Below are 446828 nucleotides of genomic sequence, written 5' to 3'. Positions count from 1 at the left end.
GCCGAGTCGCCGGTCGCGGGGCACTGTGGCCCGGCGCAGGTTCCAGGCCCCGAAGACGGCGACGGTGAGGGCACCGAAGGCCGCGGACACCCAGCCGTCGTGGAACAGACCCTGGGCGACGTAGGCGACCATCCCGCCGAAAATCAGCGCGTACATGATCCGGACGAGCACCTTATTGACCATCTTCGGCCTCCGGCTGGCCGGTGCGGCGCCACCACCACTGGTGGATGAGATGGCCCCCGGTGGAGCTCATCCCCACGCTGATCACCATCTGCCAGTCGCCGATGACGAGCCCCATGGCGCCGAAGACGACGCCGGCGATGACGACGTTCACCGCGATCTCCCGGACGGTGAGCTGCTTCGGCGGGTCCGAGTAGGCGCCCATGAGCACCAGCCGCTGCTTCACACGCAGCTTCATCGGTTCGCCTTCGCCAGACGGACCGCGTCACGGACGTTCTTGACAATGCCCACGATCAGCACGCCGAGGACGGCCCCCAAGAGGGTCCACAGCCACCACGGCATGACAACGACGCCCTCGGATCCGGTTCCGCTCCAGACACTGCCGCCGACCCCTCCCGCGCTCATGCCTGCGCCGCTGACGACGGGCATCGCACCGAGCTTCTTCAGACGCTTGATCATCGGCGCCTCAACTCGTCGCGCATGAGCCGGCCGAGGTGCGTCAGCAGGGCTTGGCGTCGGGCGCGGCGCTTGCGGCGCTTCACGTACAGGTCCCAGGACAGGCAGCTGATGGGGAAGAGAGCGACGGCCAGCCAGAACCCGCGGGCCCAGCCGGTGTGGCCCATGACGCTGCCGACGGCGCTCATGCCCAGCCCGGCCACGCCGACGAGCTGCCACTTGTCCGATCGCGGCATCACGTGCGCCTCCGCCGGAAGAGGTGGACGGCGACGTCGGCCATGGGGCGTACGCCGTGATCGCGACGACCAGCCCGACGTCGACTTGCCAGGGTGCCGTCGAGATGGCCTCCCGCCGGATACATCACGTGCTGTCGCTCCCGCTCGATAAGCCCCCGGTTGTCGATGTGTCCGGGGGACGCTAGGCGGCGGGTCGAGCGCGATGGAAATTGATCACGGGGGTTCGTTGCGGGTCTCACACGTGTCGGGCTGACGTGCCCCGTGATGGCGCGGAGATCGGCACCAACTGGCACGGCCGGCCTTGGCCGCGAGCCGCCGAGGCGGGACAGCCACTTCGGGCGGTCTGCGATGACGCGACGCGGGGAGGCGCTCCTCGTCCTGGTTCGACGAGGGCAACGCACCGCCAATGCGGTTCGGGTTTGCCCCTTCCCGGTCCGTGGCCACCGGACGCCCCTCAGCGCGTTTTCGCAGGTCAGAAGAGGTGGGGCAATCGGATTTCACATGGCGGCGGCGGTCATGTAATGTTCTTCTTGTCGCCGGGACGGGCCGAAGGGCCGGGAACGGAGACAACAAAAAAAGAAAGACAAGCACTCGTAGCTTAACGGATAGAGCATCTGACTACGGATCAGAAGGTTGCAGGTTCGAATCCTGCCGAGTGCACACAGGTAAGAGGCCCCGGAGCAATCCGGGGCCTCTTGCGTTTTCGGGGTGTACAGCAGAGAAGTACAGCAACGACCGTGATCCTCAGCGGTCGAGGGGATCAGCTGGCGACCCCACGGCGGCGGACAATTGCCCGACCGCAGCGCGCACGTCCTCCTCGCTGGCTTCGGCGTACACCTCCAACGTCATGGCGATCTGCGAGTGCCGCAAAATCCGCTGAGCGACCTTGGGGTGCACCTTCAAGGCGACCAGGAGCGCGCTGCACGTGTGCCGGGTGTTCCGGAGCGGGATCACGCGGATACCGGCACGGCGCGCACGGAGCTGGAACATCCGGGTCAGGTTGCCCGGCTCGATCGGGGTGCCGTACTTCGTGGTGAAGACAAGCCCGCGGCCGTCCTGCCAGAGGTGGCCTGCCGCCTTGCGGTCCCCGGACTGCTGAGCACGCCGCATGCGCAGCGCGGCGAGACACACGTCAGGCAGCGGCAGGAAGTCGTCCGAGTCCTCGGTCTTGGTCTCGCGGTGCAGGATCTCGCGGCCGGCCCGCTGGATCTGGTGATCCACGTACAGCTCCCCACGCTGGAAGTCGACGGACTTCCAGGTGAGCCCCAGAACCTCACCGCGCCGCAGACCGAGACAGAGGACGAGCATCCACGCGGCGAAGAGGTGATCGTCGCGAGCGGCGGAGTCGGCGAGGAACTGGCTCGCTTCGACCACGGACCACGGCTTGATCTTCCGACGACGAGGCTTGGGGACGCGGACCAGGGAGGCGACGTTCTTGCCGATCTCCTCCTCGGTCACGGCGTGGGTGAGCGCGGCGCGCAGGGCATCGCGAGCCGCCTGGATCACGCGACGGGAGGGGTACGCCTCACAGCACTCGCCGAGGGCACAGCACCGCTGTCGAGATCGGGGCCGCTTGGCGTCTTTCCTCTGTGCGCAGCACTGGCAGATCGCACCCAGCTTGTTGATCCATTCGCGCACGTCGCGGACCGTGAGCTTGTCGATCCGCTTCGAGCCGAGGTGCGGATTGATGTACAGGCGCACGGATCCCTCGTACGAGACGTACGACAGCGGAGCGAGGTTGGGCTTCACGATCTCGCCCAGCCAGTAGGCGAGGAAGGTGGACAGAGTCCGGTGTCGAGTCGAGACCGGGCCCTTCTTGGCCTCCATGTGGAGCTTGAGCCACTTGTCGTGGACCTCATCGCGGGTCTTGCCGTACGCGTACTTGCGCTTGCGTTTGCCCTCCGGGGTGTCGACCCAGACGTACGCGGCGAAGCCGTTCTTGTACGGGTAGATCGAGCCTTCGCCGTTGCCTCGCTTGCCGCTCATGCGATGCCCTCCTCAGCTTCGCGGGCACGGCGCTCCACGTACTCGTCCACGTAGCGCGGGAGGATGCGGCGGTTGCGGCCGTCCTTGATGGAGCGGATCTCCCCGGTGAGCACGAGCATCTTCGTCTTGGACAGGCCGTAGCCGAGCATGTCGGCGACCTCTGCCGTGGTGTGCCATTTCCGTTGGATCACTGCTGCGGCTCCTTCCGAGGCGCGTTGGTCTTGCAGGGCTTCGCGTGCGGTTTCGCGGTTGATGCGGATGTCTTCGGCGATGCTCGCGGCGAGGGCGGATTCGCCGGGGGTGTGGCCGTGGCCGGCGTACTGCCAGTCGGCGAGGACGAGGGTGGTCTCGGGGTCGGGGAGGCCGAGGGCTTCGCGTTGCTGTTCGGCGCGGTAGTCGGCGCGGACCTGTCGACGGGCGCCGAAGGTCGAGGAGTAGGCGCGGGACTTGGTCAGGAAGTGGCCTCGGAAGCCGAGCATGTGGGCCCACGCCCAGAGCCGTCGTTCGGGGTGGAGCGGGTCGAGGTCGTGGCAGGCGCGGATCAGGCGTCGGGTGTGGTCGGGTACGTCGGTGCGGTCGAGTTCGGCGAGTTCGCCGATGCGTCGGTCGAGGGCGCCCGTGATCTCGGCGGCTTTGGTGGCGTACTTGGCGACGTAGGAGGCCACGGCCCCTTCGGTGATCTCGTCTCCGTCGTTGAAGGCGGTGATGGGGCGGACGTCGAGTTGGTCGCCCCAGCGCAGGGACCGGGCCGGCTGGTCACCTGCGGCGGGAACCTGCGCGGTCACGTACGGATGGGCCACGGCCGTGCGGATGGCGTCGGCGAGCAGGTCGTGGGTCGCCCAGGGCGGCGGGGTGGTGTCGGGCCCGTCGGGTCCGTCGATGCGGATCACGGCGTGGAAGTGGATCGCTCCGCGCTTTTGGAACTCGGCGACTTTGTTGAACGACAGCCGGGCCGTCTCGCGGAACGCGCTCTGTGTGAGGCCCGCGGCTCCTGCGAGTTCGCGGCGGAGCCGGTTGGTGAAGCGGTGCCACAGTTCGCCCGCGTGGTTGTTGAAGAGCACGGCGCCCGCATAGTCGTACGTTTCCGGGTCGAGGGGCGTGCCGAGGGCGGGGTCGCCTTCGGGGTGGTGTCTTCCGCAGCGGCAGCGGCCGGAGTCGGGCCGGTTGTGGACGGGGCCGAACGAGGGCGCCGTCAGCGTCACGAAGACGCGGGGGTGTTCGCGCACCGTGGCCGGGATGCTCATGCGGTCGTCGCCGGTCAGGCCCGCGCGCACCAGGTGGTAGGCGTCGCCCGCGTAGAGGTAGGCGCAGGGAGCGCAGCGGGAGGCGCGGCGGTTGCCGCAGGCGATACGCAGTCGGCCGCCGGGCTGCTCGCCGGAGCTGGAATGGTGCAGCACCGCGCCGGTGACCTTGTCTCGGACGACCGTCCAGCCAGTCAGGTGGATCGGATTGGAACAGCCACCTGTGCGGCGGATCTGCTCGCGCCACTCGTCGAAGTCGGGGGCGGAAGCGACGCGCAGGATGTCGGCGAGGACGATCGGGTCCAGCGTCTCGGTCTCAGGCACGGGCCATCACCAGCTCCCGGACCGCGTCGACGAGTTGAGGGGTCGGGGCCCACAGGCCGCGAGCGCCGGGCCACAACAGGGGCTGCCGCAGTGTGCGCACGTCGGTGAACTTCCAGTGCCACTGGTCGGAGGCGGACCACAGGGTGCAGTAGCCGTCGCCGGGGTGGCAGTCGACGAGCCGGCCCACGGCCAGGACCGCGCCCCGCGGTTGCGGGCGGGTGAGGAAGGGCCGGGCGAGGGGGAGGTTCCAGGCGTCGCGGTCGAGGGTGCGTCCGGCATGGATCAGGACCCAGCCCCGGTAGCCGGTCGACCAGTGCCGGTTCTCGATCCGCTTCGGGCCGTAGGCGATGCAGGACGCCCAGGGCTGCCACAGTGTCAGTGCCCGGATCTCCGTCGAGGTGGTCGTCACAGCACCTCCAGCAGGCGGGAGGCGATCCACTGGGCGACGTTCGCGGGCACGGCGTTGCCCGCCTGTTTGGTCTGCTCCCCGCCGTGACCGAGCACCTGATATTCGTCGGTGAAGCGTTGGGCGCGCAGGTGCTCGCGCGGGGAGAGCATCCGGAAGTAGCAGTCCTCAATGGTGATCTCGTCCGGGGCGTGGTCGGCGCTGAGGACCACTCCGGCGGATTCGCGGGTGGCGATCGTGTGCAGCGGCACGCCGGTGGTGGTGGGTCCGCCCTTGCGGTACGGGATCACGAGGCCGTGGTGGTTGCCTCCGGCGGTGATCGAGGCGAGCGGGTCGGCGATGGCGCGGGTGGTGGAGCCGCCGCCGCGGTGCTCGGTGATGAACGGGGCGGGCAGCAGGAGGGCTTCGCTGTCGCGGGTGGTGCGGGTCCGCATGGGCACGGTGGCGGGGGTGGCGTCGGTGTTCCAGCTCCCGCCGGCCGGGACCAGCAGCGGAGGGGGCACGGCCAGGCCGTCACCGATGCGGACCGTGCGGGTGGGCAGCGGAGCGGCGAGCGCGGGGAAGGCACGGCCGTCGCCGGTGTCGGAGTGGTTGACCGTGATCACGGCAGGGACGCGGTATTTGGCCAGTCCCAGCTTGATCTTGCGGAGCGTGGATGCGGCGAGGGGTCCACGGCCGTGGGCGGCGCGGTCGGCGATGCGGATGCCGGGGTCCGTCCAGTTGATCGCGGACGCGGCCGGGCGGACGTACGGCTCGACGAGCTGGTGACGGCAGGCGGTGTTCGGGCAGCGGTAGTCGTACTGCTGGCGGTACTTGCCGATCTTTCGGCCGTTGCGCCACGACTGCACTGCGCTGACGTCCTGCTCGCACACGGTGCACCAGGCAGCGGGCCGTACGTCGAGGTCCGGGACCCGCATGTTGGTGCGGGTGAAGACGATGAAGATCCGGTCCCGCCACTGCGGAGCATGCTCGTTGCCGTCGCTGTCACCGACGTGTGCGGCGGAGACCGAGACGACCTGATGGCGGAAGCCGAGGATTTCCATGCCGTGCAGCCACCAGGCGAACAGCGGCCAGGCGGTGGCGAAGCGGGGCACGTTCTCGCAGACCACGGCGTCGAAGTTGTGCACCTCAGCGGCGCGCAGGATGTCGTAGGCGGTCGCCCTGGTGCGCTCCCAGGCGGCATCGGCCATCGGGCCTTCGTCGAGGAGGTCGAGTTGTCCGGGGATCGCGCCGGGCTTGGAGCGGCTGATGCCGTCGGCGGGGCTTCCCTCGGTGCAGATCGGGGAGCCGACCAGGACGCGGGCTTTGGGCAGGCGGCGCATGTCGTAGTGGTCGAGGTCGACGCAGAGGTGTTCTGCCTCGGGGAAGTTCGCGGCGTGGGTCTCGACCGCGCGGTCCCAGTGGTTGGCGCCGAGGACGACGTCGAAGCCGGCCCGGCGGAAACCGTCGGAGTCGCCGCCTGCTCCGCAGAACAGGTGGATGGAGGTGGGGCGGGAGGTCGCAGCACGGCGCATCATCGGGCCGCCCCCGTCAGTGCGACCGGGCGTACGGTGTCCCGTGTCGGGCGGGTGCCGGTGCCGTGGCAGGCCGTGCAGTCGAGGGTGAGCGTGTGCAGGTGGCCGTGTGCGTCGCGGCCGAGGCCGGAGGAAACGGCGACGGAGGCGAAGCCGTCGCAGTTCGCGCACACCCGCGCGGAGGCGTTGGGCTGGTCATGCATGATGGTTCTTCCTTCCGGATCTCTTGGTTCGGGCAGGAGGCACGGCTCCGGAGCGGACGAAGACTTGGCGGTTTGAGGCCGCTCCGGGGCCGGTCAGCGGCGCTTGGCTTCGCTGGTGAGGATCGAGCGGGCCACCAGCGCGACGATGGCGAGGGATCCGGCGGTGATGGCGACCGCGAGGAGCATGGAGACCAGCACGGCGCCCACGACGAGGACCGCGGCGGTGCCGCCGCCGACGAGCAGGAGCAGCGCGCCAGGGGTGAGCTGCATCGCGGGCCGAGCGGGCGCGGACGCGGGGACGACCGGGGCCGGGGTGTGGGACTGGCAGCCGCAGACCGCCTGATGCGAGTCGTGCGGCGGGGCGACGGTTCCCAGGGTGGTGATGGTCGGGACGATCTCGCCCGTGGGCTGCTCGTTGACCGGGACGCGGGGCTTGAACATGGGTGGAACTCCTTTCAGATCAAGGTCACTTGTGGGTGGTGCCGTTGACGACGGAGGTTCCGGTCCTGGTGCCGGACTCGATCGCGGGGGCGAGGAAGGTGTCGGCCAGGAGGAAGCCGCCCAGCAGGAGGACGACGATCACCCAGGTCGGGGGCCGGTACAGGCGGATCCCGAAGTAGCCGAGTACGGCGACGACCAGGACCAGGGGCAGTTCGACATCCATGACGGAGGCGTCCTTTCACAGGAGTTGGGCGGCCAGGGATTCGGCCATCGGTCCGGGCACCCCGAGCCGGGCACGCAGGGTGTCGGCATCAATCGCGTCGCCGGTCGCGGCCCGGTGGGCGTCGGCGATCTTCCGGGCGCGTTCGACCAGCGCCGGAGGCACAGGCACCGCAGGAGCCGGAGCCGGAGCCGGAGCAGGAGCGGGAGCGGGCAGAGCGGGCGCCGCAGTCTCCGGGGCCGTGAGCGCGGGAGCAGGTTCCGGCTCGTGGGGCGATTGGTGTTCGGCGTCCGGCACAGGCGACGGGGTCTCAGGGGCGTTGTCGGGTGTGGGGTCGGGGTTGTGGGCGAGCAGGGTGCCGCCGAGGAAGGCGAGCGCGGGCCAGCCGGCGACGAGGAAGCGCAGCCATGCGGGGGTGTGGTCGAGGTCGAGGAATCCGGCGGTGGCGACGTTCGCGCCGAGCGAGGCGGTCAGCGCGACCAGGAACCAGCACCAGGCCAGACGACGGGTGCGTCCGGTGCGGAGCCGTCGCCAGGCGGCCACGAGCAGGAGGTCTACGGAGATGGGGTAGGCCCAGGCTTTCCAGCCGGTCTGTCCGGCGGCTTCGGCGATGTCGTGCAGGTGGGCGAAGGACAGCGCACCAGCGATCACGGCCTGTACGAGGACGGCATCCGGTCGGATCGAGCGGGTCATGTCTTCACCTCCTTCACAGGGGTTGGGGCCAGGACGGGGCGGGGATCAAGTCCGGCCGCCCCATCCCGGCGGGTGTTCAGTCGGCGAGTGGTGCGTCGCCGGAACCGAGGCAGGTCAGGCACAGGCCCGTTTGCCGGTCCTCGGTGCTCTGGCGTTTGCGGCCGACGCGGACGGAGACGGAGACCTCTCCGGAGCCCTTGCAGACCGAGCACTTCACCGGCTCAACAGGCGCAGCCGTGGGCTTCTTGCGGCGCGCAGCGGCCATGGCTCACCCCTCCGATCCGGGACGCTCGATGTCGCCGAAGCCGGGCGGGACGCCGTCAGCGGGCAGCGAGAGGGCCAGACCACCACCGACGACGTCGGCGAAGTCCCGGTCTGCTCCGGGGTGTTCGGCGTAGAGGACGAGGTCACCGATCATCAGGACCGTGCGGTTGAAGTCGTCGCAGCTCGCACACATCACGCTCAACCCGCCTTCGACAGGTCGACGGGAGCCGCAGCGCCCGCAGGAGCTTCCTGCGCGGTGGCCCACTCCTCGACCGCGGTGGCGTACTCGGCCACAGCCCGTACGAGGTCGTCGGCGAACGCGCGCTGCACGGCCGGGGGCTTGGAGTCGAAGAGCGAGACGCACAGCACCTGGCCGGTGTCGTCGAGGGCGAGGATCGGCGCGTGGTCGGTGCCGTAGGTGTGGCACCGGATGGTGGTCTCGGCGGTGGGGTGGAACGAGGCGGACAGGGTCATGACCGGGCCTTCCTTCCGGATTTCGGGCATGGCAGGGGTAGGGAACCGGCGCGAGGCGGTCACGCCGACCGAAGAGCAGAGGGGTTACGGGGCCGGTGCCGGAGCCGGCGCGGGCACCGTGGCGGGCGCGGGACGGAAGGCGTCCAGGGCCGGAAGAGCCGGGGTCAGGTGCGCGAACTCACGGCACACCGCGACCACTTCACCGATCGAGGTCTTCGGGGTACGGATCCGGGTCCAGGTGCCCGAGGAGTCCCCCGCCACGGCCATACCGGCACGCTCCGAGGCGATCGCGGTAGCGGCCTGCACGGCGAGGTCGTTGATGTCGCCGAGCCCCATTTCGGCGGTCTGCTTGTCGTTGCAGCGATGCGTGACCCGGTTGGTCAACTGCGCCCGCAACGCAGTGGCGCCCTTGCCCAGCTCCGAGCCGAAACGCTGTCCCGCGATCTCCAGGTGGATACCGACCGCGCGGGAGAGCTGCGCGAGGCGAACCAGTTGCGTGACCATGCGTTCGCGGCGGGCGGTGTCGACCTTGGAGGCGACGAGGAACAGTTCGGCGATCTCGTCGACCAGGACCACGATCGGCACCGGGCGCAGCTTGGCGGGCAGGCCCCAGATGTCGGAAGTGATGTCCTCCAGCGGGGTGTCCGGGGCAATGCCCTGATGCAGGCAGAGCAGGTCGAAGCGCTCTTCCATCTCGGTCACGAGCGCATCGAGCAGGCCGTCGGCCTCGTCCGGGGTGGTGGCCAGTGCGGTCAGCCGGGGCGCGAACGGGCCCTGCTCCACCCCGCGCTTGCAGTCGATACCGACCAGGGCGACATCCAACGGGGCCAGCGACTTGATCAGGCAACGCTGGAACATCGACTTACCGGACTTGGTGGCGCCCAGGACCAGACCGTGCGGCGAGTCCTGATAGTTGCGCACGTAGGGGCGGCCGTCCTCGCGCAGGGCGACCACGGCCGACAGCGGACCGGGAACCAGCCGGCGCGGCATCCGCACACGGGCCAGGACATCGAAGGAGGTCATGCTCAACTCGACGACACCCGGCTTGAGTTCGGCCACGTGCACGGAGTGCACACCCCAGGCGTGCCGCAGCCGCTCAGCAGACTTGACCACATGCTCGGGTGCCAGTCCGGCGGGAAGCTTGAGGCGCAGGCGCATGCCGGTCGCGGTGGGGTGGATCCGGCGCACCTTCGGCAGTCGCGGACGGGCCACGCGCTCGGAGCCGGATGCCTTCCTGGCGAACACCTTCCACCAGGGCGGGGCCACCGTCAGCTCACACGCTTCCAGCGTCTCCCGGTAGCAGGAGAACACCCGGAACAGCGCGGCCGGAAAGCCGAACAGGACCCAGTACACGGCCGGAGCCGTAGCCCGCAGGATCAGCGCGAGCACCACTAACGCGACGAGGAACCACAGCAGTTCACTCATCACCGGTCAGCCCTTGCCGTTCGAGCCGGCCGTCGTCAGGTTCTTCGACGTCACGGCCACCGCGCGGTAGCTGATGCCGTGCCCGAAGTCGTTCTCCCACGGACGGGCCACCAGACCGGGAAACTCCACCGGCATCCCCGGCACCAGGTCCGGCTGGATGCCGTCCTCGGCGACCACGACCGTCAGCGCGTCCGGACGACCGTCCACGATCACCGCCACGTTCACGTTGTGCAGGGTCTTGCCCGACGTGCGGTCGGTCGCGATCTCGCCGGTCTCCCGGTTCTTCACCTTCGGCTCCGGGGCCTGGATCAGCATGACCGTCATCTCGCGTGTGTCCACAGGGATCTGACGCATGATGGAACTCCCTTGAGAGAGGGGTGGGGAGCGGTGCGTTGCTTGGCGGTAGGGCACCGCTCCCGACTTTTAGGTCCCCATGGAGGGGACCTTTTCTGCCTCCCACCATGGGGGCGAATGAGTCCGCTTGTCAAGGACTAAGACGTCCCCCGATAATGGGGGGCATGGACCTGCATGAAGTGATCCGTAAGCGGCGCGGCGAGCTGGGTATGTCGCAAGCCGACTTGGCCACAGCGGCAGGCGTGGACCGGCGCCAGATTCGGCGGTACGAGGCCGGCGAGCAGCAGCCAGTGCTGTCCGTCGCCGTGACCATCGCGCACGCCCTTGGGATCACCGTCAACGAGTTGGCCGGCCAGCCTGCGCACCGAATCGACCTATCAGGCGCATGGTGGATGTCCTGGCAGACCTCAAGGGACGGCGAGGAAGCCATCGCGGTGCAGGAAGTCAACTTCGCTCAACAAGAGGAGCTGATTCACCTCGACACGGTGGCCCGCGGCCTCAGCGCCGAGCGGGGTGGATACCACTGGCGCGGTGAACTCCGACTGTGGGACCAAGAAGTCCTCATGGGGTGGTATGTGGCCAACGACGGCCCCGTGCGGTCGAAGGGGACCTTGTACTTCGTGCTTCACCCGCACGGCGGCAGCATGTCCGGTCGATGGGTTGGTCTCGGCTATGACGGCAAGGTCATGACCGGCTGGGGAACAGCGGCTCGGACCAAGGACGAAGCTCTGGAGCTGAATACGAGGCTTCGGGAGGATCAGGGAGAGTCCGCATGACAGACGTCTGCGCAGTGCTGATCACCGCACCAGATGCTGAGTGGCTCGCGTCCTTCGTGCGCGGTCTAGTAGACGATCGGCTGTGCGCTGCTGGCCACATCTCACCGGGCAGGTCCTTCTACAGGTGGGAAGGCGAAGTGCACGACGCGAGCGAAGCTCTCGCCACCTTGCGCACCGTGCCAGAGCGAGTCTCCGAGATCATGGATCGGACGCGCCGCGAGCATCCGTACAAGGTGCCCAGCATCATCACGATGCCGATCAACGATGCGTCACCTGCCTACCGCGCATGGATCATCGAGCAGTCGAATCCTCTTCCGTCGTAACCGCCGACAAAGCCCCACGCGGACAAACTTTCCCTACATCATCAAGGCTCGCTCCGCTCGCGGCACGGGTTCGCCCCGTGCCCACGATCATTGCCGGTCCAAGCCGCTCTTGCGGATCACACAGCGCCGACCCGCCGGTTGACGCCACCATGATCCGGCCTTGCAGGGGGAGAACCTCAACACCCGTAAGACCACAAGGCGCACGTACAAGAACACCCCTCACAAACACCACCAGGCCCGAGCCATCCCGAAGGATCGAGGGCCCCACCACGGGGCGGCGCCGGGCGGGCGCCGCCCCGCCGCCTAAATGTCTCCGCCGCCGGCAGCGGGGCGGCGCCCGCCCGGCACACCCCAAGGGCCATATCCAGCAACGAGCCAAGGAGGACCGGGGAGACTTCCGCACCACAGGTCAACGACGCTTTGGGGTACCGATCAGGCCGGATCATGGTGGCGTCAACCGGCGGACCAACGCCACATGATCCTCAACCGCTCATGGCCCGCAGATCGCACCGGTTCGCCACGGCCGCGGGCAAAAGCGATGCCTCCGGCGGGGGATCGGCCGGCACCGGGGGCCAGGGAAACGCTGCCGAGTGCGAGCCCGCGGGTGGTTGCGTGAAGGGCTCCCATCCCGTCCACCGTCGACCCAGGCAAAGCCGAGCAGACGTGGCCCATGGCGTCCAGGTCGTTCGTACAGTAGCGCGCTCCACCTGGACGCCATGAACCACGCCCGCTCCACTGCGTGTGGGTCGACGGCGGACGGGATGGGAGCAGGGGCAGCTTGCGGCTCGCCGGGAGGTGCAAATTGAGAGCCCCCGACCGATGTTGCTGGTCGGGGGCTCTCAATGACTGTGGCGGTGAGAGATTCGGTCCCACGGTTGCCTACACCTCTGCGACTCCTCGGCTCTGCGGCCGAATGGAGCTAAAACCGTCCGCGGATCTGCTTGCCGGTGTCACTCTCCGGCTGGTTCAGAGCGTCGTAGACCTTGTGGCCGGAGTCGCGGGCACCACCAGCCCAGGAAACGGCCCCCCGGTCGGTCACCTTGGCCGCGATGCCACCCCAGTACTTTGCCTCACGCTCCCACTTGACGTCCTCCAGCAGGCGCTCCAAGGGGACGCCCGCAGGCAGAGGGTCGGCACTCCAGGACATACTGCGATTCATGGTCGCGCCAAGGCCAGCCACAACGGCGGGGGCCGTGGCGGCAGTCTTGGCATGGAAAAGCGGCGCATTCTCCTGAAGGAATGTGCCCACAGCCTCCATGACCTCGCGCTGGACGACCACCCTGTCCGGACGCTCGCCGCTCTCATCGGCAGGGATGTCCTCGTGCTCGATGCCGGTTGACGCTGCATGGATGCCAGCCTTGCCGAGCATGGCCGTGGCGACGAAAGTTCGAAGGACCGACATCGTCATCCATTCAACCGCCTTGTCCGACACCTGGCGCTTGCCAGTGAGGATCAGGCTCGACAACGGAACCGAGGTATCACCGGTCGACACCTTCAGCGAGTCCATCAGCTTGCGCGTCACGGTGGTGCCGAAGTCGCGACCATCCATGGACATAGCCAAGGATTTGTCGACCGGCACACCCTTCAGGTTGCGGTCGTGGAAGATCTGACGTGCCGCCATGACGCTGATGCCGTGGAAGATTTCGAATGACAGCGGGACGGCGCCGAAATCGAAGTCTTCCCCCAAGTCGTACGCAGCCGGATTTGCCTTGATCCTGTGCCAGGCGGTGACCTGAGTCTCGCTGTCGAGAGCGAAGAGGCCATCCTTGATCGGCAGGGCCGACGAACCGTCTTCAGCGATGACGAGCGGGCGCGGGGACCACAGGGTGATCTGCGGAAGCGACCAAGCGTCGTCGTAGTCTCCTCGCAGGCCAGCCGCGATGTAGTCGGCATACTCGCCGACATTCTTCGCCTTCTTGGTGCCAGCAGTACCGAGGAGGCGCTGAATCTCTGCGCGCGTTCGTGCGTACTCGCCGATCGGCCTCCCAGCCTTCTGTGCTCTCTTGGTGGCGTCCTCGACCTCTTGCGGGTCATTAACGATGGCCAGCAGGTTCTCGCAGTCGATGACGCCGTTGGCCATAACCCCCTTGCGGATCTCTCGGAGGTCGGCGGGCAGGCCAGTAGTTACCGGCTTCAAAGATGCAGGCATGAGCAACTCCCCCCCTCACGGGCGCCATGTTGACGCTCCGTCATGTCCTGTGACCGTACCGGATACCGCGCCGTAGGTGCAACTGAGGTTGCCAGAATCACCAACAATCTGTTCCGCAGATCAGAATTTTTAACTGCGGTGTGCTCTGCGAGACCCCACATCCAACCGCGGCGGTTGATTTTCACGTTGACGGCTGTCCGCGGACACGGTCGGAAGGTCTCGGAGGCCTGGATCCGCTTCTGTCGTGACGGTCGCGTCCGGCGGCTATCCAGCGGTACGGCAACGAAGTGCCGCAACCGCAGCAGCTACCAGCGAACGACCACGTCGACCTGAAGCATTGATGCGGCCCGCATGACCGAGAACACCCGATCTGTACAGAGCGGCAGACCAGAAGGCCGGCCAGCGGACTGGACAGCTTGGCCGCAGGCTGAGCCGTCTCAGTTTCCGTCTCATTCGTCAGCGTCCGCCCCCGTTCACGAGGTACCGCAGACCGCCGTACACACAGCCACTGTCCCGGCATGAACGCAGGTGAACGGCCTTGGATCACCGGTCAACCTGGACGGTCAGGCTTGGAAAGCGTGTGGGGCGACGGCGGACGGGGCGGAGCTGGAGTTGAGCGGGTGAAGATTCAGTCTCGGGCGCATCAGTGGCTCTACGCTTGATCTCTCACAGTCGTAGAGGTCGGGGGATCAAGTGAGCGGTGAAGTCGTGCAGTTGATGGGGCAGGCTGGGCAGTATCTGGCCCCGGCGGTGAGTGCCTATGGGGCAGCGGTCCTGACTCGAGCGGAGAGCGCTGCGGTGGACGCGACCGCGAACGTGGGGCGGCGGATCCTGCAGACGGTATGGCGCCGACGTGACGAGCAGGGGCGTGCGGAGCTGGAGGCCGCCGTGCGGGATGTGGACGAGGCCCCTGACGATGAGGACTCGGCGGCAGCACTGCGCCAGCAGGTCAAGCGCGCGCTACGCGATGACGCGGAACTGCTTGCCGAACTGACCAAGCTGCTTTCGGCCGGGGGCGAGTCGGTGACGGTGACGGCTTCCGGTGAGCGCGCCATCGCCGCCAAGTCCATCACCAACGCCGCGACGGGAGACAACACGACATTTGGCGGTGACAGGCCGACCGATGTCTGAAGAAGCCGGCGCACACGCCTCAGGGCCGAGATCCATCGCCGCGCAGGACATCGGCGTAGCGATCACCGGCGACCACGCGCGCGTGGTGATGGTGCCCGCCAAAGCCGTGCAGTGGGCGAAGGAGGTGAACGCGCCGCCGGGGGCCGGTAACCTTCCCGAATCCGCATCCGGTGTGTTCATGGGCCGGGAGGCCGAGATCGCCACCGTGCGTCGGCTGCTGGCGGGCAGCGGGGAGGCCGCAGTCACCCAGGAGTCCGGGATACGGGCGATCCACGGGCTGGGAGGAATCGGCAAGAGCACACTGGCCCTGCACTACGCACACCGCTACCGCCAGGACTACACGCTGGTGTGGTGGATCACCGCCACCGACACCGAGCAGATCGTGAACGCCCTGGCCGACCTCGCCCTCTATCTGTGTCCGCAACTGGCATCGACCGCAGGACCGCCGGAACGGGCCGCGTGGGCGCACTTGTGGCTGCAATGGCATCCCGGATGGCTGCTCGTGTTCGACAACGTGGAAGACCCCGCCGACCTGCGACACTACCTCGGATCACTGCCGGACGGGCATCACCTGGCCACCAGCCGCATCGGAACCGGCTGGCATGCCATCGCTCCCACCATGGCACTGGGCCTGCTCGACGCCGACGCGGCCGAGTCCTTGCTGTCCACCCTCGCCTTCGGCCCCCACTACACCGCCAGCACGGATCAGCGGCAGCACGCACGGGCCCTCGCCGCCGAACTCGGACATCTGCCACTTGCGTTGGAACAGGCGGGGGCCTACCTCTACGAGACCGGCACCTCATTGACCGACTACCGGAGGTTGCTGGGGCGCGTCATCGACCGGGCGCCAGGAGGCATCGACCCAGAGCGCACCATCGCACAGATCTGGGAACACACGCTGACCGCCGTCGAACGCCGCAACCCACAAGCGGTCACGCTCCTGAACGCCATGGCCTGGCTGGCACCCGACGACATCCCCCGCTCACTGATCGCCCCAATGTGCCCCGATCCACTCGACCTCGCCGCAGCACTCGGTGCCCTGCACGCCTACAACATGATCGCTTTCAGCACCGATCGCCAGAGCATCAGCGTCCACCGCCTCGTGCAAACCGTCCTGCGCCACCAAAGTGCCCCCGATAAAGGCACTACGACCGGCCGTCAGAACGCCGAGCAGCTCATCCAGCAGGGCGCAACTGAGACGGACACCAGCTCCTCGCAGTGGGAACACCTGCTTCCGCACATCACAGCGCTCCTCGAGTCCACGCCCGACCACGGCACGGCCTCGACCGAAACCGCAGACGTCTACCTTGCCGCGGCTCAATATCTGGAGCGCCAGGGGCGAGACGCCCACACCATCCCGCTGCACACAGCCGTCCTCGCGCAGCGCAAGCAGGTGTTGGGCGACACCCACCCGCACACCCTGGCCAGCCGCAACAACCTCGCGCTTGCCTATCGATCGGCGGGCGACCTGGGACAGGCGATCCCGCTGCACACAGCCGTCCTCGCGCAGCGCAAGCAGGTGTTGGGCGACACCCACCCGCACACCCTGGCCAGCCGCAACAACCTCGCCAGCACCTACGAGTCGGCGGGCGACCTGGGACAGGCGATCCCGCTGTACAAAACCACCCTCGCGCTGTGCGAGCAGGTGCTGGGCGACACCCACCCCGACACCCTGGCCACCCGCAACAACCTCGCCCACGCCTACGAGTCCGCGGGCGACCCAAAGCGGGCGATCCCGTTGTTGGAAACCACCCTCACGCAACGCGAGCAGGTGCTGGGCGACACCCATCCCGACACCCTGGCCACCCGCAACAACCTCGCTGGCGCCTACGAGTCCGCGGGCGACCCAAAGCGGGCGATCCCGTTGTTGGAAACCACCCTCGCGCTGTGCGAGCAGGTGCTGGGCGACACCCATCCCGACACCCTGACCATCCGCAACAACCTCGCTGGCGCCTACGAGTCCGCGGGCGACCCAAAGCGGGCGATCCCGTTGTTGGAAACCACCCTCGCGCTGTGCGAGCAGGTGCTGGGCGACACCCATCCCGACACCCTGACCATCCGCAACAACCTCGCTGGCGCCTACGAGTCCGCGGGCGACCCAAAGCGGGCGATCCCGTTGTTGGAAACCACCCTCGCGCTGTGCGAGCAGGTGCTGGGCGACACCCATCCCGACACCCTGACCATCCGCAACAACCTCGCCCACGCCTACGAGTCGGCCGGCGACCCAAAGCGGGCGATCCCGCTGTACAAAACCAACCTCGCACAATGCAAACAGGTGCTGGGTGACACCCACCCCCACACACTGGCCACCCGCAACAACCTCGCGCTTGCCCGGCTGGCCGCCAGATCCGTACAGCAGCGAAGTACAGCAACCCCAGCAACCGACCACGTCCAACGCTACCCGCCTGGGGACGCAGAGTGACCGGTATGGCCGCATGTGACTGATCTGCATAGAGCTACGGATCAGAAGGTTGCAGGTTCGAATCCTGCCGAGTGCACATAGGCAAGAGGCCCGGACGAGAGTCCGGGCCTCTTGCGTTTTCGGGGTGTACAGCATCCTTCGGTTCCCCTGCGGGATGGGGGCTCCGCGTGGCGACGTACGCGCGACTGTGTGAGGTGCGCGCACGCATCCTGGGTGGCGGATGGGCTGTCGGGCGGATCGAGACGCTGCCCGCCCAGTGGACGATGACGGCGCGCGATCCCGATGGACGGCCTGTGGACATTCGCGCTCATCGCCCACGTACCGCGTCGTCCGCATCAAGCACTGCCTGACGACGGTGAGGCGGTGTTGTCAGTGCCGTGCGTCATCCTGGCTCGTATGACGTGGTGGTGCACCGGGATGCGGTGGCGTGGGGGTGGGCCGGTCTTCGGGTGGGTGGGGGACGGTGGGGGCGAGCGGGAGAGTGGGGTGCGGTTCGGGGAGGGGGTAGCTTTTCGGGTTGGCGGGGAGCGGCGGTGTCTCGGGGTGTGGCGGGGAGGGCGGTGGACCGTCTGTCCGGGGCGGGATGCCGTGCCGGTGCGGGGGACGCGGGCGCAGTGTGCGGAGTGTGCCGCGATCGACCGGGCGCGGTCCGTCGCCGCGGACACGATCGCCGATGACCCGCGGCCGTACCACGTGTATTTGGCGTGGTTCGGGGACGGGCTCGTGAAGGTGGGGATCACGGGTGTGGGGAGAGGGAGCGCGCGGCTGCTTGAGCAGGGGGCCGTTGCCTTTACGTGGCTGGGGCAGGGGCCCCTGATGGCGGCCCGGCGGGCCGAGGAGCTGCTGCGGGTGGCGCTCGGGGTGCCGGACCGGATTCCGTACGAGAGGAAGCGGGCCGTGCGGGGCGGGTTGCCGGAGGCCGGTGCGCGGGGTGCCGAGTTGGAGCGGGCGCATGCCGTGGCCGTGGGGCTCGACGGGTGGCCGGAGTCGTTGGAGCGGGTGCCGTGTCGGGTCGTGGATCACGGGGAGGTTTTCGGGCTCGCCGCGATTGATCGTGTGGACGCTGTCGTGAGCGGGCTCGGGGCGGGGGCCGTTGTGGCGGGGGAGGTCGTCGCGGCCGCCGGGCCCGATCTGCATCTCCTCGAAGAGGGCGGGCGGCGGCTCGTCGTCGATACGCGGGTGCTTGCCGGGTGGCCGTTGGAGAGGGTGCCGGAGGGGGCGAGCGGGGTCGGTGAGGTGGGGCTTGTGGTGCGGGAGGTGCCGGGGGTGCAGGGTGGGCTCTTCTGACCGGGCTGGCCGGTCGGTCGCCCCGTCCCCTTTTCCCGCGTCGGGGAACGAGGGATCGTATGGACATGAGTGATCACGCCGATGCGGCTGACGGGCCGGCGGACGGGACGTTGCCGTCGCCGTCGCCGTTGCCCGCTTTTGAACTGCCTTACTACGTCGTGGTGTTCAGCTCCGTGCGGACCTCGGGGGACCGTGGCTACGGGGAGGCCGCGGATCGGATGGATGAGCTGGTCAAGGAGATACCGGGGTACCTGGGGCACGAGTCCGCGCGCAATCCCGGTGGGCTCGGGATCACCGTCTCGTACTTCCGCGACTCCGCCGCCATCGAGCGGTGGCGGTCCGTCGGCGAGCACCGCGCCGTGCAGAAGCAGGGCCGCGCCGAGTGGTACGAGCGGTACACCGTGCACGTCGCCAAGGTCGAGCGGAGTCAGGAGTTCGAGCGTGACTGAGCCCACCCCTGTGCCCGACTCCGTGTCCACCTCCGTGCCCGGCCCCGACCCCGTGCCCGGGTCCGTGCCCACCACCCCCGTGCCCGACCCCGAGCCCGAGGCCCAGCAGGTCGCCGCGTTTCTTGAGCGGTACGGGCTGCCCGGCCTCGTCGATGTGCACACCCACTTCATGCCCGAGCGCGTGCTGCGCAAGGTGTGGGCGTACTTCGACTCCGCCGGGCCGCTCGTCGGGACCGAGTGGCCGATCACGTACCGCGAGGAGGAGGGCGAACGGCTCGCCAGGCTGCGGGAGTTCCGGGTCGAGGCCTTCACCTCGATGCTGTATCCGCACAAGGCGGGGATGGCGCGCTGGCTGAACGAGTGGGCCGCCGACTTCGCCGCCCGTACGCCCGACTGTCTGCACACCGCCACCTTCTTCCCCGAGCCGGGCGTCGAGGCGTATGTGCGCCAGGCCCTGGACGCGGGCGCGCGGGTGTTCAAGGCGCACGTGCAGGTGGGGGCCTACGAGCCGAACGATCCGCTGCTCGATCCCGTGTGGGGCCTGCTCGCCGAGGCCGGCGTGCCGATCGTGACGCACTGCGGGTCCGGGCCCGCGCCCGGAAAGCACACCGGGCCCGAGCCGATCGCGCGGCTGCTCGCCCGGCACCCGCGGCTGCCGCTGGTGGTCGCGCACATGGGGATGCCCGAGTACACCGATTTCCTCGCGCTCGCCGAGCGGTACGCGGAGGTGCGGCTGGACACGACCATGGCGTTCACCGACTTCGTCGAGCGCCATACCCCCTTCCCCAAGGGGGAGTTGGGGCGGCTCGCCGATCTCGGGGGCCGGGTGCTGCTCGGCAGCGACTTCCCGAACATCCCGTATCCGTACATCCATCAGCTGGAGGCCGTCGAGCGGCTCGGGCTCGGCGACGACTGGGTGCGGGCCGTGTGCAGGAACAACGCCGCCGAGTTGTTCGCACTCGGCTGAGCCCCCCCACCCGGCAGATCCGGCAGATCCGGCAGACCCAGGAGGCCCGCGCGGCGCCCCGCACACTCACCCGTTTCTCAGAGTTTTCACAGGTTCGGGAAAGGGTGCTCTCAGAGGCGCGTCGCAAGCTTGCGCCATGACCGCGACCTCGCCCCAGGGGCGTACCGAACTGCTGAGGCCGGACGGAAGCCCCGTCCGGGTGCTTGTCGTGGACGACGAGCAGTCCATCACCGAGCTGTTGTCCATGGCCCTGCGCTACGAGGGCTGGCAGCTCCGCACCGCGAGCGACGGGGCGGGAGCCGTGCAGACCGCACGTGAGTTCCGGCCCGACGCCGTCGTGCTCGACATGATGCTGCCGGACATGGACGGGCTCAGCGTCCTCGGCCGGATGCGCCGCGAGCTGCCCGAGATCCCCGTGCTCTTCCTGACGGCCAAGGACGCCGTCGAGGACCGGATCGCCGGGCTGACGGCGGGCGGAGACGACTACGTCACCAAGCCCTTCAGCCTCGAAGAGGTCGTCGCGCGGCTCCGCGGGCTGATCCGCAGGACCGGCGCCGCCGACCGGCGCAGCGAGTCCGTGCTCGTCGTCGGCGATCTGATGCTGGATGAAGACAGCCATGAGGTGTCGCGGGGCGGGGACAACATCCACCTCACCGCCACCGAGTTCGAGCTGCTCCGCTTCCTCATGCGCAACCCCCGGCGCGTGCTCAGCAAGGCGCAGATCCTCGACCGCGTGTGGTCGTACGACTTCGGCGGGCAGGCCAACGTCGTCGAGCTCTACATCTCGTACCTGCGCAGGAAGATCGACGCCGGGCGCGAGCCGATGATCCACACCCGGCGCGGCGCCGGCTACCTGATCAAGCCGGCGATGGCCGCCACCACGACGTCGTGAAGCGCAGGGGCCGGCCCAGACGCTCCGTACCCGGCTCGTCGTCACGGCCGTCGCGCTGATGGCCGTCGTGGCATCGGTGATCGGTGTCGTGTCCGCCGTGTCGTTGCACTCGTACCTGTACGACGAGCTCGACAAGCAGGTGCACGGCATAGCGATGCGGGCGAGCGGGCCGAAGGGCGACTTTCCCGGGGCCGGTCCCATGGGGCAGAAGGACTTCGGTGACCTGGCATTCGTGACCCTGGGCTCTCCCGAGGGCACCCTCGGAGCCGAGGTCGGCGACGGGCAGGCCACCGAAGGCAAGGTCAGCGTCGAGGCGACGAATCCCGAGGGCGGCAGGCAGCTCGGGACCGACGACCTGTCCCAGTCCGTACTCGACGCTCTGGAGGACGTCCCCCAGAGCAATGACAAGACCACGCACACCGTCGACCTGCCGGGCCTCGGCAGCTACCGGGTCCAGTACGTCTCCGGGGACAACGGCGACTTCTACGTGGGCCGCCCCACCGCCCAGGTCGACTCCACCGTCAACAAGCTCATCGTCACCGAGCTGCTCGTCGCCGCCGCGGCCCTCGTGGCGGCAGGCGCCGCCGGGGCGATCATGGTCGGCGTCAATCTGAGGCCGCTGCGCCGCGTCGCCGCGACCGCGACCCGGGTCTCCGAACTCCCGCTGCACAGCGGTGAGGTGACCCTCTACGAACGCGTCCCGGAGTCCGAGGCCGACCCGAGGACCGAGGTTGGCCAGGTCGGCGCCGCGCTCAACCGGATGCTCGACCATGTGCACGGCGCCCTCGAATCCCGCCAGCAGAGCGAGACGCGGGTGCGCCAGTTCGTCGCCGACGCCAGCCATGAACTGCGTACGCCCCTGGCCTCCATCCGCGGCTACGCCGAGCTGACCAGGCGCGGCCGCGAGGAGACCGGGCCAGACACCCGGCACGCGCTCGGCCGCATCGAGTCCGAGGCGGACCGGATGACCGGGCTCGTCGAGGACCTGCTGCTGCTCGCCCGCCTCGACGCCGGAAGACCGCTGTCGTACGAGCCGACGGACCTCTCGCCCCTCGTCGTCGACGCGCTCAGTGACGCCCGCGCCGCCGACCAGAGCCACACCTGGCGCCTCGATCTCCCCGACGAACCGGCCACCGTGCTCGCCGACTCCGCGCGCCTGCACCAGGTCCTCGTCAACCTGCTGGCCAACGCGCGCACGCACACGCCGCCCGGCACCACCGTCACCGCCCGCGTGCACCGGCACGGCCCCTGGGTCTGCCTCGACGTACAGGACGACGGGCCCGGCATCCCCGCCGAGCTGCTGCCGCGCGTCTTCGAACGGTTCGCGCGCGGAGACTCGTCGCGGTCCAGGAAGGCGGGGTCGACGGGCCTCGGCCTGGCCATCGTGCAGGCCGTCGCGGCGGCGCACGGTGGCGCCGTGACCGTCGACAGCGGGCCCGGCAGGACCGTGTTCACGGTGCACCTGCCGGCGCATTCACCGGCCGGCACCGCGCCCGTCACTATTCCGCCGTCGTACTCACAGCCGGAGCAAAGCTTCACCACACAGCCCTAACAGGGCAGTTGGCGAATGTCGCTGGCATGCGAACCGACTCTTCTCCGGGCATCGACCCCATCCCTTCCGCGAGCACCGTCTCCGCGAGGTTCGGGGCGCTGCCGGCGCGGGAGCACCTCCCTGCCGGCCGCGGCGATGTGCCGGTCCTGGACGTTGTCATCCCCGTCTACAACGAGGAGAAGGACCTCGGTGAGTGCGTGCGCAATCTGCACCACCACCTGGTCCGCACCTTCCCCTACCCCTTCCGCATCACCGTCGCGGACAACGCCTCCACCGACAGCACGCCGCAGGTGGCGCACGGCCTGACACAGGAATTCCGCGAGGTCCGGAACTTCCGGCTCGAACAGAAGGGCCGCGGGCGCGCCCTGCGGACCGTGTGGTCGGCATCGGACGCGCCGGTCCTCGCGTACATGGACGTGGATCTGTCCACCGACCTGAACGCGCTGCTCCCGCTGGTCGCGCCCCTCATCTCGGGGCACTCGGACCTGGCGATCGGCTCCCGGCTCGCGCGCAGCTCGCGCGTGGTGCGCGGCACCAAGCGGGAGTTCATCTCGCGCTCGTACAACCTCATCCTGCGCGGCTCCCTGCAGGCCCGCTTCTCCGACGCCCAGTGCGGGTTCAAGGCGATCCGGCGCGATGTCGCGCAGGTGCTGATGCCGCTGGTGGAGGACGCCGGCTGGTTCTTCGACACCGAGATGCTGGTGCTCGCCGAGCGGGCCGGGCTGCGGATCCACGAAGTGCCCGTCGACTGGGTCGACGACCCGAACTCGACCGTGCACATCGTCAAGACCGCGACCGACGACCTCAAGGGCGTCTGGCGCGTCGGCAAGGCACTCGCCACCGGCTCGCTCGCCCTCGACCGCCTCGCCCGCCCCTTCGGGGACGATCCGCGCGACCGTCAACTCACCGATGTACCCAAGGGACTTGCCCGCCAGCTGCTCGGCTTCTGCGTCGTCGGCGGGCTGTCGACGCTGCTGTACCTGTTGCTGTACTCCGGCTTCCGTACGTTCTCGGGGGCGCAGTTCGCCAACGCGCTCGCCCTGTTCGTCTCGGCGCTCGCCAACACGGCCGCCAACCGGCGCCTCACCTTCGGGGTGCGCGGCCGGGACAAGGCCGTACGCCACCAGGCCCAGGGCATCGTCGTCTTCGGCATCGGCTGGGCCCTGACCAGCGGCTCGCTCGCCGCCCTCAGCGCGGCCTCCGGCAACCCGGCGCACTCCACCGAGCTGATCGTGCTGATCGCGGCCAACCTCGCGGCGACGATCCTGCGCTTCCTGCTCTTCAGGGCGTGGGTGTTCAACGACCGCACCGACCAGGCCTCGTCGGCCCCGACGCCCGTGAAGAATCCGCAGGTTCCGCAGGCTCCGCAGGCCTGGGACGACGCGAACGTGCGGATGCACGCCGTCGGCGCGCATCACCACCACGACGACTCCGACTCCAGGATCCAGCGATGACCACAGACCTCCGAACGACCGACGACGTCGCCCAGGCGGCGCCCGCCGAGCCCCCGCCGCCAGGCACCGGGCACGGCCGCCCCAAGGCGAAGTTCCTGACGCGCGTGTGGCGCGGCCGCCCCGAGGACCCGCGCTGGGTGCGCCCGGCCTTCCTCGGCCTGCTCCTCGTCATCGCCGCCGCCTACCTCTGGAACCTCTCGGCCTCCGGCTACGCCAACTCCTTCTACTCGGCGGCCGCCCAGGCGGGCAGCGAGAGCTGGAAGGCGTTCTTCTTCGGCTCGTCCGACGCGGCGAACGCCATCACCGTCGACAAGCCGCCGGCCGCGCTGTGGCCGATGGGCCTGTCGGTCCGCGTGTTCGGCCTGAGCTCGTGGGCGATCCTCGTCCCCGAGGTGCTGATGGGCGTGGCCACGGCCGGCGTCCTGTACGCGGCGGTACGCCGCCGCTTCAGCGCCACCGCGGGCCTGATCACCATGGTGGTCTTCGCGACGACCCCGGTCGCCGCGCTGATGTTCCGCTTCAACAACCCGGACGCGATCCTCGCGCTCCTCATGACCGTCACGGTCTACTGCGTGCTGCGCGCCATGGAGAAGGGCCGCACCAAGTGGCTCGTCTGGGCGGGCGTCGCCGTCGGCCTCGCCTTCCTGGCCAAGACGTTGCAGGCGTTCCTGATCCTGCCGCCGCTGGCGGTTCTCTACGCGGTGTTCGCCCCGGTCCGGGTGCGCAAGCGGTTCGGTCAACTGGCCCTGTCCGCCGCCGCGATGATCGTGGCGGGCGGCTGGTGGGTGGCCCTCGTCGAGCTGTGGCCCGCGTCCTCGCGGCCCTACATCGGAGGCTCCCAGAACAACTCGTTCCTTGAACTGACCTTCGGCTACAACGGCCTCGGCCGCATCAGCGGCGACGAGACCGGCTCCGTCGGCGGCGGTGGCGGCGCGGGCGGCGGCACCGGGCAGTGGGGTGCGACCGGCCTCGACCGGATGTTCAACTCCGAGATCGGCAGCCAGATCTCCTGGCTGATCCCGGCCGCGCTGATCCTCTTCGTCGCGGGCGTGGTCCTGACGTGGAAGGCCAGGCGCACGGACACCGCGCGCGCCGCGTTCCTCGCGTGGGGCGGCTCGCTGCTGATGACCGGCCTGGTCTTCAGCTTCATGGCCGGCATCTTCCACCAGTACTACACGGTGGCGCTGGCCCCCTACATCGCGGCGCTGATCGGCATGGGCGCGACCGTGCTGTGGGAGGAGCGCTCGCGGATCACGGTGTCGGCGACGCTGGGCGTCTCGGTCGCGGCCACCGCCGTGTGGGGCTATGTGCTCCTCGGGCGGACCCCGGACTACCTGCCGTGGCTGCGGTGGGCGGTGCTCGTCGGCGGACTCGCGGCGGGCCTCGGCCTCGCCTTCGCCGGCCGTCTCAACCGTCAACTGGCGCTCGGCGTCGCCGGGTTGGGTTTGGTGGCGTCGCTGGCCGCACCGACCGCGTACACCATCAGCACGCTGAACACCGGGCACACCGGGTCGATCGTCACGGCGGGCCCCTCCGGGGCCAGCGCGATGGGCGGTGGGATGCCCGGCGGTGGCGGCAAGGGCTTCCCCGGCGGCGGCAAGCGCGGCGGAATGCCGGGCCAGCCCCCGACCGGCGGCAAGGCCAACACCAACGGCAACGCGCGCGGCGGCTTCCCCGGCGGCGGCATGCCTGGCCAGAACCAGGGCACCGGCAAGAACCAGAGCACCGGAAACAGCAAGAGCCCCGGCGCCAAGCAGAAGCAGGGCGGCATGCCCGGTGGTGGCGGAGGCGGCCGAGGCGGCGGCATGGGCGGCCTCCTCAACGGCGCCCAGGTCAGCAGCAAGGCCAAGAAGCTGCTCCAGAAGGACGCCGAGGACTACACCTGGGCCGCGGCCGCGATCGGCTCGCAGAACCAGGCGAGCTACCAACTGGCCACCGGGGACCCGGTGATGGCGGTCGGCGGCTTCAACGGCACGGACCCCTCCCCGACGCTCGCCCAGTTCAAGCAGTACGTCGAGGACGGCAAGATCCACTACTTCATCAGCAGCGGCTCCGGCGGCGGCATGGGCGGATCGAGCTCCGGCTCGTCCTCCAAGATCACGTCGTGGGTGAAGGCCAACTTCAAGAAGGTGACGGTCGGCAGTGCCACGTTCTACGACCTGACCCAGGCCAAGTAGAAAGCCGCTTGTACGGCGTACAACACACCCTCTACGGTGTACGGGAAGTACCAGTCCCGTACACCGTAGAGGAGTGTCCATGGCCCCCACGGCCGAACCGGCCACCCAGGCACCCCGGGCCGGCGCGGGTCACCCCCAGCGCTGGCTCATCCTCGGCGTCATCTGCCTCGCCCAGCTGACCGTGCTGCTCGACAACACCGTCCTGAACGTCGCGATCCCCTCCCTCACCAGGGAGCTGAAGGCCTCGACGTCCGACATCCAGTGGATGATCAGCGCGTACTCGCTCGTCCAGTCCGGGCTGCTGCTCACCGCCGGCAGCGCCTCCGATCGGTACGGCCGCAAGAAGATGCTCGCGGCGGGCCTCGCGATCTTCGGCATCGGCTCGTTGACCGCCGCGTTCGCGGGATCCACCGGGCAGCTGATCGCGGCCCGCGCCGGCATGGGGGTCGGCGGGGCGCTCATGATGACCTCGACGCTCGCGGTCGTCGTGCAGATCTTCAGCGAGGCCGAGCGCGTCAGGGCGATCGCCCTGTGGTCCACGGTCAGCACGCTCGGCTTCGCCGTCGGCCCCCTGGTCGGAGGGGTGCTGCTCGACCACTTCTGGTGGGGCTCGATCTTCCTCGTCAACATCCCCGTCGCGCTCATCGGCTTCGTCGCCGTGATCGCCCTGGTCCCCGAGTCGAAGAACGCGTTCGGCGACCGCCCCGACCTGCTCGGCGCGCTGCTCTCCACCGTCGGCATGACCGGCGTCGTCTACGCGATCATCTCGGGCCCCGACGACGGCTGGACGTCCGCGGCCACCCTCACCTCGGCCGCGATCGGCATCCTCGTGCTGGCCGCCTTCGTGGCCTGGGAGCTGCGGATCCCGTATCCGATGCTCGACATGCACTTCTTCCGCGACCGGAGGTTCACGGGCGCGGTGACCGGCGCGATCCTCGTCGCCTTCGGCATGGGCGGCTCGCTGTTCCTGCTCACCCAGCACCTCCAATTCCTGCTCGGATACGGCCCGTTGGAGGCGGGGCTGCGGACCGCGCCGATGGCGCTCACCGTCGTCGCGCTCAACCTCACCGGCGTCGGCGCCCGGCTGCTGCCCCGGATGGGCACACCGCTCACCATCGCGGCCGGCATGACATGCATGGCGGCGGGGCTCGCGGCCATCTCGCTGCTCGGCGGGGACGGATACGGCGGCATGCTGCTCGGCCTGATCGTCATGGGCGCGGGCATGGCGCTCGCGATGCCCGCCATGGCCAACGCCATCATGAGCGCGATCCCGCCGGAGAAGGCGGGCGTGGGCGCCGGGGTCAACGGCACGCTCGCGGAGTTCGGCAACGGTCTGGGCGTCGCCGTCCTCGGCGCGGTCCTGAACGCCCGTTTCGCGGCGCTCGTATCGGTCTCCGCGACCTCGTTCCCGGCGGCGCTGGCGGCGGCGGACTCGGCCGGGGAGAAGTCTCGTATCAGCGAAGCGTTCTCCTCCGGTCTCGAGACCAGCCAACTGGTGGGCGCGGTCGCCGTGCTCGCGGGCGGCCTGCTCGCGGCGGTGTTGCTGCGCAGGGCCGAACGGGCCGGACCGGCGGCGGCGACTTCCGCTTAGCATCGGTGCGGGCGGGGAGCGGTTCTGTGCGCAGGCCCGCCCCGCCCGCGTACGAGGAACCCCTGGGAAGGAACGCCATGGCGAAGGCAGCGCGGATGAGCGTCTGGCTCGAGGACACGGATGGCGCCGCGGAGCCCAGGATCAGAGCGTCGCGCGGCCGGCGGTCCGAGCAGCCCAGCGGTCTCGACCGGGAGCGGATCACCCGGGCGACGGTGCGGCTCCTGGACGAGGAGGGGCTCGCCAAGTTCTCGATGCGGCGCCTCGCGGGCGAGCTGGGCGTCACCGCGATGTCCGTGTACTGGTACGTCGACACCAAGGACGACCTCCTCGAACTCGCCCTCGACGAGGCCTTCGGCGAGCTGGAGATCCCGGACACGGACGCGGAGCGCCTCCCGGACTGGCAGACCCAGCTGCGCGAACTGGCCGCCACCTACCGGACGTTGCTCGTGCGCCACCCGTGGATCTCGCCGCTCGTCGGCAACTTCCTGAACGTCGGCCCGAAGTCGCTGCTGTTCTCGCGGGCGGTGCAGCGGGTCATCGCCCGCACCGGGCTCACGCTCGCCCAGCAGCGCGGCGCCGTCTCCTCCGTCTTCCAGTTCGTCTACGGCTACGGCACCATCGAGGGCCACTTCCGCCAGCGCTGCGCCGAGGTGGGCCTCACGCAGGACGAGTACTTCCACAAGGCGATGGCCGCGTTCTCCGTACCGGAGGAGATGGCGGACGACTTCTCGCACGCCGAGCGGATGATGGAGGCGGTGGAGGAGGGCGGCGACGTGAACGCGATGCGCGACGCGGATTTCCGGGTGGCGCTGGACCTCCAGGTGGCCGGCATCGAGGCGCTGGTGGCCCACCGCGCTTGACGCCACGGGGCTCCGCCCCGGACCCTGCGCCTCAATCGCCGGCGGGGCTTGATTTTTCAAGCCCGTCCGGCGATTGAGGACCGGGGTCCGGGGCAGAGCCCCGAGACCGTAACGCCGGTGCCGCCTAAGCCAACCTCGCCGGGAAGCCCCCGGTGGCAACCGGCCCCCACTTCTCCGGAGTGACCCGGATGATCGACTTCCCCTGCTTGACCATCGCCTCGCGATACTCGTCCCAGTCCGGGTGCTCCCCCGAGATGCACCGGAAGTACTCGACGAGCGCCTCGACGGAGTCCGGCGAGTCGATGACCTCCGCCGACCCGTCGATCTGCACCCACGGTCCGTTCCACTCGTCGCTGAGCACGACGAGGCTGACGCGCGGATCCCGCTTCGCGTTGCGCGTCTTGGCCCGCTCCGGGTATGTGGAAACAACAATCCGCCCGTCGCCGTCGACCCCGCAGGTCAGAGGTGAGGCCTGCGGGGTCCCGTCGGCGCGGGCGGTGATGAGGAGGGCGCGGTGCCGGGGGCGGACGAAGTCGAGCAACTCGTCCAGTGACACACGGGTGTTGGTCGCGATGTTCGGAGCCATGCTTCGCAGCCTAACCCCGGCCACCGACACCCGCAGGCGTCACATCTGCGGCAGCGCGTCGCCCTGTACGGCCTGGATGTCGAGCTCGACCTTCAGCGTCGCGCCGATCGCGGCGATGCCGGCCTGCACGACCTGGTTGTAGTTCATCGCGAAGTCCTCGCGCTTCAGCTCGGCCGTCGCCTTGAACGCGGCGCGCGTGCCGCCCCACGGGTCGGCGCCCGTGCCCAGGTAGCTCAGGTCGAGGTCGACCTCGCGCGCCACGCCGTGCAGGCTCAGCTGGCCGTGCACGGTCCAGCGGTCGGTGCCCGCGGGGTCGATGCCGGTCGACCGGTAGGTGATCTCCGGGTACGTCTCGACGTCCAGGAAGTCCGCGGACTTCAGGTGGCCGTCCCGCATGCCGTTGCCGGTGTCGATGGACGCCGACTTGATGACGGCCTCGACCCGCGACTTCTCCACGTCCTGCGCTATGTCGATGCGCGCCGTGAAGTCGGTGAACCGTCCGTGCACGGACGTGATCCCGAGGTGCTGCGCCGTCGCGGCGACCGACGAATGCGCCGGGTCGACCATCCAGGGCCCGGGCGGCGGCAGCTCGGCCCCGCCCTGTCGGTGCAGCACGATGCTGCCCACGTCGGCCCGTCCGCTCGCCGTCACCATCGCGGTGGAGGCGGCGGGGGCGTAGCCGACAGCGGTCACGATCACCGTGTAGGGACCGGGCGCGAGCGCGGCCGGGTCGTGCACGGCGCCCTCGTCATCGGCCTCGGCCCGCAGCACCTGCGATCCGGTCATGTCGGTCACCGTGACGACGGCGTGCGGCAGGGCCCACCCGTCCCGCGTGCGGATCCGCGCGCTCAGTCCCATGCTTTTGCTCTCCTAGCTCAAGTTCTCAGTCACGTACGGAATCCGGAGTGCTCCGGAAGGTCGTCCGTACGTGGACGGGCCCCGGTCGACGTGCGTCTCGGCCGTCCCCTGCCGATGGCGACGCCGCCGGTCCCGGGGCCCATTCTCACAACCGGGCCTGTGCGATTCACGTCCGCTCAAAGCGCGAACCGCTCATTCAGGTGGCCCGGGGCTCAATTACTCGCCGGGGTGCGCGAGTTCGATGTCGTGGCCGTCGACGCCGCTGCCGTTCACGCTGAGGCCGGTGGCCACCGGCGGGTAGCCGGTCGCGATCACGGTGTACTCGCCGCCGTCCAGGTCGGTGAAGGCGTACGCGCCGTCGTCGCCGGTGGTGGCGGTGGCGACCACGTTGCCCGCGGCGTCCACCAGCGTGACACGCGCGTCGTTCAGCGCGCGGCCCGCGGCCCGGATGGTGCCCTGGACCTGGGAGCCGGAGTGCAGGTCGATCTCGATGCGGGTGACACCGGAGCCGGTGACCTCGACCGGGAGCGCGGTCGGGCGGTGACCCGGCGCGTTCACGGCCACGGTGACCGGGCCAGGGACCAGCTCGGCGAAGGTGAACTCGCCGCCCGGCCCTGACTGACCGGTGGCGAGCACATCGCCGCGGACGTCGGTGACGATGACCATCGCCCCGGCGACCGGCGCCTTGGTCTCGCTGGCCCGCACCACACCGGTGAGGCCGCTGGTCCCGCTGAGCAGGATGTCGTACGTGACCGACTCCTCGCCCACCAGGACGGTGGAGGCCTGCGGCTGGTAGCCGTCGGCCGAGGCGATCAGGACGTAAGAGCCGGCACCGGGGGCGTCGACGCTGTACGAGCCGTCGCCCTGGGCCACGGCACGGCCCAGCTGACGGCCGCCGAGGGAGATCAGGGTGACCGCGGCGCGCGGCACCGGGGCGGACTCGGCGCCGCGGACGAAGCCGCGGACCGGGGTGCCGCCGACGGCCCCGTCACCGGCGGTGGCGGCGACGGCCGCGAGCCGCTGGGTCTGGGTGTCGGCCGCGGGCCGACCCGCACCGACGAGGCTCGGCACCTGCTCCGGCGCGGGCGCGGGGGCAGCGGCCTGGGCAGGCGCGGCGGCGGGCGTCGAATCGCCCTGCGCGGCCTGTTCGAGGGCTCCGGTGGTACGCAGGGGAACCTCCTTGATGAAGATCGTGAAGATGAATGCCAGGAACGCGACCGGCGCGGCGTACAGGAAGATGTCGGCGATGCCGCTCCCGTACGCGGCCTCCAGCCACTCGCGGATCGGACCGGGCAGCACGGACATGTCCGGCAGCGAACCGCCGCCCATGGCCTTGCCGGCCGCCTGCCGCGCCTCCGGGCTGAGGGAGCCGATGGTGTCGGTGGCGTGGGTGCTGATGCGGCTGGTCATCACGGAGCCGAGCGCCGAGACGCCGATCGTGCCGCCGAGGGACCGGAAGAAGGTCACCATCGAGGACGCGGAACCGAGGTCTTGGGGGGCGACCTGGTTCTGCGTGCTCAGCACGAGGTTCTGCATCATCATGCCGACGCCGAGACCGAGCAGCGCCATCCAGATCGCGACGCGCCAGTACGGGGTGTCGTACTCGATGGTGCCGAGCAGCCCCAGACCCGCGGTCAGGAACAGACCGCCGGCGACGAGCCAGGCCTTCCACTTGCCGGTCCGGGTGATGATCTGGCCGGAGACGGTGGAGGAGACGAACAGGCCACCGATCATCGGGATCGTCATGACACCCGACATCGTGGGCGTCTTGCCGCGCGCCAGCTGGAAGTACTGCGAGAAGTAGACGGTGCCCGCGAACATCGCGACACCGACGAACAGCGAGGCGAGCGACGCCAGGGTGATCGTGCGGTTCTTGAAGAGCCGCAGCGGGATGATCGGCTCGCTGGCCTTGGTCTCCACGAGCGTGAAGATCAGCGCCAGCACGATCGCGCCGCCGACCATCGTGTACGTCTGCCACGACAGCCAGTCGTACTTGTCGTCGGCGAAGGTCACCCAGAGGAGCAGCAGGCAGACCGCGGCGGTGATGAAGAAGGCGCCGGCCCAGTCGACCTTCACCTTCCGCTTGATCACCGGCAGGTGCAGCGTCTTCTGGAGCACGATCAGGGCGATCAGTGCGAAGGGCACACCGACGAAGAGGCAGTAGCGCCAGCCGAGCCAGTCGGTGTCGGTGATGACACCGCCGAGCAGCGGACCGCCGACGGTGGCGACGGCGAACGTGGCGCCGAGGTAGCCGGAGTAACGACCGCGCTCACGCGGGGCGATCATGGCGGCCATGATGATCTGCGCCAGGGCGGACAGACCGCCGGCGCCCATGCCCTGGATGGCACGGGCGGTGATCAGCATGCCCGGGTTCTGCGAGAGGCCGGCGACGACCGAACCCACCACGTAGACGACCAGGGCTATCTGGACCAGGGCCTTCTTGCTGAACAGGTCCGCCATCTTGCCCCAGAGGGGCGTGGTGGCGGTCATGGCGAGCAGGGAAGCCGTGACGACCCAGGTGTAAGCGGACTGGCCACCGCCCAGATCGCCGATGATCTTCGGCAGGGCGTTGGTGACGATCGTCGACGAGACGATGGCGGCGAACATGCCGAGCAGCAGCCCGGACAGCGCCTCCATGACCTGCCGGTGTGACATCGGGGCACCCGCTTCGGGGGCGGCCCCTGAATGCTTGGGATGGCTGCCCCGCACACCGGATGGTGTGGTTGTTGCCATGGGATTCCTTTTCTTACGTCTTACGCGGGTGTACGGGTGGTGGTCCGAGCCGTCGACTGGGCGATCGGCTCGGTGGCGGCCTGCGGAACCGTCGCTCGGGACCCCGTGGTACGGCAGTCGCCGAAGCTGTCGCGCAGTCGCGTCATGAGGGCGATCAACTGATCGACCTCGTCGTCGGACCAGTCGCTCAGCCGGTCGGCGAGCAGTTGGATGCTCAGTTCGTTGAGCACCTCCAGCTGCTTCGAGCCTTTGTCGGTGAGGCTGAGGATGCGCGAACGTTTGTCAGCGGGGTCGGGATGGCGCTCGATCCAGCCGCGGTTGGCGACGTGTGCCACGTGCCGGCTGGCCACGGAGACGTCCACGGCGAGCAGCTCGGCCATGCGGCTCATCCGCATGTCGCCGTAGTGCTTGAGCAGCGCCAGGACCGCGGCCGAACTCGGTTGGCAGTCGTGCGGAAGAATCCGCGCCATGTCCCTCTTGACGGATCCGAAGGCGCCCATCTGTCGCGCCAGCTCGTCGTAGTGACGTTGTGTGGCCACGGCACCTCCTGACCAAAAGATCTTTATTTGTTGCTTAGGGCAACCATAGAAGCAGTTGGTTGCCACAGGCAAACGAAACCGGGTGATCGAGAATAAAATCGCGGCAAAGATCGAGTGCAAATCAGTAAAGTCGCAGCTCAGGCGGCGTACATGCGGACTGTGGCGTACGTCGCTGCAATTCGCTAGGGTCCTGGCCCATGGCTAACAACCCCCAAGGCCCCGGCCCCCAGGGCACCAACGACCCCGCGGGCAACACCCAGATGTTCCGCGCCTTCGTCGACGAACAGCCTCCCGCGCGTCAGCAGGCGGCCGCCGCGAAGTCCGGTCCAAGCGTCGGCCTGATCATCGGCATCGTGCTCGCGATCATCGTGGTGGCGGGCGTGGCCTGGCTGGCGCTCAAGTAGACGGTTCCTGGAGGCAGTTCACTTCCAGTCGACGTCGACGTCCTTGGTCTCGAGCCGCATCCCGAGCGGCACCCGCCACTCGTCGACGCACACGGTCCACGTCTTCCGCTTCTTCTCCCCGGCCCCGATGGGGACGGGAGCTTCTTTTTGACGTCGATGGTCGACCAGTCGATGCCGAGGGCGCCGATCACGTGCGTCTCGAAGGTCACGGTGCCCGAACGCACCGGGCTGCCACCGGAGTTGTGCAGGGTCAGCGTCACGTCCTGACACCAGCGCTTGTCGGCGTCCTTGAGCACGGGGTCGCCGACCGTCTTGAGCGCGGCGGGGCCCGCGGGGGCCGAGGGCGACGACGAGGGGGTGTCGCCACGGTCGGCGGCGGCGCTCCCGGAACCCGCGGCGCTTCCTGAGTCACTGGAGCCGCCGGAGGGGTTGTCGGTGGCGGACGGTGTGCCGTCGGAGCCGGCGCCGGGGGATTCGCCGGGGACGTCGGCGGCCGGAGGGGCGCCGCCCGCGTCCGCACCGCTCTCCGTGCCCTTGTCCCCGCCGGCCTTGCCCGTCGCGCCCTTCCCGGAGGAGTCCGAGCCGCCAGGGGCGTCCGCCGCCGGAGAGTCCAGCGGTACGAGCTCCACCTTGCCGGTGGGCGCGACCCGGTCGCCCGGTGTGGTGGGCGCCGCTCCCGCCGCGCCCACGGCCACGTACGCGTCGCGCCCGCCGCCACCGTCGAGGGCGACGACGGCGCCCGCGCTCACGCACACCGCGGCGACCGAAGCGGCCCCGACGGCGACCTTCCTGTGACCGATCAACCAAGTCCGCAGCATCGCGCCAGTGTGTCTGACGCACCGTCAAATCGGAACCCCGCAGACCGGGCCGCGCGGATCGGCCGGCGGGATCGCTCTGCGGGGTCGGTCTGCGGGTCGGTCGGCCGTGTCAGTCGGCGATGAGGCCTTCCCGCAGCTGTGACAGCGTCCGCGTGAGCAGCCGGGACACGTGCATCTGCGAGATGCCGACCTCCTCGCCGATCTGCGACTGCGTCATGTTCGCGAAGAACCGGAGCATGATGATCTGGCGCTCGCGCGGCGGCAGCTTGGCGAGCAGGGGCTTGAGCGACTCGCGGTACTCGACGCCCTCGAGCGCCGTGTCCTCGTACCCGAGCCGGTCCGCGAGGGAGCCCTCGCCGCCGTCGTCCTCGGGTGCGGGCGAGTCGAGGGAGGACGCGGTGTACGCGTTGCCCACCGCGAGGCCGTCGACGACGTCCTCCTCGGAGACGCCGAGCACCACGGCGAGCTCCGGGACGGTCGGCGAGCGGTCCAGCTTCTGCGCGAGCTCGTCGCTGGCCTTGGTCAGGGCGAGCCGCAGCTCCTGGAGGCGGCGCGGCACGCGCACCGACCACGAGGTGTCCCGGAAGAACCGCTTGATCTCACCGACGACCGTCGGCATCGCGAACGTCGGGAACTCCACGCCCCGTTCGCAGTCGAAACGGTCGATCGCCTTGATCAGACCGATCGTGCCGACCTGGACGATGTCCTCCATCGGCTCGTTGCGACTGCGGAAGCGGGCCGCCGCGTAGCGCACCAGCGGCAGGTTCAGCTCGATCAGGGTGTCGCGGACGTACGCCCGCTCCGGGCTGTTCTCGTCGAGCGTGGCAAGGCGCAGGAACAGGGAACGGGACAGCGTGCGGGTGTCGATGGACCCGCTCGTCGGAGGTGTCACGGACACCTCGGGGCTCTCGGCGGCCTGGGCCGGAACCGAAGCGGGAACAGGAGCGTCGATCAGCGCGGCAGGCGTCTGCTCGCTCAGGTCATCGGTCGCGGCGGGCGCGCCGGGCGTGAGCGTGAGCACCTTCGAGCTGCCCTGGTCTGCGGACATGCCACCCCCTTGAGGTCGCGGACGGTCGCGGCGGACGCTCCCGTCAGGTAAGAGCGCAGCCTCCACCTGAATACCGGACGCGGGGCTGCGCCAAACGCCGTTCCAGCAGAATGTCACATGTCGGCAACACGCTGTAGTGACATGTCGACATGTATGGGATGGATCGGTGCAGGAAGCAGGGGGTGTGGCGGGAGATGGCGCCGATTCCCGCGGGAAATGCCCCGCGGGCCTTGTCTACCCGATCGAGCTAGGCATCGATCCTGTTTGCGGACCGAAGTCGAGCGAAGCTGCGGGCGAGGAGTCTTGACACGTGCATCTGCGAGACACCCAGCTCCGCGCTGATCTGAGATTGCGTCAGATTGCTGTAGTAGCGGAGCAAAAGGATGCGCTGCTCCCGCTCGGGCAGCTGTACGAGGAGGTGCCGCACGAGATCGCGGTGTTCGACGCCGTCCAGCTCCGGGTCCTCGTAGCCGAGCCGGTCGAGCAGTCCCGGCATCCCGTCGCCCTCCTGCGCCGCCTCCAGGGACGTCGCGTGGTACGAGCGGCCCGCCTCGATGCAGGCGAGCACCTCGTCCTCGCCGATCCGCAGCCGCTCGGCGATCTCGGCGGTGGTCGGGGAGCGCCCGAAGGCCGTCGTCAGGTCCTCGGTCGCGCCGTTGACCTGCACCCACAGCTCGTGCAGGCGGCGCGGTACGTGCACGGTGCGGACGTTGTCGCGGAAGTACCGCTTGATCTCGCCGACGACCGTGGGCATCGCGAAGGTCGGGAACTGGACGCCGCGGTCCGGGTCGAAGCGGTCGATGGCGTTGATGAGGCCGATGGTGCCGACCTGGACGACGTCCTCCATCGGCTCGTTGCGGCTGCGGAAGCGGGCGGCCGCGTAGCGCACCAGTGGCAGGTTCGCCTCGATCAGGGCGCCGCGCACCCGGGAGTGCTCGGGGCTGCCCGGCGGGAGGTCCTTGATCTGTGCGAAGAGGACCTGGGTCAGTGCGCGGGCGTCGGCGCCCCGGCTCTTCGCGGGGGCGGGCGGTGCTTCGGGCGGTGCTTCTTGAGGCGCAGTACTGGCCGGCACGGTCAACTCCACCTCTGTTTCCGTCAACTCATCGGTCAAAAGCGGTCATAGCATCACAAGACATGTGCACTGTGTGCAAGCACCGCATAACTCCGTGTTGAAGCCTGAGTTGGGGTACGAGAGGGGGTCCAGGACGCGCGAAAGCCCCTCACCGTTCCGGTGAGAGGCTTCTCGAAGGTGTGACGGTCCGGAGCGGGGGCTCAGAACTCGTAGTCAGCGATCACCCACGTGGCGAACTCGCGCCACAGCGCGACGCCCTCCTGGTGCGCGGGGTGCTCGATGTACCGCTTCAGGGCGTCGGTGTCCTCGACGGCCGAGTTGATCGCGAAGTCGTAGGCGATCGGCCGGTCGGTGATGTTCCAGTCGCACTCCCAGAACTTCAGCTCGGGGATCTTCCCGCCCAGCGTGCGGAAGGCCTCGACGCCCTCGGCCACGCGCGGTTCGTCACGGCTCACGCCGTCGTTGAGCTTGAAAAGGACCAGATGGCGGATCACGGGGTGCTCCCTGGGGTGCTGACGGGTGGCTTGCCGCTACTTCCCGCCGTTGACGACCCAGGTCATGAAGTCGCCTATGGACTGGGCGGCGGACGATACGCCTTCGAACCCTATCTGGACGTAATCGGCGGCTTTGGAGGGGTCGGTGATGATCACGTAGAGCACGAAGACCACCCCGACGAAGAGCGCGACTTTCTTCGACTGCACCACGTTGCCTCCCCGTACCCGTGTCTGATCCCCGCCCGGCCCCTGTCGGCCGGCGGCGAGTCTAACGCGGACGATCACCGACGCGACCTTTAAGGACCAACGGCCTCCGGTTGTGGGTCCTTTGCCGACTTCCCGCACCCCCGCAAAGGGGCAGTATTGGTGATGAGCCCGGAGGGTCTGGCAGGAATCCGAAGGGCAGGGACGCGACCCCGACTGCGGGGTCCGCGCCGCATCTTCCCCCTGAAGCGGCGCGGACTACGGGAGTCCGTCCTCGTCGGGGGGAGTGGTTTGTCCCCCCGATGCCACTCCCCCCGCCCCAAACAGAACGTGAAGCCCCCGACACCTCTGAAGAGGTACGGGGGCTTTTCCGTGTTCCTGCCTTCACCGGCGCGGAATCGTTCTGGCACATCCTCGGATGCATCTGGTTCGCGGCCGCCTACTTCGCGAAGATCCCGTCGAAGAAGGCCCTCAGCGAGTACGGGCTCTGCGAGATGACCAGCGCCGAGAAGTTCTGGTACGTGGTGCAGAACATCTGTTTCGGCTCCGGCTATCTGGCCAAGGTTCCGGTGAAGAAGGCGTTGTCCGAGGTCCGGTTCGGTGGCGGACAGCCGGCGCAGGCTCAGCAGTCCTGGCCGTCCGCGGCGGGGCCGCAGGGCGGCTGAGCGCGGCCGGGCAAAAGCGAAGGGCCCGGTTCGATGAACCGGGCCCTTCGTCTACCTGCGGTAGCGGTGGGATTTGAACCCACGGTGAGTTTCCCCACACTCGCTTTCGAGGCGAGCTCCTTCGGCCGCTCGGACACGCTACCGAGAGGAACTCTAGCCCAAGGTGGGCCGTGGTCCGAAATCCGTATCCCTGAAGAAGCGAGTGAGCTGCGTCGCACACTCCTCGGACAGCACCCCGGAGATCACTTCGGGCCTGTGGTTGAGCCGCCGGTCGCGGATCACGTCCCACAGCGAACCGGCCGCCCCCGCCTTCTCGTCCCGGGCCCCGTAGACGACCCGGTCGACGCGGGACTGCACGAGCGCGCCCGCGCACATGGTGCACGGCTCCAGGGTGACGACGAGCGTGCAGCCGGTCAGCCGCCACTCTCCGACCTCGCGCGCGGCCCCGCGCAGCGCCAGCACCTCGGCGTGCGCGGTCGGATCCCCGGTCAGCTCCCGCTCGTTGTGCGCCCGCGCGAGCACGGTGGTCCCGTCCGGCGCCAGCACGACGGCGCCGACGGGCACGTCACCGCCCGCCGCGGCGAGCCCGGCCTCGGCCAGGGCCTGCCGCATCGGCGGCTTCCAGGGGTCTCGTACGGGATCGGGGGCGGAAGCGGCGGCGTCGGAGGGGGTCACGGCGAGGAATCTATCCCCGTGGCGGTCAGCGCACCGTTTCGAGGACCTCCGATGCCCCCAGGGCGTCGGCGATCTCGCTCAGCGCGTCCGACCCGTCGAGGGTCAGCAGATCCTTCTCCGGGACGCCCAGGTCGGCCAGGACGTCGCTGTCACCGAGCGGGCCGGGCGGCACCACCTCGGCTTCGGGGGCCTCGTCGTCGGACACCACCTCGACGTCCGGTTCGCCGTCCTCCGTCCCGTCCAGGTCCAGGGCGTCCAGATCGTCGACGGCGTCCGAACCGTCCGGAGCCTTGCCGAGCAGCTCGTCGGTGAGCAGGATCTCGCCGTAGCTGCTGCGGGCGGCCGCGGCCGCGTCGGAGACGTAGATGCGAGGGTCCTCCTCGCCGTCGATACGGACGACGCCGAACCAGGCGTCCTCTTGTTCGATGAAGACGAGGATCGTGTCGTCCTCGGCGCCGGCCTCGGCCGCCGCCTCGCGGGCCAGGTCGGACAGGTCCGACAGGGTCTCCACGTCGTCGAGCTCTGTGTCGCTCGCTTCCCACCCGTCTTCGGTGCGCGCGAGCAGTGCGGCGAAGTACACCGTGACTCTCCCACTGGTCTCGAGGGGTGCCGGTCGGGAATCCCCCCGGCGGAGTTGTGGAGGCGGGGAGTGTAGTTCAAGCCCCGCCCACTCGGAATCGTGGCAGAAAGTCCGGCTCCAAGAGAGGTCTTCCGCGCGCTGTGTTCGTGGCGCGTCCTCTGCGGAGGTCCCGTGAGGCGGGGCTCCTGGCCGGATCGGCGGGGCCCGTCACCAGCGAAACGTGCGCATACGCATCTGCTGTCGCATCCGCGCGGCCCGGGCGCGGCGCGGCTGGACCCTGGCACGCAGCTCCCGCGCCTCGGTCAGTTCCCGCAGGAACAGGGCCCGCCTGCGCCTGCGCTCGGCGTCCGTCTCCTGCGCCGACCCCGGATCCGGCCCCGTCCTCGGCTCGGGCCCGGCCCCCGCCCCGCCCGTCTCCCGCTCGGACCGCTCCCGACGCTTCTCGTCCGCCATCGGCCACACCACCCCAGTCCGCCCAGTCGGCGCCAGTCGGCGAGTCCCTTCCACCTTCCCTCCGTACCGGCCGTTGATGCCACCGCACGGGGGAGCCGCGGCCCTGTGGCCCGGTTACTGTTGAGGACATGCGGATCCACGTCGTCGACCACCCTTTGGTGGCGCACAAGCTCACCACGCTGCGCGACCAGCGCACCGACTCCCCGACCTTCCGGCGCCTGGCCGACGAGCTGGTCACCCTGCTCGCCTACGAGGCCACCCGGGACGTGCGCACCGAGCAGGTCGACATCGACACCCCCGTCTCGCGGACGACCGGCGTCAAGCTGTCGTACCCGCGCCCCCTGGTGGTGCCGATCCTGCGCGCGGGCCTCGGCATGCTCGACGGCATGGTGCGGCTCCTGCCGACCGCAGAGGTGGGCTTCCTCGGCATGGTCCGCAACGAGGAGACGCTGCAGCCCGCGACGTACGCGACGCGGATGCCGGACGACCTCTCCGGGCGCCAGGTGTACGTCCTGGACCCGATGCTCGCCACGGGCGGCACGCTCGTCGCGGCGATCGAGGAACTGATCAAGCGCGGCGCCGACGACGTCACGGCCGTGGTGCTGCTCGCCGCCCCCGAGGGCGTCGAGATCATGGAGCGCGAGCTGGCCGGCACGCCGGTCACCGTCGTGACGGCCTCGGTCGACGAGCGGCTCAACGAGCACGGTTACATCGTCCCGGGCCTCGGCGACGCCGGGGACCGGATGTACGGGGTCGCCGAGTAGCCGACGCCGTACGGGAGACGCCGTACGGGAACGGAAAAAGCCGCGGACGGTCGTCCGCGGCTTTTCGGTTTTCGGAGGTCAGCAGCCCGGGGCGGACGCGGACGCCGACGGCTTCGGGTGGCTGAGCGCCGACAGCGCCTTGTCGGCGGCCGGCTTCTTCGTGAGCTTCTTGAAGCCGGAGCCGATGATCAGGTCGACCTCGGTCGGCTTCGCGCGCTTGTCCGCCTTCAGCTCCGCGCCGGTCAGCTGCGTACCGAGGACCGGGAGGGCGGCGTCCGTGGCCGCCGAGGCGCCGAGCAGTATGCCGGGGCCCTTGACCTTCTTGTCGTACGCCTTCGTCGCGTTGCCCACGTCACCGATCTTGAAGCCGCGCTTCTTCAGCTCGTCCGCGGTGTCCTTGGCCAGGCCGCCGCGGGCCGTGGCGTTCAGGACGTTCACCGTGATCTGGGAGGGGTTCGGCAGCTTCTGGGCCGCCTTGCCCGAGGAGGGCGACGCGCTCGGCCGCTTCTCGCAGGCGCCGGACTTCGCCCCCGCCGCGCTGGCCTTGTCGCCCCCCGTGAAGACGTCGACCAGCTGGAACGAGCCCCAGCCGATCAGCCCGATCGCGGCGACGGACGCGACGACCGCGAGCACGATCCTGCTGCGCGGACGCCCGCGCCGCATGCGGGGGTATTTGTCCCCGGTGATGCGGTACTTGCCGCCCATGCCGGGTGGAGTGAGCATGCTCATGAGCGCAGCGTAATCCTGTGCGGCGATGATGCCTATTAAATGATCACGGTCAGTCGCTCAGTCCAACCCAAAAGGGCCAATACGGCCCTGAGGCGCCGTCAGCCCGAAGTGCGGTCGGCCCGGACCGTCAGCCGAGTTCGAGCACGCGTGCGTGCAGCACCTGGCGCTGCTGGAGCGCGGCGCGCACGGCGCGGTGCAGGCCGTCCTCCAGGTAGAGATCGCCCTGCCACTTCACGACGTGCGCGAAGAGGTCGCCGTAGAACGTCGAGTCCTCGGCGAGCAGGGTCTCCAGATCGAGCTGGCCCTTGGTCGTCACCAGCTGATCGAGGCGGACCGGGCGCGGCGCGACGTCCGCCCACTGCCGGGTGCTTTCCCGGCCGTGGTCGGGGTACGGCCGGCCGTTTCCGATGCGCTTGAAGATCACACGGAAAGCCTACCGGGCGAGGCTCTCCGGGCGCAGCCATGGGGACGCGGTACGCAGCCCGGAAATACCGTGCTGAACCGGCTCCAACCGGGTCCAGTCGAGCCATGCACAGGGGCCTGAAATGAGTGGCGTCGTAGGTGAGTTGGTGAAAGGCGGGCGTGTTCGTGGCCCTTCCGGGGTAGTCGCCCGCGCTTCGTTGACGGGTGGTTCGACGGGTGGTTCGACGGGTGGTTCCCCGCGTCCCGTGCGGGGGCGCGGGGAACCGGTTTCAGCGGTCGTTCTTCTTGCCGGGTGTCCGCCGCTCGCGCGTGGCGGGCGGGGGCGTCTTCTCCGTGGCGGCGCGTTGGCCGCGTGCGGCCTCCGCGCGCATCAGGGCGCGCAGGAGCGCGTAGGGGTCCTTGGGCATGAGGGTGCTGCCGTCCTTTTCGAGGTCGTACGTGCGTGAGTGCTGACGGGGCGGGGCCCGTCAGCAGCGCAGGACGACGGTGCGCAGGGCGCGGTGGGACGGCGGCGCGGGGTGCGCCGTGGTGTCGGGGCGCGTGGCGGCCAGGGGGCGCGGTGAGGCGCACGAGGGCGGCGTCGTGAGGAGCCGGACGGGGTGTCCCGTCGGCAGCCGGAGGGCCTCATCGGAGGCGTCCCTGGTCCCCTCGCCCGGCTCGCAGGAGGAGGAAGAGGAAGGAGACGAGGAAGCGGCGGGCGGCGACGCAGAGGCCACGGCGGGTGCGGCGGCTAGCGGCGCGAGCAGCAGGGCGAGCAGCACCACGAGCGTGCGGAACAGGCCCTGGGCACGGTGGCCCGGGCCTGCGGCGGACGCGGCGGCGCTCATGCCCCGTCATCTGCCCACCACCGGCCACGAAGCGATCCACGGAGCCGCAGATCCGCCCTCATGGGTTACCGGGACCCGCATCCGGCTGACGTCGGTCAAGCCCCACTGCCCACTGCCCCGCTACTCGGCGGCCTTACTTGGCGGCTTTCGCGGCCTTCTCCGCCTTCGCGGCAGCCTTCATCTCCTGCTTGTGGGCGCGCACCTTGGTGAGGGACTCGGGCCCGGTGATGTCGGCGACCGAGCGGAACGCCTTCGGCTCGCCGTACGCGCCCGCCGCCTCGCGCCAGCCCTCGGGCCGCACTCCGAGCTGCTTGCCGAGGAGGGCCAGGAAGATCTGGGCCTTCTGCTTGCCGAAGCCGGGCAGCTCGTTCAGGCGCCGCAGCACCTCCTTGCCGGTGTCGACGCCCTCCCACACGGCGGCGGCGTCCCCGTCATAGTGCTCGACGAGGTACTGGCACAGCTGCTGCACGCGCTTGGCCATGGAGCCGGGATAGCGGTGCACGGCCGGCTTCTCGGAGAGCAGCGCGGCGAAGGCCTCGGGGTCCTGGGCGGCGATCTCGTACGCGTCGAGGTCGTCGACGTTCAGGCGGTCGGCGATGGTGCGGGGGCCCGCGAACGCCCACTCCATGGGTACCTGCTGGTCGAGCAGCATCCCGACGAGCGCGGCGAGCGGGCTGCGGCCGAGGAGTTCGTCGGCGGCGGGCTCCTGGGCGAGGTGGAGGGTGACGTCCATACGGCTCATACGTCGATGATCGCGCCGGGCCGCCCGCGTCGCCACGCCGGGGGTGCCGCCCCGGCGTGGCCCCGCGCGGCCACGATCGGGGGCCGTCGCGTCGCATAGGGGCGCCGTCCGAGGTAACCCTGACGTCATGACTTCCACGACGCCCGCCCCGTACGATCTCGCGGCCCTCGCCGACGACCATCTGACCGCGGCCCGCAAGGCAGAGCACGGCCGCAGCGCCGAACTCCTGATCAAGGAAGATCCGTTGCTGCGCCAGAGCGTCATCGCCCTGACCGAGGGCAGCAACCTGGAGGAGCACAACGCCCCGCCCGCGGCCACCCTCCAGGTGCTGCGCGGCCGCGTCCGCCTCACCGCGGTCTCCGGCGACGTCACCCTCGCGCAGGGGCAGCTGCACCCGATCCCGCAGGAACGGCACGGGCTTCTCGCGCTGACGGACGCGGCGGTGCTGTTGACGGCGGTCACCGCCTGACCTGATCGTGTTCCCGTCGCCACGGGAGCCCTGTTGACGGGGCTCCGCGGTTCGGGTTCTGCGCAAAGGAGTGCGGGCATGCCGTCGTACGAGGAAGTCTTCCGAGCGAGCACCGACGACCCCGAGGCCTTCTGGCTCGCCGCGGCCGCCGCGATCGACTGGGACACGCCCCCGACCAGGGCCCTCGACTCCTCGCGGGCCCCCTTCCACCGCTGGTTCCCCGACGGCGAGCTGAACGTCTGCCACAACGCGCTCGACCGCCACGTCGCTGCGGGCCGCGGCGCGCAGCCCGCCCTCGTGTACGACTCCCCGGTGACCGGCACCAACCGCACGTACACGTACGAGGAGTTGACCGACCAGGTCGCCGGCTTCGCGGGAGTACTGGCCGGTCTCGGCGTGACCCGAGGCGACCGGGTCGTCCTCTATATGCCGATGGTTCCGGAGGCCGTCGTCGCGATGCTCGCCTGCGCGCGGATCGGGGCGGTGCACTCGGTCGTCTTCGGCGGTTTCGCCGCGAACGAGCTGGCGGTGCGGATCGACGACGCGGCACCGAAGGTCGTCGTATCGGCGTCCTGCGGCATCGAGGGGGCGCGCGTCGTCCCGTACAAGCCGCTTCTCGACCGGGCGGTGGACCTGGCGACGCACAAGCCGGACGCCTGCGTGATCGTCCAACGCCCGGAGGGGCCGGCCGAGTTGGCGCCCGGACGGGACGTGGACTGGACGGAGGCGATGCGCGACGCACACCCCGCGCCCTGCGTCCCCATGGCGGCGACGGACCCCCTGTACATCCTCTACACGTCCGGAACGACCGGAAAACCCAAGGGAGTCGTCCGCGACTGCGGCGGCTACGCGGTGGCGCTGCGCTGGTCCATGGAGGCCGTGTACGACGTGGGCCCCGGCGAGACCATGTTCACCGCGTCCGACGTGGGCTGGGTCGTCGGCCACTCGTACATCGTCTACGCCCCGCTCCTCGCCGGTGCCACGACCGTCCTCTACGAGGGGAAGCCGGTCGGCACCCCGGACGCGGGCCAGTTCTGGCGGGTGGCGGCGGAGTACGGGGTGAAGACGCTGTTCACGGCGCCGACCGCGTTCCGGGCGATCAAGAAGGTCGACCCGGAAGGCGAGTTCACGCGCGCGTACGACCTCAGCGGCCTGAAGTACCTGTTCCTCGCCGGGGAGCGGCTCGACCCGGAGACGTACCACTGGGCGAGCGAACTGCTCGGCATCCCGGTGATCGACCACTGGTGGCAGACCGAGACGGGCTGGCCGATCGTCGCGAACCCGGTGGGCATCGAGGCGGCGCCGATCAAGGCGGGCTCCCCGACGTTCCCGCTGCCGGGATGGGACGTGCGCGTCGTAAACGGGGACGGCAAGCCGATGCCGCCCGGCGAGGACGGCGCGATCGTGGTCCGCCTCCCCATGCCGCCCGGCTCCCTCCCCACCCTCTGGAACGACGACGAGCGCTTCGTCTCCTCGTACCTCTCGGCGTTCGACGGCTACTACCTGACCGGCGACGGCGGGCACGTGGACGAGGACGGCTACGTGTTCGTGATGGGGCGGACGGACGACGTCATCAACGTCGCCGGGCACCGCCTGTCCACGGGCGGGATGGAGGAGGTGCTCGCCTCCCACCCGGACGTGGCCGAGTGCGCCGTGATCGGCGTCGCGGACTCCCTCAAGGGCCAGGTGCCGCGCGGACTGGTGGTGCTGAAGGCGGGCGTCACTTCGGACCCGTCGGTGGTCGAGGCGGAACTCGTCCAGCTCGTACGCGACCGGATCGGCGCCGTCGCGTCCCTGAAGGAGGTCGCCGTGGTGGCGGCCCTGCCCAAGACCCGCTCCGGGAAGATCCTGCGCAGGACGATGCGCGGAATCGCCGACGGCCTGGACGAACCAGTGCCGTCGACGGTGGATGACGCAGCGGTCCTGGACGCGCTCCGGCCGATCCTCACGCGCGGGTCAGCGGGTGCCGCCGAGCAGTGAACGGACCGCGACGCGGTCGAGGCTCGTCAGGGCGCGCACCAGCTGCGGCGTCAGGAAGACGAGCACGAACCCGATCGCGGAGACCGCGGCGATCTGGGCGGGCGACTCCACGTAGTACGCGTGGTGCACGCCGGCGTCGGTCGTGAAGTCGTAGATCCGGTAGCCGGGCCAGCCCACGTAGCGGTGGAAGACCCAGGAGTAGGTCGGGAAGAGCGCGACCACCCAGCCGGTGACCAGGAAGGTCACGGACAGGACGAACGACAGCACGCGCCACGGGAACATCACCGTGTGGAAGAGCAGCGCCTTCCACCCCGCGGCATCGGCGAGCCGCCCGCGCAGCCCGGCGCGCGGAGCGGAGGGCGCCGCCACGTCCAGGCCGAGCAGTGCACGCGCCCTGCCCCGCTCGGCCGCGCCGAGCCCGCGCGCCCCGGCCAGTGCCCCCGCGAGGACCGGCAGCCCGATCCACACGACGAGCGTGCTCACCCCCAGGCTGAACATCGTCACGGCGAAGACGAACCCGGCGATCGCGACCGGGAGCGACGTGATCGCGTACCCGATCTCCCGATAGGTGGCACCGGCGAACGGAGCGCGCCAGAAGCCGGGACGCGCCTCCGAGCGGGCCGGGACCCGGGGCATGGTCGAAGTGGTGCTCGCGTACGGCAGCGTGGTCGAGGTCATGCCACAAGCGTCGCGATTCGACGGCGCCGGGGACATGGGGCTGCGGGGTGTCTTGGGGGTGGGGTTTTCCCCAGGAGAGCGGGAGGGGACGTCCGCGCCGGGAAACGACGAAGGCCCGAACCGATCACTCGGTCCGGGCCTTCCGCCGGCGGAGGATACGAGATTCGAACTCGTGAGGGGTTGCCCCCAACACGCTTTCCAAGCGTGCGCCCTAGGCCACTAGGCGAATCCTCCGCCGCAAACAATACAAGACGCTGAAGGGTGCTCGCGACCACGTTGATGATCAAGGTCGTCGACGGATCGGTCGACCGATCAGGGGGTGGACCTCCGGGTTCTTTCCACGGTGGGGGATCGGGTACTGTTGGCGTCAGCCCCTCACGTGGCGCTATCTGACTGAACTCCCCCAGGGCCGGAAGGCAGCAAGGGTAAGTCGGCTCTGGCGGGTGCGTGGGGGGCGTTTACGTTTCCGGGGGCGGGCGATACCCGTGGGCGGGTCCGGTTGTCAGTGGGCGCCTATAACCTCGTATGCGTGTCGTCTCTCGCGCTCTACCGCCGTTACCGCCCGGAGTCGTTCGCCGAGGTCATCGGGCAGGAACATGTAACCGACCCGCTGCAGCAGGCGCTGCGGAACAACCGGGTCAATCACGCGTACCTGTTCTCGGGCCCGCGCGGCTGCGGCAAGACGACCAGCGCGCGCATCCTGGCCCGCTGTCTCAACTGCGAGCAGGGCCCCACCCCGAATCCGTGCGGGGAGTGCCAGTCGTGCCAGGACCTCGCGCGCAACGGGCCGGGGTCGATCGACGTCATCGAGATCGACGCCGCTTCGCACGGTGGTGTGGACGACGCCCGTGATCTGCGCGAGAAGGCCTTCTTCGGCCCGGCGAGCAGCCGCTACAAGATCTACATCATCGATGAGGCCCACATGGTCACATCGGCGGGGTTCAACGCGCTGCTGAAGGTCGTCGAGGAGCCGCCGGAGCACCTCAAGTTCATCTTCGCGACCACCGAGCCCGAGAAGGTCATCGGGACGATCCGGTCCAGGACGCACCACTACCCGTTCCGGCTCGTGCCGCCGGGGACGCTGCGCGACTACCTGGGCGAGGTGTGCGGCAAGGAGGCCATGGCCGTCGAGGAGGGCGTGCTGCCGCTCGTCGTCCGGGCCGGCGCGGGATCCGTGCGTGACTCCATGTCCGTCATGGACCAGCTGCTCGCAGGTGCGGGCGACGACGGTGTGACGTATGCCATGGCGACCGGCCTGCTCGGATACACGGACGGTTCGCTGCTCGACTCCGTGGTCGAGGCGTTCGCCACCGGTGACGGTGCCGCCGCCTTCGAGGTCGTGGACCGGGTCATCGAGGGGGGCAACGACCCGCGGCGCTTCGTGGCCGACCTCCTTGAGCGGCTGCGGGACCTGGTGATCCTGGCCGCCGTTCCGGACGCCGCGGAGAAGGGGCTCATCGACGCCCCGGCCGATGTCGTGGAGCGGATGCAGGCGCAGGCGGGCACATTCGGCGCCGCCGAGCTCAGCCGGGCCGCCGATCTCGTCAACGAGGGCCTGACCGAGTTGCGCGGCGCCAACGCTCCGCGGCTCCAGCTCGAGCTGATCTGCGCGCGCGTGCTGCTGCCCGCCGCGTACAACGACGAACGTTCGGTCATGGCCCGCCTCGACCGCATCGAGCGCGGCGGAGTCTTCACGCCGGGCGGGCAGGGCCCCGCGCCTTCCATGGCGTACGTGCCCGGGCCCGATGCCCATGGCGCTGCCCCGGCACAGGCGCCCGTGCCGCCCGTCGAGCCGGGGGGCGGGCCCGCGGCGGCCCGGGCCGCGGTCCGAGGCGGCGGGCCGGGCGGCGGACCCGGTGGCGGACCCGGCGCGGCTCAGGCTCAGGCTCCGGCGGCGCCGATGGCTCCGCAGGCGCAGGCCCCTGCTGCCCCGACCCCGGCCCCCGCTCCGACCCCCACCCCGGCTCCCGCCGCGCCCGTGGAGGCCCAGCCCGCCCCGGCCGCCCCCGGTTCCTGGCCCACCGCCGCCCCGGCAGGTGGTGGCGGTGCCGGTGCCGGTCGCAGGCCCGGCGGGTGGCCCACGGCCGCGGCCGCTGGTTCCGGCCAGCCGTCCGCCTCGGCCACCCCGCCCGCCCCGCAGCCGACGGCCCCGGCCCCCGGCCCTGCCCCGCAGCAGTCGGCGCCGCCCGCCGCGGCGGCCCCGGCCGGCGGCCCCGATCCCCGTACGCTCTGGCCGAACATCCTGGAGGCGGTCAAGAACAAGCGCCGCTTCACCTGGATCTTGCTCAGTCAGAACGCGCAGGTCACCGGCTTCGACGGCGCCACACTCCAGCTCGGTTTCGTGAACGTCGGCGCCCGTGACAACTTCGTGAGCAGCGGCAGCGAGGACGTACTGAAGGCGGCACTGTCCGAGCAGTTCGGGGCGAACTGGAAGATCGACGCCGTCGTCGACACGTCAGGTGGAGGCGGCGCACCCCCGCCGCCCGGTCCCGGCGGTGGATACGGCGGAAACGGCGGAGGCGGCTATGGCGGAGGCGGGTACGCGCCCGCCCCGGCACCGGAGCCCGCCCCGGCCCCCGCGCCACCGGCCCGGTCCCAGCCGTCCGCCGACCGGCCCGCTCAGCCCAGCGCGGAGCCCGCCCCGGCCCCCGCTCCCCAGGAGCCGCCCCGCCGTTCGGTGTCGGTGGAGGATGACATTCCGGAGGACGACGACCCGGACCTGGACGAGAAGTCGCTCTCGGGCCACGACCTGATCGTCCGCGAACTGGGAGCGACAGTGGTCGAGGAGTTCACGAACGAGTAGCGCGGAGCCCGCGCTGCTCGCAGGAGCCTGGAGGGCCAGTGGACTGGAGGAACCCACAAGCCCCGGCCGCCCCCGCCTTGGGTAGCCCGTACAAGACCACCCCGGCCGTACGGATAGGCTGACCGGCGTGAAGGTCCTCGTCATCGGCAGCGGCGCCCGCGAACACGCCCTGTGCCGCTCAATGTCCCTCGACCCCGACGTCACCGCCCTGCACTGTGCTCCCGGCAACGCAGGCATCGCCGAGGTCGCCGAGCTGCACGCGGTCGACGCCCTCGACGGCGCGGCGGTCACCGCCCTCGCCCAGGAGCTGGAGGCCGACCTCGTCGTCGTCGGCCCCGAGGCGCCCCTGGTCGCCGGTGTCGCCGACGCGGTCCGCGCCGCCGGCATCCCCGTCTTCGGCCCGTCCGGCGAGGCCGCCCAGCTGGAGGGCTCCAAGGCGTTCGCCAAGGACGTCATGGCCGGAGCCGACGTGCCCACCGCCCGCTCCTACGTGTGCACCAACGCGGCCGAGATCGACGAGGCGCTCGACGCGTTCGGCGCTCCGTACGTCGTGAAGGACGACGGACTCGCCGCCGGCAAGGGCGTCGTCGTGACCGACGACATCGAGGAGGCCCGCGCCCACGCGAAGGCCTGTGAGCGCGTCGTCATCGAGGAGTTCCTCGACGGCCCCGAGGTCTCCCTCTTCGCGATCACCGACGGCACCACCGTCGTCCCGCTGCAGCCCGCCCAGGACTTCAAGCGCGCGCTCGACGGCGACGAGGGCCCCAACACCGGCGGGATGGGCGCCTATTCGCCGCTCCCGTGGGCCGACCCGAAGCTGGTCAGGGAAGTCCTCGACACGGTGCTGCAGCCGACGGTCGACGAGATGGCGCGGCGCGGCACCCCCTTCTCGGGCCTGCTCTACGCCGGTCTCGCGATCACCAGCCGCGGCGTCCGCGTCATCGAGTTCAACGCCCGCTTCGGCGACCCCGAGACCCAGGTCGTCCTGGCCCGCCTCAAGACGCCGCTCGCCGGTGTCCTGCTGGCGTCGGCCAACGGCACGCTCGCCGACCTCGAGCCGCTGCGCTGGAGCGAGGACGCGGCCGTCACCGTCGTCATCGCCTCGCACAACTACCCCGGCACCCCGCGCACCGGCGACCCGATCACCGGGCTCGACGAGGTGGACGCGCAGGACGGGCCGAACGCGTACGTGCTGCACGCCGGCACCAAGCGCGACGCCGGGAGCGACGCGGTCGTCAGCGCGGGCGGCCGCGTGCTGTCCGTCACCGCGGTCGGCGGCGACCTGACGCAGGCCCGCGAGCGCGCGTACGCCGCCGTGGACCGCATCGGCCTCGACGGCTCGCAGCACCGCACGGACATCGCCGCGAAGGCGGCTTCCGGCAGCTGATGCCGACCGGTTCCGGGCGGGCCACACCCTCGCCTGCCCGGCGCCCGATGTCACCCACCTCTGCCCAAAGCCATTCCATCGAGTGACCGCTGGCCCAACCGGCTGACGAGGCCGGAACCCCCAACTAGGGTGCGGCGCACGGAGTTACGGCACCCGTGCGAGCCGCGCAGAACCAGACGGACCACCGGCATTGCGATGTCAGTGGCGGGTGCCATTGTGGGGGAGTGAGCAACGCCACCAGAGCTCTGCCGCGGGCCTCGGCCCCTGGCCGGGCACCAGGCAAGGGCAGCAGGGGGTGACATCGGTCGTGTCCGGTACGGGTGTGGAGATGGGTGCGCAGAGTGCGCGCTCCCGAGCCCTCGCCGTGCTGCGCATCCGCAGCAGGGCGACGGCTGTCGCGCTGCTTCCCGCAGCCGTTTCCGTGGTGCTGCTCGCGGGCGGCACCACCGGTCATCTGACGGGCGGGGGCTGGGACGTCGCGCGCGTCGTCGTGAGCGCGATCGCCCTCGTCGTCCTGCTCGCGGCCGCCGCCGTCGCCGTCGTCGTGGCGCGCGCCCGCCCGGCGGTCAGCCCGACGGTCCCGATCGTCGAGAGCACCGCCCCCGACCTGTACCGGCTGGTGCGCGATCTGGCGGACCGGCTCGACGTTCCGGCGCCCTCGGCGATAGCGCTCACGCCGGACTGCGACAGCTGGCTCGAGGACCGTACGCATCCGGCCCACGGCCCGCCCGGTGACCCCAAGGCCCCCGCCGCGCCCGTCCTCGTGATCGGATCCCCCTTCCTGTGGTGGATGCGGGTGGGTGAGCTGCGCGCGGTCCTGGCCCCGGTCGTCGCGGGTACGGGCCCTTCGGCGCACCCCGACATAGCGGCTGCCCGGCGCTTCATCCGTGGCCTGGACGCGGCGGTGGCGGTTTCCGCCGCCGGTGGCCGTGGGCCGGTGGCGCGTGTCGTGCTCGGCGGTGTCGGCCGGGTCGCCCGGCTGATGCTGACCGCGTGCCGGGTGCACGCGGCCGAGATGGAGCGCGGCGTCGCCGCGGCCGCGGCCGAGCGCGCCCAGGCGGTGGACTACGGGCTGCGGATCGTCGCCCAGGAGCAGGTCGGGCTCGCCTACGCGGGCTGGGACCGGTTGCTCACGCGGGTCGCGCTACCGGCCTGGCGGATGGGCCGCTGGCCCGCCCGGCTCGATGCGGGTGTGGTCGCGGCGCTGACCGAGCTGTCCCGGCGTGATCGCCTCGCGGCGCAGGACGGGAGCTTTGCCTCGCGGCTCGGTGAGCGTCCCGCGTGCGACCTGCTCGAAGAGCCCGGGACCGTCGACGAGGCGGCGTCGTTGCTCGCCGCGCGCCTCTTCCATGGTGGTCCGGCCGAGCGGGGGCCCGACTGGGCGCCGGTGGACTGGCAGGAGTATCCGGACGAGGTGGTGGACCGGAAGTGGCGGATGGATGCGGCTCGGTTGCATCGGGTGCTGGACACGTTGGGCGTACGGGTTCCCTCCGGGGGTGCGGAGGGGCCGACGTTGGCCCGCGTCCTGGATCACCTCTCGGCGGCGCCGTCCTCGGACCGGTCCCCCGACCCCACGCCTCGGGGCTCCGCGTCCGTCGCGGACCGGTCGCCCGACCCCACGCCTCGGGGCTCCGCCCCGGGCCCCGCTGCTCAATCGCCGCAGGGGCTTGATTTTCCCGCACCCGCCGCCGACGGGCTTGAAGCGTCTGCATCCGCCGACGGACTTGATTCTCCTGCGCCCACCGCGGGTGCGCTTGATGTCTCGGCACCCACCGCCGACGGCCTTGAAGCGCCCGCGTCCCCTGCCGACGGGCTTGAAGCGCCTGCATCCGCCGCCGGTGGGCTCGGTCGTTCGGCGACCGCCGCCGATGCGCTCGAAGCGCCCGCACTCACCGCCGACACGCCTGAAGCGCCCACATCCCCCGCCCATGCGCCGGAGGCGTCCGCCCCCTCCCCCGGCTTGTCCGACGGGTCGGGTGAAGGGGTTCTTGATGTGCTTTCTGCTGGGCTCGTTGCTGAGGTGGCCCGGGAGGAGAGTGTGGGGGGTGCGCCGGCGGTGGGGCAGGGGAGTCCGGACGGGGCGTTGTGGGACGAAGGGGCGTTGCCGTTGTTTCCGCTGCAACCGCCGCGCAGTGGGCGGGAGTTGCTGGCCGACCACGTCACCGCGATGGTCTGCTGCGCCGCCGTGGACACGGCGGGCGCGGCGCCTGGCCTGGACTGGCTGGACGGCCCCTCGCTCCTGGTCGACGGGGAGCGGACGGCCGACCTGGCGCCGCGCGTGCTGAGCCTCGTGGAGGACGGCGACGTGGAGCCGCTCAAGGACTGGCTGACCCGCCGGGGCATCCGCGCGGAGAAGCCGGTGCGCCTCGTGTGAGGCACTACCCCAACTCCCGGAAATCCGGAGGGAACTGTTCCACTCTCGTCAATTCACGACGAACGGTGACGGAGTGCGTGCGTAATGTGATGTGCTGGGACCGGTCGCGGACATGAGGCCGCGCGTGAGGGCTCGGGGGAGTGAGGGAGGGGAGCGGGCATGGGGCCGGACAGGGAGGGGCACCCGAAGGACCTGGCGAGCAGCGACATGCCCCCGCCCCGGCCGCGTACGACCCGCTGGGAATCAGGCGCGCTGGCGCACGCGGTGACGGACCCGTTCGGACAGGGACCGCTCCCCTGGCTGCGCGGAAGTGAGCATTACTTCGACGACACCGGACAAGTCGTTCCTTGGTACGCCGACCACGTGCCGCGTCCCGGCTCGCACGACATCCCGGCCCCCCGCACCAGCGGCCCCCGCACCGCCGACGACGTGCACCGCCAGATCAAGGGCTTCACCTCGACCGGCGCCGCGGCCCCCGGCGAGGCGATCGACTTCCACATCACGGTGGACCCGCCCCAGCAGTTCACCGTGGACGTCTACCGCATCGGCCACTACGGGGGCGACGGCGCCCGCAAGATCATCACGAGCCCGCGCCTGTCCGGCATCGTCCAGCCGCCCCCGCTGGCCGCGGACCGCACCGTCTCCTGCCACCACTGGTGGCTGTCGTGGCGGCTCCAGATCCCGTCGTACTGGAATGTCGGCGCGTACGTCGCCGTCCTCACGACGCTCGACGGCTATCGCTCGCACGTCCCCTTCACGGTCCGCGACGCCGAGCCCGCCGACCTGCTGCTCCTGCTCCCGGACATCACCTGGCAGGCGTACAACCTCTACCCGGAGGACGGGCGGACGGGCGCCAGCCTGTACCACGCGTGGGACGACGACGGCCGGCTGCTCGGCGAGAGCGAGGCCGCGATCACGGTCTCCTTCGACCGCCCGTACGCGGGCGCCGGCCTCCCCCTGCACGTGGGGCACGCCTATGACTTCATCCGCTGGGCCGAGCGGTACGGATACGACCTGGCGTACGCCGACGCCCGCGATCTGCACGCGGGCCGCATCGACCCGACCCGCTACCGGGGCCTCGTCTTCCCGGGGCACGACGAGTACTGGTCGGCGAACATGCGCCGCACGACCGAGCTGGCCCGGGAGACCGGCACGTCACTCGTCTTCCTCTCCGCCAACACCATGTACTGGCAAGTGGAGTTGGGCCCTTCCCCGTCCGGCGTCCCGGACCGGCTGCTGACCTGCCGCAAGCGCAGAGGCCCCGGAAAGCCCACGCTGTGGCGGGAGATCGACAAGCCGGAGCAGCAGCTCCTGGGCATCCAGTACGCGGGCCGCGTCCCCGACCCGCACCCCCTGATCGTGCGGAACGCGGACCACTGGCTGTGGGATGCGACCGGCGCGCACGAGGGCGACGAGATAGCGGACCTGGTCGCAGGCGAGGCCGACCGCTACTTCCCGCGCACGTCGCTGCCCGAGCACCAGGACCGGATCCTGCTCGCGCACTCCCCGTACCGCGACAGCGACAAGGCCCGCCGCCACCAGGAGACATCCCTGTACCGGTCCCCGTCCGGAGCGCTGGTCTTCGCGTCCGGGACGTTCGCCTGGTCCCCGGCCCTGGACCGCCCCGGCCACGTCGACCCGCGGATCCAGCGGGCGACCGCGAATCTCCTCGACCGCATCTGCAAACGGGACTGACGAGACCGAGCCCACAGCACGCCGGCTCGCCCCGTGGCCAAAACCCGCCCCCACGTACGGGAGAATCGGGGTACTCGTACAGACCCACGGGGAGGAACCATGTCCGGATTCGTCGAAAAGCCCGAGCCAGTACAGGTGCCGGGCCTGGTGCATCTCCACACCGGCAAGGTGCGCGACCTGTACCGGAACGAGGCGGGCGACCTCGTCATGGTCGCCACCGACCGCATCTCGGCCTACGACTGGGTGCTGCCCACGCCGATCCCCGACAAGGGAAAGGTCCTCACGCAGCTGTCCCTGTGGTGGTTCGACCAGCTCCAGGACCTGATCCCGAACCACGTCATCTCGCAGGAGCTGCCCGAGGGCGCCCCCGCCGACTGGGCGGGCCGCACCCTCGTCTGCAAGAGCCTCGACATGGTCCCGGTCGAGGCCGTGGCCCGCGGCTATCTCACCGGATCGGGCCTGGTCGAGTACAACGACTCGCGCACGGTCTGCGGCCTCGCCCTCCCCGAGGGCCTGGAGGACGGCTCCGAGCTGCCCGCCCCGATCTTCACACCCGCCACGAAGGCCGAGGTCGGCGAGCACGACGAGAACGTCAGCTACGAGGAGGTGGCCCGCCAAGTCGGCGCGGAGACCGCCGCCGCGCTGCGCCAGGCCACCCTCTCCGTCTACAGCCGGGCCCGGGACATCGCGCGTGAGCGCGGCATCATCCTGGCGGACACGAAGTTCGAGTTCGGCTTCGACAAGGACGGGACGCTGATCCTCGCCGACGAGGTGCTGACCCCGGACTCCTCCCGCTTCTGGCCGGCCGACCAGTGGCAGCCGGGGCGCGCCCAGCCGAGTTACGACAAGCAGTTCGTGCGGGACTGGCTGACCTCGCCGGCCTCCGGCTGGGACCGCAAGAGCGAGCAGCCGCCGCCCGCGCTCCCGGACGAGGTCGTCACCGCGACCCGCGCCAAGTACATCGAGGCGTACGAGCTGCTGACGGGCACGCCCTGGAACGCGTAACAAGACGCGGCAACGAGAAAGGCCCCCGGTCCTCGGACCGGGGGCCTTTCTTCATGGAGCGAACGACCGGGTTCGAACCGGCGACCTCAACCTTGGCAAGGTTGCGCTCTACCAACTGAGCTACGTTCGCAAGCTCCGCTTGCGCGGTGCCGCTGCGCCGTGGCGCGACGCCAACTATACCCAACCTCGCTCGCGTGCGAGACGCACCGCCGCGTGACGGTTCTCCACGCCGAGCTTCGAGACGGCCGACGAGAGATAGTTCCGGACCGTCCCCTGGGACAGCGCGGCCCGCTCCGCGATCTCCGACACGGGCGCGCCGTCGGCCGCGAGTTCCAGCACCTCGGCCTCGCGCGCGGTCAGCGGCGTGTCCCCGGCGGAGATCGCGTCGGCCGCCAACTCCGGGTCCACATAGCGGTTTCCGGCGTGCACGGTGCGGATGATCTCGGCGAGCCGCTGCGCGCTCACCGTCTTCGGTACGAAGCCGCGCACGCCCGCGGTGAGGGCCCGCTTCAGATGCCCCGGGCGCCCGTGACTGGTCACGATCATGGTGCGGCAGCCGGGCAGTTCGTCCCGGATCGATGTGGCCACACTCACACCGTCGGCGCCCGGCATCTGCAGATCGAGCACGGCGACGTCCGGCCGGTGCGCCCGCGCCATGGCGAGCGCCTCGGGCCCGCTGGCGGCCTCGGCGACCACGACGAGATCGTCCTCGAGCGCGAGCAGCGCGGCGAGCGCGCCTCGGATGAGGTGCTCGTCGTCGGCGAGCAGTACGCGCAGGCTCATCGGACGCCCTCCGCGGACGTCTCACGTACGCCGTCCGGTCTTCCCGCGTCCGCCACCGGCACCCTCGCCACCACCCGGAACACCCGCTCCCGCACCATCCCCGCCTCCAACTCCCCGTTCACCGCGGCCAACCGCTCCCGCAGCCCCGCGAGCCCGGACCCCTGCCCGCTCCCGGCGCCGGCCCCCGCTCCCGCGCCCGCTCCGTCGTTCTCCACCGTCAGCACGACCTCCTCCGCCCCGGTCACCAGCTCCACCCGGCAGGACTTCGCGTCGCCGTGCCGCAGCACGTTCGTCGTGGCCTCCCGCACCACCCAGCCGAGCGCCGACTGCACCTCGCCCGGAAGCCCGGCCGCGGAACCCGTGACCGTGCAGGCGATCCCGGCAGCGCTCAACACGCCCTGCGCACCTGCCAGTTCGACGCCGAGGTCGATCTCGCGGTACCCCCGCACCACCTCGCGGACCTCCTTCTGCGACTCCTGGGCGATGCGCTGCACCTCGGTCATCTGCGCCACGGCGTCCTCGGTCCGCCCGCGCCGCGCCAGCTGCACCGCGAGCTCGCTCTTCAGCGCGACGACGGACAGGTTGCGCCCCATCACATCGTGCAGATCGCGCCCGAACCGCAGCCGCTCCTCGGCGACGGCGAGCCGGGCCTCGACCTCGCGGGCCCGCTCGGACTCCCACATGACGGAGAGCGACCACGCGGAGCACCGGAACGTCAGCAGGGCGAGAACGGCGGTCAGGGCCAGCATCAGGGCCACGACCACGAGGCCGCCGGCCGAGGTGCCGATGGCCGCGGCGACGGCGACACCGGCCACGACGGCGACCGCGGCCCGCCGTGCGAAGGTCCGCACCGGCACCGTCAGCGCGTAGGCGCAGGCGAACGGCATCGGTGCGAACACCAGCGGCATGGAGATCAGGTCGGCCCGCACGCTGTCGGTGACGGTCAGCGCGACGATGAGCCCGAGTGCGATGACGGCCAGCGCGGCGCTCGCGCCCGTGAGGGCCCGGGGCACGGGGCGGCGGCCCAGATACTGGTCGAGACCGGCCAGCGCGTGCCGGTCGCCGATCACGCACTGCACCAGGTTCACGGCGAGCAGGGACCCGGCCAGGGCGTGCGGGACGGTGCCGTGCAGCACGCTGCCCGCGAGCCCGGTGACCGACCAGGCAGCGAAGAACAGCCAGTTGACCGCGCGCAGCGTGACCCTGGTCTGCCACTCGACCCGCTCGACCTTGCTCCGGTCCCGCCAACGAACCCGCACGTCAGCCCCTCTCAGCGCCGCGGTTCCCAGCGGAACCGCTTCTGCACAGCAAACACCGCGACCAGAATCCAGGCCACCGCGATGGCGATCGCCTTCAGGGACTCCCCGCCGGAGAGGGTGCCGCTCCAGCCGCCCCGTACCAGCGTGAGCGCCGACGTCAGCGGCAGCAGCTCGCACACGGCCGCCATCTTGTCCGGCAGGACCTCAAGGGGAACGACGGCCCCGGAGCCGATCATCGACACGAGCAGCATGGGCATCGCGGCGACCTGGGCGCTTTCCACGCTGCGGCTGAAGACCGTGGTGAGGGCGGCGAGCGCGACGCACAGCGGGATGCCCAACAGCACGCCGAGCACGACCAGTTGAGGCGCTTCGGGCGCCCCCGCGTCCAGCGCGAAGGCGCACACGACGGCCACCGCCGTGCACTGGACGAGTCCGATCACGACGGACGGCACCGCGGCCCCGCTGAGGATCTCCAGATCGCGCAGCTCCCCGGTGCGCAGCCGCTTGAGGACGAGCTCCTCGCGCCGCGACGCGTACACGCTCACCAGTGAGCTGTACACGGCGAACAGCAGTGAGAACGCGATCGCGGAGGAGATCATGACGGTTCCGAGGTCGAGCCCGACCCCCTTCAGATCGCTCTTGTCGACCGACCGGGAGACGCTGAAGGGCAGCACGAGCGGCACGAACACCGCCGTGAACAGCACGCCCTTGCTCCGCCCGATGAGCGTGAACTCGGCCCGCGCGAGCGCCTTGAGCCGCCCCGCCGAGGTGGTCATGGTCGTCGTCACGGCACTCATACCGCCATCTCCTTCTCCCGGTCCGGTGCCCCCGCGGAGCCCTTGGCGTCCTGCGCGATCCGCAGGAACGCCTCCTCCAGCGAGGCGCCGCGCACGTCGAGCCTCCGCAGCTCGATGCCCGCGTCCCTGGCCCACACGAGCACCCCGGTCGCGGCCCGCTGAAGGTCGTCGGTGCGCAGCCGGATCAGCCGGCCCTCGACGTCGTGCGTGTCGACGCCGAGCGAACCCAGGGGCGGCAGGTCGCCCACGAAGTACCCCTCGGGCAGCTCGAAGGAGATGTGCGAGGGCTGCGCGGCGACGACCTCGTCGACGCGGCCCTCGGCGGCGATCCGGCCCTCGTGCAGGATCGCGAGCCGGTCGGCGAGCTCCTCGGCCTCTTCGAGGTAGTGCGTGGTCAGCAGCACTGTGGTGCCCTCGGCGCGCAGCCGGCGCACCAACTCCCAGGTGTCGCGGCGCCCTTCGGCGTCGAGCCCGGTGGTCGGCTCGTCGAGGAAGAGCACCTCGGGCCGGCCGAGCAGCGCGAGCGCGAGGTCGAGCCGCCGCTTCTCGCCGCCGGACAGCTGCTTGACGCGCACCTTCCCGCGCTTGCCGAGTCCCACCGCGTCCAGGGCCTCACCGATGGGCCGGGCCCCGCTCGTGCACCCCGCCCACATCCGTACGGTCTCGGTGACGGTCAGCTCGCTGGGGAAGCCGCCGTCCTGCAGCATCACCCCGATCCGCGGCCGCACCCGGTCCCGTTCGCTGTACGGGTCGTGCCCGAGCACCCGCACTCGGCCACCGGCGGGGGCCGCGAGTCCTTCGATGAGTTCGACCGTGGAGGTCTTTCCGGCGCCGTTCGTGCCGAGGAGGGCGAAGAGCTCGCCGCGGCCCACGGAGAAGCTGACTCCGCGCACCGCCTCGAAGGACCCCTTGGTGCTGTCCCCGTACACGCGGCGCAGATCGGTGACGTCGATCACGCGCTCGTTGCTGGTCATGCGTCCAGCCTTCCGCCCGGGGCGGAAGGTCGGCAGTGCGCGCTGTCATCGGCTCGCATGACAAATGTCAGAGCGCCGTCGTGATCGATTCATGAACGACGAAAGCCCCGGTCCGTGAGGACCGGGGCTTTCGTTCTCTGAGCGAACGACCGGGTTCGAACCGGCGACCTCAACCTTGGCAAGGTTGCGCTCTACCAACTGAGCTACGTTCGCACTGCTTGCATCAGCCTACCGTATCCACCGAAGTGCTCGGTACGCGATGCAGAGCGGGTGACAGGAATTGCACACTGCGCCTTCCCCCTGGAAGGGGGATGTTCTGCTACTGAACTACACCCGCATGTACTCCGTGAGGTCCGGCCCTGCGGCCTCGCCCCTCGGCGTGCTCCAGACTTTAGCCGAGGGGCGGGGGTGCAACGCAAGTCGGTTGCCGCGACGGGATCCTGACGGCGGGCGCCGCGGGGCCGTGCGCGCTCAGTTGGCCTCGGCGAAGGCCTCGTAGACCCGCTTCGGGATGCGGCCGCGCGGCGGCACGTCGAAGTGGTTCGAGCGGGCCCAGGCGCGGACGGCGGCCGGGTCCGGGCTCAGATCGGTGCGCTTGTACGCCTTGCCGGTCTTCCCCGACCGCTTGCGGCCCGCCTCCAGGTAGGGGGCCAGCGCCTCGCGGAGCTGATGGGCGTTCGCCTTATTGAGGTCGATCTCGTACGACGAGCCGTCGAGACCGAATGTGATCGTCTCCGCCGCTTCCCCGCCGTCGATGTCGTCAAAGAGAGTGACCACGACACGCTGCGCCACGAATATCGGTCCCTTCGTCCAGCACCCCGCTTTGACGTGCGGTGATGCAGACTGTCCAGCTGTTGTCAGGCAATGCCCGGGCAATGCGGTGCCCCGAGTTCAGGCCGAGTGCCTGTATCTGCCAATTCCTTTTTACCCTGTCCGGCATTGCAGTGGGAAGACCAGTTAAAAGTCTCGGTGTGTCTCCACGGGCGGATATCCGGAGTCTTTCCCTTAACTTTCCGTGGGGATCTCATGTCGTTGCCATAACGTGATCCGCATCTCGTAGCTTCCTACTGTCTACGCGAGTAGAAAATTTGGGCAGGTACGCTGAACGGACCAGCTCAACCACACACCGGGAGTGCCAGTGGCACGCGTCGTAGTCGACGTCATGCTCAAGCCGGAGATCCTCGACCCCCAGGGCCAGGCGGTGCAGCGCGCGCTGCCGCGCCTCGGTTTCGACGGCATCTCCGACGTACGTCAGGGAAAGCGTTTCGAGCTCGAAGTGGACGGGCCGGTGGATGACGCCGCTCTTGCCCGTATCCATGAGCTGGCGGAAACCTTCCTCGCCAACACCGTGATCGAAAACTTCACCGTCAAGGTGGAAGAGCCCGCGGTGGGAGCCGAAAAGTGACCGCTCGTATTGGCGTCGTCACCTTTCCCGGTTCCCTCGATGATCGCGACACCCAGCGGGCGATCCGGCTTGCCGGTGCCGAGCCGGTCGCGCTCTGGCACAAGGACAAGGACCTGAAGCAGGTCGACGCGGTCGTCCTGCCCGGTGGTTTCTCCTACGGCGATTACCTGCGTGCGGGCGCCATTTCGCGTTTCTCGCCCGTCATGGAGACGCTGATCGAGCAGGCGAAGGCGGGCCTCCCGGTCCTCGGGATCTGCAACGGATTCCAGGTCCTCACCGAGGCCCACCTGCTCCCCGGCGCCATGCTCGGCAACGACCACCTGCACTTCATCTGCCGCGATCAGAAGCTGCGGGTGGAGAACGCGGACACCGCCTGGACCGTCGACTACGACGCCGGGCAGGAGATCCACATCCCGCTGAAGAACATGGACGGCCGCTACGTGGCCGACGAGCGCACGCTCGACATGCTGGAGGCGGAGGGCCGGGTCGCCTTCCGATACATGGACTTCAACCCCAACGGCAGCCTCCGTGACATCGCGGGCATCACGAACGCGGCGGGCAACGTCGTCGGTCTGATGCCCCACCCGGAGCACGCCGTCGAGCCCCTCATCGGGAGCGGCCGCACCGACGGCCTCCCGTTCTTCACCTCGATCCTCAAGAAGCTGGTCGCCGCCTCATGAGCCTCGACACCACAGAGAACGCCGCGAAGACTCCCGACGTCGAGCTGCCCTGGGCCGAACTCGGCCTGAAGAAGGACGAGTACGAGCGGGTCGTGGAGATCCTCGGCCGCCGTCCCACCGGCGCCGAGCTCGCCATGTACTCGGTCATGTGGTCCGAGCACTGCTCGTACAAGTCCTCCAAGGTCCACCTGCGCCAGTTCGGCGAGAAGGCGCCGCAGTCCGACGCGCTGCTCGTCGGCATCGGTGAGAACGCCGGCGTCGTCGACGTGGGCCACGGCTACGCCGTCACCTTCAAGGTCGAGTCGCACAACCACCCGTCGTACGTCGAGCCCTACCAGGGCGCGGCCACGGGCGTCGGCGGCATCGTCCGCGACATCATCGCGATGGGCGCCCGCCCGGTCGCCGTGGTCGACCCGCTGCGCATGGGCGCCGCCGACCACCCCGACACGAAGCGCGTGCTGCCCGGCGTCGTCGCCGGCATCGGTGGCTACGGCAACTGCCTGGGCCTGCCGAACATCGGCGGCGAGCTCGTCTTCGACGCCTGCTACCAGGGCAACCCGCTGGTCAACGCCGGTGCCATCGGCGTCATGCGGCACGAGGACATCCACCTCGCGAAGGCGTCCGGCGCGGGCAACAAGGTCATCATGTACGGCGCCCGCACGGGCGGCGACGGCATCGGCGGCGCCTCCATCCTCGCCTCCGAGACCTTCGACGACGCGAAGCCCTCGAAGCGTCCCGCCGTGCAGGTCGGCGACCCCTTCCAGGAGAAACTCCTCATCGAGTGCACCCTGGAGGCCTTCGCCGAGAAGCTCGTCGTCGGCATCCAGGACCTCGGCGCGGCCGGCATCTCCTGCGCCACCAGCGAGCTGGCGTCCAACGGCTCGGGCGGTATGCGCGTCGAGCTGGACGACGTACCGCTGCGCGACTCCACGCTCTCGCCCGAGGAGATCCTCATGAGCGAGTCGCAGGAACGCATGTGCGCCGTGGTCGAGCCGGAGAAGGTCGACCGCTTCCTCGAGATCTGCGAGAAGTGGGACGTCATCGCCACCGTCATCGGTGAGGTGACGGACGGCGACCGCCTGGAGATCTTCTGGCACGGCGAGAAGATCGTCGACGTCGACCCGCGCACGGTCGCGCACGACGGCCCGGTCTACGAGCGCCCGCTCGCCCGCCCCGACTGGCAGGACGCGCTCCAGGCCGACGATGCGGGCAAGCTGCCGCGGCCTGCTTCGAGTGACGAGCTGAAGGACCAGGTCCTCAAGCTCGTCTCCTCGCCGAACCAGGCGTCGAAGAAGTGGGTCACCCAGCAGTACGACCACTTCGTGCAGGGCAACACCGTGCTCGCGCAGCCCGAGGACTCGGGCATGATCCGCATCGACGAGGAGACCGGTCTCGGCGTCGCCATTGCGACCGACGGCAACGGCCGCTTCGCGAAGCTCGACCCGTACACGGGCGCGCAGCTCGCGCTTGCGGAGGCGTACCGGAACGTCGCGACGACCGGCGCCAAGCCCCTCGCGGTCTCCGACTGCCTGAACTTCGGTTCGCCCGAGGACCCGGCCGTCATGTGGCAGTTCGCGGAGGCCATCCGTGGCCTGGCCGACGGCTGCCAGCAGCTCGGCACCCCGGTGACCGGCGGCAACGTCTCGCTCTACAACCAGACGGGCGAGGCGGCGATCCACCCGACGCCGGTCGTGGCCGTGCTCGGTGTCATCGACGACGTCACCCGCCGCACCCCCGTCGGCTTCCAGGAAGAGGGCCAGCTCCTCTACCTGCTCGGCGACACCAAGGAGGAGTTCGGCGGTTCGGCCTGGTCGCAGGTCGTCCACGACCACCTCGGCGGTCTGCCGCCGCAGGTCGACCTGGAGCGCGAGCGTCTCCTCGGCGAGATCCTCATCTCGGCGTCCCGCGACGGCATGATCGACGCCGCGCACGACCTGTCCGACGGCGGCCTGATCCAGGCCGTGGCCGAGTCGGCGCTGCTCGGCGGCAAGGGCGCACGCCTGATCGTCCCGGAGGGCCTGGACGCGTTCACGTTCCTCTTCTCCGAGTCGGCCGGCCGCGCGATCGTCTCGATCCCGCGCAGCGAGGAACTCCGCTTCAACGACATGTGCGGCGCGCGGGGTCTGCCCGTCACCCGCATCGGTGTCGTGGACGGTGACTCCGTCGACGTCCAGGGCGAGTTCGTGCTCACCCTCGACGAGCTGCGCGAGGCGCACGAGGGGACGATCCCGGAGCTGCTCGCGTAGCTCCACTCCGTCCCACCACCGGCGTCGCACCACCTGTCGTACGGTTCCGTAGGCCCCGCCCGTCGCTTCGGGCGGGGCCTACGGTGCACAGGGGAGCAGGGGGAGGGTGCCGTGAAGGTCCCGGAGTGGGCGCGCAAGTCCGTGAACGTGGTGTTCTGCCTGACCGCGGTCGCCGGTATCGGCTGGGGCGGGCAGCAGATCTGGCAGGTGCTGAGCGCGCGGCACCAGATCGACGCGGCGTGCGCCGGGCTCGTCCCGGCGGGGCGGGTGCTCGCGCTGTCCCCGGCCGGCGGTTCGATCACGCACCGGGTCGCGGACGAGGGCACGGTGCAGGTCGCCGGCCTGGCCTCGGGCGAGGACTGCGAGATCTTCAGCACCGAGGCCGGTGAGGCGCGCGGTTCGGGCAGCGGCGAGCGCTGGTTCTTCACCGGCGCGATGGGATCCGTGTCCCAGGAGACGTACCGTCCCGAGGACCCCTGGGACGATCTGCTCGACCCCGGCGGCCCGTACACCAGCCACACCTACCCCGAGCAGCCACTCGGCGGCGGCATCGCGGGGACCGTGGGTGACACCGGGGTGACCGTGCAACTGCCGTGCGCGAAGGGCGAGTTGAGCGGACGGCCGGTGGGGACGCTGTGGGTGCGGGCCGGGTTGACCGAGTCCGACACTCCGTTCAGTGACGACGGGCAGCTCACCGCTCACGACCGGGACGTCCTCGCCGACACCGCCGTGATCACCGCCAACCGCCTTGCCGAGCACGCCGGTTGTGCGGACCGCCTGCCGGACGCCCCGGACGGCATCCCCGCGCTCACCGAGGGCCCGACCCCCGCGGCCAGGGCCTCGGGAACCTGTGACTGGTACCGGAGTTCGGGCCTGGCGGAGCGGCCCCTGTCGGCCGACCAGGTCCTGCAGAGCCGCGCGGACGACCGGGTGTGGGACGAGCGGTGCGCGCTGGTCCTCTCCCCGAAGCGGGCGAACGCCGTGTGGGACGCCAAGGGCGAGGGCCTGGACAACGTCTACTCCCCGGACCGCCCCGGCAGGTACTTCGCGTCCTTCCACACCTACTCCGGCGCCGCCGCCCGCGAGGTCCGGCTGGGCCGGAACAGCGCCTCGGCCGACCCGGTCGACGCCGAACCCGGCAAGGCGGGCCGCGCCCCCGGGGAGCCGCTCTGGTGGGCCTCCTCCGTCTGCGCGGGCAAACCCCGCATCCACACCCTGACCCTGTCCTCCGGCTACGCGAAGGTGGCCACGGCCGACCACGAGCGGATCTTCCGACGCTACGTCGACGCCCAGAGCCGCCGCCACGACTGCACGGACATCGCCTTCCCGCCGCATACAGACTTCCGCCGGTCATAGGGCCCCAGGGCCCCAGGGCTCTAGGCTCGACCCCATGCCACCGGCCAAGAAGAAGCGCCCCCGTGCCTACGACCCCGACAAGACCCGCACCGCCGTCCTGGCCCAGTTCGACAACGTGCGCAAGGCCGTCGAGGCCCTCACGCCCGAGCAGCTCGCGGCCCCGACGCGGCTCGGGGACTGGACCGTGCGGGAGCTCGCCGCACACATCACGATGGCGACGAGCGCCGTCGCCCGCGGACTCGCCGCGGCCGGCTCGGGCAAGGCCGAACTGACGCCGCAGGACTGGCCGATGACGTCGGCCCCGTACGCGCAGGACGTCGCCGAGTACGTGACGGGGCTCGCGGCGGACAACGACCTCGCGACGCTCTACGCCGACGCCGGGCAGAGCCTCGAACGGGCCCTCGCGGACCACCCCGGCGACGCGCTCGTCGCCAATCGCACCGGCCAGATGACGCTCGCGGACTACATGGTCACCCGCACCGTCGAGCTGACCGTCCACACCGACGACCTGAACGACGCCGTGCCGGGCCTCGACGTCCCGTACGACCGCCAGGCCCTGGCCGCCTGCACCCGGGTCCTCGCCGACGCCCTCGCCACCAAGGCCCCCGGCGCCTCCACCGAGGTCCGGATCCCGCCGTACGCCGTCGTGCAGTGCGTCGAGGGTCCGCGGCACACCCGCGGCACCCCGCCGAACGTCGTGGAGACCGACCCGCTCACCTGGATCCGCCTGGCCACGGGGCGTACGACCTGGTCGGCGGCGGTCGAGGACGCACTGGTGAGCGCGAGTGGGGAGCGGGCCGACCTGGCGGGACTGCTGCCGATCATGGCGTGATGCGCACGGGACGCGCGGCGGTCCGGAACCGGAATGCGGCCCGCCCCGTCCCATTGCCATGCTCACGCTACGTACATCCCGTACACGTGCCCTGATCAGCACCGCCGCCCTGCCGCTCGCCGCGCTGGCCACCGTGACCGCGTGCGGCGAGGAGAAGGCCGGCTCGACGACCGTCGGCGGGGCCCCGGTCGCCGGCGTCCACTGGAGCGTGCAGAGCGTGACGGTGGGCGGGAGGATGACGAAGGCCCCGGGCAGCGCGTACCTCGAGTTCGTCTCCGACGAGCGGGTGCGCGGCAATTACGGCTGCAATCACTTCGACGCCGCGGCCCGGGTCACCGGGGACAGCGTCGACCTCGGCAAGGCGAAGCGGACCATGATGCTCTGCGAGGACAAGGACGTACGCGCCTTCGAGGACACCCTGGCCGGCGCCCTCGCCGACAAGAACACGGTCAAGGCCGAAGGCGACAAGAACGACCGGCTGACCCTCACACGAGCGAACGGCGACACCGTCACCCTCGCCAAACAGCGTGACGCCGAGCTGGTCGACACCAAGTGGAACGTCACCAGCCTGAGCGCAGGCGACACCACCCGGTCCCTGCCGAAGGCCGCGCAGGGCAGGGCCCGCCTCGTCTTCGACAAGGACGGCCACGTCAGCGCCCGCCTCGGCTGCAACCAGGGCCGCGCCAAGGCCACAGTCAACGAAGGACACGTCACCTTCGGGCCGCTGACCAGCACTCGTATGGGCTGCATCGGAGCGGCGGGCGAGGTCGAGCAGGCGATGCTCGACGTCCTGAAGAACAAGGCGTCCTACGACATCCAGGGCGACGCCCTCACGCTGAGGAAGCCGGACGGCTCCGGCATCGGGCTCACCGCCGCGTCCGACTGATGAGTTGAGTCACATCCGCCCCGGTCAACCCGCGTAGCCCCGGTCCCCAATTCGGACCACTGAGGGATCACGACTACACTCGCAGGCGTGCCACGTGGTGACGGTCGACTCAATCACGACCTGCTCCCCGGCGAGAAGGGCCCCCAGGACGCTTGTGGCGTCTTCGGGGTCTGGGCTCCGGGTGAAGAGGTCGCAAAGCTCACTTACTTCGGGCTCTACGCCCTCCAACATCGGGGTCAGGAATCCGCGGGAATCGCGGTCAGCAATGGCTCCCAGATCCTCGTCTTCAAGGACATGGGGCTCGTTTCCCAGGTCTTCGACGAGACGTCCCTAGGTTCCCTGCAAGGTCATATCGCGGTCGGTCACGCCCGCTACTCGACCACGGGGGCCTCCGTATGGGAGAACGCCCAGCCGACGTTCCGCGCCACCGCGCACGGTTCGATCGCCCTCGGGCACAACGGCAACCTGGTCAACACGGCGCAGCTCGCCGAACTGGTCGCCGAACTCCCCAAGGAGAACGGCCGCGCGACCCAGGTCGCGGCCACCAACGACACGGACCTCGTGACGGCCCTGCTCGCGGGGCAGGTCGACGAGGACGGCAAGCCGCTGACCGTGGAGGAGGCGGCCCTCAAGGTGCTGCCCCAGGTCCAGGGCGCCTTCTCGCTCGTCTTCATGGACGAGAACACGCTGTACGCGGGGCGTGACCCGCAGGGCATCCGCCCGCTGGTCCTCGGCCGCCTGGAGCGCGGCTGGGTCGTCGCCTCGGAGACCGCCGCGCTCGACATCTGCGGCGCCAGCTTCGTCCGCGAGATCGAACCGGGCGAGTTCGTCGCCATCGACGAGAACGGCCTGCGAACGTCCCGCTTCGCCGAAGCAAAGCCCAAGGGCTGCGTCTTCGAGTACGTGTACCTGGCCCGCCCGGACACGGACATCGCAGGGCGGAACGTGTACCTCTCCCGTGTGGAGATGGGCCGCAAGCTCGCCAAGGAAGCCCCGGTCGACGCCGACCTCGTCATAGCCACCCCGGAATCCGGGACCCCGGCCGCGGTCGGCTACGCGGAGGCCTCCGGCATCCCGTTCGGCAACGGCCTGGTGAAGAACGCCTACGTCGGCCGCACCTTCATCCAGCCCTCCCAGACGATCCGCCAGCTCGGCATCCGTCTGAAGCTGAATCCGCTCAAGGAAGTCATCAAGGGCAAGCGTCTGGTCGTCGTCGATGACTCGATCGTGCGCGGCAACACGCAGCGCGCCCTGGTCCGCATGCTCCGCGAGGCCGGCGCGGCCGAGATCCACGTGCGGATCTCCTCGCCGCCCATCAAGTGGCCCTGCTTCTTCGGCATCGACTTCGCGACCCGCGCGGAGCTGATCGCCAACGGCATGACGGTCGAGGAGATCGGCACCTCGCTGGGTGTGGACTCGCTCTCGTACATCTCCATCGACGGGATGATCGAGGCGACCACCATCGCCAAGCCGAACCTGTGCCGTGCCTGCTTCGATGGCGAGTACCCGATGGACCTCCCCGACCCGGAGCTCCTCGGCAAGCAGCTCCTGGAGACGGAACTGGCCGCAGGCCCTGCGTCCACGGCTGCGTCCGACGCGATCCGTCGCCCGTAGACCCCGATTTCGCCAACCCGAAAGATCCCAGGCAATGTCTGAGACCCAGCCCTCCGGTGCCTCCTACGCGTCCGCAGGTGTCGACATCGAAGCCGGTGACCGCGCCGTAGAGCTGATGAAGGAGTGGGTGAAGAAGACGCAGCGCCCCGAGGTCCTCGGCGGCCTCGGCGGCTTCGCCGGCCTCTTCGACGCCTCGGCCCTGAAGAAGTACGAGCGCCCGCTGCTCGCCTCGGCCACCGACGGCGTCGGCACGAAGGTCGACATCGCCCGCCAGCTGGGCGTCTACGACACGATCGGCCACGACCTCGTCGCGATGGTCATGGACGACATCGTGGTGTGCGGCGCCGAGCCGCTCTTCATGACCGACTACATCTGCGTCGGCAAGGTCCACCCCGAGCGGGTCGCCGGCATCGTGAAGGGCATCGCCGAGGGCTGCGTCCTCGCGGGCTGCTCCCTCGTCGGCGGCGAGACCGCGGAGCACCCCGGTCTGCTCGGCCCGGACGACTTCGACGTGGCCGGCGCCGGCACGGGTGTCGTGGAGCACGACAACCTGCTGGGCCCGGATCGCATCCGTAAGGGTGACGCGGTGATCGCCATGGCGTCCTCCGGTCTTCACTCGAACGGGTACTCGCTGGTCCGCCACGTCCTCCTGGAGCGCGCGGGGATGGACCTGGGCGAGCACGTCGAGGAACTCGGCCGCACGCTCGGCGAGGAGCTCCTGGAGCCGACGAAGATCTACTCCCTGGACTGCCTCTCGCTCATCAGCACCACCGAGGTCCACGCCTTCAGCCACATCACGGGCGGCGGCCTCGCGGCCAACCTGGCCCGCGTGATCCCGGACGGCCTGCACGCCACGGTGGACCGCTCCACGTGGACCCCGGACCCGATCTTCGACCTGGTCGGTAAGAAGGGTCAGGTCGAGCGCCTGGAGCTGGAGAAGACGCTGAACATGGGCGTCGGCATGATGGCGATCGTGCCGCAGGAGTCGGTGGAGGTCGCCCTGGCGACCCTGGCCGACCGCGGTGTGGACTCCTGGGTGGCCGGCGAGATCGTCGAGCGCGGCGAGCACACCTCGGGCGCCGAGCTCACGGGTGACTACGCGAAGTAGTCCCCCGTGGGGGTGTGGGGGCGCCGCCCCCGCCCTGCCCCCCCTTGTACGGACAGCACAAAACCCGGTCCGGCGTGGTGACCACCCCGGACCGGGTGAAGTGCAGCGACGATGACGCCGCTGACGTGTTACGAGGTCAAGCGCCGCGGCGCTGTGACGAAGGACCGGACTGGCCGTCCTCGTCCTCGTCCTCGTCGTACGTATCCGCGTAGCGGGCGTACGGGTCGTCTTCCTCGTCGTCATCCTCGAAAGGCTCGCCGTTCGGCGGCTGATTCGATACTGGATCCGACGTGGATGCGCCTAGCTCGTTGGCCAGACGCGACAGGTCAGTCCCGCCGCTGTTGTACTTCAGCTGGCGGGCGACCTTCGTCTGCTTGGCCTTGGCCCGGCCGCGCCCCATGGCTCGACCCCCTCGGTGATGGGGCTTCATGGCCCCAGAGTCTTGACACGCGTACATGATCTGGAACGGACTCCCCGCAGGGAGACCGGTCCGTAGGGCTTCCACGGTACCTGAGCCCACGCCCATACGGTACGTCGCCCGCAGGACGCGCCTGGGCGCAGGACCAGCCAGGAGCCCTTTCCTCGCTGGTCAACCGCGATTTTAACCTCTTCCCGAGGAGCGACCCGCCGAGGGGCGTGACACTCGTTACGCGCCGGCCCCCATCAGGCCCGCCCGCGCGCCTCCGCCATCCGCTGTTCGGCGATCCGGTCGGCCGCGGCGGCCGGCGGAATGCCATCGACCTTCGCACGAGCAAAGATCGCAAGCGTCGTGTCGAAGATCTTGGCGGCCTTGGCCCTGCACCGGTCGAAGTCGAAGCCGTGCAGCTCGTCGGCGACCTGGATGACGCCGCCCGCGTTCACCACGTAGTCCGGCGCGTAGAGGATCCCGCGGTCCGCGAGGTCCTTCTCGACGCCCGGGTGCGCGAGCTGGTTGTTGGCCGCGCCGCACACCACCTTCGCGGTCAGCACCGGCACGGTGTCGTCGTTCAGCGCGCCGCCGAGGGCGCAGGGCGCGTAGATGTCGAGCCCCTCCACGCGGATCAGCGCCTCGGTGTCGGCGGCGATCGCGACCTCGGGGTGCCGCTCGGTGATCTGCCGCACGGACTCCTCGCGGACGTCGGTCACCACGACCTCGGCGCCGTCCGACAGCAGATGCTCGACCAGGTGGTGCCCGACCTTCCCGACGCCCGCGACGCCGACCCTGCGGCCGCGCAGCGTGGGGTCACCCCACAGGTGCTGGGCGCTGGCCCGCATGCCCTGGAAGACACCGAAGGCGGTGAGTACGGAGGAGTCGCCCGCGCCGCCGTTCTCGGGGGAGCGGCCGGTGGTCCAGCGGCACTCGCGGGCCACGACGTCCATGTCGGCGACGTACGTGCCGACGTCGCACGCGGTGACGTAGCGGCCACCGAGCGAGGCGACGAACCGGCCGTAGGCGAGCAGCAGCTGCTCGCTCTTCACCGTGTGCGGGTCGCCGATGATGACGGCCTTGCCGCCGCCGTGGTCGAGCCCGGCCATGGCGTTCTTGTACGACATGCCGCGCGCGAGGTTCAGCGCGTCGGCCACCGCCTCCTCCTCGGAGGCGTAGGGATAGAAGCGCGTGCCGCCGAGGGCCGGGCCCAGGGCGGTGTTGTGGAGGGCGATGACGGCCTTGAGGCCGCTGGCGCGGTCCTGGCAGAGGACGACCTGCTCGTGGCCGCCCTGTTCCGAGTGGAAGAGCGTGTGCAGAACGCCGGAGGCGTCGGAGGTGCCAGAGGTGGTGACAGCGTCGCCGGACACATCGGTCACTGTGGTGACTCCCAAGTACATAGCGGCGGTTGGGCGGAATCCCGTGCGGGTGGCGGGCCTTCCGTCGGTGCTTGTGGGCAAGAGATTAGAGCGTGCGGGGGCCCGCCACGGCCGCACTGCTCAGGATCACCCCCGGGCGCCCGCGAAGGCCGGAAGTACGGCCGAATCCCGTCGCGTCGCCACGTGGGACGATTTGCAGTGTTTTCCAGCCGGTGGGCGGGGGAGGGAGCAGCCGTGCCCAAGGTGTCGTCGGTGACCGTCCCGTACGCGTCGTATCTGCGCGTGTACGAACCACTCGCAGCCTTCCCGCAGCCCGAACGCGGCCATTGGGAGCGCTACGCGAAACGCGAGAGCCTCCCCTCCTACCAGGACGAACTGCGCCGGTCGCTGGCCGATCTGCTGCCCACGCCGCCGGTGCCCGTGCCGGTGCACGAGAGCGACGACGCGTTCGTGATCGTGATCGACGGGGTCGTGTGCGTCTGCCCGTGGCGCACCCGGCTGCGTGGCTGGCAGGCCCTGGACGAGTTGCCGGGTGAGCTGCCGGCCCCGGTCCTGGACGCGGCGATCCCTCCGGTGGTGCGCCGGCAGTCGGCCGCCGATTACGACCGCTGGCTGGAGCGCAACCCCGACGCCCGGCCGTGGATCCGCACGTCCACATGGCAGGTGCCGATCAACTGGTTCGTGCTCGTGTCGGACGACGAGCGCGAGTACGAGCAGAAGAGCGACGAGGACGGGGCGGCGGGCGGCGTCGGCGTACCGCGGCTTCGCTATCGCACTCCGATGGTGCAGGCGCGGCGCCGGGTCGCGCGGAGCCTGAAGGCGCTGAAGGACTCGATCGAGGAAGGCCCCCTGATCGACGGCCTGGTAGATGTGGGGCGCTGGCTGGAGGAGTTCCACCCCCGTTCGTACGTCGAGCTCGACTACGGCGGGCTCGTGCACGCCCTGCCGCAGGACTTCCTCGAGGAGGACCACTCGGCGGCGGATGTCGCCGAGGGAATCGCGGCGCTGCGCGTCGGTGACGAGGACGGTGCGGGAGAGGCGTACGCGAGGCTTGTGGAACGCTGGCGGTCGGCGCGGGACCGGCAGTTCGCGAACTGAATCCCCAAGTGACGCCGCTCACACCGGCCTTCGGGACCTACGTCCTGAACCGGGCTTTTGTGTCAAGCGTGACGGAGGGCACTTACGGGGACCTTGCGCCCATCACCCCTCCTCGTGCCAAAATAGGACAAGGAGTCCGGGGAGGGCTCCTTCCGTCCAACTAAGTCCAACCATGGACGGATTACTCAGCATTGCACTGCCGCTGGGGGGTCTGATGGCTCCTGGTCCGTCTGTGACTGATCGTCACTGTGGCGTGACTGTCCGCTATGGCACGGTCCATCGGCTTCCGTCGCTGATGAACACCTGGGAGGGCAATTCCATCGGTTTGGCCGACGTGGCTGGACGGATGGTGTAGTTGTAGTGCCGAGGACAAGCCGTTCGTCCTATAACCGACTCGACTCGCGTCCGCCATTTCGGGCAACGCGGGTCAAGGTGCAGAATTTAGAGGAATGAACCGAGAAGGTTCGGTTCTCCGAGGAGGCCGCTCATGACCGCTCGCACCCCTGATGCCGAGCCGCTGCTGACCCCGGCTGAGGTCGCCACGATGTTCCGCGTCGACCCCAAGACGGTCACGCGCTGGGCGAAGGCTGGCAAGCTCACGTCGATTCGTACGCTCGGCGGACACCGCCGCTACCGCGAGGCCGAGGTCCGCGCACTGCTTGCGGGGATCCCGCAGCAGCGCAGCGAGGCCTGAGGCACCGCACAACGCAGCACAACGGGCGTTTCGGGTCCCCCAACCCGTCACTCACCCACCCATAGCTCCACTCGACGCGGGTCCTGCCCCAACAGGACTCCTTCTTATGAAGACCGCCGAGGCGTCATCTCAACTGCCTCACGCGAGCGTCGTTCGATCGCGCTGGACTCCGCCGGGTCCAGCGCGATCTTTTTTGTGCGCGCGGGCCGGCCTGCGATGGGGGTTCATGTGCGCCTCTGTGGCCACCTGTCGGGGGTGGTGCAATTGCACATATTAAATTGAGCCGTTGTAGGGAGGGGGTAAGAAACGGTGTTTCCAAAACAAGTTCGGTGACACCCGTCACACGCCCCGTCGCTTGTTGCAGGTGACGCCCTTGCGCTAATGGAGGCTCCGGCGTCGGAGGGTACTCCTGGCGCGCTGCCGACTCTCCCTAGGCTGCCACCAGTTGAGGCCGCGCAGGGTCGGCTTTGGTCACCCCTTCGAGGGTCTTTGGTCCCCAACGGGCCCGCAGGCGCTCTCAGGGCGCTACAGGGGCCTTCGTGGCGTCCGATCGGGCCGCTGTGGCGATCGAGGTGGCGGGGTCGGGTGGGGCTCACGCCTTTGCGGTCCCACGGGCGAAACGAAAGAAGACCCGCACCGTACGGTGCGGGTCTTCTTCACTTGCGGTCCTGACGGGATTTGAACCCGCGGCCTCCACCTTGACAGGGTGGCGAGCACTCCAAACTGCTCCACAGGACCAGGTTTCGCGGCGCTTGTCGCTCGTTGCGCTGCGAGACAGGACTCTACAGCAGCGCAGGCCGTGCGGTCGAACTCACCGTGTGCGGTCGGCCGGTCACGGAACCTGGGCGTCGATCGCCTTCACGATCCGCTTGTCCGAGACGGGGTACGCCGTGCCCAGCGCGTGGGCGAAATAGCTGACCCGCAGCTCCTCGATCATCCAGCGGATGTCGAGCACCTCCTGCGGCACGGGCCGCCCCTGCGGCATCTGCTCGAGCAGCCACAGGTACTCGTCCCGCATCTCGTGGACCTTCTCCATGCGGGTGGTGTCCCGCTGGACGTTGGTCGGCATCTGCTGGAGCCGGCGGTCGGCCGCGACGAGATAGCGCATCAGGTCGGACAGCCGCCGCAGCCCGGTGGCCGTGACGAAGCCCGGCTTCACCAGCTCGTTCAACTGGGTGCGCACGTCCTGGAGGTTGGGCAGCAGCACCGCGCTCTTCGTGGACTTCAGCCGGCGCTCGCAGGCCTGCCAGGCCGCGAGGACCTGCTGCACCTGGCCGACCGCCTTCACCGTGGTGTCGACGATCTCCGCGCGCACCTTGTCGTAGAGCTTGCGGTACGACTCCTCGTCCCAGGCGGGACCGCCGAAGTCGCCGATGAGCTTGTCCGCCGCCGCCATCGCGCAGTCGTCGAAGAGCGCCTGGACGGAGCCGTGCGGGTTCGCGGACAGGGCGAGCTTCTGCGGGTTGGTCAGCTTGTCCGAGGCGAACTTGCCGGGGTTCACAGGGATGTTGCGCAGGATCAGCCGGCGCGTGCCCTTCCACATCGCCTGCGCCTGCTCGGCCTCGCTGTCGAAGAGGCGTACGGACACGGTGTCGCCGTCGTCGACCAGAGCCGGGTACGCCTTCACCGGCTGGCCGGCCCGGCGGGTCTCGAAGACCTTGGACAGCGTGCCGACGCTCCAGTCGGTGAGGCCCTTGCGCTCCACGGACGGGCCGCCGGAGCGCTCCGCGGTGGCCTTGGCCGCCTGCGAGATCGCCTGCCGGGCCTTCGGCTTCAGCTGGAGCCTCAGCGCCTCCAGGTCCTTGGCCTCGGCGAGCTTGCGGCGCCGCTCGTCGACGATCCGGAACGTGATCTTCAGGTGGTCCGGTACGCGGGACAGGTCGAAGTCGTCCGGCGAGACCGGGACGCCGACCATCTGCTGGAGCTCGCGCGCGAGCGTGACCGGAAGCGGCTCCTGGAGCGGCACCGCGCGGTCCAGGAACGCCTTCGCGTAGTTCGGCGCGGGCACGTAGTTGCGGCGGATCGGCTTGGGCAGGGACCGGATCAGCTCGACGACCACGTCCTCGCGCAGCCCGGGGATCTGCCAGTCGAAGCCGTCGTCGGTGACCTGGTTGAGCACCTGGAGCGGGATGTGCACGGTCACACCGTCCGCGTCCGCCCCCGGCTCGAACTGGTACGTCACCCGGAACTTGAGCCCGCCCTGACGCCACGAGTCCGGGTAGTCGTCCTTGGTGACCGCCTCGGCCGACTCCCGGATGAGCATGGAGCGCTCGAAGTCCAGAAGCTCCGGCTCCTCCTTCTGCTTGTGCTTCCACCAGGAGTCGAAGTGGGCGCCGGACACGACGTGTTCGGGGACCCGCTGGTCGTAGAAGTCGAAGAGCGTCTCGTCGTCGACGACGATGTCGCGGCGGCGGGCCCGGTGCTCCAACTCCTCGACCTCGGTGAGGAGTCTGCGGTTGGCGGCGAAGAACTTGTGGTGCGTGCGCCAGTCGCCCTCGACCAGCGCGTTGCGGATGAACAGCTCGCGGCTGACCTCGGCGTCGATCCGGCCGTAGTTCACCTTGCGCTGGGCGACGAGCGGGACGCCGTACAGCGTGACCTTCTCGTACGCCATGACGGCCGCCTGGTCCTTCTCCCAGTGCGGCTCGCTGTACGTGCGCTTGAGGAGGTGCTCGGCGAGCGGCTCGACCCACTCGGGCTCGATCTTCGCGTTCACGCGCGCCCACAGGCGCGAGGTCTCCACCAGCTCCGCCGACATCACGAAGCGCGGAGGCTTCTTGAAGAGGGCCGAGCCGGGGAAGATCGCGAACTTGGCGTTGCGGGCGCCGATGTACTCGTTCCGCCCGCGGTCGCGGCCGGCCTGCTTGGGGTCCTTCTGCGCGGACTCCTTGGACTCCTTCACATCTTTCATGCCGATGTGCGAGAGCAAACCAGCAAGGAGGGAGACGTGGACGGAGTCGCCTGCCGCAGGAGTGTCGGGGTCGCCCAGATGGATGCCCATCTGCTTCGCGACCGTCCGCAGCTGCGTGTAGATGTCCTGCCACTCGCGGATGCGCAGGAAGTTCAGGTACTCGCGCTTGCACATGCGGCGGAAGGCGGAGGAGCCGAGCTCCCGCTGCTGTTCCCGTACGTAGCGCCAGAGGTTGAGGAAGGCGAGGAAGTCGCTCGTCTCGTCCTTGAAGCGGGCGTGCTGCTGGTCGGCCTGCGCCTGCTTGTCGGAGGGGCGCTCGCGCGGGTCCTGGATGGAGAGCGCCGCGGCGATCACCATGACCTCGCGCACGCAGCCGTTCTTGTCGGCCTCAAGGACCATGCGGGCCAGGCGCGGGTCGACGGGGAGCTGGGCGAGCTTGCGGCCCTGCTCCGTGAGCCGCTTGCGTACGTCCTTCTGCGCGGGGTCCAACGCGCCCAGTTCCTGGAGGAGTTGGACGCCGTCACGGATGTTGCGGTGGTCCGGCGGATCGATGAAGGGGAACTTCTCGATGTCGCCGAGGCCCGCGGAGGTCATCTGGAGGATGACGGAGGCCAGGTTCGTACGGAGGATCTCCGCGTCCGTGAACTCCGGGCGGGCCAGGAAGTCGTCCTCGGAGTAGAGGCGGATGCAGATGCCGTCGGACGTACGGCCGCAGCGGCCCTTGCGCTGGTTGGCGCTGGCCTGGCTGACCGGCTCGATGGGCAGCCGCTGCACCTTCGTACGGTGCGAGTAGCGGGAGATGCGGGCCGTGCCCGGGTCGATCACGTACTTGATGCCGGGGACCGTCAGGGAGGTCTCCGCGACGTTCGTGGCGAGGACGATGCGGCGGACCGTTCCCGCGCCGGGTCGCTGGAAGACGCGGTGCTGCTCGGCGTGCGAGAGCCGCGCGTACAGCGGCAGCACCTCGGTCGCGCGGTATTTCTTCTTCTCCAGCGCGTCCGCGGTGTCGCGGATCTCGCGCTCCCCGGAGAGGAAGACCAGTACGTCGCCCGGACCTTCCTTCTGCAACTCCTCCACGGCGTCCGTGATCGCGGTGATCTGGTCGCGGTCGGAGTCGTCCGAGTCCTCTTCAAGCAGGGGCCGGTAGCGGACCTCGACCGGATACGTACGGCCGCTGACCTCGACGATCGGGGCGTCGCCGAAGTGCCGCGAGAAGCGCTCCGGGTCGATGGTCGCGGAGGTGATGACGACCTTGAGGTCCGGGCGCTTCGGCAGCAGCTGCGCCAGGTACCCGAGCAGGAAGTCGATGTTCAGGGACCGCTCGTGCGCCTCGTCGATGATGATCGTGTCGTACGCGCGCAGCTCACGGTCCGTCTGGATCTCGGCCAGCAGGATGCCGTCCGTCATGAGCTTGACGAACGTGCCGTCCTGGTCGACCTGGTCCGTGAACCGGACCTTCCAGCCGACGGCCTCGCCCAGCGGCGTGCGCAGCTCGTCGGCGACGCGCTCGGCGACCGTGCGGGCCGCGATGCGGCGCGGCTGGGTGTGGCCGATCATGCCGCGTACGCCACGGCCGAGTTCGAGACAGATCTTCGGGATCTGGGTGGTCTTTCCCGATCCGGTCTCACCGGCGACGATCACGACCTGATGGTCGCGGATCGCCTCGGCGATCTCGTCCTTCTTCTGGCTGACCGGGAGCTGCTCGGGATACGTGACGTCGAGGGCGGCGCGGCGCTCGCGACGGACGTCCGTGCGGACGGCGGCCTTCTCGGCCTCCGCGCCGATCTCCGCGACGACGGCGGCGCGGGCCTCCGGCTTACGGATCTTGCGGGCGCCTTCGAGCCTGCGCCCGAGGCGGTGCGCATCGCGCAGGGACAGCTCGGAGATCCGCCGCGCTACGGCGGCGAACTGATCGGCGGCGGGGGCAGGCTGCGTAGACATACGTCCTCAAGGATCTCACCTCGGGGAAATGTGTGGCGACCGGTTTTGTGGCCGGTGCGCCGGGGCGGCCGGGGCCCGTGTCCGGATGTAGAGCGCTGGCGCGTGGCTTAACGTGCGGATATGTCGCACATGCCCGATGAGCCGGAACCGGAGAAGGAGCACCCGCCGCACGGCGCGCACGGGCGCCCGCTGAGCGGGACCGAACGCTGGAAGGGATTCAAGAACTCCCCGTTCTTCCCGGCCTGCGTCCTCGTCCTGATCCTGTCGGCGGCGGCCGCCCTGTTCGCCGGCTCGTACACGTACTCCATGGCGAACCCGACGCCGCACAACATCCCGACCGGGGTCACCGGCGCGTACGACCAGGCCCAGGGGCAGCGGTTCCTCGGCGCGATGGAGAAGGCGCTCGACGCGCAACTCGACCTGAAGCCCTACGACTCCCGGACGGCGGCCCGCGACGCCCTCGACGCCCAGAAGATCTACGCGGTCCTCGACGTACGGGGCGGCGGTTCGCGCGTTCACCTCGACGTCTCCGGCGCCTCCGGGGTCACCGTCGCCCAGGTCTTCACCGAAGCGGCGCCGCCCGTCAGCAAGGCGACCGGCATCCCGGTGACGGTCAAGGACGTGAACCCGTTGCAGGGCGGGGACCCGCGCGGGCTCACGATCTTCTACATCACACTCGCCGCGGTGATCATCGGCTTCGTCGGCGCGATCCAGCTCAGCGTGCACGCGCGCGGGCTCAACCCGGCCGAGCGGATCGCCTTCACGATCGCCTACGCACTGCTCGGCGGTTTCGCGGTGGCGGCGGTCGCGGACTGGGGGCTCGGCGCGGTGGACCTGCCCTTCGTCGAGTCCTGGCTGATCCTCGCGCTGACGATGTTCACCTGCGGCATGGTCTTCACGATGTTCAACACGTTCTTCCACCGCTGGGCGATGATCCCGACCTGGGGCCTGCTGGTCCTGCTCGGCAATCCGGCGTCCGGCGGCGCGGTCGCGCCCCCGCTGCTCCCCACGGTCATCGGCCGCCTCGGCCAGTGGCTGCCACCGGGCGCCTCGTACAACGCCCAGCACACGGCGGTCTACTTCCAGGGCAACCAGCACGCCTTCCCGATCCTGGTGCTGGCCGGCTGGTCCCTGGTCTCCTGCGCCCTCTTCTGGTTCTGGCGCCATCGCCACCCGGGCGGCCGGGGGACGGGACCGCTGCACGCGGCGGCAGTGTGAAACCGCTGGTGAAACGCAATAGGCCCCGTCCGAAGACGGGGCCTAGTTCCTGTGGCTGGGGCCGGGATCGAACCGGCGACCTATCGCTTTTCAGGCGATCGCTCGTACCAACTGAGCTACCCAGCCACGAAGTTCACGAGGAACTTCAGCGGTCCTGACGGGATTTGAACCCGCGGCCTCCACCTTGACAGGGTGGCGAGCACTCCAAACTGCTCCACAGGACCTTGCTGTTGTGCGAGACAAGCGACAGCAAGTCTCTCACACGGTTGTGCGTGCCCCCAACGGGATTCGAACCCGTGCTACCGCCTTGAAAGGGCGGCGTCCTAGGCCGCTAGACGATGAGGGCTATCGGCCCGCCTGCGCGCTTTGCAGCGCGTCGGGGACGTGAGAAGCATATGGGATGCGGGGAGCTATCGCCAAAACGGTTTACGGGGAGCTCTCCCCAGGGCTCGGCGACGGGGTCGCGCCGGGCTGGTTCTCCTGCGGCAGATGGCGGCTGACCTCCGCCTTCGTCAGGCCCAGACCACCCAGCCTGATCTCGTCCCAGGCCTGCAGGCGCTTCGTCGTGCGGTCCAGATAGAGGACCGAGGCCTCGACCGGGTCGGGGTGACCGTTCTTGTTGTCGACCGCGCGCAGGCCGCTGCCGCCCGTCGAACCCTCGACGCGCAGCCGGGTGCCGAGCGGGAGCACCTCCATCTCCTGGTGGTGGATGTGGCCCGCGAGGACGAGCGGCACCTCGCCGTCCACCTCACGGGCCGCGGCCGGCTCATGGGCGAGCGCGATGTCGACCGGGGTGCCCGCCGCCCGCTGGTCGCGCAGCGCCGAGGCGAGCCGGATGCCCGCCAGGCGCTCGGCGGGGTCGCCCTGCGCCTTCACCGCGCGGTCCGGGGTGTACTGCGGGTCGCCCATGCCGGCGAAGCGCAGGCCCGCGACCGTGGTGGCCCGCCCGTCGTCGAGGACGCGGACGTTCTTGAAGCGCTTCTTGTCGGAGAGGTACTTCTGCGTCGCGTTCTTCGAGTCGTGGTTGCCGCGGATCCAGACGTAGGGCACGCCCAGCTTCCCGATCGGGTCGAGGAACGCGTTCTCGGCCTGCGAGCCGTGGTCCATCGTGTCGCCGGTGTCGACGATCGCGGAGATCTTGTACTGGTCCACGAGCGAGGCGATGATCTTCCACGACGCCGGGTTGAGGTGGATGTCCGAGACGTGCAGTACACGGATCGTCGAGGGGTCCGGCTGGTACGTGGGGAGCGTGGACGTCGCGTCGTACAGCTTGGTGACGTTCGTGACCAGGAGCGCCAACTCCTTCTGGTACGCGTCGAATTCGGTCACGATCGAGCGGGCGCTGCCGACCACGGAGGGCGCCGAGGAGAGCAGTCCGGAGAACTTCGGCTCCAGGACGGACTCCGGGTTCCACGTCGCGTACGCCGTACCGCCCGAGGCGGCGAGCAGGGTGAGCGCCAGGCCGCCGGCGGCCAGGGCGCGGCGCGGGCGGCGGTAGACCACGAGGCCGAGCGTCGTGGCGCCCGCGACCACCGCCACGCAGGAGCGCAGGGCCAGGTCGACCGTGCCGTGCTCGACGTCGCGCGCGACCTCGTCCTGAAGGCCCGCGAACAGCTCGGGGTGGTCGACGAGGGCCTGTGCGCGGACCGGGTCGATGCGGTCCACGTCGACGTCGAGACGGATCGGCGCCGTGTGGGAGCGCAGCTCCAGGGCGCCGAGCGGCGACACGTTGATCTTCGTACCGCCCGAGACCGAGGGGCGCAGCGTCATCTTCGTGTCCATCGGCCCCACGGGCGTGCGCACGCTGCCGACGATCAGCAGGCCGAGCCAGGCGCCGAGCAGCACGACGGCGACCAGGCCGAGCGCGCGTACGTAGGGGTGCGGCGGGTGGACCAGCTCGAGGACCGGGCGGGGGTGCCGGTCGCGGTAGTGGCGCAGCAGCGCCGAGGGTGCTGCGCGAAGGCGTCGCGTGCGGCGGCGGACTCCACGTATGGCGGCGGCGGGCGAGCGGGCCATTGCTCCCGTATGCCCAAGTGCACGGGTGGGTATGCGGGTTGTACCGGACAATGGCCGTGTGCTGGAGATGACGCGCGAGACGTTCGAGGAACTGGTCGCCGAGGATGTGCGGGTCGAGGGAGGACGTGGTCACGGAGACCGAGGTGCATGACAGCCCGCCGCACACTTCTTTGGGGGCTGTTCAGCTCACCGGGTGACGGGGCGCATGGGCCTGTTAACGGCGGCCCGGAGCCTTTGCCCCGATCAGCCCCAGCCCAGCTCGTGAAGGCGCTCGTCGCCGATGCCGAAGTGGTGGGCGATTTCATGGACTACGGTCACGGCGACTTCGTGGACGACGTCCTCCTGGGACGCGCAGTAGCGCAGGGTCGGGCCCATGTAGATGCTGATGCGGTCGGGGAGGACTCCGGCGTACCACTCGCCCCGGTCCGTGAGCGGAGTGCCTTCGTACAGGCCCAGGAGTTCGGGGTCGTCGGTGGGCGGTTCGTCCTCCACGAACACGGCCACGTTGTCCATGACCCGGGTCAGTTCCGGAGGGATCGTGTCCAGGGCCTCGGCCACCAGCTCTTCGAAGGTCTCGCGCGTCATCTCCAGCACACGGCCATTGTCCGGGATGAGCGGGCGGGTGGGGAGGTTGATCCTGCGTACGGGGATGCCGGCGTGAGCCGAGAAGCCCCCGCCGAGGAACGAGGGAGCGTCTGGCGGGGGCTGCGCGGGCGGCTTGGGCTGTCCGAGGTTTTCCGCCGGGCTGCTGAGGCCGTCGTCGGGCTGTTGGGCGACAGCCGGCGGGAGGGCTTCGAGGAGCTTGCCGGCGTCGCTGATACGGCTGGCACCCAGCTCCACGTATGCGCGTCCGGTCCCGGTGAGGCAACGGCCCGCAATACGCTTGCGATACGGCGTGACGGGACGTTTCGGTGCTCAGGCCGACTTTGATGTCTCTTCGGAAAGGCCTGTTCCTCGCATCGGGGGAACAGGCCCACAGATCGGCGCGAGCGGCTTCTCCGTGTCGTCGTCGGCGAGGGCGTGACTCGCCCCCGCCCCTTGCGGATCGTCCTCGCCCACCCACCAGAACCGGTCCATGGACGGCTTCACGCCCGACGTACGCGCTTTGGAGAGCCAAGCCCGGTTCAGGTTCTCGGTAAGACGTGTCCGATGGAACTTCTTGAACGCACGAGACTCCTCACCACTTGGGCATCGACGACGCGCGGCTGCACGCGCTCGGATACGGGTGAGGTCCCCGCGCTGATTGTGGGGGCTTTGTGCGGTGCTCGCGCGGCGCGTGTCCTCGTACGGGGGACAGGAGTTGGGAACGGTACCCCCCCATGGTGACCCCGTTCTCGTGCACCGGAGGTGCCCGCCCGTGCGCCAGCTGTCCGTATCGCAACGCGCCCTGTCGCTCAGCGCGCTCCGTCTGGGCCGGTTGGCCGCGACCACGGTGGCCGTCGCCGCGGCCGCCGGCTGCATGAGCGTGGGTGCCGACGGAGGCCACGCGCCCACCCACTCCCCGCCGCAGCGGGGCTCGGGCGCCGCGCCCGACGGCGGCGCCGAGGTGCCGGACGGCGGGGCGGACGTGGGCACGCGGGTCGGGAGGGCCTCGGCGATGCCGCCGGGCCGGTCGGCCGCACCCGAAGTCCCGGCCACGCCGTCGTCGGCCTCTCCCACCCCGCCGAAGGCGTCCGCCCCGGCCTCGGCGCCCACCTCGCCGTCCCGCAGCGCGTCGCGGCGCCCCTCGCAGCGGCCGGAGCCGCCCAGCGCGACGAGCACGCCCTCGCCCACGAAGTCGTCCCCCGCGCCCTCGTCGTCACCGCCGACCGCCGAGCCCTCGTCGTCGGCGCACGGGGAGACCGCGCAAGAGCGGGCCAGTGAACCGCGGCCGCAGGCGGGGGACCCGGCCTAGGTGTGAGCGGGGTCTCAAGGATCCGGTTTGCCTTGGGGGGTGGGGGGTGCGTATGGTGGTAGATCGTTTGATCCCATTTGCCCGGCGCCGTTAAGAGAGCGCCGCGTGGCGCGTACTCTCCCTTGCCGTGGCTGGACCGCATTGAGGCGGTCGATTTGCTGAATTGCGAATACACGGAGTTGCGGGCGCGTGCCGAGACTCCGGAAGGTTTCGCATTTCGCATGTCCATTTCCACTGAGAACATCGCCGACCAGGCCGTCGAGAACGACGTCGAGAACACCATCGACACCATCGACACCGACGCGGTCGACATCATCGAGAACGACGAGCCCACCCTCACCTTCGCCGACCTCGGTCTCCCCGAGCCCGTCGTCCGCAAGCTCGCGCAGAACGGTGTGACCACCCCGTTCCCGATCCAGGCCGCGACCATCCCGGACGCCCTGGCCGGCAAGGACATCCTCGGCCGTGGCCGCACCGGCTCCGGCAAGACCCTCTCGTTCGGTCTGCCGGTCCTGGCCCGCCTGGAAGGCGCCCGCAGCGAGAAGCACAAGCCGCGCGCCGTCATCCTCACCCCGACCCGTGAGCTCGCGATGCAGGTCGCGGACGCGCTCCAGCCCTACGGCGACCAGGTCGGCCTGAAGATGAAGGTCGTCTGCGGCGGTACGTCGATGGGCAACCAGATCTACGCCCTGGAGCGCGGCGTCGACATCCTCGTCGCCACCCCGGGCCGCCTGCGCGACATCATCAACCGCGGCGCCTGCTCGCTGGAGAACATCGAGGTCGCCGTCCTCGACGAGGCCGACCAGATGTCCGACCTGGGCTTCATGCCCGAGGTCACCGAGCTGCTCGACCAGGTTCCGGCCGGCGGCCAGCGCATGCTCTTCTCCGCCACCATGGAGAACGAGATCAAGACGCTCGTCAAGCGCTACCTGACGGACCCGGTCTCGCACGAGGTCGACAGCGCCCAGGGCAACGTCACGACGATGTCGCACCACATCCTCGTCGTGAAGCCCAAGGACAAGGCCCCGGTCACCGCGGCCATCGCCTCCCGCAAGGGCCGCACGATCATCTTCGTCCGCACCCAGCTGGGCGCCGACCGCATCGCCGAGCAGCTCCGCGACGCCGGCGTGAAGTCCGACGCGCTGCACGGCGGCATGACCCAGGGCGCCCGTACGCGCGTTCTCGAGGACTTCAAGAAGGGCTACGTCAACGCGCTCGTCGCCACCGACGTCGCCGCCCGAGGCATCCACGTCGACGACATCGACCTGGTCCTGAACGTGGACCCGGCCGGCGACCACAAGGACTACCTGCACCGCGCGGGCCGCACCGCGCGTGCCGGCCGCACCGGCACCGTCGTCTCCCTGTCGCTGCCGCACCAGCGCCGCCAGATCTTCCGCCTCATGGAGGACGCGGGCGTCGACGCCGGGCGCCACATCATCCAGGGCGGCGCCGCCTTCGACCCGGAGGTCGCCGAGATCACCGGTGCCCGGTCCATGACCGAGGTCGAGGCCGAGTCCGCGGGCAACGCCGCGCAGCAGGCCGAGCGTGAGGTCACCGACCTGACCAAGCAGCTGGAGCGCGCGACCCGTCGCGCCACCGAGCTGCGCGAGCAGGCCGACCGCCTGACCGCCCGCGCCGCCCGTGACCGCGGCGAGGACGAGGAGGGCGTGGCCGCGGCCGTCGCCGCCGCGCAGGAGGCCGCCGCCGAGCAGGCCGCCCAGGCCGCCGCCGCTGCCGCCGAGGAGGCGCAGCGCGCCGAGCGTTCGTTCTCGGACCAGCCGCGTCAGCGCCGCGACGAGCGGGGCAACTTCGAGCGCCGTGACAACCGCCGGGACAACGACCGTGGCGGCCGTTCTTTCGAGCGTCGTGACGACCGCGGTGGTGACCGTGGTGGTTTCCGTCGCGATGACCGTCGTGACGGTGACAAGGGTGGCTTCCGCCGGGACAACGACCGTGGTGGCCGTTCCTTCGAGCGTCGCGACAACGACCGTGGCGGCCGTTCTTTCGAGCGCCGTGACGACCGCGGTGGTGACCGTGGTGGTTTCCGCCGCGATGACCGTCGTGACGGTGACAAGGGTGGCTTCCGCCGGGACAACGACCGTGGTGGCCGTTCCTTCGAGCGTCGCGACAACGACCGTGGCGGCCGTTCTTTCGAGCGCCGTGACGACCGGGGCGGCGACCGTGGCGGCTTCAACCGCGACGACCGTGGCGGCCGTTCCTTCGAGCGCCGTGACGACCGCGGTGGCGACCGTGGCGGCTTCCGCCGCGACGACCGTCCCTCGGGCCACCGGGGCAGCGACCGTCCGTTCAACCGTGACCGCCAGGGCGGCGACCGTCCCTCCGGCGGCCACCGCCCCTACGGCCGCCGTGACGACCACCGTGGTGCCGGTTCCGGCACCGGCTCGTCCTTCGGCCGCCGTGACGACAAGCCGCGCTGGAAGCGCAACGGCTGACCGTCTCTGACGTGACAGGGCCGCGGCCCCACTCCCTCACGGGGGTGGGGCCGCGGCCTTTTTGGGCCTTGATCGGCCGCATGCGGCGCCCCCGGCGAGGGAATCGCTGGGGGCATGACAAGTGATGCCAGCAGAGCCACCGACGGGCCGGAGCCGGCCGTGGCCGCGGGCTCCGACGAGGAGCGCCTCGCCCAGCTCGGCTACACGCAGGTCCTCGCCCGCCGTATGTCGGGCTTCTCCAACTACGCCGTCTCCTTCACGATCATCTCGGTCCTCTCGGGCTGTCTGACCCTGTACCTGTTCGGCATGAACACGGGCGGGCCCGTGCTCATCACCTGGGGCTGGGTCGCCGTCGGCCTGATGACCCTCTTCGTGGGCCTGGCGATGGCCGAGATCTGCTCGGCGTACCCGACGTCGGCGGGGCTGTACTTCTGGGCGTATCAGCTGGCGCCGGAGAGGTCGGCGGCGGCGTGGGCGTGGATTACCGGTTGGTTTAATGTCCTGGGGCAAATCGCCGTGACCGCCGGGATCGACTTCGGTGCGGCGTCCTTCCTCGGCGCCTACCTGAACCTCCAGTTCGACTTCGAGGTGACACCCGGCCGCACGATCCTGCTCTTCGCCGGAATCCTGGTCCTCCACGGACTCCTCAACACCTTCGGCGTGCGCATCGTCGCCTTCCTCAACAGCGTCAGCGTGTGGTGGCACGTGCTGGGCGTCGCCCTCATCGTCGGCGCGCTCGCCTTCGCGCCGGACAGCCATCAGTCGGCGTCCTTCGTCTTCGGCGAGTTCGTGAACAACACCGGCTGGGGCAGCGGCGTGTACGTCGTCCTCATCGGCCTGCTCATGGCGCAGTACACCTTCACGGGGTACGACGCGTCGGCGCACATGACGGAGGAGACGCACGACGCGTCGACGGCGGGCCCGAAGGGCATCGTCCGCTCGATCTGGACGTCATGGATCGCCGGCTTCGTCCTGCTGCTCGGCTTCACCTTCGCGATCCAGTCGTACGACGGTGCGCTGAACTCGCCGACGGGCGCGCCCCCGGCCCAGATCCTCCTGGACGCCCTCGGCGCGACGGCCGGCAAGCTCCTCCTCCTGGTCGTGATCGGCGCCCAGCTGTTCTGCGGGATGGCGTCCGTGACCGCCAACTCCCGCATGATCTACGCCTTCTCGCGCGACGGCGCCCTGCCGTTCTCCCGCGTGTGGCACACGGTGAGCCCGCGCACCCGCACCCCCGTCGCGGCGGTCTGGCTCGCGGCGGCGGGCGCCCTGGTCCTCGGCCTGCCCTACCTGATCAACGTCACCGCGTACGCGGCCGTGACCTCGATCGCCGTCATCGGCCTCTACATCGCGTACGTCATCCCGACGCTGCTGCGGCTGCGCAAGGGCGACGCGTTCGAGCGGGGCCCGTGGCACCTGGGCCGCTGGTCGACGCCGATCGGTGTGGTGGCGGTGGCCTGGGTCGTCGTCATCACGATCCTCTTCATGCTGCCGCAGGTCTCCCCGGTCACCTGGGAGACCTTCAACTACGCCCCGATCGCGGTCCTCGTGGTCCTCGGCTTCGCGGGCACCTGGTGGGCGGTCTCGGCCCGCCACTGGTTCCTCAACCCGAACCACCCCCGCACCGCCGCCCGTCGCGCCGACCGCTCGTGACATGTGCCCAGCCCTTCTGAGTCCTTTCCACGTCCGGGCTTGCCCGGCAGCGTGACCTGGGCGGGGTTCATGCGTTCTTCAACGTGTTCCATACGGCCAGGTTGAAGAGGGGGAAGGTCATGGGGATCGCGGTGGGTACGTATGTCCGGGTGTCCGACGACGGGCGGGACGCCGAGGGTGAACACACCCGAGCAGGCGTGAGACGGCAGGATCACCGGTGCCGTGCATTTGCGGAGAGGCTCGGGTGGACCGTGGTCAGGACGTACGAGGACAACGACATCACCGCCGCCCATCCGGATGTCCGGCGTCCTGCCTTCGAGGAACTGCTGCTGGATCTCCAGTCAGGATTCGTTCAGGGTGTGGTGTTTCTGCACGCCGACCGGCTGGTCCGCATGGAGGCGGACGCGGCCCGCCTCACCGGACTGTTCCGGTCGGATCCGAGGCTGGTCGGCAGGGACTGCGAGGGCGGCACCGACCTGAGCACGGAGGCGGGCAGAGCCCTGCTCACCGTTCAGGCCGTGCTGGGTGGCATGGAGGTGAATGCTGTCCGCCGCAGACTGAACGGTGTGCACCGCGAGCTCGCGCTCCAAGGGCGCGCCCACAACGGTAAGCGCCCCTTCGGTTGGCAGCGGGACAACAGGTCGCTCGAGGCTTTCGAGTCAGGTCTGCTACGCCGAGCGATCCTCGATATCCCTGAGGGCAAGACGATCGCGGCGGTTCGCAAGGAGTGGACCGAGGCCGGGGTGAAGCCAACGGCCGAAGGCAGGGGACCGCTACGCGACGGAGTTGTCCGCAATAGGCTGCTCAACCCGCGGGTGTGCGGTTACCGCGTTTACATTTCAACCGCCGACCGTAAGGCCGCCTCGGTCCTCTGGCTGCCCGACCACGTGCTGACGGTGGACGGTGAACCGGTGGTCGGCGAGTGGGACCCCATCGTCACCCCGGAGGAGTGGCGTACAGCTGTCGATGTTCTGGCGGAACGCCGGGACAGAGCGAAGGCGGCCCGCACGACGCCTGGTGGTCACTCGCGCCAACACGCCACCTACTTGCTCTCGGGCATCGCACGATGCGGTACGTGCGGCAGCCGGATGTACGGCAAGGTCGACTACGCCGCGTTGCGGCACGGTCAGGAGATCTTCCGGTACCAGTGCGTCGTACGCGAAGGTGGGTGCGGCGGTCTGAAGCGTGTGGGGCCGCCCCTCGACGAGTTGGTACAGCAGGCTTACTTCGACGTGGCGAGGCGACGTGGCGAGGAACCCCACGAGGAAGCTGACGTCGATCGCTCGGCGGCCGTGGGGGTGCTTGCCTATCAGCAGCGCAAAAGATCGGCTGAAGCCATGCGCATTCGGGCCGAGACCGGTGAGGTGCTGGCCGAATGGGACACGTACACCGTGGACATGCGACGTGAGCGGCTGACCCGCGCGATCCGCGCCGTGTTGGTCCACAAGGTGGGGCGGGGCAAGAGGTTTGACCCTGCTGCCGTCGAGATCATCTGGCGATGAGCCCGACTTTCCGGGAGGTCCGTTCCGCAGACACCCATACTCGATCGGCTGGGCGGACGGGGGAGGCTATGCTCAGTGGTGCGTCGGCTCAGGTCGGCGCGTGGACCCTTAGCTCAATTGGCAGAGCAGTGGACTTTTAATCCATTGGTTGTGGGTTCGAGTCCCACAGGGTCTACGAATGTGGGGGAGGGGTTACCCCTTCTGACCTGCTACGCAGCGTCCGGGTCGGCTTCGGTCGGCTCGGGCGCTTCTTCGTTTGCGAGCCATTGCGTGAGCGATGCGTGAGCGGATGGGGCGGCAGGACGCCGGACGGACGGCTCCGGAGCGGCAGGCTTCGGCACGCGGGCGCGGGGGATCAGGCCTGCCGCCTTCTCCGCGATCTCTCGGTCGAGTTCCGGCAGCAGGCTCGTGTACGTGTCCGAGGTCAGCGCGATGGTGGAGTGCCGCAGGGTCGCCTTCACCGTGTGGATGTCGCCGCCACCGCCGTGCGTGAGCGTCGCGGCCACGTGTCGCAGGTCCCGGAGGGTGATGGGTGGCAGGTCGGTGGTGGCGAGGATGCGGCGGAAGGTCGCGGAGAGCGTCTCGGGGTGCAGCCAGGAGCCGTCCTCCCGGGTGAAGACCTTGCCGGTGTTCCGCCAGGCTGAGCCCCACTGCTTGCGTTCCTTGTCCTGGCGGACCTTGTGCTCGCGCAGCACGAGGACGTTCACGCCGGCGAGCGCGATGGTGTCTGCGCTGCCGCCCGTCTTGGGATCCGATTCGTACGTGTCCCAGCCGTCGACCACGATCTCCTTCGCGGGCGTGATCTGCGCGCCGTCGAGGTCCACCTCGTGCCAGTCCTGGCCGACTGTTTCGCCGCGACGGAGGCCGCGGGTACCCATGAGGTGGAAGGCCGGGTAGAGCCGGTCGTTCTCGGCCGCATCGAGGAGACACCTCGCCTCAAGCTCGCACGGTTCGCACGGGAAGCGCTGGTCCTGCGGACACTTCGTCCGCGCGGATGCTGCACCCGTACATTCCTGGCTGATGAAGAGGTGCGAGGGCACAACCTGTTCCGCAACAGCTGAGTCAGTACCCGTGGGCATGATCCACCAAGTGGATCATGCCCACGGGCGGATTTGAAGGCAAACAGTCCCCGTCGCGCTGCAGGAGGCAACTCGCGGACTCGGCATCGAAGGGGGGCGGTTCCGGTCCCGCTCGGTCTCTCTGGCGCTGGTCAGCGATCCGTTTTGCGTGAGAGGGCGTAGCCCCACGGATCAACCTCTGCGACGACCCATCACGAAACCCCGGGCACTTCGCGGTGACAGGCATTGGCATGAGCCCGCGCAGGCAGTCGTGGTGATCAAGCCCACGGACGCCCGCTTTGGGCCCGTGCTAGCCTGCGATCACATTATGGACGTCGGGTTCCATTATGTGGACACATGTTGAGGTTGGGCCTGGTCACCGTGCACATACTGCTGACTGAAGATGATTCGGATGTTGCAGAAGAGCTGTCCACAGCTCTGCGGCGGCACGGCCACGAGGTGACGCTGGCGGAGGATGGTCACTCCGCGCTTGCGTCTCACGGTGACGCCGAGCTCGTCCTTCTCGATCTGACCCTGCCGGACCTGGACGGTCTTGAGGTATGTCGGCGTATCCGGCACACCTCAACGGTTCCGATCATCGTGGTGAGTGCACGGGTTGACGAGATGGATCGCGTACTCGCCCTGAAGTCGGGGGCCGATGATTTCGTCGGAAAGCCCTATGGGTTCTGGGAGTTGTCCGCACGTATCGAGGCACTCATGCGACGTGTGGACCTGTCGCTACCGCCGTCCGCCTCCTCGGAGGAGTCCGAACCGGACGTGCTGCGGGTCGGTAACCTCACGATCGATCCGCGGCAGCGCCGCGTTCTCGCGGGGAGCCAGGAAGTGCCGCTGACGCGTACAGAGTTCGATCTATTGATGGCATTTGCGGCTGACGTCGGTGCGGTGTTCGAGCGGCAGCGCTTGCTGCGTGAGGTGTGGGGCGCCGATTGGCTGGGTTCTTCCAGGACTCTGGATGTTCACATCAATGCCCTGCGACGCAAGCTTGGTGAGATGCCCTGCATCGAGACTGTGCGAGGTGTCGGATTCCGGATGACGGTCAGGTGAGCGCCTGTGCGTTGGAGATACCTGATCGCCAACCTGAGTCTCGTCACGCTCATCGTCACGCTGCTCGGCTTGCCTCTCGCCTATTTCATCGATCAGAGCGCCTGGTCCGACCTGGAGAATGCCGGGCAGCTCGACCGTGCCTACCTGATCGCACCGATCCTCAGGCTCCCGGCCGGTGCCCTTTCCGCTCGTCTGCCGGAGGTGGTCCACGCCTTCACTGCTGAGCACGCGGCGACCGCGGTGGTCATCGACGACGCGGGACGTCCGGTTGCCATGGGTGGTCCGCGGTCCGCAGATCTGTACCGGTCGAACGCATCGGCCGTACGCCGCGCCTTCCACGGTGAGAACGTGATCGAACGCGGGGATCTGCTGCCCGATGCCGCCCGTCCTCTGGTCGTTGCCCAGCAGTGGAAACTGGCGGACGGACGCCATTACGCCTTCCTGATCGGAGCCCCCACCCGACAATTGCGGAGCACCGTCGAGCGGCGCTGGACCGTCCTCGGGGGAGCCGGGTTGGCAGCGATCGCATGCACCACCGTGATGGTGTGGCTTCTGTCGGTGTGGGTGCTGCGTCCGGTCGAGCACACCGAGGCAGCGGTGCGTGCCCTGGCTCGGGGGCACGACGTGGAGCGCATCTCCGTTCACTCCGGTCCACCGGAATTGCGCACGCTGAACGCGCATGTGAACCACCTCGCGGGCACAGTCCAAGCCCTCGTCGAGCGGCAGCGTTTCTTCCTCGCTGATGCCTCCCACCAGCTCCGTAACCCTCTGGTGGCGCTCAGCCTGCGCGTCGAGAACCTGGAGCCCCACGTCGCCGATGCCGGGCACGCGAGCTATCAGAAGGTGCTGCGTGACATCGCCCGGCTTCGGGAGACACTGTCCGAAATCCTCGACATCTCGCAGGTGGTCAACGAGGAACAGCGGATCACCGAGGTCGATCTCACCGCGATCGTGGCGGACCGTGTCTCTAGCTGGTCCGTGGTGGCCTGGGAGCGACGCATCCGAATTCATCGCGTGCAGGCCGGCGGTCTGAGTGCGCTGGCTCGTCCCGGAGCTCTGGAGCAAGGGCTCGACGTACTCCTCGACAACGCAATCAAGTTCAGCCCGGCCCACAGCACGATCACCGTCGCGGTCGAATCAGGCGACACCTTCGTCGATGTCCATGTCCAGGATCAGGGGCCGGGGATGACGGACTCCGATCGCGAGCGGGCACAAGGCCGGAACTGGCGGCTGCCGCAGTCGAAGTGCGCCGGCAGTGGACTTGGCCTGTCGATCGCCACGATGCTGGTGAGTTCGTCGGGTGGGCATCTCGACCTTCTCCCGGCCGAGGGTGGACGCGGCCTGGACGCCCGTATCCGGTTGGCGCTCCCTGTGTCACGCGACCACTGAACACGATCTTGCCGAAAGGCTTGCACAACGCTGTCGCGGACCTCGCACTTTCTTGACTGCGCCCTGTCGACGCGCCGATACGTTCTGTAAGACGTTGCGGGCGCCCCGCGAGGGAACTGCCCCAGAGGGCGGTCGCAACTGTCTGACGTATTCCGTCGCCTCGCGATCCGTGTGCGCCCGTGCGTCTTCAGCTCACTGTGATCGACGAAGAAAGCTATGTCATGAGCTCAACAAGTGCGCCCACCACAGGTGTGCCAGGGGCGTCGCAAGGTGGCCAGCCGGTCGGCCTCGACCGCGCCACGACTCTCCTTCTGTCCGTCGCCACCGGCCTGTCCGTGGCGGCCCTCTACTACGCCCAACCGCTCCTGCAGGACATCCGAGACGCTTTCAACCTCGGCACCTCTGGGGCTGGGCTCGTCGTTACGGTCACCCAGGTCGGCTACGCGGCAAGCCTGCTGCTCCTGGTCCCCTTGGGGGACCTGCTGGAGCGACGCCGCCTGGTCACGACCATGTGTCTGGTGAGTGCCGCCGCGCTCGCCCTGACCGGTGCGGCGCCGAACGCATCGGTGCTGTACGTGGCCAGCGCGATCGTGGGTCTCTTCTCGACGACCGCCCAGATGCTCGTCGCCTTCGCGGCCGGCCTCGCGACCCCTGAGACGCGAGGCAAGACCGTCGGCACCGTGATGAGCGGCCTCCTGCTGGGCATCCTGCTCGCGCGCACCTTCGCTGGCTACCTCGCCGAACTCGGCGGCTGGCGCACCGTCTTCTGGACCGCCGCCGTCCTCATGCTCCTCCTGGCTGCGGCCCTGCGGTCCCGGCTGCCGCTGACACCCCCGGCCTCCGAGCTCGGATACGGTGCGCTGCTGCGTTCGGTGTTCACCATCTTCAAGGAGGAGCGGGTCCTGCGCGTGCGTGCTGCGTACGGCTCGCTCACCTTTGCCGGCTTCAGCGTGCTGTGGACGCCCATCGGCTTGATGCTGGCCGCGCCTCCGTACCACTACTCGACCGCCACCATCGGGCTGTTCGGACTGGCAGGAGTGGCCGGTGCGGCCGCCGCCTCCGTGGCGGGACGAGCCGCCGACCGAGGTCGCGCACGCCTGGTGACCGGCCTGTGTGCGGTGCTGCTGACCCTCATGTGGATCCCGATGGGCTTCGGCCGACACTCGGTGATCGCCCTGATCATCGGCATCATCGGCTTCGACCTGGCCTGCCAGGCGATGCACATCACCAACCAGAGCCAGATCTACACGCTGCGCCCCGAAGCGCGCTCCCGGCTCACCGCCGCCTACATGACCTGCTACTTCGGTGGCGGCGTGATCGGCTCCGCGCTCGCCTCATTCGTCTACTCCGCCGCGGGCTGGGCCGGTGTGTCCTGGCTCGGCGCCGCCATCGGCGCTCTCGCCTGCCTGCTCTGGCTGGTCGACCCCGCCAAGAAGCAGCACTGACCCGCCTTCAACACCCGCTCCACGAAAGGCAGTCATGCCCACCATCGGCACGACGCGGGCACCCGATCGAGCCCGCACCTCCTCCGGCGAGACCCGCTGGACCACCTACTGGAACGTCCGCCGCGACGCCTTCGCCGCTGAATGCGAGGCAGCGCGCGCGGACCTGCTGGCCGACCTGGCCGACCCGGACACCGCACAGGCGCGGGTGCTCGAAGACATCGTTACCCTCGGCGCCGACTCGGTGCACTGGCGCGAGAGCGGCTACGACGCTGTCGCGGACACCGCACCGGGTACGGCCCGCGCCGAGGCTTTCCGCCGCCTGCTCCCGATCATGCGGTACGACGACTTCGCGCCGCTCGTCGAGCGGGAGACCCTCGCCAAAGGCGGCGTCCTGAGCTGCAGCCCGGTGCTGCGCTGGCTCAAGACCAGCGGCACCACCGGCAACTCGAAGCGGGTTCCCTACACCCGGCACTGGCTGACTTCCTACCGCATACCTGCCATGCAGGCCATGTGGGGCACGTACCTCGCCCTGCACCCCGAGATCCTCGACGGTCCCTACGCCACCCTGGACACCCAGACCGTTCGGGAGGGGGCCGCCGACTTCATCGAGGGCGTCGCGTACCAGGCGGTGAGCAACCGCCACCCGCGCCTCGGCGGCCTGGACTGGAATCCGCCGTGGTACGAGGCCCCGTGGATGGGCCCGGACACCCCGACCAGCCACGAGGGCCGGATGTACCACCGCGTCCGGCACCTGCTCGGACGGCCGCTTCAGGTGATCACCGCGATCAACCCGAGCACCCTGATCTCGCTGCGGGACCTGATCTCCGAGTTCGGCGACCGGCTCGTCGACGACGTACGCGCCGGCACCCTCGACGGCTTGCCATGGGGCGAGCCCGACATCGAAGGCGCCGATCGGTTGCAACTGATTCTGAAGGAGCCGCACTTCGCCCTCACCGACATCTGGCCGACGCTGCGGCTCTACAGTTGCTGGCTGTCCGCGTCGGCCGGGCTCTACCAGCGCAAACTGGACAAGATCCTTCCCGGCGTCGCGCGGCTGCCGTTCATGAGCTGCGGCACGGAGGGCGTCACCACGCTCCCGGTGGACGGGTCGGCCGACGCCCAGCCGCTCGCCGTCAGCCAGGCGTTCTTCGAGTTCGTACCCGCCGACGTACCGCTGGCCGAGCGGATCGCGGCCAGCGAGCCCGTACGCACCCTGCTCTTCGACGAAGTGGAGCCGGGCGCCGACTACCACCTGATCATGTCGCAGGGCAACGGCCTGTACCGGTTGTGGACCGGCGACCTCTACCGCGTCCACCGCGTCGTGGACGGCGTCCCGTGGGTCAGCTTCGTACGCCGCGACGGTTCGTTCCACTCCTTCACCGGCGAAAAGCTGACCGAAGGCCAGGTCACCGACGCGCTGCGCCGCGGCTTCGCCGACCTCGGCCTGGACATGGGCCTGTACCTCTGCGGCCCGCAGTGGGCCGAGCCTCCGCACTACGTCGCCGTCGTGGAGACCCGCGACGAGGACACTCACCGCGCCGCCGAGATCTCGGCCCGCGTGGACGACGTGCTGCGTGAGATCAATATCGAGTACGGGTCCAAGCGGGACAGCCGCCGACTTGACCCGATCCAGATCCATCTCGTGCCACGCGACGCGGTCGGCGCATACGTCGAGAGCCGGCGGCAGCAGGGCAACGCGGCTCAGTACAAGTACAAGCCGTTCCACACAGACGCCGAGTTCATCACGGCGTTCACCGGCTCTGAAGGGGACGTCCGTGTTTGACCTCAAGCGTGCGCCGCGCGACGTGCGCCGCGAGATCCGCCACGTCGACCGAGACGGCACCCGCCTCGCCCTCCACGTCTGGCGCCCCGAGCACCCCAAGGCCGCCGTCTTCTACTTCCACGGGCTGCAGAGCCATGCCGGATGGCTGTGGGAGACCGGCCCTCGGTTCGCTGAGAACGACGTTGCGTTCTACGTTCTGGACCGGCGCGGCAGCGGCCTGAGCGAGGGAGCCCGCGAAGAACTCGCCGACGCCGAAACGCTGTTGGCGGACTACACTTCCGGGGTCGCCGAGGTCCGTCGTGCGGAGGGGGACGACATCCCGCTCGGCCTGTTCGGGCACTGCCTGGGCGGCTCCTTCCTCGCCGCCCTGATGCATCACCCCGAGTTCACCGTCCCGTACGACGCGGCCGTCTTCTGCTCTGCCTGGCTCGGCAAGCTGCACGCCACCCTGAGCGAGGAGCAGCGCCGCGCGCTCGCCGCCGACGCAAGTGACGAGCTCTGGGACGCGGGTCTGGCCTCGTCCGAATTCACCGCCGATGTCCGCCTCCAGCGGTTCATCGACGAGGATCCGCTCGCCGTTCGCCGCCTCACGCGGCGTTCGCGGGCAGTCCTGCTCGATCTGGAGCGGCGCTACCTGGATCCCGCGAGGCCCCCGCTGCCGCAGGCGGCGAGCGCCTTCCTCTCGGGCCATGACGACCCCATCGTCGACCTCGACGACGCCCAGAAGGCGTTCATTCAGCTCACCTATGGCAAGGGCGAGCTGACGATGCTGCCCACGGACCGGCACTACCTGCTGTTCACCGAGGCACGGGACCGGCTGATCGACTGGACGTCTGCGTTCGTTCTGCTCAGCGGGGTCGACCATGTCGGCTGACCAGCGCGTGGCCGCCGTCAGGCAGCGCACCACGTCGGTCGAGGCGTTCTCCGCCCAGGTGCCCATGCAGCGTCCCTTCGCGCACGCCTCGCACCGCCGCGACATGGCCGACTCCGTGCTGGTGCGCTGCGAGATCGACGGCTTCACGGGATGGGGCGAGGGCGCGCCCCGCCCCTACGTCACCGGCGAAACCAGCGCCGGGGTACTCTCCGCCCTCAGCAGCGAGAACCCTGCACTCGTCCTGGAGGAGCTCGCTCAGGCCGCCACCTTCGAGGACGGGGTGACACGGCTCGCACGGCTCGACTTTCCCCGCCTGCTCGGTGGCGCCGTACGGGCACCAGCGGCAGCCGCTGCCCTGGAGACGGCGGCCCTGGATGCCTGGTGCCGACTGCACGACCGCCCGCTGCGGGACGCGCTGGTCGCAGCCGCCCCGCCTGGCACCCTGCTGGCCCGCCCTCTTGTGCGGCCCGCCGCCTTGGTGGTGGATCTCAGCCGTGATCCTGCCGGGCTTCTGGCGGACCTCGGTGAGGACGCCGTAGGCCGCCTGCAGCACGTCAAACTGAAAGCCTCGGCCGACCCGTACGAGACAGCCAAGGCTGCCGAGCTCCTGAGTGAGGCGCTGCCATCTGAAGCGACCTTGTCCGTGGATGCCAACTGCGGTTGGGATGCGGACGATGCACTGGTCGCGGCCGAACTGCTCGCTCCGGTCGTCGCCTGGATCGAAGAGCCGACAGTCGCCCGCTCCTGGGCAGTGCTGCGGCGCATCCGCGCGCGCACCGGCGCCCGCATCATGCTCGACGAATCGGCCGTGGACGTAGCCGACCTGGAGACGGCGTCAACGCTGCAGGCGGCCGATGCGGTGAACATCCGGATCTCCAAGTGCGGCGGCATCCTCCCCGCCCTGCAACTGGCACGACGTGCCGACGAACTGGGCATTGGTCTCCAACTGGGCGTTCAAGTCGCCGAGGTGGGCCCGCTGTGGGCCGCCGGGCGACTGCTCGCCGCCCACCTCCGCGACCCGCTCGCCATCGAGGCGGGGCGGCAGGACGAGTGGTTTCCCACCCCACTCACCGATCCGCCGTACCGGATCGACCGCAGCCACCACCTCGCTCCACCGCTGGACGGGCCCGGCCTCGGCCTCGTGCCCTCCCCGGAACTCCTCTCCTGTTGCCGCTCGGCAGCGACCACTGTCCAGTCCTGAACTACGCACCCCAGAAAGAGAAGTGATCACCGTGACCGACACGACCACCACCCGCCGCACCGCCCTGATCATCGGTGCCGCAGGGGGCATCTGTGCCGCCTTGTCCCGCAAGCTGGCCGAGCGCCGCGAACGCCTCGTCCTGTTCGACCGCGACGACGTGCGCGTCAAGGAACTGGCCGAGGAGCTGGCCGAGTTCACGGATGTTCGTGTCATCGTCGGCGACATCATGGACGTGCCGGACACCGAGCGACAGCTCGCCGAGCTCACCGGCGAGTGGGCGCCGACCATCCTGGTCAATGGCACCGGCGGCGACACCCGCGTCCTGCCGGTCACTGAGCTCGACGAGGACTTCCTGCGCGCCTCGGTGGCCGAGAACCTGGTTCCGGTGCTCACCGCCGTTCGCCTCTGCGTGCCGGCGATGAAGGAGGCCGGGTACGGCCGCATCGTCAACTTCACCTCGGCCGGGGGCCGGACCTACAGCCACTTCAACAACGCCGCGTACGTCGCAGCCAAGGCCGGCGTCATCGGCTTCACCAAGCAGACGGCATACGAACTCGCCCCGCACGGCATCACCGTGAACACCGTCGCCCACGGCCCGATCGCCACCGACCGTGTGGCCGGTGCCTGGGAGCGCCGTCCCGAGGAGCAGAAGGAAGCCGTCTTGTCGAAGATCCCGATGCGCCGCATGGGCACGGTCGCCGAAGCTGTGGGCAGCGTCCTGCACCTGACGTCCGAGGACTCCGGCTACAGCACGGGAGCGGTGATCGACATCAACGGCGGCATCTGGATCTGAGCCACGACCACCACCCCACAACCCCCACATCTACCAGGAGTCATCAGCCATGCAGGTTTTCGCAGTCGAGTGGTCGTACGCAGTGGACCGGGACGGCCGTCAGGCGGTCAACGGGCAGCACAAGGCCCATCTCAAGGAGCTCGCCGAACAGGGCGTACTCCTCGCCGGCGGCCCGCTGCCGCAGGACAACTCGGGTCTGCTGATCTACCGGGTCGAGGACCGGGCCGCGCTCGCCGCGCTCTTCCGCGACGACCCGTACATCACGGCCGGGTACGTCAAGCACAGCAGCATCCGTGAGTGGCAGATCAACTTCGGCCCGCTGGCCCAGTCGTGAAGCCGGGCAAGGTGGTCGTCATCGGCCGCAACTACGCGGACCGCACGGGCGACTCGGCCCCCGATCCCGCTGGACCCATCATCTTCCTCAAGCCCGCCACCTCGGTGATCGGTTCGGGCGGAACAGTGGAGGTGCCCGCCGACCTCGGCGAGGTCCGCTTCGAGGGGGAGCTCGCCGTCGTCATCGGCGAGCGGTGCAAGAACGTACCCACCACCCGGTATCGGGACGTCGTGCGCGGCTACACATGCGCGGACGACATCACCGCCTGGGACCTGGGCCAGGGCACCAGGCAGTGGTCGCGGGCCAAGAGCTACGACACGTTCTGCCCGTTGGGCCCGACCGTGGTCGAGGACCTCGACCCGGACGACCTGGCGATCGTGACGACCGTGAACGGGGCGGTTCGGCAGAAGGGCAGCACTTCACAGATGGTGCGCCCGGTGCCCGAGCTGATCGCCGCGGCCAGCCGCCTGATGACGCTGGAGCCCGGGGACGTGATCCTCACTGGGACACCGGATGGTTCGGGCCCGGTGCGGGACGGCGACGAGGTGCGGATCACGGTTGAGGGAATCGGCACACTGGCACACGCTGTCCGCATGGTCTGACTACCACTGTCTGTGGGCCGTTGAGACAGAGCCTCGTATTCGAGGTGACTGCGTTGGTTCAGTCACCGGAAGGCTCCTGTCATGCGTGAGCGATGCGTAAGCGGACGTAGCCCCACAGCCTGTCATGCGGCAAAACCAGTCATCTGGCGCCAGCTCTCTGACCTGAAGTTTCCGGACAACGCATCAGTCCTCGCGACCGTCAAACACAAGATCGCCGACACTTTTAATCCATTGGTTGTGGGTTCGAGTCCCACAGGGTCTACGAGTGCGGGGGAGGGGTCACCCCTCCGGCCCGGGCGCTGTTTTGCTTCCCGCGGGTGTGGGGTTGCCGGGGTGTCAGGAGGCCAGCTGGTTGAGCTTGCGGAGCTGTTGGTCGAAGACCCGGGCGGGGGCGAAGCGGTGCAGCATTCCCGCGCGGCGGGCCATGGGGCTCGCGGTGTAGCGCAGCTTGGGCTTCGCGGCGGTCGCTGCCGTGACGACGACCTTGGCCACGAGGGCGGGGGCGTCGCCGTTGCCGACGGCTTCCGCCATGACGCGGCCGACGGTGGTGCGTTGCTTGTCGTAGACCGGCAGGGGAGCGTCGGGCTTGGTGCTGTTGGCCTCGAACCCGGTCCTGCTGTAGGCGGGTTGGACGAGCAGCGCCCGGATGCCCTGGCCGCGTATCTCGTGGTCGAGGGACTCGGTGTAGCCCTCGATCGCGTGCTTGGAGGCGGCGTAGGCGGCCATGTACGGCTGGGGCAGGAATCCGAGTACGGACGAGATGTTGATGATTCGTCCTCGCCCTGCGGCGCGCATGTGCGGCAGGGCCGCGTTCACCATGCGCATGACCCCGAAAACGTTGGTCTCGAAGACGTCCTGGGCCTGTGCGACGGAGGTTTCCTCGGCCGCGGCGATCGAGCCGATGCCGGCGTTGTTGACCAGGACGTCGATCCGCCCGGACCGCTCGATCGTCTGCTGGACCGCTGCGGCGGCCGAGGCGTCACTGGCCACGTCGAGGTCGAGGAACGTCACGCCGTCGAGCGGCGGGACGCGCGAGGCGTCGCGGCTCGTGCCGACCACGTCGAAACCCGCCGCGACCAGCGCGGCCGCGGTTTCCCTCCCGATGCCGGACGATGCGCCCGTCACGAGTGCCACCGGCTGGTTCGTCGCCATCATGGGTTCCTGACTCAAGGGGAAACTGATCGGTCTCCAACCACCGTAAACCGATCGGTTTCCGCGTGCAAGGTTTCGCGTCAGTCCATCGTCGGCGCATCGTCAGTTCATCGTCAGCGCATGTCGGCCGCGTCGAGGAGGGTGGTCACCGTGGGTGTGACGAGTCCGGTCAGGTCGTCGGCCCGGATTCCCGCGCGGGCGCTGGCGCCGTCGAAGACCAGGCTGAGCTGGCGGGCGAGGAGGTCGGGGTCGCTCGCGCCACCCTGTTCGGCCTCGGCGCGGAAGAACGCCGTCAGGTTCCCCTTGACCTGGTGGGCCACCTCGCTCGCGGGGTGGCCCTGATCCTTGAGCTCGATCTGCGCGGCCAGGTACGGGCAGCCGCGGTACTCGGGCTCGCTCGCCTGCGATTCCACCTGCCCGAAGACGTACAGGATCCGCTCGCGGGGCGAACGGCCGTCGTCGGCCGCCGGCAGGAATCCGGCCACGAAGGCGGTGGCGCGCTCCTCCAGGCTCGCCGCCAGGAGTTCGTCCTTGCTGTCGAACAGCTGGTACATGGAGCGCTTCGACACCCCCGCCGCCCTGCACAGCGCCTCGATGCCGATGCCGACGCCCTCTCGGTAGGTGAGCGTGGCCGCGGCCTCCAGGAGTCGCTCTCGCGTGCTTGGCTTCACTTCGGTGGTCATACTGCGAGGTTAGTCCGATTCGGCCGCTGCGAAAACCAATCGGTTTACTGCTGCCGGCGCGCCTAGACTTGGCCGGCGCGGTCGAGCGTGGGTGTGTGGGACGGGAGCGAGCCGGTGGTGGCAGGGGTGGTCGGTGCGGGGCGGCGTGATGAGCCGTCGGCCGGCGTGCTCGCGCAGGCGGCCGAGGCGTTCGCTCTGCTGGCCTCGCCGACGCGGCTGCACATGGTGTGGGCGCTCGCGCAGGGCGAGAGCGATGTGAGCGGGCTCGCCGGGCGGGTGGGCGGCGCGCTGCCCGCGGTCAGCCAGCACCTGACGAAGCTGAAGCTCGCCGGTCTGGTCCGCTCACGCCGCGAGGGGCGTCGGCAGGTGTACTACGTCGACGATCCGGACGTCGTGACGGTGGTCCAGCTCATGATCGGCCAACTGACCGAACGCGCCGACCAGTCCGGGGCGCCCGTGCTCCGGCTGCGTGGTGCCGGGGCCTGAAGACGGCGGCCTCGCCTCCCGCGCCCTGCGGACCGCGCGGGCGTGGGAGGCGAGACCGGTTCTCCGCTCACCCGTAGGACAGGTTCGAGCAGATGCTCTCGTCGGCCGAGCGGGCGTTGGCGGCCACGCTGGACGGCACCGACGTCGGGGCCGGGGCCGCGGACGCGGTCGCGCCGGGGGAGTAGTCGGCACCGAGGACGACGCCGAGGCCCGGCTGGGTGCTCGCGGTGAGCTCGGCGCCCGGGAAGAGACCCGCGAGGGCCTTGGCATCGGACTTCTGGCCGGGCCCGTATGCGATCGATGTGACGCTCTGGTCCTGGGTCGCGGCGTTGGCCGTGCCGGTGACCGTGAATCCGTGTCCCTCAAGGCTCTTGGCCGCTTCGGCGCCGAGGCCCGGCGTGGTGGTGCCGTTGTAGACCGAGACGGAGGCGCCATGGCCCGACACCGTACGCGCGGCGGTCGCCGAGGGAGAGGCGGCGGACTTGCCCGCGTGCTTTCCGCCGGCGTTCTTGCCGTCGAGGGTGCGGTCGTCCTTGAGGGACGCCCACAGCGCGTCCGCGTCCGGGTGGACGACGGCGACGCGGCTGCCCTCGTACTTCCAGGGGATGGTGACGAACTTGACGTTGTGCAGGTCGATGTTCTTCAGCGACATGGAGAAGTTCAGCAGCTTGTCCGCCGAGCCGAGGCCGGGGTCCACGGTCATCGACTTCGTGGCGGCGTCCGCGAGCGGCAGCAGCTTCGTGGGCGTGAAGCCGTCGGACTTGATCTTCTTGATGAGGCTGGTGACGAAGGCCTGTTGGCGTTTGATGCGGCCGATGTCGGAGCCGTCACCGATCCCGTGCCTCAGGCGTACGTAGTCGAGCGCCTTCTGCCCGGAGACGGTCTGCTCGCCCTTCTTGAACAGGAGGTTGCCCTCCGTGGCCCGGCCGGGACTGAGGTCCTTCTGGTGGATGTCGTTCGGCAGACAGACCTTCACGCCGCCCACGACGTCGGTCAGTTTCGCGAAGCCTTTGAAGTCGACGACGACGGTGTGGTCGACGCGCAGCCCGGTCAGCTTCTCCACCGTGTTCTGGGTGCAGGCGGGGTTGCCCTTCGCGGTTTCCCCCATCGAGTAGGCCGAGTTGAACATCACGTCGCTCTGCGGCTTGCTCCAACTGCCGTCGGGGAGCTTGCACGCGGGGACGGTGACCAGGGTGTCGCGGGGGATGGAGACGCCGACGGCGTGCCGGTGGTCGGCGTAGACGTGCAGCAGGAACGCGGTGTCGGAGCGACCGATGTCGCCCTTGTCGCCACCGCCCAGGGCGCTGTTGCCGCCGGTGCGCGCGTCGGTGCCGACGACGAGGACGTTCTCGCCCTTGGACGCGGCGGCGTCCGGGCGGTTCTTGGAGACGCCGTCCGCGCCGAAGGTGTCGATGTTCCCGTTCAGCTTCAGGAACAGCCAGCCCGCGCCCGCGGTGACCAGGACGAGGAAGGACAGCCCTATGACGAGTGCCGGCCGCAGGCGACCGCGCCCCCGACGCCTGCGCCGCGCGGCGCGGCGGCCCCTCCCGGGTCGCGTGGGTTCGGCCCTCCGGCGACGGCGCCCGGGCGGCGCGGGGGAGGTCTGAGTCATCGCTGTGCCCTCACCTGTGCTGTGGCTGCTACGAGAGGGGACGTACGACGCCACCCTTTGGTTGTACGGTTGCGCAATGTAGCAAGCGCTGCTGAGGGTGCGGTACGTCCGCCATGCTCGCGGCCCGACCACGACAAGGGGTGGACGTCATGTTCCGCAACGCACTGGAGCCCTGGCATCTGCTGATCCTGGGCCTTGTGATCATCCTGCTCTTCGGCTCGAAGAAGCTTCCGGACACCGCCCGCTCGCTGGGCAAGTCGCTGCGCATCCTCAAGAGCGAGACCAAGGCCATGAAGGGGGACGGGGCGCGCGCCGACAGCGGCGACGCCGCGTCCGAGGTCGTCAGCCGCCCGGCCGGGGACTAGTCCGGGGCCGGGCGGTCGGTGACCAGGACCACATGGCCAGGGCCTCATGGTCACGTGGCGTCGAGGTCGAAGGCGACCGGCGCGCGGTCACGGCCCGTCGACGGCTTGGCCAGGCTGACGGCGGGCTCGACGGCGGGTTCCATGGCGGGCTCGACGGCGGGAGCGGCGCCACTGCCCCCGGTCGCGGTCGCCGTGGCGGCGTCCCGCACCGTGTCGACGGCTTCGGCCAGTTCCTGCCGGGGATCGAGTGCGTCCCGGATGTCGCCGAGTTCACGGCCGATTTCGGTGTCCGCGTTCAGGAGGTGTTTGCGGACGAACGTCTTCGGGTGCAGGTCCCGGACGTCGAAGTCCTGGAACTCGGGGCCGAGTTCGGAGCGGACCTCGTCTTGGGCGCTCTCGGAGAACTCGCGGATCTTGCGCACCGTACGGGCCGCGTTCTGGAGGAACTCCGGCAGTCTGTCCGGCCCGAACACCAGCACTCCGATGACGGCGATCGTGACCAGTTCCATCGGGCCCACGTCCGAGAACATCCGGCGCTCCTTGTCCGGCGACGGCGACGGCGACGGTGCGACGCTCCGCCACACAACGCTTTAGATATTGCGCAAGCAATGGAACCATTGTCGCGCCGCGGGCGTTGTTCCGGGTGACCGCACGCCGTGCAAGGCGGCTCGAACGATGGAGGTAGTAGTGGGAGTTTCCCTGGCCAAGGGCGGCAACGTGTCTCTCAGCAAGGAGGCGCCGGGCCTGACGGCGGTGCTTGTGGGCCTGGGCTGGGACGTGCGTACGACGACGGGTGCGGATTACGACCTCGACGCGTCCGCCCTGTTGTGCGACGGCTCGGGGAAGGTCGTCTCTGACCGGCACTTCGTCTTCTACAACAACCTCACCAGCCCGGACGGCTCCGTCGAGCACACCGGGGACAATCTCACCGGTGAGGGCGAGGGCGACGACGAGAGCATCAAGGTGAATCTCGCCGCGGTGCCCGCCGAGGTCGACAAGGTCGTCTTTCCCGTGTCGATCCACGACGCCGAGACGCGCGGCCAGAGCTTCGGCCAGGTCCGCAACGCGTTCATCCGCGTCGTGAACCAGGCGGGCGGTGCCGAGATCGCCCGCTACGACCTGTCCGAGGACGCGTCGACCGAGACCGCGATGGTCTTCGGCGAGCTGTACCGGCACGGGGCGGAGTGGAAGTTCCGCGCCGTCGGCCAGGGCTACGCCTCGGGCCTGGCCGGTATCGCGCAGGACTTCGGCGTGAACGTCTGACCTGGTTCCTGGTTCCGCCCGACCCGGCCCGCCGCCCATGCCGCGCGGCTCCGGGTCGGGTGAGGTCTGCCTCGATCTGTGAGATGTCCGTCTCCGTGGGCCGCGCGATCGGTGCGGGTTCACGGATGCACGGTGCACCTACTAACGTGCGGGGAATGTTCGGCAGCCACTTCGAGTCCGTAAACCCGGTAAGACGAGAAAGTCGACGTATGGGTTCCAGCACGACGAGGCGGCGGGAGGGCGTGGAATGAAGGAATCGGCGAACGCGTCGACGATGCCGCTGCCGCCGGCCCGGCCCATGGAGCAGCCTCCGGTCACCGCTCCGGCGCGGCCCGTTCAGGCGAAGCCCGGCAAGGCGCGCGACGCGTTCTACGACAACGCGAAGTACCTGGCGATCGTGCTGGTCGCCATGGGGCACTCCTGGGAGCCGCTGCGCGACATCAGCCGCTCGGCCTCCGCGCTCTACATCACGGTCTACACGTTCCACATGCCGGCGTTCATCATCATCTCCGGCTACATGTCGCGTTCGTTCGACGCGAGCCCCGGCCGGCTGAAGCGGCTGATCACGGGTGTGGCCGTGCCGTACGTGGTCTTCGAGGTCGTCTACACGTTCTTCAAGCGGTACGCCGGTGACGACCCGACCTATCCGATCAGCCTGCTCGACCCCTGGTACCTGACCTGGTTCCTGATCGCGCTGTTCATCTGGCGACTGACCACGCCGATCTGGAAGGTGGTCCGCTGGCCGATTCCGCTGGCGCTCGCCGTCGCGGCCCTCGCGTCCGTCTCACCGTCCATCGGCGACGACCTGGACCTGCAGCGCGTGCTCCAGTTCCTCCCGTTCTTCGTCCTGGGCCTGTGCCTGAAGCCCGAGCACTTCCAGCTGGTGCGCCGCAAGGAGGCGCGGATCGTCGCGGTGCCGGTCTTCGCGGCCGCGCTGCTGTTCGCGTACTGGGCGGCTCCGCGGATGAACGCGGCCTGGTTCTACCACCGGGACAGCGCGCAGGAGTTGGGCGCGCCCGGCTGGACCGGCATCGTCATGACGCTGGCCATGTTCGGCTGCTCGGTGATCCTCACGGCGTGCTTCTTCGCGTGGGTGCCGGGCCGCAAGCTGTGGTTCACGGCGCTCGGCGCGGGCACGCTGTACGGCTACCTGCTGCACGGGTTCCTCGCCAAGGGCTCGCGCTTCTGGGACTGGTACGACGTGGACTGGGTGCACAAGCCGCTCGGCATGGTCGGCGTGACCCTGATCGCCATGACGGTGATCACGGTGTTGTGCACGCCACCGGTGCAGCGGATGTTCCGGTTCGTGATGGAGCCGAAGATGGAGTGGGCGTTCAAGCGGGACGCGGCCCAGGTGGCGCGCGGGCGATAGCCCAGCGGAACCGACCTGCTCATGTGCCTCACACAGCGACAGTCTGTGTGGGGCACACGCCGTGGAAGCGCTTCCTCGCGCCTCCTTCGACCGGAGATACGGCGACTGTGTCCCCCCTGCCGGGGAACCTGTAACTCGACAGCCCTGTCGGGGTATCAGGGCGTCGGACCGACGAAAGGCAGGCAGGCATGGAGATCTCCGGCATCCTCACCGCGATCGTGATCGGCATCGTCATCGGTGTCCTGGGCCGCCTGGCCCTCCCCGGCCGCCAGCACATCGGCTTCCTGTGGACGATCCTCGTCGGCATCGTCGCGGCCCTGGTCGGCACGGCCATCGCCGCGGGCTTCGACGTCGCCGACACCAAGGGCATCGACTGGATCGAACTGGCCATCCAGATCTGCCTGGCAGCCGTCGGCGTCGCCGGCGTGGAACGCCTCAAGGGCCACCGCTGACAGCCCGGTCGCCTCAAGGGCCGCCGCTGACAGTCGCGGCCTAGGCTCGGGCCATGGCACCCATAGACGCGGAGATCGCACGCGACCTGGCCCCCACCGGGGTCTTGCGCGCCTCGCTCAACCTCGGCAACCCGGTCCTCGCCCAGGGCACCCCCGACGAGCCTTCCGGCGTCACGGTCGAACTCGCCCGCGAGGTCGCCGCACGCCTGGAGCTGCCGGTGCGGTTCATCTGCTTCGACGCGGCCCGCAAGTCGTACGCCGCGATGGCCGAGGGCCACGCCGACCTGTGCTTCCTGGCCGTGGATCCGGATCGCGAGAAGGACGTCGCGTTCAGCACGCCGTACGTACACATCGAAGGGGTGTACGCGGTACCCGTGGACGCGGCGTTCGGCTCTGCCGACGACGTCGACCGCGGCGGGGTGCGCGTCGGGGTCAAGAAGGGGTCCGCGTACGACCTTCACCTGAGCCGTACCCTGCGCCACGCCACAGTGGTGCGCGGCGACGAGGGGGTCGACACCTTCCATGCCGAGGACCTGGACGTAGCGGCCGGTATCCGCCAGCCGCTGACCGCGCACGTGTCCCAGCGGGCCGAACTGCGGCTGCTGGAGCCAGCGTTCATGACGATCCGGCAGGCCATGGGCACCACGAGGGAGCGGAGCCCGAGGACCACGCGGTTCCTCGACGAACTCGTGACCGAGCTGCTGGCGTCCGGGTTCGTCTCGGACGCGCTGCGCCGCTCCGGCCAGGACCCGACACTGGCCGCCCCCACGGCAGGTCGCGGATGCGGGGCCGCTGCCGGCCCGTCGTGCGACGACAGCGACCCCGTCGGGCCCTGAGGCGCATCCCCCCGATTCGCCCAGGGCCTGCAGGTCCCGTACGGGGAGGCCGTGGCCGCGGGAGTGGCCCGGCGTGCCCCCGCAGGGGACGATCAGAAACTCGGCTGCCGCGTGGGCGCCGACGCCCGGGGATCGGGGGCACGGGCAGCCGGTCACCGGCTGCCGAAGGTGAGACGAGTGAGAACGAGGTGGAGCGACAAAACCGTGCATGCTCCACTATCCGAACCATAGATGACCGATGTGGCCCTGAACAGAGAGCTGTCGCCCCGGAGTTGGCCGGAGGAACGACAGCCTCCTGCCGGTCGGCAGCGGTCCCGTTCAGATTCCGGCGAGGGGCGTGCACGAACGGTCAGGTGTGATCGGGCTGCGTGCGAACACCGTCGGGGTCCCGACATCCTGATCCCGCGCCGCACTGCGCCACCAAGGGCCGCAGTACGCTGCGAAAGCGGACGCCCCAGGCCCCGGCCCTCTCCGTGCAGTTCCGTACCGCGCAACAGAGGCCCTGCGCACTCGTCCGGTACCACCAGAGGAGATGGGGCCTGTGCACCCGCACCCCGACCTCTCCGTTCCATCCGAGCCGTCCGAATTCTTCGCCGGGTGTCGCGTCGTCCACCCTCGCGGCGAGGTGGATCTGACCACCTCCGCCGCCTTCGGGGAGTCCCTGGTACGCGCCCGCGGCGGCACCGGCCGGCTGTTCCTGATCGTCGACATGAGCCGGCTGACGTTCATGGACACCAGCGGCCTGGACCCGCTCTGCGAGGCATGGGAGGACTGTCGCGCCCGGCACGGCTGGCTGCGTCTCGTACGCGCCCCGACGAGCGCCCGACTGGTGCTGCGGGCAGCGGAAACGCTGCCCCACCTGCCCTGGTACGCCTCCGTCAGGGACGCCTGCCAGGGGATACCCTCCCAGCCCGGGCCAACAGGCGGCGGGCCGGCATGACCGGAACGGTGTGCGGCGACGGCGCCCGGACACGCGGACCATGACGGAGCGGGCACAGGTGATCAGTGACGGCATGGCCGGGGTGCTGCGCTCGCTACGTATCCCCCGCGAAGGCGGCGACCCGGCCGAGGCCTGCGCCCTGGCCCTCGGCGTTCCCGGTGTCGCGGTGTCCCTGCTCGTCGGCGACGGCCGGATGTCCGAACTCCTTTGGTGCTTCCCGGAATTGAGCGGACGCTTCGAGGACCTCCAGTTCACCCTGGGCGAGGGCCCCGGACCCGACGCGGTGCGCACCGGAGTGCCGGTCATCGAACCGAACCTCGGCCGGACCCGCTCCGACCGGTGGCCCGCCCTGCTGCCGTCCGCCCAGGAGTTGGGGGTCCGTGGGGTGAACTGCTTCCCGCTGGGAGCGGGCGCCGTCCGCCTCGGAGTGCTCACGGTGCTGTGCGACGGCACCGTCCTCTCCGAGCAGCAGTACGCCGATGCCACCGCGCTGTCCGCCGCGTTGACCGGCGTGGTGCTGAACGGGAGCGCGCTCGGCGGCGACGGCCGGGACCCGCAGGGCGGGGAGGGCTTCACGGGCGGGCTGCACCGCGCCGCCGTGCACCAGGCGACCGGCATGATCAGCGTCCAGCTGGGCGTGCCCATGGCGCAGGCCCTGCTGCGCCTGCGCGCCCACGCCTACAGCAGCGGTCTTTCTCTCGGGGAGGTGGCGGCCGACGTGGTCGCTCGCAGACTCCGGTTCGACGACGATGGAGACGACGACATGAACGGGCCGCACCCCCCCAACGCCGGAAAGGGATGATCGGCATGACCCGCGAACAACGCCTCGCGGAGATCTTCGTGGAGGTGGCGGACTCCCTCATCGACGACTTCGACGTGATCGATCTGCTGCAACGCCTGGCGGCGCGCTGCGTGGAACTGCTGGACGTCTCGGCGGCCGGGATCATGCTGGCCGACGTGCACAGCGAGCTCCAGATCATCGCCGCGTCCGACGAGCAGTCCCGGTTGCTCGAACTCTTCGCGCTCCAGCACGACCAGGGGCCGTGCGTGGAGTGCTACCGCTCGGCCCGGGCCCGTACCAATATCGACCTCACCGGCCCCGAGGCCAACACCTCCTGGCCCCATTTCGCGCCGCGCGCCCGCGCCACCGGCTACGTCATGACGCACGCGCTGCCGCTGCGCCTTCGGCACCGGGTCGTCGGCGCGCTCAACCTCTTCCACACCGTCGCGCGCCCGCTCAGCGACGGCGACATCGCGCTCGCCCAGGCCCTCGCCGACGTCTCGACCATCGCCATCCTCCAGCAGCGCACCTTGGAGCGGGCGCACATGGAGAAGAGCCAGGTGGAGAGCGCGCTGACGAGCCGTGTCCTGATCGAGCAGGTCAAGGGTGTGCTGGCGGAACGCTGGGACTCCTCGGTGGACGACGCCTTCGCCGCTTTCCGCTCGTACGCGCGCGCCAACCATCTGCGCCTGGCCGAGTTCGCGTCGCGGATCATCGACGGCACCTTCGACACCGCGGCCATCCCGCCGCCGCTGTCGTCCGCCGAGGGCGCGGGGTCCGAGCGCTGACCGGATGGCGCCGCGGCACCCGGCGTCTCACAGGTGGCGTCTCACAGATGGAGGAGCAGGGCCATGCGCGGGGCCCACATCGGGATGCCGTAGGAGTTGCCGGGGGCGTCCCGCCACCCCCACGACCGCAGCGCGGCAAGGGACCAGACGTCGGACCGGTCGACCAGGGTGATGCCCGTGGCGTGTCCGTGGCCGACGAGCAGCCGCCGCTGCATGCGCCGGGCCAGATTCCAGTCACGGTGCGGGGACAGGTCGCGCACCCGGCGCGGAACGATGATCTCCCGGATCTCGAAGAGCCCTGTACGCAGCGGGAACCCGTACGCGCACGCCGTCATCGTGGAGTTCTCCGCGACCAGCAGGGCGAACCCGGGGCGCCGCATGTCGAGCACCAGACGCCGGACGAAGGCGCGCGTCAGCCCCTCCCGCTGCCAGGTCTCCCCACCACAGTTGGCCGCGAACAGGGCGCCCAACTCATCGAGTTTATCGGCGACCTGATGGCGCGTCAGCGGGCGGATCCGCTCGGCTTCCCACGGCGAGGGGCCCTGCTCCCGGTCGGCCGGGGGCGCGCCGGTGTCGGCTGTCCGCAGAGGCGTGCCACCGGCTTCGCGCGGGGCCGTCACGCGCGGTGGAGGTCGCCGGGCGTGCCCGCCGCACGCGCCATGATCAGTTCCGCGGCATCCTCGGTGGACTCCGGAGGGACGACGAGGAGGTCCCAGCGGCTGTGCCCGGGGGCGACGAGGACGACGGTGTGCGCGGCGGTCGCCGTCAGCCGCCTGCGCAGCCGGACGACTTGACCGGCGACGAGCATCCGGCCGGGTGCCTGCGGCCACACCGTGCCGTCGAGCACGACGCTGCCGATGTGCCCCCACGCAGCGGGCAACCCCTGGAGCAGAGCGGGGAGTTCGGCGAGCACGTCGTACGAGCGCGGCCACCATGCTCCGTCGATGGCGCGGGGCGAGCCGAGACGGGGTGCCAGACGCAGCCGCAGCAGTGGCGGAGTGGGTATCGGCGTGCTCGGTGCGGAGGTCATGTGGTGCGCTCCTGCCGGCTTGCGTGGGCGTGTGGTCGCCGCTTCTCGACGGAGTCCGTCTGATGCGGCGAGGGGCGCGGCCGGGGTCGGGGGCTGCTCCCGAGCGAATGGCGAGGGAAAGAGTGGTGTCCGCCGGAGTGATCGGGTACCGGAGGGCCCCGCCGCCTTTACCGTACTCCTGCGCGCCGGGAAACGGTCTGGCCGTACGCTGGGCTCACCGGGTGCTTCCCGTACGCCGACTCCGTTCGACGTCGCTTCCGGCGCACCACGACACCGGGCCTGTTCCGCCGCGGCCCGCAGAAGGGCGTGCGTCATGAACGCACCGACCGCACACCGCAGTTCGGCCGATCCGGCGCGGGCCGGCACGCTGCCCGCCCGGCTCGCCCTGCGTCCGCCGACCTTCCCGGCGGGGCCGGTGTGCGGCGCCTGGTGGCCCCGCACCGACGACCTGGCGTGCGAACTGGCCGCGCTCACCGACGCGTTCAGCGCCACGCGCGGCCGTGTGACCCGGATCGCGTCCCACCGCGGAAGCTGGCCGACGGAGTCGCGCACCCTTCCCGTCAGGGGCCACACGGTGACGGCGTCCTGGTACTCGTCCGGCCTCGACCCGTACACGATCCGGCTCTTCTCCTACGGTCGCGGCCGCTGGGACCTGTTCGTCGTCCCGCCGGGCAGCGAGGCCGAGGCCGCCGCCCGGCTGATGACGGCGGCGTCCGATCCCGCCCTGCGTCTCACCGGGGCCGCGCTGATGGCGGCCGAGGGAGGCCGCGCCGCACCACGGACGAGTGACGGTTCGTGACCGGCCGCGCAAGGGCTGCCGGCTGACGCGGCACCGGGCCCCCGCCACCCCCGGCTACTTCATGACGTCGGCCCTGGCCGGGGAACTCGACACCGCGAGCATCCCCGCGCTCTGTCCTACAGCGTCCTGCGTGACCTGCTGCCCTTCCACGACCTCCGCGCGCAGGAGCGACCAGGCACTCCCTCCCGACCGGCGCAACAGATCCTGCGGAGGCCGCGCGCAGGCGTCAGGCTGCTGGACGAGTGAGTCCAGTGATCCGACCGGAGGTGTTGCATGGCAGCGGGCGCACGGACGCGATGCGTTCTTGTGGGGAGCCTCGTCCCCTTCCTTGTGGTGGCCGCGACGGCGTGCGGCGGGTCCACGCGGACCGACTCCGGCGTGGGAGCGCACCCCGAACACCGGCCCTCCGGCGGCCCGTTCGCACACCCGGGCGTCCTGGTCGGCAAGGGCCAACTGGCCGCCGTCCGCGACCACGTGGCCCGTAAACGGGAGCCGTGGATCTCCGCGTACAAGGAGATGAGCGACAGCAAGTACGCCGACCTCGACTACAAGGCCAAGCCGTACGCGACCGTGGAGTGCCCCTTCGACGCCGAGGCCGGACAGGGCTGCGTCGAGGAGCGCGAGGACGCCATCGCCGCCTATACCCAGGCCCTGCTGTGGAACATCACCCGCGACAAGGCGCACGCCGCCAAGGCCGTCGAGATCATGAACGCCTGGTCGGACAAGATCACCGAGCACACCGCGGACAACGCGGGACTCCAGGCCGCCTGGGCCGGCACGTCCTGGGCGAAGGCCGCCGAGCTGATGCAGTACACGTACAAGGACTGGCCGGACGGGCAGGAGCTGAAGTTCCAGCGGATGCTGCGCGAGGTCTATCTGCCCGAAGTGCGGAGTGGTTCCGCCGACTTCAACGGCAACTGGGACCTGGTGATGGCCGACGCGGCGATGAGCATGGCCGTCCACCTCAACGACCAGAAGGCCTTCGACCAGGCCGTCGGGCACTTCCGCGCCCGCGTCCCCGCGTACTTCTACCTGTCGTCCGACGGGCCGCTGCCGGTGAAACCGAAGGGCAGCGACATCGACACCCCGAAGAAGCTGCGGACGTACTGGTTCGGGCAGAAGACCTTCAAGGACGGGCTCGCGCAGGAGACCTGCCGCAACTTCAAGCACGCCAGCTACTCCCTCGCCGCCACCTCCCACATGGCGGAGACCGCCTGGCACCAGGGCGTCGACCTGTACGGGGAGGTGAAGGACCGGCTCGCCGCGGCGCTCGAACTGCACTCCAAGTACCAGCTGGGCGCCAAGGCCCCGTCTTGGCTGTGCGGCGGGAAGGTGCAGCGGGACATGGGCCCCGACACGGAGGTCGGCCTCCAGCACCTTCAGGGGCGGCTGAAGATGGACCTCCCGCAGACGGAGAAGCTCACCCACAAGCAGCGGCCGGAGGGGACGGACGACCTGTTCGTCGCGTGGGAGACGCTCACACACGCCGCCGCGTGAGCCGTCACGCGAAGCGATTCGCGTTCACTCCCCCTGATGGCGTAGAGTTGTGAACACAACGGCGCGGGGTGGAGCAGCTCGGTAGCTCGCTGGGCTCATAACCCAGAGGTCGCAGGTTCAAATCCTGTCCCCGCTACTGAAGACCGAGGCCGGAATCTCATCGAGATTCCGGCCTCGGTTTTTTTGCGTGTTGCGCCCGTCACGTTCTCCACCCGTACGGCCCACCCCTGCTCGCCCCCGCGCCCCCGTGCGGGAACTCTTGGTGAGACGCCGGAAGCTGGCAGGGAACGGCAGGAGACGAGTGGTGGGGCAGCGAAGAGGAGGCACCGGCGGGAGAGGGGGGCGGCACGGCTCCGAGGCCGCCTGCACCCGCCTCTTCCTGCGGCTGCTGCCTCTGCTGCTGGTCCTCGGCGGCGCGGCCTACGAGTACGCCACCCCCAGCGGCTTCCCCGGCGCCCCCTTGTTCAGCGCGGCGCCGCTGGTGGCCGCCCCGTTCTTCTCGCTCGGCGCGACGATCCTGGTCGGCGCGGTGTCGATCGGTGCGATCGTCGCCGTGCACCTGCGCTTCACGGAGCACCTTGACTCCGTGTTCGTCACCGAGATAGTCACCGTGGCCACGGTCTGCCTCCTGGCCTGTCTGCTCAACAGGATCGTGTGCCGAAGTCACGAACAGCTGGCCTCCGCCCGTGAGATCGCGCAGGCCGCGCAGCTGGCGGTGCTGCCCGAGCCGGCCCGGCGGCTCGGCGGCTTCGTGATCGCGGCGCGCTACGAGGCGGCGCAGGCCGACGCGTTCATCGGCGGCGATCTCTACGCGGTCCAGGACACCCCGCACGGCATCCGGATCATCGTCGGTGACGTGCGCGGCAAGGGGATGGGCGCGGTCGCCGCGGTCGCCGTCGTCATCGGCGCGTTCCGGGAGGCCGCCGAGCAGGAGGGCTCCCTGGAGGCGGTCGCCCAGCGCCTGGAGCGGGCCCTGGCCCGCGAGGGCACCCGGCGCAGCGGCATCGACGACTTCGAGGGCTTCACCACCGCGGTGCTCGCCGAGATCCCGCACGGCGTCGAGCTCGTCCGCGTCCTCAACCGCGGCCACCCCAGCCCGCTGCTGCTGCTCGGCGACGGCACCGTACGCGCACTCGAACCGTGCCAGGCGGCGCTGCCGCTCGGGATGAGCGAACTCGGCAGCTGGCCCGACCGTGCCGTCGAGGCGGCGTTCCCGTCCGCGGCCACGCTGCTGCTCTACACCGACGGGCTCTCCGAGGCGCGCGATCCGAGCGGCCGCTTCTACGATCCGGCGGCCCGGCTCTCCGGGCGCCTCTTCCCCGGGCCCGAGGAACTCCTCGCGTCCCTCGCCGCGGAGGTGCGCGCGCACACCGGCGACGGGACGAAGGACGACATGGCGCTGCTCGCCGTGCGACGCGGCTGAGTTCCTTGATCATTGTTACCAGAGGTAGCCGAACGGCGTCGCTCCGCATAACAATTGACGCACCATCAGTTGCTGGGATGTTTGCGAGCCGCGATCAACTCGCCCGGTTCCGCCCCTTCATGACCCGATAAGTCCTGGCCAGAGTCGTGAACGATCAGTGGGAAGCGCTTGGAATTACTGTCTGCTGTCTATTAACGTTCGATAACGCAGCGCGGTCGTCCCAGCCGTCACAAGAGACGGCTCCGTGCGCACACGCTTAATCCCGCAAGGGAACCGGGGAACCATCAACTTGGGGTGAATCGGACGCTCTTCCTGTCTCGGGAGGCGCCCGTAGGAGACCTTCCTGCTCCGAACCCGTCAGCTAACCCGGTAGGCGAGAAGGAAGGAAAGGAGAGCGCCCCCGTGGCGTCGAACCGGCCTGCCCCCGACTTCTTCTACGGCCCCGATGACGACTTCGGCGTCGAGCAGGAGTCCTGGGAGGAGTGGAATCCCACCGAGGAGTCCGTCGCTCCCCTTCGCGGCAAGCATCGCGTGGCCCGCCGCCGCGGTGGTTTCGCTCGTAGCTCCACTGTTCTCGGCGTCGGCGTGGTCGCCGCCGTCGGTGCGGGCGGCATCGCCACCGCACAGGGCGGCAAGCCGCCGGTCCACATCTCCATGCCCGACCTGTCCGCGGTCAAGGACTCGCTGCCCGAGGCCAAGTCGCTGCCGGGCGTGGGCTCGCTCATATCCCACGGTTCGGACTCCGGTTCCGACTCCGACGCCACGGCCTCCCCGCTGAGCGGCGCCGGTGTCACCCAGGCCGATGCCGCCGACGGGCAGACCGGCGCCGGCGAGGCGCTGCGGGCCCGCATCATGCAGCAGGCCGAGACGCAGCAGGACGCGGCCGACGCCTCGGCGAAGCAGGCGGCGGAGGAGGCGGCCGCGAAGCAGGCGGCAGCCGAGGCCGCCGCCAAGCGGGACGAGGCCGATGCCAAGGCCGCCGCCGAGAAGAAGAAGGCCGAGGCGGAGGCCCGCCGCAAGGCCGAGGCCGAGCGCCTCGCCAAGCTGGCCGCCAGCTTCAAGCTCCCGGTCGCCTCGTACACGATCACCGGCACCTTCGGTCAGCCCGGCTCCATGTGGTCCTCCGGGTACCACACGGGCCTCGACTTCGCCGCCCCCACGGGCACGCCGATCCGCGCCATCCACTCCGGCACGGTCACGGAGGCCGGCTGGGCGGGCGCGTACGGCTACCGCACGGTGCTCACCCTCGACGACGGCACGGAGCTGTGGTTCTGCCACCAGTCCTCGCTCAACGTCAGCGCGGGCCAGAAGGTCTCCACCGGCGACGTCATCGGCCGCGTGGGCGCCACGGGCAATGTGACCGGGCCGCACCTCCACCTGGAGGTCCACCCAGACGGGCAGTCCACCGGCGTCGACCCGGCGCCATGGCTGCGCGGCAAGGGCCTCACCCCCTGAGTCGCCGAACCCCGGCGGTCCTGGCGCTCACCCCCCGACGCCAGGGCCGCCGGTTTTGCACACCCTTTGGGTATCCGGCGGGGTGATCGTGGAACACCGTATTCCGTACGGGTGTTGAGTAACGGCATGACTTCCTCCACTCGATCTCTGCGCAAGCTCGGCAGCTCCGACCTCGAGGTCTTCCCGCTGTCCCTGGGGGGCAACGTGTTCGGCTGGACCGCCGACGAAGCCACGTCCTTCGAGGTGCTCGACGCGTACGTCGCCGCGGGCGGCAACTTCATCGACACCGCCGACGTGTACTCGGCGTGGGTGGACGGCAACCAGGGCGGTGAGTCGGAGACCGTCATCGGCAAGTGGCTGGCCTCGCGCGGCCGCCGCGACGACGTCGTCATCGCCACCAAGGGCAGCCAGCACCCCGAGTTCCAGGGCCTGTCCGCGGCCAACATCAAGGCCGCGGCCGACGCCTCCCTGAAGCGCCTGGGCACCGACCACATCGACCTGTACTACACGCACTACGACAAGCCCGAGGTGCCGGTCGAGGAGATCATCGGCGCCCTCGACGAACTGGTGAAGGCGGGCAAGGTACGCCACATCGCCGCTTCCAACATCTCCGCGCGGCGCCTCCAGGACTCCCTGGACTTCTCCGACCGCGAGGGCCTCGCCCGCTACGTCGCGCTCCAGCCGCACTACAACCTCGTCGAGCGCGACGCGTACGAGGGTGAGCTGCAGGACGTCGCCGCCCGCGCGGGCATCGGGGCCGTGCCGTACTACGCGCTCGCCTCCGGCTTCCTGACCGGCAAGTACCGGCCGGGGCAGCGCGTCGACAGCGCCCGCGCCGCGAAGGCCGGCGCGTACCTGGAGACGGAGCGCGGGCAGCGGGTCCTGACCGCCCTCGACGAGATCGCGCAGGCGCACGACGCCGAGATCGCCACGGTCGCCCTCGCCTGGCTCGCCGCGCAGCCCACGGTTACGGCGCCGATCGCGTCCGCGCGGACCGTCGAACAGCTCCCGGCGCTGCTCGCGGTGGCGGACGTGGAGCTGACGCGGGCGGAGCTCGACCGGCTCACGGCGGCGTCTCAGTAGCGGTACGGGTTGTCGTAGGTGTACGCGGGGCCCTGCGGAAGCGGGCTCGCGTACACCGGGGGCAGCCACATCGGCGCCGCGATCTGGGAGCCGTACGCGAGCGCCGGGCGCGCGTAGTGGCGCCGCGCCCACAGCGCCTCAAGGAGTTCCCGCTCCCGTACGACGAAGTCCGCGCCGGCCTTACCCCTGCGGCCGCGGTGGCGCAGCAGCGCGAGGGACGTCGCGCAGTCCTCGTACTCGGCGACCGCCGTCGCGGCCGCTCGACCGCCGTAGTGCGTCGCGAAGTCGCGGGCCAGGCGCCGTGCCTTGAGCGAGGCGAGCGCGAACGGCTCGGGCGGGGCGAGCCAGCCCGCGGCGACGTAGGCGGGCAGCTCCTGGCGGACGGTGCGCAGCTCGCGCTGGCGTACGTACACCGTGAGCCAGGTGAGGATGCCGAACACCGGCACCATGAACGCGGCGTACACCGCGAAGAAGCCGTACTCGCCGAACGATGACGAGCCGTTCCAGAACGCGTGCATGCCCATCGCGGCGAGCAGCCCGGCGAGCGGGAGCAGCATCCGGCACAGCCGCCCGCGGCCCGGCGCCATGGCGGCGGCGATGCCGAAGCCGATGCCGGTCAGCACGGTGAACAGCGGGTGCGCGAACGGGGACATCACGACGCGCACGAAGAAGGTGGCGGCGGTGACCGAGGTCAGGCCGGGACCGGTGCCGGACATCTGGTCGGTGCCGAAGGCGTTGCCGAGATAGAGGATGTTCTCGGTGAACGCGAAGCCGGTGGCGGTGACCCCGGCGATGACGACGCCGTCGACGATTCCGGTGAAGTCCCGTCTGCGGAACAGGAAGACGAGCAGCACGGCCGCCGCCTTCGCGGACTCCTCGACGATCGGGGCTATGACGGTGGCGCCGAGCGTGTCGGCGCTGGACGGGTCGGCGGTCGCGGTCTCTATCCAGCGGGTCGCGAAGCTGTTGGCGACGATCGCTATCAGCGCCGCCGCGCACGCCCCCCAGGCGAAGGAGAAGATCAGATTCCGCCAGGGTCCTGGCTGTACGCGGTCCAGCCAGCGGAACGCGGATATGAGGAGGGGGACGGGCAGCACGGCCAGCCCGAGCCCGACCAGGAAACCCTCCGTGCCGGTCTGCTCGCGGACGAGGGCGAGGATCACGGCCCCGGAGAGCGCGAGCAGCGTCGCCAGCGCGGTGGCCCGCACACCCTTCCGCTCCCACCAGCGCGGATGCCGGACAGCGCCCTTCGGGTGTGCGCCGAGGGCGTCGTCCTGGTGCTGCGGATAGACCGGATACGAGGCCACGCATTGACCCTAACGAGGGACGCGGCCCGCCGCGACGGGGCGCATCAAGCCTCGTCGGGTGATTGTGGCGAGGGGTCCGGACTCAGCGACGACGGAACAGCAGATCGCGCACCACGTGACTCTTGTCGAGCCCCTTGCCCTCGAAACGGGTGAGCGGCCGGAACGCGGGCCGCGGCGCGAACCCGCCACCCTCGATCGTGTTCTCGTAGTCGGGGTGGGCCTCCAGGACCTCGAGCATCTGCTCGGCGTAGTCCTCCCAGTCGGTCGCGCAGTGCACGAGCGCGCCCGGCTTGAGCGGGCCCGCCACGAGCGACAGGAATTCGGCCTGGATCAGGCGCCGCTTGTTGTGGCGCTTCTTGGGCCAGGGGTCCGGGAAGTAGACGCGCAGCCCGTCGAGGCAGTCGGCGGGGAGCATGTCGCGCAGCAGCACGATCGCGTCGCCGTTCGCCACCCGTACGTTGTCCGTCCCCGCGCGCTCCGCCAGGTTCAGCAGATTGCCCTGGCCCGGCGTGTGCACGTCGACCGCGAGGATGCCGGTCGTCGGATCGTCCTGCGCCATCTGCGCCGTGGCCTCGCCCATGCCGAAGCCGATCTCCAGGACGACGCGCTCGACGCCGGGGAACAGCTCCGCGAGGTCGAGCGTGCGCTGCCCGTCGATGTCCAGGCCCCACTTGGGCCACAGCCGCTGCAGGGCGTCGGCCTGCGCGTCGGTGACCCGGCCGCGGCGGGGCTGAAAGCTGCGGATGCGGTGCTCGTAGTGCGACCGCGCGGGGTCGGGCCGGGGCCCGTCGGGAAACCGCGGCTCGTTGGGGCGGGCGGTGGGCGCGGGGGTTTCAGACGACTCAGACACAGTGGAACCGATTTTACGGGCGCCCGGCAGCGGTCCGCTTCCAGCGGGGGCCGGTAAACCGAGCCCCTGCGGCGATTGAGCAGCGGGGTCCGGGGCGGAGCCCCGAGGCGTCAACCACGGCGCCGGGTCACAGCAACGCAAGCACCCGCCGCGCGATCTCCCGCCCGATCGGCAGGGACGCCGTCGCCGCAGGCGAAGGCGCGTTCAACACGTGAACCGCCCGCACCCCCTCCCGTATCAGGAAGTCGTCCACAAGCGTCCCGTCCCGCAGCACCGCCTGCGCCCGCACGCCCGCCGCCACCGGCACCATGTCCTCCGCCGTGACTCCGGGCACGAGCCTGCGCACAGCCTTGGTGAACGCCGCCTTCGACAGGGACCGGTGAACCTCCCCCGCCCCGTACCGCCAGTGCCGCCGCGCCATCCGCCACGCTCCCGGCCACGCCAGCGTCCCGGCGACCTCCCCGGGCCGGACGACCCCCCACCCGTAGCCCTCGCGGGCGAGCGCCGGCACCGCGTTCGGCCCCACGTGCACGCCGCCGTCGATCCCCCGCGTCAGATGGACGCCGAGGAACGGGAACGCCGGGTCCGGCACGGGGTAGACGAGCCCGCGCACCAGGTCCTGCCGTCCGAGCTCGAAGTACTCGCCCCGGAACGGCACGATGCGCATCTCCGGGTCGTCCCCGGTCAGCCGCGCCACCTCGTCGCAGCGCAGTCCCGCGCAGTTGACGAGCACGCGCCCGCGCACCACGTCCCCGGTTCTCGTCCGCACGGCGACGCCGCGGTCCGCGCGCCGGTCGACCTGCACGACGTCCGCCCCGTACCGGATCTCGGCCCCGGACGCCTCGGCGAAGCGCTCGGCGACCGCGCGGTAGTCCACGATCCCCGTCGTCCCCACGTGGATCGCGGCGAGGCCGCGCACCTCCGGCTCGTACTCCTGGATCTGCGCGGGGCCGAGCTCGCGTACCGGAATCCCGTTCTCCCGGCCGCGCTGGACGAGGGCGTGCAGGCGCGGCAGCTCCTCGCGCTCCGTGGCGACGATCAGCTTTCCGGTGACCTCGTGCGCGATCCCGTACTCCGCGCAGAACTTGACCATCTCGGCGGCGCCGCGCACCGCGAACCGTGCCTTGAGCGAGCCCGGCCGGTAGTAGATCCCGCTGTGGATGACCCCGCTGTTCCGCCCCGTCTGGTGCCGGGCCGGGCCCTCCTCCTTCTCCAGGACGACGACCCGGGTCCCCGGCGCCGCCCGCGACACGGCATACGCGGTGGAGAGCCCGACGATCCCCCCGCCGACCACCAGCACGTCCCCGTCATACGCAGCCGCCCCCACGGGCCTCACCTCCACTCCCGACACACCCAGCATCTTGCCCGACTCCACTGACAATCAGGCCGGGACATCGGATCGGACGGGCTCCGCCTCGCCGCCGCCCGTCACCGTCACCGCCCCCGTCGTCCTACGCCGGAGCCATCAGCAACGGCCGGGCCCGCTCCCGCAGCTCCACCACCCGCGGCTCGTCCCCGTACGGCTCCAGGCGGTGCAGCAGATCCTTCACGTACTCCGTCGTCCGCGCGGACGAGATCCGCCCGGCCACCTCGAGTGCCCGGGTCCCCTGCTCGCATGCCGCGTCCAGGTTCCCCGACTCCAGCTCGGCCACCGCGGACACCACGAGACGCAGCCCGTGCGAGCGCACGAACTCCTCCGTTGGCTTCGACAGCGCCTGCTCCGTGAAGCGCCGCACCTGACGGGGCGCCTTCAGATCGCGGTAGCACTCGGCCGCGTCCGCCGCGAACCGGTCGTACGAGTAGAAGCCGAGCCACGACGGATCGGAGTCGCCGTCACGGGCCCGCTCGAGCCACCCCTCGGCGGCCCGCAGCGCGCCCCCGGCCGCGTGCCCGTCACCGGTGCGCGCGTGCGCGCGTGCCTCGATGAGCCGGAAGAAGCTCATGGTCCGGGCCGTCGCGAGACCACGATTGCGCTCGATGGCGGCCTGCGCGAGGTCGACGCCCTCGTCACCGAAGCCGCGGTAGGTGGCCTGCAACGACATGGAGGCGAGGACGTACCCGCCGAGCGGCACGTCCGCCGCCGCGCGCGCGAGCCTGAGCGCCTGGATGTAGTACCGCTGCGCCGCCTCCTGCTGCCCGGTGTCGAACGCCATCCACCCGGCCAGGCGCGTCAGTTCGGCCGCCGCCCCGAACAGCGTGCGCCCCACTTCGTCCGAGTACGAGCCGAGCAGCAGCGGCGCCGCCTCGACCCGCAGGCACTCGGGCACCATCGACGAACGCCAGTCGCCGCCGCCGTACTTGGAGTCCCAGCGCCGCGCGTCCTCCGCGGCCTCGCGCAGCTTCTGCACATCGCTGTGGCCGACCTTCTGCGGCGCCCCGTCCTCCACATGGTGTGCCTCACGGGCCACCGACGAGTCGGCCGGGGTTATCAGCCACCGGGACGCGGGCGTCGCGTACGCGCTCACCGCGAACGAGCCGGCCAGCGACTGCCAGATCCCGCCGCTGCCCGCCCGCCGCCCGGCGAGGTCGAGCCGGTACAGCTCCGTCGCCGACTTCACCGCCGCCCGTACGTCGCGCGGGAAGGCGAGACCGACCTCGGGCGCGGGATCCGCGTCGGCCAGGCCGATCTCGTGCAGCGGCACGGGGCGGCCGAGCTTCTGGCCGATCGCGGCGGCGATGAGGTGCGGGGCCGCGCCCTGCGGAACCATGCCCTTCGACACCCAGCGCGCCACCGACGTCTTGTCGTAGCGAAGCGTCAATCCGCGTTGCGAACCAAGGTCGTTGACACGGCGGGCGAGTCCCGCGTTGCTGATTCCCGCGAGGGCGAGGACGGCGCCGAGCTTTTCGTTCGGCCCGCGTTGCTCCCTGGACATGAGCCACCCCTCGACACAGACGGCTGCCGCGCCGGGCACCACGCCGACTGTTTCGGCCTGGCATAACCGCGCGGCATTCGTACACCCAGCGTAGTTCGCCGCATCCCAAGCGTTAAGGGTCGTCATTCCGGATGGCGGGATTGTTGTCCGTACTGAAGTACGGCGCAGGCCACGCCGTGTGACCGTGTGCTCCGGGCGTGGTGCCGTGCGCCCGTGCGTGCGCTCTTACCCGGACGACAGGGCGGCGGTTGCATGGGACCTGCGTGGGTCGGCCCGCTGTACTGGATCCAGTGGGCTGGGGGACACCGCCGCCTACATCCCCGCGGGCGGCGGACCGGTCCGGGAGGCGATGTCCGCCTCCCGGACTGTGCGTTGCGCGCTGTGGCCGAAGCGGGGTGTTCAGCTCCGGCCATCAACGGCCGATTTGGCCGAATCTCGCCCCTGTCATCCGCACTCGCCCGGGTCGTACCACGGTTCAACTACGGCTCAAAAGGGGCGCATTAGGGGGAGCGTACGCCATTTACCGGCCGCTCCTTCCCTGCGTCGTGTCCCCTCCTCGGGGCCGCCTTCGTGGCAGCATGGGGATCCCTTTTGTTGTCCACAGCCTGTGGAGGCGGCGATGCGCTGGTTGGTGGGGTGGAGCAGTGCCGCCTCCGGGCCCGTTGCCCTCGGTTCCGCGGGTGCCATGGGAACGGAAGGCGAAACGGTACACCCGGTGGGCTCCCAACTCCTGTGGGGAGACCCGGATCCGCTGTGGGCGGTCGGTGACTGGCGCGCCGACGAAGTGCGCATCGTGAAGGCCGACGACCGGACGCGGATCGCCGTCCTCGGCGTCTGCGGAGCCTCCGACGAGCAACTGCGGGTGGGCCTGTTCGCCGCGCGCGGCGGCGCCCTGCGCCACCTCACGGCCTGGCCCGGCAGCTACACGGCCGTCGTCCAAGTGGGCCGCCGCGTCACGGTGGTGGGCGATCTCGCGGGCGCGCGCCCGGTGTTCCACACCCCCTGGGCGGGCGGCACCGCGTACGCGACGGCGGCGCTCCCGCTCGCCGATCTCATCGAAGCCAACCTGGACGTGGGGCACTTGGCCGCGCTGCTCGCGGCGCCCGACGTCCCGGAGGCGCTCCACGACTCGACGCCGTACCAGGGCGTGCACCGCATCCCGCCGGGTCACGCGCTGATCCTGCGCGCCGGGGCCCGCGAGATCGCCGGCTACGAGCCCGTGGCGTCGCTCGCCGTGGGCGCGGGGGCCGTCGACCCGGAGAGCGCCGTGGACGACGTCAGGGACGCCCTCGTGGAGGCCGTACGGACCCGGCTCGCGGCGCCCCGGCACGTGCCCGGCACCGACCTGGACCCCGGCCCCGTGCCCGGCATGGGCCCCGCCGAGCGGCGGGCCGCTCGCGGCATGCCCGTACCCGGCATCGGCGCCGACGTCTCCGGCGGACCGGCGTCCGGCACCCTCGCCCTCCTCGCGGCGGGCCTGCCGGGCATGCCCGGCACGGTCCTCGGGCACGGCACGGGCGCGGGCGAGCGCCTCCTGGCGGTCACCTTCAACGACCGCTCGTCGCGGGCCGAACAGCACGAGTCGGAGCTCGAGAGAGCCGGGGCGCTCGCCGCGAACCCGCGCCTCCACCACGTAGTGGTGGCGGCAGGCGAAGAGGCGCTGCCGTACGCCGAGTTGGACGGCCCGCTCACCGACGAGCCGAGCCCGTCCCTCGTCACGGCCGCACGCCACCGCGCGCGTCTCGTCTCCGGCAGCGCCGACCACTTCACCGGCTACGGGGCCCGCCAGGTCCTGGACGCCCACCCGGCGCGCCTGGCCGACCTGTTGATGGACCGGCGGCGGCGCCACATGGTGCGCCCCGTCGCGGCGCTCACGAAGGCGGACGGCTCCCTCACGGTGCCGGCGCGTGTCTACGGAGCGGCCAGAAAGCTCGCCCGTACGCCCTACAAGGCGGGCCTCGAAGGACTCTCCAGCCGATTGCTCCAGCGCAGTTTCGAGGAACCGGGCGGCGCCGTCGGGGCCTCGCTCGCCGCCCTCGCGTGGGCCAGACCGGGGCCCGCCGCGCGCTGGCTGACCGGCGAGGCCCTCGCTGAAGTATCGGTTCGCCTTCACGACGGCAAGACCCGACCGGGCCCGGGACCTGGCCAGCGCCCCGGAGAGTTCCGCGCCCGCGCGGGCCTCGCCCGGCACGCCGCGGACCTGCGCATCCTCGAACAGGCCGCCGAGGTCCGCTTCCAGCGCCTGCACGCCCCCTTCCTCGACAACCAGGTCGTCCGCGCCTGCCGCGCCCTGCCCGAGGCGCTGCGCGTCCAACCGGGGGCCCGCGCCGAGATCCTGCGCCGGGTCCTCGAAGGCGCGGGCGTCAGCGATCTGCCGCCCGGCTGGGGCGCCCCCTCGCACGCCTCGTCGTCCGCGGCGACCCGCGCCGGACTCCGCCTCGCCGCGGACCAGCTGATCGGGCTCTTCGACACGCCCCTGCTCGCGCAGACGGGCCTGGTCGAGGCCCGCGTGGTCCGCAAGGCCCTGCGCGCCGCGGCCGACGGCGAACCACTGCCGCTCGACGGCCTGGCGGACCTGGTCGCCCTCGAATTGTGGCTGCGCCGCCTCCTCGCCCGCCGCGGCACCTGCTGGACCGGCACCCCCGCACGCGCGCGTGCCGTGCCGACGGGAAGCGTCGTACCGGAGCGCGCCCTGGGAGCGGGGCCGAGGTAACCGAGGCAACGGCCCGACGGCCGGGAGCGGCGCGGCCGAGCAGGGGAAAAGACTGGGACCTCGCGCCGCTCAGCGGCGACAATGCCTCAGTGCAGTACAAGATCCTGGGGACCACACAGGCATACGACGACGAGGGCACAGCCGTGCCCGTGGGCGGCCCGCGGCTGCGCGCCCTGCTCACGTCCCTGGCCCTGCACGCCCCGCACACCGCCCCCACCGACGCGCTCATCGACGACGTCTGGGCCGACGACCCGCCCGCCGACGCCCCGGCCGCCCTCCAGGCGCTGGTCGGCCGGCTCCGCCGCGCGCTCGGCAAGGAGGCGGTCACCTCGGAGACCGGCGGCTACCGCCTCGCCGCGGGCCGCGGGGACGTCGACCTGTACGTCTTCGAGCGCCTGGCCCGTGAGGGCGCCGCGGCCCTCGCCGCGGACGACCCGGAGACCGCCGCCCGCACGCTGCGGGACGCGCTCGCCCTGTGGCGCGGCCCGGCCCTCGCCGACCTCCCCGACCACCTGGCCGCCACCCGGCACGAGGCCCGCCGCCAGGACGTCACCCGCGCGCGCGTGGAGGCGGATCTGCGTCTGGGCCGCGCCCACGACCTCGTACCGGAGCTGCGGGAGCTCACCTCCGCGCACCCGTACGACGAGCCGCTGCGCGCCCTGCTGATCCGCGCGCTGCGGGACTCGGGCCGGGGAGCGGATGCGCTGGCCGCTTATGAGGAGGCGCGTCGTGTGCTGGCGGACGGCCTGGGGGCGGACCCGGGGCCGGAACTCGCCGCTTTGTACGTGGAGTTGCTGAACGCCCCGGCTCCGAGCACCCACTCGGGGTTGACGTCTCGGGGCTCTGCCCCGGACCCCGCTGCTCAATCGCCGCAGGGGCTCAAATTGTCCGCCCCTCCGACCCGGACCGGCAACCTCCGTCCCCGGCTGAATTCGTTCGTCGGACGGGAACCCGAACTCGCCGCCATCCGTTCCCACTTGCGAGGAGAACGTCTGGTCACCCTCACGGGCCCGGGCGGCTCCGGCAAGACCCGCTTGGCGGAGGAGGCCGCCGCTCCTCTCCCGGACGCCTGGCTGGTCGAGCTGGCGCCGCTCGACGATCCGCTGGCGGTGCCGGGCGCGGTCGTCAGCGCACTGGACCTGCGGGAGACGGTCCTGATGACGAACGAGTTGTCGGCCCCGCAGACCGATCCGACCAGCCTCCTCGTAGAGCACTGCGCACACCGCAGCCTGCTCCTGATCCTTGACAACTGCGAACATGTCATCGGCGCGGCCGCCCAGCTCGCCGAGACCCTCCTCACGCGCTGCCCCAGCCTCACGATCCTCGCCACCAGCCGCGAGCCCCTCGGCATCCCGGGGGAGTCCGTGCGCCCCGTCGAACCGCTGCCCCCGGACCCCGCCCACCGCCTGTTCGCCGAACGGGCCGCCGCGGTCCGCCCCGGCTTCGAACCCGGCCGGTCCGCGGAGACCGCCGAGGCCATCGCCGAGATCTGCCGCCGCCTCGACGGGCTGCCGCTGGCCATCGAGCTGGCCGCGGCCCGCCTCAGGCTGCTCACGCCCCGCCAGATCGCGGACCGGCTCGACGACCGCTTCCGCCTGCTCACCGGCGGCAGCCGCACGGTGCTGCCCCGCCAGCAGACCCTCCGCGCGGTCGTCGACTGGTCCTGGGACCTGCTCGACGAGCGGGAGCGCGACACCCTGCGCGAGCTCTCCGTCTTCGCCGGTGGCTGGGACCTGGAGGCGGCGGAGGCCGTGTGCTCCACCAGCGAGGTCGCCGACGTCATCGGCTCCCTCCTGGACAAGTCCCTGCTCGTCGCCGCGCCCCAACAGGAGCAGCGCGGCGCCGGCATGCGCTACCGGATGCTGGAGACCATCCACGAGTACGCCACGGAGCGTGCCGCGCAGGCCCCCGAGCTCCTGGCAGAGGCCGAGCGGCGGCACATCGCCCACGTGCGCGCGCTGGTCGAGACGGCAGAGCCCAAGCTGCGCTCCGCCGAGCAACTCCCGTGGATCCAGCGCCTGGAGGCGGAGCTGGACAACATCCGCGCGGCGCTGACCCGCGTCACCTCCGGGCCGGGCCCCGTCGACCTGGAGTCGGCGATCGCCCTGGCGCTGCACATGGGCTGGTTCTGGTGGCTGCGCAACTACCGCCACGAGGGCTCGAACTGGGTCGAGCGCATCATGGGAATGCTGCCGGACGGCGTGCTCCCCGAGGACCCCGAGGACCCGATGTACTGGCCGCAGATGAACCTGCGGCTGCTCTCGCTGTTCCTGCTCTCCGAGATCTACCCGCAAAGCGTCGTCGCCGACGAGGAACAGCGTGCGTACGCACTGCGCGTGCAGTCCGTCTTCGCGCCGCCCAACCCGCAGGTCGCCCGCTTCCCCGGCATCATCTGGCCGTTCACGCTGTTCCACCTCGACGGGCGCGACATGCGCGCCCGTCTGGACGCCGCCGTCGCCAACTGCCGTCGCTTCGGCGGCGATTGGGAGCTCGGCGTCACCCTGATGTTCCGCGCGCACGTGGCGGTCGACATGCCGGGCAACATGAGCGGGGTCGACGACGACCTGGCCGAACTGCGGGTCCTGAGCCGCCGGGTGGGCGACCGCTGGATGCGGGCCCAGGTGTGCAGCGCGGCGGGCGAGGCCGCCATGGGGCGCGGCCGGTTCGAGGAGGCGAAGGCCGAGTACGAGGAGGCGCTGCTGCTCGCCTACGAAGTGGGGGCGTACGCCGAGTCGCCGTACCTCATGGCGCGCCTCGCGGAGATCGCCTTCCGCGCCGGCGACCGGGACACCGCGAAGAAGACGCTCGACATGGCGACCGACGAGGCGGAGCGGTACGGGGTGGTCGACTCCGCCGCCTTCGCCCGGCTGCTGCGGGCCTACCTCGCTCTCTCGGACGGTGACGTGGCCGCCGCGCGCGAGCACTGCGACGCCTCGCGCGCCGTGGCCGAGGGCGGCACCCCGCCACCGCAGTTCGTCGCGGCCCTCGGCATGGTCGACGCGCGCGTCACGGCCGCCGAGTCGGGCCCCGCGGCCGGCGTCGCGATGGTGGCGCGCCTGCTGCGCGACGACGTCCTCGGGCGGACGGCCGAGTCGGTGACGGCGGGCCTCGTCGACGTCGGGGCCGAACTGCACATGCGCGCGGGCGACATGACGCGCGGCGTGCGCCTGTTCGCGGCCGCCGACGTGCTGCGCGCCGATCTGCCGAGGTCGCTGCCGGAGCGCGAGGAGTACGAGGCCGCGGAATCCCGCGCGCGGGCCGAGCTCGGCGACGCACGGTACGAGGCCGAGCGCGCGGTGGGCGGCGCGCTCACGCACGAGCGTCTTCTGGCGGAGCTGGAGGCCGGCGCCGGCACCGGTACGGGCACCTGACGCCGGGGGCTCAGCTACAGGTGAAGCGGGACTCCGCCCAGTCGGCGACCGCCACCGAGTCGGCCGGGCTGTTCGGTTCGGTGACGAGCCGGATCGACTTCGCCCCTGCCACGTTCACATGGACCGGCACAGCGGCCTGACGGCCCTTGATCACGGACGAACTCCAGGCCTTCGCCCCGTCGACGTAGACGGAGAACCGGACGGCGCCGAGACCGAGCGTCATGTCGTCGACACCGGCATAGGCGTCGTACGCCGTGCAGCTCCGGTTGAGGTCGATGGTGACGGAGGACCGGGAGTGCACCGACACCCCGTTCGCGTACTGCTTGCCGGCGATCGACATGCCGTAGCGCTGCCACACCCAGCTGCTCTCGCCGAGGCGGATCTCCGGCTTCGACCCGTCCCCGACGGGGTCGTACTGCAGCTTGTTCACCTGGTAGACGGCCGGGGCGGGGGGTGGCGTCGGCTTCGGGGTCGGCTTGGGCGGAGTGGGCTTGGGCGTCGGCTTCGGCGGCGTCGGCTTGGGCGTGGGCTTCGGGGTCGGCTTGGGGGTGGGCTTCGGCGGAGTGGGCTTGGGCGTCGGCTTCGGCTTGGGCGCCGGTGGCTCCGGCTTCGGCTTCGGCGGCTTCGGTTCGGGCTTCGGCTTCTTCGGCTCGATCGGCTGCGAGGCGGGCGGCGGCGCCTTCTCGTGCGCCTCCGGCTTGGGCTTCGGGTCGCCGGTGAGCGCCATAGCCAGCGCGACGGCCGTACCGGCGGCCACCACACCGGCCGCGATCCCCGCCTTCGCGGGGGCCCCGAGCCCCTCGGACGCGGCGCCACCGGCGGCGCCGCCGCTCGTGGATCCGCTGCCCGAGGCCGCGGCCGCACCGGCCCCGGCCGCGCCCGCCGCACTCGCGGCGCCACCGCCGATGAACGCCGCCGCCTTCGCGTACCCGGCGGCGCCGAACCAGCCGATGACCGCGATCGGGACGACACCGGGGATGCCGCTGGCGACTTCCTTGATCTGGCCTGCCGCCAGGCGGCACTTGGCGCACTCCTCCATGTGCTTGCGCAGGCCCCGCTCCGCCCGCGTGCGCAGGCTGCCGCGCGCGTAGGCGCCGAGCCGGTCCGCGTAGCGGGCGCACTCCTCGGACTGGGTGAGCGTGGTCGAGACGTGTGCCTGGAGGTAGGCCTCCTTCAGGCCCTCGCGGGCGCGCTTGGCGAGCACGCGCGTGCCGTTGGCGTCGAGCCCGAAGAGCGTGGCGACCTCGCTGGGCGACTCCTCCTCGACCTCCGTGTGCCACAGCACGGCCTGCCAGCGCTCGGGCAGCGAGCGGAAGGCTTGCATGGCCATCGACTGCTCGGCCTCGTGCATCGCGAGGACGTCGGCGCCGAGGTCGAGCGTGTCGTCGTCCAGGGCCTCGGTCGAGCGGGCGGCCTGCGTGGCGAACACGGCGAAGTCGTCGACGAGGTGCTCGCGCTTCGCCGACTTCGTCCAGCCCGCGGCCACGCGGCGCACCGTGGTCAGCAGATAGGCGCGCACCGCGTGCTCGGGTCCGCTGCCGGCGCGCACGGCTTGCAGGGTGCGGGCGAAGACCTCGGCCGTGAGGTCGTCGGCGGTGTGCCCGTCGCGGCAGCAGGTGCGGGCGTAGCGGCGCACGGCGGCGGAGTGGCGGCGGTACAGCTCCTCGTAGGCGCTGTCGTCGCCCGCGCGCATGCGGCCGATCAGATCGGCGTCGGAGGACGGCGCCGGCGCCTCGCCATCGACGCCCGAGGAGCCGCTCTCGCGCTGGGGCGGTACGGACGTCTGCACGTCCGGCTGCTCGGCGGGCGTGCGCCCCGGTCCGCCCTGGCTCGGTACCTGCCGCGGGGGCGGGCTCCCGGCACTCGTCCCGCCGCCCTCCGGCCGCTGTTCGTCCCGCCCGTCAACGCTCATTGCGGAATGCCCCCGACCGCCCACTCTGACCCGATCACCGGGAAAGAGTGCCACACGCACGGGCCCCCGAAGTGGTTGCTGCACGGCAACCACTCATCCGTGGAGATTTCGCGTGCGCGACCCCTAAGGATCACCCGTTCGGGGAAGCCTCAACCACCGTCCCGTAAACGTCAGTTGACCGCGGGTGACCAGCTGGTCGACCCGCGGTCACTCCCTCGGAACGGTGAGGATCCGACCGGTCAGGCGGGCCGGGACCGCAGCCCTTCGAGCAGGATGTCGAGCAGCCGGGCGGAGGCCGCTTCCTGCTGCACGGCGTCCGGAAGCGACGGCGCCGCCGTCGCGATGACCAGCAGCACGTCCGACACGGTCACGTCGGCGCGCAGCTCACCGGCCTCCCGTGCGCGGTCCACGAGCCGGCCCACGACCTCGAGGAGCGCCGCGGCCCCCGTGTCGTCCGCGGGCAGGCCGTCGCCGACGGCCGACGGCTGCTGCTCGACGAGCCGCAGCTCCGGTGTCGCGGCACGCTGCTCGGGAACGCGCAGCTCGCCGCGCACCCCCTCCTCGGAGTCCGCGACCCCGACCCGCAGTACCTGCGGGGGCAGCAGCCGGCCCGCACCCGAGGCGACCGAGGTCCGCAGGAAGCGCGAGAGCGCCGACCACGGCTTGTCCTCCTGGCCGAGCGCCGTGCGCGCCTGGTCGGTCAGCCGCGCGGTCTCCTCCTCGGCTATCCGCCGCACCAGTACGTCCTTGCTGGGGAAGCGCCGGTACACCGTGCCCACCCCGACGCGAGCGCGACGCGCCACGTCCTCCATGGGCGCCCCGTACCCCAGCTCGCCGAAGACCTCCCTGGCCGCGCGCAGCACATGCTCAAGATTGCGCTGTGCGTCCACACGCAGCGGCGTGGAGCGCGAACTGTCGCCCGCCCCCCGCCCGTTGGCCCCCGAGGTCGCGCCCGAGGGCGCGACGGCAGAGGCTGAGGTCCAATGAGAGTCCTGAATGTGCATATGTGTTCCCCCGGTAATGACGTCTCCCCCCGGAGACACTCCCCGCCATTGTCTGTCGGAGCCAGAGGAACAGACAGCGATTTCCCGGACCGCTTCCTGATCCGCCCGCGTATCCCCCCAGACACCCCGACAGGAGACGAACATAGTTGAGCCGGAGGCGATTCAGAAGAGGCAGGTTCCGCACCGGCCGCCCCTCGAAAGAGGTACGTACGGGATTTAGCCATGACGGCCCCGACGCCCGGCTGCCCGGCCCGCACCCCCACTCCGGACGCTGACCTGCGAACCTCCCGCGTACGCGGGCCGACTGCCGGGACAGAAACGGTACTTCCGGTCGTCATACAAATGGTCGGGGCTGTGGACAAACGCATGGGCCCGATGCGTCATGGGAGGGTGAGGACTGCAATCTTCCGGGGTCGGCCCCCGTACCCCCGAGGTGTACGCGCATTGTCGTAGTCGGCGGCGGTTATGTCGGGATGTACACGGCTCTGCGGCTCCAGAAGAAGCTCAAACCGGAGCTCAAGAGCGGTGCCGTGGAGATCATTCTGATCACCCCCGACCCGTACATGACCTATCAGCCTTTCCTGCCGGAAGCCGCCGCCGGATCCATCTCGCCGCGCCACGTCGTCGTCGCGCTGCGCCGTGCGCTCGACCTGTGCCAGGTGATCGTCGGCGAGGCGCAGTCCATCGACCACGCCAAGCGCACGGCCACGTACACCACGCTGGCCAGCGACGAGGAGGGCACCGGCGCGGCCACCCTCACCTACGACGAACTGGTCCTGGCGCCCGGCTCGGTGTCCCGCACGCTCCCGGTCCCCGGGCTCGCCGACTTCGGCATCGGGTTCAAGACCGTCGAGGAGGCCATCGGCCTGCGCAACCACGTCATCGAGCAGCTCGACATCGCCTCCTCCACGCGTGACCCGGCGATCCGCGACGCGGCGCTCACCTTCGTCTTCGTAGGAGGCGGGTACGCGGGCGTGGAGGCGCTCGGCGAGCTGGAGGACATGGCCCGGTACGCGGCGAAGTACTACCACAACGTCAAGGCCGAGGACCTGAAGTGGATCCTCGTGGAGGCTTCGGGTCGGATCCTGCCCGAAGTGGGCCCGGAAATGGGCCAGTACACGATCCGTGAACTGCGCGGCCGCAACATCGACGTACGCCTGGAGACCCGGCTCGAATCCTGCGAGCACCGCGTGGCGGTGCTCAGCGACGGCTCACGCTTCCCGACGCGCACGGTCGTGTGGACGGCCGGCGTCAAGCCGAGTCCGCTGCTCGCCGCCACGGACCTGCCGCTGAACGAACGCGGGCGCCTCAAGTGCACCGCCACGCTCGCCGTCGACGGCGCCCCGCACGCGTGGGGAGCAGGCGACGCCGCGGCCGTCCCGGACGTCACGGCGCCCGGCAAGGAGTGCGCGCCCAACGCCCAACACGCGGTGCGCCAGGCCCGCACCCTCGGCGACAACATCGCGGCCTCCGTGCGCGGCGAACCGCTCACCGACTACGAGCACGCGTACGTGGGTTCGGTGGCGTCCCTCGGTCTCCACAAGGGCGTCGCACACGTCTACGGCCGCAAACTGAAGGGCTACCCTGCCTGGTTCATGCACCGCGTCTACCACCTCAGCAGGGTGCCCACCGTGAACCGCAAGGCTCGCGTCCTGACCGAATGGACACTCACCGGCCTGTTCAAGCGAGAGATCGTCTCGCTGGGCTCGCTGGAACGGCCCCGCGCCGAGTTCGAACTCGCGGCCGGAGCGGTCCCTCCTACGGACCCATCTGGGGGACCCTCCCGTGACACCCCGTCAGGGCCTCCGGAAAACCCGAAGGGGTCGCCCTGAGCGTGCTGTTGACGCCCCCGACGGACCGCCGGTGACCGCAGCGCGGAACCTCCGCGCGCGGACCGGCGTCTGACGTTTGTCAGTACGGTCGGCCAGACTGGTCCACGACCCTGGGCGGGCCCCTCGCCCGCCCTCGACCCCCACGAGGCTTTTCCCCTGTGAACTTCACGCGCTGGAGCGCCCGGCTCCCCGGAACGCAGCGCCGCGCGGCGGCGCGGGCCGACCACGGCGGACCCCACCGGGCGGACGGCGCGGTCCCCGCCGCCCGCGCCGAGCACCTGTCCGAAGCGGAGCCCGGCGAGGAGGGCGGCGTCGACGAGTTGCCCGTACGCGAGGTCCTCGACCGCATCCCCGCCCTCGTCGCCCTGGTGCACGGCCCCGAGCACCGCATCGCGTACGTCAACGACGCGTACGTCGCGGCCTTCGGCGAGCGCACCGCCGGCGAGCCCGCCCACGAGGCGCTGCCCGAGCTCGACGAGCTGAGCCTGCTCCCGTTCCTCGACCAGGTGCTGCGCAGCGGGAAGTCCCGCACGGTCAAGTCCCGCAAGACGTCCGGCGGCCGCTCGTACACCGTCACCTGCACCCCGCTGGAGACCGCGGAAGGACCCGGCGTACTGATCTTCGCGGCCGACGTCACGGACCACGCGGAGGCGGCGGAGCGCCTGCGCACCAGCGAGCGCGAACAGCGCGAAACGGCGGTCACCCTCCAACGCTCGCTCCTGCCACAGGAGTTGGAGGAACCGGACGACCTGCGGATCGCGGCCACCTATCAGCCGGGCGGCACCGAGGCCGCGGTCGGCGGCGACTGGTACGACGTGATCACCCTCGGCGGCGGCCGCACGGCCCTCGTGATCGGCGACGTCATGGGCCGCGGCGTCCGGGCGGCGGCGGTCATGGGCCAGCTCCGCACGGCGGTCCGCGCCTACGCCCGCCTGGACCTGCCCCCGCACGAGGTACTCCAACTACTGGACGGCCTCGCTACAGAAATCGACCCGCAACAGATCGCCACGTGCGTCTACGCCGTCCACGACCCGAACGAGGGCCGCCTCGTCTACGCGTCCGCGGGCCATCTGCCGATCCTCGTACGCGACGAGAACGGCACGATCCACCGCGGCGACGAGCCCACGGGCCCGCCGCTCGGCACCGGCGGCTGGCTGCACGCCTCGGGCTCGGTACCGCTCGGCGCCGGGTCCACGGCGGTCATGTACACCGACGGCCTGGTGGAGCGGCGCGACGAGGACATCGACGAGGGGGTGGCCGCGCTCGAGAACGCGCTGGCGGGCGCGACCGGCACGCCCCAGGTGGTCTGCGACCGGCTGATCCGCGCGGCCGGTGTCACGGCCGATCACGACGACGACGTCGCGGTCCTTGTCCTTCAGCACCCGGCCCGCAAGGGCACCGAAGGCGAGCGCTTCCGCAACGCGGCGCTCGAACTGCTCGGCGGCGTGGAGGCGGCGCCACGCGCGCGTGCCTTCGCGTCCGGCGTCCTCACCAGCTGGCGCTTCGCCGACGAACTCCACGACCTGGGCGTCCTCGCGGCCAGCGAACTCGTCGCCAACTCGCTCCAGCACGGCACCCCGCCCATGCGCCTTCGCCTGCGCCGCACGGACCGCCGCCTGATCATCGAGGTGACCGACGGGGACGACCACCTGCCGCGCCGCCGCCGCGCTGAACCGGCGGACGAGGCGGGGCGCGGCATCGCGATCGTCGCCACCATCGCCTCGAACTGGGGCTCCCGGCGCACGCCGGGCGGCGGCAAGGCGGTCTGGTGCGAGTTCGTACTCCCACCGGGCAAGCCCCAGGGAGCACCCCCGGCGTGACGGCTCAGCCGGATCAGCCGGACGTGGCGGTCGCGGGCTCCGGCGAGCTCTGCATCACCACACGGCTGCCGGCCAGCGAGGGCTGGTCCTGCACCGGCGTGAGCCGCTTGCCGAGCCGCAGCGCCAGCACGGTGATGGCCAGCGAGAACAGCACGAACGTCACGATGTAGGGACCGTGCAGCGCGGCCCCCATCGGCCCGCCCACCGCGGGCCCGACCGCCAGCGCGAGCTGCTTCACCAGCGCGAAGGCCGAGTTGTACGACCCGACCATCCCGGCCGGAGCGAGGTCGGCGACGAGCGGCGCCACGGTCGGCGACAGCATCGCCTCACCGAGGCCGAACAGCGCGTACGTGGAGATGAACGCGGCGGTCGCCATCGCCCGGCTCCCGTGCCCGACCCCCGCGTACCCGGCGAAGAGCCAGGCCACGGTCCAGATGAGCCCCACCGCGGCGATCACCCGCGTCCGCTTCCGCCGCTCGACGAGCTTGAGCACGGCGAACTGGGCGACCACGATCATCGCCGTGTTGGCGGCGAGCGCGATCCCGAGCGTGGACGCCGAGATCCCGGCCGCCTCGACGCCGTAGGCACTCAGCCCCGACTCGAACTGCCCGTAGCAGGCGAAGAACAACACGAACCCGAGCACGCACAGCTGCACCATTGCCCGGTGCCGCAGTAGTGCCCGCATTCCCCCCTTGCCCTCACCCTTCGGCACGGCCTCACCGAGAGCGGGTGCGTGCGGCATCCGCACGCTCAGCACGATCCCGGCGAGCACCAGGAACATCACCGCTTCGATCCCGAAGAGCAGCAGGAAGCTGTCCGGCCTGGTCTCGTCCACGATCTGGCCGCCGATGAGCCCGCCGATGCCGAGCCCCAGGTTCTGCAGGAAGAACTGCGTTGCGAACGAACGGGTGCGCGTCTCAGGCGCGGAGCACCACACGATCATGGTCGCGAGCGCCGGCTGAAGCACCGCCGTCCCGGCGCCCAGGACCGCGGCGGCCACGATGGCCGCCGGTTCATAGGTGGCGAACCCGAGACCGACCGCGCCCACGGACGCCACGAGCGAGGCCGCGACGAGCACGGGCAGCGGACCTCGCCGGTCGATGGCGCGACCGGTGAAGGGGAGGACGACGAGGGCGGCCATGGCGAAGGCGGCCAGCACGATCCCCGCCGCACTGGCGCCAAGACCTCGGACCTCCGCCACGTACACGTAGAGGAACGGAACCGTGAAGCCGATGCCGAACGCGCTCAGCGCGCTGCCCACCTGAATTCGGCGCATCGCGGCGCCCATCGCCCTGGTCACTTTCACCTGCCCTTTCACTGGCCCGCCCACTGGCGGGTCTTAGTACTGAAGACTTAGAAGCTAAAGTTCGAAGCTAAAGAGTACACACGCAAGGACTTCAACGCCAATCACTGCCGTGTCATACTTCGCGCCATGGCGGACACCCCAGGCGCGCCGGCGGCCGAGCCGACGCTCGAAGAGCAGATCGCCGCGTACCAGCGCGAGTTCCAGGCCCTCGACCCCCAGGTCGAGCAGATCGTCTCGGCACTCGGCAGGCTCAACCGCCGCATGAACGTGGCGTACGGACGCCAGACCGCGGAGATCGGGATCAGCAACACCGACTGGGAGGTCCTCAAGGCCCTCGTCCTCTCGGGCGACCCGTACCGCCTGGGCCCCGGCGATCTCGCCAAGCGCCTCGGCCTGACCCCCGCCGCCATGACCCACCGCATCGACCGCATGGTCCAGGAGGGCCTGGTCACCCGCGACCGCGACGAGAACAACCGCGTACGCGTCATCGTCGAGCTGACCGCGGAGGGCCGCGAGAAGTGGCTGGAGGCGATGCGCCTCGCGTCCGTCTTCGAGGAGGACCTTCTCCAGGACCTCAACGCGGCTGAACGCAGCGCCCTCGGCGAGGTCCTCACCCGTCTTCTGCGCCGCGTGGAAGACGCCCAGCCGGACGCCGGCGGACGCCTCAACGACCTCGGCTGAAGCCGGCCGGAGGGGAGGGTTGACACGGCCTTCCCCGGTCCGTAAGGTACCTCGGGTTGCCACGGGGCCGTAACGGTTCTTCGGCAGCCATCCGCCGCTCAAGCGGCACCCAATCTCAGCACGATCTCCCCCGGGATTGTTTTCGGCGTGCCCGAATTCAATTCCGAACCCCCGATTAGCTCGGGGGCCGGGAATCCGCTAAAGTTTGGAACGTCGGAACGGCCCAACAGTCGCGAGGACAAGCCCCACTGACTGGGAATCAGGCCCGAAAGGATCTGATAGAGTCGGACTCGCCGGAAAGCCGAAAGGCCGGAAAGCGGAGCGGGACCGAGGGAAATCGGCCGGTGAAACGGTCTGATAGAGTCGGAAACGCGAAACAGCAAGAACAATAGCAAGACCGAAGGGAAGCGCCCGGAGGAAAGCCCGAGAGGGTGAGTACAAAGGAAGCCTCCGTTCCTTGAGAACTCAACAGCGTGCCAAAAATCAACGCCAGATATGTTGATACCCCGTCTCCAGCATCTGCTGGGGATGAGGTTCCTTTGTAAAAAAACACAGCGAGGACGCTGTGAACGGTCGGATTATTCCTCCGACTGTTCCGCTCTCGTGTGTGTCGCCCCGATCACGGGGAAACATTCACGGAGAGTTTGATCCTGGCTCAGGACGAACGCTGGCGGCGTGCTTAACACATGCAAGTCGAACGATGAAGCCCTTCGGGGTGGATTAGTGGCGAACGGGTGAGTAACACGTGGGCAATCTGCCCTTCACTCTGGGACAAGCCTTGGAAACGAGGTCTAATACCGGATAACACTCCTGTCCTCCTGGATGGGGGTTAAAAGCTCCGGCGGTGAAGGATGAGCCCGCGGCCTATCAGCTTGTTGGTGAGGTAATGGCTCACCAAGGCGACGACGGGTAGCCGGCCTGAGAGGGCGACCGGCCACACTGGGACTGAGACACGGCCCAGACTCCTACGGGAGGCAGCAGTGGGGAATATTGCACAATGGGCGAAAGCCTGATGCAGCGACGCCGCGTGAGGGATGACGGCCTTCGGGTTGTAAACCTCTTTCAGCAGGGAAGAAGCGAAAGTGACGGTACCTGCAGAAGAAGCGCCGGCTAACTACGTGCCAGCAGCCGCGGTAATACGTAGGGCGCAAGCGTTGTCCGGAATTATTGGGCGTAAAGAGCTCGTAGGCGGCTTGTCACGTCGATTGTGAAAGCTCGGGGCTTAACCCCGAGTCTGCAGTCGATACGGGCTAGCTAGAGTGTGGTAGGGGAGATCGGAATTCCTGGTGTAGCGGTGAAATGCGCAGATATCAGGAGGAACACCGGTGGCGAAGGCGGATCTCTGGGCCATTACTGACGCTGAGGAGCGAAAGCGTGGGGAGCGAACAGGATTAGATACCCTGGTAGTCCACGCCGTAAACGGTGGGCACTAGGTGTGGGCAACATTCCACGTTGTCCGCGCCGCAGCTAACGCATTAAGTGCCCCGCCTGGGGAGTACGGCCGCAAGGCTAAAACTCAAAGGAATTGACGGGGGCCCGCACAAGCAGCGGAGCATGTGGCTTAATTCGACGCAACGCGAAGAACCTTACCAAGGCTTGACATACACCGGAAACGTCCAGAGATGGGCGCCCCCTTGTGGTCGGTGTACAGGTGGTGCATGGCTGTCGTCAGCTCGTGTCGTGAGATGTTGGGTTAAGTCCCGCAACGAGCGCAACCCTTGTTCTGTGTTGCCAGCATGCCCTTCGGGGTGATGGGGACTCACAGGAGACCGCCGGGGTCAACTCGGAGGAAGGTGGGGACGACGTCAAGTCATCATGCCCCTTATGTCTTGGGCTGCACACGTGCTACAATGGCCGATACAATGAGCTGCGATACCGCAAGGTGGAGCGAATCTCAAAAAGTCGGTCTCAGTTCGGATTGGGGTCTGCAACTCGACCCCATGAAGTTGGAGTTGCTAGTAATCGCAGATCAGCATTGCTGCGGTGAATACGTTCCCGGGCCTTGTACACACCGCCCGTCACGTCACGAAAGTCGGTAACACCCGAAGCCGGTGGCCCAACCCCTTGTGGGAGGGAGCTGTCGAAGGTGGGACTGGCGATTGGGACGAAGTCGTAACAAGGTAGCCGTACCGGAAGGTGCGGCTGGATCACCTCCTTTCTAAGGAGCACTTCTTACCAACTCCGGTTGGTCAGAGGCCAGTTCATCAGCGAACGTCTGATGCTGGTTGCTCATGGGTGGAACGTTGATTATTCGGCACACTTGACTGTCTTCTCCTTCCAGTACTGCTCTTCGGAGCGTGGAACGTTGAGGGAAGCTGCAAGGGTGTCGGGCACGCTGTTGGGTATCTGAAGGTACGGGCTGTAGAGCCTGATCCTTCAGTGCCGGCCCCAGTGCACTCGGACCGTAAGGGTTCGGGGTGATGGGTGGTTGGTCGTTGTTTGAGAACTGCACAGTGGACGCGAGCATCTGTGGCCAAGTTTTTAAGGGCGCACGGTGGATGCCTTGGTACCAGGAACCGATGAAGGACGTGGGAGGCCACGATAGTCCCCGGGGAGTCGTCAACCAGGCTTTGATCCGGGGGTTTCCGAATGGGGAAACCCGGCAGTCGTCATGGGCTGTCACCCGCTGCTGAATATATAGGCAGTGTGGAGGGAACGCGGGGAAGTGAAACATCTCAGTACCCGCAGGAAGAGAAAACAACCGTGATTCCGGGAGTAGTGGCGAGCGAAACTGGATGAGGCCAAACCGTATACGTGTGAGACCCGGCAGGGGTTGCGTGTACGGGGTTGTGGGATCTCTCTTCTGTCGTCTGCCGGCGACAGGACGAGTAAGAAACCGTTGATGTAGGCGAAGGACATGCGAAAGGTCCGGCGTAGAGGGTAAGACCCCCGTAGTCGAAACATTAGCGGCTCGTTTGAGAGACACCCAAGTAGCACGGGGCCCGAGAAATCCTGTGTGAATCTGGCGGGACCACCCGTTAAGCCTAAATATTCCCTGGTGACCGATAGCGGATAGTACCGTGAGGGAATGGTGAAAAGTACCGCGGGAGCGGAGTGAAATAGTACCTGAAACCGTGTGCCTACAAGCCGTGGGAGCGTCGCGCATTGAGTTTACTCAATGCGTCGTGACTGCGTGCCTTTTGAAGAATGAGCCTGCGAGTTTGCGGTGTGTTGCGAGGTTAACCCGTGTGGGGAAGCCGTAGCGAAAGCGAGTCCGAACAGGGCGATTCAGTAGCGCGCTCAAGACCCGAAGCGGAGTGATCTAGCCATGGGCAGGTTGAAGCGGAGGTAAGACTTCGTGGAGGACCGAACCCACCAGGGTTGAAAACCTGGGGGATGACCTGTGGTTAGGGGTGAAAGGCCAATCAAACTCCGTGATAGCTGGTTCTCCCCGAAATGCATTTAGGTGCAGCGTCGTGTGTTTCTTGCCGGAGGTAGAGCACTGGATAGGCGATGGGCCCTACCGGGTTACTGACCTTAGCCAAACTCCGAATGCCGGTAAGTGAGAGCACGGCAGTGAGACTGTGGGGGATAAGCTCCATGGTCGAGAGGGAAACAGCCCAGAGCATCGACTAAGGCCCCTAAGCGTACGCTAAGTGGGAAAGGATGTGGAGTCGCAGAGACAACCAGGAGGTTGGCTTAGAAGCAGCCACCCTTGAAAGAGTGCGTAATAGCTCACTGGTCAAGTGATTCCGCGCCGACAATGTAGCGGGGCTCAAGCGTACCGCCGAAGTCGTGTCATTCATACAACAGCCCCAACGGGTGTGTGGATGGGTAGGGGAGCGTCGTGTGCCGGGTGAAGCAGCACCGGAAGGTAGTTGTGGACGGTTCACGAGTGAGAATGCAGGCATGAGTAGCGATACACACGTGAGAAACGTGTGCGCCGATTGACTAAGGGTTCCTGGGTCAAGCTGATCTGCCCAGGGTAAGTCGGGACCTAAGGCGAGGCCGACAGGCGTAGTCGATGGATAACCGGTTGATATTCCGGTACCCGCTGTGACGCGAAAGACATCGAATCCAGTGATGCTAAGGCCGTGAAGCCGTTCCGGACCCTTCGGGGAATGGAAAGTGGTGGAGCCGCCGGCCCAAGCTGGTAGTAGGTGAGCGATGGGGTGACGCAGGAAGGTAGTCCAGCCCGGGCGATGGTAGTCCCGGGGTAAGGGTGTAGGCCGTGCGGTAGGTAAATCCGTCGCACACAAGGCTGAGACCTGATGCCGAGCCGATTGTGGTGAAGTGGATGATCCTATGCTGTCGAGAAAAGCCTCTAGCGAGTTTCATGGCGGCCCGTACCCTAAACCGACTCAGGTGGTCAGGTAGAGAATACCGAGGCGTTCGGGTGAACTATGGTTAAGGAACTCGGCAAAATGCCCCCGTAACTTCGGGAGAAGGGGGGCCATTCCTGGTGATGACATTTACTGTCTGAGCTGGGGGTGGCCGCAGAGACCAGCGAGAAGCGACTGTTTACTAAAAACACAGGTCCGTGCGAAGCCGTAAGGCGATGTATACGGACTGACGCCTGCCCGGTGCTGGAACGTTAAGGGGACCGGTTAGTCACATTTCGGTGTGGCGAAGCTGAGAACTTAAGCGCCAGTAAACGGCGGTGGTAACTATAACCATCCTAAGGTAGCGAAATTCCTTGTCGGGTAAGTTCCGACCTGCACGAATGGCGTAACGACTTCTCGACTGTCTCAACCATAGGCCCGGTGAAATTGCACTACGAGTAAAGATGCTCGTTTCGCGCAGAAGGACGGAAAGACCCCGGGACCTTTACTATAGTTTGATATTGGTGTTCGGTTCGGCTTGTGTAGGATAGGTGGGAGACTGTGAACCCTGGACGCCAGTTCAGGGGGAGTCGTCGTTGAAATACCACTCTGGTCGTGCTGGATGTCTAACCTGGGTCCGTGATCCGGATCAGGGACAGTGTCTGATGGGTAGTTTAACTGGGGCGGTTGCCTCCCAAAGAGTAACGGAGGCGCCCAAAGGTTCCCTCAGCCTGGTTGGTAATCAGGTGTTGAGTGTAAGTGCACAAGGGAGCTTGACTGTGAGACCGACGGGTCGAGCAGGGACGAAAGTCGGGACTAGTGATCCGGCGGTGGCTTGTGGAAGCGCCGTCGCTCAACGGATAAAAGGTACCCCGGGGATAACAGGCTGATCTTCCCCAAGAGTCCATATCGACGGGATGGTTTGGCACCTCGATGTCGGCTCGTCGCATCCTGGGGCTGGAGTCGGTCCCAAGGGTTGGGCTGTTCGCCCATTAAAGCGGTACGCGAGCTGGGTTTAGAACGTCGTGAGACAGTTCGGTCCCTATCCTCTGTGCGCGTAGGAATATTGAGAAGGGCTGTCCCTAGTACGAGAGGACCGGGACGGACGAACCTCTGGTGTGCCAGTTGTCCTGCCAAGGGCATGGCTGGTTGGCTACGTTCGGAAAGGATAACCGCTGAAAGCATCTAAGCGGGAAGCCTGCTTCGAGATGAGTATTCCCACCCCCTTTGAGGGGTTAAGGCTCCCAGTAGACGACTGGGTTGATAGGCCGGATCTGGAAGCACCGTAAGGTGTGGAGGTGACCGGTACTAATAGGCCGAGGGCTTGTCCTCAGTTGCTCGCGTCCACTGTGTTGGTTCTGAAACCACGAACAACCCCGTATGTCGGGCCACGACTACGGTGCGGTTGACAGTTTCATAGTGTTTCGGTGGTCATAGCGTGAGGGAAACGCCCGGTTACATTCCGAACCCGGAAGCTAAGCCTCACAGCGCCGATGGTACTGCAGGGGGGACCCTGTGGGAGAGTAGGACGCCGCCGAACTAATTTTATAGAAAAGCCCCGTGCCAATGGCACGGGGCTTTTCTGCGTTATGCGGGCTCCACCAGTTTCGCGTCGTACGCGACGATCACCGCTTGCACCCTGTCCCGCGCTCCCGTTTTCGCCAGGATGCGGGAGACATGGGTTTTCACCGTCGATTCGGCGAGGTGCAGGCGTTCGGCGACCTCGGCGTTGCTCCAGCCCTGGGCGATGACCGTGAGGATCTCGCGCTCGCGGTCCGTCAGGGAGGCGATGCGCGGATCGGCGGCCGGGGGAGTGCCCGCGGCGGCTGGGAGATGGTGGACGTACGCGTCGAGGAGGCGGCGGGTGAGGCTGGGGGCGACGATCGCGTCGCCGGCCGCCACCGCACGGATGCCCGCGAGGAGTTCCTCCGGGAGCGCGTCCTTGATGAGGAAGCCGGAGGCGCCCGCGCGCAGGCCCGCGTACGCGTACTCGTCCATGTCGAACGTCGTGAGGATGAGGATGCGCGGGCCGTCCGACGGGCCGGTCCCCGCGGTCTGCGCGATGATGCGGCGCGTGGCCTCGATGCCGTCCATGCCGGGCATGCGGATGTCCATCAGGATCACGTCCGGGGCGAGCTCGGCCGCGAGGCGGACCGCCTCCGCGCCGGTGCCCGCCTCGCCAGCGACCCGTAGGTCGTCCTGGCTCTCCAGGAGCATGCGGAAGCCGAAGCGCTGCATGGGCTGGTCGTCGACGATGAGGACGGTCGTCACGGTGTGGGGCCTTCCGGGATCGGGATGCGGAGGCGTACCCGCCAGCCGCCGGCCGGTCGTGGTCCGGCCTCAAGTGTGCCCTGGTAGAGGGCCGTTCGCTCCCGCATGCCGGTGAGCCCGCGGCCGGTGCCGGCCAGGTCGTCGGTGGTGGCGCCGCGGCCGGTGTCCGTGACGGTCACCGTCACCGCGTCGGGCGCGTACGCGACGAGCAGTTCGGAGGTGGCCGAAGGGCCGCCGTGCTTCAGGGTGTTGGTGAGGGCCTCCTGGACCACTCGGTACACCGTGAGTTCCAGGCCTGCGGGCAGCGGCACCGGTTCGCCCTCGACCTTCCGGACGACGGGGAGCCCTGCCGAACGTACGCCGTCGATCAGGGAGTCGAGGTCGTCGAGTGCGGGGGCCGGGGTCAGCTGGGCCGTGGGCGACGGGGATTCCTCGCCCAGTACGTCAAGGAGTCGGCGGAGCTCCGTCAGGGCGTTGCGGCTGGTGGTGGCGATGGCGGTGAGGGCCTGGCCCGCGCGTTCCGGGTTGCGGGCGGCGGCGTACGAGCCGCCGTCGGCGAGGCCGGTGATGACGGAGAGGTTGTGGCCGATGATGTCGTGCATCTCGCGGGCGATGCGGGCGCGTTCGACGGCGGCCGCGAGGAGGGCCTGTTGCTCGTTCTCGACCTCGAGCCGGCGGGCGCGTTCGACGAGGGCCCCGGTGTAGTCCTGGCGGGAGCGGACGGCGATGCCCGCGAGGGTGACCAGGGCGAGGGACCACAGCTGCGGCACGATCAGCTGGTCCCAACTGCCGTGCGGGAAGCGGAAGAAGCTCACGAGCATGGGCAGTACGGTCAGGGCCGCCGCCCCGCCGAGTGTCCTCAGGGGCAGCCGTAGCGCGATGTTGAACACGACGACGAACTGGGCGAAGGCGATCTGTAGCCAGGCCCCCGTCCAACTGCTGACCAGTGCCGTGGCCACCATCACCGCGAGGGCCGGGAGCGGGTGGCGGCGGCGCCACAGCACGGGGACGGACAGGCCGAGGCTCATCAGCAGCACCAGCCATTCCGCGACCCCCGGGTCCGCGGCCGTGGTGCGCCAGCCGCCCGTGCCGTCGGTGAGGGCGGCCGCCACGAAGAGCACCGTCACCAGGACGTCCCACACCAGCGGGTGGCGCCGGTCCTGGGCGCGCACCCGCAGCGTGGTGCGATGCAGGAACTGGCTCGTACGGGGCTGCGTCGGCGTCACGTGGACATCCTGGTCATACGTCGCGGCGCTTGAGAAGCAGCCCGGCCGCGGTGAGGACGACGGCGGCCCACACGACGAGGGAGAGGAGCCCGGTGCCGGGCGCGTTGTGGTCGGCCACCGGGATGATTGAGCCGAGGGACTCCGCCGACTTGGACGGGAAGTACTTCACGGCGCTCCGCACGGCGTCGTTGCTGATCATCTGGAGGACCTCGGGAAGGATCATGACGCCGCCGACGAAGGCGCCGATCGCGGCCGGTACGGAGCGGCAGAGCGCGCCGAGGCCGAGGGCGATGAGGCTCAGCAGTGTGATGCCGGCGGCGTTGCCCGCGAGGGCGCCGAGGACGCCGGAGTCCGTCAGGGACAGGGCCTTGTCGCTGTCGGAGAGCCAGATCTGGGCGAGCAGGAACGTGACGAGGTTCGTGGTGAAGGTGACCGTGAACGCGAGGGCCGTGAAGACGCCGGCCTTGGCCCACAGGACCGGCAGCCGGCGCGGGACCGCCGCCATCGTGGCGCGGACCAGGCCCGTCGAGTACTCGCTCGCGGTGACCAGGATGCCGAGGACGGCGACGCAGATCTGGGACATCTGGCTGCCGAAGAGCGTGAAGACGATCGTGTCGATGTTCGCGTCGTCGCCGTCGTAGGTGGCCCCCATCATCAGGCCGACCGCGACGACGAGCACGACGGAGAGCCCCAGCGTCCACCAAGTGCTGCGCAGCGTACGGAGTTTGTGCCATTCGGCGTGCAGGATGCGGGTCGGGGTCAGCGCGTAGGGCGTGGGCGCGAAGGGTGTGGGCGTGGGTGTGGTCGTGGTCATGCTGCTACTCCTGCCGGGGGCCGCGTGGCCGCCTGGTACTCGACGGCGTCGTGGGTGAGGTCCATGAAGGCCTGCTCCAACGACGCGGTCTGCGGGGTCAGTTCGAAGAGCGGGAGGCCGCTCGCGGCGGCGAGCCTGCCGATGTCGGGGGCGTCGAGGCCGCGTACGTGGAGGGTGTCGGGCGCCTCGGCGGTGATCTCCGCGCCGGTCAGCAGGGTGCGCAGGCGGTCCGCCTCGGGTGTCACCACCTTCACGTAGGCCGCTCCTGATTCGCGTACGAGATCGGTGACGGTCGTGTCCGCGAGGAGGCGGCCGCGGCCGATCACGACGAGGTGCTCGGCCGTCAGCGCCATCTCGGACATGAGGTGGGAGGAGACCAGGACCGTACGGCCCTGCTGGGCCAGGGACTTGAGGAGGGTGCGGATCCACAGGACGCCCTCGGGGTCGAGGCCGTTGACCGGTTCGTCGAGGATGATCGTGGCCGGGTCGCCGAGGAGCGCCGCCGCGATGCCGAGGCGCTGGCCCATGCCGAGGGAGAAGCCCTTGACCCGCCTGTCCGCCACCTCGGTGAGGCCCGCGAGGTCGAGCACGTGCTCGACGCGGGAGCGCGGGATGCCGTGGGTGAGGGCGAGTGCCGTGAGGTGGTGGAAGGCGGTGCGGCCGGGGTGGACGGCCTTCGCCTCCAGGAGCGCGCCGACCTCGGTGAGCGGGGCCGGGTGGGTGGCGTAGGGGCGGCCGCCGATCGTGGCGCGTCCCGCGGTCGGGGTGTCGAGGCCGAGGAGCATGCGCATGGTCGTGGACTTGCCCGCGCCGTTGGGGCCGAGGAAGCCGGTGACCGTGCCGGGTTCGACCGTGAAGGTGAGGTCGTCGACGACGGTTTTGCCGGTCTTGCCGCCGTAGCGTTTGGTGAGGCCGTGGGCTCGGATCGTCATATGGGTACGGTGCCGTGGGCGGGGCCCCGCGGGCGTCGGACCGGGGCATCGAGCTGCGGAAATGCCGTAGTACCGGGGTACTACGGGCCCTTAGGGTGCGGATGCATGGACTACGTGATCAGGCCCGTGCGGGCCGACGAGTGGCGTGCGGCGAAGGAGCTGCGGCTCGCCGCGCTGCGGGATCCCGCGGCGCCGCTCGCGTTTCTGGAGACTTACGAGGAGGCGGCGGCGCAGCCGGACGAGTTCTGGCGGGGGCGGGCCGAGCGGGCCGCGCACGGGACGACGGTCCTGCAGTTCGTCGCGGAGAACGCCGAGGGCGGGCGCTGGGACGGCAGTGTGGTGGCGCTCGTGGAGGAGGCGGGCTCCCTGGACTTCTTCGGGCAGCTCGTCGAGCGGCGGCAGGCGCAGCTCGTCGCGGTGTTCGTGCGGCCGGAGGCGCGGGGGAGCGGGGTGGCGGGGGCGCTGTTCTCCGCCGCAGTGGAGTGGGCGTTCGGGCTGGAGGGGGTGACGCGGGTGCGGTTGTACGTCCATGAGGACAATCGGCGGGCCGAGGGGTTCTACCGGAAGTTCGGCTTCGTCCACACGGGAAGGGTCGTCCCGAAGCCGGGCGCCAAGTCGGGCAAAAAGCCGGGCGCCAGGGCGGGCGACCCTTCCAAGGTGGATCGTGAGATGGAGATCGGGCGGCGTTAGCCGTACGGGTGCTCCGCGCGGGCCGTGCGCAGGGCGCGGGCCCACCAGGTCAGCTGGTCGAGCATGACCTTGGCGGCGCCGGCCGCGCCCTGCTCGTCGTGGGCCGGCCCTTCCTCGGCGAAGAGGCCGCCGTGGGCTTTGTGGAAGCTGACGCCGTCGCGGATCGTCGCGCAGTGCAACTCGGCGAAGACCAGGCGGAGTTGCTCCACGGCGCGGAGGCCGCCGCCCACGCCGCCGTACGAGACGAAGCCGACGGGCTTGGCCTTCCACTCGTCGTGGTGCAGGTCGATGAAGTGCTTCAGGTGGGCCGGGAAGCTGTGGTTGTACTCGGGGGTGATCACCACGTAGGCGTCGGCGGCGGCCACGCGGGCAGCCAACTCGGCCTGGGCCGGGGTGCGTTCGTGGCCCCAGTCGGGGTGGGTGTCGGGAAGGTTCAGGTCGGTCAGGTCGATGACGTCGTAGTGGGTTTCCGGGGTGTGGCGTTCGGCCTGGGCCGTGAACCAGGTGCTGACGGTGGGGGCGAGGCGGCCTTCGCGGGTGGATCCGACGACGATCGCTACGCGGAGCGGGGGTGTGGGCGTGGTGGTGGTCATGGTGCGGTCCTCCGTGTTATCGGGTCGACTTGGTGTGCGTTGATGTTTCGTTGCGCGGCGACGGGGGCTGTGCCCACCCGTTCCGCCATGCGGAACGCTTGCCCACAGCAGGGGTGAGGAGGCGGTTCACGAACAGGGCCAGTGCTGTCAGCAATGTCGTTATCGACCACAGCGTCACCTGCCACGCCTCCGTGAATTCCCGGGCGTGGCCGCCCGTGCCTGCTGTGATGCGGGCGGCCAACTCCGCCGAGCCCACCCGGGGTTCGAGGGAGGCGAGGAGGAGGGCGCCGAAGATCGTGAGCATGATGGCGCCCGTGCCGCCGCGAACCGTGTTGAGGAAGCCGGAGGCCATGCCGACCTCGGACGGGGCGACCATCGACATGGCCTGGGCGTCGATGATGCCGATGGACAGGCCCTGGCCCGCGCCGATGGTGAGCAGCGGGCCCGCGAGACCCAGGACGCCGATGCCCGGGTGGAGCGTCGTCAGCCACGCGTTGCCCGCCGCCAGCAGGAGCAGGGACAGGACCACGATGTGGCGGGCCGGCACGCCCCGGTTGACGAGGCGGGCGCCGAGCGGGGGCAGGGCCAGGATCGGCACCGTCAACAGCAGGAGCGTGAGGCCGGCCGTGCGGGCCGTCGTGCCGTTCGCGCCCTGGAGGTAGGTCGGCAGGAAGGTGAGGACGCCGGTGGTGCCCGCGCCGAGGCCGAAGGAGCCGACGGCCCAGCCGAAGAACGCCGGGTTGCGGGCGAGGCGCAGGTCGAGGATCGGGCGGCCGGTTCCGGTGCGGACGAGGCGCCGTTCGACGCGTACGAAGGTGAGGAGGAGGGCGAGGGACAGGGCCGCCGGGACGAGGGTCGGCGCCGCAGTCCAGCCGGACTTGGAGCCCTGCGTGATCGCGTAGAGGGCCAGGGCGAGGCCGGCGATGAAGGTGGCCGCGCCCGCCTTGTCGACGCGCGGGCTCGTGTCCGCCCGGGACTCCGGCATGAGGCGGGTGCCGGCGACGATGACCGCGCCCACGGCGACGTAGGACAGGAAGGTGGCGCGCCAGCCGACCGCGTCCACGAGCCAGCCGGAGAACGTCGGGCCGAAGGCGAGGCCGAGGCCCGCCGTGGTGCCGAGCGAGGCGAAGACGCGGGTGCGGGCGGGGCCCGTGAAGGTCGCGGCGAGCAGCGAGCCGCCGCTGGCCATCACGCCCGCGGCCCCGATGCCGGACAGGACGCGGGCCGCGTCGAGGAGCAGGATGTTCTGGGCGAGGGCCGAGGCGAGGGTGCCCGCCGTGTAGAGCGTGGCGCCCGCCGTGAGGATCCGGCGGCGGCCGTGGAGATCGCCGAGCGAGCCCGCGACCAGCATGAATGAGGACGCGGCGAGGAAATAGCCGACGACAACCCATTGCAGGGCCGGGCCGGACGCGTCGAGGTCGGCGCCGATGCGCGGGAGCGCGACCGTGGTGCCGGACATGGCCATCGGCAGGGTGAGCATGCCGAGGAGGACCACGAGGAGAGTGAACGTGGAGCGGCTGCCGCCGACTTCGCGGGCCGCCGAAGCCTGGGGTTCGGTTGCCATGCCGGTAAAGTACAACCGTGGTTGTAAGAAGTGCAACCGTCGTTGTACCTAGGTCTCTGTGCCTAGTCTGGACGGGGACGGAGCAGGACGGAGTGGCATGACACAGGAGTCGGGGCGTGGCCCGCGCAAGGGCACCGCCGAGAAGCGGCAGGCGCTGTTGCGCGGCGCGCGGACGGTGTTCGGGCGCGAGGGGTACGCGCGCGCGGGCATCGACGAGATCGCCGCGGAGGCGGGGGTCTCCACGCGCACGCTCTACAACCACTTCGGGGGCAAGGAGAACCTCTTCCGTGAGGTCCTGATCGACAGTGCCCACAACGTGACGGCCGCTCATGTCGCCCTGATCGACCGGCACTTGGGCACGGTCGTGGACGTGGAGAAGGATCTGCTCGGGCTCGCCCGGGAGTGGATGGGGCGGCGCGGCGACCATGAGCCGCACATGCTGCTCGTGCGGCACATCATCTCGGAGGGGGCGCATTTGCCCGCCGACGTCATCGAGGAGTGGCAGCGGATCGGGCCGCGGGCGACCGCGGAAGCGGTGCGCGCGGCGCTGCTGAGGCTCGGCGAGCAGGGCCTGCTGCGGGTCGACAAGGGCAACTCCCTTGAGGCCGCCCGGCACTTCCTGCTGCTGATCCCCGGATCCGTGACCGTGGACACGTTCTTCGGGGTGGTGCCGATGTCCGACGCCGAGATCGACGCCCGGGTGTCCAGCGGGCTCTCGGTGTTCCTGAAGCTGTACGAGCGGTAGGCCGCCGCCCTAGCCGAGGGGGAGTTCCGCGTCCGGCCAGCGGGTGCGGCCCTGTTCCCGGGACCGGAGCAGGGCCAGCGTGATCAGGCCCTGGTCCTTCCCGGTGGCCAGCAGCTCCGGCAGCTGGGGCAGCGGAGCCACCGCCGCGACGTCGTCGAGGACGAACGTCATTGGTGGGTCGAGCCGGCCGGCAGGTGACCGTGCGGCCACGCGGCGGCCGTGCTCGACCACGCTCGAGGCGAGGGCCGTGAGCAGCGGCATCGCGCCGGGCTGCCCCTTCGGGTCCTCGATGGGTTCACCGACCACATAAAGCGTGCCCCCTTCGTTCACGAAGGAATCCAGAGTGAGCGCATCCGTTCGGTTGGGCGTGCAGGCCTCGCGGATGTGCACCGAGAACAGGGACGACAGGGCGCGGGCGGTCAACTCCTGTGCCATGTCGCGGCGCTCGGGGTGCGAGGTGAGGGCGGCTTCGAGTTCGCCCGCGGTGCCGGCGGCGGCCTTCGGGTTCGTGCGGAGGATGCGGACGGCGTCCTGGACCTGGCTGCCCTGGGCCCAGCGGTGGACGTGGCGGAACGGTTTGCCGTCGACGGATGCCGCGTGCAGGTAGCTGCGCAGCAGGGTGGTGGCGGCGTCGGCCAGCGCCGAGTCCAGTTTGGCCGTGGGCCTTATCGGGGCGAGCAGGGCGGTGGCGCGCTGTGCCGCGGTGTCCTTGTCGGTGCAGCCGGAGGCCGGGTTCCAGTGCATGCGGGCGGGGGTGTCGCAGCGGTGGGTGGGGTCGTAGAGGAGGACGGGGCCGAGTTTGGCGCGGGCGTCCTTGGTCTCCGACCAGACCTCCGGTGACGACGTGATCACGAGGGCTGGGCCCTCGGCGTCCTGGATTGCTTCTACGGCCAGGGGGTGGCGGGCGGCTGGGGGGCCGAGGTGGATGGGTCCGCGTTGGGTGGGAACGGGTGTGGTTGCGGGAGCCGGGGTTGCGGCCTCGGGGCTCTGCCCCGGACCCCGCTGCTCAATCGCCGCAGGGGCTTGAAATGCCCGGTCGATCGGCGTCTCTGATGGTGCGGGAGGCGTGGCTGGGCTCGCGGGGCTCTGCCCCGGACCCCGCTGCTCAATCGCCGCAGGGGCTTGAATTACCCGCTCGTCAGGTGCCGGAGGGGCTTGGAATGCCCGACCGTCGGGCGCCGGAGGGGCTTGGAATGCCCGACCGTCAGGTGTCGGAGGGGACTTGAGTGGCTTTCGGTGGTCCGCCCGGAGTGCGCGCCAGCGGGTTACCGTGCCTGCGACGAAGATGGTCAGGACGACCAGGATCATCAGTTGGCCGATGAACAGGCCCCAGAAGAGGCCGTAGCCGGAGAGTTCCCCGGAGGGGGTGGCGGGCCAGGCGCCGGGGATGTCGTGGGGGCGGGCGATCAGTGAGCGCATGGCGAGCGGCGTGTTCGCGAAGGTCACGGCCGTCGGCCACGCGCCCTTCGTGAAGAGGCCCGCGAGGCCCGTCGCCGTCCACGCCAGGATCGTCATGCCCAGGAGGAACGCCAGGACCCCGACCAGCAGCCCGTCGGGCACACCGCCCCGCCCGTCCCGGTCGTCCCGGTGGTGTCCCCGCTCCATCCGGCGCCCCCGCTCGTCCCGCATTCCTGTCACGCCACCGTGGACTCGGAGCCGCCCAGGCGCTGCTCCACGAACGCGGCCGCCCGCTCCTCGGCCTCCAGCTCCGCCGCGTGCAGGGCGTCGTCCACGTACTGCTCGGCGGACGACTCCGTCATGGCGCGGTCGGTGAACACCAGTGGCCGTTCGGTCTCGGTGATGAGGTGTTTGACCACCTGTACGTTGCCGTTGACGTCCCAGACGGCGATGCCGGGGGAGAGCGTAGGGATGATCTCGACCGCCCAGCGGGGCAGTCCGAGCACTCGGCCCGTGGCTCTCGCCTCGTCCGCCTTCTGGGCGTAGATCGTCCTCGTGGAGGCCATCTTCAGGATCGCCGCCGCTTCCTTCGCGGCCGCGCCGTCGACCACGTCGCTCAGGTGGTGGACGACCGCCACGAAGGACAGGCCGAGCCGCCGCCCGAACTTCAGCAGGCGCTGGAAGAGTTGGGCCACGAAGGGGCTGTTGATGATGTGCCAGGCCTCCTCGACCAGGAAGATGCGCTTCTTCCGGTCGGGACGGATCCACGTGTGCTCCAGCCACACGCCCACGATCGCCATCAGGATCGGCATCGCGATCGAGTTCCGGTCGATGTGCGAGAGGTCGAAGACGATCAGCGGCGCGTCGAGGTCGATGCCGACCGTCGTCGGGCCGTCGAACATGCCGCGCAGGTCGCCGTCGACGAGCCGGTCGATGACGAGCGCCACGTCGAGGCCCCAGGCCCGGACGTCTTCCAGGGCCACGTTCATGGCCTCCGCCGACTCCGGTTCCGGGTGGCGGAGCTGCTCGACGATGTCGGTCAGGACCGGCTGCCGCTCGACGATCGTCTCGTTCACGTACGCGTGCGCGACCTTCAGCGCGAAGCCGGACCGCTCGTCGAGGCCGTGGCCGAGCGCGACCTCGATGATGGTGCGCAGCAGCGCCAGCTGGCCCGTCGTGGTGATCGCCGGGTCCAGCGGGTTGAGCCGGATCCCCATGTCCAGGGCGGCCGTCGGGTCGAGCCGGATGGGAGTTATACCCAGCTCCTCGGCGATGAGGTTCCACTCGCCGACGCCGTCCTCGCCCTGCGCGTCGAGGACGACGACCTGGCGGTCCTTGAACCTCAACTGCCGCAGTACGTACGTCTTCTCAAGCGCCGACTTGCCGTTGCCGGACTCGCCGAGGACCAGCCAGTGGGGGGCCGGGAGCTGCTGACCGTAGAGCTGGAAAGGGTCGTAGATGTAGCCCTTGCCGGAGTACACCTCGCGGCCGATGATCACGCCGGAGTCGCCGAGGCCGGGCGCGGCCGTCGGCAGATAGACGGCCTGCGCCTGCCCCGTCGACGTACGCACCGGAAGCCGGGTCGTCTCCACCTTCCCGAACAGGAACGCGGTGAAGGCATCGGTGAGAGCGGACAGCGGATCCCGCATAGTGCAGCGCCTACCTTCCGGCCGTGTCGGCGTACATCAGGAACGCGTACGTCTGGAGCATCAGGGTCATCGGCGGATGCCGGTGGCGAACGGCAGCGTGTTCACGAAGGCCCGATGGTGCTCGCGGTCGCACCACTCCAGCTTCAGGTACGACTTGCCCGCCGAGGCGCGGATGGTGCGCTTGTCGCGGGCGAGCGCGTCGGGGTTGCGGGAGGAGACCGTGATGTAGCCGACGAGGTTGACGCCCGCAGCTCCGCTCGCCAGGTCCTCGCCGCGCTGGTCGAGGCGGCCGTGGGCGGCGATGTCGCGGGGGTCGACGGTCCGGTTCATCTTGGCGGCGCGGGACGCCTCCGCCTCGTCGTTGGTCTTCTCGGTCAGCATCCGCTCGATGGCGACCTCGGTGGGTTCGAGGTCCATCGTCACGGCGACGGTCCGGATGACGTCCGGGGTGTGCACCAGGAGCGGCGCCAGGAAGTTCACGCCCACCGGCGTCATCGGCCACTCCTTCACCCACGCCGTGGCGTGGCACCAGGGCGCGCGGGTCGCCGACTCGCGCGTCTTGGCCTGGAGGTACGTCGGCTCCATCGCGTCGAGCTCGGCCGGCCAGGCGTTGCGCTTCGACATCGCCTGGATGTGGTCGATGGGGTGGTCGGGGTCGTACATGGAGTGGATCAGGGACGCGAGGCGGCCCTGCCCGAGCGGCTGCCGCACGCGGATGTCCGCCTCCTGCAACCGCGAGCAGATGTCGGTCAGTTCGCGCGCCATGACGACGGCGAGCCCGGCGTCCCTGTCGACCTTCTTGCCGCCCTTCGGGCGGGTGGCGCGGGCCATCGCGTTGGCCTCGGCGGCCAGGTCGCGCGTGAAGTGCATGCAGGCCACGAGGTACGCGCGGTGCTGCTCGCTGCTCGTCGAGACCATGGACTGGAGCTGGTCGTACGACTTCTGCAGCCAGCCGAGCGAGCGGTCGTCGCCGCGCACGGCGACGTCCTTGGCGTGCGCGTCGGGGTCGGCGGGCAGGGTGCGGGCGAGCATCTGGAGCCGGGTCACGAACCCGTCTCCGTTCGCGACGTGCTTGAGCAGCGTGCCGAACCGGTCGACCAGCGCCTCCTGGTCCTCCGAGTCGCGCAGCCCGACGCCGGGGCCCTCGATCTCGATGGCGGCGGTGACGGTGCGCCGGTCGGCGTGCAGCAGCACCGCGATCTCGTCGGGCCCGAACGGCGCGGCCAGCCACGTCAGCCTGCCGATGCCGGGGGGCGGGCCGACCTCGACCTCACGCCCGTCGAGCCGGGTGCCGGCCTCCATGGTGTGCGAACGGTAGGCGGTGCCGCGCTTGAGGGAGCGCTTGTAACTGCGGTTGATTTCGAACCACTTGTAGAAGGTGCGGTTCTTGTAGGGGACGTAGACCGCGGCCAGCGCGAGCATCGGGAAGCCGGTGAGCAGCACGATGCGCAGCGAGAGCACGGGGACGAGCAGCCCGCACATCATGCCGAGGAACGCGCCCACGACGATCATCGCGATCTCGCCGGACTCGCGGTTCTTGCCGACGATCGCGTTCGGCCGGGCGCGGCCGATCAGATATGTACGGCGGGGCGTGACCGGAGGGGACACGTGGGACTGGGTCGTCAACGCCCTGCACCTCCTTGCCAGTTGCCGTTCTTTCCGGTGTTACCGCTGTTGCTCCCGCGGTCGTTGCTCGCGTGCGGGGACTTCGACGGGCTCGTACGGGGCGGAGGTGCGGCGGAGGGGACAGTTCCGCCGCCTCCCCCTGCCCCGCCCTGCCGCGAACTGTGCGCGGCCACACCGCCGGACGCGGGGTTGGCGGGACGGGCCTGGGACGCGCCGCCACCGCCTGCCGAACCCCCGCTGTCCTGACGGCTGCTGTGGGTCTTGATGCCCTGCGAGACGAGCGCGGCGGGCGAGGAGATGACGGCGGCGGCCTTGCCCTCGGCCCCCTGCATGAGCCGGTTCTTCCTCACGTTGGCCATCTCGTCGCCGAAGCCGGGCACGAAGCGGTAGATCATGCCGCTCGCGAAGATGGCGAGCAGCACGATGGCGAGGCCGGAGACGATCGCGGCGAGCGAGTCGGGGCCCTTGTCGCTGCTGGACAGGGCGCCGGCGAGGCCGAGCACGATCACGATGACCGGCTTCACGAGGATGACGGCGATCATGACGCCGACCCAGCGGCGGACGTGGCCCCACAGGTTCTTGTCGACGAGCCCGGCGTAGACGACGACGCCGAGCAGCGCGCCCACGTAGAGCAGGACGGCGCGCAGATACAGCTCCAGGTAGAGCACGCCCGCCGCGACGATCGACACGAGTGACACGACGATCAGCATGATCGGCCCGCCGCCGATGCCGTCGCCCTTCTTCAGGGCTTCGGAGAACGTCCCGAAGAACGCGTCCGTCTGATTGCCCGTCGCCTTGGCCAGTACGTCGCTGACTCCGTCGGCGGCGGACACGACCGTGTAGAGGATCAGGGGGGTGAAGGCGGACGCGAGCACGGTGAGCCAGAGGAAGCCCACGGCCTCCGAGATCGCGGTCATCAGCGGGACGCCGCGCACGGCGCGCTTGGCCACGGCGAGCAGCCACAGCACGAGTGTGAGGATGGTCGACGCGGCGAACACCACGGCGTACTGCTGAAGGAACTTCTGGTTGGTGAAGTCGACGTTGGCCGTCTTCTGCACGGCGTCGCTGAGCTGGTCGACGGTCCACGAGGCGGCTTCGGCGCAGCCCTTGGCGAGGCTGGAGAGTGGGTCGAGCGGATTCGAAACGTCTGGCGTCCCGCCGGTCCCGGGGGATTGTCCGGTGGCGTCGTTGCCGCGTTCGCAGTACTTCCGCGCGGCGCCTCGGATGAGGTCGCAGGGGTTGTCGGACGGGTCGGGGTCCGGGGCCGCCCAGGCGCGGGTGGCCAGGAGGACCGCTGTGGCCTGCACGCCGGTGACCACGGTGGCGAGGGAGAGGGCGCGGCGTCGCCGGTTAGCGGGCATAGCTGAACCCTCCGTACTCCTTCACGGCCTTCGCCATGTCGTCGGCTGTGGAGGCACGCTGGTCGCGGCCGACCGGGACGGGGCCGTCCTTCTGCGAGAAGTCCGCCACCTTCCAGTCACCGTCCACCCAGCGCAGCTTGTAGCTGTTGGTGTACCAGCTCTCGGACACCGGGTTCTGTGTGCCCTCGCCGGCGAGGCCGAACAGCGACGAGTACCAGATCGACACCGTCGCCGCGTCGCCCTTGTAGGCCGTCACCTTGGTGCCCACCGGAATGGTCCGGGAGACGAACGTGCTGCCCTTCGGCGCGGAACCGTCCTTGTCGAGGCCGATGCCGGTCAGGAAGCTCTCGCTGGAGTACACCTTGTCGAGGTCGCCCCGCCGGGCGTGGGCGGCCGACGGCGTATAGACCTCGTCGACGATGCCGTCTCGTTTCGCCTTGTCGAACATGTCGGCCGAACCCAGCCGCACCGCATAATTGGCGGCAGCCGATTGCGCGCCCTGTTCGTCGTGGGCGAAGCCGGAGGCCACCGGCTTCGTCCCGGAGGGAGCCGTGGGGGCCGCCGCCGGCTTCGTACCGGAGGACGCGGACCCGGACCCGCCGGAGGCGTCATCGCCGCGGTTCGCGAACGCGATCGCCGCGATGAGCAACACCACCACGCCGACCACGGTCACCAGCGACCGGGACGGTGAACGCCCCGGTCTGCGGGCGGCGGTGCCCTCCGGGAGCCGCGTCCGGGTCTGCCCGGAACCCCCGTAGAGCTCGTCGTCCTGTGGACCGTCGGGACTCATTGCGCGCACGCCCCCTCAACCTTTCGCCGAACCACCGCATATGACGGTAGCCGTGCTGGTTTCCGCGCGGGCGCGGTGTGGTGACTCGACATCAGGGAGACGCAACCTCAGCCGGGAGCTAGACGGCCATGCCGTACACGATGGTGAACAGCGTGCCTAGTGAGCCGATGATGAACACCCCGGTCAGGCCCGCGATGATCAGGCCCTTGCCCTGTTCCGCGCTGAAGGTGTCGCGCAGGGCCGTCGCCCCGATCCGTTGCTTGGCCGCGCCCCAGATCGCGATGCCGAGGCACAGCAGGATGGCGACCGCCATCACGACCTCGACCATCACGCGTGCCTCGTTGCCCAGGCTCCCGAACGGGCCCCAGTCCGGGGCGATCCCGCCGATGATGGTGGAGATGTCGCCCTTTTCGGCTGCCAGCAGCATGTGTAACTCACCGCCCCATGTGGGTAGTTCTGTCGCCTCTGCCGCAGCGCAGAGGTCAGACCCATTCTTGCCCAGATTGGCTCCGATGCCTGCACACTTGGCGCCATTCCTTGGCCGAGTTCCTACGGTCCCATGCCTGAGGGCCCGCCCTTGAGGGGCGGTTCCGGATGCGAAGGAACGTACGGTTACTCTGTGTATCATGCCTGGTCACGCCGGGCAATGAAGCCTGGTCGTGGATAGTTCGGGCGGTCTCCGGCGGCGCGGCGTGCCCGCCCGTAAACTGAGCGCTCGTGTGTCCGGCCGCGGGTCGCGCCGGACTCCCCTGTGGCGAAGGGCGGTTGACGGTGCGTAAGGCGTGGATGCTCGCGGGTTCGGCCGTCGCCGGGGGGACCGGGTTCGTGGCGCTGCTCGTCTTCGGGACGTACATGGCGGCGGGGAGTCTGAGCAGCGGGGCGGGCCAGGGGGCCGTGGGGCTCGCGAAGGGGGCCGTGCCCGCCGCGTACCAGCCACTCGTGCAGAAGTGGGGCAACCTCTGCCCCGCCATCAATCCGGCGCTGCTGGCCGCGCAGCTGTACCAGGAGAGCGGGTTCAACCCGAAGGCGGCGTCGCCGGCGAAGGCGTACGGGATCGCGCAGTTCATCAGCGGGACCTGGGCGGCGCACGGGATAGACGGGAACGGGGACGGGCGCCGGGACATCTGGGACCCGGCCGACGCGATCCCGTCGGCCGCTTCGTACGACTGCAAGCTCGCCTCGTACGTGAAGGACGCGCCCGGCGACAAGACGAAGAACATGCTCGCCGCCTACAACGCGGGTTCGTACGCGGTCATCAAGTACGGGGGAGTGCCGCCGTACCGGGAGACGCAGAACTACGTGAAGGTCATCACGACGCTGGAGAAGTCCTTCGCGAAGCCCGTCGGACGCGTGCAGCCCTCGCAGCAGGCGGCGGCCGCCATCTACTACGCGCAGAAGAAGCTCGGCACCCCTTATCTGTGGGGTGGCAACGGCACGGCGGACCAAGATGGCCGATTTGATTGCTCGGGGCTGACCAAGGCCGCGTACGAGACGGTGGACATCGAGCTGCCGCGCGTGGCCAACGATCAGTACAACGCGGGGCCGCATCCGAAGCGGGACGAACTGCTGCCCGGGGACCTCGTGTTCTTCTCCGACGACCTGCAGAACAGCCGGGCCATTCGTCACGTGGGCATTTACGTGGGCGGCGGGTACATGATCGACGCGCCGCGGACCGGGGCCGTCATTCGCTTCGACCCCATCGACACCCCTGACTACTTCGGGGCGACCCGCGTCACGGAGGACGGCGCGAAGGCGTTGCCGACCCCCTCGCCGGAGGTCTGATACCGGCCGGGGCGGACCGTGAGTGGCTGGAACTCTCTGTTGTCCCATGGCCCTGAGCTGCGGGTTTGTGTCTCTCTTCGATAACGTCTGGGTGATCGTTCGGTGGATTGTGGAACGTAGGGAGTGGGACCATGCGTTCCTCTACCTGAATCGAAAACAACCACGGGGGTGGCTGAAGACGAAGGGGCCGCTGAACTATGGCTGGACTCGTGGCACTCGAAGCGCCCGCGACATCCGGATCCAACCCCGACGTCACGCTGCTCTACGACATCAACGGCCTGGCCGATGACGCTCCGCGCTGGTTCGACCGGACCATGGAGTTCGTCGGCGAGTACGGGATCCTGATCGCGCTCGTACTCGTCGTGCTGTGGTGCTGGTGGGGCGCGAGGAAGCGCGGCTCGCTCGACGACGCGGCGTCCTCCGTGGCCGCCGTCGTGTGGGCGCCGCTCGCCGCCGGCGTCGCCGTCCTCGTGAACGTGCCGATCCGGTCCTTCGTCGAGCGGCCGCGGCCCTTCATGGACCACCAGGGGCTCGAGGTCCTGGTCAAGGGGAAGACCGACTTCTCGTTCGTCAGCGATCACGCGACGCTGGCGATGGCCATCGGGGCCGGCCTCTTCATCGCCCACCGCAGGCTCGGGCTCGTCGCCATAGGGCTCGCCGTGCTCGAAGGGTTCTGCCGGGTCTTCATGGGCGTCCACTACCCGACGGACGTCGTCGGCGGGTTCGCGCTCGGCACGGCCGTCGCGCTGCTGCTCTCGCCGCTCGCCTCGGCGCTGCTCACGCCGCTGACGCGGGCCGTCGGGCGGGCGTCCGGGTGGGTGTCCCGGCTGGTGTGGGCGCCGAACGCGGTGGCGTCGGCCGTGGAGTTCCCCGAGTCCAGCGATTCGGCGGAGCCGGTCGAGGAGCGGGATCTGGCGGCGTAGCGCTTCCGCCGAGCCAGCCGGTTACAGGGCCTGCGGGAAGTCGAAGAAGCCCGACGGGTCGTACGTCCGCTTCACCTTCGCCAGGCGCGGCGCCGCGGGCCCGTAGTACGCCCGCTTCCAGTCCTTCAGGGTCGGGTCCGTGTAGTTCTGGTACGCGGCGCCCGAGGCGTACGGGCGCATCGACGCGTGGGCCGAGGACAGCCAGGCGCGGGCCGCCGAGCCCGACGTGTTCGGCTGCCACGACACGATGTACTGCGCGAGCATCCGCGCGCGGCGGTGGACGAACGCCGTCGCCGTCGGGTCCACGCGGTTGATCGCGCCGCCGAGCGCCGTGAGCGCCACCGAACCGGCTCCGGACGTCACGTTCTCCAGCTGCTTCAGGAGCGTGCGCGCGCCCGCGTCCGAGAGATCGCGGTCGAAGAAGTCGGAGGCGGCCGCGTACGTCTCGCGTTGCAGCGCGCCCGCCGTGTCGCGGCCCGGGGCGGCGCCGGGGAGGTGGCACTGCTCGTCCTCCGCGAAGGCCGAGCAGCCGGCGTACACCTCCATCGACTCCTCGTACGAGCGGCGCTTGAGGGAGACCGAGGTGGCCGGGCCCGGGCCGCCGGGTCCGTCGGCGAGACGGTCGACCGCGTTCTGCAACTCGCCGTACGTGCCGAGGGAGAACGCCGCGACCGAGACCGTCGGGTTGCCGCCGCGCGCGCCCGCGATGTGCAGCGAGGACCAGATCTCGTCGGCCTGGTCGGGGCCCCACTTCTGCCAGGCCTTGAGCACCGTCGCCGCCTTCGACCAGGGCCAGCTCATGTACGCGGAGACGGCCTGCGGCGCCGGGTGGGTCTTGAAGCGGAGCTCCGTCACCACGCCGAACTGGCCGTTTCCCGCGCCGCGCAGCGCCCAGAAGAGGTCCTTGTGCGACGTCGCGTTCGCGGTCAGTTCCTTGCCGTCGGCCGTGATGATCGTCGCCTGCGTCAGGCTGTCGCAGGTGAGGCCGTAGGCCCGCGAGACGACGCCGTGGCCGCCGCCGAGCGTGAGGCCCGAGACGCCGACCGTGGGGCAGGATCCCGCCGGTATCGTCACGCCCTTCGCGGCCAGCGCACGGTAGACGTCGATGAGCTTCGCGCCCGCGCCGACCACCGCCCCGGACCCCGACGCGCGGACGGTCCTCATCCGGGAGACGTCGAGTATCAGGTGACCGTTCCCGGAGGACCAACCCGCGTACGAGTGGCCGCCGTTGCGTATCGAGAGCGGGACCTTGTGCGCGCGGGCGTACGCGAGGGTCGTGCGGATGTCGTCGGGCCCCTGGACGTACGCGACGGCGCGCGGCTTCAACGCGTCGAAGCGGGTGTTGTAGAGCTGGTGGGCCGCCGCCCAGGAGGAATCGCCGGGGCGGACGAGGGAGCCGTCGAGGTCCTTGGCGAGCCCGGCGAGGTTCGCCGCGGCCCGCACCGTGCTGGACGCGCTCGCGCTGGTGGAGCGCACGGGGGCGGAGGAGGCCGCAGAAGACGGCGACGCGGAGTTCCCGCCCGAGGAACCGGAACCGGAGCCGGACGCGGAGCAGGCGCTCACCGCGCCGCCGGCCGTGAGTGCCGCGGCCGATGCCGTGATGAACGTGCGGCGTTCCATGCGGTTGTCTCCCTCGGCCACCTGTTCGCGTCCCGTTCGTCTCACGAGATACGAGACGTCATCCGGGGGCCGTGGGTTCCGTCAGGCGGCCGGGCCCGCCGAGCCGAGATGGTCCTCCGCGTCCGAACGGGCCTTGCTGCGTGCCCTTCTGGCCGGCCCCCGCCAGCCGCAGCTGCAGCGGGCCAGGCAGAAACGTCCCTGTTCCGCGACGGTGGTCGTATGCGTGTGCTGCTCTTGTGCCACACGGCCACGGTAGCGACTCCATGTAAACCCCCCGTTCGCGTGACGGCCGACCCTACTCGTCGTTAACCCCGACGACAGGGGTGGCCGCACACGCACGGAGCACGGACAGGCTTGGGGGTCGGACCAGCGATGGTGGTGCAGCAGCACGGGAGCGCGGCCGCTTCGGCGCGGGCGGCGGTGGCCGCTGCCGCGGTGGCGTCGGTGGTCGTGGGTGTCGGCGGGTGCGGTGGCGGCGCCGAGGGCGGGGAGCGGAACGCGGATCCGACGCAGACCGTGCGCGGGGCGGCCGAGCGGCTGGTCCGCGAGGGCAGTTCCCAGGCGCGTACGTCGATGGAGATGGCCAGCGGCGGGACCCGCGTCACCATCCACGGCGTCGGTGTCTACGACTACCGCAAGGGCCTCGGCGAGCTGCGGGTGCGGCTTCCGCAGGACGCGGTGGGCGACGAGGAGCACCGGCCGATCACCGAACTGCTCGCGCCGGGCGCCCTTTACATGAAGAACCGGGGCGCCGGTGTCCCCGCCGACAAGTGGGTGCGCGTCGACATCACGACGTTGACGGACGGGAATCTGGTCACCGGCGGCGCCACCGATCCGCTCGCCGCGGCCGAACTGCTGCGCGGCGCGCGGAACGTGACGGAGCAGGGCGAGACCGGCATCGCCGGCGTACGCACCAGGCACTACAAGGGGGACGTGCGGCTGAGCGCGGCGGCGAAGGCGGCTTCCCCGCTCCAGAAGAAGGCGCTGGCGGCAGCGGCGAAAGGGTTCCGCAAGGGGCGGGTTCCGTTCGACGTCTACGTCGACGACGAGGGGCTGATCCGCAAGGTCGTGCACCGGTTCACCTTCGCCAACGGGCAGCCGGAGAAGGAGGTGGCCGTGACGTCGACGACCCTGTACCGGGGGTTCGGGAAGCCGGTGAAGGTGCGGCTTCCGGCCAAGGGGGACATCTTCGCGGGGAAGGTCGCCGAGCCCCGTCCGTAGGCCTGTCGGGGGCCGGAAATGGTTCTTCCGTGCCATGCGCGGGGCGTGAGCCGGTCCCTACTCTAGGAAGTCGGCCATTGCGGCCACCGGCTGTAGGTCACGCGGCAGGAAGAGGTGATGAACGTGGCTCCCGTGGGTGGTACGGCGGTTCAGGACCACGTCGCCCTCGCCGAGATCGAGCTGTGCGGTGAGTTGATCATCGCGGCGTCCGCCGTCTCCGAGGGGCGGCTCAGCGTGGACCGGATCGACGAGGTGCTGCGGGTCGCCGAGGCGATGCCCGGCGGACCGGAGGGCGACCGGGGCTGAAACGGTGAGAAGGGGAGGGTGGGGAGGCCGGACCCGGCCTCCCCACCCTCCCCTTCTCATCCTTCTCACGGGTACTCAGGTGCGCAGCAGGCGCGCGATCGCCTTGGTGGCCTCTTCGACCTTCTCGTCGATCTCGGTCCCGCCCTTGAGCGCGGCGTCGGCGACGCAGTGCCGCAGGTGCTCCTCCAGGAGCTGGAGCGCGAAGGACTGCAACCCCTTCGTGGAGGCCGACACCTGCGTGAGTATGTCGATGCAGTAGACGTCCTCGTCCACCATCCGCTGCAGGCCGCGGATCTGACCCTCGATCCGGCGCAGCCGCTTGAGGTGCTCTTCCTTCTGATGGTGGTACCCGTGGATGCCGCGGTCGTGGTCGGTCACGATCTCGGCCTCGTCCGGCACAGCCCGCTGTTCCGCCTGCGTCGCGTCAGTCGTCATCGTGTCCGTCCTCCCGTGGTTGATATACCCCCTGTGGGTATATGGTACCGGATTTTCCGGGGGTCGTGCCGGTTCGTCCCGGCTGGGCCGGGCCCAGTGCTGATCACTGTGCCTGATGGGCGACACTGGGGAGACGCCGGTTAGCCGTGGCCGGATGATGCGCCTAGCATCAGCCTGACCGAATCCAAAGCACCCCGAGGACCCCACGTGCGCTTTCGTCTGACCCCCAGGGAGACGAGCTTCTACGACATGTTCGCCGCGTCCGCGGACAACATCGTCACGGGCTCGAAACTCCTGATGGAACTGCTCGGGGCGGATTCCTCCGCCCGGGCCGAGATCGCGGAGCGGATGCGGGCAGCCGAACACGCCGGTGACGACGCCACCCACGCGATCTTCCACCAGCTCAACTCCTCGTTCATCACGCCGTTCGACCGCGAGGACATCTACAACCTCGCGTCGTCCCTCGACGACATCATGGACTTCATGGAGGAGGCCGTCGACCTGGTCGTGCTCTACCAGGTCGAGGAGCTCCCCAAGGGTGTGGAGCAGCAGATCGAGGTGCTGTCGCGCGCGGCCGAGCTGACCGCCGAGGCCATGCCGAACCTGCGCACCATGGACAACCTCACCGAGTACTGGATCGAGGTCAACCGCCTCGAGAACCAGGCCGACCAGATCCACCGCAAGCTGCTCGCGCAGCTCTTCAATGGCAAGTACGACGCCATGGAGGTGCTGAAGCTCAAGCAGATCGTCGATGTGCTGGAAGAGGCCGCCGACGCCTTCGAGCACGTGGCCAACACGGTGGAGACCATCGCCGTGAAGGAGTCCTGAGGCCGGCTCATGGACACCTTTACCCTGATCGTGACGATCGGCGTCGCGCTTGGATTCACGTACACGAACGGTTTCCACGACTCCGCCAACGCCATCGCCACTTCCGTCTCCACGCGTGCGCTGACGCCCCGTGCGGCGCTCGCGATGGCCGCGGTGATGAACCTCGCCGGCGCCTTCCTCGGTAGTGGCGTCGCCAAGACGGTGAGTGAGGGGATCATCGCGACCCCGGTGGGTGACAAGGGGATGGGCATCCTCTTCGCCGCGCTCGCGGGCGCGATCGTCTGGAACCTCATCACCTGGTACTTCGGGCTCCCCTCGTCCTCCTCGCACGCCCTGTTCGGTGGAATGGTGGGTGCCGCCCTCGCGGGCGGGACCACCGTCTACTGGTCCGGGGTGTGGGAGAAGATCGTCATCCCGATGTTCACCTCGCCCGTGATCGGACTCGTCGTCGGCTACCTGGTGATGACCCTCATCATGTGGCTCTTCAGGCGTTCCAACCCGCACAAGGCCAAGCGCGGTTTCCGTATCGCGCAGACCGTCTCCGCCGCCGGCATGGCACTCGGGCACGGTCTCCAGGACGCGCAGAAGACCATGGGCATCGTCGTCATGGCGCTCGTCATCGGCGGCCACGAGAGCTACGACGACCCGATTCCGGTCTGGGTCAAGATCGTGTGCGCGGTGATGCTGTCGCTCGGTACGTACGCCGGTGGCTGGCGGATCATGCGCACGCTCGGGCGCAAGATCATCGAGCTGGACCCGCCGCAGGGGTTCGCGGCCGAGACCACGGGCGCGTCGATCATGTTCGGTTCGGCGTTCCTGTTCCACGCGCCGATCTCGACGACGCACGTCATCACCTCGGCGATCATGGGTGTGGGCGCCACGAAGCGGGTCAACGCGGTCCGCTGGGGTGTCGCCAAGAACATCGTCATCGGGTGGTTCATCACGATGCCGGCCGCCGCGCTCGTCGCCGCAGCGGCCTACGGGGTCGTGTATCTGGCCTTCGGCTAGACGACGCTCGGACAGTGAAAAGGCCCGCCCCTTTCGGGGCGGGCCTTTTCTGGTCCCCGTGGTGGCACCGCCATGCAGCACCACGGGGAGTCGGGGGTGTCGGCGGGTCAGCCGAAGCGGCCCGAGATGTAGTCCTCGGTGGCCTGGACGGACGGGTTGGAGAAGATGCGCTCCGTCTCGTCGATCTCGACCAGCTTGCCGGGCTGGCCGACCGCCGAGAGGTTGAAGAACGCGGTGCGGTCCGAGACGCGGGCCGCCTGCTGCATGTTGTGCGTCACGATGACGATCGTGAAGCGCTCCTTCAGCTCGCCGATCAGGTCCTCGATCGCGAGCGTGGAGATCGGGTCGAGCGCCGAGCAGGGCTCGTCCATGAGCAGGACGTCCGGCTCGACCGCGATCGCGCGGGCGATGCACAGGCGCTGCTGCTGGCCACCGGACAGGCCCGAGCCGGGCTTGTTCAGGCGGTCCTTGACCTCGTTCCAGAGGTTCGCGCCCTTGAGGGACTTCTCGACGACGTCGGCGAGCTCCGACTTCTTGTACTTGCCGTTGAGCTTGAGGCCCGCCGCCACGTTGTCGAAGATCGACATCGTGGGGAAGGGGTTGGGGCGCTGGAACACCATGCCGACCGTGCGGCGCACGGCCACCGGGTCGATGTGGGAGCCGTACAGGTCCTCGTCGTCCAGGAGCACCTTGCCCTCGACGCGGCCCCCGGGGGTGACCTCGTGCATCCGGTTGAGGGTGCGCAGGAACGTCGACTTGCCGCAGCCGGACGGGCCGATGAAGGCCGTCACCGAACGGGGCTCGACGGTCATCGAGATGTCTTCGATCGCCTTGTGGGCGCTGTAGTAGGCGGTAAGTCCGCTTACGTCGATTCGCTTGGCCATAACTACGTCACTACTTCCGCTACGTCGCTGAGTTGGTGGGGGCCGCCTCAGCGACCGGCCTTCGGGGCCTTCCAGCGGGCTACGCCGCGGGCCGCGAGGTTGAGGATCATGATGAAGGCGATGAGCACCAGGGCCGCGGCCCAGGCGCGGTCGAACGCCGCCTGGTTGCCGCCGCTCGTCGCGTACTGCTGGTAGATGTACAGCGGCAGCGAGGCCTGCGGGCCTTCGAACGGGTTGCCGTTGATCAGCGGGTTGCCGAAGACCAGCAGCAGCACCGGGGCGGTCTCGCCGGCGATGCGGGCGACGGCCAGCATGACGCCGGTCGTGATGCCGCCGATCGACGTCGGCAGGACGACCTTGAGGATCGTGCGCCACTTCGGGATGCCGAGGGCCAGGGAGGCCTCGCGCAGCTCGTTCGGGACGAGCTTGAGCATCTCCTCGGTGGAGCGGACCACGACCGGGATCATCAGGATCGCCAGGGCCATCGAGCCGGCGAAGCCGGAGAACCCGAAGCCGAGGATCAGGATCCAGAAGGACAGGATGAACAGGCCCGCCACGATGGAGGGGATGCCGGTCATGACGTCCACGAAGAACGTGACCGCCTTCGCCAGATTTCCGCGCCCGTACTCGACCAGGTAGATCGCCGTGAGCAGGCCGATCGGGACCGAGATCACGGTGGCGATGCCGACCTGCTCAAGCGTGCCGAGGATGGCGTGGTAGATACCGCCGCCCTCCTGGTACGCCGTGATGAAGCCCATCGAGTGGGACAGGAAGTACGGGTCGAGGACCTTGATGCCACGCGCGATCGTCTCGTAGACGAGTGACGCGAGGGGGATCACGGCGAGGATGAAGGCGACCCAGACGACGCTGGTCGCGAGCCGGTCCTTGGCCTGGCGGCCGCCCTCGACCTTGGCGGCGAGGCCGTACGAGACGAGGACGAACAGCAGGGCCGCGATCAGGCCCCACTGGACGCGGCTGTCGAGGCCGGCGCCGAGGCCGATGGCGCAGCCCGCGGCGATCGAGCCGATGGCGATGGCCCAGGGGGCCCAGCGGGGCAGGCGCGCGGCGCTCAGCACGCTGGGCGTACGCGGGGTGTCCGGCGTCTTGGCGGGAACGGTTGCGTTGCTCATGCGTTGGCCCCCGAGTACTCCTTGCGGCGGGCGATGATCAGGCGGGCCGCGCCGTTCACCAGGAGGGTGATGACGAACAGGACGAGGCCCGAGGCGATGAGGGCGTCGCGGCCCTGGTCGTTGGCCTCGGAGAACTTCGCGGCGATGTTCTGCGCGAAGGTGCCGCCGCCCGGGTCGAGCAGGCTGGTGTGGATCAGGAAGTCGGGGGAGAGGACCGTGGCGACGGCCATCGTCTCGCCGAGCGCGCGGCCGAGTCCCAGCATCGACGCGGAGATGACGCCGGAGCGGCCGAAGGGGATCACCGACATCCGGATGACCTCCCAGCGGGTCGCGCCGAGCGCGAGTGCCGCCTCCTGGTGCATCTGGGGCGCCTGCCGGAAGACCTCGCGGGAGACGTTGGTGATGATCGGAAGGATCATGATCGCCAGCAGGATGCCGACGGTGAGCAGGGTGCGCGGCGCGCCGCCCTGGTACTCGAGGATGCCGGTCCAGCCGAAGTAGTCGTCGAGCCAGTGGAACAGGCCGGTCATGTGCGGCACGAGGAAGAGCGCGCCCCACAGGCCGTAGACGATGGACGGCACGGCGGCCAGCAGGTCGATGACGTAGGCGATGATGCCGCTCAGCTTCTTCGGCGCGTAGTGCGTCAGGAAGAGCGCGATGCCGACGGCGACGGGCACCGCGATCACCATCGCGATGATCGAGGTGACGATCGTGCCGAAGGCGAGGACGGCGATGCCGAAGACGGGCGGGCTCGCGGTCGCGTTCCACTCGAAGGTGGTGAGGAAGTTGCCCTCGTTCTTCGAGAGGACCAGCGAGGCGCGGTAGGTCAGGAAGACCGCGATCGCGGCCATGATCACGAGCAGCAGGATGCCCGAGCCGCGCGAGAGGCCGAGGAAGACCCGGTCTCCGGGGCGGGTGGCGCCGCGGGCGGCGCGCTTCTGCTGGGCCGGTGTCGGCCGGTCGCTGGGCGCCGGTGGCGCCGGTGATTGCGTGGTTATGTCCATGGAGTTCTCCGGTCTGCGAAGTCCCGTACCGGACAGCGGTGTTCAGGGGGTACGGGGCTTCTGGCGGCGGTGCACCGGACGGTGCGGGCCACCCCCGTGAGGTGGCCCGCACGCTGGGTCAGCTGATGCTCGCGACCGTGTCGCGGACCTTCTTGTTGATCTCGGTGGGGATCGGGGCGTAGCCCAGGTCGGAGAGGGCCGCCTGGCCTTCCTCGGACGAGGTGTAGTTCAGGAAGGACTTGGTGGCGGGCAGGGTCTCCGCCTTGTTGCCCTTGTCGCAGACGATCTCGTACGTCACCAGGGTGATCGGGTACGCGCCCGCGGTCTTGGTCGCGTAGTTGAGCTCCAGGGCGAGGTCCTTGCCGGTGCCCACGACCTTGGCGTCGGCGATCGCCTTCGAGGCGTTCTCCGTGGTGGCCTTGACGGGCTGGTCGGCGCCGGTGTCGATGTCGACGGTCTTCACGCCGTCCTTGGCGTAGGACAGCTCGACGTACGTGATGGCGCCGTCGGTCTGCTTGACCTGCTGGGCGAGGCCCGAGGAGCCCTGCGCGGACTGGCCGCCCTTGGCCTGCCAGGCCTTGCCGCCCTCGTACTTCCAGTCGCTCGGGGCGGCGGCCTTCAGGTACTTGGTGAAGTTGTCCGTGGTGCCGGACTCGTCGGAGCGGTGGAAGGCCTGGATCTTGGTGGACGGCAGCTTGGCGTCCGGGTTCAGCTTCTTGATCGCCGGGTCGTTCCACTTGCTGATCTTCGAGTCGAAGATCTGGGCCAGCGTCTTGGCGTCCAGCGTCAGGTTGTCGACGCCCGAGACGTTGAACGCGACGGCGATCGGGCCGCCGACCATCGGCAGGTCGATGCCCTGGCCGCCCTTGCAGACCTTCTTCGAGGCGGTGACCTCTTCGGGCTTCAGCGCCGAGTCGGAACCGGCGAAGGCGACCTGGCCCTGGTTGAAGGCAGTGACGCCGGCGCCGGAACCGTCGGGCTTGTAGTTGAGCTGCACGCCGGAGCAGGCCTGCGAGTAGGCCTGGCGCCAGGCGTCTATGGCGTTGGCCTGGGCGGACGAGCCGATGCCGAGGAGCTGGCCCTTGGCGTCGTCGCACTTGATGTTGCCCGCCTTGGCCGAGGCGGTGGTGCCGCCCGAGCCATTGCTGGTGTCGTCGGAGCCGCACGCCGTGAGGGCCAGGGCGCCGGAGACGGCGAGAGCGCCGAGAGAGAGGGCGCGGAGCCGGTTCTTGCGCTGAAGCTTCACCTTCGGATGTTCCTTCCAGGAGCCGCCGGTCTTCTCTGTCTCTGTGGCGGCGTGCGGTCTGCGGTTGGTTTCAGTCGAGCGGTGGGCCGTTCCCGGGGACCGGGGACTCACCGCGTAAGGCTGAAATTAGGCAGATCAGGTGAAGCGGCCGATGGACGTGGGTGAACGCGGGGTGAACCTAAGCGGGCGGAGCGGTTAGGTAACGGTGTGGCTACGCTGCGTGTCCGTCAGGTGGTGTGAAGGGCGTCGAGGAGGGCGTCGACGAGGGTGCGGTCCCTGGGCTGGGTGAGGCGGGCCCGGGCCTCGGTGGGGGTGAGCCAGACGATGCGGTCGACCTCACGGTTCGGTGTGAACGTGCCGCTGGTCGCTTCCGCCGCCCAGTAACTGACCTTCTTGGGGCGGCCGTTCGCGAGGTAGCGGACCGTGGGGAGCGTGGCGCCGGGCGCGCAGTCGTGGCCGGTCTCCTCGCGCACCTCGCGCAGGGCGCCGGTGAGCACGTCCTCGCCGCGCTTGAGCTTGCCCTTCGGGTGCGACCAGTCGTCCCACTTCGGCCGGTGGACCAGGCAGATCTCAAGTCCCTGCGCGCTGTGGTGAGTTGGCGACCTGCGCCACAGGACGCAGCCTGCCGCGAGGATCGTGTGGGAGTCGTCCTGATGCACGGTCATGGGGTGCCCACCGCCTGTCGTTGCCATGCCTGTCCGAACGCGATTCTGGCGGCCGCGACCTCGTGACGCTGATCGGCGTGGAGCACACCGAGGGCGTACGCGGTCGTGGGCGCGATGCGGGGGGTGCGGGCCGCGTGGGCCGCGGCGGCGGCCGCCTCGGCGGCGTCCCTGTGGGCGTTCAGGGCGTCGGCCGCTTCGAGGAGCCGTACGTCCATGAGGGTGCCCGGGACCACTTCGCGGGCGTAGCGGTGCAGGCGCAGCAGGAGGCGCACGTGGTGCCAGGCGGCGTCGGCGTCCGCGTTGTACGGGTGGCTGGTGTGGCGGAGGGTGGTGGCGGCCTCGGTGAGGCGGGATTCGGCCTCCGTGGCGAGCTTCTTCAGCTCGGTGTCGGCGGTGGCGAGGGGGACGTCGCTGGCGAGCACGGCGACGTTGTCCGCGACCGCGTGGAAGCGGGCGGAGCCGAGGGCCTGGAGCGCGGTGCTGTGCGCCCGCGTCCTCGCGAGGGTGAGCTGGCGCTCCAGCAGGGCGGATGCCTTGGCCGCGCCGAGGGTGAGGGTCTCCCGCGGCTCGGGCTGCGGCGCCGGGGCCGGGGCCGAGGTATCGGCGCGCGGCGCCGGGGGCCGCCTTGCCCACCCTGCCGCCCGATGGGGTCTCCCCTGCTCGGAGCTTGTCGCAGAGCTTGGGGAAGGCAGATTGCCCAAGTCGGAACCGGTTCTGTCAAGCCGCTCCGGCGATTGAGGAGCGGGGTCCGGGGCGGAGCCCCGTGCGGGGGGCGTCGACAAGGCGTGCAGGGCCGAGGTCAACCGGTCGAGGCGGGCCGCATACGCGTGCTCCCGGGCCAACGTGCCCGACAACCACGCCAGTTCGGGCCGAAGCGCGTCCGACCACTCCGTGTCGAGGAGCGGGCGGAAGGTGTGCAGCGTGCCGCTGATCCGTCGCGCGGCCCGCCGCAGCTCGCGGGCCGCCTCCGCCGTGTCGCACGCCGCGCCGCTCTCGCGGTGCTGCCGCAGCGAGCGCAGGAACTCGGTGGCCCGGGAGCGGAGGTAACGCCCCAGGACATCGACATCGTTCCCGTTCAGCGGCTCGCTGGACTCAAGGTGTCGCTGTGCCACGCCGGCGCCTCCGGGCGTCTATGAGCATCTCCTGAACGTTGCGCAGGGGTTGGCCGGCCGGATCCTGCGAGTCGGTCGCGTGCCGGGTCCAGTTGCCGTCCGGGCCCAGGTGCCAGGAGGCGGTGCCGTCGGACATCCCCGTTTCGAGCAGTCGGTTGAGCGCCGCGCGGTGGGCCGGGTCCTCCACGCGGACCAGGGCCTCGATGCGGCGGTCGAGGTTGCGGTGCATCATGTCGGCGCTGCCGAACCAGACCTCCGGTTCGCCGCCGTTGCCGAAGGCGAAGACGCGGGAGTGCTCCAGGAAGCGGCCGAGGACCGAGCGGACCCGGATGTTCTCGGACAGGCCCGCGACGCCGGGGCGCACGGCGCAGATGCCGCGCACCCAGATGTCGATGGGGACGCCCGCCTGCGAGGCCCGGTAGAGCGCGTCGATGACGGCCTCGTCGACCATCGAGTTGACCTTGACGCGGACGTAGGCGGGGCGGCCCGCACGGTGGTGCTGGACCTCCTTCTCGATCCGCGTGATCAGGCCCGTACGAAGGGACTTGGGGGCGACGAGCAGACGGCGGTAGGTCTCGCGGCGCGAGTAGCCGGACAGCCGGTTGAAGAGGTCGGACAGGTCCGCCCCGACTTCCTGATTGGCCGTCAGCAGGCCCAGGTCCTCGTACAGACGGGCCGTCTTGGGGTGGTAGTTGCCCGTGCCGACGTGCGAGTACCTGACGAGCTGGTCGCCCTCCTGGCGTACGACGAGCGACAGCTTGCAGTGCGTCTTCAGGCCGACGAGGCCGTAGACGACATGGCAGCCGGCCTCCTCCAGCTTGCGGGCCCACTTGATGTTGGCCTGCTCGTCGAAGCGGGCCTTGATCTCGACCAGGACGAGCACCTGCTTGCCGGCCTCGGCGGCCTCTATCAGCGCGTCCACGATCGGTGAGTCGCCCGAGGTGCGGTACAGCGTCTGCTTGATGGCGAGCACGTCCGGGTCCGTGGCGGCCTGCTCAAGGAAGGCCTGTACGGAGGTGGAGAACGAGTCGTACGGGTGGTGGAGCAGTACGTCGTGGCTGCGCAGCGCGGCGAAGACGTCGGGGGCCGAGGCCGATTCGACCTCGGCGAGGTCGCGGTGGGTGCCCGCGACGAACTTCGGGTACTTCAGCTCGGGGCGGTCGATGCCCGCGATGGAGAAGAGGCCGGTGAGGTCCAGGGGGCCCGGCAGCGGGTAGACCTCGGCCTCGCTGATCTTCAGCTCCTTCACGAGGAGGCTGAGTATGTCCGAGTCGATGGTCTCCTCGACCTCCAGGCGCACCGACGGCCCGAAGCGGCGCCGCATCAGCTCCTTCTCCAGTGCCTGGAGCAGGTTCTCTGCGTCGTCCTCCTCCACTTCGAGGTCCTCGTTCCGCGTCAGGCGGAACATGTGGTGCTCCTCGACCTTCATGCCGGGGAACAGCTCGCCCAGGTGCCGGGGCGCGGCGATGACGTCCTCGATGGGGACGTAGCGCTGGGGCGAGGCCTCGAGGAAGCGGGAGAGCAGGGGCGGAACCTTCACCCGGGCGAAGTGGCGGTGGCCGGAGACCGGGTTCGAGACGACGACGGCGAGGTTGAGGGAGAGCCCCGAGATGTACGGGAAGGGGTGCGCGGGGTCGACGGCCAGCGGGGTGAGCACCGGGAAGATCTGCTGCATGAACAGCGTGTAGAGCCGGGCCTGCTCCTTCTCCGTCAGCTCGGTCCAGCGCACGATGTGGACGCCCTCGTCGGCCAGGGCCGGGGCGACCTCGTCCTGGTAGCAGGCGGCGTGCCGGGCCATGAGCTCGCGGGAGCGGTTCCAGATCAGCTCCAGGACCTCGCGGGGCTGAAGGCCCGAGGCGGAGCGGGTGGCGACGCCGGTCGCGATGCGGCGCTTCAGGCCCGCGACCCGGACCATGAAGAACTCGTCCAGGTTCGAGGCGAAGATCGCCAGGAAGTTCGCCCGCTCCAGGAGGGGGGTCGTCGGGTCCTCGGCCAGTTCCAGGACCCGCTCGTTGAACGCGAGCCAGCTGCGCTCGCGGTCCAGGAAGCGGCCCTGCGGAAGCTCCGCGCCCTCCTGCTGCGCGTAGTCCTCCTCGTAGTCGTCCGGGTCCGCGTCGATGTCGGCGACGATGCCGGCGAGCTTCGCGGCGGCCAGGTCGTACTCGCCGCCGGCCACGGGATGTGGCCGGTGCGCGGCGAGCGACCCCACGGACGGCTGGGGCTGCGAGGCCGAGGAGGCCGGAGCAGTGTCGGTCGTCTGGTCCTGTGCGGCGTTCGGCTGGCTCATGGCCCCATTCTTCCGCGTGGACGCCGTCCTGGGCGCGCCGACCGCGTCGGAATACGCGGGCGCGAGCGTGAGGCCGCCGCGGCGGGCGGGCTCGGAGGGTTCGGGGGCGGGGGGCTGCATTCCGTGAGCGTCGCAAGTCCGTCTGAATCGACGGTTACGGCGACATGACGTACGGGCTATGGGCGTGCGGCCCGCCGGGGTTCCCCCGGGGGCCGGGGCCCGCGCTATCTCGCCCGGCGGCGCAGGAGGTGGAACGCCGTCGCCGCGGCCACGCCGGTGAGGGCGAGGATCAGGCCCGTCTCGACGAGCTGGAGGGGCCAGAAGTGGGACGGCGGGTGGCCCTCGCGGTAGTAGCCCGTGATGTCGTGCGAGGTCAGGCAGGCGCGGTCGCCGACGCACAGGGGATCGGCGACGCGCGCGCCGGAGCCGGTCAGCGCGCCCTCGGCGGTCAGGGAGCCCGCGAAGGAGGGGTAGCCCTCGCGCAGGTCCCCGGTCACCGTGACCGTGGGCCACAGCCGGTCCCGGACGATGTCGAGCACGCTGACCACCACGGTCGTGGCGATCAGGGAGTACACCGACGCGGGCAGCGTCCGCCGGGTCAGGAGCGCCACGGCCGCGCCGATGGCCAGGCCGAGCAGCGGGAGGGCCACGGCCGTCGGGCCGAGGGCGTCGTAGGTCGTCGTCGAAACGTGCCAGCGGTTGTCCGAGAGGCCGGGGGCCGCCGAGGCGACGAGTCGACGAAGGAGAAGAAGGAGCGTCGTGCCGAGGACCAGGAAGGTCGCGGGTACGGCCAGCTTCATGGCGAGCCAGCGGGCGGGGGAGATGGACTGCGTCCACGCCAACTGGGCCGTGCCCGTGCTCAGTTCGCGCCCGATGAGCAGGCCGCCGGCGAACACCGAGACCGCCACCGGCACCAGCGTGATCAGCATGTCGGTGAGGGTGAGCACGTAGTGGTACGAGTCCGCGGTGGCGCCCTTGGCCGTGCAGGCCACCGCCGGGTCGCAGTGCGGGATGTCGAGCCCGGCCGTGCCGGGGCCCAACAGCCACAGGAGCAGCGCGCCCGTCACGACGACGAAGGCGATCCACAGCCAGGCGGCGACGCGGTGCAGCCGAAGGACCGTCCGGGGCAGGCCCAGGGAGATCGTGGCGGCGCTCATGCGGCGGCCTCCTTGGTGAGCGGTGCGACCGGCGGCTCCGGCCGGAACCGGCGCAGCACGAGGAACGCGGTGACGACGGCCAGCGCGGTGAGCCCGAGCAGGACGCCGGTCTCGGCGAGCTGGCGCGGCCAGAAGTCGGGGGAGGGGAGGTAGTGGCGGGTGAAACCGGTGATGTCGTGCCGGTCGAGGCAGTGCTGCGTCATGCAGCCGGGGTCGCTGATCTCCACCCCCTTCGACGTGATCGCCTTGCTGTGCACGGGGATCTCCGGCTGCTGGTAACTGCCCTGGAGCGGCCAGGAGTTCGAGCGGAAGGCGCCCACCAGGTACGTCACGATCCCGGCGACGGCCGCGGCCGGCAGCGCCCGGCGCAGCACCAGCGCGGCCAGCACCCCGACGGCCAGGCCGAACAGGGCGTTCGCCACCGTCGCGGGACCCACGGAGAAGTCGAAGTCGCGCGGTCCGATGCCCGCGACGAGCAGATGGTTGCGGCCGTCCCACACCAGGCGGTAGAGGATCACGACCAGCGTCGTGCCGACGGTGATGAGCAGCGCGGGCACGGTCAGCTTCGCGGCCAGCCAGCGGGCGGGGGAGACGGACTGGGTCCACGCCAACTGGGCGGTGCCCTGCTCCAGTTCGCGGCCGATCAGAGGCGCCGCCGCGAAGACGGCGATGACGCACGCGGCGATCCGGGCCAGCGTCAGCGGGTCGTAGAAGAGGGTGTTGAAGGAGTTGCCGATGAACGGCAGGAACGCGGAGAGCGCACCCTGCCACGCGTTGTCCTGTGCTCCGCCGTAGCCCAGCTTGTCGAACGCCGCCTGGGCGTCCGCCGAGCCGGGGCCCCACAGCCACAGGAGCAGGCCGAGGCTGACCGCCACGTAGCCGATCCAGACCCACATCGCGCCGCGGTGCAGTCGCAGGACCGTCCACACCAGGCCGTCGGGCCCGGGCTTCGTGCGGCGCACGGTGGAGGGGTCGGCGGGCCCGGTGGACTTGTTCATGGAGGGGGCGCTCATGCGGACACCGCCGTCCGGCGCGGGCCTGCCGTGGTGCCCGGCGTGATCAGGGGAGGGGCGTCGGGCGAGCGGAGGTGGGCCAGGAGCAGCTCCTCAAGGGAGGGCTCCTGGACCTGCCAGCCCTCGCCGACAGGGCCGTCCCTGCGGATCAGGGCGGTGACGCCGCGGCCGGAGGCGCGGGACTCGACCACCGTGTGCGTGGTGAGGTCGCCGCGGCCCGTGACCAGGCTGTGCGCGCCGATCAGATCGTCGATGCCGCCGCCGAGCCGGATCCGGCCGCCGCCGAGCAGCAGCAGGTGGTCGCAGGCGTCCGCCAGTTCGGTGACGATGTGCGAGGACATCAGGACGGTCGTGCCGTGCTCGGCCGCGTCCGCCATCAGCGTGCCCATCAGTTCGTGCCGCGCCAGTGGGTCGAGGTCGGCCATCGGCTCGTCGAGCAGCATCAGCTCGGGGCGCTTGCCGAGGGCCAGGGCGAGCGCGACGCGGGTGCGCTGGCCGCCGGAGAGCGAGCGGATCTTCGCCTTCGGGTCGAGCTCGCCCTGCTCGACGATCTTCGACGCGTACGCGGCGTCCCAGCGCTCCGGGTTGAGCGCGGCGCCCACCCGCAGGGTGTCCGCGACGGACAGCTGGGGGTACAGGGGCTTGCTCTGGGAGAGGTGCGCGACCTTCGCGCGGTGCGTGCCGGGGGCGGCGCCGAGCACGGAGATGCTGCCCGCGGTGGGACGCGACAGGCCGGCCGCGACGGTCAGCAGCGTCGACTTGCCCGCTCCGTTCGGCCCGACGAGCGCGCTGATCCGACCCGCGGGCAGCCGGAACGAGCAGTCGTCCAGGGCCGCCGCGGCGTGCCGTCCGTAGCGCTTGACGAGGCCGCTCGCCTCGATGGCCGTGCTCATGAAGTCCCCTTGGTCGTGGTGCCGAAGTGCGCCTCCAGGGCGCTGCCGAACAGGGCCGCGATGTCCTCGCGGTCGAGGCCCGCCTCCTTCGCCCTGCCCGTCCAGTCCTCGAGCTCCGCCCTCAGCGGTGAGTCGCCGGAGCCGGAGCCGAGCGTCGCGCGGACGAACGTGCCGAGCCCTCGCCGGGCCTCGACGAGTCCGGAGCGCTCCAGCTCGCGGTATGCCTTCAGCACGGTGTTCGGATTGATCGCCGTCGCCTCGACGACCTCGCGGGCCGTGGGCAGCTTGTCCCCGGGCTCGAGCAGTCCGAGCCGCAGCGCGTGCTCGGTCTGGTGGACGATCTGGAGGTAGGTGGCGACGCCGGTGTGGCGGTCGATGCGGAATTCGATGACCGGTTCCTGTGCCACGGCGTACCCCCTTTCACTAATCAAGTAGTGAAAGGGTGATGCAAGAGAGGGGGCGGCGTCAAGCGACGCCGCCCCCTCTCTTCGGGCCGTTCCGGGAGAATCCCAGAAAACCCCAGGTCAGGACTCGGTTCGGTACATCAGATCCGTCTCGAACGTCGTGAACCCGAGCCGCTCGTACACGCTCACCGCCGCCTTGTTGTCGGCGTCGACGTAGAGCATCGCGGTCGGAAGACCGGCCGCCGCCAGGTGCCGCAGGCCCGTCGCCGTCAGGGCCTTGCCGAGGCCGCCGCCCTGGCCCGAGGGCGTCACCCCGACGACGTACACCTCGCCGAGCCGCTCCTGCGCGTGCACCTTCGTCCAGTGGAAGCCGACCAGCTCGTCGCCGCGGAAGGCCAGGAAGAAGCCCGCCGGGTCGAACCAGGGCTCGGCCTTGCGGTCGTCCAGGTCGCGCTGGGTGAGGGAGCCCTGCTCGGGGTGGTGGGCGAACGCCGCCGCGTTCACCGCGAGCCACGCCTCGTCGTCCTGGCCGGGCACGAACGTACGGATCCTGACGCCCTCGGGCAGCACCGGCTCCGCGAGCTCCATGTTCTCCAACGGCCTGCGCATCTGCCGCAGTTCGCGGAACAGCGTCAGGCCGAGCACCTGGGCGAGATGGCGCGCCGCGCTGTGGCCACCGTGCGCCCACACCCGCATCCGCTTCCCGGAGGCCGCGAGCAGCGCGGCGCCGAGCGCCCGCCCGTGCCCGTGCCCGCGGTGCGCCGGGTGCACGACCAGTTCGGCGGCCGGGGCCTCGACGGGGTCGGTGTCCTCCAGCTGCGCGTACCCGACCAGCTCGTCGTCGACGGTGAGCAGCAGGTGGCGTACGCCTTCCCGCTCCCCTCCCCGCAGTTGCAGCCGGCCCTGCTCGGACACGGCCTGCTGGCCGTCCGTGCGGGCGGCCTCGGTGAGCAGGGCGAGCACCTTGGCGGACTGCTCGGGGGACAGGGTGGTCAGGGTGTCGATCCGGCGGCCCGAGGCGGTCGGATCACTGGTGGGGGCGGGGTCCGTGGTCATGGCTACGAGGGTACGGGTGGGCTGCCGCCCGGAACGGGTGCTGTTGCGCGGTACCGGGCTTACGTCGCGGGGCTCCGCCCCGGACCCCGCTGCTCAATCGCCGCAGGGGCTTGTTTTACTTACGCGCTACGCGCGTTGACCATAAGCTGCCCCCGGATTCGCAGAGACCGGCTTCGCATCGCACGGCATCCCCAGGGGGACCTCATGCACGCACAGATCAGGAGACCGGGGCGTCGTCTTCGGGCGGCGCTCGCCGCCGCGGCGACGCTCGTCACCGCAGGCGCGCTGATGGCCGCGCTGCCCGCCGGGGCGGCGCCGCACAAGGACGCGGCGGGCGGCCGCTACCAGGACGTACAGCTGCTGTCCTTCAACGACTTCCACGGGAACCTGGAGCCGCCGGCCGGTTCCTCCGGGCAGGTCACCGAGGACCAGGCCGACGGCACCACCAAGAAGATCGACGCGGGCGGGGTCGAGTACCTGGCGAGCTCGCTGCGCACGGCCCGCCAGGGACACCCGTACAGCGTCACGGCCGCCGCGGGCGACCTGGTCGGTGCCAGCCCGCTGCTGTCCGGCCTGTTCCACGACGAGCCGACCGTCGAGGCCATGAACAAGCTGGACCTGGACGTGACCTCGGTCGGCAATCACGAATTCGACGAGGGCTCGGCGGAGTTGGCCCGGTTGCAGAACGGCGGCTGCCATCCGAAGGACGGCTGTTACGAGGACGGTCGCACCTTCGAGGGCGCCGACTACCCCTACCTCGCCGCGAACGTCACCGACGAGAAGACCGGCAAGCCGGTCCTCGCTCCCTACTGGGTGTGGAAGCACAAGGGCGTGAAGGTCGGCTTCATCGGCGTCACCCTCGAAGGCACCCCGGACATCGTGTCGGCCGAGGGCGTCAAGGGCCTGAAGTTCCACGACGAGATCGAGACCGTCGACAAGTACGCGAAGATCCTCGACAAGCAGGGCGTGAAGTCGATCGTCGCGCTGATCCACGAGGGCGGCGCCCCGGCCTCGGCCTCGTACAACTACGACTGCGACACGGGCGGCGCCGGTAGCGGGATCTCGGGCCCGATCGTCGACATCGCCAAGGGCATCACGTCCAAGGTCGACGCCCTGGTCACCGGGCACACCCACAACGCGTACGCGTGCACGATCCCGGACCCGTCCGGCAAGCCGCGCATGGTCACGTCCGCGTCCTCCTACGGGAAGCTCTACACGGACACGACCCTGACGTACGACCGTGCCACCAAGGACGTCGTCCGTACGTCGGTGAAGTCGCCGACCTCCGCCAACCACGTCGTCTCGCGGACGCAGCCGAAGGCCGCCGACATGACGGCGCTGATCGGGCAGTGGAACAAGCTGGCCGCGCCGGTCGCGAACCAGCCCGTCGGCTACATCTCCGCCGATGTCCCCGGCCGGGGCGCCACGACCCCCGAGGCCCCGCTCGGCGACCTCATCGCGGACGCCCAGCTGGCGCACGCCAAGTCCCTTGATCCCAAGGCGGGTCTGGCCCTGATGAACCCGGGCGGGATCCGCTCCGACCTGGTGTTCAAGGCGAGCGGGAGCGAGGGTGACGGTGTGGTGACATACGGCGAGGGCTTCGCCGTGCAGCCGTTCAGCAACACCGTCAATCTGGCCGACCTGACCGGTGAGCAGCTCGTCACCGCGCTCAAGCAGCAGGTCAGCGGGGCGAACGCGGCCTCGCCGAAGATCCTTCAGCCCTCGGCGGGACTCACGTACACGCTCGACATGACCAAGTCGGGTGCCGACCGGGTCGTCACCGACTCGATCAGGCTGAACGGGGCCGCCATCGACCCGGCCGCCACCTACCGCGTCGCGATGAACTCCTTCCTCGCGGGCGGCGGCGACGGCTTCGCGGCGCTCGGGGCCGGCAAGAACCCGCTGGTCGGAAGCGATGACCTGAAGGCGTTCAACGACTACCTGACAGCCAACTCCTCGGCCTCGGACCCGATCGAGCCGCCGAAAGCGGACCGGATCACGATCGTCAAGTAGCTGAAACAGAGCTTGCATTGGGGTGGCCTACGGTTGAACAGTGGGTCACCCCACACTTGTGAAGGATGTTTGTGTGATCGGTGGGGGTGTGTGATGGAATCAACCGATGCGTACCCCCCACCGCATGGCCGACGACCCCACAGCCGACGACATAACCGACGACCACGCAGCGTTTGACGATTGGTTTGATGGCGGGACGGAGGATTTGGTTCCGCCCGGCCACAGGCGAGCCGGCCGGCGCAGGCGCCGAAGCCGCCTCGCCGGGCTCTCCTTCGCGCTGAAGGGCCTGATCGCGATTCTTGTCCTGTGCGGCTTCCTGGCCCTGGCCGACCGCTGGGCGGTGCTCTACGCCGAGAACAAGGCGGCGGACCAGATCAAGAAGCAGCTCAACCTGACGGCCGCGCCCGAGGTGCAGATCGAGGGCTTCCCGTTCCTCACGCAGCTCGCCGACCGCCGCATCGGCGAGCTGAAGGTGACCGTCCCCGACGTCGCCGCGGACCGCGTCACCCTCGCCAAGGTCTCCGCGACCGCGCACAACGTACGCATCAAGGGCTCGGGCCTCACCGACATCAGCGGCGCCTACGCCGACGCGATGCACGGCGAGGTGCTGCTCAGTTTCGCCGACATGAACAGGGAACTGGGCGCGTCCCAGGTCACGTTCAGCGGGCACGGGAAGAACAAGGTGCTCGCGCGCGGCACCCTGCCCGTCGCCGGGCACGACGTGAAGGTGCGGGCGGACGCGAACATCCAGCGGCTCGGCGCGTCCGGGATCTCCACCGACATCGACAACATGAGCCTGGCCGTCGGCGACCTCGCCACCTACCGCCCCGGCACCCGCGCCTCCGAGGGACTGCACCTCACGCGCGCGTCCGTGGACAAGCTCACCAAGCAGGCCGACAAGGCGCGCCAGCTGCTCGCCGTCCCCGCGGTGGTCAAGCGGCTCGGGGTCCCGGACAGCGCCGTGCGGCAGGCGCTGAACAGCGACGCGAAGCTGCGCGAGCTCACCGGGACGCCGCGCTTCGTGAAGCAGCTGATGGGCACGAACCTGATCGACATCGCGCTCGCCCACCCCGCGCTCCTGAAGAAGTTCGGCCTCGACCCGGCGCTGCTCGACGGCCTCACCCGCCTCACCAGGCCCGAACTCGCCGACCGCCTCTCCCTCGCCTTCCACCTGCCGAAGCTGCCGGGCGACGACGGATACGTGCGGCTTCAGGACGTGACCGTGGAGAAGGAAGGGATCCGGGTCGACCTGTCGGGCGGCGGCCTCTCGGTCGGCAAGTAGCCACCCGGGCCTACGGGATCTCCGGCGGTGGGGTCGGCGCGCCCGGCAGGGTCAGCGTGGCGACGGTGCCGCCGCCCTCCGCCGCCGAGAGCGCGACCTCGCCGCCGCTGGCCTCGACGGTGCGGGCCACGATCGACAGGCCGAGACCCGAACCCGGCAGGGCGCGCGCGGTCGGCGAGCGCCAGAACCGGTCGAAGACGTGCGGCAGTTCATCGTCCGGGATGCCGCGCCCGTGGTCCCGCACGGTGAGCGTCCCGCGCATCAGCCGGACCTCGACGCGGCCCTTGTACGGGCTGAACTTCACGGCGTTGTCCAGCAGGTTCACGATCGCCCGCTCGAGCGCCGCCGGCTCGGACCGTACGTACCAGGGGGCCAGCTCGGAAACGAAGGTCAGCTCGGGGCCGCGCAGCCGGGCGCGCTCGATGGCGCTGCGCACGGTGTCGTGCAGCGAGACCACCTTCAGCGGCCCTTCCGCCCCGGTCAGTCCCGTCCGCGACAGCTCCTGAAGGTCGCCGATGAGCGCGGCCAGCTCCGTCATCTGCGCCTTCAGCGAGGCCATCAGCGCCTGGCGGTCCTTCACGGGGATCGTGCGGCCCGTCTCCTCGATCCGGGTGAGCAGTTCGATGTTGGTACGCATCGAGGTCAGCGGCGTCCGCAGCTCATGGCCCGCGTCGGCGATGAGCTGCTGCTGGAGATCGCGGGAGCTCGCCAGCGAGGCGGTCATCGCGTTGAACGACGCCGCGAGGCGCGCGATCTCGTCGTCCCCCTCGACCGGGATCCGAACGGTGAGGTCCTCCGTTCTGGCCACGTGCTCGACGGTGTCCGTGAGCTGGTCGACGGGGCGCAGGCCGGTGCGCGCGATCCACAGGCCGGCGGCCGTGGAGCCGAGCACGCCGACGCCGCCGACGAGGAGCAGCAGCCAGGCGAGGGTCGTCAGCGGCTTCGTGATCTCGTCGAGGGGGGTGGCGATGGAGATCGCCGTGTCCTTGAGCGGGCTGTCGTTGAAGACGATGGGCACGGTGAGGACCCGCATGGCGCTGCCGTTCGCGGCGTCCGTGGAGTGCAGGGCCTCGCTCGACGACCCCTCGGCCACGTCGATGTCGGCCTGCTGCGCCGGGATCGCCGACTTGCCGCGCCAGGTGCAGACGTTGCCGTCCGCGGAGATGACCTGGATGGTCGGACCGGGAAGGCCGCGCTGATTCGAGGTGGAGGTGCAGGTCAGCAGGGCGCTGGCCTGACGGGACTGGTTCAGCGAGCCGACCTGCGCGTGCAGGTCGTGGTCCATCTGCGCGTACAGCTGTCCGCGCGTGATGAACCAGCACGTCACCGCCACCGCGGCCACCGCCGCCGCCACGGCCACCGCGACCAGCATCGCGATCCGCGACCTCAGGGGCAGCGACCGCAGTCTTTGGACGAGCTTGCTCACTCCGCGGCCCCGTCGGACCGCAGCACGTACCCCACGCCCCGCACGGTGTGCACGAGGCGCGGTTCGCCACCCGCCTCGGTCTTGCGCCGCAGGTACATCACGTAGACGTCGAGGGAGTTGGAGGACGGCTCGAAGTCGAAGCCCCAGACCGCCTTGAGGATCTGCTCGCGGGTCAGGACCTGGCGCGGATGGGCGAGGAACATCTCCAGGAGCGTGTACTCGGTGCGGGTCAGCTCGACCGCGCGCCCGCCGCGCGTGACCTCCCGGGTCGTCAGGTCCATGCGCAGGTCGGCGAAGGAGAGGGCGTCGGAGTCGGCGGCTTCGCCGTCGGCGGCCGCGTACGAGCTGCGGCGCAGCAGGGCGCGTACCCGGGCGAACAGTTCGTCGAGCTCGAACGGCTTGACCAGGTAGTCGTCGGCGCCCGCGTCGAGGCCGGTGACCCGGTCGCCGACCGTGTCGCGGGCGGTGAGCATGAGGATCGGGGTGGTGGAGCCGGTGGCGCGCATCCGGCGGGCGGCGGTCAGGCCGTCCATGCGGGGCATCTGGATATCGAGGACGACCAGGTCGGGACGGTACGAGGCGACCTTCTCCAGGGCGTCGGCGCCGTCGACCGCGACCTCGGTGCCGTAGCCCTCGAAGGCGAGCGAACGCTGGAGCGCCTCCAGTACCGCCGGCTCGTCGTCGACGATGAGGATGCGTTGCGGTTCGCCTTCGGCGGGACTCATGGTCAGCGTTTCCTGTCGGTGAGTACGGGTGGTTTGCCGGCGCCTATCAGCCTCGCACGCGCCCGCATGCCGGGCCCCTCCGGCGCTCGGTGGCCGGGTCAGCTGTCGGCGCCGCCGGACCGGAGGGTGTCCAGGTCGGCCTTGACCGTGTTGATCGGGATGGCGAAGCCGAGGCCAACGCTGCCGTTGCTGGATGACGAGGTGGAGGAGTCCGAAGCGGACGAGTACATCGCCGAGTTGATGCCGACGATGTTGCCGTTCATGTCGATGAGGGCGCCGCCGGAGTTGCCGGGATTGAGCGACGCGTCGGTCTGGATCGCCTTGTACGTCGTCTTGGACGAGCCGGTGTTCCCGTTGAACTCCTGGCCGCCGAACTCGAACGGCCACTCGTCGCTGCCGCCGCCCTGCTGTTGCTGCTGTCCCTCGTCGGTGGAGACGGTGACGTCGCGCTGGAGCGCGGAGACGATGCCGCTGGTCACGGTGCCGGTCAGGCCCTCGGGGGAGCCGATCGCGACGACGTCGTCGCCGACCTTGACGCCGGAGGAGTCGCCGAGCGTCGCGGCCTTGAGTCCGGAGGCGTCCTTCAGCTTGATGAGCGCGAGGTCCTTCTTCGCGTCGGTGCCGACGACGTCCGCCGTGTACGTCTTGCCGTCGCTCGTCGAGACCTTGACGGAGGAGGCGCCGGACACGACGTGGTTGTTGGTGACGATCTCGCCGTCGCTGGTGATGATCACGCCCGAGCCGGTCGAGGAACCGGAGCCGAGCGTCGCGTTGACCTCGACGATCGACGGGCTGACCGCCTCCGCGACGCCGGACACGGTGCCCTTCTTGCTGCTGGGCACCACCGTGGTGCTGGTGGAGGACGAGGCCGTGGAGGAGCCGGTGAACTCCTGGAAGGCGTACGCGGTGCCGCCGCCGACGGCCGCCGCCGCGACCGCCACCGCGGCGATGAGACCGGCCGGCCCGCGCAGCCGCTTCTTCTTCGGGGGCGTGTGCTGCGGCTGCCCGTGCGTGTGCTGCTCGTGCGTCTGCTCGGAGGAGAGCACCACGCCCGGCAGGTACGGGGGCTGCGGAGGATATGCCTGGGAGTCATCGCCGCTTCGGCGGTAGGTCTCGGTCATGGCACCAAGCCTGTGGCGCGTACATGAGAGCTGGCTGAGTGCGCCCTGAGAGTCCCGACAGAAGCCTGTTTGCCCGAAGTAAAGACCGGGCGGCGGAGCCTACGCGCAGCCGCAGGACTGCCGGACGACCAGCCGCGAGGGGAACAGCTTCAGCCGCTCGCGCCGCGACCCCGCCACCCGCAGCGAGTCGTCGAGGACGAGGTCCACGGCGGCCCGCGCCATCGCGGGACGGTCCGAGGCGACGGTGGTCAGCGGCGGATCGGTGAGCCCCGCCTCCTTCACGTCGTCGAACCCGGCCACCGCGAGCCCGTCCGGCACGTCGATGCGCAGCTCGCGCGCGGCCCGCAGCACACCGATGGCCTGGTCGTCCGTGGAGCAGAAGATCGCGGGCGGCCGGTCGGGCCCGGCCAGCAGGTCGAGCGCCACCTTGTACGCGTCGTAACGGTTGTACGGCGCCTCGAAGAGCCGGCCGTCGATGGACCGCCCCGCCTCCTTCATGGCGCGGCGCCAGCCCTCGACGTGGTCGGAGACCGGGTCGCCGACGGAGGGGGTGTCCGCGGTGCCGCCCAGGCAGGCGACGTACTCGTGGCCGTGCTCCAGGAGGTGGCGGGTGGCGAGCTGGGCGCCGCCCACGTCGTCGGTCACGACCGCGACGTCGTCGATCGCCTCGGGCCGCTCGTGCAGCAGGACGACGCGGGCGTCCCAGGCCTCGATCTCGTTCGCCGCGAGGTCGTTGAAACCGTGCGAGACGAGGATCAGGCCGGAGACCCGCATGCCCAGGAACGCGCGCACATAGTGGACCTCACGGTCCGACACGTAGTCCGAGTTGCCGACCAGGACCATCTTTCCGCGCTCCGACGCCGCCTGTTCGACGGCGTGCGTCATCTCCGCGAAGAACGGCTGGCGCGCGTCCGGCACGATCATGCCTATGAGGTCGGTGCGCCGCGAGGCCATGGCCTGGGCGACCCGGTCGGGCCGGTACCCCAGCTCCTTGATCGCGGCGAGCACCCGCTCGCGCGTGGCCGGGGCGACCGGCCGGGGTCCGTTGTTGATCACGTAGGACACGACGGCGGTCGAGGTACCCGCCAGCCGCGCCACATCGTCCCGAGTCACCTTGGCCACGCGCGGAGTCTACGCGGATGGACCACCCTCTGGGCAGGGCGTGAGCCGCACCGCTACCGGCGTACGGGGGCCGGGCGGCCCACTCCGTCCAGGGGGGACGGAACCTTGTCCGTGTTGGCAGTGTTTTCTGCTGATTCCGCGCGTCCTGCGATCTCTGCGTCGTCCGCCTTGTCCGTGGCCGCGGCCCGCTGCTCGGACTCCTGCTCCGCCCGCCTCTCGGCCCGCGCCTCGGCGTTCTTCTCCGCCTTCTTCTCCGGCTTCTCCGGAGTGACGAAGCGGTAGCCCACGTTGCGCACCGTGCCGATCAGCGACTCGTGCTCGGGCCCGAGCTTCGCGCGCAGACGTCGTACGTGCACGTCCACGGTCCGGGTGCCACCGAAGTAGTCGTAGCCCCAGACCTCCTGGAGTAGCTGCGCGCGCGTGAACACGCGGCCGGGGTGCTGCGCCAGATACTTCAGAAGCTCGAACTCCTTGAAGGTCAGATCGAGGACCCGGCCCTTGAGCTTCGCGCTGTACGTCGCCTCGTCCACCGACAGATCGCCGTTGCGGATCTCCATCGGGGAGTCGTCGGTGACGATCTGCTGCCTGCCCATGGCGAGCCGGAGACGCGCCTCGACCTCCGCGGGTCCCGCGGTGTCCAGGAGTACGTCGTCGATGCCCCAGTCGGCGGTGACGGCGGCGAGGCCGCCCTCCGTCACGACGAGCATCAGCGGACAGCCGGGCCCCGTGGAACGGAGCAGCTGACAGAGGCTGCGGACCTGGGGGAGGTCCCGGCGCCCGTCGATGAGGATGACATCGGCACCGGGGGTGTCGACGAGAGCGGGCCCCTCCGCCGGAGCCACTCGCACGTTGTGCAGGAGCAGGCCGAGAGCGGGAAGCACCTCCGTCGACGGCTGAAGGGCATTCGTAAGGAGCAGCAGAGAACTCATCGCCGCCCACCTGCCTGGGTCGTCATACGTTCGTGCACGGTTCGCTCGCCCATAACGTCTGGTTCCTCCTCGGGTCCCTACGAGGACGTTTGCGGCACTGCTTCGTACTGGCAGGGGACCCCGCGCCCGGGGGTCTGACCTGCTGTTTTGCCAGTGTTTCGGGGGCGTCGTATACAACGCTCCTGAAAGCACAAAAGGACCCGGGGGCTGCATTGCCCGAGTCCTCTTCCCAGCAGAATAGCCCACATGAGTTGGGGTCCGGCAGGTGACGAGCGTGGATCTTCTGTGTGGCCTGTCTCCGAACGGAGACGGCGCGTGATGCTCCGGACACGTGACGGAGTCGCCATCGACGCCTCCTACGAGCCCGGTCCCGGCGGCCCCGAGGCCCCGGCGATCGTGCTCGCGCACGGCTTCACCGGCGATCTGGAGCGGCCCCGGGTGCGCCGCGCGGCGGCGGTGTTCGCGCAGCGTGCGGCCGTGGTCACGTTCTCGTTCCGGGGGCACGGGCGCTCCGGCGGGCGGTCCACGGTCGGCGACAAGGAAGTGCTCGATCTCGCGGCGGCGGTCGAGTGGGCGCGTTCGCTCGGCCACGCGCGCGTGGTGACGGTCGGCTTCTCCATGGGCGGTTCCGTGGTGTTGCGGCAGGCCGCGCTGCACAGGGGGCGCACGGAAGCGCACGTTGACGGGGTCGTCGCGGTGAGCGCCCCCGCCCGGTGGTTCTACCGCGGCACGGCCCCGATGCGGCGGGTGCACTGGGCGGTGACCCGGCCCGCCGGGCGTCTGGTCAGCCGTTTCGGGCTGCGCACGCGGATCCACCCGTACGACTGGGACCCGGTCCCGCTCTCGCCGGTCGAGTCGGTCCCGCTGCTCGCGCCGACCCCGCTGCTCGTGGTGCACGGCGACCGCGATCCGTACTTTCCGGTCGACCACCCCCGGATGCTGTTCGCGGCGGCGGCCGAAGGGGACGCGGAGCTGTGGCTCGAACCGGGGATGGGCCACGCCGAGAACGCGGCGAGCGACGAGTTGATCGAGCGGATCGGGGCGTGGGTCGCGGCGACGCTTGCCGCACAATAGGACGCCGCACACAGTGCGGGACCGAGAGAAGTGCGGGACCGAGAGAGGAGTCGGGATGGCGCAGGGCACGATCCGCTTCTGGGCCGCGGCCAAGGCCGCCGCCGGCGTCGCGGAGGAGCCGTACGAGGCCGAGACCCTGGCCGCGGCGCTGGAAGCGGTGCGCACGCGGCACCCCGGCGATCTCGTCCGGGTGCTCCAGCGTTCCTCGTTCCTGGTCGACGGGGACCCGGTCGGGACCCGCGGCCATGAGACGGTACGGCTTGCCGAGGGCGGCACGGTCGAGGTGCTCCCGCCGTTCGCAGGAGGATGACACCCCGATGAGCAACAACCAGCAGTATCCGTACCAGTACGAGCCGCGGTATTCGCCGGAGCCGACGCAGCAGTGGGAGGGCAGCACGTGGGACACCCAGGTGCAGCCCGCGCCTCTGCCGCAGCAGCAGTGGACGTACGAGGCCGCGCCCGAGGCTCCCGCGCCGGCACCGCCACGGGGCTCTGCCCCGGACCCCGCCGCTCCATCGCCGCAGGGGCTCGAATCGCCCACCCGCGCTCGGAGGCGTGACGTGGCCCGGTCATCCATCATCGAGCCGGGGCTGCAGCCCGCCGCGCTCACCGCCGTGCTCGCCCTGTTGCTCGCGGGCGGCGCCGCCATCGGCTCGTACGCGCTGCTCGTCCCGCTGGTGGTGCTGCAGGCGGTCACGGCCGCGGGCTGGTTCCGGCTCAACGGGATGTGGCCCGCGCGCCAGGGCATCGCGCTCGCCTTCGCCGGCGGTGTCGTCGCGGATGTCGCGCTGCTCGTGGCGGGCCGGGACAACGGGCCCGCCGCGATCCTCGGCACGCTCGGCGTCTGGGTGCTGCTCACCCTGGTCCTCCAGCTGCGCTCGCACGCCGAACCGGACGAGCGGATGTACGGCCTGATGGCGACGGTCGCCTCCGCGGCGCTCGCGATCGTGGCGGCAGGACACCTGGCGGCCGAGCCCGACGCGGTGACGGTCGGCGGGGTGGCCGTGGCGGTCGCGATCCTGGCCCGCGCGCTGCCGCTGCCGACGGTCGTGTCCGTGATCGTGGCGTTGCTCGCGTCCGCCGGCGCGGGCATCGCGGCCGGCGGCATGACCGGCTTCGGCACGGGCGGCGCGCTCCTCGGCCTCGGCGCGGGCGCCTGCGCCGTCATCGGCCACCGCGTCGCGTCGTACGACTTCCCTTCCCGCTTCGTCCACATGACAGCAGGCATCGCCCTCCCACTGACCGCGGCAGCCCCCGCGATCTGGCTACTGGGCCGCGCCTTGGGCTAGAGCCCGGTCCGGTGGTCGTCGCGTACCCTCCCCGCCATGCGCGCACTGCGAATACTGCTCATATTTGTCGTCGTGGTCGGCGGCCTCTTCGTGGCGGCCGACCGCGTCGCGGTCCACTTCGCCGAGGGCAAGGCCGCCGACAAGATCCGCACGAGCGAAGGGCTCGGGCAGACCCCCGACGTGTCGATCAACGGCTTCCCGTTCCTGACCCAGGTCGCGGACGGCACCCTGGACGACGTCGAGCTCGGCATCCAGGACTTCGAGGCGAAGGGCGGCAAGAGCGACAGCGCCGGCATCCGCATCGCCGACCTCAAGGCCGAGCTGCACGGCGTGAAGTTCGACAGCAGCTACAGCTCCGCCACCGCCGACTCGGCCACCGGCACCGCCCGCATCGACTACGACGAGCTCCTCAAGGCCGTGAAGAAGGAGGGGCCGGCCCAGGTCGCCCCCGGCGTCACCGCGTGGATCGACGGCCTCGCGTACGCCGGAGACCACAAGGTCAAGGTCACCGTCGCGGTCAAGACCCCGCTCGGCACGGTGCGGCCCACGGTGCGCAGCACGGTCGACGTCAGCGGCGGCAAGCTCTCCGCGCACGCCGACAGCCTGCCGAACGTGGACGCGTTCAATCTGGCGGACGGCCCGCTCCGGGGCGTCATCGACTTCAAGCAGGCGCTCGACGACCTGCCGGCGGGCATCGAGCTCGACCGGGTCCAGGCCGTCGACCAGGGCATCGAGATCACGGTGAAGGGTTCGAACCTCGACCTGGTCGGGTAGGCCGGGAACGGGTCATGAGCACGGCGGTCCGTATCGCGAGACGACGGCGTCCGAAGAGCAAAAGCCGTCCGGGCCCAGGCGGGGCCCGGAGCGGCCGGACGGCGGCCCGCCCCGCGATCGTTCTCACATTGCGGACGATCGTGTCTCAGAATCCGACACGCCGGTGACACGGCCGCTCCCGCATCCTTACGATCGGGGCATGAAGCGACAGGCGGACCTCACGAAGCGGCGGGCAGTAGACCTGTGCCGCGTCGCCGCCATGCTCTGTCGCGCCGTCTGAGCGGGACGGCTCAACTCCCGCTTTCCATGGACCCCTTGAGATGACTCGGGGTCACCCGTGCACACCTCTGCACACCCATGTTTCGCATGCCGCCGCAACTGCCCCGGAGGAAGACAGCATGAGCCGCAGTGACGTCCTCGTAGACGCCGACTGGGTCGAGGCCAACCTCGACAACGACAACGTGGCCATCGTCGAGGTCGACGAGGACACGTCCGCGTACGACAAGAACCACATCAAGAACGCGATCCGGATCGACTGGACCAAGGACCTCCAGGACCCGGTCCGCCGTGACTTCATCGACCAGGCCGGCTTCGAGGAGCTGCTGTCGAAGAAGGGCATCGGCAACGACACGACCGTCGTCCTCTACGGCGGCAACAACAACTGGTTCGCCTCCTACGCGTACTGGTACTTCAAGCTCTACGGCCACCAGGACGTGAAGCTCCTCGACGGCGGCCGCAAGAAGTGGGAGCTCGACTCCCGCGACCTGGTCGACGGCTCGCAGGTCCCGAACCGCCCGGCCACGCAGTACAAGGCCAAGCCGCAGGACACCTCGATCCGCGCCTTCCGCGACGACGTCGTCAACGCGATCGGCAACCAGAACCTCGTCGACGTGCGCTCGCCCGACGAGTTCTCCGGCAAGCTGCTCGCCCCGGCCCACCTCCCGCAGGAGCAGTCGCAGCGCCCGGGCCACGTCCCGTCCGCGCGCAACATCCCGTGGTCGAAGAACGCCAACGACGACGGCACGTTCAAGTCGGACGACGAGCTCAAGGCGCTCTACGCCGACGAGCAGGTCGACCTGGCGAAGGACTCCATCGCGTACTGCCGCATCGGCGAGCGCTCCGCGCTCACCTGGTTCGTGCTGCACGAGCTGCTCGGCCAGGAGAACGTCAAGAACTACGACGGCTCGTGGACCGAGTACGGCTCCCTCGTCGGCGTGCCGATCGAGCTCGGCGCCAACAAGTAACCCCCTGTCCTTTACTTCCCTTCCTGACTTCCTAGGAGAGCAACATGTGCGGAGCGAAGGCCGGCGGCCCCGACGCCTCGACGATCAAGCCCGGTGAGACCACCATCCAGGGCCAGGTGACCCGCGACGGCGAGCCGGTGACGGGCTACGTCCGTCTCCTGGACTCGACCGGCGAGTTCACCGCCGAGGTCCCCACCTCGGCCACGGGCCAGTTCCGCTTCTACGCGGCCGAGGGCACGTGGACGCTGCGCGCCCTGGTCCCCGGCGGCCAGGCCGACCGTACGGTCGTCGCCCAGACCGGCGGCCTTGCCGAGGTCGCGATCGCCGTCTGAGCGGTCACACACGACGGCTGAAGGGCCGCACCCCGCCTGGGTTGGACGCCACTGGTACGGGTGCGGTCCTTCGGCATGTTTTCGGGCCCCGTACGGGCTTACGCTGAAGGTATGTACGCGCGGCGGAAGCACGTCTACTTCGCCATGATGGGCGTCTGCATCGGCCTGTTCGTGCTGGCCTGGGGCGTCGTGCGGCTCTGGTCGGTACCGGCGGCCGTCGCCATGTGCGTCGTCGCCATGGTCATCCCGCCCGTCGCCGCCATCGTCGCCAACCGGCGCGGCCCGGAGGACCGCTGGTGGGACGACCCCTCCGGTGACCAGAAGTCCGACGAGTGGTGGGACGAACTGGACGGCAAGAAGCGTCGCCCCTGACTCCCGCCCTGACCCCGCCCGGACACCCGCTGTGACCGACCTCGCCGAGAGCGCCCGTGCCCGGACGACTACAGTGGGGTCCGGCTCTGTTATCCGCATACGTTCCGCTCACCGAGGAGCAATCCCGTGCTTGAGGCCTTCTTCTCCACCCTTCTCGTCCTGGTCTGCGTCGGCGTCGTCGCCTTCGCGGGTCTGACCGTGAAGAAGCTGTACCAGGGCCAGCGCTGACCCCCCACTGAGAGACGTCTGAACCGCTCATGATCCAGATCCCGTCCGACCTGCACCCCGACCTCGTCCCCCTCGCGTTCCTCCTGGGCGACTGGGCCGGCGCCGGCGTCACCGACTTCCCGGGTGCCGAGAAGGCCAACTTCGGGCAGGAGGTCTCCTTCACTCACGACGGGCGGGACTTCCTGGAGTACCGCTCGCACACCTGGGTCCTGGACTCCGAGGGCAACAAGGTGAAGCCCCTCGAGTCCGAGTCCGGCTTCTGGCGGATCGGCAAGGACCGCAAGGTCGAGGTCGTCATGGTCCGCGACGACGGCGTCGTCGAGGTCTGGTACGGCGAGCTCGCCGACCAGAAGCCGCAGATCGACCTGGCCACCGACGCGGTCGCCCGCACCGCCGCCTCCGGCCCGTACAGCGGCGGCAAGCGCCTCTACGGCTACGTGAAGAGCGACCTGATGTGGGTCGGCGAGAAGCAGACCCCCGAGGTCCCGCTGCGCCCCTACATGTCGGCCCAGCTCAAGAAGGTCGTCTCGCCCGACGAGGTCGCCGAGATGGCGCGCAACCTCCCGGACATGCCGGACGACGGTATTGCGTTCTTCAAGTAGGGCGGATCGCTTTCTTCAAGTAGTTCTAGACTCGTCGGTGTGGTGAGCACCGAAGGCATCGACTGGAAGAGCGATCTGAGGCAGCGCGGCTATCGGCTGACGCCGCAGCGTCAGCTTGTCCTGGAAGCCGTGGACACCCTCGAGCACGCGACCCCCGACGACATCTTGTGCGAAGTGCGCAAGACGGCGTCGGGGGTCAACATTTCGACGGTCTACCGGACCCTTGAGCTCCTGGAGGAGCTCGGGCTCGTCTCGCACGCCCATCTCGGGCACGGCGCGCCCACGTACCACCTCGCCGACCGGCACCACCACATCCACCTGGTGTGCCGCGACTGTACGAACGTGATCGAGGCGGACGTGGACGTGGCGGCGGAGTTCACCGCCAAGCTGCGCGAGGAGTTCGGCTTCGACACCGACCTCAAGCACTTCGCGATCTTCGGGCGCTGCGAGAACTGCGCCGCGGACAAGGGGCGGACGCAGGAATAAGCGCGTCCGCCCACTCGTCGTAGTGTGTGTGAACATGCAGCGACATTCAACGAGCCCCCTGCTGGCCCTGCCCGGCGCCGTCCCCGCCGAGGGCGTGGACGAAGGCGTCGCCGCGCACTACGGAGACCTGTTCCGCGAGCAGCGCGCCCTCGCCGACGGGGCGGGCGTCGTCGACCTGTCGCACCGCGGCGTGATCACGGTCACCGGCGCGGACCGGCTGAGCTGGCTGCACCTGCTGCTCACCCAGCATGTGGAGCAGCTGGAGCCGGGCCGGGCCACCGAGGCGCTGATCCTCTCTGCCAACGGACACATCGAGCACGCCCTGTACCTCGTCGACGACGGCACGACGACGTGGGCGCACGTCGAGCCGGGCACGCAGGAGTCCCTCCTCGCGTACCTGGAGTCCATGAAGTTCTTCTACCGGGTCGAGACCGCGGACCGGACCGACGAGTTCGCCGTCGTGCACCTGCCGGCCGGGTCGATCGCTCCGGTGCCGGACGGCGTGGTCGTGCGCGAGACGCCGCACGGCCGCGATCTGTTCCTGCCGCGCGCCGACCTGGAGTCGTACGCGACCGAGAACGGCCCGGCGGTCGGTCTGCTCGCGTACGAGGCGCTGCGCGTCGAGCAGCACCGCCCGCGCTTCGGCTTCGAGACGGACCACCGCACGATCCCGCACGAGCTGGGCTGGATCGGGTCGGCCGTGCATCTGCAGAAGGGCTGCTACCGGGGGCAGGAGACCGTCGCCCGCGTGCACAACCTGGGCAAGCCGCCGCGGCGGCTCGTCTTCCTGCACCTGGACGGCAGCGAGGTGCACCTGCCGCCGCACGGCGCCGAGGTGCGGCTCGCCGCGGACGGCCCCGAGGGCCGCAAGATCGGTGTCGTGACGACCTCCGTGCGCCACCACGAGCTCGGCCCGATCGCGCTCGCGGTCATCAAGCGGAACGTGCCGGCCGACGCGGAGCTCCTCGCGGAGGCCACGGCGGCGGCGCAGGAAGTCGTCGTCGAGCCGTAGCGGCGTCCTGCGACTACATCTCCAGCAGCACCGTGAACGGGCCGTCGTTCGTCAGGGAGACCCGCATCTGCGCCCCGAACCGGCCCGTCGCCACGGTCGCGCCGAGCGCCCGCAGCTGCGCCACGACCTCGTCGACCAGCGGCTCGGCCACGGGGCCCGGCGCGGCGGCGTTCCAGGTGGGGCGGCGGCCCTTGCGGGCGTCCCCGTAGAGCGTGAACTGGCTGATGACGAGGAGCGGAGCGTCGATGTCGCTGCATGACTTCTCATCGGCCAGCATCCTTACCGACCAGAGTTTGCGGGCCAGTTGGGCCGCCTTCTCCTTGGTGTCCTCGTGCGTGACCCCGACCAGGACGCACAGGCCCTCGCCCTTGATCTCGCCCACGACCTGGTCCTCCACGACGACGCTCGCGCCGTCCACCCTCTGCACAACTGCTCGCATACGGCCATCATGCCGTGCGCCGATTTTCATGCCCCGCAAGGGGTTTGGCGCGCTCCCCAACCCCCCATCCGGGGCGGATCTGGGGCACTCGTGCCCGAACCGGCCACTGGGAGTGGCACCATGCTGACACGCGGTGCGTCGGTGGCGTGCGGCGCGGTCCGGTCGAGGGGACGGTAAGCACCATGGATACCCATGCCATGAGCCACACAACGAGTACGGGGCTGCCCGGGCAGCCCGTATCGCTGACGCACAGGGAACGGATGGCCCCGCTGACCCGCCCGCCGGCCCAGCGGACCGACAGCCCGGAGCTGCCCGCCGTGCCCGCCCCGGACCTGTCGGCCCTGCGCCTGCCGGAGCTGCGCACGCTGCGCCGCGACTCCCAGCAGAACGAGGCGGACCTGAGCTACGTACGACGTCTGCTGCAGGGCCGGATCGACATCCTGCGGGCCGAGCTGGGCCGGCGGAAGGACCCCGAGTCGCCGGTCGTGGACCGCCTCTCCGAGATCCTGCGGGACCAGCCGGCGAACCACCGCTCCTCCGCCCGGCACGTCACGGTCGGCATCCCGCACAGCGAGGAGTCCCGCCGCCTGGCCCAGGAGATGCTCGCCGAGGTCGAGCTCTCCGACCTGGTCGCCCGCACGGACGACGAGCTGCTCGCGGCGATGGGCCGCCTCGTCCGCTACGAACAGCAGGTCTCGCGCCGGCGCCACCAGCTGCAGCGCACGGCGGACGACTGCAGCGCGGAAATCGCTCGCCGCTACCGAGCCGGCGAGGCCCAGGTGGACGACCTACTGGGCCCGTCAGCAGGCCCTTCCGGTGATTGAGCCATATCAAGCCCCGCATTGGGACGAGAGCCAGCGGGGTCCGGGGTAGAGCCCCGCGGCGTAGGAAAACCCGAGCGACACATGCGTCCGCCGCCTAGCGTGACCCCATGAGTAGCCCCGCCACACCCCCGGATCACCGCGAAGCGATACACGTACGGGACGTCACCGAGGACGAACTGCCCGACTGGTGCCGCGCCCTCAACACCGGTTTCCTGCGCCCGCCGACCGCCTCACCCCAGACGGTCGCGAAGCGACGCGCACACTTCGACCTCACCCGCACCCGCGCCGCCTTCGCCCCGGCAGGGGGAGGCGGAACGCGGCAGGTCGCCACGTTCCGCTCCTTCGCGCAGGAGCTCACCGTGCCGGGCGGCGCAACCGTCCCCACGGACGCGATCACCAACGTCACCGTCAGCCCCACGCACCGCCGCCGCGGGCTGCTCAGCCGCATGATGGCCGCGGACCTCGCCGAGGCGAAGCAGCGCGGCGACGTCGCGGCGACGCTGATCGCGGCGGAGTACCCGATCTACGGGCGGTTCGGCTTCGGCCCCGCGGCCACGGCCACCGTGTGGGAGATCGACGTGCCACGGACCGGCCTCGACCCGCGTTGGTCGGGCCCGGACGACGGCGGCCGAGTGGACCTGGCGGACCCCGAGGAGGTGCGCAAGGTCGGCCCGGAGCTGCACGAGCGGCTGCGCGCCCGCGTCGCCGGCGTGGTGTCGCGGGACGAGCTGTGGTGGCAGTCCAGCACCGGCCTGTGGCCGACCCCGGAGGAACCGTGGACGGAGCCGTTCCACGCGGTGTACCGCAACGCGCGCGGCGAGGTGGAAGGCCTCGTCGTCTACCAGGCCGACGACCACTGGGGCGATGCCAAGCAGCCGCTGAACACGGCGCGGGTACGGCAGTTGATCGCCGTCACGCCGGCCGCCGAGCGCGCCCTGTGGACGTATGTCTGCTCCGTCGACTGGATCACCACGGTGCGTTCCGGGCTGCGTGCCCCGGACGACCTGCTGCCGCACCTGCTGCCCGACCCGCGCGCCGCCCGCGTCGTGACGCAGGCCGACTTCCTGTGGGTGCGGATCCTGGACGTCGTACGGGCCCTGGAAGCGCGCTCGTACGACACGAGCGGGGAGATCGCGTTCGAGGTGCTCGATCCCGCGGGACTCGCGGGCGGGCGGTTCACGTTGACGGCGGCGCCCGGCGGGGCGGTCTGTTCGCTGGGCACCGCCTCCCCGCAACTCACCGTCGATGTACGCGAGTTGGGGGCGCTGTGGCTGGGCGACGAGTCAGCGGTGCGGCTCGCCGCCCTGGGACGGCTCGTGGAGCATGAGGCGGGTGCGGCGGCCGAGTTCGGTGCCCTGTTGCGGACCTCGCGGCGGCCGTGGTGCCCCGACGTGTTCTGACGCGTCCTTACGTGCTCCGACGCTTACTGACCGACCGGGCTCCCGGCTCCCCTCCGGAAGGGAGCCCGGTCAGCCGCTCTGGGCGAGCAGCATCACGAGGACGACGGCCCCGATGCCGCTGATAACTGTGTTCTTGGCCTTGAGGCCGACGGAGAGAACGATGAAGGCGATGATGCCCATCGGCCCGTACTTCCACTGGATGAGCTGCTCGAACCCGATGGCGAGTGCGGCGACGACGATGGCGAAGAGCGGCATTGTCCAACCTCCTTCAGGACCTGCGGTCCTTGTGGTGACCAACTTCAGGTCCCCCGACCATGTCCGGGAAGTTGGTCACCAACTCAAGGGTAGTTATCTCCGCAGAAGGGCGGCTCATAACCACCTTCACCTCAACTCCCCAAAGATGGCGGGAAGTTGTAGGGTTTGGTTGTGAGTGGGGAGCATGCCGCCGTCAACGGACGGCCCAGGTCACAGCGGGAGCGACGCACATACCGCGAAGTGGCCGACGAGCTGCGCGACCGGATCACGTCCGGCCGCCTGAGTCCCGGCCAACAGATGCCTACACAGGCACAGTTGGCGGGCGAATTCGGTGTGGAGCGCTCCGCCGTACGTCAGGCGCTGCGCGTTCTGCAGTCCGAGAACCTGTTGGTGGACGCATCGAAGGGCAGCCCGGCCAGGGTCGCCCAGCACCCGAGGCCCGTGCTGTTCGGGCCCGAGGCGCCACCGCAGTCGACCATGGTGACGCTCGCTCCGCGCATCGCCGAGGCCTTCGCGCGGGGCGACGTGGAGATCGACGCCCTGTGCCTGACGGCGGTCTCGCTGACACTCGCGATGAGCGAACCGCTGCGCCTCATCCACGAGGGCCGTACGAAACCGGCCAGAGTGCGGGTGCGGGTGCTGCTGCCGAGCCGGGACATCGCCCTCGCGTTCCCCACGGCCGCGCCGCCGGTCGCGGAGCCCGGGTCGCGGGCCGTGGAGGCCTCGCGGGCGGAGGCGGCGGTGGGCGGCAGGCTGCGCCGCGACTGGCTGGCGCAGCGCAACGCGCAGGGGCAGGTGCTGCGCCACAATCTGCTGGCTCTGCGGGCCACGCACGACATGGACGTCACGGTGGAGTTCCGCGCGCTGCCGTTCACGCCGCCGGTCAAGCTCTACCTGCTCAACAGCAACGAGGCGCTGTTCGCGTACTACACGCTGGCCAGACGCGGCGAGCAGATCGACCACGAGCGGGTGGACGTCTACGACGCGCAGGGCTTGCGGCAGATGCTCTTCGCGTTCGAACACGGGGCGGGGCTGCGCGACACGACGTTCGTGGAGCAGTCCCACCTGTGGTTCAACGGCCTGTGGAACACGATCAGCCAGGACCTGACCTTCAGTACGTGACGGCGGGACGCGATGGTGGGACGCGGCGGCGGGTCCGGTCAGTGCAGCGCCGGCCCGGCCATCGTGAGCGCGAGCAGCACGCCTCCCAGTGAACTGCAGGTGGCGCTCCTGGCCTTGGCGCCGATGGCGAGCAGGAGCAGGCCCGCGAGGCCGGCCGGTCCGTAGTGCCACTGTGCGAGCTGCTCGAAGGTGATCACGACCACCGCGGAGAGGAGGCTCAGAACGGACATGGTGGTTCCTCCTGCTTCGGAGTGCGTTCGCCGATGGGTCTTACTTGGTCTCCTTCGCTGCCACCATTGGCCACCTTCTTCCAAGTTGGCGACCAACTGCACTGGAGTTGTCCCCACTTGGTCGTGGTATATAAACAGGAGGACGACAACTCGCGCCAAATCAGGGTGAGTTGTGGCGTTTGGTCGGTATCCAGGGGAGCAGAGCGTGGCGGACATGGCAGACGCGACACTGAACGGCAGGAGAAGGCTCACGGCCCAGGAGATCGCCGACCAACTCCGTGAGCGCATCAGGGCGGGCAGCCTGAAGCCGGGCGACCAACTGCCCACGCAGGCCACGCTCGCCGAGGAGTTCGGCGTCGAGCGCGGCACGGTCCGTCAGGCGCTGCAACTGCTGGAGACGGACGGCCTGCTGAGCAAGCGCAGCAAGGGCAGCCCGCCGCGCATCGCCCCGGGCTCCGCCGCGCGCGACGAGCCGCAGCCCTCGATGGTCGCGCTCGCCCCCCGCCTCGTGGAGGCCTTCCACGCCCCTCACGTGCGTATCGACGCCGTCTGCCTGACGTCCGAGACCCTGATGCTGGCCCTCGGGGAGCCGCTGCGCCACGTCCACGAGGGCCGCATACGCCCCGAGTCCCTCGACGTACGCATCCTGCTGCCCAGCCGCGACATCGACCTCGCCTTCCCGGTGCCGGTCCCGGGCGACAGCGACGGCGTCGACCACGACGAGGGGGTCGCCGTGCACAACCGCTGGCTCGCCACGCGCAACGCGCAGGGGCAGGTGCTCCGCCACAACCTGCGCTCCCTGCGCTCCTCGCACAACATCGACGTGCGGGTGACCTTCCGCGCCCTCCCCTTCACCCCGCCGGTCAAGCTCTATCTGCTCAACCAGTCCGAGGCCCTGCTCTCCTACTACATGGTCACGCGCCGCGAGGAGGAGATCGACAACGACACCAAGCTGGAGATGTTCTCGGCCACCGGCACGCAGGCCCTGCTCTTCTCCTTCGAGGAGCGGGCGGGCCACCGGGACCGGACCTTCGTGGAGGAGTCGCAGAAGTGGTTCGACGCCCTCTGGGAAACCATCACCTCCGACCTGACACTCTCCTAGTGACTTCAGAGACGACGAAGCAGACTGTTCCGGTGGCAGAAGAGACCGAATCAAGTCGGGAAACGACCGAGCCGTGCGACGCCCGCGAGTCGGGCACCCTGGCCGAGCTGATCACCGGCGCCCGTCATGTCCTCTTCGACTTCGACGGACCGATCTGCCGGCTGTTCGCGGGCCGCCCGGCGGCGGGGATCGCCCGGCAGCAGGTGGAGTGGCTGGATGCGCAGGGTCTTGGCGAGGTGCTGACGGACGACGAGCGAGCCGACACGGACCCGCACGGCGCCCTGCGCCGACTCGGCCGGGCGCGGCCGGACAGCGATCTGGTCCTCGAGATGGAGAGCCGGCTCACCGAGCAGGAACTGCGCGCCGTCGGCACGGCCTGGCCCACCGAACACGCGGATCCGCTGATCCGCACCTGGACGGCGGTCGGCGTGCGCCTCGCCATCACCACCAACAACTCGGCCGAGGCGGCCCGCCGCTACATCGCGAGCCGCGGCCTGTCCGGTTGCTTCGAGCCGCACATCTACGGCCGCACCCAGGACCTCGCCCGCCTCAAGCCGGACCCGTACTGCCTCACCCGGGCCATGTCGGCGATGGGCGCGTCGCCCGGCACGACGCTGATGATCGGCGACGCCGCGACGGACCTGGTGGCGGCACGGAAGGCGGGCGTCGCGTTCCTGGGTTACGCGCGTCATGCCCGCAAGGAGCAGGTGTTGCGTGAGGCGGGCGCCCGGCAGGTGACCGGCTCCCTGGAGCCGATCATCGACATTCTGCGGGGCCGCCGCTGACCTGCGGTTCCCTCGCCCTCTGCTGCAAGCCGGGTGGAGTTGGCAGCCAACTGCCGTAGAGTTGTACGGACTTGGTGGGGGGTGAGGGGAGATCGTCGTGGTGAACGAGAGTGTCGGGAGCGCCCCCAGACCCGCCGCCGAGGAGATCGCCGATGCCCTGCGGAAGCGGATCGTCAACGGGGACCTCATCTCCGGCCAGCGCCTGCCGACGCAGGCCGCGCTTTCCCAGGAGTTCGGCGTGGAGCGGGGCACGATCCGCAACGCGCTGCAACTGCTGCGTGCGGACGGCCTGTTGACGAACTCGGGCAGGGGCAGCCCGCCCACGGTGTCCCGCCTCGAACACCACTCCCCGCCGGGCGCACAAACAGCCAGAAGTATCCTGGGGCCCCGCCTGGTGGCGGCCTTCGAGGCGCCGCACGTCTACGTGGACGTGGTGAGCCTGACAGGGGAGACGCTGGTGACGGCCCTGGGAGAGCCGTTGCGCAAGGTGTACGAAGGGGTGCTGCGGCCGGAGTCCGTACGGGTGCGGATGGTGGTGCCGAGGCTGGGCGAGAACATCGACTACCCCGCGCCGACCGCCGGCTGGGGGGCCGACGAAAAGCTCGACGAGGCGGTCAGGCGCCGCAGCCGGATCCAATGGGACTCGCAGCGCATGGTGCTCGCAGACGCATTCAAGGGGCTGCGGGACAGCGGCGTCGACGCCACGTTCGAGTACCGCTTCGTCTCCGGCGTACCGACCCGGAAGGTGTATCTCCTGAACCGGCGAGAGGCGCTGGTCGGGCACTACGTTCCGGGGCGGTTCGAGCGGGAGATCGACGACTACGAAGCGGCGGACACGGTGGAACTCGTGGACGTGGCGGGCTTCGAGACCGAAATGCTGGCCTTCGAGCGCCCGAACGGCCCGGACCAGGCCGCCTTCGTGGACGGAGAACAGGCGATGTTCGACGGCCTATGGGAGCACGTGGCGCGGCGTCGTCAGGCTTGAGTGAGGCCCAGGAACGCCACCACGATCACGAACCACACCCAGGCCATCGGCCGCCGCTCGGCCGGCAGAAGCAGCGTGAGGGCGGTGAGGCCCACAAGGCCGAGGACCCCATACTTGGACTGGATGAACTGCTCAAGACCGTAGAGGAGTACGGGCGCCAGCAACTGCGGCAGCGGATTCATGGGTCCCCACCCTTCAACTGTCGGACCAGCCAGGCCAATTGGACTGCTGGACTTGAATTGGTCTTCCCCGGGTGGACAGATCGTTAAGCAACGTCCCTCAAAGGTAGGGAAGTTGACTGAATCTGGTGTGCCGTTGGGCTGGCAGAGGTACGTTCCCCGTGTGACGAACAGCCAGAGCGGGGCGAGCGGCGGCAGGGAGGTCTTCCGTGTGGTGGAGGAGCTCCGCTCGCGGATGGCCGGAGGCATGTACTCGCTGGGGTCACCGCTGCCGTCCCAGCGGGCACTGGCCGCGGACTTCGAGGTCTCACGGGACACGGTGCAGCGCGCCCTCGGCCAGCTGCGCGAAGAAGGCTGGATCGAATCGAAACAGGGCAGCGGGACCCGTGTCGTACGGGCACAGGAGGCACAGTCCTACACCGCGCAGGCGGCGAAGGACGGACGCGTGACGCTGCGCGGATTCTTCGACGAGGCGTTCGCCGGGCCCGAGGTGGTGCTCGACGTGTTCACCCTCACCTCGGAGTCCCTCGACATGCAGGTGAAAGGTCAGATCGAGCGGATGAGGATCGGAGAGGTGCGACCGCGGCGCATCGCCATCCGCATGCTGCTGCCCGACGAGTCACTCGACCTGCCGTATCCGCGGGCCCTCGACGATCCGGACGGTCGGCTCACTGCGCAGCTGAAGGACCGGTTGCTGGAGATCACACGCCGACACAGCTCGTCGATGCAGGTGGAACTGCGGCAGCTGGAGGCGGAGGAGCTCGTGGAGTCGGCGAGCATCGAGATCCGGCACGTGATGCTCACGCCGGCCTCGAAGCTGTACCTGGTCGGGGGCGAGCAGGCGCTGCACGGCCCGTACGAGGTCATCGAGCGCCCGATCGTGCTCGACGACGAGGTCACGGTCCGCGCTCTGGACGTGCTCGGCCTCGGAGCTCAGCTCACGCACTACGTCAAGGACGCCAATGAGGGCTCCCGGGGCTCGGTCTTCATGAAGAGCTGGCAGGCATGGTTCGACTCGGTGTGGGAGCACCTGGCGGTGCGCTGAGTCGATCGTCGGTCGAACGCCGTACCCGTGTGAGTGTTTCTTTACGTCCCTGAGACCGCTCACTGTGCCACTCCGGTCGTGAGGGCTCCGCACGAGGTCTACTGTGTGGCCCTGTTACGGCCCGTTGCATGAGTATTCAGGAGCGGCGTGTGGGCGCAGTCTGGCGCCGGGTAGTGGGGCGCGCGCAGCGCAGTGGTGAGCAGCTCAGCGGTCACCACAACCTCAACCATGTAGTGCGCTTGACCGCCGAGGAGGCCAGGGCCCTCGGCCGGCCGAAGGACTCCCAGGTCATGGTCCGGCAGCGCAGGAAGGACGCGGTGCCTGTCGTGATCAGGACCTGGCGCGACGAGCGTGAGGTCCTGGAGGCGCTGCGCGGGCACGAAAGGCCCGTACCGCAGTGCCTGGCGCAGTTCGAGCACGTGGGCATCCACAGCTATCTGGAGGGCACGCCGCTCGCCAGTATCTGCCGGAACGGCAAACCCGTGGACCCGCTGCTGATCCAGGCCTTCGCGGAACTGCTCGCGGGGATGGCGGGGGTGCCTGAGGACTCCCTTCCGCCGCGCCCCGAGCACTGGCCGAGGGACGGCGACAGCAGGGGATTCCTGCGCATGCTGATCACCCAGGCCGAAGATCAGATCCGCCTGCCCAACTGGCCTGAATTCGGTGGACTGTTCGTGGCACTTGGAGTGCCGGAGAACGCGCTGCCGCTGTATCAGCTGTGCGCGCCGAAACTGACTCCTCGCCCCTTTCAGCTCCTTCACGGGGACCTGCACCGAGGGAACGTCATCGTCACGCACGACGGCGATCCGCTGCTGCTCTTGGTGGACTGGGAGCTCGCCACATACGGGGATCCGCTCCACGACCTCGCCGTGCACCTGGTGCGCATGCAGTACCCGTCCGAGCAGCAGGCGGACGTGATCGAGCAGTGGCGCAAGGCGATGTCGTCCTCCGGCCGGCCGTTGGCGGCAGAGGGCCTCGACTCCGACCTCCAGCACTACATCGACTTCGAGCACGCACAGTCCGTGTACCCCGATGTGATTCGGGCGGTCGGCTCCCTCGGTGAGAGCTTCAGCCAGAGCGATCTGGAGCAGGCGGCGGCCGAGGTCCACCGGGCCCTGTCCGTGGCCCAGAACCCCCTGAGGCTGCGCAACGTGCTGGAACCGTCCGCGATCGAACCACTGCTCTACCGGTGGCGGGTGGCCAGAGACGGACGCCATCGCGGCAAGGTCTTCTCCAGGTTCATCCACTGGCAGCAGGACGCGCGGCTGCCCCTGCCCGCCGACTTCGGAGCGGAGGACGTCGAAGAGGCCCTGTGGGCGGAGGGCGTGGCTCCGGCATCGCACGTCTTCAAGGGCACCGCGCATTTGGGAACGTTCGTCGACGTCCGGGGATTCGGCCGGGTCATGGTGCGCCGAAAGGTCGGCACGCATCAGCCCATCGAGCCCAGGGTCCTCGACGAGCACGATGTGCTCCGGGCGATCGAGGAATCGGGCGCGGCCGTCAGCGTTCCCCGGGTGCTGGCGCTCGGGTCGAGCGATTTGAAGGACCAGTTCACGATCCAGTCGTACGCGGGTCATCCCCGCGACCGCGGCGGTCCCCAGCATCCGGAGCACGGGCTGCTGCCGGGCGAAGTGGTCGACCTGGTCGACCAGCTGTGCTGTCTCGCGCAACTCCGCGTGCCCGCTCAGGACATGGAAGGGCTCAGCTTCTATCCCTGGTTGTGCAAGCAACTCTGCCGCATGGTCGGCGACTTGGCTCCCCCGGCGAAGGACCTGGCGGGGCGGCTCGGGCTGCCGGATGAGGACGAGTTGGAGAAGCGGCTGCTGCGTCACCGCGTGGAGTGGCGGACCTACGGGCTCCTGCACGGCGACCTGAACCCCTGGAACCTGGTCCGGCGCGAGGACAGGATCGGCCTCACGCTCATCGACTGGGAGATGGCGATGATGGGTGACCCGCTGTACGACCTGGTGCGGCACATCCACCTGACGCCGACCACCAGGGAGGTCCGGGCCCGGATGTACGCCCGCTGGTCGCTGCAGATGCCGGAGGAGGAGTACATCCGAGGCTGGGAACGCGACATCGCCGTGTATGCGGGCCTCGAAGTGGTCCGATCCGCCTATGTCGACCTGGATCGCCTGGTCACCGGCTCCGGCCTGGACGCCCCGAACGTGCGACGGGCCGTGGGCTCGTACACGACGACGCTCCGCAAGGCCCTGGCCTGGCTGAAAATGCCCGCGGGATCGGCGCGCGCGGCCAACCCGTACCTTGCCCTGGCTCTGCCGCACGCATGACCATGACATGAAGAGGGCGGCGTCGGGGGAGGGCTGCGCATGTCACGTGGTGGAAGCAGCGGTACGGGCGGCGGCAGGGGCGGAATAGGGCGCGCGCTGCGCGCTTTCCAGCAGCGCGTCGAACCCACGGTCGTACGCGTCCTGTTGCTCGTCGTCTTCGTCACGGGGTTGACCGCCCAGTTCGTCACTCCACTCGGGAACGCCCTGGAGGGCAAGGCGTATCTCGTCGGCGCGCTGCTCAGCTTCGTCGCCTTCATCCTGTACGACGCGCTCAAGGAACTCACCGCCGCCGCCCGCCTCCCCGCCCGCCTGGAGGCGAACTCCCGGAACCTGGGCAACTTCGTGGCCGACGCCTTCGAGTCCCGCCGCGTGGAGATCAGCTTCTTCGGCTACACGGGGGAGACGCTCTACAACGAGCTGTACCACCGGCTCGAACGGCTGCAGGACGCGCCGGGGCCGACCCGACAGGTCACCATCCGCATGATCGTTCCGGACTTCTCCCAGCCCATGAACGTACCGTCCAAGGTCGGAGCGGACGGGGCGGCCGAGGACGCGCCGGAGTTCCGTCGTCGCATCGAGCTCAAGTGCCAGGAGTACGACCAGATACTCACCCGCCTCGCGGCCGGCCTGACCCGACGGGGGCATGTCGACGTGAACTGTGAGTACCGGGTGATCGCCGGCCCGCCGCTGCACAAGCTCTGCATCTTCAACCGCAAGCGCGTCCTGCACGGCCTCTACGACGTCTCTTCCAAGATGTCGATCGAGGGGCCCGAGTACTACGACCCCAAGGGCTACGACACCGATCTCACGGTGCTGGCCGCCGAGCGCCGGCCGGAGGACGAGCCGGCCGTCGGCCAGTGGGTCAAGCACTTCGACGACCTGTGGACCCTGGCCGCGCAGGCTCCGCGGTGGCGGCGCGCGGCGGCCGCCTGAGCCGGGGGACGTACCCTCCTCCCCATGACCGACCGCACCCCCGGCCTCCGCGAACTCAAGAAGCAGCGCACCCGGCAGACCCTCTCCGAGACCGCCGTCCGGCTCTTCATGGAGAAGGGGTACGACAACGTGTCCGTGGCCGAGGTCGCCGCCGCGGCGGAGGTGTCCAAGCCGACCTTGTTCCGGTACTTCGCCGCGAAGGAGGACCTGGTGCTGCACCAGTTCGCGGACCACGAGGACGAGGCCGCGCGGGTCGTCACGGGGCGGGGCGAGGGGGAAGCGCCGCTCGGCGCGCTGCGGCGGAACTTCATGGAGGGGCTGCGGCGGCGGGACCCGGTGACCGGGTTGTGCGATCACCCGGCGGTGCTCGCGTATCAGCGACTGCTGTACGGGACGCCGCAGTTGGTCGCGCGGCTGTACGGGTATCAGGAGCGGTCGGAGCGGGCGCTCGCCCAGGCGCTCGGGGGGCCCGAGGTGCGGGCCCGGATCGCCGCGGGGCAGATCGTGGCCGCGCAGCGGATCCTCGCCGGGGAGAACGTACGGCGGATCGTGGCCGGCGAGTCCGCCGACGAACTGGAGGCGGAGGCCGTGCGCACCGCCGAGCTGGGGTTCCAGCAGCTGGGGGAGGGCATCGGGCGCTGGTACGGGTGAGCGGCCCGACGTGCGGCCGGCGTCGGCCGCACGGTGCGGCAGCCTCCGGACCCGCAACTCCCGTGCCCCCGCTACCCCTTCTGTCGCGCCCGCCTCGCACCCGCCGGACTCGGCGCGGGAGTGCTCAAGTGGCCCTCGGCGAGCTGGGTCAGTAGACGCAGGAACGTCTCCCGGTCGCCCCGGGGGAACGACGCCAGGGCCTCCTCGTGGACCCGGTCCACGATCTCCTGGCTGCGCGCGGCCGTCCGCGCGCCCTCCTCCGTGACGGCGATGACCCGCGCCCGCCGGTCCGTGCTGGAGGGGCGCCGCTCCGCGAGCCCCGCCTTCTCCAGGGCGTCGACCGTCACGACCATCGTCGTCTTGTCCATGTCGCCGATCTCCGCGAGCTGATTCTGCGTGCGCTCTTCCTCCAGCGCGTGCACCAGCACGCAGTGCATCCGCGCCGTCAGCCCGATCTCGGCGAGCGCGGCGGCCATCTGGCTGCGCAGCACGTGACTCGTGTGGTCCAGGAGGTACGAGAGGTCGGGCCTGGTCCGGGTGGGGGCGGGCGTCATGGCGGTCATGAGGCCAGGTTAGTCGATCATTCGTTCCGAAGAATATCGTCTGCAACGAAACTATCTGCTACGGTCTTTATATCGACGCCGCCCGGCAGGGGTGGTGGACCGACCGAAGGGCAACGCCATGTCTGCCATGCCCGCACCGCCCGTCGGGGGAGCCGCCCGCTCCCGCTGGCTCGCCCTCGGCGTGATCGCCGCCGGCACTCTCATGATCATTCTCGATGGATCGATCGTCACCGTGGCGATGCCGGCCATCCAGGAAGACCTCAAGTTCAGCCCGATCGGCCTGAGTTGGGTCGTCAACGCCTACCTCATCGCCTTCGGGAGCCTGCTGCTGCTCGCAGGGCGGCTCGGTGATCTGCTCGGCCGCAAGCGGATGTTCTTCGCGGGGACCGCGGTCTTCACCGCCGCGTCCCTGTTCGCCGGGCTCGCCACCAGCCCGGCCGCACTGCTCGCCGCGCGCTTCCTGCAAGGGGTCGGCAGCGCGATGGCCGCCGCCGTCGGGCTCGGGATCCTCGTGACGCTCTTCGCCGATCCGGGTGAACGGGCGCGCGCCATAGGTGTGTTCAGCTTCACCGGGGCGGCGGGCGCCTCGATCGGGCAGGTCCTGGGCGGCGTACTCACCGACGCGCTCGACTGGCACTGGATCTTCTACATCAACCTGCCGATCGGCGCCGCCGTGCTCGCCCTCGCGGTGACCGCACTGCCGGGCGACCGCGGCATCGGACTGCGCGCCGGTGCCGACGCGTGGGGGGCGCTGCTGATCACGGCGGGGCTGATGCTCGGGATCTACGGTGTCGTCAACATCGAGGCGTACGGGGCGGGTTCGTGGCGGGCGGCCGGGATGGTCGTGGCGGGGCTCGTGCTCGTCGCCGGGTTCGTCGTTCGGCAGGCGCGCGCCCGGACGCCGCTCATGCCGCTGCGCATCCTGCGCTCGCGCGCCGTCGTCGGCGCCAACCTCACCCAGATCCTCACCCTCGCCGCCATGTTCGCCTTCCAGGTGCTCGCCGCGCTCTATATGCAGCAGGTGCTCGGGTACGGGGCCCTGGAGACCGGCCTCGCGATGCTGCCCGCCGCCGTCATGATCGGCGCGGTCTCGCTCGGCGTCTCGGCCCGGCTGGCCGGGCGGTTCGGGGAGCGGCGGGTGCTGCTCGCCGGTCTGGTCCTGCTCGCCGCGGCCCTCGGCTATCTCGCCCGGGTGCCCGTACAGGGGGAGTACGTCCCCGATCTGCTGCCCGTGATGCTGTTGGTGTCCGGTGGCGGCCTCGTGCTGCCGATGCTCGCCGGACTGGGGATGTCCGCGGCAAGCGAGGAGGACGCGGGGTTGGCCTCCGGCCTGTTCAACACCACTCAGCAGATCGGCATGGCGCTCGGCGTCGCCGTCCTGTCCACCCTGTCCGCCGCGCGTGCCGACTCCCTCATGGCGAGCGGGAGCGCGCGGGCCGCCGCGCTCACCGGCGGATACCGGCTCGCGTTCGCCGTCGGGGCCGGAATGATCGGGGTCGCCTTCCTGGTCGCATGGCTCCTGCTGCGGCGCACCGCCGCGCCCGCCCGGGAGACCGACGGCGCGGCGCCCACCGCTCAGCGCCGCCAGCCGTCGGGCGTGCGCAGCCCGTAGCCGAGAGCCCGGTCGGAAGCTATGTGCAGCAGCCAGCCGAGTATGAAGGTGAACAGCCCCACGTTGGCACCTGGTCCGTCGCCCGGGAGCAAGGGGACGACGACGAGCCCCAGAACCGGGACGATCGGCCGGTGGACGAGGTTGTAAGCGGCCACCTTGCCGCGTGGGAGTTGCCCGGGTTCGTGCGGCCCCGCCGGCCCGACGAACAGCGTCAGGTCGGGAGCGATGAAGCCCACGATGCCCAGCGGAATCGTCGCCCCGCCATGGTTGACCATCTCGAGCACGGTCCAGGCCAGCAGCAACACGGCGAGCAGGGCCCAGGCCCCACGGACCGGTCCCGAGGCCGAACTCCGGGTCGCCTTATGGTGCGTTGGAGATGTCATGCGCTCACTCCTTGCGAGGAGACGGCGATCTCCACCTCGCCCCGCTCGGTCAACGGGGCGTGGGTGGCCGAGGCCCGTCGCACCGCCCATTTCGATACGACTGTTTCGTTATTCAGAGTAGGCGGGGTCCACCATTTACGCAACCGTCGTAGCGTAATTGGTGTGCAATGGCGCGCAATGGCGGGCGCCCCGTCCGTGGTTCGTGGTGTGGAACACTTTTGCAAGCAGGTGCTTGCAAAAGTTAGCGCGGATGCGGCACCATCGACGTATGGCATCGCTCAACGTCGGAAGTCTCGGCGAATACCTGCGCGAGCAGCGTCGCAACGCGCAGTTGTCGCTCCGTCAGCTGGCCGACGCCGCCGGAGTGTCCAACCCGTACCTGAGTCAGATCGAGCGCGGGCTGCGCAAGCCGAGCGCGGAGGTTCTGCAGCAGGTCGCGAAGGCGCTGCGGATCTCGGCGGAGACGTTGTACGTGCACGCCGGCATTCTCGACGCCGAGCGGGAGCGGACCGAGGTGGAGACGCGCGCCGTCATCCTCGCCGACCCCTCGCTGGGTGAGCGTCAGAAGCAGGTGCTGTTGCAGATCTACGACGCCTTCAGGCACGAGAACGGGACCAGCAGCGATACGGACGGCGATGCCGAGCCCTCAAGCAGCAGTTGATGTGATCCGGGAGGACCACGCCATGGCCATCAAGGACGACCTGCGCAAGACCCTCACCGACCCGACCCCGCTCTACTTCGCCGCCGGCACCGCCGAGCTGGCGTACCAGCAGGCCAAGAAGGTGCCGGGGATCGTCGAGCAGCTGCGGAGCGAGGCGCCCGCCCGCTTCGACTCCGTGCGGCAGACCGACCCGAAGGACGTGCAGGAGAAGGCGACCAGCCGCGCCAAGGAGGCGCAGGCCACCCTCACGGCGAAGGTGAACGAGCTGGTCGCGGGCCTCGACACCGACCTGAAGAAGTTCGGCGAGAGCGCCCAGGAGTTCGCACTGCGCGGCGTCGGCTACGCGGCCGAGGCCGCCGTCAAGGCGCGCGAGACGTACGAGAAGGTCGCCGAGCACGGCGAGGAGGCCGTCAAGGCCTGGCGCGGCGAGGCCGCCGAGGAGATCAGCGAGCTCGCCGAGGCCGTCGAGCCCGACCCCGAGCCGGCCACCGCCTCGAAGCCGGAGGCCAAGGAGACGCCGGCCGCCGACGCGGACAAGACGGCCGCCGCCAAGAAGACCGCGGCCAAGAAGACGACCCCCGCGAAGAAGACGGCCCCCGCGGCCAAGAAGACCGGCTCCGGCTCCACGCCGCCCGCCAAGTAGGCCCTACGTCGACGGGCCGGGCGCTTGTGGAGTGTCCGGCCCGTCGGGCGGTACCGTGGCCGTGGTCGGAAGGTCCCGTACGTCGATTCTGGTGGTGGCGTTGTGCTGATGCAGGGTTTCGCCAATGTGATGTCGCTGCTGAACCTGGCGTTGATCGTCTTCAGCGGCTTCGCGCTCGTCGACGCCGCGATCCGGCGCGAGGACGCCTACCGCGCGGCCGACAAGAAGACCAAGCCGTTCTGGCTGATCATCCTCGGGCTCGCGTTCATCGTGAACTGGATCTTCGGCATCCTGTCGTTCCTGCCGATCATCGGGCTCATCGCGACCATCGTGTACATGGTGGATGTGCGGCCCGCCGTCCGGCAGATCAGCGGTGGCGGCGGGGGCCGCAAGGGCCGCGGCTCCAGCAGCGACGGCCCGTACGGTCCGTACAACGGCGGCCGCTGAAGCACCGGTTGCGCGCCGGGCCCCGGTTCGCGTCGGCTCAGCGGTCGAGCAGCAGGACCGCCACGTCGTCCGTCAGATCGCCCCCGTTGAGATCGCGCACCTCGTTCATCGCGGCCTCGAGCAACCCCTCACCGGTCAGGCCCTGCGCCCGCTGACGGCGGATCATCTCGACCATCCCCTCCTGGCCGAGCCGCTGCCTGCCCTGGCCGATCCGGCCCTCGATCAGGCCGTCCGTGTAGAGCATCAGACTCCACGAGGGCCCCAACTCGACCTGCATGCGCGGCCACCGGGCCTTCGGCAGCAGCCCGAGGGCCGGGCCGTTGTTCTCGTACGGGAGCAGGGTCGCGGGGCGTCCGGGGGTCGTTATCAGCGGTGCCGGGTGGCCCGCCAGGCACAGGCCCGCGCGCCGGCCGTCCGGCGAGATGTCGACCGTGCACAGCGTCGCGAAGATCTCCTCGTCGGGACGCTCGTGCTCCAGGACCTGCTGGAGCGTGGACAGCAACTCGTCCCCGCACAGTCCCGCGAACGTCAATGCCCGCCAGGCGATGCGCAGTTCGACGCCGAGCGCCGCCTCGTCGGGGCCGTGCCCGCAGACGTCGCCGATCATCGCGTGGACCGTGCCGTCGGGCGTGCGCACCGTGTCGTAGAAGTCGCCGCCGAGCAGTGCGCGGGAGCGGCCCGGACGGTAGCGGGCGGCGAAGCGCAGCGTCGAACCGTCGAGCAGCGGCGTCGGCAGCAGGCCGCGCTCCAGGCGGGCGTTCTCCTGCGCGCGGATCCGGGACTCGGTGAGCCCCTGCTGCGCGATGTCGGCGCGCTTGCGCTCCACCGCGTAACGGATCGCCCGGCCGAGCAGGCGTGAATCCAGCTCGTCGCGGAACAGGTAGTCCTGCGCGCCGACGCGGACCGCCTCCGCGCCGCGCTCGGCGTCGCCCGACGTGGTCAGGGCGAGCACGGCCCGGCGCGGGGCCAGGCGCAGCAGGTGCCGCAGCGTGCGCAGCTCGTCGTGGTGCTCCGGCTCCGCCCTGTCCGCCCTCGCGCCGGGCAGCGCGAGGTCCAGCAGGATGCAGCTGACGTCGTCGGTGAGCAGCCGCTCGGCCTCCGTGAGGTTGCGCGCGGTGCGCACGCGGATCGGCTTGCCCGCGGCGTCGGGCACCTCGGGGATGCTGAGGGAGCCCGCCGGGTCGTCCTCTATGACCAGGATCGTCAGACCGGTGGCGTCACGGTCGGCGGGGGCCGGCTCGTGAGCGGCTTCGTCGGTCCGTGTCTCCTGGCCGCGCTCGGCGCGCTGTGCGGCGTCGGTGTCGGGGCGGTCGGCGGTGGTCCGCCGCTCGTCCTGCGGGTCGTACGTGTCGGTCGTGGTGTGCGCGTCCTGAGCCTGACCACTTTCCACGGCCGGGATCGCTCTCTGCCGCGGTACGGGTACGGGCATCGCTTCGGTTTCCTTCCCTCCCCCCGAGGGCACGGCGGGGCGAAGGTCCTCGTCCCACCGACGGGGACCTTAGCGGTAGCCGCCGTCCGAACGGAATGGTGAGCGGCAAGGGGCCGGAGTCATATGCCGCCCCCCGTACCGGAATTGGGTGGGTTCCGTCCCCGGTCGGACGGGCCGAAGATGACGAACGTCACGCCGGGGCGCCGGAACCGCAGCGGCCCGAGTGCCGTGGGTCACGTGGGACACGTCACCCATCCGCACCCATGTCCGGCATCCCGCCATCCGCCCCTCAGGCGTCCGGCCTGACCACCCCGAGCATCGCCATGGAACCCGCGCCCGCGACCGTCACATTCCGCCCCGGACGGGGTGCGTGGATGATCGCGCCCTTGCCTATGTACATCCCGACATGGCTGGCGTCGTCGTGGTAAATGATCAGGTCGCCGGGGCGCATGTCCTTGATGTCGATGTGCTTCAGCTGCTTCCACTGCTCCTGCGACGTGCGCGGGATCGGCTTCCCGGCCGCTGCCCACGCCTGCGAGGTCAGACCCGAGCAGTCGAACGACTTCGGTCCCTCGGCGCCCCACACGTACGGCTTGCCCAACTGGTCGGAGGCGTAGCCCACGGCCTTCTCGCCGGCGGCCGACGCCTGGCCGCGGATCTCCTTCAGGACGCCGGAGGAGAGCCACTTCGTCTGCGCCTTCTGCTCGGCCGCCTCCTCGAGCTGGCGCAGCTCCTCGCGCTCCTTCTTGGCGAGCTTGTCCTCGATCTTCTTCGCGGCCTTGATCTGCTTCTCGATCCGCTGCTTCGCGGCGGCCTTCTTCTTGCGCCCCTCGTCCAGTGCCTTCCACTTGGCGGAGGCGGCGTTCGCGTACGACTCCAGGTCGTCCTGCGTCTTGCCGAGGCGGGAGATCAGGTTCCGCGTGGCCTGCTGTCCCTGGTAGGCGCGGCCCGCGTCGTCGAGGAAGCGGCTCGGGTCGCCGGCGAGCATGAACTGGGCCTCCTGGGAGATCCCGCCGGTGCGGTACTGCTCGCGGGCCGCCGCGCCCGCCTGCTTCTTGAGGCCGTCGAGCTTCTCCTGGCCCGCGGCGATCTTCCGGGCCAGCTTCACGATCTGGTCCGACTGGTCGGCGGCCTTCTCCTCCGCCGCGTTGTACGCGTCGGTGGCGACCGCGGCCTGGTGGTACAGCTTGTCGATCTTCTTGCGAACCGCCTCAAGGTCCTTGACCTTGGGGGAACTTGACGGTGTTGGGGAGGGGGACGGCTCCGCGTACGCCAGCCCCGTAGGCGTCAGGACGGTCATGGCGCACACGAACGCCAGGGCCGCCACCGTCGTCGTACTCCGCTTGCTCATCTGCTCCGCCCCCACAGCCGAGTCAAACCTGATGGACCGTCAGTAAGTCGAGCGCTCCGGGGATGGTGCCATGCGCGCCTCGAATCCGACAGACCCCGACGCGGTGTAACAACTGCCCCGCACCGTTCGACGAACGAGGCGTCGAGATCGTTCCCCCGGGTCCGTCGCGTCTCAGCAGCCCGCCGAAACCCGCCGCGGCGCCAACGCCCCCCACGCCACAGTCACTTCGCCCTGCCGCCAGCGCCCCGCCCTGTCCACCACCGGCCAGTCCGCCGACAGCTCCCGCACCGTCCGGATCCACCGCTGCCGCGCACCGTACGAGGCGTAGGGCGCGGCCGACGCCCACGCCCGGTCGAAATCGCGCAGGAAGGCGTGCACCGGCTCGCCGGGGACGTTGCGGTGGATCAGCGCCTTCGGGAGGCGCTCGGCCAGGTCGGACGGGGTGACCAGGGAGCCGAGCTGGGTCGCGAAGGTCACGGTGCGCGGGCCCTCGGGGCCGAGCGCCACCCACACGTGCCGGCGCCCGATCTCGTCGCAGGTGCCCTCCACGAGGAGGCCGTCCGGCGCGAGCCGCGCGCACAGCCGTTCCCACACCGCGGCGACCTGCTCCTCGTCGTACTGGCGCAGCACGTTCGCGGCGCGGATCAGGAGCGGGGGAGTGCTGAGCGGCACCTCGAAGCCGCCGTGCCGAAAGGTGAGCCCCTCCCGCTCGTACGGCTTCGCGGCGGCGACCCGCGCCGGTTCGATCTCGATGCCCACCACGCGCGCGTGCGGCGCCGTGCCGCGCAGCCGGGCCAGCAGTTCCACCGCGGTCCAGGGCGCCGCCCCGTAGCCGAGGTCGACCGCCACCGGGTCGTCGGCGCGGCGCAGCGCGGCGCCGTGCACGGCCGCGATCCAGCGGTCCATGCGGCGCAGCCGATTGGGGTTGGTGGTGCCTCGCGTCACGGTTCCCACGGGGCGGGAGGAGGGGCGCGGGCTCATGCCCCCAAGGGTATGCGTTGCGCAATGGGGGGCTTTGGTTGAGACCCGTACGGTAATGATTCGGCAAAGTGGAAATGGAGCGGCCGACTCCGGCGTTGCCCCCTTGGAAGAGGGCCTGTGCCCTCCGGTCGTCGTGCCCGCAGTACGCCCACCAAGGAGGGCCCGCCACGTGAGCCAGTACGTGACCAGGTTCCGCCGCTCCGGGGCTGCTCCGGCCCTGCTGCGGTTCCCCGGTGCGCATCGCCGCCCCCGCCGCGTCGCGATGCTCAGCGTGCACACCTCGCCCCTCCACCAGCCCGGGACGGGCGACGCGGGCGGCATGAACGTCTACATCGTCGAGCTCGCCAAACGGCTCGCGGCGATCAACATAGAGGTCGAGATCTTCACCCGCGCCACCTCCGGCGGCCTGCCGCCGGAGGTCGAGCTGGCGCCGGGCGTCCTCGTACGGCACGTGGACGCGGGCCCCTACGAAGGGCTCGCCAAGGAGGACCTGCCCGCCCAGCTCTGTGCCTTCACGCACGGCGTCATGCAGGCGTGGGCGGGCCACCGCCCCGGCTATTACGACCTCGTCCACTCGCACTACTGGCTGTCCGGCCAGGTCGGCTGGCTGGCCGCCGAGCGCTGGGGCGCGCCCCTCGTGCACGCCATGCACACCATGGCCAAGGTCAAGAACGCGTCGCTGGCCGAGGGCGACACCCCCGAGCCGGCCGCCCGCGTCATCGGCGAGACCCAGATCGTGCGCGCCGCCGACCGCCTCATCGCGAACACGGCGGAGGAGGCCGACGAGCTGGTCCGCCACTACGAGGCGGACCCCGGGAGCGTCGCCGTGGTGCACCCCGGCGTGAACCTGGACCGCTTCCGCCCCGCCGACGGCAGGGCCGCCGCCCGCGCCCGCCTCGGCCTGCCGCAGGACGCGCTCGTCCCGCTCTTCGCGGGCCGCATCCAGCCGCTCAAGGCGCCGGACATCCTCCTGAAGGCCGTCGCGGTACTGCTCGACGAGCGCCCGGAACTCCGCTCCCGCATCGTCGTCCCGGTGGTCGGCGGCCCCAGTGGCAGCGGCCTCGCCAAGCCCGCCGCGCTCCAGAAGCTCGCCGCGCGGCTCGGCATCGCCGACGTGGTCCGCTTCCAGCCGCCGGTCGGCCAGGACGCGCTCGCGGACTGGTTCCGCGCGGCCTCCGTCCTCGTCATGCCGTCCTACAACGAATCCTTCGGACTCGTCGCCATAGAGGCCCAGGCCGCCGGAACGCCGGTGATCGCCGCGTCCGTGGGCGGCCTCCCCGTAGCCGTACGCGACGAAAAGACCGGCTTCCTGGTCGACGGCCACGAACCCGCCCGCTACGCGCGCGTGCTCCGTGAGTTCGCCGACCATCCCCACCTTGTGGACACCATGGGCGACGCGGCCGCACGCCACGCCCTCTCCTTCGGCTGGGACACGGCGGCCTCCGCCACGGCGGACGTCTACACGGCGGCCGTGCAGGCGCGGCGCCGTCAAGTACCCTCGCACCATGGCTGACCAGCGACAGGCACACGACGTCATCGAGTCGACGCTGAAGGACGCCGAGCTGGAGTGGGAGAGCCCGGAGCCGGGCTCGTACGTCGTGAAGCTTCCCGGCACCCGCAAGCTCTCGACCACGCTGTCCCTGCGCGTGGGCCGGCACAGCCTCTCGCTCAACGCCTTCGTGATCCGCCACCCGGACGAGAACGAGGCCGGGGTGCACCGCTGGCTCCTGGAGCGCAATCTGCGTCTGTACGGCGTGAGTTACGCGGTCGACCAGCTCGGCGACATCTACCTCACCGGGAAGCTCCCGCTCGCCGCCGTCACCCCCGACGAGCTGGACCGCCTCCTCGGCTCGGTCCTCGAGGCGGCGGACGGCTCCTTCAACACGCTCCTCGAACTCGGTTTCGCGAGCGCGATCCGCAAGGAGTACGAGTGGCGGGTGGCGCGCGGCGAGTCGACGCGCAACCTCGACGCGTTCACGCATCTGACCCAGCGCCCGGCGAAGTAGCGCTTCCTCCGGGCTAGTTGAGGGCGACCATCCGGACGACGGTCACGGTCAGCACCGACCCGGAGACGTAGTAGAGGACTATCGCCCCGCCGACCGTCGCCTCGCGGCGGTCACGCTCTCCGGAGACCGTGGTGGAACCGTGGCCGTAGGGGTCGTGGGAGAGGGTGCGGGCCATTTCGGCGCGGAAGGCGTCCGGGTTCGCCATCTTGGCGAGGGTGTCGTCCGCGGGCGGTGCGTAGGCGACGCGGCAGGCGCCGCGCCTGCGTCTGCGGCTCAAGCCGGGCCCCGCCTCTCCGCCTCGTCGCGGGCGAGCCTGGCGAGGATCGCGTCGGCCTCCGGGTCCGGGACCGCCTCCAGCATCCAGTGCCGCATGACGGCGTGGATCTCGCCGACCCCCGCCGCGTTGATCGCCTTGTCGAACTCGACGCGGCGCTTCGCGTCCAGCGCGGCGCGGATCGCCGGAATGCTGTTGGGGACGTCGACCTCGACGCCGCCCACCAGCGTTCTGGGTGGTTCGTCAGTTCTGGAGGAGGTCCTGGAGGGTTCGGCCATGTACGGTCACGTACCCGCCGAACTGCCCGGTCAAGCGGGGCTGTTCTCCGCCTCCACGAGCGCCGCGGCGACCGGCTTCGCGGGCTGCGTGTCCGACAGGCCGCGCATCAGGAACCAGTAGCCGAAAGCGGTGACCGTACCGAGGATCGCGCACCCCGCCCACAGCCATCCTGCGCCCGCCGAATCGATCACCCAGCCGCCCGCGAGCGGGGCGACGAGGGCCGCCGCCGACCACGACATGGTGTAGACGCCCTGGTAGCGGCCGCGCCCTTCGGCGGGGGAGAGCCGGGCCACGAGCCCCGACTGCGTAGGCGCGTTGATCATCTCGCCGAGGGTCCACACCACGACCGTGAGCGCGTACGCGGCGAGCGATCCGGCGATGGCTGTGAGGGCGAAGCCGTACCCGATGAGCAGCGACGAGACCGTCAACAGGCGGCCCGGGTCCCGGCGTTCGATGAACCGGGTCAGCGGGATCTGCAACGCGACGATCACGATGCCGTTCACGGCGGCGACGAGCCCGACGTCCGAACTGCTCAGCCCGTTCTCACCCATGACGATCGGCAGGCCGACCGAACTCTGCGTGAACACCACGGCGACCAGGAACGAAAGCCCCACCATCAGCATGAAGCGGCCGTCGCGCAGCACGGTCCCCATGGTGACCACCGGGCTCGACGGCGCGCCGGGCACGATCGTGCTCGTCGGCCGCGACTCCTTCACCTTCACGAAGACGACGCAGGCGCAGGCGAGCGTCATGGCCGCCTCGACGAGAAAGCCCAGCGTGTAGCTCTGCGCGACGAGGAAGCCCGCGTACACGGACGAGACCGCGAACCCCAGGTTGATCGCCCAGTAGTTGAGGGAGAAGGCGCGGACCCGGTCCTCGGGGCGCACGATGTCGGCCATCATCGCCTGGATCGCGGGCCGCGAGGCATTGGAGGCGAGCCCGAGCGCGAAGCCGGTGACGGCGATGGCGGCCGGGTCGCGGACGAAGGCGAGCGCGGCGACCGTCGCGGAGGTGGCGAGCTGCGCGCCGAGCAGCGTGGGCCGCCGCCCGAGCCGGTCGGCGAGCACCCCGCCGAGCACGGACGCGATGACCCCGCCGAGGCCGATCAGCGACGCGACGAGGCCGGCGTACGCGGCCGAGAACCCACGCGAGGCGGTCAGGTACAGCGCGAGAAAGGTGAGAACGAAGTTTCCGAGCCGGTTGACGAGGGTGCTGGTCCACAGCCACCAGAATTCGCGCGGCAGCCCGGAGACGGAGTCCGTGGCGGCACGTCTGAGCGAGGCGACTGACATGGGTGCATCCCCCGAGGCCGGTGTAAGTAGTGCGGAAGGTTTACGTAACTTACGCACCGGGTATCCGCGCGCGCCACTCAATTGACGGGGACCGTCAATCGGCGGGCGCCGGACCGGTCGATTAGGCTCGGCTCCATGGCCGACGCACCGTACAAGCTGATCCTCCTCCGCCACGGCGAGAGCGAGTGGAACGCGAAGAACCTGTTCACCGGATGGGTGGACGTCAACCTGAACGAGAAGGGCGAGAAGGAGGCGGTCCGCGGCGGTGAGCTGCTCAAGGACGCCGGCCTGCTCCCCGACGTGGTCCACACGTCGCTCCAGAAGCGCGCGATCCGCACCGCGCAGCTGTCCCTCGAGGCGGCCGACCGCCACTGGATCCCGGTCCACCGCAGCTGGCGCCTGAACGAGCGCCACTACGGCGCCCTCCAGGGCAAGGACAAGGCGCAGACCCTCGCCGAGTTCGGCGAGGAGCAGTTCATGCTGTGGCGCCGCTCGTACGACACCCCGCCGCCGCCCCTGGACCGCGACGCCGAGTACTCCCAGTTCGAGGACCCCCGCTACGCGACGCTCCCGCCGGAGCTGCGCCCGCAGACGGAGTGCCTCAAGGACGTCGTCACGCGCATGCTGCCGTACTGGTTCGACGGCATCGTCCCGGACCTCCTGACGGGGAAGACGGTCCTGGTCGCGGCCCATGGGAACAGCCTCCGCGCCCTGGTCAAGCACCTCGACGGCATCTCCGACGCCGACATCGCGGGCCTGAACATCCCGACCGGCATCCCGCTCTCCTACGAGCTCGACGCCGACTTCAAGCCGCTCAAGCCCGGCGGCACGTACCTGGACCCCGACGCGGCCAAGGCGGCCATCGAGGCGGTCAAGAACCAGGGCAAGAAGAAGTAACAGCCCACGAAGAAGCCCCCTACCTGCGGTTTTCCCGCTGGTAGGGGGCTTTTCGCTGCGCCTGGGCCGTCTCTGGGCCGTCGGTGGTCAGAGGTGGCAGGACCGCAGTCGGTCCTGCCACCTCTGGGGCGTGGCCTCAGTTGCGACTGAACCGAACCCTGAACGACAGCAGGAAGCCAGCTGGGATGGCGATGATCGGTGCGCCTCCCTCCGACAAGGCCAGAAGCGTGCTGCCGACGCCGAGGCTGATGATGTCAGTCTCACGTGGGATCAGCTCGATGTGTAGGCCGCTACGTGGCACTATGGCCTTATCCGGGTGACACATGATTCCTCCGTACCAGGTTGGACAATATGTGCAGGCGGAGCGAGGGGCCGCTCATTGCCGTGGGCGGCCCCTCTTGATTCCGCTGCGACGTAATGGACAATAGACGTCCAGTGGCATACTTCCAAACCCGCAGCTTAAGGCCCTGCTGTTGCTCTTCCAGTGCATTGATGCGGAAGTCCGGATGGATATCGGCAGCTGTTGGCTGCCATGGTTCGCCTTGCTCCAGTCGCTAATGTGGTGTCCCCCGGTCGGCCGGTCGGGCGGCCGACCGTGCAGGCGGGAGGTCGGGTGACCCCCAGTCGGGCCGATGGCATGGCATCAAATCATGTCCCGTGAATTCTGAGAGGCACTTGTTTCGCGGATGGTGATTCCAAATCTTCCGAGCGTGAATTATGCCCCGTGAATTCTGGGAGGCACTTGTTTCGCGGATGGTGATTCCAAATCTTCCGAGCGTGAATTATGTCCCGTGAATTCTGGGGGATGTTCACGGTTGACGACTTCAGATCAACCGAAGATCGCTGCGATTGCCTTGCGGGTCCGCTCTTGACTAGACGGCATGAGGTGGGCGTATACCCGGAGGGTCAGGCCAGGGTCGGCGTGGCCCAGGTACTCGGCAAGGGCCTTGATGTTCTCGCCCGCGTCCAGGAGTACCGACGCGTAGAAGTGCCGCAGGGCGTGCATGCCGTTCTCGCGTGACTCCGCGTAGGACTCGCCCCGCTCGGGTGTGGGGATCACTCCGGCAGCAGCCAGCGCCGGTTTCCACGCCTCGTCGTTGAGCGAGGTACGCCAGACGTGCCCGCCGCGCGGTGCGGTGAAGATCAGCCGCTTGGTCACTGGCGGTCCGTCGGCGACCTTCCAGGGCAGCGTGATCTCGACCGGCGGGAACTCCTTCATGTGGGTACGGAGCGCGTCGGCGACGGGGCCGGGGAGTGGTGTGTCCCGGAGCTTGCCGCCCTTGGGTGGGGCGAAGACGGGCTTGCTCCGGCTCAGCTTGAGCTGCTGGACGACGTGCAGGGTCTCCGACTCGAAGTCGATCGCGTCGACGGCGACGCCGAGGATCTCGCCCTGACGGAGACCGCAGCCACCGCCGAGGTCGATCATCGACTGGTATCGCTCAGGCATGGCGGCCTGCACGGCGAAGACGCGCTCCGGTGTCCACGGGATGACGCGCTTGGTGTCGACCGTCGGCGGCCGGACCGAGCGAGCGGCACACGGGTTCCGGGGGAGGTGCCCGTCGTCGACCGCTGCGGACAGAGTGGCGCGCACGTTGGAGTAGATCGTTCGCGCATACGAGCCCCGGACGCCGTTCTCCTGGAGCTTCCGCACCCAGTCTCGGATGTGGGCCGGTTGGAAGGAGCCGAGTGGGCGCGCGCCCAGGTAGGGGAAGGCGTGCAGCCGGAGCTGCGACTCCATCGACGCCTGGGTGTTCGGGTCGGCGCCCTGGGTGGCTACCCATCGCTCCGCGTACTGCTGGAAGGTGATTCGGGCAGCTCGCGGGTCGATGTACTGGCCGCGCGCCATGTCGGCCTCTGTGTGGGCCAGCCACTGGTCAGCGAGCCGCTTCTGGCGGTCGGGGAAGCTCTTGGACTTTTCCGTACCGTCCGGGCCGATGTAGCGGGCTCGGTAACGCATGCCCGAACCGTAGCGGTCGGACTTCACCTTGCGGGTCTTGCCGTCCGGGCCGATCTCGCTCCGGTACCAGCGGTCTTGGACGTGCCCGGCCATCAGGCAGCCACCGCCATCTGAGACTCGACCCAGGCGCGTACGTCGGCGGGGTCGAAGCGAAGGTGCCGGCCGACGCGGAAGCCCTTCGGGCCGGTGCGCTTGCGGCGCCACTGGTAGACGGTCTCGACCGGGACGGCCAGGAGCTCGGCGACGTCGACCGGGGTCAGGTAGCGCTCGGGCAAGGCGTGCTGCATGGTCACCGCTCCTTCTCGTCGGCGAGGTCGGTCAGGGCTTCGCGGGCTGTCTCGCGGTTGAGTTGGAAGCCGCGGGCGATGGTGGCGGCCAGGGCGGACTCGCCGGGGGTGTGGCCGTGGCCCGCGTACTGCCAGTCGGCCAGGACGAGGACGGTGTCCGGTACGTAGTCGGGGTTGCCGAGGGCTTCGCGTTCCTGGGCGGCGCGGAAGTCGGCGCGGGCCTGGCGGAGTTCGCCGAGGGTGGTCGAGTAGCGGCGGGACTTCGAGGAGAAGTGGCCACGGAAGCCGAGCATGTGAGCCCAGGCCCAGAGGCGGCGGTCCGGGTAGAGCGGGTCGAGGTGCTTGCACGCCTCGATCAGGCGGCGGGTGTGGTCCGGGACCTGGTGGCGGTCGAGTTCGGAGAGTTCGCCGATGCGGCGGTCCAGGGTGCCGGTGGTCTCGGCGGCCTTGGTGGCGTACTTGGCGACGTAGGAGGCGACGGCCTGTTCGGTGATGTCGGAGCCGTCGCCGAAGGCCTTGACCGGGCGGACGTCGAGCTGCGTGCCCCAGCGGAAGGTGCGGGCCGGTTCGTCCTCGGCGGCCGGGACCGAGACGGATGTGTAGCTGTGGGAGGCAGCTGCGTGGATCGCGTCGGCGAGGAGCGTGACCGTGGCCCAGGACGGCGGCGGGGTCTCCGGGCCTTCCGGGCCGTCGATGCGGATCACCGCGTGGAAGTGCAGGGCGCCGCGCTTCTGGAACTCGGCGACCTTGCCGTACGAGAGGCGGGCGGACTCCTTGAGTTCGCGCTGGGTGACTCCGGCGCGGGCGGCGATCTCGCGGCGCAGGCGGGTCGTGAAGCGCATCCACAGGTCGCCTGCGTGGTTGTTGAAGAGGACGGCGGCGGCGTAGTCGTACGTCGTCGGGTCCAGGGCCGTGCCGAGGGCGGGGTCGTCGGTGGCGTGGCGGGTGCCGCAGCGGCAGGTGCCGGAGTCGGGGCGATTGTGGACCGGGCCGAAGGACGGGGCCGTGAGCGTGGCGAAGACGCGAGGGTGGTCGCGGACGGTGGAGGGGATGTCGCGGCGGTCGTCTCCGGCCAGGCCCGCCCGGATCAGGTGGTAGGTGTCGCCCGCGTACGTGAAGGCGCAGGACGGGCAGCGGGAGGCGCGGCGGTTTCCGCAGGCGAGGCGGAGTCGGCCGCCCGGTTCGGTCTCGGTGGAGTAGTGGTGCAGGGTCTCGCCGGTGGTCTTGTCCTTGGTGAGGGTCCAGCCGGTGAGGTGGATGGGGTCGGAGCAGCCGCCGGTGCGCTGGATCTGGTCGTGCCAGCGGTCGAAGTCGGCGGCCGAAGCCACCCTCAGCAGGTCGCCGAGGGTGGTCGGGTCGAGGAGCGTGTCAGGCATGGGCGCCCTCCCGCGTGATGCGGGTGCGGAGGACGACGAAGCCGGTGCCGTCGCAGGCCGTGCAGTCGGCGGTGATGGTGCGCAGGTGGCCGTGCCGGTCGCGGCCGCCGAGGGTAATGGCTACGGAGGCGAAGCCGTCGCAGGATGCGCAGATTCGGGACGGGCGTCGGGTGCGGGGCGTCATGCTGGGGGTTCCTTCCGGTTCTTGGATCGGTTGGGGACGGCTCCCAGGCGGTGGAGACTTGGCGGTTTCAGGCCGCCCGGGGGCCGGTCAGCGGTGCTTGTGCTCGGAGTTCATGAGCGAGCGGATGACGAGCGCGGTGATGGCGGTCGATCCGGCGGTGATGGCGACGGCCAGGAGCAGCGAGACCAGGACGGTGCCGAGGACCAGGACGACGCCCGTGCCGCCGACGACGAGGGTGATCAGGGCGCCGGGGGTGAGTTGGATCGTGGGGCGGGTCGAGGCCGGAGGCTGGGGTGCCACCGGGGCGGGCTGAGACTGCGTGATCGCCGTGGGCTCGACGGCGGCGGGCGGGGTGACCTGGCCGGTCGGGACGGGCATGGACGGGACCTTGGGGTGCAGCATCGGGACGTACTCCCTTCCGTGGGCGGTTACTTGACGGCGGTGTCGATGACCGGGGCGAGGACGCTGTCGGCGAGGAGGTAGCCGCCCAGGAGCAGGAGGGCGACGAGCCACCAGGGCGGGCGCATGAGCTTGATGCCGACCAGGCCGACGCAGGCGACGAAGAACCAGAGCGGGACGTCCATGGCGGTCTCCTCAGCGGACGCGGCAGCGGTGGGTGCGGGCGGCGAGCTGGGCGGCGGACTGGCTGGAGTAGTCCGAGGACCAGCCGCAGCGGTCGGCCGTGCACACGGCGTGCTTGGTCTGGCCGTGGCGGTCGCGGTGGGTTCCGACCTGGACCGGGCCGATCTGCATCACCGAGTGGAAGTGGTCGTGCGCGGGCATGTCGGATCAGTCCTCTCGGTGGGTGGGCTCGGGGAACTGGGCGCGGATGTCCTGGGCGGTGGCCGGGTCGGGGGTCTGTTCGGCGGCGGTGTCGGCGAGCAGGTAGGCGAGGTAGGGGCGGCCGGTGGCGGCCATCTCGTGGGCGGCGTCGAGGTAGTCGGCGGCGGTCAGGTCGGCGGGGTTGCTGGTCATGTCGGACCTCCCTGGTGGATCAGGTGAGTTGGGCGGCGATGGCGTCGGCCAGCTGGGGCGGGACGCCGAGTCGGGAGCGCAGGGCGTCGGGGTCGATGGCGGTGCCGGTGTTCGCCTGGTGGGCGTCGGCGATCTTGCGGGCGTGGGCGACGAGGGCGGCCGGGACGGTGGGAGTTGGGTCGGTTGGCGGCGCGTCTATGGGCGGCGTATTCGCGGCTTCGTCCTCGGCCGGAGGCTCTACGGGCTCCGGGGCCGCGCGGGTCGGCTGCTGGATTTCGGGCTCGGGCTCGGGTGCCGGCCGAACGGTTTCCCGCTCGACTTCGGCGGGCGCGGCCGTGGCCGTGTGGGCCAGGAGCGTGCCGCCGAGGAAGGCGATCGCGGGCCATCCGGCGACTCCGATCCGGAGCCAGGCGGGCGGGTGGGCGACGTCGAGGAGTCCGGCGGTGGCGACGTTGGCGCCGAGCGAGGCGAACAGCGCGACGGCGAACCAGGACCAGGCGAGCCGGGAGCGGCGGTCGTTGCGGAGCCGACGCCAGGCGGCGACCAGGAGCAGGTCGACGCTGACCGGGTAGGCCCAGGCCTTCCAGCCGTCCTGCCCGGCAGCGGCGGCCAGGTCGTGGAGGTGGGCGAAGGAGAGGGCACCGGCGATGACGGCCTGGACGAGGACGGCGTCCGGGCGAAGCGTGGTGCGGGCCGTCACCGGTCAGCCCTCCGAGGCGTCGTCGCTGCCGTCGTACGGCATGGGCGGCAGGACCCCGATCGGCAGGGACAGGGCGAGCGCGGGGGCGATGACCTCGACGAACGCGGCGTCGGTCTCGTAGCGGCGCTCGTACAGGTCGAGTGCGCCGAGGAGGGCGGCGGTGCGGGCGAAGTCCTCGTTGGCGTCCATGGGTTGCCTCCTGTTTTGGGCATGGGCGGGGTAGGGACGTGGCGCGGGGCGGTCGCGCCGACCGTGGAGCGAGGGGGAGTCAGGCCGTGACCGTGGCGGCCTTGGTGAGTGACACGGAGGACCGGGCGGGCGCGGGCACGGCGGGCCGGAAGGCGGCGAGCGCGGGCAGGTCCGGGGTTCGGTCGGCGTGGGCGTTGCAGAGGTTCACGGCGGCGCGCAGCGAGGTGTGCGGGGCGCGGATGCGGGCCCAGCCGCCGGTCGAGTCACCGGCCACGGCGACGCCGGGGGTGTCGGGTGAGATCTGGATGGCGGCGATCACGGCGTCCGGGGAGATGTCGCCGAAGGCCATGTTGGCGCTGGTCTCGTCGTTGACGCGGTGGGCGGTACGGCCGGTGAGCTGGGCGCGGAGCATCGTGATGCCCTTGCCGAGTTCGGAGCCGAAGCGCTGCCCGCAGACCTCCAGGTAGATCCCGGCGGCGCGGCCGAGCTGGGCGAGGCGGACGAGGGCCGTGACGATGCGGTCGCGGCGCTTTTCCTCGTCCTTGGTGGCGTACAGGGCGAGTTCGGCGACCTCGTCGACCAGGACGACGACGGGGGTCGGGCGCTGGTTGGCGGGCAGGTCCCAGATGTCGGCGGCGATCTCCGCGTCCGGGATGCCGACGCTGACGCGCTGTTCGGCGCGGATGAGCTGGTAGACCTCCTGCATGTGGTCGACGAGCGCGTCGAGGAGTTCGAGCGCGGTGTCGGGGTCGTCGGCGAGCGCGGAGAACCGGCGGGCGAGCGGGAAGAGTTCGACGCCCTGCTTGCAGTCGATGCCGACCAGGGCGACGTCGAGCGGGGCGAGGCCGCACACGAGGTTGCGCTGGTAGACGGACTTGCCGGACTCGGTGGCGCCGAGGGTGAGGCCGTGCGGAACGGCCCGGTAGTCGCGGTAGTGGATCGAGCCGTCCTCGCGCAGTGCGACCGGGACACGTAGCGGCGACGAACCGGCGGCGGTGCTGGGCGCAGGCATCTGCACCCGCTTGAGCACGTCGTAGCCGGTCATCCTCAACTCAACGACACCGGCGCGGAGTTCACGGGAGGCGACGCCCTGCATCCCGAAGGAATGGCGCAGCCGATCCGTGGCGGCGGAGAAGTCGAAGGCATCCTGGCCGGGGCGGAGCTTGAGCCGCAGGACGAGGCCGGTCCGGGTGGGCCGCAGCCGCAGGATGCGCGGCGAACGGGACTCGGGAAGTGGCCGGTTGGCCAGTCGGGCGAGTGCGAGGCGCCAGCGCGAGGGCGGGACCGTGAGCCCGCAGGCCTCCATCACGGAGGCGTAGCGGACCAGGAGCCGCAGCGACGCGAGCGCGGCGCCGAAGCAGACCCAGTACCAGGCGGGGCGCCGCCACCGCAGAAGACCTGCGGCGGCGGCCACCACCAGGAGCACGATGACGATGAACTCGCCCATGATCAGGCCGCCTTGGCCGTGGACGCGGAGGCGGCGAGCGAGGTGACGGCGACGGCGCGGAAGGCGATGCCGTGCCGCTTCTGCCCGTTGAACTCGTTCTCCCACGGGCGGGCGATCAGGCCGGTCAGCGCGACGGGCGTGCCCATCGTCAGCTCCTCGGAGACGCCGGTCTCGGGGACGGTGACGGACAGGATCTCCACCTGGTCGTTGGCCGCGAACATCACGTCCACGGTCATCAGCTTGCCGCCGGTCTCGACGTCCAGGGCGACCTCACCGGTCTTGCGGTCCTTGACCTTGACCTGCGGGGTCTTGGCGACCATGACGGTGGCGGCGGTGGTGTCGACGGGGATCTGACGTACAGAGATCACTCCTATGTAGGGGGCTGGACTCCGTTACTCATGTACATGAGTGACATGAAGAAGAGTGCAACACTCCTATACATGAGTCAACCCGCCGCGACAGAAAAGTCACGACGGGCTGCGGATCAGTGAGAGTGCGTCAGTCGGCGGCAGGGATCCGGTACTCGAAAAGGAACTGGTCAGCGGCCATGAGGGTGTCGCACACCTCGACCACGCGACCTTCGGTCGTACGGGCCTCACGAATCAGATGGATCACCGGGGAGCCGGGGCTCAGCGCCAGTTCGGACGCCTCCGCCTTGGAGGCCGGACGCCCTTGCAGCGTCTCGACGAACTCCGCGAACTCGTGCCCGTTGTCTTCGAGTCGGGCGTAAATGCCGCCACCGCCGGGGTTCTCGGCGAACAGCTCGGGGATGTCCTTCACGACGTCCCACGGGAGGTACGAGGAAGCCGTCTCGACCGGGGTGCCGTTGCGGAAGTAGAGCCGTCGGCGAGCCAGGACCTGAGTGCCGGCCGGAACGCCGAGCCGTTCGGCAGCATCCTCCGGGGCCTCCATCGGGCCGATGTAGAGCACGCTGACTTTCGCCGTGGCGCCGGACTGCGCGGACTCGGCGAGGTGGGCCGCCTTGCCTCCCTGGCGGTGCGAACGCCGGAAACGATCGGAGGAGCGCAGCCGTACCGGCGGCCGGTCCTTCACCATCGAGCCCTTGCCGTGCCGGGTCTCCACGAGCCCACTGGCCCGGACCTCGACCATCGCCTTACGGATCGTGCCGCCCGAAACGCCGTAGCGCTCGACCAGCTCCGACTCGCTGGGCACAAGCTCACCAGGCTTGATGACCCCTGCCCTGATCTGCTGAACAAGGTCCTCAGCGATCCGCACGTATTGAGGGACGGACCTCCCCTCTCCCACTGCAGTTCCCATAGTCCTTTTCTTCCTCCTATGCTCCTGTACATGAGTAACAGCGCCAAGGAAGGCCAGTCAACGCCACTGCACTCCGTGTCCGTAGCCGGAGTGGTGGTCCGCGATGACGGCCGACTGCTGGCCATCCGCCGAGCGGACAACGGCACGTGGGAGCTGCCCGGTGGCGTGCTCGAACTCGAGGAGAGCCCGGAGGCAGGCGTACGCCGGGAGGTCTGGGAAGAGACCGGCATCCACGTCGAGGTGGACGAGCTGACCGGCGTCTATAAGAACACCACCCGAGGCGTCGTCGCTCTGGTGTTCCGCTGCAAGCCCGCGGGAGGCGAGGAGCGCACGTCGGACGAGTCCACGGCCGTGGAGTGGCTGACGCCTGACGAGGTCAGCGAGTACATGTCCGAGGTCTACTCGATCCGGCTCCTGGATGCCCTGGACGGGGCAGGCCCGCATGTCCGAAGCCATGACGGCAAGCGGCTGACGCCAGCGCGATAGAACTTTCCCTACTTCATCAAGACCGGCTGCGCTCCGCTCCGCCGGGCGCGCTTCCCGGCTCCGCTGCCCTTCGCGCTCATGCCTTCGGCCCGCGCTACGGGCGCTACGCCGACGCGCGCCCACAAGTGGCTAGGCCGGGAACACGAGTCGAGCACCCGACACACACCGGCCGCGATCAAAGACGATGCCTCCGGCGGGGGATCGGCCGGCACCGGGGGCCGGGGGAAGCGCTGCCGAGTGCGGATCCGCGGGTGGTTGCGAGGGGCTCCCATCCCGTCCACCGTCGACCCAGGCAAAGCCGAGCAGACGTGGCCCATGGCGTCCAGGTCGTTCGTACAGTGGCGCGCTCCACCTGGACGCCATGAACCACGCCCGCTCCACTGCGTGTGGGTCGACGGCGGACGGGATGGGAGCTGAGGTTAGGTGGTGGGGGAGCAGCGTCGTCGTCTCACCTAACGCCCGAGTGGCTGTCAGTCCTCAGTGCTAGAACACCTGCATGACATACAGGTTCACGGCGCTGGTTGCGTGCGGGCTCGATGATCCAGAAATGGACGACTGCCTCATGGCAGGTGTAGCGGAGTCGGACAACGAGGATGCGTTCTCGCTGCTGTTCATGTGCGACTTCGAGGAGGCCGACGCACAGGAAGTGTCCCTAGGGATGGACACGCACTGCCTTGTCACGCCTGACCAGGGCACTGCCTACGGATGCGTGCGTGAAGTGCATCTGGAAAACGACGTGCTGCGGGTGATCCTGGATCCTGAGGCGCTGGACGACCTCGGACTTACCGACCCTATCGTCGAGGCACTGCTTCGCGCGCCAACAGAGGACTTGGCACGCATGCGTGAAGTCCTACCGCGCATCCTTCAATACGGGCGTCCGGAAGCCCGCCCCAGATTGATCAGTGCGTGACGAGAAGTTCGTGCCACCTTCGTGCCAGGTCGACCGGGGAACCACGGGGAACGGCAGGCATGAAGTCGGCCGTGCCGAGGGGCCGTTAGGCCGCTCCCACTCAGGTAAGGGCCCCAACTCCCCCTAGATCACCCGAGCTTCCCAAGCTCATGTCACGTAGCTACGTAGGCGAGAGATGTTCTGTCAGCGGCGACCAGTAGCCTGCGACGATCAGCCGTCGCGCGCCTGGAGGCTTCGTGGAAGCTACCGCTCTCGTCAGTCCCGATCGGTTGTGGTCGGCGCAGGAGGTCTTGGTGCGCCCGAGTCCTGTCCCGGCGGCGGCCGGGGTCTATGGGTGGCACTTCGAGCAGCCTCCCCACCCAGACCTGGAGGCCGGACGCCTGCTGTACGTCGGTATAGCCCCGAGGTTCATGGCGAACCGGACCAGCACGCAGAACCTGCGCAAGCGGGTGCGCTACCACTACCGGGGTAACGCGGCTGGTTCGACGCTGCGGCTCACCCTCGGCTGCCTGCTCGGCCTTGAACTGCGCCGCGTGGGCAGCGGAAAGCGGATGACCTTCGGCAGGGCTGGCGAGGCCACCCTGAGCCAGTGGATGGTGGACAACGCGCGGGTCTGCTGGACCGAGCAGAGCGAACCGTGGGGCCTGGAGTCACAGCTCATCTCCCAGCTTGATCTCCCCCTGAACCTCGACCAGAACCACCACAACGCATTCCACAGTCGGCTGAAGGAACTACGGGCCCAGGCGCGCCAGCGGGCGCGGGAGTTGCCCATCAGCTCGTAGGCCGGCGGATGGGCCGTGCCTGGGCCGTCCGAGGTCGCTCGACAGTACCCAAGGGCGACCAACGACGACCACCAGGCGCACGAGTCCACCGTCTCTGAACAGCGAAAACCCAGCTCACCAAGATCCCCGACAAGACCCAGGGCAAGAAGAAGTAACAGCCCCCTCCGTCAAAAGCCCCTGGGGCGTGCCGAACGTGGCGCGCTCCAGGGGTTTTTGACGCGGCGGCCTCCGCGTCGTGACGCCCCGCGATCTCCCGCGCGCACGCCACGGCAACTGCCGCGCTCGTGTGCGCCGTTGATGCGCCCGTCCCGATGGGCATGCAATGGGGGAAGGGCTCCACCGTGGGGTCCCGTCGAGGAGGGAACAACCATGGCCGCCGACTCCCCGAAGCCGAACCCGAACCCCGAAGTGCCGGTCGAAGTGGGCCGGACCGTACCGAAGTTGGTGCTGCTCGGAGCCTGCGGATGCGGCTCGGGCTGCGGCTGCGGCTGCCAGTCGGGCGCGCCGTGCAAGTGCGGGGGTTCCTGCTGAGCGCAGGGACCGGAAGACGCGTCCGACAGGGACGACAGGAGGGCCCCGCGCGAGCGATCCGCGCGGGGCCCTCTCCCTCGTACGGTCAGGCGCTGTCGACCGGCTGCGGCGTCTGCACCTCGTCCGCGTGCTCGCCCGTCACCAGGTAGACGACCCGCTTGGCCACCGACACCGCGTGGTCCGCGAAGCGCTCGTAGTAGCGGCCGAGCAGCGTCACGTCGACCGCCGTCTCGATGCCGTGCTTCCACTTCTCGTCCATCAGGTGCTGGAAGAGCGTGCGGTGCAGCAGGTCCATCTCGTCGTCGTCCTGCTCCAACTGCATCGCCAGGTCGACGTCCTTGGTGATGATGACCTCCGCCGCCTTCGCCATCAGGCGCTGCGCGAGCTGGCCCATCTCCAGGATGGTCGCGTGCAGGTCGTGCGGCACCGCCCGCTCCGGGAAGCGGAGGCGGGCCAGCTTCGCGACGTGCTGCGCCAGGTCGCCGCTGCGCTCCAGGTCCGCGCTCATGCGGAGCGAGGTGACGACGATCCGGAGGTCGGTGGCCACCGGCTGCTGGCGTGCCAGCAGGGCTATGGCCCGCGCCTCCAGCTCGTGCTGCAGATCGTCCACCTTCTGGTCGGAGGCGATCACGGTCTCGGCGAGCTTCAGGTCGGCGTCGAGCATGGCCGTGGTGGCGCGCCCGATCGCCGACCCGACAAGGCGGGCCATCTCGACCAGGCCCTCGCCGATCGAGTCAAGTTCCTCGTGGTACGCGTCACGCATACGGCGTTCCCTCTCTGTACCTCGCTACGTATGGACCCGGTTGGCCCCACGCTCCCACGTTCCGTGCTGTACGCGTCCGAATCCGGCACCACAAGTGAATCGACCCCGTACCCAAGGTGAACTCTGGGCGACGAGTGTTCGAGCTGCCACTCGGATGGCTGTGGAGGAGCGGCCGGAGCCGCATAACCTGAAGACATGGACGTGAACGCGGCGGTCGCCGCAGCGGCAGCGATCGCCGGAGTGTGCACCGGTGTCATCGCCATGCTGGCGTTTCGCTGGAGCGAACGCGACCAGAAACGCCCCACCCGCACCTCCCTGCACACGGACCCGGTCCTTCCGCCCGGCGTCGACACCGTGCTCTCCGTGCTCCGCTCCTCCGCCGTCGTCCTCGACGAGGCGGACAGCGTGGTCAAGGCAAGCTCGGCGGCGTACGCCCTCGGTCTCGTACGCGGCGGGAAGCTCGCGGTCGAACCGATGCTGCAGATGGCCAGGGACACGCGCAGGGACGGCGAGATACGCCAGGTCGAGCTCGATCTGCCGCGGCGCGGCACCGGCCGCGGCGACGCGCTCGCCGTGTCCGCCCGCGTCGCCCCGCTCGGCTCCCGGCTCGTGCTGCTGCTCGTCGAGGACCTCACCGAGGCCCGGCGCATCGAGGCCGTACGCCGGGACTTCGTGGCCAATGTGAGCCACGAGCTGAAGACCCCCGTGGGCGCGCTCTCGCTGCTCTCGGAGGCCGTCATGGACGCCTCCGACGACCCGGAGGCCGTCGAGCGGTTCGCCGGGCGCATGCAGAACGAGGCGACCCGGCTCACCAGCCTCGTACAGGAACTCATCGACCTCTCCAGGGTGCAGAACGACGACCCGCTGGAGGACGCCGAGCCGGTGCGCGTCGACGAACTCGTCGCCGAGGCCATCGACCGCTGCCGCCAGCCCGCCGCGTCGAAGCAGATCACGATGGCCGCCGGGGGCACGGCCGACCTGCGGGTCTGGGGGAACCGGGGGCAGCTCGCCGCCGCCCTCGGCAACCTCGTCGAGAACGCCGTCAACTACTCGCCGGCCCGTACGCGCGTGGGCATAGCCGCCCGCCGCGCCTCGGCGGGCGGCGGCGACCGCATCGAGATAGCCGTCACCGACCAGGGCATCGGCATCTCCGAGAAGGACAAGGAGCGCGTCTTCGAGCGCTTCTACCGCGTCGACCCGGCCCGCTCCCGCGCGACCGGCGGCACGGGCCTCGGCCTCGCCATCGTCAAGCACGTGGCGGCCTCGCACGGCGGGGAGGTGACCGTATGGAGCTCCGAGGGACAGGGCTCCACCTTCACCCTGCGGCTGCCCGAGGCGGCCGCGACCCGCACCTCACGCACCCCCAAGACATCCCGCACCAGTGGCCCCGGAGACGTACGCGACGAAGACGACGCACACGGGCCCGACGACACAACCGCATACGAATCCATTCCTGCCACTCCTGCCGCCCCGGAGGTCCTTCCGTGACCCGAGTGCTTGTCGTAGAGGACGAGGAGTCCTTCTCCGACGCCCTGTCCTACATGCTCCGCAAGGAGGGTTTCGAGGTCGCCATCGCGGCCACGGGGCCCGACGGCCTCGACGAGTTCGAGCGCAACGGTGCCGACCTCGTCCTGCTCGACCTGATGCTGCCGGGGCTGCCCGGCACCGAGGTCTGCCGCCAGCTGCGCGGCCGTTCCAACGTCCCGGTGATCATGGTGACCGCCAAGGACAGCGAGATCGACAAGGTCGTCGGTCTCGAAATAGGAGCCGATGACTACGTCACCAAGCCGTTCTCCTCGCGTGAGCTGGTCGCCCGCATCCGGGCCGTCCTGCGCCGCCACGGGGAGCCGGAGGAGGTCGCGCCGCAGGCCCTGGAGGCCGGTCCTGTCCGCATGGACGTCGACCGTCACGTCGTGACGGTGGGCGGCGGCAAGGTCGACCTTCCGCTCAAGGAGTTCGACCTTCTGGAGATGCTGCTGCGCAACGCGGGGCGCGTCCTGACCCGTATGCAGCTGATCGACCGGGTCTGGGGCGCCGACTACGTGGGCGACACCAAGACGCTCGACGTCCACGTGAAGCGCCTGCGCGCCAAGATCGAGCCGGACCCGGGTGCGCCGAGATACCTCGTGACGGTGCGTGGACTCGGCTACAAGTTCGAGCCGTAAACCGGCGACGTCCCCACCCCACGGGGAACCAGCGAACGGCGAGGGGCGGAACCCATTGGGTTCCGCCCCTCGCCGTTCGTTACCGCGTCTTGTTACTGCGTCAGTGACCCGCGGCGCTGTGCGACGCGGAGGCGGACGCCCCCGTCGAGGCGGAGGCGGAGCCCTTGTCGTTCGGCGTCGCGGACGTCGAGGCCGACGTCGACGGGGACGCGGAGGCGCCCGGCATGGCCGGCACCTCGCTCGGGCCCCACTTCTTGAAGTAGCTGTCGGCCGGCACCACGAACGCCTTCAGCTTCACGTCTCCGGCCTTGCTGAAGGAGAACGTGATCGGCTGCGCGTTGCCGTCGAGGACGGCGGTGCGGCTGTTGGGCAGCTCGGCGGAGGCGTTGCCCTTGCCGCCGAGGACGACGGAGCCGCCGGCCGGGACGTTGATCTTCGAGCCGCCCTTGGCGTCCGACAGCTTCGCGGTCTTGCCGACGCCGTCGACGGTGATCGCGTCGAGCGTCTGGGCGGTGCGCCCGTTGTTGAAGAGCGTGCCGGTGACGACGGCCGGGCCCTTGGACGCACGGTCCGGCTGGGTGATGACGGTGGCGTTCTGGATCTTGATGTCGCCGACCGAGGTCTCGGCGTTGTCCGGCTTGACCTCAAGTGTCTGCGCGTTGTTGCCGGCGCCGCACGCGGCGAGCGAGGCGATCGAGAACGCGATGGCGGCGGCGGCGAGGGAGCCGCGTCGAAGGCTGCTGCTCACGGCGGCGGCAACTCCTTGAACGTGGGCGGGCAAGGCGGCGAGGTGTAAAGCCGCCCTAAGGGTCTGTCAGCGGCCTTAGGTTACCGAGCCGTTCCCGCGCCGCCGCACCCGACCCGCCCCTCGATGCCGGACACCGTCCCCGGCTCCTCCACCTGCACCCGATCCGCACCCCGATCCGTGCACCGATCGCCCCACGTTCCCCATGGTCACCATTGGGTCGCGCAGGCCCCTTGTTCACCATTCACATAAGGCCTGTCCAGGTGCCGGGGCGGATATCCGGTAAGGAATGCGCGGGGGTCCGGAAAAACGATCACGGGGAGCCGTGATTCACGAAGATCAATTCCGGATTCCGCTCGAACGTACCTCCGGGTCCCTGAACGGACTAGCGAAAGTTCATCGCTTCGAAGCACGCAAACCGGGACTTTCGACCCCTGGAAGGCCCGCCGCGGCGGCGGTAGCGTACTCGTTTCGGCTTCCGCGAAGAACGGCTCCGACCTGCGAATACCCTCCTCCGGCACCCCTCCGCAGCACGTTCCCGATGGAGTTGTCAAGCCCCGAGATATGCCCTGACCTGCGAAAACGCCATTCAGAACCCGCCGTTTCCGTGTTACCCTGGATAGCCACGGAAGGGGTACCTGTCACATGACGTTCAAGGTTGGCGACACCGTGGTCTATCCCCATCACGGGGCCGCGCTGATCGAGGCTATCGAAACTCGCCAGATCAAAGGCGTGGACAAGACCTACTTGGTGCTGAAGGTCGCCCAGGGCGACTTGACGGTACGTGTGCCAGCGGACAATGCGGAGTTCGTCGGCGTGCGTGATGTGGTCGGTCAGGACGGGCTCGACCGGGTCTTCGAGGTGCTGCGCGCGTCGTACGCCGAGGAGCCCACGAACTGGTCGCGCCGTTACAAGGCAAACCTGGAGAAGCTCGCCTCCGGCGATGTCATCAAGGTCGCGGAAGTGGTCCGTGACCTGTGGCGTCGGGAGCGTGAGCGCGGACTGTCCGCGGGTGAGAAGCGCATGCTCGCCAAGGCTCGCCAGATTCTGGTGAGCGAGCTCGCACTCGCGGAGAACACGAACGAGGACAAGGCCGAGGCCCTGCTCGACGAGGTTCTCGCGTCCTGATACGCCGCAGCGACGCCATGTTCATCATGGTCATGCACGTAACGACTGCTGTCGCGTAAAGGCGTAAAGAACAATGCCGTGGTGCCCGATGACCCTGATGGTGTCGCCGGGCGCTGCGGCATGTTTGTACCCGTACATGCTTCGCGTGATTCCCACTGGTGTGCCGGGCCCGGGAAGCTGGCTCGACCAGTGTCACGGAAGGGTCCGGTCAAGGCGTCGCGCCCGGCACGCTGTGGCCATACCCACCTCTCCCGAGCGCACAAACCTGAACGGAACCGATGTCTGACGAAACGCGTCCCGTAGGCAGCGCAGTACGCACCGCGGCCGTGATTCCGGCCGCTGGACGGGGCGTGCGCCTCGGTCCAGGCGCCCCCAAAGCACTGCGCACGCTGAGCGGCACTCCGATGCTGATCCATGCCGTCCGAGCGATGGCGGCGTCCCGCGCCGTGTCCCTCGTCGTGGTGGTCGCGCCGCCCGACGGCGCCGCCGAAGTGAAGTCCCTGCTCGCCGATCACGCCCTGCCCGAGCGCACCGACTTCGTCGTCGTGCCCGGCGGTGAGAGCCGGCAGGAGTCGGTGCGGCTCGGGCTCGAGGCCCTGCCGGACGGCATCGACATCGTGCTCGTGCACGACGCGGCCCGCCCCCTCGTGCCGGTCGACACGGTCGACGCGGTCATCGAGGCCGTACGGGACGGGGCTCCGGCCGTCGTCCCCGCGCTGCCGCTCGCGGACACGGTGAAGGAGGTCGTGCCGAGCACCGACGGTTCGCCGGAGCCGGTCGTCGCGACGCCCTCGCGGGCCAAGCTGCGGGCCGTGCAGACGCCGCAGGGGTTCGACCGGGCGACGCTCGTGCGCGCGCACGAGGCCGTGACCGAGGACGTGACGGACGACGCCGGGATGGTCGAGCACCTCGGCCACCAGGTGGTCCTCGTGCCCGGGCACGAGGAGGCGTTCAAGGTGACGCGGCCGCTCGATCTCGTCCTGGCCGAGGCCGTGCTTGCCCGGAGGAGGGCCAACGATGGGTTCTGAGGGTTCCGGTCTCCCGGGCGTCGTGCTGCCGCAGGTCGGCATCGGGACGGACATCCATGCGTTCGAGGACGGGCGCGAGCTGTGGTGTGCCGGGCTGAAGTGGGAGGACTCCGGGGCCGGGCTCGCGGGGCACTCCGACGCGGATGTCGTGGCGCACGCGGCCTGCAACGCGCTGTTCTCGGCCGCCGGGCTCGGCGACCTCGGGCAGCACTTCGGTACCGGCCGGCCCGAGTGGGCGGGGGCGAGCGGGCTCACGCTGCTGGCCGAGGCGGCGCGCATCGTGCGCGAGGCGGGGTTCGTGATCGGGAACGTGGCGGTGCAGGTCGTCGGCCCCCGGCCCAAGATCGGCAAGCGGCGGGACGAGGCACAGAAGGTGCTGTCCGAGGCGGCCGGGGCGCCGGTGTCCGTGTCGGGCGCGACCACGGACGGGCTCGGGTTTCCCGGGCGGGGCGAGGGGCTGATGGCGGTGGCGACGGCGTTGGTGGCGCGGGGGCCGGTCGCCGGGTAATCCGTCGGCCACAACCGGGGCTCTGCCCCGGACCCCGCTGCTCATTCCCCGCAGGGGCTTGAGGTGGTGGCTTATTGCGAACCGGTTGCAGTTAGCATGGGCGGGCAGTGCGGTCCGTTCGTGGTGAAGGCAGGCAATGGGTGAATACGTGGTCCGCGTGGCCGAGGACGGCGACGTGGACGAGGCCCGGGCCGTCATGCTGGACACCGTGTACCGCGACCTGCGCTCCGGGTACGTGCCGCGCTGGCACGCCGACATCATCGACCCGGCCGCCCACTATCTGCGCCCCGAGCGCTGCACCCTGCTCGTCGCCGAGCACCGGGAGAGCGGGGAGATCGTCGCGACCGGCGCCGTCCGTGACCGCGGGCCCGCCGCGCCGCCCAACCCGCAATGGGTCGCCGACCGCTTCCCCTCCGGGTCCACCGCCCAGCTGTGCCGGATCTACGTACGCCCCGAGCACCGCAGGAACGGACTCGCGCGGGACCTCGTGCGGGAACTCGTCGACTTCGTGACCGGGGTCGGCGGGTACGAAGCCGTGTACCTGCACACCGACCCCGCCGTGCCCGGCGCCGAGCCCTTCTGGCGCTCGATCGCCCAAGAGGTGTGCGACGAGCGGGAGTTGCCGGGTGGCGGACAGGGCATCGTGCACTTCGAGCTGCCGCTGCCCGCGCCGGTTCCCGCGCCCGTCGGCTGATGCGGCGCCGCGGCTTTCTGCTGGCGGCGGCCGGGATCGGGCTGACGTCCGCCTGCGGCTCGTTCACCGGGACCGCGCGTCGCGGCCGGATCGCCGTCGACCTCGCCTTCGCGCCCACCCAGGGTCTTTCCCCGTACAGCGACGACGGGTTGCTGCTCAGCCGACTCGCCGTGGTGGACGGGCTCACGCGCATGGGCACCGACGGTGTCGTCCGTCCCGCGCTCGCCGAGAAGTGGGACCGCACGTCCGCCACCACCTGGGAGTTCACTCTGCGCGACGCCCGGTTCCAGGACGGCGGGCGGGTCACCGCCGACGCCGTCGAGGGGGCGCTGACGCGGGCCGGGCGGGCGAAGACGCAGCCTCGGGTGCTGAGCGACATGCGGCTCGCCGCGCGCGCCACGGGGGAGCGGACCGTGCGGATCACGACCGGCGCCGCCGACCCGCTGCTGCCCGCACGGCTCGCGAACCCGTCGCTCGCGATCTTCTCCCCGGCCGCGTACGGCAAGGACGGCGGCGTCGATCCCGTCGGGACCGCCACCGGGCCGTTCGCGCTGACGAAGGTGAACGGGGCCGTGTCCGCGGCGCTCGACCGGTTCGACGGGCACTGGCGCGGGAAGGCCGCGGCGCGCGGCCTCGACGTCACCTTCGTCGCCGACAACAACGCCCGTGCCAACGCGCTGCGTTCGGGCCAGATCGAGATCGCCGAGTTCGTGCCCGCCGCACAAGCGCTCGTCCTCGGCGACCGGGCGCGGGAGGTCGCCACCGTGCGCACCACGACCCTGTACCTGAACACGCGGACCGGGCCGCTCGCGGACGCCGGTCTGCGGGCCGCCGTGCGGGAGAACGCCGACACCTCCGCGCTCGCCCGCAGCGTGTACGAGGGGTACGCCACGCGGGGCGCGGGCCTGCTGGGCCCCGGTTTCGCCTGGGCCGACGGGAAGCAGCTCCCCGTCACCGGCCGGGCGAAGGCGGCGAAGCCGCGCGGGCAGGCGCTCACCCTCGCCACGTACACCAACCGGGCCGAACTGCCCGAGGTCGCCGCCGCGCTCCAGCAGCAGTTGCGGCGCGCCGGGTTCGCGGTGCGGCTCGTCGTGAAGGACTACGCGCGGCTCGAGTCGGACGCCCTGGACGGGGAGTACGACGCGTTCCTGATGTCCCGGTCCACCGCGCTCGACACCGGCGACCCGGTCTCGTACCTCGCCTCCGACTTCAGCAGCGGGGGCAGCTTCAACATCGCGCAGCTGAGCGACCGCGGGGTGGACCGTCTCGTGCGCGAGGCCGCCGGGCTCGAAGGGGCGGCGCGGCACCGGGCCACGCTGCGCGCCGAGGCCGCGATCCTCGGCACCGACGCGGCCGTGCCGATCGTCCACGAACAGCATTTGCAGGGCGTCGGGGCCGGGGTGCGCGGGGTCGTCCTCGACCCCTATGAACGACAGTTCGTCGGCTTGGAGACGCGCGCCTGATGCCTCGTGTCCGCAACAACCGGCTGAACGTGTCCGTGTCCCTGTCCGTGGCCGTCGGGAGGGTCGGCGCCGCCGCCGGGCTGCTCGTGCTCACCGCGCTGCTGCCCTGGCTGACCCGGACCGATCCCGCGCTCACCGTGCTGCACGCGCGCTACGGCGACGCGCCCACGACACCGAAGCAGCTCGCCGAGGTGCGCGGTCAACTCGGCCTGGACCAGGGCCCGTTCACGTTCATCGGGCAGTGGGTGCGGGGGCTCGCGCACGGGGACCTCGGCGCTTCGTGGGTGACCGGCGCCGATGTCGCCTCCGACGTGGGCTCCGCGTTCTGGGTGTCCGTGTCCCTCATGGCGTACGCGATGGTGGTCGCGGTCGTCCTCGCGGTGGCGCTGTGCGTGCCGACGCTCCGGCGCGCGCGGCTCGAACCGGCGCACGGGATGGGCGCGGGAGTCCTCGCCGCGCTCCCCGAATTCCTGCTGGCGTCCGTCCTCGCGACGCTGTTCGCCGTGCACCTCGGCTGGTTCCCGGCGCAGGGCTGGGCCTCGCCCGCCTCCGCCGTCCTGCCCGCGCTCGCCCTCGGCATCCCGGCGGGAGCCGTGCTCGGGCGGCTCGGCCAGGACGCGCTGCCCGCCGCGTTCGCCGAACCGTGGGTGCGTACGGCGAGGGCGAACGGCATGCCGCGCTCACGGATCGCCCGGCACGTGGCGCGGCGCGCGCTGCCCGCGGTGCTGCCGCAGGCGGGGCTCACGGTGGTCGGGCTCACCGGGGCCGCGGCCGCGGTGGAGGCGGTCTTCGCGATCCCGGGGCTCGGCGGCACGGCCGTCGCGGCCGCGCTCGATCTCGACCTGCCGCTGCTCCAGGGATGCCTGCTGGTGCTGCTGGGGCTCGGCGTGGCCGCGGCCGTCGTCGTCGGGCTCGTACGGCGCCGGCTGCTCGGTCCGGCTCTCGCGGCGGGCGCGCTGCCGGGGCTCGCGCGGGTGCCCGGGGGCGGGCGCGGGCGGCTGTACGCCGCCGGGGCGCTGGCCGCGGTGCTCATCGCGGTCATCGTGTGGGGGCTGACCCGCGATCCGCTCCAGGTCGACCTCGCCGCCAGGCTCGCCGGGCCGTCCGGCGCGCACCCCTTCGGCACCGACGCGCTCGGCCGCGACGTCCTCGCCCGGCTCGGCCACGGGGCGCTGCGCACGCTCGCCGTGGCGGCGGCCGTCTGCGCCGTGTGCTTCGTGGTGGGCGTCGGCCTGGGCCTCATGCGGTGGACCGCGGGGCTCACCGAGGTCGCCAACGCGATGCCCGCGATCCTGGCGGGGCTGCTGGTCACCGGCCTGTTCGGGGCGGGTGTCACGGGGGCGGCGGTCGCCGTCGCCGCGGTCGGCTGGGCGCCGCTCGCCGCGCACACGGCGGCCGTCGCCGAGGCGGAGCGGGGGGCCGGGTACGTCGAGGCCGCGATTGCCTCCGGCGCGGGGCGGTGGCAGGTGTTGCGGTGGCACGTGCTGAGCGCGGTGGTGCCGACGGTGGGGCGGCACGCGGTGCTGCGGCTCGCGCCCACGACCCTGGCGCTCGCGTCCCTCGGTTTCCTCGGGCTCGGTACGCAGCCGCCCACGCCCGAGTGGGGGCGGCTGCTGATGGAGAACCTGCCGTACGCGGAGCGGGCGCCGTGGTCCGTGCTGGCACCTGCGGTGGGCTTGGCCGGTGGTGCTGGCGTCCTCCGGTGGCCTCGGGCGGCGACGGTGACCAGTCGCGGGGCTCCGCCCCGGACCCCGCGCCTCAATCGCCGGCGGGGCTTGATTTCGCCGGACCGGACCTCGGCCGCTGTGCATCAAGCCCCTGCGGCGTTTGAGCAGCGGGGTCCGGGGCGGAGCCCCGAGGGCGCAACGCCGAAGCAGCGACTGATCCGCGGGCTCCCGCCCTACCTGCGACTCCTCGCCACCACCCAGCTCGCCTTCAACATCGGCTTCTACGCCGTGCTGCCCTACCTCGCCACCCACCTCGCCGACACCATCGGGCTCGCGGGCTGGGCCGTGGGGCTCGTGCTCGGGCTGCGGACCTTCAGCCAGCAGGGGCTTTTCGTGGTCGGGGGCGCGCTCACCGACCGGTTCGGGCCGCGGCCGGTCGTGCTCGCCGGCTGTCTGCTGCGGATCGCCGGGTTCGTGTGGCTGGCCTTCGCGGGGAGCACGGTCACCGTCGTCGCCGCGGTCGTGCTCGTCGGGTTCGCCGCGGCACTGTTCTCACCCGCCGTCGAGTCGGAGGCCGCCCGCGAGGCCGTCCACCACGAGCGCGCCACCGGCGTCCCGCGCGCCCAGGTGCTCGGCGTCTTCTCGGCGGCCGGGCAGGCCGGCGCGTTCCTCGGGCCGCTGCTCGGCACCGCGCTGCTGTACGCCGGGTTCCGGGCCGCGTGCCTGGCGGGCGCGCTCGTCTTCGTAGGCGTGTTCGCCGGACACGCGCGCCTGATGCCGCGCCGCGAGCGCGTGCGCGCCCGGCGCACGGACGGCGCCAGGACCGTCTTCGCGAACCCCCGCTTCCTCGCGCTCTGCCTCGCGTACAGCGGCTACCTCATCGCCTACAACCAGCTCTACCTCGCGCTGCCCGTCGAGATCACCCGCGCCACCGGCTCCCAGAAAGCGGTGGGTTTCCTCTTCGCGCTGTCGTCGCTGCTCGTCGTCGGCGCCCAGCTGCCCGTCACCCGCTGGTCGGCGGCCCGGATCGCGCCACGGGCCGCACTGACCCGCGGGCTGCTGCTCGTCGCGGCGGGATTCGCGACGGTCGCGGCCACGGCCCCGTACCTCCCGAGCCACACCCCGTACGCGCTGCTGCCCGCCTGCGCCCTGGTCGTGCTGCTCACGCTCGGCCAGATGCTGCTCGTCCCGGCGGCGCGCGGGCTCGTCCCGGACCTGGTGGACGAGCGGCACCTGGGCCTCGCGACCGGCGCGCTGTCCTCCGTGTCGGGGCTGGCCGTACTGGCCGGAAGCGCCGGAACGGGGGCGCTCCTCACCCTGCCGACCCCCGTCCTGTGGTCGGCGCTCGCCGTGGTGCCGCTGGTGGCGGCGGGGCTCGCCCGCTTCGTGACACCCGTGCGAACAGTGCGCCGAAATACCGGCGTCCCCGGGTGCGTTCCCGGAGGATCGGGTACGCGCCAACCGTCCCCCGAGAAGGAGTGAAGCCATGTCAGCCCAGCTGTCCGACGAGCTCAAGGCACTGCTCGACAGCAAGGTCTTCATCGCAGTAGCCACGATCCAGCCCGACGGGAGCCCCCAGGTCTCCCCGGTGTGGGTGAAGCGTGACGGTGAGGATGTCCTGTTCTCCACGACCGTCGACCGCCGCAAGACGAAGAACCTGTACGCGGACCCGCGCGTGACGGTCCTGGTGCAGCCGGCCGACAACCCCTACGCGTACGCCGAGATCCGCGGCACCGCGGAGCTGACCACCGAGGGCGGCCAGGAACTCATCGACGAGCTGTCGGTGAAGTACACCGGCAAGAAGTACGCCGAGTTCAACCCGACGTCCGACCAGGACGCCGAGCGCGTCGTCGTCCGCGTGCGCCCCCGCAAGGTCGTCGGCCGAGTCTGAGCAAATCAAGCCCCCACAAATCCAGCCCCTGCGGCGTTCGAGCAGCGGGGTCCGGGGCGGAGCCCCGCGACCGCACGCCCGGAAGAGCCGCAGGGGCGAGGGCCCTAGCCAACAACCCAGCCAACAACCCGGCCAACAACCCGGTGAACGGCCGGAGGCCATGGCACGGCTCCGGGCCTACTACCCTGGAGGGGTGACTATTCGCCTGTACGACACCAGCGCCCGGCAGATCCGTGACTTCACCCCGCTCATTCCGGGCTGCGTCTCGATCTACCTGTGTGGCGCTACCGTCCAGGCGGCCCCGCACATCGGGCACATCCGGTCGGGGCTCAATTTCGACATCATGCGCCGCTGGTTCACGTACCGCGGCTACGACGTCACCTTCGTGCGCAACGTGACGGACATCGACGACAAGATCATCAAGAAGGCCGGGGAGCAGAACCGGCCCTGGTGGTCGATCGGTTACGAGAACGAGCGGGCGTTCAACGACGCGTACACCGCGCTCGGTTGCCTGCCCCCGACCTACGAGCCGCGTGCCACCGGACACGTGACCGAGATGGTCGAGATGATGCGCGGGCTCATCGAGAGCGGGCACGCGTACGAGGCCGACGGGAACGTCTACTTCGACGTGCGGTCCTTCCCCGGCTATCTCGAACTGTCCAACCAGGAGCTCGACAACCTGCTTCAGCCCTCAGGCGAGGGCGAGACCGGCAAGCGGGACCCCCGTGACTTCGCCATGTGGAAGGCCGCCAAGCCCGGCGAGCCCAGCTGGGAGACGCCATGGGGCCGCGGCCGTCCCGGCTGGCACCTGGAGTGCTCCGCCATGGCCCACAAGTACCTGGGCAGCGCCTTCGACATCCACGGCGGCGGGATCGACCTGATCTTCCCGCACCACGAGAACGAGATCGCGCAGGCCAAGGCCTTCGGCGACGACTTCGCGACCTACTGGGTGCACAACTCCTGGGTCACGATGTCCGGCGAGAAGATGTCGAAGTCGCTGGGCAACAGCGTCCTCGTCGCCGAGATGGTCAAGCAGTGGCGGCCCATCGTGCTCCGCTACTACCTGGGCACCCCGCACTACCGCTCCACCATCGAGTACAGCGAGGACGCGCTGCGCGAGGCCGAGTCGGCGTTCGGCCGGATCGAGGGCTTCGTGCAGCGGGTGAGCGAGCTGGCCGGTGGCACGGTCGCGCCCTCGGACGAGGTGCCGCCCGCCTTCGCCGACGCCATGGACGACGACCTCGGCGTCCCGCAGGCGCTCGCCATCGTGCACACCGCGGTGCGGCAGGGGAACTCCGCCCTCGCCGCCGACGACAAGGAAGCCGCCGTCGCCCGCCTCGCCGAGGTCCGCGCCATGCTCGGCGTCCTCGGCCTCGACCCGCTCGACGAACAGTGGGCCGGCGGAAGCGACACCAGCGGCGAGGACCTGCACGGCGTCGTCGACCACCTCGTACGGCTCCTCCTGGAGCAGCGCGAGGCGGCCCGCGCCCGCAAGGACTGGGCCACCGCCGACGCCATCCGCGACCGGCTCAAGCAGTCCGGACTGACCATCGAGGACGGCCCCTCGGGGCCGCGCTGGACGCTCGGCTGACAGCGGCCGAGCACCCGGCCGAGCAGGCAAATGTGCCGCCCGGCGCTTCGGGCGGCACACTTCATAGACGTACGTACGCATCCACAGATCCACGTAAGAGACAGGTAGGTCATGGCCGCCAACAGCAACCGCCGCATGTCCGGCAAGAAGGGCGCGCAGGTAGGCAGCGGTGGCAACAGGCGCCGCGGCCTCGAGGGCAAGGGCCCCACCCCGCCCGCCGAGATGCGCAAGGGCCACGCCAAGCAGCGTGCCGCCAACGCCAAGGCCAAGCGCACCCAGGGCCGGCCCGCCAACCGCACCGGCGGTCCGCGCGGCAAGTCCACCTCCGAGATGGTCGTCGGCCGCAACCCGGTCGTCGAGGCGCTGCGCGGCGGCGTGCCCGCCACGACGCTGTATGTGCAGCAGTTCATCGACAACGACGAGCGGGTGCGCGAGGCCCTTCAGGTCGCCGGTGAGCGCGGCGGGATCCACCTCATGGAGGCCCCGCGCCCCGAGCTCGACCGCATGACCAACGGGCTCAACCACCAGGGCCTCGTCCTCCAGGTCCCGCCCTACGAGTACGCGTTCCCGGAGGACCTCTCCGCCGCCGCGTACGACGAGGGCGCCGACCCGCTGATCGTCGCGCTCGACGGGGTCACCGACCCGCGCAACCTCGGCGCCGTCGTCCGCTCCGTCTCCGCCTTCGGCGGCCACGGCGTCGTCGTGCCCGAGCGGCGCGCGGCCGGGATGACGGCGGGCGCGTGGAAGACGTCCGCCGGTACCGCGGCGCGCACGCCGGTCGCGCGCGCCACGAACCTGACCCGCACCCTGGAGCAGTACAAGAAGGAGGGCATCACCGTGGTCGGCCTCGCCGCCGACGGTGAGCACGCCGTCGGTGACCTGGAGGCCCTCGGCGGCCCCGTCGTCATCGTCGTCGGCAGCGAGGGCAAGGGCCTGTCCCGCCTGGTCGGCGAGACCTGCGACTACCGCGTCCGCATCCCGATGCCGGGCGGCGCCGAATCGCTGAACGCCGGCGTCGCCGCGGGCGTCGTGCTGTACGAGGCGGCCCGCCGCCGCGCTTGACCGCACGCCACTGTCCGGGCCTCGAGTTCCTTGACGGGGCCCGGACATTTCGGTGGGGTCGAGGCAGTGTCCTAAACACACATCACTCGGTTAGATGAGTGTGGACACCAGAACGCCCCGCACACCCTCGGGTGACCGCACGTCGGGATTCGACGACGGTCCCGCGCTGAGCATGGTGAAGGTTCCGTGCGATCCGGCGCAGGTCATCGTCAACCACGCGAGTTTCCGCGTGCAGCTCCCCACGGCGCAGCAGTCGCAACTCCCGCGCATCTCACGGCACTTGAGCGCCACGGGCGTGGCCGGAGCCGACGCGGCGACCACCCGCATCCCCGTCATCACCGCCGCAGGGACGCCGGGCGCCAGGCGGCGCCGCCCCGTCGTCATGAACGACGGAGGCCTCGACACCAGCGGGCTCCTGCAGGGCGCGCGCCGCTCCGGCGAACCGGACGACGGCGGCGCCACGCAGGTCATCCCGCGCGTCGACGAGCGCGACTTCGCCGACGACCTCGGCCTCTACCGCGACTCGCCCACGGACGAGCGCACCCAGGAGACACCCACCGTCGGCCCCTGGGCCGGCGAAGCGGACCAGCCCACGCGGATCCTGCCGCGCATGCGCCAGTCCGGCAGCGCCTTCGAGGAGACCGGCGAACTCGACCAAGTCCCCTACGGGGACGACGAGTTCGATGTGCGGATCGGCTCGCCGGAGGACGGCGCGGACGCCGGCTCCGACAGCGAGAGCACCGCCGCCCGCCGTTACGGCCCCGTCCGGCACGCCTACTATCCCGGCCGCCGGATGAACCTCGGCGTCGTGCTGCTCCCGCTGCGCGTCTTCCTCGGCTTCATCTCCATCTACGCCGGCATGGGCAAGCTCTGCGACCCCGTCTACTTCGACGGCGGAGAGCGCGGCTCGATGGTCAAGTGGCTGCACTCGCTGCACCCCTGGGCCCTCGCCGAACCGCTCCGCGACTGGGCGCTCCAGCACCCCGTCGGCGCGGGCCTCGTGATCGCCTTCCTCCAGGTCATCGTCGGCGTCCTCACCGTCCTCGGACTGTGGCAGCGGATCGCCGCGTCGGTCGGCGCGCTGCTCTCGGCCGCGCTGCTCGTCACCGTCAGCTGGAAAACCCTCCCCGCCTACGACGCGCCCGACATCATCTACCTCGCCGCCTGGTCCCCGCTGATCATCGCCGGCGCCCCCGTCTACTCCATCGACGGAAAGCTCGCAGGCGGCGCCTGGCGGCGGCTCGGACCGCGCGCCGCGCTGTGGGACCTGCGCGGCTACGTCCTGCGCCGCGGCACCGTCGTCGCGACCCTCGTCATCGGCGGCACCCTCCTCATCGGCTCGGTGCTCGGCGGCGCCGTCCGCGACGCCGACCGGGTCACCGCCCCGGGCCCCGGCGACGCACCGCGCAACGAGGTGCCCGGCTCGCCGCTCCCCTCCGAGCCCGGCAGCAGCGCCCCGAAGCGCCAGCACACCAGGAGCCCCTCGGCCTCGTCGTCCGACGCGCCGACGCAGGGCACCACGTCGAGCCCGTCCGGTTCCCCCAGCTCCGCGGGCGCGACCGCGGGCGCCACTAGCGGCACCACGACGACGCCGACCCAGGGCACCACCGCGGGCCAGGCCCCGCCCCAGCAGTCGGCGCCGCAGCAGCAGCCGCCGTCGAGCACCGGCGGCTCGCCGAGCTCGGGCGGCACCTCCTCCGGCGGCCAGGACAGCCAGAAGCCGGGCCTGGTGGGCGGACTGCTGGGCGAGTAACGCGCTCTTCCTCCCCGTACGACGATGGGGCCCCGCACGATCCACGTGCGGGGCCCCATCGACGTAGCGGGAAGCGTAGACGTAGAGACAGGAGGGCGGCTCAACGGCCCTGTGCGGCAAGCTCCTTCGCGGCCTCCGTGAGGTCCTTCGCCGTGTCGATCGCCCGCCAGTACGCGCCCTGCGGCAGCTGGAAGCCGGCCAGCCGCTTGGCGCGGGCCAGGCGCGGGAACGTGGTGCGCTCGTGGTCCCCGAGATCCGGCAGCAGGGACGTGAACTCGGCGGCGAAGACGTACACCCCCGCGTTGATCAGATACGGGGACGGCGGCGCCTCGACGAAGTCGGTGATGTGGCCGAACGCGTCCGTCTCCACGGCGCCCCACGGGATGCGCGGGCGGGCCAGCGCGAGGGTCGCGGTCGCCTCCCGCTCATGGTGGAAGTCGGCCATCTCGCGCAGCGAGAACCGCGTCCAGATGTCGCCGTTCGTGGCGTACCAGGGGCGGTCGGCGTGCGGCAGGTGCGCGGCCGCGAACTTCAGGCCGCCGCCGCGGCCGAGCGGCTCCTTCTCGACGACCGTGGTGACCCGCAGCGGCAACTCCGCCTGGGCGAGCCACTCCTGGAGCACCTCGGCGAGATGACCGCAGGAGACGACGGCGTCGGTGACGCCCTCCTCCGCGAGCCAGGTCAGCTGGTGGCCGATGATCGGTGTGCCCGTGCCCGGGATCTCCACCATCGGCTTGGGCCGGTCGTCGGTGTACGGGCGCAGCCGCGAGCCCTGGCCGCCCGCCAGGACCACGGCCTGGGTGGGCCGGTGGGGGTGCAGATGCGGGCCGTGCGCGGACGGTTCAGCGGTCGTCATGACCGGAACTGTACGTGCGCACGACCCGCGGGTACGCCAGCGGCTCGACGGTCGAGCGCGGCTCGGGGACCGGTTCGCGGCTCGGGGCCGGTCCGGCGCTCAGGCCCGGAAGCCGGCCACACCCGAGGCGAACGATGTGTCACAGACCGGTCGGGCGAACGACTGCGCGCGTGCCGGTCCGTAGGTCTCCACGGCGGCTCGGCCGAGGGCCTTGGCGATCGCCATGCAGTGCCGGGCGAGCGACGGGCGGCGGTCGATCTCCTGCTGGAGGTGAGTGAGTGCAACGCCGGGGTTCTTCTCCTGGAGTTCGAGGAGGAGGCGGTCGCGCAGCACGTCCTGGGGAGCGCGCGACTTGGCGCGCTTGGAGACGTCCTGTGAGGAGGCCGTGAGAACCGATTCCGAGGAATTCCCGGACCAGTTGACTCGGGTGACCGCGAGCGTCCCGGAGAGCACCAGCATCACCGGCAGGACGAAGGCGAGCGTACGGGCGGCGCGGCGGGCGGGGCCCCGGCCCCGGGCTCGGCGCGACTTCTGGGTGTAGTTGGCAGAGTGCGTCACGCGAGTGAGCGTAGCGCTCGGTGATGATTTGGCGACATTTGGTCACTCTGACGAGGGACGAGCAAAGAGGTTTTGTTGCATACGTGTTGACGTTGCTGGGCCAAATGCCCGGGTTGCCGGGGTATTTGTCGACAATGGCGAGCGAACGCGCGAGGGCCCCGCACCGAAGTGCGGGGCCCTCGCGGTCGGTTGTGCGGCCGTCAGCTGTCAGCTGTCAGCCGTCAGCCGTCAGTCGGAGAGGCGCTCGCCCGTGGAGGACGAGAACACGTGGGTCTCACCGGCGCGCGGCACGACGTGCAGCTGGGCGCCCTTCTCGGGCACCTGGCGGCCGTTCACGCGGACGACGAGGTCCTTGTGCTCGCCACCGACCTCGGCGGCGCCGTAGACGTAGCCGTCGGCGCCGAGCTCCTCCACCACGTTCACGGAGACCGCGAGGCCGGCCGGGGCGTCCGAGACGTCCTTGGCGAGGGACTTCGCGGCCTCGCCGTTCGTCTCGACGATGTCGAAGTGCTCGGGGCGGACGCCGACGTGGACCGTGCGGTCACCCTTGTCGGAGGCGGCCTTGAGGGCCTCGCGGCTGACCGGGACGACCGAGTTGCCGAACTTCACGCCGCCGTCGGTGATCGGGACCTCGACCAGGTTCATGGCCGGGGAGCCGATGAAGCCGGCGACGAAGAGGTTGGCCGGGCGGTCGTACATGTTGCGCGGGGTGTCGACCTGCTGGAGCAGACCGTCCTTGAGGACCGCCACGCGGTCGCCCATCGTCATGGCCTCGACCTGGTCGTGGGTGACGTAGACGGTGGTGATGCCGAGGCGGCGCTGGAGCGACGCGATCTGCGTACGGGTGCTGACACGGAGCTTGGCGTCAAGGTTCGACAGCGGCTCGTCCATGAGGAACACCTGCGGCTCACGCACGATCGCGCGGCCCATCGCCACACGCTGGCGCTGACCACCGGAGAGCGCCTTCGGCTTGCGGTCCAGGTACTCGGTGAGGTCGAGGATCTTCGCGGCCTCTTCGACCTTCGTCCGGATCTCCGCCTTGTTCACGCCGGCGATCTTCAGGGCGAAGCCCATGTTGTCGGCGACGGACATGTGCGGGTACAGCGCGTAGTTCTGGAACACCATGGCGATGTCCCGGTCCTTCGGCGGCAGGTGCGTGACCTCGCGGTCACCGATGCGGATCGCACCGCCGTTGACGTCCTCGAGACCCGCGAGCATCCGCAGGGAGGTCGACTTGCCGCAGCCGGACGGGCCGACGAGGACGAGGAACTCGCCGTCCTCGATCTCGATGTCCAGGCCGTCGACCGCGGGCTTGGTGGACCCGGGATACACACGGGTCGCCTTGTCGAACGTGACAGAAGCCATGGCTGTGAAGCCCCCTTCACCGGCAGGAACGTGCCGGACGATCCGTTGTAAAGAAGGTGAGCCGCCATGGCTGGTGCGCCACGGCGGTGTAGCACTGGTGTAGTCCACACGAGTGAACTGCTCGGACCTTAAGCGGCGGGCAGTGGGTTTGTCAGTACCCGGGAGCACGTGACCTTCGAGGAAATTTTCGATGGGTGCACGGCCGGGGTTGGTTACACTGCTCGGGCTGCCTCCTTAGCTCAGATGGCCAGAGCAACGCACTTGTAATGCGTAGGTCGTCGGTTCGAATCCGACAGGGGGCTCGTCAAGGCCCAGGTCACCGCGTGTGACCTGGGCTTTTTTGCTGCGTGTCGGGGTCAGTGGCGGCCCGCCACCCGGTCCGCCCACTTCGCCAGGCGGGACGAGTCGGACGTGTGGGTGGTCAGTTCGCGGCGGTCGGCTGCGTAGTACGTGGCGTACATGCCGTGGACGCCGAGCCAGCGGAGGGGTTCCGGTTCCCACTTGCGGACCTTGTGGTTGGCCCAGGGCAGGGTGGTGAGGTCGGTGGGGCCGGATTGGCCGGAGTCCTGTTGGACGAGGTCGCGGAGGGTGCGGGCGGCCAGGTTTGTGGTGGCTACGCCCGAGCCGACGTAGCCGCCCGCCCAGCCGAGGCCCGTCGAGCGGTCGAGGGTGACGGTGGCGCACCAGTCGCGGGGGACGCCGAGGACGCCGGACCAGGCGTGGTCGATTCCGATGCCGGTGAGCTGGGGGAAGAAGCGGGTCAGGATCTCGTACAGCGCCTCGATGGTCTTGGGCTGGGTGCGGCCGTCGTTGTCCGTCTTGGAGGCGTAGCGGTAGGGGACGCCGCGGCCGCCGAGGGCGATGCGGTCGTCGGCGGTGCGCTGGGCGTACATGTAGGCGTGGGCCATGTCGCCGAGGGTTTCGCGGCCTTCCCAGCCGATGGATTCCCATTGCGAGGCCGACAACGGTTCCGTGGCGATCATGGAGGAGTTCATGGGGAGCCAGGTGCGGCGTTGGCCCTTGAGGGAGGCGGTGAAGCCTTCCGTGCAGCGCAGGATGTAGGGGGCGCGGACCGTGCCGTAGGGCGTGATGGCGTGCTTGGGCTTGATCTCGGTGACGGGTGTTGATTCGTGGATCGTCACGCCGAGGGCTTCGACTGCTGACGCCAGGCCCTTGAGGAGTTTCACCGGGTGGAGGCGGGCGCCGTGCGGGGTCCAGGTGGAGCCGACGGCGCCGGCGACGCGGACGCGGTCGGCGGTTTCGCGGGCGCCGTGCAGGGTGCGGTCCTTCTCACCGTAGGTGAGTTCTGTTTCGTGGAAGGACTTGAGGCGCGTCAACTGGGCGGGTGTGTACGCGACTTCGAGTACGCCGCCGTGGTGGATGTCGGCGTCGATCGATTCGGCGCGGGCGACGTCGATGACCTCGGTGACGGTTTCGTTCATGGCCTGCTGGAGGCGGACCGCGGCGTCGTGGCCGTGGAGTTGGGCGTAGCGGTCGCGGCCCGCGATGCCGTTGTAGAGCCAGCCGCCGTTGCGGCCCGATGCTCCGTAGCCGCAGAACTTCTGCTCCAGGACGGTGATGCGCAGGAAGGGCGCGGCCTTCTTCAGGTAGTACGCCGTCCACAGGCCCGTGTAGCCGCCGCCGACGATGACGACGTCGGCGTTCGCGTCGCCGGGGAGGGGGTCGCGGGTGAGCGGGATGCCGTCGTCCGCGTACCAGAACGATATGCCGCCGTTGATCGTGCCGGTGGTTTCGCGGGGGCCACCGGGGCCGCTGATGCCGTTGCTCATGGCGCGGGACGTTACTGGGCGGCGACGGAATGCGGGAGGGGTGAGGTGATGGTTTCGTGGCATTTGTCGCCTGTGGGGTGATCGATGGACGAGCGCACGGTGAGTGGGAGCCGGATCGTGAACGTAAGGCCGAGGAATTCGGGGCGGTTCCGGGTCGCGGCGGTGGCCGTCGTCCTGCTCGCGGCGACGGCCACGGCCTGTGGTGACGACGGCGCCGGCGACGGCGGGGAGACTTCGGCGTCCGCCTCGGCCGCCCCCTCCGTGAAGCCGGCCGAGGACGCCGACGATCTGGCGAAGCTGCACGCGCGCGTGGACGGCGGAGACGTGATCGTCGTGGGCGACGCGAAGGCCCCGCACACGGTGAAGGTGTACGAGGACCCGCGCTGCCCGTACTGCAAGAAGTTCGAACAGGGCGGCGCCGAGGCGCTGACCGATCCGGTGGCCGCCGGGGACGTGAAGGTCGAGTACGTCATCGCCTCGTTCCTCGACGAGAACCTCAACGGCCACGGCTCGGTGAAGGCGGCGAACGCGCTGCGCGCCTCGGTGGAGGCGGGGAAGTTCCCCGTGTACCACTCCGCCGTGTACGCGAACCAGCCCGCCGACGAGACCACGGACGCGTACACGGACGCCTTCCTGCTGAAGATCGCCGGTACGGTCGACGGGCTGCGCTCGTCCGCGTTCGACGGCGCTGTGAAGGACATGAAGTACCAGGGCTTCGTGGACGCGGCGATGAAGAAGTTCCGCACCGACGGCATCGAGGGCACGCCGACGGTCTACGTGGACGGCGACAAGGTGACCCCGGAGAAGGCGATGTACGACGAGGACGCCTTCGAGAAGATCCTCGAGGACGCGGGCGTTCCCGATAATTGACCGGCCCCGCGAGCCGGTGGCGGCTTAGGGTCGGTCGCGTGATCGACGTACCGAAGGGCCTTGTTGAGTCGCAGCACGCGTACGCGGGGGAGGCGGGCCGCGCGTTCGTCGCGGCGCTGCCCGCGCGCGTGGAGGAGTTCCTGGAGCGCTGGGAGCTGACGGTCGACGGGCCGTTGATGCACGGGGTGGCCGCGCTCGTCGTGCCCGTGGTGGGCGACGGGCGGCCCGCGGCCCTCAAGTTCCAGGTGCTCGACGAGGAGACCGAGGGCGAGCCCGTCGCGCTGCGGGTGTGGGACGGCGACGGCGCCGTGCGGCTGCTCCGGTACGACGACGGGACGGGCACGATGCTGCTCGAACGGCTCGAATCCGAGCGGATGTTGAGCGTCGTGGAGGACTCGCGCAAGGCGGTCGTGGTGATCGCCGAGCTGCTCGCGCGGCTGACGGCGGGGCCCGCCCCGGAGGGCATGCGGCGGCTCTCCGACATCGCCGCGGGGATGCTCGCGGAGGCCCCGGACGCGCTGCGCCGGGTGGCCGATCCGGCCGAGCGCGCGCTGCTCGCCGACTGCGTGGCCGCCGTGCGGGAGGTCGCGGACGAGGCCGGGGATCGGCTGCTGCACTGGGACCTGCACTTCGACAACGTCCTGGCGTCCGGGCGTGAGCCGTGGCTCGCGATCGACCCGAAGCCGCTGGCCGGCGACCCGGGTTTCGATCTGTGGCCCGCTCTGAACAACCGCTTCGAGCCGGAGGAGACGGTGTGGCGGTTCGACGCGGTGAGCGGGGCCCTCGGGCTCGACCGGGAGCGGGCGCGGGCGTGGACGCTCGGCCGGGTGCTGCAGAACGCGCTGTGGGACATCGAGGACGGGCGGGAGCTCGGGGCGGTGGACCTGGAGATCGCGCGGACGCTGCGGGCGCATCCCAGGGGGCAGTAGGGAGGCGGCGGTGGGGGCGGCCGGGTTGTCAGTGCCGCGCATTAGTCTGCGGCCATGATTCGTACCGCCACCCCCGCCGACGTCCCCGTCGTCCACGCCATGATCCGCGAGCTCGCCGACTACGAGAAGGCGCTGCACGAGGCGCGGGCGAGCGAGGAGCAGTTGCGCGAGGCGCTGTTCGGCGAGCGCCCGGCGGCGTACGCGCACATCGCGGAGGACGCGGGGACCGGCGAGCCGGTCGGCTTCGCGCTGTGGTTCCTGAACTTCTCGACGTGGCGCGGTGTGCACGGCATCTACCTGGAGGACCTGTACGTGCGTCCCTCGGCGCGCGGCGGCGGCCACGGCAAGGCGCTGCTCACGGAGCTGGCGCGGCTCTGTGTGGAGCGGGGGTACGAGCGCCTGGAGTGGTCGGTGCTGGACTGGAACACGCCGTCCATCGAGTTCTACGAGGCGATGGGCGCGCGGCCGCAGGACGGGTGGACGGTGTACCGGCTGACGGACGAGGCGCTGAAGGCGGCGGGCGCGGTGTAGCCGGCGGCTGGCGCGAGGCCTCATTCTCTGACTACGGTCAGAGAATGAGTGAGACCGAGGACGGCGGCGTCGGCGTCGGCGTCGGCGACGTCGCGGGGGTGCGGCGGTTCAACCGCGTCGTCAGCGAGCGCGTCGGCGTGCTCCAGGAGCGGTTCCACGGCACCGACCGGCCGTACGGGCAGGCCCGGCTGCTGTGGGAGATCGGCGAAGCCGAAGTGCCGCTGGATGTACGGAAGTTGCGGGTGCGGCTCGGGCTCGACTCCGGGTACGTCAGCCGGCTGCTGCGCGCCCTGGAGGCGGACGGTCTCGTGGTGGTGGAGCCGCTGGAGCGGGACCGGCGGGTGCGTACCGCGCGGCTCACGGAGCGGGGGCGCGGCGAGTGGGCCGAGCTCGACCGGCGCAGCGACGAGGCGGCGGGCTCGCTGCTGGCCCCGCTGAGCCCCGCACAGCGGGGGCGCCTGGTCGCCGCCATGGCCGAGGTGGACCGGCTGCTCACGGCCGGCACGGTCACCCTGGACGACGTCGCGCCGGACCACCCGGACGCCGAGCTGTGTCTGCGCGGCTACTTCGCCGAGCTCCAGGAGCGGTTCGACGCGGGCTTCGACCCGGCGCGCAGCCTCCTGCCCGACGCCGGTGAACTCCGGCCGCCGCACGGACAGTTCGTCGTGGCCCGGCTGCACGGGGAGCCGGTCGGCTGCGCCGGGCTGAAGCTTCCGCCGGGCGGCGCGGCCGAGGTGAAGCGGATGTGGGTGGCGCCGCGCGTCAGGGGTCTCGGCCTCGCCCGCCGCTTCCTGGCGGAACTGGAGGCGCGGGCGGTCCGGCACGGTGCCGGGCTCCTCCGCCTGGACACCAACAAGGCGCTCGGCGAGGCCATCGGCCTGTACCGGGCGTACGGCTTCGAGGAGGTCGAGGCCTTCAATGACGAGCCGTACGCGCACCATTGGTTCGAGAAGCGGCTGAGCTGAGCGGTTGTACTGAGCGGCTGCGCTCAATGACTGCGCTCGACCGCTCAGCGCAGGAGGCCGTCGAGGACCATCTTCGCCGCGCGGTCGCGGGCCGCTGGGTCGCCGCTCGCGCCGCCCGCGTGCTCGGCCGCGCGCGCCGGTCACGGTTCCAGGATCACCTTGCCCGTCGTGCCGCGTGTCTCCAGGGCGTGGTGTGCGGCGGCCGCCTCGGCGAGCGGGAAGCGGTGGACGGCGGGGGTGAGGACGCCGCGGGCCGCGAGGTCGAGGGCGGCGAGTTCGAGGGTGCGCATGGGGTTGTCGCCGCCCGCCCTGCGCATCATCGGCGGGCCGAGGACCTGCTCCTGGGAGAGGCCGCGGCGGGCGAGTTCGGCGTCGTCGAGGAGGTGCGGGCCCTCGTCGGAGCCGATGCCCTGGGCGGACCAGCCGAAGATGAGGTGCTGGCCGCCGGGGCCGAGGAGGTCGAGGGCGCGCTCGGTCGTCGGGCCGCCGACTCCGTCGAGGAGGACGGTGGCGTCCCGGCCCCCGAGGAACTCGCGTGCCGCGGCGGGCCAGTCGGGGTCGTTGTAGTCGAGGGCGAGGTCGGCGCCGTTCGCCTCGACCGCCGCCGTTTTCGCGGGGCCGCCCGCCAGGCCGATGACGGTGCCGCCCGCGTGCTTCACGTACTGCACGAGGAGCGTGCCGATGCCGCCCGCCGCCGCGGGGACGAGCGCGACCGTGTCGGGGGTGACGGTGGTGAAGTTCAGGATGCCGAGCGCCGTGCGGCCCGTGCCGATCATGGCGACGGCGTGCGCCGGGTCCAGGTCCGCCGGGATCTCGTGGAGGCGGTCCGCGTCCGTGACGGCGAGCTCGGCGTAGCCGCCGGGAGCCATGCCGAGGTGGGCGACGGCCCTCTTGCCGAGCCAGGCGGGGTCGGTGTCAGGGCCGAGCGCCTCGACGGTGCCTGCGACCTCGCGGCCGGGGATCGTGGGCAGCTCGGGGAGGGCCGGGAGCGGCCCCTTGACGCCGGAGCGGATCGCGGTGTCCAGCAGGTGCACGCCCGCGGCCCCGACCGCGATCCGCACCTGACCGGGGCCCGGTTCGGGGTCCTCGGTCTTCTCGTACGTGAGGTTCTCGGCAGGGCCGAAGGCGTGCAGGCGGATGGCGTGCATGACAGCTCCTGGGGCGGTGGGCGGTGGCCCGTTCGTGCGGCCTGCGCCAGTCTTCGACCTCAAGCACGGTTGAGGTCAAGGCCGCGGGTGAGGGCGGGCCGCCGCAGCGCCAGCGTCGTCGCCTCGATGGCGCTCGTGCTGTGTTTTCCCGGGGGATGACCCCCGGACCCCCAGCCGGACATGCAGGTCGACCGGGAGCTGGTTCCGGCATTGCGCGGCGAACTTCGGTGAAGGCGGACTCGGAGCGTACGCCGGCCCCTGATAGGCCCGATGGCCGTGAGGCGGAGGTGTGGCCGCTCGTTCGGGTGATGAGATGGGAACTGGTGGCGGGCGCTCGTACGGATGCGTACGTACGTTGGTCATGAAGCTGGTTGTGCGGGTCAAACTCCTGCCGACGCCCTCACCGGCGGCGGCACTTGAGGCGACCCTGCGCGCTTGCAACGAGGCGGCCACCTGGGCTGCCGAAGTCGCCTTTACCGAGTGGGCGATGAAGCCCTTGGCCCTGCGCAAGCACACCTATCAGCAGATCAAAACCAGATGGGGCCTGGGCGCACAGGCGGCAGGCAAGCCGGTCATCTTCCGGGCGGATGCGGCGCAGCCGTACGACGACCGGATGTTGTCGTGGCAGCACGAGGCGCGGACGGTGTCGGTCTGGACGGTATCCGGGCGGATTTGTCGGGGTGGACCTGGGGATCGTGAACATCGCCACCACCTCCACGGGGAAGCAGCACAGCGGGCGGCGCCTGAACCGGCGCCGTCGTTCCGATCGGCATTTGCGATCCAAGCTTTCAGCAAAAGAACACCAAGTCGGCCAAGCGGCGGGCGAAGAAGCACGCGGGCAAGGAAGCCCGTAGGAACAGGGACATCAACCACAAGATCAGCAAGTGCATCGTGGCGGAGGCTCAACGCACCGGCCGCGGAATCGCCCTGGAGGACCTGACGGGCATTCGCGAGCGGGCACGGCTGAGGAAGCCCCAGCGCACCACTCTGCACTCCTGGTCGTTCCACCAGCTCGGTGACTTCATCGCTTACAAGGCAAAGCGGGTCGGGGCGCCGGTGGTGTACGTGGATCCGGCCTGCACGAGCCAGGAATGTTCCCGCTGCCATCACATCGAGAAAGCCAACCGGCCCTCCCAGGCCGTCTTCACCTGCCGGTCGTGCGGCTTCGCTGAGCATGCCGACCACAACGCGTCCCACAACATCAGCCATCGCGGCTGGTACGCGTGGGTCCGCGGGGCCGATTCACAGGCCCCTGCCCTCACCCTCATCACGTGAGTGCTGGATGCAGCCGGGCCTCGTCGAAGCCACCGACGACCCGAGCGCGCAAGCTCGGGACCCCGTCGTCCTTGGGTAGTTGACTGGGGGCGGGCAGCATGGGGTCATGAGCGACAGGCGTGGTGGTGCGGGTCGGGCCGGGGGATCGGCCCCGGCGAAGGTGAAGAAGGCGCGGCGGCCCCAGGTGCGGCTGCCTCCGTTGGCGCCGTGGGCGGGGCGCGGCCTCGAACCCGACGGGGACTACGACGGGGTGGAGTTCCAGGGCGTCGACTTCGCCGGGCAGGAGGGGATCGGGGCGCGATTCCTGGACTGCGCGCTGACGGCGTGCGCGCTCGACGAGGCGGGCCTCGCGCGGGCCAGATTCATCGACTCGGTGCTCAGTGACGTGCGGGGCGTGGGCACGGACCTGGCGGAGGCGACGCTGCGGGACGTGGAGGTGGTCGACGCGCGGCTCGGCGGGGTGCAGTTGCACGGGGCGGCCCTGGAGCGGGTGGTCATCAGGGGCGGGAAGATCGACTACCTGAACCTGCGGAAGGCGCGCCTCAAGGACGTCGTGTTCGACGGATGCGTGCTGGTGGAGCCGGACTTCGGGGGCGCGCGTCTTGAGCGGGTGGAGTTCGCGGGCTGCGCGCTGAAGGGCGCCGACTTCTCGGCGGCGACCCTGACGGACGTCGACCTGCGGGGCGCGGCGGAGCTGGGGATCGCGCGGGGCGTGGACCGGCTGGGCGGAGCGGTGATCTCACCGGCCCAACTCATGGATCTGGCAGGGGTGTTCGCGGCGGAGCTGGGGGTGCGGGTGGAGTAGACGCCCCGGGGTCCGGAGCGGTTACGGGAGGCGGGGGAAGCGGGCCTGGAGGTCCCACAGGGCCGGGTTGTCGGCCAGGTCCTCGTGCATGTCCGTGAGGTCGGCGAGCAGGTCGTGCAGGAAGTCCCGTGCCTCGCGGCGCAGCGCGGAGTGGGAGAAGGTCAGCGGGGGCTCCTCGGTCGGCATCCAGTCGGCCTCGACGTCGACCCACCCGAAGCGGCGCTCGAAGAGCATGCAGTCGCTGGACTCCGTGAAGTCCAGCTCGGCGTACTGCGGGGTCGCCGAGCGGCTGCCGCGCGGGTCCCGGTCCAGCTGCTCGACGATGTCGCACAGCGCCCACGCGAAGTCGAGCACCGGCACCCATCCCCAGGCTGTGGACAGCTCCCGGTCGGCCTTGGTGTCGGCCAGGTACACGTCGCCGCAGAACAGGTCGTGGCGCAGCGCGTGGACGTCCGCGCGCCGGTAGTCCGTCTGCGGCGGGTCCGGGAAGCGGCGGGAGAGGGCGTAACCGATGTCGAGCACGTAGGAGATGGTGTCATGCGCGAAAGGGGCGGGCTCACGGCAGCAGGCGCTGCTCCTTGGCGACGGCGACGGCGCCGGCCCGGGTGTCCACGCCGAGCTTGTCGTAGATCCGGCCCAGGTGGGTCTTGACCGTGGCCTCGCTGATGAACAGGGCCTTGGCGATCTCCCGGTTGCCGAGCCCGTGCGCCAGCTGGGCGAGGATGTCGCGCTCGCGGTCGGTGAGGGTGGGCCGCGGCTTGCGCATATTGGCCATGACGCGGCTGGCGACCGGGGCGGAGAGGGCGGTGTGCCCCTGCGCGGCGGCGTGGATCGCGGCGAAGAGTTCCTCCGGGCGCTCGGCCTTGAGGAGGTAGCCCGTCGCGCCCGCCTCGATGGCGCGGGTGATGTCGGCGTCGGTGTCGTAGGTGGTCAGGACCAGGACGTGCGGGGTGGGTGCCGGTCCCGAGGTGAGGCGGCGGGTCGTCTCCACGCCGTCCATGCCCGTGCCGAGCTGGAGGTCCATGAGGACGACGTCGGGCCGCAGCTTCGCGGCGAGCGCGATCGCCTCCTCCCCGGTCCCGGCCTCCCCGACGACCTCGATGTCCGGGGTGCTGTCGAGCAGCGCGAGCAGCCCGGCACGGACGACGATGTGGTCGTCGCAGAGGAGGATGCGGATGGGCTCCGTCATGACGGCTCCGTCTCATCGTCCGACCGCCGACGCCGGTCGGGCATGTCCGCGCCCGTGCCGGGTGAGTGGTCGTGGGCCTGGGGACGGGTGGGTATATCTGCGCCGGTGTCGGGTGAACGGTCGCGGGCCCGGTGCCGGTCGGGCACATCCGCCCCCGTGCCGGGTGAGTGGTCGTGGGCCGGGGGACGGGTGGGTATATCCGCGCCCGTGCCGGGTGAACGGTCGCGGGCCCGTTGCCGGTCCGGTACATCCGCGCCCGTGTCGGGTGAGTGGTCGTGGTCCGGGGGATGGGTGGGTATATCCGCGCCCGTGTCGGGTGAACGGTCGCGGGCCCGGGGACGGTCGGGCGCATCCGCCCCCGTGCCGGGTGAGTGGTCGTGGGCCGGGGGACGGGTGGGCAATTCAAGCCCCTGCGGCGATTGAGCAGCGGGGTCCGGGGCGGAGCCCCGAGGCGTCAACCCCGTCGCCGGTGACAGAGGGATCGAGGCGGACACCACCGCTCCCTCCCCCGGCGCCGACTCGAGGGACAACGTGCCACCCAGCTGCCGCACCCGCGCCCGGATCGCCGGAATCCCGTGCCCCCGCACCCCGGACCCCCCGGAGGGCAACGCGGCCGGATCGAACCCCCGCCCGTCGTCGGCGACGTCAAGCACGACCTGGTCGTCGAGCAACGTCAGCGTGAGCACGGCGCCACGGGCCGCGGAGTGCTCCCGCACGTTGGCCAGCGCGCCCTGCGCGATCCGCAGCAACGCCGACTGCACCCGGTCGGGCAGCCGGTCCGCACGCCCGTCGTCGTCGACCCGGACCTGCACGGTGAGCCGGTCCCCGGACTCCCGCGCCGCCACGGCCCGCAGCGCCTCCGCCAGACCACGGGCCAGGTCGGCGGGGGCCAGATCGTGCACGAAGCGGCGCGCCTCGGTGAGGTTGTGCTCGGCGATCGACGCGGCCGTGCCGACATGCGCGCGGGCCTTGCCGGGGTCGGCCTCCCACACCCGCTGCGCCGCCTGCAACAGCATTTGCTGGCTGGACAGGCCCTGCGCCAGGGTGTCGTGGATCTCCATGGAGAGCCGCTGCCGCTCGGCGAGGGTGCCCTCGCGGCGTTCGGAAGCGGCCAGTTCGCGGCGGGTGCGGATCAGGTCGTCGATGAGCCTGCGCTGCCGTGCGGCCTGCCGTTCCATCTGGAGGAACACGGCGGTGGCGATCACCACGACGGCCGGCGGGCCGAGCAGCAGGTCCGGGTCGAGGCGCCCGGCGAGCCGCAGCTGGGCGAGGATGACGAGCACCGTCAGGAGCCCCACCAGGACGAGCGCGGCGCGGGTCGGAAGCGTACGCAGGCCCGTGTAGAAGAGCGGCACGGCGCACCACGCGAAGCTCGGCGCGAGCACCACGAGCACCACCCACACCACGACCACCAGCGTCAGCCACACCCTCTGCCCGACCGTGGCCCGCTCCCCGACGCCCCGCACGAGCCCGGCCCCGTACACGAGCGCCAGGACCGCGGAGAGCGCGACGATCCACGGGGTGCGCCCGTCGTGCGAGTGGCGCAGCAGGAAGCGCGCCAGGGCCACGGCCAGGAGCAGGAAGAACGAGGCGTGCATGACGGCGGTGAGGCGGCGGAGGTCGGTGTCGTGGCCGTCGCTGTGGTGGACGCCGTCGTCGGCGCGCTCGCCGGTCGGCTCCGGCCGGTTGCGGGTCACGGGTCCCTGCACCTCCCTCACGGCGTCGACCTGGGCAAACAATCCCATTCTCGCCGGGTCGTACGCCCCTGGGGTCAACCGATCGGATGACCCCGACGTCGACCGCCCGGCGCGCCGCGTCGAGCCGGTCCGTCGACGGGTGCGGGCCGGTTCCGGACCCAGGATTGAGGGCAGAGCGGGACGGCGGAACGGCAAGCGCCTCCCGGTCGACCTCTCCTCCCGCACCTTCCCCATCCACTCTGGAGCCGTTCCCATGCAGCACGCCAAGAAGATCTCGAAGCGCACCCGCGTCGTCACCGGCACCACCCTCGCCGCCGCGATCGCCCTCGGCGGGTTCGGCGCGTACTCGGCGAGCGCCGCGGACTCGGAGCCGGCCGCGCGGGCCGCCGCCAAGCCCGCCGCCGTGAAGGCCGGCAACACGTTCGAGTCCACGCACCTCACCGTGGACGCCGCCACCGATGCCGCGCAGGCCGTCCTGAAGGCCGCGAAGAAGGAGAACCAGAAGGTCTCCGTCGCCGTCGTCGACCGCAACGGCAACACGATCGTCGAGCTGCGCGGTGACGGGGCGGGGCCGCAGTCGCCGGAGTCCGCCGTGAAGAAGGCGTACACCGCGGTGTCCTGGAACGCGCCGACGTCCGAGCTGACGAAGCGGCTTGAGCAGACGCCGAACCTGAAGGACATTCCCGGCACGTTGTTCCTCGCGGGCGGGGCGCCGGTTGCCTCCGGCGGGGCGCCTGTCGCGGGTATCGGTGTCGCCGGTGCGCCCTCCGGCGACCTGGACGAGAAGTTCGCCCAGGCGGGCGTGGCCACCCTCAAGTAAGCCCGTGCTTCGGTCCCGGGGCGCGTTTCACCGGCAACGGTGGTGCGGCCTCGGGGATCTGCCCCGGACCCCGCGCCTCAATCGCCGGCGGGCTTGATGTGGCCGTCCGAGCCTTTCACTGAGCGGACCAGTCACGATGTACGTGCACTCGATATCTACCGGCACGATCCTGCGGCGCGCAGGGGATCTATGGAGCCGCACCATGCAGCACACCGAGAACAACGACCGCACGCTCCTCGCCGCCGCCGCGCAGGGTGACGCCGACGCCGTACGGGGCGCGCTCGCGGCGGGTGCCGATGTCGAGGCCCGCGATCCGCACCGGCGCACGCCGCTGCTTCTCGCCTCCCTCAACGATCACGTCGCCGCCGCCGAGGCCCTCGTCGCGGCCGGGGCCGATCCCAACGCCCAGGACGACCGGGACGACAGCGCGTGGCTCGCGACCGGTGTCACCGGCTCCGTGGAGATGATGCGTGCCCTGCTGCCCGCCCGGCCCGACCTGAAGCTCACCAACCGGTTCGGCGGCGTCTCCGTCATCCCGGCCTCCGAACGCGGCCACGTCGACTATGTGCGCGCCGTGCTCCGGGAGACCGACATCGACGTCGACCACGTCAACCGGCTGGGCTGGACCGCCCTGTTGGAGGCCGTGATCCTCGGCGACGGCGGCCGCGCGCACCAGGAGATCGTCGAGCTGCTCATCACGGCGGGCGCCACCCCCGACCTGCCCGACGGTGACGGCGTCACTCCCCTTGAGCACGCCGAACGCCGCGGCTTCGCCGAGATCGCCGACCTGTTGCGGGCCGTGCAATGAGGCGCGCGGTCCTCGCGGCGGTCGCCGTCGCGGTCCTCGCCACCGGATGCGCCGCGACGCAGGACGAAAACAACCCCCGTACCAATAAGGCGAGTTCGCCCGCGAAGAAGCAGGCCCCCGAAACCTCCGAGACCCGCAAAGCCGCCCAGACCCCCGACGGCACCCTCCTCGTCGCCGACTTCGGCGCCGACACCGTCTCCTTCGTCGATCCGGACCCCGGCAAGGGCGCCTTCGACTCGGTGAAGGTCGGCCACGCCCCGTACGGGCTCGTCGTCGGTGACGACGGCCGGGCCTGGGTCGCGACCGCCGAGGGCGTCGCCGTCGTCGACACGGACAGCCGCGAACGCGAGGCCCTCATCCCGTACGAGACCGAGGGCCTCGGCCCGGTCACCGACGGCGAGTACCGCGGCGGCGGCATGGGCATCGCCCTCGCGCCCGACGGCAGGCACGCGTACGTCGGCGTCAATGTCCCTGACGGCAAAGGGGCGTTGGAGACCATCGACACCACGACCGGGAAGGTCACCGGCACCGCCTCCGTCGGGCGCCGGCCCTTCGACGTCGACGTGTCGCGCGACGGGCGGCAGGTGTACGCCACCGACCACGACTCCTTCGACGTCACCGTCCTCGACACCCGCGGCGGCGACACCCGCCGCATCGAGGTCGCCCCGTACGGCACCGAGGGTGGTCTCGGCTCGTGGCTGAAGCCGCACTACGCCGCCGTCCGCCCCTCCGACGGCAAGCTGCTCCTCCCCTTCGAGGGCGAGAAGCTCGTCGTGGTCGACCCGGACACCGGCCGCTCGACCGTCGAGCGGATGACCGCCAACACGCACCAGCACGGCGTCACGATCACCCCCGACGGGACGCTCCTCGCCGTCGGGACCGGGCCCATCGACCCGTCCACGGACGAGGGGCCCTCGCTCACCGTCCGTTCGCCCGGCGGCAAGGAGAAGGTCGTGCCGCTCGACGGTCCGCACGAGGACGTCGCCGTCTCCGCGGACGGCCGGACCGCGTACGTCACCGGAGGCTTCACCCGCGACGGCTACTGGAACGGCGTCACGGTCGTCGACCTCGACAGCGGCGACACCCGCCGACTGGCGGCGGGGGAGCGGCCGTTGGGGATCGCCGTCCTCTGAGGTCCTGTCGGACGTCCGTATCGGGGCAAGGGGGTCATAAGATCCTGGCGTGCGCCGCCGACTCAGACTCCCCGCAGCCCTCCTCGGCCTTCTCGCCGCCCTCGCCGCGTGCGACGGCGGCGTCCACGGCACCCCCGGCGCCTCCGGCCTGCGCGACCCGTACTTCCCCAAGCTCGGGAACGGCGGCTACGACGTCCGCCACTACGCCCTCGACCTCTCCTACGACCCGGACGCGCACCACCTCTCCGGCACCGCAGAGATCACCGCGAAGGCGAGCCAGGCGCTCAGCGCGTTCAACCTCGACCTGAAGGGTCTGACGGTGCGGAAGGTCACCGTCGACGGAGAGAAGGCCGTGGCGAGCCGCGCCGGACACGAGGTGACCGTGCGGCCGCACGACGAGCTCCCGAAGGGGCACACCTTCCGCGCCATCGTCCGCTACGAAGGCGTACCCGTCACGATCACCGACCCGGACGGCACGGGCGAGGGCTGGCTGCGCACCTCCGACGGCGCGCTCGGCCTCGGCGAACCGACCGGCTCCATGGCCTGGTTCCCCGGCAACCACCATCCATCGGACAAGGCGACGTACGACATCCGGATCACCGTCCCCAGCGGCGTACAGGCGGTGTCCAACGGCGAGTTGAGAAGCGCGAAGCGGTCGTCCGACGGGCGGCGCACCGCCTACGACTGGCGGGTGCGGCAGCCGATGGCGAGCTATCTGGCGACCGTCGCCATCGGCAAGTTCGAGACGGAGCGGAGCCGCACGCCCTCCGGGATCCCCGTCTACACCGCCGTCGACCCGGACGAGGCGAAGGCGAGCGCGAAGGTTCTCGCCCGGCTGCCGGAGGTCGTCGACTGGGAGGCGGAGAGGTTCGGCGCGTACCCGTTCTCGTCCACGGGTGCGATCGTCGACCGGGACGGCGACGTGGGCTACGCGCTGGAGACCCAGACCCGGCCCGTCTTCCCCGGCGCCCCCGATGTCGGCCTGCTCGTCCACGAAATGGCGCACCAGTGGTACGGCGACTCGGTCACCCCGAAGTCGTGGCGCGACATGTGGCTCAACGAGGGCTTCGCCACGTACGCGGAGTGGCTGTGGGACGAGGACCACGGCGGGGACACGGCGCAGCAGACCTTCGAGGCGATCATGAAGCGGCCCGCGAGCGACGGCGTCTGGTCCTTCCCGCCCGCGCGGCCGCCGAACGCCGCGCACCTCTCCGACACCCCGGTCTACGAGCGCGGCGCGATGGTGCTGCACGAGATCCGCAGAACGATCGGCGACGCCAAGTTCTTTGCCCTGCTGAAGAGTTGGCCGACCGACCACGCGTACGAGAACGCCGACACGGACGACTTCACGGCCTACGTGGAGCGCAAGAACCCCGGCAAGGGCGAGGCCCTCGCCGGGGTCTGGGAGACCTGGCTGTACGGGAACGGCAAGCCAAAGAAGGCTAGTTGACGTTCACGGCCTTCCAGGCGGCGGCGACGGTGGTCGCCTCCGTGCCGCTCGCGCCGTACAGGTCACCGGCCGCCTTGATCGTGGCCGCGCGCGCCGCCGCGTAGTCGGTCGTGGACGTCATGTACGTCGACAGCGCCTTGTACCAGATCTGTACGGCCTTGTCCCGGCCGATGCCGGTGACGGTGGAGCCGTCGGACGTGGGCGAGTCGTAGTTCACGCCGTTGATGGTCTTCTTCCCGCTGCCCTCGCTGAGCAGGTAGAAGAAGTGGTTGGCGACGCCGGACGAGTAGTGCACGTCGAGGCCGCCGGTGTTGCGCGACCAGGAGTCGACGGACTTGCCGTCCTTGCTGGGCTTGTCCATGTAGCGCAGCGGGCTGCCGTCGCCGTTGATGTCGATCTTCTCGCCGATGAGGTAGTCGCCGACGTCGGTGGAGTTGTTCGCGTGGAACTCCACCGCCGTGCCGAGGATGTCGGACGTCGCCTCGTTGAGGCCGCCGGACTCCTTGCTGTAGTCGAGGCCCGCGGTGGCGGCGGTCAGCCCGTGGCTCATCTCGTGCCCGGCGACGTCGAGCGCGGTCAGCGGGTGGGTGTTGCCGATGCCGTCGCCGTACGTCATGCAGAAGCAGCTGTCGTCCCAGAACGCGTTGACGTAGGCGCTGCCGTAATGGACGCGGGAGTACGCGGCCTTGCCGTCACCGGCGATGCCGCTGCGGTTCAGGGACTCCTTGTAGAAGTCCCAGGTCTCGGCGGCCCCGTAGGCGGCGTCGACGGCGGCGGTCTGCCGGTCGGCGGCCGTGCCGTCGCCCCACTTGTCGTCGGCGTCGTGGAAGAGCGTGCCGGTGCCGGACGTGCCGCCCTTCAGGTCGTACGTCTTGTGGCCGCCGCGCCCGCCGTCGACGAGGTCGTAGCCACCGGACGCGGCCGTGGAGCCGACGGTGACGCCGCCGCTGTACATGCTGGTGCCGGTGCCGTTCTCGATGGCCTGGTACTTGTACAGCACCTTGCCGTCGCCGGAGGCGTCGGTGATGACGTGCAACTCGCTGGGCGTGCCGTCGCGTTGGGTGCCCCTGACGACGGTCTCGTACGCGAGGGTGGGCGCCTTGCCCGCGTCGGCGGCCCAGACGACCTTGCGCGCGGAGCCGGCGGAGGCGCCCTTGACCGAGTCGCCCGCGGCGGACTTCGCGGACTTCTTCGCGGCGGCCGTGCCGGTTTCGGCGTCCGTGGACGCCACGGCTATGGAGCCCTTGCGCGCCTTGGTGGTGCCCTTGAGGTCGCCGCCCTTGGCGGTGTGCACGACGAGGTCGCCGCCGAGGACGGGCAGCCCGTCGAAGGTGCGCTCGTAGCGGGTGTGGGTGGTGCCGTCGGCGTCCTTGACGACGTCGCGGGCCACCAGCTTCTCGCCGTCGGCGAGCTTCAACTGGTGTGCGGTGGTGGGGGCTTCGGCCTGTGCGTCCTTGAGGGCGGTGGCCCGTTGCGAGGCGCTGAGGGGGAGCGCCGTGGCGCCTGCCGCACGGTCGGTGGCGGCGTTGGCCGAGGTGCCGGCCTGTACGCCGACGACCACCATGGCGGCGGACGCGACGAGGGCGGCGAAGCGGGGAGCGGTAGAGCGGATTCTCACTCGAACTCCTTAGGTACCCGTGTGGGGATGGGTGTGTGGGGGGTTGTGGAGGGAGAGTGGCATCCGCGATCAGTCCTGTGACAGAGACCTGTCAAAACTTTGCCGGTTCGTGTCCGAATGGCGCGGGTGGTTGTCCGTTAATCGATGGGTGGTGGCCGGTTCGGGCTTGTGTGTACCAGCCGATGGATCCGCACGACCTCTCCTCGACGGCCTCCGCCTGCGTCCGTCCTTGTGTCGCCGCACGTCGCTGCTCATAGCAGTCCGATCCACGGCGTGACCGCCCGCCGCGCTTGTGAGCCGCAGTACGGCGGAGGGCTTCCTCGGGCCTCAACTCTCTTTACAGGCTGCCGGGGCCGAGGTCGGGTGCCGGTGACTGCCGCCGCTTGCCGCGTAAGACGTTGTGTCTTACGAGACGGAACACGGGCTGGACGTCCTCACGGGCGACGGTAGTTCCCGGTCCGCGGCGATCCGGCAGGCAGTGCTGGAAGCCGCTCTGCGTAAGGAGCGGGCCGCCGCCATGCGGCGTGCGGTGCTGAAGATGCCGATAGGGGAGCTGGACGGGGTCGACGTTGGAGCGGAGATCGCGCGTGATCGCGAAAGCGGGCGCTGATGATCTATCTCGATACGGCCGCGGTGGTGAAGCTCGTCCACGCGGAGGCGGAGTCGCAGGCGCTGCGCGAGTGGCTCGATGAGCGGGCGGAGATCGGGTGGGCGAGCTCGGTCCTCCTGGAGATCGAGGCTGCGCGCGCGTTGACCCGTTATGCCCCGGATGCGGTGGTGCGGCTGCATCCCGTGCTCGATCTGATCGAGTTGATGGAACTCGATGCGGCGACCCGGATCCTTGCACAGACGGTGAAACCGGTGACTGTACGGAGCCTGGGCGCTGTGCACCTGGCTACGGCGTTGCGGATGGGCCCGCATCTCACGGCGTTTGTCACCTACGACAAGCGGCTGGCCGACGCTGCGTGTGACGCCGGACTGTCCGTTCAGGCTCCCACTTGAAGGCGGGGCGACTCCGGTGCGCATCGCACCGGAGTCGCCCCAACTGCCTTACGGAACGGTGAACGTCAGACGTTCACGCCGAAGTCCTGCGCGATGCCGACCAGGCCCGAGGCGTAACCCTGGCCCACGGCGCGGAACTTCCACTCCGCGCCGTTGCGGTACAGCTCGCCGAAGACCATCGCCGTCTCGGTCGCGGCGTCCTCGGAGAGGTCGTAGCGGGCGATCTCGGTGCCGCCGGCCTGGTTCACGATGCGGATGTACGCGTTGCGGACCTGGCCGAAGTTCTGCGTGCGGGTCTCGGCGTCGTAGATCGAGACCGGGAAGACGATCTTGTCGACGTCGGCCGGGAGGGCCGCCAGGTTGACGTTGATCGCCTCGTCGTCGCCCTCGCCCTCGCCGGAGCGGTTGTCGCCGGTGTGGACGATGGACTGGTCGGGCGTCTGCTTGTTGTTGAAGAAGACGAAGTGGCCGTCCGAGTAGACCTTGCCCTGAGTGTTGACCGCGATCGCCGAGGCGTCGAGGTCGAAGTCGGTACCCGTGGTGGTGCGGACGTCCCAGCCGAGGCCCACGGTGACAGCGGTCAGGCCCGGAGCCTCCTTGGTGAGCGAGACGTTGCCACCCTTGGACAGGCTTACAGCCATGGTTCGGGAGTCCTTCCCTCGTTTAAATACGGACGTACGTGGTTGTACGCGTGCAGCCGAAGCTACTCGTACCCGTATGAACGCCGTGAGGGGTGGAGAAGGTTCCAGGTCTCTTTACTTTCTTTACTCGGCTGAAAACCGGATGACGGACCGCCGTGCGCACGCGACCATGGACGCATGTCCGGTCCCTATCCCATCCGCGGTTCGGTCGTCCTCCCGGAGGCCGAGCTCATGTGGCGTTTCTCGCGGTCGTCCGGGCCGGGCGGGCAGCACGTGAACACCAGCGACTCGCAGGTGGAGCTCCGCTTCGACCTGGCCGCGACGAAGGCGCTGCCCGATGTGTGGAAGGAGCGGGCCCTGGAGCGGCTCGCGTCGCGCCTCGTGGACGGCGTGATCTCCGTACGGGCCTCGGAGCATCGCTCGCAGTGGCGCAACCGGGAGACGGCGGCGGTGCGCCTCGCGGCGCTCTTGGCGGAGGCGACCGCGCCGCCGCCGAAGCCGAGGCGGCCCACCCGTGTCTCACGCGGCGTCAACGAACGCCGCCTCCGCCAGAAAAAGGCCCGCTCCGACACGAAACGCGGCCGCTCGGGCCGGGATTGGTAGGCCTGGGCCCGTTCGCCCGCCGGCGGTTGAGGCGTGAGGCCCGGACAATCAAGCCCCGCCGGCGATTGAGGCGCGGGGTCCGGGGCAGAGCCCCGAGGCCCCAGCCGCGGCGCCGGTGTTGCGGTCCTGGGGCGCTGCCCCACACCCCGCTGCTCAATCGCCGCAGGGGCTTGAAAGGGGCAACCGCCCCGGGGGCACCTAGAAGGCTCTATCTCGCAGGGGCGTAAAGAACCAAGGCCTAGAAGCTGCGGTAGCGGCCGCGGAAGTAGAGGAGGGGGGAGCCGTCCGGGCTCGGGAGGGACGCGCTCAGGACCCGGCCGATGACCAACGTGTGGTCCCCCGCCACCACCGTGTTCTCCGTACGGCACTCCAGCGTCGCCAACGCCCCACCCACCAGCGGAGCCCCCGTGTGCTCGCCGCGTACGTACGGGATGTCCTGGAACAGAAGGCGGTCGCTGAGCCGGCCCTTCATGGCGAAGCGGCCCGCGATGTGGCTCTGGGACTCCGAGAGGACCGAGACCGCCCACAGCGGCTGGTCGTCCAGGAGGTCGTCCATGCGGGAGCTGTTGCGCAGCGACACCATCACCAGGGGCGGGTCGAGGGAGACGGACATGAAGGCCGTCGCCGTCATGCCCGCGTCCTCGCCGGCCGGCCCGTCGGGGTCGAGCTGCGGCTCGTGCGAGGTCAGCAGGACGACGCCTGCGGCCAGGCGGGACAGGGCGGCACGGAATTCGTCGTTGCTCACCCCCTCAGCATGCCCGGAGGGGGCCGTGGGGGCCGAGGAGGAGGGGACTGAAGTGGCAGGGGACGTCTTCAACACGTCTTAAACGCTAGCCCCGCGGTCACGCGCGCCGCATCGGGCCGATGGCCGAGGCCGGTCCTAGGACCATGGGCGCGGTTCGTGTTCAGGAAACACACAGAACCCGTCCGGTAATGCGCCCCAATCCTTCATCTCCTGCTGTGACTTGAGTCACAGGGGCCATAATTTGTTGACCCTGTGTACCGGGTGCACAGCTCGCTGTGATTCAGTGGCGTCGACACTGCTAATGAACGTGCTGCTGCACGTGCGAAGCGAACCGATCCGAATACTGGAGTGCTGTCGACGTCTCGGGGAGAACTGGGCATGGAGACCGAGTCGGAGCCGTACGTCCGTCTTGCGACCCTGCGTCAGCTGCACGAAGTGATGGCGGACATGAACACCGCCCGCAGTCTGGCCGACACCCTGCAGACCGTCGCGGACGGAGTCGTGAGCGGGCTCGGCTACGAGCTGGCGTGCGTGAACCTCGTACGGCCCGACGGTGACCTGGTCGTCGCCGCCTTCGCAGGCAACTCCGCGGCCGAGGCGCTGATCACCGGACGCGTCGGCTCCCGCGCCGCCTGGGACCGCCGCCTCGCCATGGGCAAGCAGTGGGGCGAGCTGCGCTTCATCCCGCACACCGAGGGCTGGGTCCTCGACGAGGACGACGTGCCGCAGTGGTTCACCGCGGGACCGCCGCCCCGCTTCGAGGACGAGTGGCACCCCGCCGACCGCCTCTTCGCCCCGATGTACGCGACGGGCGCCTCCGGCGGCGAACTCCTCGGCGTGATCTCCGTCGACCGCCCGCGGGGCGGCCGCATCCCCGGCGCCTGGGGCCGCGAGGCCCTCCAGATGTACGCCTTCCAGGCCGCCATCGCGATCAGCAACGCGCGCCTGCGGTCCAATATGCAGCGCGCCCTGGTCCGCCTGGAGCGCGAGCAGCAGGCGCTGCGGGCCAGTGAGGAAAGCTTCCGGCAGGCCTTCGAGTACGCGCCCTCCGGGATGGCCATCGCCGAGATGGGCGGCGACCAGCACGGCCGGATCCTGCGCACCAACGACGCGCTGTGCCGGCTCCTCGGCCGCCCGGCGTCGGCCATGCGCCGCTACTCCTTCTCCGACCTCGTGCACCCCGAGGACATCGGCACCCTGCTGCGCACCTCCGCAGAGGGCGGCCGCGCGGAGCTGCGCCTCGCCCGCCGCGACGGCACGTACGTCTGGGTCAGCCTGCGCAACTCGGTGGTCGCCGACGCCGCCGACGGGCCGCGCTTCCTGCTCACCCACGTCGAGGACATCGAGGAGCGCAAGCGCCGCGAGCTGCACCTCGCCCACCGAGCCTCGCACGACTCGCTCACCGGCCTGCCGAACTCGGCGGAGCTGCGCGCCCGGCTCTCCGCCCGGCTGTGCCGCCGCCCCCAGGAGGCCGGCCTCAACGCCATCGACTCCCTCGACGCGGCCTACGGCGACCACCGCGGCGCTGCCGCCGCGGGCGACGACGGGGCCGGGATCGGCTACGACTTCGGGGCCCCCGTCCCGCACCAGTCGAACCTCTACGACGGGTTCGACGGCTTCGACCACCATGTGCACGTCGCCGCGCCCGAGCCCGACGCGGCCTCCGGCGCCGACAACGGCACGAAGGGCCTCGCCGTCCTCTTCTGCGACCTCGACGGCTTCAAGTCGATCAACGACAGGTTCGGGCACAACGCCGGCGACGCCGTCCTCATCGAGGTCGCCCGCCGGCTGACCAGCGTCGTACGCGACGGGGACACGGTCGCCCGGCTCGGCGGTGACGAGTTCGTGGTGCTCGCCGACGGGCTTGGCCGCGAGGACGCCCAGGACCTCGCCGTCAGGTTGCGGAACGCCATCATTCCGCCGATTCGGGTGGATGGCAGGGCCGTGCGGGTAGGGGCCAGTTTCGGTATCGGCTGGGCCCACTGCGGGATGACGGCAGAGGAAGTGCTGCAATCCGCTGACCAGCGCATGTACGTAGAGAAAAGATCACGTAGTAAGCAGCACAGGCGGGCCGGATAGCCCCTAGATTGGGCGCGGTTCCGCGGTCCCGGTGAGGTCAAGGCCACGCCGTGGGGTCACTCGCAGCGGGTACCCTCGCCGAGGTAAGCAACGTGTAGGGAGTGATCTGGGATGGCGCCCGGCAACAACAGCGGGAGCACCACGCCCGAGGACGACGACCCGTTCGGCTATCTGTACGCCGACGGGCAGGCGGCCGGGGCGACCCCGCCGGAGGGCGCGGGCGGCGGCTACGGCTACCCGAGCCCGCGGTCCTCCTACCGGGCCAATCAGATCCGTACGGTCGGCGAGCGCCAGTACGGGCAGACCCAGCCGACCCAGGCGTACCAGCAGCCGAACGCGCACTACCAGGCTCCTGAGACGATGCCCGGCGGCGTCCCCAGCCAGCCGGGCCCGCCGACGGCGCCCATGCGCGGTGGCGGTCGCGGTCGCGGGCCCAATACGAAGGCGCTCCTGATCGGCGCGGTCGCCGTCGTCGCGGCCGTCGTCATCGGCATCGGCGTCGCCATGCTCAGCAACGACTCGGGCGACGACAAGGGCGAGGCCGGCGGCAAGCCGTCCGGCGGCTCGCAGTCGGTGCAGCCGAGCGAGCAGCCCTCGAAGTCGGCGTCCGCCGCGGCGGTCGACCTGCCCAAGACCGACGCGAAGGCGTTGCAGCTCAGCGGTGGCACGGCCACCGCGTCCGACGTGCAGGGCGCGAAGGCGGACGGCGGGGTGTACGTCGCCGGGTTCAACAAGGTGGGCGCGAGCCTGACCTGGACCGTCAACGACATCCCGAAGGACGGCGCGTACAAGCTGCACGTCGACTACGGGGTGCCCGGCAAGGACTCCGACGCCACGATCGACGTGAACGGCACGAAGCAGTCGCGGCCGCTGAACATGAAGAACTTCGCCGGGGCCAAGGAAGGCGACTGGGCGAAGGGCTGGACCAACACGTGGGCCATCGTCCAGCTCACCAAGGGGACCAACGCGATTACGGTCTCCTGTGACCAGGGCAACAAATGCGACGCCAACTTCGACCGTATGTGGCTCACCCAGGGCGGTTAAGCCCCTGCGAAGCCGCTGCGGCTCGGGGAGTTACGCCGCGCCGACCCGTTCGGCGACTGCCACCCGGCCCACCAGGTCCTCGTACGTCGCCGCGTCGAACTCGCCGGCCACCGGGGACACCACCGTCGCAGCGGACAGCGCCACCGCGCGAGCGAGGCGCTGGGGCCACGGCAGGTGGTCGGCCTGGCCGGAGAGCAGACCCGCCACCACCGAGTCGCCCGCCCCCGTGGGGTTGCCGCGCAGCCGGCCGGGGGCAGGGGCGCGCCACTCGCCGTCCGCTGTGAGGGCGCACAGCCCCTCCGCGCCGAGCGAGGCGACCACCGCGTGCGCGCCGCGCCGCCGCGCGTCCTTCATGGCCTGCAACGGCTCGTGGGATCCGGTGAGTTCGGCCAGCTCGTCCGCGTTCGGCTTCACCAGGTCGGGGCGGGCCGCGACGCCGCGGCGCAGCGGTTCGCCGCTGGTGTCGAGGAGGACGGGCACCGAGGCGGCCCGCGCGGCCCGTACGAGCGTCGCGTAGGCGCCGACCGGGACGCCCGGCGGCAGGCTGCCGCACAGCGCCACCGCGGAGGCCGAGCGCAGCAGATCCGCGTACGCCTCCTGGAAGGCCGCCCACTCGGCGGGCGAGATCGTCGGGCCCGGCTCGTTGAGCTGCGTGGTGTCGCCGGTCGAGGCGTCGGCGACGGCGATCGTGCGGCGGGTCGCGCCGGAGACGGGAACCAGGGCGTCCGCGACGCCCGGGGTGCCGAGCAGCTGGTCCTGGAGCGTGCGGCCCGTCGCGCCGCCCACGAACCCGGTCACGGTCACCTCGTGACCGAGCGCGGCCAGCACCCGCGCCACGTTCAGCCCCTTGCCGCCCGGCCGTTCGGTGACCTCGGTGACGCGGTGCGTGGCGTGCGGGCGCAGCGACCGCACCCGGTACGTGATGTCGAGTGCGGTGTTCAGCGTGACCGTGAGGATCACAGGACCCCACCCCCCTTACGTACTTTCAGTAACGGGGCCCGATCATGCCAAAGTCAAGGCGGTTGGCCCAGGCCGCGGACCAACCGCCTTGTATCGGCCGGGAGTTACGGACGCACCAGCCACTCGCCCTTGCGCAGCACGCCCTTGACGTCGAACTCCGCGTCGAGGACCACCAGGTCGGCGTCCTTGCCGGGCTCCAGGGAGCCCACCTTGTCGTACAGGCCGAGGAGCGCGGCCGGGTTGGCCGAGATGGCGCGGACGACGTCCTCGACGGGCAGCTTGTCGATCGTCACGGCCCGCTTGAACGCCCGGTCGAGCGTCAGCGTCGAGCCCGCGATGGAGCCGCCCTCCACGAGCCGCGCCACGGAGTCCTTCACCTCGACCTCCAGCGGGCCGAGCATGTAGCGGCCGTCGCCGAACCCGGCGGCGTCCATCGCGTCGGTGATGAACGCGACCTTGTCCGCGCCCTTGTGATGGAACGCCAGCTCCAGGGCGGCCGGGTGCAGATGCGTGCCGTCGTTGATCAGCTCGACGGTGATCCGGTCGTCCTCCAGGAGCGCCGCGATCGGCCCCGGGTCGCGGTGGCCGAGGCCGGGCATCGCGTTGAACAGGTGCGTGGCGACCGTGGCGCCCGCGTCGATGGCCTCCACCGTCTGCTCGTACGTCGCGTCGGTGTGGCCGATCGCGGCGATGACGCCGTGCTCGGCGAGCAGGCGCACGGAGTCGATGCCGCCGGGCAGTTCGGTGGCGAGGGTGACCATCCTGGCCTGCCCGCGGGCGGCGTCGATGAGCTTGCGGACCTCGGCCGGGTCGGGGTCGCGGAGCAGCGTCTCGTCGTGGGCGCCCTTGCGGCACGGGGAGATGAACGGGCCCTCGAAGTGGATGCCCGCGATCTCGCCGTGCTCGGCCAGCTCGGAGAGCAGCCCCGCGCGCTGCACGAGGAAGTCCATGTCGCCGGTGACGAAGGACGGCACGATCGTGGTCGTTCCGTGCTGCTGGTGCGTGCGCACCCCGAGGAGGATCTCGTCGATGGCGCCCGAGGTGAAGGACGCGCCGCCGCCGCCGTGGTTGTGCATGTCGACGAAGCCGGGGACCACCCAGTGGCCGCTCAGGTCGATGGTCTCGGCGTCCTCCGGGGCCGCTCCGGCGATCTTCCTGCCGTCGACGATGACGCGGCCGTCGGTGACGGTCCCGGTGGGCAGCACCACCTTGGCGCCGGTGAGCACCTTTGCTTCTGTCATCAGGCGGTTACCTCCGTGTTGTCGACGGCGAGCAGGTCCCAGGCGAGCAGTCCCGCGCCCAGGCATCCGGCGCTGTCCCCGAGGACGGCCGGGACGATCGTGGGGAGCGCCTGGAAGGTGACGCGCTCCGCGACGGCCGCACGCAGGGGTGTGAACAAGGTTTCCCCGGCCTCGGCGAGCCCGCCACCGATGATGAGCGTGCGGGGGTCCAGCAGAGTGAGCGCGAGCACGAGCCCGTCGGCGAGCGCGTCCACCGCGTCCTGCCAGACCCGGACCGCCTTCGGGTCGCCCGCGTCGACGGCCTTCGCGCAGTCCGCCGCGGTCGCCTTCTCGTCGCCGCTCGCCTCCTGCCAGGCCAGGGTGACCGCGGACGCGGACGCGTACCGCTCCAGGCAGCCGCGCTGACCGCAGCCGCAGGCCACGCCGCCGGGGCGGACGACGACATGGCCGATCTCGCCGGCGGAGCCGTGCGCGCCGGGCTCGATGCGTCCGTCGATGCCGATGGCGCCCGCGATCCCGGTGCCGAGCGGCAGGAACAGGAACCGGTCGGCGTCCTTGCCCGCCCCGAGCCGCCCCTCGCCGAGCCCCCCGGTGCGCACGTCGTGGCCGAGCGCCACGGGAATGCCGCCGAGCCGCTCGCTGAGCAGGGACCGCATGGGGACGTCGCGCCAGCCGAGGTTGGCCGCGAACAGGGCGATACCGGCGCTCTCGTCCACGACGCCGGGCACCGCGACCCCGGCGGCGCCCGCGGGTTCGCCGAGGTTCCGCTCGCCGTACGCGCGCAGCTCGGCGGCGAAGTCGAGGATCGACTCGACGACCGCGTCGGCGCCGCGCTCGCGCTGGGTCGCCCGGCGCGCCTGGTGCAGCAGATTGCCGTCGGCCCCGACCAGGGCGGCCTTCATCCCGGTGCCGCCCACGTCCAGGGCGATGACATGTTTCACGGGGGACAGTCTCGCGCGTCCACCCTTGAGAGGTCTAGTCCAGTCGCGCCTCGTTTCCGCTCCGGCGCCCATGTGGTGTAGACCTTCCGGGGGACCATGGGACAGGCCTGTGGCACGAGGGACACAGTTGGAGTGCGGCAGTGCGCAAGGGGAGGACGGCTCTGACCGTGGCGGCCGCGCTCGGGGTGGTGGCCGCGTCGTCGCTGCTCACCGCCTGTGGGAGCAGCGACTCGGACGATGTCACGCTGAAACTGGTCGCGGCCGACTACGGCGACTCCAGCGCCAACGGCTCCCAGAAGTACTGGGACGACCTCGCCGCCGCCTTCGAGAAGCAGCACCCGAACATCAAGGTAGACGTCGACGTCTACTCCTGGGACGTCGTCGACAAGAAGGTCAAGGACATGGTCGCCGCGGGCCACGCGCCCGACATGGCACAGATCGGCGCGTACGCCGACTACGCGGCGGCGGGCAAGCTCTACTCCGTCGACAAGCTGCTCTCCGTGCCGGTCCAGGCCGATTTCGTCGGCCAGATGAGCCAGGCGGGCGAGATCAAGGGCGCGCAGTACGGCATGCCGTTCGCCGCGTCCACGCGCCGCCTCTTCTACAACAAGAAGCTCTTCAAGCAGGCCGGCATCACGCCGCCGAAGACCTGGGCCGACCTCGTGTCCGACGCCAAGGCGCTCAAGGCGCAGGGCGTGCGCTACCCCTTCGCGCTGCCGCTCGGCACGGAAGAGGCGCAGGCCGAGACGCTGATCTGGATGCTCAGCAACGGCGGCGGCTACACCGACAACGTCGGCGGCTACGCACTCGACGACAAGAAGAACGTCGAGGCCATGTCCTGGCTGAAGAACAACCTGGTCACCAAGGGACTCACCGGCCCGACCGCCCCCGCCGAGCTCAACCGCACGCCCGCCTTCCAGGCCTTCGCCAAGGGCCAGGTCGGCATGCTCTCCGGCCACCCCACGCTGATGAACATGGCCAAGGCGAAGGGCGTCGACTACGGCGACGTGGCGATCCCGGGACCCGACGGCACGCCCAGGTCCACGATGGGCGTCACCGACTGGATGATGGCGTTCAAGCAGGGCGGTCACCCCAAGGAGACCGGGGCGTTCCTCGACTACGTCTACAGCAAGAAGAACGTTCTCGACTTCTCCCGCAAGTACACCGTCGCGCCGGTCACGGTCTCCGCGTCGACCGCCATGACGTCCTCGGCCAAGGACAAGGCGCTGCGCCCGTTCATCGACGAACTCGCGGGCGCCACGTACTACCCGGCCAACAAGACGTCCTGGCCCCAGGTCAGCGCCGAGATCAAGAAGCAGATCGGTTCCACCGTCACGCCGCAGGGCAGCGCGGCGGGCACCCTCGGCGCGATCCAGAACGACGCGGCGGCCGCGGAGTCCGCCGAGTAGCGTGACGGCCATGGAACCTCTCGGCGACCGCGAGTGCGCGGTGCTCACGTTCGAGGGCCGCGGGTGGCCCTCGCCGGGCGCCAAGGAGCGTGCGATCCGCGAGGAACTCGACCTGGCGCCGGTCCGCTACTACCAGCTCCTCAACGCACTCCTGGACGACCCCCGGGCCCTGGAATTCGCTCCGGTGACCGTCAATCGCTTGAGGCGCGTCCGGGACGCGAGACGCGCGGAACGCTGACCGTCGGTGCGAGCGGCACCTCGGTCGGCATCATCAAGCCCCTGCGGCGATTGAGCAGCGGGGTCCGGGGCGGAGCCCCGGGAGCGCAACCCCGGCTATCGTCAATCGCATGGCCAGCCATGAGCACGCACCACGGACAACCGCCGGCCGCGACGGCCTGGCCAAGATCATCTCCCGCCCCGAGCGGAGCGTGATCGCCATCGACTTCGACGGCACCCTCGCCCCCATCGTCCCCGACCCCGACCAGGCCCGCGCCCACCCGGCCGCCGTACCGGCCCTCGCGGCGCTGGCCCCCAAGGTCGCCTCCGTCGCGGTGATCACCGGCCGCCCCGCGAGCGTCGCGGTCCGGCACGGTGGCTTCGCGGGGGTACCCGGACTCGAACACCTCGTCGTCCTCGGGCACTACGGCGCCGAACGCTGGGACGCCGTCACCGGCACGGTCAGCGCCCCCGCCCCGCACCCGGGCGTGGCCACCGTGCGGGCGGAACTCCCCGGTGTTCTGGGCGAGTTGGGCCTGTGGCGCGACACGTACATCGAGGAGAAGGGGCGCGCCGTCGCCGTCCACACGCGCCGCGCGCACGACCCGCAGGCCGCCTTCGAGACCCTCCGCGAACCCCTGTCGGAACTCGCCGCCCGGCACGGCCTGATCGTGGAGCCGGGCCGCCTGGTCCTCGAACTGCGCCCGCCCGGCGTCGACAAGGGCGTGGCGCTCACCGAGTACGTACGGGAGGTCGGCGCGGAGTCCGTCCTCTACGCGGGCGACGACCTCGGCGACCTCCCGGCCTTCGCGGCGGTCGAGAAGCTGCGCTCGGACGGGCTGCCGGGCCTCCTGGTGGCGGCGGACACGGTCGTCCCCGAACTCGCCGACAGGGCCGACCTGTTGGTGGAGGGCCCCGCCGAACTCGCCGAGTTCCTCTCAGCTCTGGCGCAGCGCCTCTAGCTGGTCGAGGAACCACGCCCCCGGCGGCAGCGCCGTCGCCGCGGCGGCGAGCCGCTTCGTACGCTCCGCCCGCTCGTCCCGCGGCATGGCGAGCGCCTCCGCGAGGGCCCGCGAAGTACCGCTCACGTCATAGGGGTTGACGGTCAGCGCGTCCTCGGCCAGCTCCTCGTACGCCCCCGCCTCCCGCGAGAGCACCAGCGCGCACCCGTCGTCGGAGACGACCGGCACCTCCTTGGCGACCAGGTTCATGCCGTCCCGGATCGGATTCACCAGCGCCACGTCGGCGAGCCGGTACGCGGCCAGGGAGCGGGCGAAGTCGTCCTTCACGTGGAGCACGACCGGCGTCCAACCCTCCGTACCGAAGCGGGCGTTGATCGACTCGGCGACCCGCTCCACCTCGTCCGTGTAGTCCCGGTAGACGGCCAGGTCCTGCCGCGACGGGTAGGCGAACGCGACGTGCACGACCCGCTCCCGCCACTCGGGCCGCTCATCGAGGAGCAGCTCGTAGGCACGCAGCCCCCGCACGATGTTCTTCGACAGCTCGGTGCGGTCCACCCGCACGATCACCTTGCGGTCCTCGCCGATCTGCGCGCGCAGCGCCGTCAGCCGCTCCTCCACGTCGTCGCGGTGCGCCCGCTCGCGCAGGAAGTCCGCGTCGGCGCCGAGCCCGTGCACCCCGATCCGGGTCCCGGACGTGCCGCCGACGAGATGCGTACAGCAGTCGGTGAAGGCGTCCGCCCAGCGCCGCGTCAGGAACGCACAGCGGTCCGCGCCGAGCATGCCCCTCAGGACCTGATCGGCGATGTCGTCGGGCAGCATCCGGAAGTAGTCGACGGGCGCCCATGGGGTGTGCGAGAAGTGCCCGATCCTCAGGTCTTCCCTCAGCTCCCGCAGCATCCCCGGCACCAGCGTCAGGTGGTAGTCCTGCACGACCACCGTCGCGCCCGGCGCCGCCTCCTCGGCGAGCGCCTCGGCGAAGGCCCGGTTGTACGCCTCGTAGGACGCCCACTGCCTGCGGAACTCCGGGCCGAACGATGGCTCCAGAGGCGTCTGGTACAGCATGTGGTGCACGAACCACAGCACGGAGTTCGCGATCCCGTTGTACGCGTCCGTGTGCACGCCCGCGTCGATGTCCAGCATCCGCACCCCGGGCTCGGTGACCCCGCGGCGCACCGCCTCACGGTCGCCCTCGCTCAGCGCCGAGCACACCCACAGCTTGTCCTCGACGACGCTCAGCGCCGACACCAGACCGCCTCCGCCGCGCTTCGCCCCGATCCCGCCCGCGTCGTCGACGACGTACGAGACGGGGCCGCGGTTGGACGCGACGAGAACCTCAGCAGCACCATGCGTCGTGGAACTCATACGGGCACGCTAGCCCGGCCCGGAAACGTTCAAACGTAAGGCCGGGCCCCGGCGGGGCCCGGCCGTATACGACGACTGCGGTGGGGTCAGTGCTTGCGGCCGCGGACCGCGGCGAGGATCAGCGCGCCGAGCCCGCACAGCGTGACGGCGAGCCCGCCGTACAGCGGCAGATTCGAGTCGGAGCCGGTCTCGGCCATCTCGCCGGAGCTCGGCGGGTTCGGCGGGGTGGGCCGGGCCTGCGGGCTCTGGCTGCCCGTCGACGGGGTCGACGAGGGCTCAGTGGTCTGCTCACCCGGCTGCTCGGTCGGGCTCGGGCTCGAGGGCGGCGTCGGCGAGGGGCTGGTCGGCGACGGCGCCTGTGCCGCCTGCTGGATGACGGGCGCGATGCCGCACCGCGCGTCGGTGGAGCCCTCCTCGCAGTTGGTGCGCGGGGTGTCCGCGGTGACGCTGTTCGTGAGCTTGCCGTCGCCGCTCACCGGGTCGTTGACCTTCACGGAGTACGTGACGGTCGCGGTCCGTCCGGCCGGGATGTCACCGGTGAAGTCGACCTTCGGCTCGGTGTAGTCGACGTCGCCGATGCTCGCCTTGGCGTCGTTGTTGTACGTCGCGTCGTCGAGGTTCTCGGTGAGGTCGTCGGTGAACTTGGCGTTGGGGTACGGCAGCCGGCTGACGTTCTTCGCCTTCACCGTGTACGTCACCGTGTCACCGGGCTTCACCTTCGCCGGGCTCGCCGTCTTGGTGATCTCCAGGTCGGGCACCGGGACGGACAGGGCGAGCGCCGAGGGGACGTAGGTGTCGCCCTTGGTGGAGAAGTCCAGGGTGGTGGAGGTCGAACCGACCGGGATCGGCTCGGACCCGGCGGCCCTCGTGGAGCCGCTGCCCGTGACGTCGAACTCCTTCGCGTCGATGCTCAGGTTGTTGATCATCTTCGGGTCGAGGGCGCCGTCGTCCTCGGAGATGAAGAAGTTGTTGGTGTTGCCGGTGTGCGCCTCGGTGATGTTCTGCCCGCCGACCGCGAACTTGTCGCCCGGCGTGTTCCAGTCGCCCTCGTACGCGGTCACGCTGGCCCGCGGTGTGCCCGAGGTCCGGTAGAAGCCGTCGACGGTGACCCGGGTCGCCGGGGACGTGGAGCGCTGAAGGACGTGGCCGCCGTAGATGTAGACGTTGCGGCGGTCCGGCGCGTATTTGCGGTTCGGGGCGTCGTACTTGTAGACGACGGTCATCGACCAGCCGGCCACGCAGCCCTTGCCGGTGGGTGCCCAGATGTCGCCGACGGAGACCGGGACCGGGGTGCTGCTGCCTGTGACCCCGCTGAACAGGTCCGTGACGTCGGCCTCGCCCGTGTAGTAGTGCGGGCCGTTCGTGGAGCCGGGGTCCTTGACCAGGTTCCGGGGGGAGACCTTGGTCGGTGCCGCGCCGTTCACGCCGACCGAGGGGACCGCGTCCAGCGGGTCGCCGGGCGAGGGGTCCACGTCGGCACCGGAGATGTCGCAGCGCTTCATCTGCGCGCCGCTCGGACCCTTGTACGTGCCGTCGTTGCCGCCGTAGAAGAGGCGGGCGTAGGCGACCTCGGCGCCCGGCGGGACGGTGACCCGGCCGGTGCTGGAGCCGTAGCCTGCCGTCGTCCCTGCGGTGTTGATCCGCTGCATGACGAACGTGTTGTTGTTGTCCTTGCCCTGGCCGCTCGCGGCGACGGCGCAGCGCGAGGCCATGTCCGCGTCGTCCGTCGGGCAGCCCATGACCGTGTTGCCGATGGTCTTGAAGTCGCCGTAGATCGATTCGTCGTAGCGCTGGGCGAAGGGGGAGACCACGTCCGCGGCGGCGGGGCTCGGGGCGAGGCCCGTCAGGCAGGCGGCGAGGGCGGCGGTGACGGCGCAGGCCGCCTTGCCCTGAAGTTGTTTAAGCGACATAAAGGGCAATTTAGGCAAAACATACGATTATGCGGCGTTTATGCCACGCGACGCTCCGCATACTCACCGATTTCGATCATCGGCGGACGCTCCTCCGTGTCGACGGCGTGGGTACGCGGCTCGAAGCCGCCCTCGCCGCGCTCGAACTGGGTGAGCACCGGCCTGATCAGGTGCCCGCGCGCGAGGCGCAGCTGGGCGGTGCGGTAGATCGCCGCCGCCATCCTGCCGAGCGCCTGCCCGTCCTGGTGCCGGTGCTTGCGCACGCCGACGTCGACCTGGGCGAGCGCGTCCAGGCCCACGGTGTGCAGCGCGTCCACGAGCAGGCCGAGCTCCACGCCGTAGCCGACGGGGAACGGGAGCCGTTCGAGCAGCGAGCGCCGGGCCGCGTACTCGCCGCCCAACGGCTGGACGAATCCGGCCAGTTGGGGCCAGTGCAGATTGAGGATCGGCCGCGCCATCAGCTCGGTCACCCGGCCCCCCTGACCGGCGGCCCCGGCCAGCGGACGGTCGTACATCGCCTTCACGAAGTCCACGCCCGGCTCGGTCAGCAGCGGCCCGACGATCCCGGAGACGAAGTCCGCGGAGAACTCCTTCAGATCGGCGTCGACGAAGCACACGATGTCACCGGAAGTGACGAACAGGGAGCGCCACAGCACCTCGCCCTTGCCGGGCCTGACCGGAACGCGCGGCAGGATCGTGTCCCGGTGCTCGACGCGCGCGCCGGCCGCCGCGGCGACCTCCGAGGTGCGGTCGGTGGAGCCGGAGTCGATCACGACGAGTTCGTCGACGAGCGGCACCGCGTCGGTCATCAGCGCGCGCCGTATCTCGGCGACGATCTCGCCGACCGTCTCCTGTTCGTTCAGCGCGGGCAGTACGACACTCACCGTCTGACCCGACGCGCGTTTGGCGGCGATCAGCTGGTGCAAGGGATGGTCGGCCACGGCCCAGGAGCGCCTGCTCAGCCAGCGCTCGACCTCTTCCAGCACGGTCTGGGTTCCTTCCGTAAAGACCGTCGTACGGATCCGGATGTGATCCATCTCGCGGTTCGGACGACTATCTCAAGGGTCCGGGCCGTCGGTTACAGTCTTGAACAAGGCCGGTGACCATCGCATGTCGGGGGTCGCCTGCCGGTCACAACTGAATTCACACAACCGAATACCGCTCATCCAGAGGGGCAGAGGGATACGGCCCGTTGAAGCCCCGGCAACCCTCCAGCCGGTCTCGTCACGACAAGTCACCGTCGACGTCGCGAGGCTCCCGGCTAGTGAAGGTGCCAAATCCGTCTCGTGGCGAGATGCGTCGCGAGGAAGATGAGGAGAAAGGGCCTCGCCTCTCATGGCTGTACAGACTGTCGCCACCGAAACCACCGCCACCGTGGACCTGGGCCCCGCGTCCGGCCTCTCCTGCCGCGAGTGCGGCGCCGTCGTCCCGCTCGGCCCCGTCTTCGCCTGCGCCGAGTGTTTCGGTCCGCTCGAAGTCGCATACGACCTGCCCGTGGGCGACCCCGAGGCGCTCCGCAAGCAGATCGAGTCCGGCCCCGCCAACATCTGGCGCTACGCCCCGCTGCTGCCCGTCCCGGCCGACGTCGCCGAGAAGCCGAACCTGAACCCCGGCTGGACCAAGCTCGTCAAGGCCGACAACCTCGGCCGTGAACTGGGCGTCGCCGAGGGCAAGTTGTTCGTCAAGGACGACTCCGGCAACCCGACGCACTCCTTCAAGGACCGCGTCGTCGCGCAGGCCATCGAGGCCGCCCGCGCCTTCGGCTTCACCACCCTCTCCTGCTCCTCCACCGGCAACCTGGCCGGCGCCGTCGGCGCCGCCGCCGCCCGCGCCGGCTTCCGGTCCTGCGTGTTCATCCCGCACGACCTGGAGCAGGGCAAGGTCGTCATGGCCGGTGTCTACGGCGGTGACCTCGTCGCCATCGAGGGCAACTACGACGACGTGAACCGCTTCTGCTCCGAGCTCATCGGCGACCCGCTGGGCGAGGGCTGGGGCTTCGTGAACGTCAACCTGCGCCCGTACTACGGCGAGGGCTCCAAGACGCTCGCGTACGAGATCTGCGAGCAGCTCGGCTGGCAGCTCCCGGACCAGCTGGTCATCCCGATCGCGTCCGGCTCCCAGTTCACGAAGATCGACAAGGGCCTGAAGGAGCTGATCAAGCTCGGCCTCGTCGAGGACAAGCCCTACAAGCTCTTCGGCGCCCAGGCCGAGGGCTGCTCCCCGGTCTCCGTCGCCTACAAGGGCGGCCACGACGTGGTCCGCCCGCAGAAGCCGACGACCATCGCCAAGTCCCTCGCCATCGGCAACCCGGCGGACGGCCCGTACGTCCTCGACATCGCGCGCCGCACGGGTGGCGCGGTGGAGGACGTGAACGACGAGCAGGTCGTCGACGCGATCAAGCTGCTCGCGCGCACGGAGGGCATCTTCGCCGAGACGGCGGGCGGTGTGACGCTGGGCGTCACGAAGAAGCTCATCGAGGCGGGCCAGATCGACCCGTCGCTGACCACGGTGGTCCTGAACACCGGTGACGGGCTCAAGACGCTCGACGCGGTTGCCGATTCCTCGCAGGCCACCGCCACCATCCGGCCGAGCCTGGACGCGTTCCGCGAGGCCGGCCTCGCCGCCGATCTCTGAGTCCGACCGACACTTGTAGCAACAGGAGTTACCGCCATGAGCGTCAACGTTCGTATCCCCACCATCCTGCGCACCTACACCGGCGGGCAGTCCGAGGTCGCCGCCGAGGGCGCCACCCTCGCCGACGTCATCGCCGACCTCGAGAAGAACCACACCGGCATCGCCGCCCGCGTCCTCGACGACCAGGGCAAGCTGCGCCGCTTCGTGAACGTCTACGTGAACGACGACGACGTCCGCTTCGAGCAGGGCCTCGAGACGGCGACGCCGGACGGTGCAGGGGTCTCGATCATCCCGGCCGTCGCAGGTGGCTGATCTTTAGCGGGTCCGCACAGAGTCAACCGAGTTGCCCCCTCCGTGAGAGAAACGGAGGGGGCAATTCTGCATGGTTGAGCACGGTACAGTTGGGGAAGCTGCTGCGTTTCCCCGCGCGGTGCATGACGGGCGCATATGAGTTCTCGCCCGCGGCCCGACAAGAAGTAGCCAAAGTGCCCCGCCCTTTCGGGCCTTTTACGGCATTTACGCGGCCCGAGTTGCCCTGGGATCCGGTGAGTTGGCCCGGTTTCCCCGATCTGACGTGCCCAGAATTCTCGTCCGACTGACCTGTTGCAGACGGCAGTTGGGCAGATACATTCAGCCGCGGTCGACGCGTTCCGGCGCACACCCCCATATCCCATGGGGCGTGAGGTCTGACCCGGGTCCGCGAAGTGCGGTCCCGCGCAAGGGCCAGTAATAGGGGAGTTAGGCATGGCTCAGGGCACCGTCAAGTGGTTCAACGCGGAGAAGGGGTACGGCTTCATCGCGGTCGACGGTGGTGCGGATGTTTTCGTCCACTACAGCGCGATTCAGATGGACGGCTACCGCACCCTCGAAGAGGGGCAGCGGGTCGAGTTCGAGATCTCGCAGGGCCAGAAGGGGCCGCAGGCCGACATGGTCCGCGTGGCCGCCGGCTGAACGCGCGCGTCAGACTGCAAGCTTGTACGTCGCACGTCGTGGAGGGCCCGCCTCCCGGGAGACCGGGGGACGGGCCCTTCGTGCTGCCCGCGCTCACCTGCGGATCTGGGACAGGCGCTTGCACTCGCATGGGTCGAGTGCTAATCATTGGGCTTAGCACTCTCCCAGTGAGAGTGACAAAACTTGGATCGGGTCGGTGAGGTCCGCAGGCCGGGTGGGGCAAGGAACCACAAGGCGTGCAGGCCGTCCGTCGCGGGCACCAGCACGGTCCGTTTGCGTAATCCACCCCGTCCGGGAGGACCACTTCACATGGCCAAGATCATCGCGTTCGACGAGGAGGCACGGCGCGGCCTCGAGCGCGGCATGAACCAGCTCGCCGACGCCGTCAAGGTGACCCTGGGCCCCAAGGGTCGCAACGTCGTCCTCGAGAAGAAGTGGGGCGCCCCCACGATCACCAACGATGGTGTGTCCATCGCCAAGGAGATCGAGCTCGAGGACCCGTACGAGAAGATCGGCGCCGAGCTGGTCAAGGAGGTCGCGAAGAAGACGGACGACGTCGCCGGTGACGGCACGACGACCGCGACCGTCCTGGCCCAGGCGCTCGTTCGCGAAGGCCTTCGCAACGTAGCCGCCGGCGCCAACCCGATGGCCCTCAAGCGCGGCATCGAGCGCGCCACCGAGGCCGTCTCCGCCGCCCTGCTCGAGCAGGCCAAGGAGGTGGAGACCAAGGAGCAGATCGCCTCCACCGCCTCCATCTCGGCCGCCGACACCCAGATCGGCGAGCTCATCGCCGAGGCCATGGACAAGGTCGGCAAGGAAGGCGTCATCACCGTCGAGGAGTCCCAGACCTTCGGTCTGGAGCTCGAGCTCACCGAGGGTATGCGCTTCGACAAGGGCTACATCTCGGCGTACTTCGCCACCGACATGGAGCGTATGGAGGCCTCGCTCGAGGACCCGTACATCCTGATCGTCAACTCGAAGATCGGCAACGTGAAGGACCTCCTTCCGCTGCTCGAGAAGGTCATGCAGTCCGGCAAGCCGCTGCTGATCATCGCCGAGGACGTCGAGGGCGAGGCCCTGTCGACCCTGGTCGTCAACAAGATCCGTGGCACCTTCAAGTCCGTCGCCGTCAAGGCCCCGGGCTTCGGTGACCGCCGCAAGGCCATGCTCGGTGACATCGCCATCCTCACGGGCGGCACCGTCATCTCCGAGGAGGTCGGCCTCAAGCTGGAGAACGCCGGTCTCGACCTGCTCGGCCGCGCCCGCAAGGTCGTCATCACCAAGGACGAGACCACGATCGTCGACGGCTCCGGTGAGAGCGACCAGGTCCAGGGTCGCGTCAACCAGATCCGTGCCGAGATCGAGAACAGCGACTCGGACTACGACCGCGAGAAGCTCCAGGAGCGCCTCGCCAAGCTCGCCGGCGGCGTGGCCGTCATCAAGGCGGGCGCGGCCACCGAGGTCGAGCTCAAGGAGCGCAAGCACCGCATCGAGGACGCCGTTCGCAACGCGAAGGCGGCCGTCGAGGAGGGCATCGTCGCCGGTGGTGGCGTCGCCCTGCTGCAGGCCTCCGCGGTCTTCGAGAAGCTGGAGCTCGAGGGTGACGAGGCGACCGGCGCCAACGCCGTGAAGCTCGCGCTCGAGGCCCCGCTCAAGCAGATCGCCGTCAACGGTGGTCTCGAGGGTGGCGTCGTCGTGGAGAAGGTGCGCAACCTGACCGTCGGTCACGGTCTGAACGCCGCCACGGGTGACTACGTCGACATGATCGCCGAGGGCATCATCGACCCGGCGAAGGTGACGCGTTCCGCCCTGCAGAACGCCGCGTCGATCGCCGCGCTGTTCCTCACCACCGAGGCCGTTATCGCCGACAAGCCGGAGAAGGCGGGCGCTGCGCCGGCCGGTGGCGGCATGCCCGGCGGTGACATGGACTTCTGAGCCGTCTCGGTTCAGCCCGTCCGTAACCCCGAGGGCGGCACCGACTCTTCGCGAGTCGGTGCCGCCCTCGGGCGTTTCCGTGCGCTCACCCGTGGTCGATGCCTCGGGGCCCGCCCCGGACCCCGCGCCTCAATCGCCGGCGGGGCTTGAAAGAGCGAGGCTTGAATGGGCTGGGTTGGTCAGGCGGTCTTGACGGAGCCACCGTCGATGAGGTGGTCGGTGCCCGTCGTCGCGGCGGCGAGCGGGGACGCCAGATACGGCCCGACGCCGACCTGGACTGGGCGCGAACCGTGTATTACGCCCTCATCCACGAGGCCGCGATTCAGTCCCCGGAGACCGACGCCGCCGTGGACGCCCTGGCCACGCGAGTCGTGGATACGTTGCTGCACGGCGTGGGCACGCCGGCGTCCGGCTGACGCGGGTGGGCGTCAGGCGTAGTCCTTGAGCCTCTCGGTTTCGAGGGTGATGGTGACCGGGGCGGGGAGGCGGACCGTCGCTCCGTAGTGGTACGGGCGGCGGTTCTGGTAGACGTTGTCGCGGTCGACGAGGAGGTAGACGGGGATGTCCGCGTACGCGTAGGCGCGGGGCTTCTCCTGGCGGTCGTGGCGGTCGGCGTCGCGGTCCTTGGAGGTGACTTCGACAGCCATGAGGACGCCGTCGGGGGAGGCCCACTCGTCCTGTCCGGCGAAGTAGCCGATGGGGGCGAGAGCGCCGTCCGGTTTGATGCAGCCCTTTCTGTACGTGTCGATCCGTAGACCCTGCTCCGGATAGAGGGCCAGTTCGGGGCGCTGCATCATGCACTGGCGGATCAGCCACATGGTGATCTCTCCGTGGTCGCCGTCCGGCACGGGCTTGACCTCTAGCTTTCCGTTGAGGAGTTCCAAGGTCACCGTCTCGGGGGCGACGCGGGCCAGTTCCTCGAAGTCCTCGACGTCGATGGGGCCGTGCTTCACGAGCAGCCGTCCGTTCAGGAATTCGAGCTTGTTGCGCAGCGTCTCCGGAGCCTTTCGGTTCAGCTCCTCGAAGTCCTCGATGCTCATCTGAGGGCGGTCGGCGGTGCCAGGGGTCATGGGTGTGCCTCCTCGCCTCCATCGTGCCCCGGATGTACGGGTCCGGATCGTCGGCGCGGTCATACGCGTGCCCTTTCGGGGCGCGGGAGCATCGCCGCGCGGATCTCCGCGACGCGGGTGCGGACGGCTTCCGGGGTGAGGATGCCTGGGGGTGGGGAGGCGGGGCGGGTGCCGTTGCACGGGGTGCAGAAGCCGCCCGGCAGGGCTTCGGGGCGGCCGGGAGCTCGGCATTTCGCGCACTCGATGAGGCGGAGGACCGGGCGATTCACCGGTGGTGGGGGTGGCGGGGGAAGTTTGTCGGTCAGGCGGCGGAGCAGGAGTGCGGCCGGGCTGTGTACGGGTGTGGGGAGGCCGGCCGTCAGGGCGTGCAGCAGGGTTTCCTCGGTGGCGTTCCGCTCGAACCAGCGCTCCACCTCCGGTGCGAGCCGGTCGCATTCGGCGGCGGACAGGGCCAGCGACGGCGCCGTGCGGCCGAGGGCGGTGAGGAGGAGCAGTGCGCGGCTGCGGGTGGGGCGTGGAGGTGGTTCTTCGGGCGGCGCGTCCCGGCCCGTCTCCGGTACGTCGCCCCTCACGAATGCCGTCCACCACGCGTCGCCCCGCGCCGTGCGGGAGAACCAGGTGCGGGTGACCCAGCGTGCGCTCCCGGAGCCCTGTACGTGTTCGCGGCCGCGTCTCAAGTGACCGGCCCGGTGCAGGTTGTTGAGGGCGGTGCGCATCGCCGCCTGGCCGTACGGGAGGTGGTTGGCGAGCGTCTTCACCGAGATGTCCGAGCCGTCGGGCAGCCGGTCGATGTATCCGGCGATGTACGCCTCGCGGGCGGGAAGGTCCGCGAAGTCGGCCCTGGTTCGGGGGAGTTGGTCCGGCGCGGACCGCTTGCCGTAGCCCGGGTTCGCTTCGGGGTGGGGCGGGGTGGGCGATGCTGGGTGCGTCGGGGCGGGGGCGGCACTAGAGTTGGCGTCAGCCACGGGATCTCCTTGGGTGAGATCTTGATGGATAGGCCCCCGCATTGGTGTTACCGCACCGGCGGGGGCCGTTCGTATATCGGGCACGCTAGAGCGCGATTACCCTCCGTGGCAAGCCGGTGCCAGAAAGTGTCGGGTATTAGCGGACGTGCTCGTCGGCTTCGCCAACTCGCAGGGAGGGAGGGTGGGTTGAGACCCATCTCCCGATCCTTGAAAGCAGGGCTCGCGGCTCGGGGCTTGAGCCTCGGGGCGTTGGCTACGGGGTGCGGCGCAGGTCGGCGATGAACGCGGACCAGGCCGCCGCCCGGAGCACGAGCTTCGGGCCGGTGGGGTTCTTGGAGTCCCGGATGGGGACGATGCCCGTCACGGGCGTGTGGGTGTCGGCGACTTCGAGGCAGTTGTTGCCCTCGCCGCCGCTGTAGTTGGACTTGCGCCAGCTCCGGGCGGCGTCGTCGTCCGGGGCGTACTCAGGGGTGTGGTTCCTCATGGGCGTAATCCTGCGCCACGGAGTCGAGCAGAGCCAGGGACTGTTTCGGCGTGAGCGCGTTGGCCCTGAGCAGGTCGTAGGACAGTTGGTGGCGGGTGACGGTGGCCGGATCGTCCAACAGGCGTCCTGTTGCGGGGGCTTCGATCAGGGTGAGTGGCGGTGCGTCCTCGAAGTACATGAGCTTGAGTGATCCGTGCAGCGACGCGTGGCCGCCCGCCGCGAACGGGAGGACCTGGACAACTGCCCGGCGTCTGCGGACCAGGTCGGCGATGTGGCGCAGGTTCGCGGCGATCACCGCGGGGCCACCGACCGGTCGGCGCAGGGCCGCCTCGTCCAGGACCGCCCACAACAACGGGGTTGTTGGATTGTCGAAGAGGCGGGCGCGCTCGACGCGGGCCGACAAAAGCTTGTCGATCACTTCGTCCGGTGCCGTGGGCTGGTAGTCGAGGAATACCGCGCGGGCGTAGTCCGGTGTCTGGAGGAGTCCGGGGATGAGCATCGCCCCGTACTCCATGATCGTGGTGGCCAGCGCCTCCGCCTCGGCGGCTTCGGCGAAGTGCTCCGGGTGCTTCGACCTGTTCGCCTTTTCGCAGTTGCGGGCGAAGAAGCCGCCCGTCTTCAGCTCCTCGTCCAGGCGCACCGCCATGTCCGGCAGGATGCGCCGCGTGCCCGCCTCCATCTGGCCCATGTACGAGCCGCTGACGAACAGCAGCTCACCCAGGGACTGTTGGGTCAGGCCCGCTCTCTCGCGGGCGTGGCGGAGTTCTTCGCCGATCATCACGCGGCGCGACGACGGGTCGAGGTCCTTCGGTCCGGTCACGTGCATCAACTCCCGGTCCAGCAGCGGCGTCTGTTGGGCCGCTGCCCCTGGTCAGCGTAGAGCCGGGCCGGTCACCCTGAGTGGCGAAAGCGGAACTCGGAGTGGAGGAGTGCGTGATGGCGGTGCGGAGCGCGGAGCGGTTGCGGGTGGTCGAGGAGGTCGTCGCTCAACTGCGGGTGGAGACGGGGGTGTTGGGCATCGTGCTGCCGTCGCTGAGGGTCGACCCGGTGTCGGCCGCGGGCGAGGTCGGGTATCCGCTCGTCGACCTCGGATGCGTGAACTTCGATACGGCGATGCGGATCGTCGCCGTACTGCACGAGGGGCGGCGCGGCGCCTGAGCGGTCAGGCCGAGGACTGTTCGGAGAAGCTCTGCCAGGTGTCGCGGCCCGCGCGTGTGGCGCTGGCCGCCGCTGCCTGGGCCTGGTGGAAGGCGCGGGTGGCCAGCTCGGACGGGGGGACGTCCCAGGAGCCGGTCCAGGTGCGGCCCGCGCGGGCCAGTTCGTAGACGAGGACGCCGACGCCCGCCATCGCGGTGAGGGTGCCGACGCCGGTGAGGACCGCCCCGGCGGTCAGGCGGCGCCGGTCCGGGCGGAACTCGGTCCAGGAGATCTTCGAAAGGGTGCTGTCAGCCATGCGCTCAGGATGCGGGAGGGCCGGGCCGGGCGCACGTGGAGCGGTGACCAGTGGGTGACACGGCTCGTTGGGTGGGCATGACGAACAGCTTGCGTGTGCGGGTGACGGCGACCGTTCTGGCGGCGGGAGCGCTGGTGGGAGCAGGGGCTTCCGCGGCCTCCGCCGATCATGATCCGGTGCCGGAGGACTCGGGCACCGTGATCATGTCGGACGAGGAGTGGGAGGCGGCGCAGGCGCTGGGTGCGCTGACGGGGGTGCTGCGGCCGGGTGTGTACTACACCGGGTCCTACGAGCCGCTCCACTAGTCCGTACGTACGCGAAGGGCGGCACCCCATGCCGTGGGGTGCCGCCCTTTTGTGGTGACCGGGATCAGTGGTGACCGGGGTCAGACCTTCGCCGGTTCCTTCGGCTCGGGGCCCTTCGGGTCCGAGTCCAGGGCCGGGCCCGACGGGCCCTCCTCGGCACGGGCCTCGGGGGACTCGCCCGCGTCGACGTCCTGGTTGAACTCGACCAGCATGTCCTGCGTGAAGCCGAAGTAGTACGTCGCCAGGAAGCCGACGACGTAGCCGACGAGCAGGCCGCCCAGGTAGATCGCGCAGGTCATGCCCAGGCCGTGGTTGCCGTCGAGGAGCGGGAACAGGGCCCAGCCGGACGGGCCGATGGCGGTCGAGCCGACCTGGTAGCCGAGCATCGAGAAGACGCCGATGAACGCGCCGCCCGCCGCGCCGCCGACGCACGCCGTGATGAAGGGGCGGCCGAGCGGGAGCGAGACGCCGTAGATGAGGGGCTCGCCCACGCCCAGGAAGCCCGCCGGGAGCGCCGACTTGATGGTCTTGCGGATCGACTTGTTGTGCTTGAGCTTCTTGTAGACCGCGATCGCCGAACCGACCTGGCCCGCGCCCGCCATCGCCAGGATCGGCAGGAGGACGGTGTAGCCCTGCTGCTCGATCAGCGTGGTGTGGATGGGGATCAGGGCCTGGTGCAGGCCCAGCATGACGAGGGGGAGGAAGAGGCCGCCGAGGACCGCGCCGGCGAAGACGCCGGTGTTCTCCAGGAGCCAGTTGGCGCCCGTGCCGATGGCGGTGGAGACCTCGCCCGCCACGAACATCAGGCCGAAGATCGTGACCAGGCCGGAGATCAGGACGGTGAGCGTCGGGGTGACCAGCACGTCGAGCGACTCGGGCACCCACTTGCGGCACCACTTCTCGATGTAGACCGCGAGCACCGCCGCGCCGAGCGCGCCGAGGACACCGCCCTGGCCGGGCGACAGCTTGTGGCCGAACGCCGAGATGTCGGCGACACCCGGGTAGACGATGATCGCCGCGACGGCGCCGCCGATGATGGGCGTACCGCCGAACTCCTTGGCGGTGTTGTAGCCGACGAAGACCGCGATCAGCGCCATGAAGCCGGAGGCGATGGCGGCGAGCGCCGGGGTGACCGACGGCAGCCAGCCCAGGTTGATCATCAGGCCGTTGAGGCCGGCGATGATGCCGCAGCCGATCAGCGCCGGGATCAGCGGCACGAAGATGTTGGCGATCTTGCGCAGGAACAGCTTGAACGGGGTGGCGTTCTTCGCCTTCTGCTGCGCCTTGATCGCCGCGCCCTGGGCGGCGAGGTCGTCGGCGGAGGCGCCGGACGAGGCGGGCTCGGGCGCCGGGGCGGCGGCGGCCTCCTGGCGCCCCTCCTCCACGAGGGTCTCGAACTCGGGCGTGACCCGGGCGACCTTCCCCGGTCCGAGGACGATCTGGTACGTCTCGTCCTCGACGACGCCCATGACGTCGGGAAGCGCCTTGAGCGCCTCGTCCTGGACGAGCGAACGGTCCGCGAGGCCCAGCCGGAGCCGGGTCATGCAGTGGACCACAGAGGTGACGTTCGCTGCGCCGCCGACGAGCGGGAGGATCGCGGCGGCGACGGCGCGGTTCTTGTTCTCGGCGTTATCGGCCATGGTGCGTCTTGCCTTGCTGTGCAGGTGGATCTCGGGGACGGGTGGGTGCGGGGTGCGGGGGACTACTGGGTGGCGGCGGCCGCGAGGGCCGCGCGCAGGTGGCCGTCGGACTCCGTGAGGAGCCGGTCGGCGGTGGGGCCGTCGACGTCGCCGAGGACGACGAGGATGGCGTTCTTGACCTCGCCGTCGGTCGCGGCGAGCGCGGCCTCGATGGCGTCGTCGTCGGCGCCGGTGGCGAGGGCGACGATGCGGCGGGAGCGGGCCCGGAGCTTCTCGTTGGAGGCGCGCACGTCGACCATGAGGTTTCCGTACGTCTTGCCGAGCCGGATCATGGAGATCGTCGACAGCATGTTGAGCACGAGCTTCTGCGCCGTGCCCGCCTTCAGGCGGGTGGAGCCGGTGAGCAGCTCGGGGCCGACGACGACCTCGATGCCGTGGTCCGCGGCGGCGGCGAGCGCGCTGTCCGCGTTGCAGGACAGGCCGACGGTGAGCGCGCCGTAGCGGGCGCGGGCGTGCTCGACGGCGCCGATCGCGTACGGGGTGCGGCCCGAGGCCGAGATGCCGACGACGATGTCGTTCTCGGTGAGGTCGATGGCGTCCAGGTCGGCGGCCGCGAGCTCCTTGGAGTCCTCGGCGCCCTCGACGGCCTTGACCATGGCGGACGGGCCGCCCGCGATCAGGCCGACGACCTGGCCGTCCCACGTGTTGAAGGTGGGCGGGCACTCGGAGGCGTCGAGGACGCCCATCCGGCCCGCGGTGCCGGCGCCCGCGTAGATGAGGCGGCCGCCGCGGGCCATCCGCTCGGCGGTGCCGTCGATCGCGGCGGAGATCTGCGGGAGCTGGGCGGCGACGGCGGTGGGCACGGAGGCGTCCTCGCCGTTCATCAGCTTCGCGATCTCCAGCGTGGGGAGCTGGTCGATCTCGGCGAGTTCCGGGCGGAATGCCTCCGTCGTGAGCGTGGCCAGTTGCGCGCGGAGGTCGGCGTAGGGGGCGTCCGGGGTGGCGGTCATGGTGAGGGTTCGGCTCTCTGTGCGGGAGGGTTCTGTTGCTGTGGGACGGCGTCGCGGTCGCGGGGCGCTGCCCCGGACCCCGCGCCTCAATCGCCGGCGGGGCTTGAACTACTTGCACTGCACCGCCTGATGGCGGTGGGCCAGGGCCTCGTAGGACGCGGAGAGGGCCGGCGCCGCCGTCTCGTACGTGCGTTGGGCGATGCCCACGAACAGGCAGTCCACGACCAGGAGCTGGCTCGTGCGGGAGGACATCGCCGCGGGCCGCAGCTCGCTCTCGCGGGCGATGGACGTGGTCAGTATGTGGTCGGCGTACTGGGAGACCGGGCTGCCGGGGCGGCCGGTGATCGCGATCGTGGTGGCGCCGCGCTCGAAGGCGACCCGCAGCGGCTCGATCACGTCGCCGGTGGTGCCGGAGTGCGTGATCGCCACCGCCACGTCCCCGGAGCGGAGCGTCACCGCGTTGTGGACGGCCAGGTGCGGGTCCGAGTGCGCGTACGCGTGCCGGCCGATGCGCAGCAGCTTCTGCGCGAGGTCCTGGGCCACGAGGCCGGAGGCCGCCATGCCGTAGATCTCGACGCGGCCCGCGCTCGCCATGGCGGTCACGGCGGCGCCGAGCTGCGCGGTGTCGAGTGCGGCGGCGGTGTCGGCGAGGGTCTGCTGCTCGTCGTAGGCGAGCTTGGCGACGACGTCGGTCAGCGGGTCGTCGACGGCGATGTCCGCGGTGACGGCGGGCGCCCGGCCCGACTGCTGCTGGGCGGCGAGCCCGGCGAGCGCCAGGCGCAGGTCCCGGTAGCCGGGGTAGCCGAGGATGCGGGCGGTGCGCACCACCGTGGCCTCGCTGGTGCCGGTGAGCTCGGCGAGTCCGGTGACGGTCAGGGCGGCGCAGCCCGCCGGGTCCCCGGCGACCGCCTCGGCGACCCGCTGCATGGAGCGGGTCATGGACGGTGCGAGGGTGCGCACCTTGGCGGCGAGCGCCGCGGGGGCCGGCGGCGCGTCACCGGCGAAACTTTCCTTCACGTTGTTGCTCACGTAATGAAAGATATTTTCGGAGCCGGATCCGGTCAAGGGTCCTTCGTCCCGGAGGGGGGCTCGAAAGGGGGAGGGGCACAATTGGGGGTATGGACACCATCAGCCCCTTGGAGCAGGCCCTGCACGCGGCCCGCGCGCTCGTGCTCGCGGATCTGAAGGCGGGCGACGTCGCGGATTCGGACATCGTCTCGCTGGTGGAGGAGTCGATCGTGTCGCGGCGCTGGTGGGTGGAGCAGTGGCCGCAGGGGGTGGAGTTCGTGACCGGGCTCGTCGCCCAGGACGTCAAGGACGGAATCCTGGAGCGGCACGGCCGCTGGCCGCTGTGCCCGGTGTGCGGCCCCGGCTCGGGCGCGGAGGCCCCGCACGCGCTGGACGTCGAGCCGGAGCTGGGCGCGGACCCGCACTGGGTGTGCTCGGAGGCCGGCGTGAGCGTGGCGCCGGTCGGCGGCCTCGGGTCGGTGACGGGGTGACGGTCTACATAGATCCGCCGACCTGGCCGGGGCACGACCGCATGTGGTCGCACCTGGTCAGCGACGTCTCATACGATGAACTCCACGCGTTCGCCGAGGGGTTGGGCGTTCCGCCGCGCGCCTTCGAGCGCGACCATTACGACCTCCCTTCGCACCGGTACGGGGACGCGGTGCGCGCGGGAGCGGTCGAGATCGGCTCGAAGGAGCTGGTGCGCAGGCTGACGGAGGCGGGCTTGCGGCGGCGGAAGCGGCGGTCCGCGTAATTTCAAGCCCCTTCGGCGACTGAGGAGCGGGGGTCGGAGCGGAGTCCCGTGGCGTCGGGCACGCTCCCGGAACCGGTGACGACCTTCGACGCCGTACGCCGGTGCAGGCGCACCGACACCGTGGTCAACGCGAGCGCCACCACCGTCATCGCGCCCCCGGCCCACGCCGTGGCCGGATAACCGAGACCCGCGTCGATGACCGTGCCGCCGAGCCAGGGTCCGCCCGTGTTGCCCAGGTTGAACGCGGCGGTCGTGGTCGCGCCCGCCAGGGTGGGTGCGGCGCCCGCGACGTTGAACATCCGGGCGTTGAGGGCCGGCGCCGTGTAGAACGCGGAGAAGCCGAGCAGGAACGAAAGCACCACCGCCGCGACGGCGAACTGGCCGAGTACGGTGAGCGCCGCGAGGAAGACGGTGGACGCGGCGATGCCGGTCAGCAGGACGCCGAAGAGGTGCGCGTCGGCGATCCGCCCGCCGAGCGTCGAACCGGCGAGGGCGCCGAGCCCGAACAGTGCGAGGACCGCGGGGACCCAGCTCTCGGGCAGGCCCGCGACGTCCGTCAGGAGCGGCGAGAGATAGCTGAACGCGCAGAAGACGCCGCCCGCGGCGAGCGCGGTGACGGCGATGGACAGCCACACCTGACGGTCCGCGTAGATGCTCAACTCCCGCTTGAGGCGCGGCTGTTCGGCGGGCAGCGGAATCTTCGGCACGAGGGTCACGATGCCGACGAGGGCGATCGCGGAGGCGACACCCACCGCCCAGAACGCGGCGCGCCAGCCGAGCCCGTCGCCGAGGAACGCGCCCGCCGGGACGCCGAGCACGTTCGCGATCGACAGGCCGCCGATCATGACGGCCATGGCGCGGGCCCGCTGGTTCACCGGCACCATCGCGATGGCGACGGCCGCGCCGACCGCCCAGAACCCGGCGCAGGCGAGGGCCGATACGACGCGGGAGGCGAACAGGATCGCGTAGGTCGGGGCGAGCGCGCCCGCGACCTGGCCGAGGCCGAACACCGTGATGAGCGAGATCAGGGTGGTCCGGCGCGGCAGCCGCAGGGTCGCGACCGCGAGCAGCGGGGCGCCGACCACCATGCCGATGGCGAAGGCCGAGATCAGCAGTCCGGCCTGCGGGATCGTGACGTCCATGTCGTCGGCGACCGCGGGGAGGATCCCGGACAGCATGAACTCGCTGGTCCCGAGGGCGAAGACGCTGAGGCCGAGGATGTAGACGGCCAGGGGCATACGGGTGTTCGAGCGGGGGTCTGAGGGGCCGGGGGAGTCCGGGCTGGGCTGTGGGGACATGTAAGGAGCCAACCTGGGCGTGACAGGTGGCATTCCCGGACCGGCGGGTCGTGGCGCACTGTTCGTACGCCGTTCACACGCACCGCCGCATGCGCCGGGTCAGGGAGTCAGCAGATCCAGCTCGGCCGTCAGGTTCTCGCGGGCGGCGGACTCCCAGTGGGACCTGCCGTGCGGGGTGCGGAACAGCCGTGGCAGGTCGAGGAGTTGGCGCAGGACCCCGGCCCTGCCCTCGCGGAACGCCTCGTCCGGCACGAACGCGTACTCCTCGCGGACGGCCTTGGTGTACGCGGCGTAGGCGGGCGCGGGTGCGGCCAGGATCGCCAGGTCGGCATCGCACAGCGCCTCGCCGTCGGTGTCGCCGTCGGCCGGGTCGTGGGTGACGGTGAGGCGGACGAGGCGGGCCACCTCGGCGACACCCTCCGGGCTCAACCCGGCTTCCGGCAGGGCGAGTTCGGCCAGGGCCGCGGACCGCTCCTCGTTCTCGGAGCGGTCGGGCCGGTACACCGCGTCGTGGAACCAGGCCGCGAGCCGGACGAGTTCGGGCCGCTCCGCGTGCTCCTCCAGCACGTCGATGTGGTCGAGTACCGCCGTGAGGTGCTCGACCGTGTGGTACTTGCGCTGCGGCTCGGACCACCGGGCGAGGAGATTGTCGGCGTACGGGTACGGGTCGGGGGCGGTGCCCGCGGTCGCCGCCCGGAGTGTGCGGGCCCAGCGCTCGCGCAGGTCGGGGGAGACGGCGGGGCGGTCGTCGTACGTCATGGAACCGAGCCTAGCCCCGCCCGTATGAGCCCCTGCGGCGATTGAGCAGCGGGGTCCGGGGCGGAGCCCCGTGGGCGGGGGACGGGCGGCCGGAAACCCGTTGGCTCCCGGTGGCAGCCGTCCCGTACACTCGCCCGTCTCCCCCGCCTCCCCGCGCCGACACCCGCCGGCCGGCCGGAGCGCGCCGCCGACCGGACGGAAACCGGCCGGGAACGTTCTGTACGCGTACCTGGATCCGGAGGCAGAACCCCGTGAGCACGTCACCGTCGTCGTCCGCGCCCTCGACCTCACCGCTCGAGCGCGAGCGCGCGCACCTGGTCTCGTCCCGCTCCGCCCTGCGCGCGATGCGCGAGGACGCGGAGGCGCTCGACATCCGCGACGTCACCGCGAACTGGGTGAACACCGAGGTGCTTCAGCACCAGATCGACGAGCGGATCAAGGCGCTCGCCGACCTCAGCCACACGCCGCTGTTCTTCGGCCGCCTCGACTATCTGCACGCCCCCGGGGCGGACGTCGCCGAGGGGGCCGAGGGCGAGAAGTTCTACATCGGGCGGCGGCACGTGCACGACGCCGAGGGCGACCCGATGGTGATCGACTGGCGTGCGCCCGTGTCCCAGCCCTTCTACCGGGCCTCCAAGAAGGACCCGATGGACGTCGCGCTGCGCCGCCGCTTCGGTTACACGGGCGGCGACCTCACCGCGTACGAGGACGAGCACCTCACCGATCCGGCCGAGGCCGAGCAGACCAGCAAGCTGCTCCAGCAGGAGATCGAGCGGCCGCGTGTCGGCCCGATGCGCGACATCGTTGCCACCATTCAGCCGGAGCAGGACGAGATCGTCAGGAGCGGGCTCGCCGGTTCGGTGTGCGTCCAGGGCGGCCCCGGCACCGGCAAGACCGCCGTCGGCCTGCACCGTGTCGCGTATCTGCTGTACGCGCACCGGGAGCGGCTGGCGCGGACCGGGACGCTCGTCATCGGGCCGAACGCGTCCTTCCTCCACTACATCGAGCAGGTGCTGCCCGCGCTGGGCGAGCTGGAGGTCAAGCAGGCGACGGTGGACGACCTGGTCGCGCATGTGGAGGTGCGGGGCGTCGACGATCCCGCCGCCGCGCTCGTGAAGGGGGACGCGCGGATGGCCGAGGTGCTGCGGCGGGCGCTGCGCTCGCACATCACGCCGCCCACCGAGGGCGTCGTGGTGGTGCGCGGCTCGCGCCGCTGGCGGGTCCCGTCGTACGAACTGGAGGAGATCGTCCGGGAGTTGATGGCCCGCGACATGCGGTACGGGGCCGCGCGCGAGGCCCTGCCGCAGCGGATCGCGCACGCCGTGCTCGTCCAGATGGAGCGCGCGGGCGAGGCGCCCGACGACCGGGTGCAGAACGCGGTGGCGCGCAATGCCGCCGTGAAGGCCGTGGTCAAGGAGATCTGGCCGCCCGTCGACCCGGCGAAGCTGGTGCTGCGGCTGCTGTCGGACGGCGACTTCCTGGCCGAGCACGCGGATGGGCTGCTCGACGCCGACGAGCAGAAGACCGTGCTGTGGCAGAAGCCGGCGCGCAGCGTGAAGAGCGCCAAGTGGGCGGCCGCGGACGCCGTGTTGATCGACGAGGCATTCGATCTGATCGAGCGGACGCACTCGCTGGGCCATGTGGTGCTCGACGAGGCGCAGGACCTGTCGCCCATGCAGTACCGCGCGGTGGGGCGGCGCGCCACGACCGGTTCGGTGACCGTGCTCGGGGATCTCGCGCAGGGTACGACGCCGTGGGCGACGCGGAGCTGGGACGAGGCGCTGTCCCATCTGGGCAAGGCGGACGCGGTGGTGGAGGAGCTGACGCTGGGCTTCCGTGTGCCGGCCGACGTGATCACGTACGCGTCCCTGCTGTTGCCGGACATCGCGCCGGGGCTCACGCCGGTGGCGTCGGTCCGGGAGAACCCGGGGGCGTTCGAGGTGCGGCCGGTGAGCGGGGCCGGGGACGTGGTGGCGGCGTGCGTCGAGGCGCTGGGCAACGAGGGCTCGGTCGGGCTCATCGCGGCGGACGCGCGGTGCGAGGCGCTTGGCGCTGCGCTGGCGGAGGCCGGGTTGCGGTACCTCGCACCGGGCGAGGAGACGACGGCGGAGGCCCGCTTGACCCTGGTCCCGGCGTCGCTCGCCAAGGGCCTCGAGTACGACTACGTGGTCCTGGACGAGCCGGCGGCGGTGGTCGACGCGGAACCGGACGAGCGAACGGGTCTGCGGCGGTTGTACGTGGCGCTGACGCGAGCGGTATCGGGCCTGCTGGTGACCCACGCGGCACCGTTGCCACCACAACTGGGCTAGCCGGGGCGGGCCCCTCGTCACGGTTGCGCGGCACCGGGGGCCGCCTTGCCCACCCTGCCGCCCAAGGCGGCAGATTGCCCAAGGCGGCGGCGACACCTTCAAGCCCCGCAACGGATGGGCATTTCAAGCCCCTGCGGCGCTTGAGCAGCGGGGTCCGGGGCGGAGCCCCGATCTTTTCCAGCCCCGCCGGCGATTGAGGCGCGGGGTCCGGGGCGGAGCCCCGTGGCGTAGGAACGGGGGGCCGGGGCCCGCGGACTACCCGTCCAACGCCTCCCGCCACACCCGCACCGCATCCGCCGAAACCGCCCCCTCCCACCCCGCGGGGCGACTCGCCCCGCCGATGTGGAACGCCGAGACCCCGGCCGCCCGCAACCCCGGCACATGGTCCAGGCGGAGCCCCCCGCCGACCAGGATCCGCTGCTCGTACCCGGGCTCACCGGAGGCCGCGCGGGCCGCCTCCGCGAGGAGCACGTCGAGCCCCGCGTCCACCCCGTCCGCCGAACCGGCGGTGAGGTACGTGTCGAGCCCCGGCAGGTCGGCGAGCTGCTTGCGGAGCGCGTCGCGGTCGGCGGCCCGGTCGATGGCCCGGTGGAACGTCCAGCGGCAGCCGTCGAGTGCGGCCACGACCGACTCCACCGCGGCCAGGTCGGGGCCGCCCTGCTCGTCGAGGAACCCGAGGACGAACTCGTCCGCGCCCGCGGCCCGCAGCGCCTTCGCGGCCCGTACCAGCGCGGTCACGTCCTCGGGGGAGCCCGCCGCGAACCCGTCGGTCGCCCGCAGCATCACGCGCAGCCGGATGTCCACGGCGGCGCGGATCGCCGTGAACGTCTCCACGGACGGCGTGAGCCCGTCCGCGGCCATGTCCGTGACCAGCTCGAGCCGGTCCGCACCTCCGGCCTGAGCGGCGACGGCGTCCTCGGCGTCGAGGGCGATCACCTCCAGGACTGCACGCTCGCTCATGAGGCTCCAGACAGGTCTAGTCCAATGGTCCGCCTGCCCACTTTACGCCGCGGGTCCCGCGAGTGCGACCATTCCCCGCCGCGTGCCCCACCCCCTTGCGCCGGGTACCCCCAGGGGGTATAACTGGATCATATGGAGAGGTACCCATAGGGGGTACTCGAATCGTACTCGGGTACCCGGCCACACCCCGCAATCGAGGAGGCACCATGTCGGCGCACACCGTCGTCCCGCCCGAACAGGTGGAACTCGCGATCGGTGGCATGACCTGCGCGTCGTGCGCCGCCCGTGTCGAGAAGAAGCTGAACCGCATGGACGGCGTCGAGGCGACCGTCAACTACGCGACCGAGAAGGCCAAGGTCAGCTACGGGGACGGGGTGGAGGTCGCGGACCTCATCGCCACCGTCGAGGCCACCGGCTACACGGCGCAGCAGCCCGCGCCCCCCGCGTCCTCCTCCGGCAAGGCCGAAGGCGAAAGCGGCGGTGACGGCGCGGAGGAGGCGGAGGAGGACAGCCGCGAGCTGCGCACGCTGCGGGAGCGGCTGATCACCGCCGTCGTGCTCGCCGTGCCCGTCATCGCGATGTCGATGATCCCGGCGCTCCAGTTCGAGTACTGGCAGTGGCTGTCCCTGACCCTCGCCGCGCCCGTCGTCGTGTACGCGGCCTGGCCCTTTCACAAGGCCGCGTACACCAACGCGCGGCACGGCGCCGCGACGATGGACACCCTGGTCTCGGTCGGCGTCTCCGCCGCGTTCCTGTGGTCGCTGTGGGCGCTGTTCTTCGGCACGGCCGGCATGCCCGGCATGACCCACCCCTTCGAGCTGACCATCTCCCGCACGGACGGCGCCGGGAACATCTACCTGGAGGCCGCAGCGGGCGTCACCGCGTTCATCCTCGCGGGCCGCTACTTCGAGGCGCGCTCCAAGCGCAAGGCGGGCGCCGCGCTCCGCGCGTTGCTGCACCTGGGCGCCAAGGACGTCACCGTCGTACGGGACGTACGAGGCGGCGGGAGCCGCGAAGAGACCATTCCCGTGGGCGAGTTGAAGGTCGGCGACCGGTTCCTCGTGCGGCCCGGCGAGAAGATCGCCACCGACGGAAGTGTCGTCGAGGGCACCTCCGCCGTGGACGCCTCCATGCTCACCGGCGAGTCCGTACCGGTCGAGGTCGCGGCCGGGGACGCGGTCACGGGCGCCACACTGAACGTGGGCGGAAGGCTCGTCGTCGAGGCCACCCGCGTCGGCTCCGACACCCAGCTCGCCCGCATGGCGAAGCTCGTCGAGGACGCGCAGAACGGGAAGGCGGCGGCCCAGCGCCTCGCCGACAAGATCTCCGCGGTGTTCGTGCCGGTCGTCATCGCGCTCGCCCTCGCCACGCTCGCCTTCTGGCTGCTCAAGGGGGAGGGGCTGACCGCGGCCTTCACCGCGGCCGTCGCCGTACTGATCATCGCCTGCCCGTGCGCCCTCGGCCTCGCGACGCCCACCGCCCTCATGGTCGGCACGGGCCGCGGCGCCCAGCTCGGCATCCTGATCAAGGGCCCGGAGGTCCTGGAGACGACCCGCAAGGTCGACACGATCGTCCTCGACAAGACCGGAACCGTCACCACCGGACGGATGACGCTGCTCGGCGTGCACACCGCCGAGGGCGTCGAGCGGGCCGAAGTGCTGCGCCTCGCCGGGGCGTTGGAGCACGCGTCCGAGCACCCGATCGCGCAGGCCGTGGCGACGGGAGCGGCGGCCGAGGTCGGCACGCTGCCGACGCCCGAGGACTTTGCGAACGTCGCCGGGCTCGGTGTCCAGGGCGTCGTGGACGGGCACGCGATGCTGGTCGGGCGCGAGAAGTTGCTCAATGAGTGGGAGATCGGCCTCCCGGCGGGGCTCGCGAAGGCCAAGGCCGAGGCCGAGCAGGCCGGGCGTACGGCGATCGCCGTGGCCTGGGACGGCGAGGCGCGCGCGGTCCTGGAGGTGGCCGACGCGGTGAAGGAGACCAGCGCGGAGGCCGTCCGGCGGCTGCGCGGGCTCGGGCTCCGGCCGGTGCTGCTGACCGGGGACAACGAGGCCGTGGCCCGTTCCGTCGCCGCGGAGGTCGGCATCACGGATCCGGCGGACGTCATCGCGGAGGTCCTTCCGCAGGACAAGGTCGACGTCGTCAAGAGCCTTCAGGGCGAGGGGCGTTCGGTGGCCATGGTCGGCGACGGCGTCAACGACGCGGCGGCGCTCGCGCAGGCCGACCTCGGGCTCGCGATGGGCACGGGGACGGACGCGGCGATCGAGGCCGGTGACCTCACCCTCGTACGGGGTGACCTGCGGGCGGCGGTCGACGCGATCCGGCTGTCGCGGCGGACCCTGAACACCATCAAGAGCAACCTGTTCTGGGCCTTCGCCTACAACGTCGCGGCGCTGCCGCTGGCCGCGGCGGGGCTGTTGAACCCGATGATCGCGGGGGCGGCGATGGCGTTCTCGTCGGTGTTCGTGGTGGGCAACAGCCTGCGGCTGCGGAGGTTCAAGGCGCAGGTGTCGTAGGCCCGGTGTCGTAGACCGGGAGGGCGCCGTGAGGGGCGGTACAGTCGCCGGACTGTGACCGCCCCTTCACGCTGTGCGTACGCCCTTTTGTCGTTGTCCGTCGCCGCGCTGGCCACGCTCTGCGTGTGGCAGGGGGCGCCCATGGCGGACGTTCTCGTCTACCGGGCCGAGGGCGCCGCCGTGCTCGCCGGTGGCGGTGATCTGTACGGGTTCGCCGTCACGCGGTGGCAACTCCCCGCCACGTACCCGCCGTTCGCGGCGCTGCTCTTCGCGCCCACGGCGTGGGTCCCGCTGCCCGTCCTCAAGGGCGCCTTTCTCCTCGTCAACATCGCGCTGGTCGTGGTCCTGGTCCGGTTGTTCTGCCGGTTCGCGGGGCTGCGGGTGTCGCGGGCGGTGGTGGGCGCGGTCGCCGCGTTCGCGCTGTGGCTCGAACCGGTCTTCCAGACGGTCCTGTTCGGGCAGATCAACCTGGCTCTCGCGTGCCTCATCCTGTGGGATCTGACGCGGCCGCCCGGTGTGCCCGGCAAGGGCCTCGCGCTCGGCATCGCGACCGGCGTCAAGCTCACGCCCGCCGTCTTCATCGTCCACCTGTTCCTCACGGGAAGGCGGCGGGAGGTGGCGTGCGCGCTCGCCGGGTTCGTGGGCACCGTCGTGGTGGGCGCGCTCGTACTGCCGTACGCCACCTGGGAGTTCTGGACGCGGCGGCTCTACGAGACCGGGCGGGTCGGCAAGGCGTGGATCGTCGACAACCAGTCCTTGCAGGGGCTGGTGGCGCGGGTGCTGCACACCGCCGAACCGGGGTTGCTGTGGGCCGTGCCGGCCGGGGTCGTCGCGGTGGTGGGGCTGTACGCGGCGCGGCGCGCGCCGGCCGCCCGTGGGGTGGTCCTGGCGGCGTTCACGGCGCTGCTCGTCTCGCCGATCAGCTGGTCGCACCACTGGGTGTGGTGCGTGCCGCTGATCGCGGTGGTGTGGGCGGAGGGGCGCCGCCGCGCGGCGTGGGTGCTCGCGGCGGTCTTCACCGCCCGCACGATGTGGCTCCTGCCGCACGCGGGCCCGCTCGACCTCCACCTCACGTGGTGGCAACAACCCTTGGCCTCCCCGTACACCCTGCTCGGCTGCACCGTGCTCTGGGCCTCCCGCCCCCCTCCCGCGGCACCGGGGGCCGCCTTGCCCACCCTGCCGCCCAAGGCGGCAGATTGCCCAAGGCGCCACTGACCTCGTCAGGGCTAAGCACATCAAGCCCCTGCGGCGATTGAGCAGCGGGGTCCGGGGCGGAGCCCCGTGGCCGGTACGTCGGTGCGGCAAGGATCAGCCTCGCCGGCGATTGAGGCGCGGGGTCCGGGGCGGAGCCCCGTGGCGTAGGGACGGTCGACCGCAACAGGGGCGTAGGGTGCCGGCTCCCGGTGGGACGACGGGTCAGCTGTCCGCGAGGAGTTCGTCCGCGTCGACGATCCGGTACGCGTACCCCTGCTCCGCCAAGAAGCGCTGGCGGTGCGCCGCGAAGTCCTGGTCGATGGTGTCGCGGGCGACGACCGAGTAGAAGCGCGCCTCGTGCCCGTCCGCCTTCGGACGCAGCACACGGCCGAGCCGCTGCGCCTCCTCCTGGCGGGAGCCGAACGTTCCCGACACCTGGATCGCGACCGTCGCCTCCGGAAGGTCGATGGAGAAGTTCGCGACCTTGGAGACGACCAGGACGCTGATCTCGCCCTGCCGGAACGCCTCGAAGAGCTTCTCGCGCACCGCGTTCGTCGTCTCGCCCTTGATGACCGGCGCGTCCAGGTGCTCGCCCAGTTCGTCGAGCTGGTCGATGTACTGGCCGATGACGAGCGTCTGCTCACCCATGTGCTTGCGCACCAGCGCCTCGGTCACCTTCTGCTTCGTCGCCGTCGTCGCACAGAACCGGTACTTCTCCTCGGCCTCCGCGGTGGCGTACGCGAGCCGCTCGGAGTCCGTCAGGTTCACCCGGACCTCGACGCAGTCCGCCGGCGCGATGTAGCCCTGCGCCTCGATCTCCTTCCACGGAGCGTCGAACCGCTTCGGCCCGATGAGCGAGAACACGTCGGACTCGCGCCCGTCCTCACGTACGAGCGTCGCGGTGAGCCCGAGCCGGCGCCGCGCCTGGAGATCGGCCGTGAACTTGAAGACCGGCGCGGGCAGCAGATGCACCTCGTCGTAGACGACGAGCCCCCAGTCACGGGAGTCGAACAGCTCCAGGTGCGGGTACACACCCTTCCGCTTCGTCGTGAGGACCTGGTACGTGGCGATGGTGACCGGGCGGATCTCCTTCTTCGTACCGCTGTACTCGCCGATCTCGTCCTCGGTCAGCGACGTCCGCTTCACCAGCTCGTGCTTCCACTGGCGGGCCGAGACGGTGTTCGTGACGAGGATGAGAGTCGTCGCCTTCGCCTCGGCCATGGCGCCGGCGCCGACGAGCGTCTTGCCCGCGCCGCAGGGGAGGACAACGACACCGGACCCGCCGTGCCAGAAGTTCTCCACGGCCTGCTTCTGGTACGGGCGCAGCGACCACTCGGCCTCGTCGAGCGCGATCTCGTGCGCCTCGCCGTCCACGTACCCGGCGAGGTCCTCGGCCGGCCAGCCCAGCTTCAGCAGCGTCTGCTTGATCTGGCCGCGCTCGGAGGGGTGCACGGCGACGGTGTCGGCGTCGATGCGGGCGCCGACCAGCGGCTGGATCCGCTTCGAGCGCAGGATCTCCTCAAGGACCGGCCGGTCGGTGCTCGTGAGCACCAGCCCGTGCGCCGGGTGCTTGCTCAGCGTGAGCCGCCCGTAGCGGTCCATCGTCTCGGCGATGTCGACGAGCAGCGCGTGCGGCACGGGGTACCGGCTGAACTCCACCAGCGCGTCCACGACCTGCTCCGCGTCGTGCCCGGCGGCCCGCGCGTTCCACAGCCCGAGCGGCGTCACCCGGTACGTGTGGATGTGCTCGGGAGCCCGCTCCAGCTCGGCGAACGAGGCGATGGCCCGGCGGCAGGCGTCGGCGTTCTCGTGATCGACCTCGAGGAGCAGGGTCTTGTCGCTCTGGACGATGAGTGGACCGTTCACCTACGCACTTCCCTTCAGCACGGCCAAACGTCCAGTGTGCCGCATCCCGGCAAGCGCGTGGCGTCACTGCTCGGAGAGCTCCGCCACCCCCGTCACCCGGTGCAGCGGATACGTGCGGACCTCGTCGGCCGTGTGGTCGTAGGCCGTGACGAAGCCGCCCTCGACGCGGACGGGGGCGATGACGCGCTGGCTCGCGGCGCCCTCCGCGTTGACGTAGCCGATCCAGAGGGCCTCGCCGGTGAGGACCGCGGCCTGCATCGTGGCGAGGGTCTCGGCGGAGCCGGTGCGTGGCAGCTCGCCGTTGCCGGGGTGGGCGGGGGCCTGCTTGCGGGGGGCGGTGGAGGCGGCGTCGCCCGCGCGGATCGCCCGCAGCGCCGCGTCGATGAGGGTGTCGTCGGGCAGCGGCGGGCCGTCGGGGACCGGGTCGGGCGCGGTGCGCGGCGGGGTGCGGTGGGCGTGCGCGCGGGCGATCAGGACGTCGCCCTCGGGGGTCTCGGCGGCCGGGGCGAAGCCCATGGAGCGCAGGCCTTCGAGGAGCGTGCCGGGGTCGGCCTGCGCCGCGAGGACGGTCGGCGCGAGGCGGCGCAGGCGCAGCGGCGCGGACCGCCGGTCCGCCAGGATCTCGCCGAGCACGGCGTCGTCGTCGCACCGTACGTACGCGGAGGCCGCGCCGATCCGCAGGTGGCCGTGGCGCCGTGCGACGTCGTCGATGAGGTAGGCGAGGGGCTGCGGGACGGCCGTACGGGAGTGCCGGGCGAGGAAGTCGTGCAGGTCGGAGGCCGTGCGCCCGGAGTCGAGCGCGCGGCGCACCGAGCCCGGCGTGAAGCGGTAGACCGTCGCGCCACCCTTCGACTCGACGTCCGCGAGTACGGAGAGGGCGTCCGCGAGGGGGCGCTCCAGGGGGCCCGGGGCGACCGCCGTGAGGTCGGCCTGGAGGAGGACGTGGTCGAGCGGCTCGGGGAGCAGCGGCGCGAGGAGCTTCGCGGCGCGGGCAGCGGTGAGGGCCGCCTCGGCGGGCGAGAGGGGGTGCGGGGCGGCGTGGTCGTCGTCCGGCGACTGGAGCAGCGCTCTGCCGTGCGCCGAGAGCGCGCCGCGTCCGGTGACGCCGAGCAGCTCGGCCTCGGCGAGCGTCCACCGGGCGAGGCGGGTGCGCAGGTCGAGGGCGGCCGGGGACGGGCGTTCCCAGGTGAGGCGCTCGATCACGGAGTCGGGGTCGGGGGACGCGCCCTGCGGCAGCTCGTCGAGCAGCAGGGCGAGGACCCGGCCCCGTACCTCGGGAGCCGCCGAACGGTCCAGGTGCGGGCCGAGGGCCGACAGTGTCCGGTCCTTGCCGTCACGGCCGCCCACCAGGCCCGCCGTGCGGGTCGCGGGCAGCCATGCCGCCGCGAGCCGCTCCCAGCGCTCGGCGGGCGGCAGCAGCACCCACTCGTCGTACGCGGGTGTCGCGGCGTAGCGCTCGTCGGCCTCGCCGTCGGAGGCCAACAGGCCTGCCGCGTAAGCGAGTTCGACCCAGAAGGCGGCGGTCTGCTCGGTGCTGTCGAGGGCGACGGCGGTGCGCTTGAGGTCGCGGACGCTGAGGCCGCCCGCGCGGAGCACGGCGGGCCCGCCCTCGTCCCAGTCCTTCAGCAGCTCCTCGACGGTCGACACCGCCGTGTACGCCTCGGCGGCCGCCGCCGCGTCCACAACCTGTGGACGGTGCGTCGCCTTCTCCCGCACGGGCGGCGCGAGCGGTTCGAGTGTGCGGTGGGCGCGGCCGCCGCGCAGATGCAGCGCCGCCTCGCGGGGCAGCACCACGGTGCCGGGGTTGGTCGGCACGAGCAGGCCGCGGTCGAGCAACCACCGCAGGTGCGCCGCCGGTTGGGCCGTGACCTGGCCGTACGGCGGGCCCCAGACCAGCCGGTTCAGCACGTCGACGCTGTCGGCCGGCGCCTCGTCGAGCAGCGCCGACATCCGGTCCGGGTCGGTGAAGAGGTCGGTGAGCGCGGCCACGGCGGAGACCGGGTCGTGCGTCGACGGCAGGCCCGCCGCCGCGACGATCTCCTGCACACGCCCCGGCGACATCCCGGACGTGACCTCCGCGACGGTCGGGCCGAGGCCGGTCGGGGACGGGTGCTGAGGGGCGGGCGCGAGCAGTTCGCGGGCCGTGCGGACGAGGCGCAGCTGGTCGTCGCCGCCCCAGGCGAGGGCCTGACAGCGCAGCGTGGCGACGGCGCGGGGGAGCGCGGCGACGGAGTCCTCGCCGGGCAGCAGGGTCTCCAGCGTTCGGTACGTCGTCGGGTCCGGGGCCACCGCGAGGGCCTGCGCCACCTGCTGCGTGTACCGGTCCAGGCGCTCGAGGGCGCGGATCACCGAGGCGCGGGTGCCGGCGCGCGTGGCGAGCTGCGTCATGTCGTTCGGCACGGGGCCGAGCAGATCGGGGCGGGCGCGCAGGAGCGCCGCCAGGGACCCGTCGTCGCGCGCGCGGAGCGCTTCCGCGAGGGAGCGGGGGGCTGCCGCGGTCGTCTGCTCGTCGCTCATCCCACCCACGTTAGCGGCCTCGGAGCCCCGCACCGCCGTTACGGCCTCGGGGCTCCGCCCCGGCCCCCGCTGCTCAATCGCCGCAGAGACTCGATTTTCAACCCCCGACGGCGATCGAGTCGCACGAGCTCGTTTTTCAACCCGCCGCCGGCGATCGAGCCTTGCCGGTGATTGAGGCGTGGGGCGGGAGTTTCGAGCCCTGTCGGTGATTGAGGCGCACGAGCTGGAGTTTCAACCCCCTGCCGGTGATTGAGGCGTAGGGGCGGGAATCTTAAGCCCCGCCGGCGATTGAGGCGCGGGGTCCGGGGCAGAGCCCCGAGGGCGGAGGACGGACGAGCGTGACCATTCGCGATACCGTCGACGGGTCAACAGCGCCACCCCGGAGGGGACTTCGTGGGGATCGAGAGTGATCAGATCGTCTTCGACTACCTGAGCAAGGTCGGAGACCTGGCCCAGTCGCGGCAACTGCCGTCGTCGACCCGTATGCGCCTCGTCGCCGACCTCCGCACCGAGATCGACCGGCGCCGCGCGGCGGGCGGCGCCGAGAGCCCGGCCGCCGTGCGCAGGCTGATCGGCCGCATCGGGACGCCGGACCAGATCGTCGCCGGGGCCAAGGACGGCGACGGCACCTACGACTTCGGTGACGCGGGCGACGAGCCCGAGCAGGTCAGGGGCACACTCGGCCGGATCGTCCCGAAGGCCCGCGTGCGCCGCAAGACGGTGCAGGACGCGCCGCCCGTGGACGCTGACGAAGGGCCGCGGCCCGTGCACCTCGCGGGCACCGACGAGCTGGGCACGATCGAGGCCGCCGACTGGTGGCGCGCCGGGGGCGGCATCCCCGGCACCGAGGTCGACGACGTGCCGGGGTTCGTCGGAGGCATAGAGATCCCGGACATACTCAAGCCGCCGGGGGCGGGCCGCGGCCCCGACCTCCGTAAGCGCCCGGCCCCCGCACCGGCCGAGGACGAGGACGAGTACGCGTACGAAGAGGACGACGAGGACGACGACGTCGAGGACGCGGAGTCCGGCCCCGCCAGGGCCCGCCGGTTCCTGCCCCGCCGCGCGGCGGGCCGCGCCGTCCCCCGCGCCTTCTTCGGCCGCTCCTTCAACCAGCCCTTCCTGCTGCTCGCGGCCCTCACCCTGGTCGTCGGCGCCGTACTCGGCAACATCCTCGTGCTGCTGATCGGCTGGGCCGTCGTCTACCTGTCCCGGCAGCTGACCATGGGGCAGAAGAAGTGGGCGGTGTTCGGCCTGCCGGGGCTCGCCGCGGTCACCGGCGTCGTCTGGCTGTGGGGGCGCGGCGACGGGCGCTGGGGCGATCCGATAGCCGACGGCCGGCTCAGCGGCGCGCTCGACGAGACGTGGCCGTGGGTGCTGCGCGGCGCGGCGTTCGCCTCGGCGCTCTACCTGGTGTGGCGCGCACGCTCACCCAGGCTCTAGACCTCCCCGCACGCACACGCCTCACCGCGTCGCCAGGTCCGACTCCACCTCCGAGAGGATCTGGTTGGCCGCCGTGTAGCCGACACCCTGGGCCCACAGTTCGTCGTCGACGTTGTAGACCCGGTTGTCCCGCACCGCCTTGATGCCGCGCCACTGGGCGCTCGTGGTCGCCTCCGCGACCTTGGCCAGGCCCGGATTCCCGTACGTGGACGTGAAGATGGCGTCCGCGTCCGCCTCGCCGATCTGCTCGGGCGCCACGTCGTACGAGAGGCCGCCCCTGGCCCGGTTCGTGATCGCCGGGCGGCCGAGGCCCACGTCGGACAGGACCGTGGCGGCGGGGGTCCGCCTGCCGGAGACGCGGATGTCGGAGCCCGCGACGAACCGGACGAAGTTGACCTCGGTCCGCGCCGCCGCGCCCGCCCCGCCGATGGCCTTGGTGACCGCGGCGACGTGGTCCTTGTACTTGGCCGCGACCTGCTCGGCCCGCGCCTTCTCGCCGAGCGCGTCGGCGTGCACGAGGAAGTTCCGCTTCCACGCGTCGTCGGCGGACCCGGTGAGGACGGTGGGGGCGATGGCGGCGAGCTGCTTGTAGAGCCGCCCGTCGCCGGCCTTGTCGCCGATGATCAGGTCGGGCCTCAGCCCGGCGATCTTCTTGAGGTCGGGGCTGTTCCGCTCGCCGACCTCGGTGACGCCCTTGGTCCCCGACGACGGCAGGTACGAGAGGAAGGCATCGTCGGCGTCGGCCCGGGTGGCTCCCACGGGCCGCACGCCGAGCGTGACCGCCGAGTCGAGCCCCGCGGTGTTCAGGACGACCACGCGCTTGGGGCGGTTCTTGACCTTTACGTCGCCCATGGCGGTGCCGACCGTGTGATGTCCTGAGGCCTTGGCCGCGGGCTTGGCGGCGCTCCCGCCGTCGTCCGAACTGCAGGCGGAGAGGGTGAGCGCGAGGGCGGCAGCGGCGCCGACGGCGAGGCGGGTGTGGTTCATGGAGGCCCATGGTGCCCCTGGGATCGCCTTCGGGGAAGCCGTCACCGTAGAGGCAGAATGATCCCCATGGCTCCCCACACAGACCCCACGTCCCCGGCCGCGTCCCCGGCGCCGTCCTCGGGCCCCACCGTCGGCTTCGATCTCGACATGACGCTGATCGACTCCCGGCCCGGCATCCGCGCCACCTGGGTCGCGCTGTCCGAGGAGACGGGGCTGGAGATCGACGCGGATCTGATCGTGTCGCGCCTGGGCCCGCCGCTGACCGAGGAGTTGGCGTACTGGTGCCCGCCGGAGCGGATCCCGGCGATGGCCGACCGCTACCGTGAGATGTATCCCACATACGCCATCGAGGCCACGCTGCCGATGCCCGGCGTGCGCGAGACCATAGCCGCCGTGCACGCGGCGGGCGGCCGGGCCATCGTCGTCACCGCGAAGTACGAGCCGAACGCCAAGCTGCACCTGGCACACCTCGGCATCGACGCGGACGCCGTCATCGGCGACCTGTGGGCCGAGGGCAAGGGCCACGCGCTGCGCGAGCACGGCGCGAGCGTCTACGTGGGCGACCACGTCGGCGACGTGCGCGGGGCACGCACCGCGAACGCGCTGTCCGTGGGCGTCACGACGGGACCGTGCGACGCCGCGGAGCTGCGGGCCGAGGGCGCCGACGTCGTGCTGAACGACCTCACCGAGTTCCCGGCCTGGCTGGAGCGCTACGTCGCCGAACGCGCCTGACGGCGCTGCGCCGCGACGCCGCGGAGCACCCCGGCCGCGGCGATGAGGAACCCGACGCCCATCAGCATGCACACCGCGTAGGAGACGGGCGGGAACGGGTCGGTGTGGAGGAACAGCGGCGCCATCGTGACGAGGGTGGCGATCGCCCCCACGATGAAGACGATGCCGCCGGCTTTCACGAGGCCGTCGCCGGGGCCGGTCTCGGCCACCGCGGACTTGGCTTGGGTTTTGTCACGCACCCCACCAGGGTAGTTCCCAGCGCAGAGGGACGAACACGGGCCGAGCACAGACGAGTACGGAGCGGCGAGCGAACCCTCGGGCGACATCTTGTCACCGGGCCCGAGACCAATAGTCTTGGTGACGGCGGGTCGGACCACGGCCCGCTGTCCTGCTATCCAGACCCTTTACCCCAGTCATCCCAGCGTTTTCTTCTAGTACGAGGACGAGGACTTCACGTGCCTACCGGCAAGGTCAAGTGGTTCAACAGCGAGAAGGGCTTCGGCTTCCTCTCCCGCGACGACGGCGGCGACGTCTTCGTGCATTCCTCCGTACTTCCCGCAGGCGTCGACGCCCTCAAGCCCGGCCAGCGCGTCGAGTTCGGAGTGGTCGCAGGACAGCGCGGTGACCAGGCGCTCTCGGTCACCATTTTGGACCCGACGCCGTCGATCGCGGCGGCGCAGCGCCGCAAGCCGGACGAACTGGCCTCGATCGTCCAGGACTTGACGACGCTGCTCGAGAACATCACGCCGATGCTGGAGCGCGGCCGCTACCCCGAGAAGACCGCGGGCAAGAAGATCGCGGGTCTGCTGCGGGCGGTGGCGGACCAACTGGACGTCTGACCGCCTTTCAAGAGGCCACCGTCACGGGAAGGACAGCGCGTCCGGCCCGAGCGCCGGAACCAGCCCCTCCGCGGCAGCGCGTGTCAGCAGCCCGCGGATCGCCGCGTAGCCGTCCTCGCCGAGGTCGGCCGTGAACTCGTTGACGTACAGGCCGATGTGCTGGTCGGCGACGGACGGGTCCATCTCCTGCGCGTGCGCCATCACGTAATCGCGGCTGGCCTCGGGGTCGTCCCAGGCCATCCGCACCGACGTGCGCACGGCGTCCGCGTAGGAGCGCAGCTTCTGCGCGCCGAGGTCGCGGCGGGCGATGATCGCGCCGAGCGGGATCGGCAGGCCCGTCGTGGCCTCCCAGTGCTCGCCCATGTCGGCGAGCTTGTGCAGGCCGTAGTTCTGGTACGTGAAGCGGGCCTCGTGGATGACGAGCCCGGCGTCGATCTTGCCGTCGCGCACGGCGGGCATGATCTCGTGGAACGGCATGACGACGATCTCGCCGACGCCGCCACCCGGCACGGTGTCCGCGGCCCACAGCCGGAACAGCAGGTACGCGGTGGAGGTCTCGCTCGGCACCGCGACGCGCTTGTCGGACAGGTCCACGCCCGGCTCGCGGGTGAGGACGAGCGGGCCGCAACCGCGCCCGAGCGCGCCGCCGCACGGCAGCAGCGCGTAGTCGTCGAGGACGTACGGCAGGACCGCGTACGACACCTTGAGGAGCTCGAAGGCGTCCTCGCGGCGTTCGGCGACGCCGTTGGTGATGTCGATGTCGGCGAAGGTCACGTCGAGCGCGGGGGCGCCGGGGACGCGGCCGTGGGCCCAGGCGTCGAAGACGAAGGTGTCGTTCGGGCAGGGCGAGAAGGCGATACGGGTGGCCTCGGCCCCCGCTGCGGTGTCGGTCATGTGTTCTTCCAACTCTCCAGTACGGGCGCCGTCTTCCCGAAGGCGGAGGCCAGCGCGGCGAGCGCGTCACCGATGCGCCAGGCGTCGCGGTCGCGGGGGCCGACGGCGTTGGAGACGGCGCGTATCTCGGCCACCGGCACGCCGTGCGCGGCGGCGGCCTCGGCGACCCCGAAGCCCTCCATCGCCTCGGCGACGGCGCCCGGGTGGCGCTGGGCGAGCAGCGCGGCGCGGTCGGCGGTGCCGGTCACCGTGGAGACGGTGAGCACGGTGCCGACCGTGGCGGAGGCGGCCGACGCGAGGTCCCGTACGAGGGACTCCGGGGGTGTGTGGGTGACGGCGCCGAAGCCGAGTTCGGTGACGGGGACGAAGCCCTCGGCGGTCTCGGCGCCCAGGTCGGCGACGGTGATCGCGTCCGCGACCAGGACCGCGCCGGGTGCGGCCGTGAAGCCGCCGCCGATGCCGGCCGAGACGACCAGCGTGTACGGGGTGCCCGCGAGTTCGGCCCTGGTGAGCGCGGTCGCGGTGCCGGCGGCCGCCGCGGCGGGGCCCACGCCGACCGCTACGACATCGAGCGCGGGGTGGTCGCGCAGCGCGCCCGCCACCGCGTCCCGTTCGGCCGGGACCGCGGTGGCCACGAGGACATGCGGGGTGTTCGTCAGGAGTCCTTCTCGAGCTTGAACGACCACAGGCCGTACGCCTTGGAGTTGCCGCCCGACAGGATCGTGACGGTGGTCGCGGAACCGGAGGCGCCGTACTGCTGGTTGAAGAACACGCTGCCCGGGACCGTGCGGTACGTCTTCTTGCTGGAGTCCGTGAGCGGCTGGCCGTTCATCAGGAGCGTCCAGCCCTTGTCCGCGATCTTCGGGTCGACGCCGAAGCGGACCGTCGCGTCCGGGTCCACCTTGATGGACTTGGCTTCCTTGTCCTTCAGGCAGCCCTGGAGCGCGGTCGGCTTGAGCGCGTCACCGTCGTTGTAGCAGCTGGCCTCGGAGTTCACCGAGTTGCGGTCCACCGTGACGGTGGCCAGCGGAGTCGGCTTGTCGCAGGCGGAGAGGGCGAGCAGTCCGGCGCCGACAACACCGACGGCGGCAACGGCGCGGCGGTGGCGCTGGGCGAAACGCTGGGAGGTCATGGCGGAAGGCTATCTGGCGCCACCGCTCCCGCTCCGAGTGGGGGAGCGGGTGTCGCGTTTGGGACGCTACGCCACACGTGACCGGCGGGTGGGCCCGGCCTGGCGCGCCGACGACAGCAATCCGCGCACCGTGGACAGCCAGCCCGCCGCCACGATCCCCGCCGCGACCGCGAGACCGAGCACCCCGTTCAGCGGCAGCGCTATCCCGACCGCCCCGCCCACCACCCACGCCATCTGCAACAACGTCTCCGAGCGGGCGAACGCCGACGTGCGCACCGCCTCCGGGACGTCCCGCTGGATCGTCGCGTCGAGGGACAGCTTGGCCAGCGCCTGCGCGAACCCGGCGACCGCTGCCAGGCACGCCGTCATGACCGCGCTGAAGAAGACGGCGGACGCGACGGCCACACCGAGCACCACCGCGAGCACCGTCACGATGATGACCTCGGGGGCCCGCGCCTTCAGCCACGCCCCGACCGCCGTGCCCAGCGCGTTCCCCGCCCCCGCCGACACGCCCACCAGACCGAGCGACACGGCCGCGCTCTGCCCGGTCAGCGGATGCTCGCGCAGCAGGAACGCCAAGTAGAAGATCAGGAAGCCGGACAGACAGCGCAGCGTGGCGTTCGCGGCGAGGCCGTGGGTGACGGCCGGGCCGACCGTCCGCAGGCCCGGCCTGCGCGCCTTGGTCCGCGCGGGCCCGTGCAGATGCTCCTCGTCCGCCGCGAGCAGCGCCTTGCTCTCGCCGCGCGCCGAGTCCACCTTGTGCGGCATCGAGTAGGCGAGGAAGGCCCCGCACACGTACAGCACGAAGGCCCCGTACAGCGGCCAGCGCGACCCGAGCGCCTGGAGTCCCGCCCCGACCGGCGCCGCCGCGCCCGTGGCGAGCAGCCCGCCGAGCGTGACCCGCGAGTTCGCCTTCACCAGCGAGAAGCGCGGTGGCAGGAGGCGCGGCATGACCGCCGAGCGCACCACCCCGTACGCCTTCGACGCGACGAGGACGCCGAGCGCCGCCGGATACAGCTGGAGCGCGCCGCCCGACACGGCGGACGAGAGGACGAGGGCGAGCAGCGCCCGCGCCAGCATCGACGCGGCCATCGCGGCCCGCCGCCCGTGCGGCAGCCGGTCGAGCAGCGGCCCGATGACGGGCGCGAGGAGCGTGAACGGCGCCATGGTGATCGCCAGATACAGGGCGACCCGGCCGCGCGCCTCGTCCGTCGGCACGGAGAAGAACACCGTGGAGGCGAGGGCGACCGTGATCATGACATCGCCCGCGCCGTTCACCGCGTGCAGCTCGATCAGCTTGCCGAGCCCCGACTCGCCCGCGCCGTGCGCGTGCGTCGCTTTGCGGATGCCGCGTGCGGTGCCGGTGAAAGGGAGGTGCAGAGCGCGGCCGATTCTGCGAAGGGGAGTCGGCGCGTCCGACGCGCGCGACGACGAACCCGACGACGACTTGAACGACGACCTACCGGCAGCCACGCAGTCATGGTGCCCCTTGTTCGGGCGTACTAGTGCCGTTATGGACACGCTGGTCGGCTTTCCGGCCAGGTGCGCCTCGTACGTCGGTGTGGGCGCAGCGCGTCAGAGGAGGTAGCGTGCGTAGCGCGCCCGCGGCGGTTGTTCTCGGCCGCGCGCCTCTCGGCCATCCCGCAGAATGGATGGCGTAGGTGCGCCCGGAACGTCGGGCGCGGACGTCGACGCGGCCCTCCGGTCCGCTCCGTCCGCGCTCCCGCACACAGGACGGCGCACTCGTGAGACGGCGTAGGAGAGAAGCGATACCTGTGAGCGCAGCGACAACGCGAAGCCGCACCCCGGACCGCCTGTGCGCCGAGGCGGTGGACATCGCCCGGGCCGCGGCCGAGGAGGCCGCCGCACCAGGAGTGGTCGGCGAGCACGTCGAAACGGTCGTCGAGGGCGACCGTGTCGTCACGCACCTCTTCGAGTGCAAGGAATTCGGCTACCGGGGCTGGCGCTGGGCCGCCACCGTGGCCCGCGCCTCCCGCGCCAAGTACGTCACGCTCGACGAGGTCGTGCTGCTGCCCGGGCCCGACGCCCTCCTCGCCCCCGAGTGGGTGCCGTGGAGCGAGCGGCTGCGCCCCGGCGACCTCGGCCCCGGCGACCTGCTGCCGACCGAGGCCGACGATCTGCGCCTGGAGCCCGGCTACACCGGCGACGACGTGCCGCCGCCGAACTCTCCCGTGTCCGAGGACATGGCGGAGCTCGTCGAGGCGGAGGACGCCGAGGTCACCGAGGGCCCCGTCACGGCGCTGCCGGTCGCGCCGACCCGTGGCTCGATCGCGGCGGTCGCCGAGGAGCTGGGCCTGCGCCGGGCCCGCGTCCTCTCCCGGTACGGGCTGCATGTCGCGGCCGACCGCTGGGACGAGTCGTTCGGCGCGAAGACCCCCATGGCGCAGGCGGCCCCCGCCACCTGTGTCTCCTGCGGCTTCCTCGCGAAGATCGGCGGCTCGCTCGGCCAGGCCTTCGGCGTCTGCGCCAACGAGTTCTCCCCGGCGGACGGGCGCGTCGTCTCCCTGTCCTACGGCTGCGGCGGCCACTCCGAGGCGGCCGTCATGCCGAAGGCGCCGCGGCCGGCGCCGCCGGTGATCGACGAGACGATGGTGGACGTCCTGACCCTGCGCCCCGAAGCGGACGCGGGCTCGGTCGGAGCGGTGGCCTCCGGCAACGACGACGAGGACCTGGGGCACTCGTAACCTAATCAAGCCCCGCCGGCGGGTGAGTAGATCAAGCCCCGCCGGCGATTGAGGCGCGGGGTCCGGGGCGGAGCCCCGTGGCGTCAACCACGGTGCCGCCGCATGCTCACGGCAACACGGGGAACCCTGCGCGATACGGTTCGGCCGATCACGCCCACCCGCCCCAGAGGAGTCACCCGTGAGCGTCAGCAGAATCGCACCGGAGGGCGTCGACCCGTTCGGCACCGCGCGGCTGCGCCACACCGTGCTCCAGGCATGGGCCGGCAGCGCCGCCCGCTTCCGCGAGGACGCCAACGCCGAGGAGGACCTCGCGCTCGGCGGCTACCGCGACCGCCTCGTCGTCGAGCTCGCCCAGAACGCGGCGGACGCCGCCGCGCGGGCCGGTGTCGAGGGCCGTCTCGCGCTCACCCTGAAGGACGGCGTGCTCGCCGCCGCCAACACCGGCGCCCCGCTGGACGCGGCGGGCGTCGAGTCGCTGTCCACGCTCAGGGCCTCCGCGAAGCGGGAGGACACGAGCGGCGCGGTGGGCCGGTTCGGCGTCGGCTTCGCGGCCGTGCTCGCCGTCTCCGACGAGCCCGCGGTGGTCGGCAGGAGCGGGGGCGTGCGCTGGTCCCTGACGGACGCGCGGCTCGCCGCGGCGGACACGGCGCTGCGCAGCCCGGACCTCGGCGACGAGCTGCGCCGCCGGGACGGCCATGTGCCGCTCCTGAGGCTGCCGTTCGCGGCGGAGGGCTCCGCCCCTGAGCCGTACGACACGGTGGTCATCCTTCCGTTGCGGGATTCCGCGGCGGAGGCGCTGGCCGCGCGGTTGTTGGACGCGGTGGACGACACGCTTCTGCTTGCCCTGCCGGGGCTCACGGAGGTCGTGATCACGTCGGACGTGGGCACGCGTGTCCTGCGTCGCTCGGAGGAGCCGCCCTACGTCGTGATCGCCGACACGGGGTTGACGCCTCGGGGCTCCGCCCCGGACCCCGCGCCTCAATCGCCGGCGGGGCTTGATACGGTGCCGCGCGCCGATGCGACGGCTCCCGCCACGCGGTACCGGACCGTCACCCGTACTGGCGAGCTCGACACCGCCCTGCTCGCCGACCGACCCGTGGAGGAACGGCTTCGGCCGCACTGGGCCGTGACCTGGGCCGTCCCGGTCGACGCCGAAGGCGCACCGCGAAGGCCGCGCAGCGAACCCGTGCTGTACGCGCCCACCCCCAGCGACGAGGCCCTCGGCGTACCGGCCCTGCTCATCGCCTCGTTCCCGCTGGACACCGCGCGGCGGCACGTCGCCCCCGGCCCGCTCACCGACTTCCTCACCGAGCGCGCCGCCGACGCGTACGCGGAACTGCTCGGCGACTGGAGCCCGGTGGGCCCCGGCATCCTCGACCTCGTGCCCGGACCGCTCGGGAAGAGCGAGCTGGACGGGGCCCTGCGCGCCGCCGTCCTGGAGCGGCTGCCGCGCACCGCGTTCCTGCCCCCGGCGATCGACCCGGGAGGCCCCGAGGACGACCGGCCGACCTCCCTCAAGCCGCGCGACGCCGAGGTCGTCGAGGGCGCGGGCGCCGACACCGTGCGGGTCCTCGCCGACGTGCTGCCCAGCCTGCTGCCCGCGGGGCTCGAACGGCGCGTGGAACTGCGGACGTTGGGCGTCGCCCGCGTCCCGCTGACCGAGGCGGTCGACCGGCTCGCGGGTCTGGAGAAGGAGCCCGGCTGGTGGCGGCGGCTGTACGAGTCGCTGGCCGGCGTCGACCCGGACCGGCTCAGCGGGCTGCCCGTTCCCCTGGCCGGCGGCCGCACCGCCATCGGGCCGCGCCAGGTGCTGCTCCCCACCGCGGAGGCCTCCGCGGTCCCCGGTGAGGCGCTCGCCCGGCTCGGCCTCAAGGTCGCGCACGCCGACGCCGCCCATCCGCTCCTGGAGAAGCTGGGCGCCCTGCCCGCCACCCCGCGGGCCGTCCTGCGGACCCCGCAGGTGCGCGCCGCGGTCGCCGCGTCCCTCGACGACGAGGCGTCCGCCTGGGACGACGAGACCACGCTGGACGCCGACGAGTTGGCCGACGTCGTCCTCACCCTCGTCCGCGACGCCCACCTCGACGTGGGGGACGAGCCCTGGCTCGGCGCGCTCGCCCTCCCCGACGACGAGGGCGAACTCGCCCCGGCCGCCGAACTCCTGCTCCCCGGCAGCCCGATCGCCGAGGTGCTGCGCGAGGACGAACTGCCGTTCGTGGACGGGGAGCTGGCCGAGCGCTGGGGGCGGGAGCCGCTCGCCGCCTGCGGCGTCCTCGCGACGTTCGCGCTCGTCCGCGCCACCGACGTCGTGCTCGACCCCGACGAACTCGACCCGCGCGAGGGCGATTTCCCGGAGCCGGACGACGCCGGGCTCCTCGACGCCGTCGACGTGTGGTGCGAGGACGCCCTCGACCGGCTGCCCGACACGCCCGTCCCGCCGGTCGCCAACGAACTGATCGCCGTACGGGACCTGGACCTGGTCGACGAGGACCGCTGGCCGCAGGCCCTCGCGCTGCTCTCGCAGCCGCCGCTGCGCGACGCGCTCACCCAGCCGGTCCGCGTGCTGCTGCCCGACGGCACCCACGAGCTGGTCCGCCCGTACACGGCCTGGTGGCTGCGCGGGAACCCGGTCCTCGACGGGCGCCGGCCCGCCGGTCTGCGCGCCGAGGGCGGGGACCCGCTGCTCATCGGCCTGTACGAGCCCGCGGACGCCGCCGGCTTCGACGACGAGCAGGTCCTGCGCGCGCTCGGCGTCCGCACCTCCGTCGCCGCGCTGCTCGACGAGCCAGGCGGCGCCGCGGAACTCCTCGACCGGCTCGCCGACCCCGACCGTCCGGTCGGCGCCGCGCAACTGCACGCCCTCTACGGCAAGTTGGCCGACCTCGACCCCGAACAGGTCACCCTGCCCGACGAGTTGCGTGCCGTACGGGACGGGGAGGTCGTGGTCGTCGACGCCCGTGACGCCCTCGTCGCCGACGCCCCCGACCTGATCCCGCTCACCGAGGGCCGCGCGCTCCTCCCGGTCACCCCGTCGAAGGCCGCGCACCTCGCGGAGCTGTTCCAGGTGCGGCGCCTGAGCGAGGCGGTGGACACCGGGGCGGTCGAGGGCGGCGATGTGCACGAGGTGCCCGAGCCCGTGCGGGTCCTGCTCGGTTCCGCGACGCCGGCCTCGTACGTCGAGCACGAGGAGCTGTACGTCTCCGACGTGGAGGTCGACTGGTGCCGGACGCCGGACGGTGTGGTCCACGCGGCGACGCTGGAGGGCGTCGCGGCGGGCCTCGCGTGGGCGGCGGGTCAGTGGCCCCGCCGCTTCGAGGTCGCGGCACTCCTCGAGGACCCGTCCCGTACGGGTGAGCTGGCGCGAGACCGCTGGTTCGACTAGTCCCACGGCACCGGCGCCGAGGTCCCGGGGCTCCGCCCCGGACCCCGCGGGCTCTCGTCCCAAAGGCGGGCTTGATTTTCAAGCCCCTGCGGCGATTGAGCAGCGGGGTCTGGGGCAGAGCCCCAGGCCGCAACGCCTCACGCCGGAAACCTGCGCCCGACCCACCGCCACATGAACTCCAACCCGCACGCCGCCACACCCGCCACCCCGACGGCAGTCCACGGCATCACCGCCCCCACCAGCTTCAACGCGAAGAACTCCTGCAACCACGGCACGACAAGAACCAGCAGAAACCCGAACCCCATCGCCGCGACGAGCCCCACCCGCCACCACGTGTACGGCCGCGCGACGATCGCCAGCACCCACATCGAGATCAGGAAGAGCGTCAACGTCGCCGAACTGGTCTCCGCGGCGAGCGCGCCCGAACCGGAGTAGTAGTGCCGGGCGGTCAGATATGTCACGAACGTGGCGATCCCGGCGACACCCCCGCCGGGAATCGCGTACCGCATCACCCGCCGTACGAAGTTCGGCCGGGCCCGCTCCTTGTTCGGCGCGAGGGCCAGGAAGAACGCGGGGACGCCGATCGTCAGGGTCGACAGGAGCGTCAAGTGCCTTGGCAGGAAGGGGTATTCGACCTGGAAGCAGACCACGAGCAGCGCGAGGATCACCGAGTAGACCGTCTTCACCAGGAAGAGGGTCGCCACGCGCGTGATGTTGCCGATGACCCGGCGGCCCTCCGCGACCACCGAGGGCAGCGTCGCGAACGAGTTGTTGAGCAGCACGATCTGGGCGACCGCGCGGGTGGCCTCGGAGCCCGAGCCCATGGACACCCCGATGTCGGCGTCCTTCAGCGCCAGCACGTCGTTGACGCCGTCGCCGGTCATCGCGACCGTGTGCCCGTGGCGCTGGAGGGCGCCCACCATGTCCCGCTTCTGCTGCGGCGTCACCCGGCCGAACACCGTGCCGTCGTCGAGCGCGTCGGCCAGCTCCTCCGGTTCCTCGGGCAGCGTCCGCGCGTCGACCGTGCGCTCCGCCCCCGCGAGCCCCAGCTTCGCGGCGACGGCGCCCACCGACACCGCGTTGTCCCCGGAGATGACCTTGGCCCGGACGTCCTGCTCGGCGAAGTAGCGCAGTGTGTCCCCGGCGTCGGGGCGCAGCCGCTGTTCGAGGACGACGAGGGCGGTCGGTTCGGCGCTCTCCACGACCCCCGCGCCGTCGAGGCCCTCGAGCCCGCCGGGCGCACGGGCGAGCAGCAGCACGCGCAGCCCCCGCAGGTTGAGCTCCTCGGTCGCCGCGAGCGCCGGGTCGTCCGCGGGCAGCAGCACGTCGGGCGCCCCGAGCAGCCACGCGCTGCCCGTCCCGTCGCCCTCGCTGAAGGCGGCGCCGCTGTACTTGCGCGCGGAGGAGAACGGCAGGGCCTCGGTGCAGCGCCAGTCCTCGCTGTCCGGGTAGGCGTCGATGATCGCCTGGAGGGAGGCGTTGGGCCGCGGATCGGACTCGCCGAGGGCGCCGAGCACCTTCCGTACGTACGCCTCGTCAGCGCTGCCGTCGCCGTCGCGGAGCAGCCGCAGCTCGTGGACGTCCATGCCGCCCTCGGTGAGCGTGCCCGTCTTGTCGAGGCAGACCGTGTCGACGCGGGCCAGGCCCTCGATCGCGGGCAGCTCCTGCACCAGGCACTGCTGCCGCCCGAGCCGGATCACCCCGATCGCGAACGCCACCGACGTCAGCAGCACCAGACCCTCGGGGACCATCGGCACGATGCCGCCGACGGTGCGCGCGACCGAGTCCTTGAGGTCGTTGTCCTTGACCACGAGCTGGCTGATGATCAGGCCGAGCGCGGTCGGGATCATCATCCACTGCACGTACTTGAGGATCGTGGAGATGCCGCTGCGCAGCTCGGACTGGACGAGCGTGAACCGGCTCGCCTCCTCGGCCAACTGCGCGGCGTACGCCTCGCGCCCGACCTTCGTCGCGGTGAACGCGCCGCCGCCCGCGACCACGAAGGAGCCCGACATGACCTCGTCGCCGGGCTGCTTGAGGACCGGGTCGGCCTCGCCGGTGAGGAGCGACTCGTCGATCTCCAGGCCGTCGGCCTCCGCGCAGGCCCCGTCCACGACGATCTTGTCGCCGGGGCCGATCTCGATGAGGTCGCCGAGCACGATCTCCGAGGTGGGGACCGCGGCGCCGACCCCGTCGCGGCGCACCGTCGGCCGGGCCTCGCCGATCACGGCGAGCGAGTCCAGGGTCTTCTTCGCCCGCCACTCCTGGATGATGCCGATCCCGGTGTTGGCGATGATCACGAACCCGAAGAGGCTGTCCTGGATCGGCGCGACGCAGAGCATGATCACCCAGAGCACGCCGATGATCGCGTTGAACCGGGTGAAGACGTTGGCGCGCACGATGTCCGTCACGGACCGCGAGCTGCGCACGGGTACGTCGTTCACCTCACCGCGCGCGACCCGCTCCTCGACCTCGGCCCGGGTGAGGCCGGTCGCCCGTGACGACATCGGTATCGGTGCCGGGCCGACCGGATCGCCCGGATCGAGTTCGGCCCCCGCGTCGATATGCGTCATGAAAACGACGGTACGGGCGATTTCGGGGGTTTACCCCTCGGGTGTGGAAACCTCACGGTCCGTGCCCGCCGCCCGGGCGGCCGCCGCCCGCTTGAGCGCGGCGTCGCGCCCCCGGACGTACCAGATCCCGATCAGGCCGAGCCCGCCGCCGGCCAGGCAGCACCACACCCACCAGGTGATCCCGCGGTCCTCGAACCACCCGTAGAACGGCAGCTGTACGAGGAAGAGGACGAACCAGAGGATCGTGCCACCCGTGATGGTGGCGACCACGGGCCCCTCAAGGGGTTCCGGTGCCTCGTGCTTCGGGGTCCACTTCGCCATGTGCACAGCTTACGAGGACCGACCGACAACCCGGTACAAGCCCCTCGCCACAACGGTCTACGCGCGGAGATAGCAAATTCGGCCTCATATGTTCATACTGAAACAGCCTGACTCTGGCCACTTATGTTCGTATGAAACACCAGCGGAAACGTCGGGGAAACCCGCAGGTGACCACACGACGACCAGACTCGATCACGTACCCCGCCCGCATTTCACTGCTGAATACCGCTGAGGTCATCCATGTCCACTTCGGCCACCACCCCGGTCGATGTCAACGACTCGCCGCCGCCGGCCCCGAAGAACGGTTTCGACCGCTACTTCAAGATCACGGAGCGCGGCTCGACCATCCCGCGCGAGATCCGTGGCGGCCTCGCCACGTTCTTCGCGATGGCCTACATCATCGTGCTGAACCCGATCATTCTCGGTGGCGCGAAGGACATGTACGGGCACCAGCTGGACAACGGCCAGCTGGTCACCGCGACCGCGCTCACCGCCGCGTTCACCACGCTGCTCATGGGCGTCATCGGCAATGTGCCGATCGCGCTCGCGGCGGGCCTCGGCGTGAACACGGTCGTCGCCCTCCAGCTCGCGCCGCGCATGTCCTGGCCGGACGCGATGGGCATGGTCGTCCTCGCGGGCTTCGTCGTGATGCTGCTCGTCGCGACCGGTCTGCGTGAGCGGGTCATGAACGCCGTGCCGTACGGCCTGCGCAAGGGCATCGCGATCGGCATCGGCCTGTTCATCCTGCTGATCGGCCTCGTCGACTCCGGCTTCGTGACGCGCATGCCGGACGCCGCGCAGACCACGGTGCCGCTCCAGCTCGGCACCGGCGGTCACCTGATGGGCTGGCCGGTCCTGGTCTTCGTGCTCGGTGTGCTGCTGACCCTGGCGCTGCTCGTGCGCAAGGTGCCGGGCGCGATCCTGCTCGCGATCGTCGTCATGACGGTCGTCGCGCTGATCATCAATGCCATCGCGGACATCGACCCGGCATCCTGGGGCCTGACCGTGCCCTCCTGGCCCGGCAACCCGGTCGCCAGCCCGGACTTCTCGCTCATCGGGAAGGTCAGCCTGTTCGGCGGATTCCACAAGGTCGGCATCCTGACCGGAATCCTGTTCGTCTTCACCGTGCTGCTGTCGTGCTTCTTCGACGCGATGGGCACGATCATGGGCATCAGCGACGAGGCGCACCTGACCGACGACAAGGGTCAGATGCCCGGCATGAACAAGGTCCTGTTCATCGACGGTGTCGCCGTCGCCGCCGGTGGTGCCTCGTCCTCCTCGGCCACCACCTGCTTCGTGGAGTCCACGGCCGGTGTCGGCGAGGGTGCCCGCACGGGCCTCGCCAACGTGGTCACCGGCCTGCTCTTCGCGGTCGCGCTGTTCCTCACGCCGGTCGTCACGATGGTCCCGTCCCAGGCGGCGACGCCCGCGCTGGTCGCGGTCGGCTTCCTGATCCTGTCCGGGGGCATCCGTGAGATCGACTGGGACGACTGGACGATCGCCGTCCCCGCGTTCATCACGATGCTGATGATGCCGTTCACGTACTCGATCACGAACGGCATCGGCATGGGCTTCATCAGCTTCACGGTGCTGCGCGTGGTCGCGGGCCGGGCCAAGGAGGTGCCGGCCGCGATGTACGCCGTCTCCGCCGTGTTCGTCTTCTACTACCTGATGCCGGCGCTCGGCCTCACGTAGTCGCGCCTTGCGTCGTCATGCCTTACGTCGTCACGTCTCCGTAGAACCGCTCCGTCTCCTCGACGGCAGTCTTGAAGCGTTCGTCGAAGTCGTCCCGAATGAGCGTCCGGACCACATAGTCCTGGACGCTCATTCCTCTTTTCGCGGCATGCACCTTGAGCCGGTCGAGCAGCTCACCGTCGATCCGCAGACTGAGCACTGTCGATCCCATACGGACAGGGTTGCGGGCGGCCCTGACCTGTTGCGTCACTTTCCGCATCCGGCTCACTCATATGGGTGATGAAACTTTTCTGCGGCCCCGGTACGGGCGCGTACGTGGTCGGGATCACTGACTCGTCGCGTCCCCCTGGTAGTCGTTAGACACAGTAATGAGTTACTCTAACGAACATGCCAGACCTCTCCCATGGCGACGACGCAGCCGCCGTGAACTCCCTGCGTTCCGCAGTGATGCGCTTGTCGCGTCGGCTCAAGCACCAGCGGGTCGACGAATCGCTGAGTCCCACCGAGATGTCGGTGCTCGGCACCCTCGCCGGATGCGGCTCCGCGACACCGGGTGAGCTGGCCCGCAAGGAGCATGTGCAGCCGCCGTCGATGACCAGAATCGTCGCGCTCCTGGAGGCCAAGGGACTCGTCCGGCTCGAGCCCCACCCGGAGGACCGCCGGCAGAAGGTCGTCACCTCCACCGAGCAGGCCGAGACCATGCTCAAGGAGAGCCGCCGCAAGCGGAACGCCTGGCTGGCCAACCTCGCCGAGGGGCTCGACGAGGACGACTGGGCCAAGCTGCGCGAGGCCGCCCCCGTCCTGGAGAAGCTGGCCCACCTCTGAGCCCCCTGGTCGGGGGAACGACGACCGCCGAGGAGGCGAACCCACTTTGAGTACGGGATCCGGAGCAGACTCCGCCCCCGTCCCAGCCGCCCACGACCCGAATGCCCGCCCCCCACGCAAGCCCTCGATGTTCGCCAGCCTGAAGGTACGCAACTACCGGCTGTTCGCGACCGGGGCAGTCATCTCCAACACCGGCACCTGGATGGCCCGCATCACCCAGGACTGGCTGGTGCTCTCCCTCACGGGATCGTCCGCCGCCGTCGGCGTGACGACGGCCATGCAGTTCCTGCCGATGCTGCTCTTCGGCCTCTACGGCGGAGTGATCGCCGACCGGTTCGCCAAGCGGAGCCTGCTGTTCTGCACGCAGGGCGCGATGAGCCTGTCCGGCCTGTTCCTTGCCGCGCTGACCCTGTCCGGCAACGTACAGGTCTGGCACGTCTACATCGCCGCCTTCTTCACCGGCCTGGTCACCGTCGTCGACAACCCGACGCGGCAGTCGTTCGTGTCCGAGATGGTCGGCCCCGACCAGGTCCGCAACGCGGTCTCCCTCAACTCGGCCAACTTCCAGTCCGCCCGCCTCATCGGCCCGGCCGTCGCCTCCGCGCTGACCGCCGCCGTCGGCCCCGGCTGGGCGTTCCTCGCCAACGGCCTGTCCTTCCTCGCCCCGCTCACCGGCCTGATGCTGATGCGCACCCGCGAGCTGCACGAGATCAAGCGCGCCCCGCGCGGCAAGGGCCAGCTGAGGGAGGGCCTTCGCTACGTCTCGCAGCACCCCGAGCTGATCTGGCCCATCGTGCTCGTCGGGTTCGTCGGCACCTTCGGCTTCAACTTCCCGATCTGGCTGAGCGCGTACGCGGACGACGTGTTCCACGGCGGGGTCGGCCAGTACGGCCTGTTCAACACGCTCATGGCGATCGGCTCGCTCGCGGGGGCCCTGCTCGCCGCCAGGCGCCGCTCGACCCGCCTCAGGGTCCTCGTCGGCGCCGCGATCGGCTTCGGCGTCCTGGAGATGCTGGCCGCGTGGGCACCGGGCGTCTGGGCGTTCGCCCCGCTGATCGTACTGCTCGGCATCCTCGGCCTGACGGTGAACGTGACCGCCAACTCCACGGTCCAGATGGGCACGGACCCGGAGATGCGCGGCCGCGTGATGTCGCTGTTCATGATGGTGTTCACCGGCGGTACGCCGCTGGGCGGCCCGCTCTTCGGCTGGCTCGCCGACCAGTACGGGGTGCGGGTCAGCTTCGCCCTGGGCGGGGTGATCTGCGCGGCCGCGGCGGTCGGCGTCGGCCTGATGCTCGCCCGCGCGGCGAACCTCCGGCTGAAGGTGGACCTGCGGCGTGGCGAACGCCACGTCCAGTTCGTGCCGCGTGAGCTGGCGGCGGCGGCGTAAGCATTTAAGCCCCTGCGGCGATTGAGCAGCGGGGTCCGGGGCAGCGCCCCGGGACCGCAACGCCGCAGGGGCTTGACGTCTCGGGGCAAGGTCGCCGGATGGCAGTTCGCGGGCACGCGTTAGTCTCGTTGACGTGGACCCGAAGACCCGTAACCGGATCATGGCCGGTGTGCTCGTGCTGATGTTCGTCGTCGTGGCCGTCGCGGCGGCCGTCGGCCAGTAGCCGACCGACGGCCGCCGCGTACGCGCCGCTGCCCGGCTGCTACCAGGCGAAGGCCTCGGGGGACGGGCCCGGACCCGGGAAGATCTCGTCCAGGCCGGACAGCACCTCCTCGCTCAGCTCCAGCTCGACCGCGCGCAGCGCCGAGTCCAGCTGCTCCTGCGTGCGCGGGCCGACGATCGGGCCCGTCACGCCGGGCCGGGTGAGCAGCCAGGCCAGCGCCGCCTCCCCGGGCTCGATGCCGTGCTTGTCCAGCAGGTCCTCGTACCGCTGGACCTGCTCGCGCACCTTCGTGTTCTCCAGGGCGGAGGCGGAGCGGCCCTGGGAGCGGCGCTTGCCCTCGTTCTCCTTCTTGAGCACGCCGCCGAGCAGCCCGCCGTGCAGCGGCGACCAGGGGATGACGCCGAGGCCGTAGTCCTGCGCGGCCGGGATGACCTCCATCTCGGCGCGGCGCTCGGCGAGGTTGTAGAGGCACTGCTCGCTCACGAGGCCGACGCGGCCGTGCGCCTTCGCCAGCTCGTTGGCCTGGGCGATCTTGTACCCGGGGAAGTTCGACGAACCCGCGTAGAGGATCTTGCCCTGCTGGATCAGCACGTCGATCGCCTGCCAGATCTCCTCGAAGGGAGTGCGGCGGTCGATGTGGTGGAACTGGTAGACGTCGATGTAGTCGGTCTGGAGCCGCTTGAGCGACGCGTCGACGGCCCGCCGGATGTTCACCGCGCTGAGGTGGTCGTGATTGGGCCAGACCGGGCCGTCACCGCCCATGTGCCCGAACACCTTGGTGGCGAGCACGGTCTTGTCGCGCCGCTCGCCGCCCTTCGCGAACCAGGTGCCGATGATCTCCTCGGTACGGCCCTTGTTCTCGCCCCAGCCATACACATTTGCGGTGTCGAAGTAATTCAGACCTGCGTCGAGAGCCGCATCCATGATGCCGTGACTGGCGGCTTCGTCCGTTTGCGGCCCGAAGTTCATCGTTCCGAGAACGAGCCGGCTGACCTTGAGCCCAGTACGTCCCAACTGCGTGTATTCCATGGAAGCCAAGCGAACTCCTTGGAGTCCGCTCCATGCAAGAGGATCGGGGAGTCCGGTCTCTCCTCAATCCCGGCCGTGGGCCGCCGTCGTGTTGAGTAGGCGCTGCTTGAAGTCCATGGGGATCAGAACGTGAACCCGTCCGATGGGGTGCTGCCAGAACCTCTCATGGTCGTGGGTGGACCTGTGCAGAGCGGCGGGCGTTCCCGGAATCGGTTCGGCGTGGATGACGGCCCGGACCCCTGCGGCGCGCAGCTCTTTGCCCTTCTCGTGTTGGCTTGAGAGCGTGCGCCACCGCGTCCGGTAAGTCTCCCCGGTGAGGATTTCCTCCCAGGCGTCGGGCCGCGTCGGCTGGGCGATGAGCTGCTCGCGTCGTGCGTCGAGGCGCTTGTACGCCTCCTGGTACTCCTGCTTGCCCTGGGCGCTGCGATAAAGGCCGGCCTCTCGGTCCTCCCGCAGGTCCGCCAGTGCGCGGTTCACTTCCTCGATGTCGCGTGTGTAGTCCACTCCCGGACGGAAGACCTTCCTGACGACGTCGACGTCGCCGACCGCGAGTAGGAACGCCTGTTCAACGGCGTCCTCCAGCGTGTGCGCCGCGATGCCCTTGCTTCCGGCCGGGCATGGCTTGTGCGTGGTCCGAGAGGCGCAGCGATAGTAGGGCCAGCTGCGGCCGGGAGCGAGATATGCGGGCTCCCCGCATGTGCAGAACGCGACCTGGAACAAGGGCGATCCGCCCCTGCTACTGCCGCTGCGTTTGCTGGTGTTCTTGTCCAGCCTCTCATTGGCCAGCGCCCACGCCTCCTCCGCGATGAGTGGCTCCGCACGCTGGAGGGGGCGACCGTCCTTGCCCCGGACGACTCGGCGCAGTGTTGTCTTCTTCCCGCCGACCACCACCTCCTCAGTGACTTCCATCTGTCCCAGGACGCAGCGGGAGCGAACGACTTTGGCGGTGTTCGCGGCAGTCCAGCGGCTCCCCTTCGGGGGCTTGCCACTCCGGATCAGCTGGGCGTCCAGGGAGGTCGGGGTCTTGGACGGGTCCTCGTTGAGCCACTGTGCGATGCTGTTCGCCGACTCGCCGGCGATGAGGAGACGGACGATCTCTCGGAGCGTCCCGGCTGTGTCGGTCCCGTAGTCGTCCGGGACGAGCTTCCAGCCGTCGCCGGTTTCCTGTTTCTCCGCGCGATAGCCGTACGGAGTGCGACCTCCGGGCCAGCGCCCCTCCTCCACCAGGTGGTTATAGGACGATCTGGCCCTCGCCTTGATGGCCTCGAGCTCCCCTTCGGCGAACGACGCGATCAGGCTGAGGAGGAGTTTCCCCATCTGCGTGTTGAGGTTGATCCCCTCCTCCACAGTGGCGACTTCCTTGCCGTTCCTGTCGCACCAGTCCAGGAGGGTGTGCACGTGCAGGACGCGCCGCGAGAGGCGATCGATCTTGAGCGCGCAGATGATGTCGTACTCATCGGCGCGTGACTCTTCCATTGCGATCTGGTGCTCGATCGCGCTGACCTCCTTGCCGATGGTCGAAGGCAGCCACTTGCCGAACTCGGGGCGCTTCCACGGCTCCAGGCCGCCGGACACGTCGATGTCCTCGACCCAGCCCACGACGAGGTGCCCCTCCTGGTCGGCCCAGCGCTGGACGGACCGACGCTGACGCTCCGGCGATGTGGTCTCGTCCGACACCCTTGACAGACGAGTGACTCCCAGAACTCTCGCCATGCTCGTTCTCCCCCGCTCGCAGCCCTTGGCACGCCGCCGGTATCCACGACGGCGTTCCTAGTTCAACGAGATGTGGGACGCCCCGGTCACACAACCGCACGAAATCCCGCGGAAGGTCGAACGGCTGTCCGGTGCTGCCTCGGTGGTACCGCGTCGTAAGGCCCTCCGATCCCCCACGCCTGATGCAGCGCGTCCGCGAAGGCCGACGCCAGTTTGTGCTCGCCTGAGGCGTTGGGGTGGGTGCCGTCGTACGTGTCGTGGTGGATGTCGTACGAGTCCGGGACCGACGCGAGCAGGAGAGGGGAGCGGGGCTCGTCGAGGTCCGCGACCGCCTTCGCCAGGAGGGTGTTGAAGTGGGCGACCTCCGCGGCGAAGGGCGCGTCCGACTCCGCCCGGATGTTGGGGATCACCGGGAGCAGGACCATGCGGACGGCCGGGTTCGCGCGGCGGGCCCCGGCGACGAAGCGGCGCATGTTCTCCGCAGTCTGCTCGGCGTCGGTGTAGAAACCGAGGTCTATCAGGCCGAGGGAGACGAGGAGGACGTCCGCGCGGGCGGCGGTCACCGCGTCCGCGATCGTGGGCGCCATGTGCTGCCAGCCCTCGCCCCAGCCGGCGAGGTGGTGCTGCGGGAAGTCCGGGTCCGCGTACGCGTGGCTGTCGCCGTACAGGGCGGTGCGCGGGCCGACCAGGGTGTGCGGGACCGAACAGGCGCGCAGATGCTGCCAGAAGCGCAGGCGCCAGGTGTGCTCCCCGGCGCTCCCAATGGTCATCGAGTCGCCGACCGGCATGAACCTGAGCATCCGCTCATCATCGTCGATCACGCCGGGTGCGTGCGTGTGAGCCCCAACACGCCTGGCAAGCTGGGGGCATGCGTGCGTATGTGGGGGCGGCCGGGGTCGCCGCAGTCCTCTTCCTCGGCGCGGCCTCCGGTCCCGCGGTCGCCGACTCCCGCTCCATCGGATCCGACGGCTTCACGATCAAGGATCCGCGGATCACCGAGTCCAGCGGCCTCGCCGCCTCGCGCGCCCACCCGGGCGTCTACTGGACGCACAACGACAGCGACGACGGCCCGTTCCTGTACGCGATCGACGGCCGCACGGGGAAGACCGTCGCCACGGTCACGATGTCCGGCATCGGCTCCCCGCGCGACGTCGAGGCGATCTCCATCGGCCCCGACGGGAACATCTACGTGGGCGACATCGGCGACAACCTCGGCGGCAAGTGGGACCACGTGTGGATCTACAAGCTGCCCGAGCCGAAGAAGCTCGTCGACCAGACCGTGCGGGCCACCCAGTACGTCGTGAAGTACGCGGACGGACCGCGCAACGCCGAGGCGTTGATGGTGCATCCGAAGACGGGGCGCGTCTACATCGTGGAGAAGAACGAAGACGGCGGCGGCCTGTACGAGGGGCCCGCCACGCTGAACCCCTCCGCCACCAACACCTTCCGACGCGTCGCCGACATCGGCCTGTGGGCGACGGACGGCGCGTTCTCGCCCGACGGCGAACAGCTCGCCGTACGCGGCTACTTCGGCGGCGTCGCGTACAAGTGGAACGACGGGAAGCCCGAGCGCCAGGGCCAGTTGCACGTGCCGTTGCAGCCGCAGGGCGAGTCGGTGACGTACACGCCGGACGGAAAGACCCTGCTGTACGGGAGCGAGGGGCGCGACAGCGCGGTGCAGCCCGTGGAGGTCGAGGGCGCGGGCGGCTCGGGCGACGGCTCGAACTCACCCTCCGACAAGGGCGGTTCGGGCGACGGGGACGGCGGCGACGCCTTCACAGGGAAGGCCGGAGTGGTCGGCGCCGTCGTCGTCCTCATCCTGCTGTTCGGGATCGGCAGGCTGCTGCGCCGCCCCAAGAACCGCTGAACTACTCGCCCAGCACCCGCACTTCGTAGTGCACCGTCCGGTCCCGCCGCAGCTTGTGGGTGAGCGGCACGGCGACCCCGTGCATGACCGGGTGCTTGCGGCGGATCAGGGAGGCCGCGTGCCGGGCCTCCTCGCCGCCGTGGTCGAGGAGCCGGACGCGTCCCTTGATCGAGGGCCCGGTCGGTGCGCCGCGCGCCGTGGACGGCGCGATCTCCACCTCCGGGTTGTTGCGCATCCGCTTGACCTTCCACGCCTTGCCGAAGGTCCGGATGTACGCGTGGTCGCCCTCGACCGCGATGTTCACGGGAGTGCCGACGCCGGTGCCGTCCCTCTTGTGCGTGGTGAGCAGGACGGCGTACTGCTTGACGAACGGGGCGAGCGCGGGGCTCGGTTCGGGCTTGTCAGTCGTCATACGTCCATGAATGCACCGCTTCGGCGTTCTGTCACGTCTTGCCGTGCCCCGCGACGTAGACGTCGAGCCCGTCCAGGATCCGCTGCAGCCCGAACTCGAAGTGGTCGAAGCCGGTCGAGAACGTGTCCTCGGACAGGGACGCCATCACCGGGTACGCACCACTGGCTATTGACCGGCACCGTGGTGACGGCCGCGGGGCTCTGCCCCGGACCCCGCGCCTCAATCGCCGGCGGGGCTTGAAATGCCAAGCCCCACGGCCGGGTGGGCAAATCAAGCCCCTGCGGCGATTGAGCAGCGGGGTCCGGGGCGGAGCCCCGGGACCGTAACGCCGGGTGGGTCAGAGCTGGCCGATGACGTAGTCGATGCAGGCGGTCAGGGCCTGGACGTCCGCCGGGTCGATCGCCGGGAACATCGCGACGCGCAGCTGGTTGCGGCCCAGCTTCCGGTAGGGCTCCGTGTCCACGACCCCGTTGGCCCGCAGCACCTTGGCGACAGCGGCGGCGTCGATGCTGTCGTCGAAGTCGATCGTGCCGATGACCTGCGAGCGCTTCGCGGCATCCGTGACGAACGGCGTCGCGTGCTTCGACTCCTCGGCCCACGAGTACAGCCGCGAGGACGAGTCCTTCGTGCGGGCCGTGGACCAGGCGAGCCCGCCCTGGCCGTTGATCCAGTCCAGCTGCTCGGCGAGCAGGAAGAGCGTGGACAGCGCCGGGGTGTTGTACGTCTGGTTCTTGCGGGAGTTGTCGATCGCCGTCGGCAGGGAGAAGAACTCCGGGACGTGGCGGCCCGACGCGTGGACGCGCTCGGCGCGCTCGATCGCGGCGGGGGAGAAGATGCCGATCCACAGGCCGCCGTCGGAGGCGAAGGACTTCTGCGGGGCGAAGTAGTAGACGTCGGTCTCGGTGATGTCGACCGGGAGGCCGCCCGCGCCGGACGTGGCGTCCACGAGGACGAGGGAGCCCTCGTCCGCACCGGCCACGCGCTTGATCGGCGCGGCGACACCGGTCGAGGTCTCGTTGTGGGTCAGGCCGTAGACGTCGACACCGGCCTCGGCCTTCGGCTCCGGGTGCGTGCCCGGGTCGGAGGAGATCACGGTCGGCTCGGCCAGCCAGGGGGCGAGCTTCGAGGCCTTCGCGAACTTGGAGGAGAACTCGCCGAAGTTCAGGTGCTGCGACTTGTTCTCGATCAGGCCGTGCGTCGCCACGTCCCAGAACGCGGTGGAGCCGCCGTTGCCGAGGACGACCTCGTAGCCCTCGGGCAGCGAGAAGAGGTCCTTGACGCCGTCGCGCACGCGACCGACGAGGTTCTTCACGGGGGCCTGACGGTGGGAAGTGCCCATCAGGGACGTACCGGTGGCGGCCAGGGCGTCCAACGCCTCCGTACGCACCTTGGAGGGGCCAGCGCCGAAACGTCCGTCGGCGGGCTTGATGTCAGCGGGAATCTGGATCTCAGCCACGAAATGGAGGGTAGCCGGTGGGGTTTCACCGACCGCAAGGTGTTCGGTGGGTGAGATGCCCCGTCTCGCCCGCCGTCACGCCCAACGTCGCGGCGAGGGACGGCTACGGGCCCGCGATCTCGTGGGCCAGCGCGATCAGGGCCGGAATCGACGGATGGCCGGGGCCCTGGCGGCGGGCCAGGAGGACGGGGAGGTCGGGGGCGTCCGTGAGCGGCACATAGCTGACGCCGGGGTGCGGATGCAGGTCCGCGGTAGCCGCCGACGTCACGCCGACCGCCCGCTCCGCGGCGATCGCGGCCAGCCAGTCGTCGGTGTTGGCGACGGTCAGGCTGGCGGTGGGCCGGACCGCGGGCGGCCACAGGGTGAGGGAGGTCGTGCCGGAGACGGTGTTCAGGGCGATCACCTGGCCGCTGAGATCGGCGAGCGCCAGGCGCGGACGGCGGGCCAGCGGGCTGTCCGACGGCACCGCCGCGACCCGCGCCTCCTCGTGCAGCAGCTCGGTGATCAGGCCGGGCGTCTCGACCGGGCCGCGCAGCACGGCGAGATCGACGGCGCCGCGGCCGAGGCCCGCCGTGCGGTCGTCGATGCGCAGCAGTTCCAGCGGGACGTCCGGGTGTTCCTGGCGCCAGCGGCGCAGCAGCGGGGTGGTGAACGCGCCCGCGGCCGACCAGGCGTGGCCGAGGCGCAGCGGGCGGTGCGGGGCCCGGGCCGCGGCGAGCGCGTCCTCGAACGCGGCGACGGCGACGGCCGCCTTCTCGCGGAACGCGTGCCCCTCGGGGGTGAGGTCGAGGTGATGGGTGGAGCGGTCGACGAGCCGTACGCCGAGCGCGTCCTCGAGGGCCGCGAGCGTGCGCGAGACGACTGGCTGGGTGAGACGCAGCCGGGTGGCGGCCCGGGTGACGTTGCGTTCCTCGGCGACGGCGAGGAAACACCGCAGGTGGCGCAGCTCCGGTTCCCTGGTCATGTGTGTGGAGCATAACGGGGGCGCATTACGCATTTCACGGGGCATGCCGGGCGGATCTAGCGTGAAGCGTTACCTCGGCGTCTCTGTTCATCAGGATGGCCTGTAGCGTCTAATACATTGCACTTCCCGGTAAAGGCTTCAGAGGCCTTCAGAGATCCGGAAAAGACTTTCAGAGAGGGGTGGACCGTGAGCGGCCCGCAGACCGAACCCGTGGCCGTGGCGCAGGACGTCGCCCCGGCCGTGACCGCGAGCGCCGGCGCGGAGCCGTCGCGGCGCCGCGGCTCGCTGGGCCCGGTCGGCCTCGTCCTCGCGGGGTGCGTCTCGGTCCAGTTCGGCGCGGCGCTCGCGGTGAGCCTGATGCCGCGCGCCGGAGCGGTCGGCGTCGTCACCCTCCGCCTCGTCGTGGCGGCCGTGGTCATGCTCGTCGTCTGCCGCCCCAGGCTGCGCGGGCACTCGCGCGCGGACTGGGGCACGGTCCTCGCCTTCGGCATCGCCATGGGCGGCATGAACCTGCTCTTCTACCAGGCGGCGGCCCGGATCCCGCTCGGCATCGCGGTCACCTTCGAGGTGCTCGGCCCGCTCGCCCTCTCCGTCATCGCCTCCCGCCGTCTCGTCAACGTCCTGTGGGCGGGGCTCGCGCTGTGCGGCGTGTTCCTGCTCAGCGGGGCGGGGGACGGGCTCGGCGGGCTGAACCCGGCCGGCGTGGGCTTCGCGGTCGCGGCCGGCGCCTGCTGGGCGACGTACATCGTCTTCAGTGCCCGCACCGGCCGCCGCTTCCCGCAGGCCGACGGGCTCGCGCTCGCGATGGCGGTCGCGGCGGTCCTCTGTCTGCCGCTCGGCATCACGACGGCGGGCACGAAGCTGCTCGACCCGGTGACCCTCGGCCTCGGCGCGGCCGTCGCGATCATGTCCTCGGTCCTCCCGTACACCCTCGAACTCGTCGCCCTGCGCCGCCTGCCCGCGTCGACGTTCGCGGTGATGATGAGCCTCGAACCGGCGGTCGCCGCGCTCTCCGGCTTCCTCGTCCTGAGCCAGGACCTGGCCTGGTCGGAGGTCCTGGCCATCACGCTGGTGATCGCGGCGAGCATGGGCGCGGTGCGGACGCAGGTGGGGCGGAGGAAGGACCCCGCCGTCGTCCTGAACGACTGACGGGACGGACGACTGTCGGGCCGAACGAAGGCCGGGCCGAACGACTGGCGGCGCCGTCACTGCTTGCCGGTGCCGACCGGGTCCACGTACACCTTCTGGTCCGCGCCGTCGGAGACCGGGAGGTCGATGGCGACCGACAGGGCCTTGGTGTGGGTCTCGCCGGGCGGCGTGACGTGGAGGGCCGTGACGTGCACGCCGGTGCCGCCCGTGTTGTTCGGCGGGTAGTGGAGCGTGAAGCGGGTCGTCTCGCCGTTCCCGAGGACGACGGACGGCGACGCGAGGTCGCCGCGCTTGGCGCTCAGCGGCCCGGAGGCGTCCTGCGACAGGAGGTCGACGCCCGGAAAGCCCTTGAGCGAGCAGGCGTCGCCGGTGTTCTTCATGCTGACTATGAGCGTGCCCTCACCCATGCCGTGGGCGGTGGCGAACGCGAGGTTCGCCGTCTTGCACGGGCCGGTGTTGATCTGCCCGTGGCCGCTGCCCTCGGCGTCGGTGGCGGCCGGCTTCTCACCGGCGTCGGAGGCGTTCTTGCCGGAGGCCCCGCCGGTGCCGCCGGACGACGAGGAATCCGTGGACGGGCCGTCGTTCGTGCCCGCGGCGGAGTTCCCGTTGCCCTGGCAGGCGGTGAGCGAGAGGCCCGCGGCGAGGGCGACGGCGGCGAGGGTGAGCTTGCGAGCGCGCATGGTTTTCGTCCTTGACTCTTGGGCCAACTCTTGGGCCGTTGTGGGTTACTGGTCGTCAGGACCCGCCCGGCCCGCTGATCGTTCCGCCCGGCCGCCCCCTCATACATGGCTGTTACATATGCCTGGTCGGCCGTCACCGCCGGGACAGAGCCGTGACTCGGCGGACCTTGAACTCGCGCGCCACGTGTGGACCGAACAATCAGGAATCGAGAAGCGCGGACCCCGAGTCGCTTCTAGCCTCTTCGTCATGAACATCACCATTCATACGAGCGCCCTTCCGCACGACGACCCGGACGCCTCGCTCGGCTTCTACCGCGACGTCCTCGGCTTCGAGGTCCGCAGCGACGTCGGCCAGGGCCGGATGCGCTGGATCACGGTCGGCCCGGCCGGTCAGCCCGACACGTCCCTCCTCCTCGCGCCGCCGGCCGCCGACCCGGGCATCACGGACGACGAGCGCCGCGCCATCACCGAGATGATGGCCAAGGGCACCTACGGCTGGATCCTGCTGGCCACCCCGGACCTCGACGCCGTCTTCGAGAAGGTGCAGGCCGGTGACACCGAGGTCGTCCAGGAGCCGACCGAGCAGCCGTACGGCATCCGTGACTGCGCCTTCCGCGACCCGGCGGGCAACCTGATCCGCATCCAGGAACTCCGCTGAGGGCCGCGCCATGTGTCAGCCGGAGTGGCGGCGCGCACGCGTCGAGGCACAGCACCTGTCCGACCTCGCGCGGCTGCGGCGCGTCCGCGACCGCATCGACCGGGAGTACGCGCAGCCGCTGAACGTGGAGGCGCTCGCCCGCGACGCGCACATGTCCGCCGGGCACCTCAGCCGGCAGTTCCGGGCCGCGTACGGCGAGTCGCCGTACGCGTACCTGATGACGCGGCGCATCGAGCGTGCGACGGCGCTGCTGCGGCGCGGCGACCTCAGCGTCACCGACGTCTGTTTCGAGGTCGGCTGCGCGTCGCTCGGCACGTTCACCACCCGCTTCACCGAGCTCGTCGGTATGCCGCCGGGGGCGTTCCGGCGCCTCGCGGCGGACGCGGCGGCCGACGGCGCGGACGCCCCGCGTACAGGAGGTGACGCGGGCCCCGCGGTCATGGTGGAGGGGATGCCGGCGTGCGTCGCGAAGCAGGTGACCAGACCGGTCAGGAATCGAGAAGCGCCGGCGACGGGGGGCCCATAGCGTGATGGGTATGACATCCACTGAAGCCACAGCAGCCACCACGTCCCTCGCGTCCGTCACCATCGAGGTGGCCGACATCGAGGCCGCTCAGCGCTTCTACGCCGCGTTCGGTGTGGACACGCACATCCGCCTTCGGGCGTCCGAGGCGCACTCCGCCGGGTTCCGCGGTTTCACCCTGGCGCTCACGGTGTCCGGGCCCGCCACCGTCGACGGCTTCCTCGGCGCCGCCGTGGACGCCGGGGCCACGGTGCTGAAGCCCGCGGCGAAGTCGCTGTGGGGCTACGGCGGCGTCGTCCAGGCGCCGGACGGCACGATCTGGAAGGTCGCGACCTCGGCGAAGAAGGACACAGGGCCGGCCACCCGCGAGATCGACGAGATGGTCCTCCTGCTCGGCGTCGAGGACGTGAAGGCCACCAAGCAGTACTACGTCGGCAAGGGACTGAGCGTGGCCAAGAGCTTCGGCGGCAAGTACGCCGAGTTCGCCTCCAACGGGTCCGGCCCCGTGAAGCTGGCGCTGTACAAGCGCCGGGGCCTCGCCAAGGACCTCGGTGTCGCCGACGACGGCAGCGGCTCGCACCGCATCGTCCTCGGCAGCACGGGCGGCGCCTTCACCGACCCGGACGGCTTCGCCTGGGAGGCCGCCTGACCCCTGCCGCCCGACTCCTCGCGGGACGGGACGGACAACTCAACGGACGACTCAACGGACAGCTCAAGGGCCGGCTCAACTTCCATGCAAGCATGCTTGCTTGTTTCTTGGCCCCCTGCCATGCTCCAGGCACGCCGCACACCGCCGTGCCCGGAGGGGAGCGCACCGTGTCCGAACCGTCCGCCGTGTTCGAGGACTTGCGGGACGAGAGCGAGGAACTCGACCGGATCGTGCGGGAGTTGAGCCCGGCGCAGTGGGCCGCCCCGACTCCCGCACCCCGCTGGACCGTCGCCCACCAGATCGCCCATCTCGCCTGGACCGACCGCGCCGCCCTCCTCGCCATGAGCGACGCCGACGCCTTCGCGGGCGAGGTGGAGAAGGCGATCGCCGCGCCGGACTCCTTCGTCGACGAAGGGGCGGATGAGGGCGCCCGCCGGGACCCCGCCGCGCTGCTCGCCGGCTGGCGCGAGGGGCGTGAGCAGCTTCAGAAGGTGCTGCGCGCCGCCGCGGCCGACAAGACCCGCTTCCCCTGGTACGGGCCGCCGATGTCCGCCGCCTCCATGGCGACCGGCCGGCTGATGGAGACGTGGGCCCACGGCCAGGACGTGGCCGACGCGCTCGGCGTCGTACGGGCGCCCACCGACCGGCTGCGGCACGTCGCCCGGATCGGCGTGCGCGCCCGGAAGTTCGCCTTCGACGTGCACGGGGTCACCGCGCCCGAGGGCGAGTTCCGGGTCGAACTCGTGGCGCCGAGCGGCGAGTTGTGGACGTACGGGCCCGAGGACGCCGGGCAGCGGGTCACCGGGACCGCGGTCGACTTCTGCCTCCTCGTCACCCAGCGCGCGCACCGCACCGACCTCGACGTACGCGCCGAGGGCCCCGACGCCGACCGCTGGCTCGACATCGCGCAGGCCTTCGCCGGACCACCGGGGAAGGGGCGCGCGCCGAAGGAGGCCCGATGAGCGGGCCGCCGCTGCGGATCGGCAACGCCTCCGGGTTCTACGGCGACCGGTTCGACGCCATGAAGGACATGCTGACCGGCGGCGACCTCGACGTCCTCACCGGCGACTACCTCGCCGAGCTGACCATGCTGATCCTCGGCCGCGACCGCCTGAAGGACCCGAACCGCGGCTACGCGCGCACGTTCCTGCGGCAGTTGGAGGACTGCCTCGGTCTCGCGGTGGAGCGGGGCGTACGCCTCGTGTCCAACGCCGGCGGACTCAATCCGGCCGGACTCGCCGATGCCGTACGGGAGTTGGCGGCCCGGCTGGACATTCCCGTACGTGTCGCCCACGTCGAGGGCGACGACCTGCTCGGCACCGGGCGCTTCCCCGGCGCCCTCACCGCCAACGCCTACCTCGGCGGCGCCGGCATCACCGCATGCCTCGACGCGGGCGCCGACATCGTCGTCACGGGGCGCGTCACCGACGCCGCCCTGGTGACCGGGCCCGCGGCCTGGCACTTCGGGTGGGCGGGGGACGAACACGACCGGCTCGCGGGGGCCGTCGTCGCCGGTCACGTCCTCGAATGCGGGACGCAGGAGACCGGCGGGAACTACTCCCGGTTCGCGGGCCGCGCACGGCAGTTGGGCCGCCCCGGCTTCCCCCTCGCCGAGATCCACGAGGACGGTTCCGCCGTCATCACCAAGCACCCCGGCACCGGCGGCTTCGTCGAACTCGGCACCGTCACCGAACAGCTCCTGTACGAGACCGGGGGCGCCCGCTACGCCGGGCCCGACGTCACCGCCCGCCTCGACACCGTCCGCCTGGAACAGGAAGGGCCGGACCGGGTGCGCATCCACGGCGTACGCGGCGAGGCGCCACCGCCCACCCTCAAGGCCGGCCTCAACCGGCTCGGCGGGTTCCGCAACGAGGTCGTCTTCGTGCTCACCGGGCTCGATGTCGAGGCCAAGGCCGCCCTCGTACGGGAACAGCTGGAGGACGCGCTGCGGGGTGCCAAGTCGGCGCCCGAGCACGTCCGTTGGGAGCTGTCCCGCACCGACCGGCCCGACGCCGACACCGAGGAGACCGCGAGCGCGCTGCTCCGCCTCGTCGTCCGCGACCGGAACCAGGAGGCCGTCGGGCGCGCGCTGAGCGGTGCCGCGGTGGAACTCGCCCTCGCCTCCTACCCCGGCTTCCACGTCACGGCGCCGCCAGGCAAGGGCTCCCCGTACGGCGTGTTCGAGGCGGCGTACGTGCGGCGCGAGGAGGTGCCGCACGTCGCGGTCCTTCCGGACGGGGAGCGGCGGCTCATTCCCGTACACGTGCGAGAGACCCGCCCGCTCGCCCCCGTCGACGAGCCCGACCTCCCCGAGCCCCTGCCGCCGGGCCCCACCCGCCGCGCCCCCCTCGGCCTCATCGCGGGCGCCCGCAGCGGTGACAAGGGCGGTGACGCGAATGTGGGCGTGTGGGTGGAGAGCGATACGGCGTGGCGGTGGCTGGTCCACACGTTGACGGTCGACCGCTTCCGTGACCTCTTGCCGGAGACCGCGGCAACGGCGTTGCGGTCCCGGGGCTCTGACCCGGACCCCGCTGCTCGAACGCCGCAGGGGCTTGATGGGCCGACCGTGACAAGACACCCGCTCCCCAACCTCCGCGCGCTCAACTTCACGGTCGAGGGAATCCTCGGCGAGGGCGTCGCCTCGCGGCACCGCTTCGACCCCCAGGCCAAGGCCCTCGGCGAATGGCTCCGCTCCCGCCACCTCGACATACCGGAGGCCCTCCTGTGACCGTCCTGGCCAGCACCCTGGACCCCCGGTCCGACGACTGCGCCGCCCGCCGCACCGCCCTCCTCGACAAGCTCGCCGCGCTCGACACCGAGCACGCGAAGGCCGTCGCGGGCGGCGGCGAGAAGTACGTCGAACGGCACCGGCGGCGCGGCAAGCTGCTCGCCCGGGAACGCGTCGAGCTGCTGCTCGACCCCGACACCCCGTTCCTCGAACTGTCGCCGCTCGCCGCCTGGGACAGCGCCTCCCCCGAGTACACGGTCGGCGGCTCCCTCGTCACCGGCATCGGCGTCGTCGAGGGCGTCGAGTGCCTGATCACCGCCAACGACCCGACCGTGCGCGGCGGCGCCAGCAACCCCTGGTCCCTGAAGAAGGCGCTGCGCGCGAACGAGATCGCCCACGCCAACCGGCTCCCGGCCATCTCGCTCGTCGAGTCCGGCGGCGCCGATCTGCCCTCGCAGAAGGAGATCTTCATCCCCGGGGGCGGGATCTTCCGCGACATCACGCGGCTGTCGGCCGCCGGGATCCCCACCGTCGCCGTCGTCTTCGGCAACTCCACCGCCGGAGGCGCGTACATCCCCGGCATGTCCGACCACGTGATCATGGTGAAGGAGCGGGCGAAGGTCTTCCTCGGCGGCCCGCCGCTGGTCAAGATGGCGACCGGCGAGGAGAGCGACGACGAGTCGCTAGGCGGCGCCGAGATGCACGCCCGCACCTCCGGACTCGCCGACTACTTCGCCCACGACGAGCGGGACGCGATCCGCCAGGCCCGCCGCGTCGTCGCCCGCCTCAACCACCGCAAGGCGCACGCCGATCCGGGCCCGGCGACCCCGCCCAAGTACGACCCGGAGGAGCTCCTCGGCATCGTCCCCGACGATCTGAAGGAGCCCTTCGACCCGCGCGAGGTCATCGCCCGGATCGTCGACGGCTCGGACTTCGACGAGTTCAAGCCGCTGTACGGGGCGTCGCTCGTCACCGGATGGGCCGAGCTGCACGGCTATCCCATCGGGATCCTCGCGAACGCCCAGGGCGTGCTCTTCAGCGAGGAGTCCCAAAAGGCCGCCCAGTTCATCCAGTTGGCCAACCAGCGCGACATTCCCCTCCTTTTCCTCCACAACACCACCGGCTACATGGTCGGCAAGGAGTACGAGCAGGGCGGCATCATCAAGCACGGCTCGATGATGATCAACGCGGTCTCCAATTCGCGCGTGCCGCATCTGTCCGTCCTGATGGGCGCGTCCTACGGCGCCGGGCACTACGGCATGTGCGGGCGCGCCTACGATCCCCGCTTCCTCTTCGCCTGGCCGAGCGCCAAGTCCGCCGTCATGGGGCCGCAGCAGCTCGCGGGCGTGCTGTCGATCGTCGCGCGGCAGTCCGCCGCGGCGAAGGGGCAGCCGTACGACGAGGAGGCCGACGCCGGCCTTCGCGCCATGGTCGAGCAGCAGATCGAGGCCGAGTCGCTGCCGATGTTCCTGTCCGGGCGGCTCTACGACGACGGGGTCATCGACCCCCGCGACACCCGGACCGTCCTCGGCATCTGCCTGTCCGCGATCCACACCGCACCGTACGAGGGCGCCCGCGGCGGCTTCGGCGTCTTCCGGATGTGAGGGGCCACACGACCATGACCTCCATGATTTCCACCGTCCTCGTCGCCAACCGCGGCGAGATCGCGTGCCGCGTCTTCCGTACGTGCCGTGAGCTGGGCATCCGTACGGTCGCCCTGCACTCGGACCCGGACGCCGACGCGCTGCACGTGCGCGAGGCCGATCTCGCCGTGCGGCTCCCGGGGGCCACGCCCGCCGAGACGTATCTGCGCGGCGACCTCGTCGTGAAGGCCGCCCTCGACGCGGGCGCCGACGCCGTGCACCCGGGGTACGGCTTCCTCTCCGAGAACGCCGGATTCGCCCGCGCCGTCGCCGATGCCGGGCTCACCTGGATCGGGCCGCCGCCCGCCGCGATCGAGGCGATGGCGTCGAAGACGCGCGCCAAGGAGCTGATGGGCGTCGCGCCGCTCGGCCCCGACATCACCGCCGCCGACCTGCCGGTCCTGGTGAAGGCGTCCGCCGGGGGCGGCGGGCGCGGGATGCGTGTCGTACGCGAACTGGCTGATCTGGAAGGCGAGTTGGAGGCGGCGCGGGCCGAGGCGCTGTCCGCCTTCGGTGACGGTGAGGTCTTCGTCGAGCCGTACCTGGGAGGTGACGCGGGCGCGCGGCATGTCGAGGTGCAGGTGCTCGCCGACGCCCACGGCACCGTGTGGATCCTCGGGACACGGGACTGCTCGCTCCAGCGGCGGCACCAGAAGGTGATCGAGGAGGCGCCCGCGCCGGATCTGATACGCGGCGTATCAGATGTCATATACGAGATGGCGGAGCGGGCGTGCCGGGCCACCGGCTACGTCGGCGCCGGCACCGTCGAGTTCCTCGTCGCCGACGGGCGCGCCCACTTTCTGGAGATGAACACGCGGCTCCAGGTGGAACACCCCGTCACCGAGGCCGTGTTCGGCATCGACCTCGTCGCGCTCCAACTTCGGGTCGCCGAGGGCGAGGCCCTCGACCCCGAACCCCCGGCCCCGCGCGGCCACGCCGTCGAGGCCCGCCTCTACGCCGAGGACCCTGCCGCCTCCTTCGCCCCGCAGACCGGCACCCTGCACCGCCTGCGCGTCCCGCCCGCCGTCCGCGTCGACACCGGCTACACCGACGGCGACACCATCGGCGTGCACTACGACGCCATGCTCGCCAAGGTCGTCGCGCACGCCCCCACCCGCGCCGCCGCCGTCCGCGCCCTCGCCGGAGCCCTGGAGCGGGCCGAGGTGCACGGCCCCGTCACCAACCGCGAGCTGCTCGTACGCTCCCTGCGGCACCCGGAGTTCACGGACGGCCGCATGGACACGGGGTTCTACGAACGCCACCTCGACGAGCTGACCGCGCCCGCCACCGACCCGCACGCCCCGCTCGCCGCCGCCCTCGCCCAGGCCGCGCACGGCCACCGCTTCGGCGGCTTCCGCAACGTCCCCTCGCAGCCGCAGACCAGGCGCTACCGCGAAGAACCGCACGGCACCGAGCACGAGGTCCGCTACCGGCACACCCGCGCCGGACTCGCCTCCGCCGAAGGCGACGGCGATGGCGACGGCGACGTACATGTCGTACGGGCCTCCCCGGACCGCGTCGTCCTCGAAGTCGGCGGCGTACGAAGGAAGTTCGACGTGGCCGTCCACGGAGACCGCGTCTACGTCAACGGCGCCGCCCTCACCGCCCTGCCCCGCTTCACCGACCCCGGCGAGCAGCGCGCCCCCGGCTCCCTGCTCGCCCCCATGCCCGGCACCGTCGTCCGCGTCGCCGAAGGGCTGACCGAAGGCGCCGCCGTCACCGCCGGACAGCCGCTGATCTGGCTGGAGGCGATGAAGATGGAACACCGCATCCTCGCTCCCGCCTCCGGAACGCTCACCGCCCTGCACGCCACCGTCGGCCGCCAGGTCGAGGTGGGCGCGCTGCTCGCCGTCGTCCAGGCCGTAGTCCAGGAGGAACAGTCGTGAACGCTCCCGCCGCTCCCGCCGCTCCCGTCCTCGAAACCGAAGAGCACCGAGCCCTGCGCGCCGCCGTCGCCGCGCTCGGCAAGCGGTTCGGCCGCGACTACATGACCCGCGTGACCGCCGCCGAAGGCCACCCGCAGGAGCTGTGGGCGGAGGCCGCGAAGCTCGGGTACCTCGGCGTCAACCTGCCCGAGGAGTACGGGGGAGGGGGCGGCGGGATAGCCGAACTCTCCATCGTTCTGGAGGAGTTGGGGGCCGCCGGTTCGCCGCTGCTGATGATGGTCGTCTCGCCCGCGATCTGCGGCACAGTCATCTCGCGCTTCGGCACCGAGGAGCAGAAGCGGGCCTGGCTCCCCGGCCTCGCCGACGGCAGCCGCACCATGGCCTTCGGCATCACCGAACCCGACGCCGGATCCAACTCGCACCGCATCACCACCACCGCCCGCAAGGACGACGACGGCTCGTGGGTGCTGAACGGGCGCAAGGTGTTCATCTCCGGCGTCGACATCGCGGACGCCACGCTGATCGTCGGCCGCACCTCCGACGCCCGCACCGGCAAGCTCAAGCCCTGCCTGTTCATCGTCCCCCGCGACACCCCGGGCTTCGGGCGGCGCCGGATCGACATGGAACTCCAGGCCCCGGAGAAGCAGTTCGAGCTGACACTTGACGACGTACGGCTTCCCGCGGACGCTCTGGTGGGTGACGAGGACGCGGGGCTCCTCCAGCTGTTCGCCGGGCTCAACCCGGAGCGCGTGATGACCGCCGCGTTCGCCATCGGCATGGGCCGCTACGCGCTGTCCCGCGCCGTCGAGTACGCCCGCGAGCGCACCGTGTGGCGGGCCCCCATCGGCTCCCACCAGGCCGTCGCCCACCCGCTCGCGCAGATCCACATCGAGCTGGAGCTGGCCCGCCTGATGATGCAGAAGGCGGCCCGGCTCTACGACGCGGGCGACGACACGGGCGCGGGCGAGGCCGCCAACATGGCCAAGTTCGCCGCCGCGGAGGCCTGCGTGCGCGCCGTCGACCAGGCCGTGCACACGCTCGGCGGCAACGGCCTGACCCGCGAGTTCGGCCTCGCCTCCCTCATCGTCGGCTCACGGGTGGCGCGCATCGCCCCGGTCAGCCGGGAGATGATCCTCAACTACGTGTCCCACCAGACCTTGGGCCTGCCCAAGTCGTACTGATCCCAACTGGCCGCTGACCGCCCCAGGGCCTCCGGGAAGACTTCGCGCCGCCAACCGAGGGAGAGCTGATGGCTGTTGAGAACGCGTCCGGGAACCTGGTGGCGCACGCCCACGACCGCGGCGTCACCACCCTCGCCCTCGACTCGCCCGCCAACCGCAACGCCCTGTCCTCCGCCCTCGTCGGCGAGCTGGGGGAACGGCTGCGGGAAGCGGACGAGGACGGTGCCGTACGCGCCGTCGTCCTCACCCACACCGGCGGCACGTTCTGCGCGGGCGCCGACCTGAAGGACCCGCCCGACCCCGGCCGGCTCGTGGGGCTGCTGCGGCAGATCGTGGACCTTGGCAAGCCGGTCGTGGCGCGGGTCGACGGGCACGTACGGGCGGGCGGCCTCGGCCTGTTGGGGGCGTGCGACATCGCGGCCGCTTCCACGGCGTCGTCCTCGTTCGCCTTCACCGAGGTACGCATCGGGGTGGCGCCCGCCGTGATCTCGATGCCGCTGCTGCCGCGCCTCGACCCGCGCGCGGTGGCCCGCTACTACCTGACGGGCGAGCGCTTCGACGCGGCGGAGGCGGCGCGGATCGGCCTCGTGACGGTGGCGGGGGACGACGTCGACGGGGCGCTGGCCCCGCTCCTCGACGGGCTGCGCAAGGCATCCCCGGAGGGCCTGGCCGAGACGAAGAAGCTGCTCACGGTTAAGGTCCTGAAGGCCTTCGACCGGGACGCGGAGTCTCTGACGGCGCTGTCCGCGCGGCTGTTCGGCTCCGCGCACGCCCGCGAGGGCATGACCGCCTTCCTCGAACGACGGGACGCCGCATGGGTGTTGTGACGCTGCCGAAGCAGGACCGCTCGCGGGTGACGCGGCAACGGCTCCTGGAGTCCGCGGTCGCCTGCCTCGCCGCGCACGGGTGGGCGGGTTCCACGGTCTCCGTCGTCGCCGAGCACGCCGGCGTCTCGCGCGGCGCCGCCCAGCATCACTTCCCGACCCGCGAGGACCTGTTCACCGCGGCCGTCGAGTACGTCGCCGAAGAACGCTCCACGGCCCTGCGGGCGCTGCGTCCGCAGGGGCGGGCGGAGGCCGTCGCGGCGCTCGTCGACCTCTACACGGGGCCGTTGTTCCGGGCGGCGCTGCACTTGTGGGTGGCCGCGTCGAACGAGCCGCAACTGGGGGGACGGGTGACCGAGTTGGAGGCGCGCGTCGGGCGGGAGACCCATCGGATCGCGGTGGAGTTGCTGGGTGCGGACGAGTCGGTCCCCGGGGTGCGGGAGGTCGTCCAAGGTCTCCTCGACATGGCGCGCGGCCTCGGCCTCGCGAACCTCCTCACGGACGACAGGGCGCGCCGCGAACGGGTGGTGGCGGAGTGGGGGGCCCTGGTCGACCGCACCTTGGGCTGACCCGGCGTCCCTGTCCACCGGCACCGGCGTTACGGTCTCGGGGCTCCGCCCCGGACCCCGCTGCTCAATCGCCGCAGGGGCTTGATTTTCCGGCACCGGCGCTACGGCCCGTTCCGCCGCCCAATTTCCCACCACCCGCCCCCTCCAGGGGCTCGGCCTCACGGGGTGCCGCCACCGCCTTGGGCAACGCGCCGTCGGAACAGCTCCCCACCCCGGCGGTCGGCCGCCACCGCCTTGGGCAATCTGCCGCCTTGGGCGGCAGGGTGGGCAAGGCGGCCCCCGGTGCCGCGCAACGAACACCGGGGCCCGGCCACGGGTCGGCTACCGGGCGATGTCCCCGTAACCGCCGATCTCCTGCGGAGGACGGGACGCCGGCCCCGTGTAGCGGGCGGAGGGACGGACCAGCCGACCCGTACGCTTCTGCTCAAGGATGTGCGCGCTCCAACCGGCGGTCCTCGCACACGTGAACATCGACGTGAACATGTGCGCCGGCACCTCCGCGAAGTCGAGCACGATCGCCGCCCAGAACTCCACGTTCGTGGCCAGCACCCGATCGGGCCGCCGCGCGTGCAGCTCCGCCAGCGCCGCCTTCTCCAGCGCCTCCGCCACCTCGAACCGCGGCGCCCCCAGCTCCCGCGCCGTCCGCCGCAGCACCCGCGCCCGCGGGTCCTCGGCCCGGTACACGCGGTGCCCGAAGCCCATGAGCCGCTCGCCCTTGTCCAGCGCCCGCCGGACGTACGCGTCCGCGTCCCCGGTCCGCTCGATCTCCTCGATCATGCCGAGGACCCGGGACGGCGCACCGCCGTGCAGCGGCCCGGACATGGCGCCCACCGCGCCCGAGAGCGCCGCCGCCACATCCGCCCCCGTGGAGGCGATGACCCGGGCCGTGAACGTAGAGGCGTTCATGCCGTGCTCGGCGGCCGACGTCCAGTACGCGTCGACGGCCGCGACATGCTTCGGGTCCGGATCCCCGCGCCACCGCTTCATGAACCGCTCGACGACGGTGTCCGCCTTGTCGATCTCCCGCTGCGGCACCATCGGGAGACCCTGCCCGCGCGCGGACTGCGCGACGTACGACAGGGCCATGACGGCGGCGCGCGCGAGGTCGTCGCGGGCCTTCTGCTCGTCGATGTCGAGCAGCGGCTTCAGGCCCCACACGGGGGCGAGCATGGCGAGCGCCGACTGCACGTCGACGCGGATGTCACCGGAGTGCACGGGGATCGGGAACGGCTCGGCCGGCGGCAGGCCCGGGTTGAAGGCGCCGTCGACCAGCAGCCCCCAGACGTTCCCGAACGACACATGGCCGACCAGATCCTCGATGTCGACGCCGCGATACCGCAGGGCGCCGCCTTCCTTGTCCGGTTCGGCGATCTCGGTCTCGAACGCGACAACACCTTCGAGGCCGGGGACAAAGCCGGGCGTGGGGTCGGACATCAGGCGGCTCCTCTGGATGCGTGGGCGGCTCCGGGTGCCGGCGACACCCGCTGGTCTGGATCGAGGTACACCCGTGGTCTGGATCGGGGTACACCCGTGATGCCCCGTACGGCAGGCGGCTGAACCGTTTCGGCCCCTGGAAGATAACCCTCCGTGCCACAGTTGGCGAGGGCTCGCGGCACTCAGTGCCATGTTTCACCCTGCGTGCGTCTGTACCCGTCTGTCCGGCAGGATGACGCCGTGAGCGACCGTGACGATCCCGAACTCGACCTCGCCGACATGCGCGAGCAGTACCGCGCCAAGGACGGCGGCCTGCTGGAGGGGGACCTCGCCCTGCACCCGATGGAACAGTTCACGCGCTGGTTCAAACAGGCGGCGGCCCCCGGCTCCCCGCTGCCCGAGCCCAACGCCATGGTCGTCTCCACCGCCGACGCCGAGGGCCGCCCCAGCTCCCGCACGGTGCTGCTCAAGTCGTACGACGGGGCGGGCTTCGTCTTCTACACCAACTACGGCTCCCGCAAGGCGCGGGACCTCTCCGCGAACCCGCACGTCGCGCTGCTCTTCCCCTGGCACCCGATGGGCCGCCAGGTCCTGGTGTCCGGGACCGCGGAGCGCACGTCGCGGGCCGAGACGGAGGCGTACTTCCACACGCGCCCGCACGGCTCCCAACTGGGCGCGTGGGCCAGCGCGCAGTCGTCCGTGGTCGCCTCGCGCGACGAACTCGACGCGCGCTACGCGGAGTTGGCCGCACGCCACCCGGAGGGCACCGCGGTCCCCGTACCACCGCACTGGGGCGGCTACCGCGTCGCGCCGCGGACCATCGAATTCTGGCAGGGCCGCGAGAACCGCCTCCACGACCGCCTGCGCTACGTCCGCGAGACGGAGTCTCCGGCGACAGCGACAACCTGGCGAGTGGAACGCCTGAGCCCCTGATCACATCAAGCCCCGCCGGCGATTGAGGCGCGGGGTCCGGGGCAGAGCCCCGAGGCGTCAACCCCGCCGCCCGGTCACAACTCCGCCAGGACCCCGTCAAGGAACGGCTCGACCGCGGAGCGCCACGCCTCGGGCTGGTCGTAGTGCACCAGATGGCCCGCATCGCCCACCTCCGCGTACACCCCCCGAGGCAGCACCCGGACCATCTCCTGCGCCTCCGCCCGACCCAACTCCCCGTCGATCCCGCGCACCACGAGCGCCGGGCACTGGACGGCCGCCAGCTCCTCCCAGTGCGCGTCGAAGACCCACGTGGACCTCGCGGCAAGCATCTGCTGCCGCGAGAACACCGGCCGCCAGCCGTCCGCCGTCTCCGTCATCACCTCGGCGTAGAACTCCCCGCGCGCCGGATTGGGCCGCTCGACCCAGGGGTCGTCCTCCCCGAACCACTTCCGTACGTCCGCGAGCGTCGCGAACGGCAGCGGCCACGCCTTGAACCAGTCCTCCCACTCCCGCTGGGAGGCCGCCCCGAGCGCGGAGGCCCGCATGTCGCAGATGACCAGGCCGCTCACGAGGTCGGGCCGGCGGGCGGCGAGCTGCCACGCCGTGAGCGCCCCCATGGAGTGTCCGATGATGACCGCCGGTTCAAGGCCCAGCTGGACGAGCGCCGCCTCCGCGTCGAGGACGTACGCCTCCCGGTCGAAGGGGCCCTCCTGCGGCTTGTCGCTCTGTCCGTGCCCGCGCTGGTCAAGGGCGACCGCGCGATGTCGCTCGGCCAGCCAGCGCGTCGTACCCGCCCAGTGGGACGCCCTTCCCATGAGTCCGTGCAGCAACAGGACTCCGGGACCGTGGCCGGCCTCGCCCGTCTTGGGCGGGTCGGCGAATTCCCAGGCGGCCAGGTGAACCCCGCCTGCTCCGGTCACGTCGATGCGCCGTGCCATAGGCCCTGGCACCCCCTCGTGGTAGCGCCTGCAGTCGCGTACCCGCGCACGCTATCGAACCTGTTTTCGAAAGCGCGGTGCTCTCGGACAACACCCCTCATTTGAGTGACAGAACTCAAGGTATGACCGGCGCTGTCGAGGGGATCTCTTCAGCGGGGGGCGGACCGCTCGGGGAAATCGGTCCGAGGGAACCGACCCTGGGAGCTCGGGGCTCCGGGTCGGGACAGGGGAGGACAGGCCCCGGCGCCGCAAGGCGCCGGGGCCCTCTGCATGCGGTGCGGCGTTCGACGCCGCCTCCCGTGTGTCCCGTGCCCCCCAGGCCCGTCGCGCCCCGATCGGCCGGTCCATGCGGCCCCCTCTGGTCATATGCCTCACGCGACAGCCTTGCATGCCGAGCGTCCGATCGCTGCGGTTCCGCACAGTGAATCTTGTTTTCTGCGCGGAAGTGCAGCATGTGCGGATACAAGTCAACTTACCCGCACTGCACGGAAGTTGACGCCCGGCCCGCGGGCCGCCGCTCGGCTCAGCGCTTGGCCACGAAGACGTGCGAGGCGATCTCCGCCTCGAGCTCCGCCGCCTCACCGCTGCTGCCGACGAGTACCCCGCCGGGCGACTGCGTCACGCTGACCACCGAACCGGGCTGCACGCCCGCCCGGCGCAGCGTGTACATGAGCTGCGCGTCCGTCTGGATCGGCTCGCCGATGCGGCGCACCACGACCGTCTTGCCGTCGGCCCCCGGGTCGAGGTCGGACAGGGAGACCATTCCCTCGTCCAGGAACGGGTTCGCCCCGTCCTTCTCGCCCAGCTCCTCCAGGCCCGGGATCGGGTTCCCGTACGGCGACTCCGTCGGGTGGCGGAGCAGTTCGAGCACGCGGCGCTCCACCGCCTCGCTCATCACGTGCTCCCAGCGGCAGGCCTCCGCGTGCACCTGCTCCCACTCCAGGCCGATCACGTCCACGAGCAGACACTCCGCGAGCCGGTGCTTGCGCATGACGCGCGTCGCGAGGCGCCGGCCCTCGTCGGTCAGCTCCAGGTGTCGGTCGGCGGCCACGGCGACCAGTCCGTCCCGCTCCATGCGGGCCACGGTCTGGCTCACCGTCGGCCCGCTCTGGTCGAGCCGCTCGGCGATCCGGGCGCGCATGGGGACCACACCTTCCTCTTCCAGCTCGAGGATGGTGCGGAGGTACATCTCCGTGGTGTCGATCAGTCCGGACATACGTGCCCCTCGTGTAGCTCTCTAGCTTCGCGACAGCTCCGCTGGCTGACCGCGCAGCGTGTGCGCTGGCCCCAGGGCCCTTCTGACGGATCCTGCTGGAGTCGCGGGCCCTGGTACGCGCATCTGCGGCGTTGTCGTCGGTTGCCAACGCTCCGCGTTGACGCCCTCCTCCGCCTTGCAGCTGCACGTACCAGACCCCGCTTGCCCGCACCGTCCGATCACGCCCCCCAATCCAGCCTGATCCGTCAGAAGGGCCCTGGAACCCAGAACTCAATTCTGACGCATACCGCTGACAACCGTGACGCGCCAGGGAAACGACGGGCCAGGAGGGGCCGCGAACCGTATTGACAGAGCGCTGGTCCAGACCGCACCGTGATCCGCGAACGCGCCACGCACCACCGAGATCCGACCCGACGCACCAGGACCCAGGGGGCACGCCGATGAGCGAGAGCAGGCCGGCCGCGCAGTATCTCGACGCCTCCATCGGGCTCCTGGCCAGGATCCGTGACGAGGAGGGCGACAACATCGCCGCCGCCGGCACCCTCCTCGCCGACACCGTCGCCGACGGCGGCCGCCTCTTCGCCTTCGGCGCGGGCCACTCCGGGCTCGCCGCGCAGGACGTCGTCTACCGGGCGGGCGGCCTCGCCCTGATGAACCTGCTGTCGGTGCCCGGCACCGTCGGCGTCGACGTCATGCCCGCGACGCTCGGCTCCGCCCTCGAACGGGTCGACGGGCTCGCGGCGGCGGTCCTGGAGGCCAGCCCCGCGCGGGCGGGCGACGCGCTGATCATCATCTCCCTGTCGGGGCGCAACGCGCTCCCCGTGGAGATGGCCCTCAGCGCCCGCGCGGCCGGCATCAAGGTCATCGGCGTCACCTCCCTGTCGTACGCGACCGGGCCCGACGCCCCGACCTCCCGCCACGTCTCCGGCAGCTACCTGCGCGACCACTGCGACGTCGTCCTCGACTCCAAGATCGCGATCGGTGACGCCGAGCTCACTCACGAAGGCGTCGACACCCCGTTCGCGCCCGCGTCGACGGTCACCGCCAGCGCCCTCATGCAGGCGACCCTCGCGACCTGCGCCGCGACCCTCGCCGACCGCGGCATCCAGCCCCCGCTGCTGCGCTCGGGGAACGTGGACGGCGGCCTGGAGTGGAACGCGAACGTCTTCGCGGAGTACGGGGACCGGATCTACTACCGGCGGTGATCCGGGCCGCGCCGGACCCCAGGCCTTACTTGTCCGCCGCGAGCGCCCACGCCAGGTCCACTGCGCCGGCGATCCGCACCGCCACGCTCTCCGCGTACACGGCGTCCCCGCGCTCGAACCCGGCCCGGCTGGCGCCCCGCAGGAACGTCACCACGCCGACCGTCCGGCCCCGGCTGCGCAGCGCCGCGCACAACGCGTACACCGTGCCCTCCGGCCACTGCCGGTCCTGGGCCCAGTCCCCGCGCGCCGTGCCACCCTCCGCGGCGGTCCGCACCGACCCCGCCCGCTCCACGCACTGCAACGCGGGATGTCCCGCCGCGTACCGCACGGGCAGGGCGCCCCGCGCCACCAGCAGGCTCGGCCCCGGCGCCCCGGAGGGCGTGGCCGCGGCCCGCACGAGACGCAGCGGCTCCTCGCTCGCCACCAGGTCGATCACCGCATGGTCGGCGAACCCGGCGAGCGCGAAGTCCAGGTGCACGGTCGCCGCCTCGGCCGGGTTCTCGCACTCGGCGGCGGCCCGCGCCGCGCGGTGCAACTGCTGCGACCGGAAGCGGAGCTGCGCGGCCTCCTGCTCGTTCTGCTTGGCCTCGGTCACGTCCTGGAACAACCACCCGACGCCCAGCGGCACCGGCTCCTCCGCGAGCGGCGACGCCAGCCGCACGAAACCGCTGCGCCAGCACCGGCGTTCCGTGCGCCCACCGCTCTCGCCGGGGCGTCGCAACGTCACCCACACCTCCATCGGCGTCGGCGGCGGGCCCTCGGCGAGCACGTGCGCGAGCGCGCTCTCCAGCTCCTCCACGCCCTGCCCGACCAGATCCCCGAGCGGCCGGCCCAGCGCGGCGGTGCGCCCGGTTCCCATGGCGCGCGCGGCATGCCCGTTCACCACGGCGGGCCGCAGGTCCGCGTCGACCAGCACGACGCCCCACGCGGCGTCCTCGAACAGCGCCTCGCTCAGCGCGATGGACCGCTCCAGATCGATCTGCGTGTGCACCTCGCTGAAGGCGCAGTACACACCGGCAGGCTTTCCGTCGGGCCCGCGCACGGCGGCGGACTGCGTCCGCACGAGCACACGGCCGCCCTCCTTGGTGAGCAGCGCGAACTCGTTCACCTGACGTCCCGGGGCATGCATCGAGGCCAGGAGCCGGCCCTGCACCTCCTCCGCGTCGGCGGGCCGCACGGCCCACCCCGCGAATCCGCGCCGCCCCACGGCCTCCTCCGCCGACCAGCCGAGCACCCGCTCGGCCTCCCGGTTCCAATGGGTCACGACCCCATCGGCGTCGAAGGCGCACAACGCGGCGTCCATGCCGTCCAACAACGCGGCCAACAGATCGGCCCCGTCCGGCTCCGGCTCCTCGGGCCCGAGCGCATCAGTGGTCCCACTACGCCGGGAAGCACTCACCTGGCACCCCCTGCAGGCTGTGTCGGCGCGACGAATTCCTCGTACACCTCGTACTGCTCCAGATCATTCAACTCGAACGTGACGCATCCCACACGGAGTTCAGGCAAGTTCGGCGAAACCGAGGAGCACATACAACCAGCATGCATCGCATGACGACATTGCCCGACGGCCGCCCCGTCCCGCCCCCGGCCTCCGACGAACGCGCCACCCTCGAAGGCTGGCTGGACTTCCACCGCGCGACACTGGCCATCAAGTGCGCCGACCTGACGGACACGCAGGCACGCGCGCGTGCGATCCCCTCGTCGTCACTCACCCTCCTCGGCCTGGTCCAGCACCTGGCGGAGGTCGAACGCAACTGGTTCCAGCGGGTCTTCGCGGGCGCCCACGACACCCCACCGGTCCACGAAACAGCGGGCCCGGACGCCTTCACCCTCACCGAGGACCGCACCCTCCCGGACGCCCTCGCCCAATGGCGCACGGAGATCGCCCGCGCCCGCGAACTGACCTCCACCGCCTCCCTGGACACCACCGGCACCCTCTCTCCCGAGGAAGCCGCCTTCACCGGCGATCCCAAGGTCTCCCTCCGCTGGATCCTGACCCACCTGATCGAGGAGTACGCCCGCCACAACGGCCACGCGGACCTCCTCCGCGAGGCGATCGACGGCACGGCGGGGGCGTGACGCCCCGTCCCTTCAAAGCCGCGTAAAACCGGTTGAGTCACGTCATGAACGTTCCTAGGCTGTGGAGCACAGGCTGAAAGGAGGTGGTTCGGAGCATGTACGCACACCGGACGTCTGAGGTGACTGCGGGCTAGCGGCCCGACGTCGCATCTCGAATTCGGCGCCGGACCAGCGCGCGATATGTGCGTGCGGCCGGCCCAATCCCAAGCAGTCACCCGACCCGCGAGCCGCCGGTGCGTCCGGCCGGCTTCCGACCGTCTCGTACGGGAGGAACCATGGCTCGCGGGTCGTCTGCGTTTTCAGGGCTCCGGAGTTCCGGGCCGGGAGCCCTCAGCCCTTGCTCACCGCAAGCAGGATCTCCGGCAGGCGGTCCGCCGTGCGGGGGGCCGCCAGGCGCAGGCCGAGGACGGTCGCCGCCGCTCCGTAGGCCGCTCCGACCGGGAGCAGGATCCACGTCCAGGACGTCGCGTCCGTCGCGTGCAGGGCGATCGTCAGGGCCAGGACCGGGGTGCAGAGCAGGGCCGCCGCGACCATGCCGCCGAAGATGGAGATCCAGGCCAGGCCCGCCTGTCCCGGAGCGACGTTCTTGTAGCCCTCCTGCGGGATCGAGTACGGGAAACGGGCCGACGTCCACGCGCCGGTGGCGAGCATCGCGCCGAGCAGGGCGTAGGAGAGGCCGAGGACCTCGGGCAGGGTGGGCCAGGCGTCCAGCATGGCGGTGGTGATGAGCGTGACGAGCGTGGCGTAGGGCAGCGTGATCAGGAGCAGCGCGTACGCACGCGCGCGTAGTTCGACGTAGGCGTCCTTCGGTGACGCGATCGTCATCGCCACCATCCAGAACGCCGACGTGTCCTGGCCGAACTGGTTGTACATCTGGATGCCGAGCATCCCGGAGGCGAAGCACGCGAAGTAGACGGTGCCGGTGCCCTGGAGGGCGTTGAAGACGGGGACGATCAGGCCGATCGCGAGGGACGTGACCCAGGCGGCCTTGGTCTTCGGGTCGCGCCATACGTAGCGCAGGCTGCGCTCCATGACCGTGCCGGTACGGCCCTCGGGGAGGAGTCGGCGGCGTGTGCCGGTGCGGCGGCGGCCGGGGCCCGCAGATTCGATGGTGGAGCCGTCCGGCGCCGTCATCAGGCGCGTCAGGGCGCGCCGCCAGAGAGCCAGGAGCGCCAGCAGGGCCGCCGCGCAGAGCGCCAGTCGGGCCACCGCCGTCCCGTACGACGCCCTGCTCGCCGCGTCGACCGCCGCGATCGCCGACGCCGGGGGGATCCAGCCCAGGACCTTCGCCACCGGGTCGAGCGCGTCGACCCCGCCCGCCGCACCGAGCCGCTGCACCCCGAAGTTGACCAGCTGCGCGCCGACGGCGATGACGAGCCCGCTCAGGACGGCGAGGTCGCGGCCCTTGCGGCTGGTGAGCAGGCGGATGTTGGCGGCGGCCACGGTCCGGGCGAGGGCGACGCAGGTGAGGACGGTCAGCGGGACGGCCAGGACCGCGACCACCACCCCCGCGGCGCCGTGCGCCACCGCGTACGCGGCGCCGAACGCGAGGCACAGCGTGAAGAGCGGGCCGATGCCGACCAGGGACGCCACGAGGAGGCCGCGGACCAGCGGGTCGGGGCGCAGCGGGAGCATCGCGAGGCGGGTGGGGTCGAGGGTCTCGTCGCCGCTGGGGAAGAACAGCGGCAGGAACGCCCAGCCGAGCGCGAGGAGGGCGGTGAGGGGGACGCCGACCGTCGCGGCGTGCGCGTTGCCGTGGAGGAGGATCAGGCCGAGGAGCTGGAGCGCGGCGACGAGCGTCGCCGCGAGCAGTGAGGCGACGTAGGCGGCGCGGCGGCCGGCGGATTGGCGCAGGCCGTTGCGCAGGAGCGCGAGCTTCAGGCGGACCAGGGTGGTGGTCACGGGTTCCGTCCGGTGTCGTTGGGCTGAGACGGCGTTGCGGACTCGGGGCTCTGCCCCGGACCCCGCTGCTCAAGCGCCGCAGGGGCTTGATTTGTGCCGCCCAGCCAGTCCAGCGTTCCTTCCCCGCCCCGGTCGTTCGCACCCACCAGGTTCAGGAACGCCTCCTGGAGGGAGGTCGCCTCGCCGCGGACCTCCGCCAGCGGTCCCTGCGCCCGGATGCGGCCCGCCGCCATCACCGCGACCCAGTCGCAGAGCGACTCGACCAGTTCCATGACGTGGGAGGAGAAGACGACCGTCGCGCCGGAGCGTGTGTAGCGCTCCAGGACGCCGCGGATCGTCTGGGCGGACACCGGGTCGACGCCCTCGAACGGCTCGTCCAGGAACAGGACTTCGGGGTTGTGGAGGAGCGCCGCGGCGAGGCCGATCTTCTTGCGCATGCCGGTCGAGTAGTCGACGACGAGTTTGTGCCGGGCCCCGGCCAGGTCCAGTACGTCGAGGAGCTGGTCCGCGCGTTCGTCGACCTCGGCGCCCGGCAGCCCGCGCAAGCGGCCGGTGTACGCGAGGAGTTCGCGGCCGGAGAGGCGCTCGAAGAGGCGCAGGCCCTCCGGGAGGACGCCGATGCGCGCCTTGACCTCGGCGGGGTCGGCCCAGACATCGCGGCCGGCGACGTGCACGGTGCCCTGGTCGGGGCGGAGCAGGCCGGTGACCATGGAGAGCGTGGTCGTCTTGCCCGCCCCGTTCGGCCCGACGAGGCCGATGAACCGGCCGGCGGGCAGGGTGAGTTCGATGCCGGCGACGGCGGTCTGCTGGCCGAACGACTTCCATAGGTCGTGAACGCGTACGGCTGCGGTTTCCTCGGCCGAGGTCAACTGTGCCCGCCCTTCGTCGTCTTCGTCCGTCGGGGCACGATACGTCGGCCGGGGGCGGGCCACAGGGAGGCGCTACCCGCGCCGCCCCTCGCGCCCGCACGCGTACGCCAGCGGGGAGATGAGCTCCTCCGCGTCCGGGAGCCAGCGGTTCGCCGCGGTCGGGCGGCAGGCCCACTGGGCGGCGCCCCGGCTGCCGAAGCGGGTCGGGGGAGCGGCGACGTACCCGCCCTCGCCGAGTGCCAGCAGATCGAGGGAGGCGGGCGGCCAGCCCAGCTTCCGTACGAGGTCGGGGATCTTGACGGTCGCGCCGGGGAGGACGAAGAACTGCATGCGGCGGTCCGGCGTGCAGGTCACCGGGCCGAGGGTGAGCTCCATCCGCTCCATGCGGGCGAGGGCGAGGAAACCGGCGGTCTCCGGTACGTCGATCGCGTCGAAGGTGCGGCCCGTGGGAAGGAGGATCGACGCGTTCGGCTGCTTCGACCACAGGCGGCGGGCCACGGTCGCGCTGCCGGTCGACTGCGTCGCCCAGTCGGGGCGCGCGGGGTGCGCGCCGGGGGCGGGGCACTGGGCGGAGCCGCACGAGCAGCGCTGGACGCCGTCGCCCACCTCCAGCCAGGTGCCCGGGAACACGTCCCAGTGCCGCTCTTCCGCGTAGCGGACGGCGGTGTCCAGGAGCGAGTCGCCGCGCTGCTGCGGGATCTGTCCGGCGGCGGTGACGGGTGAGCTGACGTCCGAGGTGCCTGCGATGGTCTCTTCCACGTCGTTCTCAACTCTCGCCGCCACGGAGGGTTACGGGCGCACGTACGGGCGGGACGGGGGCATCGTTCCCGCACGTGGGGCGCATGGGTGCATGGGTGGGGGCGCGCGGGCGAGGAGGCAGCGGGTCATGGGTAGTGCGGGGAGATAACAAGAACGGCGACAAGTACCGGCGACGCGAACGACAACGCGAACGACGGCGCTGCGGAGTGGCGTCACAGGCGGGTAGTTGCCACCCGTTTGTGGTGCATCTTCCGTTTCCACTCAGGGCAGTGATGATCCAACGACCGGCTGTTGACCGGCAGTCGGACACCCGGACGGGCACAGCAGGGGGTACGTCATGGCCGCACGGCCTCTCGTAGCGCGACAGCCCAATGAACGGCTGCAGGCGCTCATCCAGGAAGCGGGCTGTTCGAACGCGGGGCTCGCACGCCGGGTCAACATGTGCGGTGCGGAGCACGGGCTCGATCTGCGCTACGACAAGACGTCCGTGGCGCGCTGGCTGCGCGGGCAGCAGCCGCGCGGCCGGGCTCCGGGGATCATCGCGGAGGCCCTCGGCCGCAAGCTCGGGCGCACGGTGACCATCGACGAGATCGGGATGGCCAACGGGAAGAACCTCGCCTCCGGCGTCGGGCTCCAGTTCTCGCCCACCGTGCTCGGCGCCATTGAGCAGGTGTGCGAGCTGTGGCGAAGTGACGTGGGGCGCAGGGACTTTCTCTCCGGTTCGTCCGTCGCGTCGTCGGCGCTCGTCGAGCCGAGCCGCGACTGGCTGATCTCCGTGCCGGACTCGCAGGTCGCTCGGGCCGCCGGGCCCAGGGTCGGGCCCTCGGACGTGGCGGCGGTGCGGGCGATGACGCAGGCGCTGACCGATCTGGACCACCAGTACGGGAGCGGGCACGTGCGCCCCGTGGTCGTGCACTACCTGAACAGTGTGGTGAGCGGGCTGCTCGCGGGCTCGTACCGGGAGGCCGTGGGGCGTGAACTGTTCTCCGCCGTCGCGCGGTTGACGGAGCTCGCCGGGTACATGGCGATCGACACCGGCCAGCCGGGGCTCGCGCAGAGGTACTACATCCAGGCGCTGCGGCTCGCGCAGGCGGCCGGTGACCGCGGCTACGGCGGGTACGTACTGGCCGCGTCCATGAGTCACCTGGCGGCGCAGCTCGGCAATCCGCGCGAGATCTCCCAGCTCGCCCGCGCGGCTCAGGAGGGGGCGCGCGGGCGTGTGACGCCGCGCGCTGAGGCGATGTTCCACGCCGCCGAAGCGCGCGGCCACGCACTCCTCGGGGACGCGAGGTCGGCGCAGTCCTCCTCCTCGCGCGCGGTCGCCGCAATGGAACAGGCCGAGGGGCGGACCGACTCCGGGGACGACCCGGTGTGGATCGCCCACTTCGACCAGGCCTATCTGGCGGACGAACTGGCGCACTGCCATCGCGACTTGGGCCAGTCCCGGGACGCGGCGCGGTGCGCCCAGGAGTCGTTGGACGGGCACCCGGAGTCGCGGGCGCGCCGACGCGCCATCGGACTCGTCCTGCTCGCCAGTGCGCAGGTGCAGCAGCGCGAGGTGGAACAGGCCTGTCACACGGGACTTCGGGCCGTCGAACTGCTCGGCACGGTGCGTTCGAACCGGGGCGCGGAGTATCTGGACGACTTCAGGGAGCGCCTCGATCCGTTCCGGGAGGAGCCCGTGGTGCGGGAGTTCGGGGCGCGTATGGAGCTTCAGGCGGCGTGAGCGGCGCATTCGCGTGGACATCGGCGGCGTACTCGTGTGACGTGAGGTGTGTCATAACGGGCAAGCCAGCGGCCGGTTTTGTTAGTCGCGTCACTGGGGAGGCTTCCGGGGTTTGAGGTGCGTAGCACGGGCGTACGAAGACCCGGTAGCGTGAGCCGACGATTCCGACCCCCTACGTAGGAGTCTTACGGTGACGGAGCAGAGCGGGCAGAGCGGGCAGGGCGAACGCCCGCACCTTCCGCAGGCGCGGCAGGCGCACGAAGGTGTCGTGCTGCCTGCCGACGGCGGTGAGCCCCTGTTGCCGGGCACGTACGGCGACCAGGCGGGTCCGGCGGGCGCGAGCCCGTGGGGGCAGCCCTGGGGGCCCGAATCCCAGCAGGCGCACAACGCCGGGCCGATGCCGACCTACGACGGGTCCGTGCCCACGTACGAGTGGGGCCAGCCGCAGGGCGCCGCGCCGATGCCGCCGCAGGACCCCGGTGCGCTGCCGCCCCAGTCCTACGAGTCCTACGGTGCCGCCCTGCCGCAGCAGCAGCCCGCGCAGGCGCTGCCGCAGCAGTACGCGCAGGCCGGCCCGCTGCCGCCCGCGGCGCCCCCGGCTCCCTCGGGACCCGCCCCCGGTGCCTACGACGGGGACGCCACGCAGTACATACCCCCGGCTCAGCAGCAGGCCGCCCAGCACGCGGCCGGCCCCGGCCTGCCGCCACAGGCCCCCGCCCCGGACGCCACGCAGTTCCTGGGGCGCGCGCAGCCGATGCCCGACGCGGCGCCGCCCGGATACGGGGGCTCCGCCGACAGCGAGGCCACGCAGTACATACCGCCGGTGCCGGGCCAGCCGATGCCGGGCCAGGCGATGCCCGCTCAGGAGCAGGGCTACGGCGTACGTCCCGGAGCGCCCGGTGAGCGGCAGCCGCCGGCCGAGTTCGACGCCCTGTTCCGTACGGAGCCGGAGGGCGGCGCCGCCGCGACGCAGCAGATGCCGCGCTTCGACCCGCACGCGGCGCAGGCAGCGCCCGGCGGGCCGGGAGCGCCGGGCATGACGCCGCCTCCGCAGCAGTACGGGTACGAGCCCCAGCCTCCGCGCGGCGGCAAGACCCGCACCGGTTCCAAGGTGCCGCTGATCGCCGCGATCGGCGTGGGCATTCTCGTCGTGGGCGTCGGCGCGGGCGCCATGCTCAGCGGCGGGGACGACGACAAGAAGACGGACGCGACGAAGAACGTGTCGAACTCGGCGCCCGCGTCCGAGTCGGCCTCACCGTCCGCCGACCCGGCCAAGGCCCAGGCCGTCGAGCTCGACAAGCTGCTCGGCGACTCCAACAACAGCCGCTCCGCCGTGGTGCGTTCGGTCGCGAACATCGGCAGTTGCAAGGCGCTGCCCCAGGCGTCGAAGGACCTGCGCAGCGCGGCGAACCAGCGCAACGACCTGGTGACCCGCCTGGGCTCGCTCCAGGTGGACAAGCTGCCCGACAACGCCCGCCTCACCGCCGCGCTCACCAGCGCCTGGAAGGCGTCCGCGGCGGCGGACAGCCACTACGCGAAGTGGGGCGACCAGGTCGCCGGCAAGAAGCACGCGCTGTGCAAGAAGGGCCACGCCAAGCCGACGTCCGAGCGCAGGGCGGGCGACAGGTCGAGCGGTACGGCGTCCACGCAGAAGCAGCAGGCGGCGAAGCTGTGGAACCAGATCGCGAGCAAGTACGGGCTGACCCAGCGCTCGGCCGTCCAGCTCTGACGGCTCACGGAGCGGCCGCGATCAGGAAAGCCCGGCGAGCGTGCCTGTCACGTCCACCGCGGACTTCCTGGTCGCCGTGAGCCGCCCCGAGACGACCTTCTGGAAGCTCACCCGCGCGTTGACCAGGCGCGGGAAGTCGCCGACCGGGGACATGTGGTCGTAGCCCCAGCGCAGCGGCGGGGTGAGCCCGCCCGTCGTCACCTTCAGGTCGTCGTCGAGGGCGGTGCGCACGGCGCGCGCGGTGACCGCGCCGTCGCCGACCGACTCGATGACCTGGCGCAGCACCTCGTACGCGATCCAGGTGGTCTGCACGCCCGCGTCCGCCGGGTCGATCCGGTTGTCGCCGAAGGCCTGCTCGTTGATCGCCCGCTTCATGGGGGCCCAGCGCTTGTCGCTCGACGCCGGGTACCAACTCGTGACGTACGCCCCCTCGTATGGGCTCTCCGGGCCGCCGGTGCGGTCGACGACGGTCTGGTCGACGCTGCCGAGGACGGTGGCGGTGCGCACCGAGGGGTAGTCCTCGCGCAGCCGCCGGAACGAGTCGAAGAACGTGTTCGTGCGCTCCCCGAGCACCGCCGCGACGCAGCCCTCGCCCTGCGGCGCCCGGCTCGCGGTGTCGAGGGCGCGGCGGGCCTGGTCGGCGTAGTCGGTGGCGTCGTCGGCGGCGAGCACGTCGTCGGCGGCGGGGCGGTGGCGCAGCGCGAGGCCCGCGTTGAGCAGGGGCGCGAGCTGGTCGCCCGCGATGGAGTCGGGGCGGATCAGGACGGTGCGGGCGCAGGGCCCGGACAGCTGGCGCCCGTTGCCGGCGAGGAGGGCGGCCTGTCCGCCGTTGACCGGGTACGACAGCGGGCTGGTGAACTCCGCCTCGGTGGCGCCGTAGCCGCCGATGTAGGGGATGCCCGCGGACTCCAGCGGGGGCAGGAAGGCGTCCGAGTGCTGGCTGTACGAGCCGACGACCGCCACGGCCTTGTGCTCGACGGCGGAGCGGGCGCACCTGGCGGCGTCCACGCTGTCGTTGTGGTCGTTGCAGGTGAGGACCTTCAGGGTGCGGCCGCCGATGCCGCCGTGGGCGTTGACCCAGCGCGCGTAGGCCCGCGCCATGGCGGGCATTCCGGGCATGTTCGTCGCCCCGGTCTTCTCAGGGGCCCACGTCATCACGGTCACCGGCTGATCCGCCGCGCCGTTGGCGGCGCCCGGGATGAGCCCGCACCCGGCGAGCAGTGCGGAGCCGAGGAGCACGGCCGCGGTGCGTATGTGGCTTCGGGGGGTGGTGCGCTTACGGGTGCTGGGGCGCCTGCCGGTCATGTCCCCGCACGATTCCGCCACACCGACAACGGTCGAGTGACCCGGGGTCAATGCGTGGTGACGATGAGGTGAATTGCGGGGGTCGTGCGGGGCCCGAGGGGCTGGGACGTACGATCGATGACCGTGCAAACCTCGGACAAGTCTTCCCGTCGCGGCCGTCGCTCAACGAAGATGGGCGGCATGCCACTCAACGACATGCCGTGGTGGCGCTGGCGCAGCAACGTGCGTTCCGCGCTGCACATGCTCTCCGACCCGTCGTTCCAGCGGGACGTCTGGCAGGCCGGCGTGGACGGATACGGAGACGTGACCGACGCCGTGTACCGCCTCGTCGAGGACACCTGGCTGGACAACTGGTCCGCCGAGAAATACGTCGGGACGATCTTCCGGGACTCGCAGGAGGCGGCGCTCGTCGACTCCGCCGTGCTCCGGGTGCTGCGGATCATGCACCAGGTGGGGCCCGACGCCCCGGTCGCCGCGTATCTGAACCACGAGGGCTGGCCGGACGCGGTCCGCGCGGCCCGCGACGCCCATGTGAGGCTCGCCACGAGCGACGGCGAGGACCCGGAGACGGTCCCGCAGACCCTCGAGGTGCTGCGGATCATGACGAGGGCGGCGTAACGCCGGGCAGCCCAGTGGGAGGGGCCGAGGGTATGGGACCCTTGGCCCATGAACGCGCAGTCCGCCCCCGGCCCCGAGCAGTACGTCCTCACCCTCTCCTGCCCCGACAAACAGGGCATCGTGCACGCCGTGTCGAGCTATCTCTTCATGACCGGCTGCAACATCGAGGACAGCCAGCAGTTCGGTGACCACGACACGGGTCTGTTCTTCATGCGCGTCCACTTCAGCGCGGACGCCCCCGTGTCGGTGGAGAAGCTGCGCGCCAGCTTCGCCGCGATCGGCGACTCGTTCCAGATGGACTGGCAGATCCACCGGGCCTCGGACCGGATGAAGGTCGTCCTGATGGTCAGCAAGTTCGGCCACTGCCTCAACGACCTGCTCTTCCGGGCGCGGATCGGCGCGCTGCCGGTCGACATCGCCGCGGTCGTCTCCAACCACACGGACTTCGCCGAGCTGGTCGCCTCGTACGACATCCCCTTCCACCACATTCCGGTGACGAAGGAGACCAAGGCGCAGGCCGAGCAGCAGGTGCTGGATCTGGTGCGGGCCGAGGGCGTCGAGCTGGTCGTGCTCGCGCGGTACATGCAGGTGCTCTCGGACGACCTGTGCAAGGCGCTCAGCGGGCGGATCATCAACATCCACCACTCGTTCCTGCCGAGCTTCAAGGGCGCGAAGCCGTACCACCAGGCGCATGCGCGCGGCGTGAAGCTGATCGGTGCGACCGCTCATTACGTGACCGCCGACCTCGACGAGGGGCCGATCATCGAGCAGGAGGTCGAGCGGGTCGGGCACGATGTCACGCCCGACCAGTTGGTGGCGATCGGGCGGGACGTCGAGTGCCAGGCGCTGGCGCGGGCCGTCAAATGGCACGCCGAGCGCAGGATCCTCCTGAACGGCCGCCGCACGGTCGTCTTCGCCTGATCGAGCCCCTGCGGCGATTGAGCAGCGGGGTACGGGGCAGAGCCCCGATCTTTTGAGCCCCCGCCGGGGTTGACGCCTCGGGGCTCTGCCCCGGACCCCGCGCCTCAATCGCCGGCGGGGCTTGATGAAGCCGAACCGGCGCTGGGCCGGGAAGGGCTACAGGCGGCTCAGGCCCGCTGTCGCGGAGAGGACGTCCTGGATGGCCTCGCGGTCGCCGACCTGACCCGCCGCGGCTTCCTCCGGCAGGACATGGCCCGCGGCGAGCCGGCAGAACTCGACGCCGTCCAGGGCGACATGGGCCACCTCCCGCTCGTCGGAACCCACCGCCGCGGGGGAGTCGAGGGCGATCAGCCACTCGCCGCCACCCGCCCCCTCGACCTCAAGACGCAGGCTGCGGCCGGGCCGCCCCGCGCCGACGAGCTCCCGGGCGGGAGCCGCGAGACCGTGCCGACGGCGCGTGGCCAGGGAACCGGGAAGCAGCCGCGCGGCGAGGTCGATCATCCGGTTGAGGTGCCGCGGGGCCGGGGCCTCGTACGGGTAGTCGATCGCGTCCGCGATGTCCCCGGCGTGGATCCAGCACTCGAAGGCCCGGTCGATCATGGCGTCGCGCAGCGCGAGCTCGAAATTGCCGTACGAGACCGGGAGTTGACCGGAGCCACCGGCGCGGCCCTCGTCCGAACCCGCGAAGGACACCGTGCGGATGACGGAGTGCGACTGCTCGCGCCACGGCGCCCGTACCGCGCGCGTGGGCGGGAAGTAGGACGCCTTCCAGTACGCCTTGGTGCGCGCGGTGGGGTCGAGGTCCCCGGCGCCCGGGCGCAGTGGCGATACCGCGGAGGAGTCCTCCAGGCCGAGGGCGCGGGCGACCAGGCCGTCGACACTGGTGAGGTGGGCGATCACCCCGGCGACCGTGGTCTTCTTGCCGACCTGCTCCGCCCCCTCGTACCAGCGCAGCCGCACCGGCGCGTGCCATTCGCCGTCGCCGATGTCCTGCAACAGCGCGTCGAGCCGGGCGGTCTCCGCGTCGTACGGGGAGGCCCAGCCGGGGACGGGGATGCGGGCGGGGCGCCGGGTGAGGCAGCCCTCCAGGACGCGGGAGCGCAGCATCGGGTCGAGGTCGAGGCTCTCCTCGGCGTGCAGCAGGCCGACGGCGTCGCGCAGCCGCAGCGCTTCCTCGGCGCACGCGCCGCAGCCGCCCAGGTGGACCTCGACGGCGGCCGCTTCCTCGGGGGAGCAGGCGGCCAGCGCCCAGGCGCCGAGCAGCGACTTGAGGACGCGGTGCTCCAGGACGGGCGGCTCGGCGGCGGGCGCGTCGGGCAGCGGGCGGCCGGTGTCCTCGACGGAGGAGCGGGGCGTCGGTATCCAGGGGCGGTCGGTCGGTCCTTGGCCCGCGGCGTCGCCCGCCGGCCGGCCGCCGCCGAACTCCTCGCCGCCTCCGCGCTGTTCGCGGCCTCCGGTGCCCTCGGGGTCCTCGCCGTAGGGGTCGAAGCGGTCCGGTCCGTTCGCCGCGCTCACGCCGGCCTCCCGTAGCCGCGGCCGGGAGGTGTGCCCGTGTTGTGGGCCGTCGACAGGAGCTGGAGGCCGAGGCGGAGCCTGCGGCGGGCCTCGTCCTCGGTGACGCCGAGGTCGGCCGCGGTCTGGCGGTAGTCACGGCGCTGGAAGTACGCGAGGTTGAGCGCTTCGCGCAGCGGGGCGGGCATGGACGTCACGATGTAGTCGGCGCGGGCCGCTGCGGAGGCGTGACGCACCTTGCGCTCCAGGTCCTCGGTGGTGCCGAGCCCGGTGCGCACGAGGGCGGCGGACTCGGTCTGACGCAGGCGCTGCACCGCGTGCCGGTGGGTGAGGGTGGCGATGAAGGAGCGCAGCGGGCCCTGCTTGGGGTCGTAGGACTCCGGATTCTCCCAGATCTGTGCGAACACGTCACGGGTGATCTGGTCGGCGGCCGTCTCGTCGTCGAGCACGCGGTGTGCCAGGCCGTGCACGAGCGAGGCGAACCGGTCGTAGAGCTCGCCGAGCGCCGCCGCCTCCCCGTGGGCCAGGCGCTGCTGCATCCTGCGGTCCCAGCGGGACGGGGTGTCCTTGGGCATGGGGCCCCCTCACCGACTGCCCGAACTACTTGCCTTGTACTCGAATGTAACGGTCGGCGCCGACAGCGCACGCGCCTTTGCCGCATTGTGCGCCCCGGGAGGGCGGCAGGTGGTAAAGACCATTCGCCCCGTGGGACCCGGTGAGCGATTCGGTTCACATGTGACCGGCCAGGGCTTAACCAGGCCATATGTGATAGGTCTGCGGGAGTGTTTCATCCCGGTGCGGCAGGGCAGCCGCGCAGAAGAAACGTAGGGACAGATTCCGCATCGTCGATATTCCCGAACGAGAGGCGTGGCGCGTGGCGCTCAAGGTGACCGAGTCAGGGCAGGGCGACTGGGCCGTCGTGTGCGCTTCCGGCGAGATGGACCTGGTGACGTCCCCCGCGCTGCGCCAGCAGGTGCACGAGGCGGTGGCCGACGGACGTCGCAGCGTGGTCCTCGACCTCTCCGACGTGCTGTTCTGCGATTCGAGCGGCGTCGGCGTGCTGATCGCGACGCGCCGCCTGATGCGCTCCTGCCAGGGCCGGCTGCGCCTGATCCTCCCGGCCCAGGGAGCGGTCGACGGCTCCCACGTGAACCGCGTGCTCGGCGCCCTCGGCGTCCGCCGCCTCTTCGACGTCTACCCGGACGTCGCCTCGGCGGTGGACGAGGACGCGGCACCGATGTCGGCGTAACGGCTTGTACCGGATTTTCACCGGCCTTGACACAATCGCCGCAGTTCGGGGCGTGCGCGCACGGGACCGTCGTACGCTCCGATGCGTACCACCCAACGACCCGAGAGGCGGCCCATGAGCATGGACGAGCGGAGGATCGCGGCCCGGTTCGCCGGCTTCGACCAGGACGGCAACGGATACATCGACCGCGAGGACTTCTACGTCGCCGCGAAGGCGCTGCTCGCCGAGTTCGGTGTCGCGGCGCGCTCCGGGCAGGGGCAGTCGCTGTTCGCGGGGGCCGAGGCGTTCTGGCAGGGCATGGCCGGGATCGCGGATGTCGACGGGGACCAGCGGGTGACCCGTGAGGAGTTCGTGACCGGGGCCGTGAAGCGGTTGCGGGACAACCCGGACCGGTTCGCCGAGATCGCCAGGCCGTTCCTGCGGGGCGCGATCGCGGTGGCGGGGGCGGACGAGGCCGGGGTCGATGTGGATACCGCGGTGCGGGTGCTGGGTGTGCTCGGGGTCGAGCCGGATGTGGCGCGGGAGGCGGCGGCCGCGCTCGACGCGGATGGCTCCGGCCGGGTCTCGGAGGATGCGGCCGTTCGCGCGTTCGCCCGGTACTTCACCGTCCCGGAATAGAGCCGTCGGCGGTTTACCGGCACCGGGGCTCAAAAGATCGGGGCTCTGCCCCGTACCCCGCTGCTCAATCGCCGCAGGGGCTTGAACTGCCGAACCGTTCCCGGAGTTTGTACTTCAGGACCTTGCGGAGGGTCTCGTTGCGTGGCAGTGCGTCCACCAACTCCAGTTGTTCCGGCAGTTTGAACGTGGACAGGCCCTGGTCGCGCAGGTACGCGGTGAGGGTCGGCATGGTCAACGGGGGCTCGCCCGCGCGGAGTTCGAGTACCGCGCACACCCGTTCCCCGCGTTCCGCGTCCGGGAGGCCGATCACCGCCGCGTCCTGGACGGCGGGGTGTTCGTGCAGCAGGTCCTCGATCTCCTTCGCGGAGATGTTCTCGCCCTTGCGGATGATGACGTCCTTGGCGCGGCCGGTGAGGACCAGGTGGCCCTCGGGCAGGACGTGTCCCAGGTCGCCCGTGATCAGGAAGCCGTCCTCGTCGAAGGCGTCCGCGCTCTGGCGCGGGTCCAGGTAGCCCTGGCAGACGGCCTCGCCGCGCAGCCGTACGTCGCCGTCGACGCCGGGCGGCACCTGCTTGCCGTCGGCGTCGACGACGCGGATCTCCATGCCCTCGGGCGGGCGGCCCTCCGTCGTCGCCAGGTTCTCCGCCGTGTCGTCCGGCGCCCCCATCGTGATCATCGGCACCTCGGTCATGCCGTATCCGTGGGTGAGCTGGACGTCCATCTCACGGACCACCGAGTGGTAGACCTCCGGCGGCTTCGGCGCCCCACCGCCCGCGAGCAGACGCAGCGTCGGGATCAACTTCCGTGACGGGTCCTTGCGTTGTTCCGTCAGGAACATCGAGTAGAAGGCCGTCGAGCCGCCCGCCACGGTCACACCGTGCCGCCGGTACTCGTCCAGCGAGTCCGGCATCGCGAAGTGCTCGAACATCGCCGCCGGGAAGCCGTACAGGAGAAGCATCACCGTGTAGTCGGGGCCCGCTATGTGCGCGAACGGGAAGGCCATCGAGCCGACATCCGAGGCGGACAGGTGCAGGGCGTGGGCGAGGCAGGAGCCGCCCGCGATGAGCGAACGGTCCGTGTGCAGCACGCCCTTGGGGTCGGACGTCGTGCCGGACGTCCAGTAGATCCAGCGGACGTCCGTCCCGGAGGCGGGCGGCGGTGGCAGTACGGACGGGTCGCCCTCCGGCAGGTCCTCGTACGCCTCGAAGACGCCCTTCGCGCCGAGGCGGCGCGCCATGTCGGTGTGGTCGAAGCCGCGCCACACGCCCGGTGTCGCGAAGAAGTCGGCCTTCGACTCCCGCAGCGCGAAGCCGACTTCGCGGTCCCGGTAGAACGGGATGATCGGCGTCTGGACCGCGCCGACACGGGCCAGCGCGAAGGAGAGCAGGGCCGTCTCGATGCGGGTGGGCAGCTGCCAGGCGACCACCGTCCCCGGGCGTACGCCCATGTCGTACAGGCCCGCCGCCACTCGCTCGCCGCGGGAGCGCAACTCGCCGAAGGTCAGCGTGCGTTCGCCCTGAAGGAACACCGGGCGGTCGGGGGTGAGTGCGGCGCGGCGTTCGACCAGCTCCCAGAGTGTGCGGGAGGCGCCCAGGGTGTGTGCGGTGTCGGTCATCTCCATACCCCTTCACGGCCACTGCCGCTAGCTGACGGGTTGTCAGATCTGACTGAGAGCGTAAGTCCGCGCTCCTTGTCGGTCCAGAGGTGCGGGGCTAGCCTGCTATCTGACGGGTCATCAGATACGGCGAGGGGCTGAACACTCATGACGGAACTGCCGCGCATCGTCAGCGTCGACGACCATGTGATCGAACCGCCCCATCTCTTCGAGACCTGGCTGCCGGCCAAGTACCGGGACAAGGGGCCGAAGGCGCTGACCGAGGGAATCGGCGAACTCGCCTACGTAGCGGGCAAGTACCAGATCACGATGGATCCGGCGGGGCCGCCCACGGACTGGTGGATCTACGAGGACCTCAAGTTCCCGTACAAGCGCAACATCGCTGCCGTGGGCTTCGACCGCGACGACATGACGCTGGAAGGGATCACGCGGGCCGAGATGCGTCGCGGCTGCTGGGATCCGAAGGCGCGTCTCGCGGACATGGACCTGAACCACGTCGAGGCCAGCCTCTGCTTCCCGACCTTCCCGCGCTTTTGCGGGCAGACCTTCGCGGAGGCGCACGACAAGGAGGTCGCGCTCGCCTGCGTGCGCGCCTACAACGACTGGATGGTCGAGGAGTGGTGCGGGGACAGCGGCGGCCGGCTCATCCCGCTGTGCATCATCCCGCTGTGGGACGTCGAGCTCGCCGTCGCGGAGATCCGGCGCAATGCGGCGCGGGGCGTCAAGGCCGTGACGTTCTCCGAGATCCCCACCCACCTGGGGCTGCCGTCCATCCACTCCGGGTATTGGGACCCGTTCTTCGCCGTGTGCGAGGAGACCGGGACCGTCGTCAACATGCACATCGGCTCCAGCTCCCAGATGCCGGCCGCGTCGCCGGACGCGCCGCCCGCGGTGCAGGCCTCGCTCAGCTTCAACAACGCGATGGCGTCGATGATGGACTTCCTGTTCAGCGGGGTGCTCGTGAAGTTCCCGCGGCTCAAGCTCGCCTACAGCGAGGGGCAGATGGGCTGGGTGCCGTACGCCCTGGAGCGCGCCGACGACGTGTGGGAGGAGCACCGCGCGTGGGGCGGCGTCAGGGACCTGATCCCCGAGCCGCCGTCCACGTACTACTACCGGCAGATCTTCTGCTGCTTCTTCCGTGACAAGCACGGGGTGGCGTCCATCGACACCGTCGGCCGGGACAACGCGACGTTCGAGACGGACTACCCGCACGTCGACTCGACCTTCCCGAACACCAAGGAGGTCGCCCTCGACCACGTGAAGGGCCTCGACGACGAGACGATCTACAAGCTGATGCGCGGCAACGCCATCCGCATGCTCGATCTGCCCCTCGACAAGGACCGCAAGTAGGGCGTCCGCCATGGACCTCACGTACACGGAAGAAGAAGAGGGGTTCCGGGCGCGGCTCCGGGAGTGGCTGGGCGGCGTGCTGCCCACGCTGCCGCCGAAGCCGTCGCCCGGCGACTGGCCGGGCAGACGCGCGTACGACACGGGCTGGCAGCGGCGCCTGTACGACGCCGGATACGGGGACGTGCACTGGGACGCCTCGCCCACGAAGCGGCTGCTCTTCCTGGAGGAGACGGAAAGAGCGGGCGCACCCTACGTAGGCGCGAACTTCGTCGGCGTGCTGCATGCCGGGCCGACCATCGCGGCCGAAGGGAGCCCCGAGCAGCGAGACCGGTGGCTCGCGCCGATCCTGCGCGGGGACGAGGTGTGGTGCCAGGGGTTCAGCGAACCGGACGCGGGCTCCGACCTGGCGGCTCTGCGGACGAAGGCCAGGCGCGAGGGCGACGAGTACGTGATCAGCGGCTCGAAGATCTGGACCTCGCACGCCGAGGTCGCCGACTGGTGCGAACTGCTCGTACGCACAGACCCCATCAGTGCCGCCGCCCCCAAGCACCGCGGCATCACCTGGCTCGCCATGCCGATGGACGCGCCCGGCATCACCGTGCGGCCGCTGCGCACGCTCGCCGGGTCGACCGAGTTCGCCGAGATGTTCCTCGACGACGTGCGGGTACCGGTCGGCAACCGCGTCGGCGCCGAGAACGACGGCTGGCGCGTGACCATGGTGACCCTGTCCTTCGAGCGCGGCACCGCGTTCGTCGGCGAGGTCGTCGCCTGCCGCCGGGTCCTCGGCGAGCTCGCCGCCCACGCGAAGAAGACCGGCCGCTGGGACGACGCGGTCCTGCGTCGCGAACTCGCCCTGCTGTCCGCCGAGTTCAGCGCCCTGTGGCGGCTCACCCAGTGGAACGTCAGCGAGGCGCAGGCGACCGGCGGAGTGCCGGGCGTGGGCGGCTCGGTCTTCAAGCTGCGCTACTCGCACGCCCGGCAGCGGCTCTACGACGCCGCGGCCAAGGTCCTCGGCGGCGCGGGCGCCCTCGACACCGACCAGGAGTGGACGCTCGACCGGCTGTCCTCGCTGTCGTACACGATCGCCGCCGGCACCTCGCAGATCCAGCGGAACATCGTCGCCGAACGGATCCTCGGGCTGCCGAAGTCTTCGAAGGGGGCACGGTAGGCGTGCATTTCCAACTGACCGAGGAACAGCGGGCGTTGCGCGACGGCACGCGGGACCTTCTTGCCGGGCGGTTCGGGCGGGACGCGCTGCGGGCCGCCGTCGACGCGCCGGACCTCGACCGCGGGCTGTGGCGCGAGCTCGGTGCGGCCGGGCTGTTCTCGCTCTGTCTGCCGGAGTCGGAGGGCGGGGTCGGGCTCGGGCTGCCCGACGCCGTCGTGGTGTTCGAGGAGGCGGGGCGGGCGCTGGTGCCGGGCCCGCTCGTGGCCACCTTCCTCGCGGCGGGCGAGGTGCCGGGCGCCGCGGCGGGCGAGACGGTGGTGACCGCGCCGTACGGCTCTCTGCTGCCGTGGCGGGACGCCGCGGACGTGGTGCTCGGCGACGTGTCCACAGCCCGCCCGATCGCCTCGGCGGACCCGCTCACCCCCCTGCACGCCCTCCCCGAGCCCGCCCCCGTCCCCCTCGAAGCGACCCTCCTGTACGCCGCCGAGCAGCTCGGCTCGGCCGGCCGGACGCTCGACATGGCGGTCCAACACGCCCGGGAACGCGAGCAGTTCGGATCACCGATCGGGTCGTTCCAGGCGGTGAAACACCTGTGCGCAGAGATGCTCGTACGGGTCGAGATCGCCCGCGCCGCCGTGTACGCGGCGGCCGTCACCGCCGACCCGGTCGAGGTCGCGGCGGCCGAGCTGCTCGCCGACGAGGCCGCCGTCCAGGGCGCCCGCGACTGCCTCCAGGTGCACGGCGGCATGGGCTTCACCTGGGAGGCAGACGTGCATCTGCACCTGAAGCGGGCCTGGGTGCGGGCCGAGTTGGGCGGCAGCGCGAGGGGCGCGGAAGAGGTCCTCGCGGCTGCGCTCTGACCTCCGTACGAAGACGGCCGCGCGTCCGGAAAGCGAACGCGCGGCTGTCTGAGCGGAGAGCCTGAGCAAGGATGCACGGACAGTGACCGTGCGTGGTTATCGGGTTGTGTCCTGCGCCTGGCTCGTCACGGCGCGGAGTCGGTGTCCCGCTCCGGTACCTTGTGGCAGATGCGAGTGGTGTTGAACCCGAGCGACGGCGCCGGTGTTGCCTCCGAGGCGGCTCCGGGGCCCCCGATGCGCGCCGCTCGCAGCGCAGCACGGGGCTTCGCGCCCGTCTGTTCGACCCCCGGCGGGACGCGTCGCACAGTATGCCGTACGGGTACTCCTTCGCGCTGGAATATGCCCGAAGCGCTTGTTGGGGTGACTGTACGTCAACCATGCTGTGTCTCACGGGGTTCACGTTCCGTGATCCCTCTCACTGGTCAGCACGGTAAGCGGCGCGAGGCAGTACTCCAGCGGTCCCGCCGGATTCGGATGGTGTGAGCGGTGCAGGTGCTTCAGGTTCAACTGGAGGTCGGGGCCGACCCCGCGGAGGTGGGGCGGGCCCGCAGGTGGGCGCGCTCGCGTCTCGCCGGTGCGGGCATAGAGGCCGATGAGTCCTTGGCGGAGACGCTGATTCTGATCGTCTCCGAGCTGGTCACCAACGCCGTGGTGCACACGGGCCATCCGGCCGTGCTGCGCATGGCGCTGCCCAATGGCGACCCGTCGGCAAGTCTCGGCACCGTCCGCGTGGAGGTCGCCGACACCTGCGAGCTGCCGCCGACGCCGCGGCACGCGGACGGCGAGGAGACGAACGGGCGGGGGCTCGAACTCGTCGACGGGCTTGCGGACCGCTGGGGCTGGCGCCCCGAGGGGGCGGGCAAGGCGATCTGGTGCGAGATCGACCAGTGCGCCGCGGTGACGACAGGCGCGTTCCCGGGTGTGACGTTCGAAGCGGTGTGACCGCACAGGAAGCGGCGCGGGCCCCGAAGGGTCCGCGCCGCTTCCTGCGTCCGTCCCGCGGGGAACCGTCCCGCGGGGAACGTCAGAACACCGCCACCGGAGCCACCGGCGTCCCCGTCCCGCCCTTGAAGGGTTCCGGCATCGCCGACAGCAGGAACGAATAACGTCCCGCTTCTCCACAGGCTGTGGACAAAGTTTCGAGATTCCAGTTCTGGCCCTGCAGCATCCCCATCTCGACCAGGTCGAGCGCGTGCACCGGCAGCCACAGGTTCTCGATCTCTGGCGGGAAGATCTCGAAGGTCAGGGTGTCGTTCGCGACCGCCGCCACGTCCCGCGCGTGGAACCACTCGGGCGTACGCACCGAAAGCCCCGGTGACGGATAGCCGTAGCCGTGCTTGTCGCCGGCCAGGTACACCTGGATCTGTCCCGTCCGTACGAGCACGATGTCGCCGGAGCGGACCGTGACCCGGCCGAACTCGGCGGCCTCGTCGAGGTCTTCGGGGGTGACGGCGTGGTCCCCGGGCAGCCGGTCGAGGCCCTTCGCCGCCGCCACGTCGAGCAGCACGCCGCGCGAGACGATGTACGGCGCCTTGTCGATGCCGCTGAACTCGGCGCCGTGGTGCGCCGTGATGGTGTCGGCGGGGCGGCCGTTGTAGAGCTTGCCGGAGTGTGAGACGTGGGTGAGGGCGTCCCAGTGGGTGGCCGCCTGGAGGCCCATCGTCACGGCGTCGTCGCTGGTGGCGACGGTTTCCGGGCCGAAGATCTCCTGGTTGATCTGCACCATCGTGTGGAACGGGTTGATGCGGCCGGGGATCAGCCCCGACTGCACACCGTCCTCCTTGAGGGGCAGCGCGAGGGGGACGCGGCGGCCCGTGCGGACCTCGGCGGCGGCCTCGCGCACGACGTCGTCGGTGACGAGATTCAGGGTGCCGATCTCGTCGGCCTCCCCCCAACGCCCCCAGTTGTTCACGCGTTTGGCGATGTCGTGGAACTCGGCGGGCAGGGGCATCGGGTCCTCCCGGGTCTTGTGTTCCCGTATCTGACGGGTCGTAGAATCCGACCGGAGTTGAAATCTAACGGGTCGTCAGAAACCGCGGGAAGGGGCCGGGCATGGGGAACTTCTTGGCAGGCAAGGTCGTCGCCGTCACGGGAGCGGGGCGAGGCATCGGACGGGCGGTCGCGCTCGCGTGCGCCGCAGAGGGCGCCAAGGTCGTCGTCAACGACTACGGGGTGTCCATAGAAGGCGGCGAGCCCACGTCGGAAGTGGCGCAGGGCGTCGTCAAGGAGATCGAGGCGGCGGGCGGCACGGCGGTCGCCGTGGCCGACGACGTGTCGAGCATGGCCGGTGGCCAGCGCATCGTGGACACGGCCGTGAACCAGTACGGGCGGATCGACGGGGTGGTGTGCGTCGCCGGGATCCTGCGCGAGCGGATGCTGTTCAACATGTCCGAGGAGGAGTGGGACCCGGTCGTCCAGACGCACCTCAAGGGCACCTTCACCGTGTTCCGCGCCGCGTCCGCCGTCATGCGCAAGCAGAAGTCGGGCACGCTCATCGGCTTCACCAGCGGCAACCACCAGGGGTCCGTCGCGCAGGCCAATTACAGCTCCGCCAAGGGCGGCATCATCTCGCTGGTGCGCAGCGCGGCCCTCGGGCTCAACAAGTACGGGGTGACCGCGAACGCCGTCGCGCCCGTGGCCCGTACCCGCATGTCGGCGAACGTGCCGATGGAGCTGAAGGAGATCGGGGAGCCGGAGGACGTCGCCGCCTTCGTCGTCTATCTGCTCAGCGAGCGGGCCCGCGAGGAGAAGATCACCGGGCAGGTCTACACGGTGGCCGGGCCGAAGATCGCCGTGTGGGCGCAGCCGCGCGAGCTGCGCGCCGGGTACGCGGACGGCGGGCCCTGGACGCCGGAGAAGATCGCGGACTTTCTGCCGGGGACGGTCGGCACCGACCCCATGCCGATGCTGGAGCAGCTTCAGGAGATGGCGCGGGCGGCGGCCGCCAAGGAACGACCCAACCAGTAACGGGGGTGGCCGGGCGTGGAGTTCGGGTTCGACAAGGCGGACGAGACCTTCCGCGGCGAGGTCCGGGAGTGGCTCGAGAAACATCTGGACGAACGGTTCACGGCCGCCGTGGGGCGCGGCGGCCCGGGCAGTGAGCACGAGGGCGGCAGCGAACGGCGCGCCTGGGAGAGGGAGCTGGGTACCGGCGGCTGGATCGGCATCGGCTGGCCCACCGATCCCGCGGCCGGCTTCGGCAACCGCGTCGCCACGCTGACCCAGCAGGTCGTCTGGGCGGAGGAGTACGCGCGCGTGCGGGCGCCGGGCCGCTATGGCCACATCGGCGAGAACCTCCTCGCCCCCACCCTGCTCGCGTACGGCACCGAGGAGCAGCAGCGCCGCTTCCTGCCCGGCATCGCGCGCGGCGAGGACCTGTGGTGCCAGGGCTACAGCGAACCGGGAGCGGGCTCGGACCTGGCGTCGCTGCGCACGTCCGCTTCGCGGGACCGGGACGGCCGGTGGCGGGTGACCGGCCAGAAGGTGTGGACGTCGCTCGCGCACGAGGCCGACTGGTGCTTCGTGCTGGCCCGCACCGACCCGGAAGCGCGCCGCCACAAGGGCATCTCCTTCCTCCTGGTCCCCATGGACCAGCCGGACCACATCGACGTTAGGCCGATCCGGCAGCTCACCGGGACGAGCGAGTTCAACGAGGTGTTCTTCGACGGCGCCGTCGCCGAGGAGGTCGTCGGCGGCGAGGGCGAGGGGTGGAAGGTCGCCATGGGGCTGCTCGCCTTCGAGCGCGGCGTGTCGACCCTGGCCCAACAGGTCGGCTTCGACGAGGAGTTGCGGACGGTCGTACGGACGGCCGTCGCGAGCGGCGCGATCGCCGACCCGCTCGTGCGCGCCGGGCTCGTACGGCTGTGGGCCGAGCTGCGCACGATGCGGTGGAACGCGCTGCGCACCCTCGGCGGCGCGCCCGACGCCGGTGCGCCGAGCGTCGCCAAGCTGCTGTGGGGCGGCTGGCACCAGCGGCTCGGCGAGCTGGCCCTGCGGGTCCGGGGCGCGGAGGCGTCCGTGGGCCCAACGGACTGGACACCCGAGAACGCGTACGAACTCGATGAACAGCAGCGACTTTTCCTCTTCAGCCGGGCCGACACGATCTACGGCGGCTCGGACGAGATCCAGCGCACCATCATCGCCGAGCGGGTGCTCGGCCTGCCCAGGGAGGCCACGTGAGGGGTGTTGTGTTCGACGGCCAACAGGCCGTCGTCGTAGACGACTTGGAGATACGGGACCCGGGGCCTGGGGAGGTGCTCGTCGGCGTCGCCGCGGCGGGTCTGTGCCACAGCGACCTGTCGGTGATCGACGGGACGATCCCGTTCCCGCGCCCGGTGGTCCTCGGGCACGAGGGTGCGGGCGTCGTCGAGGCGGTGGGTGCCGGTGTGACGCATGTGGCGCCCGGCGATCACGTGTCGCTGTCCACGCTCGCCAACTGCGGGGCCTGCGCGGAGTGCGACCGGGGCCGGCCGACGATGTGCCGCAAGGCGATCGGGATGCCGCAGAAACCGTTCGAGCGGCGCGGCAAGCCGCTGTTCCAGTTCGCGTCGAACTCGGCGTTCGCCGAGCGGACCCTGGTGAAGGCCGTGCAGGCGGTGAAGATCCCGAAGGAGATCCCGCTGACCTCGGCGGCGCTGATCGGCTGCGGGGTCCTGACGGGTGTCGGGGCCGTCCTGAACCGGGCGCGGGTCGACCGCGGCGACTCGGTCGTCGTCATCGGCACGGGCGGGGTGGGCCTCAACGTCCTCCAGGGCGCCCGTATCGCAGGCGCCCTGCGGATCGTCGCGGTCGACTCCAACCCGGCGAAGGAGGAGGTGGCGCGGCAGTTCGGTGCGACCGACTTCCTGACCGACGCCGCCGCCGTGCGGGAGGTGCTGCCGGACGGCGCCGACCACGTCTTCGAGTGCGTGGGCCGCGTCGAGCTGATCCGGGCCGCGATCGACCTGCTCGACCGGCACGGGCAGGCCGTGATCCTCGGAATGCCGGCGGCGAAGGCGGAGGCGAGCTTCGTGCCCGCCGAGCTGTTCCTCGACAAGTCGGTGCTCGGCTGCCGCTACGGCTCCTCGCGCCCCCAGCGCGACATCAAGCTGTACGCGGACCTGTACGCGCAGGGCCGGCTGCTGCTCGACGAGCTGGTCACGAAGACGTACCCGGTGGAGGACTTCGGCAAGGCGGTCGAGGACGCGGAGGCGGGGAGGGTGGCGCGCGGGGTCCTGACCTTCTGAGTCACGGACGGCGGTGAGGGGTGCGGCGACGGGGCCGCACCCTTTCGTCGCACCTCTTCCTTTCTGACGACCCGTCAGCTTCAATGGATTTCATGATGGGACACGCAGGGATGGCGGCCACGGTCGTCCGGTACCTCAGGTCGGTCGGTGCTCCCACCGCGGAGGCACCGCTGGAGGTGTTGCCGCGCCCGGATCTCCGGGCCGTCGGTGACGACGAGCGCGCACCCGTGGACCCGGCCGAATTCCGCCGCGTCATGGGCGAGTTCGCCAGCGGGGTGACCGTGGTGACGGCCGCCGAACCGGACGCGGGCCCCGCCGGCTTCGCCTGCCAGTCCTTCGCGTCGCTTTCCCTCGACCCGCCGCTCGTCGCGTTCATGGTGGCGCGGACGTCGACGACGTGGCCGCGGATCGCCCGGGCGGGATCGTTCTGCGTGAACGTACTGGGCGTGGACCAGGGCGAGTTGTGCCGGGGCTTCGCGGTCAGCGGGGCGGACAAGTTCGCCGGTGTCGCGTACGACGAGGCCCCAGTCTCGGGCGCGCCGCGGCTCGAAGGCGCCGCCGCGTGGATCGACTGCGCCATCCACGCGGTGCACACGGGCGGGGACCACCTCATCGTGGTCGGACGCGTGGCGGCCCTGGGGTCACAGGACGGCGGCGCGGAGCCCCTGCTCTTCCACCGGGGTACTTTCGGGGCCCTACGCGGCTGACGGGACGGGAGTGGCGTCCGCCCGCCCGCGCCGGATGACCAGCGACATCAGCGCGGCCGCCGCGCACAGCGCGCCCGAGGCGTACCAGACCACGTCGTACGAGCCGAAGGCGTCCCGCGCCACACCGCCGAGGAAGGCCACGATCGCCGCGCCCACCTGGTGCGAGGCGAGCACCCAGCCGAACACGATCGCGCTGTCCTCGCCGTAGTGCTCGCGGCACAACGCGATGGTGGGCGGCACGGTGGCGACCCAGTCCAGACCGTAGAAGACGATGAAGAACAGCATCGGCGGCCGGACGTCGGGCGCCAGCAGCATCGGCAGGAACATCAGCGAGACGCCGCGCAGCGCGTAGTACACGGCGAGCAGCCGACGCGCCTCGATCCGGTCGGTGAACCAGCCCGAGACGACCGTCCCGACGACGTCGAAGACCCCGACGACGGCGAGCAGCGACGCGGCCGTGGTGACCGGCATGCCGTGATCGTGGGCGGCGGGCACGAAGTGCGTCCTGACCAGGCCGTTCGTGGTGGCGCCACAGATCGCGAAGGTCCCGGCGAGCAGCCAGAAGGGCCCGGTGCGGGCGGCCTTCACGAGGACGGTGATCGCCCGCTTCCCCGCTCCCCGTACGGGCGCGGGCTTCGGCACGAACTCCTTGGCACCGTAGGGCTCGACACCGGCGTCGGCGGGATGGTCGCGCAGCAGCAGCCACACCAGCGGGACCACGGCGAGCGCCGACAGGGCCACGGTCACGGCGGCGGGCCGCCAGCCGTGCCGCTCGACGATCCACGACAGCAGCGGCAGGAAGACCAGCTGCCCCGAGGCCCCGGCCGCCGTCAGCACGCCGGTGACGAGGCCGCGTCGCGCGACGAACCAGCGGTTGGTGACGGTGGCGGCGAAGGCCAGTGCCATCGACCCGCTCCCGAGGCCCACCAACACGCCCCAGTACGTGACCAGTTGCCAGGAAGCCGTCATCCACACCGTGAGCAGCGAACCGCCGGCGATGACGGTCAGCGCGACGGCGACGACCTTCCGGATCCCGAACCGGTCCATGAGCGCGGCGGCGAACGGGGCCGTGAGCCCGTACAGCGCGAGGTTCACGGACACGGCGAAGCCGATGGTGCCGCGCGACCAGCCGAAACCGGTGTCCGGGTCGTGCAGCGGCTCGATGAGGAGGCCCGGCAGGGAGGCGAAGGCGGCGGCGCCGACGATCGTCACGAACGTCACGACGGCCACGGCCCAGGCGCGGTGGGGCCGCCTGCGGGGGCGTCGGCCCGGGGCATCCGGCCGCGCCGGTGTCTGCATCTGCGTCTCTGTCACCCGACAAGCCTCGAAGAAATCAGCACCCGGAACGAGTGGCCCGAATGCCATTGTTCGTTAGGATCGGGCCATGGCCTCCCGTAGTGAACGGCACACCCCGCACCGCGTCGCGGTGCTCGCGCTCGACGGCCTCATCCCCTTCGAGTTCGGCATCCCCCAGCGCATCTTCGGCCGGGCGCGTGATGCCGCGGGGGAGCGGCTGTACGAGGTGGTGACCTGCGCGGTCCGCGAGCCCGGCCGCGTACAGACCGACGCCGATTACGCGATCCACGTCGAGCACGGACCGGAGGTGCTGAGGTCGGCGGACACGGTGATCGTCCCGGCGTCGTACGAGATGGGCCCCGTCTACGAAGAGGGCGTCCTCACCCCGGACTTGGAGGCGGCGCTCGCCTGGATCCGCCCCGGTACGCGCATGGTGTCCATCTGTACCGGCAGCTACGTCCTCGCCGCGGCCGGAATCCTGGAAGGCCGGCCCGCGACGACGCACTGGGCGGACGCCGACCACTTCCAGAACCTCTTCCCGCACATCAAGGTCGACCCGAACGTCCTGTTCATCGACGACGGCGACGTGCTGTCATCGGCGGGCGTCGCGGCGGGAATCGACCTGTGCCTGCACCTGGTGCGGCGCGACCACGGAGCGGCGGTCGCGAACGATGTGGCCCGCCGCACCGTCGTACCTCCGCACCGGGACGGCGGTCAGGCCCAGTACATCGAACGCCCGCTTCCGGAGCCCCAGTTGGCGTCCACCGCGCGCGCCCGCGCGTGGGCCCTCGAGCACCTGGGGGAGCCCATCCAGCTCCGCGACCTGGCGTCCCGCGAATCCCTGTCCGTCCGCACGTTCACGCGCCGTTTCCGCGAGGAGGTGGGCGTCAGCCCCGGCCAGTGGCTCACGGGCCAGCGAGTGGAACGCGCCCGCCACCTCCTGGAGACGTCGGCCCTCTCCATGGACGAGGTGGCCCGCCAGTCCGGCTTCGGCACGGCCCAGTCCCTCCGCCAACACTTCCACGCGTCGGTGGGGGTGACGCCGACGTCGTACCGGAGGACGTTCCGGGCGGGGGTGTCGGGGGGAGCGGTGGGGCACGCGGGACCGCACTGAACTGTGACGGGAAATGACGGCCTGGTCGTCATCTCCCGTCACAGTCACGCGCTCAACCGTCTCAGCGGCCCCGGAACTCCGGCCTCCGGCGCTCCACGAAGCTCGCGACGCCCTCGTTCGCGTCGTGGGTGGACATGTTCAGCTCCTGAGCCGTGGCCTCCGCTGCGAAGGCTGTGGCGCGGTCGGAGTCGAGGCTTGCGTTGACCAGTTGTTTGGTCATCGCGAGCGCACGCGTCGGGCCCGTCGCGAGGCGTTCGGCCCACTCCCGCGCCACCTTCGTCAACTCGCCGTCCGGTACGACCCGGTTGACCAGGCCGAGGCGTTCCGCGTCGGCGGCGGGCACCGCGTCGCCGAAGAACATGAGTTCTTTGGCGCGTTGCGGGCCGATCAGGCGGGGGAGGAGGTACGCGCCGCCCCCGTCCGGGACGAGGCCGCGGCGGGCGAAGACCTCGATGAAGCGTGCCGACTCGGCGGCCAGCACCAGGTCGCAGGCGAGTGCGAGGTGCGCGCCGATGCCGGCCGCCGTGCCGTTCACCGCCGCGATCACCGGCTTCTCGCAGTCCTGGATCGCGGCGATCAGCCGCTGCGCGCCGAGACGGATCATTCGGGCGACGTCCCCCACGACCCGTTCCCCGGACTCCGGGCTCCCGCCCCGCAGGTCCGCGCCCGCGCAGAAACCCTTGCCCGTCGCGGTGATCACCACGGCCCGTACGTCCGGGTCCGCGGAGGCCTCGCCGAGCAGCGCGATGACGCGTTCCCGCTGGTCCCAGGTGACGGCGTTCATCGCCTCGGGGCGGTTGAGGGTGATCCACGAGACGCCGTTGTCAGTGGCGTGCAGTACCAATGAGGTCAGGGATTCTTCGGAGTGTTCGGAGTGTTCGGAGTGTTCGGGGTCTGCGGGGGAGGGCTTGGTCATGGGGGAGCTCCGTTTGGTCGGTGGGTGGTCAGCGGCACACCGCGAGCGCGTCGAGGGCGACCGCGCCCTGGCCGCGTGGCAGCACCATCAGCGGGTTGATGTCCAGCTCGGAGAGGTCGTCGCCGAGTTCGAGGGCCATCCGCTGCACGCGCAGAATCACCTCGACCAGCGCGTCGATGTCGACGGGGGGCGCCCCCCTGACCCCGTCGAGCAGGGCCCGCCCGCGGAGCTGGTCGAGCACGGCCCGCGCCTGACTCTCGCCGAAGGGCGGCACGGCGACGGCGGTGTCCCGCAGCACCTCCACGAGTACGCCGCCGAGGCCGACGGTCACGGTGGGGCCGAACAGGTCGTCGCGGGTGACGCCGACGACCATCTCGACGCCCCGCTCGACCATCTGGCAGACGAGCACGCCGTCCAGCTCGATGCCCTCGTAGCGCGCGATGTCGGTGAGTTCGCGATAGGCGTCGCGGACCTGGCTCGCGGACGTCAACCCGACTTTGACCAGGCCGAGTTCGGACTTGTGGGCGAGCTGGGGAGCCGATGCCTTCATGACGACCGGGTAGCCGACGAGGGACGCGGCCCGTACCGCCGCGGCGGCGCTCGTCACCAGTTGCTCGCGCGGTACGCGGATCCCGTACGCCCGCAGCAATTGCTTCGCCGCGTGCTCGCTCAGCTGGTGGCCCGGGCGCATCAGGGCCTGCGCCTTGCGGAACGAGGGGGAGGGCGTGCGCGGCGCCTCGTCGAAGGGGGAGACGTACGAGGCCGTGAAGCGGTGGTGGTCGAGGTAGGCGCGGACCGCGGTGATGCAGTTGGCGAAGGTGCGGAAGGTGGCCACGCGCGAGGAGCCGAGCAGCGTCGTGCGGTAGGCCTCCTCGGTGCCGACGGGGGAGCCCCACACCACGCACACCAGTTTGTCCGTCTGCTCGGCCGCGTCCGCCAGGTCCTGGGCCAGCTTGTCGCTCATGGGCGGGAAGGGGCCGGTGATCGGGCAGATGAGGACGCCGACGGACGGGTCGGCGAGGATCGCGTCGATGATCTTCCGGCCGCGCCAGTCGCCGACCGGGTGACCGCCGTTGTCGACCGGGTTCGCGACGCTCAGGTAGTCGGGTATCCACTGGTGCAGCTCGTCCTGCTTCTCCTGCGGGAGCGTGGGGAGTTGGAGTCCCGCTTCCGTCGCCAGGTCGGAGAAGTGGGCGCCGGTGCCGCCGGAGATCGAGTAGACGACGACGCCGTCGGCCTGCGGCGGCTTGGCGCGGGCGAGCAGGGCGGAGGTGTCCTGGAGCTCGTCGAGCCCGTCGACGCGGATGACGCCGAACTGCCGCATGGCGGCGTCCACGACGGTGTCGGCGCCGGTGAGCTTCCCGGTGTGGGAGGCCGCGGTGCGCGCGCCGGTCTCGGTCCGCCCGACCTTCACGGCGACGACCGGCACCCCTTCGCGCGCCGCCCGGTCGGCGGCGAGCAGGAAGGACCGCCCGTCCTTGAGGCCCTCGACGTAGCAGGCGATGGCGCCGACCTCGGGCCGCTGGGAGAAGTAGGAGATGAAGTCGGCGGTCTCCAGGTCGGCCTCGTTGCCGGTCGGCGCCCAGTGGGAGAGCCGGATGCCCAGCTCCTGGAGGGCGAAGACGGGGCGGCCCTGGTGGCCGGACTGCGTGATGAGCGCGATGGCCGGACCGTCCAGGTCCTCGCGGAAGCGCTCGAAGGCGTTGAGGTTGGTGTTCGGGCCCAGCAGCCGCAGCCCGGACCGCTCCACGGCGGCGGAGAGGCGCTCCTGCGCGGCCGCGCCCTCGCCGCCCGTCTCGGCGAAGCCGGACGCGAAGGCGACGGCGAACTTCACCTTGGTGTCCGCGAGTTGCTCGATGACGGGCAGCGGGTCGGCGACGAGGAGGACCGCGAGGTCGACCTGCTCCGGCAGCTCGGCGACGGACGGCGAGCAGGGCAGCCCGAAGACGGACTCGCGGGTGGGGTGTACGGGGTAGAGGCGGGCGCCGACCCGCTCCGCCCAGCTCATCAGCTGCCGCGTGATGCCGGTGTTGGGCCGCCCCTCGGCGTCGGACGCGCCGACGACGGCGACGGACTCGGGCCGGAAGAACCGGTCCAGATCCGGTACGTCGGAGTGCAGCGGTCGCCCGCTGACGTCCAGCTCTTCGGTTCCGGCCCGCCCGTGCACGGCGGGTCCGGGCTGCTCACCGCAGGCGATCACGCGGGCCCGGCGGGAGTCGGTGGTCAGGGTGCCGTACGTCGATCCAAGCATCGGTCCGCCCGCTCCTGTGTGTCAGCGACATCTCTTGCCTGTGCAGTGCCTCGAAGTCCCCCCGAGGAAAAACTGACGCATAGTCAGATTACTGAACTGACACTGTGTCAGGAACAGGGCTGCAGGCAAAGAGATGGGGCGAATGTTCCGCGGAGAGTGCTCGGTGCGTGCTGGGCGGGTGTCCGCGAGGCGGTCATGCGGGCAGTTGCGCGGCCACCGACTTGCCGATGCGGCCCGCGTCCAGGGCCAGTTCGCGGAGCATGCCGGAGATCGGGTTGGTGTATCCGGTGAAGTGGAGACCGGGGGCCGAAGCGGTCCGGCGCGGCCGCCCCGTGGCCGGGTCCAGGACGTCCAGGTGGCCGACCAGGTCCTCCAGGCCCTGTCGGTATCCGGTGGCCGCGATCACCGTGTCCGGGGTGACGCGGGTGCCGTCGGAGAGGACCACCGCGTCCGCGTCGAAGGAGGTGACGGCGGCGACGGGCTCGACCTTCCCGGACCGTACGGCGTCGATGAAGCCGACGTCCTGCACCGGGATGGCGCCCTCGCGCGCCCGTGAGTAGAGGCCGGTGTCGGGGCGCGGCAGGCCCTGCGCGGACAGGTCGGGCACGCTCATCCTGCCGAGCGGCACGGCGAGCCGGTCGACCAGGCCGACCGGCAGGCGCCGGCAGAGGATGCCGGTGCGCTGGGCGGGCCAGCCGAGCGTGGAGCGGCGCACGATGTGCGGCGCGGTGCGCACGGCGATGCGGACACGCGCGGCGCCGCCCTCGACGAGGTCGACGGCGATCTCGGCGCCGGTGTTGCCCGCGCCGACGACGAGGACGTCCTGGCCGGTGAAGGGGGCCGGGTTGCGATACTCGCCGGCGTGCAGCAGCTTCCCGGTGTACGTGGCGGCGCCGGGCCAGTCGGGCAGGTGCGGGGTGTGGTTGTAGCCGGTGGCGACGACCACGGCGGCCGAGGTCAGCTCGCGGCCGCCGGTGGCCCGCAGCAGCCACCCGGAACCGTCGGGGGCCCGCTCGACGCGGGTGACCTCGACGCCCGTGACGACTTCCAGGTCGTGGTGCTCGGCGTACTTCTCCAGGTAGCGCACGACGTCGTCGCGGGCGACCCAGCGGCCGAAGCGGCGCGGCATCGCGAGCCCCGGGAGGCCGGAGAGGCGGCGGGTGGTGTGCAGGTGGAGGCGATCGTAATGACCGCGCCAGGAGGCGCCGACGTGGTCGGACTTCTCCAGGACGACGGCCCGTACGCCGTGCGCCTCGAGGCCGACGGCCGCGGCGAGTCCGCCGGGGCCGCCCCCGATGACGTACACGGGCGGGCGTTCATGGCTGCGTGCCGGTGCGTGTGGGGAGTCGGCCATGTACGGAGCGTATTCCGGCGCCGGTTTGAGCGGGACCGGTCAAGGAGGAAACCGGTTGCGAATTGATCACGGGCCGCGAGCGGGCTCGCGATCGGGCCGCGCTCGGGGCCGCTCGGCCGTTGCTGTGTGCGGGGCCCTTGCGGAGGTGGCGCCGGATGCGTTGAACTGGCCTACCTGGTAACTGACGTACCGTCAGAAAATGGAGGAGGGGCCGGACTTCATGGACGCGATAGGGCTCAGCGGCGCCGAGTGGCTCGCCGTGCTGCGCATCGGGCTCGGCCTGTGGTGGCTGGAGAGCTGGCGGCACAAGGACAAGAAGGGCTGGTTCGAGCGCGGCACCGGCATCGCGTGGGCCGCGGACGTGGCGGGCAAACACAAGTGGAACGCGGTGCGCAGCGGCTTCGAGGTCGTCGTGAAGCCGCGGCCGAAGACGATGGCGTACGTCGTGGTCTATGCCGAACTGGCCCTGGGTGTCGGCCTGATCCTCGGATTCCTGACGCCGATCGCACTGGTCGGCGGGCTGCTGCTGAACCTTCTCTACTTCACGTTGATGATCCACGACTGGGCCGAGCAGGGGCAGAACGCGATGATGGGGCTCATCTCGCTCGTCGCGCTGTTCGCCATGTCCTGGCAGGCCTGGTCCCTCGACCACGCGATCGGACTGTTCTCGTGAGTGCTGCTTCCGCCGACGTACGTTTCGACGTTCCCGAGCCCGATGCCTTCACCCGCCCGTACTGGGACGCGGCCGCCGCGGGACGGCTGTTGCTGAGGCACTGCGGGGCCTGCGGGCGTGACCACCACTATCCGCGGGAGTTCTGCCCGTTCTGCTGGAGCGAGGACGGGCAGTGGCGGGACGCGAGCGGCCGGGCCACGCTTTACACGTGGTCCGTCGTGCACCGCAACGATCTGCCGCCCTTCGGGGGCCGCACGCCGTACACCGCCGCCGTCGTCGACCTCGCCGAGGGGCCGCGGATGATGACGGAGATCGTGGACTGCGCGGAGGCCGACCTGAGGGTGGGGATGGACCTGACGGTCGCCTTCCGGGAGAGCCGGGAGAGCCGGGATGGCGGGGACGACTTCACCGTGCCGGTGTTCAAGCCTGCGTCGTAGGGCCTTTGGGAGCGCCCCCGTCTACACGCCGCCCCCACGCGGTCACGGCCACAGCAGTTCCTTGGACCAGCCCTCCGCCGTGCGTCGGTACCTGAGGCGTACGTGACGTCGGCGGGCGTCGCCCTGGAAGAATTCCACCTCGTCCGGGGTCAGCTCGTAGACGGTCCAGGACGGGGCGGCGGTGTCCGGTTCGCGCCGCGCGCGCTCCCACGCCGCGTCCGAGGCGCGCTCCAACTCCTCGTAGGAGCCGAGCGGTTCGCTCTGGTGGCCGACGAGGGCGGAGGCGAGCGCGCCGGTCGAGCGGGCGTGCAGGTCGGCGTGGGCGACCTCGGGCGGCGCCGTGCGGACGGGGCCGCGGACCCGGATCTGGCGGCCCTGCACCGGCCAGTAGAAGCCGAGCGCCGCGAACGGGCGCGCGGCGAGCTGGCGGCCCTTCGCGCTGCCCGCGTGCGAGGCGAAGTGCCAGCCGTGCGCCTCGTCAGCGCCGTGCAGCATCACCGTACGGACATCGGCGCGGCCCTCAGCGTCCGTCGTCGCGAGCGACGGGGTGTGCGGCTCGGGCTGACCCGCCGCCACGGCCGCGGCGAACCACTCCGTGAACAGGGGGAGGGGCGCGGCGGGGGTGTCCCGCGGGTCGAAGGCGGGCAGCTCGGTGTCCCATACGCGCAGCGAACGCAGCAGGGCGTCGAGATCGGGTTCCGGTTCCATCCCCCGATTCTCGCTCCCGCCACTCAGTCCCGCCCCAGCACCACCGTCCCGGCCGAGCAGAACCACCCGCCCGTGCCGGAGGCCACCGCGAGGCGCGGCAGCGAGCCGTCCGCACGCCGTACCTGATGGCCGCCCGCCTCGCCGCGCAGCTGCCGGGCCGCCTCCACCAGGAGGAACAGGCCGCGCATGCCGGGGTGCTGGGCGGACAGGCCGCCGCCGTCCGTGTTCGTCGGGAGCTCGCCGTCGTGCAGGAGGCGGCCCTTCTCGACGAAGGCGCCGCCCTCGCCCTTCGCGCAGAAGCCGAGGTCCTCCAGCGTCACGAGCGTCATGTACGTGAAGGCGTCGTAGATCTCCGCGATGTCGATCTCGGCCGGAGTCACCCCGGCCCGCTCGAACGCCAGCCGCCCGCTCACCGCCGCCGGGGACACCGTGAAGTCGTCCCACTCCGACATCGTCGTATGGGACACGTGCTCGCCCGAACCCAGCACCCACACCGGCGGCTTCGCGCAGTCGCGCACCAGGTCCTCGGCGACCAGAAGCACCGCGGCCCCGCCGTCGGAGCGTATGCAGCAGTGCAGCTTCGTGAACGGGTCGGCGATCATTGGCCCGTCGAGCACCTCGTCGACCGTGATGGGGTCGCGGAACATGGCGTCGGGGTTGCGGGAGGCGTTCGCCCGCGCCTGCACCGCGATCTCGGCCATCTGCTCAAGCGTCGTGCCGTACTCGTGCATGTGGCGGCGGGCCGCCATCGCGTACTTGGCGATCAGCGAGTGGCCGTACGGCACCTCGAACTGGAGGGGCCCTCGCGCACCGAACGACAGATTGGACGTGCGGCGCTTCGCCTTGATGTCGGCGCGCGCCGTGGAACCGTAGACGAGGAGGACCGCGCGCGCGTGGCCCGCCCGGATCGCGTCCGCCGCGTGCGCCGCCATGACCTCCCAGGTCGAGCCGCCGACCGAAGTGGAGTCGACCCAGCGGGGTTTGAGCCCCAGGTACTCGGCGACCTCGACCGGCGCGAGGGTGCCGAGGCCCGCGCTCGCGAAGCCGTCGACGACGTCGGGGGTGAGCCCCGCGTCGGCGAGCGCCCGGCGGGCGGCCTGGGCGTGCAGGGCGTAGGGAGTGGCCTCGTCGACGCGGCCGCAGTCGGAGAGGGCGATGCCCGTGATGGCGACCTTGCTTCCCGTCTCAGTCATGAATCTGACGGTACATCAGATACGGGGGTGTGGAGGAGTGTGCGTGGCTCTGGGCATCCGGCGATCGCGGCTCTAACATGACGGCCCGTCAGAAAGGGGCCCACATGGACGCCAGGTTCACCGAGGAACAGCAAGAGATCCGCCGTACCCTGCGCGAACTCGCCACCAAGCGCTGCACCCCGGACGACGTCAAAACCGCCACCCGCACCCCCGCCGGCCATGACCTCGCCCTGTGGGGCACCCTCAGCGCGGAGCTGGGCCTTCCGGGGCTCGCGCTGCCGGAGGAGTGCGGGGGCGTGGGCGGAACCTTCGTGGAACTCGCGCTCGCGGGCGAGGAGTTGGGGCGGGCACTCGCGCCCACGCCGCTCCTCGCCACCAGCGGGCTCGCGGCCCCGCTGATCTCCGCGCTCGGCACCGACGCGCAGCGCGCCGCGCTGCTGCCGAAGATCGCCGAAGGCGCCCTGACCGCGACCCTCGCCGTACCCGGCACGGGCCTCGCCACCGCCCTCGGGCTCGTCGCCGACAACGCCGGGGACTGGGCGGGCGGCGGCCGGGCCGGCGGCGTGCAGGCCGGCCGGCGGGAGAACGGGTGGCGGCTCTACGGGCAGGCCGAGCAGGTGCTCGACGGCCACAGCGCGGGGCTGCTGCTCGTCGCCGCGCACACCGGGGGCTTCGCCCGCTCCCGCACGCTCCTGTTCCTCGTCCGCGAGGACGCCCCCGGCCTCGTCCGCGTACGGCAGACGGCGATGGACGAGACGCGGCCGCAGGCGCGCATCGAACTCCGCGATGTGGAAGCCGAGTTGCTGGGTGAGGAGGACGGCGATGTGAACGGGGCGCTCGCCGCCGTCGGGGACACCGCCGCCACCCTGCTCGCCGCCGAGGCCGTCGGTGCCGCGGACCGGGCCCTCGAACGGACCGTCGCGTACGTCAAGGAGCGGGAGCAGTTCGGCCGCCCCGTCGGGTCCTTCCAGGCCGTGAAGCACCGGCTCGCCGACGTCTACGTACAGGTCCAGGCGGCGCGCTCGGCCGCGTACTACGCGGCGTGGGCCGCGAGCACGGATGATGAGGCGCCGGTCGGCGGGCTCGCGCTCGCCCAGGCCCTTGAGGCGCTGCGCACCGGGGCCGGGGAGGCCGTGCAGCTGCACGGCGGCATCGGCTTCACCTGGGAGCACGACGCCCACCTGTACCTGAAGCGGGCCACCGGCGACGAGCTGCTGTTCGGGCCCGTGCACCTGCTGCGCGACCGCGCCGCGCAGGCCGCCGAGCTGTTCGCGCCGGCCTCCGGCCTGGAGGTGGCGGTCTGATGGCGCCGCCGGGCATCAAGCTGGTGCAGAAGGTGTCGTCGACGCGGACGTTCGGCCGCCTCGCGCCACACGTCATCCCCGTCCTCGACCGCACCGTGCACCGGCTCACGCGGGGAAAGGTGCTGCTCAGCGCGCAGATGCTGCCGGGTGTGATCCTCTGCGCGCGCGGCGCGAAGAGCGGGATCGAGCGGCGTACTCCACTCGCGTGCATGCCCGAGGAGGAGCGGGGGACCTGGCTGCTGATCGGGTCGAACTTCGGGCGGCCCGGGCATCCCGCCTGGACCGCGAATCTGCTCGCGCACCCGGACGCCGAGATCAACTGGCGCGGCGCGGACGTCCCGGTCACGGCCCGGCTTCTCCAGGGCAGCGAGCGGGAGGAGGCCTGGGCGGCGGCGCTGAAGTTCTGGCCGCCCTACGCCACGTACCAGCGGCGGGTGGAGCGGGAGATCCGGCTGTTCCGGCTCGAGCGCCGCTGAGCGGCCGGCCGGGAACTGCAACAGCGGCGGCTCACGTTGCACCACGCGAACCGCCGCTGCACGACAGGACCAGAAGAATTACTTGGCGGGCTTCTTTCCGGTCACGCCCAGGTGCACCAACAGCGCGAGGTTCGGCTTGAGTTCGGCCTGCTTGACGCCCCAGGTCTGGAAGCCCTTCTGGTGCGAGGCGACCGCCGCGAGCATCGCGACCAGCGAACCGGCGACGGCGGCCGGGCTCACGTCCTTGTCGACCTTGCCCTTGTCCTGAAGGTCCTTGACGGCGTCCGCGAGGGAGTTGTTCACCGAGTTCAGGATCTTCATCCGGAGCTTGTAGAAGCGCTTGTCGCCCTCGGCCGCGCCGAGGTCGACGACGCGCAGGATCGCGTCGTTCTTGCGCCAGAACTCCAGGAATCCGTCCACGAGTTCCTGCGCCGTGGTCCAGCCGGACTTGCCGACCCAGGAGCGGTCCGCGACCAGTTCGGTCAACCCCGCGCCCACGGTGGCCACTTGTTCGGCGATCTCCAGGACGGCGCCCTCGACATCCGGGAAATATTGGTAGAAGGTCGCGGGCGAAGTGCCCGCCTTTCGCGCGACATCAATGACTTTGACGTCCCGGTAGGGCGAGGAGCTGAGCATCTCGCCGAGGCAGTCGAGCAGCTTCTGACGTGTTGCCTGACCACGCCGTCCGGCCACGCGGCCGTCGACGGTCCGTACTTGTCCTGTCATGCCGTCAGCTTACCGAGGGGTGATCGGAGCGCGATCTGGCCGACTGCAAATGGGGTTGGCCGTCATGACCTCCGGTCAAATGACGCGCCGCGAGCGACCAGAATTGGCCAAACGTTCGAATTTAAAGCGCGGTGGTCCGTTCGGCCTGGTTAGCGTCACGCCCATGCGTCCCGCCCGCCGCGACAGACCCGACTTCCCCGAATTTCCCGAAGGGGCCCCGTGCTGGGCCGACGCCCGCCTCGCGGACGTCGAGGCGGGCAAACGGTTCTACGGCGACCTCCTCGGCTGGGCCTTCGACGAGGGCGCGGGCGCCGAGCGCGGCTACTACACGGCGGCCTACAGCGAGGACCTAGGCGTCGCCGCCCTCGCCCCCGCGAACCGGGGCGCCCGCTGGCGGGTCCACCTCGCCGTGCGCGACGCGTACGCCGCCGCCGAACGGGTCTTCGCGGCGGGCGGGCACATCGTGGCGGGACCGCTGTCCGGCGGGACCGAGGCGACGGTGGCGCTCGCGCGGGGGCCCGAGGGGGCGGCGTTCGTGCTGCGACAGGCGGGGAGTCACCGGGGCTTCGAGGGAGTGGGCGGGGTCGGGGCGTTCTGTGGCGCCGAACTGCTCACGCCGGATCCCGCGCTGAGCGATTCCTTCTACGGGGCCGTATTCGGAGAGGGGGCCTTCGCGGCGGCCGTCCGCCGTAGGGTCGTCCCCGAGGGGCCCGGCAGGTTCCTGCTCCACTTCGGCTGCGCCGACGCCGACGCCACGGCGGCGGCCGCGGTCCGCCTCGGCGGGCGGGTGCGGGTGGGGCCGCGCACCACGGCGTACGGACGGGTCGCCGTGATCGAGGATGATCAAGGGGCGGTGTTCGCGGTGTGCGAGCAGGCGTGAGGGGCCCCGAATGCTCCGAGACATCCCGTTTTGACCCGAGGTTCGCAACTGAGGGCCGAGACAGGAAGAATCGGGGTGCGTGCCGCCGTGGCGCTTCGGTGGTGAGACGCTGACGGGGGCCGTGAGTGCGGTGGCCCGCACGGGGAGGTGGCAGGCAAGTGGTGGATCAGCTGACGCAGCACGATCCGAGGCGGATCGGTCCGTTCGAGGTTCTGGGACGGCTCGGCGCGGGCGGCATGGGCCTGGTCTATCTGGCGCGCTCGGCCTCGGGCCGGCGCGTGGCGATCAAGACGGTGCGTACGGAACTCGCCGAGGACCAGCTCTTCCGGGTCCGTTTCACGCGCGAGGTCGAGGCGGCGCGGGCGGTGTCCGGCTTCTACACGGCAGCCGTCGTCGACGCCGACCCGCGCGCGGCCGTGCCCTGGCTCGCGACCGCGTACGTGCCCGCGCCCTCCCTCGAAGAAATAGTGAACGAGACCGGGCCGCTGCCCGCCCAGGCCGTGCGCTGGCTCGCCGCGGGCGTCGCCGAGGCCCTCCAGTCGATCCACGGCGCGGGCCTCGTGCACCGCGACCTCAAGCCGTCGAACGTGCTGGTCGTCGAGGACGGCCCGCGCGTCATCGACTTCGGCATCGCGTCCGGCGTCTCGAACACGCGCCTGACGATGACGAACGTGGCGGTGGGCACGCCCGCGTACATGTCGCCCGAGCAGGCGAAGGACTCCCGCAGCGTGACGGGGGCCTCCGACGTCTTCTCGCTCGGCTCGACCCTCGTCTTCGCGGCGACCGGGCACGCCCCGTTCCACGGCGCGAACCCCGTCGAGACCGTGTTCATGCTGCTGCGCGAGGGCCCGGACCTGGAGGGACTCCCCGAGGAGCTGCGGCCGCTGCTCGAAGCGTGCATGCAGATGGACGCGGCGCGGCGGCCCTCACCCGCCGACCTTCAGTCCCAGCTCGCCCCGCACCTGTTCGGCGCGGGCAGCGACGACAGCGGCACCGCGTCCGCCTGGCTGCCCGAGCGGTCCGTCGCGCTGATCGAGTCGCGCCGCGGCGGCCGCCCCGCCCCCAAGCCGCCCATGAACCGGGCGCCCGCCGCCCCGAACGGCCAGGGTGGCGCGCCCATCCCCGCCATGCCGTCGCAGCCGCCCGCCCCCTCGCCGATGGCCCCCGTGGGCGCGGACGGCTGGCGGCACTCGCCCGTGCCCGCGGGCCAGAGCCTCGTCGCGGACGGGCCCGTGCACCTCGCAGGCGCGCAGGTGCCGATCGGCCCCGGCCCGCGGGTCGCCGACGCGCGGGCCGCCGCCGTGAAGGCGCCGCCCGCCGAATCGGGCCTCGCCGGATCCTGGTCCCGCTCCAAACCCGCCGTGAACGGCTCGCACGAACCGGCCGTGCCCGCGCCCGCCGTGGCCGAGGGCGCGGCCTGGCGGCCCTGGCGGTTCCGCATGTCGAACGACGTGTGGGGCACGCCCAAGGTGGCGGGCGACCTCGTCTACGTCACGTCGTTCGAGGTGCACGTCCTGGACGTGGCCACCGGGCGGCGCCGCTTCAAGACCCGCGACGTCGCCTGGTCGATGGCGGTCGCCGACGGCTGCATCCACGCCTCGGACGGCCCCACCCTGTGGGCGCTCGACGCCCGCGACGGCAGCGACCTGTGGCGGATCCAGACCGACGCCTGGGTGTACGCGCTGGCGGCCGACCAGGGCACCGTCGTCACCGCCACCCGCGGCGGCGGCGTGCAGGCCCGCGAGGCCGTCAGCGGCGACGTCCTCTGGGAGATCACCGGCTGCCAGACCGACTTCGAGGCCGCGGAGGCCGGACCCGTCGTGCACGACGGCATCGTCTACGTATGGCAGGACGCGAGGCTGCGCGCCCTCGTCGCCCGTACGGGGGACGAGCGCTGGTCGTACCCGATCGGCGACGCGGCCTCCTGCGGCGGCGTCCCGATGCGCCTCACGCCGGCGTCCGACGGCTACGTGTACGTCGCCGCGGGCACCCGCGTCCTCGCCATCGACGCCGCATCGGGGCACGTCCGCTGGCACTTCGAGGCGCCCGCCGTGTTCCTCAGCCCGCCCGCGTTCGCCGCGGGCCCCGCGGTCACCGGCGGTGGCGTCTACCTCGTCGACCACCTCGGCACCGTGTACGCGCTCGACGCCTCCGACGGCCGTGACCGCTGGCGCATCGCGACCGAGGCCAGGCCCGCGTCGGTCGACCCGGTCCTCGTCGCGCAGGGCCACGTGCACGTCGGCAGCGGCCAGGGGCTCTACACGCTGGACGCCGTGACCGGCACCCCGAAGTGGCGCTTCCAGGCCGGCGGCGAGATCGTCGGGGCGCCCGTGGTGGCGGACGAGCGCATCCACTTCGGCTCCACGGACCACCTGCTCTACACGCTGAAGGCCGACGACGGCCGGCTGCGCTGGAAGCTCGCCACGGGCGGCGAGATCACGGGCACACCGGTCGTCAGGGACGGCGTCGTCTACGCGTGCAGCAAGGACCGCTGCGTGTACGCGCTGGACGCGGAGAAGGGGACGGGCACCAGCCGTTGAGCCGATAGGGTGCCCCGCGTGATGAAACGGGGACTGAAGCTGACAGCGGTGGCGGCGATGGTGGTGGTGGCCCTCACGGGGTTCACCACCGGCCGGGGCCACGGGCATTCGAAGAGCCGCGGCAGCGGCAGCGGGGGCGGGTGCAGCAGCTCCTCGCAGAAGCACGACTCGTCGTCCTCCGGCCTCTCCAAGGGAGGCAGCGGCTACAGCAGGCGCACCCGACACCGCACGCCCACGACGACGTCGACCTCGTCCGCGTCCCCGACGGGCCTGCGGAACGGCACCGTGGTGCTGATCAAGTGCGCGGACGCACGGCAGGCGTACGCCACCGTGCAGGTCACCAACCCCAACAGCAGGCGCGCGCGGTTCGACGTCCACGCCTCCTTCCTCGACGCGCGCGGCGCCGACGTGAGCGCCCTCTTCCACAAGGTGGAGGTGCCGGCGAATGGCAGGGTGACCGCCAAGGTGCCGGTCGGCGGCAAGGGCCTCGCCGCGAAGGTCGACCACTGCGACATCGACCCCGAAGCCCTCGTGCGGCGCTGACCGCGCTCAGCGCACCCTGAACTCCCGGCTCTGCGTACGGGAGTTGAAGAGCTCGGCCTGCCGCTCCGGGGGCAGGTTGCCCAGCTTGATCAGGTCCGGGGCGCGCGCGAAGGCATGCGACCGGGTGGCCTCCTTCGCCGCCCACAGCGCCTTCACCGTGCCCTGTACGGCTTCGGTGGGGTGGCCCGCGATGACCGTCGCGCAACGCACCGCGGCCTCCAACGCGCCACCGGGCGGCGTGAGTTCGGACACCAGGCCCGTCTCGTGCGCCCGCCGCGCCGACATCCGTTCCGCCGAGCCCATGAGGGCGAGCCGGGCCACCTCGCCCGGCGGCATCCGCTGCGCCAGGTGGATCGACTCGAAGGCGTTGACCATGCCGTACGTGGTGTGCGGGTCGAAGAACGTCGCCGTCTCGTCCGCCACCACGAACTCCGACTCGCCGATGAGATAGAACGCCCCGCCGCACGCCATGCCGTTGACCGCGGCGATGACCGGCTTCCACAGGTCGTTGGCCTTCGGGCCGACCGTGGGCAGCGGATCGTCCGCCGAGTACGGCGAGTCCGGCTGCGGCACGTCCCACCCGCGGTCGATGCCCGTGCAGAACGCCCGGTCACCGGCCCCGGTGAGAACGACCGCCCGTACGGTGTCGTCGAACCGGAACTCCCGCCACGTGGTCGCCAGTTCGGCGACCGTCGCCTGGTCGAGGGCGTTGAGCCGGTGCGGGCGGTCGAGGGTGACCGTGGCGACGCCCGTGCCCTTGTCGACCTCCGTGCGGACGCTCATGACCGCTCAAGGATCCAGCGCGGCACGGTCACCCCGTCGACCTCCGCGAACGCCACCTGCACCCGCGCGCCGATCTTGATGCGGTCCGGGTCCACGGAGTCGAGCGCGGCGTCGGCGGAGGAGACCAGATTGCCGACGAGCCGGATCCGGGGCGCCTCGGCCAGTTCGACGACGACCGCGTTGTACGGGGCCTGGGCGGCGTAGGCGGGAAGCAGGGGCGGGTGGGGGATGACGTAGGACCAGACGCGTCCGCGGCCGCTCATCCTGCGCCATTCGCTGTCGAAGGACTGGCAGTGCGGGCAGCAGGGGCGGGGCGGGAAACGGAGTTCTTGGCAGGTGGGGTTGGCGCAGGCCTGTATGCGGAGTTCGCCCTGGGCCGCGTAGTCCCAGAAGGGGGCGCCGTCGTCGTCGGGGGTGGGGGTGAGAAGTTGGGAGGTCGTCGTCGCGTCTGTCATGTGGCCGTCCCTTCGGGTAGGCAGATCAAGCCCCTGCGGCGATTGAGCAGCGGGGGCCGGGGCAGAGCCCCGAGGCCGCAACGCCGTGGCGGCGCAAGGAAACAACTAGGTGCGCAGCAGAACCGCGGAGGTGGGAACCCCCTCGCCCGCCGTCACCAGGCAGGTCTCCGCGTCGGGGACCTGCGCCGTGCTGACCCCCCGTAGCTGCTTCACGCCCTCGTTGATGAGGTTGAAGCCGTGGACGTACGCCTCCGACAGGCCGCCGCCGCCCGTGTTGATGGGGAGCCGCCCGCCGATCTCCAGGGCGCCGCCCTCCGTGAACGCCGCGCCCTCGCCGCGCCCGCAGAACCCGTACCCCTCCAGGGAGAGCGGGATGAGCGGGGTGAACGCGTCGTAGATCTGCGCGACGTCGACGTCCTCGGGGGTGACGTCCGCGTTCTTCCACAGATGGCGGGCCGCCGTCCACGCGGGCCCCGTCAGCGGGTCGTCGTTCCAGTAGTTGACCATGCCGTGGTGCTGCGAGGGCAGGCCCTGCGCCGCCGAGTGCACGTAGACCGGCTTCTGCCGGCAGTCGCGGGCGCGCTCGGCGGAGACGATGACGCAGGCCAGAGCCCCGTCCGTCTCCAGGCAGTTGTCGAAGAGGCAGAGCGGCTCGCTGATCCAGCGCGAGGTCATATACATGTCGCGGGTCATGGGCCGCTCGTACATCATCGCGGCCGGGTTCTGGTTGGCCCTGTTGCGGCAGGCGAGCGCGACGTTGAAGAGGTGGTCGCGGGTCGCGCCGTACTCGTGCATGTAGCGGCGGGCCAGCATGCCGATCTCGTCGGCCGGGCGGAGCAGCCCGTACGGCCGCGTCCACTGGGCGGGCGTGGGGAGTTGGACGGCCGTGTTCTTCCAGGGGCGCGGGCCCGAGCCCCGCTTGCGGGAGCGCCAGGCGATGCCGACGTTCGCCTGCCCGGTGGCCACCGCGGCGGCCAGGTGGGCGATGGTCGCGCACGAACCGCCGCCCCCGTAGCCGACCTTGGAGAAGAAGGTGACGTCGCCGGCCCCGATGGCCTTGGCGACCTCGACCTCGTCCGTCTCCTCCATCGTGTAGGAGGCGAAGGCGTCGACCTCGGACGGGGATATCCCCGCGTCGTCGAGCGCGTCGATGATCGCCCGGCACGCCAACGTCTTCTCGGATTCCGGGAGTTGCTTCGCGAAAGCCGTCTGTCCGATACCGACGATGGCCGTCGCGTCCTTGAGTCCCGCCATGGGCGCACCCCCAGTGCATGAATCCCGTGTACTGACAGCGCGTCAGGCTACAGCTAATCTGACGGATAGTCAGCTACGGCGTTGTGGGAGGTCGTTCGATGCGTACGGATGGCGAGTGGGGAACGGTCCCGGAGCTGGTGCGGGACGCGGCCGAACGGTACGGCGAGCGCGAGGCCGTGGTCGAGGGGCGCACCCGGGTCTCGTACGCGGAACTCGGCGAACGCGTCGAGCGGGCCGCCGCGGCGTGCATGGCGGCGGGCGTCGAGGCGGGGGACCGGGTCGCGGTCTGGGCGCCGAACACGCTGGACTGGATCGTCTCGGCGCTGGGCGCGGTGAGCGCGGGAGCCGTCCTCGTACCGCTCAACACCCGCTTCAAGGGCGGCGAGGCCGCCGACATCCTGGCCCGCTCCCGGGCCCGCCTGCTGTTCGTCACGGGCACCTTCCTCGGCACGTCCTACGTCGCGTCGCTGCGCCGCGCGCAGGAGGCGGGGGCCGAACTGCCCGCCCTGGAACAGGTGGTGGTGTTCGGCGACGGGACTCCCGAGGCTCCCGGCTACCGGAGCTGGAAGGAGTTCCTGGCCGCCGGCGACAAGGTCACGGCCGCCGAGGTCCGCGCACGCTCCGCCGCCGTCGATCCCTCCGCCGCCTCCGACATCATCTTCACGTCCGGCACGACGGGCCGCCCCAAGGGCGCCGTCATCACCCACGCCCAGACCCTGCGCGGCTACGAGATCTGGGCGGACCTCGCGGGCCTGCGCGAGGGCGACCGCTATCTGATCGTCAACCCGTTCTTCCACACGTTCGGCTACAAGGCGGGGGTCCTCGCCTGCCTGATGCGGGGCGCGACGATGGTGCCGCAGCCCGTCTTCAACGTGGACACGGCCCTCGCCAACATCGCGTCCGAGCGCATCTCGGTCCTGCCGGGCCCGCCCACGCTCCACCAGTCCCTCCTCGACCACCCCTCGCGCGACTCCCACGACCTGTCGGCGCTGCGGCTCGTCGTGACGGGCGCCGCGGTGGTCCCGCTGCGCCTCGTGGAACGGCTGCGCGGCGAGCTGAACGTGGCCACGGTCCTCACCGCGTACGGGCTCTCCGAGGCCAGCGGCATCGCCACGATGTGCCGCCGCGGCGACCCGGCGGAGGTGATCGCCGAGACGTCGGGGCGGGCGATACCGGGCACGGAGGTGCGGGTCGACTCGGCCGCCCCCGGTGAGCCGGGCGAGGTCCTGGTCCGCGGCTTCAACGTCATGCGCGAGTACTTCGAGGACCCCGCCGCGACGGCCCAGACGATCACCGCGGACGGCTGGCTGCGGACCGGCGACGTCGGGGTCATGGACGAGGCCGGCAACCTCCGGATCACCGACCGCATCAAGGACATGTTCATCGTCGGCGGCTTCAACGCCTATCCGGCCGAGATCGAGCAACTCCTCGGCCTGCACCCGGCGGTGGCCGACGTCGCGGTCGTCGGCGTCCCGGACGGCCGCCTCGGCGAGGTCGGCAAGGCGTATGTCGTGCGCAGGCCCGGCGGCGTCCTCACCGAGGACGACCTCATCGCCTGGTCCCGCCGCGAGATGGCGAACTACAAGGTCCCCCGGTCCGTCGAGTTCGTCCCGGACCTGCCGCGCAACGCGAGCGGCAAGGTCGTCAAGGGCGAGCTGCGGGCCGCACGCGCCTGAAGCCCCTCCGTCCTGGGCGGCGTCAGTGTGCGACGAACTGCGTCAGGATCGCCTGCACCTCGTAGATGTCGACCCCCTTGGTGAAGGTCTTCTCGATCGGCACCGAGTTCCCCGAGATCCAGATCTTGAGTTCGGCGTCCAGATCGAAGTGACCGGCCGTCTCCACGGCGAAGTGGGAGATGCTGCGGTACGGAACCGAGTGGTACTCGACCTTCTTGCCCGTCATCCCCTGCTTGTCGATGAGGATCATGCGCCGGTCGGTGAGCAGGATCGCGTCGCGTATCAACTGGTAGGCGCCGTATATCTGCTCGTTCTGACCGAGCAGCCGCCCGTAGTCCTGCGCCGCCTTGGCCGGGTCGATCGTGTGGGCGTTGCCGAACAGTGCCATCGGGATCCCCGTTTCGTCATCATGCTCTGCGGTCGTGCTGTCGTGCGGTCGTCCAGAGAACGGCCGCACGCGTACGAGGGTTCCCGACGGCCCGGCGGCCCCGGGAGGCGTCACCAGCTGATGGCGTCGTCCATCGACTGCTGCCAGTACGTGACCTGGATCGAGTCGTCGATGTGCAGGCCCTCGGCGGGCAGCGACGGGTGGGCGGCGGAGTTCAGGCTGCCGCCCGAGCGGTTCTGGAAGTACACCGTCAGATCGTTCGCGGTGTACCCGTTGGAGCCGCTGCCGTCGGCGGCGGACAGGCGCACGGACGCGTAGCCGGACTCGCCGGGCTTCAGCGTGACGACGGCCTGCGGCTGGGTGTTCTCGTCGACCGGGGGCACGGACTGGGCCCCGGTGAACCGGACGGCCGGGTAGCCGTAGAGGTAGCAGGTGCTGGAGCCCGTGTTGGTGACCGTGAGCAGCATGTGGTTGAGGGGGCGGGTCAGCGGGGCCGCGACGGTCTTGGTGTTGGAGCCCTGGCAGGTGACCGGGCGGGACCGGCTCGTGGAGGCGGCCGGCTGCTTGGTCGTGGCGGCGGTCGGCGCCTTGGAGTCCGTCTTCGCGGCGACCGGCGCGGAGGAGGAGGCGGAGGAGGAAGGGGAAGCAGAGGAAGCCGCCGACGACGCCGAGGACGCGCCTTCATCCTTGACGCCCGAACCGTCGTTGCAGGCGGTGAGCGAGAGCGCGGCGATCGCGACGGAGGCGGCGGCGGTCAGGAGGCGGACTCGGGAGGTGCGGTTACCGGACATGTTCGTGGTGCCCCTTGGGAGTTCGGTTCGGTGTGGTGCTTTGATGACCAGAGCTTGTGGGGCACTCCGTCCCGGCCGCCACACCTGGCGGCCAGTTGGGGACGCTGGAACGCCGAAACGGGCTCTGACCTGGGGGAACGTACGTCCCCTGGAACGCGGGAATGGGACACGGGGGCATGGAGGAACGGGTGTCTGGGGAGTCCGGGGACGAGTTCGCGGAGCTGCTGCGGGAGTTGAAGGACCGCTCGGGGCTGAGCTACGGCGCGCTGGCCAAGCGCCTGCACATGAGCACGTCGACGCTGCACCGCTACTGCAACGGCACCGCCGTGCCGACCGACTACGCGCCGGTGGAACGTCTCGCCCGCCTCTGCAAGGCGACCCCGGACGAACTGGTGACCCTCCACCGCCACTGGATCCTGGCGGACGCGACCCGCGGAAAGAAACCGGCATCTCAAGCCCCGCCGGCGATTGAGGCGCGGGGTCCGGGGCAGAGCCCCGCGACGTCAACCACGCCTCCCGCAAATGAAGCTCCCGACGACCCCGAGCCCCTCGTCACCGCCACCCCACCCGCCGCCCCGCGCCGCCGCCCCGCGCTCATCGCCTCCGCCGCCGCGATCACCATCCTGGCCGCCACGGCCCTCGCCGTGAACCTCGGCCACCGGTCAGGAGACGGCGACAGCGACCGGCAGCAGGCGGCCGGAGCCACCGCCTCCGGCTCCCCGTCGGCCCGGCAGGGCGCACACCGGGGCGAGCGCTCCCCGACCGCCTCGCGCTCCCCCTCCGCGAGCGGCTCCACGACGAAGAACCCCTCGCCCGGCTCGGCCAAGGGCGCGGCGTCCGCGAAGCCCGGCGCCCCCAAGGGCCCGGCCACCGGACCCGCCCCGCTGAACGTCGCCACGCGCCCCTACGTCTACGACAGCCCGTGCAGCCAGCACTTCCTCGTGAACAGCGAACCGGAACAGGTCGGTCCGCCCGCCCCCACCGAACAGGACGCACCGCGCTGGGCCGCCTCGTACGGCGCCGTCTCCTCGGGAGAGCAGCGTGTCGCCCTCACCGTGCAGGGCACCGGCAAGGAGACCGTGGTCCTCAACAAGCTGTACGTGAACGTCGTCAGCAGCGGCGCCCCGCTCGCCTGGAACGACTACTCGATGGGCGTCGGCTGCGGCGGCGGTGTCGGCACCAAGACGTTCGACGTCGACCTGGACAACGGCCGGCCCACCGTCACCACCAAGAACGGGCAGCGCGACTTCCCGTACAAGGTCAGCGAGTCGGACCCGGAGGTCTTCTACGTCAACGCGCACACGACCGGGCACGATGTCCGCTGGACCCTGAGCCTGGAGTGGACCAGCGGCGACCGCCACGGCACGGTGCGCATCGACAACGACGGCACCCCGTTCCGCACCAGCGCGAACGCCGGCCGTCCCGGCTACGACTACCCGCTGGGCGGCAGCGAGTGGATCGAGCGGGAGGCCGGGTAGCGGCCCGTCGTCAGATCCAGCCGCGCTCCTTGGCGAGCAGCCCGGCCTGGAAGCGGTTCGCCGCGCCGAGCCGCAGCATGATGTCCGAGATGTAGCGGCGGAACGTACGCAGCGAGACGCCCATCTCGCGGGCTGCCGACTCGTCCTTGTCGGCGCGGGTGAGGAGGTCGAGGACGCGGCGCTCGAGGTCGGAGAGCGGGGGTCCGGCCGCGTCGTTCGCGGCTTCGTCCGCCGGGAGTTCGCCCGCCGCGCCCCACACCTGCTCGAACCAGGCGACCGTGTTGGCGACCACGCCGGGCTGGCGGATGATCAGCGTCGCCCGCTGGTAGTCGTCCGGATCGGCCGGGACCATCGTTACGCCCCGGTCCCAGATCGCCATCCGCCGGATCGCCAGCTCCGTGAACCGCACCTCGGCGCCCAGTTCGGTGAGTTCGCGCAGATACGCGGTGGTGGTGGCGTCGGCCGCGGCCTCGGGCCCGACGACCGTGCGCCAGCGGATGCCGCGCCGCAGCATCCGCAGGTCGGACGGGCGGGCCTGCTCGATGTCCGCCCGGTCCCAGGGGCCCGGCACCAGCGCCATCAGCTCGCGGAAGGTGAAGAAGGCGAGATCACCGAGGCGTTCGCGGACCGCGTCGAGACCGTCGACGCGCTCGATCTCGCCGGCCGGGGCCTCCTCCACACCGTGCCGGTGGTCCTCGGAGAGCGAGGTGATCACCGAGCGGGCCGCCGTGACCTGGTCGCCCTCCGTCTTCAGCTCACCGAGCCGCCGCTCGATCAGCCACTCCACCGCCACCGCCGGATCGGACACCAGCACCGTGGCCCGGTCGGAGAGCCGCACCAGGTCCTTGGCCTGGAGGCCGTCCAGCGCCTCGTCGACCCGGTCCCGGTCCCAGCCGAGCGAGGCACACGCGTCGCCCGCGCCCCGGCCGGGCGATCTCAACAGATACCGGTACAGCCGCAGCTGCTCGTCCGTTACCCCCACCGCGGACAGACTCATCAACGCCCCCCAGCGTTCCACCATGTGACGGCTCGCTAGGGACGGTATGGCAACAAGCTGTCACGCGCTGCCCTTTCTGACCGTGGAGCCGCGGCGCCCGACTGATCAGTCTTGAGGCATGCCTCGATTCGCAGCGACCGCGGGCCGCCGCTCCGGCCCACCCGCCCCCACCAACGCCACGCACGGCGACGTCGTGCGGCTCGCCTCCGTGAGCAAGGTCTACGGCCGTGGCGCCGGCGCCGTACGGGCGCTGCGCGGCGTCAACGTCCTTATCCCGCGCGGGAGTTTCACCGCTGTCATGGGCCCCTCCGGCTCCGGCAAGAGCACCTTCCTGCACTGCGCCGCCGGACTCGACCGGCCGACGGAGGGCGCCGTGACCCTCGGCGGCCAGGAACTGACCAAGCTGAACGAGACGGAACTGACCCGGCTGCGCCGCGACCACGTCGGCTTCGTCTTCCAGGCCTTCAACCTGATGCCGTCGCTGACCGTCGAGCAGAACATCACGCTGCCGCTGCGCCTGGCGGGCCGCCGCCCCGACCGCGCCTGGCTGGCCAACGTCGTCGAGCGGGTCGGCCTCGCGGACCGCACCGGGCACCGCCCCGGCGAGCTCTCCGGCGGCCAGCAGCAGCGCGTCGCCATCGCCCGCGCCCTGGTCACCCGGCCCGAGGTCGTCTTCGGAGACGAACCCACCGGCGCCCTCGACACCATGACCGCGAAGGAGGTACTCGGCCTGCTCCGGGAGACCGTCGACGACCTGGGCCAGACCGTCGTCATGGTCACCCACGACCCGGTCGCCGCCTCGTACGCGGACACCGTGCTCTTTCTCGCGGACGGCGACATCGTCGACACCATGGCCGGGCCGACCGCCGAGCGCGTCGCCGACCGGATGAGCCGGCTGGGAGCGTGGGCCTGATGTTCGCTCTCGCCGTCAGTACGCTGCGGGCCCGCAAGGGCGCCTTCGTGGGCGCGTTCGTCGCCCTGCTGTGCGCGGCCGCCCTGGTCACCGCATGCGCCGCGCTCCTGGAGACCGGACTGCGCGGAAAGATCCCCACCGAGCGGTACGCGGGGACGTCGATGCTGGTCACCGCCGACCAGAACGTGCACTTCACCAAGGAGAAGAAGGGGAAGACGAAGACCAAGTCGAAGCCGCTGACCGAGCGGGCCTGGCTGGACGTCTCGCTCACCGACCGGCTGTCGCGCGTCGACGGAGTACGGGCCGTCGTTCCCGAACTCACTTTCCCCGCCCAGGTGTTGGCGCCCGGCACCGCCGGCGCGGCCACCTCCTGGGGCCACGCCTGGGAATCGGCCCGGCTCACCCCCTTCGCCCTGCGCTCGGGACACGCGCCCGGTGCCGGGGAGGTCGTCCTTGACGCCGCCGTCGCCCGGTCCGCCGGGGTCCGCGTCGGCGACAAGGTCACCGTGCAGTCCACCGGCGCGCCCACCGCGTACCGCGTCGCGGGAATCGCCGCCCCCAAGGGCCGCGACGCGCTGGACCGCCAGTCCACCCTCTTCTTCTCCGCAGCCGAGGCCCGCCACCTCGCCGCCCACCCCGGCCGCGTCTCCACCGTCGGCCTGCTGACCGCTCCCGGAGCGGACCCCACCGTCGTACGCGACAAGACCGCCAAGGCGCTGGCGGGCACCACCGCGCAGGTCCGCACCGGCGACGACCTGGGCCCCGCCGAATTCCTCGACGCCGGCAAGGCGCGCGTCAGCCTGGTCAGCCTCGGCGCCGCGATGGGCGGCACCTCGCTGCTGGTCGCGCTGCTCGTGGTCACCGGCACCTTCGCGCTGTCCGTACAGCAGCGGTCACGGGAACTGGCGCTGCTGCGGGCCGTCGGGGCCACACCGCGCCAGCTGCGGCGCATGGTCGGCCGGGAGGCGCTGGTGGTGGGGCTGCTGGCCGGGGTGCCGGGCGCGTTCGCGGGGCTGCTGCTGGCCCGCTGGATGTACGCGCGGTTCGTCGACATCGGCGCCCTGCCCGACACCCTGCACCTGACGCTGAGCGCCTTCCCGCCGCTGGTCGCCGTCCTGGCGACGTTGCTCGCGGCGTGGGGCGCGGCACGCGCGGCGGCCCGCCGTCCGGCCCGCGTCCGGCCCACCGAGGCACTGGCCGAGGCGTCCACGCCGGGCCGGCGGTTCAGCGTCGTCCGCCTGATCGCGGGCATCCTGGCGGCAGCCGGGTACGCGGTCCTCGTCGTCGTCCTGTCCGGACTGCGCACGGAAGCCGCCGCGACCCCGGTCACGTTCCTGACCGTCATCCTCGCCGCCGCCGCGACCGCCCTGCTGGGCCCGCAGCTCACCCACGTCGCGGCCGCCGTCATCGGCAGCGTCGTACGCCGCGTCTCACCCGCGTCCGGCTTCCTCGCCGACCGCAACGCCCGTACGAACGCTCAGCGTTTCGCCGCCGTCGTCACTCCGCTCAGCCTCGCCGTCGCGATGACCTCGACGATCCTGTTCACCCAGACCACCGCGAGCCACGCGGCCCACGAGGAACTGCTCGCCGGCACCACCGCCCCGTACGTCCTGAACGCGGCAGGACCCGGAGTGCCGAGGGCGGCGGCCGACGAGGCGCGCGAGGTGCCCGGCGTGACGGCGGCGACCGAGATCGTACGCACCCAACTGCGCGCCGGGCAGGACAAGTTCGCGGCGCAGGGCGTCACAACCGAAGGGCTGGACGCGACCATGGACCCGAAGGTGGTGTCCGGATCGCTGAACCGCCTCGCCGACGGCACCGTGGCCCTGAGCGAACTGACAGCCTCCACCAAGGGGGTTGAGGTCGGCGACCGGCTCGCCTTGACGATGGGCGACGGCACGAAGGTCCGGCCACGCGTCGTCGCCGTGTACGCACGCGGTCTCGGCTTCGGGGACGTACTCCTGCCCCACGACCTGGTCGCCGCACATGTCGACGTGCCGCTCGCCTCGTCGGTCCTGATCGCGGGGGAGCGGGTACGGGACGGGCAACTGCGGTCCGCACTGAGCGAGTTCGGCGCCGTACGCGTCCTCGACCGGGCGCAGGCCGACGCCGCACAGCGCGCCCAGGAAGGCACGCAGGCACAGGTCAACCTGGTCGCGATGGGCCTGATCATCGCGTTCACCGGCATCGCCGTCGTCAACACGCTGGTGATGGCGACCGCCGCCCGGCGCCGCGAACTGGCGATGCTCCGCCTGATCGGCACCACGGCACGGCAGGTACGGGCCATGCTCCGCTGGGAGACGCTGACGGTGGTGCTGCTCGCCGTGGCCCTCGGCACCGGCATCGCGTACGCCACGCTCAGCGCGTACAGCGCCGGGATGACGGGCAGGGCCGCCCCGTACGGGCCGCCGCCGACCTACCTCGGCATCGTCGCGGCGGCCGCCGCTCTCGCCTTCGCGGCGACCGCGCTGCCGGCCCGGCTGGTGCTGCGGGCCGAAGCGGCCGAGGCGGTGGGCGGCCGGGAGTAGCGCCCCGGCTCCCCGCCCCGGCCCTGCGCGGTGTGTGTACGGTCAGAGCTTCTCGGGCGTGCGGATGCCGAGGAGCGCCATGCCCCGGTGCAGCGTCCGCGCCGTCAGGTCGCACAGGAACAGCCGGTTCTCCACCTGCGCCGGCGAATCCGCCTTCAGGACCGGGCACTTGTCGTAGAACGTCGTGTACAGCGACGCCAACTGGTACAGGTACGCGGCCAGCTTGTGCGGCGCGTACTCGGCGGCCGCCTCGAAGACCGTGTCACCGAACGCGTCCAGGTGCAGGCCCAACGCCCGCTCCGCCGGGGCGAGTTCGAGCTCCGCGTGCGCGGCCGGGGACGTGGAGCCCGCCTTGCGCAGGATCGACTGGATACGGGCGTACGCGTACTGGAGGTAGACGGACGTGTCACCGTTCAGCGACACCATCTGGTCCAGGTCGAACTTGTAGTCGCGCGACGGCGACGTCGACAGGTCCGCGTACTTCACCGCGCCGATGCCGACCTGCGCGGCCCGCTCCTGGATCTCGGCCTCGGTGAGGTCCCGCGCCTTCTCCCGTACGACCTCGGCGGCGCGCTGCACCGCCTCGTCGAGCAGGTCCTCAAGGCGCACCGTCTCACCGGCGCGCGTCTTGAACGGCTTGCCGTCCGCGCCGAGCACCGTGCCGTACGCCATGTTGTGCGCGCTGACCTCGTCGGAGAGCCAGCCCGCGCGCCGGGCCGTCTCGAAGACCATCTTGAAGTGCAGCGACTGGCGGACGTCCACGACGTAGAGGAGCGAGGTCGCGGCCAGGTCCGTCACGCGGTTGCGGATCGCGGTGAGGTCGGACGCCGCGTAGCCGAAGCCGCCGTCCGCCTTCTGCACGATCAGCGGCACCGGCTGGTCGTCCTTGCCCTTGATGTCGTCGAAGAAGACGACGAGCGCGCCCTCGGAGCGGACCGCTACGCCCGACTCCTCCAGGATCCGGGCCGTCTCGGGCATGCCGTCGTTGTACGCCGACTCGCCGACGATCTCGTCGTCCCGGATCTCCATGTCGAGCTTCTCGAAGACCGAGTAGAAGTAGACCTTCGACTCGTCGACGAACCGCTGCCACAGGTCGAGGGTCTCCTTGTCGCCGGACTGGAGCGCCACGACCCGCTTGCGGGACCGCTCCTTGAAGTCCTCGTCGGAGTCGAAGACCGCGCGCGACGCCTTGTAGATCCGGTTCAGCGTCGACATGGCCTGCTCACCGTCGGCGTCCGTACCGGCCGCCGGCAGCTCGTCCGGGTGCTCGATCACGTACTGGATGAGCATGCCGAACTGCGTGCCCCAGTCACCGATGTGGTGGCGGCCGATCGTCCGCTCGCCCGTGAAGTCGAGCATGCCGCGCAGCGCGTCACCGATGACCGCGGACCGCAGGTGGCCGACGTGCATCTCCTTCGCGACGTTCGGCTGCGCGTAGTCGATGACCGTGACACCCGGCTCGGCCTTCGTCGGCACGCCGAGGCGGTCCGTGTCGGCCGCGCGCGCCGCGAGCGTGTCGGTGATCGCCTTGTCGGTGACCGTCACGTTCAGGAAGCCGGGACCCGAGACCTCGACATCGGCGATCAGCTCACCGTTCGTGATCTTCTCGACGACCTGCGTCGCCAGCTCCCGCGGGTTCGCCTTCGCCTTCTTGGCGAGGGCCAGAATCCCGTTGGCCTGGTAGTCGGCCCGGTCGCTACGTCGCAGCAGCGGGTCCGCGCCGCCGGCCTCCGGCAGGGCGGAGGTCAGGGCGTCGGCGAGGCGTGCGTTGACGGAGGCGGTGATGGACGGGACCGGGGCCATGGTTAAGGGCTGCCGTTCTGGTCGGGGCTGGGTTGAAACAGTCACGGCCAGTATCCCACGGGGCCGCAAAGCGATTTTTCGGCGCGCTCCCCACCCCACCGACAACACGTTTTCCCCCAGCAGCGAGTAACTGGGACAATGGCAGCGCGCGGAATGCAGCCGCGCATCCCCGAAGCAGGAGAGAAGGACGAGCCGACAGTGGCCCAGAGCACCGGAGCGGAGACCCCAGAGAACGCGGACTGGGTCTCCCGATACGCGGACGATGTCATCGCCGAGTCCGAGCGTCGTGCCCCGGGCAAACCGGTCGTCGTCGCCTCCGGCCTCTCCCCTTCCGGCCCGATCCACCTCGGCAACCTCCGCGAGGTCATGACCCCGCACCTCGTCGCCGACGAGATCCGCCGCCGCGGGTACACCGTGCGGCACCTGATCTCCTGGGACGACTTCGACCGCTACCGCAAGGTCCCGGCCGGCGTCCCCGGCACCGACGAGTCCTGGGCCGAGCACATCGGCAAGCCGCTCACGTCCGTGCCCGCCCCGGCCGGATCCGCGTACCCGAACTGGGCGGAGCACTTCAAGGCCGCCATGGTCCAGGCCCTCGCCGACCTCGGCGTCGAGTTCGACGGCATCAGCCAGACCGAGCAGTACCAGGCCGGTACGTACCGCGAGCAGATCCTGCACGCGATGAAGCACCGCGCCGACATCGACGCGATCCTCGACCAGTACCGCACCAAGAAGGCCCCCGCCAAGAAGCAGCAGAAGCCGCTGGACGAGGCCGAGTTGGAGGCCGCCGAGGGCTCCGGCGCCGCGTCCGAGGACGACGGCAGCGGCGGCGCGGGCGGCTACTACCCGTACAAGCCGTTCTGCGGCGAGTGCGGCAAGGACCTCACCACCGTCACGTCGTACGACGACGACACGACGGAGCTGTCCTACACCTGCACCCTCGACGGCTACACCGAGACCGTCCGGCTCAGCGAGTTCAACCGCGGCAAGCTGGTCTGGAAGGTCGACTGGCCGATGCGCTGGGCCTACGAAGGCGTCATCTTCGAGCCGTCCGGCGTCGACCACTCATCGCCCGGCTCGTCGTTCCAGGTCGGCGGCCAGATCGTCGGCATCTTCGGCGGCAAGCAGCCCATCGGCCCGATGTACGCCTTCGTCGGCATCTCCGGCATGGCCAAGATGTCGTCCAGCAAGGGCGGCGTCCCCACCCCCGGCGACGCCCTCCAGATCATGGAACCTCAGCTGCTGCGCTGGCTCTACGCCCGCCGCAAGCCCAACCAGTCGTTCAAGATCGCCTTCGACCAGGAGATCCAGCGGCTCTACGACGAGTGGGACAAGCTGAACGCGAAGGTCGCCGACGGCACGGTGCTGCCCGCCGACGCCGCCGCGCACAGCCGCGCCATCGGCGTCGCGGGCCGCGAACTGCCCCGCACCCCGCGCCCGCTGCCGTACCGCACACTCGCCTCCGTCGCCGACGTCACCGCCGGGGACGAGGAGCAGACCCAGCGGATCCTCTCCGAGCTCGACCCGGCGAACCCGGTCACGGACCTGGACACCGTCCGCCCCCGGCTCGACAAGGCCGAGGCCTGGATCACCAAGTACGTACCCGCCGAGTCCCGCACCATCGTGCGCACCGAGCCCGACACCGAGGCGCTCGCCGCGCTCGACGAGCAGGGCCGCGAATCCATCCGCCTGCTCCTCGAAGGCCTCGACGAGCACTGGTCGCTCGACGGCCTGACCCACCACGTCTACGGCGTTCCGAAGGTCCAGGCCGGCTTCCCCGCCGACGCCACCCCCAAGGAACTCCCCGCCGAGATCAAGGTCGCGCAGCGCTCGTTCTTCGCGCTGCTCTACCACCTGCTCGTCGGCCGCGACACCGGGCCGCGACTGCCCACGCTGCTCCTCGCCGTCGGCGCGGACCGCGTGCGGAAGCTGCTCGGCGCGTAAGTAACCAGATGTGAAGAGGGGCGGCACCGGATTCGATCCGGTGCCGCCCCTCACGCATGCCTACGCGTCTACGCGTAGTCGCTCATCATGTCCTGCTCGAAGCGGACCGCGAACTGGTTCATGTACCGGTTCACGTCCTCCGCCGTCAGCCGCTCCCCGTACTGCGCCTCCACGTTCGCCGCGAACGCCTTCGGCGTCGGCAGCCCCTCGCCCTCTATCGAGCCGCGGAACACCTGGTACAGCTCGTCGTCCGTCGGAGGCCGCTCGACGAGATCCGGAGCGCCGTCACCCAACGGCCGCGTGCCGCCCGCCCCGTTCGGCACCGGGAAGCCGGGCTCGGGCTCGATGACCGGCTCCGGCTCGGGCGCGCGAGGCGCCGGCACCGGGATCGGCTGTTGCTGTTGCTGTTGCTGTTGCTGCCGTGGCCGCGGGTCCGGTTCGGGCTCCGGGTGCGGCTGCGGCTGCGGCTCGAAGGACGGGTCGTAGTCACCGTGGTACTCCTTCGGCCGCGGCTCCCTGAACCACTGACTCGGCGCCTCCTCCACCGGCGCCTGCACCGGTGCGGCCCCGCGCTCCAGCTCACCGGCCGACACCCGCGGCGCGGCCGGCAGCAGCGGCGCCTCGATGCCCGCCGCCGCGAGCCCCTCCGGCGCGGTCTGCGCCAACGGCACCCCGTATCGCGCGAGCCTGAGCGGCATCAGCGACTCCACCGGAGCCTTTCGCCGCCACGCCCGCCCGAACCGCGAACGCAGCCGCGCCTGATAGACCAGCCGCTCCTGCTCCAGCTTGATGACCTCGTCGTACGAACGCAGCTCCCACAGCTTCATCCGCCGCCACAACAGGAACGTAGGCAGCGGAGACAGCAGCCAGCGCGTGATGCGCACGCCCTCCATGTGCTTGTCCGCGGTGATGTCCGCGATCCGCCCGATCGCGTGCCGCGCCGCCTCCACGGCCACCACGAACAGGACCGGGATCACCGCGTGCATGCCGGTGCCCAGCGGATCGGGCCAGGCCGCCGCACCGTTGAAGGCGATCGTGGCCGCCGTCAGCAGCCACGCCGTCTGCCGCAGCAGCGGGAACGGGATCCGGATCCACGTCAGCAGCAGATCCAGTGCAAGGAGCACACAGATACCCGCGTCGATACCGATCGGGAAGACGTACGAGAAGTTCCCGAAGCCCTTTTGCAGGGCCAACTCCCGCACAGCGGCGTACGAACCGGCGAAACCGATGGCGGCGATGACCACCGCTCCGGCGACGACCACCCCCACGAGTATCCGGTGCGTCCGTGTCAGCTTCAGTGGCGCGGCCACTCCACTTCCCCTCCAAGTTCCGGCTGTTGCGGCCAACAGACTGGCACATGCATGCGGACGAGCGGGGGCCGGTACGCGCGGAAGCCCGGCTCCCCAAGGGGGAACCGGGCTTCCGTCAGCAGGTCGGAGGCGGGTCGGAAGGGGGTGCGATCACGCGCCCTTCTTCGACTCCTTCGGCTCCTTCGACTCCTTGGACCCCGACGCGGAGGTCGACGGCTTCGCCGAGCCGCTGGCGTCGCCGCCCTTGGCGGACTCGATGACCTTGGCCACCGCTTCCTTCGCCGCCTTCTGCGCGTCCTTCGCCAGCGAACTCGCGGCCGGGGCGTCCTCGCCCGCCAGGCCCGAACCGTTGTAGTCGACCGTCACCACGACGTTGTCCACGCGCGAGACGACCGTCTGCTGCTTGGACGTGACGGTGTCCTTCTTGTCCTTGTACTTCCGGTCGTAGCTGATCTGCGTCGCCGCGTCGCCCGCCTTGGACACCGGCGCCGTCTTGACGCCCTTCGCGCCCTGCGTCGCCTTGGCGTCCTTGATCTGCTTCGCGTAGTAGCCCTCGGCCAGCTTGTCGCCGCTGCCCCGGTTCACATCCGAGTCGAAACGGACCAACGACACATTGAGCCAGCGGAACTGCGAGCCCTTCACGCCGTTGTTGTCCAGGCTGGACCAGGAGCAGTTCGCCCGCGTCGACTCGTCGTCGGACGCGCCGGCCTTGCTCTCGGCCTTCGGGACCAGATCGCCCAGCGTGCTCTTCGAGAACACCGAGCACGCCTGCGGCAGCTCCTTGTACGTCGCGGGCGCGACCTTCTTCGTCTTGGCGCCCGAGGTCGAGGCCGAGGCCTTCGCCTGCGAGTCGTCCTTCGCGCTGTCGGAACCGGAACCGGACGAGCAGCCGGCTACGACGAGAACCGCAGGCACGGCGGCCGCGCAGACAAGGGTGCGGGTGAGTCGCTTGGTCGGACGGTGCATGGTTCCTTCACTAGGACGCTGACAGGGCCACGGGCCCGACACGTGATGACCATTCGACCTTCACGAGTGGGGTCCGATGGGTCACCGTACGCCGTGCCCGACGCACGCGTCTCGCCTTCACCGCGCCACCCGGACGCCATCGGGCTGTGCCCGAATGCCCCTAATCGCCGAACTTGCCGACCAGGTTTCCGGCCAGGTTCCGCGCTGTGTCCTGCATTTCCTTGCTGTCCGGCACCTTCGCGGCGGTCGCCGACTGCACCTCGTACTGGACGGTCACCAACACATTCGACGTGCGGAACGCCACAGTCACCGTGCGGTGCCGACCGGTCGTCGGACCCGCCAGTACGTCATTGATGTACGCCTCGTCGCCGAGGTCGTCGAGCAGCCGCGGCTGAAGATCGCCGGGCGTGACGGAGGCGCTGGGGGAGTTGTCGGCGCCCGTGGACCCGGAAGGGGACGTGGAGGCGGAGGAGTCACCGGACGGCTCGTCCGACGCGGACGCCGACGGGGCCCCTGACCCCTTGCCCGACGCGGCCTCCGAGGACTGCGAGGTCTTCGCGGGGGCCGAGGTGCCGGACGGCGACGGGTCCGGCAGATGCGCCGCGTCCGCCTTCGCCGCGAACACCGTCGCCGCGCGGTCGTCATCGCTCACCGCCGTGTCGTACGACACCACTCGCTCGAAGTCGAGGCTCAGCCGATGCGTGCCGCCGCGGGCCGAATCGTCCTTCCACCGGCACCCGACCCGGCGATCCGTGTCGAACGTGACCGTGGCCACGCCCTCGTACGCCTTCTCCCGCTGCTCCGCGTCCGGGAGCTTCTTGATGCCGGGCAGCATCTCGTCCAGCGTGCCCTGGTCGGGCTGGCTGCACGGCTCGGGCAGCGTCCGGTACTTGCCCGGCTCCGCGGTCGACGTGGTCGCGCTCGGCTCGCCGGGCTTCGAGTCGTCGGCCCCGCCGTCGCCGTCGGAACCACTGGTGCAGCCGGCGAGCACAGCCGCAAGGAGCACGGCGACACCCGGTACGAACGCGTACGACTTCCGCTGCACCCTGAGGCTCCTCTCGGCGTCCTGCGCCTGGTTAATCGGTTGCCGCGGCGGGGCGGCCAATGGGCACCATGTCTATCGCACGCGCCGCCTGGAACGCCGGTCCGGCATCCGATTTGCCGTGCTGGCGCCGGTATTTGCGCTACATCCACTTCACTCGCTTCACCACATACGAACCAACTCATCCGATCCTCGGGGGATTTCATGTCATACGTAGAGGTTCCTGGCGCCAAGGTCCCGATCCGCATGTGGGCCGACCCGGCCACGGTGGACCCGGGCGCGCTGCAGCAGCTCCGGAACGTGGCGACGCTGCCCTGGATCAAGGGCCTGGCCGTCATGCCCGACGTCCACTACGGAAAGGGCGCCACGGTCGGCTCGGTGATCGCGATGCAGGGAGCGGTCTGCCCGGCGGCGGTCGGCGTGGACATCGGCTGCGGAATGAGCGCGGTGAAGACGTCCCTGACCGCGAACGACCTCCCGGGCGACCTCTCCCGCCTCCGCTCGAAGATCGAGCAGGCGATTCCGGTGGGGCGGGGGATGCATGACGAGCCGGTTGATCCGGGGCGGTTGCATGGGTTCGCGACCGGTGGGTGGGACGACTTCTGGGGGCGGTTCGACGGGGTCGCCGACGCGGTGAAGTTCCGGGAGGGGCGGGCCACCAAGCAGATGGGAACACTTGGCGGAGGCAATCACTTTGCAGAAGTGAACATTTGCGATTCTGGATCGGTGTGGCTGATGCTGCACTCGGGTTCCCGCAACATCGGCAAGGAGCTGGCGGACCACCACATCGGTGTCGCGCAGAGCCTCTCGCACAACCAGAACCTCGTCGACCGCGACCTGGCCGTGTTCATCGCGGAGACCCCGCAGATGGTGGCTTACCGCAACGACCTGTACTGGGCACAGGAGTACGCCCGCTACAACCGGTCGATCATGATGGCGCTCCTCAAAGACGTCATCCGCAAGGAGTTCAAGAAAGCGAAGCCGACGTTCGAGCCGGAGATCAGCGCTCATCACAACTACGTGAGCGAGGAGCGGTACGACGGCATGGACCTCCTGGTGACCCGTAAGGGAGCGATCCGGGCGGGCTCCGGCGAGTACGGGATCATCCCCGGCTCCATGGGTACGGGCTCGTACATCGTGAAGGGCCTCGGCAACGCGGCGTCCTTCAACTCCGCGTCGCACGGCGCGGGCCGGAAGATGAGCCGGAACGCCGCGAAGAAGCGCTTCTCGACGCGTGACCTGGAGGAGCAGACGCGGGGCGTGGAGTGCCGCAAGGACTCCGGTGTCGTGGACGAGATCCCGGGCGCGTACAAGCCGATCGAGCAGGTCATCGAGCAGCAGCGGGACCTGGTGGAGGTCGTGGCCAAGCTCAAGCAGGTCGTCTGCGTGAAGGGCTGACCTGCGCGGGCCGCGCGTACCCTGGGCCTCGGTTCAGTGAAGCGTCGCCGAAAGGTAGGGCACGACCATGGCTCCCGCCCCCGCATCCCGTATTGCCGTCGTCACGGGCGCGAGCAGTGGCATTGGTGCTGCCACCGCTCGGCGGCTCGCGGCCGAGGGGTATCGCGTGGTGCTCACGGCTCGCCGGGAGGACCGGATCGAGGCGGTCGCCAAGGAGATCACGGCTGCCGGGCACGATGCCGTCGCGTACGCGCTGGACGTGACCGATCGGGCTGCCGTCGACGAGTTCGCCTCGGCGTTCAAGACCATTGGGGTGCTCGTCAACAATGCCGGGGGCGCGCTGGGGGCCGATCCCGTTGCCACCGGGGATCCGGATCAGTGGCGGCAGATGTACGAGACGAACGTCATCGGCACGCTCAATGTCACGCAGGCGCTGCTACCCGCGCTCACCGCGAGTGGGGACGGGACTGTTGTCGTGCTGTCGTCGACCGCGGGGCACGGGACCTATGAAGGTGGTGGCGGGTACGTCGCCGCCAAGCATGGGGAGCACGTGCTCGCCGAGACGTTGCGGCTGGAGATCGTCGGGACGCCGGTGCGGGTCATCGAGGTCGCGCCGGGGATGGTGAAGACCGACGAGTTCGCACTGACCCGGTTCGGCGGGGACCAGGAGAAGGCCGCCAAGGTGTACCAGGGCGTGGCCGAGCCGCTGAGCGCGGACGACGTCGCCGACACGATCGGCTGGGCCGTGACCCGGCCGCCGCACGTGAACATCGACCTGCTGGTGGTGCGACCGCGCGCTCAGGCGTCCAACACGAAGGTGCATCGTGAGCAGTCCTAGCCCCGGGCAGGCTGGTGAGAGCGATCCGCTCGACGCGCTCCAGCGGGAGTACGACGAGCGGCGGCGCGCGGAGGAGAAGCGTGGCGAGCGGTACATGTGGTGGTACCTGGGGTACTTCCTGTTCGGCATCCACATCGTCGCGTTCGTGATGATCTTCGCGATCAAGCACGCCAATTAACGAGGCGTGTCCCCGACCGCGTACGCCGTCGGGGGCACGCCCACCGTCGCCGTGAAGTCCCGTACGAGGTGGGCCTGGTCCGCGTAGCCGAGGTCGGCGGCCAGTTCGGCCCAGTTGATGTCGCGGCGTGCCGCGGCGGTCTCCACTGCCTCGTGGATGCGGTAGCGCAGGATGCACCACTTGGGGCTGACGCCGACGTACGCGTGGAAGAGGCGTTGGAGCGACCGGACGGTCATGCCCTCGGTGCGCGCGAAGTCGGCCACGCGGCGCACTCCTCGGTCGGCCCGTACGCGGTCGACCAGGCCGATCGCGAGGTCGGCCTGCGGGTCGGGTTCGGCGGGGGCCAGTGGCAGCAGATACGCGTCGAGGGCGGCGATCCGGCCCGCGTCGTCGGCGTTCTCGGTGGGGGAGAGGATGGCCGCCGGGTCCGTGACCGGGAAGATCTCCTCGTAGGGCAGGACCCGGCCCGTCCACCGCGAGACCGGCGCCTGCGGCGCGAACGGCCGGAACGCCCCCGGCCGGAACTTCACCCCGCACACCTTCCCCCGCCCGTGGATCTTGCGCGTGTAGAGCCCGGGCGCGGCGACGCCGGTCAGCTCCCCGTACGGCGGCTGCCCGATGTCGTCCTGCTGGAAGGTGAGGTGGACGCACGGGTGGGGCAGCACGTGCGACGCGTACGGCTCCGGCAGGTCCCAGTCGATGAACCAGTAGTGCTCGACGTGCCGGCGCAGCGGCTCGGCGGGCTCGTGACGCCGCAGCCGCACGCGCGTGAGCAGTGCGGCCGGGTCGACGATCCCGCGGGTGTCGGGACGGCGGCGGTCCTGTGACATGCGGAGAGCGTAGAGCGGGGCACTGACAGTGGCCGTGGCGTCGGGCGTCGTGTTTCTTCAAGCCGTGCGGGGGCCGTGCTCGTAGCGTCGAGGTATGGACACGAACGAGAAGCAGACGGACATGAAGCCCCTGGGCGGGCTGCTCGCCGCGGCCGCCTCCCGTGCCGTTCCCGTCGTCGCCGGGATCGAGGACAAGGCCCTCGACGCCCCGACGCCGTGCGCGGACTACGACGTGAGGGCCCTGGCCAACCACCTTTTCCACGTGGTCGTCGAGTTCCAGAAGCTCGCGGTGAAGCAGGACTCCGACTTCACGTCCCCGCCGGACTACGTGGCGGAGGCCGGTTGGCGGGAGCGGTTCGCGCGTGAGGCGGAGGCGCTGGTCGAGGCCTGGTCCACGCCCGGGGCGGAGGAGGGGACGACCGGGGCGCTGAACATGCCGGCGCGGACCGTGGGCGGGATGGCGCTGCTGGATCTGACCGCGCACGCGTGGGATCTGGCGCGGGCGACCGGCCAGGAGTACGGGGCCGATCCGGAGGTGGTGGCGGAGCTCACGGAGGTGGTGGAGGGGCTGGCGCCGACGGGCCGGGAGATGGGGGCGTTCGGGGCGGAGGTGCCGGTGGGCGCGGACGCGGATCCGTTCGCGCGGATGCTCGCCGCCACGGGCCGGGACCCGTACGGGGAGTAGAGGGCGGTCCCGTCCCGGCCGGGGACGGGACGCCGGGAATAGCTCGCGGCGGCGCACCGTTCGACAGGTATAGTTGAAGCATCAACAACCTGCGGAAGGTGAGCAAGGTGAGCAGCATGCAGTTCGGGATCTTCACCGTCGGTGACGTCACCGTCGACCCGACGACCGGACGTGCGCCGAGCGAGCACGAGCGCATCAAGGCGATGCTCGCCATCGCGCAGAAGGCGGAGGAGGTCGGTCTCGACGTCTTCGCCACCGGCGAGCACCACAACCCGCCGTTCGTCCCGTCCTCGCCGACGACGATGCTCGGCCACATCGCGGCCCGCACCGAGAACCTGATCCTGTCCACGTCGACGACGCTGATCACCACGAACGACCCGGTGAAGATCGCCGAGGACTTCGCGATGCTCCAGCACGTCGCGGACGGCCGCGTCGACCTGATGATGGGCCGCGGCAACACCGGCCCCGTCTACCCGTGGTTCGGCAAGGACATCCGGGACGGCATCGACCTCGCCATCGAGAACTACGCGCTGCTGCGCCGCCTCTGGGACGAGGACGTGGTGACGTGGAAGGGCAAGTTCCGTACGCCGCTCCAGTCGTTCACCTCGACCCCGCGTCCGATGGACGGCGTCGCGCCCTTCGTGTGGCACGGCTCGATCCGCTCGCCGGAGATCGCCGAGCAGGCCGCGTACTACGGCGACGGCTTCTTCCACAACCACATCTTCTGGCCCGCCTCCCACACCAAGCAGATGGTGAACCTGTACCGGCAGCGCTACGCCCACTACGGGCACGGCACCCCGGAGCAGGCGATCGTCGGGCTCGGCGGCCAGGTGTTCATGCGGAAGAACTCGCAGGACGCGGTGCGCGAGTTCCGCCCGTACTTCGACAACGCGCCGGTCTACGGCCACGGTCCGTCGCTCGAGGAGTTCACCTCGCAGACGCCGCTGACGGTCGGTTCGCCGCAGGAGGTCATCGAGCGGACGCTGTCCTTCCGGGACTACGTGGGTGACTACCAGCGCCAGCTGTTCCTCATGGACCACGCGGGGCTGCCGCTCAAGACGGTCCTGGAGCAGCTCGACCTGCTGGGCGAGGAGGTCGTGCCGGTGCTGCGCAAGGAGTTCGCGAACAAGCGGCCGGCGAACGTGCCGGACGCGCCCACCCACGCCGCGCGTGTCGCCGCCAAGAACTAGGAGGTCAAGAGCGCATGAAGCTCGTCGTCGTCTCGGCGGGGCTGAGCGCCCCGTCGTCCACCAGGCTGCTGGCGGACCGGCTGGCCGCCGCGACCACGGAACGTGTGGTCGCCGAGGTCGAGGTGCTCGAACTGCGTGACTACGCCACGGAGATCGCCCAGCACTTCGTCACCGGTTTCCCGCCGGACCGGCTCGCCGCCGCGCTCGACGCGGTGGCGGCCGCGGACGGCCTGATCGCGGTCACTCCGGTGTTCTCGGCGTCGTACAGCGGGCTGTTCAAGTCGTTCTTCGACCTCATCGACAAGGACGCGCTGACCGGGAAGCCGGTGCTCGTCGGTGCGACCGGCGGCACGGCCCGCCACTCGCTCGTCACCGAGCACGCGTTGCGCCCGCTCTTCACGTATCTGCGGGCGGTCGTCCTTCCCACGGCGGTCTACGCGGCGTCGGAGGACTGGGGCGAGGAGGGCCTGGCGTCCCGGATCGCCCGGGCGGGCGGGGAGTTGGCGCGGCTGATGACGCCGTCCGGTCCCGACGTCGACACGGCGGCGGCGATCGCCCCGCGTTCCCTGCACGGAGCGGTCACCTCGGTGGACCCGGCGGACGGCTTCGAGATCGTCCCCTTCGCGGAACGCCTGGAGGCGTTGCGGGTCGGCTGACGCCGCGCCCTACCGTGCCCACCCTGCCGCCCAAGGCGGCGGGTGGGCATATCAAGCCCCTGCGGCGATTGAGCAGCGGGGTCCGGGGCGGAGCCCCGTGGCCGGGGCGGGCCGGGGCCGCGCGTTCAACCCACCCGGCGCCGCACCTTCGTCGCGAGTTTCTGCCAGGCCCGGCGCCGCCGACTCGCCCCCAGCTCCACGAAGAGCGCGGCATACCGCTCCACGATCGGCTCAGGGTCGTACCGGTGCGCGGAGGAGAGCGCCGCCGCCCCCATCTTCCGGCGGGCCGGCTCGTCCTCGATGAGGTCCATGACCGCCTCGGCGAGCGCACTCGCGTTGCCCACCGGGACGAGCCGGCCGTCGACGCCGTCCGTGATGATCTCGGCGGGCCCGAGCGGCGCGTCCGTGGAGACGACGGGCACGCCGCACCGCATCGCCTCGACCAGCGTCATCCCGAAGGACTCCGCGTCCGAGGCGCTCACCACGATCGACGCCCGCGCGAACTCCGGCTCGATCGGCGACACCGTCCCCATGAGGTGGGCCCGGCCGCGCAGCCCGAGCTCGTCCACGAGGGCCCGCAGGCGCGGTTCCTGCGCGCCGCCGCCGTAGATCCGCAGCTCCCAGTCCGGATGCTTCGCCGATACCGCGGTGAACGCCTCCAGGAGCAGGTCGTAGCGCTTGCCGCGGGCGAGCCTGCCGGCCGCGGCGATGACCTTCGCGCTGCCGTCCGACGGCGGCACGGCGGCCGCCGGCACGATGTTCGGCACGGAGAGGATCCGCACGCCGGGCAGCCGCATCCTCGCCCGGTACACCTCCGCGTCCTCTTCCGTGACCGTGACCAGGGCGTCAAGCGCCCGGTAGCGCTGGGCGAGCGTCCTGAGCAGCGCGCCGCTGTGCGCGTCGTGCCGCAGGTGTTCCTGCGCGATCCGCAGCGCCCGCTTCGGCCCCCACTCGGCGAGGTGCACATTGAGCCCGGGCCGCGTCCCGATGACGACGTCGGCCCCGCAGCGTTCCTCCAGGTACGCGCGTACGCGCATGTCGTGCAGGAGCGTGTACTGGTGGTGGCGCTTGTCGGCGGTGGGGTAGACCCTGGCCGGCTTTCCGTACGCGGGGTGGAGCGTGTCGGGCGTCCCGGCACGCAGGTCCACCAGCGGTACGAGGGTGATCCGCGGGTCGACCGGGAACCGGGGGGAATCCCGGTGCCGGGAGGCCGACACGATCTCCACCTCGTGGCCGCCGTGCTCGATGAGCGCGGCGGCGAGGTTGAGGGTGGTGCGCGTCGTGCCGCCGACGGCGTACACGTTGTGCAGCAGGAACGCGATCTTCATGCGTCCATGCCTTCCCCGGAAGGCGCGTGGTGCGGGCGGGAGCCGCGGAAGAAGCCCTTCGGCCGCCCACCGATCAGGCGATCCGCCGGCGCCCCGCCCCTGACCGTGCCGCTCGCCGGGCTCGGCGGGAAGGGCGCGCGGCGCCCTGTCGGACGGGCGCCGCGGCCGACATCATGGCGGCATGCGCTTCTCGGTCAACATCCCGAACTTCGGCGACTTCGCCGACGCCCGCACCGTCGCCCGCACGGCCGTCGTGGCCGAAGAGGCGGGCTGGGACGCCCTGTTGGTGTGGGATCACGTCGTGCACGACAAGAAGGTGCAGCGCGGCAAGCCCTTCGGTGACCCGTGGATGCTGCTCACGGCGGCGGCCCTGGCCACGTCCCGGCTCAAGGTCGGCACGCTCGTCGCGGCCGTGCCCCGCTACCGGCCCGAGCAACTGTCCCGCCAGGTCGCCACGTTGGACGCGCTCAGCGGTGGCCGTGTCGTGTTCGGCGCCGGTCTCGGCGGCCCCGCCGACGACGAGTACGGCGGCTTCGGTGACACCGTCGACCGGACCGTGCACGCCGAACGCCTCGACGAGGGCCTGGACTTGCTCGCCCGGTACTGGTCGGGCGGCACGGTGGACCACGACGGCGCCCACTTCCGCGTACGGGAGACGCAGTTGCTGCCCGCGACCGTGCAGCGGCCCCGGCCGCCCGTCTGGATCGGCGGCTTCTGGCCGGCCCGTCGGCCGATGCGCCGCGCGGCCCGCTGGGACGGCGCGGCCCCCTTGTTCGCCGACGCGCTGCACGGAGTGCCGCCGCACCCGGACCGGTTCGCGGACGTCGTGCGTTACGTGAACGAGCACCGGGAGTCCACGGAGGGCCCCTTCGAGTTCGTCGTCGGCGGGCTCACGCCGCCCGGCAAGGCGGCCGCGCTCGACGTCGTCGGCCCGCTCGCGGACGCGGGCGCCACGTGGTGGGACGAGCGGCAGTTGCAGACGGGCGGGTCGATCGACTCGTACGAGGCCGTGCTGCGCAGGATCGAGGCGGGGCCGCCGGTGCTGTAGCGCCCCGGCCCCCGCGAAGGCGTACTGCCTACGGCCACACCAGGCAGTACGCCTGATGCCCCGCGTCGTGCAGACGGTGGCTGAAGTCCTGCCACTCGTGCAGCAGTTGGTACACGTTGAACGCGTCGCGCGGGCCGCCGCGGTCGGGGACCGTGGACCAGATGAACGCCGCGGCGCCGACGGACTCCTCGCCGACCCCGCGCAGCGGGTCGACGACCGTCATGGGGAGCTTGACCACCGCGTAGTCGGGGTGGAGGACGACGAGTTCCAGGGGCGGAACCTTGTGCAGGGGTATGCCCTCGATGCCGGTGAGGACCATCGCGGCCATGGTCTCCGGCTTGATCTTGGTGAACATGCCGCCCATGCCGAGCTCGTCTCCGCCGAGCTCCTCGGGGCGCATGGAGATCGGGACGCGGGCAGCCGTGGCGCCGTCGGGCGCGCCGAAGTATTTGTAGGTCACCCCCACCCGGCCACCATTCCCGATGTCCCCGTCCCTGATGTCCCTGCCCTCGGTGCCCTCTATGCCTTCCACGCCCTCTTCGCGCCGGTGCTTCCCCCGCCGGGCACGCCGGGGGCCCAGGTCACCGGTCCCCTCGCCCAGTCCGCCACCGCGATGCATATCTCCACCCGACTGCTGTTCCCCAGGGCGCTCAAGCCCTTTTCTAGGCCGCGCGACCGCCTGCGCGCAACCCGATCATCGTGTCAGTGACCTCCCCCACGGTCCCCCGCCGAAACGTGTCGGCGCGCCGCGGCGCGAGGCAGAGTCTAGGTGCCCGCGGGTCCGCGCGCTGGGGCGCGCGAGGGTGGGCCGTACGCTGAGAGGTATGGCAGAGGCGAACAACACTCCCTATCCCTATGAGGCACCCGCGTCGCAGGGGCTTTTCGACCGTGCGGAAGCGGTGACGCCCGGTGGCGTGAACTCGCCCGTGCGCGCGTTCCGCGCGGTGGGCGGAACGCCCCGGTTCATGGTGTCCGGTAACGGTCCGTATCTCACCGATGCCGACGGGCGCGAGTATGTCGACCTCGTGTGCTCGTGGGGGCCGATGATCCTCGGCCATTCCCACCCCGAGGTCATCGCGGCGGTGCAGGAGGCCGTCTCGCGCGGCACCTCCTTCGGTACGCCGGGTGCGGGCGAGGTCGAGCTGGCCGAGGAGATCGTCGGGCGGATCGACCCCGTCGAGCAGGTGCGGCTCGTGTCGTCCGGCACCGAGGCGACCATGTCCGCGATCCGGCTGGCCCGCGGGTTCACCGGCCGGGCGAAGGTCATCAAGTTCGCCGGGTGCTACCACGGGCACGTCGACTCGCTGCTGGCCGCCGCCGGTTCGGGCGTCGCGACGCTGGGCCTGCCGGACACCCCGGGTGTCACGGGCGCGCAGGCCGGCGACACGATCGTCCTGCCGTACAACGACATCGAGGCCGTGCGCGCCGCGTTCGCCGCGCACCCCGGCCAGATCGCCTGCGTCATCACGGAGGCCTCGCCCGGCAACATGGGCGTCGTGCCGCCGAAGGCCGGCTTCAACCAGGGGCTCAAGGACGTGTGCGCCGAGAACGGCGCGCTGTTCGTCTCCGACGAGGTGATGACCGGCTTCCGTACGTCGAAGGCCGGCTGGTTCGGCGTCGACGGTGTGGTTCCCGACCTGATGACGTTCGGCAAGGTCATGGGCGGTGGCTTCCCGGCCGCCGCGTTCGGTGGCCGGGCCGACGTGATGGCGCACCTCGCCCCGGCGGGCCCGGTCTACCAGGCGGGCACGCTGTCCGGTAACCCCGTCGCCACCGCCGCGGGCGTCGCCCAGCTGCGACTGCTCGACGACGCCGCGTACGCCAAGGTGAACGCGACCAGCGAGCAGCTGCGCGGCCTGGTGAGCGAGGCGCTCACCAAGGAGGGCGTCGCGCACCGCGTGCAGAACGCGTCCAACATGTTCACCGTGTTCTTCACGGAGAACGAGGTGACGAACTACGACGACGCGAAGGGCCAGGACGCCTTCCGCTTCGGCCCGTTCTTCCACTCGATGCTGGAGCAGGGCGTGTACCTGCCGCCCTCGGCCTTCGAGTCCTGGTTCGTCTCGACCGCCCACGACGAGCGGGCGATCGAGCGCATCGCGGCCGCGCTGCCCGCCGCCGCCCGCGCCGCCGCGGAGGCCACCGCATGAGCGCCCCGAAGTCGGGCGACGACATCACCGTCGTCCATCTGATGCGCCACGGCGAGGTGCACAACCCGGACGGGATCCTGTACGGGCGCCTCCCCGACTACCACCTCTCCGACCTCGGCCGGCGGATGGCCGACCGGGTCGCCGAGCACCTCTCCGCGCGGGACATCACGCACGTCGTGGCGTCCCCGCTGGACCGGGCGCAGGAGACGGCGACGCCGATCGCGAAGGCGCACGGCCTCGACCTGGACAGCGACGAGCGCCTCATCGAGGCGGGCAACGTCTTCCAGGGCAAGACCTTCGGCGTCGGTGACGGCGCGCTGAAGAACCCGGAGAACTGGAAGCACCTCGTCAACCCGTTCAAGCCGTCCTGGGGCGAGCCGTACATCGACCAGGTCGTCCGGATGATGGGTGCGCTCGACGCGGCGAAGGACGCGGCGCGCGGGCACGAGGCGGTGTGCGTCAGCCACCAGCTGCCCATCTGGATCGTGCGGTCCTACGTCGAGAAGCGGCGCCTGTGGCACGACCCGCGCAAGCGGCAGTGCACGCTCGCCTCGCTGACGACGTTCACGTACCAGGGCGACAAGATCGTGTCCGTGGGCTACACCGAGCCCGCCCGCGATCTCGTACCCGCGCATCTCCTGGCGGGTGCCAAGCCCGTGAAGGGGAAGGACAAGGCCTTCGGGGCCTGATCCCGCGCAACATTCCGCTGAAAGGCCGCCGTCAACCCGGCGGCCTTTCGCGTACCTCTTCAAATCGCCGCAAAAGCGGACCGTTTACCGGAACCCGCGTGTTCCTCGTGCCCTCTTCCGGGGCGCCCCTGTGAATGGGGCAGCGTGAGGAATGGGGACGACGGTATGCGGGATGTGAGTCGCAGGGGGCTGCTCGGGCTCGGTGCGGGTGCGGCGACAGGAGCGCTGCTCGCCGGGTGCGGTACGGGCGGAGCCCCGAAGGTCACTTCGGAGCGGCACGGCAGGCCGGGCGCGCCCGCCCGGGCGCGGCTCCGGGCCATCGGCGACGGCTCGACGGCGTACACGGGGAGGCAGCCCCATCAGCCGGGCAGGCCCGAGCGGCTCGAACCAGGCCAGAAGCCACCGCAGTTCGTGGTCTTCTCCTGGGACGGCGCGGGCGAGGTGGGCAACGGGCTGTTCCCGCGCTTCCTGAAGCTCGCCGAGGACCACGGCGCGCACATGACCTTCTTCCTCTCGGGCCTCTATCTGCTGCCCGAGTCGAAGAAGCGGCTCTACCGCCCGCCCAACAATCCGGTCGGCGCCTCCGACATCGGCTATCTCACCGACGCCCACATCAAGGAGACCCTGACGTACGTCCGCCGGGCCTGGCTCGAAGGGCACGAGATCGGCACGCACTTCAACGGGCACTTCTGCGCGGGCACCGGCACCGTCGCCGACTGGACGCCCGCGCAGTGGCGCGACGAGATCGAGCAGGCGAAGTCCTTCGTCCAGAAGTGGCGTACGCACACGGGCTGGAAGGACCTGCCCGCGCTGCCCTTCGACTACGACAAGGAACTCGTCGGCGGCCGCACGCCCTGTCTGCTCGGCCAGGACGGCCTGCTGCCCACCGCCCGCGAACTCGGCTGGCGCTACGACGCGTCCTCGCCCGGCGGCGTACAGCGCTGGCCGCACAAGCGGCTCGGGATCTGGGACCTGCCGCTGCAGGCAGTCCCGTTCCCCGGTCGGAGCTTCGAGGTCCTCTCGATGGACTACAACATGCTCGCCAACCAGTCCCTCAACTCCACGCGCGCGCCCGCCGCCAACTACCCGGGCTGGCGCAAGCAGTCCGCCCAGGCGTACATCCAGGGATTCAAGCGGGCATACGAGACGAACCGGGCGCCGTTCTTCATCGGCAACCACTTCGAGGAGTGGAACGGCGGCATCTACATGGACGCCGTCGAGGACGCGCTGAAGCACATCGCGGCCACCGCGGAGAACCACGGTGACGTGCGGCTCGTCTCCTTCCGGCAGTTCGTCGACTGGCTCGACACGCAGGACCCGGAAACGCTGGCGAAGCTGCGTACTCTCGACGTGGGACAACAGCCCGCCGAGGGCTGGCGAAAGTTCCTCGCAAACCCCTCCTGAAGTGGGCTTTTCCCAGCGCGAGGGGGGTGCGGAAGATCCCCTAAACAGACATGCGAAACTTTTCACATGAGTGCCGCCTCCCGCACCCCCCGCACCACCGCGACGAAGCGCCGCGCCGCCCAGCTGACCGTAGGAGCCGCCGTGGCGGCCCTCGCGCTGACGGCCTGCGGCTCCGGCGGCACGTCGGGCGGCGGCAACAACACCAACTTCGTCAGCGGGTCCGGCTCCGGCGCCGTCGCCTCCGTCAAGAAGGGCGACCGGCACGACGCGCCCGACCTGAGCGGCAAGGACCTCGAGGGCAAGCAGCTCCACCTGTCCGACTACAAGGGCAAGGTCGTCGTCCTCAACGTCTGGGGCTCCTGGTGCCCGCCCTGCCGCGCCGAGGCCCCGAACTTCGTGAAGGTCGCCAAGGACACCGAGAAGCAGGGCGTCCAGTTCCTCGGCATCAACACCCGCGACACCAGCACCGAACCGGCCCAGAAGTTCGAGGAGAACTACGGGGTCCCGTACCCGAGCTATTACGACCCGACGGGCCGGCTGCTCCTCAAGTTCGAGAAGGGCACGCTCAACCCGCAGGCCATCCCCTCGACCCTCGTCGTCGACCGGGACGGCAAGATCGCGGCCCGCTCGCTCAAGCCGCTCAGCGAGAGTGCCCTGCGCAAGCTGCTCGCGCCGGTCATCGCGGAGAAGTGAGGAGTCGTGAGCTCCTCCCTCGTCGCACTCGCCTCCGGTGACACCGTCACGGACGGCGCGCTGCTCCTGGCCGTGCCGGTCGCCCTCCTCGGCGGCCTCGTCTCCTTCTTCTCCCCATGCGTGCTGCCGCTCGTACCCGGCTACTTGAGCTACGTGACCGGCATCACCGGCACCGATCTGATGGAGCAGCGGCGGGGCCGGATGGCGGCGGGCGCCAGCCTGTTCGTCCTCGGGTTCACCGCCGTCTTCGTCTCCGGCGGCGCGCTGTTCGGCTTCTTCGGCCAGACGCTCCAGGAGTACCAAGGGGTGCTGAGCAAGGTGCTCGGCGCCCTCATGATCGCCATGGGTGTCTTCTTCATGGGCTTCATGCCCTGGATGACGCAGCGGGAGTTCCGCTTCCACAAGAAGCCCGCCGCCGGCCTGGCCGGAGCCCCGGTCCTCGGCGCGCTGTTCGGCATCGGCTGGACCCCCTGCATCGGCCCGACCCTCGCCTCCGTGATCGGCCTCTCCTCGGTGCAGAGCACCGCCGGCCGCGGGGCCATACTGACCATCGCGTACTGCCTCGGTCTCGGCGTGCCCTTCGTGCTCGCCGCGATCGCCTTCCGCAAGGCGCTCGGCGCGTTCGGCTGGGTCAAGCAGCACTACACGTGGGTGATGCGCATCGGCGGCATCATGATGATCCTGACCGGAGTTCTTCTGCTCACGGGCGCGTGGGACGCCCTCGTGGGGCAGATGCGGACCTGGTCCACCGGCTTCCAGGTGGGAATCTGATCCATGAGCAAGACGACCGACGACGTACAGAGCAGTGACGTACAGAGCAGTGATGTACAGAGCGCTGGCGAAGCCACTGATCTCGAAGCCGCGTCCTCCCAGCTGAGCACGGCCCCCCAGGAGGACCGCGCGCCCAACCTGCCGAGGCTCGGTGTCATCGGCTGGGTCCGCTGGTTCTGGCGGCAGCTCACCTCGATGCGGGTCGCCCTGATCCTGCTGTTCCTGCTCTCCCTCGGCGCCATCCCCGGCTCGCTGATCCCGCAGCAGGGCACCGACCCGACCAAGGTCGAGGACTTCCGCAAGGCGCACGACGTGCTCGCGGGGATCTACGACAAGATCGGCTTCTTCCACGTCTACAGCTCGGTGTGGTTCTCCGCGATCTACCTGCTGCTGTTCATCTCCCTCATCGGCTGCATCGTGCCGCGCTCCTGGCAGTTCGTCGGGCAGCTGCGCGGCCGCCCGCCGGGCGCGCCCAAGCGGCTCACCCGGCTGCCCGCGTACGCGACGTGGCGCACCGAGGCGGACCCCGAGCAGGTGCGCACCGCGGCCCTCGCGATGATGAAGAAGCGCCGCTTCCGCGCGCACGTCGCGGGGAACGCGGTCGCGGCCGAGAAGGGCTATCTGCGCGAGGTCGGCAACCTCGTCTTCCACATCGCGCTGATCGTGATGCTGGTCTCCTTCGCCTGGGGTCAGCTGTTCAAGTTCGAGGGCGGCAAGCTCGTCACCGAGGGCGACGGGTTCGCCAACACGCTCACCCAGTACGACGACTTCAAGTCCGGCAACCTCTTCGACAGCGACCACGACCTGTCGCCGTTCAGCTTCACCCTCGACAAGTTCACGGCCACGTACGAGCGCACGGGACCCGAGAAGGGCACCCCGCGCACGTTCCGCGCGAACGTCAGCTACACCGAGGGCTCCGGCGACAAGACGAAGAAGGCCGCCATCGAGTCCAACCACCCGCTGGACATCGACGGCACCAAGATCTTCCTCAACGGGCACGGCTACGCGGTTCCCGTCACGGTCCGCGACGGCAAGGGCAAGGTCGTCTCCCAGCAGACCGTGCCGATGCTGCCGATCGACTCCAACATCTCCTCGCAGGGCGCCATCAAGGTGATGGACGGCTACCGCGACGCCAAGGGCAAGAAGGAACAGCTGGGCTTCGCCGCCTGGTTCGTGCCGACGTTCGCGGGCGCCGGCAAGGGCACGATGCTGTCCCAGTTCCCCGCGCTCGACTTCCCCGTCCTCGCGCTGAACGCGACGCACGGCGACCTCGGCGTCGACGCCGGCCTTCCGCAGAACGTGTACCAGCTGGACACCTCGCACATGAAGCCCTTCAAGGACTCCAAGGGCCAGGCGCTCAAGCAGCGGCTGCTGCCCGGCGAGACGATGAAGCTGCCGAACGGGGCGGGCTCCATCACGTTCGACAAGGACATCAAGGAATGGGTCACCTTCCAGATCTCCCACCAGCCCGGTGACACCTGGGCACTCGGCGGAGCCATCGCCGCGATCTTCGGCCTCGCCGGCTCCCTGTTCATCCAGCGCCGCCGCGTCTGGGTGCGCGCCGCCCCGGGTCCCGACGGCGTGACCGTCGTCGAGATGGCGGGCCTCGGCCGCAGCGAGTCCGCGAAGCTGCCGGAGGAGCTCGGTTCCCTGGTCGAGCAGCTCCACCGCGAGGCGCCGAGCGCGCCCGAGAGCACGGGGGCGGAGCCGGACGCACCGTCCGACGCCGACACCGCTGTGGTAACCGAAGGGGCCGAGACGTGAGACCCGCCGGCCGGGTTGAAACCAGCCCCGTAGAACGAGCGCAATCCTCCTGCCGACCTCACCGCCCGACCGCAAGTCGCCGGGATAACCACCCGAAGGAGTGCTGAGGTGACTTTTGCCGCCGCAGTCAACGAGAACCTGGCTCACACCAGTAATGTCCTCATCTACTCGTCGATGGCCGTGTATCTGCTGGCGTTCTTCGCGAACTTGGCCGAGTGGATCTTCGGCAGCCGCAGCAAGGTCGGCCGAACCGCCGCCGCGCTGACCGGCAAGGCCGAGACGGAAGCGGCCGCCGCGCCCGCCGTCACGGTCAAGAAGGAGGGCAGCACCGCCGTCCTGGAGCGGCCGAAGGTCGTGACGCGGGCCGCGGCCGGCGCGCGTGACGTGCCGGACGGGCCCGGTGCCGCCGGCGGTGACGTCCAGGGCGACATGTACGGGCGCATCGCCATCTCCCTCACGATCCTCGCCTTCATCGTCGAGCTGGGCGGCGTACTCACCCGCGCGCTCTCGGTGGAGCGGGCCCCGTGGGGCAACATGTACGAGTTCAGCATCACCTTCTCCACCGTCGCCGTGGCCATCTACCTGGTGCTGCTCGCGCTGAAGAAGAACGTGCGCTGGCTCGGCCTGCCCCTGGTCATCACGGTCCTGCTCGACCTCGGCCTCGCCACCACCGTGCTGTACACGTCCAGCGACCAGCTGGTGCCGGCGCTGCACTCGTACTGGCTGTACATCCACGTCTCGACGGCGATCTTCTGCGGCGCGGTCTTCTACGTCGGCGCGGTCGGTACGCTCCTGTACCTCTTCAAGGACTCCTACGAGAGCAAGCTCGCGAGCGGCGGCACGCCCGGCCGGTTCGCGACGTCCGTCATGGAGCGGCTGCCCGCCTCGCAGTCCCTGGACAAGTTCTCCTACCGCGTGAACGCGGCCGTCTTCCCGCTGTGGACGTTCACGATCATCGCGGGCTCCATCTGGGCGGGCGACGCGTGGGGCCGCTACTGGGGCTGGGACCCCAAGGAGACCTGGTCGTTCATCACCTGGGTCGCCTACGCGGCGTACCTGCACGCCCGCGCGACCGCCGGCTGGAAGGGCCGCAAGGCCGCCTACCTGGCGCTGATCGCCTTCGGCTGCTGGATCTTCAACTACTACGGCGTGAACATCTTCGTCACGGGCAAGCACTCGTACGCCGGAGTGTGACGCGTCGCCACCACCGTGGTGTGAAGGGCCGGTCCTACGGGGCCGGCCTTTCGCGTGTCACGGCGCGAGCGAGCGCCAGATCCGCTCCGACAGGATGCGCGCGGCCCGGTCGAGGTCGGTCTCGTGCGTCCCGGCGAGCCAGCCGCGCGCGAGACCGATGACCGGGCCGAGCACCAGGGCCTCGATGACCGGCGCGGGCAGTGGGGCGATCGCGCCGGAGTCGACGTGCTGCCGCATCCACTCGGTGAGCGGGGAGAGCCGGGCCTCCTGCGCGTCGCGCAACTGACGGGCCTGCGCCATGCCCACGCGGTCCGCGTACGAGGAGTGCAAGAGGCGGGAGGCGTCGGGGTGCTCCTGGATGAAGCGCAGATACGTTTCGACGACGGCGCGGATCCCCGTGCGCGGGGTGCGGGAGCGTTCGAGGGCCGCGGTGAGCTCGTCGAGGAGCCGGCCGAGCCAGCGCAGCAACAGCGCCTGGATCAGCCCGTCGACGCTGCCGAAGTGGTGGTACAGGCTGCCCGGACTGGAACCGCTCGTGCGCGTCAGGGAGTTGACGGTGATGCCCTGCTCGCCCGCGTCGGTGTAGACGCGCAGCGCGGCATCGAGGAGGCGGTCGACGGTTTCCGCGCCGCGCAGTTGCTTGGGGCTCATGACGACGACCAGCCTAAGGCACCGCCCGGGCTGTGTTTCTATAGTGAATTTCTAGAAAGCCACTCCAATTCAGTACGCTGCTGAGCCACACTGATCTCCTCGTGGGGGGAGCCAGGGGCAACCCTGGCCGGGGTCGTCGAGCGGCACGGGGGACCGTTCGACGACCCCGCGGAGACCCGTCACTCCGCCACGCGCAGCAGCAGCTTCCCGGTGCTCGTGCGTGAACCCATGAGGCGGTGCGCCTCGGCGGCGTCCGTGAGGGGGAACTCGGCGGTCACCGGGAGTTCGATGTCCGGCACGGCGAAGGCCCGTTCGGCGAGGGCCCGCAGCTCGGCGGGCGCGGTGCGGGCCAGGCCGAGGATCGAGAAGCCGCCCACGGAGAGCGCGGTCGGATACAGCTCGTCCTGTCCGACCTGCCAGGCAGGGGCGGATGACGCGTTGCCGAAGGACACGAGCCGGCCGAACACCGCGAGCGCCTCGCGCGTCTGCCGGAGCGTCTCGCCGCCGACCGGGTCGAGCGCCAGGTCGACGCCGCGGCCGTCCGTCAAGTCCCTTACGGCCGCGCCGAATTCATCGGCCGACACGACAGCGTCGTAGCCGTACCGCTTCGCGTACGCCGCCTTGGCCTCGCTCGACACGACCCCGATCACGCGGCCCGCCCCGGCCGCCCGGGCCAATTGCCCGGCCACCGTGCCGACTCCGCCCGCGGCGCCCTGTACGAGGACGCTCTCACCGGCTCGCAGACGGCCCACCGAGTGAAGCAGCGCGTACGCCGTCGGCAGCACGGTCGGCAGCGTCGCGGCTGTGCGCAGGGAGAGGCCGGCGGGGAGCGGGAAGGTGGTGACGGCGTCGGCGAGGGCCACCTCGGCGTAGGCGCCGGAGGCGGTCAGCGCGGCGACCTCCTGGCCGACCGCGAGGCCGGTGACTCCCGCCCCCAGCGCGCGAATCCGGCCGGACGCCTCAAGGCCCGGAACGTGCGGCAGCGCCTCCACCCGGTAGCCCTCCGAGCGGGCCTTGAGGTCGGCGAAGTTCACCCCGGTGTAGGCGACGTCGATGCTCACCTGCCCGGGTCCCGGCTCCGGCACCGCTACGTCCGCCGCCCGCAGGACCTCGGGGCCGCCGTACTCCTCGAACCGCACCGCACGCATGACATTCGCCTTCCGTCGCACAGGTAGAGGGGGCGAGTGTTCGCCGGTCGACGAACACCGCCTACCCAGACTGTACGACGCCGAGCGAACACTCGGCAATGGGCCTACCGGCTCATTCCCCGATGTCTTCGTTCCACAGCTCCGGCTTCGCCGCGATGAAGTCCTTCATCAGGCCGACGCACTCGGGGTCGTCGAGGAGCACGATCTCGACGCCGTGCTCGGCGAGCCAGTCGTGTCCGCCGTGGAAGGTACGGGCCTCGCCGATGATCACCCGCGAGATCCCGAACTGCCGCACCAGACCTGAGCAGTACCAGCAAGGGCTGAGTGTGGTCACCATCGTGGTGCCCTTGTACGTGCGCTGCCGGCCGGCCCTGCGGAACGCGTCGGTCTCCCCGTGCACGGACGGGTCGGCGTCCTGCACACGCCGGTTGTGGCCGCGGCCGAGCACCTTGCCGTCGGGGGAGTACAGGGCAGCGCCGATGGGGATGCCGCCTTCGGCCAGTCCGGACCTCGCCTCCTCCACGGCGGTGGCGAGCCAGGTGCGGGCGAGATCGGGATCCATGGTCGTACTCATTCGTCCTTCTTGTCGTCGTCCCGCAGGGACCGCAGGAACTCGGGGTTGTCGTCGGGCGCGACGAACCGCGCGGTTCCGCCGCCCGCCGGAGCGCGCCGCGGCCTGCCCGCGAACAGCCAGGCGATCGGTCCGAGCAGGACCTCGCCGAACAGCAGGATGATGATGACCCAGACCACCTTGGGCAGCCCGCGCACCTCCTTCTCCGGGGTGTTCAGGCAGTCGATGAACGCGTAGATCCAGAGCGCCAGGACCAGCAGGAACGGCAAGTAGCGCAGCATGGTGTCGCGATCCCCCAAGGAGCGGAACGGAGCCGACCTGGCCCCCGGTGACCGGGCCAGCGTAGTCGGTGCCCGATACTGGAACGCATGGCTTACGACGATCTTCGCTCCCTGCTCAGGGCTCTGGAGCGCGAAGGCGACCTGAAGCGCATCAAGACCGAGGTCGACCCGTACCTGGAGGTCGGTGAGATCGTCGACCGGGTGAACAAGGCCGGCGGCCCCGCCCTCCTCTTCGAGAACGTGAAGGGCGCGTCGATGCCCCTCGCGATGAACGTCTACGGCACCGACCGCCGACTGCTCAAGGCGCTCGGCCTCAAGTCGTACGACGACATCAGCGACAAGATCGGCGGCCTGCTCAAGCCGGAGCTGCCGCACGGTTTCGTCGGCATCCGTGAGGCGTTCGGCAAGCTCGGCGCGATGACGCACGTACCGCCGAAGAAGGTGAAGTCGGACGCGGCCCCCGTGCAGGAGGTCGTGCTGCAGGGCGAGGACGTCGACCTCGACAAGCTGCCCGCGCTGTTCACCTGGCCCGAGGACGGCGGCTCCTTCTTCAACCTGGGGCTCACCCACACCAAGGACCCCGAGACGGGCATCCGCAACCTCGGGCTCTACCGCCTCCAGCGCCACGACAAGCGCACCATCGGCATGCACTGGCAGATCCACAAGGACAGCCGGAACCACTACCAGGTGGCCGCCAAGCGGGGCGAGAAGCTGCCGGTCGCGATCGCCTTCGGCTGCCCGCCGGCCGTCACGTACGCGTCGACGGCGCCGCTGCCCGGCGACATGGACGAGTACATGCTCGCGGGCTTCATCCAGGGCAAGCGCGTCGAGATGGTCGACTGCAAGACGGTGCCGCTCCAGGTCCCGGCCAACGCGGAAGTGGTCATCGAGGGCTGGCTCGAGCCGGGCGAGATGCTCCCGGAGGGTCCCTTCGGCGACCACACCGGCTTCTACACGCCGCAGGAGCCGTTCCCCGCGCTGAAGATCGACTGCGTGACGATGCGCAAGCGCCCGCTGATCCAGTCGATCGTGGTCGGCAGGCCCCCGACGGAGGACGGCCCCCTGGGCCGGGCGACGGAGCGCTTCTTCCTCCCGCTCCTCAAGGTGATCGTCCCGGACATCGTGGACTACCACCTGCCGGAGTCCGGCGGCTTCCACAACTGCGCGATCGTCTCGATCGACAAGAAGTACCCGAAGCACGCCCAGAAGGTGATGAGCGCGGTCTGGGGCGCGCACATGATGTCGCTGACGAAGCTCATCGTCGTCGTCGACTCCGATTGCGACGTCCACGATCTTCATGAAGTCTCGTGGCGCGCGCTCGGGAACACGGACTACGCCCGTGACCTGACCGTGGCCGAAGGCCCGGTCGACCACCTCGACCACGCTTCCTACCAGCAGTTCTGGGGTGGCAAGGCGGGAATCGACGCGACGAAGAAGTGGCCCGAGGAGGGCTACACGAGGGACGGAGGCTGGCCCGAGATGGTCGTCTCCGACCCCCGTACGGCGGCCCTGGTGGACCGCCGCTGGAAGGAGTACGGACTCTAGTGACCTCAGCATCCGCCGCGATCCCGCAGCAGCCGGGACGCACCAAGGCGTTCCTGCGCCTGGTCATGATCGAGCACTCGGTCTTCGCGCTGCCCTTCGCGTACATCGCGGCCCTCACCGCGATGTTCGAGTGGGACGGGAACATCCACTGGGGCCGGCTGCTCCTGGTGACCATCTGCATGGTGGGCCTGCGGACGTTCGCGATGGCGGCGAACCGGATCATCGACCGCGAGATCGACGCCCGTAACCCGCGCACCGCGCACCGTGAACTGGTGACGGGCGCGGTGTCGGTGAAGTCGGCGTGGACCGGCGCGCTGATCGCCCTGGTCGTCTTCCTCGCCTCCGCGGCGCTCCTGAACCCGCTCTGCCTGGCCCTCGCGCCCATCGCGGTGATCCCGATGGTCGTCTACCCGTACGGCAAGCGGTTCACGAACTTCCCGCAGGCGATCCTCGGCCTCGCCCAGGCGATGGGCCCGATCGGCGCGTGGATCGCGATCACGGGCGAGTGGTCCTGGACGGCCGTCATCCTCGGCCTCGCCGTCGGCATCTGGATCGGCGGCTTCGACCTGATCTACGCGTGCCAGGACGTGGAGACGGACCGCGAGGTCGGCGTGAAGTCGGTCCCGGCGCGCTTCGGCATCCCCGGCGCGATCTGGGGCGCGCGCGTCTGCCACACCCTCACGACGGCCCTGTTCGTCTGGTACGCCCTGGCCACGGACGCGGGCACGTTCTTCTGGGTCGGCCTCGTGATCGTCGCGGGCGCGTTCCTCTACGAGCACACGATCGTGAAGCCCCACGACCTGTCCCGCCTGAACCGGGCGTTCTTCCAGGTCAACGGCTTCATCGGCATCGCACTCTTCGTGTGCGCGCTGCTTGACCTGCTGGTGCGGGGGCTGACGGTGTAGCGCGTTCGCGTCTACGGATGTGAGGGCGGCGGCACCCGATTCGGGTGCCGCCGCCCTCAGCCATGTTTTCGGAGGGCGGCGAGCGCCCGATGGACCTCGGCGCTGAATCGGCTCCGGCCGCGGAACACGTCGACGGCGGTGAACCGGAGCAGCGCACGCACTTGAGGGCAGGACTGGATGCGGTTGAAGCGGTCGATGTCGCGGCGATGGTGCTCGCGGGTGCCGTGGTAGGCGTATCCCTCGATCTCGACGGCGAGCCCTTCGGCCCGGAAGAGGAAGTCGACGAACACCTGCCGCCCCTCGTGCGTGATGAGCTCCGCCTGCGACTCGGGCCTGAGCCCCGCGTCCAGCATGGCCAGGCGTGCGACGGTCTCGGCCGGGGAACCGGATGCCGGGTCGGCGAGCCTGAGCCAGGCCTGGGACCGGCGGGGCGGGTGAGGGAGGTTCAGCGCGTCGGCGACGGCGGTGAGCCCGGTGAGGCGGGCCCGCCGCACCCCGTGGACGGTACGGCGGGTGACGGCGGATTCGACGGCGACCAGGGCGGCGTCGCGCGGTCCGGCGAGCAGCAGGTCGGTGACCGTACGGACGGGGGACGTCACGCGCAGCCCGCGCACCTCCCGTACCTCCGTCGGGTCGAGCCGGCTCCGGTGAGCCCGGCGGCGAAGGCCACCTTTGTTGTTCGTACGGAGCGTGGGGTCGGTGAACTCCGGGGAGGGCGGCGTCGGCCCCAGCGTTTCGATGCGCCACAGCCAGGCCGCCGCGAGGTGGCTGACGACGAGCCGGGGGTTGAGCAGCTGCTCGACCAGGAGCTGCGTCCTGAGGTCGATCTCCCTTCCGGGCGCGACCCGCGCACCGGCCCGCACGCGGGACCAGCCGTCGCGGGCGAGCGCCCGGTGCAGGGCCCGCATCGGCCACCCGGCGTCGAGCGCCTGTGCGGTGAGGAGGACCCCCTGCCGGGTGAGCGTGTCGAGTCCTGGACGCGGCTGCATCCCGCCAGGATGCCCCCGGCCGGAAACGCCCGTACGCCCCTGTGGACAACCCCACCCCACCCCTTCGGAGGGGCGGGGACTTTCGGACGCCCAGAGGCCTTCGTGAGGCCGGGGCGGTGTCCGGAAACCTCCACGGTTCGCGGTTCAAGGGGGGTGCCGGTACCACCAGCATCACGGGCGTCTGGTTCCGGCTTCCCGCGCTGCGGACCCTGAGGGGGCGGCGGCGCTCGGCACCGACGGAGGCGCCGCCGAAGCCATCCAGCGTGGAAGTGGAAGAGGACCAGATGCGTGTTGTGATCATGGGCGGGACATCGGGGATCGGCCTCGCCGCGGCCGAGCGTCTCTCCGCGGGAGGCGCCGAGGTGATCGTTACCGGGAGGGATCCCGAGAAGCTGGCCGCTGTGAAGGGGCGGGTGGCCGAGGCCGAGCAGGTGGACGGGACGGACGAAGGGGCCGTCGCCCGCTTCTTCGACCGCCTCGGCGAGTTCGACCACCTGGTGCTCGCCTTCAGCCCGGGGGCGCTCGGGCTCGGGCCGCTCGCGGAGGTGCCGCTCGCCGACGTGCGCGGCGCCTTCGACGGCAAGTTCTTCCCGTACCTGTACGCGGTTCAGCGGGCCCGCGTCCACGGCTCGGTCACCTTCGTCTCCGCCGCCACGGCGCGTGCGGCGTTGCCGGGGAGCGTGGCCCTGGCCGCCGTCAACGGCGCGATCGAGCGGATCGTGTCCCCGCTCGCCGCCGAGCTCGCCCCGGTGCGGGTCAACGCCGTCGCGCCCGGCGCCGTGGACACGCCCTGGTGGTCCTTCCTCCCCGAGGAGCAACGGGCCGCACAATTCGCCGCCGCGGCAGCGGACCTGCCGGTCAAGCGGGTCGGCCTGCCGGAGGACGTGGCGGGCGCCATCGCGTACCTCCTCGGCGCGGACTACGTGACCGGAACCGTGCTGCCCGTCGATGGCGGATTCACGGTCGCCTGACCGGTGACCGCGGCCAGCTCCGCGAACCTGCGCTCCAACTCTGTTCCGGGCGGCAGCAGATACGACACAAGCGTCTTGTCGTCGTTCGACAGGTGCAGCTTGACGTAGTCGAGCGTGACCTCGCCGAGCCGAGGATGGTCGACGGTGCGCGCCTGCGGGGCGAACGGGGCGAGGTCGCGGCGCTGCCACAGGCGGGCGAAGTCGGGGCTGGCCTCCGTCAACTCCTCGGCAAGCCCCGTGAGGTCGGGCGCAAGGACGCCCTCGCTCGCCTGGGTGCGGAACAGGGCGAGGGTGAGCGCCGCCTCGGCCTCCCAGTCGCGGGTCATGGCCCGCACTTCGGGGGAGGTGAACGTCAGCCACAGGACGTTGCGCCGCCGTGCGGGCAGCGCGCCCAGGTCTCCGTACAGCAGCTCGCAGCCCCGGTTCCACGCCAGGATGTCGAACCGGGGGTTCACGATGAACGCCGGGTTCGGGTCCAGGTGGGTGAGCAACAGTCGGTACTGGTGGGGGAGTTCGGGTGCCGGGTCGGCGTCCTCCGGTGGCAGTTCCCCGGCCAGCCGGAACAGGTGGGCGCGCTCGGTCCCGTCGAGCCCGAGCGCCCCGGCCAGCGCGCCGAGCACCTGCCGAGACACCCGGATGTCGCGTGCCTGCTCCAGCCACGTGTACCAAGTGATGCTCACCCCGGCGAGCGTGGCGACCTCCTCGCGGCGCAGACCCGGGGTCCGGCGGCGCCCGGCGTTCGGCAGCCCGGCCGCCTCGGGGCTGCGCCGCTCGCGTCGGCTGCGGATGAAGTGGGCGAGTTCGGTGCGGCGGTCCTGGGCGGGGGTCATTCGGTGCGGGCCTGCTTGAGGATTGCGGCGGCGTCGCGGGAGACGAAGGAACCCAGGCCTGGTTCGGTGTAGACCAGGCCTTCCTTCTTGAGGTTCTGGTTCACCTTCTGCGCGGTGGCGTTGGCGATCCCGAACTCCTCGCCGAGCTGGATCACTGACGGCACGCGTGTGCGTGGACCGTAAGTCCCGTCCTCGATGCGGCTTTTGATGATCGCGGCCACTTGGCGCCAGCGGGGGATGTCGGGCTCAAACTCCATCACCCCACCATGATGAGTGCACTGTGGACTGATGTGCGAGCCATGTCTGGCCTAGCATGCCTGTCGTGCCCTCGCTGGATTGGAGTACAAGAAGACCCCGGCGACGGAGGCAACCGTCCCGGGGCGTGGCATCAACCCACCCAAGGAGTTGACGCATGTCCGACTCTATCGCCGGGACCCTGCCCTGGATGACTCTCTTCCTGGCCTCGCTCGCGGCCCTGGCCTCTGCGGCCCGCGTGACATTCCCGCCACCGAGCGGGCAGCATCGCCGCGTCGTTCGCCGGCCCGCCCCGCAGGTCCGACGCCCCGAATCGCGCCTCGACGCGCACGACTCCCGCCTCGTCCGCCCCTACGTCATCGCCGTCGAACAGGCTGCCCGCAGGCGGGAGTTGCTGCTCGCGGACTTCGGGTACGACGGGCCAGGCCCATACGCCATCCATGGGCAGGAGGTAGCCGCATGAGCAAGGCCGTGTACGTCATCGGGGACCCGGGCAGTCCGGGTCCCGCCGCCCGGCGGCTGGCCGTCGAGGAGGCGGTGCACCTGGAGATGGCCGACACCCTGCGGATCGCCTCGCGGGTGAAGCGGTAGGGAAACGGATGACGCACGGCCGTACGCGTACGTAGCGTGCGGCCTACCATCGAGAGCAGGACACAGGGAGGCCACCGTGCGCATCGCGGACATCGACCGCCTGCACTCGCAGCTCAGCAAGCTGGAGGACATGTTCCCCGGCTATCTGTCAGAGATCGTCGAGGGCAGCCTTGTGATGAATGCGGTCCGGCCGTTCCACGGCAAGTCCATTACGCGTCTGTGGTCCGAAGTGGAGCGGCAGCTGCCGACAGCTTGGGCTCTGGTCACCGACGTGGCCTTCGTGTTCGACGATCAGAACGAGTTCTGCCCTGATCTCGCGGTCATCCCGGCCGAAGCGGAAGGCGAGAACCGTACCGAGTACTCACCGGACCTCATCGAGCTGGTCGCCGAGGTGGTGTCGCCGAGCAGCATCCGCCGCGACTACGAGATCAAGCCCCGTTGGTACGCGTCCCGCGGTATCGCCAACTACGTCATCCTCGACCCGCTCAAGGGCCACTGCGTGACCATGTGGAACCCCGGCCCCGAGGGCTACCGGGGCCAGGACACCATCCCGTACGGCACGGACATCACCATCGACTCCCCGCTCGGGAAACTGACGATCGCCACGAACCGCTTCCCGGTCGACCCCCACGCGCCCCATCCCGGTCAGAGCTGAGGGCGCGGGCGGCGGCGGAACACGAACGCCGCCGCCGCGCCCGCCAGCAGGCCGATCAGGTGGCCCTGCCAGCTCACCCCGTCGTTCGTGGGGGAGAGGCCCGCCAGGAACGACGTGCCCCAGTACGCGGCTATGAGGACGCCGACGACGATGCCGAGCGGGCGGCGCTCCACGAAGCCGGACAGGACGACGAAGGCGAACAGGCCGAATATCAGGCCTGAGGCGCCCGCCGTGTTGGTGTGTGCCGGGGCCACCAGCCACACCCCGAGCCCGTCCGCGACGACGATCAGGGCGCACGCCTTGAAGAAGCGGCGCAGCCCGCCGAGCGCCGCGACGAAGCCGAGGACCAGCAGGGGTATCGAGTTCGCCGCGACGTGGCCGAAGCCGAAGTGGATGAAGGACGCCGGGACGACGTCGATCAGCTCGGAAGGCTCGCGCGGCTGAATGCCGAAGGTGTCCAGCGCGTGTCCCGACGCCACGTCGACCACTTCGAGGAGCCACAGCAGCGCCACCCAGGCGAGCATCACCTTGCCCGCCGCCAGCGCCCGCCCTCGCGCCGCCCGGCGCCGCGGCGCCACTCGGCCCGATCCGTCGTCGTACGTCATCCCAGCCCCCGCCCGTCATGGAAAGAACGCTGACGGCCCCTGCTCAAGTTCCCCCGTGGGGCCGCCGGATAGGCTCGTGGTGTGGAGCACGACAAAGCAAGCAGCCGCAGGCCCTGGGTCGTCGGGGTGTCCGGAGCGTCAGGCACCCCGTACGCCGCTTCCGTGCTGCGCGCCCTGCTCGCGGCGGGCGAAGCCGTCGACCTCGTCGTCTCGCGGGCCTCGCGGCTCACGCTGCTCGACGAGACGGGGATCCCGCTGCGGGACGCGCACTGGCGCGAGGATCTGGCGGAGTGGCTGGCGCGCGGCGCCGACGGCAAGCCGGACACGTTCGGCGGGATCGACCTCTCCGGCGACGCCGTGCGGTACTGGCCCGCAGGCGATCTCGCCGCCGGGCCCTCCTCCGGCTCGTACCCGGTCAAGGGCATGATCATCGTGCCCGCCTCGACGGCGTGCGTGGCCGGTGTCGCGCTCGGGCTCTCGAAGGATCTGTTGCAGCGCGCGGCGAGTGTGACGCTCAAGGAGCGGCGGCCGCTGATCGTCGCCGTACGGGAGACGCCGCTGAACGGGCAGACCCTCAAGCACCTGGTCTCGCTCGACGAGGCGGGCGCCGTGGTGCTGCCGGCGTCACCGGCGTTCTACGCGGGGGCGACGCACATCCAGGACCTCGTGGACTTCGTCGCGGGGCGGACGCTGGACGCGGCGGGAGTGCCGCACACGCTGTACCGCCGCTGGGAGGGAGAGCTCGGTGGAGGCTCCCGTGAGCGTGAGTGAGGGGGCGCTCAGCGCTTCTTGGGCGCGGCGTGCCGGCCCTTCGTGCGCCGCGCGGGGGCGGGCAGCTCGCCGCGCGAACGAATGGCCTCGGCCTGCATCTCGCGCATGCGGGCGTACGCCATCTCGATCGTGAACACGCTGACACTCTCCTGGGGGTTCGATATCCAATGGATCGTCACTGATCCACGGGATGGACTTTAGATTTTGCGGGGACAAACCCTAGCGCGCCTTCGATCGTACACATAAGCTCGCGTCAACGCTGAACAATGAAAGGCATTGGACCTTATGGACGCCGTGGACAGGCAGCTCATCCAGGCCCTGCGCGAGAACGGCCGCGCCTCGTATGCGGAGTTGGGCCGGCTCGTCGGCCTGTCCGGACCCAGCGTCACGGACCGCATCAACCGCCTCGAGGCGGCCGGCGTGATCACCGGCTACCGCGCGACCGTCGACTCCGCCTCGCTCGGCCTCGGTGTCACCGCCCTCATCGGCATCTCGCTCTCCGACGCGGCCGACCACGAGGACGTGGCGCACCGCCTGCGCGATCTGCACGAGATCGAGGACTGCTGGTTCATCGCGGGCGACGACTCGTACATGCTGAAGGTCCGCGCGGGCGACGTGGACAGCCTGGAGCGGACGATCCGGCGTCTCAGCGGCACGAAGGGCGTGTCCCGGACGCGTACCACGATCATTCTCTCCACGAAGTGGGAGAACCGGGTGGGGGAGCTCCCCGAGGAAGCGTGAGGGGACGGGCCCTGCCGGGGCCTGTCGGTGCGACGGCGTACGGTGGGACGGTCGTTGAGCGAGGAGAGGTACGGGCAATGGACGCAGGGCTCAAGCGCGAGCTGGAGCAGAAGGTCAGGGACGGTGAGCGGCTGTCCCGCGAGGACGGCATCGCGCTCTACGAGTCGGACGACCTGGCCTGGCTCGGCGGTCTCGCCCACGAGGTGCGCACGCGTAAGAACGGCGACGTCGTGCACTTCAACGTCAACCGTCATCTGAACATGACCAATGTCTGTACGGCCTCGTGCGCGTACTGCTCCTTCCAGCGCAAGCCCGGCGAGAAGGACGCCTACACGATGCGCATCGAGGAGGCCGTCAAGCTCGCCCAGGCGATGGAGTCGGAGAACCTCACCGAGCTGCACATCGTCAACGGCCTGCACCCGAACCTTCCGTGGCGCTACTACCCGCGCTCCCTGAAGGCGCTCAAGGAGGCCCTGCCGAACGTCGGGCTCAAGGCCTTCACGGCGACCGAGATCCACCACTTCGAGAAGATCTCCGGGATGAGCGCGAGTGAGATTCTCGATGAGCTGATCGAGGCGGGGCTCGAATCCCTCACCGGTGGCGGCGCCGAGATCTTCGACTGGGAGATCCGGCAGCACATCGTCGACCACGACACCCACTGGGAGGACTGGTCGCGGATCCACCGGCTCGCGCACGAGAAGGGCCTCAAGACGCCCAGCACGATGCTGTACGGGCACGTCGAGGAGCCCCGGCACCGCGTCGATCACGTGCTGCGACTGCGTGAACTCCAGGACGAGACCGGCGGCTTCCAGGTCTTCATCCCGCTGCGCTACCAGCACGACTTCGTCGACATGCAGGACGGCAAGATCCGCAACAAGCTGCAGGCGCGGACGACGATGGCCACGGGCGCGGAGGCGCTGAAGACCTTCGCCGTGTCGCGTCTCCTGTTCGACAACGTGCCGCACGTGAAGTGCTTCTGGGTCATGCACGGGCTGCAGACCACGCAGCTCGCGTTGCAGCACGGGGCGGACGACATGGACGGCTCGGTCGTCGAGTACAAGATCACGCATGACGCGGACAACTACGGCACGCCGAACAAGATGACGCGTGAGGATCTGCTCGATCTGATCCGGGACGCGGGGTTCCGGCCGGTTGAACGGAACACGCGGTACGAGATCATTCGGGAGTACGAAGGGGCCGACCCGGGGCGGCGGGATGCGCCGCAGCCCATGAGGGTGTGAGGTCTACGGGTCCCGGTTGTCGCCGGGGCCCGTTTTTGTTCACGGCCGTCCGTCCGCCGGTCGCGGGGCTCTATATGGGCAGCATCATGTGGACGTCGTCGCGGTCGTCGCCCGGGGCTACGCGGATCGCGCCCGGGACGCGGCCGACCTCCTTGTAGCCGCACGCCGCGTAGAAGGCGTCCGCGCCCGTGCCGCCGCGGCAGGTGAGGCGCAGGGCCTCGATGCCCTCGAAGGTGCGCGCCACGTCGGCGGCGGCCGACATCAGGGCGCGGCCGTACCCCCTGCCCTGGTGCTCAGGGTGGACCATCACCGTGTAGAGCCACAAGTGGTGCTTCATCAGGCGGTGTTGGTTGTACGCGAGGAACGCCGATGCCGCGACGCGGCCGTGCTCGTCGCGGCCCACCAGGAGCCGGGTCCGGCCCCCGGCGAGGTCGGCGAGGCGCTTGACCAGTTCCGGGCGTATGTCCTCGGGCGTGACCGGCGGGACGAAGCCGACCGCGCCACCGGCGTTCGTGACGTCCGACCAGAGGGCGAGGAGCCCGTCGCGCAGATCGGGGTCGACGGCCGGGTCGAGTTCGAAGGTGAGGGGAGGTGTGGTGCGCATGGGCCCGAGCGTAACCAGAGGCGAGGTCGTGACGTTCGGACGTCCGTATCGGGACCTTCGACCGTAGGGGCGGCCTAAACACCGGGCGTAGCTTGTGAATGTATTCACGAGCGGACGCACCGCGAGGTGCACAAGGAAGAAGGCACGGCCATGGCTCTCCACGCATCGGACAGTCCCGCCCGACACGGCGCCACGGGCGCCCCGCGCCGCGGCGCCGGCAGCCACGACGACGTACTCGTACGCGCACCCGCCGCCCGCGGCGTCCTCGCCGCGTCCCGCGTGCTCGTCGGCTTCTACTTCCTGTGGGCCTTCCTGGACAAGGCCTTCGGCCTCGGCAAGGCGACGCCCTCCAGCGGAAGCTGGCTGAACGGCGGCAGCCCCACCGAGGGCTTCCTGCTGCACGGCACGACCGGCCCCTTCGCCCACATGTTTGACTCCGTGGCCGGCGCCTGGTGGCTCGACACGATCTTCATGCTCGGCCTGCTCGGCGTCGGCCTCGCCATGATCCTCGGCATCGGCATGCGGATCGCGGCCGCCGCGGGCGCGCTGATGATGGCCTTCATGTGGTTCGTCTCGCTGTGGCCCGCCAGCAACCCGTTCATGGACGACCACTGGATGATCGCCCTCGTCCTGCTGATCACCGCGGCCACCGGCGCCGGCCGGTACTACGGCCTCGGCGGGGTGTGGGCCCAGCTGCCCGCCGTCCGCAAGAACAGGTGGCTGATCTGACGCCCCCGGCCGCCGCGCGAGCCCCCGCTGAAATCGGGCGCCCCTCCCCGTGCTTCACTGGAGGGGCGCTCGTCCTGTAAGGGCACCATTTCGGAACGGAAGAGTGGATTGACATGCTCCGCTACACGCTGATGCGGCTCGGGATCTTCGTGGGCTGCTTCCTCGTCGTCTGGGGTCTCGTCGCCACCGGCATCGTGCCCGCTGGCATCGGCGGCTCCTACTGGCTGTGGATCGCGCTGCTCGGCCTGGTGATCTCCGCACCCATCAGCTACATCGTGCTCCGCGGCGAGCGCGACCGTGCCTCCAGGAAGGTCGTCGCCCGCGTGGACCGCGCCAAGGCGAACATGGCGGCCAACCGCTCCATGGAGGACGAGGCCGACGACGCCGCGCGCACCAACGCCCACACGCAGGAGGCGTGAACGCCCCCCTGCCTCTGTAGGGCCCGCGTAAGCTTCCTCACAGTCAGCACGACCCCGGCACCGGATCAGGTGCCGGGGTCGCCTGCATTTTCAAGGCAAATGCCGCTTTGGGCCCGTACGGGCACCTCATCCGCCCCAAAGAAGCCCTTTGATGTTCTCAAAGTCGCGGTGTTAACGTTCCTGTCATGAAGACATCAGCTGCGCCTCGAACCGCCATGAGCATCGCGCTCGTGGAGCGCCTGCATGTCGATCTCTGCCGCTGCATGTCCGCGGCCTGTCGCGCCTGATCGCGCAGTTTCGACTTCCTTGGCCGAAGCGATGCAGCGGCGCCGTTGACCACGTCCCACGGTCGCCGCTCCTGTACGCCGCAGTACACCCCTGACATGTCCCCGCGCGTCACCACTGGAGTGCCTCCGTGTCCGCGAACACCCCCGCAGCCGAACAGAAGTCCGGCTTTCGCATACCCAAGATCCCGTTCTGGGCGCAGATCCTGGGCGGCCTCGTCCTGGGTGTGCTGCTCGGCTGGCTGGCCCGCAGCCAGGACATCTCCTGGCTCGTCACCACCCTGCAGAAGGTCGGCGACACCTTCATCCAGCTCCTGAAGCTGGCCGTCGCCCCGCTCGTCTTCTTCGCGATCCTGGTGTCGATCACCAACCTCCGCAAGGTCAACAACGCCGCCAGGCTCGCCTCGCGCACGCTGATCTGGTTCATGGTCACGTCGCTGATCGCGGTCGTCATCGGCCTCGCCATCGGGCTGCTCACCAACCCGGGCGCCGGCACGGGCCTGACCCCGAAGGACGGCGCCAAGCCGGAACACGCCGGTTCCTGGCTCGACTTCCTCACCGGCATCATCCCCACGGACGTCGTCACGCCCTTCACCCAGCT

426 protein-coding genes, 13 tRNA genes, 3 rRNA genes, 1 other RNA gene, 6 pseudogenes and 2 riboswitches (2 of these 451 cut by a window edge) are annotated in these 446828 nt (G+C 70.6%); of the genes and pseudogenes, 232 read left to right on the top strand and 217 right to left on the bottom strand.

Annotation, left to right across the window (positions count from 1 at the left end):
* The 4 genes in view from ACP4E5_RS22880 to ACP4E5_RS22865 are tightly spaced (each overlapping or abutting the next) and all read right to left on the bottom strand, a layout consistent with a single transcriptional unit that may run on beyond the window.
* Positions 1-183: the 5' portion of a hypothetical protein gene (locus tag ACP4E5_RS22880; RefSeq protein WP_425831542.1), read on the bottom strand. 165 nt of this gene lie to the left of the window's left edge; 183 of the gene's 348 nt are visible here — the first part of the coding sequence; its start codon is at positions 181-183; the stop codon falls past the left edge of the window.
* Entirely contained in the window at positions 173-418 is a 246-nt protein-coding gene (locus ACP4E5_RS22875) for a hypothetical protein (protein WP_425831540.1), read from the bottom strand. Before ACP4E5_RS22875 ends, ACP4E5_RS22880 begins: the two co-directional genes overlap by 11 nt.
* The gene (locus ACP4E5_RS22870) at positions 415-639 is read right to left on the bottom strand and encodes a hypothetical protein (protein WP_425831538.1); all 225 of its coding nucleotides are present in this window, start codon (positions 637-639) and stop codon (positions 415-417) included. Before ACP4E5_RS22870 ends, ACP4E5_RS22875 begins: the two co-directional genes overlap by 4 nt.
* Positions 636-872, bottom strand: coding sequence for a hypothetical protein (locus tag ACP4E5_RS22865; RefSeq protein ID WP_425831536.1), 237 nt, complete (start codon positions 870-872; stop codon positions 636-638). The genes ACP4E5_RS22870 and ACP4E5_RS22865 overlap by 4 nt, the downstream gene beginning before the upstream one ends.
* 587 nt (positions 873-1459) lie before the next feature.
* Here ACP4E5_RS22865 and ACP4E5_RS22860 point away from each other — a divergent pair.
* Positions 1460-1532, top strand: a tRNA-Arg gene (locus ACP4E5_RS22860).
* Between the two features lie 84 nt (positions 1533-1616).
* Here the strand turns inward: ACP4E5_RS22860 and ACP4E5_RS22855 are convergent.
* From ACP4E5_RS22855 to ACP4E5_RS22795, 13 genes are all read right to left on the bottom strand, one after another.
* Complete coding sequence (locus ACP4E5_RS22855) at positions 1617-2858, bottom strand: tyrosine-type recombinase/integrase (RefSeq protein WP_425831534.1); 1242 nt, start codon at positions 2856-2858, stop codon at positions 1617-1619.
* Complete coding sequence (gene repSA / locus ACP4E5_RS22850) at positions 2855-4423, bottom strand: replication initiator protein RepSA (protein WP_425831532.1); 1569 nt, start codon at positions 4421-4423, stop codon at positions 2855-2857. The genes ACP4E5_RS22855 and repSA (ACP4E5_RS22850) overlap by 4 nt, the downstream gene beginning before the upstream one ends.
* Entirely contained in the window at positions 4416-4832 is a 417-nt protein-coding gene (locus tag ACP4E5_RS22845) for an ASCH domain-containing protein (RefSeq protein ID WP_425831530.1), read from the bottom strand. The genes repSA (ACP4E5_RS22850) and ACP4E5_RS22845 overlap by 8 nt, the downstream gene beginning before the upstream one ends.
* Positions 4829-6346 carry a DNA cytosine methyltransferase gene (locus ACP4E5_RS22840; RefSeq protein ID WP_425831528.1) on the bottom strand — a complete coding sequence of 506 codons (1518 nt, stop codon included), beginning with the start codon at positions 6344-6346 and terminating at the stop codon, positions 4829-4831. The genes ACP4E5_RS22845 and ACP4E5_RS22840 overlap by 4 nt, the downstream gene beginning before the upstream one ends.
* Complete coding sequence (locus ACP4E5_RS22835; RefSeq protein ID WP_425831526.1) at positions 6343-6546, bottom strand: hypothetical protein; 204 nt, start codon at positions 6544-6546, stop codon at positions 6343-6345. The genes ACP4E5_RS22840 and ACP4E5_RS22835 overlap by 4 nt, the downstream gene beginning before the upstream one ends.
* A gap of 93 nt (positions 6547-6639) precedes the next feature.
* Complete coding sequence (locus ACP4E5_RS22830) at positions 6640-6987, bottom strand: SpdD-like protein (protein WP_425831524.1); 348 nt, start codon at positions 6985-6987, stop codon at positions 6640-6642.
* 25 nt (positions 6988-7012) lie between these two features.
* Entirely contained in the window at positions 7013-7210 is a 198-nt protein-coding gene (locus tag ACP4E5_RS22825; protein ID WP_425831522.1) for a hypothetical protein, read from the bottom strand.
* 15 nt (positions 7211-7225) lie between these two features.
* Complete coding sequence (locus ACP4E5_RS22820) at positions 7226-7900, bottom strand: DUF2637 domain-containing protein (protein ID WP_425831520.1); 675 nt, start codon at positions 7898-7900, stop codon at positions 7226-7228.
* Between the two features lie 76 nt (positions 7901-7976).
* Positions 7977-8165 carry a hypothetical protein gene (locus ACP4E5_RS22815; protein WP_425831518.1) on the bottom strand — a complete coding sequence of 63 codons (189 nt, stop codon included), beginning with the start codon at positions 8163-8165 and terminating at the stop codon, positions 7977-7979.
* Positions 8166-8168: 3 nt separating this feature from the next.
* Positions 8169-8357: a hypothetical protein gene (locus ACP4E5_RS22810; protein WP_425831516.1), complete on the bottom strand. Its 189-nt coding sequence runs from the start codon at positions 8355-8357 to the stop codon at positions 8169-8171.
* Positions 8358-8362: 5 nt separating this feature from the next.
* Complete coding sequence (locus ACP4E5_RS22805) at positions 8363-8638, bottom strand: hypothetical protein (RefSeq protein WP_425831514.1); 276 nt, start codon at positions 8636-8638, stop codon at positions 8363-8365.
* Between the two features lie 84 nt (positions 8639-8722).
* Positions 8723-10063: an FtsK/SpoIIIE domain-containing protein gene (locus ACP4E5_RS22800; RefSeq protein WP_425831512.1), complete on the bottom strand. Its 1341-nt coding sequence runs from the start codon at positions 10061-10063 to the stop codon at positions 8723-8725.
* A 6-nt stretch (positions 10064-10069) separates the two neighbouring features.
* Positions 10070-10417 (bottom strand): SCO3933 family regulatory protein, encoded by a 348-nt coding sequence (locus ACP4E5_RS22795; protein WP_425831510.1) that lies wholly within the window; start codon positions 10415-10417, stop codon positions 10070-10072.
* Between the two features lie 164 nt (positions 10418-10581).
* Here ACP4E5_RS22795 and ACP4E5_RS22790 point away from each other — a divergent pair, with 164 nt between their 5' ends.
* Both ACP4E5_RS22790 and cutA read left to right on the top strand, forming a co-directional pair.
* Positions 10582-11193 carry a helix-turn-helix transcriptional regulator gene (locus ACP4E5_RS22790; RefSeq protein ID WP_425831508.1) on the top strand — a complete coding sequence of 204 codons (612 nt, stop codon included), beginning with the start codon at positions 10582-10584 and terminating at the stop codon, positions 11191-11193.
* Positions 11190-11516, top strand: a complete 327-nt coding sequence (gene cutA / locus ACP4E5_RS22785) for a divalent-cation tolerance protein CutA (protein ID WP_425831506.1) — start codon at positions 11190-11192, stop codon at positions 11514-11516. The genes ACP4E5_RS22790 and cutA overlap by 4 nt, the downstream gene beginning before the upstream one ends.
* 919 nt (positions 11517-12435) lie before the next feature.
* Here the strand turns inward: cutA and ACP4E5_RS22780 are convergent.
* Positions 12436-13665 (bottom strand): DNA sulfur modification protein DndB, encoded by a 1230-nt coding sequence (locus tag ACP4E5_RS22780; RefSeq protein ID WP_425831504.1) that lies wholly within the window; start codon positions 13663-13665, stop codon positions 12436-12438.
* Positions 13666-14358: 693 nt separating this feature from the next.
* Here ACP4E5_RS22780 and ACP4E5_RS22775 point away from each other — a divergent pair.
* From ACP4E5_RS22775 to ACP4E5_RS22725, 11 genes are all read left to right on the top strand, one after another.
* Positions 14359-14796, top strand: a complete 438-nt coding sequence (locus ACP4E5_RS22775) for a hypothetical protein (RefSeq protein ID WP_425831502.1) — start codon at positions 14359-14361, stop codon at positions 14794-14796.
* Positions 14789-17218, top strand: a complete 2430-nt coding sequence (gene fxsT, locus ACP4E5_RS22770) for an FxSxx-COOH system tetratricopeptide repeat protein (protein WP_425831500.1) — start codon at positions 14789-14791, stop codon at positions 17216-17218. Before ACP4E5_RS22775 ends, fxsT begins: the two co-directional genes overlap by 8 nt.
* Before the next feature lie 417 nt (positions 17219-17635).
* Positions 17636-18505, top strand: coding sequence for a DUF2797 domain-containing protein (locus tag ACP4E5_RS22765; RefSeq protein ID WP_425841580.1), 870 nt, complete (start codon positions 17636-17638; stop codon positions 18503-18505).
* Between the two features lie 65 nt (positions 18506-18570).
* Complete coding sequence (locus ACP4E5_RS22760; protein ID WP_425831498.1) at positions 18571-18954, top strand: antibiotic biosynthesis monooxygenase family protein; 384 nt, start codon at positions 18571-18573, stop codon at positions 18952-18954.
* 79 nt (positions 18955-19033) lie between these two features.
* On the top strand, positions 19034-19921 hold the full coding sequence (locus ACP4E5_RS22755) for an amidohydrolase family protein (protein ID WP_425841577.1): 888 nt from the start codon (positions 19034-19036) through the stop codon (positions 19919-19921).
* A 136-nt stretch (positions 19922-20057) separates the two neighbouring features.
* Positions 20058-20813, top strand: coding sequence for a response regulator transcription factor (locus ACP4E5_RS22750; RefSeq protein ID WP_425831496.1), 756 nt, complete (start codon positions 20058-20060; stop codon positions 20811-20813).
* Positions 20814-20871: 58 nt separating this feature from the next.
* A complete protein-coding gene (locus ACP4E5_RS22745) occupies positions 20872-22365 on the top strand; it encodes a sensor histidine kinase (RefSeq protein WP_425831494.1) in 1494 nt (497 codons plus the stop codon).
* A gap of 26 nt (positions 22366-22391) precedes the next feature.
* Entirely contained in the window at positions 22392-23819 is a 1428-nt protein-coding gene (locus ACP4E5_RS22740) for a bifunctional glycosyltransferase family 2/GtrA family protein (protein ID WP_425831492.1), read from the top strand.
* Positions 23816-25996: an ArnT family glycosyltransferase gene (locus ACP4E5_RS22735; protein WP_425831490.1), complete on the top strand. Its 2181-nt coding sequence runs from the start codon at positions 23816-23818 to the stop codon at positions 25994-25996. Before ACP4E5_RS22740 ends, ACP4E5_RS22735 begins: the two co-directional genes overlap by 4 nt.
* Before the next feature lie 79 nt (positions 25997-26075).
* Positions 26076-27587: an MFS transporter gene (locus tag ACP4E5_RS22730; RefSeq protein ID WP_425831488.1), complete on the top strand. Its 1512-nt coding sequence runs from the start codon at positions 26076-26078 to the stop codon at positions 27585-27587.
* Between the two features lie 77 nt (positions 27588-27664).
* Positions 27665-28447: a TetR/AcrR family transcriptional regulator gene (locus ACP4E5_RS22725; RefSeq protein WP_425831486.1), complete on the top strand. Its 783-nt coding sequence runs from the start codon at positions 27665-27667 to the stop codon at positions 28445-28447.
* 124 nt (positions 28448-28571) lie between these two features.
* On the opposite strand, the gene ACP4E5_RS22720 is transcribed toward ACP4E5_RS22725, so the two are convergent.
* The 9 genes from ACP4E5_RS22720 to ACP4E5_RS22680 form a co-directional block, all read right to left on the bottom strand.
* Positions 28572-29033 (bottom strand): PPOX class F420-dependent oxidoreductase, encoded by a 462-nt coding sequence (locus ACP4E5_RS22720; RefSeq protein WP_267069817.1) that lies wholly within the window; start codon positions 29031-29033, stop codon positions 28572-28574.
* 39 nt (positions 29034-29072) lie between these two features.
* Complete coding sequence (locus ACP4E5_RS22715; protein WP_425831484.1) at positions 29073-29891, bottom strand: YceI family protein; 819 nt, start codon at positions 29889-29891, stop codon at positions 29073-29075.
* A gap of 216 nt (positions 29892-30107) precedes the next feature.
* Positions 30108-32546, bottom strand: coding sequence for an MFS transporter (locus tag ACP4E5_RS22710; RefSeq protein WP_483030246.1), 2439 nt, complete (start codon positions 32544-32546; stop codon positions 30108-30110).
* 98 nt (positions 32547-32644) lie between these two features.
* Positions 32645-33163 carry a MarR family winged helix-turn-helix transcriptional regulator gene (locus ACP4E5_RS22705; RefSeq protein WP_425831480.1) on the bottom strand — a complete coding sequence of 173 codons (519 nt, stop codon included), beginning with the start codon at positions 33161-33163 and terminating at the stop codon, positions 32645-32647.
* A 298-nt stretch (positions 33164-33461) separates the two neighbouring features.
* A complete protein-coding gene (locus ACP4E5_RS22700) occupies positions 33462-34385 on the bottom strand; it encodes a hypothetical protein (protein WP_425831478.1) in 924 nt (307 codons plus the stop codon).
* Between the two features lie 109 nt (positions 34386-34494).
* Complete coding sequence (locus tag ACP4E5_RS22695; RefSeq protein WP_425831476.1) at positions 34495-35433, bottom strand: RNA polymerase sigma factor SigF; 939 nt, start codon at positions 35431-35433, stop codon at positions 34495-34497.
* A gap of 247 nt (positions 35434-35680) precedes the next feature.
* The gene (locus tag ACP4E5_RS22690) at positions 35681-36544 is read right to left on the bottom strand and encodes an RNA polymerase sigma factor SigF (RefSeq protein ID WP_425831474.1); all 864 of its coding nucleotides are present in this window, start codon (positions 36542-36544) and stop codon (positions 35681-35683) included.
* Between the two features lie 161 nt (positions 36545-36705).
* Positions 36706-36999: a Dabb family protein gene (locus tag ACP4E5_RS22685; protein ID WP_425831472.1), complete on the bottom strand. Its 294-nt coding sequence runs from the start codon at positions 36997-36999 to the stop codon at positions 36706-36708.
* A 36-nt stretch (positions 37000-37035) separates the two neighbouring features.
* Complete coding sequence (locus ACP4E5_RS22680) at positions 37036-37206, bottom strand: hypothetical protein (RefSeq protein ID WP_266719216.1); 171 nt, start codon at positions 37204-37206, stop codon at positions 37036-37038.
* A gap of 299 nt (positions 37207-37505) precedes the next feature.
* Here ACP4E5_RS22680 and ACP4E5_RS22675 point away from each other — a divergent pair, with 299 nt between their 5' ends.
* On the top strand, positions 37506-37868 hold the full coding sequence (locus ACP4E5_RS22675) for a hypothetical protein (protein WP_425831470.1): 363 nt from the start codon (positions 37506-37508) through the stop codon (positions 37866-37868).
* A gap of 58 nt (positions 37869-37926) precedes the next feature.
* Here ACP4E5_RS22675 and ACP4E5_RS22670 read toward each other — a convergent pair.
* The 4 genes from ACP4E5_RS22670 to ACP4E5_RS22655 all read right to left on the bottom strand — a co-directional run bounded on the left by ACP4E5_RS22670 (position 37927) and on the right by ACP4E5_RS22655 (position 39576).
* Positions 37927-38011, bottom strand: a tRNA-Ser gene (locus ACP4E5_RS22670).
* Positions 38012-38021: 10 nt separating this feature from the next.
* Positions 38022-38480 carry a tRNA adenosine(34) deaminase TadA gene (gene tadA, locus ACP4E5_RS22665; protein ID WP_425841574.1) on the bottom strand — a complete coding sequence of 153 codons (459 nt, stop codon included), beginning with the start codon at positions 38478-38480 and terminating at the stop codon, positions 38022-38024.
* 88 nt (positions 38481-38568) lie between these two features.
* Positions 38569-39123, bottom strand: a complete 555-nt coding sequence (locus ACP4E5_RS22660) for a tRNA adenosine deaminase-associated protein (RefSeq protein ID WP_425831468.1) — start codon at positions 39121-39123, stop codon at positions 38569-38571.
* A gap of 207 nt (positions 39124-39330) precedes the next feature.
* Positions 39331-39576 (bottom strand): hypothetical protein, encoded by a 246-nt coding sequence (locus ACP4E5_RS22655; protein ID WP_425831466.1) that lies wholly within the window; start codon positions 39574-39576, stop codon positions 39331-39333.
* Between the two features lie 128 nt (positions 39577-39704).
* Between ACP4E5_RS22655 and upp the strand changes: the two genes are divergently transcribed.
* Positions 39705-40340, top strand: a complete 636-nt coding sequence (gene upp, locus ACP4E5_RS22650; protein WP_425831464.1) for a uracil phosphoribosyltransferase — start codon at positions 39705-39707, stop codon at positions 40338-40340.
* Positions 40341-40418: 78 nt separating this feature from the next.
* Here upp and ACP4E5_RS22645 read toward each other — a convergent pair whose 3' ends face one another.
* From ACP4E5_RS22645 to ACP4E5_RS22625, 5 genes are all read right to left on the bottom strand, one after another.
* Positions 40419-41069 (bottom strand): LytR C-terminal domain-containing protein, encoded by a 651-nt coding sequence (locus ACP4E5_RS22645; RefSeq protein WP_425831462.1) that lies wholly within the window; start codon positions 41067-41069, stop codon positions 40419-40421.
* Positions 41070-41196: 127 nt separating this feature from the next.
* The gene (locus ACP4E5_RS22640; protein ID WP_003955420.1) at positions 41197-41493 is read right to left on the bottom strand and encodes a type II toxin-antitoxin system VapB family antitoxin; all 297 of its coding nucleotides are present in this window, start codon (positions 41491-41493) and stop codon (positions 41197-41199) included.
* A gap of 268 nt (positions 41494-41761) precedes the next feature.
* Positions 41762-41899: a hypothetical protein gene (locus tag ACP4E5_RS22635; RefSeq protein WP_425831460.1), complete on the bottom strand. Its 138-nt coding sequence runs from the start codon at positions 41897-41899 to the stop codon at positions 41762-41764.
* Between the two features lie 60 nt (positions 41900-41959).
* Complete coding sequence (locus ACP4E5_RS22630) at positions 41960-42319, bottom strand: hypothetical protein (RefSeq protein ID WP_425831458.1); 360 nt, start codon at positions 42317-42319, stop codon at positions 41960-41962.
* A 133-nt stretch (positions 42320-42452) separates the two neighbouring features.
* A complete protein-coding gene (locus ACP4E5_RS22625; RefSeq protein ID WP_425841571.1) occupies positions 42453-43052 on the bottom strand; it encodes an HhH-GPD-type base excision DNA repair protein in 600 nt (199 codons plus the stop codon).
* 136 nt (positions 43053-43188) lie between these two features.
* Here ACP4E5_RS22625 and ACP4E5_RS22620 point away from each other — a divergent pair, with 136 nt between their 5' ends.
* Together ACP4E5_RS22620 and ACP4E5_RS22615 are read left to right on the top strand one after the other, a co-directional pair.
* Positions 43189-43530 (top strand): cupin domain-containing protein, encoded by a 342-nt coding sequence (locus ACP4E5_RS22620; protein WP_425831456.1) that lies wholly within the window; start codon positions 43189-43191, stop codon positions 43528-43530.
* Between the two features lie 33 nt (positions 43531-43563).
* Positions 43564-45510: a propionyl-CoA synthetase gene (locus tag ACP4E5_RS22615; RefSeq protein ID WP_425831454.1), complete on the top strand. Its 1947-nt coding sequence runs from the start codon at positions 43564-43566 to the stop codon at positions 45508-45510.
* On the opposite strand, the gene ACP4E5_RS22610 is transcribed toward ACP4E5_RS22615, so the two are convergent.
* On the bottom strand, positions 45487-46188 hold the full coding sequence (locus ACP4E5_RS22610; RefSeq protein WP_425831452.1) for a sensor domain-containing protein: 702 nt from the start codon (positions 46186-46188) through the stop codon (positions 45487-45489). The genes ACP4E5_RS22615 and ACP4E5_RS22610 overlap by 24 nt on opposite strands.
* Positions 46189-46337: 149 nt before the next feature.
* A tRNA-Ser gene (locus tag ACP4E5_RS22605) sits at positions 46338-46422 on the bottom strand.
* Positions 46423-46555: 133 nt separating this feature from the next.
* Between ACP4E5_RS22605 and ffs the strand changes: the two genes are divergently transcribed.
* The 6 genes from ffs (at position 46556) to ACP4E5_RS22575 (ending at position 55452) form a co-directional block, all read left to right on the top strand.
* Positions 46556-46650, top strand: an RNA gene (gene ffs / locus ACP4E5_RS22600) — signal recognition particle sRNA small type.
* Between the two features lie 67 nt (positions 46651-46717).
* Entirely contained in the window at positions 46718-48991 is a 2274-nt protein-coding gene (locus tag ACP4E5_RS22595; protein WP_425831450.1) for a DNA polymerase III subunit gamma and tau, read from the top strand.
* 127 nt (positions 48992-49118) lie between these two features.
* The gene (gene purD, locus ACP4E5_RS22590) at positions 49119-50378 is read left to right on the top strand and encodes a phosphoribosylamine--glycine ligase (protein WP_425831448.1); all 1260 of its coding nucleotides are present in this window, start codon (positions 49119-49121) and stop codon (positions 50376-50378) included.
* A 328-nt stretch (positions 50379-50706) separates the two neighbouring features.
* Positions 50707-52752, top strand: a complete 2046-nt coding sequence (locus ACP4E5_RS22585; RefSeq protein ID WP_425831446.1) for a hypothetical protein — start codon at positions 50707-50709, stop codon at positions 52750-52752.
* A 207-nt stretch (positions 52753-52959) separates the two neighbouring features.
* Positions 52960-54447, top strand: a complete 1488-nt coding sequence (locus tag ACP4E5_RS22580) for a N,N-dimethylformamidase beta subunit family domain-containing protein (protein WP_425841568.1) — start codon at positions 52960-52962, stop codon at positions 54445-54447.
* A gap of 99 nt (positions 54448-54546) precedes the next feature.
* Positions 54547-55452 carry a phosphoribosylaminoimidazolesuccinocarboxamide synthase gene (locus ACP4E5_RS22575; protein ID WP_425831444.1) on the top strand — a complete coding sequence of 302 codons (906 nt, stop codon included), beginning with the start codon at positions 54547-54549 and terminating at the stop codon, positions 55450-55452.
* A 54-nt stretch (positions 55453-55506) separates the two neighbouring features.
* Here ACP4E5_RS22575 and ACP4E5_RS22570 read toward each other — a convergent pair.
* The 8 genes from ACP4E5_RS22570 to ACP4E5_RS22535 all read right to left on the bottom strand — a co-directional run bounded on the left by ACP4E5_RS22570 (position 55507) and on the right by ACP4E5_RS22535 (position 60057).
* Positions 55507-55582 (bottom strand) — tRNA-Gly (locus ACP4E5_RS22570).
* Between the two features lie 44 nt (positions 55583-55626).
* The gene (locus tag ACP4E5_RS22565) at positions 55627-56235 is read right to left on the bottom strand and encodes a response regulator (protein WP_425831442.1); all 609 of its coding nucleotides are present in this window, start codon (positions 56233-56235) and stop codon (positions 55627-55629) included.
* The gene (locus ACP4E5_RS22560) at positions 56232-57494 is read right to left on the bottom strand and encodes a sensor histidine kinase (protein WP_425831440.1); all 1263 of its coding nucleotides are present in this window, start codon (positions 57492-57494) and stop codon (positions 56232-56234) included. The genes ACP4E5_RS22565 and ACP4E5_RS22560 overlap by 4 nt, the downstream gene beginning before the upstream one ends.
* Positions 57495-57505: 11 nt before the next feature.
* Positions 57506-58291, bottom strand: coding sequence for an ABC transporter permease (locus ACP4E5_RS22555; RefSeq protein ID WP_425831438.1), 786 nt, complete (start codon positions 58289-58291; stop codon positions 57506-57508).
* Entirely contained in the window at positions 58288-59265 is a 978-nt protein-coding gene (locus tag ACP4E5_RS22550; protein WP_425831436.1) for an ABC transporter ATP-binding protein, read from the bottom strand. Before ACP4E5_RS22550 ends, ACP4E5_RS22555 begins: the two co-directional genes overlap by 4 nt.
* Positions 59266-59405: 140 nt before the next feature.
* A tRNA-Gly gene (locus tag ACP4E5_RS22545) sits at positions 59406-59478 on the bottom strand.
* A 52-nt stretch (positions 59479-59530) separates the two neighbouring features.
* Positions 59531-59602: transfer RNA gene (locus ACP4E5_RS22540), tRNA-Gly, on the bottom strand.
* 134 nt (positions 59603-59736) lie between these two features.
* On the bottom strand, positions 59737-60057 hold the full coding sequence (locus ACP4E5_RS22535) for a histone-like nucleoid-structuring protein Lsr2 (RefSeq protein ID WP_425831434.1): 321 nt from the start codon (positions 60055-60057) through the stop codon (positions 59737-59739).
* A 340-nt stretch (positions 60058-60397) separates the two neighbouring features.
* On the opposite strand from ACP4E5_RS22535, the gene purS reads away from it, so the two are divergent.
* From purS to purM, 8 genes are all read left to right on the top strand, one after another.
* Positions 60398-60670, top strand: coding sequence for a phosphoribosylformylglycinamidine synthase subunit PurS (gene purS, locus ACP4E5_RS22530; protein WP_266712288.1), 273 nt, complete (start codon positions 60398-60400; stop codon positions 60668-60670).
* Positions 60667-61350 carry a phosphoribosylformylglycinamidine synthase subunit PurQ gene (gene purQ, locus ACP4E5_RS22525; protein ID WP_425831432.1) on the top strand — a complete coding sequence of 228 codons (684 nt, stop codon included), beginning with the start codon at positions 60667-60669 and terminating at the stop codon, positions 61348-61350. Before purS ends, purQ begins: the two co-directional genes overlap by 4 nt.
* The gene (gene purL, locus ACP4E5_RS22520) at positions 61347-63596 is read left to right on the top strand and encodes a phosphoribosylformylglycinamidine synthase subunit PurL (RefSeq protein WP_425831430.1); all 2250 of its coding nucleotides are present in this window, start codon (positions 61347-61349) and stop codon (positions 63594-63596) included. Before purQ ends, purL begins: the two co-directional genes overlap by 4 nt.
* A 111-nt stretch (positions 63597-63707) precedes the next feature.
* Entirely contained in the window at positions 63708-64952 is a 1245-nt protein-coding gene (locus ACP4E5_RS22515) for a hypothetical protein (protein ID WP_425831428.1), read from the top strand.
* A gap of 34 nt (positions 64953-64986) precedes the next feature.
* Positions 64987-65784, top strand: coding sequence for a maleylpyruvate isomerase family mycothiol-dependent enzyme (locus ACP4E5_RS22510; protein ID WP_425831426.1), 798 nt, complete (start codon positions 64987-64989; stop codon positions 65782-65784).
* A gap of 58 nt (positions 65785-65842) precedes the next feature.
* On the top strand, positions 65843-66670 hold the full coding sequence (locus ACP4E5_RS22505; RefSeq protein WP_425831424.1) for an META domain-containing protein: 828 nt from the start codon (positions 65843-65845) through the stop codon (positions 66668-66670).
* 87 nt (positions 66671-66757) lie between these two features.
* On the top strand, positions 66758-68284 hold the full coding sequence (gene purF, locus ACP4E5_RS22500; protein ID WP_425831422.1) for an amidophosphoribosyltransferase: 1527 nt from the start codon (positions 66758-66760) through the stop codon (positions 68282-68284).
* 34 nt (positions 68285-68318) lie between these two features.
* Positions 68319-69392: a phosphoribosylformylglycinamidine cyclo-ligase gene (purM, locus tag ACP4E5_RS22495; RefSeq protein WP_425831421.1), complete on the top strand. Its 1074-nt coding sequence runs from the start codon at positions 68319-68321 to the stop codon at positions 69390-69392.
* A gap of 136 nt (positions 69393-69528) precedes the next feature.
* Here purM and ACP4E5_RS22490 read toward each other — a convergent pair whose 3' ends face one another.
* Together ACP4E5_RS22490 and ACP4E5_RS22485 are read right to left on the bottom strand one after the other, a co-directional pair.
* Entirely contained in the window at positions 69529-69792 is a 264-nt protein-coding gene (locus ACP4E5_RS22490; RefSeq protein ID WP_389283973.1) for a DUF3073 domain-containing protein, read from the bottom strand.
* Between the two features lie 263 nt (positions 69793-70055).
* The gene (locus ACP4E5_RS22485) at positions 70056-71177 is read right to left on the bottom strand and encodes a Leu/Phe/Val dehydrogenase (RefSeq protein ID WP_425831419.1); all 1122 of its coding nucleotides are present in this window, start codon (positions 71175-71177) and stop codon (positions 70056-70058) included.
* Between the two features lie 234 nt (positions 71178-71411).
* On the opposite strand from ACP4E5_RS22485, the gene ACP4E5_RS22480 reads away from it, so the two are divergent.
* Positions 71412-72275 carry a DUF8083 family protein gene (locus tag ACP4E5_RS22480; RefSeq protein ID WP_425831416.1) on the top strand — a complete coding sequence of 288 codons (864 nt, stop codon included), beginning with the start codon at positions 71412-71414 and terminating at the stop codon, positions 72273-72275.
* Between the two features lie 487 nt (positions 72276-72762).
* Entirely contained in the window at positions 72763-72969 is a 207-nt protein-coding gene (gene bldC, locus ACP4E5_RS22475; RefSeq protein WP_003949541.1) for a developmental transcriptional regulator BldC, read from the top strand.
* Positions 72970-73632: 663 nt separating this feature from the next.
* Here bldC and ACP4E5_RS22470 read toward each other — a convergent pair.
* Positions 73633-73707 (bottom strand) — tRNA-Asp (locus tag ACP4E5_RS22470).
* A 94-nt stretch (positions 73708-73801) separates the two neighbouring features.
* Positions 73802-77821 carry an ATP-dependent RNA helicase HrpA gene (gene hrpA, locus ACP4E5_RS22465; protein WP_425831413.1) on the bottom strand — a complete coding sequence of 1340 codons (4020 nt, stop codon included), beginning with the start codon at positions 77819-77821 and terminating at the stop codon, positions 73802-73804.
* A 129-nt stretch (positions 77822-77950) separates the two neighbouring features.
* On the opposite strand from hrpA, the gene ACP4E5_RS22460 reads away from it, so the two are divergent.
* Positions 77951-79039: an ABC transporter permease gene (locus ACP4E5_RS22460; RefSeq protein WP_425841565.1), complete on the top strand. Its 1089-nt coding sequence runs from the start codon at positions 77951-77953 to the stop codon at positions 79037-79039.
* Between the two features lie 52 nt (positions 79040-79091).
* Here ACP4E5_RS22460 and ACP4E5_RS22455 read toward each other — a convergent pair.
* From ACP4E5_RS22455 to ACP4E5_RS22435, 5 genes are all read right to left on the bottom strand, one after another.
* Positions 79092-79165 (bottom strand) — tRNA-Phe (locus ACP4E5_RS22455).
* 23 nt (positions 79166-79188) lie between these two features.
* Positions 79189-79263 (bottom strand) — tRNA-Asp (locus tag ACP4E5_RS22450).
* Between the two features lie 49 nt (positions 79264-79312).
* Positions 79313-79385: transfer RNA gene (locus ACP4E5_RS22445), tRNA-Glu, on the bottom strand.
* A gap of 80 nt (positions 79386-79465) precedes the next feature.
* Positions 79466-81055 (bottom strand): metallophosphoesterase family protein, encoded by a 1590-nt coding sequence (locus tag ACP4E5_RS22440; RefSeq protein ID WP_425831411.1) that lies wholly within the window; start codon positions 81053-81055, stop codon positions 79466-79468.
* A gap of 243 nt (positions 81056-81298) precedes the next feature.
* The gene (locus ACP4E5_RS22435; protein ID WP_425841562.1) at positions 81299-81649 is read right to left on the bottom strand and encodes a metallopeptidase family protein; all 351 of its coding nucleotides are present in this window, start codon (positions 81647-81649) and stop codon (positions 81299-81301) included.
* A 763-nt stretch (positions 81650-82412) separates the two neighbouring features.
* On the opposite strand from ACP4E5_RS22435, the gene ACP4E5_RS22430 reads away from it, so the two are divergent.
* The 5 genes from ACP4E5_RS22430 to ACP4E5_RS22410 all read left to right on the top strand — a co-directional run bounded on the left by ACP4E5_RS22430 (position 82413) and on the right by ACP4E5_RS22410 (position 88732).
* Positions 82413-82949: a hypothetical protein gene (locus ACP4E5_RS22430; protein ID WP_425831409.1), complete on the top strand. Its 537-nt coding sequence runs from the start codon at positions 82413-82415 to the stop codon at positions 82947-82949.
* 221 nt (positions 82950-83170) lie between these two features.
* Positions 83171-85402, top strand: a complete 2232-nt coding sequence (locus ACP4E5_RS22425) for a DEAD/DEAH box helicase (protein WP_425831407.1) — start codon at positions 83171-83173, stop codon at positions 85400-85402.
* A gap of 114 nt (positions 85403-85516) precedes the next feature.
* Positions 85517-87055, top strand: coding sequence for an amino acid permease (locus ACP4E5_RS22420; RefSeq protein ID WP_425831405.1), 1539 nt, complete (start codon positions 85517-85519; stop codon positions 87053-87055).
* A 119-nt stretch (positions 87056-87174) separates the two neighbouring features.
* On the top strand, positions 87175-88557 hold the full coding sequence (locus ACP4E5_RS22415) for a recombinase family protein (protein WP_425831403.1): 1383 nt from the start codon (positions 87175-87177) through the stop codon (positions 88555-88557).
* Positions 88558-88659: 102 nt separating this feature from the next.
* Positions 88660-88732: transfer RNA gene (locus ACP4E5_RS22410), tRNA-Lys, on the top strand.
* 34 nt (positions 88733-88766) lie between these two features.
* Here the strand turns inward: ACP4E5_RS22410 and ACP4E5_RS22405 are convergent.
* Positions 88767-89480, bottom strand: a pseudogene (locus ACP4E5_RS22405) (site-specific integrase); the annotation flags it as partial.
* A gap of 492 nt (positions 89481-89972) precedes the next feature.
* Between ACP4E5_RS22405 and ACP4E5_RS22400 the strand changes: the two are divergent.
* The 9 genes from ACP4E5_RS22400 to ACP4E5_RS22360 all read left to right on the top strand — a co-directional run bounded on the left by ACP4E5_RS22400 (position 89973) and on the right by ACP4E5_RS22360 (position 99101).
* Positions 89973-90680, top strand: a complete 708-nt coding sequence (locus tag ACP4E5_RS22400) for a response regulator transcription factor (protein WP_425831401.1) — start codon at positions 89973-89975, stop codon at positions 90678-90680.
* Between the two features lie 6 nt (positions 90681-90686).
* Positions 90687-92069, top strand: a complete 1383-nt coding sequence (locus ACP4E5_RS22395; protein WP_425831399.1) for a sensor histidine kinase — start codon at positions 90687-90689, stop codon at positions 92067-92069.
* Positions 92070-92290: 221 nt separating this feature from the next.
* On the top strand, positions 92291-93514 hold the full coding sequence (locus tag ACP4E5_RS22390) for an MFS transporter (protein ID WP_425831397.1): 1224 nt from the start codon (positions 92291-92293) through the stop codon (positions 93512-93514).
* 34 nt (positions 93515-93548) lie between these two features.
* The gene (locus ACP4E5_RS22385; RefSeq protein WP_425831395.1) at positions 93549-95297 is read left to right on the top strand and encodes a GH3 family acyl-acid amido synthetase; all 1749 of its coding nucleotides are present in this window, start codon (positions 93549-93551) and stop codon (positions 95295-95297) included.
* Positions 95290-96171, top strand: coding sequence for an alpha/beta hydrolase (locus tag ACP4E5_RS22380; RefSeq protein WP_425831393.1), 882 nt, complete (start codon positions 95290-95292; stop codon positions 96169-96171). The genes ACP4E5_RS22385 and ACP4E5_RS22380 overlap by 8 nt, the downstream gene beginning before the upstream one ends.
* Positions 96161-97372, top strand: a complete 1212-nt coding sequence (locus ACP4E5_RS22375) for an enolase C-terminal domain-like protein (protein ID WP_425831391.1) — start codon at positions 96161-96163, stop codon at positions 97370-97372. The genes ACP4E5_RS22380 and ACP4E5_RS22375 overlap by 11 nt, the downstream gene beginning before the upstream one ends.
* A gap of 31 nt (positions 97373-97403) precedes the next feature.
* Entirely contained in the window at positions 97404-98165 is a 762-nt protein-coding gene (locus ACP4E5_RS22370; RefSeq protein ID WP_425831389.1) for an SDR family NAD(P)-dependent oxidoreductase, read from the top strand.
* A 49-nt stretch (positions 98166-98214) separates the two neighbouring features.
* Positions 98215-98499, top strand: a complete 285-nt coding sequence (locus tag ACP4E5_RS22365) for a YciI family protein (RefSeq protein ID WP_425831387.1) — start codon at positions 98215-98217, stop codon at positions 98497-98499.
* Entirely contained in the window at positions 98496-99101 is a 606-nt protein-coding gene (locus ACP4E5_RS22360; protein WP_425831385.1) for a fumarylacetoacetate hydrolase family protein, read from the top strand. The genes ACP4E5_RS22365 and ACP4E5_RS22360 overlap by 4 nt, the downstream gene beginning before the upstream one ends.
* Positions 99102-99437: 336 nt before the next feature.
* Here ACP4E5_RS22360 and ACP4E5_RS22355 read toward each other — a convergent pair whose 3' ends face one another.
* Together ACP4E5_RS22355 and ACP4E5_RS22350 are read right to left on the bottom strand one after the other, a co-directional pair.
* A complete protein-coding gene (locus tag ACP4E5_RS22355; protein WP_425831383.1) occupies positions 99438-100253 on the bottom strand; it encodes an oxidoreductase in 816 nt (271 codons plus the stop codon).
* Between the two features lie 113 nt (positions 100254-100366).
* On the bottom strand, positions 100367-100936 hold the full coding sequence (locus ACP4E5_RS22350; protein ID WP_425831382.1) for a TetR/AcrR family transcriptional regulator: 570 nt from the start codon (positions 100934-100936) through the stop codon (positions 100367-100369).
* A 114-nt stretch (positions 100937-101050) separates the two neighbouring features.
* On the opposite strand from ACP4E5_RS22350, the gene ACP4E5_RS22345 reads away from it, so the two are divergent.
* Positions 101051-101422, top strand: coding sequence for an ArsR/SmtB family transcription factor (locus ACP4E5_RS22345; RefSeq protein WP_425831378.1), 372 nt, complete (start codon positions 101051-101053; stop codon positions 101420-101422).
* A 67-nt stretch (positions 101423-101489) separates the two neighbouring features.
* Here ACP4E5_RS22345 and ACP4E5_RS22340 read toward each other — a convergent pair whose 3' ends face one another.
* Positions 101490-103034 carry an LCP family protein gene (locus ACP4E5_RS22340; protein WP_425831376.1) on the bottom strand — a complete coding sequence of 515 codons (1545 nt, stop codon included), beginning with the start codon at positions 103032-103034 and terminating at the stop codon, positions 101490-101492.
* Positions 103035-103183: 149 nt separating this feature from the next.
* Between ACP4E5_RS22340 and tatA the strand changes: the two genes are divergently transcribed.
* Positions 103184-103399, top strand: a complete 216-nt coding sequence (tatA, locus tag ACP4E5_RS22335; RefSeq protein WP_425831374.1) for a Sec-independent protein translocase subunit TatA — start codon at positions 103184-103186, stop codon at positions 103397-103399.
* A 50-nt stretch (positions 103400-103449) separates the two neighbouring features.
* Here tatA and ACP4E5_RS22330 read toward each other — a convergent pair whose 3' ends face one another.
* Positions 103450-103929 carry a sec-independent translocase gene (locus ACP4E5_RS22330; protein ID WP_425831372.1) on the bottom strand — a complete coding sequence of 160 codons (480 nt, stop codon included), beginning with the start codon at positions 103927-103929 and terminating at the stop codon, positions 103450-103452.
* A 157-nt stretch (positions 103930-104086) separates the two neighbouring features.
* Here ACP4E5_RS22330 and ACP4E5_RS22325 point away from each other — a divergent pair, with 157 nt between their 5' ends.
* From ACP4E5_RS22325 to ACP4E5_RS22295, 7 genes are all read left to right on the top strand, one after another.
* Positions 104087-104662: a TerD family protein gene (locus tag ACP4E5_RS22325; protein WP_425831370.1), complete on the top strand. Its 576-nt coding sequence runs from the start codon at positions 104087-104089 to the stop codon at positions 104660-104662.
* Between the two features lie 247 nt (positions 104663-104909).
* Positions 104910-106034 (top strand): acyltransferase family protein, encoded by a 1125-nt coding sequence (locus ACP4E5_RS22320; RefSeq protein ID WP_425831368.1) that lies wholly within the window; start codon positions 104910-104912, stop codon positions 106032-106034.
* 188 nt (positions 106035-106222) lie between these two features.
* Positions 106223-106486, top strand: coding sequence for a GlsB/YeaQ/YmgE family stress response membrane protein (locus ACP4E5_RS22315; protein ID WP_425831366.1), 264 nt, complete (start codon positions 106223-106225; stop codon positions 106484-106486).
* A gap of 53 nt (positions 106487-106539) precedes the next feature.
* Positions 106540-107322, top strand: coding sequence for a transporter substrate-binding domain-containing protein (locus ACP4E5_RS22310; RefSeq protein WP_425831364.1), 783 nt, complete (start codon positions 106540-106542; stop codon positions 107320-107322).
* Positions 107323-107863: 541 nt separating this feature from the next.
* Entirely contained in the window at positions 107864-108262 is a 399-nt protein-coding gene (locus tag ACP4E5_RS22305; RefSeq protein WP_425831362.1) for an STAS domain-containing protein, read from the top strand.
* 40 nt (positions 108263-108302) lie between these two features.
* Positions 108303-109064: an ANTAR domain-containing protein gene (locus tag ACP4E5_RS22300; RefSeq protein WP_425831360.1), complete on the top strand. Its 762-nt coding sequence runs from the start codon at positions 108303-108305 to the stop codon at positions 109062-109064.
* Positions 109061-109831 carry an ANTAR domain-containing protein gene (locus ACP4E5_RS22295; RefSeq protein ID WP_425831358.1) on the top strand — a complete coding sequence of 257 codons (771 nt, stop codon included), beginning with the start codon at positions 109061-109063 and terminating at the stop codon, positions 109829-109831. The genes ACP4E5_RS22300 and ACP4E5_RS22295 overlap by 4 nt, the downstream gene beginning before the upstream one ends.
* A 41-nt stretch (positions 109832-109872) precedes the next feature.
* Here ACP4E5_RS22295 and ACP4E5_RS22290 read toward each other — a convergent pair whose 3' ends face one another.
* A complete protein-coding gene (locus ACP4E5_RS22290; RefSeq protein WP_425831356.1) occupies positions 109873-110451 on the bottom strand; it encodes a hypothetical protein in 579 nt (192 codons plus the stop codon).
* The gene (locus tag ACP4E5_RS22285) at positions 110448-110861 is read right to left on the bottom strand and encodes a DUF5994 family protein (protein ID WP_425831354.1); all 414 of its coding nucleotides are present in this window, start codon (positions 110859-110861) and stop codon (positions 110448-110450) included. Before ACP4E5_RS22285 ends, ACP4E5_RS22290 begins: the two co-directional genes overlap by 4 nt.
* Positions 110862-111174: 313 nt before the next feature.
* On the opposite strand from ACP4E5_RS22285, the gene ACP4E5_RS22280 reads away from it, so the two are divergent.
* From ACP4E5_RS22280 to ACP4E5_RS22255, 6 genes are all read left to right on the top strand, one after another.
* On the top strand, positions 111175-111660 hold the full coding sequence (locus ACP4E5_RS22280; RefSeq protein ID WP_425831352.1) for a DUF5994 family protein: 486 nt from the start codon (positions 111175-111177) through the stop codon (positions 111658-111660).
* Positions 111661-111933: 273 nt separating this feature from the next.
* Positions 111934-113157, top strand: a complete 1224-nt coding sequence (locus ACP4E5_RS22275; protein ID WP_425831350.1) for an alginate lyase family protein — start codon at positions 111934-111936, stop codon at positions 113155-113157.
* Between the two features lie 62 nt (positions 113158-113219).
* Positions 113220-113293 (top strand) — tRNA-Met (locus ACP4E5_RS22270).
* A gap of 168 nt (positions 113294-113461) precedes the next feature.
* Complete coding sequence (locus ACP4E5_RS22265) at positions 113462-114580, top strand: PP2C family protein-serine/threonine phosphatase (RefSeq protein WP_425831348.1); 1119 nt, start codon at positions 113462-113464, stop codon at positions 114578-114580.
* A gap of 243 nt (positions 114581-114823) precedes the next feature.
* A riboswitch (cyclic di-AMP (ydaO/yuaA leader) is annotated at positions 114824-114971 on the top strand.
* An 11-nt stretch (positions 114972-114982) separates the two neighbouring features.
* The gene (locus ACP4E5_RS22260) at positions 114983-116035 is read left to right on the top strand and encodes a M23 family metallopeptidase (protein ID WP_425831346.1); all 1053 of its coding nucleotides are present in this window, start codon (positions 114983-114985) and stop codon (positions 116033-116035) included.
* A gap of 126 nt (positions 116036-116161) precedes the next feature.
* Positions 116162-117118, top strand: coding sequence for an aldo/keto reductase (locus ACP4E5_RS22255; protein WP_425831344.1), 957 nt, complete (start codon positions 116162-116164; stop codon positions 117116-117118).
* On the opposite strand, the gene ACP4E5_RS22250 is transcribed toward ACP4E5_RS22255, so the two are convergent.
* The 4 genes from ACP4E5_RS22250 to ACP4E5_RS22235 all read right to left on the bottom strand — a co-directional run bounded on the left by ACP4E5_RS22250 (position 117112) and on the right by ACP4E5_RS22235 (position 122148).
* A complete protein-coding gene (locus ACP4E5_RS22250) occupies positions 117112-118425 on the bottom strand; it encodes a PrsW family intramembrane metalloprotease (protein ID WP_425831342.1) in 1314 nt (437 codons plus the stop codon). The two genes, ACP4E5_RS22255 and ACP4E5_RS22250, sit on opposite strands and share 7 nt — an antisense overlap.
* A gap of 82 nt (positions 118426-118507) precedes the next feature.
* The gene (gene trmB, locus ACP4E5_RS22245) at positions 118508-119275 is read right to left on the bottom strand and encodes a tRNA (guanosine(46)-N7)-methyltransferase TrmB (protein WP_425831340.1); all 768 of its coding nucleotides are present in this window, start codon (positions 119273-119275) and stop codon (positions 118508-118510) included.
* Between the two features lie 127 nt (positions 119276-119402).
* Positions 119403-120635, bottom strand: a complete 1233-nt coding sequence (lhgO, locus tag ACP4E5_RS22240) for an L-2-hydroxyglutarate oxidase (protein WP_425831338.1) — start codon at positions 120633-120635, stop codon at positions 119403-119405.
* A 91-nt stretch (positions 120636-120726) separates the two neighbouring features.
* A complete protein-coding gene (locus ACP4E5_RS22235; RefSeq protein ID WP_425831336.1) occupies positions 120727-122148 on the bottom strand; it encodes an NsdA family TPR-like regulatory protein in 1422 nt (473 codons plus the stop codon).
* Between the two features lie 619 nt (positions 122149-122767).
* On the opposite strand from ACP4E5_RS22235, the gene ACP4E5_RS22230 reads away from it, so the two are divergent.
* Positions 122768-124861: an asparagine synthase-related protein gene (locus ACP4E5_RS22230; protein WP_425831334.1), complete on the top strand. Its 2094-nt coding sequence runs from the start codon at positions 122768-122770 to the stop codon at positions 124859-124861.
* A gap of 89 nt (positions 124862-124950) precedes the next feature.
* The gene (locus tag ACP4E5_RS22225; protein WP_425831332.1) at positions 124951-128232 is read left to right on the top strand and encodes an ATP-binding protein; all 3282 of its coding nucleotides are present in this window, start codon (positions 124951-124953) and stop codon (positions 128230-128232) included.
* A 10-nt stretch (positions 128233-128242) separates the two neighbouring features.
* Here ACP4E5_RS22225 and ACP4E5_RS22220 read toward each other — a convergent pair whose 3' ends face one another.
* Together ACP4E5_RS22220 and ACP4E5_RS22215 are read right to left on the bottom strand one after the other, a co-directional pair.
* Complete coding sequence (locus ACP4E5_RS22220; RefSeq protein WP_425831330.1) at positions 128243-130144, bottom strand: sigma-70 family RNA polymerase sigma factor; 1902 nt, start codon at positions 130142-130144, stop codon at positions 128243-128245.
* Positions 130145-130383: 239 nt separating this feature from the next.
* Positions 130384-131148 carry a TetR/AcrR family transcriptional regulator gene (locus tag ACP4E5_RS22215; RefSeq protein ID WP_425831328.1) on the bottom strand — a complete coding sequence of 255 codons (765 nt, stop codon included), beginning with the start codon at positions 131146-131148 and terminating at the stop codon, positions 130384-130386.
* 473 nt (positions 131149-131621) lie between these two features.
* On the opposite strand from ACP4E5_RS22215, the gene ACP4E5_RS22210 reads away from it, so the two are divergent.
* Together ACP4E5_RS22210 and ACP4E5_RS22205 are read left to right on the top strand one after the other, a co-directional pair.
* Complete coding sequence (locus ACP4E5_RS22210) at positions 131622-132980, top strand: NAD(P)/FAD-dependent oxidoreductase (RefSeq protein WP_425831326.1); 1359 nt, start codon at positions 131622-131624, stop codon at positions 132978-132980.
* Positions 132981-133138: 158 nt separating this feature from the next.
* Positions 133139-134800 carry an ATP-binding SpoIIE family protein phosphatase gene (locus ACP4E5_RS22205; protein WP_425831324.1) on the top strand — a complete coding sequence of 554 codons (1662 nt, stop codon included), beginning with the start codon at positions 133139-133141 and terminating at the stop codon, positions 134798-134800.
* A gap of 13 nt (positions 134801-134813) precedes the next feature.
* On the opposite strand, the gene ACP4E5_RS22200 is transcribed toward ACP4E5_RS22205, so the two are convergent.
* Complete coding sequence (locus ACP4E5_RS22200) at positions 134814-136088, bottom strand: MFS transporter (RefSeq protein ID WP_425841560.1); 1275 nt, start codon at positions 136086-136088, stop codon at positions 134814-134816.
* A 144-nt stretch (positions 136089-136232) separates the two neighbouring features.
* On the opposite strand from ACP4E5_RS22200, the gene ACP4E5_RS22195 reads away from it, so the two are divergent.
* The 4 genes from ACP4E5_RS22195 to rrf all read left to right on the top strand — a co-directional run bounded on the left by ACP4E5_RS22195 (position 136233) and on the right by rrf (position 142589).
* Entirely contained in the window at positions 136233-136787 is a 555-nt protein-coding gene (locus ACP4E5_RS22195) for a MarR family winged helix-turn-helix transcriptional regulator (protein ID WP_425831322.1), read from the top strand.
* A 632-nt stretch (positions 136788-137419) separates the two neighbouring features.
* Positions 137420-138945: ribosomal RNA gene (locus ACP4E5_RS22190) — 16S ribosomal RNA — on the top strand.
* Positions 138946-139258: 313 nt separating this feature from the next.
* Positions 139259-142381 (top strand): 23S ribosomal RNA (locus ACP4E5_RS22185).
* Positions 142382-142472: 91 nt separating this feature from the next.
* Positions 142473-142589, top strand: a 5S ribosomal RNA gene (gene rrf / locus ACP4E5_RS22180).
* The 16S, 23S and 5S rRNA genes sit together here, the layout of an rRNA operon.
* A 47-nt stretch (positions 142590-142636) precedes the next feature.
* On the opposite strand, the gene ACP4E5_RS22175 is transcribed toward rrf, so the two are convergent.
* Genes ACP4E5_RS22175 through ACP4E5_RS22160 form a run of 4 tightly spaced genes read right to left on the bottom strand, consistent with a single transcriptional unit; the run spans position 142637 to position 146292 of the window.
* A complete protein-coding gene (locus ACP4E5_RS22175; protein WP_425831320.1) occupies positions 142637-143320 on the bottom strand; it encodes a response regulator in 684 nt (227 codons plus the stop codon).
* On the bottom strand, positions 143317-144546 hold the full coding sequence (locus tag ACP4E5_RS22170; protein ID WP_425831318.1) for a sensor histidine kinase: 1230 nt from the start codon (positions 144544-144546) through the stop codon (positions 143317-143319). The genes ACP4E5_RS22175 and ACP4E5_RS22170 overlap by 4 nt, the downstream gene beginning before the upstream one ends.
* A gap of 13 nt (positions 144547-144559) precedes the next feature.
* Positions 144560-145360 carry an ABC transporter permease gene (locus tag ACP4E5_RS22165; protein WP_425831316.1) on the bottom strand — a complete coding sequence of 267 codons (801 nt, stop codon included), beginning with the start codon at positions 145358-145360 and terminating at the stop codon, positions 144560-144562.
* Complete coding sequence (locus ACP4E5_RS22160; protein WP_425831314.1) at positions 145357-146292, bottom strand: ATP-binding cassette domain-containing protein; 936 nt, start codon at positions 146290-146292, stop codon at positions 145357-145359. The genes ACP4E5_RS22165 and ACP4E5_RS22160 overlap by 4 nt, the downstream gene beginning before the upstream one ends.
* A 105-nt stretch (positions 146293-146397) precedes the next feature.
* On the opposite strand from ACP4E5_RS22160, the gene ACP4E5_RS22155 reads away from it, so the two are divergent.
* Positions 146398-146982 carry a GNAT family N-acetyltransferase gene (locus ACP4E5_RS22155; protein ID WP_425831312.1) on the top strand — a complete coding sequence of 195 codons (585 nt, stop codon included), beginning with the start codon at positions 146398-146400 and terminating at the stop codon, positions 146980-146982.
* On the opposite strand, the gene ACP4E5_RS22150 is transcribed toward ACP4E5_RS22155, so the two are convergent.
* A complete protein-coding gene (locus ACP4E5_RS22150; RefSeq protein ID WP_425831310.1) occupies positions 146979-147575 on the bottom strand; it encodes an NADPH-dependent FMN reductase in 597 nt (198 codons plus the stop codon). The genes ACP4E5_RS22155 and ACP4E5_RS22150 overlap by 4 nt on opposite strands.
* Before the next feature lie 16 nt (positions 147576-147591).
* Entirely contained in the window at positions 147592-149139 is a 1548-nt protein-coding gene (locus tag ACP4E5_RS22145; RefSeq protein WP_425831308.1) for an MFS transporter, read from the bottom strand.
* Positions 149140-149236: 97 nt separating this feature from the next.
* On the opposite strand from ACP4E5_RS22145, the gene ACP4E5_RS22140 reads away from it, so the two are divergent.
* Complete coding sequence (locus ACP4E5_RS22140; protein WP_425831306.1) at positions 149237-149884, top strand: TetR/AcrR family transcriptional regulator; 648 nt, start codon at positions 149237-149239, stop codon at positions 149882-149884.
* Between the two features lie 9 nt (positions 149885-149893).
* Here the strand turns inward: ACP4E5_RS22140 and ACP4E5_RS22135 are convergent, their stop codons facing one another.
* From ACP4E5_RS22135 to ACP4E5_RS22110, 6 genes are all read right to left on the bottom strand, one after another.
* Positions 149894-151489, bottom strand: a complete 1596-nt coding sequence (locus tag ACP4E5_RS22135) for a type IV secretory system conjugative DNA transfer family protein (RefSeq protein ID WP_483030483.1) — start codon at positions 151487-151489, stop codon at positions 149894-149896.
* A gap of 29 nt (positions 151490-151518) precedes the next feature.
* Complete coding sequence (locus tag ACP4E5_RS22130) at positions 151519-152931, bottom strand: ATP-binding protein (RefSeq protein ID WP_425831304.1); 1413 nt, start codon at positions 152929-152931, stop codon at positions 151519-151521.
* 66 nt (positions 152932-152997) lie between these two features.
* Positions 152998-154557 carry an SCO6880 family protein gene (locus ACP4E5_RS22125; RefSeq protein WP_425831302.1) on the bottom strand — a complete coding sequence of 520 codons (1560 nt, stop codon included), beginning with the start codon at positions 154555-154557 and terminating at the stop codon, positions 152998-153000.
* Positions 154554-155918, bottom strand: coding sequence for a hypothetical protein (locus ACP4E5_RS22120; protein ID WP_425831300.1), 1365 nt, complete (start codon positions 155916-155918; stop codon positions 154554-154556). The genes ACP4E5_RS22125 and ACP4E5_RS22120 overlap by 4 nt, the downstream gene beginning before the upstream one ends.
* Positions 155908-156708, bottom strand: coding sequence for a DUF8175 domain-containg protein (locus tag ACP4E5_RS22115; RefSeq protein ID WP_425841555.1), 801 nt, complete (start codon positions 156706-156708; stop codon positions 155908-155910). Before ACP4E5_RS22115 ends, ACP4E5_RS22120 begins: the two co-directional genes overlap by 11 nt.
* A gap of 118 nt (positions 156709-156826) precedes the next feature.
* Positions 156827-157135 (bottom strand): hypothetical protein, encoded by a 309-nt coding sequence (locus ACP4E5_RS22110; RefSeq protein ID WP_266712440.1) that lies wholly within the window; start codon positions 157133-157135, stop codon positions 156827-156829.
* A gap of 344 nt (positions 157136-157479) precedes the next feature.
* On the opposite strand from ACP4E5_RS22110, the gene ACP4E5_RS22105 reads away from it, so the two are divergent.
* Together ACP4E5_RS22105 and ACP4E5_RS22100 are read left to right on the top strand one after the other, a co-directional pair.
* Entirely contained in the window at positions 157480-158490 is a 1011-nt protein-coding gene (locus ACP4E5_RS22105; protein WP_425831298.1) for a C40 family peptidase, read from the top strand.
* A gap of 197 nt (positions 158491-158687) precedes the next feature.
* Positions 158688-159413, top strand: a complete 726-nt coding sequence (locus tag ACP4E5_RS22100; RefSeq protein ID WP_425831296.1) for a phosphatase PAP2 family protein — start codon at positions 158688-158690, stop codon at positions 159411-159413.
* A gap of 21 nt (positions 159414-159434) precedes the next feature.
* On the opposite strand, the gene ACP4E5_RS22095 is transcribed toward ACP4E5_RS22100, so the two are convergent.
* Together ACP4E5_RS22095 and ACP4E5_RS22090 are read right to left on the bottom strand one after the other, a co-directional pair.
* Positions 159435-161033, bottom strand: a complete 1599-nt coding sequence (locus tag ACP4E5_RS22095; protein ID WP_425831294.1) for an FAD-binding oxidoreductase — start codon at positions 161031-161033, stop codon at positions 159435-159437.
* Between the two features lie 81 nt (positions 161034-161114).
* Positions 161115-161276, bottom strand: a complete 162-nt coding sequence (locus ACP4E5_RS22090) for a hypothetical protein (protein WP_425831292.1) — start codon at positions 161274-161276, stop codon at positions 161115-161117.
* A gap of 129 nt (positions 161277-161405) precedes the next feature.
* On the opposite strand from ACP4E5_RS22090, the gene ACP4E5_RS22085 reads away from it, so the two are divergent.
* Together ACP4E5_RS22085 and ACP4E5_RS22080 are read left to right on the top strand one after the other, a co-directional pair.
* The gene (locus ACP4E5_RS22085) at positions 161406-162254 is read left to right on the top strand and encodes an SCO4651 family lipoprotein (protein ID WP_425841552.1); all 849 of its coding nucleotides are present in this window, start codon (positions 161406-161408) and stop codon (positions 162252-162254) included.
* 117 nt (positions 162255-162371) lie between these two features.
* Positions 162372-162560 (top strand): hypothetical protein, encoded by a 189-nt coding sequence (locus tag ACP4E5_RS22080; protein WP_425831290.1) that lies wholly within the window; start codon positions 162372-162374, stop codon positions 162558-162560.
* Positions 162561-162635: 75 nt separating this feature from the next.
* Here the strand turns inward: ACP4E5_RS22080 and ACP4E5_RS22075 are convergent, their stop codons facing one another.
* Positions 162636-162995: a metal-sensitive transcriptional regulator gene (locus ACP4E5_RS22075; RefSeq protein ID WP_425831288.1), complete on the bottom strand. Its 360-nt coding sequence runs from the start codon at positions 162993-162995 to the stop codon at positions 162636-162638.
* A 207-nt stretch (positions 162996-163202) separates the two neighbouring features.
* Here ACP4E5_RS22075 and ACP4E5_RS22070 point away from each other — a divergent pair, with 207 nt between their 5' ends.
* Both ACP4E5_RS22070 and ACP4E5_RS22065 read left to right on the top strand, forming a co-directional pair.
* Positions 163203-163823, top strand: a complete 621-nt coding sequence (locus ACP4E5_RS22070) for a DUF47 domain-containing protein (RefSeq protein ID WP_266712456.1) — start codon at positions 163203-163205, stop codon at positions 163821-163823.
* A 9-nt stretch (positions 163824-163832) separates the two neighbouring features.
* Positions 163833-164831, top strand: coding sequence for an inorganic phosphate transporter (locus tag ACP4E5_RS22065; RefSeq protein WP_425831286.1), 999 nt, complete (start codon positions 163833-163835; stop codon positions 164829-164831).
* 107 nt (positions 164832-164938) lie between these two features.
* Here the strand turns inward: ACP4E5_RS22065 and pstB are convergent, their stop codons facing one another.
* From pstB to mshD, 12 genes are all read right to left on the bottom strand, one after another.
* Complete coding sequence (pstB, locus tag ACP4E5_RS22060) at positions 164939-165715, bottom strand: phosphate ABC transporter ATP-binding protein PstB (RefSeq protein ID WP_425831284.1); 777 nt, start codon at positions 165713-165715, stop codon at positions 164939-164941.
* A 47-nt stretch (positions 165716-165762) separates the two neighbouring features.
* On the bottom strand, positions 165763-166845 hold the full coding sequence (gene pstA / locus ACP4E5_RS22055) for a phosphate ABC transporter permease PstA (protein WP_425831282.1): 1083 nt from the start codon (positions 166843-166845) through the stop codon (positions 165763-165765).
* Complete coding sequence (pstC, locus tag ACP4E5_RS22050; protein WP_425831280.1) at positions 166842-167849, bottom strand: phosphate ABC transporter permease subunit PstC; 1008 nt, start codon at positions 167847-167849, stop codon at positions 166842-166844. Before pstC ends, pstA begins: the two co-directional genes overlap by 4 nt.
* A gap of 118 nt (positions 167850-167967) precedes the next feature.
* Entirely contained in the window at positions 167968-169095 is a 1128-nt protein-coding gene (pstS, locus tag ACP4E5_RS22045; protein WP_425831278.1) for a phosphate ABC transporter substrate-binding protein PstS, read from the bottom strand.
* A 227-nt stretch (positions 169096-169322) separates the two neighbouring features.
* The gene (locus tag ACP4E5_RS22040) at positions 169323-169760 is read right to left on the bottom strand and encodes an NUDIX hydrolase (RefSeq protein ID WP_425831276.1); all 438 of its coding nucleotides are present in this window, start codon (positions 169758-169760) and stop codon (positions 169323-169325) included.
* Entirely contained in the window at positions 169757-170872 is a 1116-nt protein-coding gene (locus tag ACP4E5_RS22035; RefSeq protein ID WP_425831274.1) for a CHAD domain-containing protein, read from the bottom strand. The genes ACP4E5_RS22040 and ACP4E5_RS22035 overlap by 4 nt, the downstream gene beginning before the upstream one ends.
* The gene (locus ACP4E5_RS22030) at positions 170853-173279 is read right to left on the bottom strand and encodes an RNA degradosome polyphosphate kinase (protein WP_425831272.1); all 2427 of its coding nucleotides are present in this window, start codon (positions 173277-173279) and stop codon (positions 170853-170855) included. Before ACP4E5_RS22030 ends, ACP4E5_RS22035 begins: the two co-directional genes overlap by 20 nt.
* A 104-nt stretch (positions 173280-173383) precedes the next feature.
* Positions 173384-174316 (bottom strand): hypothetical protein, encoded by a 933-nt coding sequence (locus ACP4E5_RS22025; RefSeq protein WP_425831270.1) that lies wholly within the window; start codon positions 174314-174316, stop codon positions 173384-173386.
* Positions 174313-175329: a hypothetical protein gene (locus ACP4E5_RS22020; protein WP_425831268.1), complete on the bottom strand. Its 1017-nt coding sequence runs from the start codon at positions 175327-175329 to the stop codon at positions 174313-174315. Before ACP4E5_RS22020 ends, ACP4E5_RS22025 begins: the two co-directional genes overlap by 4 nt.
* Positions 175326-176222, bottom strand: coding sequence for an ABC transporter ATP-binding protein (locus ACP4E5_RS22015; protein WP_425831266.1), 897 nt, complete (start codon positions 176220-176222; stop codon positions 175326-175328). Before ACP4E5_RS22015 ends, ACP4E5_RS22020 begins: the two co-directional genes overlap by 4 nt.
* A complete protein-coding gene (locus tag ACP4E5_RS22010; protein WP_425831264.1) occupies positions 176219-176629 on the bottom strand; it encodes a GntR family transcriptional regulator in 411 nt (136 codons plus the stop codon). The genes ACP4E5_RS22015 and ACP4E5_RS22010 overlap by 4 nt, the downstream gene beginning before the upstream one ends.
* A gap of 117 nt (positions 176630-176746) precedes the next feature.
* The gene (gene mshD, locus ACP4E5_RS22005; RefSeq protein WP_425831262.1) at positions 176747-177682 is read right to left on the bottom strand and encodes a mycothiol synthase; all 936 of its coding nucleotides are present in this window, start codon (positions 177680-177682) and stop codon (positions 176747-176749) included.
* Positions 177683-177886: 204 nt separating this feature from the next.
* On the opposite strand from mshD, the gene ACP4E5_RS22000 reads away from it, so the two are divergent.
* Together ACP4E5_RS22000 and ACP4E5_RS21995 are read left to right on the top strand one after the other, a co-directional pair.
* Positions 177887-179695: a bifunctional metallophosphatase/5'-nucleotidase gene (locus tag ACP4E5_RS22000; protein ID WP_425831260.1), complete on the top strand. Its 1809-nt coding sequence runs from the start codon at positions 177887-177889 to the stop codon at positions 179693-179695.
* A 106-nt stretch (positions 179696-179801) separates the two neighbouring features.
* Positions 179802-180977 carry an LmeA family phospholipid-binding protein gene (locus ACP4E5_RS21995; protein WP_425831258.1) on the top strand — a complete coding sequence of 392 codons (1176 nt, stop codon included), beginning with the start codon at positions 179802-179804 and terminating at the stop codon, positions 180975-180977.
* A 10-nt stretch (positions 180978-180987) separates the two neighbouring features.
* On the opposite strand, the gene ACP4E5_RS21990 is transcribed toward ACP4E5_RS21995, so the two are convergent.
* From ACP4E5_RS21990 to ACP4E5_RS21970, 5 genes are all read right to left on the bottom strand, one after another.
* Complete coding sequence (locus ACP4E5_RS21990) at positions 180988-182403, bottom strand: HAMP domain-containing sensor histidine kinase (RefSeq protein ID WP_425831256.1); 1416 nt, start codon at positions 182401-182403, stop codon at positions 180988-180990.
* Positions 182400-183128 carry a response regulator transcription factor gene (locus ACP4E5_RS21985; protein WP_425831254.1) on the bottom strand — a complete coding sequence of 243 codons (729 nt, stop codon included), beginning with the start codon at positions 183126-183128 and terminating at the stop codon, positions 182400-182402. Before ACP4E5_RS21985 ends, ACP4E5_RS21990 begins: the two co-directional genes overlap by 4 nt.
* A 98-nt stretch (positions 183129-183226) precedes the next feature.
* Positions 183227-184249, bottom strand: coding sequence for a S1C family serine protease (locus ACP4E5_RS21980; protein ID WP_425831252.1), 1023 nt, complete (start codon positions 184247-184249; stop codon positions 183227-183229).
* 99 nt (positions 184250-184348) lie between these two features.
* The gene (locus ACP4E5_RS21975) at positions 184349-185371 is read right to left on the bottom strand and encodes a LacI family DNA-binding transcriptional regulator (protein WP_425831250.1); all 1023 of its coding nucleotides are present in this window, start codon (positions 185369-185371) and stop codon (positions 184349-184351) included.
* A gap of 53 nt (positions 185372-185424) precedes the next feature.
* On the bottom strand, positions 185425-186300 hold the full coding sequence (locus tag ACP4E5_RS21970; protein WP_425831248.1) for a response regulator transcription factor: 876 nt from the start codon (positions 186298-186300) through the stop codon (positions 185425-185427).
* A gap of 246 nt (positions 186301-186546) precedes the next feature.
* Between ACP4E5_RS21970 and ACP4E5_RS21965 the strand changes: the two genes are divergently transcribed.
* The 10 genes from ACP4E5_RS21965 (at position 186547) to ygfZ (ending at position 193713) form a co-directional block, all read left to right on the top strand.
* Positions 186547-187374: an alpha/beta hydrolase gene (locus ACP4E5_RS21965; protein ID WP_425831246.1), complete on the top strand. Its 828-nt coding sequence runs from the start codon at positions 186547-186549 to the stop codon at positions 187372-187374.
* A 55-nt stretch (positions 187375-187429) separates the two neighbouring features.
* A complete protein-coding gene (locus ACP4E5_RS21960) occupies positions 187430-187684 on the top strand; it encodes a MoaD/ThiS family protein (protein WP_399234010.1) in 255 nt (84 codons plus the stop codon).
* Positions 187685-187691: 7 nt separating this feature from the next.
* A complete protein-coding gene (locus tag ACP4E5_RS21955; RefSeq protein WP_425831244.1) occupies positions 187692-188663 on the top strand; it encodes a hypothetical protein in 972 nt (323 codons plus the stop codon).
* A gap of 36 nt (positions 188664-188699) precedes the next feature.
* Positions 188700-189437 (top strand): LmeA family phospholipid-binding protein, encoded by a 738-nt coding sequence (locus ACP4E5_RS21950; RefSeq protein WP_425831242.1) that lies wholly within the window; start codon positions 188700-188702, stop codon positions 189435-189437.
* 398 nt (positions 189438-189835) lie between these two features.
* Positions 189836-190681 (top strand): sulfurtransferase, encoded by an 846-nt coding sequence (locus tag ACP4E5_RS21945; RefSeq protein WP_425831240.1) that lies wholly within the window; start codon positions 189836-189838, stop codon positions 190679-190681.
* A 44-nt stretch (positions 190682-190725) separates the two neighbouring features.
* Positions 190726-191013, top strand: a complete 288-nt coding sequence (locus tag ACP4E5_RS21940) for a DUF1416 domain-containing protein (protein ID WP_306321487.1) — start codon at positions 190726-190728, stop codon at positions 191011-191013.
* Between the two features lie 111 nt (positions 191014-191124).
* Entirely contained in the window at positions 191125-191385 is a 261-nt protein-coding gene (locus tag ACP4E5_RS21935; protein ID WP_425831237.1) for a DUF3099 domain-containing protein, read from the top strand.
* 257 nt (positions 191386-191642) lie between these two features.
* Entirely contained in the window at positions 191643-192215 is a 573-nt protein-coding gene (locus ACP4E5_RS21930) for a heme-binding beta-barrel domain-containing protein (RefSeq protein WP_425831235.1), read from the top strand.
* Between the two features lie 39 nt (positions 192216-192254).
* The gene (locus tag ACP4E5_RS21925; protein ID WP_425831233.1) at positions 192255-192701 is read left to right on the top strand and encodes a Fur family transcriptional regulator; all 447 of its coding nucleotides are present in this window, start codon (positions 192255-192257) and stop codon (positions 192699-192701) included.
* 34 nt (positions 192702-192735) lie between these two features.
* Positions 192736-193713 (top strand): CAF17-like 4Fe-4S cluster assembly/insertion protein YgfZ, encoded by a 978-nt coding sequence (gene ygfZ, locus ACP4E5_RS21920; RefSeq protein WP_425831231.1) that lies wholly within the window; start codon positions 192736-192738, stop codon positions 193711-193713.
* 13 nt (positions 193714-193726) lie between these two features.
* On the opposite strand, the gene dtd is transcribed toward ygfZ, so the two are convergent.
* The gene (gene dtd / locus ACP4E5_RS21915; RefSeq protein ID WP_425831229.1) at positions 193727-194152 is read right to left on the bottom strand and encodes a D-aminoacyl-tRNA deacylase; all 426 of its coding nucleotides are present in this window, start codon (positions 194150-194152) and stop codon (positions 193727-193729) included.
* Between the two features lie 260 nt (positions 194153-194412).
* Here dtd and ACP4E5_RS21910 point away from each other — a divergent pair, with 260 nt between their 5' ends.
* A complete protein-coding gene (locus ACP4E5_RS21910; protein ID WP_425841549.1) occupies positions 194413-194976 on the top strand; it encodes an RsiG family protein in 564 nt (187 codons plus the stop codon).
* Between the two features lie 107 nt (positions 194977-195083).
* Positions 195084-196376: a GNAT family N-acetyltransferase gene (locus ACP4E5_RS21905; protein ID WP_425831227.1), complete on the top strand. Its 1293-nt coding sequence runs from the start codon at positions 195084-195086 to the stop codon at positions 196374-196376.
* A 69-nt stretch (positions 196377-196445) separates the two neighbouring features.
* Here the strand turns inward: ACP4E5_RS21905 and ACP4E5_RS21900 are convergent, their stop codons facing one another.
* Positions 196446-196631, bottom strand: coding sequence for a hypothetical protein (locus ACP4E5_RS21900; protein ID WP_356375748.1), 186 nt, complete (start codon positions 196629-196631; stop codon positions 196446-196448).
* A 165-nt stretch (positions 196632-196796) separates the two neighbouring features.
* On the opposite strand from ACP4E5_RS21900, the gene ACP4E5_RS21895 reads away from it, so the two are divergent.
* Positions 196797-197753 (top strand): winged helix-turn-helix domain-containing protein, encoded by a 957-nt coding sequence (locus ACP4E5_RS21895; RefSeq protein ID WP_425831224.1) that lies wholly within the window; start codon positions 196797-196799, stop codon positions 197751-197753.
* Between the two features lie 38 nt (positions 197754-197791).
* On the opposite strand, the gene ACP4E5_RS21890 is transcribed toward ACP4E5_RS21895, so the two are convergent.
* A complete protein-coding gene (locus tag ACP4E5_RS21890) occupies positions 197792-197983 on the bottom strand; it encodes a hypothetical protein (protein ID WP_425831222.1) in 192 nt (63 codons plus the stop codon).
* Positions 197984-198197: 214 nt separating this feature from the next.
* Here ACP4E5_RS21890 and ACP4E5_RS21885 point away from each other — a divergent pair, with 214 nt between their 5' ends.
* The 3 genes from ACP4E5_RS21885 (at position 198198) to ACP4E5_RS21875 (ending at position 200855) form a co-directional block, all read left to right on the top strand.
* On the top strand, positions 198198-199085 hold the full coding sequence (locus tag ACP4E5_RS21885; RefSeq protein ID WP_425831220.1) for a GntR family transcriptional regulator: 888 nt from the start codon (positions 198198-198200) through the stop codon (positions 199083-199085).
* A complete protein-coding gene (locus ACP4E5_RS21880; RefSeq protein ID WP_425831218.1) occupies positions 199034-199870 on the top strand; it encodes an HAD family hydrolase in 837 nt (278 codons plus the stop codon). Before ACP4E5_RS21885 ends, ACP4E5_RS21880 begins: the two co-directional genes overlap by 52 nt.
* A gap of 97 nt (positions 199871-199967) precedes the next feature.
* A complete protein-coding gene (locus tag ACP4E5_RS21875) occupies positions 199968-200855 on the top strand; it encodes a winged helix-turn-helix domain-containing protein (RefSeq protein ID WP_425831216.1) in 888 nt (295 codons plus the stop codon).
* Here the strand turns inward: ACP4E5_RS21875 and ACP4E5_RS21870 are convergent.
* Positions 200846-201037: a hypothetical protein gene (locus tag ACP4E5_RS21870; RefSeq protein ID WP_425831214.1), complete on the bottom strand. Its 192-nt coding sequence runs from the start codon at positions 201035-201037 to the stop codon at positions 200846-200848. The genes ACP4E5_RS21875 and ACP4E5_RS21870 overlap by 10 nt on opposite strands.
* A gap of 160 nt (positions 201038-201197) precedes the next feature.
* On the opposite strand from ACP4E5_RS21870, the gene ACP4E5_RS21865 reads away from it, so the two are divergent.
* The 4 genes from ACP4E5_RS21865 (at position 201198) to ACP4E5_RS21850 (ending at position 205954) form a co-directional block, all read left to right on the top strand.
* Positions 201198-202079: a winged helix-turn-helix domain-containing protein gene (locus ACP4E5_RS21865; protein ID WP_425831212.1), complete on the top strand. Its 882-nt coding sequence runs from the start codon at positions 201198-201200 to the stop codon at positions 202077-202079.
* A gap of 149 nt (positions 202080-202228) precedes the next feature.
* Positions 202229-204370, top strand: a complete 2142-nt coding sequence (locus tag ACP4E5_RS21860) for an aminoglycoside phosphotransferase family protein (protein ID WP_425831210.1) — start codon at positions 202229-202231, stop codon at positions 204368-204370.
* Between the two features lie 39 nt (positions 204371-204409).
* A complete protein-coding gene (locus tag ACP4E5_RS21855) occupies positions 204410-205303 on the top strand; it encodes a hypothetical protein (RefSeq protein ID WP_425831208.1) in 894 nt (297 codons plus the stop codon).
* Positions 205304-205327: 24 nt separating this feature from the next.
* Positions 205328-205954, top strand: coding sequence for a TetR/AcrR family transcriptional regulator (locus tag ACP4E5_RS21850; protein ID WP_425831206.1), 627 nt, complete (start codon positions 205328-205330; stop codon positions 205952-205954).
* Between the two features lie 71 nt (positions 205955-206025).
* Here the strand turns inward: ACP4E5_RS21850 and ACP4E5_RS21845 are convergent, their stop codons facing one another.
* On the bottom strand, positions 206026-206517 hold the full coding sequence (locus tag ACP4E5_RS21845; protein ID WP_425831204.1) for a MarR family winged helix-turn-helix transcriptional regulator: 492 nt from the start codon (positions 206515-206517) through the stop codon (positions 206026-206028).
* Between the two features lie 127 nt (positions 206518-206644).
* On the opposite strand from ACP4E5_RS21845, the gene ACP4E5_RS21840 reads away from it, so the two are divergent.
* Complete coding sequence (locus ACP4E5_RS21840; RefSeq protein ID WP_425841546.1) at positions 206645-208129, top strand: MFS transporter; 1485 nt, start codon at positions 206645-206647, stop codon at positions 208127-208129.
* On the opposite strand, the gene ACP4E5_RS21835 is transcribed toward ACP4E5_RS21840, so the two are convergent.
* On the bottom strand, positions 208093-208512 hold the full coding sequence (locus ACP4E5_RS21835) for a DUF4260 family protein (RefSeq protein ID WP_425831202.1): 420 nt from the start codon (positions 208510-208512) through the stop codon (positions 208093-208095). The genes ACP4E5_RS21840 and ACP4E5_RS21835 overlap by 37 nt on opposite strands.
* A gap of 268 nt (positions 208513-208780) precedes the next feature.
* Here ACP4E5_RS21835 and ACP4E5_RS21830 point away from each other — a divergent pair, with 268 nt between their 5' ends.
* From ACP4E5_RS21830 to ACP4E5_RS21820, 3 genes are all read left to right on the top strand, one after another.
* Positions 208781-209173 (top strand): helix-turn-helix domain-containing protein, encoded by a 393-nt coding sequence (locus tag ACP4E5_RS21830; protein WP_425831200.1) that lies wholly within the window; start codon positions 208781-208783, stop codon positions 209171-209173.
* Between the two features lie 22 nt (positions 209174-209195).
* Positions 209196-209816, top strand: coding sequence for a hypothetical protein (locus ACP4E5_RS21825; protein WP_425831198.1), 621 nt, complete (start codon positions 209196-209198; stop codon positions 209814-209816).
* Between the two features lie 108 nt (positions 209817-209924).
* On the top strand, positions 209925-210263 hold the full coding sequence (locus ACP4E5_RS21820) for a DUF2516 family protein (protein ID WP_425841543.1): 339 nt from the start codon (positions 209925-209927) through the stop codon (positions 210261-210263).
* Positions 210264-210300: 37 nt separating this feature from the next.
* On the opposite strand, the gene ACP4E5_RS21815 is transcribed toward ACP4E5_RS21820, so the two are convergent.
* The 3 genes from ACP4E5_RS21815 to ACP4E5_RS21805 form a co-directional block, all read right to left on the bottom strand.
* Positions 210301-211692 (bottom strand): PP2C family protein-serine/threonine phosphatase, encoded by a 1392-nt coding sequence (locus ACP4E5_RS21815; RefSeq protein ID WP_425831196.1) that lies wholly within the window; start codon positions 211690-211692, stop codon positions 210301-210303.
* A gap of 289 nt (positions 211693-211981) precedes the next feature.
* Positions 211982-213043: a C40 family peptidase gene (locus tag ACP4E5_RS21810; protein WP_425831194.1), complete on the bottom strand. Its 1062-nt coding sequence runs from the start codon at positions 213041-213043 to the stop codon at positions 211982-211984.
* Positions 213044-213214: 171 nt separating this feature from the next.
* Entirely contained in the window at positions 213215-214024 is an 810-nt protein-coding gene (locus ACP4E5_RS21805) for a class I SAM-dependent methyltransferase (RefSeq protein WP_425831192.1), read from the bottom strand.
* A gap of 169 nt (positions 214025-214193) precedes the next feature.
* Here ACP4E5_RS21805 and mshA point away from each other — a divergent pair, with 169 nt between their 5' ends.
* Positions 214194-215537: a D-inositol-3-phosphate glycosyltransferase gene (gene mshA / locus ACP4E5_RS21800; RefSeq protein WP_425831190.1), complete on the top strand. Its 1344-nt coding sequence runs from the start codon at positions 214194-214196 to the stop codon at positions 215535-215537.
* Positions 215530-216030, top strand: coding sequence for a type III secretion system chaperone family protein (locus ACP4E5_RS21795; protein ID WP_403718621.1), 501 nt, complete (start codon positions 215530-215532; stop codon positions 216028-216030). Before mshA ends, ACP4E5_RS21795 begins: the two co-directional genes overlap by 8 nt.
* Positions 216031-216043: 13 nt before the next feature.
* Here the strand turns inward: ACP4E5_RS21795 and ACP4E5_RS21790 are convergent, their stop codons facing one another.
* From ACP4E5_RS21790 to ACP4E5_RS21780, 3 genes are all read right to left on the bottom strand, one after another.
* Positions 216044-216235, bottom strand: a complete 192-nt coding sequence (locus tag ACP4E5_RS21790) for a hypothetical protein (RefSeq protein WP_425841541.1) — start codon at positions 216233-216235, stop codon at positions 216044-216046.
* A 68-nt stretch (positions 216236-216303) separates the two neighbouring features.
* Positions 216304-216582: a hypothetical protein gene (locus ACP4E5_RS21785; RefSeq protein ID WP_425831188.1), complete on the bottom strand. Its 279-nt coding sequence runs from the start codon at positions 216580-216582 to the stop codon at positions 216304-216306.
* A 30-nt stretch (positions 216583-216612) separates the two neighbouring features.
* Positions 216613-217875: an MDR family MFS transporter gene (locus ACP4E5_RS21780; RefSeq protein WP_425831186.1), complete on the bottom strand. Its 1263-nt coding sequence runs from the start codon at positions 217873-217875 to the stop codon at positions 216613-216615.
* Positions 217876-218010: 135 nt separating this feature from the next.
* On the opposite strand from ACP4E5_RS21780, the gene ACP4E5_RS21775 reads away from it, so the two are divergent.
* Entirely contained in the window at positions 218011-218772 is a 762-nt protein-coding gene (locus ACP4E5_RS21775; RefSeq protein WP_425831184.1) for a phosphoglyceromutase, read from the top strand.
* Between the two features lie 829 nt (positions 218773-219601).
* Here ACP4E5_RS21775 and ACP4E5_RS21770 read toward each other — a convergent pair.
* The 13 genes from ACP4E5_RS21770 to ACP4E5_RS21710 form a co-directional block, all read right to left on the bottom strand.
* The gene (locus ACP4E5_RS21770) at positions 219602-220822 is read right to left on the bottom strand and encodes a tyrosine-type recombinase/integrase (protein WP_425831182.1); all 1221 of its coding nucleotides are present in this window, start codon (positions 220820-220822) and stop codon (positions 219602-219604) included.
* Positions 220822-221016 (bottom strand): helix-turn-helix transcriptional regulator, encoded by a 195-nt coding sequence (locus ACP4E5_RS21765; RefSeq protein ID WP_266714660.1) that lies wholly within the window; start codon positions 221014-221016, stop codon positions 220822-220824. Before ACP4E5_RS21765 ends, ACP4E5_RS21770 begins: the two co-directional genes overlap by 1 nt.
* Before the next feature lie 2 nt (positions 221017-221018).
* Positions 221019-222392, bottom strand: a complete 1374-nt coding sequence (gene repSA / locus ACP4E5_RS21760) for a replication initiator protein RepSA (protein WP_425831180.1) — start codon at positions 222390-222392, stop codon at positions 221019-221021.
* The gene (locus tag ACP4E5_RS21755; RefSeq protein WP_425831178.1) at positions 222385-222576 is read right to left on the bottom strand and encodes a hypothetical protein; all 192 of its coding nucleotides are present in this window, start codon (positions 222574-222576) and stop codon (positions 222385-222387) included. The genes repSA (ACP4E5_RS21760) and ACP4E5_RS21755 overlap by 8 nt, the downstream gene beginning before the upstream one ends.
* Before the next feature lie 87 nt (positions 222577-222663).
* On the bottom strand, positions 222664-222978 hold the full coding sequence (locus ACP4E5_RS21750) for a SpdD-like protein (protein WP_425831176.1): 315 nt from the start codon (positions 222976-222978) through the stop codon (positions 222664-222666).
* A 26-nt stretch (positions 222979-223004) separates the two neighbouring features.
* Entirely contained in the window at positions 223005-223160 is a 156-nt protein-coding gene (locus ACP4E5_RS21745) for a hypothetical protein (RefSeq protein WP_328633431.1), read from the bottom strand.
* Between the two features lie 10 nt (positions 223161-223170).
* The gene (locus ACP4E5_RS21740; RefSeq protein WP_425831174.1) at positions 223171-223359 is read right to left on the bottom strand and encodes a mobile element transfer protein; all 189 of its coding nucleotides are present in this window, start codon (positions 223357-223359) and stop codon (positions 223171-223173) included.
* A 6-nt stretch (positions 223360-223365) separates the two neighbouring features.
* Positions 223366-223551 (bottom strand): hypothetical protein, encoded by a 186-nt coding sequence (locus tag ACP4E5_RS21735; protein ID WP_425831172.1) that lies wholly within the window; start codon positions 223549-223551, stop codon positions 223366-223368.
* 19 nt (positions 223552-223570) lie between these two features.
* Positions 223571-224251, bottom strand: coding sequence for a DUF2637 domain-containing protein (locus ACP4E5_RS21730; RefSeq protein ID WP_425831170.1), 681 nt, complete (start codon positions 224249-224251; stop codon positions 223571-223573).
* Positions 224252-224254: 3 nt separating this feature from the next.
* Positions 224255-224440 carry a hypothetical protein gene (locus ACP4E5_RS21725; RefSeq protein WP_422475422.1) on the bottom strand — a complete coding sequence of 62 codons (186 nt, stop codon included), beginning with the start codon at positions 224438-224440 and terminating at the stop codon, positions 224255-224257.
* A gap of 79 nt (positions 224441-224519) precedes the next feature.
* Positions 224520-225887, bottom strand: a complete 1368-nt coding sequence (locus ACP4E5_RS21720; RefSeq protein ID WP_425831168.1) for an FtsK/SpoIIIE domain-containing protein — start codon at positions 225885-225887, stop codon at positions 224520-224522.
* Positions 225888-225889: 2 nt separating this feature from the next.
* A complete protein-coding gene (locus ACP4E5_RS21715; RefSeq protein WP_483030482.1) occupies positions 225890-226252 on the bottom strand; it encodes an SCO3933 family regulatory protein in 363 nt (120 codons plus the stop codon).
* A 133-nt stretch (positions 226253-226385) separates the two neighbouring features.
* The gene (locus ACP4E5_RS21710; protein WP_425831166.1) at positions 226386-227165 is read right to left on the bottom strand and encodes a GntR family transcriptional regulator; all 780 of its coding nucleotides are present in this window, start codon (positions 227163-227165) and stop codon (positions 226386-226388) included.
* Positions 227166-227183: 18 nt separating this feature from the next.
* On the opposite strand from ACP4E5_RS21710, the gene ACP4E5_RS21705 reads away from it, so the two are divergent.
* From ACP4E5_RS21705 to ACP4E5_RS21690, 4 genes are all read left to right on the top strand, one after another.
* The gene (locus tag ACP4E5_RS21705; RefSeq protein WP_351337685.1) at positions 227184-227651 is read left to right on the top strand and encodes an NUDIX hydrolase; all 468 of its coding nucleotides are present in this window, start codon (positions 227184-227186) and stop codon (positions 227649-227651) included.
* 496 nt (positions 227652-228147) lie between these two features.
* Positions 228148-228561, top strand: a complete 414-nt coding sequence (locus tag ACP4E5_RS21700) for an Imm10 family immunity protein (protein ID WP_425831164.1) — start codon at positions 228148-228150, stop codon at positions 228559-228561.
* A gap of 293 nt (positions 228562-228854) precedes the next feature.
* Positions 228855-229343 (top strand): GIY-YIG nuclease family protein, encoded by a 489-nt coding sequence (locus ACP4E5_RS21695; protein WP_425831162.1) that lies wholly within the window; start codon positions 228855-228857, stop codon positions 229341-229343.
* Positions 229344-229712: 369 nt separating this feature from the next.
* Positions 229713-229874 (top strand): hypothetical protein, encoded by a 162-nt coding sequence (locus ACP4E5_RS21690; RefSeq protein WP_425831160.1) that lies wholly within the window; start codon positions 229713-229715, stop codon positions 229872-229874.
* A gap of 85 nt (positions 229875-229959) precedes the next feature.
* Here the strand turns inward: ACP4E5_RS21690 and phoU are convergent, their stop codons facing one another.
* Positions 229960-230637, bottom strand: coding sequence for a phosphate signaling complex protein PhoU (gene phoU, locus ACP4E5_RS21685; protein ID WP_425831158.1), 678 nt, complete (start codon positions 230635-230637; stop codon positions 229960-229962).
* A gap of 195 nt (positions 230638-230832) precedes the next feature.
* On the opposite strand from phoU, the gene phoR reads away from it, so the two are divergent.
* Positions 230833-232125 (top strand): two-component system sensor histidine kinase PhoR, encoded by a 1293-nt coding sequence (gene phoR / locus ACP4E5_RS21680; RefSeq protein ID WP_425831156.1) that lies wholly within the window; start codon positions 230833-230835, stop codon positions 232123-232125.
* A complete protein-coding gene (gene phoP / locus ACP4E5_RS21675; RefSeq protein ID WP_306321454.1) occupies positions 232122-232802 on the top strand; it encodes a two-component system response regulator PhoP in 681 nt (226 codons plus the stop codon). The genes phoR and phoP overlap by 4 nt, the downstream gene beginning before the upstream one ends.
* A gap of 100 nt (positions 232803-232902) precedes the next feature.
* On the opposite strand, the gene ACP4E5_RS21670 is transcribed toward phoP, so the two are convergent.
* Positions 232903-233550 carry a copper chaperone PCu(A)C domain-containing protein gene (locus tag ACP4E5_RS21670; RefSeq protein ID WP_425831154.1) on the bottom strand — a complete coding sequence of 216 codons (648 nt, stop codon included), beginning with the start codon at positions 233548-233550 and terminating at the stop codon, positions 232903-232905.
* Between the two features lie 642 nt (positions 233551-234192).
* Here ACP4E5_RS21670 and ACP4E5_RS21665 point away from each other — a divergent pair.
* The 11 genes and pseudogenes from ACP4E5_RS21665 (at position 234193) to ACP4E5_RS21615 (ending at position 246332) form a co-directional block, all read left to right on the top strand.
* Positions 234193-234675, top strand: coding sequence for a CarD family transcriptional regulator (locus ACP4E5_RS21665; RefSeq protein ID WP_266712542.1), 483 nt, complete (start codon positions 234193-234195; stop codon positions 234673-234675).
* Between the two features lie 278 nt (positions 234676-234953).
* A complete protein-coding gene (gene ispD, locus ACP4E5_RS21660; protein WP_425831152.1) occupies positions 234954-235703 on the top strand; it encodes a 2-C-methyl-D-erythritol 4-phosphate cytidylyltransferase in 750 nt (249 codons plus the stop codon).
* Positions 235693-236211: a 2-C-methyl-D-erythritol 2,4-cyclodiphosphate synthase gene (gene ispF / locus ACP4E5_RS21655; protein ID WP_425831150.1), complete on the top strand. Its 519-nt coding sequence runs from the start codon at positions 235693-235695 to the stop codon at positions 236209-236211. Before ispD ends, ispF begins: the two co-directional genes overlap by 11 nt.
* 136 nt (positions 236212-236347) lie before the next feature.
* Positions 236348-236905, top strand: coding sequence for a GNAT family N-acetyltransferase (locus tag ACP4E5_RS21650; RefSeq protein ID WP_425831148.1), 558 nt, complete (start codon positions 236348-236350; stop codon positions 236903-236905).
* Positions 236905-238368: an ABC transporter substrate-binding protein gene (locus tag ACP4E5_RS21645; protein WP_425831146.1), complete on the top strand. Its 1464-nt coding sequence runs from the start codon at positions 236905-236907 to the stop codon at positions 238366-238368. Before ACP4E5_RS21650 ends, ACP4E5_RS21645 begins: the two co-directional genes overlap by 1 nt.
* A gap of 41 nt (positions 238369-238409) precedes the next feature.
* Positions 238410-240116: pseudogene (locus ACP4E5_RS21640) on the top strand (ABC transporter permease subunit); the annotation flags it as partial.
* A gap of 57 nt (positions 240117-240173) precedes the next feature.
* A complete protein-coding gene (locus tag ACP4E5_RS21635; RefSeq protein ID WP_425841536.1) occupies positions 240174-241517 on the top strand; it encodes an MDR family MFS transporter in 1344 nt (447 codons plus the stop codon).
* A gap of 4 nt (positions 241518-241521) precedes the next feature.
* Positions 241522-241926: a PPOX class F420-dependent oxidoreductase gene (locus ACP4E5_RS21630; RefSeq protein WP_425831144.1), complete on the top strand. Its 405-nt coding sequence runs from the start codon at positions 241522-241524 to the stop codon at positions 241924-241926.
* 193 nt (positions 241927-242119) lie between these two features.
* On the top strand, positions 242120-243517 hold the full coding sequence (gene cysS, locus ACP4E5_RS21625) for a cysteine--tRNA ligase (RefSeq protein ID WP_425831142.1): 1398 nt from the start codon (positions 242120-242122) through the stop codon (positions 243515-243517).
* Positions 243518-243628: 111 nt separating this feature from the next.
* Positions 243629-244579, top strand: coding sequence for a 23S rRNA (guanosine(2251)-2'-O)-methyltransferase RlmB (gene rlmB, locus ACP4E5_RS21620; RefSeq protein ID WP_425831140.1), 951 nt, complete (start codon positions 243629-243631; stop codon positions 244577-244579).
* Positions 244580-244673: 94 nt separating this feature from the next.
* Positions 244674-246332, top strand: a complete 1659-nt coding sequence (locus ACP4E5_RS21615) for a DoxX family protein (protein WP_425831138.1) — start codon at positions 244674-244676, stop codon at positions 246330-246332.
* 100 nt (positions 246333-246432) lie between these two features.
* On the opposite strand, the gene ACP4E5_RS21610 is transcribed toward ACP4E5_RS21615, so the two are convergent.
* The 3 genes from ACP4E5_RS21610 to ACP4E5_RS21600 all read right to left on the bottom strand — a co-directional run bounded on the left by ACP4E5_RS21610 (position 246433) and on the right by ACP4E5_RS21600 (position 249111).
* Positions 246433-247188 carry a nucleotidyltransferase family protein gene (locus ACP4E5_RS21610; RefSeq protein WP_425831136.1) on the bottom strand — a complete coding sequence of 252 codons (756 nt, stop codon included), beginning with the start codon at positions 247186-247188 and terminating at the stop codon, positions 246433-246435.
* A gap of 99 nt (positions 247189-247287) precedes the next feature.
* Positions 247288-247746 (bottom strand): hypothetical protein, encoded by a 459-nt coding sequence (locus tag ACP4E5_RS21605; protein ID WP_425831134.1) that lies wholly within the window; start codon positions 247744-247746, stop codon positions 247288-247290.
* Positions 247747-247974: 228 nt separating this feature from the next.
* A complete protein-coding gene (locus ACP4E5_RS21600; RefSeq protein ID WP_425831132.1) occupies positions 247975-249111 on the bottom strand; it encodes an ABC transporter ATP-binding protein in 1137 nt (378 codons plus the stop codon).
* Between the two features lie 228 nt (positions 249112-249339).
* On the opposite strand from ACP4E5_RS21600, the gene ACP4E5_RS21595 reads away from it, so the two are divergent.
* Positions 249340-249413 (top strand) — tRNA-Thr (locus ACP4E5_RS21595).
* A 54-nt stretch (positions 249414-249467) separates the two neighbouring features.
* Here ACP4E5_RS21595 and ACP4E5_RS21590 read toward each other — a convergent pair.
* Complete coding sequence (locus ACP4E5_RS21590; RefSeq protein ID WP_425831130.1) at positions 249468-250901, bottom strand: NAD(P)/FAD-dependent oxidoreductase; 1434 nt, start codon at positions 250899-250901, stop codon at positions 249468-249470.
* Positions 250902-250985: 84 nt separating this feature from the next.
* Between ACP4E5_RS21590 and ACP4E5_RS21585 the strand changes: the two genes are divergently transcribed.
* Genes ACP4E5_RS21585 through ACP4E5_RS21570 form a run of 4 tightly spaced genes read left to right on the top strand, consistent with a single transcriptional unit; the run spans position 250986 to position 254196 of the window.
* Entirely contained in the window at positions 250986-251771 is a 786-nt protein-coding gene (locus ACP4E5_RS21585; RefSeq protein ID WP_425831128.1) for a DsbA family protein, read from the top strand.
* Positions 251772-251809: 38 nt separating this feature from the next.
* Positions 251810-252700: an aminoglycoside phosphotransferase family protein gene (locus tag ACP4E5_RS21580; protein ID WP_425831126.1), complete on the top strand. Its 891-nt coding sequence runs from the start codon at positions 251810-251812 to the stop codon at positions 252698-252700.
* 54 nt (positions 252701-252754) lie between these two features.
* Positions 252755-253231 carry a GNAT family N-acetyltransferase gene (locus tag ACP4E5_RS21575; RefSeq protein WP_425831124.1) on the top strand — a complete coding sequence of 159 codons (477 nt, stop codon included), beginning with the start codon at positions 252755-252757 and terminating at the stop codon, positions 253229-253231.
* A gap of 44 nt (positions 253232-253275) precedes the next feature.
* On the top strand, positions 253276-254196 hold the full coding sequence (locus tag ACP4E5_RS21570; protein ID WP_425831122.1) for a bifunctional helix-turn-helix transcriptional regulator/GNAT family N-acetyltransferase: 921 nt from the start codon (positions 253276-253278) through the stop codon (positions 254194-254196).
* Positions 254197-254336: 140 nt separating this feature from the next.
* On the opposite strand, the gene ACP4E5_RS21565 is transcribed toward ACP4E5_RS21570, so the two are convergent.
* Positions 254337-255344, bottom strand: coding sequence for a zinc-binding dehydrogenase (locus tag ACP4E5_RS21565; RefSeq protein WP_425831120.1), 1008 nt, complete (start codon positions 255342-255344; stop codon positions 254337-254339).
* Positions 255345-255705: 361 nt separating this feature from the next.
* Here ACP4E5_RS21565 and ACP4E5_RS21560 point away from each other — a divergent pair.
* Together ACP4E5_RS21560 and ACP4E5_RS21555 are read left to right on the top strand one after the other, a co-directional pair.
* Positions 255706-256619: pseudogene (locus ACP4E5_RS21560) on the top strand (RNA-guided endonuclease InsQ/TnpB family protein).
* A 106-nt stretch (positions 256620-256725) separates the two neighbouring features.
* A complete protein-coding gene (locus tag ACP4E5_RS21555) occupies positions 256726-257424 on the top strand; it encodes a pentapeptide repeat-containing protein (protein WP_425831118.1) in 699 nt (232 codons plus the stop codon).
* 21 nt (positions 257425-257445) lie between these two features.
* On the opposite strand, the gene ACP4E5_RS21550 is transcribed toward ACP4E5_RS21555, so the two are convergent.
* The 3 genes and pseudogenes from ACP4E5_RS21550 to ACP4E5_RS21540 form a co-directional block, all read right to left on the bottom strand.
* Positions 257446-257946 (bottom strand): hypothetical protein, encoded by a 501-nt coding sequence (locus tag ACP4E5_RS21550; RefSeq protein ID WP_425831116.1) that lies wholly within the window; start codon positions 257944-257946, stop codon positions 257446-257448.
* Between the two features lie 34 nt (positions 257947-257980).
* Positions 257981-258613 carry a response regulator gene (locus tag ACP4E5_RS21545; protein WP_425831115.1) on the bottom strand — a complete coding sequence of 211 codons (633 nt, stop codon included), beginning with the start codon at positions 258611-258613 and terminating at the stop codon, positions 257981-257983.
* 446 nt (positions 258614-259059) lie between these two features.
* A pseudogene (locus ACP4E5_RS21540) lies at positions 259060-260211 on the bottom strand (sensor histidine kinase); the annotation flags it as partial.
* A 352-nt stretch (positions 260212-260563) separates the two neighbouring features.
* Between ACP4E5_RS21540 and ACP4E5_RS21535 the strand changes: the two are divergent.
* From ACP4E5_RS21535 to ACP4E5_RS21520, 4 genes are all read left to right on the top strand, one after another.
* Positions 260564-261130: a GlcG/HbpS family heme-binding protein gene (locus ACP4E5_RS21535; protein WP_425831114.1), complete on the top strand. Its 567-nt coding sequence runs from the start codon at positions 260564-260566 to the stop codon at positions 261128-261130.
* Between the two features lie 202 nt (positions 261131-261332).
* The gene (locus tag ACP4E5_RS21530) at positions 261333-261938 is read left to right on the top strand and encodes an ankyrin repeat domain-containing protein (RefSeq protein ID WP_425831112.1); all 606 of its coding nucleotides are present in this window, start codon (positions 261333-261335) and stop codon (positions 261936-261938) included.
* Entirely contained in the window at positions 261935-263071 is a 1137-nt protein-coding gene (locus ACP4E5_RS21525; protein WP_425831110.1) for a YncE family protein, read from the top strand. Before ACP4E5_RS21530 ends, ACP4E5_RS21525 begins: the two co-directional genes overlap by 4 nt.
* 49 nt (positions 263072-263120) lie before the next feature.
* Complete coding sequence (locus ACP4E5_RS21520) at positions 263121-264521, top strand: M1 family metallopeptidase (protein ID WP_425831108.1); 1401 nt, start codon at positions 263121-263123, stop codon at positions 264519-264521.
* Here the strand turns inward: ACP4E5_RS21520 and ACP4E5_RS21515 are convergent.
* Positions 264514-266085, bottom strand: coding sequence for a M4 family metallopeptidase (locus ACP4E5_RS21515; protein ID WP_425841533.1), 1572 nt, complete (start codon positions 266083-266085; stop codon positions 264514-264516). The genes ACP4E5_RS21520 and ACP4E5_RS21515 overlap by 8 nt on opposite strands.
* Before the next feature lie 663 nt (positions 266086-266748).
* Here ACP4E5_RS21515 and ACP4E5_RS21510 point away from each other — a divergent pair.
* A complete protein-coding gene (locus tag ACP4E5_RS21510; protein ID WP_425831106.1) occupies positions 266749-267141 on the top strand; it encodes a type II toxin-antitoxin system VapC family toxin in 393 nt (130 codons plus the stop codon).
* Between the two features lie 65 nt (positions 267142-267206).
* On the opposite strand, the gene ACP4E5_RS21505 is transcribed toward ACP4E5_RS21510, so the two are convergent.
* Positions 267207-267782: a TerD family protein gene (locus ACP4E5_RS21505; protein ID WP_425831104.1), complete on the bottom strand. Its 576-nt coding sequence runs from the start codon at positions 267780-267782 to the stop codon at positions 267207-267209.
* Between the two features lie 177 nt (positions 267783-267959).
* Between ACP4E5_RS21505 and arfB the strand changes: the two genes are divergently transcribed.
* Positions 267960-268385, top strand: a complete 426-nt coding sequence (gene arfB / locus ACP4E5_RS21500) for an alternative ribosome rescue aminoacyl-tRNA hydrolase ArfB (RefSeq protein WP_425831102.1) — start codon at positions 267960-267962, stop codon at positions 268383-268385.
* Between the two features lie 238 nt (positions 268386-268623).
* Here the strand turns inward: arfB and ACP4E5_RS21495 are convergent, their stop codons facing one another.
* Positions 268624-269205 carry a flavin reductase family protein gene (locus tag ACP4E5_RS21495; RefSeq protein ID WP_425831100.1) on the bottom strand — a complete coding sequence of 194 codons (582 nt, stop codon included), beginning with the start codon at positions 269203-269205 and terminating at the stop codon, positions 268624-268626.
* Positions 269206-269508: 303 nt separating this feature from the next.
* On the opposite strand from ACP4E5_RS21495, the gene cdgB reads away from it, so the two are divergent.
* On the top strand, positions 269509-271209 hold the full coding sequence (gene cdgB, locus ACP4E5_RS21490) for a diguanylate cyclase CdgB (RefSeq protein WP_425831098.1): 1701 nt from the start codon (positions 269509-269511) through the stop codon (positions 271207-271209).
* Between the two features lie 111 nt (positions 271210-271320).
* Entirely contained in the window at positions 271321-272253 is a 933-nt protein-coding gene (locus tag ACP4E5_RS21485; RefSeq protein WP_425831096.1) for a carbohydrate-binding protein, read from the top strand.
* A gap of 30 nt (positions 272254-272283) precedes the next feature.
* Here the strand turns inward: ACP4E5_RS21485 and ACP4E5_RS21480 are convergent, their stop codons facing one another.
* The 3 genes from ACP4E5_RS21480 to ACP4E5_RS21470 all read right to left on the bottom strand — a co-directional run bounded on the left by ACP4E5_RS21480 (position 272284) and on the right by ACP4E5_RS21470 (position 275395).
* Entirely contained in the window at positions 272284-273213 is a 930-nt protein-coding gene (locus tag ACP4E5_RS21480; RefSeq protein ID WP_425831094.1) for a 1-phosphofructokinase family hexose kinase, read from the bottom strand.
* A 104-nt stretch (positions 273214-273317) separates the two neighbouring features.
* Entirely contained in the window at positions 273318-274454 is a 1137-nt protein-coding gene (gene nagA, locus ACP4E5_RS21475) for an N-acetylglucosamine-6-phosphate deacetylase (RefSeq protein WP_425831092.1), read from the bottom strand.
* Entirely contained in the window at positions 274454-275395 is a 942-nt protein-coding gene (locus tag ACP4E5_RS21470) for an ROK family protein (protein ID WP_425831090.1), read from the bottom strand. Before ACP4E5_RS21470 ends, nagA begins: the two co-directional genes overlap by 1 nt.
* Positions 275396-275535: 140 nt before the next feature.
* Here ACP4E5_RS21470 and ACP4E5_RS21465 point away from each other — a divergent pair, with 140 nt between their 5' ends.
* The 3 genes from ACP4E5_RS21465 (at position 275536) to otsB (ending at position 277982) form a co-directional block, all read left to right on the top strand.
* On the top strand, positions 275536-276804 hold the full coding sequence (locus ACP4E5_RS21465) for an ABC transporter substrate-binding protein (protein WP_425831088.1): 1269 nt from the start codon (positions 275536-275538) through the stop codon (positions 276802-276804).
* Positions 276805-276814: 10 nt separating this feature from the next.
* Positions 276815-277042, top strand: a complete 228-nt coding sequence (locus ACP4E5_RS21460; protein WP_425831086.1) for a DUF3263 domain-containing protein — start codon at positions 276815-276817, stop codon at positions 277040-277042.
* A gap of 109 nt (positions 277043-277151) precedes the next feature.
* The gene (gene otsB / locus ACP4E5_RS21455) at positions 277152-277982 is read left to right on the top strand and encodes a trehalose-phosphatase (RefSeq protein ID WP_425831084.1); all 831 of its coding nucleotides are present in this window, start codon (positions 277152-277154) and stop codon (positions 277980-277982) included.
* On the opposite strand, the gene ACP4E5_RS21450 is transcribed toward otsB, so the two are convergent.
* From ACP4E5_RS21450 to ACP4E5_RS21440, 3 genes are all read right to left on the bottom strand, one after another.
* Entirely contained in the window at positions 277959-279344 is a 1386-nt protein-coding gene (locus ACP4E5_RS21450) for an alpha,alpha-trehalose-phosphate synthase (UDP-forming) (protein ID WP_425831082.1), read from the bottom strand. The two genes, otsB and ACP4E5_RS21450, sit on opposite strands and share 24 nt — an antisense overlap.
* An 86-nt stretch (positions 279345-279430) precedes the next feature.
* Complete coding sequence (locus tag ACP4E5_RS21445; RefSeq protein ID WP_425831080.1) at positions 279431-281254, bottom strand: isopeptide-forming domain-containing fimbrial protein; 1824 nt, start codon at positions 281252-281254, stop codon at positions 279431-279433.
* A gap of 38 nt (positions 281255-281292) precedes the next feature.
* Entirely contained in the window at positions 281293-282240 is a 948-nt protein-coding gene (locus ACP4E5_RS21440) for a glucosyl-3-phosphoglycerate synthase (RefSeq protein ID WP_425831078.1), read from the bottom strand.
* Positions 282241-282413: 173 nt separating this feature from the next.
* Positions 282414-282571, top strand: a riboswitch (SAM riboswitch).
* Positions 282572-282589: 18 nt separating this feature from the next.
* Here ACP4E5_RS21440 and thrC point away from each other — a divergent pair.
* The 5 genes from thrC (at position 282590) to ACP4E5_RS21415 (ending at position 287190) form a co-directional block, all read left to right on the top strand.
* Positions 282590-283888: a threonine synthase gene (gene thrC, locus ACP4E5_RS21435; protein ID WP_425831076.1), complete on the top strand. Its 1299-nt coding sequence runs from the start codon at positions 282590-282592 to the stop codon at positions 283886-283888.
* 36 nt (positions 283889-283924) lie between these two features.
* Positions 283925-284200, top strand: coding sequence for a ubiquitin-like small modifier protein 1 (locus ACP4E5_RS21430; protein WP_326018284.1), 276 nt, complete (start codon positions 283925-283927; stop codon positions 284198-284200).
* Positions 284201-284632: 432 nt separating this feature from the next.
* Positions 284633-284839 carry a cold-shock protein gene (locus ACP4E5_RS21425; protein ID WP_030576453.1) on the top strand — a complete coding sequence of 69 codons (207 nt, stop codon included), beginning with the start codon at positions 284633-284635 and terminating at the stop codon, positions 284837-284839.
* 309 nt (positions 284840-285148) lie between these two features.
* Positions 285149-286774 (top strand): chaperonin GroEL, encoded by a 1626-nt coding sequence (groL, locus tag ACP4E5_RS21420; protein ID WP_266712587.1) that lies wholly within the window; start codon positions 285149-285151, stop codon positions 286772-286774.
* Between the two features lie 212 nt (positions 286775-286986).
* The gene (locus ACP4E5_RS21415) at positions 286987-287190 is read left to right on the top strand and encodes a hypothetical protein (RefSeq protein ID WP_425831073.1); all 204 of its coding nucleotides are present in this window, start codon (positions 286987-286989) and stop codon (positions 287188-287190) included.
* Between the two features lie 12 nt (positions 287191-287202).
* On the opposite strand, the gene ACP4E5_RS21410 is transcribed toward ACP4E5_RS21415, so the two are convergent.
* The 4 genes from ACP4E5_RS21410 to ACP4E5_RS21395 form a co-directional block, all read right to left on the bottom strand.
* Complete coding sequence (locus ACP4E5_RS21410) at positions 287203-287844, bottom strand: Uma2 family endonuclease (RefSeq protein WP_425831071.1); 642 nt, start codon at positions 287842-287844, stop codon at positions 287203-287205.
* A gap of 59 nt (positions 287845-287903) precedes the next feature.
* The gene (locus ACP4E5_RS21405) at positions 287904-288809 is read right to left on the bottom strand and encodes a hypothetical protein (protein WP_425831069.1); all 906 of its coding nucleotides are present in this window, start codon (positions 288807-288809) and stop codon (positions 287904-287906) included.
* Between the two features lie 253 nt (positions 288810-289062).
* Positions 289063-289293 (bottom strand): DUF397 domain-containing protein, encoded by a 231-nt coding sequence (locus ACP4E5_RS21400; RefSeq protein WP_425831067.1) that lies wholly within the window; start codon positions 289291-289293, stop codon positions 289063-289065.
* Entirely contained in the window at positions 289274-290113 is an 840-nt protein-coding gene (locus tag ACP4E5_RS21395; RefSeq protein WP_425831065.1) for a helix-turn-helix domain-containing protein, read from the bottom strand. The genes ACP4E5_RS21400 and ACP4E5_RS21395 overlap by 20 nt, the downstream gene beginning before the upstream one ends.
* Positions 290114-290229: 116 nt before the next feature.
* On the opposite strand from ACP4E5_RS21395, the gene ACP4E5_RS21390 reads away from it, so the two are divergent.
* Complete coding sequence (locus ACP4E5_RS21390) at positions 290230-290451, top strand: hypothetical protein (protein ID WP_425831063.1); 222 nt, start codon at positions 290230-290232, stop codon at positions 290449-290451.
* A 4-nt stretch (positions 290452-290455) separates the two neighbouring features.
* On the opposite strand, the gene ACP4E5_RS21385 is transcribed toward ACP4E5_RS21390, so the two are convergent.
* Positions 290456-290746, bottom strand: a complete 291-nt coding sequence (locus tag ACP4E5_RS21385) for a hypothetical protein (RefSeq protein WP_425831061.1) — start codon at positions 290744-290746, stop codon at positions 290456-290458.
* A 77-nt stretch (positions 290747-290823) separates the two neighbouring features.
* Between ACP4E5_RS21385 and ACP4E5_RS21380 the strand changes: the two genes are divergently transcribed.
* Positions 290824-291051: a hypothetical protein gene (locus tag ACP4E5_RS21380; RefSeq protein WP_425831059.1), complete on the top strand. Its 228-nt coding sequence runs from the start codon at positions 290824-290826 to the stop codon at positions 291049-291051.
* An 80-nt stretch (positions 291052-291131) separates the two neighbouring features.
* Here the strand turns inward: ACP4E5_RS21380 and ACP4E5_RS21375 are convergent, their stop codons facing one another.
* From ACP4E5_RS21375 to ACP4E5_RS21365, 3 genes are all read right to left on the bottom strand, one after another.
* Complete coding sequence (locus ACP4E5_RS21375; protein ID WP_425831057.1) at positions 291132-292691, bottom strand: PTS transporter subunit EIIC; 1560 nt, start codon at positions 292689-292691, stop codon at positions 291132-291134.
* A 62-nt stretch (positions 292692-292753) separates the two neighbouring features.
* Positions 292754-293701 (bottom strand): N-acetylmuramic acid 6-phosphate etherase, encoded by a 948-nt coding sequence (gene murQ / locus ACP4E5_RS21370; protein WP_425831055.1) that lies wholly within the window; start codon positions 293699-293701, stop codon positions 292754-292756.
* 108 nt (positions 293702-293809) lie between these two features.
* Complete coding sequence (locus ACP4E5_RS21365; protein WP_425831053.1) at positions 293810-294730, bottom strand: MurR/RpiR family transcriptional regulator; 921 nt, start codon at positions 294728-294730, stop codon at positions 293810-293812.
* Positions 294731-294819: 89 nt separating this feature from the next.
* Here ACP4E5_RS21365 and ACP4E5_RS21360 point away from each other — a divergent pair, with 89 nt between their 5' ends.
* Together ACP4E5_RS21360 and ACP4E5_RS21355 are read left to right on the top strand one after the other, a co-directional pair.
* Positions 294820-295200: a hypothetical protein gene (locus tag ACP4E5_RS21360; protein ID WP_425831051.1), complete on the top strand. Its 381-nt coding sequence runs from the start codon at positions 294820-294822 to the stop codon at positions 295198-295200.
* Complete coding sequence (locus ACP4E5_RS21355; protein ID WP_425831049.1) at positions 295197-295463, top strand: DUF4031 domain-containing protein; 267 nt, start codon at positions 295197-295199, stop codon at positions 295461-295463. The genes ACP4E5_RS21360 and ACP4E5_RS21355 overlap by 4 nt, the downstream gene beginning before the upstream one ends.
* 2 nt (positions 295464-295465) lie before the next feature.
* On the opposite strand, the gene ACP4E5_RS21350 is transcribed toward ACP4E5_RS21355, so the two are convergent.
* Together ACP4E5_RS21350 and ACP4E5_RS21345 are read right to left on the bottom strand one after the other, a co-directional pair.
* Entirely contained in the window at positions 295466-296701 is a 1236-nt protein-coding gene (locus ACP4E5_RS21350; RefSeq protein WP_425831047.1) for a Cmx/CmrA family chloramphenicol efflux MFS transporter, read from the bottom strand.
* Between the two features lie 159 nt (positions 296702-296860).
* Positions 296861-297520 carry an HD domain-containing protein gene (locus ACP4E5_RS21345; protein ID WP_425831045.1) on the bottom strand — a complete coding sequence of 220 codons (660 nt, stop codon included), beginning with the start codon at positions 297518-297520 and terminating at the stop codon, positions 296861-296863.
* 344 nt (positions 297521-297864) lie between these two features.
* On the opposite strand from ACP4E5_RS21345, the gene ACP4E5_RS21340 reads away from it, so the two are divergent.
* Positions 297865-299829 carry a HelD family protein gene (locus tag ACP4E5_RS21340; protein ID WP_425841530.1) on the top strand — a complete coding sequence of 655 codons (1965 nt, stop codon included), beginning with the start codon at positions 297865-297867 and terminating at the stop codon, positions 299827-299829.
* Positions 299830-300084: 255 nt separating this feature from the next.
* Here the strand turns inward: ACP4E5_RS21340 and ACP4E5_RS21335 are convergent, their stop codons facing one another.
* A complete protein-coding gene (locus ACP4E5_RS21335; RefSeq protein WP_425831043.1) occupies positions 300085-300789 on the bottom strand; it encodes a copper homeostasis protein CutC in 705 nt (234 codons plus the stop codon).
* Positions 300790-300995: 206 nt separating this feature from the next.
* Here ACP4E5_RS21335 and ACP4E5_RS21330 point away from each other — a divergent pair, with 206 nt between their 5' ends.
* Together ACP4E5_RS21330 and ACP4E5_RS21325 are read left to right on the top strand one after the other, a co-directional pair.
* A complete protein-coding gene (locus ACP4E5_RS21330) occupies positions 300996-303305 on the top strand; it encodes a heavy metal translocating P-type ATPase (protein ID WP_425831041.1) in 2310 nt (769 codons plus the stop codon).
* Between the two features lie 141 nt (positions 303306-303446).
* The gene (locus ACP4E5_RS21325; RefSeq protein WP_425831039.1) at positions 303447-304520 is read left to right on the top strand and encodes a glycosyltransferase 87 family protein; all 1074 of its coding nucleotides are present in this window, start codon (positions 303447-303449) and stop codon (positions 304518-304520) included.
* Between the two features lie 201 nt (positions 304521-304721).
* On the opposite strand, the gene ACP4E5_RS21320 is transcribed toward ACP4E5_RS21325, so the two are convergent.
* Together ACP4E5_RS21320 and ACP4E5_RS21315 are read right to left on the bottom strand one after the other, a co-directional pair.
* Positions 304722-306365, bottom strand: coding sequence for a DNA repair helicase XPB (locus tag ACP4E5_RS21320; RefSeq protein WP_425831037.1), 1644 nt, complete (start codon positions 306363-306365; stop codon positions 304722-304724).
* 63 nt (positions 306366-306428) lie between these two features.
* Entirely contained in the window at positions 306429-308882 is a 2454-nt protein-coding gene (locus ACP4E5_RS21315) for a helicase-associated domain-containing protein (protein ID WP_425831035.1), read from the bottom strand.
* A gap of 393 nt (positions 308883-309275) precedes the next feature.
* On the opposite strand from ACP4E5_RS21315, the gene ACP4E5_RS21310 reads away from it, so the two are divergent.
* Entirely contained in the window at positions 309276-310322 is a 1047-nt protein-coding gene (locus ACP4E5_RS21310) for a hypothetical protein (protein ID WP_425831033.1), read from the top strand.
* A gap of 21 nt (positions 310323-310343) precedes the next feature.
* Here the strand turns inward: ACP4E5_RS21310 and ACP4E5_RS21305 are convergent, their stop codons facing one another.
* Positions 310344-311309, bottom strand: a complete 966-nt coding sequence (locus tag ACP4E5_RS21305) for an ABC transporter substrate-binding protein (protein ID WP_425831031.1) — start codon at positions 311307-311309, stop codon at positions 310344-310346.
* Between the two features lie 57 nt (positions 311310-311366).
* On the opposite strand from ACP4E5_RS21305, the gene ACP4E5_RS21300 reads away from it, so the two are divergent.
* Positions 311367-312041 carry an HAD family hydrolase gene (locus ACP4E5_RS21300; protein WP_425831029.1) on the top strand — a complete coding sequence of 225 codons (675 nt, stop codon included), beginning with the start codon at positions 311367-311369 and terminating at the stop codon, positions 312039-312041.
* On the opposite strand, the gene ACP4E5_RS21295 is transcribed toward ACP4E5_RS21300, so the two are convergent.
* Positions 312020-312280, bottom strand: coding sequence for an SUR7/PalI family protein (locus tag ACP4E5_RS21295; RefSeq protein WP_425831027.1), 261 nt, complete (start codon positions 312278-312280; stop codon positions 312020-312022). The two genes, ACP4E5_RS21300 and ACP4E5_RS21295, sit on opposite strands and share 22 nt — an antisense overlap.
* 216 nt (positions 312281-312496) lie before the next feature.
* Between ACP4E5_RS21295 and ACP4E5_RS21290 the strand changes: the two genes are divergently transcribed.
* Complete coding sequence (locus ACP4E5_RS21290) at positions 312497-312880, top strand: cold-shock protein (RefSeq protein ID WP_385769608.1); 384 nt, start codon at positions 312497-312499, stop codon at positions 312878-312880.
* Positions 312881-312901: 21 nt separating this feature from the next.
* On the opposite strand, the gene ACP4E5_RS21285 is transcribed toward ACP4E5_RS21290, so the two are convergent.
* The 4 genes from ACP4E5_RS21285 to ACP4E5_RS21270 all read right to left on the bottom strand — a co-directional run bounded on the left by ACP4E5_RS21285 (position 312902) and on the right by ACP4E5_RS21270 (position 316379).
* Positions 312902-313774, bottom strand: a complete 873-nt coding sequence (locus tag ACP4E5_RS21285) for a 1,4-dihydroxy-6-naphtoate synthase (protein WP_425831025.1) — start codon at positions 313772-313774, stop codon at positions 312902-312904.
* Positions 313771-314460 (bottom strand): futalosine hydrolase, encoded by a 690-nt coding sequence (locus ACP4E5_RS21280; RefSeq protein ID WP_425831023.1) that lies wholly within the window; start codon positions 314458-314460, stop codon positions 313771-313773. Before ACP4E5_RS21280 ends, ACP4E5_RS21285 begins: the two co-directional genes overlap by 4 nt.
* The gene (locus ACP4E5_RS21275; RefSeq protein WP_425831021.1) at positions 314430-314906 is read right to left on the bottom strand and encodes a DUF2771 domain-containing protein; all 477 of its coding nucleotides are present in this window, start codon (positions 314904-314906) and stop codon (positions 314430-314432) included. Before ACP4E5_RS21275 ends, ACP4E5_RS21280 begins: the two co-directional genes overlap by 31 nt.
* 66 nt (positions 314907-314972) lie before the next feature.
* Positions 314973-316379, bottom strand: a complete 1407-nt coding sequence (locus ACP4E5_RS21270; protein WP_425831019.1) for an MFS transporter — start codon at positions 316377-316379, stop codon at positions 314973-314975.
* A gap of 302 nt (positions 316380-316681) precedes the next feature.
* Here ACP4E5_RS21270 and ACP4E5_RS21265 point away from each other — a divergent pair, with 302 nt between their 5' ends.
* Together ACP4E5_RS21265 and ACP4E5_RS21260 are read left to right on the top strand one after the other, a co-directional pair.
* Entirely contained in the window at positions 316682-317611 is a 930-nt protein-coding gene (locus ACP4E5_RS21265) for a DUF3027 domain-containing protein (RefSeq protein ID WP_425831017.1), read from the top strand.
* A 178-nt stretch (positions 317612-317789) separates the two neighbouring features.
* Positions 317790-320990 carry a sacsin N-terminal ATP-binding-like domain-containing protein gene (locus tag ACP4E5_RS21260; protein WP_425831015.1) on the top strand — a complete coding sequence of 1067 codons (3201 nt, stop codon included), beginning with the start codon at positions 317790-317792 and terminating at the stop codon, positions 320988-320990.
* Positions 320991-321127: 137 nt separating this feature from the next.
* Here the strand turns inward: ACP4E5_RS21260 and ACP4E5_RS21255 are convergent, their stop codons facing one another.
* Both ACP4E5_RS21255 and ACP4E5_RS21250 read right to left on the bottom strand, forming a co-directional pair.
* Positions 321128-323563 (bottom strand): HAD-IC family P-type ATPase, encoded by a 2436-nt coding sequence (locus ACP4E5_RS21255; RefSeq protein WP_425831013.1) that lies wholly within the window; start codon positions 323561-323563, stop codon positions 321128-321130.
* A gap of 30 nt (positions 323564-323593) precedes the next feature.
* Complete coding sequence (locus ACP4E5_RS21250; protein WP_425831011.1) at positions 323594-323884, bottom strand: DUF2530 domain-containing protein; 291 nt, start codon at positions 323882-323884, stop codon at positions 323594-323596.
* 240 nt (positions 323885-324124) lie between these two features.
* Between ACP4E5_RS21250 and ACP4E5_RS21245 the strand changes: the two genes are divergently transcribed.
* A complete protein-coding gene (locus tag ACP4E5_RS21245) occupies positions 324125-325579 on the top strand; it encodes an NCS2 family permease (protein WP_425831009.1) in 1455 nt (484 codons plus the stop codon).
* Between the two features lie 22 nt (positions 325580-325601).
* On the opposite strand, the gene ACP4E5_RS21240 is transcribed toward ACP4E5_RS21245, so the two are convergent.
* On the bottom strand, positions 325602-325790 hold the full coding sequence (locus ACP4E5_RS21240; RefSeq protein ID WP_266712647.1) for a ribbon-helix-helix protein, CopG family: 189 nt from the start codon (positions 325788-325790) through the stop codon (positions 325602-325604).
* Positions 325791-325966: 176 nt separating this feature from the next.
* Here ACP4E5_RS21240 and ACP4E5_RS21235 point away from each other — a divergent pair, with 176 nt between their 5' ends.
* Both ACP4E5_RS21235 and ACP4E5_RS21230 read left to right on the top strand, forming a co-directional pair.
* The gene (locus tag ACP4E5_RS21235; RefSeq protein WP_425831007.1) at positions 325967-326404 is read left to right on the top strand and encodes a MarR family winged helix-turn-helix transcriptional regulator; all 438 of its coding nucleotides are present in this window, start codon (positions 325967-325969) and stop codon (positions 326402-326404) included.
* A gap of 46 nt (positions 326405-326450) precedes the next feature.
* Positions 326451-327794 carry an MFS transporter gene (locus ACP4E5_RS21230; protein ID WP_425831005.1) on the top strand — a complete coding sequence of 448 codons (1344 nt, stop codon included), beginning with the start codon at positions 326451-326453 and terminating at the stop codon, positions 327792-327794.
* Positions 327795-328056: 262 nt separating this feature from the next.
* Here ACP4E5_RS21230 and ACP4E5_RS21225 read toward each other — a convergent pair whose 3' ends face one another.
* The 3 genes from ACP4E5_RS21225 to ACP4E5_RS21215 form a co-directional block, all read right to left on the bottom strand.
* Positions 328057-329046: an aldo/keto reductase gene (locus ACP4E5_RS21225; RefSeq protein WP_425841527.1), complete on the bottom strand. Its 990-nt coding sequence runs from the start codon at positions 329044-329046 to the stop codon at positions 328057-328059.
* Between the two features lie 63 nt (positions 329047-329109).
* Positions 329110-330759 (bottom strand): recombinase family protein, encoded by a 1650-nt coding sequence (locus ACP4E5_RS21220; RefSeq protein ID WP_425831003.1) that lies wholly within the window; start codon positions 330757-330759, stop codon positions 329110-329112.
* 86 nt (positions 330760-330845) lie between these two features.
* Positions 330846-331559 (bottom strand): SGNH/GDSL hydrolase family protein, encoded by a 714-nt coding sequence (locus ACP4E5_RS21215; protein WP_425841524.1) that lies wholly within the window; start codon positions 331557-331559, stop codon positions 330846-330848.
* Between the two features lie 68 nt (positions 331560-331627).
* Between ACP4E5_RS21215 and ACP4E5_RS21210 the strand changes: the two genes are divergently transcribed.
* Positions 331628-332626: a YncE family protein gene (locus ACP4E5_RS21210; protein WP_425831001.1), complete on the top strand. Its 999-nt coding sequence runs from the start codon at positions 331628-331630 to the stop codon at positions 332624-332626.
* A 1-nt stretch (position 332627) separates the two neighbouring features.
* Here ACP4E5_RS21210 and ACP4E5_RS21205 read toward each other — a convergent pair whose 3' ends face one another.
* The 4 genes and pseudogenes from ACP4E5_RS21205 to ACP4E5_RS21190 form a co-directional block, all read right to left on the bottom strand.
* A complete protein-coding gene (locus ACP4E5_RS21205) occupies positions 332628-333038 on the bottom strand; it encodes a PPOX class F420-dependent oxidoreductase (protein WP_425830999.1) in 411 nt (136 codons plus the stop codon).
* Positions 333039-333069: 31 nt separating this feature from the next.
* Positions 333070-333210: pseudogene (locus tag ACP4E5_RS21200) on the bottom strand (TetR/AcrR family transcriptional regulator C-terminal domain-containing protein); the annotation flags it as partial.
* 165 nt (positions 333211-333375) lie between these two features.
* A complete protein-coding gene (serC, locus tag ACP4E5_RS21195; RefSeq protein ID WP_425830997.1) occupies positions 333376-334494 on the bottom strand; it encodes a phosphoserine transaminase in 1119 nt (372 codons plus the stop codon).
* 103 nt (positions 334495-334597) lie between these two features.
* Positions 334598-335458, bottom strand: coding sequence for a LysR family transcriptional regulator (locus ACP4E5_RS21190; protein ID WP_425830995.1), 861 nt, complete (start codon positions 335456-335458; stop codon positions 334598-334600).
* Positions 335459-335644: 186 nt separating this feature from the next.
* Between ACP4E5_RS21190 and ACP4E5_RS21185 the strand changes: the two genes are divergently transcribed.
* Positions 335645-336607 carry an EamA family transporter gene (locus ACP4E5_RS21185; protein WP_425830993.1) on the top strand — a complete coding sequence of 321 codons (963 nt, stop codon included), beginning with the start codon at positions 335645-335647 and terminating at the stop codon, positions 336605-336607.
* Between the two features lie 56 nt (positions 336608-336663).
* Here the strand turns inward: ACP4E5_RS21185 and ACP4E5_RS21180 are convergent, their stop codons facing one another.
* Positions 336664-337287 carry a DUF4232 domain-containing protein gene (locus tag ACP4E5_RS21180; RefSeq protein ID WP_425830991.1) on the bottom strand — a complete coding sequence of 208 codons (624 nt, stop codon included), beginning with the start codon at positions 337285-337287 and terminating at the stop codon, positions 336664-336666.
* Positions 337288-337534: 247 nt separating this feature from the next.
* On the opposite strand from ACP4E5_RS21180, the gene ACP4E5_RS21175 reads away from it, so the two are divergent.
* From ACP4E5_RS21175 to ACP4E5_RS21130, 10 genes are all read left to right on the top strand, one after another.
* Positions 337535-337945: a VOC family protein gene (locus ACP4E5_RS21175; protein ID WP_425830989.1), complete on the top strand. Its 411-nt coding sequence runs from the start codon at positions 337535-337537 to the stop codon at positions 337943-337945.
* A gap of 10 nt (positions 337946-337955) precedes the next feature.
* Complete coding sequence (locus ACP4E5_RS21170) at positions 337956-338471, top strand: helix-turn-helix transcriptional regulator (protein ID WP_425830987.1); 516 nt, start codon at positions 337956-337958, stop codon at positions 338469-338471.
* A 10-nt stretch (positions 338472-338481) separates the two neighbouring features.
* Complete coding sequence (locus ACP4E5_RS21165) at positions 338482-339117, top strand: glyoxalase (protein WP_425830985.1); 636 nt, start codon at positions 338482-338484, stop codon at positions 339115-339117.
* 167 nt (positions 339118-339284) lie between these two features.
* The gene (locus tag ACP4E5_RS21160; protein WP_425830983.1) at positions 339285-340079 is read left to right on the top strand and encodes a TIGR03084 family metal-binding protein; all 795 of its coding nucleotides are present in this window, start codon (positions 339285-339287) and stop codon (positions 340077-340079) included.
* Positions 340076-341845: an acyclic terpene utilization AtuA family protein gene (locus ACP4E5_RS21155; protein ID WP_425830981.1), complete on the top strand. Its 1770-nt coding sequence runs from the start codon at positions 340076-340078 to the stop codon at positions 341843-341845. Before ACP4E5_RS21160 ends, ACP4E5_RS21155 begins: the two co-directional genes overlap by 4 nt.
* The gene (locus ACP4E5_RS21150) at positions 341842-343449 is read left to right on the top strand and encodes an acyl-CoA carboxylase subunit beta (RefSeq protein WP_425830979.1); all 1608 of its coding nucleotides are present in this window, start codon (positions 341842-341844) and stop codon (positions 343447-343449) included. Before ACP4E5_RS21155 ends, ACP4E5_RS21150 begins: the two co-directional genes overlap by 4 nt.
* Before the next feature lie 23 nt (positions 343450-343472).
* Positions 343473-345374, top strand: a complete 1902-nt coding sequence (locus ACP4E5_RS21145; protein ID WP_425830977.1) for an acetyl/propionyl/methylcrotonyl-CoA carboxylase subunit alpha — start codon at positions 343473-343475, stop codon at positions 345372-345374.
* Positions 345371-346555: an acyl-CoA dehydrogenase family protein gene (locus tag ACP4E5_RS21140; RefSeq protein WP_425830975.1), complete on the top strand. Its 1185-nt coding sequence runs from the start codon at positions 345371-345373 to the stop codon at positions 346553-346555. Before ACP4E5_RS21145 ends, ACP4E5_RS21140 begins: the two co-directional genes overlap by 4 nt.
* A 68-nt stretch (positions 346556-346623) precedes the next feature.
* The gene (locus ACP4E5_RS21135; protein ID WP_425830973.1) at positions 346624-347382 is read left to right on the top strand and encodes an enoyl-CoA hydratase family protein; all 759 of its coding nucleotides are present in this window, start codon (positions 346624-346626) and stop codon (positions 347380-347382) included.
* On the top strand, positions 347370-347948 hold the full coding sequence (locus tag ACP4E5_RS21130) for a TetR/AcrR family transcriptional regulator (RefSeq protein ID WP_425830971.1): 579 nt from the start codon (positions 347370-347372) through the stop codon (positions 347946-347948). Before ACP4E5_RS21135 ends, ACP4E5_RS21130 begins: the two co-directional genes overlap by 13 nt.
* 321 nt (positions 347949-348269) lie before the next feature.
* Here ACP4E5_RS21130 and ACP4E5_RS21125 read toward each other — a convergent pair whose 3' ends face one another.
* Positions 348270-349382, bottom strand: a complete 1113-nt coding sequence (locus ACP4E5_RS21125) for a citrate synthase 2 (protein WP_425830969.1) — start codon at positions 349380-349382, stop codon at positions 348270-348272.
* 240 nt (positions 349383-349622) lie between these two features.
* On the opposite strand from ACP4E5_RS21125, the gene pdxH reads away from it, so the two are divergent.
* Positions 349623-350315 carry a pyridoxamine 5'-phosphate oxidase gene (gene pdxH, locus ACP4E5_RS21120; protein ID WP_425830967.1) on the top strand — a complete coding sequence of 231 codons (693 nt, stop codon included), beginning with the start codon at positions 349623-349625 and terminating at the stop codon, positions 350313-350315.
* A gap of 74 nt (positions 350316-350389) precedes the next feature.
* Here pdxH and ACP4E5_RS21115 read toward each other — a convergent pair whose 3' ends face one another.
* Positions 350390-351253 (bottom strand): alpha/beta fold hydrolase, encoded by an 864-nt coding sequence (locus ACP4E5_RS21115; RefSeq protein WP_425830965.1) that lies wholly within the window; start codon positions 351251-351253, stop codon positions 350390-350392.
* A gap of 523 nt (positions 351254-351776) precedes the next feature.
* Complete coding sequence (locus tag ACP4E5_RS21110; protein ID WP_327662146.1) at positions 351777-352469, bottom strand: iron-dependent transcriptional repressor DtxR; 693 nt, start codon at positions 352467-352469, stop codon at positions 351777-351779.
* A 440-nt stretch (positions 352470-352909) separates the two neighbouring features.
* Here ACP4E5_RS21110 and ACP4E5_RS21105 point away from each other — a divergent pair, with 440 nt between their 5' ends.
* Positions 352910-353674 (top strand): SIS domain-containing protein, encoded by a 765-nt coding sequence (locus ACP4E5_RS21105; protein WP_425830962.1) that lies wholly within the window; start codon positions 352910-352912, stop codon positions 353672-353674.
* A gap of 25 nt (positions 353675-353699) precedes the next feature.
* Here ACP4E5_RS21105 and ACP4E5_RS21100 read toward each other — a convergent pair whose 3' ends face one another.
* Entirely contained in the window at positions 353700-355073 is a 1374-nt protein-coding gene (locus tag ACP4E5_RS21100) for a PAS domain-containing protein (RefSeq protein WP_425830960.1), read from the bottom strand.
* A 149-nt stretch (positions 355074-355222) separates the two neighbouring features.
* Here ACP4E5_RS21100 and ACP4E5_RS21095 point away from each other — a divergent pair, with 149 nt between their 5' ends.
* A complete protein-coding gene (locus tag ACP4E5_RS21095; protein ID WP_425830959.1) occupies positions 355223-355753 on the top strand; it encodes a DinB family protein in 531 nt (176 codons plus the stop codon).
* 330 nt (positions 355754-356083) lie between these two features.
* Here the strand turns inward: ACP4E5_RS21095 and ACP4E5_RS21090 are convergent, their stop codons facing one another.
* The 3 genes from ACP4E5_RS21090 to ACP4E5_RS21080 form a co-directional block, all read right to left on the bottom strand.
* Entirely contained in the window at positions 356084-357655 is a 1572-nt protein-coding gene (locus tag ACP4E5_RS21090) for a transporter (RefSeq protein WP_425830958.1), read from the bottom strand.
* Complete coding sequence (locus ACP4E5_RS21085; RefSeq protein WP_425830957.1) at positions 357652-358524, bottom strand: ABC transporter ATP-binding protein; 873 nt, start codon at positions 358522-358524, stop codon at positions 357652-357654. Before ACP4E5_RS21085 ends, ACP4E5_RS21090 begins: the two co-directional genes overlap by 4 nt.
* Positions 358525-358596: 72 nt before the next feature.
* Positions 358597-359283, bottom strand: coding sequence for a bifunctional DNA primase/polymerase (locus ACP4E5_RS21080; protein WP_425830956.1), 687 nt, complete (start codon positions 359281-359283; stop codon positions 358597-358599).
* 337 nt (positions 359284-359620) lie between these two features.
* Between ACP4E5_RS21080 and ACP4E5_RS21075 the strand changes: the two genes are divergently transcribed.
* Both ACP4E5_RS21075 and ACP4E5_RS21070 read left to right on the top strand, forming a co-directional pair.
* Positions 359621-361009, top strand: a complete 1389-nt coding sequence (locus tag ACP4E5_RS21075) for an NsdA family TPR-like regulatory protein (protein WP_425830955.1) — start codon at positions 359621-359623, stop codon at positions 361007-361009.
* A gap of 190 nt (positions 361010-361199) precedes the next feature.
* Positions 361200-362738, top strand: a complete 1539-nt coding sequence (locus tag ACP4E5_RS21070; RefSeq protein ID WP_425830953.1) for a hypothetical protein — start codon at positions 361200-361202, stop codon at positions 362736-362738.
* 21 nt (positions 362739-362759) lie between these two features.
* Here the strand turns inward: ACP4E5_RS21070 and ACP4E5_RS21065 are convergent, their stop codons facing one another.
* The gene (locus ACP4E5_RS21065) at positions 362760-364043 is read right to left on the bottom strand and encodes an ABC transporter substrate-binding protein (RefSeq protein WP_425830951.1); all 1284 of its coding nucleotides are present in this window, start codon (positions 364041-364043) and stop codon (positions 362760-362762) included.
* A gap of 117 nt (positions 364044-364160) precedes the next feature.
* Between ACP4E5_RS21065 and ACP4E5_RS21060 the strand changes: the two genes are divergently transcribed.
* Together ACP4E5_RS21060 and purU are read left to right on the top strand one after the other, a co-directional pair.
* A complete protein-coding gene (locus tag ACP4E5_RS21060) occupies positions 364161-364661 on the top strand; it encodes an SCO4402 family protein (RefSeq protein ID WP_425830949.1) in 501 nt (166 codons plus the stop codon).
* 48 nt (positions 364662-364709) lie between these two features.
* On the top strand, positions 364710-365582 hold the full coding sequence (purU, locus tag ACP4E5_RS21055; RefSeq protein WP_425830947.1) for a formyltetrahydrofolate deformylase: 873 nt from the start codon (positions 364710-364712) through the stop codon (positions 365580-365582).
* Between the two features lie 156 nt (positions 365583-365738).
* On the opposite strand, the gene ACP4E5_RS21050 is transcribed toward purU, so the two are convergent.
* Entirely contained in the window at positions 365739-367097 is a 1359-nt protein-coding gene (locus tag ACP4E5_RS21050) for a zf-HC2 domain-containing protein (RefSeq protein ID WP_425830945.1), read from the bottom strand.
* A complete protein-coding gene (locus ACP4E5_RS21045; RefSeq protein ID WP_425830943.1) occupies positions 367094-367669 on the bottom strand; it encodes a sigma-70 family RNA polymerase sigma factor in 576 nt (191 codons plus the stop codon). The genes ACP4E5_RS21050 and ACP4E5_RS21045 overlap by 4 nt, the downstream gene beginning before the upstream one ends.
* Before the next feature lie 299 nt (positions 367670-367968).
* Between ACP4E5_RS21045 and ACP4E5_RS21040 the strand changes: the two genes are divergently transcribed.
* Together ACP4E5_RS21040 and ACP4E5_RS21035 are read left to right on the top strand one after the other, a co-directional pair.
* Entirely contained in the window at positions 367969-368343 is a 375-nt protein-coding gene (locus ACP4E5_RS21040; protein WP_425830941.1) for an STAS domain-containing protein, read from the top strand.
* A 120-nt stretch (positions 368344-368463) separates the two neighbouring features.
* Complete coding sequence (locus tag ACP4E5_RS21035) at positions 368464-368961, top strand: EF-hand domain-containing protein (RefSeq protein WP_425841521.1); 498 nt, start codon at positions 368464-368466, stop codon at positions 368959-368961.
* A gap of 64 nt (positions 368962-369025) precedes the next feature.
* On the opposite strand, the gene ACP4E5_RS21030 is transcribed toward ACP4E5_RS21035, so the two are convergent.
* Positions 369026-370576: a class I adenylate-forming enzyme family protein gene (locus ACP4E5_RS21030; RefSeq protein WP_425830939.1), complete on the bottom strand. Its 1551-nt coding sequence runs from the start codon at positions 370574-370576 to the stop codon at positions 369026-369028.
* A 147-nt stretch (positions 370577-370723) separates the two neighbouring features.
* On the opposite strand from ACP4E5_RS21030, the gene ACP4E5_RS21025 reads away from it, so the two are divergent.
* From ACP4E5_RS21025 to ACP4E5_RS21010, 4 genes are all read left to right on the top strand, one after another.
* On the top strand, positions 370724-371926 hold the full coding sequence (locus ACP4E5_RS21025) for an amidohydrolase family protein (RefSeq protein WP_425830937.1): 1203 nt from the start codon (positions 370724-370726) through the stop codon (positions 371924-371926).
* A 10-nt stretch (positions 371927-371936) separates the two neighbouring features.
* Entirely contained in the window at positions 371937-373094 is a 1158-nt protein-coding gene (locus ACP4E5_RS21020; protein WP_425830936.1) for an acyl-CoA dehydrogenase family protein, read from the top strand.
* A 2-nt stretch (positions 373095-373096) separates the two neighbouring features.
* Complete coding sequence (locus tag ACP4E5_RS21015; protein WP_425830934.1) at positions 373097-373954, top strand: acyl-CoA dehydrogenase family protein; 858 nt, start codon at positions 373097-373099, stop codon at positions 373952-373954.
* A 486-nt stretch (positions 373955-374440) separates the two neighbouring features.
* The gene (locus ACP4E5_RS21010) at positions 374441-374896 is read left to right on the top strand and encodes an ATP-binding protein (protein WP_425830932.1); all 456 of its coding nucleotides are present in this window, start codon (positions 374441-374443) and stop codon (positions 374894-374896) included.
* Positions 374897-374978: 82 nt separating this feature from the next.
* Here ACP4E5_RS21010 and ACP4E5_RS21005 read toward each other — a convergent pair whose 3' ends face one another.
* The gene (locus ACP4E5_RS21005; protein WP_425830930.1) at positions 374979-375905 is read right to left on the bottom strand and encodes a cyclase family protein; all 927 of its coding nucleotides are present in this window, start codon (positions 375903-375905) and stop codon (positions 374979-374981) included.
* A gap of 101 nt (positions 375906-376006) precedes the next feature.
* Here ACP4E5_RS21005 and ACP4E5_RS21000 point away from each other — a divergent pair, with 101 nt between their 5' ends.
* The 4 genes from ACP4E5_RS21000 (at position 376007) to ACP4E5_RS20985 (ending at position 379886) form a co-directional block, all read left to right on the top strand.
* Positions 376007-376921, top strand: a complete 915-nt coding sequence (locus tag ACP4E5_RS21000; RefSeq protein ID WP_425830928.1) for an SDR family NAD(P)-dependent oxidoreductase — start codon at positions 376007-376009, stop codon at positions 376919-376921.
* Positions 376922-376936: 15 nt separating this feature from the next.
* Positions 376937-378133 (top strand): acyl-CoA dehydrogenase family protein, encoded by a 1197-nt coding sequence (locus tag ACP4E5_RS20995; protein WP_425830926.1) that lies wholly within the window; start codon positions 376937-376939, stop codon positions 378131-378133.
* Positions 378130-379179: a Zn-dependent alcohol dehydrogenase gene (locus ACP4E5_RS20990; RefSeq protein ID WP_425830924.1), complete on the top strand. Its 1050-nt coding sequence runs from the start codon at positions 378130-378132 to the stop codon at positions 379177-379179. Before ACP4E5_RS20995 ends, ACP4E5_RS20990 begins: the two co-directional genes overlap by 4 nt.
* 110 nt (positions 379180-379289) lie before the next feature.
* On the top strand, positions 379290-379886 hold the full coding sequence (locus ACP4E5_RS20985) for a flavin reductase family protein (RefSeq protein WP_425841518.1): 597 nt from the start codon (positions 379290-379292) through the stop codon (positions 379884-379886).
* On the opposite strand, the gene ACP4E5_RS20980 is transcribed toward ACP4E5_RS20985, so the two are convergent.
* Positions 379875-381185, bottom strand: coding sequence for an MFS transporter (locus ACP4E5_RS20980; RefSeq protein ID WP_425841516.1), 1311 nt, complete (start codon positions 381183-381185; stop codon positions 379875-379877). The two genes, ACP4E5_RS20985 and ACP4E5_RS20980, sit on opposite strands and share 12 nt — an antisense overlap.
* Positions 381186-381270: 85 nt before the next feature.
* On the opposite strand from ACP4E5_RS20980, the gene ACP4E5_RS20975 reads away from it, so the two are divergent.
* Complete coding sequence (locus tag ACP4E5_RS20975) at positions 381271-382296, top strand: GlxA family transcriptional regulator (RefSeq protein WP_425830922.1); 1026 nt, start codon at positions 381271-381273, stop codon at positions 382294-382296.
* Between the two features lie 61 nt (positions 382297-382357).
* Here ACP4E5_RS20975 and ACP4E5_RS20970 read toward each other — a convergent pair whose 3' ends face one another.
* From ACP4E5_RS20970 to ACP4E5_RS20960, 3 genes are all read right to left on the bottom strand, one after another.
* Positions 382358-383212 carry an enoyl-CoA hydratase/isomerase family protein gene (locus ACP4E5_RS20970; protein WP_425830920.1) on the bottom strand — a complete coding sequence of 285 codons (855 nt, stop codon included), beginning with the start codon at positions 383210-383212 and terminating at the stop codon, positions 382358-382360.
* Between the two features lie 28 nt (positions 383213-383240).
* Positions 383241-385463: an acetate--CoA ligase family protein gene (locus ACP4E5_RS20965; protein ID WP_425830918.1), complete on the bottom strand. Its 2223-nt coding sequence runs from the start codon at positions 385461-385463 to the stop codon at positions 383241-383243.
* A 193-nt stretch (positions 385464-385656) separates the two neighbouring features.
* Complete coding sequence (locus tag ACP4E5_RS20960) at positions 385657-386817, bottom strand: flavin-containing monooxygenase (RefSeq protein ID WP_425830916.1); 1161 nt, start codon at positions 386815-386817, stop codon at positions 385657-385659.
* A 220-nt stretch (positions 386818-387037) separates the two neighbouring features.
* Here ACP4E5_RS20960 and ACP4E5_RS20955 point away from each other — a divergent pair, with 220 nt between their 5' ends.
* Positions 387038-387490: a DoxX family membrane protein gene (locus tag ACP4E5_RS20955; RefSeq protein ID WP_266718772.1), complete on the top strand. Its 453-nt coding sequence runs from the start codon at positions 387038-387040 to the stop codon at positions 387488-387490.
* Positions 387487-387927, top strand: coding sequence for a Zn-ribbon domain-containing OB-fold protein (locus ACP4E5_RS20950; protein ID WP_425830914.1), 441 nt, complete (start codon positions 387487-387489; stop codon positions 387925-387927). The genes ACP4E5_RS20955 and ACP4E5_RS20950 overlap by 4 nt, the downstream gene beginning before the upstream one ends.
* A 42-nt stretch (positions 387928-387969) precedes the next feature.
* On the opposite strand, the gene ACP4E5_RS20945 is transcribed toward ACP4E5_RS20950, so the two are convergent.
* Together ACP4E5_RS20945 and ACP4E5_RS20940 are read right to left on the bottom strand one after the other, a co-directional pair.
* Positions 387970-388635: a pyridoxine/pyridoxamine 5'-phosphate oxidase gene (locus tag ACP4E5_RS20945; protein WP_425830912.1), complete on the bottom strand. Its 666-nt coding sequence runs from the start codon at positions 388633-388635 to the stop codon at positions 387970-387972.
* 23 nt (positions 388636-388658) lie between these two features.
* Positions 388659-389828, bottom strand: coding sequence for a thiolase C-terminal domain-containing protein (locus tag ACP4E5_RS20940; RefSeq protein WP_425830910.1), 1170 nt, complete (start codon positions 389826-389828; stop codon positions 388659-388661).
* Positions 389829-389932: 104 nt separating this feature from the next.
* On the opposite strand from ACP4E5_RS20940, the gene ACP4E5_RS20935 reads away from it, so the two are divergent.
* Complete coding sequence (locus ACP4E5_RS20935) at positions 389933-391132, top strand: acyl-CoA dehydrogenase family protein (protein ID WP_425830908.1); 1200 nt, start codon at positions 389933-389935, stop codon at positions 391130-391132.
* Positions 391132-391608, top strand: coding sequence for a nitroreductase family deazaflavin-dependent oxidoreductase (locus tag ACP4E5_RS20930; RefSeq protein ID WP_425830906.1), 477 nt, complete (start codon positions 391132-391134; stop codon positions 391606-391608). The genes ACP4E5_RS20935 and ACP4E5_RS20930 overlap by 1 nt, the downstream gene beginning before the upstream one ends.
* Before the next feature lie 78 nt (positions 391609-391686).
* Here the strand turns inward: ACP4E5_RS20930 and ACP4E5_RS20925 are convergent, their stop codons facing one another.
* On the bottom strand, positions 391687-392334 hold the full coding sequence (locus tag ACP4E5_RS20925) for a TetR family transcriptional regulator (protein ID WP_425830904.1): 648 nt from the start codon (positions 392332-392334) through the stop codon (positions 391687-391689).
* Between the two features lie 163 nt (positions 392335-392497).
* On the opposite strand from ACP4E5_RS20925, the gene ACP4E5_RS20920 reads away from it, so the two are divergent.
* The 3 genes from ACP4E5_RS20920 to ACP4E5_RS20910 all read left to right on the top strand — a co-directional run bounded on the left by ACP4E5_RS20920 (position 392498) and on the right by ACP4E5_RS20910 (position 396297).
* Positions 392498-393214 (top strand): VOC family protein, encoded by a 717-nt coding sequence (locus ACP4E5_RS20920; RefSeq protein ID WP_425830902.1) that lies wholly within the window; start codon positions 392498-392500, stop codon positions 393212-393214.
* A gap of 158 nt (positions 393215-393372) precedes the next feature.
* On the top strand, positions 393373-395754 hold the full coding sequence (gene afsK, locus ACP4E5_RS20915) for a protein serine/threonine kinase AfsK (protein ID WP_425830900.1): 2382 nt from the start codon (positions 393373-393375) through the stop codon (positions 395752-395754).
* Between the two features lie 21 nt (positions 395755-395775).
* Positions 395776-396297 (top strand): hypothetical protein, encoded by a 522-nt coding sequence (locus ACP4E5_RS20910; protein ID WP_425830898.1) that lies wholly within the window; start codon positions 395776-395778, stop codon positions 396295-396297.
* 6 nt (positions 396298-396303) lie between these two features.
* Here the strand turns inward: ACP4E5_RS20910 and ACP4E5_RS20905 are convergent, their stop codons facing one another.
* The 3 genes from ACP4E5_RS20905 to ACP4E5_RS20895 form a co-directional block, all read right to left on the bottom strand.
* Complete coding sequence (locus ACP4E5_RS20905; protein WP_425830896.1) at positions 396304-397080, bottom strand: enoyl-CoA hydratase/isomerase family protein; 777 nt, start codon at positions 397078-397080, stop codon at positions 396304-396306.
* The gene (locus tag ACP4E5_RS20900) at positions 397077-397535 is read right to left on the bottom strand and encodes a Zn-ribbon domain-containing OB-fold protein (protein ID WP_425830894.1); all 459 of its coding nucleotides are present in this window, start codon (positions 397533-397535) and stop codon (positions 397077-397079) included. Before ACP4E5_RS20900 ends, ACP4E5_RS20905 begins: the two co-directional genes overlap by 4 nt.
* 105 nt (positions 397536-397640) lie before the next feature.
* Positions 397641-398789, bottom strand: a complete 1149-nt coding sequence (locus ACP4E5_RS20895) for a lipid-transfer protein (protein WP_425830892.1) — start codon at positions 398787-398789, stop codon at positions 397641-397643.
* A gap of 98 nt (positions 398790-398887) precedes the next feature.
* On the opposite strand from ACP4E5_RS20895, the gene ACP4E5_RS20890 reads away from it, so the two are divergent.
* Positions 398888-400465 carry a FadD3 family acyl-CoA ligase gene (locus ACP4E5_RS20890; protein WP_425830890.1) on the top strand — a complete coding sequence of 526 codons (1578 nt, stop codon included), beginning with the start codon at positions 398888-398890 and terminating at the stop codon, positions 400463-400465.
* 22 nt (positions 400466-400487) lie between these two features.
* Here the strand turns inward: ACP4E5_RS20890 and ACP4E5_RS20885 are convergent, their stop codons facing one another.
* Positions 400488-400853, bottom strand: a complete 366-nt coding sequence (locus ACP4E5_RS20885) for a PH domain-containing protein (RefSeq protein WP_425830888.1) — start codon at positions 400851-400853, stop codon at positions 400488-400490.
* A gap of 110 nt (positions 400854-400963) precedes the next feature.
* Positions 400964-401644 (bottom strand): DUF4232 domain-containing protein, encoded by a 681-nt coding sequence (locus tag ACP4E5_RS20880; protein ID WP_425830886.1) that lies wholly within the window; start codon positions 401642-401644, stop codon positions 400964-400966.
* Between the two features lie 176 nt (positions 401645-401820).
* Between ACP4E5_RS20880 and ACP4E5_RS20875 the strand changes: the two genes are divergently transcribed.
* Positions 401821-403122, top strand: a complete 1302-nt coding sequence (locus ACP4E5_RS20875; protein WP_425830884.1) for a helix-turn-helix domain-containing protein — start codon at positions 401821-401823, stop codon at positions 403120-403122.
* 10 nt (positions 403123-403132) lie between these two features.
* On the opposite strand, the gene ACP4E5_RS20870 is transcribed toward ACP4E5_RS20875, so the two are convergent.
* The gene (locus ACP4E5_RS20870) at positions 403133-404119 is read right to left on the bottom strand and encodes a helix-turn-helix transcriptional regulator (RefSeq protein ID WP_425830882.1); all 987 of its coding nucleotides are present in this window, start codon (positions 404117-404119) and stop codon (positions 403133-403135) included.
* Between the two features lie 118 nt (positions 404120-404237).
* Here ACP4E5_RS20870 and ACP4E5_RS20865 point away from each other — a divergent pair, with 118 nt between their 5' ends.
* Both ACP4E5_RS20865 and ACP4E5_RS20860 read left to right on the top strand, forming a co-directional pair.
* Positions 404238-405032 carry an ABC transporter ATP-binding protein gene (locus ACP4E5_RS20865; protein WP_425830880.1) on the top strand — a complete coding sequence of 265 codons (795 nt, stop codon included), beginning with the start codon at positions 404238-404240 and terminating at the stop codon, positions 405030-405032.
* Positions 405032-407560, top strand: a complete 2529-nt coding sequence (locus ACP4E5_RS20860; protein ID WP_425830878.1) for an ABC transporter permease — start codon at positions 405032-405034, stop codon at positions 407558-407560. Before ACP4E5_RS20865 ends, ACP4E5_RS20860 begins: the two co-directional genes overlap by 1 nt.
* 42 nt (positions 407561-407602) lie before the next feature.
* On the opposite strand, the gene argS is transcribed toward ACP4E5_RS20860, so the two are convergent.
* Positions 407603-409363: an arginine--tRNA ligase gene (argS, locus tag ACP4E5_RS20855; protein ID WP_425830876.1), complete on the bottom strand. Its 1761-nt coding sequence runs from the start codon at positions 409361-409363 to the stop codon at positions 407603-407605.
* A 153-nt stretch (positions 409364-409516) separates the two neighbouring features.
* On the opposite strand from argS, the gene lysS reads away from it, so the two are divergent.
* The gene (gene lysS / locus ACP4E5_RS20850; protein WP_425841512.1) at positions 409517-411307 is read left to right on the top strand and encodes a lysine--tRNA ligase; all 1791 of its coding nucleotides are present in this window, start codon (positions 409517-409519) and stop codon (positions 411305-411307) included.
* Positions 411308-411375: 68 nt separating this feature from the next.
* Here lysS and ACP4E5_RS20845 read toward each other — a convergent pair whose 3' ends face one another.
* The 3 genes from ACP4E5_RS20845 to ACP4E5_RS20835 all read right to left on the bottom strand — a co-directional run bounded on the left by ACP4E5_RS20845 (position 411376) and on the right by ACP4E5_RS20835 (position 414628).
* A complete protein-coding gene (locus ACP4E5_RS20845; RefSeq protein ID WP_425830874.1) occupies positions 411376-412617 on the bottom strand; it encodes a DUF2637 domain-containing protein in 1242 nt (413 codons plus the stop codon).
* Between the two features lie 150 nt (positions 412618-412767).
* Positions 412768-413583 (bottom strand): DUF3558 family protein, encoded by an 816-nt coding sequence (locus ACP4E5_RS20840; protein WP_425830872.1) that lies wholly within the window; start codon positions 413581-413583, stop codon positions 412768-412770.
* 160 nt (positions 413584-413743) lie between these two features.
* Complete coding sequence (locus ACP4E5_RS20835; RefSeq protein WP_425830870.1) at positions 413744-414628, bottom strand: DUF3558 domain-containing protein; 885 nt, start codon at positions 414626-414628, stop codon at positions 413744-413746.
* A gap of 201 nt (positions 414629-414829) precedes the next feature.
* On the opposite strand from ACP4E5_RS20835, the gene ACP4E5_RS20830 reads away from it, so the two are divergent.
* The 3 genes from ACP4E5_RS20830 (at position 414830) to ACP4E5_RS20820 (ending at position 417039) form a co-directional block, all read left to right on the top strand.
* Positions 414830-416023: an RtcB family protein gene (locus ACP4E5_RS20830; protein WP_425830868.1), complete on the top strand. Its 1194-nt coding sequence runs from the start codon at positions 414830-414832 to the stop codon at positions 416021-416023.
* A 67-nt stretch (positions 416024-416090) separates the two neighbouring features.
* On the top strand, positions 416091-416861 hold the full coding sequence (locus ACP4E5_RS20825) for an SDR family NAD(P)-dependent oxidoreductase (RefSeq protein ID WP_425830866.1): 771 nt from the start codon (positions 416091-416093) through the stop codon (positions 416859-416861).
* Positions 416848-417039: a hypothetical protein gene (locus tag ACP4E5_RS20820; RefSeq protein ID WP_425830864.1), complete on the top strand. Its 192-nt coding sequence runs from the start codon at positions 416848-416850 to the stop codon at positions 417037-417039. Before ACP4E5_RS20825 ends, ACP4E5_RS20820 begins: the two co-directional genes overlap by 14 nt.
* Here the strand turns inward: ACP4E5_RS20820 and ACP4E5_RS20815 are convergent.
* Positions 417036-417869: a DUF6597 domain-containing transcriptional factor gene (locus tag ACP4E5_RS20815; RefSeq protein WP_425830862.1), complete on the bottom strand. Its 834-nt coding sequence runs from the start codon at positions 417867-417869 to the stop codon at positions 417036-417038. The two genes, ACP4E5_RS20820 and ACP4E5_RS20815, sit on opposite strands and share 4 nt — an antisense overlap.
* A gap of 94 nt (positions 417870-417963) precedes the next feature.
* Here ACP4E5_RS20815 and ACP4E5_RS20810 point away from each other — a divergent pair, with 94 nt between their 5' ends.
* From ACP4E5_RS20810 to ACP4E5_RS20800, 3 genes are all read left to right on the top strand, one after another.
* The gene (locus ACP4E5_RS20810) at positions 417964-418554 is read left to right on the top strand and encodes a TIGR03086 family metal-binding protein (RefSeq protein WP_425830860.1); all 591 of its coding nucleotides are present in this window, start codon (positions 417964-417966) and stop codon (positions 418552-418554) included.
* A gap of 116 nt (positions 418555-418670) precedes the next feature.
* Positions 418671-419744 carry an LLM class flavin-dependent oxidoreductase gene (locus ACP4E5_RS20805; protein WP_425841509.1) on the top strand — a complete coding sequence of 358 codons (1074 nt, stop codon included), beginning with the start codon at positions 418671-418673 and terminating at the stop codon, positions 419742-419744.
* A 14-nt stretch (positions 419745-419758) separates the two neighbouring features.
* Positions 419759-420400 carry a CE1759 family FMN reductase gene (locus ACP4E5_RS20800; RefSeq protein WP_425830858.1) on the top strand — a complete coding sequence of 214 codons (642 nt, stop codon included), beginning with the start codon at positions 419759-419761 and terminating at the stop codon, positions 420398-420400.
* A gap of 125 nt (positions 420401-420525) precedes the next feature.
* Here ACP4E5_RS20800 and ACP4E5_RS20795 read toward each other — a convergent pair whose 3' ends face one another.
* Positions 420526-421728, bottom strand: a complete 1203-nt coding sequence (locus ACP4E5_RS20795) for a glycosyltransferase family 4 protein (RefSeq protein ID WP_425830856.1) — start codon at positions 421726-421728, stop codon at positions 420526-420528.
* 181 nt (positions 421729-421909) lie between these two features.
* On the opposite strand from ACP4E5_RS20795, the gene ACP4E5_RS20790 reads away from it, so the two are divergent.
* Complete coding sequence (locus ACP4E5_RS20790; RefSeq protein ID WP_425830854.1) at positions 421910-422776, top strand: LLM class flavin-dependent oxidoreductase; 867 nt, start codon at positions 421910-421912, stop codon at positions 422774-422776.
* Between the two features lie 28 nt (positions 422777-422804).
* Here the strand turns inward: ACP4E5_RS20790 and ACP4E5_RS20785 are convergent, their stop codons facing one another.
* Entirely contained in the window at positions 422805-423395 is a 591-nt protein-coding gene (locus ACP4E5_RS20785) for a hypothetical protein (RefSeq protein WP_425830852.1), read from the bottom strand.
* Between the two features lie 205 nt (positions 423396-423600).
* Here ACP4E5_RS20785 and hemL point away from each other — a divergent pair, with 205 nt between their 5' ends.
* From hemL to ccsB, 7 genes are all read left to right on the top strand, one after another.
* Positions 423601-424926 carry a glutamate-1-semialdehyde 2,1-aminomutase gene (hemL, locus tag ACP4E5_RS20780; RefSeq protein WP_425830850.1) on the top strand — a complete coding sequence of 442 codons (1326 nt, stop codon included), beginning with the start codon at positions 423601-423603 and terminating at the stop codon, positions 424924-424926.
* A complete protein-coding gene (locus ACP4E5_RS20775) occupies positions 424923-425615 on the top strand; it encodes a histidine phosphatase family protein (protein ID WP_425830848.1) in 693 nt (230 codons plus the stop codon). The genes hemL and ACP4E5_RS20775 overlap by 4 nt, the downstream gene beginning before the upstream one ends.
* 165 nt (positions 425616-425780) lie before the next feature.
* On the top strand, positions 425781-427019 hold the full coding sequence (locus tag ACP4E5_RS20770; protein WP_425830846.1) for a polysaccharide deacetylase family protein: 1239 nt from the start codon (positions 425781-425783) through the stop codon (positions 427017-427019).
* 66 nt (positions 427020-427085) lie between these two features.
* Positions 427086-427712, top strand: coding sequence for a TlpA family protein disulfide reductase (locus tag ACP4E5_RS20765; protein ID WP_425830844.1), 627 nt, complete (start codon positions 427086-427088; stop codon positions 427710-427712).
* Positions 427713-427718: 6 nt separating this feature from the next.
* Positions 427719-428483 (top strand): cytochrome c biogenesis CcdA family protein, encoded by a 765-nt coding sequence (locus ACP4E5_RS20760; RefSeq protein ID WP_425830842.1) that lies wholly within the window; start codon positions 427719-427721, stop codon positions 428481-428483.
* A 3-nt stretch (positions 428484-428486) separates the two neighbouring features.
* Positions 428487-430247 (top strand): cytochrome c biogenesis protein ResB, encoded by a 1761-nt coding sequence (resB, locus tag ACP4E5_RS20755; RefSeq protein WP_425830840.1) that lies wholly within the window; start codon positions 428487-428489, stop codon positions 430245-430247.
* Between the two features lie 108 nt (positions 430248-430355).
* Entirely contained in the window at positions 430356-431441 is a 1086-nt protein-coding gene (gene ccsB, locus ACP4E5_RS20750; RefSeq protein ID WP_425830838.1) for a c-type cytochrome biogenesis protein CcsB, read from the top strand.
* 57 nt (positions 431442-431498) lie between these two features.
* Here ccsB and ACP4E5_RS20745 read toward each other — a convergent pair whose 3' ends face one another.
* The 4 genes and pseudogenes from ACP4E5_RS20745 to ACP4E5_RS20730 all read right to left on the bottom strand — a co-directional run.
* Positions 431499-432092 carry a TetR/AcrR family transcriptional regulator gene (locus tag ACP4E5_RS20745; protein ID WP_425830836.1) on the bottom strand — a complete coding sequence of 198 codons (594 nt, stop codon included), beginning with the start codon at positions 432090-432092 and terminating at the stop codon, positions 431499-431501.
* Between the two features lie 179 nt (positions 432093-432271).
* Positions 432272-433240: a quinone oxidoreductase family protein gene (locus ACP4E5_RS20740; protein WP_425830834.1), complete on the bottom strand. Its 969-nt coding sequence runs from the start codon at positions 433238-433240 to the stop codon at positions 432272-432274.
* Positions 433241-433352: 112 nt separating this feature from the next.
* On the bottom strand, positions 433353-433802 hold the full coding sequence (locus ACP4E5_RS20735) for a nucleoside deaminase (RefSeq protein ID WP_425841506.1): 450 nt from the start codon (positions 433800-433802) through the stop codon (positions 433353-433355).
* 11 nt (positions 433803-433813) lie between these two features.
* A pseudogene (locus tag ACP4E5_RS20730) lies at positions 433814-434092 on the bottom strand (PLD nuclease N-terminal domain-containing protein); the annotation flags it as partial.
* An 87-nt stretch (positions 434093-434179) separates the two neighbouring features.
* Here ACP4E5_RS20730 and ACP4E5_RS20725 point away from each other — a divergent pair.
* Together ACP4E5_RS20725 and mqnP are read left to right on the top strand one after the other, a co-directional pair.
* Entirely contained in the window at positions 434180-435637 is a 1458-nt protein-coding gene (locus tag ACP4E5_RS20725; RefSeq protein WP_425830832.1) for a menaquinone biosynthesis decarboxylase, read from the top strand.
* The gene (mqnP, locus tag ACP4E5_RS20720) at positions 435637-436542 is read left to right on the top strand and encodes a menaquinone biosynthesis prenyltransferase MqnP (RefSeq protein ID WP_425830830.1); all 906 of its coding nucleotides are present in this window, start codon (positions 435637-435639) and stop codon (positions 436540-436542) included. The genes ACP4E5_RS20725 and mqnP overlap by 1 nt, the downstream gene beginning before the upstream one ends.
* Before the next feature lie 56 nt (positions 436543-436598).
* Here mqnP and ACP4E5_RS20715 read toward each other — a convergent pair whose 3' ends face one another.
* A complete protein-coding gene (locus ACP4E5_RS20715; RefSeq protein ID WP_425830828.1) occupies positions 436599-437531 on the bottom strand; it encodes a hypothetical protein in 933 nt (310 codons plus the stop codon).
* A gap of 284 nt (positions 437532-437815) precedes the next feature.
* Between ACP4E5_RS20715 and ACP4E5_RS20710 the strand changes: the two genes are divergently transcribed.
* Positions 437816-438502, top strand: coding sequence for an SDR family oxidoreductase (locus ACP4E5_RS20710; RefSeq protein ID WP_425830826.1), 687 nt, complete (start codon positions 437816-437818; stop codon positions 438500-438502).
* On the opposite strand, the gene ACP4E5_RS20705 is transcribed toward ACP4E5_RS20710, so the two are convergent.
* Entirely contained in the window at positions 438451-439332 is an 882-nt protein-coding gene (locus ACP4E5_RS20705; protein WP_425830824.1) for a helix-turn-helix transcriptional regulator, read from the bottom strand. The genes ACP4E5_RS20710 and ACP4E5_RS20705 overlap by 52 nt on opposite strands.
* Positions 439329-439589 carry a GntR family transcriptional regulator gene (locus tag ACP4E5_RS20700; RefSeq protein ID WP_425830822.1) on the bottom strand — a complete coding sequence of 87 codons (261 nt, stop codon included), beginning with the start codon at positions 439587-439589 and terminating at the stop codon, positions 439329-439331. Before ACP4E5_RS20700 ends, ACP4E5_RS20705 begins: the two co-directional genes overlap by 4 nt.
* A gap of 155 nt (positions 439590-439744) precedes the next feature.
* On the opposite strand from ACP4E5_RS20700, the gene ACP4E5_RS20695 reads away from it, so the two are divergent.
* The 3 genes from ACP4E5_RS20695 (at position 439745) to ACP4E5_RS20685 (ending at position 440833) form a co-directional block, all read left to right on the top strand.
* Entirely contained in the window at positions 439745-440050 is a 306-nt protein-coding gene (locus tag ACP4E5_RS20695) for a hypothetical protein (RefSeq protein WP_425830820.1), read from the top strand.
* A complete protein-coding gene (locus ACP4E5_RS20690; protein WP_425830818.1) occupies positions 440047-440178 on the top strand; it encodes a hypothetical protein in 132 nt (43 codons plus the stop codon). The genes ACP4E5_RS20695 and ACP4E5_RS20690 overlap by 4 nt, the downstream gene beginning before the upstream one ends.
* 76 nt (positions 440179-440254) lie before the next feature.
* A complete protein-coding gene (locus ACP4E5_RS20685; RefSeq protein WP_425830816.1) occupies positions 440255-440833 on the top strand; it encodes a Uma2 family endonuclease in 579 nt (192 codons plus the stop codon).
* Here the strand turns inward: ACP4E5_RS20685 and ACP4E5_RS20680 are convergent.
* Positions 440824-441438 carry a rhomboid family intramembrane serine protease gene (locus tag ACP4E5_RS20680; protein WP_425830814.1) on the bottom strand — a complete coding sequence of 205 codons (615 nt, stop codon included), beginning with the start codon at positions 441436-441438 and terminating at the stop codon, positions 440824-440826. The two genes, ACP4E5_RS20685 and ACP4E5_RS20680, sit on opposite strands and share 10 nt — an antisense overlap.
* Positions 441439-441519: 81 nt before the next feature.
* On the opposite strand from ACP4E5_RS20680, the gene ACP4E5_RS20675 reads away from it, so the two are divergent.
* Complete coding sequence (locus tag ACP4E5_RS20675; RefSeq protein ID WP_425830812.1) at positions 441520-442209, top strand: UbiX family flavin prenyltransferase; 690 nt, start codon at positions 441520-441522, stop codon at positions 442207-442209.
* 8 nt (positions 442210-442217) lie between these two features.
* Here ACP4E5_RS20675 and ACP4E5_RS20670 read toward each other — a convergent pair whose 3' ends face one another.
* Positions 442218-442346: a hypothetical protein gene (locus tag ACP4E5_RS20670; RefSeq protein WP_425830810.1), complete on the bottom strand. Its 129-nt coding sequence runs from the start codon at positions 442344-442346 to the stop codon at positions 442218-442220.
* A 148-nt stretch (positions 442347-442494) separates the two neighbouring features.
* Here ACP4E5_RS20670 and ACP4E5_RS20665 point away from each other — a divergent pair, with 148 nt between their 5' ends.
* Both ACP4E5_RS20665 and mqnE read left to right on the top strand, forming a co-directional pair.
* Complete coding sequence (locus tag ACP4E5_RS20665) at positions 442495-442950, top strand: Lrp/AsnC family transcriptional regulator (protein ID WP_422408774.1); 456 nt, start codon at positions 442495-442497, stop codon at positions 442948-442950.
* 77 nt (positions 442951-443027) lie between these two features.
* A complete protein-coding gene (gene mqnE, locus ACP4E5_RS20660) occupies positions 443028-444191 on the top strand; it encodes an aminofutalosine synthase MqnE (RefSeq protein ID WP_425830808.1) in 1164 nt (387 codons plus the stop codon).
* Between the two features lie 70 nt (positions 444192-444261).
* Here mqnE and ACP4E5_RS20655 read toward each other — a convergent pair whose 3' ends face one another.
* Positions 444262-444795: a GNAT family N-acetyltransferase gene (locus tag ACP4E5_RS20655; protein ID WP_425830806.1), complete on the bottom strand. Its 534-nt coding sequence runs from the start codon at positions 444793-444795 to the stop codon at positions 444262-444264.
* Between the two features lie 150 nt (positions 444796-444945).
* Between ACP4E5_RS20655 and ACP4E5_RS20650 the strand changes: the two genes are divergently transcribed.
* From ACP4E5_RS20650 to ACP4E5_RS20640, 3 genes are all read left to right on the top strand, one after another.
* The gene (locus ACP4E5_RS20650) at positions 444946-445524 is read left to right on the top strand and encodes a hypothetical protein (RefSeq protein ID WP_425830804.1); all 579 of its coding nucleotides are present in this window, start codon (positions 444946-444948) and stop codon (positions 445522-445524) included.
* Positions 445525-445637: 113 nt separating this feature from the next.
* Entirely contained in the window at positions 445638-445943 is a 306-nt protein-coding gene (locus tag ACP4E5_RS20645) for a DUF4229 domain-containing protein (RefSeq protein WP_425830802.1), read from the top strand.
* 415 nt (positions 445944-446358) lie between these two features.
* Positions 446359-446828, top strand: partial view of a dicarboxylate/amino acid:cation symporter gene (locus ACP4E5_RS20640; protein WP_425830800.1) — the 5' end (the start) only. Its footprint extends 850 nt past the window's final position; only the first 470 of its 1320 coding nucleotides appear in the window; its start codon is at positions 446359-446361; its stop codon lies off the right edge, out of view.

The organism is Streptomyces fractus (assembly GCF_049844455.1).
Classification (GTDB): domain Bacteria; phylum Actinomycetota; class Actinomycetes; order Streptomycetales; family Streptomycetaceae; genus Streptomyces; species Streptomyces fractus.
Note: the sequence above shows the minus strand (reverse complement) of the source record. Positions and strands in the feature narration are given on the sequence as shown.

Excerpts from the sequence above, each read along its gene's own strand:
- ACP4E5_RS21305 (WP_425831031.1), bottom strand. The coding sequence starts at position 311,309 with ATGAACCACACCCGCCTCGCCGTCGGCGCCGCTGCCGCCCTCGCGCTC.
- ACP4E5_RS20860 (WP_425830878.1), top strand. The coding sequence starts at position 405,032 with ATGTTCGCTCTCGCCGTCAGTACGCTGCGGGCCCGCAAGGGCGCCTTC.
- ACP4E5_RS21360 (WP_425831051.1), top strand. The coding sequence starts at position 294,820 with ATGGACACCATCAGCCCCTTGGAGCAGGCCCTGCACGCGGCCCGCGCG.
- pstB (WP_425831284.1), bottom strand. The coding sequence starts at position 165,715 with ATGGCCAAGCGAATCGACGTAAGCGGACTTACCGCCTACTACAGCGCC.
- ACP4E5_RS22235 (WP_425831336.1), bottom strand. The coding sequence starts at position 122,148 with ATGTCCAGGGAGCAACGCGGGCCGAACGAAAAGCTCGGCGCCGTCCTC.
- ACP4E5_RS21960 (WP_399234010.1), top strand. The coding sequence starts at position 187,430 with ATGGCGCAGGGCACGATCCGCTTCTGGGCCGCGGCCAAGGCCGCCGCC.
- ACP4E5_RS21935 (WP_425831237.1), top strand. The coding sequence starts at position 191,125 with ATGTACGCGCGGCGGAAGCACGTCTACTTCGCCATGATGGGCGTCTGC.
- ACP4E5_RS20810 (WP_425830860.1), top strand. The coding sequence starts at position 417,964 with ATGGACACGAACGAGAAGCAGACGGACATGAAGCCCCTGGGCGGGCTG.
- ACP4E5_RS20945 (WP_425830912.1), bottom strand. The coding sequence starts at position 388,635 with ATGGAACCGGAACCCGATCTCGACGCCCTGCTGCGTTCGCTGCGCGTA.
- lhgO (WP_425831338.1), bottom strand. The coding sequence starts at position 120,635 with ATGCTGGGTGTGTCGGGAGTGGAGGTGAGGCCCGTGGGGGCGGCTGCG.
- ACP4E5_RS22115 (WP_425841555.1), bottom strand. The coding sequence starts at position 156,708 with ATGAGTCCCGACGGTCCACAGGACGACGAGCTCTACGGGGGTTCCGGG.
- ACP4E5_RS21250 (WP_425831011.1), bottom strand. The coding sequence starts at position 323,884 with ATGGCGAAGTGGACCCCGAAGCACGAGGCACCGGAACCCCTTGAGGGG.
- ACP4E5_RS22725 (WP_425831486.1), top strand. The coding sequence starts at position 27,665 with ATGGCGAAGGCAGCGCGGATGAGCGTCTGGCTCGAGGACACGGATGGC.
- ACP4E5_RS21430 (WP_326018284.1), top strand. The coding sequence starts at position 283,925 with ATGAGCGTCAACGTTCGTATCCCCACCATCCTGCGCACCTACACCGGC.
- ACP4E5_RS22490 (WP_389283973.1), bottom strand. The coding sequence starts at position 69,792 with ATGGGGCGCGGCCGGGCCAAGGCCAAGCAGACGAAGGTCGCCCGCCAG.
- ACP4E5_RS22415 (WP_425831403.1), top strand. The coding sequence starts at position 87,175 with ATGGGGATCGCGGTGGGTACGTATGTCCGGGTGTCCGACGACGGGCGG.
- ACP4E5_RS20935 (WP_425830908.1), top strand. The coding sequence starts at position 389,933 with ATGGACGCCAGGTTCACCGAGGAACAGCAAGAGATCCGCCGTACCCTG.
- ACP4E5_RS21145 (WP_425830977.1), top strand. The coding sequence starts at position 343,473 with ATGATTTCCACCGTCCTCGTCGCCAACCGCGGCGAGATCGCGTGCCGC.
- cdgB (WP_425831098.1), top strand. The coding sequence starts at position 269,509 with ATGGAGACCGAGTCGGAGCCGTACGTCCGTCTTGCGACCCTGCGTCAG.
- ACP4E5_RS21740 (WP_425831174.1), bottom strand. The coding sequence starts at position 223,359 with ATGCCCGCGCACGACCACTTCCACTCGGTGATGCAGATCGGCCCGGTC.
- thrC (WP_425831076.1), top strand. The coding sequence starts at position 282,590 with ATGGCTGTACAGACTGTCGCCACCGAAACCACCGCCACCGTGGACCTG.
- ACP4E5_RS22505 (WP_425831424.1), top strand. The coding sequence starts at position 65,843 with ATGCTCACGCTACGTACATCCCGTACACGTGCCCTGATCAGCACCGCC.
- ACP4E5_RS21155 (WP_425830981.1), top strand. The coding sequence starts at position 340,076 with ATGAGCGGGCCGCCGCTGCGGATCGGCAACGCCTCCGGGTTCTACGGC.
- ACP4E5_RS20895 (WP_425830892.1), bottom strand. The coding sequence starts at position 398,789 with ATGGCGGGACTCAAGGACGCGACGGCCATCGTCGGTATCGGACAGACG.
- nagA (WP_425831092.1), bottom strand. The coding sequence starts at position 274,454 with ATGACAGAAGCAAAGGTGCTCACCGGCGCCAAGGTGGTGCTGCCCACC.
- ACP4E5_RS22780 (WP_425831504.1), bottom strand. The coding sequence starts at position 13,665 with ATGCCTGCATCTTTGAAGCCGGTAACTACTGGCCTGCCCGCCGACCTC.
- ACP4E5_RS21700 (WP_425831164.1), top strand. The coding sequence starts at position 228,148 with ATGACATACAGGTTCACGGCGCTGGTTGCGTGCGGGCTCGATGATCCA.
- ACP4E5_RS22675 (WP_425831470.1), top strand. The coding sequence starts at position 37,506 with ATGCCACTCCCCCCGCCCCAAACAGAACGTGAAGCCCCCGACACCTCT.
- ACP4E5_RS22120 (WP_425831300.1), bottom strand. The coding sequence starts at position 155,918 with ATGCCCGCTAACCGGCGACGCCGCGCCCTCTCCCTCGCCACCGTGGTC.
- ACP4E5_RS21570 (WP_425831122.1), top strand. The coding sequence starts at position 253,276 with ATGAGTGAGACCGAGGACGGCGGCGTCGGCGTCGGCGTCGGCGACGTC.
- ACP4E5_RS22285 (WP_425831354.1), bottom strand. The coding sequence starts at position 110,861 with ATGACCTCCGCACCGAGCACGCCGATACCCACTCCGCCACTGCTGCGG.
- purU (WP_425830947.1), top strand. The coding sequence starts at position 364,710 with ATGAACGCGCAGTCCGCCCCCGGCCCCGAGCAGTACGTCCTCACCCTC.
- ACP4E5_RS21530 (WP_425831112.1), top strand. The coding sequence starts at position 261,333 with ATGCAGCACACCGAGAACAACGACCGCACGCTCCTCGCCGCCGCCGCG.
- ACP4E5_RS20740 (WP_425830834.1), bottom strand. The coding sequence starts at position 433,240 with ATGCGTGCGGTGCGGTTCGAGGAGTACGGCGGCCCCGAGGTCCTGCGG.
- ACP4E5_RS21075 (WP_425830955.1), top strand. The coding sequence starts at position 359,621 with ATGGCCGCACGGCCTCTCGTAGCGCGACAGCCCAATGAACGGCTGCAG.
- hemL (WP_425830850.1), top strand. The coding sequence starts at position 423,601 with ATGGCAGAGGCGAACAACACTCCCTATCCCTATGAGGCACCCGCGTCG.
- ACP4E5_RS21945 (WP_425831240.1), top strand. The coding sequence starts at position 189,836 with ATGAGCCGCAGTGACGTCCTCGTAGACGCCGACTGGGTCGAGGCCAAC.
- ACP4E5_RS20840 (WP_425830872.1), bottom strand. The coding sequence starts at position 413,583 with ATGCACCGTCCGACCAAGCGACTCACCCGCACCCTTGTCTGCGCGGCC.
- ACP4E5_RS20880 (WP_425830886.1), bottom strand. The coding sequence starts at position 401,644 with ATGTCCGGTAACCGCACCTCCCGAGTCCGCCTCCTGACCGCCGCCGCC.
- ACP4E5_RS22210 (WP_425831326.1), top strand. The coding sequence starts at position 131,622 with ATGTACACGGCTCTGCGGCTCCAGAAGAAGCTCAAACCGGAGCTCAAG.
- ACP4E5_RS21965 (WP_425831246.1), top strand. The coding sequence starts at position 186,547 with ATGAGTTGGGGTCCGGCAGGTGACGAGCGTGGATCTTCTGTGTGGCCT.
- rlmB (WP_425831140.1), top strand. The coding sequence starts at position 243,629 with ATGGCCGCCAACAGCAACCGCCGCATGTCCGGCAAGAAGGGCGCGCAG.
- ACP4E5_RS22565 (WP_425831442.1), bottom strand. The coding sequence starts at position 56,235 with ATGAGCCTGCGCGTACTGCTCGCCGACGACGAGCACCTCATCCGAGGC.
- ACP4E5_RS21390 (WP_425831063.1), top strand. The coding sequence starts at position 290,230 with ATGGCGGTGCGGAGCGCGGAGCGGTTGCGGGTGGTCGAGGAGGTCGTC.
- ACP4E5_RS20650 (WP_425830804.1), top strand. The coding sequence starts at position 444,946 with ATGGCTCTCCACGCATCGGACAGTCCCGCCCGACACGGCGCCACGGGC.
- tadA (WP_425841574.1), bottom strand. The coding sequence starts at position 38,480 with ATGCGGCAGGCCCTGGCCGAGGCCGGGCTCGCCGCGGCGGGCGGTGAC.
- ACP4E5_RS21135 (WP_425830973.1), top strand. The coding sequence starts at position 346,624 with ATGGCTGTTGAGAACGCGTCCGGGAACCTGGTGGCGCACGCCCACGAC.
- ACP4E5_RS20905 (WP_425830896.1), bottom strand. The coding sequence starts at position 397,080 with ATGAGCGTCCGCACGGAGGTCGACAAGGGCACGGGCGTCGCCACGGTC.
- ACP4E5_RS21665 (WP_266712542.1), top strand. The coding sequence starts at position 234,193 with ATGACGTTCAAGGTTGGCGACACCGTGGTCTATCCCCATCACGGGGCC.
- ACP4E5_RS22025 (WP_425831270.1), bottom strand. The coding sequence starts at position 174,316 with ATGAGCGCCGCCACGATCTCCCTGGGCCTGCCCCGGACGGTCCTTCGG.
- ACP4E5_RS22875 (WP_425831540.1), bottom strand. The coding sequence starts at position 418 with ATGAAGCTGCGTGTGAAGCAGCGGCTGGTGCTCATGGGCGCCTACTCG.
- ACP4E5_RS21255 (WP_425831013.1), bottom strand. The coding sequence starts at position 323,563 with ATGACGCATATCGACGCGGGGGCCGAACTCGATCCGGGCGATCCGGTC.
- ACP4E5_RS21755 (WP_425831178.1), bottom strand. The coding sequence starts at position 222,576 with ATGACGCCCCGCACCCGACGCCCGTCCCGAATCTGCGCATCCTGCGAC.
- ACP4E5_RS21650 (WP_425831148.1), top strand. The coding sequence starts at position 236,348 with ATGGGTGAATACGTGGTCCGCGTGGCCGAGGACGGCGACGTGGACGAG.
- ACP4E5_RS22800 (WP_425831512.1), bottom strand. The coding sequence starts at position 10,063 with ATGAGTGAACTGCTGTGGTTCCTCGTCGCGTTAGTGGTGCTCGCGCTG.
- ACP4E5_RS22815 (WP_425831518.1), bottom strand. The coding sequence starts at position 8,165 with ATGGCCGCTGCGCGCCGCAAGAAGCCCACGGCTGCGCCTGTTGAGCCG.
- ACP4E5_RS21385 (WP_425831061.1), bottom strand. The coding sequence starts at position 290,746 with ATGGCTGACAGCACCCTTTCGAAGATCTCCTGGACCGAGTTCCGCCCG.
- ACP4E5_RS22015 (WP_425831266.1), bottom strand. The coding sequence starts at position 176,222 with ATGAGCACGGCCATCGAGGCGAGCGGCCTCGTCAAGCGCTACGGACGG.
- ACP4E5_RS21630 (WP_425831144.1), top strand. The coding sequence starts at position 241,522 with ATGTCAGCCCAGCTGTCCGACGAGCTCAAGGCACTGCTCGACAGCAAG.
- ACP4E5_RS20770 (WP_425830846.1), top strand. The coding sequence starts at position 425,781 with ATGCGGGATGTGAGTCGCAGGGGGCTGCTCGGGCTCGGTGCGGGTGCG.
- ACP4E5_RS22795 (WP_425831510.1), bottom strand. The coding sequence starts at position 10,417 with ATGCGTCAGATCCCTGTGGACACACGCGAGATGACGGTCATGCTGATC.
- ACP4E5_RS21205 (WP_425830999.1), bottom strand. The coding sequence starts at position 333,038 with ATGACGACTGACAAGCCCGAACCGAGCCCCGCGCTCGCCCCGTTCGTC.
- ACP4E5_RS21400 (WP_425831067.1), bottom strand. The coding sequence starts at position 289,293 with ATGAGGAACCACACCCCTGAGTACGCCCCGGACGACGACGCCGCCCGG.
- ACP4E5_RS20930 (WP_425830906.1), top strand. The coding sequence starts at position 391,132 with ATGGCGCCGCCGGGCATCAAGCTGGTGCAGAAGGTGTCGTCGACGCGG.
- ACP4E5_RS22350 (WP_425831382.1), bottom strand. The coding sequence starts at position 100,936 with ATGACCACCGAAGTGAAGCCAAGCACGCGAGAGCGACTCCTGGAGGCC.
- hrpA (WP_425831413.1), bottom strand. The coding sequence starts at position 77,821 with ATGTCTACGCAGCCTGCCCCCGCCGCCGATCAGTTCGCCGCCGTAGCG.
- ACP4E5_RS21130 (WP_425830971.1), top strand. The coding sequence starts at position 347,370 with ATGGGTGTTGTGACGCTGCCGAAGCAGGACCGCTCGCGGGTGACGCGG.
- ACP4E5_RS21065 (WP_425830951.1), bottom strand. The coding sequence starts at position 364,043 with ATGACCGGCAGGCGCCCCAGCACCCGTAAGCGCACCACCCCCCGAAGC.
- ACP4E5_RS21340 (WP_425841530.1), top strand. The coding sequence starts at position 297,865 with ATGCGCGAGGACGCGGAGGCGCTCGACATCCGCGACGTCACCGCGAAC.
- ACP4E5_RS22255 (WP_425831344.1), top strand. The coding sequence starts at position 116,162 with ATGACTTCCTCCACTCGATCTCTGCGCAAGCTCGGCAGCTCCGACCTC.
- ACP4E5_RS21045 (WP_425830943.1), bottom strand. The coding sequence starts at position 367,669 with ATGCCCAAGGACACCCCGTCCCGCTGGGACCGCAGGATGCAGCAGCGC.
- resB (WP_425830840.1), top strand. The coding sequence starts at position 428,487 with ATGAGCAAGACGACCGACGACGTACAGAGCAGTGACGTACAGAGCAGT.
- ACP4E5_RS22085 (WP_425841552.1), top strand. The coding sequence starts at position 161,406 with ATGGTGGTGCAGCAGCACGGGAGCGCGGCCGCTTCGGCGCGGGCGGCG.
- ACP4E5_RS20805 (WP_425841509.1), top strand. The coding sequence starts at position 418,671 with ATGCAGTTCGGGATCTTCACCGTCGGTGACGTCACCGTCGACCCGACG.
- ACP4E5_RS20865 (WP_425830880.1), top strand. The coding sequence starts at position 404,238 with ATGCCTCGATTCGCAGCGACCGCGGGCCGCCGCTCCGGCCCACCCGCC.
- cutA (WP_425831506.1), top strand. The coding sequence starts at position 11,190 with ATGACAGACGTCTGCGCAGTGCTGATCACCGCACCAGATGCTGAGTGG.
- ACP4E5_RS21770 (WP_425831182.1), bottom strand. The coding sequence starts at position 220,822 with ATGGCCGGGCACGTCCAAGACCGCTGGTACCGGAGCGAGATCGGCCCG.
- ACP4E5_RS22730 (WP_425831488.1), top strand. The coding sequence starts at position 26,076 with ATGGCCCCCACGGCCGAACCGGCCACCCAGGCACCCCGGGCCGGCGCG.
- ACP4E5_RS21825 (WP_425831198.1), top strand. The coding sequence starts at position 209,196 with ATGGCCATCAAGGACGACCTGCGCAAGACCCTCACCGACCCGACCCCG.
- ACP4E5_RS21515 (WP_425841533.1), bottom strand. The coding sequence starts at position 266,085 with ATGGTGGTCGTCGGCGTACAGGCCGGCACCTCGGCCAACGCCGCCACC.
- ACP4E5_RS20765 (WP_425830844.1), top strand. The coding sequence starts at position 427,086 with ATGAGTGCCGCCTCCCGCACCCCCCGCACCACCGCGACGAAGCGCCGC.
- ACP4E5_RS20920 (WP_425830902.1), top strand. The coding sequence starts at position 392,498 with ATGCGTCCCGCCCGCCGCGACAGACCCGACTTCCCCGAATTTCCCGAA.
- ACP4E5_RS21790 (WP_425841541.1), bottom strand. The coding sequence starts at position 216,235 with ATGGCGAACCCGGACGCCTTCCGCGCCGAAATGGCCCGCACCCTCTCC.
- ACP4E5_RS22215 (WP_425831328.1), bottom strand. The coding sequence starts at position 131,148 with ATGCACATTCAGGACTCTCATTGGACCTCAGCCTCTGCCGTCGCGCCC.
- ACP4E5_RS21110 (WP_327662146.1), bottom strand. The coding sequence starts at position 352,469 with ATGTCCGGACTGATCGACACCACGGAGATGTACCTCCGCACCATCCTC.
- purL (WP_425831430.1), top strand. The coding sequence starts at position 61,347 with ATGAGCCTCGACACCACAGAGAACGCCGCGAAGACTCCCGACGTCGAG.
- ACP4E5_RS21425 (WP_030576453.1), top strand. The coding sequence starts at position 284,633 with ATGGCTCAGGGCACCGTCAAGTGGTTCAACGCGGAGAAGGGGTACGGC.
- ACP4E5_RS22750 (WP_425831496.1), top strand. The coding sequence starts at position 20,058 with ATGACCGCGACCTCGCCCCAGGGGCGTACCGAACTGCTGAGGCCGGAC.
- ACP4E5_RS20725 (WP_425830832.1), top strand. The coding sequence starts at position 434,180 with ATGGCTTACGACGATCTTCGCTCCCTGCTCAGGGCTCTGGAGCGCGAA.
- ACP4E5_RS22080 (WP_425831290.1), top strand. The coding sequence starts at position 162,372 with ATGAACGTGGCTCCCGTGGGTGGTACGGCGGTTCAGGACCACGTCGCC.
- ACP4E5_RS22230 (WP_425831334.1), top strand. The coding sequence starts at position 122,768 with ATGCGCTGGTTGGTGGGGTGGAGCAGTGCCGCCTCCGGGCCCGTTGCC.
- ACP4E5_RS22375 (WP_425831391.1), top strand. The coding sequence starts at position 96,161 with ATGTCGGCTGACCAGCGCGTGGCCGCCGTCAGGCAGCGCACCACGTCG.
- ACP4E5_RS22295 (WP_425831358.1), top strand. The coding sequence starts at position 109,061 with ATGATCGGCATGACCCGCGAACAACGCCTCGCGGAGATCTTCGTGGAG.
- ACP4E5_RS22830 (WP_425831524.1), bottom strand. The coding sequence starts at position 6,987 with ATGTTCAAGCCCCGCGTCCCGGTCAACGAGCAGCCCACGGGCGAGATC.
- ACP4E5_RS21060 (WP_425830949.1), top strand. The coding sequence starts at position 364,161 with ATGACCGTGCAAACCTCGGACAAGTCTTCCCGTCGCGGCCGTCGCTCA.
- ACP4E5_RS21555 (WP_425831118.1), top strand. The coding sequence starts at position 256,726 with ATGAGCGACAGGCGTGGTGGTGCGGGTCGGGCCGGGGGATCGGCCCCG.
- ACP4E5_RS22000 (WP_425831260.1), top strand. The coding sequence starts at position 177,887 with ATGCACGCACAGATCAGGAGACCGGGGCGTCGTCTTCGGGCGGCGCTC.
- ACP4E5_RS21225 (WP_425841527.1), bottom strand. The coding sequence starts at position 329,046 with ATGGAATACACGCAGTTGGGACGTACTGGGCTCAAGGTCAGCCGGCTC.
- ACP4E5_RS21870 (WP_425831214.1), bottom strand. The coding sequence starts at position 201,037 with ATGAATCCGCTGCCGCAGTTGCTGGCGCCCGTACTCCTCTACGGTCTT.
- ACP4E5_RS21735 (WP_425831172.1), bottom strand. The coding sequence starts at position 223,551 with ATGACCAGCAACCCCGCCGACCTGACCGCCGCCGACTACCTCGACGCC.
- ACP4E5_RS21765 (WP_266714660.1), bottom strand. The coding sequence starts at position 221,016 with ATGCAGCACGCCTTGCCCGAGCGCTACCTGACCCCGGTCGACGTCGCC.
- ACP4E5_RS22095 (WP_425831294.1), bottom strand. The coding sequence starts at position 161,033 with ATGGAACGCCGCACGTTCATCACGGCATCGGCCGCGGCACTCACGGCC.
- ACP4E5_RS21020 (WP_425830936.1), top strand. The coding sequence starts at position 371,937 with ATGGACCTCACGTACACGGAAGAAGAAGAGGGGTTCCGGGCGCGGCTC.
- ACP4E5_RS22200 (WP_425841560.1), bottom strand. The coding sequence starts at position 136,088 with ATGGGCGCCGCGATGCGCCGAATTCAGGTGGGCAGCGCGCTGAGCGCG.
- ACP4E5_RS21095 (WP_425830959.1), top strand. The coding sequence starts at position 355,223 with ATGACGACATTGCCCGACGGCCGCCCCGTCCCGCCCCCGGCCTCCGAC.
- ACP4E5_RS22625 (WP_425841571.1), bottom strand. The coding sequence starts at position 43,052 with ATGGACGTCACCCTCCACCTCGCCCAGGAGCCCGCCGCCGACGAACTC.
- ACP4E5_RS21035 (WP_425841521.1), top strand. The coding sequence starts at position 368,464 with ATGGACGAGCGGAGGATCGCGGCCCGGTTCGCCGGCTTCGACCAGGAC.
- ACP4E5_RS22635 (WP_425831460.1), bottom strand. The coding sequence starts at position 41,899 with ATGCCCAAGGACCCCTACGCGCTCCTGCGCGCCCTGATGCGCGCGGAG.
- ACP4E5_RS21615 (WP_425831138.1), top strand. The coding sequence starts at position 244,674 with ATGAGTGTGGACACCAGAACGCCCCGCACACCCTCGGGTGACCGCACG.
- ACP4E5_RS22160 (WP_425831314.1), bottom strand. The coding sequence starts at position 146,292 with ATGACGATCCGAGCCCACGGCCTCACCAAACGCTACGGCGGCAAGACC.
- ACP4E5_RS21335 (WP_425831043.1), bottom strand. The coding sequence starts at position 300,789 with ATGAGCGAGCGTGCAGTCCTGGAGGTGATCGCCCTCGACGCCGAGGAC.
- ACP4E5_RS22655 (WP_425831466.1), bottom strand. The coding sequence starts at position 39,576 with ATGGCGGACGAGAAGCGTCGGGAGCGGTCCGAGCGGGAGACGGGCGGG.
- ACP4E5_RS21115 (WP_425830965.1), bottom strand. The coding sequence starts at position 351,253 with ATGGCACGGCGCATCGACGTGACCGGAGCAGGCGGGGTTCACCTGGCC.
- ACP4E5_RS22720 (WP_267069817.1), bottom strand. The coding sequence starts at position 29,033 with ATGGCTCCGAACATCGCGACCAACACCCGTGTGTCACTGGACGAGTTG.
- ACP4E5_RS21215 (WP_425841524.1), bottom strand. The coding sequence starts at position 331,559 with ATGCTCAGGTTCATGCCGGTCGGCGACTCGATGACCATTGGGAGCGCC.
- ACP4E5_RS22555 (WP_425831438.1), bottom strand. The coding sequence starts at position 58,291 with ATGAGTGCCGTGACGACGACCATGACCACCTCGGCGGGGCGGCTCAAG.
- ACP4E5_RS20800 (WP_425830858.1), top strand. The coding sequence starts at position 419,759 with ATGAAGCTCGTCGTCGTCTCGGCGGGGCTGAGCGCCCCGTCGTCCACC.
- ACP4E5_RS20655 (WP_425830806.1), bottom strand. The coding sequence starts at position 444,795 with ATGCGCACCACACCTCCCCTCACCTTCGAACTCGACCCGGCCGTCGAC.
- ACP4E5_RS21275 (WP_425831021.1), bottom strand. The coding sequence starts at position 314,906 with ATGACCTCCCAGCGTTTCGCCCAGCGCCACCGCCGCGCCGTTGCCGCC.
- ACP4E5_RS21840 (WP_425841546.1), top strand. The coding sequence starts at position 206,645 with ATGCCCGCACCGCCCGTCGGGGGAGCCGCCCGCTCCCGCTGGCTCGCC.
- ACP4E5_RS21905 (WP_425831227.1), top strand. The coding sequence starts at position 195,084 with ATGAGTAGCCCCGCCACACCCCCGGATCACCGCGAAGCGATACACGTA.
- ACP4E5_RS21940 (WP_306321487.1), top strand. The coding sequence starts at position 190,726 with ATGTGCGGAGCGAAGGCCGGCGGCCCCGACGCCTCGACGATCAAGCCC.
- ACP4E5_RS22275 (WP_425831350.1), top strand. The coding sequence starts at position 111,934 with ATGGCAGCGGGCGCACGGACGCGATGCGTTCTTGTGGGGAGCCTCGTC.
- ACP4E5_RS21315 (WP_425831035.1), bottom strand. The coding sequence starts at position 308,882 with ATGAGCGACGAGCAGACGACCGCGGCAGCCCCCCGCTCCCTCGCGGAA.
- ACP4E5_RS22040 (WP_425831276.1), bottom strand. The coding sequence starts at position 169,760 with ATGACCGTGCATCAGGACGACTCCCACACGATCCTCGCGGCAGGCTGC.
- ACP4E5_RS21835 (WP_425831202.1), bottom strand. The coding sequence starts at position 208,512 with ATGACATCTCCAACGCACCATAAGGCGACCCGGAGTTCGGCCTCGGGA.
- ACP4E5_RS21955 (WP_425831244.1), top strand. The coding sequence starts at position 187,692 with ATGAGCAACAACCAGCAGTATCCGTACCAGTACGAGCCGCGGTATTCG.
- ACP4E5_RS22320 (WP_425831368.1), top strand. The coding sequence starts at position 104,910 with ATGAAGGAATCGGCGAACGCGTCGACGATGCCGCTGCCGCCGGCCCGG.
- ACP4E5_RS20745 (WP_425830836.1), bottom strand. The coding sequence starts at position 432,092 with ATGAGCCCCAAGCAACTGCGCGGCGCGGAAACCGTCGACCGCCTCCTC.
- ACP4E5_RS22340 (WP_425831376.1), bottom strand. The coding sequence starts at position 103,034 with ATGACTCAGACCTCCCCCGCGCCGCCCGGGCGCCGTCGCCGGAGGGCC.
- ACP4E5_RS20735 (WP_425841506.1), bottom strand. The coding sequence starts at position 433,802 with ATGGATCCCGATCTCGCCCGCACCTGGCTCGCCACCGCCGTGGAGGAG.
- ACP4E5_RS21410 (WP_425831071.1), bottom strand. The coding sequence starts at position 287,844 with ATGACCCCTGGCACCGCCGACCGCCCTCAGATGAGCATCGAGGACTTC.
- ACP4E5_RS22610 (WP_425831452.1), bottom strand. The coding sequence starts at position 46,188 with ATGACCTCGACCACGCTGCCGTACGCGAGCACCACTTCGACCATGCCC.
- ACP4E5_RS21575 (WP_425831124.1), top strand. The coding sequence starts at position 252,755 with ATGATTCGTACCGCCACCCCCGCCGACGTCCCCGTCGTCCACGCCATG.
- ACP4E5_RS21285 (WP_425831025.1), bottom strand. The coding sequence starts at position 313,774 with ATGACCGACACCGCAGCGGGGGCCGAGGCCACCCGTATCGCCTTCTCG.
- ACP4E5_RS21970 (WP_425831248.1), bottom strand. The coding sequence starts at position 186,300 with ATGAGTTCTCTGCTGCTCCTTACGAATGCCCTTCAGCCGTCGACGGAG.
- ACP4E5_RS21815 (WP_425831196.1), bottom strand. The coding sequence starts at position 211,692 with ATGCCCGTACCCGTACCGCGGCAGAGAGCGATCCCGGCCGTGGAAAGT.
- ACP4E5_RS21590 (WP_425831130.1), bottom strand. The coding sequence starts at position 250,901 with ATGAGCAACGGCATCAGCGGCCCCGGTGGCCCCCGCGAAACCACCGGC.
- ACP4E5_RS21510 (WP_425831106.1), top strand. The coding sequence starts at position 266,749 with ATGATCTATCTCGATACGGCCGCGGTGGTGAAGCTCGTCCACGCGGAG.
- ACP4E5_RS21980 (WP_425831252.1), bottom strand. The coding sequence starts at position 184,249 with ATGACCGAGACCTACCGCCGAAGCGGCGATGACTCCCAGGCATATCCT.
- ACP4E5_RS21820 (WP_425841543.1), top strand. The coding sequence starts at position 209,925 with ATGCAGGGTTTCGCCAATGTGATGTCGCTGCTGAACCTGGCGTTGATC.
- ACP4E5_RS21845 (WP_425831204.1), bottom strand. The coding sequence starts at position 206,517 with ATGACCGCCATGACGCCCGCCCCCACCCGGACCAGGCCCGACCTCTCG.
- ACP4E5_RS21720 (WP_425831168.1), bottom strand. The coding sequence starts at position 225,887 with ATGGGCGAGTTCATCGTCATCGTGCTCCTGGTGGTGGCCGCCGCCGCA.
- ACP4E5_RS21910 (WP_425841549.1), top strand. The coding sequence starts at position 194,413 with ATGGCCCCGCTGACCCGCCCGCCGGCCCAGCGGACCGACAGCCCGGAG.
- ACP4E5_RS21830 (WP_425831200.1), top strand. The coding sequence starts at position 208,781 with ATGGCATCGCTCAACGTCGGAAGTCTCGGCGAATACCTGCGCGAGCAG.
- ACP4E5_RS20830 (WP_425830868.1), top strand. The coding sequence starts at position 414,830 with ATGTCATACGTAGAGGTTCCTGGCGCCAAGGTCCCGATCCGCATGTGG.
- phoU (WP_425831158.1), bottom strand. The coding sequence starts at position 230,637 with ATGCGTGACGCGTACCACGAGGAACTTGACTCGATCGGCGAGGGCCTG.
- ACP4E5_RS22315 (WP_425831366.1), top strand. The coding sequence starts at position 106,223 with ATGGAGATCTCCGGCATCCTCACCGCGATCGTGATCGGCATCGTCATC.
- ACP4E5_RS20875 (WP_425830884.1), top strand. The coding sequence starts at position 401,821 with ATGGAGGAACGGGTGTCTGGGGAGTCCGGGGACGAGTTCGCGGAGCTG.
- ACP4E5_RS21030 (WP_425830939.1), bottom strand. The coding sequence starts at position 370,576 with ATGACCGACACCGCACACACCCTGGGCGCCTCCCGCACACTCTGGGAG.
- ACP4E5_RS22355 (WP_425831383.1), bottom strand. The coding sequence starts at position 100,253 with ATGGCGACGAACCAGCCGGTGGCACTCGTGACGGGCGCATCGTCCGGC.
- ACP4E5_RS21855 (WP_425831208.1), top strand. The coding sequence starts at position 204,410 with ATGTCACGTGGTGGAAGCAGCGGTACGGGCGGCGGCAGGGGCGGAATA.
- ACP4E5_RS21535 (WP_425831114.1), top strand. The coding sequence starts at position 260,564 with ATGCAGCACGCCAAGAAGATCTCGAAGCGCACCCGCGTCGTCACCGGC.
- ACP4E5_RS22300 (WP_425831360.1), top strand. The coding sequence starts at position 108,303 with ATGACGGAGCGGGCACAGGTGATCAGTGACGGCATGGCCGGGGTGCTG.
- bldC (WP_003949541.1), top strand. The coding sequence starts at position 72,763 with ATGACCGCTCGCACCCCTGATGCCGAGCCGCTGCTGACCCCGGCTGAG.
- ACP4E5_RS21710 (WP_425831166.1), bottom strand. The coding sequence starts at position 227,165 with ATGGGAACTGCAGTGGGAGAGGGGAGGTCCGTCCCTCAATACGTGCGG.
- ACP4E5_RS22575 (WP_425831444.1), top strand. The coding sequence starts at position 54,547 with ATGTCCGGATTCGTCGAAAAGCCCGAGCCAGTACAGGTGCCGGGCCTG.
- ACP4E5_RS21445 (WP_425831080.1), bottom strand. The coding sequence starts at position 281,254 with ATGTCGCTTAAACAACTTCAGGGCAAGGCGGCCTGCGCCGTCACCGCC.
- ACP4E5_RS20785 (WP_425830852.1), bottom strand. The coding sequence starts at position 423,395 with ATGCATCGCGGTGGCGGACTGGGCGAGGGGACCGGTGACCTGGGCCCC.
- tatA (WP_425831374.1), top strand. The coding sequence starts at position 103,184 with ATGTTCCGCAACGCACTGGAGCCCTGGCATCTGCTGATCCTGGGCCTT.
- ACP4E5_RS21795 (WP_403718621.1), top strand. The coding sequence starts at position 215,530 with ATGGCTGACCAGCGACAGGCACACGACGTCATCGAGTCGACGCTGAAG.
- ACP4E5_RS22075 (WP_425831288.1), bottom strand. The coding sequence starts at position 162,995 with ATGACGACTGACGCGACGCAGGCGGAACAGCGGGCTGTGCCGGACGAG.
- ACP4E5_RS21350 (WP_425831047.1), bottom strand. The coding sequence starts at position 296,701 with ATGCCCCTGGCCGTCTACATCCTCGGCCTCAGCGTCTTCGCCCTCGGG.
- ACP4E5_RS20825 (WP_425830866.1), top strand. The coding sequence starts at position 416,091 with ATGGCTCCCGCCCCCGCATCCCGTATTGCCGTCGTCACGGGCGCGAGC.
- ACP4E5_RS20890 (WP_425830890.1), top strand. The coding sequence starts at position 398,888 with ATGCGTACGGATGGCGAGTGGGGAACGGTCCCGGAGCTGGTGCGGGAC.
- ACP4E5_RS21505 (WP_425831104.1), bottom strand. The coding sequence starts at position 267,782 with ATGGCTGTAAGCCTGTCCAAGGGTGGCAACGTCTCGCTCACCAAGGAG.
- ACP4E5_RS22330 (WP_425831372.1), bottom strand. The coding sequence starts at position 103,929 with ATGTTCTCGGACGTGGGCCCGATGGAACTGGTCACGATCGCCGTCATC.
- ACP4E5_RS21105 (WP_425830962.1), top strand. The coding sequence starts at position 352,910 with ATGAGCGAGAGCAGGCCGGCCGCGCAGTATCTCGACGCCTCCATCGGG.
- ACP4E5_RS21810 (WP_425831194.1), bottom strand. The coding sequence starts at position 213,043 with ATGAGCAAGCGGAGTACGACGACGGTGGCGGCCCTGGCGTTCGTGTGC.
- ACP4E5_RS22390 (WP_425831397.1), top strand. The coding sequence starts at position 92,291 with ATGAGCTCAACAAGTGCGCCCACCACAGGTGTGCCAGGGGCGTCGCAA.
- ACP4E5_RS21780 (WP_425831186.1), bottom strand. The coding sequence starts at position 217,875 with ATGTCAGTCGCCTCGCTCAGACGTGCCGCCACGGACTCCGTCTCCGGG.
- ACP4E5_RS22580 (WP_425841568.1), top strand. The coding sequence starts at position 52,960 with ATGCCCCCGCCCCGGCCGCGTACGACCCGCTGGGAATCAGGCGCGCTG.
- ACP4E5_RS20710 (WP_425830826.1), top strand. The coding sequence starts at position 437,816 with ATGCGTGTTGTGATCATGGGCGGGACATCGGGGATCGGCCTCGCCGCG.
- ACP4E5_RS21610 (WP_425831136.1), bottom strand. The coding sequence starts at position 247,188 with ATGACGACCGCTGAACCGTCCGCGCACGGCCCGCATCTGCACCCCCAC.
- ACP4E5_RS22100 (WP_425831296.1), top strand. The coding sequence starts at position 158,688 with ATGGCTGGACTCGTGGCACTCGAAGCGCCCGCGACATCCGGATCCAAC.
- otsB (WP_425831084.1), top strand. The coding sequence starts at position 277,152 with ATGGCCAGCCATGAGCACGCACCACGGACAACCGCCGGCCGCGACGGC.
- ACP4E5_RS22440 (WP_425831411.1), bottom strand. The coding sequence starts at position 81,055 with ATGGCCCGCTCGCCCGCCGCCGCCATACGTGGAGTCCGCCGCCGCACG.
- ACP4E5_RS20960 (WP_425830916.1), bottom strand. The coding sequence starts at position 386,817 with ATGGCCGACTCCCCACACGCACCGGCACGCAGCCATGAACGCCCGCCC.
- ACP4E5_RS20980 (WP_425841516.1), bottom strand. The coding sequence starts at position 381,185 with ATGCAGACACCGGCGCGGCCGGATGCCCCGGGCCGACGCCCCCGCAGG.
- ACP4E5_RS21190 (WP_425830995.1), bottom strand. The coding sequence starts at position 335,458 with ATGACCAGGGAACCGGAGCTGCGCCACCTGCGGTGTTTCCTCGCCGTC.
- ACP4E5_RS22020 (WP_425831268.1), bottom strand. The coding sequence starts at position 175,329 with ATGAGCGCCCCCTCCATGAACAAGTCCACCGGGCCCGCCGACCCCTCC.
- ACP4E5_RS21240 (WP_266712647.1), bottom strand. The coding sequence starts at position 325,790 with ATGGGATCGACAGTGCTCAGTCTGCGGATCGACGGTGAGCTGCTCGAC.
- ACP4E5_RS21235 (WP_425831007.1), top strand. The coding sequence starts at position 325,967 with ATGCCAGACCTCTCCCATGGCGACGACGCAGCCGCCGTGAACTCCCTG.
- groL (WP_266712587.1), top strand. The coding sequence starts at position 285,149 with ATGGCCAAGATCATCGCGTTCGACGAGGAGGCACGGCGCGGCCTCGAG.
- ACP4E5_RS22790 (WP_425831508.1), top strand. The coding sequence starts at position 10,582 with ATGGACCTGCATGAAGTGATCCGTAAGCGGCGCGGCGAGCTGGGTATG.
- ACP4E5_RS20790 (WP_425830854.1), top strand. The coding sequence starts at position 421,910 with ATGCGCTTCTCGGTCAACATCCCGAACTTCGGCGACTTCGCCGACGCC.
- ACP4E5_RS22425 (WP_425831407.1), top strand. The coding sequence starts at position 83,171 with ATGTCCATTTCCACTGAGAACATCGCCGACCAGGCCGTCGAGAACGAC.
- ACP4E5_RS20775 (WP_425830848.1), top strand. The coding sequence starts at position 424,923 with ATGAGCGCCCCGAAGTCGGGCGACGACATCACCGTCGTCCATCTGATG.
- ACP4E5_RS21890 (WP_425831222.1), bottom strand. The coding sequence starts at position 197,983 with ATGTCCGTTCTGAGCCTCCTCTCCGCGGTGGTCGTGATCACCTTCGAG.
- ACP4E5_RS22700 (WP_425831478.1), bottom strand. The coding sequence starts at position 34,385 with ATGCTGCGGACTTGGTTGATCGGTCACAGGAAGGTCGCCGTCGGGGCC.
- ACP4E5_RS20695 (WP_425830820.1), top strand. The coding sequence starts at position 439,745 with ATGTCCGACTCTATCGCCGGGACCCTGCCCTGGATGACTCTCTTCCTG.
- ACP4E5_RS22585 (WP_425831446.1), top strand. The coding sequence starts at position 50,707 with ATGGGTGCGCAGAGTGCGCGCTCCCGAGCCCTCGCCGTGCTGCGCATC.
- ACP4E5_RS22220 (WP_425831330.1), bottom strand. The coding sequence starts at position 130,144 with ATGAGCGTTGACGGGCGGGACGAACAGCGGCCGGAGGGCGGCGGGACG.
- ACP4E5_RS22385 (WP_425831395.1), top strand. The coding sequence starts at position 93,549 with ATGCCCACCATCGGCACGACGCGGGCACCCGATCGAGCCCGCACCTCC.
- ACP4E5_RS20795 (WP_425830856.1), bottom strand. The coding sequence starts at position 421,728 with ATGAAGATCGCGTTCCTGCTGCACAACGTGTACGCCGTCGGCGGCACG.
- ACP4E5_RS21180 (WP_425830991.1), bottom strand. The coding sequence starts at position 337,287 with ATGCGCGCTCGCAAGCTCACCCTCGCCGCCGTCGCCCTCGCCGCGGGC.
- ACP4E5_RS21645 (WP_425831146.1), top strand. The coding sequence starts at position 236,905 with ATGCGGCGCCGCGGCTTTCTGCTGGCGGCGGCCGGGATCGGGCTGACG.
- ACP4E5_RS21170 (WP_425830987.1), top strand. The coding sequence starts at position 337,956 with ATGTGTCAGCCGGAGTGGCGGCGCGCACGCGTCGAGGCACAGCACCTG.
- upp (WP_425831464.1), top strand. The coding sequence starts at position 39,705 with ATGCGGATCCACGTCGTCGACCACCCTTTGGTGGCGCACAAGCTCACC.
- ACP4E5_RS22135 (WP_483030483.1), bottom strand. The coding sequence starts at position 151,489 with ATGGAGCGGGGACACCACCGGGACGACCGGGACGGGCGGGGCGGTGTG.
- ACP4E5_RS22765 (WP_425841580.1), top strand. The coding sequence starts at position 17,636 with ATGCGGTGGCGTGGGGGTGGGCCGGTCTTCGGGTGGGTGGGGGACGGT.
- ACP4E5_RS21345 (WP_425831045.1), bottom strand. The coding sequence starts at position 297,520 with ATGACGTACGACGACCGCCCCGCCGTCTCCCCCGACCTGCGCGAGCGC.
- ACP4E5_RS20870 (WP_425830882.1), bottom strand. The coding sequence starts at position 404,119 with ATGAGTCTGTCCGCGGTGGGGGTAACGGACGAGCAGCTGCGGCTGTAC.
- ACP4E5_RS20975 (WP_425830922.1), top strand. The coding sequence starts at position 381,271 with ATGGCCTCCCGTAGTGAACGGCACACCCCGCACCGCGTCGCGGTGCTC.
- ACP4E5_RS22865 (WP_425831536.1), bottom strand. The coding sequence starts at position 872 with ATGCCGCGATCGGACAAGTGGCAGCTCGTCGGCGTGGCCGGGCTGGGC.
- ACP4E5_RS20680 (WP_425830814.1), bottom strand. The coding sequence starts at position 441,438 with ATGACGTACGACGACGGATCGGGCCGAGTGGCGCCGCGGCGCCGGGCG.
- ACP4E5_RS22030 (WP_425831272.1), bottom strand. The coding sequence starts at position 173,279 with ATGCAGCCCCCCGCCCCCGAACCCTCCGAGCCCGCCCGCCGCGGCGGC.
- ACP4E5_RS22820 (WP_425831520.1), bottom strand. The coding sequence starts at position 7,900 with ATGACCCGCTCGATCCGACCGGATGCCGTCCTCGTACAGGCCGTGATC.
- ACP4E5_RS20965 (WP_425830918.1), bottom strand. The coding sequence starts at position 385,463 with ATGCTTGGATCGACGTACGGCACCCTGACCACCGACTCCCGCCGGGCC.
- ispD (WP_425831152.1), top strand. The coding sequence starts at position 234,954 with ATGTCTGACGAAACGCGTCCCGTAGGCAGCGCAGTACGCACCGCGGCC.
- ACP4E5_RS22760 (WP_425831498.1), top strand. The coding sequence starts at position 18,571 with ATGAGTGATCACGCCGATGCGGCTGACGGGCCGGCGGACGGGACGTTG.
- ACP4E5_RS20815 (WP_425830862.1), bottom strand. The coding sequence starts at position 417,869 with ATGTCACAGGACCGCCGCCGTCCCGACACCCGCGGGATCGTCGACCCG.
- ACP4E5_RS21005 (WP_425830930.1), bottom strand. The coding sequence starts at position 375,905 with ATGCCCCTGCCCGCCGAGTTCCACGACATCGCCAAACGCGTGAACAAC.
- ACP4E5_RS22870 (WP_425831538.1), bottom strand. The coding sequence starts at position 639 with ATGATCAAGCGTCTGAAGAAGCTCGGTGCGATGCCCGTCGTCAGCGGC.
- ACP4E5_RS22735 (WP_425831490.1), top strand. The coding sequence starts at position 23,816 with ATGACCACAGACCTCCGAACGACCGACGACGTCGCCCAGGCGGCGCCC.
- ACP4E5_RS21850 (WP_425831206.1), top strand. The coding sequence starts at position 205,328 with ATGACCGACCGCACCCCCGGCCTCCGCGAACTCAAGAAGCAGCGCACC.
- ACP4E5_RS22740 (WP_425831492.1), top strand. The coding sequence starts at position 22,392 with ATGCGAACCGACTCTTCTCCGGGCATCGACCCCATCCCTTCCGCGAGC.
- ACP4E5_RS21000 (WP_425830928.1), top strand. The coding sequence starts at position 376,007 with ATGGGGAACTTCTTGGCAGGCAAGGTCGTCGCCGTCACGGGAGCGGGG.
- ACP4E5_RS20690 (WP_425830818.1), top strand. The coding sequence starts at position 440,047 with ATGAGCAAGGCCGTGTACGTCATCGGGGACCCGGGCAGTCCGGGTCCC.
- ACP4E5_RS22825 (WP_425831522.1), bottom strand. The coding sequence starts at position 7,210 with ATGGATGTCGAACTGCCCCTGGTCCTGGTCGTCGCCGTACTCGGCTAC.
- ACP4E5_RS22805 (WP_425831514.1), bottom strand. The coding sequence starts at position 8,638 with ATGACCCTGTCCGCCTCGTTCCACCCCACCGCCGAGACCACCATCCGG.
- ACP4E5_RS21330 (WP_425831041.1), top strand. The coding sequence starts at position 300,996 with ATGTCGGCGCACACCGTCGTCCCGCCCGAACAGGTGGAACTCGCGATC.
- ACP4E5_RS21785 (WP_425831188.1), bottom strand. The coding sequence starts at position 216,582 with ATGGCCGAACCCTCCAGGACCTCCTCCAGAACTGACGAACCACCCAGA.
- ACP4E5_RS21380 (WP_425831059.1), top strand. The coding sequence starts at position 290,824 with ATGACGAACAGCTTGCGTGTGCGGGTGACGGCGACCGTTCTGGCGGCG.
- ACP4E5_RS20885 (WP_425830888.1), bottom strand. The coding sequence starts at position 400,853 with ATGGCACTGTTCGGCAACGCCCACACGATCGACCCGGCCAAGGCGGCG.
- ACP4E5_RS22460 (WP_425841565.1), top strand. The coding sequence starts at position 77,951 with ATGCCCGATGAGCCGGAACCGGAGAAGGAGCACCCGCCGCACGGCGCG.
- ACP4E5_RS22165 (WP_425831316.1), bottom strand. The coding sequence starts at position 145,360 with ATGACCACGACCACACCCACGCCCACACCCTTCGCGCCCACGCCCTAC.
- ACP4E5_RS20940 (WP_425830910.1), bottom strand. The coding sequence starts at position 389,828 with ATGACTGAGACGGGAAGCAAGGTCGCCATCACGGGCATCGCCCTCTCC.
- ACP4E5_RS20705 (WP_425830824.1), bottom strand. The coding sequence starts at position 439,332 with ATGACCCCCGCCCAGGACCGCCGCACCGAACTCGCCCACTTCATCCGC.
- lysS (WP_425841512.1), top strand. The coding sequence starts at position 409,517 with ATGCAGCCGCGCATCCCCGAAGCAGGAGAGAAGGACGAGCCGACAGTG.
- ACP4E5_RS21775 (WP_425831184.1), top strand. The coding sequence starts at position 218,011 with ATGGCCGACGCACCGTACAAGCTGATCCTCCTCCGCCACGGCGAGAGC.
- mshD (WP_425831262.1), bottom strand. The coding sequence starts at position 177,682 with ATGACCACGGACCCCGCCCCCACCAGTGATCCGACCGCCTCGGGCCGC.
- ACP4E5_RS21125 (WP_425830969.1), bottom strand. The coding sequence starts at position 349,382 with ATGTCCGACCCCACGCCCGGCTTTGTCCCCGGCCTCGAAGGTGTTGTC.
- ACP4E5_RS21525 (WP_425831110.1), top strand. The coding sequence starts at position 261,935 with ATGAGGCGCGCGGTCCTCGCGGCGGTCGCCGTCGCGGTCCTCGCCACC.
- ACP4E5_RS21545 (WP_425831115.1), bottom strand. The coding sequence starts at position 258,613 with ATGACGGAGCCCATCCGCATCCTCCTCTGCGACGACCACATCGTCGTC.
- ACP4E5_RS22855 (WP_425831534.1), bottom strand. The coding sequence starts at position 2,858 with ATGAGCGGCAAGCGAGGCAACGGCGAAGGCTCGATCTACCCGTACAAG.
- ACP4E5_RS21950 (WP_425831242.1), top strand. The coding sequence starts at position 188,700 with ATGCGCGCACTGCGAATACTGCTCATATTTGTCGTCGTGGTCGGCGGC.
- ACP4E5_RS22150 (WP_425831310.1), bottom strand. The coding sequence starts at position 147,575 with ATGACCACCACCACGCCCACACCCCCGCTCCGCGTAGCGATCGTCGTC.
- ACP4E5_RS20700 (WP_425830822.1), bottom strand. The coding sequence starts at position 439,589 with ATGGAGTTTGAGCCCGACATCCCCCGCTGGCGCCAAGTGGCCGCGATC.
- ACP4E5_RS21325 (WP_425831039.1), top strand. The coding sequence starts at position 303,447 with ATGGCGGACGTTCTCGTCTACCGGGCCGAGGGCGCCGCCGTGCTCGCC.
- dtd (WP_425831229.1), bottom strand. The coding sequence starts at position 194,152 with ATGCGAGCAGTTGTGCAGAGGGTGGACGGCGCGAGCGTCGTCGTGGAG.
- ACP4E5_RS22420 (WP_425831405.1), top strand. The coding sequence starts at position 85,517 with ATGACAAGTGATGCCAGCAGAGCCACCGACGGGCCGGAGCCGGCCGTG.
- pstC (WP_425831280.1), bottom strand. The coding sequence starts at position 167,849 with ATGGACATAACCACGCAATCACCGGCGCCACCGGCGCCCAGCGACCGG.
- ACP4E5_RS21485 (WP_425831096.1), top strand. The coding sequence starts at position 271,321 with ATGGCGCCCGGCAACAACAGCGGGAGCACCACGCCCGAGGACGACGAC.
- ACP4E5_RS22715 (WP_425831484.1), bottom strand. The coding sequence starts at position 29,891 with ATGGGACTGAGCGCGCGGATCCGCACGCGGGACGGGTGGGCCCTGCCG.
- ACP4E5_RS21165 (WP_425830985.1), top strand. The coding sequence starts at position 338,482 with ATGACATCCACTGAAGCCACAGCAGCCACCACGTCCCTCGCGTCCGTC.
- ACP4E5_RS21300 (WP_425831029.1), top strand. The coding sequence starts at position 311,367 with ATGATCCCCATGGCTCCCCACACAGACCCCACGTCCCCGGCCGCGTCC.
- ACP4E5_RS21245 (WP_425831009.1), top strand. The coding sequence starts at position 324,125 with ATGTCCACTTCGGCCACCACCCCGGTCGATGTCAACGACTCGCCGCCG.
- ACP4E5_RS22835 (WP_425831526.1), bottom strand. The coding sequence starts at position 6,546 with ATGCATGACCAGCCCAACGCCTCCGCGCGGGTGTGCGCGAACTGCGAC.
- ACP4E5_RS21565 (WP_425831120.1), bottom strand. The coding sequence starts at position 255,344 with ATGCACGCCATCCGCCTGCACGCCTTCGGCCCTGCCGAGAACCTCACG.
- repSA (WP_425831180.1), bottom strand. The coding sequence starts at position 222,392 with ATGCCTGACACGCTCCTCGACCCGACCACCCTCGGCGACCTGCTGAGG.
- ACP4E5_RS22745 (WP_425831494.1), top strand. The coding sequence starts at position 20,872 with ATGGCCGTCGTGGCATCGGTGATCGGTGTCGTGTCCGCCGTGTCGTTG.
- ispF (WP_425831150.1), top strand. The coding sequence starts at position 235,693 with ATGGGTTCTGAGGGTTCCGGTCTCCCGGGCGTCGTGCTGCCGCAGGTC.
- ACP4E5_RS22400 (WP_425831401.1), top strand. The coding sequence starts at position 89,973 with ATGTTGAGGTTGGGCCTGGTCACCGTGCACATACTGCTGACTGAAGAT.
- ACP4E5_RS22645 (WP_425831462.1), bottom strand. The coding sequence starts at position 41,069 with ATGAGCATGCTCACTCCACCCGGCATGGGCGGCAAGTACCGCATCACC.
- ACP4E5_RS22710 (WP_483030246.1), bottom strand. The coding sequence starts at position 32,546 with ATGTCACACCGGCAGGTCATGGAGGCGCTGTCCGGGCTGCTGCTCGGC.
- ACP4E5_RS20665 (WP_422408774.1), top strand. The coding sequence starts at position 442,495 with ATGGACGCCGTGGACAGGCAGCTCATCCAGGCCCTGCGCGAGAACGGC.
- ACP4E5_RS21985 (WP_425831254.1), bottom strand. The coding sequence starts at position 183,128 with ATGAGTCCCGCCGAAGGCGAACCGCAACGCATCCTCATCGTCGACGAC.
- purM (WP_425831421.1), top strand. The coding sequence starts at position 68,319 with ATGTCTGAGACCCAGCCCTCCGGTGCCTCCTACGCGTCCGCAGGTGTC.
- ACP4E5_RS21220 (WP_425831003.1), bottom strand. The coding sequence starts at position 330,759 with ATGGCGAGAGTTCTGGGAGTCACTCGTCTGTCAAGGGTGTCGGACGAG.
- ACP4E5_RS22280 (WP_425831352.1), top strand. The coding sequence starts at position 111,175 with ATGAACGCACCGACCGCACACCGCAGTTCGGCCGATCCGGCGCGGGCC.
- ACP4E5_RS20955 (WP_266718772.1), top strand. The coding sequence starts at position 387,038 with ATGGACGCGATAGGGCTCAGCGGCGCCGAGTGGCTCGCCGTGCTGCGC.
- argS (WP_425830876.1), bottom strand. The coding sequence starts at position 409,363 with ATGGCCCCGGTCCCGTCCATCACCGCCTCCGTCAACGCACGCCTCGCC.
- ACP4E5_RS21025 (WP_425830937.1), top strand. The coding sequence starts at position 370,724 with ATGACGGAACTGCCGCGCATCGTCAGCGTCGACGACCATGTGATCGAA.
- ACP4E5_RS21450 (WP_425831082.1), bottom strand. The coding sequence starts at position 279,344 with ATGAGTTCCACGACGCATGGTGCTGCTGAGGTTCTCGTCGCGTCCAAC.
- ACP4E5_RS22550 (WP_425831436.1), bottom strand. The coding sequence starts at position 59,265 with ATGACCAGCAACGAGCGCGTGATCGACGTCACCGATCTGCGCCGCGTG.
- ACP4E5_RS22145 (WP_425831308.1), bottom strand. The coding sequence starts at position 149,139 with ATGGCAACCGAACCCCAGGCTTCGGCGGCCCGCGAAGTCGGCGGCAGC.
- phoR (WP_425831156.1), top strand. The coding sequence starts at position 230,833 with ATGGACGTGAACGCGGCGGTCGCCGCAGCGGCAGCGATCGCCGGAGTG.
- ACP4E5_RS22620 (WP_425831456.1), top strand. The coding sequence starts at position 43,189 with ATGACTTCCACGACGCCCGCCCCGTACGATCTCGCGGCCCTCGCCGAC.
- ACP4E5_RS21725 (WP_422475422.1), bottom strand. The coding sequence starts at position 224,440 with ATGGACGCCAACGAGGACTTCGCCCGCACCGCCGCCCTCCTCGGCGCA.
- ACP4E5_RS22140 (WP_425831306.1), top strand. The coding sequence starts at position 149,237 with ATGACACAGGAGTCGGGGCGTGGCCCGCGCAAGGGCACCGCCGAGAAG.
- mqnE (WP_425830808.1), top strand. The coding sequence starts at position 443,028 with ATGGACGCAGGGCTCAAGCGCGAGCTGGAGCAGAAGGTCAGGGACGGT.
- ACP4E5_RS21690 (WP_425831160.1), top strand. The coding sequence starts at position 229,713 with ATGGCCGCCGACTCCCCGAAGCCGAACCCGAACCCCGAAGTGCCGGTC.
- ACP4E5_RS21600 (WP_425831132.1), bottom strand. The coding sequence starts at position 249,111 with ATGGCTTCTGTCACGTTCGACAAGGCGACCCGTGTGTATCCCGGGTCC.
- ygfZ (WP_425831231.1), top strand. The coding sequence starts at position 192,736 with ATGCAGCGACATTCAACGAGCCCCCTGCTGGCCCTGCCCGGCGCCGTC.
- ACP4E5_RS22155 (WP_425831312.1), top strand. The coding sequence starts at position 146,398 with ATGGACTACGTGATCAGGCCCGTGCGGGCCGACGAGTGGCGTGCGGCG.
- ACP4E5_RS22510 (WP_425831426.1), top strand. The coding sequence starts at position 64,987 with ATGCCACCGGCCAAGAAGAAGCGCCCCCGTGCCTACGACCCCGACAAG.
- ACP4E5_RS22110 (WP_266712440.1), bottom strand. The coding sequence starts at position 157,135 with ATGCTGCTGGCAGCCGAAAAGGGCGACATCTCCACCATCATCGGCGGG.
- pstA (WP_425831282.1), bottom strand. The coding sequence starts at position 166,845 with ATGAGCAACGCAACCGTTCCCGCCAAGACGCCGGACACCCCGCGTACG.
- ACP4E5_RS22310 (WP_425831364.1), top strand. The coding sequence starts at position 106,540 with ATGGCACCCATAGACGCGGAGATCGCACGCGACCTGGCCCCCACCGGG.
- ACP4E5_RS22810 (WP_425831516.1), bottom strand. The coding sequence starts at position 8,357 with ATGTGTGCGAGCTGCGACGACTTCAACCGCACGGTCCTGATGATCGGT.
- ACP4E5_RS22840 (WP_425831528.1), bottom strand. The coding sequence starts at position 6,346 with ATGATGCGCCGTGCTGCGACCTCCCGCCCCACCTCCATCCACCTGTTC.
- fxsT (WP_425831500.1), top strand. The coding sequence starts at position 14,789 with ATGTCTGAAGAAGCCGGCGCACACGCCTCAGGGCCGAGATCCATCGCC.
- ACP4E5_RS21745 (WP_328633431.1), bottom strand. The coding sequence starts at position 223,160 with ATGGACGTCCCGCTCTGGTTCTTCGTCGCCTGCGTCGGCCTGGTCGGC.
- ACP4E5_RS20910 (WP_425830898.1), top strand. The coding sequence starts at position 395,776 with ATGAAACGGGGACTGAAGCTGACAGCGGTGGCGGCGATGGTGGTGGTG.
- ACP4E5_RS21585 (WP_425831128.1), top strand. The coding sequence starts at position 250,986 with ATGGACGAGCGCACGGTGAGTGGGAGCCGGATCGTGAACGTAAGGCCG.
- ACP4E5_RS21900 (WP_356375748.1), bottom strand. The coding sequence starts at position 196,631 with ATGCCGCTCTTCGCCATCGTCGTCGCCGCACTCGCCATCGGGTTCGAG.
- ACP4E5_RS22630 (WP_425831458.1), bottom strand. The coding sequence starts at position 42,319 with ATGAGCGCCGCCGCGTCCGCCGCAGGCCCGGGCCACCGTGCCCAGGGC.
- ACP4E5_RS20925 (WP_425830904.1), bottom strand. The coding sequence starts at position 392,334 with ATGACAGGACAAGTACGGACCGTCGACGGCCGCGTGGCCGGACGGCGT.
- ACP4E5_RS22365 (WP_425831387.1), top strand. The coding sequence starts at position 98,215 with ATGCAGGTTTTCGCAGTCGAGTGGTCGTACGCAGTGGACCGGGACGGC.
- ACP4E5_RS20985 (WP_425841518.1), top strand. The coding sequence starts at position 379,290 with ATGGCGGCCACGGTCGTCCGGTACCTCAGGTCGGTCGGTGCTCCCACC.
- ACP4E5_RS21375 (WP_425831057.1), bottom strand. The coding sequence starts at position 292,691 with ATGGCCGATAACGCCGAGAACAAGAACCGCGCCGTCGCCGCCGCGATC.
- ACP4E5_RS21995 (WP_425831258.1), top strand. The coding sequence starts at position 179,802 with ATGCGTACCCCCCACCGCATGGCCGACGACCCCACAGCCGACGACATA.
- ACP4E5_RS22695 (WP_425831476.1), bottom strand. The coding sequence starts at position 35,433 with ATGTCCGCAGACCAGGGCAGCTCGAAGGTGCTCACGCTCACGCCCGGC.
- ACP4E5_RS20645 (WP_425830802.1), top strand. The coding sequence starts at position 445,638 with ATGCTCCGCTACACGCTGATGCGGCTCGGGATCTTCGTGGGCTGCTTC.
- ACP4E5_RS20970 (WP_425830920.1), bottom strand. The coding sequence starts at position 383,212 with ATGACCAAGCCCTCCCCCGCAGACCCCGAACACTCCGAACACTCCGAA.
- ACP4E5_RS21805 (WP_425831192.1), bottom strand. The coding sequence starts at position 214,024 with ATGAGCCCGCGCCCCTCCTCCCGCCCCGTGGGAACCGTGACGCGAGGC.
- ACP4E5_RS21460 (WP_425831086.1), top strand. The coding sequence starts at position 276,815 with ATGGAACCTCTCGGCGACCGCGAGTGCGCGGTGCTCACGTTCGAGGGC.
- ACP4E5_RS21705 (WP_351337685.1), top strand. The coding sequence starts at position 227,184 with ATGCTCCTGTACATGAGTAACAGCGCCAAGGAAGGCCAGTCAACGCCA.
- murQ (WP_425831055.1), bottom strand. The coding sequence starts at position 293,701 with ATGACCGCCACCCCGGACGCCCCCTACGCCGACCTCCGCGCGCAACTG.
- ACP4E5_RS22195 (WP_425831322.1), top strand. The coding sequence starts at position 136,233 with ATGGCGGACACCCCAGGCGCGCCGGCGGCCGAGCCGACGCTCGAAGAG.
- ACP4E5_RS20900 (WP_425830894.1), bottom strand. The coding sequence starts at position 397,535 with ATGACAGACGCGACGACGACCTCCCAACTTCTCACCCCCACCCCCGAC.
- ACP4E5_RS21930 (WP_425831235.1), top strand. The coding sequence starts at position 191,643 with ATGATCCAGATCCCGTCCGACCTGCACCCCGACCTCGTCCCCCTCGCG.
- arfB (WP_425831102.1), top strand. The coding sequence starts at position 267,960 with ATGTCCGGTCCCTATCCCATCCGCGGTTCGGTCGTCCTCCCGGAGGCC.
- ACP4E5_RS21750 (WP_425831176.1), bottom strand. The coding sequence starts at position 222,978 with ATGCTGCACCCCAAGGTCCCGTCCATGCCCGTCCCGACCGGCCAGGTC.
- ACP4E5_RS21885 (WP_425831220.1), top strand. The coding sequence starts at position 198,198 with ATGGCAGACGCGACACTGAACGGCAGGAGAAGGCTCACGGCCCAGGAG.
- ACP4E5_RS22065 (WP_425831286.1), top strand. The coding sequence starts at position 163,833 with ATGGACACCTTTACCCTGATCGTGACGATCGGCGTCGCGCTTGGATTC.
- ACP4E5_RS21210 (WP_425831001.1), top strand. The coding sequence starts at position 331,628 with ATGCGTGCGTATGTGGGGGCGGCCGGGGTCGCCGCAGTCCTCTTCCTC.
- ACP4E5_RS22130 (WP_425831304.1), bottom strand. The coding sequence starts at position 152,931 with ATGCGGGATCCGCTGTCCGCTCTCACCGATGCCTTCACCGCGTTCCTG.
- ACP4E5_RS20715 (WP_425830828.1), bottom strand. The coding sequence starts at position 437,531 with ATGCAGCCGCGTCCAGGACTCGACACGCTCACCCGGCAGGGGGTCCTC.
- ACP4E5_RS21175 (WP_425830989.1), top strand. The coding sequence starts at position 337,535 with ATGAACATCACCATTCATACGAGCGCCCTTCCGCACGACGACCCGGAC.